The sequence below is a fragment of the Hyalangium ruber genome, from assembly GCF_034259325.1.
Taxonomy (GTDB): Bacteria; Myxococcota; Myxococcia; order Myxococcales; family Myxococcaceae; genus Hyalangium_A; species Hyalangium_A rubrum.
Map to the genome: position 1 here is coordinate 1 of NZ_JAXIVS010000003.1, position 461,373 is coordinate 461,373.

General features: G+C 68.8%; 383 protein-coding genes and 1 pseudogene (1 of these 384 only partly in view). 187 read left to right on the forward strand and 197 right to left on the reverse strand.

Annotated elements, in window-relative coordinates; translation table 11 throughout:
• Positions 1–862, reverse strand: an 862-nt coding sequence (locus SYV04_RS08925) for an Ig-like domain-containing protein (protein WP_321545237.1), incomplete at its 3' end; no start/stop codon positions are given.
• A gap of 180 nt (positions 863–1,042) precedes the next feature.
• Positions 1,043–2,500, reverse strand: a complete 1,458-nt coding sequence (locus SYV04_RS08930) for a hypothetical protein (protein ID WP_321545238.1) — start codon at positions 2,498–2,500, stop codon at positions 1,043–1,045.
• Positions 2,501–2,623: 123 nt separating this feature from the next.
• On the opposite strand from SYV04_RS08930, the gene SYV04_RS08935 reads away from it, so the two are divergent.
• Positions 2,624–3,247 (forward strand): O-methyltransferase, encoded by a 624-nt coding sequence (locus SYV04_RS08935; protein WP_321545239.1) that lies wholly within the window; start codon positions 2,624–2,626, stop codon positions 3,245–3,247.
• Positions 3,248–3,298: 51 nt separating this feature from the next.
• Here the strand turns inward: SYV04_RS08935 and SYV04_RS08940 are convergent, their stop codons facing one another.
• On the reverse strand, positions 3,299–3,613 hold the full coding sequence (locus SYV04_RS08940; RefSeq protein WP_321545240.1) for a hypothetical protein: 315 nt from the start codon (positions 3,611–3,613) through the stop codon (positions 3,299–3,301).
• A gap of 149 nt (positions 3,614–3,762) precedes the next feature.
• The gene (locus SYV04_RS08945) at positions 3,763–4,167 is read right to left on the reverse strand and encodes a winged helix-turn-helix transcriptional regulator (RefSeq protein WP_321545241.1); all 405 of its coding nucleotides are present in this window, start codon (positions 4,165–4,167) and stop codon (positions 3,763–3,765) included.
• Positions 4,168–4,266: 99 nt separating this feature from the next.
• Here SYV04_RS08945 and SYV04_RS08950 point away from each other — a divergent pair, with 99 nt between their 5' ends.
• Positions 4,267–4,701 carry a DoxX family protein gene (locus SYV04_RS08950; RefSeq protein WP_321545242.1) on the forward strand — a complete coding sequence of 145 codons (435 nt, stop codon included), beginning with the start codon at positions 4,267–4,269 and terminating at the stop codon, positions 4,699–4,701.
• 10 nt (positions 4,702–4,711) lie between these two features.
• Here SYV04_RS08950 and SYV04_RS08955 read toward each other — a convergent pair whose 3' ends face one another.
• On the reverse strand, positions 4,712–5,659 hold the full coding sequence (locus SYV04_RS08955; protein WP_321545243.1) for a DMT family transporter: 948 nt from the start codon (positions 5,657–5,659) through the stop codon (positions 4,712–4,714).
• Between the two features lie 70 nt (positions 5,660–5,729).
• Between SYV04_RS08955 and SYV04_RS08960 the strand changes: the two genes are divergently transcribed.
• Positions 5,730–6,515: an AraC family transcriptional regulator gene (locus SYV04_RS08960; RefSeq protein ID WP_321545244.1), complete on the forward strand. Its 786-nt coding sequence runs from the start codon at positions 5,730–5,732 to the stop codon at positions 6,513–6,515.
• 2 nt (positions 6,516–6,517) lie between these two features.
• On the opposite strand, the gene SYV04_RS08965 is transcribed toward SYV04_RS08960, so the two are convergent.
• Complete coding sequence (locus SYV04_RS08965) at positions 6,518–7,438, reverse strand: LysR family transcriptional regulator (RefSeq protein ID WP_321545245.1); 921 nt, start codon at positions 7,436–7,438, stop codon at positions 6,518–6,520.
• 109 nt (positions 7,439–7,547) lie between these two features.
• Between SYV04_RS08965 and SYV04_RS08970 the strand changes: the two genes are divergently transcribed.
• Complete coding sequence (locus SYV04_RS08970) at positions 7,548–8,594, forward strand: NAD(P)-dependent alcohol dehydrogenase (RefSeq protein WP_321545246.1); 1,047 nt, start codon at positions 7,548–7,550, stop codon at positions 8,592–8,594.
• Here the strand turns inward: SYV04_RS08970 and SYV04_RS43700 are convergent.
• Complete coding sequence (locus SYV04_RS43700) at positions 8,487–8,789, reverse strand: LysR substrate-binding domain-containing protein (RefSeq protein ID WP_422723923.1); 303 nt, start codon at positions 8,787–8,789, stop codon at positions 8,487–8,489. The genes SYV04_RS08970 and SYV04_RS43700 overlap by 108 nt on opposite strands.
• A gap of 199 nt (positions 8,790–8,988) precedes the next feature.
• Between SYV04_RS43700 and SYV04_RS08975 the strand changes: the two genes are divergently transcribed.
• From SYV04_RS08975 to SYV04_RS08995, 5 genes are all read left to right on the forward strand, one after another.
• Positions 8,989–9,240 carry a hypothetical protein gene (locus SYV04_RS08975; protein ID WP_321545247.1) on the forward strand — a complete coding sequence of 84 codons (252 nt, stop codon included), beginning with the start codon at positions 8,989–8,991 and terminating at the stop codon, positions 9,238–9,240.
• A 74-nt stretch (positions 9,241–9,314) separates the two neighbouring features.
• Entirely contained in the window at positions 9,315–9,755 is a 441-nt protein-coding gene (locus tag SYV04_RS08980; RefSeq protein ID WP_321545248.1) for a hypothetical protein, read from the forward strand.
• Positions 9,752–12,463, forward strand: coding sequence for a hypothetical protein (locus SYV04_RS08985; protein WP_321545249.1), 2,712 nt, complete (start codon positions 9,752–9,754; stop codon positions 12,461–12,463). The genes SYV04_RS08980 and SYV04_RS08985 overlap by 4 nt, the downstream gene beginning before the upstream one ends.
• A gap of 11 nt (positions 12,464–12,474) precedes the next feature.
• Positions 12,475–13,020, forward strand: a complete 546-nt coding sequence (locus SYV04_RS08990) for a hypothetical protein (RefSeq protein ID WP_321545250.1) — start codon at positions 12,475–12,477, stop codon at positions 13,018–13,020.
• On the forward strand, positions 13,017–13,424 hold the full coding sequence (locus tag SYV04_RS08995; protein WP_321545251.1) for a B-box zinc finger protein: 408 nt from the start codon (positions 13,017–13,019) through the stop codon (positions 13,422–13,424). The genes SYV04_RS08990 and SYV04_RS08995 overlap by 4 nt, the downstream gene beginning before the upstream one ends.
• Before the next feature lie 53 nt (positions 13,425–13,477).
• Here SYV04_RS08995 and SYV04_RS09000 read toward each other — a convergent pair whose 3' ends face one another.
• Both SYV04_RS09000 and SYV04_RS09005 read right to left on the reverse strand, forming a co-directional pair.
• Positions 13,478–13,987, reverse strand: coding sequence for a hypothetical protein (locus SYV04_RS09000; protein ID WP_321545252.1), 510 nt, complete (start codon positions 13,985–13,987; stop codon positions 13,478–13,480).
• Entirely contained in the window at positions 13,984–15,303 is a 1,320-nt protein-coding gene (locus SYV04_RS09005) for a hypothetical protein (protein ID WP_321545253.1), read from the reverse strand. Before SYV04_RS09005 ends, SYV04_RS09000 begins: the two co-directional genes overlap by 4 nt.
• 104 nt (positions 15,304–15,407) lie before the next feature.
• Here SYV04_RS09005 and SYV04_RS09010 point away from each other — a divergent pair, with 104 nt between their 5' ends.
• Both SYV04_RS09010 and SYV04_RS09015 read left to right on the forward strand, forming a co-directional pair.
• Positions 15,408–16,055 carry a gluconate 2-dehydrogenase subunit 3 family protein gene (locus SYV04_RS09010; RefSeq protein WP_321545254.1) on the forward strand — a complete coding sequence of 216 codons (648 nt, stop codon included), beginning with the start codon at positions 15,408–15,410 and terminating at the stop codon, positions 16,053–16,055.
• Entirely contained in the window at positions 16,052–17,707 is a 1,656-nt protein-coding gene (locus SYV04_RS09015) for a GMC family oxidoreductase (RefSeq protein WP_321545255.1), read from the forward strand. Before SYV04_RS09010 ends, SYV04_RS09015 begins: the two co-directional genes overlap by 4 nt.
• Here the strand turns inward: SYV04_RS09015 and SYV04_RS09020 are convergent.
• On the reverse strand, positions 17,694–19,790 hold the full coding sequence (locus SYV04_RS09020; protein ID WP_321545256.1) for an ATP-binding protein: 2,097 nt from the start codon (positions 19,788–19,790) through the stop codon (positions 17,694–17,696). The two genes, SYV04_RS09015 and SYV04_RS09020, sit on opposite strands and share 14 nt — an antisense overlap.
• Before the next feature lie 277 nt (positions 19,791–20,067).
• On the opposite strand from SYV04_RS09020, the gene SYV04_RS09025 reads away from it, so the two are divergent.
• Positions 20,068–20,733, forward strand: coding sequence for a RodZ family helix-turn-helix domain-containing protein (locus tag SYV04_RS09025; protein ID WP_321545257.1), 666 nt, complete (start codon positions 20,068–20,070; stop codon positions 20,731–20,733).
• Between the two features lie 81 nt (positions 20,734–20,814).
• On the opposite strand, the gene SYV04_RS09030 is transcribed toward SYV04_RS09025, so the two are convergent.
• Genes SYV04_RS09030 through SYV04_RS09040 form a run of 3 tightly spaced genes read right to left on the reverse strand, consistent with a single transcriptional unit; the run spans position 20,815 to position 23,126 of the window.
• Complete coding sequence (locus SYV04_RS09030) at positions 20,815–21,132, reverse strand: hypothetical protein (protein WP_321545258.1); 318 nt, start codon at positions 21,130–21,132, stop codon at positions 20,815–20,817.
• 9 nt (positions 21,133–21,141) lie between these two features.
• Complete coding sequence (locus SYV04_RS09035) at positions 21,142–22,647, reverse strand: long-chain-fatty-acid--CoA ligase (protein ID WP_321545259.1); 1,506 nt, start codon at positions 22,645–22,647, stop codon at positions 21,142–21,144.
• A gap of 14 nt (positions 22,648–22,661) precedes the next feature.
• Entirely contained in the window at positions 22,662–23,126 is a 465-nt protein-coding gene (locus SYV04_RS09040) for a hypothetical protein (RefSeq protein WP_321545260.1), read from the reverse strand.
• Between the two features lie 78 nt (positions 23,127–23,204).
• Here SYV04_RS09040 and SYV04_RS09045 point away from each other — a divergent pair, with 78 nt between their 5' ends.
• The gene (locus tag SYV04_RS09045; RefSeq protein ID WP_321545261.1) at positions 23,205–23,642 is read left to right on the forward strand and encodes an Ig-like domain-containing protein; all 438 of its coding nucleotides are present in this window, start codon (positions 23,205–23,207) and stop codon (positions 23,640–23,642) included.
• Between the two features lie 54 nt (positions 23,643–23,696).
• Here the strand turns inward: SYV04_RS09045 and SYV04_RS09050 are convergent, their stop codons facing one another.
• The 6 genes from SYV04_RS09050 to SYV04_RS09075 form a co-directional block, all read right to left on the reverse strand.
• On the reverse strand, positions 23,697–25,997 hold the full coding sequence (locus SYV04_RS09050; RefSeq protein ID WP_321545262.1) for a cell-cell cohesion protein MtsF: 2,301 nt from the start codon (positions 25,995–25,997) through the stop codon (positions 23,697–23,699).
• Positions 25,998–26,029: 32 nt separating this feature from the next.
• Positions 26,030–27,808 carry a vWA domain-containing protein gene (locus tag SYV04_RS09055; protein WP_321545263.1) on the reverse strand — a complete coding sequence of 593 codons (1,779 nt, stop codon included), beginning with the start codon at positions 27,806–27,808 and terminating at the stop codon, positions 26,030–26,032.
• Complete coding sequence (mtsD, locus tag SYV04_RS09060; protein ID WP_321545264.1) at positions 27,805–29,769, reverse strand: cell-cell cohesion protein MtsD; 1,965 nt, start codon at positions 29,767–29,769, stop codon at positions 27,805–27,807. The genes SYV04_RS09055 and mtsD overlap by 4 nt, the downstream gene beginning before the upstream one ends.
• Positions 29,770–29,808: 39 nt before the next feature.
• Positions 29,809–31,164: a cell-cell cohesion MYXO-CTERM protein MtsC gene (gene mtsC / locus SYV04_RS09065; RefSeq protein WP_321545265.1), complete on the reverse strand. Its 1,356-nt coding sequence runs from the start codon at positions 31,162–31,164 to the stop codon at positions 29,809–29,811.
• A 165-nt stretch (positions 31,165–31,329) separates the two neighbouring features.
• Positions 31,330–32,934 carry a calcium-binding protein gene (locus SYV04_RS09070; RefSeq protein WP_321545266.1) on the reverse strand — a complete coding sequence of 535 codons (1,605 nt, stop codon included), beginning with the start codon at positions 32,932–32,934 and terminating at the stop codon, positions 31,330–31,332.
• Between the two features lie 61 nt (positions 32,935–32,995).
• Entirely contained in the window at positions 32,996–35,287 is a 2,292-nt protein-coding gene (locus SYV04_RS09075; protein WP_321545267.1) for an MtsA protein, read from the reverse strand.
• 211 nt (positions 35,288–35,498) lie between these two features.
• Here SYV04_RS09075 and SYV04_RS09080 point away from each other — a divergent pair, with 211 nt between their 5' ends.
• Genes SYV04_RS09080 through SYV04_RS09115 form a run of 8 tightly spaced genes read left to right on the forward strand, consistent with a single transcriptional unit; the run spans position 35,499 to position 46,851 of the window.
• Entirely contained in the window at positions 35,499–35,909 is a 411-nt protein-coding gene (locus tag SYV04_RS09080) for a hypothetical protein (RefSeq protein WP_321545268.1), read from the forward strand.
• 34 nt (positions 35,910–35,943) lie between these two features.
• The gene (locus SYV04_RS09085) at positions 35,944–38,244 is read left to right on the forward strand and encodes an AgmX/PglI C-terminal domain-containing protein (RefSeq protein WP_321545269.1); all 2,301 of its coding nucleotides are present in this window, start codon (positions 35,944–35,946) and stop codon (positions 38,242–38,244) included.
• 50 nt (positions 38,245–38,294) lie between these two features.
• On the forward strand, positions 38,295–38,930 hold the full coding sequence (locus SYV04_RS09090; RefSeq protein ID WP_321545270.1) for an outer membrane beta-barrel domain-containing protein: 636 nt from the start codon (positions 38,295–38,297) through the stop codon (positions 38,928–38,930).
• Positions 38,927–40,567 (forward strand): hypothetical protein, encoded by a 1,641-nt coding sequence (locus SYV04_RS09095; RefSeq protein ID WP_321545271.1) that lies wholly within the window; start codon positions 38,927–38,929, stop codon positions 40,565–40,567. The genes SYV04_RS09090 and SYV04_RS09095 overlap by 4 nt, the downstream gene beginning before the upstream one ends.
• Complete coding sequence (locus SYV04_RS09100) at positions 40,564–43,839, forward strand: tetratricopeptide repeat protein (RefSeq protein WP_321545272.1); 3,276 nt, start codon at positions 40,564–40,566, stop codon at positions 43,837–43,839. The genes SYV04_RS09095 and SYV04_RS09100 overlap by 4 nt, the downstream gene beginning before the upstream one ends.
• Complete coding sequence (locus SYV04_RS09105; RefSeq protein ID WP_321545273.1) at positions 43,836–44,309, forward strand: hypothetical protein; 474 nt, start codon at positions 43,836–43,838, stop codon at positions 44,307–44,309. The genes SYV04_RS09100 and SYV04_RS09105 overlap by 4 nt, the downstream gene beginning before the upstream one ends.
• Positions 44,306–44,941 (forward strand): hypothetical protein, encoded by a 636-nt coding sequence (locus SYV04_RS09110; protein WP_321545274.1) that lies wholly within the window; start codon positions 44,306–44,308, stop codon positions 44,939–44,941. Before SYV04_RS09105 ends, SYV04_RS09110 begins: the two co-directional genes overlap by 4 nt.
• The gene (locus tag SYV04_RS09115; RefSeq protein ID WP_321545275.1) at positions 44,941–46,851 is read left to right on the forward strand and encodes a tetratricopeptide repeat protein; all 1,911 of its coding nucleotides are present in this window, start codon (positions 44,941–44,943) and stop codon (positions 46,849–46,851) included. Before SYV04_RS09110 ends, SYV04_RS09115 begins: the two co-directional genes overlap by 1 nt.
• 9 nt (positions 46,852–46,860) lie before the next feature.
• Here the strand turns inward: SYV04_RS09115 and SYV04_RS09120 are convergent, their stop codons facing one another.
• Entirely contained in the window at positions 46,861–47,709 is an 849-nt protein-coding gene (locus SYV04_RS09120) for a DMT family transporter (RefSeq protein WP_321545276.1), read from the reverse strand.
• A 45-nt stretch (positions 47,710–47,754) separates the two neighbouring features.
• Positions 47,755–48,201, reverse strand: a complete 447-nt coding sequence (locus SYV04_RS09125; RefSeq protein WP_321545277.1) for a DUF2267 domain-containing protein — start codon at positions 48,199–48,201, stop codon at positions 47,755–47,757.
• 335 nt (positions 48,202–48,536) lie between these two features.
• Here SYV04_RS09125 and SYV04_RS09130 point away from each other — a divergent pair, with 335 nt between their 5' ends.
• A complete protein-coding gene (locus SYV04_RS09130) occupies positions 48,537–49,400 on the forward strand; it encodes a fatty acid desaturase family protein (protein WP_321545278.1) in 864 nt (287 codons plus the stop codon).
• Between the two features lies 1 nt (position 49,401).
• Here SYV04_RS09130 and SYV04_RS09135 read toward each other — a convergent pair whose 3' ends face one another.
• From SYV04_RS09135 to SYV04_RS09145, 3 genes are read right to left on the reverse strand one after another with little or no spacing between them, the layout of a single operon-like run.
• The gene (locus tag SYV04_RS09135; protein WP_321545279.1) at positions 49,402–51,750 is read right to left on the reverse strand and encodes an ATP-binding protein; all 2,349 of its coding nucleotides are present in this window, start codon (positions 51,748–51,750) and stop codon (positions 49,402–49,404) included.
• Positions 51,751–51,762: 12 nt separating this feature from the next.
• Positions 51,763–52,959, reverse strand: coding sequence for a sensor histidine kinase (locus tag SYV04_RS09140; RefSeq protein ID WP_321545280.1), 1,197 nt, complete (start codon positions 52,957–52,959; stop codon positions 51,763–51,765).
• Positions 52,960–53,010: 51 nt separating this feature from the next.
• Positions 53,011–53,649, reverse strand: coding sequence for a putative metallopeptidase (locus SYV04_RS09145; protein WP_321545281.1), 639 nt, complete (start codon positions 53,647–53,649; stop codon positions 53,011–53,013).
• 65 nt (positions 53,650–53,714) lie between these two features.
• Between SYV04_RS09145 and SYV04_RS09150 the strand changes: the two genes are divergently transcribed.
• The 5 genes from SYV04_RS09150 to SYV04_RS09170 all read left to right on the forward strand — a co-directional run bounded on the left by SYV04_RS09150 (position 53,715) and on the right by SYV04_RS09170 (position 59,993).
• Positions 53,715–54,551, forward strand: a complete 837-nt coding sequence (locus SYV04_RS09150) for an LEA/WHy family protein (protein WP_321545282.1) — start codon at positions 53,715–53,717, stop codon at positions 54,549–54,551.
• A gap of 9 nt (positions 54,552–54,560) precedes the next feature.
• Complete coding sequence (gene aat / locus SYV04_RS09155; protein ID WP_321545283.1) at positions 54,561–55,244, forward strand: leucyl/phenylalanyl-tRNA--protein transferase; 684 nt, start codon at positions 54,561–54,563, stop codon at positions 55,242–55,244.
• Positions 55,245–55,325: 81 nt separating this feature from the next.
• The gene (locus SYV04_RS09160) at positions 55,326–55,958 is read left to right on the forward strand and encodes a hypothetical protein (protein ID WP_321545284.1); all 633 of its coding nucleotides are present in this window, start codon (positions 55,326–55,328) and stop codon (positions 55,956–55,958) included.
• Between the two features lie 62 nt (positions 55,959–56,020).
• Positions 56,021–58,390, forward strand: coding sequence for a sensor histidine kinase (locus tag SYV04_RS09165; RefSeq protein ID WP_321545285.1), 2,370 nt, complete (start codon positions 56,021–56,023; stop codon positions 58,388–58,390).
• A 202-nt stretch (positions 58,391–58,592) separates the two neighbouring features.
• Positions 58,593–59,993, forward strand: coding sequence for an MATE family efflux transporter (locus SYV04_RS09170; protein WP_321545286.1), 1,401 nt, complete (start codon positions 58,593–58,595; stop codon positions 59,991–59,993).
• A gap of 10 nt (positions 59,994–60,003) precedes the next feature.
• Here SYV04_RS09170 and SYV04_RS09175 read toward each other — a convergent pair whose 3' ends face one another.
• Together SYV04_RS09175 and SYV04_RS09180 are read right to left on the reverse strand one after the other, a co-directional pair.
• A complete protein-coding gene (locus tag SYV04_RS09175; RefSeq protein WP_321545287.1) occupies positions 60,004–60,420 on the reverse strand; it encodes a DUF2000 domain-containing protein in 417 nt (138 codons plus the stop codon).
• A 27-nt stretch (positions 60,421–60,447) separates the two neighbouring features.
• Positions 60,448–61,347: an AraC family transcriptional regulator gene (locus SYV04_RS09180; protein ID WP_321545288.1), complete on the reverse strand. Its 900-nt coding sequence runs from the start codon at positions 61,345–61,347 to the stop codon at positions 60,448–60,450.
• Positions 61,348–61,573: 226 nt separating this feature from the next.
• Here SYV04_RS09180 and SYV04_RS09185 point away from each other — a divergent pair, with 226 nt between their 5' ends.
• The 9 genes from SYV04_RS09185 to SYV04_RS09225 are packed head-to-tail and all read left to right on the forward strand — an operon-like array spanning position 61,574 to position 73,053.
• Positions 61,574–62,416, forward strand: a complete 843-nt coding sequence (locus SYV04_RS09185; protein ID WP_321545289.1) for an enoyl-CoA hydratase-related protein — start codon at positions 61,574–61,576, stop codon at positions 62,414–62,416.
• Positions 62,413–63,081: a TetR/AcrR family transcriptional regulator gene (locus SYV04_RS09190; RefSeq protein ID WP_321545290.1), complete on the forward strand. Its 669-nt coding sequence runs from the start codon at positions 62,413–62,415 to the stop codon at positions 63,079–63,081. The genes SYV04_RS09185 and SYV04_RS09190 overlap by 4 nt, the downstream gene beginning before the upstream one ends.
• Positions 63,078–63,920 carry an SDR family oxidoreductase gene (locus SYV04_RS09195; protein WP_321545291.1) on the forward strand — a complete coding sequence of 281 codons (843 nt, stop codon included), beginning with the start codon at positions 63,078–63,080 and terminating at the stop codon, positions 63,918–63,920. Before SYV04_RS09190 ends, SYV04_RS09195 begins: the two co-directional genes overlap by 4 nt.
• A 47-nt stretch (positions 63,921–63,967) precedes the next feature.
• Positions 63,968–65,806, forward strand: a complete 1,839-nt coding sequence (locus SYV04_RS09200; RefSeq protein WP_321545292.1) for an AMP-dependent synthetase/ligase — start codon at positions 63,968–63,970, stop codon at positions 65,804–65,806.
• A 35-nt stretch (positions 65,807–65,841) separates the two neighbouring features.
• Entirely contained in the window at positions 65,842–66,981 is a 1,140-nt protein-coding gene (locus SYV04_RS09205; protein ID WP_321545293.1) for an acyl-CoA dehydrogenase family protein, read from the forward strand.
• A gap of 29 nt (positions 66,982–67,010) precedes the next feature.
• Positions 67,011–68,159, forward strand: a complete 1,149-nt coding sequence (locus SYV04_RS09210) for an acyl-CoA dehydrogenase family protein (RefSeq protein WP_321545294.1) — start codon at positions 67,011–67,013, stop codon at positions 68,157–68,159.
• Between the two features lie 31 nt (positions 68,160–68,190).
• Positions 68,191–69,402, forward strand: coding sequence for an acetyl-CoA C-acetyltransferase (locus SYV04_RS09215; protein ID WP_321545295.1), 1,212 nt, complete (start codon positions 68,191–68,193; stop codon positions 69,400–69,402).
• A gap of 40 nt (positions 69,403–69,442) precedes the next feature.
• Entirely contained in the window at positions 69,443–71,620 is a 2,178-nt protein-coding gene (locus SYV04_RS09220) for a 3-hydroxyacyl-CoA dehydrogenase NAD-binding domain-containing protein (RefSeq protein ID WP_321545296.1), read from the forward strand.
• A gap of 26 nt (positions 71,621–71,646) precedes the next feature.
• Positions 71,647–73,053 (forward strand): aldehyde dehydrogenase family protein, encoded by a 1,407-nt coding sequence (locus SYV04_RS09225; RefSeq protein ID WP_321545297.1) that lies wholly within the window; start codon positions 71,647–71,649, stop codon positions 73,051–73,053.
• Between the two features lie 33 nt (positions 73,054–73,086).
• Here SYV04_RS09225 and roxA read toward each other — a convergent pair whose 3' ends face one another.
• The 5 genes from roxA to SYV04_RS09250 form a co-directional block, all read right to left on the reverse strand.
• On the reverse strand, positions 73,087–75,108 hold the full coding sequence (gene roxA / locus SYV04_RS09230) for a rubber dioxygenase RoxA (RefSeq protein WP_321545298.1): 2,022 nt from the start codon (positions 75,106–75,108) through the stop codon (positions 73,087–73,089).
• A gap of 132 nt (positions 75,109–75,240) precedes the next feature.
• Positions 75,241–75,615, reverse strand: coding sequence for a DUF6285 domain-containing protein (locus SYV04_RS09235; RefSeq protein ID WP_321545299.1), 375 nt, complete (start codon positions 75,613–75,615; stop codon positions 75,241–75,243).
• Positions 75,608–76,627: a phosphotransferase family protein gene (locus tag SYV04_RS09240; RefSeq protein WP_321545300.1), complete on the reverse strand. Its 1,020-nt coding sequence runs from the start codon at positions 76,625–76,627 to the stop codon at positions 75,608–75,610. Before SYV04_RS09240 ends, SYV04_RS09235 begins: the two co-directional genes overlap by 8 nt.
• Entirely contained in the window at positions 76,627–77,829 is a 1,203-nt protein-coding gene (locus SYV04_RS09245; RefSeq protein WP_321545301.1) for an acyl-CoA dehydrogenase family protein, read from the reverse strand. Before SYV04_RS09245 ends, SYV04_RS09240 begins: the two co-directional genes overlap by 1 nt.
• A 10-nt stretch (positions 77,830–77,839) precedes the next feature.
• Entirely contained in the window at positions 77,840–78,607 is a 768-nt protein-coding gene (locus SYV04_RS09250; protein WP_321545302.1) for an SDR family NAD(P)-dependent oxidoreductase, read from the reverse strand.
• Positions 78,608–78,721: 114 nt separating this feature from the next.
• Here SYV04_RS09250 and SYV04_RS09255 point away from each other — a divergent pair, with 114 nt between their 5' ends.
• A complete protein-coding gene (locus SYV04_RS09255; RefSeq protein WP_321545303.1) occupies positions 78,722–79,429 on the forward strand; it encodes a TetR/AcrR family transcriptional regulator in 708 nt (235 codons plus the stop codon).
• Between the two features lie 37 nt (positions 79,430–79,466).
• On the opposite strand, the gene SYV04_RS09260 is transcribed toward SYV04_RS09255, so the two are convergent.
• From SYV04_RS09260 to SYV04_RS09345, 18 genes are all read right to left on the reverse strand, one after another.
• Positions 79,467–79,970, reverse strand: a complete 504-nt coding sequence (locus SYV04_RS09260; RefSeq protein WP_321545304.1) for a DUF4334 domain-containing protein — start codon at positions 79,968–79,970, stop codon at positions 79,467–79,469.
• The gene (locus SYV04_RS09265; RefSeq protein ID WP_321545305.1) at positions 79,967–81,088 is read right to left on the reverse strand and encodes an NAD(P)-dependent alcohol dehydrogenase; all 1,122 of its coding nucleotides are present in this window, start codon (positions 81,086–81,088) and stop codon (positions 79,967–79,969) included. The genes SYV04_RS09260 and SYV04_RS09265 overlap by 4 nt, the downstream gene beginning before the upstream one ends.
• A gap of 143 nt (positions 81,089–81,231) precedes the next feature.
• Positions 81,232–81,771, reverse strand: a complete 540-nt coding sequence (locus SYV04_RS09270) for a hypothetical protein (RefSeq protein WP_321545306.1) — start codon at positions 81,769–81,771, stop codon at positions 81,232–81,234.
• Positions 81,772–81,790: 19 nt separating this feature from the next.
• On the reverse strand, positions 81,791–82,171 hold the full coding sequence (locus SYV04_RS09275; RefSeq protein WP_321545307.1) for a hypothetical protein: 381 nt from the start codon (positions 82,169–82,171) through the stop codon (positions 81,791–81,793).
• A gap of 103 nt (positions 82,172–82,274) precedes the next feature.
• Entirely contained in the window at positions 82,275–83,018 is a 744-nt protein-coding gene (locus SYV04_RS09280) for a LytR/AlgR family response regulator transcription factor (protein WP_321545308.1), read from the reverse strand.
• Complete coding sequence (locus SYV04_RS09285; protein WP_321545309.1) at positions 83,015–84,112, reverse strand: sensor histidine kinase; 1,098 nt, start codon at positions 84,110–84,112, stop codon at positions 83,015–83,017. The genes SYV04_RS09280 and SYV04_RS09285 overlap by 4 nt, the downstream gene beginning before the upstream one ends.
• A gap of 114 nt (positions 84,113–84,226) precedes the next feature.
• A complete protein-coding gene (locus SYV04_RS09290; RefSeq protein ID WP_321545310.1) occupies positions 84,227–84,874 on the reverse strand; it encodes a hypothetical protein in 648 nt (215 codons plus the stop codon).
• A complete protein-coding gene (locus SYV04_RS09295; protein WP_321545311.1) occupies positions 84,871–86,778 on the reverse strand; it encodes a hypothetical protein in 1,908 nt (635 codons plus the stop codon). Before SYV04_RS09295 ends, SYV04_RS09290 begins: the two co-directional genes overlap by 4 nt.
• Entirely contained in the window at positions 86,778–87,626 is an 849-nt protein-coding gene (locus SYV04_RS09300) for a hypothetical protein (protein WP_321545312.1), read from the reverse strand. Before SYV04_RS09300 ends, SYV04_RS09295 begins: the two co-directional genes overlap by 1 nt.
• Positions 87,616–89,610 (reverse strand): hypothetical protein, encoded by a 1,995-nt coding sequence (locus SYV04_RS09305; protein WP_321545313.1) that lies wholly within the window; start codon positions 89,608–89,610, stop codon positions 87,616–87,618. Before SYV04_RS09305 ends, SYV04_RS09300 begins: the two co-directional genes overlap by 11 nt.
• A gap of 9 nt (positions 89,611–89,619) precedes the next feature.
• A complete protein-coding gene (locus tag SYV04_RS09310) occupies positions 89,620–91,455 on the reverse strand; it encodes a magnesium and cobalt transport protein CorA (RefSeq protein ID WP_321545314.1) in 1,836 nt (611 codons plus the stop codon).
• Positions 91,455–92,081 carry an OmpA/MotB family protein gene (locus tag SYV04_RS09315; protein ID WP_321545315.1) on the reverse strand — a complete coding sequence of 209 codons (627 nt, stop codon included), beginning with the start codon at positions 92,079–92,081 and terminating at the stop codon, positions 91,455–91,457. The genes SYV04_RS09310 and SYV04_RS09315 overlap by 1 nt, the downstream gene beginning before the upstream one ends.
• Positions 92,082–92,084: 3 nt before the next feature.
• Complete coding sequence (locus SYV04_RS09320; RefSeq protein WP_321545316.1) at positions 92,085–92,822, reverse strand: MotA/TolQ/ExbB proton channel family protein; 738 nt, start codon at positions 92,820–92,822, stop codon at positions 92,085–92,087.
• A gap of 10 nt (positions 92,823–92,832) precedes the next feature.
• Complete coding sequence (locus SYV04_RS09325) at positions 92,833–93,462, reverse strand: tetratricopeptide repeat protein (RefSeq protein ID WP_321545317.1); 630 nt, start codon at positions 93,460–93,462, stop codon at positions 92,833–92,835.
• Complete coding sequence (locus SYV04_RS09330) at positions 93,459–94,421, reverse strand: hypothetical protein (RefSeq protein WP_321545318.1); 963 nt, start codon at positions 94,419–94,421, stop codon at positions 93,459–93,461. The genes SYV04_RS09325 and SYV04_RS09330 overlap by 4 nt, the downstream gene beginning before the upstream one ends.
• A complete protein-coding gene (locus SYV04_RS09335; protein ID WP_321545319.1) occupies positions 94,412–95,599 on the reverse strand; it encodes a hypothetical protein in 1,188 nt (395 codons plus the stop codon). The genes SYV04_RS09330 and SYV04_RS09335 overlap by 10 nt, the downstream gene beginning before the upstream one ends.
• Entirely contained in the window at positions 95,596–96,237 is a 642-nt protein-coding gene (locus tag SYV04_RS09340) for a hypothetical protein (RefSeq protein ID WP_321545320.1), read from the reverse strand. Before SYV04_RS09340 ends, SYV04_RS09335 begins: the two co-directional genes overlap by 4 nt.
• Positions 96,238–96,245: 8 nt before the next feature.
• Positions 96,246–96,929, reverse strand: a complete 684-nt coding sequence (locus SYV04_RS09345; protein ID WP_321545321.1) for a hypothetical protein — start codon at positions 96,927–96,929, stop codon at positions 96,246–96,248.
• Between the two features lie 154 nt (positions 96,930–97,083).
• On the opposite strand from SYV04_RS09345, the gene SYV04_RS09350 reads away from it, so the two are divergent.
• Together SYV04_RS09350 and lepB are read left to right on the forward strand one after the other, a co-directional pair.
• On the forward strand, positions 97,084–97,413 hold the full coding sequence (locus SYV04_RS09350; RefSeq protein WP_321545322.1) for a hypothetical protein: 330 nt from the start codon (positions 97,084–97,086) through the stop codon (positions 97,411–97,413).
• Between the two features lie 29 nt (positions 97,414–97,442).
• On the forward strand, positions 97,443–98,117 hold the full coding sequence (gene lepB / locus SYV04_RS09355; RefSeq protein ID WP_321545323.1) for a signal peptidase I: 675 nt from the start codon (positions 97,443–97,445) through the stop codon (positions 98,115–98,117).
• 164 nt (positions 98,118–98,281) lie between these two features.
• Here lepB and SYV04_RS09360 read toward each other — a convergent pair whose 3' ends face one another.
• Positions 98,282–100,951 (reverse strand): PQQ-dependent sugar dehydrogenase, encoded by a 2,670-nt coding sequence (locus tag SYV04_RS09360; RefSeq protein ID WP_321545324.1) that lies wholly within the window; start codon positions 100,949–100,951, stop codon positions 98,282–98,284.
• Between the two features lie 19 nt (positions 100,952–100,970).
• Positions 100,971–102,590, reverse strand: a complete 1,620-nt coding sequence (locus SYV04_RS09365) for a hypothetical protein (RefSeq protein ID WP_321545325.1) — start codon at positions 102,588–102,590, stop codon at positions 100,971–100,973.
• A gap of 171 nt (positions 102,591–102,761) precedes the next feature.
• Here SYV04_RS09365 and SYV04_RS09370 point away from each other — a divergent pair, with 171 nt between their 5' ends.
• Positions 102,762–104,330, forward strand: a complete 1,569-nt coding sequence (locus SYV04_RS09370; protein ID WP_321545326.1) for an LVIVD repeat-containing protein — start codon at positions 102,762–102,764, stop codon at positions 104,328–104,330.
• Here the strand turns inward: SYV04_RS09370 and SYV04_RS09375 are convergent.
• Positions 104,311–104,862, reverse strand: coding sequence for a class I SAM-dependent methyltransferase (locus SYV04_RS09375; RefSeq protein WP_321545327.1), 552 nt, complete (start codon positions 104,860–104,862; stop codon positions 104,311–104,313). The two genes, SYV04_RS09370 and SYV04_RS09375, sit on opposite strands and share 20 nt — an antisense overlap.
• 1,196 nt (positions 104,863–106,058) lie before the next feature.
• Positions 106,059–106,859 (reverse strand): hypothetical protein, encoded by an 801-nt coding sequence (locus tag SYV04_RS09380; RefSeq protein WP_321545328.1) that lies wholly within the window; start codon positions 106,857–106,859, stop codon positions 106,059–106,061.
• A 54-nt stretch (positions 106,860–106,913) separates the two neighbouring features.
• Here SYV04_RS09380 and SYV04_RS09385 point away from each other — a divergent pair, with 54 nt between their 5' ends.
• Positions 106,914–108,266 carry a hemolysin family protein gene (locus tag SYV04_RS09385; protein ID WP_321545329.1) on the forward strand — a complete coding sequence of 451 codons (1,353 nt, stop codon included), beginning with the start codon at positions 106,914–106,916 and terminating at the stop codon, positions 108,264–108,266.
• An 8-nt stretch (positions 108,267–108,274) separates the two neighbouring features.
• On the opposite strand, the gene SYV04_RS09390 is transcribed toward SYV04_RS09385, so the two are convergent.
• From SYV04_RS09390 to glgA, 3 genes are read right to left on the reverse strand one after another with little or no spacing between them, the layout of a single operon-like run.
• Positions 108,275–108,748 carry a hypothetical protein gene (locus SYV04_RS09390; protein ID WP_321545330.1) on the reverse strand — a complete coding sequence of 158 codons (474 nt, stop codon included), beginning with the start codon at positions 108,746–108,748 and terminating at the stop codon, positions 108,275–108,277.
• Positions 108,749–108,753: 5 nt separating this feature from the next.
• Positions 108,754–109,677: a serine/threonine protein kinase gene (locus SYV04_RS09395; RefSeq protein ID WP_321545331.1), complete on the reverse strand. Its 924-nt coding sequence runs from the start codon at positions 109,675–109,677 to the stop codon at positions 108,754–108,756.
• A gap of 43 nt (positions 109,678–109,720) precedes the next feature.
• Entirely contained in the window at positions 109,721–111,148 is a 1,428-nt protein-coding gene (gene glgA / locus SYV04_RS09400; RefSeq protein WP_321545332.1) for a glycogen synthase GlgA, read from the reverse strand.
• A 54-nt stretch (positions 111,149–111,202) separates the two neighbouring features.
• Here glgA and pdxH point away from each other — a divergent pair, with 54 nt between their 5' ends.
• Positions 111,203–111,787, forward strand: a complete 585-nt coding sequence (pdxH, locus tag SYV04_RS09405) for a pyridoxamine 5'-phosphate oxidase (protein ID WP_422723924.1) — start codon at positions 111,203–111,205, stop codon at positions 111,785–111,787.
• A 32-nt stretch (positions 111,788–111,819) separates the two neighbouring features.
• Here pdxH and SYV04_RS09410 read toward each other — a convergent pair whose 3' ends face one another.
• Positions 111,820–112,530 (reverse strand): SDR family oxidoreductase, encoded by a 711-nt coding sequence (locus SYV04_RS09410; RefSeq protein WP_321545334.1) that lies wholly within the window; start codon positions 112,528–112,530, stop codon positions 111,820–111,822.
• A 96-nt stretch (positions 112,531–112,626) separates the two neighbouring features.
• Here SYV04_RS09410 and hemG point away from each other — a divergent pair, with 96 nt between their 5' ends.
• Positions 112,627–114,003, forward strand: coding sequence for a protoporphyrinogen oxidase (gene hemG, locus SYV04_RS09415; RefSeq protein WP_321545335.1), 1,377 nt, complete (start codon positions 112,627–112,629; stop codon positions 114,001–114,003).
• A gap of 10 nt (positions 114,004–114,013) precedes the next feature.
• On the opposite strand, the gene SYV04_RS09420 is transcribed toward hemG, so the two are convergent.
• On the reverse strand, positions 114,014–114,514 hold the full coding sequence (locus SYV04_RS09420) for a hypothetical protein (protein ID WP_321545336.1): 501 nt from the start codon (positions 114,512–114,514) through the stop codon (positions 114,014–114,016).
• 263 nt (positions 114,515–114,777) lie between these two features.
• Between SYV04_RS09420 and SYV04_RS09425 the strand changes: the two genes are divergently transcribed.
• From SYV04_RS09425 to SYV04_RS09435, 3 genes are read left to right on the forward strand one after another with little or no spacing between them, the layout of a single operon-like run.
• Positions 114,778–115,350 (forward strand): sugar transferase, encoded by a 573-nt coding sequence (locus tag SYV04_RS09425; protein WP_321545337.1) that lies wholly within the window; start codon positions 114,778–114,780, stop codon positions 115,348–115,350.
• Positions 115,347–116,396 carry a sensor histidine kinase gene (locus SYV04_RS09430; RefSeq protein ID WP_321545338.1) on the forward strand — a complete coding sequence of 350 codons (1,050 nt, stop codon included), beginning with the start codon at positions 115,347–115,349 and terminating at the stop codon, positions 116,394–116,396. Before SYV04_RS09425 ends, SYV04_RS09430 begins: the two co-directional genes overlap by 4 nt.
• Positions 116,393–117,163 (forward strand): LytR/AlgR family response regulator transcription factor, encoded by a 771-nt coding sequence (locus SYV04_RS09435; protein ID WP_321545339.1) that lies wholly within the window; start codon positions 116,393–116,395, stop codon positions 117,161–117,163. The genes SYV04_RS09430 and SYV04_RS09435 overlap by 4 nt, the downstream gene beginning before the upstream one ends.
• 4 nt (positions 117,164–117,167) lie before the next feature.
• On the opposite strand, the gene SYV04_RS09440 is transcribed toward SYV04_RS09435, so the two are convergent.
• On the reverse strand, positions 117,168–118,655 hold the full coding sequence (locus SYV04_RS09440) for a glutamate-cysteine ligase family protein (protein ID WP_321545340.1): 1,488 nt from the start codon (positions 118,653–118,655) through the stop codon (positions 117,168–117,170).
• 128 nt (positions 118,656–118,783) lie between these two features.
• Between SYV04_RS09440 and SYV04_RS09445 the strand changes: the two genes are divergently transcribed.
• From SYV04_RS09445 to SYV04_RS09455, 3 genes are all read left to right on the forward strand, one after another.
• The gene (locus SYV04_RS09445) at positions 118,784–119,164 is read left to right on the forward strand and encodes a DUF1499 domain-containing protein (protein WP_321545341.1); all 381 of its coding nucleotides are present in this window, start codon (positions 118,784–118,786) and stop codon (positions 119,162–119,164) included.
• 74 nt (positions 119,165–119,238) lie between these two features.
• Positions 119,239–120,327 (forward strand): dual-specificity RNA methyltransferase RlmN, encoded by a 1,089-nt coding sequence (rlmN, locus tag SYV04_RS09450; RefSeq protein WP_321545342.1) that lies wholly within the window; start codon positions 119,239–119,241, stop codon positions 120,325–120,327.
• 66 nt (positions 120,328–120,393) lie between these two features.
• A complete protein-coding gene (locus SYV04_RS09455) occupies positions 120,394–121,248 on the forward strand; it encodes an aldo/keto reductase (protein WP_321545343.1) in 855 nt (284 codons plus the stop codon).
• Between the two features lies 1 nt (position 121,249).
• Here SYV04_RS09455 and SYV04_RS09460 read toward each other — a convergent pair whose 3' ends face one another.
• Positions 121,250–121,993 (reverse strand): hypothetical protein, encoded by a 744-nt coding sequence (locus SYV04_RS09460; protein WP_321545344.1) that lies wholly within the window; start codon positions 121,991–121,993, stop codon positions 121,250–121,252.
• A gap of 267 nt (positions 121,994–122,260) precedes the next feature.
• On the opposite strand from SYV04_RS09460, the gene SYV04_RS09465 reads away from it, so the two are divergent.
• On the forward strand, positions 122,261–122,644 hold the full coding sequence (locus tag SYV04_RS09465; RefSeq protein ID WP_321545345.1) for a hypothetical protein: 384 nt from the start codon (positions 122,261–122,263) through the stop codon (positions 122,642–122,644).
• 13 nt (positions 122,645–122,657) lie between these two features.
• Here SYV04_RS09465 and SYV04_RS09470 read toward each other — a convergent pair whose 3' ends face one another.
• The 3 genes from SYV04_RS09470 to SYV04_RS09480 form a co-directional block, all read right to left on the reverse strand.
• Positions 122,658–124,271: an adenylate/guanylate cyclase domain-containing protein gene (locus SYV04_RS09470; RefSeq protein ID WP_321545346.1), complete on the reverse strand. Its 1,614-nt coding sequence runs from the start codon at positions 124,269–124,271 to the stop codon at positions 122,658–122,660.
• Between the two features lie 102 nt (positions 124,272–124,373).
• Entirely contained in the window at positions 124,374–125,783 is a 1,410-nt protein-coding gene (locus SYV04_RS09475) for an HTTM domain-containing protein (RefSeq protein ID WP_321545347.1), read from the reverse strand.
• Entirely contained in the window at positions 125,776–126,957 is a 1,182-nt protein-coding gene (locus tag SYV04_RS09480; RefSeq protein WP_321545348.1) for an imelysin family protein, read from the reverse strand. Before SYV04_RS09480 ends, SYV04_RS09475 begins: the two co-directional genes overlap by 8 nt.
• A gap of 219 nt (positions 126,958–127,176) precedes the next feature.
• On the opposite strand from SYV04_RS09480, the gene SYV04_RS09485 reads away from it, so the two are divergent.
• The gene (locus tag SYV04_RS09485; protein ID WP_321545349.1) at positions 127,177–128,664 is read left to right on the forward strand and encodes an NHL repeat-containing protein; all 1,488 of its coding nucleotides are present in this window, start codon (positions 127,177–127,179) and stop codon (positions 128,662–128,664) included.
• 84 nt (positions 128,665–128,748) lie between these two features.
• A complete protein-coding gene (locus tag SYV04_RS09490; protein ID WP_321545881.1) occupies positions 128,749–131,127 on the forward strand; it encodes a TonB-dependent receptor domain-containing protein in 2,379 nt (792 codons plus the stop codon).
• Here the strand turns inward: SYV04_RS09490 and SYV04_RS09495 are convergent.
• Positions 131,124–131,984 (reverse strand): metallophosphoesterase family protein, encoded by an 861-nt coding sequence (locus SYV04_RS09495; protein ID WP_321545350.1) that lies wholly within the window; start codon positions 131,982–131,984, stop codon positions 131,124–131,126. The genes SYV04_RS09490 and SYV04_RS09495 overlap by 4 nt on opposite strands.
• A 148-nt stretch (positions 131,985–132,132) precedes the next feature.
• Between SYV04_RS09495 and SYV04_RS09500 the strand changes: the two genes are divergently transcribed.
• The 7 genes from SYV04_RS09500 (at position 132,133) to SYV04_RS09530 (ending at position 138,099) form a co-directional block, all read left to right on the forward strand.
• Positions 132,133–133,332, forward strand: a complete 1,200-nt coding sequence (locus SYV04_RS09500; RefSeq protein ID WP_321545351.1) for a PEGA domain-containing protein — start codon at positions 132,133–132,135, stop codon at positions 133,330–133,332.
• Positions 133,329–134,273, forward strand: coding sequence for a tRNA glutamyl-Q(34) synthetase GluQRS (gluQRS, locus tag SYV04_RS09505; protein WP_321545352.1), 945 nt, complete (start codon positions 133,329–133,331; stop codon positions 134,271–134,273). Before SYV04_RS09500 ends, gluQRS begins: the two co-directional genes overlap by 4 nt.
• 131 nt (positions 134,274–134,404) lie before the next feature.
• Positions 134,405–135,361 carry a hypothetical protein gene (locus tag SYV04_RS09510; protein WP_321545353.1) on the forward strand — a complete coding sequence of 319 codons (957 nt, stop codon included), beginning with the start codon at positions 134,405–134,407 and terminating at the stop codon, positions 135,359–135,361.
• Positions 135,362–135,424: 63 nt separating this feature from the next.
• Complete coding sequence (locus SYV04_RS09515; protein ID WP_321545354.1) at positions 135,425–136,081, forward strand: AgmX/PglI C-terminal domain-containing protein; 657 nt, start codon at positions 135,425–135,427, stop codon at positions 136,079–136,081.
• A gap of 66 nt (positions 136,082–136,147) precedes the next feature.
• Positions 136,148–136,993: a GNAT family N-acetyltransferase gene (locus SYV04_RS09520; protein WP_321545355.1), complete on the forward strand. Its 846-nt coding sequence runs from the start codon at positions 136,148–136,150 to the stop codon at positions 136,991–136,993.
• A gap of 6 nt (positions 136,994–136,999) precedes the next feature.
• Positions 137,000–137,620: a MiaE family protein gene (locus SYV04_RS09525; protein WP_321545356.1), complete on the forward strand. Its 621-nt coding sequence runs from the start codon at positions 137,000–137,002 to the stop codon at positions 137,618–137,620.
• Positions 137,621–137,670: 50 nt separating this feature from the next.
• Positions 137,671–138,099 (forward strand): hypothetical protein, encoded by a 429-nt coding sequence (locus tag SYV04_RS09530; protein ID WP_321545357.1) that lies wholly within the window; start codon positions 137,671–137,673, stop codon positions 138,097–138,099.
• Between the two features lie 285 nt (positions 138,100–138,384).
• On the opposite strand, the gene SYV04_RS09535 is transcribed toward SYV04_RS09530, so the two are convergent.
• The 3 genes from SYV04_RS09535 to SYV04_RS09545 all read right to left on the reverse strand — a co-directional run bounded on the left by SYV04_RS09535 (position 138,385) and on the right by SYV04_RS09545 (position 146,911).
• The gene (locus SYV04_RS09535) at positions 138,385–139,578 is read right to left on the reverse strand and encodes an amidohydrolase family protein (protein WP_321545358.1); all 1,194 of its coding nucleotides are present in this window, start codon (positions 139,576–139,578) and stop codon (positions 138,385–138,387) included.
• Between the two features lie 1,520 nt (positions 139,579–141,098).
• On the reverse strand, positions 141,099–144,719 hold the full coding sequence (locus SYV04_RS09540; RefSeq protein ID WP_321545359.1) for a hypothetical protein: 3,621 nt from the start codon (positions 144,717–144,719) through the stop codon (positions 141,099–141,101).
• A gap of 329 nt (positions 144,720–145,048) precedes the next feature.
• Positions 145,049–146,911 (reverse strand): SLC13 family permease, encoded by a 1,863-nt coding sequence (locus SYV04_RS09545; protein ID WP_321545360.1) that lies wholly within the window; start codon positions 146,909–146,911, stop codon positions 145,049–145,051.
• Positions 146,912–147,173: 262 nt separating this feature from the next.
• Here SYV04_RS09545 and SYV04_RS09550 point away from each other — a divergent pair, with 262 nt between their 5' ends.
• From SYV04_RS09550 to SYV04_RS09560, 3 genes are all read left to right on the forward strand, one after another.
• Entirely contained in the window at positions 147,174–148,961 is a 1,788-nt protein-coding gene (locus tag SYV04_RS09550; protein ID WP_321545361.1) for a phosphoenolpyruvate carboxykinase (GTP), read from the forward strand.
• Positions 148,962–149,075: 114 nt separating this feature from the next.
• Entirely contained in the window at positions 149,076–149,885 is an 810-nt protein-coding gene (locus SYV04_RS09555) for a tetratricopeptide repeat protein (protein WP_321545362.1), read from the forward strand.
• The gene (locus tag SYV04_RS09560) at positions 149,885–151,270 is read left to right on the forward strand and encodes an ABC transporter substrate-binding protein (RefSeq protein ID WP_321545363.1); all 1,386 of its coding nucleotides are present in this window, start codon (positions 149,885–149,887) and stop codon (positions 151,268–151,270) included. The genes SYV04_RS09555 and SYV04_RS09560 overlap by 1 nt, the downstream gene beginning before the upstream one ends.
• A gap of 8 nt (positions 151,271–151,278) precedes the next feature.
• On the opposite strand, the gene SYV04_RS09565 is transcribed toward SYV04_RS09560, so the two are convergent.
• The 4 genes from SYV04_RS09565 to bioF form a co-directional block, all read right to left on the reverse strand.
• Positions 151,279–152,445, reverse strand: coding sequence for a pyridoxal phosphate-dependent aminotransferase (locus SYV04_RS09565; protein WP_321545364.1), 1,167 nt, complete (start codon positions 152,443–152,445; stop codon positions 151,279–151,281).
• Positions 152,442–152,720, reverse strand: coding sequence for a hypothetical protein (locus SYV04_RS09570; RefSeq protein ID WP_321545365.1), 279 nt, complete (start codon positions 152,718–152,720; stop codon positions 152,442–152,444). The genes SYV04_RS09565 and SYV04_RS09570 overlap by 4 nt, the downstream gene beginning before the upstream one ends.
• Before the next feature lie 105 nt (positions 152,721–152,825).
• Entirely contained in the window at positions 152,826–153,524 is a 699-nt protein-coding gene (bioD, locus tag SYV04_RS09575; protein ID WP_321545366.1) for a dethiobiotin synthase, read from the reverse strand.
• A complete protein-coding gene (bioF, locus tag SYV04_RS09580) occupies positions 153,514–154,713 on the reverse strand; it encodes an 8-amino-7-oxononanoate synthase (RefSeq protein WP_321545367.1) in 1,200 nt (399 codons plus the stop codon). Before bioF ends, bioD begins: the two co-directional genes overlap by 11 nt.
• A gap of 71 nt (positions 154,714–154,784) precedes the next feature.
• Here bioF and SYV04_RS09585 point away from each other — a divergent pair, with 71 nt between their 5' ends.
• Positions 154,785–156,023, forward strand: coding sequence for a glycosyltransferase 87 family protein (locus tag SYV04_RS09585; RefSeq protein WP_321545368.1), 1,239 nt, complete (start codon positions 154,785–154,787; stop codon positions 156,021–156,023).
• On the opposite strand, the gene bioB is transcribed toward SYV04_RS09585, so the two are convergent.
• Entirely contained in the window at positions 156,024–157,046 is a 1,023-nt protein-coding gene (gene bioB, locus SYV04_RS09590; protein WP_321545369.1) for a biotin synthase BioB, read from the reverse strand.
• A 190-nt stretch (positions 157,047–157,236) separates the two neighbouring features.
• Entirely contained in the window at positions 157,237–157,506 is a 270-nt protein-coding gene (locus SYV04_RS09595) for a GlsB/YeaQ/YmgE family stress response membrane protein (RefSeq protein ID WP_321545370.1), read from the reverse strand.
• 214 nt (positions 157,507–157,720) lie between these two features.
• On the opposite strand from SYV04_RS09595, the gene radA reads away from it, so the two are divergent.
• Positions 157,721–159,082: a DNA repair protein RadA gene (gene radA / locus SYV04_RS09600; protein WP_321545371.1), complete on the forward strand. Its 1,362-nt coding sequence runs from the start codon at positions 157,721–157,723 to the stop codon at positions 159,080–159,082.
• 5 nt (positions 159,083–159,087) lie between these two features.
• On the opposite strand, the gene SYV04_RS09605 is transcribed toward radA, so the two are convergent.
• Together SYV04_RS09605 and SYV04_RS09610 are read right to left on the reverse strand one after the other, a co-directional pair.
• Positions 159,088–159,462: a hypothetical protein gene (locus tag SYV04_RS09605; protein WP_321545372.1), complete on the reverse strand. Its 375-nt coding sequence runs from the start codon at positions 159,460–159,462 to the stop codon at positions 159,088–159,090.
• A 103-nt stretch (positions 159,463–159,565) separates the two neighbouring features.
• Positions 159,566–160,357 (reverse strand): ABC transporter ATP-binding protein, encoded by a 792-nt coding sequence (locus SYV04_RS09610; RefSeq protein ID WP_321545373.1) that lies wholly within the window; start codon positions 160,355–160,357, stop codon positions 159,566–159,568.
• A 104-nt stretch (positions 160,358–160,461) separates the two neighbouring features.
• On the opposite strand from SYV04_RS09610, the gene SYV04_RS09615 reads away from it, so the two are divergent.
• On the forward strand, positions 160,462–161,202 hold the full coding sequence (locus SYV04_RS09615) for a DUF2652 domain-containing protein (protein ID WP_321545374.1): 741 nt from the start codon (positions 160,462–160,464) through the stop codon (positions 161,200–161,202).
• Here SYV04_RS09615 and SYV04_RS09620 read toward each other — a convergent pair.
• From SYV04_RS09620 to ptsP, 4 genes are read right to left on the reverse strand one after another with little or no spacing between them, the layout of a single operon-like run.
• On the reverse strand, positions 161,162–163,369 hold the full coding sequence (locus SYV04_RS09620) for a molybdopterin oxidoreductase family protein (protein ID WP_321545375.1): 2,208 nt from the start codon (positions 163,367–163,369) through the stop codon (positions 161,162–161,164). The two genes, SYV04_RS09615 and SYV04_RS09620, sit on opposite strands and share 41 nt — an antisense overlap.
• Positions 163,370–163,393: 24 nt before the next feature.
• A complete protein-coding gene (locus tag SYV04_RS09625) occupies positions 163,394–165,226 on the reverse strand; it encodes a PTS fructose-like transporter subunit IIB (protein WP_321545376.1) in 1,833 nt (610 codons plus the stop codon).
• Positions 165,227–165,255: 29 nt separating this feature from the next.
• Complete coding sequence (pfkB, locus tag SYV04_RS09630) at positions 165,256–166,200, reverse strand: 1-phosphofructokinase (RefSeq protein ID WP_321545377.1); 945 nt, start codon at positions 166,198–166,200, stop codon at positions 165,256–165,258.
• A gap of 14 nt (positions 166,201–166,214) precedes the next feature.
• Complete coding sequence (gene ptsP / locus SYV04_RS09635) at positions 166,215–168,692, reverse strand: phosphoenolpyruvate--protein phosphotransferase (RefSeq protein WP_321545378.1); 2,478 nt, start codon at positions 168,690–168,692, stop codon at positions 166,215–166,217.
• A gap of 418 nt (positions 168,693–169,110) precedes the next feature.
• Here ptsP and SYV04_RS09640 point away from each other — a divergent pair, with 418 nt between their 5' ends.
• Complete coding sequence (locus SYV04_RS09640) at positions 169,111–169,665, forward strand: Uma2 family endonuclease (protein ID WP_321545379.1); 555 nt, start codon at positions 169,111–169,113, stop codon at positions 169,663–169,665.
• Between the two features lie 2 nt (positions 169,666–169,667).
• Here the strand turns inward: SYV04_RS09640 and SYV04_RS09645 are convergent, their stop codons facing one another.
• Positions 169,668–171,269, reverse strand: coding sequence for a serine/threonine protein kinase (locus SYV04_RS09645; RefSeq protein WP_321545380.1), 1,602 nt, complete (start codon positions 171,267–171,269; stop codon positions 169,668–169,670).
• A gap of 160 nt (positions 171,270–171,429) precedes the next feature.
• Here SYV04_RS09645 and SYV04_RS09650 point away from each other — a divergent pair, with 160 nt between their 5' ends.
• Together SYV04_RS09650 and SYV04_RS09655 are read left to right on the forward strand one after the other, a co-directional pair.
• Positions 171,430–171,711 (forward strand): Imm32 family immunity protein, encoded by a 282-nt coding sequence (locus tag SYV04_RS09650; RefSeq protein ID WP_321545381.1) that lies wholly within the window; start codon positions 171,430–171,432, stop codon positions 171,709–171,711.
• Positions 171,712–172,010: 299 nt separating this feature from the next.
• On the forward strand, positions 172,011–172,565 hold the full coding sequence (locus tag SYV04_RS09655) for a Uma2 family endonuclease (RefSeq protein ID WP_321545382.1): 555 nt from the start codon (positions 172,011–172,013) through the stop codon (positions 172,563–172,565).
• A gap of 45 nt (positions 172,566–172,610) precedes the next feature.
• On the opposite strand, the gene SYV04_RS09660 is transcribed toward SYV04_RS09655, so the two are convergent.
• From SYV04_RS09660 to SYV04_RS09675, 4 genes are all read right to left on the reverse strand, one after another.
• The gene (locus SYV04_RS09660; protein ID WP_321545383.1) at positions 172,611–174,833 is read right to left on the reverse strand and encodes a hypothetical protein; all 2,223 of its coding nucleotides are present in this window, start codon (positions 174,831–174,833) and stop codon (positions 172,611–172,613) included.
• A 58-nt stretch (positions 174,834–174,891) separates the two neighbouring features.
• Entirely contained in the window at positions 174,892–176,955 is a 2,064-nt protein-coding gene (locus tag SYV04_RS09665) for a monovalent cation:proton antiporter family protein (protein WP_321545384.1), read from the reverse strand.
• 165 nt (positions 176,956–177,120) lie between these two features.
• Positions 177,121–177,570 (reverse strand): hypothetical protein, encoded by a 450-nt coding sequence (locus SYV04_RS09670; RefSeq protein ID WP_321545385.1) that lies wholly within the window; start codon positions 177,568–177,570, stop codon positions 177,121–177,123.
• A 99-nt stretch (positions 177,571–177,669) separates the two neighbouring features.
• Complete coding sequence (locus SYV04_RS09675) at positions 177,670–179,151, reverse strand: potassium/proton antiporter (protein WP_321545386.1); 1,482 nt, start codon at positions 179,149–179,151, stop codon at positions 177,670–177,672.
• A 71-nt stretch (positions 179,152–179,222) separates the two neighbouring features.
• Between SYV04_RS09675 and SYV04_RS09680 the strand changes: the two genes are divergently transcribed.
• Together SYV04_RS09680 and SYV04_RS09685 are read left to right on the forward strand one after the other, a co-directional pair.
• Positions 179,223–180,998 carry a monovalent cation:proton antiporter-2 (CPA2) family protein gene (locus tag SYV04_RS09680; RefSeq protein ID WP_321545387.1) on the forward strand — a complete coding sequence of 592 codons (1,776 nt, stop codon included), beginning with the start codon at positions 179,223–179,225 and terminating at the stop codon, positions 180,996–180,998.
• A gap of 10 nt (positions 180,999–181,008) precedes the next feature.
• Positions 181,009–182,442, forward strand: a complete 1,434-nt coding sequence (locus tag SYV04_RS09685) for a sensor histidine kinase (protein WP_321545388.1) — start codon at positions 181,009–181,011, stop codon at positions 182,440–182,442.
• A gap of 19 nt (positions 182,443–182,461) precedes the next feature.
• Here the strand turns inward: SYV04_RS09685 and SYV04_RS09690 are convergent, their stop codons facing one another.
• The 3 genes from SYV04_RS09690 to SYV04_RS09700 form a co-directional block, all read right to left on the reverse strand.
• Positions 182,462–184,258 carry a methyl-accepting chemotaxis protein gene (locus SYV04_RS09690; protein ID WP_321545389.1) on the reverse strand — a complete coding sequence of 599 codons (1,797 nt, stop codon included), beginning with the start codon at positions 184,256–184,258 and terminating at the stop codon, positions 182,462–182,464.
• Positions 184,259–184,391: 133 nt separating this feature from the next.
• A complete protein-coding gene (locus SYV04_RS09695) occupies positions 184,392–185,222 on the reverse strand; it encodes an iron-containing redox enzyme family protein (RefSeq protein ID WP_321545390.1) in 831 nt (276 codons plus the stop codon).
• A 308-nt stretch (positions 185,223–185,530) separates the two neighbouring features.
• Positions 185,531–186,130, reverse strand: coding sequence for an NUDIX hydrolase (locus SYV04_RS09700; protein WP_422723925.1), 600 nt, complete (start codon positions 186,128–186,130; stop codon positions 185,531–185,533).
• An 84-nt stretch (positions 186,131–186,214) separates the two neighbouring features.
• On the opposite strand from SYV04_RS09700, the gene SYV04_RS09705 reads away from it, so the two are divergent.
• Positions 186,215–187,627, forward strand: coding sequence for a sigma-54-dependent transcriptional regulator (locus SYV04_RS09705; protein WP_321545391.1), 1,413 nt, complete (start codon positions 186,215–186,217; stop codon positions 187,625–187,627).
• Between the two features lie 176 nt (positions 187,628–187,803).
• The gene (locus tag SYV04_RS09710; protein WP_321545392.1) at positions 187,804–188,898 is read left to right on the forward strand and encodes a TetR family transcriptional regulator; all 1,095 of its coding nucleotides are present in this window, start codon (positions 187,804–187,806) and stop codon (positions 188,896–188,898) included.
• A gap of 17 nt (positions 188,899–188,915) precedes the next feature.
• Here SYV04_RS09710 and SYV04_RS09715 read toward each other — a convergent pair whose 3' ends face one another.
• Positions 188,916–189,455 carry a hypothetical protein gene (locus tag SYV04_RS09715; protein ID WP_321545393.1) on the reverse strand — a complete coding sequence of 180 codons (540 nt, stop codon included), beginning with the start codon at positions 189,453–189,455 and terminating at the stop codon, positions 188,916–188,918.
• Between the two features lie 106 nt (positions 189,456–189,561).
• Between SYV04_RS09715 and SYV04_RS09720 the strand changes: the two genes are divergently transcribed.
• Entirely contained in the window at positions 189,562–190,614 is a 1,053-nt protein-coding gene (locus tag SYV04_RS09720; protein ID WP_321545394.1) for a hypothetical protein, read from the forward strand.
• A gap of 21 nt (positions 190,615–190,635) precedes the next feature.
• A complete protein-coding gene (locus SYV04_RS09725; protein WP_321545395.1) occupies positions 190,636–192,009 on the forward strand; it encodes a serine/threonine protein kinase in 1,374 nt (457 codons plus the stop codon).
• Between the two features lie 170 nt (positions 192,010–192,179).
• Here SYV04_RS09725 and SYV04_RS09730 read toward each other — a convergent pair whose 3' ends face one another.
• The gene (locus SYV04_RS09730) at positions 192,180–192,680 is read right to left on the reverse strand and encodes a hypothetical protein (RefSeq protein WP_321545396.1); all 501 of its coding nucleotides are present in this window, start codon (positions 192,678–192,680) and stop codon (positions 192,180–192,182) included.
• Positions 192,681–193,089: 409 nt separating this feature from the next.
• Here SYV04_RS09730 and SYV04_RS09735 point away from each other — a divergent pair, with 409 nt between their 5' ends.
• Positions 193,090–193,371 carry a hypothetical protein gene (locus SYV04_RS09735; protein ID WP_321545397.1) on the forward strand — a complete coding sequence of 94 codons (282 nt, stop codon included), beginning with the start codon at positions 193,090–193,092 and terminating at the stop codon, positions 193,369–193,371.
• A gap of 10 nt (positions 193,372–193,381) precedes the next feature.
• Here SYV04_RS09735 and SYV04_RS09740 read toward each other — a convergent pair whose 3' ends face one another.
• Complete coding sequence (locus tag SYV04_RS09740) at positions 193,382–193,990, reverse strand: DUF998 domain-containing protein (protein WP_321545398.1); 609 nt, start codon at positions 193,988–193,990, stop codon at positions 193,382–193,384.
• Between the two features lie 114 nt (positions 193,991–194,104).
• Between SYV04_RS09740 and SYV04_RS09745 the strand changes: the two genes are divergently transcribed.
• Positions 194,105–195,943, forward strand: a complete 1,839-nt coding sequence (locus tag SYV04_RS09745) for a hypothetical protein (RefSeq protein ID WP_321545399.1) — start codon at positions 194,105–194,107, stop codon at positions 195,941–195,943.
• Between the two features lie 68 nt (positions 195,944–196,011).
• Here SYV04_RS09745 and SYV04_RS09750 read toward each other — a convergent pair whose 3' ends face one another.
• The 6 genes from SYV04_RS09750 to SYV04_RS09775 all read right to left on the reverse strand — a co-directional run bounded on the left by SYV04_RS09750 (position 196,012) and on the right by SYV04_RS09775 (position 206,976).
• On the reverse strand, positions 196,012–201,303 hold the full coding sequence (locus SYV04_RS09750) for a trifunctional serine/threonine-protein kinase/ATP-binding protein/sensor histidine kinase (protein WP_321545400.1): 5,292 nt from the start codon (positions 201,301–201,303) through the stop codon (positions 196,012–196,014).
• A gap of 50 nt (positions 201,304–201,353) precedes the next feature.
• Positions 201,354–202,214, reverse strand: a complete 861-nt coding sequence (locus tag SYV04_RS09755; protein WP_321545401.1) for an NmrA family NAD(P)-binding protein — start codon at positions 202,212–202,214, stop codon at positions 201,354–201,356.
• A 132-nt stretch (positions 202,215–202,346) separates the two neighbouring features.
• Entirely contained in the window at positions 202,347–204,728 is a 2,382-nt protein-coding gene (locus SYV04_RS09760) for a hypothetical protein (protein ID WP_321545402.1), read from the reverse strand.
• A 204-nt stretch (positions 204,729–204,932) separates the two neighbouring features.
• Positions 204,933–205,577, reverse strand: a complete 645-nt coding sequence (locus tag SYV04_RS09765) for a hypothetical protein (protein WP_321545403.1) — start codon at positions 205,575–205,577, stop codon at positions 204,933–204,935.
• 104 nt (positions 205,578–205,681) lie between these two features.
• The gene (locus SYV04_RS09770; protein WP_321545404.1) at positions 205,682–206,503 is read right to left on the reverse strand and encodes an isocitrate lyase/PEP mutase family protein; all 822 of its coding nucleotides are present in this window, start codon (positions 206,501–206,503) and stop codon (positions 205,682–205,684) included.
• Positions 206,500–206,976 carry a carboxymuconolactone decarboxylase family protein gene (locus SYV04_RS09775; RefSeq protein WP_321545405.1) on the reverse strand — a complete coding sequence of 159 codons (477 nt, stop codon included), beginning with the start codon at positions 206,974–206,976 and terminating at the stop codon, positions 206,500–206,502. Before SYV04_RS09775 ends, SYV04_RS09770 begins: the two co-directional genes overlap by 4 nt.
• A 68-nt stretch (positions 206,977–207,044) precedes the next feature.
• On the opposite strand from SYV04_RS09775, the gene pdxR reads away from it, so the two are divergent.
• Positions 207,045–208,475 carry a MocR-like pyridoxine biosynthesis transcription factor PdxR gene (pdxR, locus tag SYV04_RS09780; protein ID WP_321545406.1) on the forward strand — a complete coding sequence of 477 codons (1,431 nt, stop codon included), beginning with the start codon at positions 207,045–207,047 and terminating at the stop codon, positions 208,473–208,475.
• A gap of 7 nt (positions 208,476–208,482) precedes the next feature.
• Here pdxR and SYV04_RS09785 read toward each other — a convergent pair whose 3' ends face one another.
• Complete coding sequence (locus tag SYV04_RS09785) at positions 208,483–211,056, reverse strand: helix-turn-helix transcriptional regulator (RefSeq protein WP_321545407.1); 2,574 nt, start codon at positions 211,054–211,056, stop codon at positions 208,483–208,485.
• A gap of 112 nt (positions 211,057–211,168) precedes the next feature.
• On the opposite strand from SYV04_RS09785, the gene SYV04_RS09790 reads away from it, so the two are divergent.
• Together SYV04_RS09790 and SYV04_RS09795 are read left to right on the forward strand one after the other, a co-directional pair.
• Complete coding sequence (locus tag SYV04_RS09790; RefSeq protein ID WP_321545408.1) at positions 211,169–211,768, forward strand: 2OG-Fe(II) oxygenase; 600 nt, start codon at positions 211,169–211,171, stop codon at positions 211,766–211,768.
• A gap of 101 nt (positions 211,769–211,869) precedes the next feature.
• Complete coding sequence (locus SYV04_RS09795) at positions 211,870–212,901, forward strand: SdiA-regulated/phytase-like domain-containing protein (RefSeq protein WP_321545409.1); 1,032 nt, start codon at positions 211,870–211,872, stop codon at positions 212,899–212,901.
• A 19-nt stretch (positions 212,902–212,920) separates the two neighbouring features.
• Here the strand turns inward: SYV04_RS09795 and SYV04_RS09800 are convergent, their stop codons facing one another.
• The 3 genes from SYV04_RS09800 to SYV04_RS09810 all read right to left on the reverse strand — a co-directional run bounded on the left by SYV04_RS09800 (position 212,921) and on the right by SYV04_RS09810 (position 217,722).
• Entirely contained in the window at positions 212,921–214,315 is a 1,395-nt protein-coding gene (locus tag SYV04_RS09800; RefSeq protein ID WP_321545410.1) for a hypothetical protein, read from the reverse strand.
• 55 nt (positions 214,316–214,370) lie between these two features.
• Positions 214,371–216,128 carry an MFS transporter gene (locus SYV04_RS09805; RefSeq protein ID WP_321545411.1) on the reverse strand — a complete coding sequence of 586 codons (1,758 nt, stop codon included), beginning with the start codon at positions 216,126–216,128 and terminating at the stop codon, positions 214,371–214,373.
• A 223-nt stretch (positions 216,129–216,351) separates the two neighbouring features.
• A complete protein-coding gene (locus SYV04_RS09810) occupies positions 216,352–217,722 on the reverse strand; it encodes an FAD-binding oxidoreductase (RefSeq protein WP_321545412.1) in 1,371 nt (456 codons plus the stop codon).
• 116 nt (positions 217,723–217,838) lie between these two features.
• Here SYV04_RS09810 and SYV04_RS09815 point away from each other — a divergent pair, with 116 nt between their 5' ends.
• A complete protein-coding gene (locus SYV04_RS09815) occupies positions 217,839–219,248 on the forward strand; it encodes an amidohydrolase family protein (protein ID WP_321545413.1) in 1,410 nt (469 codons plus the stop codon).
• 13 nt (positions 219,249–219,261) lie between these two features.
• On the opposite strand, the gene SYV04_RS09820 is transcribed toward SYV04_RS09815, so the two are convergent.
• The 3 genes from SYV04_RS09820 to SYV04_RS09830 form a co-directional block, all read right to left on the reverse strand.
• On the reverse strand, positions 219,262–219,981 hold the full coding sequence (locus tag SYV04_RS09820; RefSeq protein ID WP_321545414.1) for a TetR/AcrR family transcriptional regulator: 720 nt from the start codon (positions 219,979–219,981) through the stop codon (positions 219,262–219,264).
• Between the two features lie 59 nt (positions 219,982–220,040).
• The gene (locus tag SYV04_RS09825) at positions 220,041–220,808 is read right to left on the reverse strand and encodes a DNA/RNA non-specific endonuclease (RefSeq protein ID WP_321545883.1); all 768 of its coding nucleotides are present in this window, start codon (positions 220,806–220,808) and stop codon (positions 220,041–220,043) included.
• Between the two features lie 131 nt (positions 220,809–220,939).
• Positions 220,940–221,527, reverse strand: a complete 588-nt coding sequence (locus SYV04_RS09830; RefSeq protein ID WP_321545415.1) for a hypothetical protein — start codon at positions 221,525–221,527, stop codon at positions 220,940–220,942.
• A gap of 133 nt (positions 221,528–221,660) precedes the next feature.
• Between SYV04_RS09830 and SYV04_RS09835 the strand changes: the two genes are divergently transcribed.
• Positions 221,661–223,169, forward strand: coding sequence for a vanadium-dependent haloperoxidase (locus tag SYV04_RS09835; protein ID WP_321545416.1), 1,509 nt, complete (start codon positions 221,661–221,663; stop codon positions 223,167–223,169).
• On the opposite strand, the gene SYV04_RS09840 is transcribed toward SYV04_RS09835, so the two are convergent.
• Complete coding sequence (locus tag SYV04_RS09840; RefSeq protein ID WP_321545417.1) at positions 223,124–224,134, reverse strand: ASPIC/UnbV domain-containing protein; 1,011 nt, start codon at positions 224,132–224,134, stop codon at positions 223,124–223,126. The two genes, SYV04_RS09835 and SYV04_RS09840, sit on opposite strands and share 46 nt — an antisense overlap.
• A gap of 90 nt (positions 224,135–224,224) precedes the next feature.
• Positions 224,225–225,697 carry an FG-GAP repeat domain-containing protein gene (locus tag SYV04_RS09845; protein ID WP_321545418.1) on the reverse strand — a complete coding sequence of 491 codons (1,473 nt, stop codon included), beginning with the start codon at positions 225,695–225,697 and terminating at the stop codon, positions 224,225–224,227.
• Between the two features lie 319 nt (positions 225,698–226,016).
• Between SYV04_RS09845 and sitA5 the strand changes: the two genes are divergently transcribed.
• Together sitA5 and SYV04_RS09855 are read left to right on the forward strand one after the other, a co-directional pair.
• On the forward strand, positions 226,017–227,459 hold the full coding sequence (gene sitA5, locus SYV04_RS09850) for a SitA5 family polymorphic toxin (RefSeq protein ID WP_321545419.1): 1,443 nt from the start codon (positions 226,017–226,019) through the stop codon (positions 227,457–227,459).
• A gap of 14 nt (positions 227,460–227,473) precedes the next feature.
• Positions 227,474–228,196: an immunity 52 family protein gene (locus SYV04_RS09855; protein WP_321545420.1), complete on the forward strand. Its 723-nt coding sequence runs from the start codon at positions 227,474–227,476 to the stop codon at positions 228,194–228,196.
• Between the two features lie 74 nt (positions 228,197–228,270).
• Here SYV04_RS09855 and SYV04_RS09860 read toward each other — a convergent pair whose 3' ends face one another.
• Positions 228,271–228,846, reverse strand: coding sequence for a glutathione S-transferase family protein (locus SYV04_RS09860; protein WP_321545421.1), 576 nt, complete (start codon positions 228,844–228,846; stop codon positions 228,271–228,273).
• A 314-nt stretch (positions 228,847–229,160) separates the two neighbouring features.
• Here SYV04_RS09860 and SYV04_RS09865 point away from each other — a divergent pair, with 314 nt between their 5' ends.
• Positions 229,161–230,354, forward strand: coding sequence for a hypothetical protein (locus SYV04_RS09865; protein ID WP_321545422.1), 1,194 nt, complete (start codon positions 229,161–229,163; stop codon positions 230,352–230,354).
• A gap of 5 nt (positions 230,355–230,359) precedes the next feature.
• Here the strand turns inward: SYV04_RS09865 and SYV04_RS09870 are convergent, their stop codons facing one another.
• On the reverse strand, positions 230,360–230,698 hold the full coding sequence (locus SYV04_RS09870; protein WP_321545423.1) for a tetratricopeptide repeat protein: 339 nt from the start codon (positions 230,696–230,698) through the stop codon (positions 230,360–230,362).
• Here SYV04_RS09870 and SYV04_RS09875 point away from each other — a divergent pair.
• Genes SYV04_RS09875 through SYV04_RS09890 form a run of 4 tightly spaced genes read left to right on the forward strand, consistent with a single transcriptional unit; the run spans position 230,697 to position 234,172 of the window.
• Entirely contained in the window at positions 230,697–231,965 is a 1,269-nt protein-coding gene (locus SYV04_RS09875; RefSeq protein WP_321545424.1) for a glutamate-5-semialdehyde dehydrogenase, read from the forward strand. The two genes, SYV04_RS09870 and SYV04_RS09875, sit on opposite strands and share 2 nt — an antisense overlap.
• A gap of 15 nt (positions 231,966–231,980) precedes the next feature.
• Positions 231,981–232,514 (forward strand): ribosome silencing factor, encoded by a 534-nt coding sequence (gene rsfS, locus SYV04_RS09880; protein ID WP_321545425.1) that lies wholly within the window; start codon positions 231,981–231,983, stop codon positions 232,512–232,514.
• Entirely contained in the window at positions 232,511–232,975 is a 465-nt protein-coding gene (locus tag SYV04_RS09885; RefSeq protein WP_321545884.1) for a 23S rRNA (pseudouridine(1915)-N(3))-methyltransferase RlmH, read from the forward strand. The genes rsfS and SYV04_RS09885 overlap by 4 nt, the downstream gene beginning before the upstream one ends.
• 51 nt (positions 232,976–233,026) lie before the next feature.
• Positions 233,027–234,172 carry an RNA ligase RtcB family protein gene (locus tag SYV04_RS09890; RefSeq protein WP_321545426.1) on the forward strand — a complete coding sequence of 382 codons (1,146 nt, stop codon included), beginning with the start codon at positions 233,027–233,029 and terminating at the stop codon, positions 234,170–234,172.
• Positions 234,173–234,189: 17 nt separating this feature from the next.
• Here SYV04_RS09890 and SYV04_RS09895 read toward each other — a convergent pair whose 3' ends face one another.
• Positions 234,190–235,155, reverse strand: coding sequence for a hypothetical protein (locus tag SYV04_RS09895; RefSeq protein ID WP_321545427.1), 966 nt, complete (start codon positions 235,153–235,155; stop codon positions 234,190–234,192).
• 128 nt (positions 235,156–235,283) lie between these two features.
• Here SYV04_RS09895 and gpmI point away from each other — a divergent pair, with 128 nt between their 5' ends.
• The 5 genes from gpmI (at position 235,284) to SYV04_RS09920 (ending at position 243,656) form a co-directional block, all read left to right on the forward strand.
• Complete coding sequence (gene gpmI, locus SYV04_RS09900; RefSeq protein ID WP_321545428.1) at positions 235,284–236,822, forward strand: 2,3-bisphosphoglycerate-independent phosphoglycerate mutase; 1,539 nt, start codon at positions 235,284–235,286, stop codon at positions 236,820–236,822.
• Between the two features lie 94 nt (positions 236,823–236,916).
• Positions 236,917–237,654 carry a phosphoribosyltransferase family protein gene (locus SYV04_RS09905; protein ID WP_321545429.1) on the forward strand — a complete coding sequence of 246 codons (738 nt, stop codon included), beginning with the start codon at positions 236,917–236,919 and terminating at the stop codon, positions 237,652–237,654.
• A 159-nt stretch (positions 237,655–237,813) separates the two neighbouring features.
• Positions 237,814–238,356 carry a chemotaxis protein CheW gene (locus SYV04_RS09910; protein ID WP_321545430.1) on the forward strand — a complete coding sequence of 181 codons (543 nt, stop codon included), beginning with the start codon at positions 237,814–237,816 and terminating at the stop codon, positions 238,354–238,356.
• Positions 238,357–238,603: 247 nt separating this feature from the next.
• On the forward strand, positions 238,604–242,278 hold the full coding sequence (locus tag SYV04_RS09915; protein ID WP_321545431.1) for a DUF3857 domain-containing protein: 3,675 nt from the start codon (positions 238,604–238,606) through the stop codon (positions 242,276–242,278).
• Positions 242,279–242,297: 19 nt separating this feature from the next.
• Positions 242,298–243,656, forward strand: coding sequence for a TAXI family TRAP transporter solute-binding subunit (locus SYV04_RS09920; protein WP_321545432.1), 1,359 nt, complete (start codon positions 242,298–242,300; stop codon positions 243,654–243,656).
• A gap of 6 nt (positions 243,657–243,662) precedes the next feature.
• On the opposite strand, the gene SYV04_RS09925 is transcribed toward SYV04_RS09920, so the two are convergent.
• Positions 243,663–244,037: a hypothetical protein gene (locus tag SYV04_RS09925; RefSeq protein ID WP_321545433.1), complete on the reverse strand. Its 375-nt coding sequence runs from the start codon at positions 244,035–244,037 to the stop codon at positions 243,663–243,665.
• A gap of 150 nt (positions 244,038–244,187) precedes the next feature.
• Here SYV04_RS09925 and SYV04_RS09930 point away from each other — a divergent pair, with 150 nt between their 5' ends.
• From SYV04_RS09930 to SYV04_RS09965, 8 genes are all read left to right on the forward strand, one after another.
• The gene (locus tag SYV04_RS09930; RefSeq protein WP_321545434.1) at positions 244,188–244,685 is read left to right on the forward strand and encodes a hypothetical protein; all 498 of its coding nucleotides are present in this window, start codon (positions 244,188–244,190) and stop codon (positions 244,683–244,685) included.
• Between the two features lie 197 nt (positions 244,686–244,882).
• Positions 244,883–247,276 carry a sensor histidine kinase gene (locus tag SYV04_RS09935; protein WP_321545435.1) on the forward strand — a complete coding sequence of 798 codons (2,394 nt, stop codon included), beginning with the start codon at positions 244,883–244,885 and terminating at the stop codon, positions 247,274–247,276.
• Positions 247,277–247,323: 47 nt separating this feature from the next.
• Complete coding sequence (locus SYV04_RS09940) at positions 247,324–247,986, forward strand: TetR/AcrR family transcriptional regulator (protein ID WP_321545436.1); 663 nt, start codon at positions 247,324–247,326, stop codon at positions 247,984–247,986.
• Positions 247,987–248,001: 15 nt separating this feature from the next.
• Entirely contained in the window at positions 248,002–248,766 is a 765-nt protein-coding gene (locus SYV04_RS09945; RefSeq protein ID WP_321545437.1) for an SDR family NAD(P)-dependent oxidoreductase, read from the forward strand.
• Between the two features lie 37 nt (positions 248,767–248,803).
• A complete protein-coding gene (locus tag SYV04_RS09950) occupies positions 248,804–249,010 on the forward strand; it encodes a cytochrome P450 (RefSeq protein ID WP_321545438.1) in 207 nt (68 codons plus the stop codon).
• The gene (locus SYV04_RS09955; protein WP_321545439.1) at positions 249,007–250,968 is read left to right on the forward strand and encodes a carboxypeptidase regulatory-like domain-containing protein; all 1,962 of its coding nucleotides are present in this window, start codon (positions 249,007–249,009) and stop codon (positions 250,966–250,968) included. Before SYV04_RS09950 ends, SYV04_RS09955 begins: the two co-directional genes overlap by 4 nt.
• A 297-nt stretch (positions 250,969–251,265) precedes the next feature.
• Positions 251,266–252,963, forward strand: coding sequence for a S8 family serine peptidase (locus SYV04_RS09960; RefSeq protein ID WP_321545440.1), 1,698 nt, complete (start codon positions 251,266–251,268; stop codon positions 252,961–252,963).
• Positions 252,964–253,095: 132 nt separating this feature from the next.
• Positions 253,096–253,827: a hypothetical protein gene (locus SYV04_RS09965; protein WP_321545441.1), complete on the forward strand. Its 732-nt coding sequence runs from the start codon at positions 253,096–253,098 to the stop codon at positions 253,825–253,827.
• Between the two features lie 104 nt (positions 253,828–253,931).
• Here the strand turns inward: SYV04_RS09965 and SYV04_RS09970 are convergent, their stop codons facing one another.
• The gene (locus SYV04_RS09970) at positions 253,932–254,495 is read right to left on the reverse strand and encodes an imm11 family protein (protein WP_321545442.1); all 564 of its coding nucleotides are present in this window, start codon (positions 254,493–254,495) and stop codon (positions 253,932–253,934) included.
• Positions 254,496–254,552: 57 nt separating this feature from the next.
• Positions 254,553–255,095, reverse strand: a pseudogene (locus tag SYV04_RS43880) (AHH domain-containing protein); the annotation flags it as partial.
• 128 nt (positions 255,096–255,223) lie between these two features.
• On the opposite strand from SYV04_RS43880, the gene SYV04_RS09980 reads away from it, so the two are divergent.
• Complete coding sequence (locus SYV04_RS09980) at positions 255,224–255,898, forward strand: HAD family hydrolase (protein ID WP_321545444.1); 675 nt, start codon at positions 255,224–255,226, stop codon at positions 255,896–255,898.
• A 125-nt stretch (positions 255,899–256,023) separates the two neighbouring features.
• On the opposite strand, the gene SYV04_RS09985 is transcribed toward SYV04_RS09980, so the two are convergent.
• The 6 genes from SYV04_RS09985 to SYV04_RS10010 all read right to left on the reverse strand — a co-directional run bounded on the left by SYV04_RS09985 (position 256,024) and on the right by SYV04_RS10010 (position 267,498).
• Positions 256,024–257,280, reverse strand: a complete 1,257-nt coding sequence (locus SYV04_RS09985; protein ID WP_321545445.1) for an RNA polymerase sigma factor — start codon at positions 257,278–257,280, stop codon at positions 256,024–256,026.
• Positions 257,280–257,675: a YciI family protein gene (locus SYV04_RS09990; protein WP_321545446.1), complete on the reverse strand. Its 396-nt coding sequence runs from the start codon at positions 257,673–257,675 to the stop codon at positions 257,280–257,282. Before SYV04_RS09990 ends, SYV04_RS09985 begins: the two co-directional genes overlap by 1 nt.
• A gap of 163 nt (positions 257,676–257,838) precedes the next feature.
• The gene (locus tag SYV04_RS09995) at positions 257,839–260,352 is read right to left on the reverse strand and encodes a hypothetical protein (protein ID WP_321545447.1); all 2,514 of its coding nucleotides are present in this window, start codon (positions 260,350–260,352) and stop codon (positions 257,839–257,841) included.
• On the reverse strand, positions 260,349–265,196 hold the full coding sequence (locus tag SYV04_RS10000; protein WP_321545448.1) for a hypothetical protein: 4,848 nt from the start codon (positions 265,194–265,196) through the stop codon (positions 260,349–260,351). The genes SYV04_RS09995 and SYV04_RS10000 overlap by 4 nt, the downstream gene beginning before the upstream one ends.
• An 18-nt stretch (positions 265,197–265,214) precedes the next feature.
• On the reverse strand, positions 265,215–266,342 hold the full coding sequence (locus SYV04_RS10005) for an SH3 domain-containing protein (RefSeq protein ID WP_321545449.1): 1,128 nt from the start codon (positions 266,340–266,342) through the stop codon (positions 265,215–265,217).
• Between the two features lie 169 nt (positions 266,343–266,511).
• On the reverse strand, positions 266,512–267,498 hold the full coding sequence (locus SYV04_RS10010) for an MSCRAMM family protein (RefSeq protein WP_321545450.1): 987 nt from the start codon (positions 267,496–267,498) through the stop codon (positions 266,512–266,514).
• Between the two features lie 110 nt (positions 267,499–267,608).
• Between SYV04_RS10010 and SYV04_RS10015 the strand changes: the two genes are divergently transcribed.
• The 5 genes from SYV04_RS10015 (at position 267,609) to SYV04_RS10035 (ending at position 273,771) form a co-directional block, all read left to right on the forward strand.
• The gene (locus tag SYV04_RS10015) at positions 267,609–268,307 is read left to right on the forward strand and encodes a lysoplasmalogenase (RefSeq protein ID WP_321545451.1); all 699 of its coding nucleotides are present in this window, start codon (positions 267,609–267,611) and stop codon (positions 268,305–268,307) included.
• A gap of 310 nt (positions 268,308–268,617) precedes the next feature.
• Entirely contained in the window at positions 268,618–269,430 is an 813-nt protein-coding gene (locus SYV04_RS10020; protein WP_321545452.1) for a tetratricopeptide repeat protein, read from the forward strand.
• A gap of 1,008 nt (positions 269,431–270,438) precedes the next feature.
• A complete protein-coding gene (locus tag SYV04_RS10025) occupies positions 270,439–270,750 on the forward strand; it encodes a glutathione binding-like protein (protein ID WP_321545453.1) in 312 nt (103 codons plus the stop codon).
• Between the two features lie 327 nt (positions 270,751–271,077).
• A complete protein-coding gene (locus SYV04_RS10030; protein WP_321545454.1) occupies positions 271,078–272,409 on the forward strand; it encodes a sensor histidine kinase in 1,332 nt (443 codons plus the stop codon).
• Between the two features lie 30 nt (positions 272,410–272,439).
• Positions 272,440–273,771: a sigma-54-dependent transcriptional regulator gene (locus SYV04_RS10035; RefSeq protein ID WP_321545455.1), complete on the forward strand. Its 1,332-nt coding sequence runs from the start codon at positions 272,440–272,442 to the stop codon at positions 273,769–273,771.
• 11 nt (positions 273,772–273,782) lie between these two features.
• Here SYV04_RS10035 and SYV04_RS10040 read toward each other — a convergent pair whose 3' ends face one another.
• On the reverse strand, positions 273,783–275,954 hold the full coding sequence (locus SYV04_RS10040) for a bifunctional alpha,alpha-trehalose-phosphate synthase (UDP-forming)/trehalose-phosphatase (protein ID WP_321545456.1): 2,172 nt from the start codon (positions 275,952–275,954) through the stop codon (positions 273,783–273,785).
• A 13-nt stretch (positions 275,955–275,967) separates the two neighbouring features.
• Positions 275,968–277,113: a hypothetical protein gene (locus SYV04_RS10045; protein WP_321545457.1), complete on the reverse strand. Its 1,146-nt coding sequence runs from the start codon at positions 277,111–277,113 to the stop codon at positions 275,968–275,970.
• Between the two features lie 137 nt (positions 277,114–277,250).
• Between SYV04_RS10045 and SYV04_RS10050 the strand changes: the two genes are divergently transcribed.
• The 5 genes from SYV04_RS10050 (at position 277,251) to SYV04_RS10070 (ending at position 283,471) form a co-directional block, all read left to right on the forward strand.
• Positions 277,251–277,682, forward strand: a complete 432-nt coding sequence (locus tag SYV04_RS10050; RefSeq protein WP_321545458.1) for a hypothetical protein — start codon at positions 277,251–277,253, stop codon at positions 277,680–277,682.
• A gap of 59 nt (positions 277,683–277,741) precedes the next feature.
• Positions 277,742–278,944 (forward strand): sensor histidine kinase, encoded by a 1,203-nt coding sequence (locus tag SYV04_RS10055; protein ID WP_321545459.1) that lies wholly within the window; start codon positions 277,742–277,744, stop codon positions 278,942–278,944.
• Positions 278,941–280,299 carry a sigma-54-dependent transcriptional regulator gene (locus SYV04_RS10060; protein ID WP_321545460.1) on the forward strand — a complete coding sequence of 453 codons (1,359 nt, stop codon included), beginning with the start codon at positions 278,941–278,943 and terminating at the stop codon, positions 280,297–280,299. Before SYV04_RS10055 ends, SYV04_RS10060 begins: the two co-directional genes overlap by 4 nt.
• 134 nt (positions 280,300–280,433) lie before the next feature.
• Positions 280,434–282,851 (forward strand): BamA/TamA family outer membrane protein, encoded by a 2,418-nt coding sequence (locus SYV04_RS10065; protein WP_321545461.1) that lies wholly within the window; start codon positions 280,434–280,436, stop codon positions 282,849–282,851.
• 41 nt (positions 282,852–282,892) lie between these two features.
• Positions 282,893–283,471, forward strand: a complete 579-nt coding sequence (locus tag SYV04_RS10070) for a hypothetical protein (RefSeq protein ID WP_321545462.1) — start codon at positions 282,893–282,895, stop codon at positions 283,469–283,471.
• On the opposite strand, the gene SYV04_RS10075 is transcribed toward SYV04_RS10070, so the two are convergent.
• Entirely contained in the window at positions 283,449–284,225 is a 777-nt protein-coding gene (locus SYV04_RS10075) for a sporulation protein (RefSeq protein WP_321545463.1), read from the reverse strand. The genes SYV04_RS10070 and SYV04_RS10075 overlap by 23 nt on opposite strands.
• 165 nt (positions 284,226–284,390) lie before the next feature.
• Between SYV04_RS10075 and mug the strand changes: the two genes are divergently transcribed.
• Positions 284,391–284,894, forward strand: coding sequence for a G/U mismatch-specific DNA glycosylase (gene mug / locus SYV04_RS10080; protein WP_321545885.1), 504 nt, complete (start codon positions 284,391–284,393; stop codon positions 284,892–284,894).
• Here the strand turns inward: mug and SYV04_RS10085 are convergent.
• Genes SYV04_RS10085 through speD form a run of 6 tightly spaced genes read right to left on the reverse strand, consistent with a single transcriptional unit; the run spans position 284,878 to position 290,730 of the window.
• Entirely contained in the window at positions 284,878–286,512 is a 1,635-nt protein-coding gene (locus tag SYV04_RS10085) for an FAD-dependent oxidoreductase (protein ID WP_321545464.1), read from the reverse strand. The two genes, mug and SYV04_RS10085, sit on opposite strands and share 17 nt — an antisense overlap.
• Positions 286,503–287,999 (reverse strand): polyamine aminopropyltransferase, encoded by a 1,497-nt coding sequence (locus tag SYV04_RS10090; RefSeq protein WP_321545465.1) that lies wholly within the window; start codon positions 287,997–287,999, stop codon positions 286,503–286,505. The genes SYV04_RS10085 and SYV04_RS10090 overlap by 10 nt, the downstream gene beginning before the upstream one ends.
• 41 nt (positions 288,000–288,040) lie before the next feature.
• Positions 288,041–288,268, reverse strand: a complete 228-nt coding sequence (locus tag SYV04_RS10095; protein WP_321545466.1) for a DUF350 domain-containing protein — start codon at positions 288,266–288,268, stop codon at positions 288,041–288,043.
• Positions 288,268–288,429, reverse strand: coding sequence for a hypothetical protein (locus SYV04_RS10100; RefSeq protein ID WP_321545467.1), 162 nt, complete (start codon positions 288,427–288,429; stop codon positions 288,268–288,270). Before SYV04_RS10100 ends, SYV04_RS10095 begins: the two co-directional genes overlap by 1 nt.
• Positions 288,430–288,448: 19 nt before the next feature.
• Positions 288,449–290,347, reverse strand: a complete 1,899-nt coding sequence (locus SYV04_RS10105) for a DUF4178 domain-containing protein (RefSeq protein ID WP_321545468.1) — start codon at positions 290,345–290,347, stop codon at positions 288,449–288,451.
• Positions 290,344–290,730, reverse strand: coding sequence for an adenosylmethionine decarboxylase (gene speD / locus SYV04_RS10110; protein ID WP_340371381.1), 387 nt, complete (start codon positions 290,728–290,730; stop codon positions 290,344–290,346). Before speD ends, SYV04_RS10105 begins: the two co-directional genes overlap by 4 nt.
• Positions 290,731–290,838: 108 nt before the next feature.
• Here speD and SYV04_RS10115 point away from each other — a divergent pair, with 108 nt between their 5' ends.
• Positions 290,839–291,807 (forward strand): lipase family protein, encoded by a 969-nt coding sequence (locus SYV04_RS10115; RefSeq protein WP_321545469.1) that lies wholly within the window; start codon positions 290,839–290,841, stop codon positions 291,805–291,807.
• A gap of 73 nt (positions 291,808–291,880) precedes the next feature.
• Positions 291,881–292,498: a hypothetical protein gene (locus tag SYV04_RS10120; protein WP_321545470.1), complete on the forward strand. Its 618-nt coding sequence runs from the start codon at positions 291,881–291,883 to the stop codon at positions 292,496–292,498.
• A gap of 4 nt (positions 292,499–292,502) precedes the next feature.
• On the opposite strand, the gene SYV04_RS10125 is transcribed toward SYV04_RS10120, so the two are convergent.
• Both SYV04_RS10125 and SYV04_RS10130 read right to left on the reverse strand, forming a co-directional pair.
• Positions 292,503–293,102, reverse strand: a complete 600-nt coding sequence (locus SYV04_RS10125; RefSeq protein WP_321545471.1) for a hypothetical protein — start codon at positions 293,100–293,102, stop codon at positions 292,503–292,505.
• 8 nt (positions 293,103–293,110) lie between these two features.
• Positions 293,111–294,226, reverse strand: a complete 1,116-nt coding sequence (locus tag SYV04_RS10130) for an AAA family ATPase (protein ID WP_321545472.1) — start codon at positions 294,224–294,226, stop codon at positions 293,111–293,113.
• 162 nt (positions 294,227–294,388) lie between these two features.
• On the opposite strand from SYV04_RS10130, the gene SYV04_RS10135 reads away from it, so the two are divergent.
• From SYV04_RS10135 to SYV04_RS10145, 3 genes are read left to right on the forward strand one after another with little or no spacing between them, the layout of a single operon-like run.
• The gene (locus SYV04_RS10135) at positions 294,389–295,135 is read left to right on the forward strand and encodes a peptidylprolyl isomerase (protein ID WP_321545473.1); all 747 of its coding nucleotides are present in this window, start codon (positions 294,389–294,391) and stop codon (positions 295,133–295,135) included.
• An 8-nt stretch (positions 295,136–295,143) separates the two neighbouring features.
• On the forward strand, positions 295,144–295,878 hold the full coding sequence (locus tag SYV04_RS10140) for an alpha/beta hydrolase (protein ID WP_321545474.1): 735 nt from the start codon (positions 295,144–295,146) through the stop codon (positions 295,876–295,878).
• Positions 295,879–295,889: 11 nt separating this feature from the next.
• Entirely contained in the window at positions 295,890–296,303 is a 414-nt protein-coding gene (locus SYV04_RS10145; RefSeq protein ID WP_321545475.1) for a secondary thiamine-phosphate synthase enzyme YjbQ, read from the forward strand.
• 359 nt (positions 296,304–296,662) lie between these two features.
• On the opposite strand, the gene SYV04_RS43645 is transcribed toward SYV04_RS10145, so the two are convergent.
• From SYV04_RS43645 to SYV04_RS10180, 7 genes are all read right to left on the reverse strand, one after another.
• Positions 296,663–297,385 (reverse strand): immunity 52 family protein, encoded by a 723-nt coding sequence (locus SYV04_RS43645; RefSeq protein WP_340371382.1) that lies wholly within the window; start codon positions 297,383–297,385, stop codon positions 296,663–296,665.
• 55 nt (positions 297,386–297,440) lie between these two features.
• A complete protein-coding gene (locus SYV04_RS10155) occupies positions 297,441–298,538 on the reverse strand; it encodes a serine/threonine-protein kinase (protein ID WP_321545477.1) in 1,098 nt (365 codons plus the stop codon).
• 143 nt (positions 298,539–298,681) lie between these two features.
• Entirely contained in the window at positions 298,682–300,643 is a 1,962-nt protein-coding gene (locus tag SYV04_RS10160) for a serine/threonine protein kinase (protein ID WP_321545478.1), read from the reverse strand.
• A gap of 16 nt (positions 300,644–300,659) precedes the next feature.
• On the reverse strand, positions 300,660–301,601 hold the full coding sequence (locus SYV04_RS10165) for a DUF2381 family protein (protein WP_321545479.1): 942 nt from the start codon (positions 301,599–301,601) through the stop codon (positions 300,660–300,662).
• Positions 301,602–301,732: 131 nt separating this feature from the next.
• Positions 301,733–302,341 carry a nuclear transport factor 2 family protein gene (locus tag SYV04_RS10170; RefSeq protein WP_321545480.1) on the reverse strand — a complete coding sequence of 203 codons (609 nt, stop codon included), beginning with the start codon at positions 302,339–302,341 and terminating at the stop codon, positions 301,733–301,735.
• A gap of 59 nt (positions 302,342–302,400) precedes the next feature.
• Positions 302,401–303,813 carry a sigma-54-dependent transcriptional regulator gene (locus SYV04_RS10175; RefSeq protein ID WP_321545481.1) on the reverse strand — a complete coding sequence of 471 codons (1,413 nt, stop codon included), beginning with the start codon at positions 303,811–303,813 and terminating at the stop codon, positions 302,401–302,403.
• The gene (locus SYV04_RS10180) at positions 303,806–305,167 is read right to left on the reverse strand and encodes a sensor histidine kinase (RefSeq protein ID WP_321545482.1); all 1,362 of its coding nucleotides are present in this window, start codon (positions 305,165–305,167) and stop codon (positions 303,806–303,808) included. Before SYV04_RS10180 ends, SYV04_RS10175 begins: the two co-directional genes overlap by 8 nt.
• Positions 305,168–305,640: 473 nt before the next feature.
• Between SYV04_RS10180 and SYV04_RS10185 the strand changes: the two genes are divergently transcribed.
• From SYV04_RS10185 to SYV04_RS10210, 6 genes are read left to right on the forward strand one after another with little or no spacing between them, the layout of a single operon-like run.
• The gene (locus SYV04_RS10185; RefSeq protein WP_321545483.1) at positions 305,641–306,702 is read left to right on the forward strand and encodes an HlyD family secretion protein; all 1,062 of its coding nucleotides are present in this window, start codon (positions 305,641–305,643) and stop codon (positions 306,700–306,702) included.
• Positions 306,699–307,439: an ABC transporter ATP-binding protein gene (locus SYV04_RS10190; RefSeq protein ID WP_321545484.1), complete on the forward strand. Its 741-nt coding sequence runs from the start codon at positions 306,699–306,701 to the stop codon at positions 307,437–307,439. The genes SYV04_RS10185 and SYV04_RS10190 overlap by 4 nt, the downstream gene beginning before the upstream one ends.
• Positions 307,436–308,368 carry an ABC transporter ATP-binding protein gene (locus SYV04_RS10195; protein ID WP_321545485.1) on the forward strand — a complete coding sequence of 311 codons (933 nt, stop codon included), beginning with the start codon at positions 307,436–307,438 and terminating at the stop codon, positions 308,366–308,368. Before SYV04_RS10190 ends, SYV04_RS10195 begins: the two co-directional genes overlap by 4 nt.
• 6 nt (positions 308,369–308,374) lie before the next feature.
• Positions 308,375–309,514 carry an ABC transporter permease gene (locus SYV04_RS10200; protein ID WP_321545486.1) on the forward strand — a complete coding sequence of 380 codons (1,140 nt, stop codon included), beginning with the start codon at positions 308,375–308,377 and terminating at the stop codon, positions 309,512–309,514.
• 15 nt (positions 309,515–309,529) lie between these two features.
• Positions 309,530–310,666 (forward strand): ABC transporter permease, encoded by a 1,137-nt coding sequence (locus SYV04_RS10205; RefSeq protein ID WP_321545487.1) that lies wholly within the window; start codon positions 309,530–309,532, stop codon positions 310,664–310,666.
• A gap of 35 nt (positions 310,667–310,701) precedes the next feature.
• Positions 310,702–310,986, forward strand: a complete 285-nt coding sequence (locus SYV04_RS10210) for a hypothetical protein (RefSeq protein ID WP_321545488.1) — start codon at positions 310,702–310,704, stop codon at positions 310,984–310,986.
• Positions 310,987–311,031: 45 nt separating this feature from the next.
• On the opposite strand, the gene SYV04_RS10215 is transcribed toward SYV04_RS10210, so the two are convergent.
• Genes SYV04_RS10215 through SYV04_RS10225 form a run of 3 tightly spaced genes read right to left on the reverse strand, consistent with a single transcriptional unit; the run spans position 311,032 to position 314,528 of the window.
• On the reverse strand, positions 311,032–311,925 hold the full coding sequence (locus tag SYV04_RS10215; RefSeq protein ID WP_321545489.1) for a 1,4-dihydroxy-2-naphthoyl-CoA synthase: 894 nt from the start codon (positions 311,923–311,925) through the stop codon (positions 311,032–311,034).
• A gap of 56 nt (positions 311,926–311,981) precedes the next feature.
• Entirely contained in the window at positions 311,982–313,388 is a 1,407-nt protein-coding gene (gene gor, locus SYV04_RS10220) for a glutathione-disulfide reductase (RefSeq protein WP_321545490.1), read from the reverse strand.
• Between the two features lie 54 nt (positions 313,389–313,442).
• Complete coding sequence (locus tag SYV04_RS10225; protein ID WP_321545491.1) at positions 313,443–314,528, reverse strand: vWA domain-containing protein; 1,086 nt, start codon at positions 314,526–314,528, stop codon at positions 313,443–313,445.
• 163 nt (positions 314,529–314,691) lie between these two features.
• Between SYV04_RS10225 and SYV04_RS10230 the strand changes: the two genes are divergently transcribed.
• Together SYV04_RS10230 and SYV04_RS10235 are read left to right on the forward strand one after the other, a co-directional pair.
• Positions 314,692–316,332, forward strand: a complete 1,641-nt coding sequence (locus tag SYV04_RS10230) for a hypothetical protein (protein WP_321545492.1) — start codon at positions 314,692–314,694, stop codon at positions 316,330–316,332.
• 111 nt (positions 316,333–316,443) lie between these two features.
• A complete protein-coding gene (locus SYV04_RS10235) occupies positions 316,444–318,306 on the forward strand; it encodes a putative metal-binding motif-containing protein (RefSeq protein WP_321545493.1) in 1,863 nt (620 codons plus the stop codon).
• A gap of 16 nt (positions 318,307–318,322) precedes the next feature.
• Here the strand turns inward: SYV04_RS10235 and SYV04_RS10240 are convergent, their stop codons facing one another.
• From SYV04_RS10240 to SYV04_RS10250, 3 genes are read right to left on the reverse strand one after another with little or no spacing between them, the layout of a single operon-like run.
• Entirely contained in the window at positions 318,323–319,663 is a 1,341-nt protein-coding gene (locus SYV04_RS10240; protein ID WP_321545494.1) for a sigma-54-dependent transcriptional regulator, read from the reverse strand.
• Positions 319,660–321,078, reverse strand: coding sequence for a sensor histidine kinase (locus SYV04_RS10245; RefSeq protein WP_321545495.1), 1,419 nt, complete (start codon positions 321,076–321,078; stop codon positions 319,660–319,662). Before SYV04_RS10245 ends, SYV04_RS10240 begins: the two co-directional genes overlap by 4 nt.
• Before the next feature lie 7 nt (positions 321,079–321,085).
• Positions 321,086–321,538 carry a hypothetical protein gene (locus tag SYV04_RS10250; protein WP_321545496.1) on the reverse strand — a complete coding sequence of 151 codons (453 nt, stop codon included), beginning with the start codon at positions 321,536–321,538 and terminating at the stop codon, positions 321,086–321,088.
• A gap of 221 nt (positions 321,539–321,759) precedes the next feature.
• Between SYV04_RS10250 and SYV04_RS10255 the strand changes: the two genes are divergently transcribed.
• The gene (locus tag SYV04_RS10255; protein ID WP_321545497.1) at positions 321,760–321,957 is read left to right on the forward strand and encodes a hypothetical protein; all 198 of its coding nucleotides are present in this window, start codon (positions 321,760–321,762) and stop codon (positions 321,955–321,957) included.
• An 82-nt stretch (positions 321,958–322,039) separates the two neighbouring features.
• Here SYV04_RS10255 and SYV04_RS10260 read toward each other — a convergent pair whose 3' ends face one another.
• Positions 322,040–322,726 carry an ABC transporter ATP-binding protein gene (locus SYV04_RS10260; protein WP_321545498.1) on the reverse strand — a complete coding sequence of 229 codons (687 nt, stop codon included), beginning with the start codon at positions 322,724–322,726 and terminating at the stop codon, positions 322,040–322,042.
• A 225-nt stretch (positions 322,727–322,951) separates the two neighbouring features.
• On the opposite strand from SYV04_RS10260, the gene SYV04_RS10265 reads away from it, so the two are divergent.
• Entirely contained in the window at positions 322,952–324,460 is a 1,509-nt protein-coding gene (locus SYV04_RS10265; RefSeq protein WP_321545499.1) for an ELWxxDGT repeat protein, read from the forward strand.
• Here the strand turns inward: SYV04_RS10265 and SYV04_RS10270 are convergent.
• The 3 genes from SYV04_RS10270 to SYV04_RS10280 all read right to left on the reverse strand — a co-directional run bounded on the left by SYV04_RS10270 (position 324,454) and on the right by SYV04_RS10280 (position 327,105).
• Positions 324,454–325,911: a hypothetical protein gene (locus SYV04_RS10270; RefSeq protein ID WP_321545500.1), complete on the reverse strand. Its 1,458-nt coding sequence runs from the start codon at positions 325,909–325,911 to the stop codon at positions 324,454–324,456. The genes SYV04_RS10265 and SYV04_RS10270 overlap by 7 nt on opposite strands.
• The gene (locus SYV04_RS10275) at positions 325,887–326,402 is read right to left on the reverse strand and encodes a GreA/GreB family elongation factor (RefSeq protein ID WP_321545887.1); all 516 of its coding nucleotides are present in this window, start codon (positions 326,400–326,402) and stop codon (positions 325,887–325,889) included. Before SYV04_RS10275 ends, SYV04_RS10270 begins: the two co-directional genes overlap by 25 nt.
• Before the next feature lie 67 nt (positions 326,403–326,469).
• On the reverse strand, positions 326,470–327,105 hold the full coding sequence (locus SYV04_RS10280; RefSeq protein ID WP_321545501.1) for a hypothetical protein: 636 nt from the start codon (positions 327,103–327,105) through the stop codon (positions 326,470–326,472).
• 249 nt (positions 327,106–327,354) lie between these two features.
• On the opposite strand from SYV04_RS10280, the gene SYV04_RS10285 reads away from it, so the two are divergent.
• Entirely contained in the window at positions 327,355–328,107 is a 753-nt protein-coding gene (locus SYV04_RS10285; RefSeq protein ID WP_321545502.1) for an ABC transporter ATP-binding protein, read from the forward strand.
• A complete protein-coding gene (locus tag SYV04_RS10290) occupies positions 328,104–328,886 on the forward strand; it encodes an ABC transporter permease (RefSeq protein ID WP_321545503.1) in 783 nt (260 codons plus the stop codon). Before SYV04_RS10285 ends, SYV04_RS10290 begins: the two co-directional genes overlap by 4 nt.
• A gap of 15 nt (positions 328,887–328,901) precedes the next feature.
• On the opposite strand, the gene SYV04_RS10295 is transcribed toward SYV04_RS10290, so the two are convergent.
• The 3 genes from SYV04_RS10295 to SYV04_RS10305 are packed head-to-tail and all read right to left on the reverse strand — an operon-like array spanning position 328,902 to position 332,135.
• Positions 328,902–329,618 carry an outer membrane lipoprotein-sorting protein gene (locus SYV04_RS10295; RefSeq protein ID WP_321545504.1) on the reverse strand — a complete coding sequence of 239 codons (717 nt, stop codon included), beginning with the start codon at positions 329,616–329,618 and terminating at the stop codon, positions 328,902–328,904.
• A gap of 28 nt (positions 329,619–329,646) precedes the next feature.
• Positions 329,647–330,870: an ABC transporter permease gene (locus SYV04_RS10300; RefSeq protein WP_321545505.1), complete on the reverse strand. Its 1,224-nt coding sequence runs from the start codon at positions 330,868–330,870 to the stop codon at positions 329,647–329,649.
• The gene (locus tag SYV04_RS10305) at positions 330,867–332,135 is read right to left on the reverse strand and encodes an ABC transporter permease (RefSeq protein ID WP_321545506.1); all 1,269 of its coding nucleotides are present in this window, start codon (positions 332,133–332,135) and stop codon (positions 330,867–330,869) included. The genes SYV04_RS10300 and SYV04_RS10305 overlap by 4 nt, the downstream gene beginning before the upstream one ends.
• Positions 332,136–332,319: 184 nt before the next feature.
• Between SYV04_RS10305 and SYV04_RS10310 the strand changes: the two genes are divergently transcribed.
• From SYV04_RS10310 to SYV04_RS10320, 3 genes are all read left to right on the forward strand, one after another.
• The gene (locus SYV04_RS10310; RefSeq protein WP_321545507.1) at positions 332,320–332,901 is read left to right on the forward strand and encodes a GAF domain-containing protein; all 582 of its coding nucleotides are present in this window, start codon (positions 332,320–332,322) and stop codon (positions 332,899–332,901) included.
• 92 nt (positions 332,902–332,993) lie between these two features.
• The gene (locus tag SYV04_RS10315; protein WP_321545508.1) at positions 332,994–334,820 is read left to right on the forward strand and encodes a serine/threonine-protein kinase; all 1,827 of its coding nucleotides are present in this window, start codon (positions 332,994–332,996) and stop codon (positions 334,818–334,820) included.
• Between the two features lie 71 nt (positions 334,821–334,891).
• Positions 334,892–338,671: a DUF3858 domain-containing protein gene (locus SYV04_RS10320; RefSeq protein WP_321545509.1), complete on the forward strand. Its 3,780-nt coding sequence runs from the start codon at positions 334,892–334,894 to the stop codon at positions 338,669–338,671.
• On the opposite strand, the gene SYV04_RS10325 is transcribed toward SYV04_RS10320, so the two are convergent.
• Positions 338,661–339,746 carry an isoaspartyl peptidase/L-asparaginase family protein gene (locus tag SYV04_RS10325; RefSeq protein WP_321545510.1) on the reverse strand — a complete coding sequence of 362 codons (1,086 nt, stop codon included), beginning with the start codon at positions 339,744–339,746 and terminating at the stop codon, positions 338,661–338,663. The two genes, SYV04_RS10320 and SYV04_RS10325, sit on opposite strands and share 11 nt — an antisense overlap.
• A 184-nt stretch (positions 339,747–339,930) precedes the next feature.
• On the opposite strand from SYV04_RS10325, the gene SYV04_RS10330 reads away from it, so the two are divergent.
• The 3 genes from SYV04_RS10330 (at position 339,931) to SYV04_RS10340 (ending at position 344,047) form a co-directional block, all read left to right on the forward strand.
• Complete coding sequence (locus SYV04_RS10330) at positions 339,931–340,599, forward strand: type 1 glutamine amidotransferase domain-containing protein (protein WP_321545511.1); 669 nt, start codon at positions 339,931–339,933, stop codon at positions 340,597–340,599.
• Between the two features lie 236 nt (positions 340,600–340,835).
• Positions 340,836–342,734 carry a two-component system sensor histidine kinase NtrB gene (locus tag SYV04_RS10335; protein ID WP_321545512.1) on the forward strand — a complete coding sequence of 633 codons (1,899 nt, stop codon included), beginning with the start codon at positions 340,836–340,838 and terminating at the stop codon, positions 342,732–342,734.
• Positions 342,731–344,047: a sensor histidine kinase gene (locus tag SYV04_RS10340; protein WP_321545513.1), complete on the forward strand. Its 1,317-nt coding sequence runs from the start codon at positions 342,731–342,733 to the stop codon at positions 344,045–344,047. Before SYV04_RS10335 ends, SYV04_RS10340 begins: the two co-directional genes overlap by 4 nt.
• A gap of 7 nt (positions 344,048–344,054) precedes the next feature.
• Here the strand turns inward: SYV04_RS10340 and sufT are convergent, their stop codons facing one another.
• Genes sufT through SYV04_RS10375 form a run of 7 tightly spaced genes read right to left on the reverse strand, consistent with a single transcriptional unit; the run spans position 344,055 to position 350,313 of the window.
• The gene (sufT, locus tag SYV04_RS10345) at positions 344,055–344,609 is read right to left on the reverse strand and encodes a putative Fe-S cluster assembly protein SufT (RefSeq protein WP_321545514.1); all 555 of its coding nucleotides are present in this window, start codon (positions 344,607–344,609) and stop codon (positions 344,055–344,057) included.
• Between the two features lie 9 nt (positions 344,610–344,618).
• Complete coding sequence (gene sufU / locus SYV04_RS10350; RefSeq protein WP_321545515.1) at positions 344,619–345,071, reverse strand: Fe-S cluster assembly sulfur transfer protein SufU; 453 nt, start codon at positions 345,069–345,071, stop codon at positions 344,619–344,621.
• Positions 345,068–346,297 (reverse strand): cysteine desulfurase, encoded by a 1,230-nt coding sequence (locus SYV04_RS10355; protein ID WP_321545516.1) that lies wholly within the window; start codon positions 346,295–346,297, stop codon positions 345,068–345,070. The genes sufU and SYV04_RS10355 overlap by 4 nt, the downstream gene beginning before the upstream one ends.
• Positions 346,294–347,622, reverse strand: a complete 1,329-nt coding sequence (gene sufD, locus SYV04_RS10360) for a Fe-S cluster assembly protein SufD (protein ID WP_321545517.1) — start codon at positions 347,620–347,622, stop codon at positions 346,294–346,296. Before sufD ends, SYV04_RS10355 begins: the two co-directional genes overlap by 4 nt.
• Entirely contained in the window at positions 347,619–348,401 is a 783-nt protein-coding gene (sufC, locus tag SYV04_RS10365; RefSeq protein WP_321545518.1) for a Fe-S cluster assembly ATPase SufC, read from the reverse strand. Before sufC ends, sufD begins: the two co-directional genes overlap by 4 nt.
• Positions 348,402–348,403: 2 nt before the next feature.
• Complete coding sequence (gene sufB, locus SYV04_RS10370; protein WP_321545519.1) at positions 348,404–349,840, reverse strand: Fe-S cluster assembly protein SufB; 1,437 nt, start codon at positions 349,838–349,840, stop codon at positions 348,404–348,406.
• Positions 349,837–350,313, reverse strand: a complete 477-nt coding sequence (locus SYV04_RS10375) for an SUF system Fe-S cluster assembly regulator (RefSeq protein ID WP_321545520.1) — start codon at positions 350,311–350,313, stop codon at positions 349,837–349,839. The genes sufB and SYV04_RS10375 overlap by 4 nt, the downstream gene beginning before the upstream one ends.
• Before the next feature lie 201 nt (positions 350,314–350,514).
• On the opposite strand from SYV04_RS10375, the gene SYV04_RS10380 reads away from it, so the two are divergent.
• The 3 genes from SYV04_RS10380 to SYV04_RS10390 all read left to right on the forward strand — a co-directional run bounded on the left by SYV04_RS10380 (position 350,515) and on the right by SYV04_RS10390 (position 353,645).
• A complete protein-coding gene (locus SYV04_RS10380) occupies positions 350,515–351,714 on the forward strand; it encodes an ABC transporter substrate-binding protein (RefSeq protein ID WP_321545521.1) in 1,200 nt (399 codons plus the stop codon).
• A gap of 188 nt (positions 351,715–351,902) precedes the next feature.
• The gene (locus SYV04_RS10385; protein WP_321545522.1) at positions 351,903–352,709 is read left to right on the forward strand and encodes a trypsin-like serine protease; all 807 of its coding nucleotides are present in this window, start codon (positions 351,903–351,905) and stop codon (positions 352,707–352,709) included.
• Positions 352,710–352,853: 144 nt separating this feature from the next.
• Entirely contained in the window at positions 352,854–353,645 is a 792-nt protein-coding gene (locus tag SYV04_RS10390) for a S1 family peptidase (RefSeq protein ID WP_321545523.1), read from the forward strand.
• Positions 353,646–353,662: 17 nt separating this feature from the next.
• On the opposite strand, the gene SYV04_RS10395 is transcribed toward SYV04_RS10390, so the two are convergent.
• The 4 genes from SYV04_RS10395 to SYV04_RS10410 are packed head-to-tail and all read right to left on the reverse strand — an operon-like array spanning position 353,663 to position 359,657.
• Entirely contained in the window at positions 353,663–355,201 is a 1,539-nt protein-coding gene (locus tag SYV04_RS10395) for a DUF4388 domain-containing protein (protein WP_321545524.1), read from the reverse strand.
• Between the two features lie 54 nt (positions 355,202–355,255).
• Complete coding sequence (locus SYV04_RS10400; protein WP_321545525.1) at positions 355,256–356,056, reverse strand: tetratricopeptide repeat protein; 801 nt, start codon at positions 356,054–356,056, stop codon at positions 355,256–355,258.
• A 16-nt stretch (positions 356,057–356,072) separates the two neighbouring features.
• Entirely contained in the window at positions 356,073–357,278 is a 1,206-nt protein-coding gene (gene hemW, locus SYV04_RS10405) for a radical SAM family heme chaperone HemW (protein WP_321545526.1), read from the reverse strand.
• Positions 357,279–357,284: 6 nt separating this feature from the next.
• A complete protein-coding gene (locus SYV04_RS10410) occupies positions 357,285–359,657 on the reverse strand; it encodes a gliding motility protein (protein ID WP_321545527.1) in 2,373 nt (790 codons plus the stop codon).
• 190 nt (positions 359,658–359,847) lie between these two features.
• On the opposite strand from SYV04_RS10410, the gene SYV04_RS10415 reads away from it, so the two are divergent.
• Positions 359,848–362,445 carry a M16 family metallopeptidase gene (locus SYV04_RS10415; protein ID WP_321545528.1) on the forward strand — a complete coding sequence of 866 codons (2,598 nt, stop codon included), beginning with the start codon at positions 359,848–359,850 and terminating at the stop codon, positions 362,443–362,445.
• A 113-nt stretch (positions 362,446–362,558) separates the two neighbouring features.
• On the opposite strand, the gene SYV04_RS10420 is transcribed toward SYV04_RS10415, so the two are convergent.
• Entirely contained in the window at positions 362,559–363,317 is a 759-nt protein-coding gene (locus SYV04_RS10420; RefSeq protein ID WP_321545529.1) for a DUF5953 family protein, read from the reverse strand.
• On the reverse strand, positions 363,314–363,724 hold the full coding sequence (locus SYV04_RS10425) for a DUF6310 domain-containing protein (RefSeq protein ID WP_321545530.1): 411 nt from the start codon (positions 363,722–363,724) through the stop codon (positions 363,314–363,316). The genes SYV04_RS10420 and SYV04_RS10425 overlap by 4 nt, the downstream gene beginning before the upstream one ends.
• An 803-nt stretch (positions 363,725–364,527) precedes the next feature.
• Here SYV04_RS10425 and SYV04_RS10430 point away from each other — a divergent pair.
• The gene (locus SYV04_RS10430; protein ID WP_321545531.1) at positions 364,528–365,637 is read left to right on the forward strand and encodes a hypothetical protein; all 1,110 of its coding nucleotides are present in this window, start codon (positions 364,528–364,530) and stop codon (positions 365,635–365,637) included.
• 23 nt (positions 365,638–365,660) lie between these two features.
• On the opposite strand, the gene SYV04_RS10435 is transcribed toward SYV04_RS10430, so the two are convergent.
• Together SYV04_RS10435 and SYV04_RS10440 are read right to left on the reverse strand one after the other, a co-directional pair.
• A complete protein-coding gene (locus tag SYV04_RS10435; RefSeq protein WP_321545532.1) occupies positions 365,661–366,326 on the reverse strand; it encodes a hypothetical protein in 666 nt (221 codons plus the stop codon).
• Positions 366,327–366,602: 276 nt separating this feature from the next.
• Entirely contained in the window at positions 366,603–366,974 is a 372-nt protein-coding gene (locus SYV04_RS10440) for a hypothetical protein (protein WP_321545533.1), read from the reverse strand.
• 998 nt (positions 366,975–367,972) lie between these two features.
• Here SYV04_RS10440 and SYV04_RS10445 point away from each other — a divergent pair.
• Positions 367,973–369,922 carry a dynamin family protein gene (locus SYV04_RS10445; protein WP_321545534.1) on the forward strand — a complete coding sequence of 650 codons (1,950 nt, stop codon included), beginning with the start codon at positions 367,973–367,975 and terminating at the stop codon, positions 369,920–369,922.
• Positions 369,923–369,965: 43 nt separating this feature from the next.
• A complete protein-coding gene (locus tag SYV04_RS10450) occupies positions 369,966–371,048 on the forward strand; it encodes a sigma-54-dependent transcriptional regulator (protein ID WP_321545535.1) in 1,083 nt (360 codons plus the stop codon).
• A gap of 60 nt (positions 371,049–371,108) precedes the next feature.
• Here the strand turns inward: SYV04_RS10450 and SYV04_RS10455 are convergent, their stop codons facing one another.
• On the reverse strand, positions 371,109–372,785 hold the full coding sequence (locus SYV04_RS10455; RefSeq protein ID WP_321545536.1) for a DUF1501 domain-containing protein: 1,677 nt from the start codon (positions 372,783–372,785) through the stop codon (positions 371,109–371,111).
• A gap of 11 nt (positions 372,786–372,796) precedes the next feature.
• Positions 372,797–375,166: a carbohydrate-binding domain-containing protein gene (locus tag SYV04_RS10460; RefSeq protein WP_321545537.1), complete on the reverse strand. Its 2,370-nt coding sequence runs from the start codon at positions 375,164–375,166 to the stop codon at positions 372,797–372,799.
• Positions 375,167–375,330: 164 nt separating this feature from the next.
• Between SYV04_RS10460 and SYV04_RS10465 the strand changes: the two genes are divergently transcribed.
• Positions 375,331–376,674: a cytochrome P450 gene (locus tag SYV04_RS10465; protein ID WP_321545538.1), complete on the forward strand. Its 1,344-nt coding sequence runs from the start codon at positions 375,331–375,333 to the stop codon at positions 376,672–376,674.
• 1 nt (position 376,675) lies between these two features.
• Here SYV04_RS10465 and SYV04_RS10470 read toward each other — a convergent pair whose 3' ends face one another.
• Both SYV04_RS10470 and SYV04_RS10475 read right to left on the reverse strand, forming a co-directional pair.
• Complete coding sequence (locus SYV04_RS10470) at positions 376,676–377,947, reverse strand: hypothetical protein (RefSeq protein WP_321545539.1); 1,272 nt, start codon at positions 377,945–377,947, stop codon at positions 376,676–376,678.
• On the reverse strand, positions 377,944–378,306 hold the full coding sequence (locus SYV04_RS10475; RefSeq protein WP_321545540.1) for a hypothetical protein: 363 nt from the start codon (positions 378,304–378,306) through the stop codon (positions 377,944–377,946). Before SYV04_RS10475 ends, SYV04_RS10470 begins: the two co-directional genes overlap by 4 nt.
• A gap of 40 nt (positions 378,307–378,346) precedes the next feature.
• Here SYV04_RS10475 and SYV04_RS10480 point away from each other — a divergent pair, with 40 nt between their 5' ends.
• Entirely contained in the window at positions 378,347–379,213 is an 867-nt protein-coding gene (locus SYV04_RS10480) for a 50S ribosomal protein L11 methyltransferase (protein ID WP_321545541.1), read from the forward strand.
• Between the two features lie 4 nt (positions 379,214–379,217).
• On the opposite strand, the gene SYV04_RS10485 is transcribed toward SYV04_RS10480, so the two are convergent.
• Entirely contained in the window at positions 379,218–380,318 is a 1,101-nt protein-coding gene (locus SYV04_RS10485) for a metal-dependent hydrolase (protein ID WP_321545542.1), read from the reverse strand.
• 145 nt (positions 380,319–380,463) lie between these two features.
• Between SYV04_RS10485 and SYV04_RS10490 the strand changes: the two genes are divergently transcribed.
• On the forward strand, positions 380,464–380,952 hold the full coding sequence (locus SYV04_RS10490) for an Mpo1 family 2-hydroxy fatty acid dioxygenase (protein ID WP_321545543.1): 489 nt from the start codon (positions 380,464–380,466) through the stop codon (positions 380,950–380,952).
• Positions 380,953–380,968: 16 nt separating this feature from the next.
• Here the strand turns inward: SYV04_RS10490 and SYV04_RS10495 are convergent, their stop codons facing one another.
• Both SYV04_RS10495 and SYV04_RS10500 read right to left on the reverse strand, forming a co-directional pair.
• On the reverse strand, positions 380,969–382,294 hold the full coding sequence (locus SYV04_RS10495) for an adenylate/guanylate cyclase domain-containing protein (protein ID WP_321545544.1): 1,326 nt from the start codon (positions 382,292–382,294) through the stop codon (positions 380,969–380,971).
• 22 nt (positions 382,295–382,316) lie between these two features.
• Positions 382,317–383,333 carry an asparaginase gene (locus SYV04_RS10500; protein ID WP_321545545.1) on the reverse strand — a complete coding sequence of 339 codons (1,017 nt, stop codon included), beginning with the start codon at positions 383,331–383,333 and terminating at the stop codon, positions 382,317–382,319.
• A gap of 93 nt (positions 383,334–383,426) precedes the next feature.
• Between SYV04_RS10500 and SYV04_RS10505 the strand changes: the two genes are divergently transcribed.
• The 4 genes from SYV04_RS10505 to SYV04_RS10520 all read left to right on the forward strand — a co-directional run bounded on the left by SYV04_RS10505 (position 383,427) and on the right by SYV04_RS10520 (position 388,686).
• Positions 383,427–384,161 (forward strand): 16S rRNA (uracil(1498)-N(3))-methyltransferase, encoded by a 735-nt coding sequence (locus tag SYV04_RS10505; protein ID WP_321545546.1) that lies wholly within the window; start codon positions 383,427–383,429, stop codon positions 384,159–384,161.
• A gap of 111 nt (positions 384,162–384,272) precedes the next feature.
• A complete protein-coding gene (locus tag SYV04_RS10510) occupies positions 384,273–384,539 on the forward strand; it encodes a GlsB/YeaQ/YmgE family stress response membrane protein (RefSeq protein WP_321545547.1) in 267 nt (88 codons plus the stop codon).
• 161 nt (positions 384,540–384,700) lie between these two features.
• Positions 384,701–385,810, forward strand: coding sequence for an RDD family protein (locus SYV04_RS10515; RefSeq protein WP_321545548.1), 1,110 nt, complete (start codon positions 384,701–384,703; stop codon positions 385,808–385,810).
• Between the two features lie 47 nt (positions 385,811–385,857).
• Complete coding sequence (locus tag SYV04_RS10520) at positions 385,858–388,686, forward strand: GspE/PulE/PilB domain-containing protein (RefSeq protein ID WP_321545549.1); 2,829 nt, start codon at positions 385,858–385,860, stop codon at positions 388,684–388,686.
• Between the two features lie 1,750 nt (positions 388,687–390,436).
• On the opposite strand, the gene SYV04_RS10525 is transcribed toward SYV04_RS10520, so the two are convergent.
• The 3 genes from SYV04_RS10525 to SYV04_RS10535 form a co-directional block, all read right to left on the reverse strand.
• Positions 390,437–391,762 carry a serine/threonine-protein kinase gene (locus tag SYV04_RS10525; protein WP_321545550.1) on the reverse strand — a complete coding sequence of 442 codons (1,326 nt, stop codon included), beginning with the start codon at positions 391,760–391,762 and terminating at the stop codon, positions 390,437–390,439.
• Positions 391,763–391,864: 102 nt separating this feature from the next.
• Positions 391,865–392,173 (reverse strand): hypothetical protein, encoded by a 309-nt coding sequence (locus SYV04_RS10530; protein WP_321545551.1) that lies wholly within the window; start codon positions 392,171–392,173, stop codon positions 391,865–391,867.
• A 92-nt stretch (positions 392,174–392,265) separates the two neighbouring features.
• Complete coding sequence (locus SYV04_RS10535) at positions 392,266–393,873, reverse strand: patatin-like phospholipase family protein (protein WP_321545552.1); 1,608 nt, start codon at positions 393,871–393,873, stop codon at positions 392,266–392,268.
• Between the two features lie 142 nt (positions 393,874–394,015).
• On the opposite strand from SYV04_RS10535, the gene SYV04_RS10540 reads away from it, so the two are divergent.
• From SYV04_RS10540 to SYV04_RS10560, 5 genes are all read left to right on the forward strand, one after another.
• Positions 394,016–394,414 (forward strand): immunoglobulin-like domain-containing protein, encoded by a 399-nt coding sequence (locus SYV04_RS10540; protein WP_321545553.1) that lies wholly within the window; start codon positions 394,016–394,018, stop codon positions 394,412–394,414.
• 56 nt (positions 394,415–394,470) lie between these two features.
• The gene (locus tag SYV04_RS10545; RefSeq protein ID WP_321545554.1) at positions 394,471–396,027 is read left to right on the forward strand and encodes a sensor histidine kinase; all 1,557 of its coding nucleotides are present in this window, start codon (positions 394,471–394,473) and stop codon (positions 396,025–396,027) included.
• Positions 396,012–397,412, forward strand: coding sequence for a sigma-54-dependent transcriptional regulator (locus tag SYV04_RS10550; protein ID WP_321545555.1), 1,401 nt, complete (start codon positions 396,012–396,014; stop codon positions 397,410–397,412). Before SYV04_RS10545 ends, SYV04_RS10550 begins: the two co-directional genes overlap by 16 nt.
• A 75-nt stretch (positions 397,413–397,487) precedes the next feature.
• The gene (gstA, locus tag SYV04_RS10555; RefSeq protein WP_321545556.1) at positions 397,488–398,153 is read left to right on the forward strand and encodes a glutathione transferase GstA; all 666 of its coding nucleotides are present in this window, start codon (positions 397,488–397,490) and stop codon (positions 398,151–398,153) included.
• Between the two features lie 6 nt (positions 398,154–398,159).
• The gene (locus tag SYV04_RS10560) at positions 398,160–398,570 is read left to right on the forward strand and encodes a VOC family protein (RefSeq protein ID WP_321545557.1); all 411 of its coding nucleotides are present in this window, start codon (positions 398,160–398,162) and stop codon (positions 398,568–398,570) included.
• A 5-nt stretch (positions 398,571–398,575) separates the two neighbouring features.
• On the opposite strand, the gene SYV04_RS10565 is transcribed toward SYV04_RS10560, so the two are convergent.
• The 5 genes from SYV04_RS10565 to SYV04_RS10585 all read right to left on the reverse strand — a co-directional run bounded on the left by SYV04_RS10565 (position 398,576) and on the right by SYV04_RS10585 (position 406,933).
• Positions 398,576–400,648, reverse strand: coding sequence for a hypothetical protein (locus SYV04_RS10565; RefSeq protein WP_321545558.1), 2,073 nt, complete (start codon positions 400,646–400,648; stop codon positions 398,576–398,578).
• Positions 400,645–401,391 carry a DUF3142 domain-containing protein gene (locus tag SYV04_RS10570; protein WP_321545559.1) on the reverse strand — a complete coding sequence of 249 codons (747 nt, stop codon included), beginning with the start codon at positions 401,389–401,391 and terminating at the stop codon, positions 400,645–400,647. The genes SYV04_RS10565 and SYV04_RS10570 overlap by 4 nt, the downstream gene beginning before the upstream one ends.
• Positions 401,388–402,767, reverse strand: coding sequence for a WS/DGAT/MGAT family O-acyltransferase (locus SYV04_RS10575; protein WP_321545560.1), 1,380 nt, complete (start codon positions 402,765–402,767; stop codon positions 401,388–401,390). The genes SYV04_RS10570 and SYV04_RS10575 overlap by 4 nt, the downstream gene beginning before the upstream one ends.
• A gap of 181 nt (positions 402,768–402,948) precedes the next feature.
• Positions 402,949–403,755, reverse strand: a complete 807-nt coding sequence (locus tag SYV04_RS10580; protein ID WP_321545561.1) for a hypothetical protein — start codon at positions 403,753–403,755, stop codon at positions 402,949–402,951.
• Between the two features lie 88 nt (positions 403,756–403,843).
• Entirely contained in the window at positions 403,844–406,933 is a 3,090-nt protein-coding gene (locus tag SYV04_RS10585; protein ID WP_321545562.1) for an aminotransferase class I/II-fold pyridoxal phosphate-dependent enzyme, read from the reverse strand.
• Between the two features lie 186 nt (positions 406,934–407,119).
• On the opposite strand from SYV04_RS10585, the gene SYV04_RS10590 reads away from it, so the two are divergent.
• Positions 407,120–407,626 (forward strand): hypothetical protein, encoded by a 507-nt coding sequence (locus SYV04_RS10590; protein WP_321545563.1) that lies wholly within the window; start codon positions 407,120–407,122, stop codon positions 407,624–407,626.
• A 9-nt stretch (positions 407,627–407,635) separates the two neighbouring features.
• Here SYV04_RS10590 and SYV04_RS10595 read toward each other — a convergent pair whose 3' ends face one another.
• Complete coding sequence (locus SYV04_RS10595; RefSeq protein ID WP_321545564.1) at positions 407,636–408,112, reverse strand: hypothetical protein; 477 nt, start codon at positions 408,110–408,112, stop codon at positions 407,636–407,638.
• Positions 408,113–408,225: 113 nt separating this feature from the next.
• Between SYV04_RS10595 and SYV04_RS10600 the strand changes: the two genes are divergently transcribed.
• The 5 genes from SYV04_RS10600 to SYV04_RS10620 all read left to right on the forward strand — a co-directional run bounded on the left by SYV04_RS10600 (position 408,226) and on the right by SYV04_RS10620 (position 412,285).
• Positions 408,226–408,588: a cupin domain-containing protein gene (locus tag SYV04_RS10600; RefSeq protein ID WP_321545565.1), complete on the forward strand. Its 363-nt coding sequence runs from the start codon at positions 408,226–408,228 to the stop codon at positions 408,586–408,588.
• A 79-nt stretch (positions 408,589–408,667) separates the two neighbouring features.
• Positions 408,668–409,678 (forward strand): carbohydrate binding domain-containing protein, encoded by a 1,011-nt coding sequence (locus SYV04_RS10605; RefSeq protein WP_321545566.1) that lies wholly within the window; start codon positions 408,668–408,670, stop codon positions 409,676–409,678.
• 136 nt (positions 409,679–409,814) lie between these two features.
• Entirely contained in the window at positions 409,815–410,297 is a 483-nt protein-coding gene (locus SYV04_RS10610; protein WP_321545567.1) for a hypothetical protein, read from the forward strand.
• Positions 410,294–411,325 carry a serine hydrolase gene (locus tag SYV04_RS10615; protein ID WP_321545568.1) on the forward strand — a complete coding sequence of 344 codons (1,032 nt, stop codon included), beginning with the start codon at positions 410,294–410,296 and terminating at the stop codon, positions 411,323–411,325. Before SYV04_RS10610 ends, SYV04_RS10615 begins: the two co-directional genes overlap by 4 nt.
• A 45-nt stretch (positions 411,326–411,370) precedes the next feature.
• Positions 411,371–412,285, forward strand: coding sequence for a methionyl-tRNA formyltransferase (locus SYV04_RS10620; RefSeq protein ID WP_321545569.1), 915 nt, complete (start codon positions 411,371–411,373; stop codon positions 412,283–412,285).
• A 5-nt stretch (positions 412,286–412,290) separates the two neighbouring features.
• Here SYV04_RS10620 and SYV04_RS10625 read toward each other — a convergent pair whose 3' ends face one another.
• The 3 genes from SYV04_RS10625 to SYV04_RS10635 all read right to left on the reverse strand — a co-directional run bounded on the left by SYV04_RS10625 (position 412,291) and on the right by SYV04_RS10635 (position 416,411).
• Complete coding sequence (locus tag SYV04_RS10625) at positions 412,291–413,760, reverse strand: MDR family MFS transporter (protein ID WP_321545570.1); 1,470 nt, start codon at positions 413,758–413,760, stop codon at positions 412,291–412,293.
• A gap of 716 nt (positions 413,761–414,476) precedes the next feature.
• Entirely contained in the window at positions 414,477–415,040 is a 564-nt protein-coding gene (locus SYV04_RS10630) for an imm11 family protein (protein WP_321545571.1), read from the reverse strand.
• 15 nt (positions 415,041–415,055) lie between these two features.
• On the reverse strand, positions 415,056–416,411 hold the full coding sequence (locus SYV04_RS10635) for an AHH domain-containing protein (RefSeq protein WP_479691435.1): 1,356 nt from the start codon (positions 416,409–416,411) through the stop codon (positions 415,056–415,058).
• Positions 416,412–416,703: 292 nt separating this feature from the next.
• Here SYV04_RS10635 and SYV04_RS10640 point away from each other — a divergent pair, with 292 nt between their 5' ends.
• Together SYV04_RS10640 and SYV04_RS10645 are read left to right on the forward strand one after the other, a co-directional pair.
• Positions 416,704–418,095 carry a hypothetical protein gene (locus SYV04_RS10640; protein ID WP_321545573.1) on the forward strand — a complete coding sequence of 464 codons (1,392 nt, stop codon included), beginning with the start codon at positions 416,704–416,706 and terminating at the stop codon, positions 418,093–418,095.
• 282 nt (positions 418,096–418,377) lie between these two features.
• Entirely contained in the window at positions 418,378–420,510 is a 2,133-nt protein-coding gene (locus SYV04_RS10645; protein ID WP_321545574.1) for a M4 family metallopeptidase, read from the forward strand.
• Between the two features lie 22 nt (positions 420,511–420,532).
• On the opposite strand, the gene SYV04_RS10650 is transcribed toward SYV04_RS10645, so the two are convergent.
• Positions 420,533–421,714, reverse strand: a complete 1,182-nt coding sequence (locus tag SYV04_RS10650) for a site-2 protease family protein (RefSeq protein ID WP_321545575.1) — start codon at positions 421,712–421,714, stop codon at positions 420,533–420,535.
• 151 nt (positions 421,715–421,865) lie between these two features.
• Here SYV04_RS10650 and SYV04_RS10655 point away from each other — a divergent pair, with 151 nt between their 5' ends.
• Together SYV04_RS10655 and SYV04_RS10660 are read left to right on the forward strand one after the other, a co-directional pair.
• On the forward strand, positions 421,866–423,428 hold the full coding sequence (locus SYV04_RS10655; protein ID WP_321545888.1) for an acyl-CoA carboxylase subunit beta: 1,563 nt from the start codon (positions 421,866–421,868) through the stop codon (positions 423,426–423,428).
• A gap of 102 nt (positions 423,429–423,530) precedes the next feature.
• Entirely contained in the window at positions 423,531–424,133 is a 603-nt protein-coding gene (locus tag SYV04_RS10660; protein WP_321545889.1) for a hypothetical protein, read from the forward strand.
• 85 nt (positions 424,134–424,218) lie between these two features.
• On the opposite strand, the gene SYV04_RS10665 is transcribed toward SYV04_RS10660, so the two are convergent.
• The gene (locus SYV04_RS10665; protein ID WP_321545576.1) at positions 424,219–425,751 is read right to left on the reverse strand and encodes a carboxypeptidase-like regulatory domain-containing protein; all 1,533 of its coding nucleotides are present in this window, start codon (positions 425,749–425,751) and stop codon (positions 424,219–424,221) included.
• 72 nt (positions 425,752–425,823) lie between these two features.
• Positions 425,824–426,729: a hypothetical protein gene (locus SYV04_RS10670; RefSeq protein ID WP_321545577.1), complete on the reverse strand. Its 906-nt coding sequence runs from the start codon at positions 426,727–426,729 to the stop codon at positions 425,824–425,826.
• Between the two features lie 175 nt (positions 426,730–426,904).
• On the opposite strand from SYV04_RS10670, the gene SYV04_RS10675 reads away from it, so the two are divergent.
• From SYV04_RS10675 to sitI6, 4 genes are read left to right on the forward strand one after another with little or no spacing between them, the layout of a single operon-like run.
• Entirely contained in the window at positions 426,905–427,804 is a 900-nt protein-coding gene (locus SYV04_RS10675; protein WP_321545578.1) for an MBOAT family protein, read from the forward strand.
• Between the two features lie 52 nt (positions 427,805–427,856).
• Entirely contained in the window at positions 427,857–428,678 is an 822-nt protein-coding gene (locus SYV04_RS10680) for an SDR family oxidoreductase (RefSeq protein WP_321545579.1), read from the forward strand.
• Positions 428,679–428,688: 10 nt separating this feature from the next.
• On the forward strand, positions 428,689–429,345 hold the full coding sequence (gene sitA6 / locus SYV04_RS10685; RefSeq protein WP_479691436.1) for a SitA6 family polymorphic toxin lipoprotein: 657 nt from the start codon (positions 428,689–428,691) through the stop codon (positions 429,343–429,345).
• 20 nt (positions 429,346–429,365) lie between these two features.
• Complete coding sequence (gene sitI6, locus SYV04_RS10690) at positions 429,366–430,079, forward strand: SitI6 family double-CXXCG motif immunity protein (RefSeq protein WP_321545581.1); 714 nt, start codon at positions 429,366–429,368, stop codon at positions 430,077–430,079.
• Between the two features lie 7 nt (positions 430,080–430,086).
• Here sitI6 and SYV04_RS10695 read toward each other — a convergent pair whose 3' ends face one another.
• A complete protein-coding gene (locus tag SYV04_RS10695; protein ID WP_321545582.1) occupies positions 430,087–431,271 on the reverse strand; it encodes a hypothetical protein in 1,185 nt (394 codons plus the stop codon).
• Between the two features lie 131 nt (positions 431,272–431,402).
• On the opposite strand from SYV04_RS10695, the gene accC reads away from it, so the two are divergent.
• Genes accC through SYV04_RS10720 form a run of 5 tightly spaced genes read left to right on the forward strand, consistent with a single transcriptional unit; the run spans position 431,403 to position 436,168 of the window.
• Positions 431,403–432,920: an acetyl-CoA carboxylase biotin carboxylase subunit gene (accC, locus tag SYV04_RS10700; RefSeq protein WP_321545583.1), complete on the forward strand. Its 1,518-nt coding sequence runs from the start codon at positions 431,403–431,405 to the stop codon at positions 432,918–432,920.
• 45 nt (positions 432,921–432,965) lie between these two features.
• Positions 432,966–433,475 (forward strand): DUF2118 domain-containing protein, encoded by a 510-nt coding sequence (locus tag SYV04_RS10705; RefSeq protein ID WP_321545584.1) that lies wholly within the window; start codon positions 432,966–432,968, stop codon positions 433,473–433,475.
• On the forward strand, positions 433,475–435,136 hold the full coding sequence (locus tag SYV04_RS10710; RefSeq protein WP_321545585.1) for an acyl-CoA mutase large subunit family protein: 1,662 nt from the start codon (positions 433,475–433,477) through the stop codon (positions 435,134–435,136). The genes SYV04_RS10705 and SYV04_RS10710 overlap by 1 nt, the downstream gene beginning before the upstream one ends.
• A 26-nt stretch (positions 435,137–435,162) precedes the next feature.
• Complete coding sequence (locus SYV04_RS10715; RefSeq protein WP_321545586.1) at positions 435,163–435,678, forward strand: YfbM family protein; 516 nt, start codon at positions 435,163–435,165, stop codon at positions 435,676–435,678.
• 28 nt (positions 435,679–435,706) lie between these two features.
• Positions 435,707–436,168, forward strand: a complete 462-nt coding sequence (locus SYV04_RS10720; protein ID WP_321545587.1) for a YciI family protein — start codon at positions 435,707–435,709, stop codon at positions 436,166–436,168.
• 73 nt (positions 436,169–436,241) lie between these two features.
• On the opposite strand, the gene SYV04_RS10725 is transcribed toward SYV04_RS10720, so the two are convergent.
• A complete protein-coding gene (locus SYV04_RS10725; protein ID WP_321545588.1) occupies positions 436,242–437,009 on the reverse strand; it encodes a TSUP family transporter in 768 nt (255 codons plus the stop codon).
• A gap of 120 nt (positions 437,010–437,129) precedes the next feature.
• Here SYV04_RS10725 and SYV04_RS10730 point away from each other — a divergent pair, with 120 nt between their 5' ends.
• From SYV04_RS10730 to yhbY, 3 genes are all read left to right on the forward strand, one after another.
• On the forward strand, positions 437,130–437,945 hold the full coding sequence (locus SYV04_RS10730; RefSeq protein WP_321545589.1) for a hypothetical protein: 816 nt from the start codon (positions 437,130–437,132) through the stop codon (positions 437,943–437,945).
• A gap of 75 nt (positions 437,946–438,020) precedes the next feature.
• Positions 438,021–440,645 carry a J domain-containing protein gene (locus SYV04_RS10735; protein WP_321545590.1) on the forward strand — a complete coding sequence of 875 codons (2,625 nt, stop codon included), beginning with the start codon at positions 438,021–438,023 and terminating at the stop codon, positions 440,643–440,645.
• Between the two features lie 55 nt (positions 440,646–440,700).
• Positions 440,701–440,991 (forward strand): ribosome assembly RNA-binding protein YhbY, encoded by a 291-nt coding sequence (yhbY, locus tag SYV04_RS10740; protein WP_321545591.1) that lies wholly within the window; start codon positions 440,701–440,703, stop codon positions 440,989–440,991.
• Between the two features lie 3 nt (positions 440,992–440,994).
• Here yhbY and SYV04_RS10745 read toward each other — a convergent pair whose 3' ends face one another.
• The gene (locus SYV04_RS10745) at positions 440,995–442,305 is read right to left on the reverse strand and encodes a hypothetical protein (protein ID WP_321545592.1); all 1,311 of its coding nucleotides are present in this window, start codon (positions 442,303–442,305) and stop codon (positions 440,995–440,997) included.
• 176 nt (positions 442,306–442,481) lie between these two features.
• On the opposite strand from SYV04_RS10745, the gene purF reads away from it, so the two are divergent.
• The gene (purF, locus tag SYV04_RS10750; RefSeq protein ID WP_321545593.1) at positions 442,482–443,948 is read left to right on the forward strand and encodes an amidophosphoribosyltransferase; all 1,467 of its coding nucleotides are present in this window, start codon (positions 442,482–442,484) and stop codon (positions 443,946–443,948) included.
• 63 nt (positions 443,949–444,011) lie between these two features.
• Here the strand turns inward: purF and SYV04_RS10755 are convergent, their stop codons facing one another.
• Together SYV04_RS10755 and SYV04_RS10760 are read right to left on the reverse strand one after the other, a co-directional pair.
• A complete protein-coding gene (locus SYV04_RS10755; protein ID WP_321545594.1) occupies positions 444,012–444,248 on the reverse strand; it encodes a hypothetical protein in 237 nt (78 codons plus the stop codon).
• Positions 444,249–444,323: 75 nt separating this feature from the next.
• A complete protein-coding gene (locus SYV04_RS10760) occupies positions 444,324–445,328 on the reverse strand; it encodes an RluA family pseudouridine synthase (protein ID WP_321545595.1) in 1,005 nt (334 codons plus the stop codon).
• A 188-nt stretch (positions 445,329–445,516) separates the two neighbouring features.
• Here SYV04_RS10760 and SYV04_RS10765 point away from each other — a divergent pair, with 188 nt between their 5' ends.
• Positions 445,517–447,604 carry a PAS domain-containing sensor histidine kinase gene (locus SYV04_RS10765; protein WP_321545596.1) on the forward strand — a complete coding sequence of 696 codons (2,088 nt, stop codon included), beginning with the start codon at positions 445,517–445,519 and terminating at the stop codon, positions 447,602–447,604.
• Positions 447,605–447,620: 16 nt separating this feature from the next.
• On the opposite strand, the gene wecB is transcribed toward SYV04_RS10765, so the two are convergent.
• The gene (gene wecB, locus SYV04_RS10770; RefSeq protein ID WP_321545597.1) at positions 447,621–448,748 is read right to left on the reverse strand and encodes a non-hydrolyzing UDP-N-acetylglucosamine 2-epimerase; all 1,128 of its coding nucleotides are present in this window, start codon (positions 448,746–448,748) and stop codon (positions 447,621–447,623) included.
• A 94-nt stretch (positions 448,749–448,842) separates the two neighbouring features.
• Between wecB and kdsB the strand changes: the two genes are divergently transcribed.
• Positions 448,843–449,604: a 3-deoxy-manno-octulosonate cytidylyltransferase gene (gene kdsB / locus SYV04_RS10775; protein WP_321545598.1), complete on the forward strand. Its 762-nt coding sequence runs from the start codon at positions 448,843–448,845 to the stop codon at positions 449,602–449,604.
• Here the strand turns inward: kdsB and SYV04_RS10780 are convergent.
• Complete coding sequence (locus tag SYV04_RS10780) at positions 449,584–452,808, reverse strand: fused MFS/spermidine synthase (protein WP_321545599.1); 3,225 nt, start codon at positions 452,806–452,808, stop codon at positions 449,584–449,586. The genes kdsB and SYV04_RS10780 overlap by 21 nt on opposite strands.
• Before the next feature lie 106 nt (positions 452,809–452,914).
• A complete protein-coding gene (locus tag SYV04_RS10785; RefSeq protein WP_321545600.1) occupies positions 452,915–453,763 on the reverse strand; it encodes an aldo/keto reductase in 849 nt (282 codons plus the stop codon).
• 181 nt (positions 453,764–453,944) lie between these two features.
• On the opposite strand from SYV04_RS10785, the gene SYV04_RS10790 reads away from it, so the two are divergent.
• The 6 genes from SYV04_RS10790 (at position 453,945) to SYV04_RS10815 (ending at position 460,021) form a co-directional block, all read left to right on the forward strand.
• Positions 453,945–455,618: an ABC transporter ATP-binding protein gene (locus SYV04_RS10790; protein ID WP_321545601.1), complete on the forward strand. Its 1,674-nt coding sequence runs from the start codon at positions 453,945–453,947 to the stop codon at positions 455,616–455,618.
• Positions 455,619–456,036: 418 nt separating this feature from the next.
• Positions 456,037–456,213, forward strand: a complete 177-nt coding sequence (locus SYV04_RS10795) for a hypothetical protein (protein WP_321545602.1) — start codon at positions 456,037–456,039, stop codon at positions 456,211–456,213.
• Positions 456,214–456,292: 79 nt separating this feature from the next.
• Positions 456,293–457,933 carry a CTP synthase gene (locus SYV04_RS10800; protein ID WP_321545603.1) on the forward strand — a complete coding sequence of 547 codons (1,641 nt, stop codon included), beginning with the start codon at positions 456,293–456,295 and terminating at the stop codon, positions 457,931–457,933.
• Entirely contained in the window at positions 457,930–458,751 is an 822-nt protein-coding gene (kdsA, locus tag SYV04_RS10805) for a 3-deoxy-8-phosphooctulonate synthase (protein ID WP_321545604.1), read from the forward strand. Before SYV04_RS10800 ends, kdsA begins: the two co-directional genes overlap by 4 nt.
• 27 nt (positions 458,752–458,778) lie before the next feature.
• Positions 458,779–459,357, forward strand: a complete 579-nt coding sequence (locus SYV04_RS10810; RefSeq protein ID WP_321545605.1) for a KdsC family phosphatase — start codon at positions 458,779–458,781, stop codon at positions 459,355–459,357.
• 34 nt (positions 459,358–459,391) lie between these two features.
• Positions 459,392–460,021: a response regulator gene (locus SYV04_RS10815; protein ID WP_321545606.1), complete on the forward strand. Its 630-nt coding sequence runs from the start codon at positions 459,392–459,394 to the stop codon at positions 460,019–460,021.
• 77 nt (positions 460,022–460,098) lie between these two features.
• Here the strand turns inward: SYV04_RS10815 and SYV04_RS10820 are convergent, their stop codons facing one another.
• The 3 genes from SYV04_RS10820 to SYV04_RS10830 form a co-directional block, all read right to left on the reverse strand.
• Positions 460,099–460,536, reverse strand: coding sequence for an Hsp20/alpha crystallin family protein (locus SYV04_RS10820; RefSeq protein WP_321545607.1), 438 nt, complete (start codon positions 460,534–460,536; stop codon positions 460,099–460,101).
• 168 nt (positions 460,537–460,704) lie between these two features.
• Positions 460,705–460,899 carry a zinc ribbon domain-containing protein gene (locus tag SYV04_RS10825; RefSeq protein WP_321545608.1) on the reverse strand — a complete coding sequence of 65 codons (195 nt, stop codon included), beginning with the start codon at positions 460,897–460,899 and terminating at the stop codon, positions 460,705–460,707.
• An 11-nt stretch (positions 460,900–460,910) separates the two neighbouring features.
• Entirely contained in the window at positions 460,911–461,252 is a 342-nt protein-coding gene (locus SYV04_RS10830; protein WP_321545609.1) for a DUF309 domain-containing protein, read from the reverse strand.
• Positions 461,253–461,284: 32 nt separating this feature from the next.
• On the opposite strand from SYV04_RS10830, the gene SYV04_RS10835 reads away from it, so the two are divergent.
• On the forward strand, positions 461,285–461,373 hold the start of the coding sequence (locus tag SYV04_RS10835; protein ID WP_321545610.1) for a GspE/PulE/PilB domain-containing protein. 727 nt of this gene lie beyond the right edge of the window; the window shows 89 of its 816 coding nt (coding positions 1–89); the start codon lies at positions 461,285–461,287; its stop codon lies off the right edge, out of view.

The following is a 461,373-nucleotide window of genomic DNA, read 5'->3' on the forward strand; positions in this document are numbered from 1 at the left end:
GGGTAGCGGTGAGGGTGACGGGCCCACCCGCAGCCACACCGGTGGCCAGGCCCGTGCTGCTCACGGTGGCAAGGTCGGTGTTGCTCGAGGTCCACGTCGCGCTGTTCGTCACGTCGCTCGTGGTGCCATCGCTGTAGCTGCCTTGCGCGGTGAACTGCTGTGTCGAGCCCTGGCGAACCGAAGCCGTCGCGGGGGTGAGCGTGATGGAGGTGAGCACGGGCGGGGGAGCGGTGATGGTGAATTGAGCCGTGCCGCTCACGCCACCCAGGGTAGCGGTGAGGGTGACGGGCCCACCCGCAGCCACACCGGTGGCCAGGCCCGTGCTGCTCACGGTGGCAAGGTCGGTGTTGCTCGAGGTCCACGTCGCGCTGTTCGTCACGTCGCTCGTGGTGCCGTCGCCGTAGGTGCCCTGGGCAGTGAACTGCTGAGTGAGGCCTGCAAGCACGGAGGCGCTGGTGGGTGACACCTGCAGCGAGAGGAGGCGAGCTTCGGTGACCTCGAGGGTTGCCTCGCCCGAGACTCCGTCCGCATTGACTGTGATGGTGGCGCTACCAGGCTTGAGAGCCGTCACTTCGACAGTGCCATCCGGTTGCGGTTGGACGGAGGCCACTTGAGGAGCAGACGAAGTCCATTGCTGTGAAGTGGAGGCGTCGAGGTCGACGACGCGGCCATCGTCATAGATCCGCTGGGCCTTCGCGGTGGTCTTCGTCCCTGCGGAGATGCGGGTCTCCGCTAGGACGACCTTGATCGAGAAATCGTCTGCTGGCGACGAAGAGCAGTGGCAGCCAGTGACGGCAAGCGTCAAGCAGAGGGCGAGAAGTGAGATCGGCAGGTTTTTCATGCGATGTGGCGCTGAGTTCATGCTGGGGAAAGGCCCAGCCGGCCAGCAACCAGAGGAGGTGCCAGGTCACGTCAGCGCGCGGCCACCCCTACCCAGAATGCCAGGTCATGGCAATTGGACTTTGTGCTTACACAGCGCGGGCTCAGCCCAGGCCCATCCGATCCACGAACCGCCCCCTCCCCCTCATGACGCGGGCGTCGATCAGTCGTCGAACAGCTGCACCCAGCGCCCGTCGAAGCCACCGTTCGATGACAGGTACCACTGGCCCGGCAACCAGAACCCCGCCTCCACACCGTCGGTCGAGTCGACCGTACCGGAGTGGACGAAGTAGTCATGTTGCCACCAGAAGGCATTGGGAGCGGTGGTGTAACCACTCGCGCTGGCCCGCGTCCGTCCACGGGAATCCGCCATCGTGCTGGCCCACGCGTTGTCATGGAACGCGCCGGAACCACCACCGCCCGTATCCGACGCGCTGGCATTGAGCTCATAGGTGCCGAAGAACCACTTCTTGGCGGGATAGCCTTCGCGCTCGTCCTCGTTCTCGATGTCCCGGGTGCTGGCGAAGAAGCGCTGCATGCCGGTGCTGACCTCGGCCAGTCCCGCCTCATTGACGATCGGGCTCTCGAGCCAGAAGTCGATAGGCGCCGTGCTCAGCCAGTGCGTCGCGTAGCCCCCGAATTGCCAATGCGTCGGCAGAATGTCCGCGATGTCTTGAAGCTCGTACGTCACCCGCTTGACCGAGGGCCAGGTGACGCTGTTGCCGTTGTCGGAGCGGCTGGCGAGCTGGTCCGCCGTCGCGTAGCTGATGGCCTGCGCCCCCAACGCCGAAACGGCGCTGGCCGAACCCTGCGGCACGAACGCGTAGTGAACGTTCTTCTTGCCGCCGTCGTCATTGATGCCGACCTCGGCCTTGGCGCTCAGGGCCATCTGGCTCGCAATCCATGAATAGGGATTGGTCACGAAGCGCAGCTCCTGCCCGTGGGCCGCCAGGAGCTTGTCCGACCACTCGGCCTGCCAGATCAGCAGGTGATTGCCGGTAGAGGTCGGCATGAAGTTGAGCTGGGCACTACCGTAGTGCCGGATCACGTTTCGCTTGTGCTGGGTCACGATGGCATGAGCGACGTACTCACCGCTGCCCGGAGAGCCAACGACGTTCTTGACCAGCAACTCCACGCGCTCCCAGTCGTGCAACTGGTAGTCGCCCGCCGCGTTCTTATCGAGCGCGTGATAGATGTGATAGATGAGAACGAGGTTCTTCCCTCCATCCATGAACTCGATGAGCGACGTGTAGAGGGTGGGACGGATGCGCCAGCGGTCATAGGCGCTCGGGCCCGTGCGCGACGCATTGATGTACTGCTCGATGTCCTTCCAGTGCAGCTTGTTGTTCGAGAAGTCGCCGTCCTGATCGAAGTTGAAGTTCGTGATCCAATCGTAGCCATGGCGGTTGTCGTTACCGTTGGCTCGCTTGAGCACGATCGGGGCGTAGTAGTGAAGGTAGGCCTGCCGCTGCTCCTTGCTCAGGGACCATGTCTGCGCATGGGCGGTAGAGGGCAAGCACAGGCACACAAGGAGGAGCGCGAGCGCGCCGAAAATGCCGACCCCTCGCAGCGTTGCGGATGGGTTCACTGGGTTCGCGAGCATGGCGCCGGAGGGAAGCACAGAGCTCTCGGAGGCGTCAACCCGACATACGAGCAATAGCTGATATTCGAGAAATTGAACCCTGGCGTATCGCCTGGACTCGCGCCCTGATGAGCGCTCCAACTCCCACCCGAGGGACAACCGATGAATGAGAAAGTGACGGCGGTGCTCGACGCTTATCACGCGCGCATGCGCGCGGAAGAGCAACGCATGAGTGAGGCACCGCCGACAGGCGGCTCGGGTGATTGGCGCGACCAGGTCCTGCTCGCCGTCGGGCCGGACACAGGCAAGCTGATCAACATCCTCGTGCGGAGCCTGAAGGCCCCCAACATCCTGGAGCTCGGCACTTCCTACGGTTACTCCGGGATCTGGCTGGCGGAAGCCGCGCAGGCGACGGGCGGCCGGCTGACCACCGTGGAGCTGCAGGACTACAAAACGGCCTATGCGCGCGACATGGCGACGAAGGCGGGCCTGGCCGACAGCATCGACTTCAAAGTGGGCGACGCGTTGCAGGTGATCGCCGACTTGCCGTTCAAGCTCGACTTCGTGCTCGTGGACCTCTGGAAGAACCTCTACGAGCCGTGCCTCGAGGCGTTCTACCCCAAGCTCAATCCGGGAGCGATCATCGTCGCCGACAACATGCTCCGGCCAGGCGGCGAAGAGGTGAAACGCTATGGCAGGGCCGTGCGCGCCAAGCCCGGAATGACAAGCGTCATGCTCCCGGTGGGGTCTGGTTTGGAGATCAGTCGGTTCGAGCCGAACCCGTGAAGCGGGAACGAGGCGCCCCTGGGGATGAGTCTCCCCAGGGGTGCCGCGGGCTCAGCAACCTTCGGCAGCGCCGCTCTCGGTCGAGGGCTGGAACGAGGCCTGCTGCGAGGAAGTCTGCTCACCCTGGGGAGCGCAGATGAGCAGGGCTTCGGAGTGGCTCACGCGCTCGGTGGAGGCCTGCACCTCCTCCTGCGGGGGAGCGACGGGAATGGGGTACTTCCCACCGCAACCATTGTAGAGGTAGCAGTCGTACTCGAAGGTACCGAGGGTGCAAGGACCACAAACGCCATACGAGCAGTAGGTGCGACACGAGGGCGAGGCCTCAGCGGCGGGCGCAAACCCCAGCGCGAGCAACATCGTCGTCATGAGTCCTGCAAAGACATTCCGAGTCATGTGTAGGGTCCTTTCCATGCGGAAGGGACACCGCGCCCCCTCGCAACGCCCATTTTACCCCAGGTGAACCCCGGCTTTTGGCATCTTTTCGCCTTTTCCTGCTAACGGCGATCTGGACCTCGTCATTGTCGCGCGGCACCTCGCGCCGTCCGCTTCTTCGCGTCCTTCCCATCGAAGCGATCCCGAGCGGCCTGGATCTCCTCGCGATGCGTCTCGGCCCACGCCGACAGGGCTCGGACTGGCTCCTGGAGCGTCTGTCCGAGCGGCGTGAGGGCGTAGTCCACCCGGGGGGGGATGGTGGGGAACACCGTGCGCGTGACGAGCCCATCGCGTTCGAGGCCGCGCAGGGTGAGGGTCAGCATGCGCTGTGAGATGCCCTCGATGGAGCGCTTGAGCTCGGTGAAGCGCAGAGGCCCCTCGCCCAGCAGGCTCACGACGAGTACGCTCCACTTGTCCCCGACGAGCTTGAGCACCTCGCGCGCGGCGAGGCAGCCCGACTCCGTGTGACGGATGTGCCTTGGTGACATGCGTGTGCCTCCTTGCGCGGTTATGTGGTTCTCTTTATTAGCTTAGGCACAAAGAGTAACTGGCATCCCGCCAGTAACCAAGTGCTCCGGAGTTCGCCCATGTCCAACGCCGCCGCTCCCACCTTCACCTCCGCCCAGCGTCCCAGCCGTGGGCTCCACATCGGCCTCTGGGTCTCCCAGGTTCTCCTCGCGCTCGTGTTCGCGATGGCAGGCCTCACGAAGCTCATCACCCCCGCCGCGGAGCTGGCGAAGGCGACCGGAGCGATCGTGCCCCCGGTGGAGCTGGTGCGCTTCATTGGCGTGTCCGAGATCGCTGGGACTCTGGGGTTGATTCTTCCCTCGCTCACCCGCATCCGGCCAGGCCTCACCCCGCTCGCGGCGGCCGCGCTCACCGTGGTGATGGTGCTCGCCGCTGGCTACCACCTCATTCGCGGGGAGTTTTCGTCGGTGCCGGCCAACGTCATCATCGGCGCCCTGGCTGTCTTCGTCGCTTGGGGCCGCTTCAAGAAGGCGCCCATCACGCCGCGCGGCTGAGACACATCTCTCATCGCGCCGGGCTCATCTCTCCCGTCTTCAAGCGCGGACGCGGGCGCAGAAGGCCCCGCGCGCTGACGATGAGGATCCCCATCAGGACCAGCCCGGCGCCCACGGCGAAGAAGACGTCCGCCCGCTCGCGCAGCACCAGGATCCCCGCGGTGACACCGAACAGGGGCGTCATGAACGAGAACACCGACAGGCTGGAGGCGAGGTAGCGCCGCAGGAGCCAGAACCAGGCGAGATAGCTCGCGAAGGACACCACGACGCCCTGGAAGAGCAAGCTCGCCCATGCCACGCCCGTCAGCGACACCTGGCCCATCTGCCCCGTGAGGAGCCCCACCGGCAGCAGCAACGCGAAGGCGCCCAGCAACTGGTAGAGCAACGTCTGGGTGGGCCGCGCCTCGGAGAGCGACGAGAAGCGCACCACCACCGTGGTGGCGCCCCATGCCAGCGCCGCCAGCAGGCCCAGGGTATCGCCCCACAGCATCCCCGGGCTCACTCCTCCCTGGAGCCAGCCGCCACCAAACGCCAGCACGATGCCCGCGAACGCCACCCCGATGCCCACCCACTGCAAGCGCCGCAGCCGCTCGGAGGGCACGAGCCAGTGCAGCCCCAGCGCCGTGAAGACGGGCGAGGTGTAGAGGAAGACGGCGATGTGCGAGGCGTGGGTGTGGCGCAGGCCCTCGCCAACGAAGAGGAACTCGGCGGCGAAGAGCACGCCCGCCAGCAGGCCGGGACGCCAGGTGCCGTCGCGGAAGGACAGTCGCTCGCCACGGAACCAGCAGAGCAGCCCCACGAGCAGCGCGCTGATGCCTGAGCGCAGCGCCACCTGCACCAGGGGCGGCATGTCGGGCGCGGCCAGCTTGATGGCCACCTGCTGCGTGCCCCAGATGGCGCACAGCAACAGCATCGTCGCGAGCGCGAACCCGTCAACCGGTTTCCGGGAAGTGTTCATGCCACCCATATGCGCATGACGGGACTCGTTGATATAGCGAGAGTCCGACAATCCGTGCCGAGAACCCGTCATGGCGAAGCAACTGCAAGTTCCTTTCACCACCAAGCTCCCCTACCCCGTGTACTTCCGCACGGCCAGCCTGACGGAGGAGGCCTCGTACCCCCGGCACCGTCATCCCTGGGGCGAGTTCGTCTACGCCTTCAGCGGGGTGATGGAGCTCAAACTCGCCGACAGCCACTACCTCGCACCGCCGCAGTACGGAATCTGGCTGCCTCCTGGCGTCGAGCACCGTGGCATGAATCGTTATGAGGCGAGCCACTGCTCGCTCTACCTCGCCCCGGAGCGCTGCCGCGCCCTGCCGAAGACGACGTGCGCACTGGCGGTGAGCCCGCTGGTCAAGGCGCTCCTCGAGCACCTGCGCATGCACCGCGTGGACCAGCCCCGCACGAGCGCCGACCGACGGCTCCTTCAGGTGCTCATCGACCAGTTGGTCCTCGCCCCTCCCCAGGGCAGCTACCTGCCCATGTCCGATGATCCGCTGCTGCGCCCCGTGCTGACGGCCCTGGAGAAGAACCCGGCGGATGAGCGCTCCGTGGCGCAGTGGGCGCGACAGGTACACACCACGGAGCGCACGCTCGAGCGCCGCTGCCAGCAGCACCTGGGCCTGTCCTTCACGGACTGGCGCCAGCGGCTCCGCGTCGTCAAGGCGCTGGCCATGCTCGAGACGGGCCGCTCGGTGGAGGCCATCGGGCTCGACCTGGGCTACAGCAGTGCCTCCGCCTTCATCGCGATGTTCCGCAGAATGACGGGCACCACGCCGGACAAGGTGCGCAGCCAGGGCTTCGCGGCTTCCTGAAGTCAGTCAGAGGACGCGGCGCCGCGCCCCGGCATCACCTCGCGCGCCACGTCCACGAAGGCACGGAAGGCGGGCGACACCTGCGCGCGGCTGGGGAAGTACAGGAAGAATCCGTCCACCAGCGCCGCATAGGGCTCCAGCACCAGACGCAGGGTCCCTCGCTTCAATTGCTGCGCCACATCGGGCTCGAACGCGTACATGAGCCCCATGCCCGCCTCGGCCATGGCCCGCATCACCACCGCGTCGTTGGTGACGAGCGGGCCATGCACCGGGAGGCGCCAGCTCTTCTGCCCGCGCTCCAGCTCCCACTGGTAGAGCGCTCCCGTCGTCGCCGACCGGATACATAAGCAGTCGTGCGTGAGCAGGTCCTTCGGCCGCTCGGGTGTCCCCCGGCGCTTGAGGTACGAGGGCGCCGCCGCCACGACGAAGCGGAACGCCCCCGACAGCCGTACCTGCACCATGTCGCGCTCGATGGTCTCCGACATGCGGATGCCCGCGTCCAGCTCCTCCGCCACGATGTCCACCATCCGGTCCTCGACTCGGAGGTCCACTTCCGCCTTCGGGTAGCGGCTGAGGAAGCGCGTCAGGATCGGCGTGACGACGGGGTGGATGGCGACCGTGGGAACGGAGAGCCGGACCCGGCCCGTCACCTCGCCCGGCTGGGCCGCGGCCGTCTTCAGCGCCTCGAGCGCCTGGTCGACGGACGGCCCAGCGGACTCCAGCAGGCGGCGGCCCGCGTCGGTGAGCGCCACACTTCGGGTGGTGCGGGTCAGCAGGGGCACGCCGAGCCGCGCCTCCAGCTGGCGGACGGACTGGCTCAACGCGGAGGAGGAGACGCCGAGGTCGGCTGCCGCCGCCGCGAAGCTGCGCCTGCGGCCCACGGCCAGGAAAGCGTTCAGGGCGTTGAGCGGAGTGAAGGCCATTCTGAAGATTTCCTACATACCGCGTGCTGATTCCATTTGTTTCGCGCGGCTGGGGTGGACCGCATCATTGCCTCCACTGCGTAGAAACACCACCCCAGGAGACACCTTCATGATTTCGGCTCGCGGTTATGCCGCCAAGGATTCGAAGTCCCCCCTCGCCCCTTTCCAGTTCGAGCGCCGGGAGCCCGGCGAGCGCGACGTGCAGATGGAGGTCCTCTACTGCGGCATCTGCCACTCGGACCTCCACCAGGCTCGCGATGAGTGGGGCGGCGCGCTGTTCCCCATGGTGCCGGGGCACGAGATCGTCGGTCGCGTGGTCCGCACCGGCAGCGGGGTGAAGAAGTTCAAGGCAGGCGACCTCGTCGGGGTCGGCTGCATGGTCGACTCGTGCCGCACGTGCTCCAGCTGCAAGGAAGGCCTCGAGCAGTACTGCGAGGCTGGCAACATCCCCACCTACAACGGCCGGGAGAAGGACGGGAAGACGCTCACCCAGGGCGGCTACTCCGACACCCTCGTGGTGGATGAGGACTTCGTCCTCAAGGTCCCCGCGAACCTGGACCCGGCGAGCGCCGCCCCGCTGCTGTGCGCTGGCATCACCACGTACTCACCGCTCAAGCACTGGAAGGTCGGTCCGGGTCAGAAGGTCGGCGTGGTGGGCCTGGGCGGGCTCGGCCACATGGGCGTGAAGCTCGCGCGTGCCATGGGTGCGCATGTCATCGTGTTCAGCCGCACCGACAAGAAGAAGGAAGATGCGCTGCGGCTCGGAGCCCACGAGGTGGTGTCGTCCTCGAACAAGCAGGAGATGGCCGCGCACAAGGGCAAGCTCGACCTCATCCTCGATACCGTCTCGGCCCAGCATGACGTGAACGACTACCTGTCGCTCCTGCGCCGGGATGGACACATGGTGCTGGTGGGTGCCCCCGAGAAGCCTCTTGAGCTGCGCGCGTTCTCCGTCATTCCCCAGCGCCGGAGCTTCTCCGGCTCGATGATTGGCGGCATCCAGGAGACGCAGGAGATGCTCGACTTCTGCGGGCAGCATGGGATCGTCTCAGACATCGAGCTGATCCCCATCCAGCAGGTCAATGACGCCTACGAGCGGATGCTGAAGGGCGATGTGAAGTACCGCTTCGTCATCGACCTCAAGAGCCTGCGGTAGCGGCGACTCTCTCGACAAGCCTCGAACCACTTCCAGGAATGTCCGCAGGGCCGGCTCCTTCCCGAGCCGGCGGTACACCACACGCAGTTCCATCGATTCGGTCACCCCGGCGAGGGGACGGTAGACGACGTTCCCCCCGAGGGTGAGCGACACGATGGACTCGGGAACCAGGGCAACCCCCAGTCCGGCCGCCACCAGGGTTCGACCGGGTCCTCTCGAAGCTCAATGAGCTCGATCTGAAGTTGGTCGAACCACCGGCCCCCCGGGGATGGGTAGGGTTTCAAACTCAAACTCCATCGGACCGAGGGCTCGCGTGGACGCGCAGGCACATTGCTATGGGCGCGGAGGCCTCATCAGGCTACGTTGACAAGGCTTCACGACCAGGAGGACACACGTGCGAAGCCTTATGGGAGCAGTGCTGGCTGTCGGATTGCTGGTGGGGTGTGGTGGCATTGAAGGGGAGCAGGATTCCAAGTCGGATGTCGAGGCGATGGCGCTGTGTAGTGACTGCCATTGGCTCTACGTGCGGTGCATGTCGCGCGCCGCCACTCCCGAGGCCAAGCAGAACTGCGAGTTCGGCCGTATGGACTGCGAGGCGACCTGGTGTACCAGTCCGGCGGCCCCAGGTTCCGGCGAGACTCAATAAGCGCGACGGTCTGCTTCGACAGACACGCTGGAGCGGACAACTCCTCGCATGGGGCGCTAGAGTCCGGCCCCATCTTGGACCGCTCTCGTCCTGACGCCGCGCCTTCGTCCGCACCTCCCAGCGTCCTTTCCACTGGCAAGGGGAAGGCGGGGCTGGCGCTCATCGTGCTCATTGGCCTGGCGCAGTTGGGCTTGCTGCTCTACCTCGCCAGCCCCCAGGAGCTCCCCTCCTTGGGGGGTTTTCAGAGTGAGCGCGACGAGCCTGTCTCCCCGCTGTGGGGCGTGCTCGGGATCTGCGGCGCCACCTTCCTGCCTGCCACGCTGATGGTGCTGGGCAAACGCTCCCTCCGGCAGCTGGGCCTGGGCTGGCTCATCGTGGTGAGCGTGCTCTGGCTGGCGCTGGGTCTGCTGACGCTCGAGGCGGGCTTCGCGCCGGTGTCGGTGCTCTTCGGCGGACTGACCCTCGCCAGCGCGCTGCTCATGGGTTTGGAAAAGACAAAGGGCACCGGCTTGTGACCTGGATACGCAATAGGAAGAAGCCCCTGTTCGCTCTCGCTGTGGCGCTCGTCGCCATCTTCCTCGGACTCTGGCTCGGCGGAGAGCTCAACGCGTTTCTGGGCATCCGCTTCCAGCCCAAGGCGCTGCCGCCTCTGGAGCGCCCCGCGCCCGCCCAGCGCCTGGCGCCTCTCGAGTGGCGACTGACAGACGTGGGCTCCGTGGGCATCGCCGCGGATCCAAGCCGCTGGGGACGCGGGGATTACACCCACCACGAACGCCGCTATGAGCGGGTGCTGATGGCCGAACCGCCCTATGTGGACGCGGCCGCCTTCGCCCAGGTGGAGAAGGAGTTCCAGGCCTTCGCCGATCGCATGGCCTCGCTGGGCTTCAACGGCATCATCATGAACGGCTTCCTGGAGTTCGTGAACTTCGACCGGCTGGACGACGGTCTGAGCGTCTACCCCGAGGGCAGCGCGCATCGGCAGCGACACCTGGAGTTGCAGCGACACTTCCGCCGGCTCTTCACCTATGCCGAGAGCCGCGGCCTGCGCATCGTCCTGAAGACGGACATGGTCGCCCTGACGACGCCGCTCGAGCGCTACCTCCAGGCCCGCCTGGGCCGCGTGGATGCCGAGGATCCTCGGCTCTGGAAGGTGTATGGGGCCGCGCTCGAGGAGCTGTTCAAGACGTTCCCCGAGGTGGACGGGCTGATGATCCGCATCGGCGAGGCCGGCTCCGTCTACAACCAGCAAGGCTGGGACTATCGCAGTGAGCTGCAGGTGCGCACGGATGAGGCCGTGCGCCTCATGCTGCGCACGCTGTTGAGCGTCGCCGAGGCGCATGACCGGTACCTCTTCTTCCGGACCTGGTCGGTGGGCGTGGGCGAGGTCGGTGACATGCACACTCGGCCCCCCACCTATGAGCGGGTGCTCGGGGAGGTGGACTCGCCCCGGCTCATCCTCTCCACCAAGTACTGTCAGGGGGACTTCGACAGCTGGCTGCCGCTCAACTCCACACTGCTCAGCGGGCGCCATCAGCGCATCATCGAGTTCCAGGCGCGGCGCGAGTTCGAGAGCTTCAACGCTTATCCCAATTACATGGGGCCGCTCTACCGCACCGCCCTGCTCACCTTCCGGGAGCACAACCCGAACATCCAGGGCGTCTGGGTATGGACACAGGACGGCGGACCCCTGCGCTCGGGCCCGCTCATGCTCTACCCCTTCCACGGGCACTGGCTCTTCGTGGACGCCAATGTCCATGCGCTCGCCCGGCTCAGCCAGGACCCCACACGGGAGAGCCGAGACATCGCCAGGGAGTGGGCTCGCGAGCAATTCGGCGATGCGCCCGCCACCCTGGATGCGTGGGAGGAGCTGCTGCTGGCCTCCCACCCCGCCGTCATGCGGGGGCTGTACATCAACGCCTTCGCACGCTGGGAGGTGCGGGCGCTGGGGTTGGAGCCTCCCCCCATGCTGTGGATCTTCAAGTGGGACATCGTCGGAGGCTCCAGCTCCGTCATGAGCAACATCTACGCCGTCTCGCGCGAGCACGTGGACGCCACCGTGCGTGAGGGCTTCGCTGCCGCCGAGGCCGCTGGCCGCCTCCGGGAGCTCGCCGCCAAGGCCTTCGCTCACGCCACGCGAGGGCGCGAGTGGGAGGCCGGGACGATGGCGTCCCTGGACTACATGGAGGACTTGTACGGGACGCTGGCGTGGTACCGCAGCTACCTGCTCCAGTACTACCGCTGGCTGGAGCAGGGCGGAGACACGGAGCGTGCCGGCTGGCAGGAGGCCCTCGCCCGCTTCGAGGTCAAGGAGACCGCGCACGTGGCCCGGTACCGGGGCAATCTGGACTTCCCGGCCTACAACTTCAGAGAGGCCGAGGCCGGGCTCGTGCTTGCCAAGCGCAGCGCCCTGACGGCGTGGGCCGCGCGGCTGGTCCTCCTCGTGGGGCTGGCGGCGCTGCTCCTGGGGCTCCGCGCCTCGCGGCTACCGGCGCCCCTCCAGGGCCTGGGGACCCTCTGGCAGGGAGGGCTCTTGCCCTGGAAGCCGGAAGCCTCCGGCGGCACAGCCTCTCCCTTCCTGGTGGGCTTCATCCTGCTCGTCATCCTCGGATGCGCGGCCATCACCTCCTCGATGGCCGCACCGCTGTTCCTGCTCGCCACCGCGCTCTTGCTCGCGAGCTACGTCACCTGGACGTGGGTGCTGCTCACCTCGGGACCCAGGCCCGCGCGGCTCGGGAGCCTCGTGGGTGCCTTGGCGCCGCTCTATGCCTGGAGCCTCCTGGTGCTCGCCGTGGTGGCGGTGCGGGGCGCGCTCCTGCTCCCCTTCCTCTTCTGGACGCATGAGCTCTTCCGCCTGGTGTTCGCCTGTGCCACCACGCTGCTCGTCGTCTGGACCTGCTACGGGCTCGTGACCCGGGCGCTCGCCTCCGGACTGAGGGGCTCCCGGGCCTTCGGCGGGCTGCTGCTCGTGCTGGGGCTCCAGTTCCTGCTGGCCGGTGGCGCGGCGGGGCTGGCGGGCCTGGAACGCACCCTGACGGCCTTGAACGACGAGCTGCTGGTGCTGCCCGGCGGGCTCTCGCGCATCCTCGGCATCACGACGCACCTGGACATTCCCCTCGGACTGCCCGTGGCCATGGCGGTGGTGGGCGCAGCGTTCGCCCTGGTCGGAGGAGCGCTCGCGATCCGCGCCGGCCGTCCCTGGCGCGCGCCTTCCGCGCTGCGGTAGAAAGGCGCCGCATGAACAAGATCATCCTCCCCGCCGACGAGCTGAATGAGTTCGACCTCCCACCCGTGTGCGTGGTGACCGGTCAGACCGAGAACGTCGAGTTCAAGGACGTGAAGTTCGCCTGGTACCCCCGGTGGGTGGCGGTCTTCATCCTCATCAACCTGCTCATCGCGGCCATCATCGCCACCGCGCTCACCAAGCGCGTGAAGGGCAAGCTCCCCTTCACCGAGGAGGCCTTCAAGGCCTGGAAGCAGGGACAGGTGTTCTTCGCCCTCTCCATCGTGGCGGCCATCGGGCTCTTCATCGGCGGCATCTTCCTGTTTCTCTCCGAGAACGAGGTGCTCGGGGGAGCCGCATGGCTGCTGTGCCTGGCCGTGCCCATCACCGTGAACTTCAAGTTCGTGCGCAACAAGGGCCCCGTGGTGGAGCGCATCGCCGACGGGCAGATCACCCTCAAGCTGCCGAGCCAGGACGCCATCCGCATGTTCAAGGAGCACCTGGTGGCCGGCCGGCAGTCGCTGCCCTCCGCGGCCGGAGCCCTGAAGAAGAGCGCATGAATCACTTCCCACCGGAGGGGGCGACCTGCCCCGGCCATCCGGAAGCGCCCGCGACCTGGACGTGTGGCCGCTGCGGCTCGTTCATGTGCGCCGAGTGCGAGCGCCGCACCCGCCCCGAGGCACGCCCCATGTGCCCCGCGTGCTGGGAGCTGCGCGGCCGCAACGTCACGGTGAATCAGGCACGGAGTGGCACGGGGCTACAGACAGCCGGGCTGGTGCTGGGCGTCATCTCGCTCATCCCCATGTGCGTGGCCATCCAGATCGCCTCGCTCGTCCTCAACATCGTCGCCCTGGTGAAGAGCAAGGAACCTCCCGCCGACAAGGTTCGCTGGCAACCCATCACCGGGCTGATTCTCACGGCGGTGGGGCTGGTAGCGACCGTTCTGATCGCCGTGCTGAACTAGCAGGCGTGGAGGCTGGGCGAGTCGTCCCCGCGCAGCCTCCTTCCCATGCGTGCTCAGGGCTCGAGGCCGAAGCCCGCATCCTGCGCCGTGGAGGAGAAGCGGCCCTCCAGGCTGCGACCCGCGCCGTAGCCTTCCCCGCGCTGGAAGGACATGGAGAAGTCACCGCGCGTGGGCTGGCCGATGTCTCCGCCCTCGTCGAGCTCCAGGTTCCCCTTGTCCACCGGCGCGAAGAGGCGCGCGGGCTCTCCCGCCGCCAGGTGGACCACCGTCGTCCGGGCCACCCCCGACTCGGTGTTGCCCGCCAGGTTCACCTTGCTCCCGGGCCTCAGCTCCAGCCCCTCGGTGGCCACCGAGAGGCGCACCACCAGGTCCACGTCCAACCCGGTGTTGCGGTAGTAGCTGACCTGGAGCGCCTCGGCGTTGCGCAGCACCTCCACGCGCGACACGTCCAGCGGGAACAGCTCCTCCACGCTGCCCGACAGGGTGTTGGTACCGCCGCAGCCCCAGCATACCAGCAGGCCGCCGAGGCTCAGCCCCTTGAGCGCCCTGCCCCACTGCCTCATTGCACCCGCTCCACCGCCAGCTTGAGCGTGCCGCTCCTCGGCGCGCGGTAGGCGATGACGCGCTCACCCGTGGAGAGGTAGGCCATCTTCGGCACCCAACCACCATCGGCGTCCACCAGCTCCTCGCGCCAGTTGCCCTCGATGCGGGTGGTGACGCGCAGCTCGTCGTCGTTCGCGTTGCACGTGCCCTCGTTGGCTCCCGGCGAGTTCGAGCAGAGGTAGAAGGCGATGGACGGATCGTGCGTCTTCGGATCGATGGCCAGCGAGGGGTACCAGCCGCCGGTGCCCGACTCGTAGACCGGGTCCGGCGTCGTCCAGTCGGCAGCCCGAGTACACTGGGTCGCGGTGTTCCCCTTGCACTCCACGAAGGTGAGCCGGTTGCTCGAGGAGCGCTCCACCACGGCGATGCCGTAGCCGAGCGTCGCGTCCCACGCCAGCGAAGCGCCACGCTGCGCGTTGAACACCGTCTGCACCTGGAACGGCGCCGTCCACGAGCCGTCCGTGTTGCGCCGCTGGAAGAGGACGTTGGAGCCCGTCCCATCCGGGCTGCCAGACACCTGGTCATGTACCAGCGCCGGCTGCCCGTCCTTGCCCAGCACCATGTTGATGTGGCCGCCGTAGGCCGCCTTGTTGTTGCCGCCCGCCGCCAGCACGCGGAGGTTCCAGTTCGTCGGCCCTCCCGAGGCCAGCTCCAGGTCACTGCCGTCCCAGTCCTGCTTCTCGAACTGGCCGCTGTGTCCGTCGCGGTAGGCCACGTAGGCCGTGGTGCCGTTGAAGACGATGGCGGGGTTGATGCCCACCAGGAAGCCCGTGTTGCTCACGGCGTTGTCGGCCGGGGCCTGGCCGCTTCCGGTCACCGGGACGCTCGAGGACCAGTTGTTGGCGCCGTTGCGGTAGGCCACCTCCAGATCGCTCTGGGCCCACTCCACGGACTCATCGCTGCCACCGCCGAGGTAGGCCACCGCCGCCTTGCCGCTCGAGTCGAACGCGACCGACAGCGCGGACACGTTCTCCACCGTGTCCACCTTCTCGGGCGTGGAGACCTGGCCGCCCTCCACCTGGACGTAGCGGATCTCGTAGTTCGCCGTGCCCGCGACGCGGAAGTAGTAGGCCACGCCGATGCGGTCCCCCGGCCCCACCGCCATCGCCAGCGGCTGCAGATCGGTCTCCGCGCCATCCAGCGTCAGGCGCGTGAAGCGGGAGTTCGCGTTCGGGTCCGTCGGATTGGGGCCCGCGTCCGGGGTCTCGGTGCCGTCGTCCCCCTTGCACGCCGCCAGCGCCAGCATCAGGCACAGTGCCTTTCCCTGCCGTCTCATAACGTCTCCTTCGGTGTCGGCTTCGTCAGGGCTCCCATCCTACGCCAGCAAGCCCTCGCGCGGCTTTGGCAAAGCCCCTCGCGCGGCCTAAGCTCCGTGGCCGTATGGCTCGCAAGCGCTCCGCGTCCGGTCCCCTCTCCCGGCGCTCCTTCATCCAGCGGCTCACCTTCTTCGGCGGAGGCGTGGTGCTGCTCGGCCCCACCGCCTGCAAGCGCTCCTCTCAGGAGGAGCCCGCCGCGCCACCGTCGAAGCCCGTGCCCACGGGTGCCTCTCCCCACGGCACCTTCAGTGGGCTGGAGTTCGCCACCGTGGCCGCCGCCGCCGAGCGCGTGCTGCCTCGCGACGAGGATCCCGGTGCGAAGGACGCGAACGTCCCCGCCTACATCGACCGCATGCTGCAGACGCCGGAGATGAAGCGGATGAAGGGCGATTTCCTCCAGGGCCTGTCCGCCCTGGAGCGCCGCGCGCGGAGCATGTTCAAGAAGGGGTTCACCGAGGCCACGCCCGAGCAGCAGGACGAGCTGCTCACCCTCTTCAAGGACAGCGGGCCCGGCACCGGCGAGGCGCACTTCTACGAGCTGCTGGTGGTGCTCACGCTGGAGGGCTTCCTGGGAGACCCCTCCTACGGCGGCAACACGGAGCGGGTGGGCTGGCGCCTGGTGGGCTTCGACGCCGTGGGCACGGTGGCCATGGCGCCCCCCGAGGGCTACGACGGGCCCAAGTGCCTGCGCGAGTGTGGTGACCACCGATGACGAAAGAGGCGGTGGACGTCTGCATCATCGGCAGCGGCGCGGGCGGAGCCCCCATGGCGCTGGAGCTGGGCCGCGCGGGCTTCAAGGTCGTCGTGCTGGAGAAGGGCGCGCACTACCGGCCCCAGGACTTCGTCCACGACGAGATCCTCAACAGCCGCCGCAACTTCTTCATGCCGCTGCCGTGGGATGAGCCGCACCTGGTGCGCCAGGGGGCCACCGGCCGCTACGAGCGCACCAACAGCGCGTGGACGGCCAACTGCGTGGGCGGCGGCACCGTTCACATGAGCGGCTACTTCTACCGGCTCAAGCCGGTGGACTTCCGTCTGCGCTCCACGCTGGGAGATATCAAGGGCGCCAACCTCGCCGACTGGCCCATCTCGTACGAGGAGTTCGCGCCCTTCTACGACAAGGCGGAGACGGAGCTGGGCGTGTCCGGCGAGGCCCGGCCCCACCCCTTCGCCGAGCCTCGCAGCGGCCCCTACCCGCTGCCCCCGCTGGACGTACACCCCATCGCCAAGGAGATCGACCGGGTGTGCCAGGAGATGAAGTGGCACCCCCTGGTCACCGCGCGCGGCATCCTCAGCAAGCCCTATAAAGGACGCGCGGCGTGCTCGTACTGCGCGCTGTGCGGCAGCTACGGCTGCGAGGTGGGCGCCAAGAGTGGCACCAACGCCAGCCTCATTCCCCAGGCGCTGGCCACCGGCAACGTGGAGCTGCGCCCCAAGTGCATGGCGCGCACCATCGAGGTGGACAAGGACGGCAAGGCCAAGAGCGTCGTCTACCTGGACCCCGACGGCGTGGAGCAGGAGCAGCCCGCCAAGCTCATCGTGGTGTCCTGCACGGCGGTGGAGAGCGCCCGGCTGCTGCTCAACTCCACCTCCTCGCGCTTCCCCAAGGGGCTGGCCAACGGCAGCGGGCTGGTGGGGCGCAACCTCATCTTCAGCTCGTTCGGCGAGTCGCGCGCCACCTTCCGTGTCTCCAAGCAGAAGGCCTCGCGGCCGTGGCTCACCGCGCCGGATCCGTTCATCAACCGCAGCATCCAGGACTTCTACCTGATGCCGGATGAGCGCTTCGGCTTCCGCAAGGGCGGGACCATGGGGTTCATGTGGACGCACCCCAACCCCATCTTCGCCGCGGTGGGCATGGCGGGCTCCGGCAAGGAGGGCGTCTTCGGCAAGGAGCTCAAGGACCGGATGCGGGCCTACCGCGACTCGCGCATCCTCCAGTTCGAGGTGTATGGCGAGTTCCTTCCCACGCCGGGCACCTATGTGACGGTGGAGCCGAGCGTGAAGGACAAGTACGGCATCCCCGTGGCGGGCATCACCCTGGACCGGCACCCGATGGACTTCGCCGCCACGCGCTTCCTCGTCGAGCGAGGCGAGGAGGTGCTGATGCGGCTGGACCCGGACGACCTGGAGCGCGTCGGCGTCGCCGGGGAGACGACCATCCTCCAGCACGGCACGTGCCGCTTCGGCAAGGACCCGGCCACCTCCGTGCTGGACAAGGACTGCCGCGCGCACGAGGTGCCCAACCTCTACGTGGTGGACGGCAGCTTCATGCCGAGCGCCGGCGGCGTCACCACGACGCTGACCATCGCCGCCAACAGCTTCCGCGTGGCCCACAACCTCGTGCGCAAGCTCAAGAAGGGCTGAGGGCCTCTTCCGGATTGCCCGCGTCGGCGGGGCTCCCCCAGGCGGGTGGCTGGCGCGGCAGGAGGACGGTGAAGGTGGTGCCCCCCTCCGGGGTGGACGTGACGTGGATGTCCCCCCCGTGCGCCTTCACGATGCACTTGACGATGAAGAGGCCCAGCCCCGCGCTCTGGCGCACCGTCGTCTCCGACTGCTCGCCGCGGCGGAACGGCTCGAACAGGTGCTGCAGCAGCTCCGGTGAGATGGGCGGACCCTCGTTGTGGACGGTGAACACCACGTGCGCCCCCGCATCCCGGTAGGAGACCCGCACGGGCCTGCCCGGCTCGCCGTACTTGAGGGCGTTGTCCAGCAGGTTCGTCGTCACCTGCTCCAGCCGCACCGGATCCCACCGGCCGCAGGTATCTCCCTGGGCCTCACACTCGAGCAGCCGCTCCGGGTATGCCGCCCGCAGGTCCTCGAGCACCCGAGTGCCCACGTCGTGGATGCACACCGGCACGGGGGCGATGGGGACTCCCGCTCCGGCCCGCTCCCGGGTGTAGTCGAGCAGCGTGCCCAGCAACCCCCGCATCCGCTCGGCCGAGCGGCGGATGCGCAGCAGGGGCCGGGTCTGGCTCTCCTCGAGCGTCCCGCGCCGCAGCATCAGGTCCACGCTGGCGAGGATGGCCGCCAAGGGGCTGCGCAGGTCATGGCCGACGATTCCCAGGAGCCGCTGCTCGTAGTCGAGCATGCGCTTGCGCTCGGTGATGTCGCGCATGGCCGCGGCGCGCACCCGCTTGCCTCGGTAGTCGAGATAGCGGGTGATGACCTCCACGTGGAGGCGGGTGCCGTCCTTTCGTAGACCGCTCGCCTCGTACGGCACCGGCACACCCGACTGGGTGACGCGCAGGACGTGCTCCACGTCCTCCGGCGCGATGAAGCGCGAGACCGAGCTGCCCACCACCTCCTCGTGCGAATAGCCGAACATCCGGCAGTGCGACTCGTTCGCCTCCAGGATGAGGCCGTTGTCGTGGATGATCAGGCCATCGAAGCTCGCGCTCGTCAGCGCCTGGTATTTCTCCGCGGCGTCGCGCACCTCCATCTCCGCCTGCTTCCGGGCGGTGATGTCCAGGAAGTACACCGACAGCCCCTCGGCGCCAGGCTGGGCCCGCACCTCCGCCCAGAGCTTCAGGGGCTCGTACCAGATCTCGAAGTGCGCCGGGACACGTGTCTCGAGCACGCGGTGGAAGTGGTGCCAGACGACGGTCCCCACGGCTTCGGGGAACACCTCCCACAGGTTCCTGCCCACCAGCTCCTCGCGCTGCTTGTGGAGCAGCGGCTCGGCGACTTGGTTGACGTAAGTCAGGCGCCACTGCGTGTCGAGAGCGTAGAAGGCCACGCCGCTCTCCTCCAGGATGCCGAGGATGCGCGCGTGCGCCTGGCGCAGCGCCTCCTCGGCCTTGCGGCGCAAGGCGAGCTCGCGGGCCTCGTGCGCCGTCGCCCGGCGCAGGTAGCTCCCCAGGGAGCCGGTAACGAGCAAGGTGAGCCCCAGCAAGCCGAGCACCAGCAGGAAGCTGAAGCGGTTCTCCCCCGCCTCGATGGCATGGTGGCGCTCCAGCCGCACGTGCTTGTACTCCACCAGCTCCGCGAAGGCTCGATCGAGCGCATCCCGGTGCGGCTGCACATCCTCGAGCACGCGTCGGATGGCCTCCTCGATATCGCCCTGGCGACGCTCCTCGATGGCGATCTCCAGCTCCCGCCAGGACGCGTACTGGGCCTGTACGATGAGCGCGAGCAACCGCCTGCCTTGGGGGGAGTCGATGACGGCGTGCGCCTCTTCCAGGTCCTGCTCGATGGCCACGCGCGTCTCCCGCATCTCCCGCAGGAAGCGCTCCTCGCCCGTGAAGAGAAAAGCGCGGGCCTTCCGGGAGGCGTGCTCGCTGTCGTTCTGGAGCTTCTGGACGACGTACAAGTCCCTGGCGTCATCCGCGATGAGGAGCTCCAACGCCTGCCCCGATCGCCTCAGGGTGAGCGCCGCCATGCCCCCCAGGACCACCAGACACACGGAGGTGAAGACGAGCAGCGGCACCCAGCGACTCGTGACAGGCATACGCGACCCCTGACCCGGCCGGCTCCCCCTCCGGATCACGCTTCCCCTGGCTCAGGGTGGCCACGATGCGCCTCATCGCCCCGACAGCGAGGAGGGGCCCGCCTGCCTTTTTGGCCTTTTTCCCTGACGCAAATCCCTGATTCGACTGGGCTTTTAAAATCTTTGGAGGAAAATGTAGGTCCTAAGCAACCATTATCCCCCCTTGTACGAGAACTAGGTTGTGGTTGCACTTTTAACTTCATCCAACCACTTTCACCCCTCTGCTCGGAGAACGTCCATGATCGGCGCCACCAGGCCGTCCAGCGGTTTCTCGATTACCTCCCGCTCCACCCCCTCTGCCTCCGAGGCCCGGTCTCCCGTGAGCGGGGGAAACAACGTGCGGGGCCAGCTGGAGAACGTGAGCCAGAACCCGGTTCTGCGCTCGCTGCTGGGTGAGAGCGCCTTCGACGGCGTGCTGGGCAAGGGCAAGGCGGACAAGTCCGAGAAGGCGCAGCAGGCCGGTCAGAGCGAGAAGCCGGAAGAGGGCCTCAACAAGCTGATCGAGTTGGTACAGCAGCTGGTGACCATGCTCCAGTCGATCCTCGGCAAGCAGCAGCAGCAGCCGGGCCAGGAGGCGGGCTCGGGCAGCGAGCAGGGCACGACGCCGACGAGCGGAGCCAGCGGCAGCCAGGGCGCGTCCCCCTCGAATGCGACCGCCCAGCCCCAGGGCGCGTCCCCCTCGGGCGCGGCGGATGAGAGCCAGCAGACGGCCCCCGCGCAGGGCGCCGAGGAGTCCCAGCAGGCCGCTCCCGCCGAGGAGCAGAACCCGCTGGAGCAGATCTTCAAGGTGCTGCAGCAGGTCCTCCAGCTGCTCCAGCAGCTCAAGGGCAGCATGGGCGGCCAGCAGGGCGGCTCGCCCGGCGCCGAGCAGCCGCAGCAGACTCCTGGCACCGTCGAGGCCTGAGCCTCTCCAGTCGCTTGAAGCAATGCGGCCCGCCCTCCTCCTGGATGGCGGGCCGTCGTGCTTCTGGAGCGGACGAAACGCTCAGCTGCGGATGAAGCCGCGCTTGAGCTTCTCCAGCTCCTCGCCGAGCTTCTTCATCTCGTCGGTCTTCTCGATCGTCACGCCGCTCTGCTGCAGCATCGTGACGAGCTGCGCCTTGAAGGCATCCACGAGCAGCGCGGACTGGGCGGAGGCGCCCGGGCCGAGCTGGGTGCTCAAGCTCGCCAGGGTCTCCTGAAGCGCCCCGGTGATCTTCTTCACCTCGGCCTCGAGCTGCTGCGGGGTGAGCCGGCCCGGCTCCTTCGCGGCGCTCGTCAGCTCCTGGAGCGCCTTCAGCAGCGTGTTGAGATCCTGTGCCATGGGGTGAGCCTACCGCGTTCCGGACTCACGGGCCCGCAGCTCCTTCTTGAGCACCTTGCCCGTGGCGTTCTTGGGCAGCGCCTCCACCTGCTCCACGTGGCGCGGCACCTTGTAGTTGGACAGGTGCTCGCGGCAGTGCTCCCGCAGCTCCTCGGCCGTGGCCTCCTCCCCCGGCTTGAGGACGATGAAGGCCTTTACCGCCTCGCCCCGGTAGTCGTCCGGCATCCCCACCACCGCGCTCTCCTTCACCTTCGGGTGGCGGAAGAGCACCTCCTCCACCTCGCGCGGCCAGACCTTGAAGCCGGCCACGTTGATCATGTCCTTCAGCCGGTCCACCAGGAAGTAGTAGCCCTGCGCGTCCCGGTAGCCGATGTCCCCGCTGCGCAGCCAGCCGTCCACCAGCGCCCGCGCCGTCTCCTCCGGCTGGTTGAAGTAGCCCAGCATCACGTTGGGGCCCTTGATGCAGAGCTCCCCCAGCTCCCCGTCCGGCACCCCCTGGCCCTGCTCGTCGATGACGCGCATCTCCACGCCCTCGATGGGCGTGCCCACCGAGCCGCTGCGCCACTGGTGCGTGTGGTTGTAGCAGGCCGAGGGAGACGTCTCCGTCAGCCCGTACCCCTCGTGGATGTGCAGCCCGGTGTGCGTGTGCCACGCCCGCTCCACCTCCACCGGGAGGATGGCCGCCGCCGAGAAGAAGTAGCGCACCGCGCGCAGCGCCTGGGCCGCGTGCGGCTGGTGCAGCAGCGCCATGTACACCGTGGGCACGCCATAGAAGACGGTGGCCCCGTGGCGCTCGGCCACCTCCAGCACGTCCTCCGGCACGAAGCGCCGGCGCAACAGCAGCGTCGCCCCCGACGCCAGCGTGGCGTTCATGATGAAGTTCTGCCCGAAGCAGTGGAACAGCGGCAGGAAGCACAGCATGCGGTCGTCATCCCGCATCCCGACGATTTGCCGCGTGGAGGCCACGTTCGACACCACGTTGCCGTGCGAGAGCACCGCCCCCTTGGGCCGGCCCGTCGTCCCGGACGTATAGAGGATGGCCGCCGGCGTGTCCCGCTCCACCGGCGCCACCGGACAGGCGGCCGCCGGGCGCTGGAGCAGCTCGGCGTAGGAGCGCACTCCGTCCCCCGCCTCCTCCGCCAGCAGCAGCCGAACCGTGGGGAGCTGTTCCCGCCCGGGCACCTGGGGCAGCAGCTCCCGACGCGTGAGGAGCACCGCGGCCTGGGAGTCGTTCACGATGTGCCGCAGCTCCTCGGCCTTGGACATGACGCTGACCGAGACGGCCACCGCCCCCAGCTTCAGCACCGCGAAGTAGGCGATGACGAACTCGGGGCCGTTGGGCAGGAACAGGCACACCCGCTCACCCGCACGCAGGCCCTCGCCTCCCAGGCCCACCGCCAGGCGGTTCACCGCCTCCAGCAGCTCACGGTAGGTGAGCACGAGCGCATCCATCCGCAGCGCCGGGTGCTCCGGCCTGCGCCTCGCCGCCGCCTCCAAGCCCTGGGCGATGTTCATGCGCTCCCCACCCTTCAACGGTTGCGCAGCGGCTCCACTTCCACCTTCAGCACGTAGCGCGCCTGCATGTCCGACTCGAACTCCACCAGGTGGTCCCCCACGCCGGTCAGCTCCACCTCGCGGCTGAACTCGCCCACCTTCTCCGCCAGGTCCAACGCCGTGCGCCCGCTCACCGACTCGCGGATGCGCGCCCGGCACCCCTCCTCGTGGAACGTCACCACCGTCTCCTCCCCCGAGGCCACCACGTCCTCCAGGAAGAAGCGCACCCGCACCGAGGAGGCCTCCGGCAGCTGGACGATGAACTGCCCCTTCCCGGGCAGGCGCCCCTCGACATAGCTCTCCGTGCCCAGGATGCAGCCTGCCACCTTGCTGCACACCGGCCACTCCGCATCACACACATCCTTCGCGCGGCTGCCGATGAAGTCCGAGCGGCTCCCCCCGCACCCCGTCGCCACCATCAACGCCAACAGCGAGAGCACGACAGCTTGGGTACCTCTGGCGAACGCTGTTACAAACACAACCATCATCGAACCCTCTCACCGAGCGGAGTAGACGGCATGCGCCTACGTACCTTGTTGCTCCCCATCATCCTCCTGGCCCTGGCTGGATGTGGAGAAGATGAAGAAGCCCTGAAGGAGGGCCCCTTCCTTTTCCTCGACCGCGAGTCGCTGGGCTTCGACGTGGAGTTCGGCAGCGGCACCTATGTCGGTGCCACGGGCTTCAACACCCTCTACATCGAGAACCGCGGGGACCAGCCGCTGGAGATCAAACAGGTCACCAAATCGGGCGATGGCGTGTTCACCCTGCGCCTGCCCCAGGAGCTCTCCGAGGGGAAGTCCCTGGTGCTCGAGAGCCGGAAGATCACCTTCGTGGAGGTGCAGTTCAAGCCCACGCAGGCCAAGGATTACACGGGCACGTTCACCATCGAGTCCAACGCCGGTAACGGGGCGACGAAGGCCATCCCCCTGACCGGCCGTGGCATTCCCCCTCCGTAGGCCGGACTCCACCGGGAAGGAGAGCGGGCCCCTCCCGGCCCGCCCTCCTCCCGGTCACGGCTGAACCGTGAAGCGGCAACCCGGCGCCCACGTGGTGGGCGAGGTGCCCCCATCCGGCAGGGCCGTGCCACCATCCTGTTGCGGCGCCGGACACATGCGCATGCCCCCATCGGTGGCGTAGCTCTGCGGATAGGCGGTGTACGCGGTGCGCACGCTGTAGTTCACCCGCTCGTAGGACTCGCGCTCGGTGGCGCTGACGTCCACGCGCACGGTGCCGCCGCGCACGAAGCGCGGCTCCAGGCACGAGCAGGCGTAGGGCTGCACGGTGAAGACGGTGGAGTTGCCCACCACCTGCCTCGAGTAGAGCGGCTGCAGCCCACTCAAGGTGCCGCTGGGCGTGTGCCAGGCCCGCAGCGGCTCGCCCCGGTAGGCCAGTGTCAGCGGGCTGTTCCGGCTGCCCGTGGACACCGGCGTACAGACTCCGCTGTCCATCCGGTCCCCATCACAGAAGGTCAAGTCCAACGCCAGCCCGTGCGGCATCCCACCGTCCGGCAGGTGCTGCACCGTCCACTGAAGCGCCCAGGCACGGTCTTGCGGCGCCGGCTGGCTGCCCTCGATGGACAAGAGGTAGCTGTCCACGTCCGAGGGGACGGCGTCATAGTCCCTCGGCCCCCGGACACCCCGGCCCGTGGTGCGGTCATCCGCCTGCAGGCGGCCAAAGCCGTGGGTGAGCACGCCATTGAGCGCCGTGGCGTTGCCGGGCGGCACCGGGAAGGTGGTGCCATTGGTGTCATTCGCGAAGGTGAGCGGCGTGGGCTGCTCGGTGCCCGTGGGGGCGCGGTCGGCGTCGTCCTGGTCCGCCAGCCAGGTCACCTGCAGCACGTAGTCCCGGTCATCCGCCCAGTTGTTGCCCGTGTCCTGGACACCAAAGAGGTAGCGCGCCGTCGCGCCGTGCGCGGGCACGGGGATGGCACCCTCGAAGTTGCGCAGGTTGGGGAAGTTCGAATCCTCCTCGCGCGCGGACTGGAGGCACAGCGGCACGGTGCCGCCGCAGAAGGACTCCACCAATGACCGCGCGGCGGGCACTTCGCCATAACCCTTGGGGCAGACCTGTGCGTTGGTGGCGCAGGCGACGCGCGAGTCCTCCACCGTCCCCGCCGACACCTGGGTGAGCACGTTCACCTGGCGATCGACCAGGCCCGGCAGCGGCGGGAAGCGCCCTCCGCCCGTGCCCGGCACCAGCCGGTAGTACAGCACGCTGGGCTTGTCGAAGACGGGCACGTCCACCCCGTACCAGTCCGTGTCCGGCACCGAGCCGAGGCGACCCGTGAAGGAGGTGGTGGCTCCCGGCGCGCCGCCGATGGTGCGCACCACCGGCCGCTCGTAGCTGTTGTTGTCGTTGTTGGTGTCCTGCGCGTCCTGCTCGTCCATCACCCGGACCTCGAGCTGGTACTGGAGCCGCAGGTCTCCCGGAATGGTGCCGGTCTCATTGGGAGGCCGGTAGCCCCGCACCAGCACCGTCCAGGGGCCGGCGCTCCGCACCTTGCGCGCGGTGGCCAGGTCCACGGCCAGGCGCGTGTTGGCCACGACGCCCTCGTCCTCGGCCGTGCCGTCCGGGCGCACCAGCACATAGGAGAGCCGGTAGGCCGACGGGGGCGTCAGCTCGGGCGCGCTCAGCCGCACGTAGGCGATCTTTCCCGCGGGGACGGTGAACGAGAAGCGGTCCACGTCACCTCCCGTGGACAGGAAGCCGCTCTGGGTGGCGACCTCCACGCCGTTCTGCGGGGCGAGCGTGAGCGCCGTGGCCTGCTCGGGCGTGTCATTGGGCTCGTTGGCGTCAGGGTTCTCCAGGACGTCCACCTTCACGAAGTAGGGCGCGCGCGCGTCGAAGTTGGGCCGGCTGATGAGGGCCGGCTCATCGCCCAGCAAGAGCAGCAGCCGCGCGTTGGGCTCGCTGAAGGGAAGGATGATCTCCACCGGCCGGGGCGCTCCCTGGCCGTGCTGATCCACCTGCCGCGCCAGCGCGGTCTCGTTCTCGCGCAGCACGCCCACCGCCAGGTTCACCGCCGTGCTGGGCACCCGGTAGCCCGCCGTCACGCGCACCAGCGTGCGCGCGTTCGCGTTCGCGGGGATGCGCACGCTGTACCAGTCCTGATCATTCGGGGCGGAGATGAAGCGCTCCACCTCCTGGCCCAGGACCAGCTCGCACTCAGGCATCGAGAGCGCCTCGGCGGGGTTGTTGCACAGGTCCGGAGGGAGCTCGCCCCCGGCATCCGGCGTGTCGTCATCCCCATCCGAGGGGCAGGCGGTGAGCAGCAGGAGCGCGAGCGGCAGCAGGTAGGCTGGTTTGAGCATGACGGTAGGCTTCAGGGCCCTGCTTCAGGGCCTCAGGGGTTCTGGGTCGCGTCCGGGATACCGGGGCACGCGGAGAGGAAGTCCTCCGGCTCGACGCGGATGACGCCATCCACGGGGGACTTGATTCCGCCCAGGGGATAGCGCGCGGTCTGGTAGCGGTAGAACCGGGTGATGGATCGCGCGGTCGGATCGTCGGCGGGGATCATCGCCACCGAGAGCCAGAGATCGTTGTAGCCCGCCCCGCGCAGCAGCGTCAGCCCACCATCCAGGGGCAGGCCCACGCCACCATCCATCCCGGCGTCCGTGATGTCCGGCCCGGTGGGCGCCAGCAGCACGTTGTCCACGCGGAAGTTGTAGCACTGGCGACCCAGCTCATCCGGCGGCCCCTCGGCCTCCATGGAGTAGCGGTAGCCGTCCACGGACAGGTGGGCGGTGTCCACCTTCACCGGGTTGGTGTGCAGGCGCAGCTCGGCGCGGCTGTCGAGCCCGTCGTTGTCCGGGTCCTCGTCCAAATCATTGCTGGAGCCCTGCGTACCGCCGCGCCACTCCACGCCGTCGGGCACTCCGTCCCGGTCGCTGTCCACCACGTTGGCGTTGGTGCCGATGAACTGCTCGTCGCAGTCCAGCAGCCCGTCACAGTCGGTGTCCGAGGCGCGCAGCGGCGGAGGGCAGCCCGGATCCAGGCCGCCGCCGTCCGGCAGCGCCGTCTGGGTGGGATTGAAGTCCACGCCCTGGCGGCTGAAGCGCACCTCCACCCCGTCGCTGAAGCCGTCGCCGTCGGTGTCCACGCGGTTGGGGTTGGTGCCCTCTTCCGCCTCCTCCGCGTCGGTGAGGCCGTCGCCGTCCGAGTCCGCCTCGCCCAAGGGGCTGGAGGGGGGCGCGTTGAAGTTCGAGGCCACCAGCTCCTTCACGATGAAGGCGCGCCGCACCTGGCCAAAATTGAAGTTCAGGAAGTTGATGGGCTCGTTGTTGCGGAAGTCCCGGAAGTTGCCTCCGCCCAGCTGCGACATCTTCTCCAGGCGGTCCGCGTTCTGGTTGATGATGAGCAGCGGGCAGCCCCCGTCGCCCGTCAAGTCACAGACCGAGCTGACCGGCTGCGTGGGGTTGAAGACGTGTACGGTGTTGACGCGCACGTCCTCCACCAGGTCCCTCAGCTGGCGGATGCGCACCACCGCGTCACCCTGGAGCAGCTCGTCGTCCTGGTCGTTGCTGGGCTTTCCGTCCGACAGGAAGATGACCGAGTAGCGCGCCTGGGCCAGCGCCTGCGCCCCACCGGGCGCCTGGCGGCTGGCGGCGATGTCCGAGTTGATCAACGAGTAGATGTCCGCCAGCGGCTTGACGAAGTCCGTCGAGTCCCGGTTCGGCGCGTTGCTGGGGTTGCGGAAGTTGAGCAGCGTTCGCGTGAGGTTGAGCTTCTGCGCCTCGGTGAGGCTGGCCACCTGCGCGAAGCCGTCCTGGTTGAACGCGTCCTTGGTGAGGAACGCCGTGGTGCTGCCCGCGAAGAGCACCACCGCGACGAAGACTTCCGGGTCGGTCGGCAGGTTCTCGATGAGGTCGATCAACGCCAGGGCGCGCGTGCCGTCCGGATCGCTCACCGTCATGGACTGGCTGGCGTCCAGGGCGACGACGATCTTGATGGGGCGCACCACCTCGTTGGCGCTCACCGTGCAGAAGCGCCCCTCGAAGGCCACCGCGCGATCCACCGGCACCTGCTCGTCGCGGCGCTCGTCATAGAGGTAGGAGTCCGTACAGGCCACCGCCGCGATGACTCCCACCACCCACGCCACCGCCAGGTACGCCCGTGCGTTCACGGCGTGGCCCCCGGCCGATCACCCACGCAGCGCTGCATGTACTCGCTCATCTCGTTGAGATCCGGCGGTCTGCGGAAGTTGGAGTCCTGCAGGTTCAGCTCCGGCCCCAGTGGCACGCGCACGCTGGGCGGCGCGTACTGCGCCCAGGCACAGGCCGAGCGCCACACGCCGTAGTCGGTGGACACACCACTCGCCGGCGCCTCGGCGAACCAGACCTTGAAGAGGTTGTAGCCCTGCTGCACCCCGGAGCGGCTGGGCGGTGTGACGAGCTGCAGGTTGGACACGCTGAAATCGTAGCAGGTGCTGCCGTTGGCGCGCTCCTCGGCGATCTTCACCTCGTACTGGTAGCCGTAGCGCTCGTAGAAGGCCCGATCCCGCCGCGTCGGATCGCTGTCCGCCTTCAGCTCGGCCTCGTCGGGGATTCCATCACCGTCCGTGTCGATGCCGGACACGTTCGACCGGAGCGGATCCAGCCCGTAGCGGGCCTCGATGTTGTCCGGGATGCCGTCGCCGTCGCTGTCGATGATGCCGGCGCGCGTGCGCAGATAGGTCTCGGCGAACTGCGTCAGGCCGTCTCCATCCGTGTCGCGGCACTCACAGCCCCGCGTCAGCGGCGAGGCGGGGTCGCACCCGCGCGCGTCCAGGTCGTTACCGGCCTTGAAGCCCTGGTCGGCCCGACGCGCCTCGAAGGCGTCATCCAGGCAGTCGCCGTCGCTGTCCTGGGTATAGGTGTTCGTCTCCATCGTGAAGCTGTTGTCCACCCGGTCCGGCAGCCCGTCGCCGTCGGTGTCCAGCTCGCGCCCGCCCTCCGCGGGCATGGCGCTCAAGGACTGCACCATCAGCGTCTTGAGCACGTTGCGCGAGGCGAAGGAGGAGTAGTCCAGCGCTCCCAGCCCCAGGTTGTTGATCTCCGTCGTGTCGTTGAACTCCTGGTACACGCCGTTGCCGATCTCCGCGAAGCGGTTGAGCAGGAACGCGGCGATCTTCTTGGCCGCCTGCGGGTACTCCGCCGGAGGCGTGTTCGGGTAGGTGCCGTACAGGTCCTGGCAGATGGGGCCGCAGCGGCGCACCGCCTCCTCATTGAAGAGCAGCACGGTGTGCATGCGCACATCGCCCACGTTGTACTGCTCCTTGAGCTCCATCAGCCGGCGCACGTAGCTGAAGAGCTGGTAGTTCTGGTTGCGGTCCGTGCCGGGCTCGAAGCCGTCGATGCTGTCGGGCGAGTCCGGATCCAGCAGGTTGCAGAACTCCACCGCGCTGGAGGAGTCGGCCCACGTCAGGTCCGGGCTGTCCGGCGTCGCGTACGCGGTGAGGGTGTCATTGGCCGAGCAGCGCGGGTACGGCGTGCCGTCGGTGAGGAACACCACCACGTAGCGGGTGCGCGGCAGCACCTCGGGGTTGCTCTCCGACTCGGAGACGATGTCGCTGGCGATGAGGCTGTAGGCGTACGAGAGCGCGCCCTGGTAGTCGGTGCCCTTGCCGAGCTGGCTCTGCAGCCCGCCGATGTACGTGTCCAGCGTGCTGTCGGGCCGGGCGAAGCGGTCGCCGCTGGCGGCCGGAGGCCACACGTTCTTCACGTTGGTCTCGAAGGGCGCGATGGAGATCTGCACGTTGGGCTGCTGGCGGAACTGCGCCACCAACCGCCGCAGGGCGCGCACGCGCGCCGGCTCGGTGACGCCCGGGGGCACCACCACGGCCACCTGCTCGCAGAAGCCGGTGCCCTCTTGCGAGCCCGGCGGATCCGACACGCACATGCTGCCGGACTGGTCGATGACGAGCACCACCTTCACCGGAAAGCCGCTGGGGTTGGCCGGCGCGGTGCAGACGCGCCCCTGAAGGGTGAGCCGATCATCCAGGTTGCTCTGCTCCTGGCTGAGCGGCTCGACCAGCGTGTCCGTACAGGTGATGAGCAAGCTGCTCAGGAGGCCCGCGGCCAGCAGCATCCGAGGGTGGGGGTGCATGGAAACGGACCTCCTGCGCACAACGAGGGAAAGAGCAGTCTACTCGCGACGGCGACGACGCAGCAGCACGCTCAGCAGCGCGGCACCCAGCGCCACGCCACCCGCGGGACCCGGCAGCGCGGCGCAGCTGCTGGAGTTACTGCCCACCTGCAACTTGAGGCTCGAGACGGACTCGCGCTGCTCCGGGTAGGCGCGGTCCGCGAAGGCCAGCTTCGCCTGGAGCTGGATGTCGTACACGCCATCCTTGTCCGCGGTGAACGTGGGCACGCTGTTGTCCACGTAGGCGTACTCCCAGTGGCGGCTCAGCGTCACCGCGCCCGTGGGGTTCTCCACCACCGCGCGCGAGCCGCTGGGGCGCTCCTTCACCGTCCACGTGTACTCGATGGCGGCGCCGTTGCGGTTGGCGAACAGCGGCAGACGCACCTGCTGACCGCCCTTGAGGCTCAGCTGACCACCGCCCGAGACGGTGAAGGGCGAGCGCGGATCGAGGCAGTCATCCGGGTTGCTCTTGTCCACCACGACGCAGTAGCGGGTGTCGCACACGTCGCCCGCCCCGTCGCCGTCGTCGTCCAGCTGGTCGCGGTTGGCGATGTTGGGGCAGTTGTCCAGGGCGTTGCCGCTGGAGTCCTTGTTCAGCACGCCGTCGTTGTCGATGTCCAGGTCGCACACGTCACCCTGCCCATCCCGGTCCGTGTCGGCCTGGTTCGGGTTGGCGATCCCCGGGCAGTTGTCACCGTTGTCGGAGACGCGGTCGTCGTCGAGGTCCACGCGGCACTGGCTGGAATCCGCGGGCATCGCCTGGGTGGGGTTGGCGACGCGGGGGCAGGTGTCCTCGCCGTCCACGTGGCCGTCGTTGTCGTCGTCCCGGTCGCACACGTCACCGCCGGTGTTCTCCACCGGCAGGCCCGGCTTCTTCCAGTCCGAGTCCAGGTCGCTCTGGTCCCGGTTGGGCACCAGGTGGCAGTTGTCCGCGTCGTTGAGCACGCCGTCGCCGTCCGCGTCGTCGTCGCAGTCGTCGCCCACGCCGTCGCCGTCCGTGTCGCGCTGCTGCGCGTTGGCCAGGCCCGGGCAGTTGTCACACGCATCGCCCACCGCATCGCCGTCCCCGTTCTCCTGCATGCGGTTGGCCGCGAACGGGCAGTTGTCGCGATCATCCGCCTGGCCGTCGCCGTCGGCGTCGTCCGTGTAGGCCAGCGTCACGCCGTCGTCCGTGTAGGCCACCCACACGGAGCAGCCGCAGCCGCAGCCGCAACCGCCGCCCTCCTCCTTGGGCCGGCCACACGCGCTGCCGAGGCACTCCGGGTTGTCCGCCCCGTTGGTCTGTGCGACCGCGACGGGAGTGAAGAAGAAAGCCCCCAACAGCAGGGCGGGAGGCAGGATTCGGGAGAGTGTCATGGTGACTCCTTTCGAGTCCGATGCCTTAGCAAGAGCCGATCCGTTGCAGAGTGAACGAAGAGAGCCAGGAATTACAGGGAGTTGGAGAAGTCGCTCCGACCGCGGGGTGAGGAGTGTGGGGGGTAGCCCTCATCCCAAACGAGGGGTCCACCCCACAGTTTGGCCTCATGTCCCCAGGATGAAGTCATTGGGGGAGAAGGGGAGGATGCCCGTGGGGTTCTTGCCCTGCTCCTCGGTGTAGCGCACCGGCTTGACGTAGAGCGAGCCGACCCCCGTGCCCCGGGGATCATTGTCCCGGCCCACCTGGAGATAGAGGTAGATGTCGTTGTTGCCCCGAGGGATGACGACGCCTGGGTAGATCGGATCCTGGCGCTCCAAGGTGGGCACGACGGTGATGTTCTCGGCGCGCACGTTGTAGCAGGCGCGCCCATCCGGGGTGGGCTCGGCCAGCTCGAAGGAGTAGCCGTAGCCGCGCTCGGCGTGGAAGGCGATGTCGGCGCTGAGGGGGTCGCCCCGGGCCTGCACCTCCTCGATGTTGGTGATGCCATCGCGGTCGGTGTCGAGCAGGTCCTCCGGCACCAACGGGTTGGTGAGTCCCAGGGCTTCCACCAGGTCCGGCAGCCCGTCCCCGTCGGTGTCGCCCATGCAGGGGTCGGTGCCGAGCACACGCTCCTCGCAGGTGTTGAGCCGGTCGCCGTCGTCGTCCAGCGAGACGTTGCAGCCGTTGATGATGTCCACGTTGCCGGGCTGGGGCTTGAGGCCCATGCGCAGCTCCACGCCGTCCATGAGGCCATCGCGGTCGCTGTCCGGGTCGCGAGGGTCCAGCTCCAGCGCCACCTCGTCCAGGTCCGGCACGCCGTCTCCGTCGCTGTCGACGAGCACCTCACCGGCGCGCACCTGCACGTTGCGGTTGAAGGCCAGGAAGCGCTTGAGGACCAGGGAGGTCTGCAGCGAGGTGTAGTTGAGGGTGCCGAGCACATCGCGCAGGCCCGCGGGGTCCGTCTCGATGGCCTCGGTGCCACCCGCGTTGGCGATGGCGGCCACCTGCTCGCGGGCGACGGGGTCCGGCGTGCTGCGCACATAGACGGGCTGCACCACCACCTCGCCCGCGCCGAACTGCTGGGCCAGGGCCTTGAGCTCTCCGGTGACGGCCGTCAGCTCGCACTGGCTGCACGCGGCGGCGCCGGTGACGGGGGTGAGCGCGGCGCAGCGCGAGTCGATGCCCACGTTGAAGGCGGGGTTGTCGCAGCTCACGTCCGCGCTGGTGATGACGAGGACGACGACATAGCGGGCGCGCCCCACCTCGCCTCGGCAGGCCGTCTGCATGTCACCGGAGAGCAGGCTCTTGGAGAGCCGCAGCGCCGAGCGGATGCTGATGGGGCCCGTCTCCTGGTAGCTGGAGTAGCGCGGCAGCGCGGTCTGGAAGGTGGCCGCGTCGGCGAAGCTGCCCTGGAGGCCGGTGGCCACCGTGTGGAAGGCGATCAGCGAGAACTTGATGAAGGGGCCGGAGAAGCGGCTGCTGAGGGTGCCGAGCGCGTCGGTGGTGAAGCCCACCATCTCCGATGGCACGCCCTCTCCGCCCTGGATGGCGAAGACGACCTTCACCGGAAAGGCCTCTCCAGTGGCCAGGGGGATGCAGGCCTCGCCCGCGAAGTCCGCGCGGTCCTTGCCGCTGGGCCCTCGCCCATCGAGCGCGTAGATGCCCGCGTCGGAGCACGTGAGGAACAGCAGGGAAGCCAGGAGCGGGACGAGCCGAGGGAGCGTGCGCATCAACCGCCTATTGTAGACCCCAGGCCTCGTATCGATCGCAAGCAGATGGAGTGACGAGGCATCACAACGTGAGGAGGAAGGCCAGCAGATCATCACGCTCCTGGGGCGTGAGTGCCTGTGCGTTGCCGTGCGCGGGCCCCGCGCTTTCAATGACGGCTCGCAACGGGAAGCGCGTGCCCACCACCAGCTGGTCACCTCGCACCTCGTAGCCCGCCGCCGCGCTGGTCAGCATGGGCCATACGTCCCAAGCGCCCATCAGCGCTGGCGGCGCCGCGCCTGGCACCAGGTCCTGCTGCTCCAGTCGCAACGGCAGCGCCAGCGGCGTGCCCACTTCCAGGTAGCGCCCGCGCGTCTCCGCTGTCTGATCCAATGTGTAGAGCGGCGCCGGGTGACACGCGGCACAGCCCGCCTTTCCCTCGAACAGCGCCCTCCCCTCTCCCGGCCGGCCGCTGCGTCCGTCCGGCAATTCCAGCGTCTCCGGCGGCGCCCCGTCCTCTCCCACGAAGGGGTTGGGCAACGTCGGCACCAGCGCCGTGAAGAGCGTCAGCGCCTCCACCTCCGCGTCCGTGAGCAGCGGGTTCTGGTAGCGGTTGCGATTGCCCACCGTCCGGATCGTCTCCCCGATGCTGTGCGTGCTGGCCGGCGTGAAGTACGGCGGTGTGTCCCGGCTGCCCCGCACCGTGGTGGAGCGGTAGATGCGCATCGGTCGCGTCTTCTCGAAGAAGACACCCCCGGTGTGCCCCTCCACGTGGCAGGCGTCGCAGCTCATCGCCGTGCGCCCCATGTCCGCGTAATAGAGGACCTGTCCCAGCCGACGCTTCGGCTGTGTCCGCATCTCCGTCACCGGCAACTGGCGGACCACCCGCGCCCGTCCCGTACGCGCCTCCGACACATCCACCACCGCCAGCGTGCCGGTGAAGCGGTTGAGCACGTAGAGCGTGCGCCCATCCGGCGCCAGCGCCAGCGCGCGCGGCCCCGAGTGCAGCTCCACTCCCGCCCGGCCCTCCTTGCCATAGTCCTCGTCCGGGCGAGCCCGCGGCGTGTTCTCCGGCAGGGGAATCGGCAGCTCCTGGAGCAGCGCCTTGCGCGCCCCTACCTCGCTCTCCACCAGTCGCCGCGCATCCACCACCCGCACCTGCCCCAGCCCGATGTCCGCCGCGTAGAGCAGCCCGCCGGTCTCATCCAGCGCCAACCCCTCCGTAATCCCCGCCCCGAAGCCTCGGTGCCGCACCATCACACGGCGCGCCGGATCCACCACGCCCACCCCACCGTTGGCGCTCACCTCCATCCGCTCGACGTTGGGCCCCACGTTCGGCCCCAGGCTCGAGAAGAACAGACGCCCCAGCCGCTCGCTGGCCACCATCCCGCGCGTCGCCTTGCCTCCCATCACCTGCGCCGAGAAGCGCTCCGTGCCGCCGCCCACGATGGGTACGCCCGGCGCTGGAACCACCGTCGACACCCGCTCACCGTCCGACTGGCGCAGCAGCTCCACCTGTCCCGTCTGCTGGCCGCCCACCGCGAGCAGCTCCTTCCACGGCGCCAGCGAGCGCGGGTTCGGATCCACCGCCGCCGCCCACCGCTCCTTCCCATCCTCCAGCGACAGCGCGCGCACCGTGTCCCGCACCTGCTCCGCGACGAAGGCCACCTCGCCCCGCGCGTCCACCGCCAGCCCCATCGCGCCCGCGGGCGCCGGCAGCACCCGCGAAGCTCCCGACCCGTCGAGCGCGTACAGGCGCAGCTCCGGGCTGAAGCGGTGGGCAATGGCCAGCCAGCCGCGCCCCCCCGCATCCTTATATGTCGCCAACGCGCTCGGGCCGTCCGCCGTCTTCAGCTCCCGCACCGCCCCCGAGCCCAGCTCCACCGCGTACACCGTGTCCGTCGGCGGCGAGGCGATGAACGCCTGGCTCCCATCCGGAGACACCGCCAGCTCCACCAGATCCGGGAACGCGGTGTCGTTCACCACGTCCAGCCGCGCCTCTCCCTCGGTCGCCGTTCCCGGATCCGCCAGCAGCCGCGCCTTGACGTTCACCTGGGGCATGCCCGCTGGCAGCGGCAGCTCCCCCGGCAACCGTGCGTACGCGTGCCGCCCGTCCACCACCTTCAGCGCCAGCTCGCGCGACAGCGGAGGCCCCAGCGCCAAGCGCATCCCCGGCTCCAGCCCTTCGCCGTATACCGCCAGCGGCTGCGATGTCTGGTTGCTCGTCAAGCGAGGGCCCACCGCCAGCAGCTTCGCCGCGGGCCGTGTCGGTGCAACGGGGACAGGCGCCACCTCGGGCCGAGCGCGCGAAACGAAAACAGCCGCTGCCCCCACGCACAGGGCCAGCGCCACGAATACCGCGAGGCTGCGTTTCATCGATGTGACAACCCGGCAGTCCAGAGAGGAGGAACCCAACTCTACCTTCTCCACCCCTCTGGCCACCCATGACCGAAAGTTCTCAGGGGGTGGGAACTCGCCCCCTCACATGGTGTGGACAGCCCTCCACACGCCGCTCCGCGCCCCACAGCGCTCCCTCCGTCGTCGCGTTGACACAGCGGTACAAACATCGACTAACCTGGAACTCAGAATGCGACGCATCCTTCTCTGCACCCTCGTCGCCAGCATCCTTGGCATCGCTCCTCTTCCACACCTCGGCTCGGAGGCATGGGCTCAGCGCGCGCGCGCCTCCCGCGCCAAGAGCAAGGCAAAGAAGCCCGCCGCCGCTCCGAAGTCCGTGCCCAAGTTCGAGTCGAAGACCGACCCCTCTGCCTCCATGACGGATCCCGTCAGCGGCGAGGCCGCCTCGGCCAACGCTTCGGCTCCGCCGCCCAGCCGCGGCCCGGCGCGCATCGACTTCGATGACCGCCTCATCCAGGGCCAGACGAACAAGTCCGGCGCTGTCTATCTCTACGATCGCAAGGAGCTGAAGACGCGATCGATGATCCGCGAGCGCGAGAGCTTCCGCTCCGAAACCCTCTCCACCGTCTACGACCAGTAGGGCTTCGCCCCACGGCCCCTCTAGGAGTGTCCACGTGAGCGCGCAGCCCTCCGTCCTCCAGGTCGTCATCCTCCGCGACGGGTTGCTCGTCGGCACGGAGGTTTTCGTCCCTGGCACCTACGCCATCGGCTCGGACTCCTCTTCGGATCTGCGGCTGGATGACGCCTCCATCGATCCGCGCCACGCGGTGCTGTACTTCCAGAACGGGCGCTCGGCCATCCAGGACGCCGGCTCCACGCACGGCGTCTACGTCAACGGCCACCGCGTGTCCGCGTGCGAGATCCGCCCCGTGGACGAGGTGCTCTGCGGCCCCTTCGTCCTGAAGACGCGCGTGCTCTCCCAGCGGCCCGCCGACAAGCCGCAGCCGCCGCCCGAGGTGGCCGCCCTGCTCGGCGCCGCGCCTCCCGCGCCCCACGCTCCCGCGCCCCAGGCCGCCGTGCGCCCGCTCCGGCCCGCGCCCGCGCAGCAGGTGGCCGCGACGGTACCCGTGGCGCGCAGCCCCGTCCCGCAGCAGGCCGCCGCTCAGCCTCCCGCGCCCGAGCTGCTCGCCACCACCGTTCCCATCGCCGCCCCGCCGCCGTCCATGGCCCGGCCCCCGCAGCAGGCCGCCGCGGTACACATGGCTCCCGCGAGCCCCGCGCCCACCGTGGTCCCCGTGCCTCAGCGGGCCCCGGTGGCTGCCTCTCGCGGAGGCCCCGCCGTCGCCCAGGTCCCCACCCCCGTACCCGTGGCGCTGCCCCCGCAGCCCGCCGCCGAGCCCATGCCCGCGGGCACGATGCCCTCCGCGCGCCGCCGCGCTCCCCAGGAGCTGCAGCCGGTGGGGCCTCCACCGTCCATGGTGCTGGCCGATGATCTCCTCGCGGACATGGTGGATCCGGCGGACCTGGGGTTGGCCCCTGTCCCGGCGGCGCCGCTCCCGCACAAGGCCCACGCTCCGGCCCGGCCCACGTCCGAGCCCAGCCGCCCCACGCACGCTCCGCGCATGGCTCCTGGCAAGGGCGCGGCCCAGCTCTACCTGGAGCTGTACTGGGGCGGGATCCGCCGCGAGGCCCACCGCTTCCAGCCGAGCAAGCAGCCCCTGAAGGCCGCGGGCGATACGCGCGCCCCCATGCCGCTGTGGGGCTTCAGCCTGCCCGAGGAGGGCTTCACCCTCGCCGAGTCGCTCAACGGCGCCTACCGCCTCTTCGTGCCGCCCGGCTCCACGGTGGAGCGCTCGGGCGCGGATGGGCGCTTCCAGCCCGTGCAGTCCTCCGCGCTCGAGGCGGACGGCAACCGCCGCTTCGTCACCCTGCGCGATGGCGCCGCCGCGCGCCTGAGCCAGGGCACCATGTCCCTGGTGGCCTACGCCGCCCCCGTGCCCGAGAAGGTATGGGTCAACCCGCTCAAGGGCCTGCCCTGGCTGGCGCTGGGGTGCTTCTTCCTCTTCTCCTGCGGCCTGGGCGTCTTGGTGGCGCTGAAGCCGGATCGGCCCGAGTCTCCGGACTTCACGCAGAAGAACCTCCCTCCCATCGCGCTGCGCCTGCTGGCGCCCGAGCCGAAGAAGAAGGAGGAGGCCAAGAAGAAGCTCGAGGCCATCAAGGAGAAGGCCAAGCCCAAGAAGGAAGAGAAGGTCGCGGAGAAGCCCACCCCCAAGCCGGTGGAGAAGACGCCGCCTCCCAAGAAGGAGGTGGCCGTGGCGCCCCCTCCGCCCGAGTCTCGCGCCCTCAAGGCCCTGGCCAAGCTGTCGGCCGCCGGCCCCGCCACCAATGACTTGCTGGCGGCGGTGGACAAGCTGGGCAGCGGCCCCGGCAGCAAGAACGTGAAGACGTCCAACTACAAGCTCTCGGGGCTGATCGGCAAAGCCCCCATCGCCAACGCGGGCCTGGGCACCTTCGGCCTGGGCGGAGGCGGCAAGGGCGGCGGCGCCACGCTGGGCGCGGAGCTCTTGCGCGGCAAGGGTGGCGGCGGCATCGGCGCGCTGGGCGCTGGCGGCGTGGGCAAGGGCAAGGTGGGCGGTGTGGTGACGCGCGCCACCACCCGCAGCATCTCCGCCACGCAGGGCAGCATCGACCGCGAGGCCGTGGCCAAGGTCATCAACAGCCACCTCCAGGAAGTCCACGCCTGCTATGAGCGCGGTCTGCTCAAGGATCCGGGCCTGGCCGGCAAGGTGGTGCTGGAGTGGACCATCGGCGCCGGTGGCCGGGTGGCCGCGGCCAAGACCAAGTCCTCCACCCTCCGAAATGCCTCTGTCGAGGCCTGTATCCTCAGCAGCCTGAAGGGTTGGGCCTTCCCCACCCCCAAGGGCGGCGTCGTCATCATCTCCTATCCCTTCATCTTCAACTCGGTCGGCTACTGACGCGGGCTCTCCCCGCGTCCGTGGCGGCCTCCGCTCGGACAGTCCCCATCGTGCGAAAAGCCCTCCTCCTGTTCCTGTCGCTCATGCCCGGCCTTGCCTTCGCGCAGGCCGAGGCGCTGGAGAACCCCGGTACCGTGTCCGCCGTGCAGGACCGGGCCTACCGGCTCAACCACGAGCTGACGCTCGGCATCGGCGTGCTGCCGGCGGACGCCTACTACAAGGGCTACTTCGCGGGGGTCGGCTACACCTACCACTTCAGCGATAGCTTCGCGTGGCAGGTAGGCCGCGGCTCCTACAGCTACAACGTGCAGACGGGCCTGCGCAGCCAGCTCGAGAACGACTTCGGCGTGGCCCCCACCGCCGCCGCCTTCGAGGACGAGGTGCAGTGGATGGTGGGCTCGGACGTGCTGTGGAGCCCGCTGTACGGCAAGACGGCCTTCCTCAACCGCAAGGTGCTGCACTTCGAGGCGTTCGTCATCGGCGGCGCCACCATCTTCAAGCTCAACCGCGAGGGCGGCTTCCGGCCGGGCGCCAACGTGGGCCTGGGCCTGCGGCTCTTCAGCAGCCAGAACGTCTCCTTCCGCCTGGATGTGACGAACAACTTCCTGTTCGCCGGCGCCCGGCGAATCGTCAACGTCCCCACCATCCAGTTGGGCACCGCATTCAACTTCGGCGCCACGGAATGACTCCCCGCACCCTGCTCGCCGCGCTCACCAGCGCCGCGCTCCTCACCCTCCCCGTGGAGGCCCGGGCCGCTGAACCCGCCGCGCCCAAGCCTCCTCCTGCTCCCGCTGCCGCCACTGGCGCGGCGCCCAAGCCTCCTCCTCCCGCCGCCGCCACTGGCGCGGCGCCCAAGCCCGCCGAGGCCGAAGCGCCAGCCGCCGCTGCCGCCGCTCCCGCCGAGACCGAGGCCGCCGAGACCGCCGCCGAGCCGGCCACGCCGCCCGCTCCGGAGAAGGTGGACCCCAAGCTCTTCGACGAGGCACTGGCGGAGTACTTCGCCGGCAACCCTCGCGCGGCCGCGGGCCCGCTGTTCGCCTGGCTGTCGGCCGCGCCCCGCACGGACGACAACTACGCCTGGGGCCAGTACTTCCTGGCGCGCAGCCTCATCGACCTGGGGCTCACCCACGCAGGCGCCACGTACCTGGCGCGCATCGCCCGCGAGCGCTCCAACCCCAACGTGCTGCCGCGCGCCCTGGAGACGCTCAAGCAGCTCACGGACAAGCCTCACGACGAGGTGATGATCGACGAGCAGGTGTTCGGCGCGTTGGACCTGGGCTTCCTGGAGCAGGAGGCCGGCGCCTACGCTCACTACCAGCAGGGGCTGGTGGACCTGCGGGTGGGCAACGAGCGCTGGGCCAACACCCACTTCGCCAAGCTGGAGGAGGGCGGCGCCGAGGCCAGCCGCGCGAAGTTCGCGCTGCTCGTCACCCGCCTGCGCACGGTGAAGGAGCCGGGCGAGGAGCTCATCACCGACTTCCTCACCCTGTCCAAGGACGAGCAGCTCACCCGCGAGGCGCGCAACGAGGCGGCGCTCGCGGTGGCCCGCCTGCGCTACGAGCGCAAGGACTACCCGGGCGCGCTGGAGGCCTACTCCCTGGTGAAGCTGCCCGAGCTCGATCCGGGCCGCGCCACGCTGTACCTGGAGGAGGCGTGGACGCGCTACAAGCTGGGTGAGCTGCGCGCCGCGCTGGGCATCCTCACCACGCTGGATGCGCCCTCCTTCCGCGACGAGTTCCTTCCGGACAAGTACCTGCTGCGCGCCCTCATCTACCGGGACCTGTGCCACTACCTGCCGGCCAAGCGCGCGGCCAAGGAGCTCACCCGCCGCTTCGCCGACTCGCTGGACGCCATCGCCGAGCGGGATGACCTGACGCAGGACCTGCGCCTGCGCCGCGCCGCCGCCGCACACGGGAGCACCAAGCGGGCTTCGCGCTTCAAGGAATTGCTGGAGCTGGAGTCCGAGCGGCTGGGCCGCTACGCGGGCAGCTTCGGGGAGCGGCTGCAGGCGCACCTGACGAAGCTGTATGCGCTGTCGCTGGGCGAGTCCGAGCGCGTCTACCAGGCGCGGCTGGGCGAGGCCGTGCGCCAGGAAGCCGACACGTTGCTGCGCGCCTCTGAGCAAGTGCGCCTGATGGAGTACGAAGTGGGCCTCAAGCTGTATGAGCGGGTGAAGAAGGGCTCCAAGGCAGTGCTGCCTCCGGAGGAGGAGCTGCTGCGGGCCGAACAGGTCGCCTTCCGCTTCGATGGGGAGTACTGGAACGACGAGCTGAAGTCGTACCGGGTCCGCATCGACAGCCGCTGCATCGAGGAGACCCCATGAGCGGCCAGCTGACGGGCCTCATCACCGCGGTGCTGCTGGCGGCCAGCCCTGGCGGCCCCGCGCGCGGGGATGCGGGCCTCAACCCCATCGTCTCCAAGGCCAAGGAGCGCGAGGAGCTCATCACCAAGCTCAAGCGCGACATCTTCAAGGTGGACCGCGCCATCGGCGAGACGGAGCGGCTGATCGCCAAGAGCCGAAACGCCCCGTACCTGCCGGACCTGCAGTTCCGGCTGGCCGAGCTGTACGTGGAGAAGAGCCGCTACGTCTATTACCTGCAGGCCGAGTCCCGGCCGGAGGGAGCCAGCGGCGCCATCGTGTCGCCGGAGACGCGGCTGCTGAAGAACAAGGCGGTGCAGATGTACTTCCGCCTGCTGCGCGAGTACCCGGACTTCCACGACGGGGACAAGGTGACGTTCTACCTGGCGCACGAGCAGCGCGAGCTGGGCAGCTTCGACGAGATGCTCAAGACGCTGGGGGACCTCATCCGCAAGTACCCCTCCAGCCCCCTGCGCCTGGAGGCCGAGCAGATCCTCGGCGACCACTTCTTCGACAAGGCGGACCTGGCCGAGGCGGAGAAGCACTACGCCGCCATCCTCGCCCAGCCACCCTCGCCGGTGCATGACCTGGCCCGCTACAAGATGGGCTGGATCCGGGTGAACCAGGCCAAGCACGCCGACGCCGTCACCTTCTTCGAGGCGGCCGCGGCGAGCGAGCCCCTTCCCGGCGTGGACGCCAAGAAGGCGCTCAACATCAAGCGCGAGGCGCTGCTGGACCTCGTCTACAGCTACACCGAGGTGAAGCCCGCCAAGGGCGCGCTCAACTACTTCGAGAAGCTCAGCGAGAGCCGGGCCACCTTCGCCCTGGCGCTGGACAAGCTGGGCAACCGCTACTTCATCAAGCAGCAGTACGAGTACGCCATCCCCGCGCTGCGCAAGCTGATGGAGATCCAGTTCGACCCCGAGCTGGACCTGGAGCGCGGCCAGAAGCTCTACGACGCGCTCAAGGCCTCCAAGGGCAAGGTGATGCCGGAGCCGACGGACCTGCGCTTCCTGGTGCGGGCCGCGGTGCAGAGCAAGACGGACCCGGAGCTGCCCGAGGCCGACCGCAAGAAGCACCTGGCGGAGCTGGAGGAGATGGCGCGCGACTTGTCCACGCAGCTGCACCTAGCGGCGCAGAAGAAGGACGACAAGGCGATGTACGTCACGGCGGCCTCGGCCTACCGGGAGTACCTGAGCCTGTTCCGTCCGGACGCCTACGTGCGGCCCATCATGAAGAACCGCGCCGACGCGCTCTTCGAGGCCGGGGCGTTCCCGGACGCGGCGCGCCAGTTCGAGGAGCTGGCCCGCTACGAGGAGAAGGCCAAGCAGCGGGATGAGAAGGCCATCGAGGCGGCGGTGTACGGCGCGCTGCTGTCGCACTTCTCCACCGTGAAGCCGGAGGAGGCGCTCAAGCGCAACGCCTTCGAGGTGGCCGACGCGCGCCAGGCCCTGAAGGTGCTGGGCGGCAACTACGTCACCCGCTTCCCCAACAGCCCCAACGTGCTGGAGGTGAAGTTCAACATCGCCCGTGCCTTCTACGAGGACGGCGACTACCAGAAGGGCGCAGAGCTGTTCACCGCGTTCGCCCTGGCGCACCCCAACCACAAGGACGCCGCCGTCGCCGGCAACCTGGCGCTCGATGGGCTGCGGCAGCTCAACGACTTCAAGGGCCTGGAGGAGACGGGCAAGAAGTTCCTGGGCACCGCGCTACCCGCGAAGTTCCAGGACGACGTGCGCAAGATCCTCACCCAGAGCAAGGCCGAGGCGCTGGACGAGCTGGCGCTCAAGAGCGCGCAGGAGACGGGCGACGTCATCCAAGGCCTGCTCAAGGTGGCCGACGAGAACAAGAGCTCGGAGATTGGCGAGAAGGCCCTGTACGGCGCCTTTACGGCCGCGCGTGAGAAGCGGGACATGACGCGCCAGCGCGAGCTGGGCACCAAGCTGCTCACCGACTACCCCAAGAGCCAGTTCCTCTCGGACGTGCTGCTAACGCTCGGCCGGCACGCGGCGGAGGCCGGCGCCTTCGGCGAGGCGGCGGGCTGGTACGAGCAGGTGGGCCAGAAGCTCACCGGCGACGTGACGGGGCTGGATGGCTACCTCTCCGCCGCCCGGCTGCGCATGGCGATGGGCGACTACAAGGAGGCGGCACGCACGCTGGAGACAGCCTCCGAGACGGCCGGCGCGCGCAAGGCCGAGGTGCTGGTGCTGCTGGCTGACGCGCGGCTGAAGCAGAAGGACTACGCCAACGCCCGGCGAGCCGCGGAGTCCGCGCTGGCTCTGGACAAGCTGAGCACGTCGGCGGCGGCGGTCATCGCCGAGGTGCAGGCCACCACCGCTCCGGGCGAGGCTCCTGACAAGCTGATCTCCACCCTCACCACGGCGGTGCAGGGGCCCAACGGCCAGACGGAGGAGGCGGCCAAGGGCCTGTGGTTCCTCGGAGAGATCCTCTACCGGGGCTACAAGGAGCTGCCGTCGGACAAGGTGGAAGAGAAGGTCGGCGCGCTGCAGGGCCTGGAGGGCATCTACACGCAGGCGGCCTCGCTGGGCTACGCGGAGTGGGCGGTGGCCTCGCTGTGGAAGCTGGGACTGGCGTACGGACACCTGGCGGACGTGGTGGACGGGACGCAGCCGCCCGCGGGCATGTCGGCCGCGGAGGCCAAGGCCTTCCAGGCGGCGGTGAAGGAGCAGGTGGCACCGCTGCGCTCCCGCGCGGAAGAGGCCTTCAAGGCCTGCCTGAACCGCGCCGAGCAGCTCGAGGTGTACAGCGCGGCGGTGGTGGGCTGCCGGACTCGGAGCGAGACGGCGGCCATGCCGGTGCCCGCGCCCGGGGCGCCCGTGCGCAACGCGTCGGTGGAGGAGCTGCGCAAGAAGGTGGAGGCCACGCTCACCGCCGAGTCGCTGGAGGCGCTGGGCATGGCGTACCTGGAGTCCCGGCAGTACGGGCTGGCGCAGCTCACGTTCGGCCGCGTGACGGAGCTTCAGGACACGCGCGCCGCCTCGCACAACGCGCTGGGCTGGGCGCTGCTCAACCAGGGTGATGCGATGAGCGCGCGCGAGGCCTACGCCCGGGCGCTGGAGGCCGACCCGACGTACAACAAGGCCCGCCTGAACATGGCCGCCCTGCGCTGCCGCTTCGGAGACGCGGACGGGGCGCGGCGCGAGCTGTCCGTGCTCAAGGACGTGGCCTCGCTCAATGGCCCGGACGTGGACGCGGGGTGGAAGGCGTGCAAGTGAGGCTCTTCGCCATCGCCCTCTCGGGCCTGCTTACCGCGTGCGGCCAGGGGCCGCACCTGGAGGGCAGCGTCACCTCGCTGTTGGATCTGCGCTACGAAGGTGCCCAGGCCGTGGGCACCCAGGACGAGCTCTCCGTGCGCTTCTTCACGCGCAAGGGCGCCAGCGAGGACACCATCCTCAAGGTGTCGGCCAGCCTGGAGGATCTCGAGTACGCGCCAGGCCAGTCCGTGGACCTGGCGCAGTTGCTGGACGAGGAGCCTGACTCGGCCCAGCGCGGCACGGTGAGCCGCAGCGTGCTGGATGAGCCGGTGCGCGACTTCCCGCGCCTCACCCGGGGCACGCTCACCTTCGATGAAGCCCTGCAGCCCGGCGCTACCGTGTCGGGCGAATTCCGCGTCACTTTCGTCAACGGCACCGACGTCTACTCCGGCCGCACCATCTTCGGCCGCTTCGAGGCGACCGTTCCATGAAGCGCTTTGTCCTGCTCACCCTCCCCCTGCTCGCCGCGTGTGGCCCGCGCTATGGCATGCGCGCGCCGGACGAGATGGTGAAGAAGCTGCCCTACGAGACACGCATCGAGCTGCTGGAGGCGGAGAACGCCCTGGCGCTCGCCATCGACCGCGTGGACGAGGCGGGCAGTGAAATCCTCCGTGCCCGAGACAACATCCGCCGCGCCCGCTCGCGTGCCCAGGCCGCCGAGGCGGAGCTGGACCGCGCCGAGGACGCCGTCTCCCGCGAGGTGGCCCAGCTCACCATCGACGAGGCGGAGGCGCGCGTGGAGTACCTGCGCGCCCGCCAGCGCCTCAACGTGGACCTGCAGGAAGTGGAGCAGCTCGCGCTGCGCTGCGCCTTCGCCCGCTTCGAGCAGGCCCGCGTGGAGGCCGCCCGCAAGGCGAAGGTGGAGGGCAGCGAGGAGCTGGATCCGAAGGAGTTCGAGGCCCAGGTGGCCGAGTGCGACGCGGAGGTGAAGGAAGAGCGCGCCGAGCTCACCCAGGGCACCTCCGAGGAGAAGGCGGCGAGGGAGGCGTGGGAAGGAAAGAAGGCCGCGCTGGCGAAGAAGACTTTTGACGCGCGAACCAGTCCGTACGTGGAGAACCTGTGATGATCCGAGCCGGAGCCCTCGTCTTCCAGCTTCTCACGGCGCAGGTACCCGCGCCGGCCACTCCCGCCCCCGAGGCCGCCGCGGAAGCCGCGCCGCTGCCCCCAGACGCGGACGCGCTCTACAAGCTGGGCACGGCCTTCCTGGCGAAGGGGCAGCCCAAGAAGGCGGTGACGCCGCTGACGAAGCTGGTGGAGAAGGCGCCGGACGTGGTGGCGGCGCGCGTGGCGCTGGCCCGCGCGCTGCGGCTCTCCGGCGACACGGAGCAGGCGCGCACCCTGCTGGACACCTCCCTGGCGGCATACCCCGAGGAGTCCACCCTGCGCGCCGAGCGCGGTTTGCTCGCGCGGGTGTTGGACGAGACGGATGTGGCCATTACGCAGTACTCGGTGGCCGCGGAGCTCTCCCCCAAGGACGCGGAGCTGCAGTTCAACCTGGGCGAGGCGCTGCACCGGGCGGGGCGGACGGACGACGCCATCGAGGCCTACCAGGACGCGCTGAAGCTGGATGAGAAGCTGACGGTGGCCCGGGTAAACCTGGGCAAGGCCCTGGCCGAAAAGGGGCGGATGGGCGAGGCCAAGCAGACGCTGCAGAAGGCGCTGGAGCTGGCCCCCAAGGATGCCGAGGCCCACTACAACCTGGGCGTGCTCCTCATGAGGGAGAACGACCTGATGGGGGCCATGTCCGCGTACAAGAACGCCCTGGAGGTGCAGCCGAAGCACGCCATGGCGCACAACAACATGGGCGTGGTGTACGACGGGCTGGGGCAGCACGAGAAGGCGACGGAGGCCTTCAAGAAGTCGATCGCCGCGGACGGCAAGTACGCGGAGGCGCACTTCAACCTGGGGCTGGCGTACTTCCGGCTGGGCGACAACGTGCGCGCCACGAAGTCCTTCGAGAAGGCGCTGCTGCTGGAGCCCCGGCGCTCCAGCGGGCCGTACACGCAGCTGGGCCATCTGTACCTGCAGCAGGGCAAGAAGGACCGGGCGGTGGCGGCCTTCCAGAAGGCCATCGAGGCGAGCGCCGAGGACGGTAAGAAGACGACGGAGGCGTACCAGGGGCTGGCGCGCGCGTACCTGGCCCTGGGCAAGGTGGACGACGCCATCGCCACGCTGAAGAAGGTGGTGGAGGACTTCCCCAAGGACGCGAGCGCGCGCGCGGCATACGGAGACGCGCTGAAGGCCAAGGGAGACCTGGACGGCGCCATCGCTCAATACGAGGAGGGCGTGCGGCTGTCGGCGACGGTGGAGGCGCGGCTGGCGCTGGCGGACGCGTACGCGAAGAAGCACGTGGGCGCCAAGGCCCAGCCGCTCTACGAGGAGCTGCTGAAGGAGGAGCCGAACCACCGCGCGGCGAAGCTGGCGCTGGCGGACCTGTACCTGGCCATGGGCCGGTACGCCGAGGTGGAGACGCTGCTCGCGCCGAAGGAGGGCGAGGAGTCGGACCCCGCGGCGCTGGCGCGGCTGGGCGTCATGCACTCGCGCATGCAGCGGCCGGACAAGGCGCTGGAGCTGCTGGAGCAGGTGGCGAAGAGAGACCCCGCGCAGCTCGACGCACGGGCGGAGCTGGGGCAGATCTACCTGCGCGGCGGTGACCCGGAGAAGGCGGTGCGGGTGTTGGGTGACGTGCTGGCCATCGAGCCCCGGCACGCGCTGGCGCTGCTCTACACGGGCCAGGCGCTGTACCTGCTGCGCAAGCCGAAGGACGCGGAGAAGTCGTTCCGGGCCGCGGCGCAGGTGGACCCGAACTTCGCCGAGCCGCACAACGCGCTCGGGCAGCTCCTGGAGCAGACGGGCCGGGTGGACGAGGCGAAGGCGGAATACGCCAAGGCAGTGGAGCTCCAGGCCAACCACGAGGACGCGAAGACGGCACTCAAGCGGCTGGGCGGAGTAGCGACGAACAAGGCACCCTGAGCCGCCTGTCTACGCCGGCCAGCCCAGCAGCACGGCCCCGGCGATGACGAGCACCGCGCCCGAGAGCTGCCGGTGCCCCGGCCGCTCGCCCTGGAGCATCGCCAGCACCAGGGCGAAGGCGATGGAGGTGTTGCGCAGCGTGAGCACCGCCCCCGCCCCCACGCGCGAGAGCGACACGAGCATCAGCGCGAAGGACAGCGTACACAGCCCGCCCGTGACCAGCATCAGCACCGGACTCCGCCGGGCCTGCCGGAGCACCGCTCCCCTGCCCTCCCCTCCCAGGCGCGTGAGCATCAGCATGGGCAGCGCCACGCACAGCGCCAGGGCGAAGAGCGCGGGCGCCTGCGCCCCCTCCCCGAGCGCCAGCTTGTAGGCCACGTGGTAGCCGGCGATGCACACCGCGCTCACCGCCGCCCACGCCACGCCCCTCCCCGCTGGGCCCGCCGGGCGCGCCAGCCCCGTCACCACCAGCCCTCCGCCCAGCACCAGCGCGCCCGTCACCGTCAGCGGCGTGAGAGCCTCTCCCAGCCACAGCACCGACACCGGCCACACCAGGAGCAGCGCCCCGCCGCGCGCCACCGTGTACGCCAGCCCCAGCGGCGCGTGCCTCAGCGAGCGCGCCAGGGAGAACAGATAGGCCCCTTCGCACCCGCCCGCGACGAGGCACCACAGAAGCCCTCGCCGCGTGGGGAACGCCTCCCCCTGCAGCCCCAGCGCCCACAGCCCACCCAGCACCACGGCCACGGAGGTGACGCCGATGATGCCCGCCTCGGGATCCTGGTGCCGCTTGAGCAGCGCGTTCCACAGCGCGTGGAAGAACGCCGACAGCAGCACCAGCGAGAGGGCGACAGGCTCCACCGAGGCTCCAGGAAAGGGAGGCCCGGTTCTACCCTACCGCCGCTGTCAGTAGGGCTTGTCCACGCCGCGGCGCGCCGCCAGCCACGTGCCCTTGATGTAGTCGGGCAGCTGGCTGACCACCTTCTCGGACTCGGCCTCGGTGATCTGCGAGTGCAGCGCGGCGAAGACGCCGTGGAGCACCAGGCGCACGTTCTCGATGTCCGCGTTCAGGTGGTTGGCCACGTGCAGGTAGAAGTCGTCGCGGTCCAGCTTCTCCGGCGCGTCGCCGCGCTTCTGGCAGCGGCCCACCAGCTCCCGCACATCGGGAGAGAGCTGCTCCAGCAACTGCTGGACGATTCCACCCGGCAGGCGCTCGGTGAGCGCGCAGAACACGGCCTCGACCGCCAGGGCCGGCTCATAGTCGGGAAGCTGCTCGGTCACCTTCTGGAGGAAGGACTGCCGGTCGGTGCCCACGCCGAGCCCGGACCAGGACTGGGTCTCTACGTCTTGCATAGGGAGTCTCCTTGCACTCCCATGACGCTGGGGTTGCACCTGTCTCGTGGCAGCAGACGGGAGGCCAGGAGGCCGCGCGTCCGTGCCTTTCCGGGAACGGGAAACCTGTCTCCAAGTCGGGAGGGCTTGCGAGCGCGCCCCAGGCGACACACCGTGCTTCAGAGAGGACGGTGGGGCACTGGGGCGCTCGACCGCTCGCTGAGACTGCCTGGGGCGTCCAGAAGAAGACGCCCGACCCGGTGCGTCATATAACGCGAGCGCTCAGTACCCCACGCGCCAGACGGGCGAGCGGCCGTACCCAACTGTGTCCCGTATCGCAGGAGCAACCCGGACTCATGACCCAGCCCTCCGCCCAAGCCCCCCGGCTCGATCTGCCCAACCTCGCGGTTCACGCGCTGTGGGTGGGTTGGTTCACGGCGGTGCTGGTGGGCTGGAGCGGCTGGTCGCCAGGCCCGCGCCTCGCGGCGATGGTGCTCGGGTGGGCGCTGATGTTCTGGAACTACGCCGTGCTGCACAACCACATGCACGTGCCCATCGCCCAACCGAAGGCGCTGCGCTGGGTGCTGTCGCGCACGCTGGGGCTCGCGTGCGGCTTCGCGTACCGGGGCTACTACGTCCACCACTTCAACCACCACAAGTACAACGACGGGCCCGGAGACTGGGAGCAGCCACGACCGGGCGAAAGCGCGCTCCACTACTGCGTGCGCTGGGCGCTCACGCCGTGGTTCTGGCCGTGGGAGGCCGTGGGCCACGCGTGGAGCGGCTGCAAGACGCGCCGCCAGCGGCTGGAGCTGCTGCTGGACTTCGCCGTGGTGGACGGCACGCTGCTGGCGCTGGTGGCGTGGCAGCCTTCGCTGGGCCTGTCCCTGTTCGCCATGTTGCTGGTGGGACAGGCCAGCATCCACTACCTCAACCTCGCGGCCCATCTGGGCGCGGACGCCAGCGACCGGACGGCCCTGGCGGTGACGTCCTTCTCGCGCTTCTACAACCGCTACTTCTTCAACGCGGGCCACCACCAGGCCCACCACCTCAAGCCCCAGGTCCACTGGCGCGCCCTGCCCGCGCTCACCGAGGAGCTGCTCCAGAAGGGCCAGCACCGCCCCGAGCTGGTGGCCGAGCCCGCCCCCATCCACCCCGCGTGGATCGCCCGCGTCGCCGCCACGCGCCGGGCCGAGGAAGGCTCGCGCACGGCCTCCTGAGTCAGGCCATCGGCGCGCTACGCAGGGCGAGCCGGTTCACCACCTCCAGCACCTCGCCCAGCCGCACGGGTTTGTGGAGGTACGCGTCCGCGCCCGCCGCGAGGCAGCGCTCGCGGTCTCCCGGCATGGCCAGCGCGGTGAGCGCCACCATGGGCACGGCGGCCGTGGTCGCATCGGCGCGCAGGTGGCGGATGGCCTCCAGCCCGTTGAAGCGCGGCAGCTGGATGTCCATCAGCACCACCGCCGGCTTCATCTCGCGGCACATGCGCACCGCCTCTTCCCCATCCCGGGCGATGCGGACGAGGAAGCCATGGGCCTTCAGGTAGTCCTCCAGGTGCCGGGTGTTCGCCTCGTGGTCATCGGCGATGAGCACCGTGCGCCCGGCCGACAGGGGATAGGGCGTCGGCAGCCGCGTCATGACGCCCAGGCCCACGGGCTCGAGCGTCACCGAGCCCGCGGGCGGCTCCACGGGCAGCACCACCGTGAAGCGGCTGCCCTTCCCCAACGTGCTCTCCACCGTCAGCGTCCCGTGGTGCAACTCCACCAGGCGGCGCACCAGGGCCAGCCCCAGCCCCGAGCCCTCATGGCGCCGCGCCAGCCCCGCGTCCAGCTGCACGAAGGGCTCGAAGATGCGCTGCCGGTCCTCGTCCGCGATGCCGATGCCCGTGTCCCAGACGGTGAAGGACACCGCCGCGCCCTCATGGGCCGAGGCCACCTCCAGGCCGATGCGGCCTCCCTCGGGGGTGAACTTCTTGGCGTTGCTCAGCAGGTTGAGCAGCACCTGCCTCAGCCGCCGGCGGTCTCCCCACAGGCCCACCACCTGTCCGTCGCTGGCGTAGCTCAGCGAGAGGCCCTTGCGGCGCGCCTGCTCGCGCACCAGGCGCAGGCTCTCCTGACACACCTCCTCCACCGGCACGGGGGCGAACACCAGCTCCAGGTGCCCCGCGTTGCTCTTGGTGACGTCCAGCACGTCATTGATGAGGGACAGCAGGTGCTTGCCGCTCTCCTCGATGGTGCGCAGGCTGGAGCGCTGCTCCTCGGTGAGCGGGCCGAAGATGCCCTCGCCCATGGCCTCCGACTGCCCCAGCACCGCATTGAGCGGCGTGCGCAGCTCGTGGCTCATGTTGGCCAGGAACTCGTCCTTCATCCGCCCCAGGCGCTCCAGGTGCTCGTTGGTCTGCCGCAGGTTGTCGCTGAGCACCTGCTGCGCCTCTTCCTGCGCCTTGCGCTCGGTGATGTCCACGTGGAAGCCGGTGGCGCGCACCCCCGCCCCCGCCGCGTCCCGGAGCACCAGCGCGTAGCCGGCGATCCACCGCCACGTGCCGTCCTTGGCCAGCATGCGGAACTCGTTCACATACCGGTCCCCCTTCGTGGGGTCCTGCAGGTGCCGGCCCACCGCCTCCAGCACGCGCGTCAGGTCCTCGGGGTGGATGTGGCCCGTCAACGTCTCGATGCTGTTGGGCAGCTCGGCGTCCTCGTAGCCGATCTGCGCCTTCCACGCGGGGGAGAAGTACACCGTGTTGGCGGCGACGTCCCAGTCCCACAGGCCAAGCTGCCCGGCGCGCACCGCCATCTCCAGCCGCTGGTTGGCCTCATGGAGCAGCTTCTCCACGCGGCGCCGCTCGGTGATGTCCACCGCGATGCCCAGCACGAAGGTCTCCCCGTTGGGCGCGCGCAGCGGCCGCTTGTGGGTCTCGTACCAGATCACCGACTCATCCCGCAGGGTGACGCTCTCCTCCACGCGCACGGGCGTCAGGGTCTGCAGCACCCGCTGATCCACCACGTCGAAGACCTTCAGCTCCTGCGCGTTGCTGTGGACCTGGGAGTTGCTCGCCAGCACCATCGCGTCCGGCGTGGTGGAGTACGAGTCCGCCAGCGCCTTGTTGACGAAGATGAAGCGGCCGTGGCGATCCTTCACGAAGATGAGGCTGGGGTCCGCATCCAGGAGCGCCAGCATGAAGGCCCGCTGCTGCTCGAGGATGTTGCCCTCGGGGTGGAGCGGCTGGCGGGGGATGCGGCGCTCCCAGGCGGTGGGAACCTCCTCCGTCGCGGCCTTCACCGGGCCCGCACGCACCAGCAGCCCCCCACCCTCCAGCCGGTGGCGCTCCAGCCTCCAGGACATGGGCGCTGCGCCCTCCTTGGCCGCCGGCCGCGCCCACGCGAAGCGGTCTTCCGGGCCGGACACGAGCCGCTGGGCCACCACCGCGTCGAACAACTCCGCCAACGTGCGCCCTCGCGGGTCCAGGCCCAGCAACTCCTCGCCCCCCGGGCCATACGTGCTGACGACGCCGCGCTCATCGCACAGGAGCCACAAGGGAAGCCAGGCCGCGTCCGGCGGGGGAGCGCTCATGCGGAGAGTTCTCTAGGGCAACGGGGGGGCGACGGCCGGCACGTCCAGCACCATGCGCGTGCCGCTGCCGGGCTGGGTATGCACGTGGATGCGCCCGCCCCAGGACTCGACCAGCTGCTTGACGACGGGAAGGCCCAGCCCCGTGCCATGGCCGGGGGCCTTGGTGGTGAAGAAGGGCTCGAAGATGCGGCCGAGCACCGCATCGGGGATGCCCGGGCCGTTGTCGCGCACCCACGCCTCGACCCGCCCATCCTTCCCCGTGCGCACCCCCGCCTCGATGGAGGGCTCGGGCATGTCGGCGATGGCGTCGGCGGCGTTGCTCAAGAGGTTGAGGAACACCTGCTGGGCATGCACCGGGTTGGCGCGGATGCGACAGGGCTGCTCCGGCAGCACCAGCGACACCCGCGCGTGCCGCATGCGGCCGGTGAGGCGCAGCATGTTGCGCACCTCCTCCAGCGTCCGGCCAAGGTCCGCGTCCAGCGCCGAGCTCTGCTCCGGGCGGGCGATGTTGAGGATGGTGCGCGACAGCTCGGTGACGTGGCTGGCCACGTGGGCGAGCATGTCGCGATCGCCCGAGTCCATCACCTCCACCGTCCCCTGCGGCGCGCTCGGCCCCGGGGGCTCGAGCAGGCCGTGCAGCACCTGGGCGATGTTGTTGAGCTCGTGGCTCACGCCGGCGGCGAAGGTGCCCAGCGTGGCCAGGCGGTCGGCGTGCAGCACCTGCTGGCGCAGCGCGTCCGCCGTGGCCATGGCGCTGTCGCGCTGGGAGGCCAGCAGCTGGTGGTAGGCGCGCACCTTGAGCAGGTTGGAGACGCGTGCCCGCAGCTCGGCGCCATGCACCGGCTTGTGCAGGAAGTCGTCGGCGCCCGCCTCCAGCCCTCGCAGCACGTCCTGCCGCTCATCCAGCGCGGTGACGAGGACGATGGGCATGTAGTCCCCGCGCAGCGACTCGCGCAGCCGGCGGCACACCTCGAAGCCGTCCAGCACCGGCATCATCACATCCAACAACACCAGGTCCGGCGGCTCCTCGCTCACCGCCAGCAGCGCCTCTTCCCCATTGGTGGCGAAGCGCAGCCGGTAGCCCGCCGGAGACAGCAGCGCCGCCACCGTGGTGCGGCTCAGCATGTCGTCATCGGCGATCAACACCCGCGGCGGCGAAGCCGCGCCATCCGCAAGGGAAGCCGTGAAGGGAGGAGCCGGTTCGGGCATGTTGTATTTTTGTAACAAAAACACACCACCCAAGCCATCCCCCCGCGAGGCCTAGTGGAGCTTGGGAGGGCGTGGCCCCACCTCTCGGGCCACGCGGGGTTTGGGCGTCACCATCCGGGTAATTCCGTAAAACAACTGATCCTCGGTATACACCTTGCGAACCCGCGAGGTGCCGGGGATGTAGGAGGGGCCGGGCCGCTCCAACCATTGCAGCATCCGCACCTCGCCGCGGTGGGCGAAGGTGGCCTTGAGCTCCCGGGGACACACCTTGAGGTAGCGGCGCACCAGGGGACGCAGACGGCGGGTGAAGTCCTTGCCCAACACGTCATGCCGGCGCCCGGCGTGCAGGGTGCCATCAAACCGGCGCGAGCAATGGAACAGTTCGTGGATGACCGTCTCGATGCGGGCCTTGGCGGTGGAGCCCCGGAAGAAGAGCGGGCGCAGGGTGATGCAGTAGAGCATGCGCCGGCCCTTGATGCGGACGATGGGCTTGCGCCGACCGCTGCGGTCCATGCTCTTGCCGCCCCGGAAGCACAGGGGCTTGACGGTGCCACGCGAGGCCCGGCGCGCCTCGCCAGCGATGACGAGGATGCGGCCGGCCCGAATGTGGCTGAACTCCGGCAGGCGGACCGAGATGTCTCGGATCAGGGCGCGGAGCGCCTTGTTGAAGTTGGGGCGGCGAGGGGCCACGAGTGGTGGACAGTCTAGCGGAAAAGCTCTTGGCGCGGCCGGGAGGCTCTTCACAATGTCACCCTGTGAAGCCCTCGACCCTGAGCCCTTGCCTCGCTGTTGCCCTGTTCTCTTGTTTGTGGCTGGGGTGCGCCTCTGCGCCCTCCCGGCCCGAGAACCCTCCAACCCTGGCCCTCCAGGAGACCACGGTGGCCTCCCAGGGCCTGACGGACGCCACCGTGCGCTATGCCGGCCAGGTAGTGAGCCCCAGCCCCGGGGTGCTGGAGAAGGCCGACTACGAGCTCGTCTCGGACGGCCAGGTGGTGAAGACGGGCACGGCGGCGCTGAACGTGCCGCTCACGGCGGGGCAGCCCACGGCGTTCTCCTTCGAGGAGCGGGCGGCCTACGTGCGCGGCTCGGAGGACCTCAAGGCGATGAGCGAGCGCGGGGGCACCCTGCTGATGGCGCTGAGAGGCACGCTCACGGTGCGCTCGGGGCAGACGGTGGAGACGCTGCCGTTCGCCGCCTCGCGGGCGGTGCGCGTGCCCCGGCTGCCGGAGGTGGTGGTGGAGAGCCTGGACGCGGCGCGCTACTCGGCCGAGGAGGTGAACCTCACCCTGCGCCTGGGGGTGAAGAACCCCAACCCGTTCCCGCTGCGGCTGGAGGGGCTGCGCTACACGTTGAGCGTGGCCGGCAAGCCCCTGGACGAGGGCACGCTGGCGAAGGCGGACACGGTGGATGCCTCGGCGACGGGGGTGTACCCGCTGGAGGCCTCGGTGACGGCGGCCACGCTGGGGCCGGAGGCCAAGGCGCTCATCGCCAAGGGGACACTGCCTTACCAGGTGAAGGGAGAGGTGAAGGGCCCGCTGTTGAGCCTGCCCTACACGCTGGAAGGGAGCGTGAAGCTCAACGTGTCCAGGTAGTCTGGGGCCGTGCCCATCTACCTGCTGGACCCCGAGGATCCGGAGTCCTTCCCACCGCCCGAGAAGGCGGACCGTACCGGCCTGCTCGCGGTGGGAGGAGACCTGAGCCCGGAGCGGCTGCTGGCCGCGTACGCGCGCGGCATCTTCCCCTGGTACAGCGAGGGCCAGCCCATCCTCTGGCACTCGCCCAACCCGCGCTTCGTATTGGAGCCGGAGAAGCTCCACGTGGGCCGCAGCCTGCGCAAGGTGCTCAACGCGGGTGCCTACGAGGTGCGCTGGGACACGGCGTTCGCGGACGTCATCACCGCGTGCTCGCAGGTGCCGCGGCCGGGGCAGACGGGCACGTGGATTACGGACGAAATGCTGCAGGCGTACGTCACGCTGCACCGGATGGGCTTCGCGCACTCCATCGAGGCATGGGCGGGGGGCGAGCTGAAGGGCGGGCTCTACGGCGTGTCGCTGGGGGCGGCCTTCTTCGGCGAGAGCATGTTCGCGCGGGCGCCGGACGCCTCGAAGGCAGCGTTCGCCACGGCGGTGGAGCGCTTCGTGGAGTGGGGCTTCCAGCTCATCGACTGCCAGGTGGAGACGGAGCACCTGGCGCGCTTTGGGGCCGAGCAGTGGCCCCGCCGCCGTTTCCTCACCGCGCTCGAACGGGCGCTGAAGGAGCCCACCCGCCGAGGCCCGTGGACGTAGGCCCAGGAGTGCAGGGCAACCCGCTCCTCCGCGGACTGATCGTGTACCGTCAGCCGTCCCACGAACCCGAGGCCTGTGCTCATGAACCCACGTGTACTCGCGACGCTCTCCTTGCTCTCTCTCTCGCTCGTGGCACCTCCTGCGGTGGCGCAAGCTTCCACTTCGGACGACTCGGAGGCTCAGGGGGACCGTCCTGTCCAGGGCACGGGCTTTGCGTTCGCGATACGCGGTGGGTTCGGCTTGCCGCTGGGCAACGTGGAAGGTGGCAACGGGACTGAACCGGTGCGGATGAAGGACGTCGTCAACGGCATCGCCCCCGTGCAGCTCGATGCGGGGTACTTCCTCGGCTCGAGCCTCTATCTCGGCGCCTCCTTCCAGTATGGCAGGGCATTGCTCGCCGACGCCTGCCCCGAGGGCACGAACTGCAGCGCGACCGACCTGCGGTTCGGCGCCAACGTCAGCCTCCATCTCCCGACTTCCGGCAAGTGGAGCCCTTGGCTGGGGGTGGGAATCGGGTACGAGTTCTTCAAGCCGAGGAGCGAGTCCTTCAAGGGCGTGGAGTTCAACGGGCAGCTCGGGGCCGACTACCACCTCAGCGGGCCGGTGTGGGCCGGGCCCTTCGCGACGTTCACGACCGGCAAGTTCTCGAACGTCACCGAGAAGCAATCCCACTCCTGGCTCATGGGCGGACTTCGCTTGCTGATGCGGCACTGAGGCGCTGGCACCGCGAGGAGGAGCACGATGACGGTTCGCGAGATCCTCCGAGGACTATGAGCTTGCCGCTGGACAGAAGCGCCGCCGCGCCTGTGTCACTGCTGCGGCTCATCTGGCGATCCTATCTCACGAGCGCGCTCGTCCCAGTCTTCTTCATCGAGCTGGCGCTCATCGCCGCCTATTTCATCACCAACAGCGTCATCCGTGAGCAGAACATCACCACCCAGCAACGTCTAGCGACCGAGCAGCTTCAATATATCGCCCATCAACAAGCCGAGCACATCAGCTCACAGCTCGCCTCCGTGGCCTCTAACGTGGACCTGCTCCGCCGCCATGCCGAGCGCGCGTTCGTAACGCCGTTCGTCCCAGATGCCGAAGAGTCCTCGCGCTATGCCCTCTCCCTGGAAGGCGCGCTCCATACGACGCATGGACTCCCCGGCCGGGCCGCTCTGATTTATTCCAAGCCCTCCCGCATCAGCGAGTCTGAGCGCACCAAGGCTCTTCAGTTCGCTCAGCTTGATCCATTGCTCCAGAGTCTCGTGGAGACGCAGCCGCTGGTAACCCAGGCCTATGTCGACACCGCGGATCACCTGACCCGGTTCTACCCATACAGAGAATATGAAGACGTCATCGCGGCGTCAGGCCCTGGCTACGATTTCTCCATCTACAGCTACTATTACGAGGCTGACGCGACCCACAATCCAGAGCGCAAGGTCGTCTGGACAGACGTGCATGTCGATACAGCAGGTCAGGGGTGGATGGTTTCGGCCACCGCCCCTATCTACCCAGGGAGTGGCGATCGCATGGAGGGTGTAGCGGGCCTGGATGTCACCATCGACCGCCTCACCAACCAGGTGCTCCAGTTACACTTTCCGTGGAACGGCTACGGAATGCTGGTGGGGAAGGACGGCACCATCCTCGCTCTCACCACCCAGGGGGAGCGGGACTGGAAGTTGAAGGAACTCAGCGACTATTCCTACCACGAGCCCATCCGGCAAGACACGTTCAAGCCGGACACCTTCAACCTGCTCAAACGCGAGGACGGCCGCGCACTTGGCCAGCAGCTGGCCTCCGCTCAGCAGGGACTGGAGACCGTGACACTGGCAGGGCGCAGCAAGCAGGTGGCATGGTCCACCGTGAAAAGCACGGATTGGAAACTGCTGGTTGTCGTGGACGAGGCAGACATCTTCGCGGAGGCCTATGAGCTCAACAGGCGCGTCCTCCGTGTGGGCCTGGGCATGATCGCGGGGCTGATCCTCTTCTATGCCCTGTTCTTCGGGTGGCTTTACCAGAAGGTGCGCCGAATGAGTGGCTTGCTCGCGGAGCCTCTGCTGGACCTGGAGTCCATGATGCAGCGGATTGGCCAGGGCGAGTACACCCAGCCCCGGCCTACCTATCCCATCATCGAGTTACAGCGCACCGGAGAGGGGCTGGTCCAGATGGGCCAACACATGGGCCAGAGCAACGCGTCCTTGCAGCAGGCCCGCACGGATCTGGAGCAACTCAACCTGAAGCTGGAGGAGCGCATCCAACACCGCACCCGCGAACTGGAGATGGCCAACGCCGCCCTCAACCAGGAGAACACGGCCAAGCAGGGCCTCATCCAGGAACTGCAGCGCACGCAGAACCAGCTCATCCAGTCGGAGAAGCTGGCTTCCCTGGCCCATCTCACCTCGGGCATCGCGCACGAACTCAAGAACCCGCTCAATTTGATCAACAACCTGTCGGAGGCCAGTATCGAGCTATCCCAGGAACTGGGGCGGACGCTGCGGGAGCGGCCCCAGGTCCTTCTGAGCGAGGTCCAGGACATCATCATGGACTTCATGCGGAATGCGGCCATCGTCCACCAGCACGGGGTGCGGGCAGACCACATCATCCGGAGCATGATGGAGCATGCCCAGGGCCGAACCGGGGCGCTCGAGCCAACGGACGTAAAGCCGCTCCTGGAGCATTACCTGACGCTGACCTACGCAGTGGAGCGTGCCCGCTCTCCGCGGCTCGAAGTGACGTTCGTGCGAGAGTTCGACCCGACAGTGGGGAAGGTGCAGGCGATGCCCCAGCAGTTGGGGCGCGTGCTTCAGAACCTCATCCACAATGCCATGGATGCCGTGTCGATGAAGCAGCGCCAATCCACCCATGACTACGTTCCCACCATTACCCTGCGCACCTGTCGCGAGGGCGGCAACGTCGTCCTCCAAGTAGAGGACAATGGGCCAGGCATCCCGAAGGACCTCCACAGCCGCATCTTCGAGCCGTTCTTCACCACGAAGCCACCAGGAGGTGGCAACACGGGACTGGGCCTGTCGCTGAGCTACGACATCGTCAAACTCCACGGCGGAAACCTGACGGTGGAAAGCGAGCTGGGCCAATACACTCGCTTCACCGTGAGCCTCCCCGCCTGCGATACCCCACAGGTCGTCACGGCTGGATAGCCTGGGCGAGGGACTGGGCCAAAGCGGCAGTGAGCGGGGGCCCCGAGGCAAGGGGTTATGCCTGGCGAAGCAGCGAGCAGGCGTCGTAGGGTGTACTCCGGACCGCTCGACTCCCTGCTCGGGGCATGCGAAACGCAGGGTGCGGCGAAGGCTGCCAGAGCTGGCGCCCGCCGCGCGACGGCCCGACGGAGCAGATGCACCTATGGAAGTAGCAGCTACGCCGCAGTCAGCTGTGCAGGCCCCGCCTCCCGTAGGGCTGTTCCGGCTGACCTGGCCGATCTTCTTGGAGCTCCTACTGTTCATGCTGATGGGGACGTCGGACACGCTCATGTTGAGCGGCGTCTCGGACGATGCCGTCTCCGCGGTGGGAGTGGTCAATCAGTACGTCTTCATCTGCATCATGGCCACGGGCGTCATCAGCCACGGTGCCGCCATCGTGGTCGCCCAGTACATCGTCGCCCGCAAGGTGCAGGAGGCCGCCCGAATCTCGGCGCTCGCCATCACGATGAACCTCTGCCTGGGGTTCATGGTCAGCGCGGGGTTGCTGCTGTTCGGAGACGCCATCCTGGGTGGGATGAACCTGCAGGGGCCCGTGCTGGCGCATGCGACGACGTATCTGCACCTGGTGGGAGGCTTCCTCTTCTTTCAGGCGCTCATCAACGTCCTGTCCGGCCTGCTGCGCACCTACGGCTTCACCCGGCAGTCGATGTTGGTCTCGCTGGGCATGAACGTGCTGCACGTAGCGGCCAACTACGCCCTCATCTTCGGCCACTTCGGCTTGCCGGAGCTGGGAGTGACGGGCGCGGCGCTCTCCACCGTGCTGAGTCGAGCCATCGCGGTCGGTGTATTCGCATGGATGCTCTACCGCCTCATGCCGATCCGGATGGAGTTCGGGGACTACGTGCGGTTCTCGAAGGAGTACGTCCGCAAGATCCTCAAGGTGGGCGTCCCCGCCGCGGTCGAGCAGCTCACCTATCAGGGCTGCCAGACGGTGTTCCTTTACTACATCACCTTCCTCGGCACGGTGGCCCTGGCGTCCAGGCAATATGCCTTCGCCATCTCCCAGTATGTCTTCCTGTGCAGCCTGGCGATTGGGATGGGAACCGCCATCATCGTCGGGCGCATGGTGGGCGCCCGCCGCCCTGAGGACGCGTACCGCCAGGCCCTGCAGAGCCTGAAGTGGGGCGTGGGCATCACCCTCGCGGTGGATGTGACGGCCATCCTCTTCCGCGAGCCGCTGGTGGGACTGTTCACGGACAACGGCGACATCCGCCAGGTCACCGCCCAGCTCATCGTCCTGAGCATCCTCCTGGAGACGGGCCGGTCCTTCAACCTGGTCCTGGTGAACGCGCTGCGGGCCGCTGGAGACGCCACCTTCACCGTCTACATGGGCATCGTCTCGATGGTGTGTATGAGCCTGCCGCTGGGCTACTTCCTGGTGTTCCGGATGAACCTGGGACTGCCGGGGGTCTGGCTTGCCATCGCGGCGGATGAGTGGCTCCGCGGCGTCACCATGTGGCTCCGGTGGCGAAGCCGAGCCTGGGAGCGGCACTCGCTCGTCGAGCAAGAGGCGCAGCCCGCCGCGGTGACCGTCGGAGGATAGTGCCCGAGCGCTACTTGTGAAGCGCCAGGCCCTTCACGGCCTTGTCGACCTGCTTCCGGTCACCGCGCACCGCGAGCCCCACCAGATCGAGGTCCTCCGGGTTCTCGGCCCCCAGCGCCGCGCGGTTCGCCTCATCATTGCCCGTGGCGAACATGGGGCCCACGTAGACGGCGGCAGTCAGTCCGCGTTCGACGGCGGCACGATGCGCGCTCTGGAGCTCCGCTCGGGTGGCGCTGAAGACGAGCATCGGCTGACCGAGCAGCCGGCAATAGCGCCTCCCCGCGGCATCCTCGTAGGGCTCGCCGATGGCTTCCGGGGCCGCGGCGGCGATCCCCGTGGCAAGGAAGGCGGTGACATTCAACTTCTGCCAGATGGCGAGGTCCTCGCGCACGATGAGCGCGACCTTGGTCGTGAAGGTCTCGGGCATGGTTCTCTCCGCTGTGGAGGCACATCCTCAGCGGTCGAGGAACTTCCCGTCTGGAACGTTTGTGCAGATTGCGCGGTAGGCCGCCGGGGTCAACCCGAACGCGCGGCGGAACCAACGCCCCAGGTGACTTTGATCGGCAAAGCCCACGGCGGCGGCAACGGACGCGGGTGCTTCACCCATGGCAAGCCTCCGACGCGCGGCGGCGAGACGCAGCTGCACGAGGTAGGCGTGCGGCGGTAACCCATAGGCCGCGCGAAAAGCCCGAGACAGCTGGAAGCGGTCCGCTCCGCAGAGTCGAGCGAGCGCGTCCAGCCCCAGGTCCTGCTCCATGTGCTCACGCAGCAGCTCACGGGCTCGCCGCGCGGCGCGGGTTGCCGTCTCCCCCACCCTGACGACCTCGGATGCGCCGAAGTGTGAATTGAGGGCCGCCGCCAGCGCATCCAACGCCCCATCCCGCGCGAGCCTCGACTCGGGCTGGTGGAGCCTCCAGAACGCCCGGCGGATGGCTGCCGCGAGCCGCGGTTCATCATTGAGGGTGGCGCGGAAGCCGGCCTGGTGGAGTGAGAAGGTGCCGTCCGCCACCCGGGTACAGCTCTGGGTCACCCAGGCGGGATCCAGGTAGAGCATCAAATACGTAAAGCCCGCCTCATCCCGAGCCTGTCCATCATGAATCTCTCCGGGCTCGATCAGGATGACGCGACCCGGCGTGCTGCGATGCAGCGCCCTCCGACACGAGAACTCCTGGAGCCCCTGCTCCGTCACCCCAACGAGATACGCATCATGGAAGTGCGGGTCATAGGCGTGGCCGGTGAAGTGCGCCCGGATGGTCTCGATGCCCGTGGCCGAATCGCGTGAGACGTCGACCCAGTCCTTGCCGGGCTGGGAAGCGGGGGAACGGCTCGGAGAGGGCAGGTTCGGTCCAGGCATCTCGCATCGGGACCCAGAGCACTTGCTCTAGATCTGGAGGATGTAGGGTCCGACCCGAAACGACCGCGAGTCAACTGCTGGAGTCCCCGCACGCCTCCCCCAAGCTGACGCACCGCTCCAAGGCCCAGGTAGGCTCGCGGAGGCAAACCCCCGTGGTTTTCTCGCTATTGACACTCCGCCAATAAGCTCCCATCATCAAGCTGACAGGAGCGCAGAGGCCCCATTCATGAGCTATCAACACATCCGGTCTTCGGTTGCGGATCGGGTCGCTACCCTCGAGCTGCACCGTCCTGAAGCGCGCAACGGCTTCACCATCACCATGGCGGACGAGCTCGGCGAGGCACTCGACGCCGCCGGTGCGAATGAAGACGTGCGCGTGGTCGTCCTCACGGGTGCCGGCAAGGACTTCTGCGTAGGCGCCGACCTGAGCGGCAGCTCGCTCGAGGTATCGAATCTCGAGCACCTGGAGGGCGGATGGGTCGAGCCGGCGACCCGGGTCACCCGCCGGATGTTCGCGCTGCAGAAACCGGTCATCGCGGCGATCCGTGGCGCGGCCGTCGGAGTAGGCTCGACGATGATCCTCCCCGCGGACTTTCGCCTCGCCGCCAGAGACAGCCGCTTCGGCTTCGTCTTCAGTCGGCGGGGCATCTACCCCGAGGCAGGCTCGAGCTGGTTCCTGCCGCGAATCGTCGGGATGGGACGCGCGCTCGACTGGATGGTGAGTGGCCGTCTGATTCAAGCGGAAGAGGCACTCGGCGCGGGCCTGGTCCGGTCCCTCCACGAGCCTGACGCACTGCTCGATGCCGCCTATGCGCTCGCTCGCGAGCTGGTCGAGACCACCGCACCGGTGTCCGTCGCCGTCATCCGGCAGGCGCTCTACCGGATGAGCGCTCTGCCCTCGCCCGAGCCCGCCTTCGCGCTCGACAGCCAGCTCATCGCGAGCTGTGGGCAGAACACGGACGCCGTGGAGGGAGTGATGTCCTTCCTGCAGAAACGGCCCGCGAGGTTCACCCGAACGGTCCAGCAGGACCTGCCAGCGTTCCTGCCCTGGCGGGAGCAGAAGTCATGAGCCCCGCCGCTCGACGCTGGAAGAGGCTCGAACCGGATACGCGCCGGGAGCAGATCCTGGAGTGCGCCGTGCGGCTGTTCGGTGAGCGTCCCTATGCGGAAGTCTCCACCACGGACATCGCCAAGGCAGCGGGCGTTGCCCGGGGGTTGCTCAACCACTACTTCGGGCAGAAGCGGGACCTCTACCTGAAGGTCGTGAAGCGAATGCTGCTCATGCCCGGCCTGGAAGAGAGCGTGCCGATGACCGGAAACCTGCGAGAGCGCGTAGAGCGCAGCGTCGAGTGGTACCTCGACACGGTGGCGACCCACGGAAAGACCTACGTGGCGGTCACCGGCACGGGAGGCATCGGCTCGGATCCAGAGGTCGAACGCATCATCTTGGAGGCGGACGATGTGGCCGCCGCGAAGACGCTCGCGTTCCTGGGGCTCAAGGTCGAGGTTGGCAGTGACGCGCGACAGCGGGCGATGATCCGCTCCTACGGCGGACTGGTGAAGGCCACCATTCGCGAGTGGATCCGCGGCGGAACCATCACCCGAGAGGAAGCACACCTGCTCTTGAGCGAGGCGCTGATCACCATCGTGCGTGACGTGCTCCCCCGACTGCCAGAGCAAGCTCACCCCGAGCAGGGCGATGCCCGGGCACCGAAGACAGGGCCCAAGCGATGACGGGAAGAGCGGAGGCCTCGAGGCCACTGGCGGGACGCACACTGTTGATGTCTGGCGGAAGCCGCGGCATCGGGCTGGCGATTGGCGTCGCGGCGGGACGGCTGGGTGCCAACGTCGCGCTGCTGGCGAAGACCGACACTCCGGATCCCCGGCTGCCCGGGACCGTACATACGGCGGCCGCGGAGATCGAAACAGCGGGCGGTCAGGCGCTCGCGGTGGTGGGCGACGTCCGCGACGAGGCGGACGTGCAGCGGGCCGTCGACGCGACCGTGGCCCGGTTTGGCGGCATCGACTTCTGTGTCAACAACGCCAGCGCCCTCGCTCCGCTCAAGACCGAGGAGCTGACCATCAAGCGCTTCGATCTGATGCAGCAGATCCAGCTCCGGGGGACGTTTCTTCTGACGCGCTCGGCGCTTCCGCACCTGCGGCGCTCCCCCCACCCGCACATCCTCTCGCTCTCTCCGCCAGTCAACCTCGCGCCGCACTGGATGGGCCTGCACCCGGCGTACACGCTCGCCAAGTACGGGATGACCCTGCTCACGCTCGGCTGGGCCGCGGAGTTCGCCGAGGCCGGCATTGCCGCGAACACGCTCTGGCCCCGGACGCTTATCGCCACCGCCGCGGTGAAGAATCTGCTCGGCGGCGACACCTCGATGCAGAGAGCCCGCGCGCCGGAGATCATGGCGGACGCCGCCGTGGCCATCCTCCAGCGCTCGCCGCGCGACTGCACCGGGCAGACCTTCATCGACGAAGACATCCTCCGCGCCGAAGGCGTTACCGACTTCAGCCGCTACGGAGGGGGCTCCGACGTCATGCTCGACCTCTACGTCGACCCCTGAAGAGGAACACATCAGCACGTTTGACCACTGAACCGCAGGAGGTGCCCATGGGTGCGTCTATCGCAGACCTGGAAGCGCAGTGCCAAGCACGGGCGGACAAGCTCACGCTGCCGCTCCTCCTCAAACGCAATGCGGAGGAGTACGCGGGTGCTCCCGCTCTCAGCGCTGGCGACACGACGCTCACCTGGGCACAGGTACGCGAGCGGACCGCCGCGCTCTCTCGTGGGCTCGGCACCCTCGGGCTGAAGAGAGGCGAGCGGATGCTGATCATGATGTCCAGTCGGCCCGAGCACTGGATCATCGATTACGCCGCGGTCCATCTCGCCGCCATCCCCTGCACCGCCTACCAGACACTGAGCACCGAGCAGGTGGGCTACGTCGCGAAGCACAGCGGAGCCACGGTGGTGGTGCTGGAGGGCGCGGACGAGGTCGCACGGTGGCGGCCGGTGCTCGAAACGCTCACGGCCCTCAAGCGGATCATCGTCATCAATGGGTCGGCCGTCCCGGCTGGCGATGCGCGCTTCGTCTCCTTCGCGGAGCTCGAGGCCGAGGGGAGCAGGCTTCACCAGGAGGATCCCCGGGTCTTCGAAGAGAGCTGGAAGAGCATCCGGCCCGAAGACCCGATCGCGATGATGTACACCTCGGGGACCACCGGCGAGCCCAAGGGCGTGGTGCTGAGCCATCGCAATGCCTTCTACGAGGCGATCTCGGTGGATCTCTGCATCCCCACGCCGATGCAGGCCCCCTCGATTGCCTATCTCCCGCTGGCGCACATCGCCGAGCGCGAGCTCGGCCTCTACCGCGCGGCCTACAAAGCACTGCATGTGCATATCTGCGCGGATCCGGCGGGCGTAGTGCCGCTGCTGGCCAAGGTGCGGCCTCCCGCGTTCTTCGGCGTCCCTCGCGTCTGGGAGAAGCTCGCCGGAGGCCTGCGGGCGAAGCTGGGCACGCTCGAGCCTCCCCAGCGCGAGGCCATCATGGCGGCCCACGCGGTGGCCCTGGAGGCCTTCCGGATCGAAGGCTCTGGAAGAGCGGTACCTCCAGAGCTCGCCCAGAAGGTCAAAGAGGCGGATGCCAAGGTCCTCCAGCCCCTGCGCCGAACGCTCGGGCTGGACGCGCTCGATTGGGCGAGCAGCGGCGCGGCGCCAATCCCCGTCGAGGTGCTCGAGTACCTCGGTGGCTTCGGGATCAGGGTGCTGGAGGTCTGGGGAATGAGTGAGACCACGGGGTGCGCCACCCTCAGCACGCCCGGGGACTTTCGCGTCGGCGGCGTAGGCCGGCCCATCCCGGGGCTGCAGGTCCGGCTGGCCGAGGACGGGGAGATCTTCGTCCGCGGCCCCGTGGTGTTCCTCGGCTACCTCGACGCGAGCGGTGAGATCATCCGGGCGACCGACGCGGACGGCTGGCTCGCCACGGGCGACATCGGCACGCTCGACTCCGATGGATTCCTCACCATCACCGATCGCAAGAAGGAGCTCCTCATCACCTCGAGCGGAAAGAACATCGCTCCTTCCAAGATCGAGAACATGCTGCGCGCGCACCCCCTCATCGGTCAGGCGATCGCGATTGGGGATGGCTGGCCTTATGTGACGGCACTCATCTGCCTCGACGCGGACGCAGCACCGGTCTGGGCCAAGGCGTTCGGCCTCGCACCGCGGTCGATCAATGAGCTTGCTCGCGATCCGGCGATTCAGGCGGAGCTCCTCTCGCTCGTTGCCTCGGTCAACACCCGGCTCTCCCGAGCGGAGCAGATCAAACGCTTCGAAGTGGTCACCGAGACCTGGTCTCCCATGACGGGCGAGCTCACCCCCACCCTCAAGCTCAAGCGCCGCGTCCTCCTCAAGCAGTACGCCGAGCGCATCGCCACGCTCTACGTGGACGCCTGACTCCTCACGCACCGGATCCACACCAAGGCCCCCTCATGTACGCGAGAACACCGGAGCACGCCTCGTTCGCTGACGCCATCGACGCGTTCTGCCGCGCCAAGACAGGGACGCGAGCACAGCGCGACGCCCTCACCCAGAACGGCACCGAGGCCCACAGCCCCGCGATCTACGCGCAGATGGCGGAGCTGGGTTGGCTCGGGGCGGGCATCTCGCCAGACCATGGCGGCTCGGGTGGTGGCATGACCGACGTCTGTCTCTTCGCCGAGCGGACCGCGTACGGACTTGCCCCGGTAGGGGGCTACATCACCACCGCGGTCGCCGCCGGCCCGTATGCGAAGTTCGGGACCGAGGCCCAGAAAGAGAAAATCCTCGGTGGTATCGCCCGTGGCCGCGTGGAGGCGATCGCGATCTCCGAGCCTGGGGCGGGCTCGGACGTCGCCGCACTCACCTGCCGCGCGGTCCGGGTCTCGGGCGGCTTCATCATCAACGGGCAGAAGACCTGGTGCTCGAACGCCCACCTCGCGGACCACATCCTGCTCGTGGCAAGAACCGACCCCTCGGGCTCGCGGCACGAGGGCCTCACCATGTTCTGCGTCCCCACGGGTACACCGGGGATGGAGATTCGCGGCATCCCCACCCTGGGTGGCAAGGAAGTCAACGACGTCTTCTTCACCGACTGCTTCCTGCCCGAGAGCGCCGTGGTCGGTACCGTGGACCAGGCCTGGAAACAGCTCATGGCGGGGCTCAACAGCGAGCGGCTCATCCTCGCCGCGTCCATGCTCGGTCGCGGCCGGCGCGCGTTCGATGACGCCGTCGCGTATGTGAAGGAGCGCAAGCAGTTCGGCCGGCCTGTCGGCTCCTTCCAGGCGCTCAAGCACCGGATCGCGGACCTTGCCACCGAGCTCGATTGCTGTGAGCTGCTCGTCTACCGGGTGGCCGCGATGGCGGATGAAGCCCCTGAGCGGATGCTTCCCCGCGAGGCCTCGATGGCCAAGCTGAAGACGACCGAGACGGCCAAGCGCGTGGCCATCGAGGGCATGCAGATGATGGGGGGCTACGGTTACGCCACCGAGTACGACATGGAGTCGCATCTGCGCGCGACGGTGATCTCCACCGTCTTTGGCGGCACGAGCGAGATCCAGCGCGACATCATCGGCAAGACGTTCGGGCTCTAGACGAAGACCATGAGCGGAGAGAGACAGACATGACGGCACGTTCCCGATGGAGCTCGGATGAGCTCGAGCAGGTGCGCGGGCTTGCGGCCACCTACTTCACGAAAGAGGTCCTCCCCAACGTGCCCAAGCACGTGGCCCAGGGCTATCCGGACAAGGCGCTCTACCGGCGAGCGGGCGAGCTGGGCCTGCTCTGCATGTCCATTCCGGAGGCCTACGGCGGCGGCGGCGGCACGTTCGCGCACGAGACGGTCCTGCTCGAGGAGCAGATCCGCGCGGGCGATCCCTCGATGGGTTTCGCGGTGCATTGCACCATCGTCGCGCACTACCTGCTCGCCTATGCGTCCGAGGCCCAGAAGAAGAAGTGGCTGCCCAAGCTCGCCAGCGGCGAGTGGGTGGGCGCCATTGCCATGACCGAGCCGGGGACCGGCTCGGATCTCCAGGCCATCTCCACCCGCGCGGTACGCGACGGCGACTTCTATCGGGTGAGCGGCTCGAAGACGTTCATCTCCAACGGCCACGTCTGCGACTTCCTCATCATCGCCGCGCGAACAGGGGACGCGAAGGGTCACGCCGGGATTTCGCTCCTGTGCGCCGAGGTCTCCGACACGACGCCCGGCTTCCAGCGGGGCCGGATCCTCGACAAGCTAGGCGGCAAGGGCCAGGACACGACCGAGCTCTTCTTCGATGACCTGAAGATCCCCGCCGTCAACCTGCTCGGAGGCGAGGAGGGCAACGGGTTCGTGCAGCTGATGCAGCAGCTCCCCCAGGAGCGGCTGAGCACGGCGATCCTCGCCATGGCGAGCCTCGATCGCGCCGTGGAGGTGACGATCGAGTACACCAAGCAGCGTCACGTCTTCGGCAAGCCGCTCTTCGCCTTGCAGAACACGCGCTTCGAGCTGGCGGAGTGTGCGACCCTGAGGCGTGTCTGCCGCACCTTCATCGATGACTGCATCGCATCCCACCTCGAGGGCAAGCTCGACGTGACCACGGCGGCCATGGCCAAGTACTGGGTGACGGACCAGTCCTGCATCGTCGCCGACCGCTGCCTGCAATTGTTCGGCGGGTACGGGTACATGAAGGAGTATCCCATCGCCCACCTGTTCGCCGATACCCGCGTCTTGCGGATTCTTGCCGGTGCGAACGAGATCATGAAAGAGCTCGTCGCCCGTTCCCTGTAGCCCCATTCAACCGTTCCCAAGGAGGCTCCCAGTGAGCCAGGAAGCTTTCATCTTCGACGCCATTCGCACCCCTCGCGGCAAGGGCAAGAAGGGCGCGCTGCACGGCACCAAGCCCTTGTCGCTGCTCGTAGGCCTGGTGGATGCACTCAAGAAGCGCCACCCGAACCTGGATCCCAAGCGGATCGATGACGTGGTGCTCGGCGTTGTCTCTCCGGTGGGGGAGCAAGGCGCGGACATCGCCCGGACGCTGGTGCTGGCGGCGGGCCTGCCGGAGACCACGGGAGGGGTGCAGCTCAACCGCTTCTGCGCCTCCGGCCTGACCGCGGTGAACATGGCCGCCCAGCAGGTCCGCTCGGGCTGGGAGCATCTGGTCATCGCGGGCGGCGTGGAGAGCATGTCCCGCGTACCGATGGGCTCGGACGGCGGTGCCTGGGCCATGGACCCCGCCACCAACTACGACACCTACTTCGTGCCTCAGGGCATCTCCGCGGACCTGATCGCGACGATGGAGGGCTTCACCCGCGAGGACGTGGACCGCTACGCCGCGCAGTCGCAGGAGCGCGCGGCCAAGGCCTGGGCGGGTGGCTACTTCAAGAACTCCATCATCCCGGTGACGGACCAGAACGGCCTCACCCTGCTCGATCGGGACGAGCACATGCGCCCGGAATCCACCGTGGCCTCGCTCGGTCAGCTCAACCCGTCCTTCACGACGATCGGCGAGGCGGGCGGCTTCGACGCGGTGGCGCTGCAGAAGTACCACTCCGTGGAGAAGATCCACCACATCCACACGCCGGGGAACTCGTCCGGCATCGTCGACGGCGCGGCGCTCGTGCTGGTGGGCTCGGAGAAGGTCGGCAAGGCGCTCGGCCTCACGCCGAGGGCGCGCATCGCCGCCATCGCCACCTCCGGCGCGGACCCGACGATCATGCTCACCGGCCCGATTCCGGCCACCCGGAAGCTGCTCGACATCGCGGGCCTCTCCATCAAGGACATCGACCTCTTCGAGCTCAACGAGGCATTCGCCTCCGTGGTCCTCAAGTACCAGAAGGACCTCGCCATCCCGAGCGAGAAGCTCAACGTCAACGGCGGCGCCATCGCCATGGGCCACCCGCTGGGCGCCACGGGCGCCATGATCCTCGGGACCGTGGTGGACGAGCTCGAGCGACGAAAGGCACGCCGCGCGGTCGTCACCCTGTGCGTCGGCGGTGGCATGGGCGTGGCCACCCTGGTCGAGCGCGTCTGATCCCCTCCCCTTTCCCTTCCGACAAGATTCGAGCAACCCCATGAGTGAGCAGAACACCATCCGCTGGGAACGAGACGCCGACGGCATCGTGGTCTTGACGCTGGATGACCCGAGCCAGTCCGCCAACACCATGAACGCCGCGTACCTGAAGTCCATGCGCGCGACCGTGGACCGCCTCGTCAAGGAGAAGGCCGACATCACGGGCGTGATCATCACCTCGGCGAAGAAGACGTTCTTCGCGGGCGGTGACCTGAATGATCTGCGCAACGTGAAGAAGGAAGAGGCCAGGCAGACCTTCGAGCTTGGGCAGGAGATCAAGGCGCAGCTGCGCGCGCTGGAGACCCTCGGCAAGCCCGTCGTCGCGGCGATCAACGGCGCGGCACTTGGAGGCGGGCTCGAGATCGCGCTCGCGTGTCACCACCGCATCGTCGCCGACGTCAAGGGCGCGCAGATCGGACTGCCGGAGGTAACGCTCGGGCTGCTGCCCGGCGGCGGCGGCGTGGTGCGCACGGTGCGCATGCTCGGCATCGTGGATGCGCTGATGAAGGTCCTGCTCCAGGGCCAGCGCTATCGTCCCCAGGAGGCCAAGGAGGTCGGCCTCGTCCACGAGGTGGTGGGCTCGGTGGATGCGCTCCTGCCCGCCGCCAAGGCCTGGGTGAAGGCGAATCCGGCCGCACAGCAGCCGTGGGATCAGAAGGGCTACAAGATCCCCGGGGGTACGCCCTCCTCTCCGGCTCTCGCGGCGAACCTGCCCGCCTTCCCCGCCAACCTGCGCAAGCAGCTCAAGGGGGCGAACATGCCCGCGCCGCGCGCCATCATGGCCGTGGCCGTCGAGAGCACGCAGGTGGACGTCGAGACCGCGTTCACCATCGAGTCACGCTACTTCACCGAGCTGGCCACCGGGCAGGTCGCGAAGAACATGATTCAGGCGTTCTTCTTCGACATGCAGCACATCAACTCGGGCGGCGGCCGTCCCAAGGGCTTCCCGCAGCACACGGCGAAGAAGGTCGGCATCCTCGGCGCCGGCATGATGGGCGCCGGCATCGCCTATGTGTGCGCCAAGGCCGGCATCGACGTGGTACTCAAGGACGTGAGCCTCGCCTCCGCCGAGAAGGGCAAGCAGTACTCGGTCAAGCTGGTGGAGAAGGATGTCCAGAGGGGCAAATCCACGAAGGAGAAGGGCGAGGCGCTCCTGGCGCGCATCCACCCCACCACGGACGCCGCTGCGCTCTCGGGCTGTGATCTGGTCATCGAAGCGGTCTTCGAGGACGTGAAGCTCAAGCACCAGGTCTTCCAGGAGATTCAAGAGCACGTCGCTCCGGACGCGGTGCTTGCCTCCAACACCTCGACCCTGCCGATCACCCTGCTCGCGGAGGGCGTGAAGCGGCCGGCCGACTTCGTCGGGATGCACTTCTTCTCCCCCGTGGACAAGATGCCGCTGCTCGAGCTCATCGCGGGCAAGAAGACGAGCGACGCCACGCTCGCGAAGGCGATCGACATCGCCGTCCAGATTGGAAAGACGCCCATCGTCGTCAACGACAGCCGGGGCTTCTTCACCAGCCGGGTGATCGGCACGTTCCTCAATGAGGCCGTTGCCATGGTGGGCGAAGGCATCGCCCCCGCGTCGATCGAGCAGGCGGGCCTCCAGGCGGGCTACCCCGCCGCTCCGCTCCAGTTGATGGACGAACTCACGCTGACCCTGCCGCGGAAGATCCGGCTCGAGACGAAGGCCGCCGCCGAGGCCGCTGGCCAGCCCTGGATGGACCACGGCAGCTACGGGGTCATGGACGCGATGATCGACCTGTACCAGCGCAAGGGTCGCTCCACGGGGGGCGGCTTCTATGACTATGCGGATGGCAAGCGCACGAACCTCTGGCCAGGGCTGGCTCAGCACTTCACCAAGCCCGGCCACACCATCCCTTTCGAGGACATGAAGGAGCGGATGCTGTTCGCCGAGGCCATCGACACGGTGCGGTGCTTCGATGAAGGCGTCCTCCGCTCCGCGGCGGATGCGAACGTGGGCTCCATCCTCGGGATTGGCTTCCCGCCGTGGACGGGCGGCGTCGTGCAGTTCATCAACGGCTACGAAGGGCGTACCGGCACGGGGCCGCGCGGCTTCGTCACCCGCGCGCGCGAGCTCGCCGAGCGCTACGGCAAGCACTTCCTGCCTCCCGCCTCTCTCGTCGCGAAGGCCGAGCGCGGAGAGCTCCTGAAGTAGCACCCGCCCACGAAAGGGGTCGTTCCATGGCTCTGAACTCCAGCCGACTTGCCGCCGCTGCGCCTTCGCTCGACGCGAGTACACTCGTCGAGAGACAGCGTGCCTACTTCGAGACCCGTGCCACGCTCCCACTCGAGTGGCGGCGGGCGCAGCTTCAGGCGCTCGACCGGGCGGCGCGCAAGTATGAGGCCGAGATCCTCGCCGCCCTCAAGTCGGACCTCTCGAAGAGTCCAGAGGAGGCCTTCTTCACCGAGGTCGGGAGCATCTACGGCGAGATCAAGAGCGCGCTGAAGAACGTGAAGGCCTGGATGAAGCCACGGCGCGGCTCGGCGCCCCTCGTCATCCAGCCAGCGAGGGCCTATCAATACGCGGATCCCCTGGGCGTGACGCTCATCATCTCGCCCTGGAACTACCCCTATCAGCTGTCGATCGCGCCGCTCATCGGCGCGCTCGCGGCTGGCTGCACCGCCGTGCTGAAGCCCAGCGAACTCTCGCCGGCGACCTCGCGAGTGCTCGCGAGGATGCTGAGCGAGGCCTTCCCCCCGGAGATCGTCTCGGTGGCCGAGGGGGGCGTGGAGGTGAGCCGGGCGCTCCTCGCGGAGCGCTGGGATCTCATCTTCTTCACCGGAGGAACCCAGGTGGGCCGGGTGGTGGCCGAAGCCGCGGCAAAGCACCTCACGCCCACCATCCTCGAGCTGGGTGGAAAGAGCCCCTGCATCATCGACCGAAGCGCGGACCTCGAAGTCACCGCGCGCCGCATTGCCTGGGGCAAGTACGTCAACGCGGGCCAGACCTGCATCGCGCCGGACTACGTGCTCATTCCCCCCGAGCTCAAGGGCCGCTTCATCGAGCTGGTCCAGCGAGCCGTCCAGAGCTTCTACGGCGCCACGGCACGCGCGAGCGGCGACTACGGCCGGATCATCAGTGATCGACACTTCGAGCGCATCTCCGCGCTCGCGGCCGACGGCAAGATTGCCTTCGGAGGCGAGCGCGATGCACCCAGCCGCTACTTCGCCCCCACCGTCATCACGGATGCGCCCGTGTCGAGCCCGCTGATGCAGGAGGAGATCTTCGGTCCCCTGCTCCCCCTGGTCGACTGTCCGAGCATCGACGACGCCATCCGCTTCGTGCGCTCCCGCCCCAAGCCGCTCGCCCTCTACACCTTCGCGCGAGACTCCGCGGTGAACGAGCGCGTCCTCACCGAGACTTCGAGCGGCGGAGCGGTCACCAACGACGTGTGCGTCCACTTCGCCGCCGAGGGGCTCCCTTTTGGCGGCGTGGGGGAGTCGGGGCTCGGCGGCTACCACGGCCAGGCGAGCTTCGATGCCTTCAGCCACAAGAAGAGCGTGGTCAAACGCCCCTTCGCGCTCGACCTGAAGCTGCGCTACCCCCCTTACGAGGGCAAGCTCGAGTTCCTCAAGCGCTTCATGTGACGGGCCCGAAGGCCCGCCACATGCGCGTCAGGCTCAGAGCGTCTTCATATACTCGATGATGGCCCAGCGCTCGGCGTCCGTGAGCGACTGGGTGAAGTCATGCCCCTCGTTGCCCAGGCCATAGAGGTGCGAGTTGAAGATCATGCGCGAGCGGATCTGCTTCTCGGTGATGGGCGGCGGTGACTGGTAGGCGAGCGAGTTGTGGTTGGCGACGAGGTTGGCGATGTTCGCGAAGAGGACGTCGGGCGTCGCCATCTCCTGGCTGCAGGGGATGAACGGATCGTTGGCCGGCACATCGCCGCACGCCAGCGGCGTCACCTTCCAGCCGAGCTTGGCCCAGTCATAGGACGCATAGCTCGAATCGTAGCCGGCGTTGTTGCCCCGGCTGTTGGCGGAGGTCTGCTGGCGCTTCCACACCGCCCGGCGGTCTGACGGCTTGAGCACCTCCCAGAGGGAGGGCACGCTGCCGTTGTGGAAGAAGGGCGCGGAGGCCCACGCGCCGTAGAGCGGCGGAGCGATGTAGCCAAACGGCTCGAGCCACGTGTTGGGCCCCTCGGGCGAGAAGATGGGCCCCGTGCCCCTGTCGTACGCGGCACGCGGCACGCGGCGCAGCGCGCTCATGATCGGGTCATCGTAGAAGGGGCCGTGGTTGGGGGCCTGGTCGTTGTAGGCGAGGAAGGAAGTGTTCCAGGCTCGGCGCTTGCGCTCGTCGGCCATCAACTGCGCGCGGGCAGGGTCCGTCCGGATGGTCTCGATGGGGGTGATGACTCCGGCGATGCCCTTGAGGCGTGGGTCCGGAAGGTAGGCGGGGTTGGCGGCGTAGCGCGGCGAGTAGACACCATGGCAGCTCGCACAGGAGCCATTGCCCTGCTGCTTCGGGATGTTGGCATTGGCGCCGTTCGCCCAGAGATCTCGCTCGTGGTAGAGCACGGCCCCTTGCTCGGCCAGCGCGGTGTTGATCGCCTTGGGATAGGGCGGAGGAGAGAGCGAGAGGAAGAAGTTGTCATTGTCTTCGAACTCGACGGTCAGCGCGCGGCGCTGTGGGGGCGTGCGCGTGAGGTTGGCGACGCCAAAGGCCATCTCCGAGCGGACGTTGTCCGAGGTGAGCGCGCCATCCCAGAACTGGCGCGTCTTGAACGAGCGGTACCACCAGTTGGGCGCGCGGGACATGCCGCCCGCGTGGGTTGGGAAGAACTCGAGCAGGCTCGGCACCATGGCCAGCGAGTCCATGTCGAAGAGCGCGGGGAGCAGATCGACGATGCCGATGGCGTCACTCGAGCCGCGGCCCACGCTCCAGGGCACGGGGGCGAGCAGCAGGGGCGTCTCCCACACCGTGGAGCGGAACATGTCGGACTGGATCAGGCCCGCATCGCTCGCGTCGCTCGATCGGCCCCACACGAAGCCTGCTTCCTCTTCAGTCCCGAGCCGTGAGTCGTGACAGCCCGAGCAGGTCGAGCTGATCTGACCCGTGTAGCGGCCGTTCGCGTCCCGCTCTTGCACGAGCCCCAGCGGGAGCTGGCCGCTGCCTCCGTTGGTGAGGTTGGGGTTCTCCCAGGGCAGCGGGTAGGGGTTGCGGTATGGCGCCTTCGCAAGCCCATAGCGCTTGATGACCTGCTCGTCGAAGTCAGCAGGCCGTAGGGCGTAGCCCCAGAGCGTGTAGCTGTAATAGTAGGCGAGCGAGTTGCTGAACGGCTGGAAGTAGGTGCGCGTCTCGATGTTCGAGCGGCCCCGGGAAGCACTCGCGCGGAACTGGCCGCACGTCTGGGGATTCGGCGGCAGGTTCGAGACGAACGGCGCCGGCGGTGTGTGCAGATCCACCCAGTAGGCGTTGAACTGCAAGGCGGCACCGGGAGTGTTGATGCCGGGCACCACCAGGGTGCGCGGATCCACCGGCAACGGCGTGGAGTCCGGCTTCCCATTGCAGGCCGCCGCGAAGGGCGACCGGATGGCTGCGATGTCCAACAGCGGAAGGGGATCCGCAGCCGCCTGAGTCCCGCCCATGGCGAGGATCAGGGAACTGGAAGCCGCCCATCGACGAATCCAACTCAGGCTCATACGCACAGTCCTCCTTTATTGGCAGAATGCCAATAACCCGCAAATACGCCTCCCCTCAGGCACGCCACAATACGCAGTGCGTCAGTCAGGCTTTTTGGCTGGGTGGAGGGGCTGACCGGTGGGCCGCGGTGTTCACTCCTGGCGGCCCCTCAGTGCCTTGGGGCTGCTCTCCGCTGCCTTGGCGCGGGTGGTCGCCCACAGGTGGCTGAAGACCGCCGCCCGATCGGCCGCGCCCGGGTCGAAGCGCCCTGCCCGAATATCGGCAGCCAGGCGCCGCTCCAGGACGGGCAGCGCGCTGGCATCATCGCCATAGAGGGCGGAGAGCCGGCTCCGGGCGGCTTCGAGCGGCGCGTCCCCCGCGGCCGCCTGCCGCGCGGCGATGCCCATGGCATTCAGCACCATCAGCGCCGAGTAGGTCAGCTCCTGAGGCAGGGCGGGGAGCAGCTTGTCGCTGAGCACCTCCTGGGCCGCCTCCAGCAGCTCGTGGGCGATGGGCCTGTCACGCATGGTCGTGCTCCCGTGTCATCTCCAGGAGGTCCAGCTCCAGCGCCGGCAGGATGTGTGCTGTCAGCGCCAGCTCCAGGTTGCGCTCTCCGCCCGAGACATGACGCTCGGCCTGTTGCAGGGCGATGATCGCCCAGCGCAGGGTCGCCATGGCCTCCCAGTAAGGGACCCGGGCGCGGTCGATGGGGGTACCGCTCTGGCTCTCATAGCCCCGGTAGAAATCCTCACGCGCGCCAAGGCCGCCCGCCTCCCGCTCCAGGGCACCGAAGCGCCAGCAGGGCGCGCAGAACCACCCGATGTCGGCCAGCGGGTCGCCCCACCCCGCGAACTCCCAGTCGAGGATGCCGCTCACGCCTTGCGCGTCGACCATGATGTTGCCGGTGCGAAAGTCATTGTGGCAGAGGGTCGGTCGGGGCATGTCCGCCGCGTGACGCTCCAGCCAGCGCAGCCCCCACTCGAGCGCGGGATGCGCCGCCTCATGCCGATCGAGCCAGCCACGAAACTCGGCGATCCAGCGACGCGCGGTGCTGTCCGGCGGCGAACCCAGGAAGGCCAGCTCCGCGCGCGGAGGACGGATGGAGTGGATGCGTGCCAGCTCCCGTCCCAGTCGCTCGGCCAGGTTCACCCGCCCTCCTCCGGCCGCCGCGTCCTTCACCAGCCGATGCCCCGCGGCGGTGCCATTCACGCGACGCATGACGAAGAACGGCTTGCCGAGCACGACGCCGTCCGCGTCCTGCCACAGCGGCTCAGGCACCGTCACCCCGGCGGAGAAGGCAGCCTGGAACAGGGCGAACTCCTGGGGCCGCCCCAGGCTCACCGCTACCCCTGAGGGGGCGTCTGTGCGCACGACCAGCGCCTGGCGTCCCCCCCACCGGCCACCGGTAAAGGCCACCTCCAGGCCCCAGTTCTCCTGAATGGCGCCACCGGACAGCCTGGCGAGGGCGATGATCTCCGCCTCCTTGGCTTCGGCCTGGGCGGCGAGCCAGGCCGCCAGCGCCCCGCGCTGCGCCTCCATCACACCCCCCAGCTCCAGAAGTCCTTGCCCTCTTTCTGCAGGCTGCGGAACAGGACCATCTTGTGTACCTCCGAGGCGCCGTCGACCAGCCGGGCCTGGCGGGCATAGCGGTACATCCACTCCAGCGGCGTGTCCTTGGAATAGCCACGGGCGCCGTTGAGCTGGATGGCGGTATCGATGGCCTGATGGAGGGCGTCGGCGACGACGATCTTCGCCATGCTGACCTCTTTGCGGGCGAAATCGCCGGCCTCGAGCTTCCAGGCGGCCTTCATCGTCAGCAGGCGGCCCACCTCGATCTGGAGCGCGGCATCGCCCAATAGGGTCTGCACGCTCTCATGCTCGGACAGCGTATGCCCGAAGGCCTGACGGTCCCGCACATACTCCGCGCCAATCTCCAGGGCTCGCCGGGCCATGCCCAGCCAGCGCATGCAGTGGGTGAGACGGGCGGTGCCCAAGCGGATCTGGGTCGCCTTCAAGCCGTCGCCGACATTCATCAGGCGGTTGGCGTCGGGAATCTCGAGGCCTTCGTAGACCAGCTCGCAGTGACCGCCGTGCTCCTCCGGCCCCATGATGGGAATGCGCCGCTCGATGCGCCAGCCGGGGTCATCTCGGTGGTGGAGGAAGCAGGTCAGCCCCGTTCGCGGATCGTCGGAGGTACGCGCGACCAGGATGAAGTGGCTGGCCGCCGCCGCCCCCGTGATGAACCACTTGCGGCCGGTAATGACCCAGGTGTCGCCCTTCTTCTCCGCTCGGGTGAGCATCATGCCGGCCGGATCGGAGCCAGAGCCGGGACGGGGCTCGGTCATGGCGAAGGAGCTGCGCACCGCGCCGTCGACGATGGGCTGCAGCCAGCGGGCCTTCTGCTCAGGGGTGCCCACCTTCTCCAGCAGCATCATGTTGCCGTCGTCAGGAGCGGCGGCGTTGAAGCAGACGGGGCCAAAGATGGAGCGGTTCATCTCCTCATAGAGGGCCGCCATCCCGACGACTCCAAGTCCCAAGCCTCCGCGAGACCTGGGCATCTGCGGCGCCCAGAGTCCCGCCTCCTTGACCCGGGCGCGGACCGCCTCCAGCGCCGCCTCGCTGATGTTCTCGTGGTCGTCCCGGGCGGTGGGATCGCTCTCCAACGGGAGGATGTGCGTCTCGACGAAGGCGCGCACCCGCGCGCGCAGGGCGTCGACCTCGGCGGTCAGGGCAAAGTCCATACGGGGCTCCTCAGAGGGAACTGCAAAGGTGGCCGCCATCCACCGCCAGGATCGAGCCGGTCATGTAAGCGGCGGAGTCCGAGCAGAGCAGCAGCAGTGGGCCGTCGAGATCGGCGAGCTGCCCAAGCCTGCGCTGGGGAATTCGCTGGATCAGCGCCTTGCCAGCCTCGGTCTGGAAGAAGTCGCGGTTGAGGTCGGTCTCGATATAGCCGGGGCACAGCGCGTTGACCCGGATGCGGTAGCGGGCCCACTCCAGGGCCAGCGCCTGGGTGAGCTGAACGAGGCCCGCCTTGGCCGCCGCATAGTGGGACAGCATTCCTGCGACACGCAGGCCCAGGATGGAGGCGACATTCACGATGGTGCCACCTCGCCCGGCCTCCTTCAGACGCCGCGCCGCTTGCTGGGCCACGGTGAAGCAGCCGGTCAGGTTGGTATCGAGAACGCGGGTCCACTCGTCGTGCGAGATGTCGAGCGCGGCGGTGGTGGCGCTAATCCCTGCGTTGTTGATGACCACGTCGAGGACTCCCACCTCGCGTGTCGCGGCATCGAACGCCGCCGTCACCGAGTCAGGGTCTCGCACGTCCATGGGCACCGAATGAGCACTCACCCCGCGAGCGCGCAGGTCTGCGACCGTCTCCTGCAGCAAGGAGTCGCGCCGGGCGGCCAGAACCACGGTTGCGCCCGCGGCTCCCAGGGTCGCGGCGAAGTGCAGTCCCAGGCCGCTGGATGCCCCGGTTACCAGGACGTTCTTGCCGTGCAGCGAGCATGTCAGCGCCATGGCACGTGTCCCTCTCCGCTCGGAATTCCGAACGATCGTTCGCTATTATTTGGGTTGACGGACCGGGCTGGCAAGGATCTTCTGGCTGCGACGCCCCTTCCCCTCTGAGCCCCGATGCCAGCACGCGCGCCTCCGCTCACTCAGGACGATGCCTTCGCCAGAGAACACGGGCTCACGCTGAAGGAGCTCTGCGAGCGCCTGTACCACCGGCATCGTGACCGCATGGAAGTGAAGAAGCCGCGCACGGCGGTGGCGAACCTGACCCGAGTGCTGACAGCGACGCTTCGCATGTCCGAGCGGCACAGCTTCCACGAGATGAGCATGCGCGACCTCAGCCGGGCCTCGGGACTGAGCATCGGCGCGCTCTACAGCTCCATCCGCGACAAGGACACCCTGCTGGAGATGGTGCTCGACGTGGTCTCCGATGCAGTGGATCGGGTGCTGGTCGCCGTGCCGGAGGCAGTGCGCGCCGACCCGCGCGTCCATCTGCGCTGGATCGTCAACCGGCACATCCAGCTCACCGAGGCGTTGCCCGCCTGGTTCAAGTTCGCCTACCTGGAGGCCAAGGCGTTCGGGCCCTCGGCGCGAAAGCGCGCCCGCCAGGAGGAACTGGCCACCGAGCGCCTGATCCGCGAAGCCCTGGATTCGGGTGTGCGCCAGGGCGTGTTCAAGCTCAAGGATCTCGAGATGACAGCCGCCCTGATCAAACCGCTGCTGCAGGAGTGGTACCTGAAGCGCTGGAAGTACCACCAGCGCGGCATCTCTCCCGAGGCCTATGCGGATGCGGTCATGAACCTGCTGGAGGGCAGCGTGCTCGGCTGAGGGCAGTGCCCGGTGCGGAGGAGGACTGCACAGCCCTTCATGGACGCGCGGGCGGCGGGCCCAGCACGAAGGGGGCACTGGCTCGCTCGAGCACGAAGTAGAAGTGGCGGCCCTCGTGGAGCACGTTCTTGCCGTTCATGATGCCCATCAGCGTGCGGTCATCGATCTTCTTGAAGTGATCGAAGGTCGCCGTGCCGTCGTAGACCATCGTCGCGGTGGACTCGCCACGGAACGCGACCATCCACGCGCTCGCTTCGCCTTTGCCGAGCTCGAGGTTGGAGAAGAGCGAGCCGTCGGGCGCGCGACACACGAGCGGCTGCACGTCCAGCGGCCCGCCGAAGCGCTTGCCGACCCAGCGCACCTTCCCGAGCAGCTTCGACAGCGGATGCCCCGTCGCGAGCTCCGCGCCCTCCCAGCTTCCCCAGAGGTCGTCGAGCGACGCAGGTTCAAGCGCCTCCCAAAGCGCATCGAGTTCCGCGGGGTCGATGGTGCTGCGGGCGCGGAACTCGGCGAGGCGGTTACGGGCGGAAGCGGCAGTCATTCGATTCCTCCGAAGGTCAGGACGGGTTTGACGACCGACCCGTCGCGCATCTTGGCGAGCGCTTCATCGAGCCGGTCAAAGGGAAAGGTCTGGATCACGCGCTCCAAGGGGAGCTGCCCGGCACGCCACATGCGCACGAGCTCGGGGATGAACGTATGCGGATCGGCGTCGCCCTCGATGACGCCGACCAGCGTCCGCCCGTAGAGCAGGTGCGTCTGGCTGATCGACACCGGGTTGGCGCCGCCGCGGAGCGCGAGCGTGGCGCACACTCCAGGCGCCCCGAGCGCATTCAGCGCCTGGGTGATCACCGCCTGGGTCCCCACCGTATCGACACAGAAGTCGAGCGTACCGCCAAGCACCTTCCGAAGCCCCGAGCTGCGCTCACCGACCTCGTCCGGGGCCAGCGCGTGGGTGGCTCCCAGCTCGAGCGCGAGTTGGCGCCGCGAGGGCAGCGGGTCGATTACCACGATGGGCGAGCAGCGCGCCGCGACGGCGGCCATGAGCGCACCAGCGCCCACCGCACCCGCACCGAAGATCGCGATGCCCTGACCGGGCGAGGGCTTCAGCGCTCGCAGCACGGTCCCGGCGCCGGTCTGGATTCCACAGCCCAGCGGTGCGAGCAGCGCGAGCTCATTCGAGCGAGGCACGCGGACCGCGTTGCGCTCGCTAGCCAGCGCAATCGACGCGAGGGACGACTGCCCGAACCAGCCTCCATGGACCGGCCCGGTGGCGTCGCGCAGTGTCGTTGTCCCGTCGGAGCGCGCGCAGGCGTAGTTGAGCGCGCGCGCGTGAGTACAGTACCCCGGCAGTCCTCGTTGGCAGGCTCGGCAGGCCCGGCAGGCATCGAAGCTGAGCACCACGTGATCGCCAACCTCGAGCGAAGTCACCGCGGAGCCGCGTTCGATCACCACCCCCGCGCCCTCGTGCCCGAGCACCACGGGCAGAGGCACCGGGACGACGCCCTCCATCACCGAGAGGTCTGTATGGCAGATGCCGGCGCCCACCATCCGCACGAGGAGTTCGTCGGGACGAAGCTCATTGCAGACGATCTCGGTGCGCTGCAGCGCACCTCCAACCTCACGAAGAACGGCCGCGGTTCCCGTCCGGCTTCGGGTCACTTCGATTCTCCGGTGAAGGGGGAGAAGGCAGTGGTGGGCTCGAGCAATCCCCGAACCATGCAGCCTTATCTACCGACTCGATCCGGGAACCGCAACTCGCTTCCCGCAACTTCTGCGTGAGCGCCATGCTCAGGGGAAGAGGTTCAGTAGAACGGCCCCTCGTCCGCGGAGAGCTGCTGCGCCGCCTTCTGCCAGGACGCTCCCTTCTCGTCGTCCGCCCAGTGCGTGACGATGCTCCCCCCTCGACTCACCTCGCTGACGGCGCTCATCGCGTCCAGGTGCGCCGGCCCCGAGACGAACTCGTACATGGACGCGTCGTCCTTCCACACCGAGAACGTGCGCGCCGTGTTGCAATACACGGAGGAGGCGAACTGGAGGGCCATCAACCCCGGCTGGCTCCGCAGCGCCTGGCCGACGGGCATGACGAGCTCCTGGAAGCGAGCCTGTCCCTCCGCGTCCGGCTTCAGCCTCAGGTAGGTGCTGCTCACGGTATAGCGGCCGGGCGCCAGGGTCCCGTCCGCTCGTACCGCAGGCCCGGCCAAGGGCCCGTTGAACGTGAGGTCCGCCTCGAGCTGCCCGCGCGAGCAGTCGGCCTGCTCATCCTTGGGCGGATCCTTCGGCTCCTCTGATGAGCAAGCAGTGAGACCGAGTGTCACGAGGCAGGCGATGAAGAGGTGCTTCATGGGTACAGCTCCTTTCAGCTCAGCGGGACTGCTGAGGACGGCAAGGGGATGACTCGGAGACGGCGCCAAAGAGCAGCGGGGCAAAGGAACGGTGGAGCCTCGCCGAGGGGAAATTCTCCGCACGCGCCAGCACTCGGACCGAGACCTCGGGCGTGCTGGGAGCCGTGGAGCGCAGCGTGGCCACCCAGTGCTGGGCTCCCTCATCGTCCCGGACCCGGAGGTAGAGGTAGCTGCCCGCTGGCAGGCGCTCCTCGACGTGGCCACACATCGTGTAGCGGGCCGCGGAGGAGAGGGAGTAACGGACCAGCGGATTGCTTCCGGGCGAAGTGGAGCGAGAGCCTACGGCGATCAACGCCACCAGTCCGCCCAGCACCGTCATCAGCAGCAGCGTGCGTTTCATGCCTCCAAGGTAGAGGCGGCAGGCTCACTGCCGAGCAGCGCCCGACCAGCGGCACTCCAGCGAGGATGAACGGCAGCCCGTGGGCGACGAGCGGCGCGTCTGCTCAGTCCGGAGATCCGTCCAGCCCCAGCTCTCCCTTCACCGCGGCCAGCAGACGGCGGCTCACCCGCGCCACCTGGCCGTCCCGCAACTCCACCGCGAAGGAGCCCTCCACGGTCCGCAGCGCCTTGATGCTGCCCACATGCACCAGCTCGCCCCGATGCACCCGCAGGAAGCCCACCTGGCGCAGGCGCTCCTCCAGCGAGCCCAGGGTCTCCTCCGTCACCTGCTCCGCACCCTCCGCCTGGAAGAGCGTGTACTTGTCCGCGGCCCAGAAGCGGGTGATGTCGCGCGCGTCGAAGAGGCGGATGGCCCCGGGCGTGCTGGTGACGATGCGCGTCGAGGCCCCCACCGGGCGCACTGCCTCCAGCGCTCGGGAGACCGCCTCACGGGTGGCGAGCTGCCGCTGCCGCGCTCGCTCCATCGCCGCCGCGAGCCGCTCCGGACGGACCGGCTTGAGCAGGTAGTCCACGGCGTTCACCTCGAAGGCCTGCACCGCGTACTCGTCATAGGCAGTGACGAAGATGACCGGTGGCAGATCCGTGTAGCGCTGCGCGAGCGTCAGCCCGTCCAACCCTGGCATGCGGATGTCCAGCAGCAGCAGCTCTGGATGGAGCACCTCCACCTGGCGCAGAGTCTCGTGGCCGTCGCCCGCCTCGCCCACCACCTCCACGCCAGCCACATCCTTCAGCAGACGGCGCAGGCGGCTGCGCGCCGGCTCCTCGTCATCGACGATGAGCACCCTCACACCGCACCTCCCACGGGCAGCGCGAGCAAGGCCCTGCACCCGCCCCCGAGCGCCGGCTCCAGCGTGAAGGCCCCCCGCTCGCCATAGACCAGACGCACCCGCTCGCGCAGGTCCCTCACGCTCGTCTGGGTGCCTCGATGCTCGGAGGCGCCGGGCCCGGGACCGTCGTCCACCACGGCCAGGGTGATGCGATCCTCCTCACGCCGGATGCGTACCACCACGGAGACCTGCTGCCGGTTGGCCATGCCGTGGAGGATGGCGTTCTCCACCAGTGGCTGCAGCAAAAGGGGCGGCACCTGCTCGCTGGACGCGCGCTCGTCGAGCTCCACCTCCACCTTCAGTCGGGAGCCATAGCGCGCCTGCTGAATGGCCAGGTAGTCGCGCACCATGTCCACCTCGCGCGACAGGGGCACCAGACGCGTCTTCGAGCTCTCCAGGGCATAGCGGAACAGGTCCGCCAGCCGCTCCAGGGTGCGCTCCGCCAGCTCGGGATCCCGAGGGATGAAGCTGGCCACCGCGTTGAGGGTGTTGAAGAAGAAGTGCGGCTGGATGCGCGCCTGCAGCGCCTCGATCTGCGCCTGCAGCGCGGCCTGACGCTCGGCCTGGGCCATGCGCTCGATGTGTAGCGCCCGGTTGCGCTGCCGCTGGAAGAGGAGGGCCGGGAAGAGGACAGCCCACGAGATGATGACGCACGTCACACTGAACTTCAGCGCTTGGAGCGGCTTGCCGAAGCACTGGATCAGGAATGGCCTCATGAGCGAGGCCATCCCAAGGGCCACGGCGCAGGTGACGACCAGGTGCAGCGCGCCTCTCGCCGCCGGGCGCTGGAGCCGTCGCAGCAGCACCGGCATCACCGTGCGGTAGAGAATGTGAAAGGTGGGCGACAGCACGGCGAAGGGGAAGCACGCGGCGAGCACCTGCCACAGCGCCACGTCCAGGGGGACGGAGAAGAGGCTCTGGTTGAGCAGCGGTGCGGCGGCGAGCGCGGCGATGGGGTAGAGCCATACCATCTCCCGAGGCAACAGCTCGGCGTTGCCTGGGAGGGGAATCTCCAGCTGGCGGCTCCCCGGACTCTGGGTGGAAGGGTCTCCCATGGGTCCACGGTAGCCCTGGTCCGAGGGCCGGAAAACGCCTCCGACGAACGGTCACCCCCATCCGACGAGTGGCGCCTGACGCTTGCGAGACACGAGCACGGCCTGCCTGAGCGGCTAGAATTCGATCACGAGACTGACACGCTGGGGCAAGGCCTCCCCTTGTGGCGCGGTCAACTTGTACGGAGGGCTCGAGAGGGCGCGTACGACGCACTCGTGCTGCTCGCGCCGCAGCCCCGCGCCGGCCCCTACAGGCTCCAGCTCATGATCCGAAACCGCACCACTCCGCGGATTCACCGAGGCCGTCCAGCGCAAGCTGCCCGGTCTGTCCGAGCCCGCGAAACACTGCGCGAGCCTTGGACTCCGCGCCGCCACCTGAAGGCGAAACTCGTCAATCCAGTCCGGGGATGCCCGCTCAGGTCCCTGATAGCTGGCGCGATCATGCGGCTCGACCCGCGCAAGAAGCGGCTGCCGCCGGGGCGGCGGCTGGGCAGGGCGCTCTTCCTTGATCTCCACCTCGCCCTTCGCTTCAACCTTCGGCACCTCTGCTGGAGCCGGCTGCTCACACTCGCAACGCACAAAGGATGCAAGCAGCACCAGCAGCGCGACGCCCAACGCGCGCCGCAGACGCCGACGGGCTCTCGCGCGGCGAATCTCCGGGAGTTGCTCCATCCGCTCGCGCGCCTGTTTCCCAGCGAGCCGCAGCGACTTGCGCAGCTCGCTCCGGCGCTGGCGCATCGCCTTGCGCAGCTCACGGGGATTCATTCGGTGAGCCTCCATCCCAGGACGAGCACTCCTTTTGCGTCCCTCCACTCCACTGGCTCGAGCAACAGAGGAGCAAACGCCGACGGGGCCTCGGGCTCCGGGACCCGGAACGGCCAGGGCAACGGATCCGCAGGAGCGAGCCGAATGGCTCCCGCGAATGCTTCATGTCGAGGCGAGAGTGCTCGGGCATTGGCGGACACCGACTGTTCCAGCGCCCCCAACCCCTCGAGGATTGCCTGTGCGCGATGGATGAGCTCTCCCGCAGTACGGGCGTGAGAGCTCTGCTCGCCTTCTCTTGCAGCGAGCGAATCCAGAACACCGATCATGAGCTTCAGCGTGGGGATGTGTGCCGTGCGCACATCCGCCTCTTCGGCCTCGAGCTTCTCGAGGAGCTGTCGAACGAAGCGCAACGTCAGGTAGGGCTCCTCGGAAGCCGCCTCGCGCAGCTCCGTCACCATCTCCCCTGCTCTTCCAGCCGCCAACGACCGGAGCCTCTCCACGCGCGCATCGAGCGCGCTCCCGCGCCGGAGGCTCGCGACCGCCAGCTCGAACGAGCGCGCATCCGCGCGGAGCGCGGCCTTCCAGATGAGGTCCTCGGCGACCACGTTGTATTCCTGCGGCGGCACCAGCGCCCTCAGCATCGCAAGGACGTGCTCATTGGTCCGATAGCTCGACAACACATACGACAGCCATCGCCGAGCGAGCGCCAGCGTCGTGCCTGAGTCGCGCCCCTCCTCCGCGTGCGCCATCGTGTACGCAAACGAGCGGAGCGCATCTTCGAGCTGCCCTGCCTCGAGGAACGCGACTCCCCGATGCAGGGCGATGGCCGCGCGCTCCCGGAAGCCGGTACTGGGCTCCAGTTCCAGGAGCCGCTTGCCTCGCTCGCCCGTGACGAGGGCGCCGCGCCGGTCTGGCGCGGCACTCGCGTCCAAGAAGCCGATCCACGACTCCAGCTCTTCCCCACTCCCCCGCTCGATGAGCCCGTCGATGACGGCCAGCACCAGCCGCTCCAGTGCCGCCGGATCCTGGGAATAGGGGCGTGCCTGCGCGAACAAGGAGAGGCGCCGAGCTCGACTCAACGTCAGCCACTCGCTCGCCCGCCAGGACAGGGCTCGCCGCAGGAACGCGGCCTGCTCCGAGTTCGCCGGCCACGCCGCGGCGGCGTCGCGCACCTCCTGGGCTCCCACCTCGGAGACTCCGAGGCTCCTGGCACGCTGCTTCGCCGCGAAGCCCTCCTGGCGCGCCCGGCGCGCTTGCAACGCCGCCAAGGCGAGATCGAGGTCGAAGATGCGCGCCTCCACCGCGGCGACGTTCTGGACCTTCTCGCGCACCAACGTGCGGAGTGACTTCTCCAGGAGCCGCCGCATCAAACGCCCAGCAGCGAGGCGATCGCTGAGGTCCACCCAAGGTGACTGCCCCCCGTCCAGCAGCGTGACGCGTGGAAGGAGGCAGCTGGTTCGAAAGAAGGTCACCGAGCGCAGCTCCGCCGTCGAGAGCACATCGTTCAGTGAGATGAATCGCTGCTGCCGCCCTACCTCGAAAGCGTCGAACGGTGCCTCCACATCGGGGGGCGGTCCCTTCGTCGCCGCGTGGACGACCCAGTTGTGCAGCGCCAGCGGCCACAGCCCCGCACCGCGCTCGTCCTTGGGAAAGCCGTCTTGGCACATGCCCAGGTCACCAAGCGCAGCCCAGACGACCGAGCGGAAGTCCTCATCGTCGATACCGCGCTCACCCTGCTCCACCAGGTTGTTCCGCAGCAACCACAGCTTGAGCGCCTCCGTGGGCTGATCGTCTCGAAGGGCCAGCCGGGCGTTGTAGAAGACGAGGGTCTGCTTCGGCGGCGCTTCGTCCGCGACGGCGGTCGTCGCCAGGGTGAGGGTGAGGAGGGAGCTCGCCCAGGACATCAGAACATCCACCCGGCACTGAACGTCAGCTCCCACCACAGGCCCAGATCCGAGCCCGTGATGGGCAGCGCGACCATGGCGCGCGGCGTAAAGAAGCCCCCGGTCTGGAAGTAGACGTCCAGGCCAAGGCCCGCGAGCAGGTTGTACCGCCCTCCATCGATCTGCATGCCAGGGGGAAGCTTGCCCTCGAGGTTCTCCCGCTCGTCCTCCGAGAGTCTGGGAGCGACGAGCGACCTGGCGACTTCGCCGAAGGTCGCGCCAGAGAGCGCCCCCGGGTAGTACGCATATCGAACCCCCGCGTTCGCGGAGAACACGAGCTCGGTGGCGGGGAAGAATCCGGGCCGCGAGGTCGCCACCCCCTCCGCCAGGGGATAGCCTACGTTGAGGTCCAGCTCGATTCGACTGGGCCGCCCAGTCTGGCGATACGGAGTCAGCGCCAGCTTGTCGGTGCTGTCACTCCCCCAGGTCAGCACCCGGGTGATGGCAAGCTCCCCCATGAAGCTTCCCACCGGCTTGCGGACGAACCCTCCGAATCGCGCGCTGCTGAAGTTGTTGAGTTCGAGGAGCTGGCTGCCTATCAGGCCGAACCCCAGCCGCTTCTTGCGCCAGTCGAAACGCACGGCACGAGAGGCAACGCCAATCATCCGCTCGCTGAGCACCTCGATTGGCGTCCGATAGCGCTCGAGGGTCTTGTCCTCCTGGGCCTCTTCGGGAGGCGGCGCTTCCTTCTCTTGCTGCTCAGGCGTGTCCGCTTCTGGCGACGCGGAGGCAGGAGGAGGCTCCTCGCCGGCCCGAGCGACCGACGGCAGTCCGAGAACCGCGACGAGCAGGAGCGCGCTACGGATCAAGCGGAAAACCTCCATCGCCGAGAGCCGGGTAGCGCGGTCGATAGCACTGCTGGCGGTAGCTATCGCGGAAGCGCGTGCCGACATTGTAGACCCCTGCTGAATCGAAGGTTGGGTGATCGCAGAAGCGCGTACACATCAAGAGCGTATTGCTGAGAGGGAACTCACCTCCCTGCCACAGCTCGGTGCCGTAGTACGCCTGCTCCGATCCGGAGATCCCGAACGGCACCGTGAGCGAGAACGCGCTGGCGGCACCCGCGAGGAAGACCTCGTACTCGAGGCGCAGGAGGAAGGGGAAATCCCAGAGCAACCCAAGCGCGTAGGATGATTGCGGCAGCTCATGGTGAGCCTCCGGCAAGAGCGCCAGTGGCTGTGGGGCAGGGCTCAGCGCGGTGCGGAAGACCACCGCGGACACACGCGGATCCTCGGACTGACAATAAGAGAACGCGTCATCCGGAGCAGCCGTCAGCAGCTCATTGTTGAAGAAGGTAGCGACCCCAAAATCCCCCACCTGAACGTTCTGCGAGATCGGTGTCCGCTCGGGAGCCAGGAAGCGCAGCTCGCGCATACGGCCCGCCTGCCCATCGGAGTACTTCCCAACGAAGGTCAAATACTGCGCGCGAGTGGGGAGGATGGGCAGGGTCGAGAAGCGAAAGGGCCCGAGATTCAGGTCGGGAAGGTCCGGTAACAATGGGCAGGAGCGCTGGGCCGCCGGTGGAAGCGTGTCGAGATCATCCTCCAGCTCCGCGGGGCACCAGAGCACGAGATGCTTGAGCGATGCGCGAACGACCGCATGGCCGAGGCTGTCGAAGACGAAGGCACCGCTGACCCGGGGGGTGCTCTTGTCACGCTCGAAGAGGAGGATCTGCTCCAGCGCCGCCTCGATGCGGCTCGCGAGCTGCCCGCTCGCATCATCATGGTGCAGGGCCAAGGAGAGGACCATGTCCCTTCCCTGGGTACGCGCCTCATCGATCCGCGAGCGGAAGCGCGCGGCGAGCTGATCCACGAAGCCCGGATCACGCCATTCGTCGATACAGATCTCGGGCGACCCATCGAGCAGGAGCCGCTGGACCTGCATCGCCCGATGTGGCTCGGAGATCGTCCGCGTACAAGGCTTCAGCAGGAAACCCAGGATGGTGTTGTTGCGAATGGGGTTGCGCAAGGCTGGGAAGGCAGCGCGCACCTCCGGGTTCTTTCGTGCCAGCGCGACCGCCTCGAAGGTGCCTCTCGCGTCGGTCACCGTCGATCGGGCGCAGACACGGGACGCCGTCGAAGCCGCATCCGGCATCGCGTCACCATGGAACACGGCGCGCTCCGACGTCTCGATCGGAGCCCATTCCAGGGGGGAGAATGCCGGAGGACATGCAGGGGTGGACGCATAGCCGTAGGGATTCACGTCGAACGGCTGCTCGAGTTCACCGTATCTCGGATCGCTGATGCGGAAGGTGCGGCGCAACCCCAGTTCCTGCACCTCTTCATTGCGAAGGGTCGGGAACTGGTGGCGGGCGCGCCACTGCACCTGGGTGTTCGCTTCATTGAAGACCCCGTAGACGATCAGGCTGCGGTGGGAATAGGCCGGCCCTGAGCCAATGAGATTGACGTTCACCGAGGCGGGGAGCATCAACTCCCCCTCGCGGTGGTACCGCAGGCGCACTCCGACCTGTCTGGGTGCGCGCGCTACCTTGAGGCTGGTGCTGCCACAGCGAGCCTTGCTTCCACAGTCCACGTGTACATGGGTATGCACCGTGGTGAACTCGGAGACAGGCGTCCAGGCAATCTCACCATCGTCCGTGCGATAGGAGATCTCGATCTGGCTCTCGGGCCCGAGGCCCTGTTCGGCCTCGACGCGATAGAAGACGAACAGCGTCTCCTCCTGGGAGAACCAGGCCGCATCGGCGAGCGTGAAGCCGGCGTTGATGTCGACGATCGGCACCTTCTCGCAGGCCGCGCACGCGACGAGCGCGAGCAGCACACCTATGCGGGCCATGGCATCCACTCAGGCAACGAGCTCCGTGAAAGACACCCTGCCTCCCGCCACCAACCGCTTCACCGCTGACACCAGCTCGTCGTGGCCACGTCGAGCCATGCGGAACTGATCCGCCGGGGAGCTGAACGCCATGTTGGCGCGCACGGCGTTCTGCATGGACGGGGCGAGCTTGCTGATGAAGCTCTCTCGCCAGGCCGGGTGCTGCACCGAGTACCAGCCCGCCAGCCCCTGGACATCCACCTCGAGCAGCATGTCCGCCTGGAGGTCCTGGGGCAGCTTCAGGAGCATGTCCGGGTACAAGATGTCCTGGTACCAAGACGGGAAGGCACCGCTCGAGCGCTTGAGCATGCTCGTCAGGAGCGCCTGGCGATCCTCGGCGCCGACATACGTCAAGAGAACGGACAGCGCTCCGGCCGCATCGAACGCGTGTCCCCGGTCACGGATGGCGTCCGGCGCTGGCCTCGGAGGCGCCGGCAGTGAGCGGCCGGCCCGCGCGGCGTCCAACGCCTCGAACAGATAGCCCTGCTCCTCGTTGGACATGCGATTGGACGACAACAACTGGCTCGCCACCTGCACCTGGAGCTCGGGAGAGAGCGTGCGCGCCACCTCGTGCTGGAAGGCAGGCGGCACCAGGGCAAAGAGAAGCGCCCCGTGGCGCGGCGTCAGGCTCTCGATCAGGTGCGCGATGCCGCTGCTTCCGAACTCCTCGTGAATGCTCCGATAGCTCTCCGCATCCGACTGGGAGAGCAGTGACGCGGAGATGGCGTGGTGATTGAGCTTGCGAAAGAACGCGGCATCAGTGGGGAGCTGCTGCTCGTCCACATGCCGCAAGAACTCCGCGAACCCCACCTTGCGCACCGCGAGCTCACCTTCCGACGAGAAGGCCGAGGACAGCTTGTCGCCAAAGAGGAAGATCGCCTTCGCGAGCAGCTCGAACTCTCCTGCCTTCAGCCATTGGCGGAGGAGCTCCACGACGACGCCCTTCTCTTTCGTCAGCTCGGCCTCTGTCATCCGGCTCGCCCACAGTCGCCGCTGCTCGGCGACAAACGCCGCCTCATCGCGCCCCTCCGCCGACGAGCCATCCGTCGCGGGGGCGTTCCCCGCGGCAGCGGACTCCTCCGATGCCGCTCGCTTGTCGAAGGTGCCGGCCGTCATCTGCGCCAGCATCGCCTTCTCCTCCAGCGACTCCTTCCCGAGGCGGCGAAGCGCCCAGATGATGAGCAACGCAGCCAGGGTTCCAAGGACCAGGGCGATCATCCACGAGAAGTGTGGCAGCAAGCTCACCCACAGCTCGCGCTGTGCGACGGTCGCGTCCCACTGGGCGGGAGGTGGAGAAGGCAGCGGGGGAGTCTCGACACGGGGCGGCTCGGGGACCGGCTCGGGCTTGGGGGCGGGGGGCTCGCTCAGCGTGGGAGAGATCGGCGCGAGGACCTGATGTCCCACGCTCACCTTGAGCCACCCCTTGGACAGGCGCTGCTCGAGTCGCCGGACCAGCGCCTGGACATCCCGAGAGGCGACGGCCTTCTCGTGCGCGAAGTCACAGGACGCCTCGGTCAGGTACTCCTGTGCCGGGACACTTCCGGGGCCTTCGGATTGGCCGATCCCTGGAAGCGAGGAGGCACGCGGCATGTCCACCACCACATGGTCCCGGTAGACGCAGCCCTTGGAGACGCAGCGCTCGGTCGCACAGTCTCGCACCAGCGCCAGGTCGAACTGACGCTCGAGGGCGCGCAGCTCCAGGAGCACAGGCGAGGGAATGTGCTTCTGGGGCACCGGGACGGTGCTCTCCTGGGCCAGGGCACTGGACGACAGCGCGAGGAACAGACAGAGGACGAGGCTTCTCATCAGTAGATCCTCACGACCACACGGCGGTGCCGGGCCAGGCGCTCCTGGGGGCTCAACCCCGTGAGCTGGTCTTCGGGCAGCGGCTTGGTATCGGCATAGCCTTCGACTCGAATGCGCGAGCGTGAAATCCCGACCTCCTCGAGCCGCTGCCGCACCACGATGGCGCGTGCGCTGGAGAGCTCCCAGTTCGTGGCGAACAGGCCGCCGCTCACGATGGGGGTCGAGTCCGTGTGCCCCTCGACCGCGAAGGAGTACTTCGTCGAGTAGGGCGCGAGCACCTGCAGCATCGAGGTGACGGTCTGCTCGAACTGGGAGCGGATCTGGGCCTTGCCCGGGTCGAAGACCAGCCCCGAGTTGAGCGAGAGTTCGAGCCCCTCGTCGGAGACCGTCGTATGCACCAGATCCTGCATCTGCTTCTGCGCGATCTGCGCGTCGATCTCCCGTCGAATGGCATCAAGGCTGGCGGGGCTCTCGCTCCCTGACATGCCCTTGACGATCTGCTGCATCCGGCCCTTGCTGAGGTTGGCCGCGGAGAGCAACAGCACGAAGAAGAGCAGCAGATTGGTGATCAAGTCCGCGTAGCTGAGGAGCCAGCCCTCCTCATGTTCTTTCCGGCGTCGGAGCATGGTCTACCCCGCCCTCGACTCCGCCCTCGGCGCGCTTGCGCCGCGAGCGATGAGCTCGTTCGCGCTCTTCTCGCAGCGATCGAGGAAGCCCAGCCGCTCATCGAGCAGGCCGTTGAGGAAGTGGCCGATGGGCCCGGCGACACCCGCGCCGAAGGCGACCCCGTAGAGCGTCGCGAGCAGGGCAAGGGACATCGCGGCGCCGATGTTGAGGTTGTCCGCGCTCATGTTGCGGAAGAGCTGGATCATGCCCGTGATGGTGCCCACCATCCCAAACGCCGGTCCCAGCTTGGAGAGCATCTCCCAGTTGCTAATCGCCGGCTGCCAGCGGGTGATCTCCTCGTGCCGGAGCTCCAGGAACTCCTTGGCGCTGGCGGCCTCGGGAGCACGATTCAGGATGAGGTCGACCAGCTGCCGGATCGCCTCGAAGCGGCTCTTCTCCGCGAGCGCGAGCGCCTGGCCTCGCTTGCCCTCGCGCCACAGCGCACAGAACTGCTCCCGCTCCTTCTCCATCGCCGACGTCAGCCGCCCGAAGGATTTCAGGCCTGGGATGATCTCTCGCAGGCAGAGGACGGTGCGCAGCGCCGTCGTGCTGCTGGAGCTGACCAGCACCGCCGCGCATGAGCCCACCAGCACCATGACCAAGGCATGGGCGTCGAACGCGGAGATGACCTGCGCGTCTGAGCGGTCCTTGAACCCGAACCAGACGATGAACCCCAAGAGAACAAGGCCAATGATTTGCACGCGAAACCTCCTACTTCCCTTGGCGCTGGAGCTCTTCCAGCTTCTTGCGAACTTCTGGATCGCTCTCGATCGCCTCGACCTGCTCGTAGATTTCGATGGCCTTGTCGCGCTCCCCCATCATCAGCAGCAGCGACGCCTTCGCGCGCAGGAACTCCGGATGAGACTTGTAGCGTTGCAGCACCACCTCGCACCACTCGAGCGCGAGCTGGTAGTTGCCACCCTTGACCGCCTCCTGCATCAGGGTGCGGGCGCGGGTGATGCTCACCTCCGGCGCGCTTTCATCGACTCGCAACCCCCTCGCGCGATAGGCCTCGATGAGCGTCGTGTCCGCCTGCGTGGGAGGCGGCGGAACCACCCGCGTCGCCGGGATGGTCTTCACATCGGGCCTCCCGGCGCCGTGCTCGATGACGATGCGCTGTCCCGTCGACAGCACCGGCACATCGACCTCGGTGATGATGTTGCCGTCGTTCCACCGGACCTTCATCACCGTGGTGGAGCCGAAGCCGAGCGGCCGCGTCAGGTTCCCCTCTTCCTTGAGCGCCGGGTGTTTCTGGGGCTCGGGCTCGATGAGGTAGTAGGTGTAGTTGCGCGCCGAGCAGGACACGAGCAGCGGCAGGATGAGGACGAAGAGTCGGCTCATGGCAGAAAGGGCAACAGAGAGACGTTCATGAGGGAGAAGCCAATCCCCACCTGGCCATTGGTGGACGCGGAGAGGGTGATGCCGTAGTTGGACCTGGCGATGGGCACGCGGACCATGAAGACCGCCGTCAGCAGCGGGTCGAGGACCTCCACGTCCTCACCGCTGATGCCGCGCACCAGGCCGGTGGGAAGGCTCATCAGGACCTTGGCGCCAACCGAGATGTTGAAGGCGCTGGGGATGACTCGGTAGTAGGCCCCTCCCAATCCGAGCACCGGATCGTACAGGGACAGCGAAAACCCGGAGAGGTTGGCGTTGGTCTCTCCCCACTGCTCCATCCAATCGAGAGAGACGTGCTGGCCGGGGTAGATCGTCACATCAAAGAAGGCGTGCGTGATGCTGTCGCCCCGAGCCCGGCGGTCGAGCTCCCGGATGAGCGAGAGGTTGCGTCGCGTCCGCGCCGAGCCGCTCATCGCCGCGTCGAAGTTCTCCGCGAGCAGGATACGGCTGTTGTGAAGATCGATGATCCGCAGCGACACACCCTCGGTCGTCTCATCGAGCCAGATGGCGGTGCGAGCGGGCGCTGAGCTGCCTCGGCTCGTTTCGTCCAAGCGGGTGATCTCGGCTGCACCCAGATTCGTCGTGACCTGCTCGACCAGGCCCTCCTGGACATAGGTGCGAGGCGCCATACAGGCGTCACAGGCGCGAAGCCCCGCGGCGCCGAAGACGCGCACCAACGTGGACAGTGCCTCGGTCGGATACCAGGTCCTCGTCTCCTCGAACGCGGGGTTGACGCTGACGACGATCGCCGGCAGGAGCTCCTTGACTCCCAAGCCCCCCTCCTCGAGCCGCAGCGTGAGGGTCTCATCGAGACGTGAGAGCGCCTCGCGGCTCGCCTCGCGCTGGGCGAGGGCCGCCGTGGGGAGCAATGCGCAGAGGAGCGCGAGCCGAGCTAGAAGCAAACCGACACCTCCACGCCCAGGGAGTGGAACTGGATGAGGCCCAGATCCAGGTAGTCGCCAATTGCCGGGGCATTGCCCATTGAAGGCAGCGTCTCCAGGAAGATTCCGGCGCCGATCCGGTTCTTGAGGCGAAGCTCGAGCCCCAACTGGAATGCGCCAAACGTCGCATCCGGCTCCAGGCCCGTGAGCTGCCCCAGGAGATCATTCAGATCCGGAACCTCTTCTTGGAAGACCAGCGCGCTCTGTCCGTGGATGGAGATCACCGAACCGCCGACGAACGCATAGAGATCGGGCCCTGTCAGTGAGCTCGTCGAGCCAGAGATGAGCCGAGAGACACGCCCTTGTGCCAGCCAGCCGACATGGAGCTCGGGCGCCCAGCTGAACCCCACCGAGAAGCTTCCCACCCACGAGCGCGCCTGGGTGAGCGAGCCTTCGACGCCAGCCTGGAGCCAGGGAAATGGCGTGGCCCGCACCGCGGCGGATCCCGTGGCGTAGGTACGTACACCGATTCGAATGGGCACCAGGTACAGGCCCCGCCCCCGCAGCGCATCGACATACTCCCGATGCGCCTCCGCCGAGCTCTTCAGGCGGTCTCCGCTGCGCAGCAGAGCCGGCGAGGAGGTCGAGGTGGAGAGCGTCTTCGCATAGATGATGGGCAACGCCGGTTCGAGGCCGGTGATGCGCGCGCGCAGCACCAGCGCGGAGCCCTCGATCTCGAAGTCGAGGAAGAGGGCGTGCCGGCTCCCAGAGAGGGTCCCCACCGTGGAGAGGGCCTCCGGCTCGTCGACCCCGCGCGCCACGATGGTGCCCTTTGCGCCTGAGTGCACCACCACGGAGGTACACTGCGGGCAGTGCGTGAGCGCGACCCGGGTGCGCGGGTTCTTCACGATGAGGGCCGCGAAGTGGTTCTCGACGAGGGCCTGCATCCCGCTGCCGAAACCGACCGGCACGCTGACGCCGGCGAGCACCACCGGGGTCTCGAGGGCGAACACGGGTTGCTCGGTCCAACCGAAGACGAGCTCGTCGAGCAGATCGTAGGCCTGGAGCTGGATCTGCGTCGCGATCTCCCCACGCAGGGCCTCCATCTGGGCTTGCTGAGCGGCTGTGATCGGCGAATCCTCCGCCTCGACGGCGGTCGGCAGCACGACGAGGAGCAAGCTCAGGAAGGCGCGTCTCACTGGAGCCATTTCCACTTGCCCTGCGCGCACAGCCCGGCATGGAGCTGGGTCTCTCGCTCGTCGACCAGCATCACCCCCAAGAAGACGTCCCGCTCCGTGAGCACGCCCTCGGCGAAGTAGCGCGCGCAGGCCAGCGGGTAGGCCTGGTTCGGGGGCAGCTTCCACAAGACCGCGATGTCCCCGGCAGCGAGCACGGGCACCCGGTCCGAGACCTTGCGGCCGCGCTCGACGAGCGCTGTCCTCGCGGCCACGGAGATCTTCGCCGCCACCGCCGGCTGCGGATAGAAGGCATCCACGTGCCAGGTGAGTTCACCCGCCTCGTGGGCGCTCGCGATCTGGGTGATGTCGCCCACCGACTGGCGGAGTGAAGCGAGGATCACCTCGTCTCGGGCCGGCCGCTCGCCGATGCGCATGAAGCGCCTGGAACAGGCGAGCGCATCGGTGACCTCCCACGTGCCTCGGGCTGACGGTTCGGGGACCTGCTCCGGAAAGCGCTCGTGAGCCTCGGCCTGGCTGAGGCGCGTGCATTCGAGGTTCCGGGCTTCTTCCTTGCTCTGGAAGATCCCCGGGGATGGGTCGTAGGCCCGTCCCATGAAGACCGGCAGAGGCATCAGGAGCATGATCAGAAGGGTCTCCATCGGTCTCTCTACGGGGAGGGCTGAGCCTCTTGAGCTCGGGGCGGCTCCTCGAAGCCGCGCATCACCCATGAACGCATGCGTGCATTGAACGCGAGCTGGCTGAGCTGCCCGTGGAAGTCTTTCGAGAAGTCCTTCTTGGGCGCGTCGCCCGTGAGATCCTCCTCATCGGAGCGAACGAGCAGGTCCAGCGTGCCGTTCACCGCCCAGAGGCCGACACCGCAATAGCGCACGAAGCGCCCTTGCAAGGTGTCCGAGGCGAGCAGAAAGCCGCTGGAGTCCCGAATCGTGATCTCCTGAGAGAACGTAGACTCGGTGATGGCGGGTACGAGCGTGAGGGTCAGCCCCGACAAGGCCCACAGGAGCGCGCTGTTCTCCTCGTGTACCAGCCGGGCTTTCAGATCGATGATCAGATCGGGCTTCTTCCCCCCTTGGTCATCCCGGGTGGACCTGCCTGCGCGCGGGACCTCGACCTCGACCTCGGCGCCCTGGTTCGCGAAGAGCGAGCGGACGTTGCGGCAGAGCTGCTCGGCATCATCCGGCTGGAGGTAGTCGCCGGGGATGCAGCGGACCAGCATGCGTTGCCCCTCGAAGTTGGCGACCCGCGGGTCCACCACCACCGGGCGCTGCAGCGAGACGAGGGGTTGGTAGACCGTCACGCAGCCCGAAGACAGCACGGCCAGGAGCCATGGCACGCAGGCGCGGAACCACACACGAACGGAGTGCCGGCTTGTGCTGAGAGGGCGGGGGGGCACGTGCCCCCCGCGAGCAACAATCGCGCCAACTTGCAGTGATAGAGCCATGAATTGCCCTGCGCGCCCCGCAGGCTGGGAGAGAACCGCGACACCCATGTCCTGGTTTCAAGCCTTCTGGGCCATCTTGGTGGACGAAAGAAGAGACTACCAGACGCTAGGAGCGCTCGCTGCTGCCCACCTGCTGGGGCTCGACCTGGGCGAGGTGCCGCACGAGGTGACGCACGCCGTTCCTGGTCAGGCTCGCCAGCCCTCCAGGGCACCGGCCGAGGGGTTTGCGCTCGAAACGCTGCCGGGGCTCGGCCACGATGCCGCCCAGGAGGAGGCGAACAATGAACGTCTCGAGCACCGCGCGTTCGACAACGGGCTCCTCTTCGTGCGCTACAGGGTCCTCAGCCGAGGCAATGGCCAGCCGCCTGCGACGTAGCGTCCTCCGACAGCGTGTGAGGAGAACCGATGGACCGTGCTCGCTCGAAGCCACCGTCGAAGCGGTGGGTGAAGTACCTGGCCGACCTGGCCTTCTTCGCCATCCTCTTGGTGGGCCGTGGCAGCTTCGCGGACCACTACCATGTGCCCTCGGGCTCAATGGAACCCACGCTCCAGGTGGGCGATCGCCTCGCGGTGGACAAGAGCGCCTACGGGCTGCGCATCCCGCTCACTCACGTCTGGCTGACCGAGAAGGCCCCTCAACGAGGGGACGTGGTCGTCTTCGACTCTCCGGCGGACGGCAACGTGCTGGTCAAACGCCTGGTGGGGCTTCCGGGCGACCGCATCGCCTTCGATGGTGTGAACCTCATCCTCAACGGCCAACGCGTGCCTCAGGGCTTCACGCAGGAGGACGCGCGCATCGAATATCTGCCGGGAGCGCCCCACCCGCTCCACCCCGAGCCCGACCAGGGGCCTCCGCTGAGAGTGGTGGAGGTGCCCCCGCGGCACTACCTGATGCTCGGCGATCACCGGGGCAACTCGGCGGACAGCCGCAGCTTCGGATTCGTTCCCCGGGAGAACCTGCTCGGCCGCGCGGTGGCCGTTTACTACAGCCCGCGAGAGGGACTCTCTGGCAGCGATCGCTGGTGGATTCCCCTGCGCGCAGTGGATGGCTCGGAGAGCGACCCTCGCCTCACGCGGTAGACACCGAAGCGCGTTCAGCACTCACCTCATTCCGCAGGCAGGTCTTCGTAACCAGCCTCGCGCAGTAACTGGCGCGTAGCTCCAGCGTCGCCAGAAACGCGCGCACTGACTGGGTTCCTGGTGGAGGGAGTGGAAGCGCCGCGCAAGCCGCGACGCTTCCCCTTTCAGCTCCGCTTCCGACGCAGCACCAGGAGCAGCCCCAGCCACGCCAGCGCGCCGCCAGGACCCGCCGCTCCGCAGCCACAGCCTTCCGACTCTTCCGCCGGAGACTCCGTCCCAGTGCCCGCATCCGGTGGCCCGGGGACAACACACGGCGCTTCGCCCACGCACACCCGGACCTCGGCCTCGGCGGTCTTCCCCGCGGTGTCGTAGACGACCAGGCGGACCTGGTGGAACCCAGGCGTCAGCGATGACGTGTCCCACAAGTTGTGCGCACCGCCATAGTGGTAGTGCCCGGAGTTCTGCGCATCCGTGCTCCCCAACACTCCGTCCACGTAGAACTCCGCCTTCGTGCAGCCCACATCGTCCACGCAGTCCCCGAAGAACTCCGCCATCGCGACCATCACCTGCTCCCCGTCCACGGGACGCGTGAGCACCGCGCGCGGAGGCTCATCCTCCTTCACGAGGATCTGGAAGGACTGGGTCGCGTCCGGGCGCACCCCGTTGCTCGCGACCACGACCATGTCCACCGTGCCCACCGCCGCCGGCGTCCACTCGAGGTCGCCACTGGAGGCGTTCATGATCGGGCCCTGCACGCTGCTCGTCAGCGAGAACGTGGGCGCGGGGAGTCCCTCAGCAACCACCTTATAGTGATACGGCGCCCCCACCACCGCCGACGTCGCGGGCGTGGATAGGATTGCCGGAGGCAGGAGTTCATTGTCCTGCACGGTGACGGACACCGCGCGCGCATCCCCTCCCCCCGTAGCCACGGTGAGCGTGGCGGTGTCCACGACGTTGTCATCATCCTCCGCGGCCGCGACAGTGATGATCTGCGGAGTGCTCCAGTTGGCCGTAGTGAAGGTGAGGGTCGCTCCGCTGGTGACCGTGATGTCCGCATCCCCCTCCGTCCGCACCACCGTGACAGTGACCGTGCGCTGCGGAGACTTCGAGAGCGCCACCGACAGGGTCGCGCTCTGCCCTTCGATAATCCTCAAGGCCGCGGACTCCAGCACCAGCCGCGCCGTGTTGTCATCGATGGACACCACCCGGACCGTCTCGGAGCTCAACCCTTGTGCGGACACCGTGAAGGTCGCGTTGTCCGGCGTCGCGTCCGCGTCCTCGACCGCGCCCAGGGTGACGAGCTGAAGCTGGTTCCAGTTGTCCGGCGTGAAGGTGAGCTGCGCGCCACTCTCCACCGAGAGATCCTCGTCACCCGAGGCTCGCGCCACGTTGACGCGGACCTCCGCCGCGGGGGCCTCGGACAGCCGCACCGTGAACACGGACTTGCCGCCTTCGACGATGGCCAGGTTCAGCGCCGAGACGATGAGCTTCTGCCCGGAGGCGGGGGGCAGGATCCGCTTGATGTTGCCCGAGGTGACGCCCACGACGTACAGCGCGCCATCCGGCCCCACCTCCATGTCCACGGCCTGGTTGAAGCCCGTGCCCCACGAGTCCACGGTGGCCACCGTGCCATCCGCAGCCAACGTCGCGCGCACCAGCCTTCCAGAGTTGTAGTCCCCAAAGAGGAAGTTTCCCCGGTAGTCGCTCGGAAAGAGCGTGGAGTCATAGAAGGTCCCCCCCGTGATGGAGCCTCCCAGGTTCTGCGTCACCGCCGTGCCTCCCCCACTCGTCGCATCCGCTCCTGCCTGCGCCGCCGTCCATGTCGTGCCACTCGGGATACTGGCCACATAGAAGTCCCTGTTGAAGCTCGCGTTCCCCACACCGGCCACCGTGAGCTTCTCGCCCTTGCGAAAGCCGTGAGCCTCCGTGGTGGTGAAGGTGACGATGCCTCCGCTCCGCACGGCGCCCCCCGGGGTGAGGGTGCGCGTGTCCGTGCCGTTGGTGCGGTACTTGATGACTGGGGTGATGTAGCCCGCGGGCTGGTTGTTCTCGAAGTCGTTGTAGCCGGCGTGATCGCTCCTGCCAGGAACGAAGATCTGCTCATAGCCCGTGCCCACGGAGTTCACCCACAGCCTCCCGGTGCCAGGCTGGAACGTGAAGGTGAAGGGGTTCCGGAAGCCGCGCGCCCAGACGTACTCGCTGTTGGGACCCACGCCATCGTAGAAGGGGTTGTCGTTGGCGGGAGTGCCGTCCAGGTTGGCGCGGCTCACCTTGGACGCCATCGAGGTGAGATCCGTGTCCACCCCCGTGCCGTTGCCCAGATCCCCGATGGCCCAGTACAGCTTTCCATCCAGGCCGACGCCAATCGCTCCACCATCATGGTTCTGCCCGACAGTCGGCAGATTGTCGACGAGCACCGTACGCGCCGTGCCCACGCCGTTGGCGTCCGTGTAGCGGATGATTTGCTGCTTGGTGTTGGTGGCCGTGATGAACAGGTAGACGTAGCGGTTGACGGTGTAGTTCGGATCGAACGCAATCCCGATGAGGCCACACTCGCTGCTGGTGTGGACGGTCTCCGAGGCGAACTGCGCCGTGGACAGCGTCGCGCCCTGCGTGACGAGAGCCCCATCGCGCATCGTCGCGACGAGCACCCTGCCGTTCTTGTTGGTGATGAAGAGCCGCCCCGAGCCATCAGGTGCCCAGGCCAGTCCCGTGGCGGGAGCCAAAGCGGAGGAGCTGTACACCGTCTCCTGGAAGCCCGTGGGAACCGCTGCAAGCACGGGAGACGCCAGGAGCCCCAGGAGAAGCAGATAGGCACGAGGAGAAGAGGGCATGCGCCATCCTATCCCTAGCCTAACGCTTGCCCTCCGAATTCCTGCCCTCGAGGTTCTCGGCCTTCGACTCACGCAGGAGCTGCCTCGCCACCGTTTCCGCGGGCTGCTTCTTGCCACAGGCGCCTGGCGTCTGGCTGAAGTCATACACCCGGGGCTTGGGGATACAGACAGGGTTGCGCCGGGCGGGATCCGCGAGCAGTTCCTGGAGCAGCGCTTCCATCTTCCGCCACTCCCGCGCCTCCTTCAGCAAGGCGGCGACCCGCAGTGTCGCTTCGAGCCGCGGCCCCTGAGCCGCCTCGAGTCGAGCAGCGGAGGTCTCCGCCGCCAGCGCCTCCAGCCCCGCGGTGTACAGCCGCAACGCCTCGGGCGCGTCTCCTGTCTGATCCGCGAGCGCGCCGAGCATCAGCAACACCTCGGAGCAGCCCACCAGCGCGGTGTCCGGGGCGGAGGAGACAGGGCGCAGCAACTCCTGGACGAACGGGCGCTGCTCCTTGGCGTCGCGCAGAAGCGCTTCGAGGCTTCGGGTGGCTTGGGCGCGAAGCAAGGCTCGCGACGATCCGCAGAATGGCAGCGCCTGCCAGAGTTCCTGAGCCAACTCGGCCTGCGCGGTGAACCTGGCGAGGGCGCCGTCGGCTCGGAGGCTTGCGTCGCGCGCGATGAACGTCTTGCCGAACTCGGCCGCCGCGCCTCCGCGACTGAGTAGCTCTCCCGCGGCCAGGGCTCGCACGGGAGCAGCGGGGTGGCCTTCCTCCAGCACACGCAGGGCGTAGTCCCCGGCCAGGTCCGGCAACCGGCGCTTCAGCACCTGGAGGATCTGGGCATCCCGCTCCGGCGCTCCCCATGGGAGGCGAATCAGCCCTCGCAGCTCCTCCTGCGAGCCGCTGGCCCCCAGCGCATCCACGGCGATGGGGAGCAGGGCACGAGGGCTCGGTGAGTCCTGGAGCATCACCAGCCAGAAGCTGCGTAGCTCCAGGTTGCCCTTGGTGGGACCTCCCGAAGACAGTCCCCACAGCTCATCGGCGATGCGCAGGCGCTCGGCCTCTTCGGTATGGGTTCGGAACAGGCGCCGCAGCTCGGCTGACTCCTGGGCGAGCGCGGTGGGCTCTCGCTGGAACAGTCCCACCCACGGCAGCTTCACGACGATATGCCGCGACTCCCCTCCCCCACCGACCGGAGCACGGACCGGCAGCGTCACGGAGAAGCCGTCCTCCTCGCTCCGCGCCTCGCGTGCCCATCCCTCGCTGTCACACCGAGCCAGGGACAGCCGGCGGAGTTCGGACGGAGTCAGCAGCTTGTCGAGAGGCCAGATTCCAAGCTCCCACCCCCGGGCATCCAGCAGGGTGAGCGCCGCGGGGGTACGCCCGAGCAGGAGGACCTGGGGCCTCCCCGAGGCGAGGACGACATCCTCCGGGCCGTAGGTCCCCTCGAGGTTTCGCGTCCAGAGGAGCCTGCCCGTGCGCAGGTCCCGCAGCGACATCGTCGCGCCGGGGTTGCGGCTCTGACGGCTCAACACCTGGGCCAGCTCATGGCGCCCATCCGGGGAGCGCTTCTTCCAGGGCCAGGGCATCCTCGGACTGCACGCCATCGCCACCCCCGGCCCCAGGAGCAGCAGCATCGCAAGCAGCCTGCCCCAGATCATGGGAGTACCTCCTGGGAGAGCCTGGACGAGAAACGTCGGCGCATGAACAGGGACGCTACCCTCCTGGAGCGCGGCATGTCACCGGAGGGAGGGTGGGACAGGGGCCCGTTCGCCCGACGCCGTGGCATCGGGCAACATGGAGCGTGAAGGACGCCCTGGAGGAGAGCCCGCATGCCGTTCATCCGTTCCCTGTTGCTGCTGCTCGCGCTGCCGTTGGCCCTGAGCGCCTGCAAGGACGAGTCGCCGCCGCAGGGACAGGAGCCCGAGGTCCCCCTGGGGCCGGTGGAGGCGGGCGACTGGGAGGACACGGGCCCCTTCGCCGAGTGCCCGATTCGCTCGGGGGAGTGCGGCTCCCTGGAGACCTTCGAGGTGTCCGCGTGCGCCCCGGGCACGCTTTCGGGCTTCACCCCGGACGGCGTCTACACCGTGCAGATGCGCTACGCGAGCGCCAGCGTTGGAGGCTTCCGGACAACTGCGATGGGGCTCTCCTCCAGCGGAGGCCCGGAGTTTCTGGGCCCGATGGATGTGGAGGCCCGGGAGGTGGACTCCGACACGGTCTTCTACCGAGGCCGGCGGGAGACGAGCACCGGCCCGAGCACCCGAAGCTTCTTCGGCTGCCGCATGCCGGGGGCGGACCAGCTGCAGGGCTGCTTCGATGAGTGTCTCAACGGCAAGCGCACCTCGCGCGGCACCTTTCAAGCGCGGCGCGTCTCTCCCGCGCCCGGCGAGGCGGTGGCCTCCGGGCTCTCGCTCATCTCCGAGACACGGATGAAGAACCCAAACATTCCGCTCGCGGGGCTCGCGGGCATGCCGGTGGACGTGTACGTGACGAAGAAGCACGCCTACGTTGTGTCCCTGGGGGGGGGGCTGTTCGTCTACGACGTGGAGTTCCCGGAGCGACCCGTGTTCCAGACGCAGGTCTACAGGAGCCAGGACACCTACTGGAACGGCGTCTGGGCCAAAGGGGATGCGCTCTACGTGGCCAGCGCCAACCGAGGCATCCTGGTCTTCGACATCCGCGACCCGGGCGCGCCGACGCTGGTGCGCAACGTGCCCGCGGGCGCCACGAACGTGCATACCGTCTTCGTGTCGGGGGACCTGCTCTTCGGCACCGCGCAGGAGCCGGACTCGGCGGTGCTGGTGTTCGACGTGAAGGAGCCGCTCCAGCCCGTGCTGATCGCCAAGTTCCAGGCCCAGGGCAGCTCGGATGTCGGGCCACACGACCTGTTCACCTTCGAGGATCGCCTGTACGTCAACTTCTGGAGCACGGGCTACGTCGTGGCGGGCCTGGAGCGTCCGGACGCGCCGAACGAGCTGGGCCGCTACCGCTACGAGTACGCCACCAGCCACGCGAACGCGGTGGGCCGTTTCGGAGACCGGCTCATCGCCTTCGAGGGAGGCGAGGGCTGGGGCGCGCACCTGCGGGTGCTGGACGTGACGGACCCGGCCCACATCTCACTCATCGGCGAGTGGCGGACGCACGAGCACATCTCCATCCACAACATGGTGTTGGTGGGGACGAAGCTCTACGTGGCGCACTACCATGACGGGGTGCGCGTGTTGAACGTGTCCGTGCCGGAGACGCCGCGCGAGGTGGCGCACTTCAACACCTTCCGGGCGACGGATGAGGGGCGAGGCACCAGCTTCTACGACGGCGCCGTCGGCATCCGCGTACCAGGGGATGGGTACGTGTACACGGTGGACACCTCGCGCGGGCTGCTCATCCTGCGCGAGGAGTGAGCGGAGGCTCGACGGCGTAGAGGTAGATGGGGGTGCGGTACAGGTCATCCACCATGAGCGTGCGCAGGGGCGTCCATCCCCGGAGCGCGAAGGTGTGACTGAGGACGCGCGCGCCCGGAGCCAGCTCCGCGAGCAGCTTGGGCGCCAGGCGCGTCATGGCGCCCGGGAAGAGGTAGCAGACGACGAGCGAGGCGCCAGTGAAGGAGGCGCGGAAGAAGTCCTGGCGCCGCAGCTCGAGGTTGGGACGCGGGGCGAGGCGCTGACGCAGCCAGCAGAAGGCGAACGGCAGCGGCGACAGCTCGAAGGCCACCACCCGGGCACGGGGGCAGCGATCCGCCACCGCGAAGGCCAGCGTCCCCCAGCCAGCGCCCAGCTCGAGCACGGTACCCTCAAGCTCGGAGTCAATCAGGGGCAGCAGCTGGCGGCGCACCTTGCCCAAGGTGGGCATGGGCGAGATGCCCGTGCGCAACGAGTAAAAGACGATGGAGAGCATGCCCCCGAGGAGGAGGGCCAGCAGAAGCAGGAAAATCATGGGGCCAACACAAGGGCTGGCGGCAGCGTACCCGCCACGGAGCCGCATGCTAATGTCTAACGACGACGTGCCCTCTGGAGCGGGAGGCATGCGATGCGCGGACCGCACGTGGCGACCGGGTTGATCCTCCTGGTGAGCATGCTGGGTTGCCCCCATACCTTCAAAAAGGGAGGCACCCTCGACCGAGCAGCCCACGAGGATGTGGAGGAGATGCTTGAAGAAGATCCATGTCCTCCCAAGGACCAGCTCCAGCAGCACTGTGCCGAGCAGCCAGACCCGATGGCCTGCATTGAAAGGTGTCGCGAGCAGTGAACTGGCGCGTCGCGGGTGGTGTCCTGGCAGGGCTACTCCTCGTGGTGCCCTGGGTGGTGCTCTTCCGCGGACTCATGCCAGGGAAGCAGCACACGCTGTCCGCCTGGGAGAAGAACGTCAGTCCGGTGCTTTCTCCAGAGGAACGCCTGAGCCGGGCGACGTACTGGCGCGACTGCACCCGAAGCGAGGAGTGTGAGGCGCCTCTGGGCTGCCTGACCTCGCCACGTCTCAAGAAACATTTCTGCACAGACAGCCGGTGCGAGACGGACGCTCAATGCCAGGAGGGCAGCACCTGCCAGTTGCTTCGCACCGAGGGTGCCGGCCCCTGGGTACGCCTCTGCCGAACCGTAGGAGTCCGCAAGGAGGGAGAAGGGTGCGACGACCTTCTCGCGCACAACCGAGAGGAAGCGTGTGAACGAGGGCTGGCATGTGGTCTGGGTTTCTGTGGACGTCCCTGCCAGATGGATGACCCCACGAGCTGCCACGAAGGCTTCTTCTGCGTCCAAGTCCCCGATACGCAGCCTACCTGCCTGCCGACATGTGAAGGACGCGGGTGTTCCCCTGGACAGGCTTGCGTCAGGAGATCATCGGGCGCCTCGGAGTGTGCGGTGGTGTCCGGCACCCCGTGTCAGGAGACACCTTGCCCGACGGGACAGGAGTGCCACGTGCGCAGCAAACCCGCACGCCCTGGAGAAGTACACATGACGTGCGAGCAACGCTGCGGCGCGGAGTCCCCACCCTGCCCAGAGCGCCACACGTGTTACGGCGGGTATTGCTGGCGGACTTGCGATCCCCACGATGCCAACTCTTGCGGCCCTTCCTCCGAATGTCTGCCCGGAGCTCCGGGCCAACCTGGGTTGTGCCTGGTGGAGTGGTAGCGCCGCCTACCGCGAGGGCGTCCCGCGCTTGCGCTTGCCCGGCTTCTCCATGATCTCCACGGGGATCACCCCGGCATCCAATGGCTCCGTCCCTGCATCGGGCGCGGCGGGGGCCTCCACCTTCACGCGGTCCTCCAGGGGCACCCGGCCCACTGATTGGCGGAACAGTTCCCACAGCGCGCGCCGATGGCCCTCGGGCGTCGTCGTCCCCTGGAGGATGATGCCGGCGCCGCTGTAGCGCGCCTCCAGCCCCAACTCCTTCAGGAAGGGCGTCAGCACCGAGAGCTGCTCCTGGAGGGCCGGCAGCTCGAAGGTCAGCTCCAGCTCCCGTGCCAGCCAGGCGTCCGTCTGGAAGAGCGCCAGCAACGCCCTGCGACAGGCGGAGTCCTTCACCGTGGCGACCAGCGAGCGCTCGGGAGCCTCTTTCGCCTGCAGCCCAGGGCACGCCTTGCGCGCGGCCGCGAGCAGCTCCGGCGCCTCTTCGGCCACAGGCCGGCTCCCCGGCCCGGTGACGGTCAGCCGCCAGACGGCGAACTTCCCCTCCGCATAGAGGAGCATGAGCGTGCGCCCCGGGCGCTTGCCCGTCATCAGCAGCTCACTGCTCTCCCGCAGCACCTCCACGGTGGCCACGGAGGTGTCCTCCACCTCCGCCCAGTCCACGGCGGTGAGCTTGTGGAACCGGTCGGCCCCGCTCTCCACGGAAAATGCCTGGTCCACGGGCCAGGCGGGGGCTTGCACGGGCAGCAGCAGCAGGGCGGCGAGCAGGACGCCCCCCAGCCCCGCCCTGGAGAAGACAGGTGCGGACATCAGGCCTCCGCCGAAGTGGTGCGACCCCTTAGCACAGGTTAAGAAGGGGGCTCCATGCCTACCTGGGCTCTCTGGGCCGCCTGCCTGGCCCTCTGCTTCCTCCGCGCCTTCGTGGCTGCCGCTGAGTCCGCGCTCTACGGAACCTCCGACCTGCGCGCCCAGGAACTCGCGGAGGAGACTGGCCGCGCCGGCCGCCGGGTGGTGCGCCACAAGACCGAGCGCGAGGCCACCGCCACCGCCCTGCGTCTGGGCTCGGTGCTCAGCGGCTTCCTGGCCGCCGCCATCGGCGCCCTGGCCCCGCCGCGGATGCTGGACTTCAACCGCCTGGGAGACGACGCCTGGCTCCCAGTCGCCACGGTGACGGCCGGCGCTCTCTTCGTCGGCGTGCTGGCCAGCCTCATGGAAGTCACCCTGCGCGGCCTGGCCAACGGCAACCCGGAGCGCTGGGCCCTGCGCCTGTCCGGGCTCGTCTCCGCCCTTGTCTTCCTCTTCTATCCGCCCATGCGCATGCTGCTGGGGGTGCTCAACCTCGTGGCGCGCACCTTCGGCCGCACCCTGCGCTTCGAGCCGCCCCCGCCCCCTCTGGAGGAGCTCGAGAAGCTTCTGGCCGCGCAGGCCGCCAATGACGAGGTGGACAAGAGCGCCCCGCAGCTCATCCGCTCCATCTTCGAGCTGTCCGACAAGCGCTGCCGGGACGTGATGGTGCCGCGCACCGACGTCGTCACGGTGGACATCTCCACCCCGCCCACCGAGGTGCTGCGCCTGCTGGCCGAGGAGAGCCACTCGCGCATCCCCGTCTACCGCGACGATGTGGACCACATCGTCGGCATCCTCCACGCGCGCGACCTCATTCCCCTGCTCCAGCACCCGGAGCTCATCGTCCTGCCGGACGTCATCCGTCCCGCCAACTTCGTGCCGTGGATGAAGCCCATTGGCGACCTGCTGCGCGAGATGCAGAAGAAGCGCATCCACATGGCCATGGTGGTGGACGAGTACGGCGGCTTCATGGGCGTCGTCACCCTGGAGGACATCCTCCGTGAAATCGTCGGCGACATCGGCGACGAGTTCGAGGTGGAGGAGAAGCACGTGGAGAAGCAGCCCGACGGCAGCTTCATGGTGGACGCCTCGCTGGAGGTGGAGCACTTCACCCAGGCCTTCGGCTTCGCGCTGCCCGAGGGAGACTTCGACACGCTGGGCGGCTTCCTCTCCTCGCTCGCTGGCCACCTGCCAGACGTAGGCGAGCGCTTCACCTATGGCGGCTGGCAGTTCACCGTCGCCGCGAAGGAAGGCGCCCGCATCGATCGGGTGCGGCTGGCCCGCCTCAAGGGCACCCCTACCGCCCCCGGCAAGGACAAGGACGGCCGCGGGGACGGGCGCTCCGAGTCCGCGCCTCCCGCCAAGGCCTGAGCAGGGCCCTACTCCAGCACGGCCTCCGGCACCGGCACCCACTCCAGCCGCAGCGCTCGCTCGGCGTGGAAGGGGGCCCGCCGCTCCGTGCCCTCGCCATAGCGAAAGCGTGCCCCGCCGCGCAGTCCCACCTGCAGGGGCCGGCTCCCCTCCGTCTTCGTCACCGCCTCGCTGACGAGCGGGAAGGACAGCGCCACCGCGTGCGGCAGCCCGTTCGCGCCCAGCGGCACCTCCACCTGCTGCAGCCCCGCGGACAGGCGACGCCCCTCCACCCAGAGCTCGAAGTCCACCCCGGTGAGGGTGGCGAGTTCCGAGGCGGGGTTGCGCACCTCCAGCTTCAGCGAGAGCAGGCCGGTACCATCCTGCGCGAAGGAGAGTTCCAGCGTCTCCACCCGCACCGCCCGATCAAAGGCCTCCGGCCGCCACGGCACCCCGTGGCACCCAGCCAGCAGCAGCGCCAGCCCCAGGGCCGAGGCGCGCATCCTCATCACCCGCCCAAGAGCGGCCGCAGCGCATCCACCGAGAGCGGCCACCCGGCGCGACCGGCCAGCACCTCGAGCGCCTTGCTGAACTCGGCGGCCGTCTGGAAGCGGCGCTCCTTGTCCGTGAAGAGCGCTTTGCGCACCACCCGCACCGCGTAGTCCGGCAGCCCCAGGTCCAGCGAGGACAACAGCGGCGCCCGCGCGTCCCGCACCCGGTGCATCAGCTCCGCCTCGCCTCCTCCTTCCGTGCCGTACAGGCGCCGGTTGGAGAACAGCTCCCAGAGGATGACGCCCACCGCGTACAAGTCACTGCGCGTGTCCACCGCCAGCCCCAGCACCTGCTCCGGGCTCATGTACGCCATGGTGCCGCGCAGCGCGCCGGCCTCGCCCTGCATCAGCCCCTCCACCTCGGCCACGCCGAAGTCGGTGAGCTTCACGTCCCCCGCCACGCTGAGCAGGACGTTGGCGGGGTTGATGTCGCGGTGGACGATGTTGGCGCCGTTCTCCCCCACCTTGGCGCGGTGCAGGTAGTCCAGCGCCTTGAGCAGGCACCAGGCGATGTAGCAGCAGGCCTCGGGCGGCATCGCCGTGCCGACCTTCATCAGCAGCCCCTGCATGAAGCCCAGGGTCCGGCCGCTCACCAGCTCCTGCACCATCAGGTAGTCCTGCCCCGCCCGGAAGAGGCGGAAGGTGCGGACGATGTTGGGGTGGCGCAGGCGCACGGTGAGCTTCGCCTCGTCCACGAAGGCCTTCACGTACGCGGCATCCGCGCGGAACGAAGGGTGGAGCCGCTTGAGCACCACCTCCTCCGGCTCGCCCGGAGAGCGCTGCGTCGTGGGGCGGGCGCGAGCCTGGTACACCTCCGCCATTCCGCCCACGGCCAGGCGACCGATGACCTCGTAACCTCCCAGCTCCAGCGCGTCCGCCACGCTCGCAGCCTACCGCGCCTGAGCCCCTCGCCCCACTATTCAGTTAGGACTTGAGCAGCGAGTGGAACAGCCCCTCGTACCGGCGCGCCGAGGTGGCCCAGGAGAAGTCCCGCTTCATGCCCCGGTGCCGGAAGGCTTCCAGCCGGGGCGGATCCGCGTACAGCGCCAGCCCCCGCCGGATGGCCGCCAGCAGGGCCGCCCGGTGGAACGCCTCGAAGAGGATGCCGTTGCCGTCCAGCCCGCCCTCCACGGTGTCCACCAGCCCTCCGGTGGCCCGGACAATGGGTACGGTGCCGTAGCGCAGGGAGTACATCTGGTTGAGGCCACACGGCTCGTAGCGGCTGGGCATCAGGAAGAAGTCCGCCCCGGCCTCCACCAGGTGGGACAGCTCCCGGTCGAAGCCGAGGTAGACGGCCACCTGCTGGGGAAAGCGCTCCTGGAGCGCCCGCAGCCCCTCCTCATAGTGCCCCTCGCCGCTGCCCACGGCCACGAAGCGGATGTCGGCCTGGAGCGCGGTGGGCATCACGTCCAGCAGCAGGTCCACGCCCTTCTGGTACGCCAGCCGGCTGACGATGCCGAACACCGGCGCGTCCCCCGGCGGCAGCCCGGAGCGCTGGAGCAGCTCGCGCTTGCACACCGCCTTGCCCGCCATGTCGTCCAGGCGGTAGCGCGCCGGCAGCACCGGGTCCTTCTCCGGGTTCCACTCCTCCGCGTCGATGCCATTGAGGATGCCGCTGAGCCGCCCCTGGTGCCGGCGCAGGAGCCCATCCAGGTTGCAGCCCAGCTCCGGCGTCTGGATCTCCTTGGCGTAGGTGGGAGAGACGGTGGTGATGGCGTCCGAGAAGACCAGGCCCGCCTTGAGGAAGTTCACCGTGTCGTGGAACTCGAGCCCGTCATCCGAGGTGAACAGGTCCCACGGCAGCCCCAGCTCCCCCATGATGTCCTTACCGAACTGCCCCTGGTAGGCCAGGTTGTGGATGGTGAAGACGGCGCGAGAGCGCTCCAGCGGGGTGCCCTGGAAGCCGCGCCGCAGCGCCACCGCGGCCAGCCCCGTCTGCCAGTCATTGAGGTGGACGATGTCCGGGATGAAGTGCAGCCGCTGGGCCGCCTGCAGCGCGCCCATGCTCAGGTAGGCGAAGCGCCGGTGGTTGTCGCCGAACTCGCCGTGCGCATCACCGTAGATGCCGCCCCGCTCGAAGTAGTGCGCGTTCTCCAGGAAGAGCACCTCGTGGCGCTCCGAGAGCCGGACCGACAGCACGGCGCCCCGCTCCTCGCCGAAGGGAAAGCGCAGCACCACCGTGTGGCCCGTGGGCTGGATGCGCGCGTCCCGGATGCTCGCGTAGCGCGGGGTGACCACCTTCACGTCATGGCCGAGCGCGGCGAGTGCCGCCGGGAGGGCCCCGGCCACGTCCCCGAGGCCGCCCGTCTTGGAGAACGGGGCCACCTCCGAGGAGATGAACAGAATCTTCATTCCCGAAAGATGACGTGTAGGGCCCGTGAGTCAACCTTAAGTAACGTGCGCGCCATGGAACTGCCCCAGGATCCCATCGAGCGCTTCGCGGCCCTCTACGCGCAGGCGAAGAAGGCCATCCCCGTGGACCCCAACGCCATGATTGTCGCCTCGGTGGGCGACGACGGCCGGCCCTCGGCGCGCGTGGTGCTGCTCAAGGACTTTGATCAGCGCGGCTTCGTCTTCTTCACCAACCACGAGAGCCGCAAGGGCCTGGAGCTGCTCAGCCACCCCGTCGCGGCGCTCGTCTTCTACTGGGCCCCGCTGGAGCGCCAGGTACGCGTGGAAGGGCGCGTGGAGCGCGTCTCCGAGGCGGAGTCGGACGCATACTTCCAGAGCCGGGCTCGGGGCAGCCAGATTGGCGCGTGGGCGAGCCTCCAGAGCCAGCCCCTGCCCTCGCGCGAGCAGCTGGAGGCCCGGGTGGAGGAGCTCACGCTCCAATACGAGGGGAAGACGATTCCCCGCCCTCCGCACTGGGCGGGCTTCCGGGTGGTGCCCGACCGGATCGAGTTCTGGCACTCACGCCCCAACCGGCTCCACGAGCGGCGGGTGTACGTGCGCGAGGCAAGCGGCTGGCGGACCGAGTTCCTCTACCCGTGAGGTGGCTCGGTCCCCGCGCTCGCGCCCGCGTCCTACCAGGGCAGCTCTCGGCCCTGGAAGTCCAGGAAGCCGCCGCTGTTGTCCACGGTGAGGCCGTCGATGACGCGCAGCATGCCCTGCACGGAGTCCTCGGCGCGCATGGGCGCCGACTTGCCACCCATCTCCGTACACACCCAGCCCGGGTTGAGCACGGCGGTGATGAGGCCCTTGTCCCGGAAGTCCACGGCCATGGTGCGCATGCCCACGTTCAGCGCGGCCTTGGACATGCGGTAGCCGTAGGCCCCGCCGGTGAAGCCGTAGACGCCCGACTCATTGTTCTCGCTGAGCGAGGCCATGCGCGTGGTGAGGTGGAGGATCTTCCGCGTGGAGCCGCGCAGCACCGAGGGCATCAGCGCCGCCGACAGCCGCAGCGGCCCGAAGGCGTTCGTCTCCATGACGCGCGCCATGTCCTCGTAGTCCAGCTCCATCAGCGAGCCCCACTTGCCGCCGATGCCCGCGTTGTTGATGAGCACATCCAACGGCGCTTCATTCACATTGGCCGCGAAGGTCAGGACGCTGGAGGGCTCCGTCACATCGAGGGCGTGGATGCGCAGGCGATTGCCCGCCTCGCGAGCCAGCGAGGCCAGCAGTCGAGCCTCGGAGGGAACCCGGACCCCGGCTTCGACGGTGTCGCCGCGAGCGAGCAGTTGTCGGACGAATTCGAGACCAATTCCACGGCTGGCCCCGGAGATGGCATAGCGCATGGGTGCATTAAGGCGCTTCACTGCCTGTAGGCACAACATAGGTGTCACTTGACCCAGGGATGACCTCGATCAAGGCAGGATCCAGGAGTAACGGACATGACCGTCATCGCTGTTGTGGGAGGAGGCATCACCGGCCTGACGCTGGCGTACCGCCTGCGCTCACGGGGAAAGGATGCGGTGGTATTGGAAGCGGATACCCGTCTGGGAGGTAACATCCAGACGAGACAACGCGACGGGTTCTTAACGGAGGCGGGGCCCAACAGCTTCCTGGACAAGGAACCCACCACGCGGGAGCTGGCGGCGAGCGTGGGGGTGGAGGCGCGGATCCGCGCGGCGGATCCGGCGGCGAAGGCGCGCTACCTGTACACGCGAGGACGGTTGCGGGCGGTGCCGGCCTCTCCGCCCGCGTTCCTGAAATCGGACATCCTGCCCCTGGGGGCACGCCTGCGGGTGGTTGGCGAACTCTTCACTGGCCGTGTGGCCTCGGGGGTGGATGAGTCGCTGGGAGCGTTCGGCCGGCGGCACCTGGGCGAGACGGCGACGGAGGTGCTGCTGGATGCGGTGCAGACGGGCATCTACGCGGGGAACCTGGAGGCGCTGAGCGTGGGCGCCACCTTCCCGCAGCTCACGAAGCTGGAGCGCGAGCACCGCAGCCTCATCCTCGGCGCCATCCGCACCCAGGGCGCCGCGCGGCGCAAGGCCCTGCCGGCTGGAGAGGCGGCGCCGGAGAAGCTGCGCGGGGCGCTCTGCACCTTCGAGGGAGGCCTGGGGACGCTGGTGGAGGGACTGGCCCGAGCGCTCGGACCCGCGGCGCATGCGGGCGCGAAGGTGGAGGGGCTCACACCGATGCAGGGTGGCTGGCGCGTCTCGGTGCGCGAGCACGGGCGACAGGCGGAGCTGCTGGCCTCCCACGTGGTGCTGGCCACGCCCGCGTACGTGACCGCGGGGCTGCTGCGGCCGCTGGATGAGAAGCTGGCGGAGCTGGTGGAGGGCATCGCCTACGCCCCCATCGCCGTGGTGAACCTGGGCTATGCCCCGGGCAGCACACCACCGCCGGATGGCTTCGGCTTCCTGGTGCCGAGCATGGAAAAGCGGCGACTCCTGGGCGCCATCCACGCTTCCACGGTTTTCCCCTTCCGCGCGGAAGGTGGACGCGTTCTCTACACCTGCATGGTGGGTGGAGCGCGCAGAGCGGACCTGGTGGGGCTGGACGAGGAGGCGCTGGTGACGCTCGCGCGCGAGGAGCTCCGGGAGCTGGCCGGGGTGACGGCGAGCCCCAGCTTCACCGAGGTGATCCGCTGGCCACGTGGCATTCCTCAATACAACGTGGGACACACAGGACGGATCTCCGCCATCGACGCGGCGCTTGCTCGCCTGCCGCGCCTGCACCTGGCCGGCAATGCGTACCGAGGGGTGGGGATCAACGACTGCATCCGCAACGCCGTCGCGCTGGGCGATGCGCTGAGCGGGTGAGCGCTCCGGCTCAGGCCAGCCGGATGGCCATGAAGGTCATCGGCCTGGCCTGGGGGTCCGCGAGCAGCTCGTTCACCCGCTGGAGGAAGGCCTCGAGCCCCTCGCCCGGCGAGAAGCCCCAGTTGCAGCGGGCATCTCGCCGCCACTCTGCGATGGAGGGCGGAGGCGAGGCATGGCCGGGCAGGGGCGCGGTGACCTCCAGGCCGAACACCTTCATCGGCGCGTCCGGAGCGCGCGGCGGGTAGAAGGCCTGGTAGAGGCAGTCGTTGCGCTCGCGCGGGGGCGGGAAGGTGACGACCAGCGCGGCGCCATGGCGCGTGAGGGAAAGTCCTTCGGCGGGCACCCGCTTCGCGTCGTGCAGTTGCATGCCCAGGCCCATCCAGAGGTCCTTCAGGTAGGCCGTGTCCTGCGTGAAGGTCCTGACGAAACGCTCCGGGTCGGACAGCGCCATGCGGGCCAGCATGTACTTGACGATGAAGTGATGACTCTGAGCCGAGGCTTCAGCGGTCATGGGTTCCTCCCCCGGGTGCGCGCCGCACTCCACCATAGACGAGACGGCCCCGCGACCGCTCACCCGCCGCCCGCGACCGTTCGCCCGAGTACGCGCCACGGAGGGGGGCCACCGGGGGCATCTTCCTCCGTGTCACGCCGTCCACCGGAGCGCGCCATGACCTCTGTCTCCACGCCCTTGTTGATCCTCTGTGCCGTCCTCCTCTTCCCGCTGGTGCTCGTGGGCACCCTGGCGCTGGACCTGACCGAGACGGAGGTGGAGTCGTGAAGGGCAAGCGCCTGTTGGACCTCGTCCTGCTGCTGCCGCTGGTGCCCTTCTTCGGGCTGGCGGTGGGGCTGCTCGCCCTGATGGTGCTCATCCTGGATGGGCGGCCCGTGTTCTTCACCCAGCCTCGCTACGGGCAAGGGCGGCGCATCTTCCGCATCCTCAAGCTGCGCACCATGACGTGCGAGCCGGACATGCGCGCGCGGCGGCCTACCCGGTTCGGAAACCTGCTGCGCCACCATGGCCTGGATGAGCTGCCCCAGCTCTTCAACGTCCTCATCGGGGACATGAGCCTGGTGGGCCCCCGCCCCCTGACGCCCGAGGACGCCGAGCGCCTCATCGCCGCGCACCCTCCCCTGGCGGCGCGCTTCGAGGTGCCTCCAGGCATCACCGGGCTGGCCCAGGTGTGCCAGGCACGTGGGGCGGCGCTCACGGCGCAGCTCGATGCCGAGTATGCTCGGAGCCGGAGCGCCTCCGTGGACATCCGCATCCTCTTCCGGACCACCTGGATCAACATCGTCGGCAAGCGCCGGGGCGCGCGCCCCTTGCCTCCGCACCTCGCGCCACGATGACCGCGGAAGGCTCCATCGTCCGCGCCACCCTGCGCGCGCTCACGGCTCCCAAGCGACTGGCGCCCATCCTGCTGGTGTCCGCCTCGCTCGTCTTCGCGCAGACGGCCTTCAGCCGGGAGCCGCTCGCCCTGCCCCTGGGCGTCATGCTGTGCCTGCTCTTCGTGGCCGTGGCGCCCGTCTCCTACCGCGTCCTGTTCCCCGAGGGGTTGGACCTGAGTCACGGTGGCGTGCGGCTGGTGCTCTACGTCGCGGTGGGCCTCGGGGTGGTGATCTCCTCGGGCTACATCCTCCCGAAGTTCCTGCGCATGGGGCCGACCTTCCTCACCCAGCCGGTGAACCTGGCCGTCTGCTGCGCCCTGTTCCTGGTGGGCGGGTGGGGATTGGGGCGGGATATCGGCTTCGAGGAGTCGCTGGCGCGTGAGCGCGCCCGGGGGGCCCGGCTTGCCCTGGAGGCCGAGCAGGCCCAGCTGCTGGCCCTGCGCAGCCACCTGGATCCGCACTTCCTCTTCAACACGCTGAACGCGATCGCCGAGTGGTGCCGTACCGACGGGGCCGTGGCCGAGGCGGCCGTGCTCAAGCTCTCGGCCATGCTGCGCAGCGTGCTGGCGGGAGTACGCAGCGCGACGTGGCCGATGGAGAAGGAGCTGGAGCTCATCCGCACCCTGTTCGACCTGCACCTGCTGCGGGACCCGGAGCTGTTCCAGCTCTCCATCGAGGTGGAGCCCGGAGCGAGCGAGGTGCATGTGCCTCCGCTGGTGCTGCTGCCACTGGCGGAGAACGCGGTGAAGCACGGGCCCGCGGCGGGGCACCGGGGGCGCATCAGCCTGCAGGTGGCCTCGCGCGAGGGCGAGTGGGTGTTCACCCTGGAGAACCCCGGCGCCTCGAAGGGTCCTCGGGATGGCAGTGCCGGACTGCCCACGGTGGAGCGCCGGCTCGCCCTGGCCTACGGTGGCAAGGCCCGACTCGTCCTGGAGAGCGCCGAGGGCCGCACCCGCCTCACCGTCACCCTGCCCCGCTCGGGCCCCCTGCCTGGAGTCCTCACGTGAGCCAGTCCCTGCGCGTCCTCATCGCCGATGACGAGCTGCTCGCCCGCAAGCGCCTGTCGCGGCTGCTGGGCGCCTTCCCGGATGTGGAGATCTGCGGGGAGGCCGCGGACGGAGACGCCGTGCTCGCGGCGGCGCGGGCGGGCGGGGTGGACATCATCCTCCTGGACATCCACATGCCGGGGCTGAACGGGCTGGAGGCGCTGTCGCTGCTGCCCGAGGACGGCCCGCGCGTCATCCTCTGCACGGCGCACGCGGAGCACGCCGTGGATGCCTTCGAGTACGGCGCGGTGGACTACGTGCTCAAGCCGGTGGAGGCCGCGCGGCTTCAGAAGGCGCTGGAGCGGGCCCGGGCGCGGCTGGGGCCCAAGGAGGCGCAGGAGCCCGCCGCCCGCGCACCGTCAACGAACGCCAAGGGGCTGGCGAGGCTGCCCATTCCGACGCGGCAGGGCATCGTCCTGGTGGATCCAGAGAGCATCTCCCACGCGACGCTGGAGGGCGAGCTGGTGACGGTGTTCACCACGCAGGGCGAGTTCCTCACGGACTTCACGCTGAACGAGCTGGCGGACAAGCTGCCAGTGGAGGGCTTCCAGCGGGTACACCGGCGGGCGCTGCTCAACCTGGCCCACGTCACGCGGCTGGAGCCGCTGGAGACGGGGGGCTACATCGCGCGCACCACGAAAGGGCACTCGGTGGAGATCAGCCGCCAGTCGGCCCGTGAGTTGCGGCGCATGCTGGGCCTGCGCCGAGGAACCGAGGAGGAGGGCTGATCCATCAATCCAGGGGCCAGGTATGCACGGGCGCGCCGGACTCGGCGTGCTCGCGGTAGCGCTCCAGCAGCGCGGCCAGTGCGTCCACGCGCGGCATCCGCTCCTCCAGCCGCGCCAGCGTCCGCCGTTGCCAGCGGGCTCCCGTCTGTCGGGCCGCCACGCGCGCCTCGATGATGCCGAGCATCGCGTCCGCCTCGTCCTCGTTCACTCCCGCCCCCACCAGCCCCCGGCGGGCGATGGGCAGCAGCCGGGGCACCAGCTCCGTCACCGGCACTGGCTGGGGCGAGGGCGTCTTGTCCGAAGGCCAGAGCATCACCGCGTCCACGCCCTGTCTCGCCGCTCGGAGGAAATTGCCCCGCGCGCTGTCGAAGGGAATGCCCGGCAGCAGCGCATCCATCTGGTCGGCCAGCCCCAGCGACAGCCCCAGGAGCAACGCCCCGTTGGCCACCATGTCCACCACCGTGGGCCCCGCCGGCAGCGCGCGGAACTCGATGCGCAGGTGCCCCTCGTCCTTGGGATCATAGATGGCGCGGTTCCAGCTCCACACCGTGCTCTGGTGCAACCGCAGCTCGTCCAGCTTCGGCAACTGCCCGCGCGCCACGCACTCCAGCGGAGACTCCGGGCCCACCACCGGCAGCAGCGGCGCATGCAGCGCCACCGCCTCCGAGAACAGCTCCAGCGCGCTCTCCCGCGCCCAGCCGTGACCGAACGTCACCCGGGCATGCGGCAGGAAGCCTCCCTCGTGCGGCTCGCCCCGGTCGTCCACCGCCTGGCGGAAGAGCGCCACCCGCGTCTCATCCCACAGCCGCCGCCCCAGGAAGAGCGGTGAGTTGGAGGACACCGCCAGCACCGGCCCCGTCACCAGCTGCGCCGCGTTGTACACCCGGGCGAACTCCTCCGGCGCCACCCGCAAGTGGAACTGAAGCGAGGTGTTCGCCCCCTCCAGCGTCACGTCGTCCCACGTGAGCGTCAGCGTGTCCTCGCCCGCGATGGCCACCTGGAAGGGCGCGTCCCGGCGGCGCCGGATGGCCGCCGACAGCGCCCGGTAGCGCGGCATGCCCGTCAGCGCCCCGCTGCCCAGGTCCGCCTCGCGCAACGTGGGCAGGATGCCCGTCACCACCACCTGCGCCCCTTGCGTGGCTGCCGCGCGGCGCACCTCGCCCAGCGTGTCCTCGAACTCCGCGCGCAGCGCCGTGAAAGGTCTCCCAGCCAACAGAGCGGGACGCAGGTTGCACTCCAGATTGAAGCGGTCGATTTCCAGCGTCACCCGGGGGTCCACCGTCTGCCCCAGCACCTGCCGGTTCACCGGCAACGGGAAACCCGCCTTGTCCACCAGGAACAGCTCCAGCTCGGCGCCGATGGTTCGCGGCCCCGCGCCGAAGCCTGGGCGCCCGAGCACCCGACGCAACGCCTCCACATTCTCGGCGAGCCGCTGGGAGAAGCGCCGGTAGTCCTCGGGACTGAATTCCTCACATTGGATGGCCAAGCCCATACGCCAGACATGGCCATGCCCCTCGTTCCCGGCAGGCTACCTGCCACTCGCCTGCCCTCGGCTGCCTGCCCCCCGGAGTGCCAGCCAGTCCTTGACCGGCCGGCGGCCCCATGAGAGGCCGGCGGCCGATGAGCCGCCTGACCTCCTTGACCCAAAATGTCGCGGAGACTTCTCCCAATGCCGAGGACCCTCGGCTGCGCACCCGCTTCTATGCCCTGTCCCGAGAGACCGTGTGGAACACGGTGTACGTGCTGGCGGCGGCACAGCCCGGGTGGGACATCCTCGAGGCCGACCAGGCCGAGGGCGTGTTCGAGATCGAATCCCGAACCCGGTTCCTCAATTGCGTGGACGACGTCACCATCCGCGTGCGCCCGGCCAGCGGACAACGCATCTCCGTGGACCTGCTCTCCCGCTCCCGCGTGGGAAAGGGAGACCTGGGCACCCAGGCCCGCCGCATCCGTCACTTCCTCGCCGCGCTCGACAACGCCCTGAGCCCCACGCCCCGCTGAGCCCGTCCCCTCGCGTTCCGGGCGGCCGTCCCTGGTGAGCCCTCCGCCCAGGTGTGTTATCGCTGGAGCACGCCATGCAGCCCTCCCCTCCCACCCCTCCGGTCAACCTGTACGACCTGCCGCGCGCCGCCCTCGGCGAGCTGCTCGCGGGCTGGGGCTTCAGTGCCTTCCACCGGGACGCGCTGTGGGAGGCCCTCTACCGCAAGCAGGTGGGGAGCCTCGAGGAGCTGGAAGGCCTGCTACGGCCCGACCTCGTGAAGCGACTGCGCAAGAGCGCCCTGCTGCGCCGCCCCGCCGTCCACCACGAGAGCTTCAGCAGCGACGGCCTCACCCACAAGCTGCTCCTGCGCCTGCACGATGGGCAGACCATCGAGACGGTGCTGATGCGCTTCAAGGGCCGCGCCACGGTGTGCATCAGCACGCAGGCCGGGTGCGCCATGGGCTGCGTCTTCTGCGCCACCGGGCAGATGGGGCTCGTGCGGCACCTGAGCCCGGGGGAGATCGTCGCCCAGGTGCTCCATGTCACCGGCATCCTGCGCCAGTCCGACGAGACGCTGCGCAACATCGTCCTCATGGGCATGGGCGAGCCCCTGCACAACTATGACGGCACGATGGAGGCGGTGGACATCCTCGTGGACCCGCTCGGCCTGGCCATCGGTCCGCGCTTCATCACCCTGAGCACCGTGGGCGTGGTGCCCGGCATCCGCCGGCTCGCGGACGAGGAGCGGCCCGTGCAGCTCGCCGTCAGCCTCCACGGGGCCACCGACGCGGAGCGCGCCGCGCTCGTCCCCGTGGGCAAGCGCTGGCCGCTCGAGGAGCTGATGGAGGCCTGCCGCTACTACAGCGAGAAGCGCAAGCGCCGCATCTTCTTCGAGTGGACGCTCATCGCCGGCAAGAACGACACGCCGGAGCAGGCGCACACGCTCGGGCAGCTGCTGCGGGGCATGGACGCCCACGTCAACGTCATCCCCCTCAACCCCACCGTGGGCTATGGCGGGGTGCCGAGCGCTCCCGAGTCCGTGCGCGCCTTCCAGGACGTGCTCGCCAGCTACGAGCTGCCCAGCACCGTGCGTCAGCGCCGAGGCATCGACATCGACGCGGGCTGCGGTCAGCTCAAGGCCGCGGTGGAGCGCCCGCGACGTCCGCTTCCCACCACACGCTGAGCCAGGCCCAGGCACGGGGACAGGGCCCGCGTTAACGTGCGCGACCCCATCCTCGGAGGTCTACGCATGGCCGCAGCCCCTTCCGCCGCCGCCGCTGGCACGTTCCGCCTCGGTGACATGACCGTCAACCGCATGGGCTACGGCGCCATGCGCATCACCGGCCAGGGCATCTGGGGCGAGCCCAAGGACCCCGAAGGCGCCAGGCGCGTGCTGCGCCGCGCGGTGGAGCTGGGCGTCAACCTCATCGACACCGCGGACTCCTACGGTCCGGACGTGTCCGAGCGCATCATCGGCGAGACGCTCCACCCCTACGCTCAGGGCCTCCTCATCGCCACCAAGGGCGGCCTCACCCGCAGCGGCCCGGGCGGGTGGCACTCCAACTGCCACCCCGATCACCTCAAGAAGGCCATCGAGGGCAGCCTGCGCCGGCTGCGCGTCGAGCGCATCGACCTGTACCAGCTCCACACGGTGGACCCCAAGGTCCCCATGGAGGACTCGATCGGCGCGCTGGCTCGCCTGCGCGAGCAGGGGAAGATCCGTCACGTGGGCGTGTCCAACTTCAACGTGGAGCAGCTGCGCGAGGCGCGGAAGATCGTCCCCATCGTCTCGGTGCAGAACCGCTACAACCTCGCGGACCGGGCCAGCGAGGACGTGCTCAACGAGTGCGAGAAGGAGGGCATCGGCTTCCTGCCGTGGTACCCGCTCGCCGCCAGCTCCCTGGCCTCGGACACCAGCCCGCTCATCCAGGCCGCCAAGCGCCACGGGGTAACCCCGGGCCAGCTCGCGCTCGCCTGGCTGCTCCACCGCTCTCCAGCGATGTTGCCCATCCCCGGCACCTCCTCCGTGCAGCACCTGGAGGAGAACATCGCCGCTGCCTCCGTGAAACTGTCCCCCGAGGAGGTCCGCGAGCTGGGACGGTGAGCTAACCCTGCCCCAGGCGCAGCGGGGACTTCGCTCCCCGCTCGGGCAGGAGCGGCAGGTGGCTGGCCGCCTCTCGCGTCAGGCCGATGAACGCCCGGGCCGCCTCCGCCAGCGGAATGCCCAGCGTCTTCAGCGTGCGGCGGTGGTCCATCATCACCACCGCCATCGCCGCCATGGCCAGGCTCCACCACAGCGCCTGCCACGCCGCTCGCGTGGCCACGCCCCAGCCCTGCCGCGCGAAGAAGTCCCCGTGGAAGTCCAGGTGGTGCTGCTCGTCCTCGCAGATCTGCTCCAGCCCCCGCCGCATGCCCCCCTGCGGTAGCCGCGAGGCCAAGAGCCCGTAGAAGGCCCCGCCCACCACCTCCGCCACCAGCAGCACCATCAACTTCAGCCGCAGCCCCAGCAGCCGGCGCCCGAACACGAAGAGGCGCTCGGTCCAGTTGCGCGACAGGAGCCGCCCTCCCAGCCCACGCACCATGAAGCCGAGGATGCGACCATGTCGGCCCTCCTCCGCCACGAAGAGCTTCAGCGCCGCGCGGTAGTCCGCGTCGATGCCCGGAAGCCGCGCCGAGTCGATCTCGTGCGCGATGCGCCCCTCGCCCGCCTCTCCGAGCTGGAAGGTCGCCAGCGAAGCGGCCAGCGCCGGCCGCCACGCCTCGGGAATCTCCTCCCCCCGCTCCAGCCCCTCGGGCAGAGGCCGCCGCCTGTTCGCTTCGAAATGTCCCCGCCAGTCGCTCCACTTCATCGCTCTTTCCTCCGAGGGGCCGCGCCACCTCCTCGAAGAAATGCCTCATCCCCGCGCGCCCGGAGCGCGCTTGCCGCCGAGCGGTCGCGTCATGCGTCCGAGCGGTCGCCCCCGCGTGTCCAGTGACAGCGGATGCGGGGACGCACACACGCTGCCACGTGCCACGTTGATGGAGGACACCCACGCGGCAACCTTCACGAGCCCCCTTGCATGCACTCGGCACGTGGGCACATTCTTCGAGTCAGCAACACCGAGGGAGGTGGAGCGATGCTTGCCATCCATGAGCACGCGACGTTGGAAGCAGCGAGCAGCGATCTGCTCGACTTCATCCTCTTGCCTGACAACTGGCTCTCCATCGAGCAGCAGGCCGAGGACCCGGCGCTGCGGCCCGCCCAGAACGCGCTCTACCAGCGCCGGGTGGGCACGCTGCGCGTCTGCGCCAGCGTCGAGGTATCTCCCACGCTCGAGGTCTTCCTGCGCATCGCCTTCCGCGCGCCCGGGCTCACCCCGGTGAAGGCCGCCGATCAGCTGGAGACCTTCCTGCGCACCCGTCTGCCCCTCACGCCCAACTCCGAGTGGCAGGTGGAGGTGGACGAGCGCCGGTGGATCCACTTCGTGCGGCGCTACGCTGGCGCGCACCTCCGGGCCTGATCGGCGCCCGCGCTCACGCCAGCTTGTAGTAGCGCAGCGGCTGGCCCACGTTCTTCACCGCCGTCTCGATGAGCGGACCGAACTTCAAGTCCTGAGTCCAGGGCGCCTGGGACTCGGCGAGCGCCTCGCGCGCGCTGTCCATCAGCAGCATCTCCCGGAAGCCCCCGAGCGACTGCAGCCGCGCCGTCTGGTTCATTCCCGTGGAGAAGGCCGTGTAGTTGCGGTTGGGCCCGAACAGCCCGCAGTTGACGTGCGCCAGGTTCACGCCAATGGCCACGCCCAGCCCTGGTAGCTGCACCCGCTTGCACAGCTCCGCCACCTCCTCGCGCGCGCTGAGCGAGGCGGTGTAGTTCTGGATGTCCAGCGCCGCGCGCACCACCGCCTCGGCCCGCTGCACGCGGCTCGTCTCGAAGAAGGGCGGGCCGAACAGGCCGATGACGCAGTCGCCCACCATCTTGTCGAACACCCCGCCGTGCTGCCAGATGAAGTCCACCGCGCGCGCGCTCCACTCGTCCACGAAGCGACCGATGGCCTTGGGGCTGTCGAAGCCCTGCTCGCAGATCCGGGTGAAGCCGTTGATGTCCGCGAAGAGGATGCCGACTTCCTGATCCTGCGGCCGCAGGTGGTTGCCGTAGGCCGGGTCCCTCAGCAGCTCGTCGATGGCGCGGCTGGGGAAGAACTGGGACAGGTGGATGCGCTCGCGGTTGTAGTCCAACAGCCGCTGGCTGAGCCCGGAGGCCAGCAGCCGGACGATCTCCAGCGTGTAGGCGGAGAAGTCCTCGTCGCTCCAGAGGATGATCTTCCCCAGGTGCTCGCCGGAGGAGGTGCCCGAGATGAGCACCACCTCCGTGGTGCGCCCGCGCGCCTGGCCGAAGAGCTGCCGCAGCGAGCCATCCGAGCGCTTGAGCAGCTCCGGCCCCTGCTTCTGGATGAGGCGCTCCAGGTGCTGCCCGGGACGATCGGCGCTCTCGTACTCCAGGTGCCCGTGGCGGTAGGTGCGGTAGTGCAGCACCTGCGGGCGCACCGCGTCCCGGTACAGCAACAGGAAGCCGGGCAGCCGCACCCGCTGCGCCAGCGCCAGCACCGCCTGATCCATGCCCACCTCGAAGACGGGGTTGGCCAGGTGCCGGTTGCACTGGACGATGAGCTGGTGCTTCTCCGCGGCGGTGTGGACCAGGCACAGCACCGTGTCGAGCTGCTCGGCCACCGTCTCCAGCAGGCGGGCGAGGCGCGCCGACTCCAGCACGTCGGTGTGGTCCTCCGGGAAGAGCAGGCCGATGGAGCCCACCCGCGTGCCCCCCACGTCCAGCGCCTGGGTGACGAGCGTGCCGTCCTCCATGCGCCGCACGCCGCTGATCTCCTCCAGGAGCGGGCCGGGGTGACGCTCGCCCCAGGCGCCCTCGGTCCAGGTCTGCTCGGCCAGGTCCTCGTTGCGCGTGGTGAGGGCGATGGCGCGCGCGCCCGTCAGCTCCAACAGCTTCGGGAAGCAGCGATCGAAGGTCTGCGTGAGGCTCTCGCGCTGTTTGAGGCTCTCCTCGAGCAGCTCATCCAGGGCACGGTGGAGCTGGCGCAGCGACCGGAGCTCCTCCAGCGAGGGCTCCGCGGGCAGCGGGTACGACGCTTTCATGGGTCGAGGATGGCCCCGAACCGCCCGACCGGTCCGTCGCCACCCGCCTCCTTGCCCCCATCTTACGGGCAACCGCGCCGGAGGCCACGTCCTGCCCCCCGCTCAAGGCCCCCGGGCCAGGGTGGGACGCAGGCGCACGGGCAGTGAAGCCGGCGCGGGAAGGATCCACGCCTTCGCGGCCAGCCCGTCCCGCTCCCGCGCGAGGTCCACCGAGGGATCGATGAAGACCTCCGCCGGGCGGCCGTTGAGGGACACGCGCGCGTCGGCGTACACCTCGACGGGGCCCCGGCCCTTCGCCTCGTAGTCACGGGCGATGCGGTGGGCGAGCTGCAGGATGAGATCGGGCTGTACCGACATCTCCCGCTCCTGCAGCCGGGTGAGGTACTGGTTGGGCGGCACGTGCCACTCCCTGCCCGTGCCCGGCTCCCGAACCACGAAGGTGACGCTCCCGTTCTTCTCCCGGGCCATCACCCGCCACGAGAAGCGCATGCCCTGCTCGTGCCAGAGGACGTTGCCCTCGTAGAAGTGGGTCCTCAAGGGGAGCACGAGCTGGACGAGCCCATAGGCCACCGCCACGCCCAGCGCGAGCCGGGCCTTCGGGCCCACGGCCACCACGGCAGGCGCGGGCTCAGGCGCGCGGGCCCCTCCCGCTGGCAGGAGGCGCAGGCGCTCGCCCAGCCACCGCGGCCAAGCGGGGTCGAAGAAGACCAGCGCCGCGGTGACCATGATGACGGGGAACATCCCGATCGGAAACAGCGCCAGGGTGGCCGCGTGGAACCCCACGACCACCACATACGCCAGGGGCCGCAACCTCCGCGTGAGCAGGAAGGCGACGATCGTCGTGTCGAAGAGGAACCCGCCCCAGGCGGCGGCGAACGCGACCCAGCGCTGCTCCAGCAGTGGCCCCACCAGGGGCAGGCTGGTGCGCGCCGACAGCCAGATACCCAGGGGCTGAGCGTGGATCAACCAGTCGGTGGTGAGCTTGGCCAGCCCAGCGAACACGTAGACGACGGCGACCTGGAAGCGCAGCAGGTACGTACACCAGGCCGGCAGCGTGTCGCGGCGCAGCGCCGGCTTTCGCCACGCATCCACCGAGAAGGCCCGGTGCGCCGGCACGAAGCACAGCAGCCCCGCCAACAGGCTCACCAGATAGTAGTGGTTGAGGTAGTTGGTGACGTCCACCAGCTGGACGTAGCTGAACAGCACGAAGAGCAGCGCGATGGCCACGCGGTAGTAGAGGCCCACCGCCACGCACAGGCCCAACACCGCCAACGCCGCGAAGACGACGTGGATCCACGGGGCGGGCAGCGCCGGCACCCAGCCGAAGCCCCAGTAGGTGAAGTGAACCTTCGGTCGCGCGAAGAAGTCGTCGATCCAGCCGTAGGCGAGGAAGCGCACGGCCGATACCGTCACCATCAGCCCGAACGCCACCCGGAAGGCCACCAGCGCCGCGATGTCCCGCGGCGCCAGCAGGCGCTCCCAGAGGCCGGCGCGCGCCCGCACCTCAGTCATTGTCCCCTTCCACCGTCTGGGGCAGCTCCAGGTCGAGCACGGTGACCAGCTCGGTCTTCAGCACGTCCGTCATGCCCTTGACCCCGTCATAGAGCGCGCGGACCGAGGCCTTGTCCTGGTCCAGGGCCTGCACGAGATCGGACTCGTTCACGGCCTCCAGCGCGGCCTGGGCCGCCGCCCCTCGCTCATGCAGCTTCGTCGCCAGTGCCTCGGAGCCCACCGCCACCAGCAGATCATCGAACGCCACCCCCGAGAAGTCCGGGCCGCACCCCTCCATCACCCGGCGGTAGCCCACCAGGTTGGAGCGCACGTTGGCCTTCGAGCGGGCCGCGAATTGCGACTCCAGGTACTCCGGACACGTGTCGCCGTCGCAGTCCCGGAGCCCCAGCGGCCGCGCGAGCTTCGTGTCCTTGACCGTCTGCTCCACGTAGAAGAGCGCGTCGCTCACCGAGTTCAGCCCCGCCTGGCTCGTCGCGTACACGGTGTTGCCCGGGCCGGCCGTCTCCAGCGTCTTCGCGAAGTCGCCCTTGCCCGGCTCCCACGCCTCCGTGAGCTGCACGGCGCGGCGGTGGACGTCCTCCGCCGCCGCCGCCGCATAGGCCCGCTTGCGCGCCTGCTTCTCCTCGGTGGAGAGCGCCGCCCAGGTGCCTCCCGACACGATGGGCGAAGTGGGCCCGCACGCGGTGTCCGTCCCCTCATAGAAGAGCAGGTACTCGACGGCGTAGAGCCCTCGGCGGCTGATGAGCGAGTTGGGGAAGTCCTGCGACTCGTAGCTTCGCGAGACGAGCTGCTCCTCGATGGCGCAGCGGCTCACCAGGGGCCAGGAGTAGATGTTGTCACGCAGCTCCGCGCCGCCCGGCATGCTCCGCGGGGCCGCAGGCCCCACCTGCATCGTCTCGAGGATCTGCCACGCGTCCATGGCGCGGTGGTACGCCGCGCGCGCCGCATTGCGCGTGCTGTCCCCAGGCTGAGCCGCCAGGGCCGCCGTGGCCGTCTCCAGCTCCGCGGCCACCTGCTGGAAGTCCCGCGCGCTCGTCACCACGCACGCTCCGAACGCGCCCAGCAGCGCCGTCCGCGTCGCCTGGACCTCGCCTCCTGGCTCCGGCGTGGGGGTCGGCTTCGTCTCCTTACAGCCCCCCAGCCCCGCCAGCGCCACGACAGCCCATACGCTCACACCGGAGCGCCAGCCCCGCTTCCAATCCAACCTCGAGCTTCTCATGAGCCCGTTGAGTATCAGCCGACTTTGCGACTGACAACCATTATCAAAACGTCTCAAAGGTCTCAGCCGGCCCCTGGCTGCCTTGACTATCCGAGCGTGGCGGGTTACCACGCGCCCGCCCTGAAATTGACAATCGTTATCAATTTCAGACTTTAAATGAGGGGAAAGACAGTCATGAAGAACGAGGCGGAGTATCGGGGTCTGCGGACCACCCTGGTGGGCGCGACGGTGTTGGCGCTCTCCCTGGCGCTCATGGGCGGCTGCGGCGATGACACGATCGTGGATCCGCCCGAGAAGCCGACGGAGAACGACGCGGGCACCCAGGTGCCGGACGCCGGCACGGGCGGCAACGACGGCGGTACGACGCCGGATGCTGGAACGGCGCCGCTGGACAGCGAGTTCGCCGTGGCCCGCCTCAACAGCGACGGCACCTCGGATACGACCTTCGGCTCCAACGGCGTGGCCCGCCTCGACCTGGGCCCGAGCACCACGGGCGTGCGTGAGGTCCTCTGGAGCATGGCGCGCGACTCCTCGGATCGCCTCGTGCTGTTCGGCTCGCGCAAGGGCACCGGCGAGCGCGTGGACGCCGACCGCGTCACCGTGCGCCTGAGCAAGGATGGCGCCCTGGACACGGCCTTCGCCACCGACGGCGTGTTCACCCTCAACATCGCCAACCTGGCCGACAACCCCCGCCACGGCATCGTCCAGCCGGACGGGAAGATCGTCTCCTCGGGCTACACCGCCCAGCCCACGGGTGTGGGCAGCCAGACCGCCAATCGCATCGTCCTGGCCCGCCTGGGGGATGACGGCAAGCTGGACAACTCCTTCGGCTCCAAGGGCCTGGTGAACTCCAACCCGCTGCAGCCCGCCGACCCGGTCAACACCGAGTGGGGCTTCGCCGAGGCCTACTCCGTGGGGCTGCAGGACGACAAGTACGTCACCGCGGGCTACTGCCGCATCACGGCCACCAGCACGGGCGTGGACCTGTGCTCCTTCCGCTACACCTCCACGGGCCAGTTCGACACCACCTGGGGCACCAACGGCTTCGTCACGCTGGACCTGATCAGCGACAACGATCGGGCGCGCAACATGGCCGTCCTGCCGGACGGGCGCGTGTTCATCGCCGGCAGCGGCACCCCGGCGTCGCAGAACATCGACGCCCTGGCGATGCTGCTCCAGCGCGATGGCGCCCGGGACACCACCTTCGCTCCGGAGGGCTACAAGCTCTACAGCTTCGGCCGTCCGGATGACGCCTTCTTCGGCGCGGCGGCCTCGGCCGATGGCAACTGGGTCGCCGCGGCGGGCCACCGGGCCGGCGGCACCGAGGACGAGGACTCCACCCTGCTGCTGATCCCCACGGGCGGCAGCGGCGCCGAGTTCGCCCAGCCCATGCCCAGCTCCGAGACGGCCAATGACCGCTTCCTGGCCGTCACCTTCGATGGCAACGGCAAGGTGGTCGCGTCGGGCTACGTCACGGAGAACGGGGACAACCGCATGGTGGTGGCGCGCTTCAACACGGACGGTACGCGCGACACGACCTTCGGAACCGGCGGCATCGTGACGCTCAACCTCGTGCCGGGCGGTACGGAAGAGTCCGCACGCGCAGTGGTGGTCCAGTCCGACGGAAAGATCGTGGTGGCTGGCACCGTCGAGAAGAAGTAATCGAACCGCCCGCCGCCAAGGCGGGTGAAGCAGGGAGGAGCAGCTTTGTCGAACGACGCACGCAGGTGGGCGGCGGCCGCGGCGATGGTGTTCGCCATCGCGGTGGAGGCAGCCGCTCAGTCCCCAGAGCCCGCGGTGGGAGCGCCCCCTGCGGGCGCGGAAGCTCCTCCCTCCCCGCCGCTGGCGCCCGAGGCTGCCCCTCCTCCCACGGAGGGCAGCGTGCCACCGGCGGCCGAGCCCTCGGTCGCCGTGCCTCCGGCTCCCACGCCTCAGCCGCCCGAGACCGCGCTGCCCGCGCCGGCCTCGGAGCCGGTGAGTCCCACCCCAGCGCAGGAGCCCGCGAGCCCCGTGCCCGCGGCGCCCGAGGAGGCCCAGAAGAAGTTCGAGAGCGTGGTGGTGGGCACCTCGGAGACTCGCACCAGCGGCTCGGTCCACGTGCTCAAGTCGAGCAAGCTCGAGCGCTACGAGCTGGATGATCCCCAGGCCATCCTGCAGTCGGTGCCCGGCGTCTACGGGCGCGGCGAGGACGGCTTCGGTCTGCGGCCCAACGTGGGCCTGCGGGGCGTCAACCCCGATCGCAGCAAGAAGGTGACGCTCCTAGAGGACGGAGTCCTCTTCGGGCCCGCTCCCTACTCCGCGCCGGCGGCGTACTACTTCCCGCTGATGACGCGCATGCAGTCGGTGCGCGTGCTCAAGGGCCCCTCGGCCATCCAGCACGGCCCGCAGACCGTGGGCGGCTCGGTGGAGTTCATCACCCGGGACATCCCCGCCGAGGAGGAGTTCGGCGTGGACTTGAGCGGCGGCCAGTACCTGTCCGGCAAGTTCCACGGCCACTACGGGGCGAGCACCGAGTCCTCCGGCTTCCTGCTGGAGGGGGTGCATCTGCGCAGCAACGGCTTCAAGGAGCTCGACGAGGGCGGCCATACGGGCTTCCGCCGCAACGAGTGGATGATGAAGGCCCGCCACCAGTTCGACTCCGAGGGCGAGTTCCGCCACGGCCTCCAGCTCAAGCTGGGCTACTCGGACGAGGCCTCCAACGAGACGTACCTGGGCCTGAGCGACGCGGACTTCGCGCAGAACCCGCTGCGCCGCTATGGGGCCAGCCGAATGGACCACATGGCGTGGCACCGCACCCAGGTCGTCCTCAGCCACCAGCTCGACGCGGGCGCGCTGGCGGTGACGACCTCGGCCTACCGGCACGACTTCCACCGCATCTGGCGCAAGGTCAACCGCTTCGCCGGCGTGGACGTCGCCAGCGTGCTGGCCGACCCCACCAGCGCACGCAACTCCATCTACTACGGCGTGCTCACCGGGCAGATCGACGCCTCGACGCCGCAGGAGACGCTGCTGATCGGCCCCAACAACCGCACCTTCGTCTCGCAGGGGCTCCAGAGCATCGGGCGCTGGAGCACGAAGACGGGCGCCCTGAGCCACAACCTGGAGTTCGGCGCGCGCTACCACTTCGACAGCATCGAGCGGCTCCACACGGAGGATGGCTTCCGGATGGTGGGCGGCAGGCTCGTGTCGGACGGCGAGCAGACGGCGACGACGGCCAACAACATGGACTCGACGCACGCGGTGGCGCTGCACGTCATCGACGCGGTGTCCTGGGGCCCGCTGGTGGTGACGCCGGGCGTGCGGCTCGAGGTGGTGCGCTCGCGCTCCGTGGACCGGCTCGCGGGCGTGGCGCAGGACGGCTCGCTCGAGGCCCTCATGCCCGGGCTCGGTGTCTATGGCGGCCTGACCCACTCCCTGGGCCTCTTCGCGGGAGTACACCGTGGCTTCTCGCCGCCCGCGCCGGGACAGTCCGGAGAGGTCGGCCCCGAGCGCAGCATCAACTACGAGGCGGGCGCCCGGTGGACGCGCAGCGGCGAGCGCGTCGAGGTGGTGGGCTTCCTCAACGACTATTCGAACCTGACGGACGTCTGCACCTTCTCCAACGGGTGCCTCAACGACAACCTGGACCGGCAGATTGACGCAGGCGAGGCCCGCATCCAGGGCCTGGAGGCCTTCGCGGAGAAGACCTTCCGCCCGGGCGGTGGGGTGACGTTCCCCCTGTCGGTGGCCTACACCTTCACCCAGACGGAGCTGCTGGAGAGCTTCCGCTCGGCGGACCCGCAGTACGGCACGGTGGAGGCGGGCGATGAGATGCCCTACGTGCCCCAGCACCAGCTCTTCGCCTCCGCGGGCGTGGAGTCCGCGTTCGGCGGCGTCTTCCTGACCGCCACCTTCCTCGACACCATGCGCGAGGAGGCGGGCCAGGGCGAGGCGGCCGCCGGCGAGAAGACCGAGGCGCTGCTGACGTTCGACCTGAACGCGAGCTGGAGCTTCTCGAAGAACGCCCACCTCTACCTGAGCGCTCGCAACCTGCTCGACAACCAGGCCATCGTCTCCCGCCGGCCCTATGGCGCCCGGCCGAACGCGCCGCGCACCGTGCTGGTGGGGCTGAAGTACTCGCTCTAGGCCCGTGCCCCAGGCACGTGCTTCTGGCCACCCACCACCTGACCGCCCGCCACTTCGATGAGCCAGTAGCCCTCGCGGCCGGCCATGGTGGAGGAGCCCGCGCCGAAGATGTGCGGGCGCTCGTGGGTGGCCGGGTGGTGGTAGCGGTGGTGGATGTGGCCGTGGAGCACGGCGTAGCGCTCGCCCGGGATGAGCTTGAAGAGCGCCTCCGCGTCTCGCAGCCCGTGCAACTTGGAGTCGGGCCGCCCGCGATGCGTCAGGGGCGCGTGATGCACCACCACCAGGAGCGCCCGGCCCGCGAGCCTTGGATCCCGGGTGATGGCCTCCAGCCCCTCGAGCTGCTTCGGGCCGATGAAGCCGCTGGCGATGCCTGGCACGACAGGCACCCGCGCCGAGAGCAGCCCTACCACCGCGGCCTCCTCACCCACCTTGCGGACGAAGGGGAAGGCACCCTCCCGGCAGTGCTCGGGGGTATCGCTCGCCAGCAGGTGACCGAAGTAGCGCTCGAAGCGCCGGCTGCGTTGGCTGCCCGGCGTGTAGACGTCGTGGTTGCCCGGGATGACGGTGCAGCGGCGCGGGTCCTCCACCAGCTCTCCGAGCGCGTCGCGCGCGCCCTGGAATTCGCTCTCCAAGGCGTAGGCGGTGAGGTCTCCCGAGAGGATGAAGTGGTCCGCGGCGTGCTTCCGCGACTCGTGCGCGATGGTGGCGAGCGTCTGGGCGGCGTGTCGGTAGGCGCGGGCCCGGCCCCCCACGGTCAGCTCCGCCAGGGCGACCCAGCGGCGCCAGCCCAGCCGCAGCAACGGCTGCGCGAAGTAGTCGGCGGTGATGTGGACGTCGGAGCAGTGGACGAAGCGCATCGGATCTCTCGGTGGCGGCAGGCTCGTAATCCCTCCCCGCGAGCAGGGCAACAAGGACTTCGGGAAGACGGTGCCCTGATGCCAGCGCTCTCGGGCGGCGCTCCTGCTCAACCTGTCTGACGTCGGACAGGTTAGTGTGCGGTCCACCATGAAGCGGATCGCGCTCCTGCTCAGCCTGCTGCTCGGCACCTCCCTGGGTGCGCAAGAGGCCCCCCGGCGCGTGGCCGTCCTGCCCATCCAGGCGCTCACGGGAGATGTTCCTTCACGGGCGGGGCCCCGGGTGACGTTGCGGCTCGCCACCGAGTTGCGCGCGGTGGAAGGGTGGGAGCTGGCCGAGCCGCCCCCCTCCGAGCCCCCGGAGGTGCTCGCCCAGGCCCGCGCCTTTATGAAGGATGCGGAAGCCCGGAGGCAGCAGCGCGACTTCGCCGGTGCGGAGGCCGCGCTCGGCAAGGCGATCGAGGCCTTCTCCACCGTGGCGGCGGAGCTTCCGTCCGGCAACGAGCTGGCCGATGCCCATGCCCTGCGTGCGGCGGTGCGCTACGCCCAGGGACAGGATGAAGAGGCCGCGCGCAGCCTCTCCTCCGCGCTCTCGCTCTCTCCGGGACGCACGCTCCCGCTGACCGCCACCTCTCCCCTCTTCGCGCGTACGGTGGAGCGAGTCCACGCGGCCCTGCGTGAGCAACCGCGCGGCTCCGTGCGCTTCACGTCCGTGCCCCCGGGCGTCACGTTGACGATCGATGGCCAGCCGGTGGGCATCGCTCCCGTGCGCGTGGTGGAGGTGCCTCCGGGCGCCCACCTGTGGCGCGCGGTCCTGCCCTCGGGCGAGGCCACGGGCGGCATCGTGGAGGCGGTGAGCGGCAAAGAGGTAGAGGTGCGGGTGAAGCCTCCCGGCGAGGGCCCCGGCGCGGTGCTCGCCTCGGCGCTCGCGAGCAATCGGCTCGACACGGCTTCGGTGGAAGCGGCGGAAGCGCTCGCCCAGACACTGCGCGCGGACCTCGCCGTGCTGGGGACGATCTCCCGCTCGGGCTCGGGCCTCGCCCTGGATGCCTTCCTCTTCGTGCCCGGCTCCCGGACGCTTCGCCGCGTGCCGCGCATCGCGTTGGACATCGATCTGCTCGACGCGGGGCCCCCGCTGCGTGAGCTGACCGCCGTGCTCACCTCGCGTGGCGCCGAGGCGGGCTCGCCCGTCACGCTTCCGACCGCTCCGTCCTCGGTGGCGGTCGAAGCCTCCCGCCTCGCCCAGGTGAAGTACCCGCTGCAGGACAAGCCCGTGAGCGCTCCGAAGCCCACCGCTCCCACGCCGGACCGCGCGCCGCTCAATCCCCGCAAGCCCCTCGTCCGCCCATGAGCTTCCGTGGCCGCTTCGCGCCCAGCCCCACCGGGCGCCTCCACCTTGGCAATGCTCGCAGCGCGCTGCTCGGCTGGCTCCAGGCCCGCGCCGCCGGAGGCCAGTTCCTGCTGCGCGTGGAGGATCTCGACCGCGCACGCTGCCGTCCCCAGTACCTCGATGACCTGATGCGAGACCTGGAGTGGCTGGGGCTCACCTGGGACGAGCCGCTCCTCTTCCAGAGCGCCCGCGACGCGGTGTACCGGGACGCGCTGGCGCGCCTGGAGCGGGAAGACCGCGTCTACCCCTGCTTCTGCACCCGAGCGGAGATCGCCCGCGCGGCCAGCGCGCCCCATGGCCTGAGCGACGAGGGGCCACGCTATCCGGGCACCTGTGCCCGTCTGTCCTCGGCGGAGATCTCCGAGCGCTCCCGCACGCGCACGCCCGCGTATCGCTTCCGGACGCAGCCCGGCGAGGTGTCCTTCGTGGACGGGCTGCAGGGTCCCTATGCCCAGGACGTGGAGGCCGCGGTGGGGGACTTCGTGGTGCGCCGCAACGACGGCGTGGCCAGCTACCAGCTCGCGGTGGTCGTGGATGACGCCGCCACGGACATCACCCATGTGCTGCGGGGCGATGACCTGCTGAGCTCCACGCCCCGTCAGCTCCAGCTCTACGCCGCGCTGAAGCTGACCGCGCCCGAGTTCTTCCACGTGCCCCTCGTGCTGGGCGAGGACGGCAAGCGGCTCGCCAAGCGCGAGGGGGCCTTCGCCCTGGCGGAGCTGCGAGAGCGCGGGCTTCCCGCCGAGCGGGTTCTGGGCCTGCTCGCCGCCTGGAGCGGACTGGGAGACGGAACTCCCGTCGCGCTGGCGGAGCTGGTGCGGCGCTTCCATCCCGAGGCCCTGCCCCGAACGCCCGTGGTGGCGCGCGAGCAGACGCTCGTGACGGCGCTGGGGCTGGAGTGAACGTCTCCTCGCTTCGAGAGGAGACAGGCAATCACGCTCGAATTCTCAGGAAGTGAACAGATGCCCACCTTTGCTCCGGATGCGAGCGTCTCGCGGCTCCGCGGAGCGCTCCCTTCGCAGGAGCGGCAGGCATGGCTGAGATCGTGGAGAAGTCGCGCGTGGAGGCGATCCCAGGTGTCCCCTTCAAGCTGAGCTGGGGCGCCATCTTCGGGGGAACCTTCGTCGCGCTGGGGGTCTGGGTGCTGCTGTATTCGCTGGGGCTCGCCCTGGGGCTGTCCTCGGTGGATCCGGCGGATCCCGGAAGCGCCAGGGCGGCGGGCATCGGCACCGGCATCTGGTCGCTCATTGCGCCGCTCATCGCCCTCTTCGCCGGTGGGCTGGTGGCCTCGCGCACCGCGGGGGTGCTGGACAAGACCGGCGGCGCGCTGCACGGCGCCGTGCTCTGGGGCCTCACCACGCTGGCGGGCGTCATCATCATGGGCATGGCGATCTCGTCGCTGCTGGGCACCGTGTTCAACGTGGGCAAGGCCGCGGTGGGCGCCACGGGCACGGCCGTCGTCGGGGCCGCCACGGGCATCGCCTCGCAGGGAGACCAGGCCCAGGGCCTCGCCCGGTCGTTCGGGCTCAACGCGGAGGATGCGCTCGCCCCCATCAACCAGCGGTTGCAACAGGAGGGCAAGCCCACCATCACCGCGGCCCAGCTCCAGGCTGCCACCAAGGACGTAATCAACACCTCCATCCAGCAGGGCCGCATGGACCGTGAGCTGCTCGTCAACGCCATCGCGCAGAACACCGCGCTCTCGCGTCAGGACGCACAGGAGATCGCCGGCCGCATCGAGACGCAGTGGAACCAGCAGTGGGGCCAGGTGCAGGCCAAGGCCGGGGAGATCAAGCAGGACGTCCAGCAGGGCGCGCTCCAGGCCGCGGACACCACGGGCCGCGTCTTCTGGGGCGTGTTCTTCGCGCTCCTGCTGGGCCTCGTCTCGTCGATCCTCGGCGCCACCCTCGGCGTGAGCAGGCGCCAGCGCTACTACGCGGGGGGCACCGTGGTGCCGCCGGTGAGCCCTCGCCGCGAGGTGTACCCGTAGGCCGCGACTCCCTGTGGCGGACAGCCAGGCTCCTGGGGACACGCCAGGAGCCTTCGCTTTTGTATGCTCCCCGCCGTGTCGGGCCGCGCCCTCATCCTCTGGATCGTCCTGCCCTTCGTGGGCCTGTGCGCGCTGGCGCTCTGGCTCACCCGTCCCGAGCCCGACGTGCCGAGTGAACGGCAGGCCGTACCCACGCCTCCGCCCCCGCCTCCCACGCCGGCCCCGGCTCCCGCCGAGCCTCCTCCTCGCGCCGTCGCGCCCCCCGCCGCCCCGCCCGAAGCGCCCCAGGTGCCTCCGACTCCTGGGGGACAGCCTCCACGCCCGGGGGCTTCCCTCCCCTCCCGCTTCCTGCCACCCCCGGCCATCTCCATTCCCGAGGCCGAGCCCCGGGAAGAGTCCTCCGAGGGCACGGTGGACAAGGAGGACGTGCGCCGGGCCATCCAGTCGGTGGTGCCGTTGATCCGCCAGTGCTTCCAGGACGTGGCCGAGCGCCACCCGGGCACCCATTCGGTCACGCTGCGCTTCACCGTCGAGGGCCAGGGGCTCACCGGCCACTTCCGGGACGGAGAGGTGGTGGACACCACCGTCCAGGACCCTTTCGCCCAGGCCTGCTTCCTGGACTCCCTCCTGGATGTCCGGTTTCCGGCACCGCGCGGGGGGGGCAGGGTCACCATCACCTACCCCTTCCGCTTCGTACCCAACCCGGACGCTGGCCGTTGAGGCTCCCTTCCCGTAAGGTGCGCCTCGGCTTGTCCGAACCTCACTGGTGCGCCTGACTCACCCCAGATGCCCGCCACCATCGAACAGCTCGGTCCTCAGCACACCGATGCCTTGCGCTCGTTCCTGGCAAAGGACTCGACGCACAACATCTATCTGCTGGGCCTCTTCGAGGAGTTCGGCATCGTGCCGCGCGCCGGGCGAGCCCGCTTCGCCTTCCACGGCCGCTTCGACGCCAGCAAGAACCTCACCGCCGCCCTCTTCGTGGGCGGAGAGGGTGGCCTGGTGGTGCCCTCCGCCAGCGACCCGGCCTTCATCACCGAGTTGGCCGAGCCCCTCGCGGCGCAGGTGCGGCTCAAGGCCACGCTGGGCGAGAAGCCGGCGGTGGACGCGCTGGTGCGCAGCCTGGGCGCGGGTGCCCGGCCCCGGCTGTCGCGTACCCACCGCCTGTTCGCCGTCTCCGCCGATGACCTGGGGCCCTTCACCAACCCCACCCTGCGGCTGGCCCGGGAGGAGGATGTGCCCCGGCTGATGCCGCTGGCGCAGGGCGCGGTGCGCGAGCTGATGGAGCGAGACCCGCTGGCCGAGGACCCGGATGGCTACGAGGCGCGCGTCATGCAGCGCGTGCGGGGCCGGCGCACCTACGTGCTGGAGGAGCACGGCGCGCTGGTCTTCAAGGTGGACATCGGCAGCCGCTCGCAGCACGGCGCGGAGCTGGAGGGGCTCTACACCGCGCCCCAGGAGCGCGGAAAGGGCCACGCGACGCTGTGCCTGGGGCAGATCTCCCGGCACCTGCTGTCCTCGCTGCCCCGGCTGGTGCTGCGGGTGGAAGAGAAGGACGAGAGCATGGCCCGCATCGCGCGCAAGGTGGGCTACCTGGCCCAGCGGGTCCACCGCCTGGTCCTCCTGGAATAGATCGCCATGTCCCGTCCCACGCCCAGCCGTCGTCCCCTCTCTGGAGAGGGGCCTGTCATCCTCCACGCGCCCACGGATGCGCGCTGGCTCCCGTTGGCCCTCGAGCGCTTCGATGAGGTGCTCGTCGACCACGCCCACTGCGAGAAGAAGGCGGCGGCCAACGCCTTGTCGATGCTGCAGGTGTACCCGGACCTGCCCGGGCTGCCAGCGCAGATGGCGCGGCTGGCACGCGAGGAGAGCGCCCACCTGGCCCGGGTGTTGGACTTGATGGCCGCGCGCGGGCTCACGCTCACGAAGGACGCGGGGGACCCGTACGCGCAGGGGCTGCAGAAGTTCATCCGCAACCCCTCGGCCGAGCGCCGGGTGGACCGGCTGCTGGTGGCGGCGGTCATCGAGGCGCGCTCGTGCGAGCGGCTCTCCCTGCTCGCCGAGGGACTGGAGGACCCGGCGCTGCGCCGCTTCTATGGAGAGCTGGCGCAGTCGGAGGACGGGCACCAGTCGCTCTTCTACAAGCTGGCCGTCACGGCGAGCGGGGATGAGGCGGCGGTGCGGGAGCGGCTGGAGGTGCTGCTGGCCCGCGAGGCCGAGGTGCTGACCGCCATCGGGGTGCGCGCGGCGATCCACTGAGGGCAGTGCTAGGGTGAGCGGGCTGCTCCACCCGTCCCAGGAGGACGCTGATGCGCCGTGTATGGATGATGGCCCTGGCTTTCACCGGACTGGTCGCCTGCGGAGAGAACGCCACCCTCGAGGTGCCCATTCAGGCGGTGGGAGACTCTGGAATCACCGGCTCGCTGACGGTGGAGGAGATCCCCGGCAAGTCGGGCTTCGGTGAGGTGCGCTTCGGGTTCACGGTGAGCGACACGGGCACGCGGCAGGTGATCGGCTTCGTCCATGAAGGCCGGTGCGCCTCGCTGGGCATGCACGAGCACCGGGAGGGCTTCGAGCCAGATGGCTACCCCCGGCAGCGGGCGTACATCCGAGAGGGGCACAAGGGGCACGCGGAGCGCATCGGCTCCTTCCAGGGCTCGCATGCCTTCGCCGTCCACGAGCGCATCACGGACATCGAGGACGCTAGCGGCGCGGTGCTCGCCTGCGGCGACATCTAGAGCCAAGCCCCACAGGCAAGCACTGCAGAAACGGATCCGTGAGTTCCAGCAGCGGCGGGCTGCGACCTCCCTCGCGGCTGAAGCAAACCCAGGTGAACGGTGGAAGGCAGGTCGCCCTAAGCTAAAGGCCTGCCAAAGCTGCTTGTCTTGAAGATCTCCTCAAGCCAGACGCGGATTCCGCAACGCCAACGCAAGGATTCGGACCTGAGCCACAGCCCCCTCCCCCAGGCCTCGACTCTCACGGTACCGTGTCCGAGAAAGCGCGAGCAGCGCGTGACGCCTGCGCTACACCGGGGCACGCCCAGAGCGAGGCCGCCGTGAGCGCCGCTCCGGCATACGGGAATAGTTCGGAAGTGTGAAGCGCGCCCTCAATCCATTCTTACGGACTTGGTCCAGCCAGTTCATCGCGTCCTGGGCCCCTATGCCCTGACGAACGAGTTGATAATAAAGATAGGAAAACTCGTCAGGCAGACAGCTCGCGAAGGTGATCGGGTCATCGTCGCCAAGGCTCACGGGGACCGGGCCGCCTTCGGCCGCCTGCATGCCGGCTAGCGGTTGAAGCGCGAAGATGGGGTGAGCCTCGAAGGGGATATCCCCAATGAGTAGGTTGCTGGAGGGATTGGCCTCCACGGTCATACCCCGCTGGGCCACATGCTTGCGCAGGAAGTATTGCATACGGCGCAGCACCTGGACCTCTCCATCTGTGGCCTGGACTTCGGTGGTGCGCTGTCCACGGTGATAGACGTCATAGTCCGTTAGATACCTCCACAGCAGCCAATCCTGGGGCTGCGCTGCGGCCGCAACAATACGTCGACGCGAGAGCGCGCCCATGTGGGGATAGCCAAGCCTCTTGAGCACTCCTGGAGAGTGTCGCTGCTTCCAAGCCTCAATCAATACATCGGCGGGAATGGGATTCTCGTAGATCTGCCGAGAGAGATTGGCAACCTCACCGCGTACCGCCTCGATGCGCGAGGAGTCCACTGGAATGCACTGCTCTCGATATAGGTGGAGTTCCCAGACGAGATCGTCGAGCCGCTCTTCAAGGGGCTGCCGCGTAATCGGTGTGGTTGCAGCCCATCGTCCTGGGTCCAGCCCGAGCGCCACGGCGTGCCCTAGCCGATCTCCTGGGCCTAGCATGTGGAACATCAGCGGCTCATGAATACGCCGCAGTCCTTCCACCAAGCGGCGAAAGTCCTCTCCCGCGTGGAGGGTAAACCGAAATGGAGGAACATGCCCGAGGTGAGCCAGTTTCTGGGAGACCTGCTCAGAATGGGCCCGCAGCCGCTGGAAGAGGGGAATGAAGACCCAAGAGGGGATTGCCAGTTCCAAGCTGCACACATCCAGGCCACGCAGGATGACGAGCAGTTCAGGGTGCCGCTGAAGCGCGGTCTCGATGGCTTGCGCCTCGCGTAGACGGTCAGAGAAGTACTGGCCAAACCGGCAGGCATGTCCAGCTGAGCGTGGGTCAGCGTAGGACATGCCCTTACCACCAGGGCGCTCTGCTAGCTTCACAAAGTGAAGGACGAGCCCACGCTCTGGATTGCACTCAGGGGGTGCATCCACGTCACGAGCAATGTCTCTGACTAGGGTTCGCACCTCGGCCCAGGAGCTTGGAGGCGAAGTTCGAACCTCCAAAGATGAGAGTGGAGCGGGACCTTTTCCCTCAAGATGAAGGGCAGCGCTCATCAGCGCCTGCTCCATTCCTTTACGCAAGCTGCCGATGCGCCGGAAGTGTGTAGAGAACCAGTCGAGTCCAGCAGTTCCTGGTTCCTGAACGAGGTGCCGGTATGTCCGGTTTCGGATGCGGACATACTGCCAGAACACCCTCTCGAAAAGATCCTCTCCCCGTGATGTCCACCGGCCCCCCGTAGCCTCGACCCGCTGGCGCTCCATGCGCACCTGTCTCAGCCAGCGCATGGCTTCGAACAAGAGGAGGGTTTCTGGCAAGCACCCGGGCTGGGTGACATGCGGCAGATGAAGACTCCTTCCTCCGAGCTTCCATTTGTAGAGGGGATCCGCCTCCCGGATTTCTGGTAGCGAAGCAGGGAGCCGAGCGGGAGCGGGACCAGCTAGACGTCGCAGCTGCGACCTCGCACTCACGAATGGTACGGGTGCATTGCCACGCAGGAGCGCACTCACCACAGAGAGAAACTCGCGCGGCTCCTCGGTGCGCCCAGCCAGCCGGGGCATGTACCTTGCGAAGTTCGGCTCTTGCAATTGCCTCAGGAAGGAGGCGAGGCATAAACGCGCCACCCCGGCAGTCACCAACCACCCTAGGAACTCCTGCTCTCCACCAAACGGTGTCCCCGCAGCGCAGTGGAGCGGTCCGGGTTGAACCTCGTCGGTTGAGATCCGTGACATCAGATGAGTCCACAGGACGCCAAATGAGAGGGCCGCGCCTAAGTGGAGGTGGGTTTGCGCGATACCATCCTCGCAGAAGAACCGATCCAAGTGCTCGGCGCCTAGCGACACATGATCACAGGCTGGAGCACTGCTGGTCTCGGTGACACAGCAGAATGACGCGAGGAGTAGGTCCTGTGGCAATGCCAACGAAAGCCAGCGCCACGCGGCGATTCTGTCCTCGATGTTCTCGCTCCCTCTTGGAGCAGACGGGACCACTGAAGCGAGAGGCCCATCCCGGATGAAGAACTTGCCTCCGCTAGCTGTCAGCAAGCGGGAGGTGAACGAGCCGACATAATCCTCCAACGAGGCATTGTGGCCGGGGCGATCCAAAGACTTCTCCGCAGTGGAGAACCAAACGTGGTCTTGGAGCCTACGCAGGACTTCTAGGGAAGTTCCGCGCGAACGAGGGCGCAACCACTGAAGCAAGTCCTCTGAGAGTGCTTGTGTGGACTTTCCGAGAGCTCTCGTGGGGGTTTGCTCCAATCGCACAAAGCACCGCCGAAAGCCAGCCTCTGACCACAGAGGCCACGAGGCGATCTCAGCCTCTAGATGCCGGATATGAACGGGGTCAGTCATGGATGCTTGAGAATGAGGTTTTAAGACTGTCCATGGGTCTCATTAGCGAAGATCTTGAACCAAGGGTGCCCACCAGCAGCTTGATCGATCTCATTGAGAAACCGCTTGACGGTCCTCGTGTCGGCGGAAATTCCGGCCCGCACGAGCGCGACCTTGGCGCGGCTGCGGCGCACCTCCAGTATCTCCGCGACGCGCCCTGGCGAGGCATCTTTCCATGCGCTGAGGTAGGCCTCCGCCGCCCAAACTGGCATCCCGGACTCCGGTGCTCCATAGAGGGCCGCTGCTCCCTGGGCCCATTCGACAGCCCGGAGAAAACGTGCTCCCCCCACTTTCGAGGAAAAAGTCACCTCACGAATTCGCTTTCCCAACAAGGCAAGTTCTTCACTGCCAATATTGAGGTTGGGACTTTGAGGATCAACATTTCGCGTTAGGCACAACTTGCGCATGCCGTCCAAGAAGGCGTGAAACAAGGCAACAAGCGCGACCTCGCTCAAGCTGCTGCCAGTCTCCTGTAGAAGGGGGTCGATCCTCTTGAACATTAGCGTCCAGATCTGGTTTGTTTCCTTCCAATCCAGGAAAGTACCCCACCCTGGAACCAGCCAGTCAAACTCGAAAGAGCGCGAAGCCTGCCGAAGCACGGTTGTCGCTCGAGGGAGGACCGCCTTAGATGGAGAGATGGAGGGAGGGAGCAGATCTTCTAGAGAGCCCCGTCCGTCGTCTTCATCAAATTGAACATCGTGAGCGACCTGCAAGAGCCCTTCCAGCGCGCTTGCGGGTTTCTCGAATCCGTCTCCCAAGGGGAAGATCCGCAATGCGTAGGCAAGTCCTGGTGTTGAATCCGCTTCCGCACGCGCAGCCACCTCTTTTTCAGGGCGTGCGCGTTGAGTGACGGGCTCCGTCAACCATTGGCGCATATTCTCAGGCAGGTGGAGTTTCAAGCGATTCTTCTTCTCCACGATCATCTGATCGAGGCTCCGCCGCTGAGACTCAGGGGCCGGGTTTACGACGAAGAAGCGCCAGAGCAGACGAAGGACAAGCGGCGCCGCGCCTTCGATGAGCACATACCGCTCCAAGCGATCCTGGAGTTCCTTGAGCCGTTGGGGATCCGAGAGAGACAGCAGGGGCTTGACATGCAATTCAGCGAGATACTCCTGAAGAGTGGGCGGAGTCTGAATGGAACTGGCTGGGGGATGCTGAACGATAACCTTTTCGAGCAAGTCTTTGATTTCCGTGGGGAGGCCAATGACAGGCTCTGCTCTGTCTTCGATCGCGCGTCCCCAGACAAACCGATCATGAGCATTGTCTATCTCGGCCAGAATGCTCTCCTCCCCTCCTCCCTTGCCCTTGGCTTCTCGAATAGCATACCGAACCTTTGCTCGGCGAGCATGCCGAGCGGCATCCAAGGCCTGCTCCCGGAACCACTTGTCCTGGGTCTTCAGTGCTGCCAGCCATTGGAGCAACAGGCTGTTGGCTAATTCCTCGGGGAGGCCATACTCCGGGGCGGCGAGTAGAATCGCCTCCCCCAGCAACCAGTTGTAGAAACCCAGCGTTCGCAGCGTCTTGTTCTCGCTCGTATGCAACCGAGCCGCTTCGCGCACAATGCGTTGGATGAGCGGGCCCCAGCTAGAAGACTCCCGAGGAGCTTCCTGGGAGGTCAAGACAGGAACATCAGGTAGGGTACGCCGCAGCCCTACCTCGACAATTCCCCAGAGGTACAAGTAAACCATCTCGCCGTACCACACGTTGGCGGCGGCTTTGTCCTCTTTCAAGCGAAGCAGGTGCCTTGCCCAAGCCTTGTCAAAGACACTGAAATCAATGGGCGCTGCCCATTCGGGAATTGGCCAGGTAAAGGCCAACTGGCTGGAGAGTTTCCCCAGGGGCTGGAGATGACTTACGACCAGCGGGTAGTCGATATGCCGAGGCGCCGGGGCAGTTCGTGGAAAGCTGCCGCTGACTATGTCCGCTGCCACGTTCATCGCCAGCATGAGTAGGCTGGTAAGATAGTCCTCAAGCTCTCGAAGCTGAGACCTCTGCTCTCCAGTTTGAGGAGACCTTTCAACGATGGGCCCCTTGAACGTAAAGCCCGTGATGATGTTGACGTTCAGGGAGAGCTTCTCACTCGGCTTCAATCGATTGATGCGCCGTGCGAGGGGCTCCAGCTTCTGCTCAACATCCACACGCAGCTCGCCGTCCTGATTGACCTGAACCAACTGCTTGAGCAGCGCCTGCTCATCCGTGGTCCATTGCCCATTCTCGATAGTGTCCGTCCAGAGCCGGCTGATCCGCATCATCGCATGGGGGTCTCGCTCCAGGCGTTGGCGAACGTTCTGGATCTGACGCAGCCGGTGGGGCAAGCCCTGCTGAAGCGCTGGGGAGAGTTCGAAGTAGCCAGCAAGCGTCGGCGGAGCGAAATCTTCGTCCCCTTCCTTCTGGATGGACACGGTCAACATGTCCTTCAAGAGAAGGAACCTCTCTGTCCCACTGAGCTTCGCTAGCTTGAACCGATGTCCTGCGGGTATCACCTTGTCATAGGCTTGAAGCCCGAGTTGGCGCGCGTTGGGCTTCGCCTCTACATAGTCGAACTCGCGGTCCGTCAGGGCGCCATTACCGAGCGGTTGGCGCATCATCTTGAGGTAGTGCAGGTGCAGTGTCTTCTGGAATAGCGGGCTGTGGCCGGTGAGGATGAAGAACACCCGGGGAGCCCAAAGCGAACGCATGAGCTCTAGCAGGTCCACGCACCGGTGAGGATTCATGTCCGCATCATCGATCGGGATGATGAGCCGCGCGTTCTCATCCACAAGATGGGGATAGAGGCGATGGGCGTCGGCGATCACTGCATCTAGGAAATAGCGCCACTGGTCGAAGACCGTGAGCCTTGCTCGCTCCGCCTGCTTGAGTTCCTCGGCATAACTGTCTGGGTCGAGAGAGCCCTGGCGAGCAGGTAGGTTGCTGGCCCAGCCGAGGGCAGCACACTGCAACAGATTGCGCCACTGCCGGCGTGATGCGAGTTCTTTCTCCCACTCCGGTTCCCAGCTCGCGATGGGTGCCGTATTCTCCCGAATCTCCCGTCCCCCCGAGGGATCCTCCAGGTGGTCCACCAGTTCCAGGAGCCGGCCAGCAATCCATGGGAGCAAGGACGTCGATGGCGGGAGCGGCTGGAGGTCTAGCGGTCGAATTGGAACAAGCTTGCGAGCCAGCGGCCCCTGTAGCCGAGCGATGAGTTCCAAGGGGGCTCCATGCTCCTCGTTTCGGGCGGTCGAGCCGCCACCCTCAAGGACGGAAGGACCGAACAAGTCCGAGCGAAGCTGCGCTCCATCCCCCGCAGCGGCGCGCCTCCAGAGCCGGAGCGCAGTGAGAAGGACGCTCGTCTTCCCGCTTCCACGTCCTCCGTCGATGAGGATGACGTTGGAGGGGCGATGCTCATGGATCTCTTGATAGTCGAAGGGACTCCGCGTCATCCCTGTGCGGAGCCCTTTGTCCAAGGGAGACTTGATGAAGTCTTCGAGCCACTGGTGAATCTCCACGACGACCTTGCGTTGGTCCTCCGTCAGATCTGCCCAGTACAGAGGGCGGGCTTCGGGACGGACCACGGAGGACTCGGCGGACTTCCGCTCCTGCGCAATACCATCGTTCGTAGGCATGGACTCCCCCCAAGTGAGCCTCCACGGCAAGCCGCACCGGCTTGCCAGGATCATCCACTCATCATGCCAGCCAGAAACAGGGGGTCCAAGTACCGAGTTGTTGCGAGAACACCTCGATTGTGTTCGAGGGTTGTGTAGCCTACGAGGCCATCTCGATAGACCCCCACCCCTGACAACATGACCCTCGGGAGAGGAATTGGCAGAACGCTCTCCCGAACTGGCTGTTGAGGGCCTGCTTGAAGTGCATCCAGACCCGTACAGCTCTGGATGTAAAGACAGCGCTTGGCCCCGCCTGTAACGTCAGCAGCGTACTTCCTTCAGAAACCTAGCTAGGGCGAGGGCGAGGGCGCGCTGAGGCTCACCGGCACCCCGGCCTTCGACTCCTGGGAGCCCTGGGTCTGGAAGGGCCACACCGTTGGCACCATGAACACCAGGAACGCCACCAGCAGCGCCGTCAGCGGCGTGCCCAGCCGGAAGAAGTCCGTGAACCGGTAGTGCCCCGGGCCGTAGACGAGCACACAACTGGGCTCCAAGGGCGTGATGAACGAGCAGCTCGCCGCCAGCGTGATTCCGATGGCGAACGGCCGCGCGTCCACCCCGAGCTGCGCCGCCGCGCTGATCCCCACCGGCAACACCACCAGCGCCGCCGCCTGGTTGCTCATGGGCGCCGACAACAGGATGGTCAGCACCATCAACACCGCCAGCACCATGCGCGGCCCTCCATATGCCCCCATCCCCGCCGCCAGGTTGCCCAGGTACCTGCCCGCCCCGCTCACCTCCATCGCCACGCCCAGCGCCATCATCGAGCCGATGAGCAGCACCACCCGCCAGTCCACCCGGAAGGCGATGCGCGCGTCCACGCAGCCGGTGACGATCATCGCCAGCATCCCCGCCAATCCCGCCACCGACAGGGGCACCACCTCCAGCGTTCCCATGGCCAGCGCGCCCAGGAAGAGGCACACCGCCAAGAGCGCCTTGCCGTAGCGCGGCGGCTGGTACTCGTAGTCGCTGAGCACCAGCAGCGTCGTGCCGTCGGCCAGCTCCGCCACGCGCGAGCGCGGCCCGCGCAGCAGCAGCACATCTCCCACCGACAGTGGCATGGCCGACAGCGACTGCTCCCCGAAGATGCGCCCCAGCATCTGCAGCTTGGTGAGCCGCTGGATGGCCGGCTTGCGGTGCAGCGCCAGCGCCACCAGCCCGTAGCGCTCCACGAAGAGCACCTCCTTCAGGCTCCGCCCCACCAGCGGGCTCCCCGGCGGCACGCTCGCCTCCACCAGCACCGCATCCCGGCTGCTCAGCTCCGCATCGCCCAGCTTCACGTCCGGGCGGATGTCGATGCCCTTCAGGTCCTTCACCCGGAGGATGTCCTCGCGCTTGCCCTCGACGATGAGCCGCTCATCTCCCACCAATTGGTACGTCGGCAGCGCCGGGATGGACTGCCCTCCCCGGATCAGCCCGATGACACGCAACCCCAGGCCCTCGGTGATCTCCGCCAGCTCCTTGCCCAGGTAGCGCGAGTCCCTCGGAAGCACCGCCTCGGTGAGGTAGTCGCGCAGCGACCACTCGCTCACCCCCGCCCCGTCCGCCCGCGAGGGCAGCAGCAGCGGCCCCAGCAGCACCACCACCAGGATACCGATGACCGCGATGGGCAGCCCCACCGGCGCCAGCTCCGCCACGCCGATGCCCCTCATCCCCATCTTCTCCATGGCCGCCGAGGCCACGAGGTTGGTGGAGGTACCGAACAGGAAGATCGTCCCCCCCAGCATCGACGCGTACGCCAGCGGCAGGAGCACCTTGCTCTTGGGCACCTTGGCCCGGTGCGCCGCGCCGATCGCCACCGGCAGGAACGCCGCCGTCGTCACCGTGTTGGAGATGATCGACGAGAAGGCCGCCACCGCCCCCATCATCGCCAGCACGAACACCTGGTGGCCGTAGCGCGCGAAGAAGGCGAGCCGTTGCCCCACCAGCTGCACCACGCCCGTGGAGGCAAGCCCCTGCGTCATCGCCAGCAGGGTGAAGATGAAGATGACCGTGTCGTTGCTGAACCCCTCGAAGGCCTGCTGCGGCGTGAGCACCCCCGTAATGGCCAGCAGGCACACGATGGTGAGCGAGCTCACCTCGATCGGAATGGTGTCGAGCGCGAAGAGCACCAGCGCGATGACGACGATGCCCAAGACGATGGCGATAGTCATATGGAGGCGCCCTCAAGATGGGGGCCCATGTACCCGGAGGTGAGCCCCCCGACGCACTGCGTCGTTAACTACTAAAAGGAGGAGCACGAATTAGTGGAACTTAGAGGTGCCCTGTTCAGCAGACGGGTTCAGCAGGCAACGGGTGTTGCTTTTGAGAGGGGCCTTCCCGAAGGTTGGCGCCTTCCCGGCTGCTAGGTTCCGCGCCTTCGGCGGGAACCCAACACGGGGGGTACTTCACTTGAGACGACACGAGGAAACTTCCATGGCTTCGACGCAGCTGACGGTCGCGAGCAACGCGCCGACGAAGAATGCCGACCTTCTGGCCTGGGTCGCCCGTTGTGCGCAGATGACTCAGCCCGACCGCATCGTCTGGTGCGATGGCTCCGAGGACGAGAAGAAACGACTGACCGAGCAGGCGGTGCAGGAGAAGATCCTCATCCCGCTCAACCAGGAGAAGCGTCCCGGGTGCTACCTGCACCGCTCCAACCCCAACGACGTGGCGCGCGTCGAGCACCTCACGTTCATCTGCACGCCGAACAAGACGGACGCCGGCCCCACCAACAACTGGATGGACCCCGACGAGGCCTACACCAAGCTGAGCCAGCTCTTCGAGGGCTCCATGAAGGGCCGCACCCTGTACGTGGTGCCCTACGTCATGGGCCCGCTGGGCAGCCCCTACGCGAAGATCGGCGTGGAGCTGACCGACAGCATCTACGTGGCCCTCAACATGCGGATCATGACCCGCATGGGAAAGGCCGCCCTCGACATGCTGGGCGATTCGGATGACTTCAACCGCGGCCTGCACAGCACGGGCGATGTGAACCCGGACCGCCGCTACATCTGCCACTTCCCCCAGGACAACACCATCTGGAGCTTCGGCTCGGGCTACGGCGGCAACGTGCTGCTGGGCAAGAAGTGCCTGGCGCTGCGCATCGGCAGCTACCTGGGCCGCGAGGAGGGCTGGCTCGCCGAGCACATGCTCATCCTCGGCGTGACGGACCCCAAGGGGCAGACCACCTACGTGGCCGCCGCCTTCCCGTCGGCCTGCGGCAAGACGAACTTCGCGATGATGATTCCGCCCGGCGAGTACAAGGGCTGGAAGGTGGAGACCGTCGGCGACGACATCGCCTGGATGCGGGTGGGTCCGGACGGGCGCCTGTACGCCATCAACCCGGAGGCCGGCTACTTCGGCGTGGTGCCGGGCACCAACAACAAGACCAACCCCAACGCGATGGCCACCATCGCCAAGGACACCCTGTTCACCAACGTGGCGATGACCGCGGACGGGGACGTGTGGTGGGAGGGCAAGGACGGCGAGGTGCCGGAGGAGCTCACCGACTGGCAGGGCCGCCCCTGGAAGAAGGGCAGCGCGGAGAAGGCGGCGCACCCCAACAGCCGCTTCACCGCGCCGATGAACAACAACCCGGTGCTCAGCCCCAAGGCGAATGATCCGCAGGGCGTGCCCATCAGCGCCATCATCTTCGGCGGCCGCCGCTCCAACACGGTGCCGCTGGTGCTCCAGGCGTTCAACTGGACGCACGGCGTGTTCCTGGGCGCCACCATGGGCAGCGAGACGACGGCCGCGGCCACCGGCAAGGTGGGCGTGGTGCGCCGCGACCCGATGGCCATGCTGCCCTTCTGCGGCTACCACATGGGCGACTACCTCCAGCACTGGCTGGACATGCAGAAGTCCATCACCCACCTGCCGAAGATCTTCCAGGTGAACTGGTTCCGCCAGGACAAGAACGGCAAGTACCTGTGGCCGGGCTACGGCGACAACATGCGCGTGCTGGAGTGGATCGTGAACCGCGTCCACGGCCGCGTGCCCACCCAGGAGACGCTGCTGGGTTGGGTGCCGCGCCAGGGTGACATCAACACCAGCGGCCTGGACGTCTCGCCGGAGGCGGTGGCCGAGTCCACCTCCATCAAGGCCGACGAGTGGAAGAGCGAGCTCAAGAGCCAGGAGGTCTTCTTCGAGCAGCTGGGCACCAAGGCCCCCGAGGCCCTCATGCTCCAGCGCAAGCTCCTCATCTCGCGCCTGGGCAACTAGCCCTCGCGCCGCTCGGAAGTCCCGGGGCCGTCCCGCCGTAAGGCGCGGGGCGGCCCCTTTCATTTCCAGGCTCACGGTTCAGCGGTAGGCTTGGGGCCTATGAGACTGGCTTTCGTGTTGACGTTGGTCCTGCTGCTCTTGCCCACGGGGGCTTGGGCGCAGAAGGGAGCGAAGAATCCGGCCGCGCTGGTGAAGGAGGGCGAGCGGCTCTTCGGCGCGCGCAAGTACCGCGAGTCGGCCGAGGTGCTGAAGAAGGCCTATGACGCCCAGCCCGACGCGCGCCTGCTCTACAACATCGCCCGGGCGTACGAGCAGGCCGGAGACCTGCGCGAGGCGCTGAGCTACTACGACCAGTTCATCAAGAACTCGGACAGTGACATGGACCCGCTGCTCATGAAGCGCGCCCACTCGGCCGCGGAGCGCGCGCGGGTGCTCATCGAGAAGGAAGAGCAGGCCAGCGCCACCGCCGAGGCGGAGCGCAAGCGCCTGCAGGAGGAGGCGGATACCGCCAAGCGCAAGGCCGAGGAGGAGCAGGCGGCCGCCCGGCGTGCCGAGGAGCTCGCCCGGCAGCAGCAGCAGGCCGAGCAGGACCGGGCCATGGCCTCCTACCGCCGCTCGCGGGTGGCGGCCTTCGCCCTGGGCGGGGTGTCCGTGGCCAGCGTGGGCGCGGGCATCTTCTTCGGGCTCCAGGCGAGCGACGCGCGCAAGACGTTCGACGAGGCCAGCAGCCTGGAGGCCAAGGAGACGGCGGCCGATGACACGCGCGGCAAGGCGCTGCTGGCCGACGTGGGCTTCGGCGTGGGCCTGGCCGCCGCCATCGGCGCCATCATCATCTTCCCCAAGGAAGGGCCCCCCGTGGAGGGCGAGGTGCGGATGACGCTCGCGCCCAAGGGCCTGGGCGCCGGGATGGAGGTGAGCTTCTGATGCGCGCGCTGGCCATGCTGAGCCTTTCCACCGTGCTGCTCTCGGGGTGCAGCCTCACCACCGCGAGCGGCCTCACCGAGTGCGAGACCAGCGCCGACTGCGGCGACAACCAGGTCTGCGCGAGCAACTTCTGCCTGCCCCAGCCGGCCGGCTGCGGCGAGCGCTACGGCGACCTGTCCGCGGACGCGGTGCAGCTGGGCGCGGCGCTGCCCCTGAGCCTCTCGGCCACCAACCCCGGCCTGGGCAAGGACGAGTCCGAGGTCCAGGGACTCAACGCCATCCTGCTGGCGCTGGGCGAGCTCAACGAGCGCGGCGTGGCGGGAAAGAAGATCACCCTGCACCTGTGCGATACCGCCTTCGATCCGGTCCGCACGGAGCAGCAGACCCAGTGGCTGGTGAGCGAGAAGAAGATCGCCGCGCTGCTGACGGCCGGCAGCAGCCAGACGCTGGCCGCCGCCAACGTCACCCTGGCCCAGGGCGTGCTGACGATGAGCGCCAGCGGCACCTCGCCGGAGCTGACCACCCGTGAGGACAACTCCAAGCTGGGCCTGCTGTGGCGCACCGCGCCCTCGGACGCCATCCAGGGCAACGTCATCGCCGACCTGCTGCTCAATGACGCGGAGTTCACCACCGTGCAGCGCGTGGGCATCCTCTACCTGGACGACCCGTACGGGCAGGGCCTCTTCAACGTCATCACCGCGCGGCTGGGCACGCGCAAGAACGTGCAGGCCGTGCCCTACACGCGCAGGACGGAGAACATCGCCACGCCCCTGTCGCAGATCGACACCTTCGACCCGGACCTCACCGTGGTGGTGGGCTTCGAGGACGATGTGACCAACATCATCAAGCGCGCGGCCAACTCGACGAACCTGAAGCTCGGCACGGGCCACCGGTGGTTCTTCACCGACAGCGCCAAGGACGCGGCGCTGCTGACGGACGCCACGGTGCGCGGCATGGTCGATGGCGCCTATGGCACCGCGCCGGCGCAGGGCGCCGGGCAGGCGTTCAGCTCCTTCCGCTCCCGCTTCATCTCCAAGTACAACGGCGTGGACCCCTCCAACTTCTCCTTCACCTCGCACAGCTACGACGCGATGTACCTGTTCGGGCTGGCGGTGGCCTACAGCCAGGGCACCTCCAACGCGGTGACGGGCGCGAAGATGGCCGAGGGGCTCACCAAGGTGTCCAGCGGCACCTCCATCCAGCTCACCTCCAGCAACATCACCCAGGCGGCCAACGAGCTGGCGGCGGGACGCTCCATCAACGTGGAGGGCGCCAGCGGCAGCCTCCAGTTCGACGCGGCGGGCGAGGCGCCCTCCCCCATCGAGCTGTGGCAGGTGGAAGGCACCACCTTCCAGACCGTGCGCACCGTGCCCCCTCCTCCGTAAGCGGGGGCCTACCCCTCCAGCACGCGGACGAGGACGCCCAGCGCGGCCTCGAAGGCGGCTGGAGGGGGCAGCAGCGACAGCACGAGGAACGCTCCGCCCGTGAAGTCGTAGAAGTACCCGGGCTGCACCAGCACGCCCGCCTCGAGGAGCGCCAGGCATGTGGCCTCCTCTCCCGGCTCGCGGGGGATGCGCAGCACCGCGCTCCACCCGCCGTGCGCGTGGACTACGTCCCAGAGGGCCTGGGCGGGCCTCGCCGCCAGCAGCCGCTGACGGTTGTCCTTCACCCGCTGGAGGAGCGCGGCCTGGAACCGGGGCGCATGCGCCAGCAGCGCGGGGAGCGCCTGCTGCACGGACGTGCCCACCGAGAGGAAGGTGTCCGCCACCAGCTCCAGTCGCGCCAGCGCCTCGTCTCGCACCGCTGGAGGCCCGCCCACGTGCGTCCAGCCCAGCTTGAGGCCGGGCAGCCCCGCCACCTTGGAGAGGCCCGAGAGCGCGAAGGTGGGCATCGGCAGCGCGCGCCCGGCCACCGTGGGGACCCGATCCGGCTCCGGGGCCCAGGCAAAGTCGGAGAACACCTCGTCGGAGATGAGCGCCAGCCGTGCGTCCGCGCACAGCGTGGCCAGCGCCGCCAGCTCGCCCTCGTGGAGGTAGTGGCCCGTGGGGTTGCCCGGGTTGACGACGAGCACCGCGCGGCTGCGCGCATCCCGGGCCTCGGCCACCGCTTCCACGTCCAGCCCGAAGCCATGCGCTCGGGGCAGGCGGTAGGGCCGTATCTCCACGCTCTCCAGGCGCGTGAGGTACTCGAAGAGCGGGTAGCTGGGCGCCGGCACGAGCACGTTGTCCCCTGGCTCGCACAGCAGCTTGAAGAGCCAGGCGTACGCCTCGCTGGTGCTCGCCGAGAGGATCAGGTGCTCGGGGGAGACGGGCGCCCCGCGCGCCGCGAGGTAGCCCGCCACGGCCTCTCGCGCGGACAACAACCCCTGGGGCTCGGGCGCGTAGGTGAAGGCCTCGGGGGTGGCCAGCAGCGCGGGCTCCGGCGCGGGCAGCCCCACACGGGTGGGGTTGGACTCGGTGAGGTCCACCAGGGGCAGCCCTCGCTCCCGGCGCTCCGCCAGGGCCCGGGCCAGGGCGTTCCACGCGCGGGGGAAGTCGGTGCGCGCGGAGAAGCCGCTCACAAGCCCGTCTGCAGCATCGCGCTGGCGACGCGGCGGATCAGCTCCCGGCGAATCTCGGTGCGGCAGTGGTCCACCGCCTGCTCCGGCGGCCGAGGCGCTCCAGCAGGGCGCATTCGCAGCGCCGTCCGGATGACGAGCTCGACCTTGGAGGGCTCGATGTGGAAGAGCCGGTTCCCCTCCTTCTGCAGGAAGTAGGTGAGCCCGCGCGCATCGAGGAGCTTCTGGAAGTAGCGCCTGGCGTCCGCCAGGAGCGTGAGGTCGATGATGTCGGCCATTCGCGATCGGGGTTCTCGCGCAGATCAAAACACGCGTCCATTTCGCGACCGCGAGGCACAAAAATTTGCGCGACCTGTAGCACTCCGAACGCGCCGGAGGCCGATTTATCGGCCTCGCGCGCGATGTGGGAGCAGCGGACGCAGCGCCTCTCGGAACGCCGCGTGACGACGGCGCGCATCCCGCAGGTAAGTAACTGGACCCAGCACCGGAACGCGGTAGCGCTCGGCGATCAGCGCGGCGTTGTCGCGCTCGGAAGGATCGCGCGTGGGCGTGCTCCGGCTGAGCAGCACGGCGCTCACGGTGAGCCCGCGATCGGCCAGGGCCCGCAGTGACAGGCCTGTATGGTTGAGGGTGCCCAGGCCCGCTCGCGCCACCAGCAGCACGGGGAGCTGGAGCGCGGCGATCAAGTCGATGATGTCGCGCTGGGAGTCGATCGGCACGAGCAGGCCGCCCGCCCCTTCCGCCACCACGGGGCCGTGTCGCAGGCGCTCCCAGGCGTCGAGCGTGGTCTTCCAGTCCGGCTCGCGGCCCAGGCGGCGTGCGGCCACTCCCGGGGCCAGGGGCGCTCGGAAGCGGTGGGGGCAGAGCTGCTCCACGGGCAGCGTGCTTCGGGCCGCAGCGCGCATCGCGAGGGTGTCCGAGGGGGCGGACAGGGAGGCACAGCCGCTCTCGTAGGGCTTGAAGCCCTGGGGACTGAGCCCGGCGTCCGCCAGCAGGGACAGCAGGGCGCAGGAGGCCTGCGTCTTGCCCACTCCGGTGTCGGTGCCGGTGACGAAGATCTGGAACGGCCCCTTACTCGGCATGACGCACTCCCATCTTGCGCAGCACCTCCAGCGCGAGATCGATATGGCCCTCGGTGTGAGCGGCGGAGAGACAGAAGCGCAGGCGGCTGGTGCCCTCGGGCACGGTAGGAGGACGAATGGCCTTCACCAGCAGGCCGCGATCCCGGCAGCGGCGCGCGGCGTCCAGGGCCCGCTCGGGCTCCCCGAGGATGACGGGGAAGATGGCGCTGCGCGGCTCGGCGGGCAGGCCGAGGGCCCGGAGGCCCTGGGCGAAGCGGCGGATGTTGCGCCACAGCCGCTCGCGCAGATGTACGTCACTCTCCACGGCATCCACGGCGGCCTCGGCCGCGGCGCACAGGGCCGCGGGCAGCGCGGTGGAGAAGATGAAGGGGCGAGCCCGGCTGATGAGCAGATCCACCACGGCGCGCGAGGTGGCGACATAGGCGCCCATGCCCCCGAACGCCTTGCTCAGCGTGCCCATGCGCAGGTCCACCTGGGACTCGAGCCCCAGTTCCTCGCACAGGCCGGCCCCCCGAGCGCCGAGCACGCCGGTGGCGTGGGCCTCGTCCACCATCAGCGCGGCGCCATGCTCGCGGCAGGCGGCGAGGAGCTCTCGCAGCGGGGCATGGTCTCCATCCATGGAGAAGACGGTGTCGGTGACGACGAGCTTGCGGCGCGCGGGCGTCTCCGCGAGGACCTGGGCGAGGGCCTCGGGGTCGGCGTGGGGGTAGACGACGGTGCGCGCTCGGGACAGGCGACAGCCGTCGATGATCGAGGCGTGGTTGAGGGCATCGGAGAACACGGCATCCCCCGAGCCCACGAGCGCGGGGATGATGCCGGTGTTGGCGGCGAAGCCGGTGTTGAAGAGCAGCACCGCCTCGGCGCGCTCGAATGCGGCCAGCCGTGCCTCCAGGCTTTGGTGGGCGGGGGTGTCGCCGGTGACGACGCGGCTGGCGCCGGTGCCGACACCATAGTGTTCCAGAGCGGCCTGGGCGGCGGCGCGCACGGTGGGAGAGGAGGCCAACCCCAGGTAGTCATTGGAGGAGAAGTTGATGAACGTCTCTCCGCCAATGCGCACCAGGGCGCCCTGAGCGGGGTCCAGGGGCTCCAGGAAGCGGCGCAGGCCCCGCGAGGCCAGCTCCGCCAGGTCTTCTCGGGCCCACGCGGTGGCCACGCCCTCGGCCTCGGCGAGAGGGTCTTTCGCATCCACGGTCACGTGAAGTCCCCTAGCAAGGCCCCCCCTGCTCGACAAGCCCACTCCAGCCGGCCAGAGTCGCGGCCGTGTCCGCTTCGCCCTCCCCTTCCGCGCCGCGCCTGAGCCTCCCCCACTGGCTCGCACTCGCCGCGAGCGTGGTCCCCCTGGCGGTCTACGCGTTCTCACCCCGGCTCGGAGATCTGCCGCTGTACCACGGGTGGGCGCGCTCCTTTCTGGGCGGCGCCGTCCCCTACCTGGACTTCCGCTTCGAGTATCCGCCCTACGCGCTGCCGTGGTTCATCCCCGCGGCCTGGCTGGGTGGGACGCTGCCGCGCTTCGTGACGCTCTTCGGCCTGCAGCTCACGCTGCTCGATGGCTTCATCAAGTGGATGCTGCTGTCCGAGGGCGTGCGGCGCTGGGGCCGAGCCCCTCGGGCGTGGGTGCCCTTCGCCGTGTACAGCGTCGTGAGCCTGATGCAGAGCATCCACTACCTGAAGCGCTATGACGTCATCCCCGCGACCCTGGCGCTGGCGGCCCTCGTGGCCCTGGCGCGCAGGCGCGAGGGGTGGGCGGGGGCGGCGCTCGCGGTGGGCACGGTGACCAAGCTGTACCCCGCGGTGCTGGTGCCGCTGGCGCTGGCGCTGTGCTGGAAGCGAGGCAGGACGCGGCAGCTCGTGCGGGGAATGGTCGCGGGCGTGCTGCCGCTGGTGCCGCTCAGCTTCTTCTGGCCCTGGTGGCGCTTTGCCTCCTTCCACGTCGAGCGGGGCCTGCAGGTGGAGTCGCTCGGCGCCTCCTTGCTGTGGGCCGCGCACCTGCTGGGGCTCGCCCAGGCCGAGTGGGTACACGCCACGGCCGCGTACGAGCTTCATGGCGCCGACGCCGAGGCGGTGAAGGCGGTAACGCGGTGGCTGTGGGTGGCGGGCTCGCTGGGGGCGGCGGCGGTGGGCGTGCGGGCGGTGCTGCACCGGCTGCCCGAGCGCATGGAGGACGTGGCACGCCTGGCGCTGGTGCCGCTGGTGGCCTTCGTCGTCCTCAACCCGGTGCTCAGCCCGCAGTTCCTCATCTGGCTGACGGGCGCGGCCGCGCTGGCGCTGCTGTCCGGTTCTCCGTGGGCCCCGGCCGCCATCCTCGTGGCCGCCGCCATCACCCGAGGCATCTTCGCCGGCAGCACCTACAACACGGGCATCAACGCCGGGTACACGCTGCTGCTGCTCGCGCGCAACGGCCTGCTGCTGGGCGCCGGCGTGGCGCTCACCCGCGAGGTGTGGCGCGCCGCGAGCACCCGTACACCTGAGTCCCAGGGGCAGGTGGACCTGGGGGCCTGATCAGCGCGACAGGTCCGGCTCGAGCGGACGGATGCCCGCCTTCTCCAGCAGGGCCATGTCCTGGGTGTACTCGGGGTTGCCCGTGGTCAGCAGCTTCTCGCCGAAGAAGAGCGAGTTGGCGCCCGCCATCATGCAGAGCAGCTGCGCCTCCTCGTTCATCTGCTGGCGCCCGGCCGACAGCCGCACCATCGCCAGCGGCATCAGCAGGCGCGCCACGGCAATGGTCCGCACCATCTCCACCGTCTCCACCCGCTTCTGGTTCGCCAGCGGCGTGCCCTCCACCGGCACCAGCGCGTTGATGGGCACCGACTCGGGGTGGACCTCCTGGTTGGCCAGCGTCAGCAGCATCTTGCAGCGATCATCCACCGACTCGCCCATGCCGATGATGCCGCCCGAGCACACGGAGATACCCGCCTGGCGCACCCGCTCCAGCGTGTTCAACCGGTCCTCGTAGGTGCGCGTGGAGATGATGTCCCCGTAGTGCTCCTCGGAGGTGTCCAGGTTGTGGTTGTAGGCGGACAGCCCCGCCTCCCGCAGCCGCTTCGCCTGGCTCTCGGTGAGCATGCCCAGCGTGGCGCACGCCTCCATGCCCAGGGCGCGCACGCCCTTGACCATCTCCAGGATGCTGTCGAACTGAGGCCCGTCCTTCACCTCGCGCCAGGCCGCGCCCATGCAGAAGCGGGTGGCTCCGGCGGAGCGGGCCTTCTGGGCGGCGCCCAGCACCTCCGGCACCGCCATGAGCTTCTCGGCCTTCACGCCTGTCTTGTAGCGCGCCGCCTGCGGGCAGTACGCGCAGTCCTCGGAGCAGCCGCCCGTCTTGATGGACAGCAGCGAGCACAGCTGCACCTTGTTGTCCTGGAAGATGGCTCGATGCACCGTCTGCGCCTTGTGGACGAGCTCCAGCAGCGGCAGCTCGTACAGGGCGCGAACCTCGGGCAGCGTCCAGTCATGGCGGACGGTGACACCCGGCGGCGGCGCGGCGAAGTGGGCGTGGCCGTGGAAGGACTCGGAGGCGTCGGACATGGGCTCCTCGGGAGGCAGGCGAGGTGCGCAAACTGCGTGGACGCCGGGACCTTGTCAACGCTGTGACGCCGGAAGGTTGACGAGTTGGGGGCGGATGTAGGTGTTCCCTCTGGGGCCCAGATACACGAGGACCGGCGCCCCATCTGGTGGAGCACCGGTCCCCGAACCCCCTCCTTATAAGGAGGCTGCTCTAGATTCGGACGCGCCTGCTGCGGCCCGCCATGCCGACCAGCAAGAGCACCAGCATCGCGCCAATCACCGAGAAGATGAGCCCGGAGGGGTGCAGGTCGAGAATTCGACCGTCGCTGCGGAAGAACGAGCCGATGAAGCCGCCCACGAAGGAGCCGGCAACTCCGAGCAGCGTGGTGGCGATGAGCCCCATGGACTGGTTGCCGGGCATCAGGGCACGCGCGAGCAGGCCGGCCAGCAGACCAATCACCAGGAACGCGATGATACTCATGACTGCCTCCTTGATTTGAGGAGCACCGCCTCGTGCGGCGCTGTTGTTGCCAAGGTTGGGTCGCTTGCCCCCGGGGGACAACTTGACAGCGGGCCCTTGCGCCGCGAGCGCCCGGCTGCCCGCTCGCCCTCCTTCCCGGCACGGCCCGAGGGGAGCGCGGAGGGCCGCGAAAAGAGGGGGAAACGTCGGAGGGACGGGCTAGAGAACCCAACCCATGGCGAAGGCAAAAACGCACTACTCCTGCCAGGCGTGCGGGTACCAGACGGCGAAGTGGCTCGGGAAGTGCCCCGACTGCGGCGCCTGGAGCTCGCTGCTGGAGGAGACCGAGAGCAAGGTGGACGAGAAGCGCCCGGCGTGGGGCGCCTCGGGAGGGGCCTCCAAGCCGGTGCTGCTCAAGGAGGTGAGCGGCGAGGTGGAGGTGCGACGGCGCACGGGCATCGCCGAGTTCGATCGGGTGCTGGGCGGCGGAGTGGTGGACGGCTCGCTGGTGCTCCTCGGGGGTGACCCGGGCATCGGCAAGTCCACGTTGCTGTTGGCGGCGTTGGATCGGCTGGCGCGGCACGGGCCGGTGCTCTACGTGTCGGGCGAGGAGAGCCTGCGGCAGACGAAGATGCGCGCCGAGCGGCTGCGGGTGGAGAGCGCGGCGATCCACCTGTTCGCGGAGACGGACGCGGACCGGGTGCTGGCGGCGGCCGAGGCGCTCAAGCCCACGGCGCTGGTGGTGGACTCGATTCAGACGATGTACCTGCCGGAGCTGGGCAACGCGCCGGGCAGCATTACCCAGGTGCGCGAGGTGGCCGGGAGGCTGATGGCGTTCGCCAAGCGCTCGGGGGTGCCCACCTTCATCGTGGGCCACGTGACGAAGGAGGGCGCCATCGCGGGCCCGCGCGTGCTGGAGCACATGGTGGACACGGTCCTCTACTTCGAGGGCGAGCGGGGCCACCCGTTCCGGATTCTGCGGGCGCACAAGAACCGGTTCGGCTCGACGAACGAGATTGGCGTGTTCGAGATGAAGGGGCTGGGGCTGGTGGAGGTGGCCGACCCCTCGGCGCTCTTCCTGGCGGAGCGCCCGGTGGGCAAGTCGGGCAGCGTGGTGACGTCCACGCTGAATGGCACGCGGCCGCTGCTGGTGGAGGTGCAGGCGCTGGTGGCGCCCACCGGCTACGGCACGGCGCGGCGCACGGCGATCGGCGTGGATGGCAACCGCGTGGCGCTACTGGCGGCGGTGCTGGAGAAGAAGGAGGACATCCCGCTGGTGGGCTGCGACTTGTTCGTCAACGTGGCGGGCGGGATGCAGCTGTCGGAGCCGGCGTGTGATTTGGCGGTGTGCGCGGCGCTGGTGTCGAGCCTGCAGAACCGGCCGATGGATCCGCACACGCTGGTGCTGGGCGAGGTGGGGCTCGCGGGCGAGGTGCGCGCGGTGGGCCAGGTGGAGCCCCGGCTGGCGGAGGCGGCGAAGATGGGCTTCCAGCGCGTGGTGCTGCCGAGCGGCAGCGCGCGGCGGCTGGAGGACACGAAGCTCAAGGTCGTGGGCGTGGAGACGCTCAGCGAGGCCTTGAGCGCCATGTTCGACTGAGGCGGCTAATTGATGCCGGGGCCCGAGATCTGGATGATGTGGAGCTGGGGCTGCTCCTTGCAGGTCAGATGGTAGCTCTTGCGCTTGATCCACAGGGTGATGTGCAGGTTCCAGTCCACCCCTCGCGTCGCATCGCCCTTGCCCCCCTCGTGCGGCCCAGCCGTAATGATCCACTCCTTCACTCGCATGTCCTCGATCAGCCGCCGGGCGATGAAGTTGGTGGTCATGACGCTCGAGCCTGGAGTGGGACGCGACATGGCTTCGATGAGCAGCTCCGCCAGGCGCTCGCCGGAGATCTTCACCCACTCGGACTGGAACTGATCGTTGCGCTTGCCAATGAAGTTGCGCAGGACTTCCGCCTTCAGCACATGGTTGATCATGGTCTCTCCCCTGGATGCTCGGTGCTCGTGACCGAGCAATGTGCGCCAGGGTAGAGAAGAGGCCAGGCTGCGGCTGTACCACCAAACCGGAGTAGCGCCCGGCTCAGCTCCGCTGCGGGCGCTGGGACTGGCGCTGCAACCAGCTGTGGAGGAACGCCTTCACCGCCGGGTGCTCCGAGCGCCGGATCTCCTCGGGCTTACCCGTCGCGACGACGCGCCCCTCGTGCATGAGCGCCAGCTTGTCCGCCACCCGGAAGGCCGAGGCCACATCCGGGGTGATGACCAGCGAGGTGGCCCCCAGCTGCTGCTTGCCCGTGAAGATGACCTCGTTCACCGAGGCCGTGGTCAGCGGGTCCAATCCCGCCGTCGGGTCGTCATAGAGGAGGATCTTCGGCTGGAGGATGGCCGCCCGCGCGAACCCCACGCGCTTCTGCATGCCGCCCGACAGCTCGCCCGGAAAGCGCTGGGCCGCATGCGTCAGCCCCACCACCCCCAGGGACTTCCGCACCGCCTCCTGAATCTCCGCCTCCGACATCTTCGTGCGCTGGCGCAGCGGAAAGGCCACGTTGTCGAACACCGTGAGCGAGTCGAACAGCGCGTTGGCCTGGAAGAGGATGCCCTGCTTGCGGCGCAGCGCGTCCAGCCCTGCCTCATCCAGCGTCGCCAGGTCCGCTCCGTCCACCCGCACCGTGCCGCGATCCGGTTCCAGCAGCCCCACCAGGTGCTTCATCAGCACCGTCTTGCCCGAGCCGGACACGCCCATCAGCACGCACGTGGTGCCCTCCTCGACCACCAGGTCCACGCCCCGAAGGATCTCTTGCTCCCCGAAGGACTTGTGGAGCCCCTGCACCTCGATCATCGGCCGGCGCGCCGACTCACCGCTCGTATCGCTCATCGCGGCGGCAGCATGACATGCCCAGGCGTCTCCCGGCAGCACCGAGCGGTGCCCGCGTGCGCTCCTCTATGGCCTCCCCCACTCCCTGCGCTAGGCTCCCCCACATGGCGATCGAGAAGGCCACGCTGCTCATCGCGGACATCGGCGGGTACACCCGCTTCATGAAGCATCACCGCTACAGCCTCGTGCATGCCCAGGACACGGTGGCCCAGTTGCTCGAGGCCATCATTGACGCCTCCGGCCGCTTCAAGCTCGCCAAGCTCGAGGGTGACGCCGCCTTCTTCTATGCCCTCGGCGATGAGTCCGCCTTCGGCCGGCAGGTTACCCACATCCGCCGGGCGTTCCTCGCCAAGCGCCAGCAGCTCGTGCTCGACCGCATGTGCAGCTGCAATGGGTGTCTGAACGTCGGTGAGCTGAAGCTCAAGTTCGTCGTCCACTCCGGCGAGGTGGCCTTCCAGCGGGTGAAGCGCCTCACCGAGCTGGCGGGCGTCGACGTCATCCTCGTACACCGCATGCTGAAGAACGACGTGCCCGTGTCCGAGTACGTCCTGATGACTGACGCAGTGCGCGAGCGGCTCGACCCGGAGCTGCACCCGTTCGCCCGAGGCATCGAGCATGAGTTCGAGGGCCTCGGTCGCACGGCGACGCACTACATCGACCTGAACGAGTTCGCCGCGCAAAAGCCCGAGGAGCTGGCGCCCAACCTGCTCCGCAAGCTGTGGAACAAGGTGATGATGGAGGTGCGCTCTCTCCCGTACGCGCTCGGCTTCAAGAAGCCTTGCCAGGACTTCCGCAACGTCGAGGTCATCGACGAGCAGGCGGCTTCCCCGCAGAAGCCGAGCTGAGCGTCACTCGCACCGGCACTCCGCTGAACGCGGCGTTCCCACACAGCGCATCCAACCGCTGGTCATCCGTCAGGTCATTGAGGCTGGCGCCCGCATGTTCCTGCGCCACCGAGAGCCGCACCCCGCCGCGGCGGTGGCCGTAGCCATGCGGCAGGCTCACCACGCCCCGCATCACCTCATCCGTCACGCTCACCGGCACGGAGACCTCGCCCACTCGGGAGGTGACAACGGCCTCGTCTCCCTCCGCCAGCCCGAGCGCCCGCGCATCCTCCGGGTGCATCATCAGCGTGCAGCGCGGCTTGCCCTTCATCAACATGGGGACGTTGTGCATCCACGAGTTGTTGTCGCGCAGGTGCCGCCGACCGATCAGCAGCAGCTCGCCTTCCGCGGGTGGCGCCGCGTCCTCCGGGAAGGCCGCACGCAGCCGCGCCACGTCCTCCACGAGGGGCTCGGGTGCCAGGTGGATGCGCCGCTCCTTGTTCGCCAGCCTCCCCGGCAGGCACGGTTGGAGCGGCCCCAGGTCCACCCCGTGGGGCGCTCGTCTCAGCGCCGAGAGGCCCAGGCCCTTGCGAAGCCCTCGCGCCCGCAGGCCGTAGGGCCCTGCCCTCAGTCCCACGTCGAGGATGCCCTCGGGCCCCATCCGCTTCAGCGCCTCGTACTTCAACGTGCCGCGCACGCTCCGGCCATGCCGCAGCACCTCCACCCGGTGCTGGAGTTCCATGAGGATGCGCCAGTCGTGCATCGCCCCAGGCCCCGGCTCGAACAGCGCGGGCGCGTATTTCGCCGTGTTCCGGATCGCCAGCGCGTGGAACGCCACGTCGTAGTGCCCTCGCTCCAGCGGAGAGGGCGGCGGCAGGATGAGGTGCGCGTGCCGCGTCGTCTCGTTGAGGTACGGGTCCACGGACACCATGAAGTCCAGCTTCCCCAGCGCCCGCTCCAATTGCTTCCCGTTGGGCGTGGAGAGCACCGGGTTGCCCGCGAACGTGAGCAGCCCGCGCACCTGCCCCGCTCCCTCCGTGAGGATCTCTTCCGCGAGCGCCGCCACGGGCAGCTCTCCCGCGAACTCCGGGAGCTGCCGCACCCGGCTCCGCCAGCGCGCGAAGCCTCCCCGGCTGCCGCTCAGCGCCCGAGGGCCGCCCACCAGGTCGAACGCCGGGAGCGTGAACATCGCCCCGCCCTCGCGATCGAGGTTGCCACTCACCACGTTGATGACATTGATGAGCCACTGGCACAGCGCTCCGAACGCCTGGGTGGAGGTGCCCACCCGCCCGTAGCACACCCCCGCCGGGGCCTCGGCGAACTCGCGGGCGATGCGGCGGATGCTCTCCGCGGGCACTCCCGTGGGGCCCGACGCCCGCTCTGGCGTGAAGGCCCTCGCCAGCTCCCGCACCCGCTCCAGGCCTTCCGTGAAAGGGGCCAACCGCTCCAGCCGAGGCCGCTCGAGCAGCTCGTGGAGCAGCGCGAAGAGGAAGAGCGCGTCGGTGCCCGGCCGGATGAAGAGGTGCTCGTCCGCGATACCCGCCGTCTCCGTGCGGCGCGGATCCACCACCACCACCCGCCCTCCCCGCTTCTGGATGGCGCGCAGCCGTTCCCGCACGTCCGGCGCCGTCATCATGCTCCCGTTGGAAGCCAGCGGGTTCGCCCCCAGCGCCAACAGGTACCCCGTGCGGTCCAGGTCCGGAATGGGCACCAGGAGCTGGTGGCCGAACATCAGATACGAGGCCAGCAGGTGCGGCAACTGGTCCACCGAGGTGGCGCTGTAGCTGTTGCGCGTGCGCAGCGTGCGCAGGAGCTGCGGGATGAAGAGCAGCGCCCCGTGGTTGTGGACCGTGGGGTTGCCCAGGTAGGTGGCCACCGCGTCACGGCCGTGCGTGTGCTGGAGCTCGTGGAGCCGCCCCGCCGCCTCGTCCAGCGCCGCCTCCCAGGAGATGGGCTCCCAGCCACTGGCCGTGCGCCGCATGGGCTGGCGCAGGCGGTCCGGGTCCTCGTGGAGGTCCTTCAGCGCCACCGCCTTGGGGCAGATGTGCCCTCGGCTGAAGGGGTCCTGCTCGTCACCTCGGATGGAGGTGATGCGGCCCTCCGCCACCTCGATGCGCACCCCGCACATGGCCTCGCAGAGGTTGCAGGTGCGGAAGTGCGTCTGGGTTCCGGGGGCTGGAGTCGCCATGGCCGCTCACTCTACCCGACCGGCTCAGGTGGCAGGCAGGCTTGGCGCCCCCTCCTCAGGCAGCGGCTTCTTGAGCACCGCCACGCCCACCGCCGTCACCACCGTCCCCACGACGACGGCCAGGGCAAAGGGCAGCAGCGGAGACACGGCTCCGGGGATGGCCATGACGAATACCCCTCCATGGGGCGCTCGCAGTCCCACGGCGAACAGCATCGACAGGGCCCCGGCCACCGCCGACCCGAGCACCAGGGCGGGGATGACGCGCAGCGGGTCCTTGGCGGCGAAGGGAATGGCCCCCTCGGTGATGAAGGCCAGCCCGAGCACGGCGGCGGCTTTTCCTGCCTCGCGCTCCTGCAGGGTGAAGCGGCTCCGCGCCATCACCGTCGCCAGCGCCAACCCCAGCGGTGGAGTCATCCCCGCCGCCATCACCGCCGCCATGGGCGTGAGCACGTTGCTGGCCAGCAGCCCCACCGAGAAGGCATAGGCGGCCTTGTTGAGCGGCCCTCCCATGTCCAGCGCCATCATGCCTCCCAGGAGCGCTCCCAGCAGCACCGCGTTGGTCCCGCTGAGGCCCTGGAGGAAGCGCGTCAACGAGGCCATGAGGAACGCCACCGGCGTGCCCACCACGTAGACCATCAGCACGCCGACCACGAGCGTCGACAAGAGCGGGAGGATCAGGATGGGCTTCAGGCCCTCCAGGTTCCGCGGCAGCTTGATGGCGTCCCGCAGCCAGCGGGCAAGGTAGCCGGCCAGGAAACCCGCGAGGATTCCTCCCAGGAAGCCCGTCTCCAGTTGCACCGCCAGCATGCCTCCCACCAGGCCCGGCGTCAGGCCCGGCCGGTCGGCGATGGAGAAGGCGATGTAGCCCGCCAGCACCGGCACCATGAGGGCGAAGGCCGCCTTGCCGCCAATCTGCATCAGCGCGGCGGCCAGCGTCCCCTGCTCCTGGGCCGCGTTGATGCCGAACACGAACGAGAGCGCGATGATGAGCCCGCCCGCCACCACCATGGGCAGCATGAAGGACACGCCCGTGAGCAGGTGCTTGTAGGGACCCGTCTCCTTGCGCTCTCGCGAAGCCCCAGTGGCGGCGGCCTGCTCGGCATGTGTCGGGCCTCCTTGCGGCAGCGGCAGGGCCAGCGCCTCGTCGATGACCGCGCGGGGCCGCTTGAGCGCGTCGCCCACCGAGGTGCGCAGCAGGCGCTTGCCGCCGAAGCGCTCCAGCGACACACCCGTGTCGGCGCCGATGATGACGGCGTCCGCCTCGGCGATCTCCGCTTCCGTCAGCGTGTTCTTGGCGCCGACGGAGCCCTGGGTCTCGACCTTGATGGTGTAGCCAGCCTCCGTCGCAGCCCGCTTCAGCGCCTCGGCCGCCATGAAGGTATGTGCGATTCCGGTTGGACAGGCGGTGACAGCCACCAACTTGCCGCTCTTGCCCGGAGGCGCCGCAACGGGCGCCCCGACCGGGGTCGCAATGACCGGAGTCTCGACCGGGGGCACCGGAGCGGCGACGGTTGCCAGCGTCGAGGGCCCGGCGGCATCGGCTCGTGACAGGCCGGCCGCATCCAGGGCCGCGGCGAGGACAGCGTCGGTCTCCCGGATGGCGGTGGCGGTCGAGATCCGATGCACCGGCTTTCCGGCGAAGCGGCTTTCATCCACCTGGACATCGGCGGCGATGATGACGGCGTCCGCCTCGGCCAGCGCCTGGCTCGGCAGCGGCGTCTTCACGCCCTCCGAGCCCTGCGTCTCGACCGTGACGGAGTGGCCACGCAACGTGGCGACCTTCCTCAGTGCCTCGGCCGCCATGAGGGTATGCGCGATGCTTGCAGGACTGGCGGTGACCGCGACGAGCCTGGCCATGACTGCATCTCCTTTCCTGGAGCCGACCGTCAGCCGGCCTCTTCCACCTGCACCCGCGCCATGAGTTCCTCCACCTCGGCGCGTGGCGGCAGGACCGGGCCTGGCCGCGTCAGCGTGCCGACGGCGAAGGCCGTACCCCACCGCGCACAGGCCTCCAGCGCCTCGCCCCGAATCCATCCACCGAGCACGCCCGAGAGCATGGCGTCCCCCGCCCCCACCGTGCTCACCACCCGCGTGGGCGGAGGCCGGGCGAACACCGCCCGCGTGCGCTCCACCAGCAGCGCGCCCTCGCCTCCCATCGAGACGACGACCCGCCCGATGCCCCGCGCGACCAGTCCTCGCGCTGCCTCCAGCACGTCCTCGCGCCGAGGGAGCTGCCGGCCCACCAGCTCCTCCAGCTCGCGGAGGTTGGGCTTGATGAGGTCCGGCCCCTCCGCCACGCCCAGCCGCATGGCCGGTCCGCTGGCATCGAGCGCGACGAGGCACCCGGCCCCGCGCAGCAGCCGCACCAGCTCCGCGTAGGCGCTCTCCGGCAGCCCTGCCGGCAGGCTCCCGGCCAGCACGAACCACCGGCGCTGGCGGGCCAACGCCTCCAGGTCCTTCTTGAGCGCCGCCCAGTCCTCGTCGCCGATTCGCACTCCGGGCAGGTTGATGTCGGTCACCTGCCCCGCTTGCGCATCCAGCACCTTGAGGTTCATGCGCGTCTCGCCGGCCACCCGGCGGCAGCGGTCCTCGATGCCCCTCGCGCGGAACAGCGCCTCGAAGGGCTGGGCATTGTCCCGTCCCAGGAAGCCGGCCGCGGTGACCGGACGCACCCAGTCCGCGAGGAAGGCCGCGACGTTGATGCCCTTGCCCCCAGGGTCCACTCGGTGCGAGGTGACGCGGTTGACCTCGCCGGCCCGGAACCCTGGGCAGTCCAGCGAATGGTCGAGCGCGGCATTCAGCGTCACCGTGGCGACACCCTCGGCCTCCATGGCAGTGCCTCCCATCAGCCGGCGACCGCCAGCGCTCGAACCTCGGCGGCGCTCTGGCAATCGAGCGCGCGGCGGGCCATCTCCTCCAGCCGCGCCATGGACAGGCCCCGCATGCGCGCCTTGATGGCGGCGATGCTGGGAATCCCCACGCTCAGCTCGGCCACCCCCAGCCCCGCCAGCATCATCGCCCCCGCAGGGTCTCCGGCGATGCCTCCGCAGGCGCCCACCCAGATGCCGTTGCGTTTGGCCGCCTCCACCGTCTGGCGCACCATGCGCAGCACCGCCGGGTGCAGCCCGTCGGCCTGCGGCGCCAGCACCGGGTGCAGCCGGTCCATGGCCAGCACGTACTGCGTCAAGTCGTTGGTCCCGATGGAGAAGAAGTCCACCTCGCGGGCGAACTGATCGGCCATCACCACCGCCGCCGGCACCTCGATCATGATGCCCACCTCCACGGGCTTCGCCCCCACGTCGCGGCGCACCTCCTCGGCGATGGCCTTGGCCTGCGTCAGCTCGGAGGGCGTGGTCACCATGGGGAACATCAGCCGCACCGCCCCCAGGCGCGAGGCGCGGAAGATGGCGCGCAGCTGCGTGCGGAACAGGTCCGGCCGCTGCAAACACAAGCGCAGGCCCCGCACCCCGAGGAAGGGGTTCTCCTCGGCCGGCATCGACAGGTACGGCACCTCCTTGTCCCCGCCGATGTCCAGCGTGCGCAGAATCACCGGCAGGCCGTTCATGGCCCGCAGGATGGCCTCGTACACCTCGAGCTGCTCCTCCTCGCTGGGAGGCGTGTCCCGCTGTAGGAACAGGAACTCCGTGCGCATCAGCCCGACACCCTCGGCCCCGCCGTTCACCGCGGCCGCGGCCTCCTTGGGGGAGCTGATGTTGGCGGCGACTTCCACCCGCACACCGTCGGTGGTGACGGCGGGCAGGTAGCACGCGCGCCGCTCCTCCTCGCGCCGGAGCAGCGACTGGCGCTGGCGTTCGGCGGCGAGCGCGCGGTCGGCGGGAGTCGGCTCGGCGATGATGACCCCGTTGTCGCCGTCGATGATGCACTCCTGCCCGTCGGTGAGATCGATCACCGCCGGCCCCGCCGCGACCACGGCCGGCAGGTCCAGCGAGCGCGCGATGATGGCGGTGTGCGAGGTGGCTCCGCCCCCGGCGGTACACAAGCCCAGCACGGTGCGTGGATCGAGCTTGGCCGTGTCCGAGGGGGACAGGTCCTCGGCCAGGATGATCACCGGGTGGTCGGGCGCCGAGGTCTCGCTGCCCTGGATTTCATCGGCCAGCAGGCGCAGCACGCGGCGGCCGACGTCCCGCAAGTCGCCGGCACGGGCCGCCAGCAGCGCATCCTTGATTCCACCCAGGAGCGTCGCGCGCTCCTCGTAGGTTTCCCGCCAGGCCCAGCCGGCGCTCGCGCCTCTTTCGATTCGGCGGTGGGCCTCGGCCACCAGCTCCGGATCCTCCAGGAGCTCGAGGTGCGCCTTGAAGATGGCCGCCTTGGCCGCTCCCGCCTTCTTCCAGAACTCCTCGTAGAGGTTGTGCAGCTCGGCGGTAGCCGACGCCAGTGCCTTGTCCAGGCGGTCGCGCTGGACCAGCGGATCCGGCGCGGTCGGGTGGACCACCAGTCGCTCGCGCTGGAAGTGCCACACGGGCGCGGTGGCGATGCCCGGCGAGGCCGAGACTCCCGCCAGCATGCGGCCACCGTAGGCCAGGGCGGGCCGCACGGGCGCCGGTGCGGCCTCGGCGGCAGGCGCCTCGGGTTGGCCCTCCCCGAGCCCTCGCGCGAAGGCGGCGGCGATGGCGGACAGAGCCGCCCCGGCATCCGGCCCCTCGGCGAGGACCGTCAGCTCCGTCCCCCCGCTGGCGCCCAGACCCAACAGGGAGATGAGGCTCTTGGCGTTGGCGCTCTTGTCCCCCCGGCGCACGGCGATGTTCGACGTGAAACGCTTGGCGGTCTCGACGAGCTCCGTGGCCGGGCGGGCGTGCAGCCCATGCGGCGACGGCGCGACCACGGTGATGGAGGCGCCGCGCACGGCCACCGTCTCGGGCGTAGCGACGGCGGCCCTCTTGCCGTTCAGGTGGGCGGCGATCTCCTCGCGGTCCGTGGTGACGGCCAGCCGGGCCGCGGTGGCCGCGTCGCCCAGCACGCCCGTGAGGTTGGCGAGCACCTGGATGTGCTCGTCGGACCTGGCGGCGATGCCGACGGCGAGGTGCGCCAGCCCGCTGTCGCCCCAGGGGACACCGGCGGGGAACTGCACCACCACGATGCCGGTGCGGAGCACCTGCTCCCGCGCCTCGGGCAGACCGTGGGGGATGGCGATTCCGTTGCCGAGGAAGGTGCTGGCCAGCTGCTCCCGGCCACGCATCGCGTCAATATATGCGGGGGAGATGAAGCCGCTCTCCACCATGGCTCGGCCCACGAGCGTGATGGCCTCATCCTTGTCTCTGGCGGTACTGCCGAGGCGGATGTTGTCCGGGCCAAGCTCGAGCATGTCCTCTCCTGTCCAGCACCGCCTGCATCCGTTGCGTGAAGGGTGGCGCGCGACCGGATCTGAGAACGACCGGGCGGTCCATCCGAGCTTCGGAGAGGGCAAGCGGTCGCGGCCAGCGGAAGGTAGGGGCCTGTAGCCACCGTCGCAAGGGACTCGGGGGCGGCCTTGGGCGGCAGCGTCAACAGCGGACACATTCCGGCGCGCGGCGCCAGGCCATGCCTCGAACTGAGGAGCCAATTCGAGGGCCCTCCGGCGGCGCTCCCGCCAAAGCTGTCTGGTTGTCAGACAGGTTTGCCGAAAGCGGGTCCTCCCTACCCTGAAGGGAGGGTGTCATCGGTGAGACGTCCTGTGTCAGACCGGAACGCTATGCCTTCACCGCATGGATATGATGGCGGGCGTTGGGGAGCATGGGGACGGAATGGAACGGAAATCGGCCACCTACGCGGATCTGGAGGCGCTGCCCGACAATGTCATCGGGGAGCTCGTCGCTGGAGCGCTGTATGCCAGTCCACGGCCGGCGGGGCCGCACACGCATGCGGCCTCCAAGTTGGGAACTGCTTTGGGAGGACCGTTCGACCAAGGACGGGGTGGCCCTGGAGGCTGGCACGTCCTCTTCGAGCCGGAGCTACACCTGGGTGAGGATGTGCTGGTACCGGATCTGGCCGGCTGGCGACGCGAGCGGATGCCTCGGTCTCCCAGCGCCGCTGCTTACACGCTCGCGCCAGATTGGGTGTGCGAGGTGCTCTCGCCATCCACCATGGCCTTGGATCGAGCGGTCAAGCTGCCGGTATATGCGCGCGAGCGCGTGCGGCACGTCTGGCTGGTAGACCCGGTGGCGCGCACGCTGGAGGTGTTCCGGCTCGAGGGGGAGCGCTATACGCTGCTCGTGACCCACACAGGCGCGACTCGGGTGCGTGCCGAGCCCTTTGATGCCATCGAGCTGGCGCTGGCCTTCCTCTGGGGCGAGGATTAGCGCTACCGGGGTTCCCCCGTCGCAGGTGCAGAGGCTGGCTCGCGGTCCGGCGGGAAGATGGGAGCGTAACAGCCGCCCCGATGCACGAAGCCGTTCCCGGGACAGTCCTCGAGCTCGACGTCCACCTTCAACCAGCAGCCTCCGTTGATTGCACTCTGTCCCTTGTGACAGCGCCCCTTCGAATCGGGCCTGAGCTGCCCTGGTAGCGGCTGCTTTGGCATCTCCAAGGCTATCCCTCTCCCTGTGGGAGCTTTGAGAACAGCGGAAGCGCTCAGTGTTGTGTCTCCAAGAGCGACAGCCTCCTCCGCGTCGGATGCACTCCTCGCCACGGTGGAATCCTCGCCGGCACGCCCAGGCTCTGACCTCCCTGGCAGGAGTGCCAAGGTGCCCACTGCCATGAGCCAGGGCAGCCATCGCCGGGACCGCGTGCGGGGAATGCGTCGCACGGCGGGTGCCGCGGCACGGGGGAGCTGCTGAGCTTCCCGCGGCTCCGCTCGAACTCGCAGAGCCGCATCCGATTGCTCGGCCTCGCGGACTTCCTCCCGATCCCGGCGGCGCGGGCGGTGGCCCAGCAGCTCGGCTTCAGCCACATCTCCTTCTGGCCACTGCGAGCGCTCGAGCGTCTCCCACTCGAACAGGGGCACGTCCGCCATGGGTCCGGCATTCGCTACGCCCTGCTCCATCGCCTCGGCCAGCTCGCCCGGGTGACCACGCTCCTCGGGCCGCCGCGACAGCATGCGCAGGATGAGCGCGTTGAGCTGCGGGTCCATCCGAGGGTTGAGCTGCCTCGGAGGCCGTGGGCCTCCTCCCTCCGGCCGCCAGCACCGCCCCTCCTCCAGGCTGGGGTTCGTGAAGGGTGGGTACTCGTCCGTCACCAACCGGTAGGCCATGACACCCAAGGCGAACACATCATCGGCAGGCCGGGCCACATAGGGCTCCGTCGAGGATGGACCGAGACGCTGGAGGTACTCCCAGGCTTCAGGGCTGCGGTAGGCCGGAGTGCCTGGAAGCATGGGCAAGGGCGTCAGCCGCACCGCGCCCGAGTAGTGCCCTGCCCCGAAGTCCGTGAGGAACAGGCAGCCATCCGCCGACCGAACCAACGTGTTGTCGCCCTTGACGTCCCGATGCACTCCGCTCACCGTGTGGGTGGCTTGAAGCGCGCGGGCGGCCTGGGCAAGCAAACGCAGGACCTGGCGCGACGAGGGGTTGCGGCGCGCGGCCCACGCATACAGCGGCCCTCCTTCCACCCATTCCATGACAAGGAAGGGATGGGCGCGGCCGGAAGGGTGCCGCCACACTCCCGCGTCGAGCAGGCTCGGTACGCTGGGATGATGGATGCGCGAGAGCAACTCCGCTTCACGCGCGAAGCGCGGATCTCTGGGGTAGAGGGACAGCTTGAGGGCTACGGACTCGGCTTCTGCCTGACCCTCTCGCACCGCCCGGTATACCGCGCCATAGGTGCCTCGGCCGCGAAGGCTGACGACCTGCCATCGCCCAAGGCGGGTGCCCCTCGGCAAGGCCTCCGGGCCAGTTTCCTGCGCCATCGGCAGCGCATCCACGAGTTCCTTCCAGGTAGGAGTACCCACGCGTTCACCTGGAGCCATCCTACCTCAAGGGTTGCCAGGAAACATCCTTCCTCAGGCCAACCAAAGTCCCGACTGCACCTCCGAGATGCTGATACATCTGGAGCAGCACCGCGCGCGGGGGCACCAGGTGACAGACGAGATGCGGACATTGCAGCATCGGCTGGAGTGAAGGTGGGCAATGAAGACCCGAATCACCATTGAATTGGAACTCAACGCGTCGGGCATTCCCTTTGTCGAGCGCCCTCCGGAGGCACTCCTCGAATGCCGCTGCGCTCCCGTCGAGCCAGGCCGTCCTGCCTCCATCGAGATCCAGGGCAATGAAGCAGGGCTCCGGTGGCTGGCCGAAAAGGCCCTCGCCGTCGCGAATGCCCGCCCCGACGGCTACCACGTCCACCTCGGCAAGGACGAAGGTCTGCTGGGCGGTGAACTCATCATCGCGCGAAGGAGTCGCCAGCACTGATGCCGCGGGAGAGCTGCGTCAGCGCGTCGGACAGGGTACTGCCTCGCGCACACCCTCTTCCGTGCGGCCGGCAAGCAGCGCCAGAGCGTGCCACGGCATGGCTTTCGAGGTGCAGCCCCGATTCGAGGCCCCCGGCGGCGCTCCTGCCAAAGCTGTCTGGTTGTCAGACAGGTTTGCCCAGTGCTGCTCGACCCTACCCAGGAGAGGGGGTGTCATCCGCGCGACGTCCTGTGTCAGACCGGAGCGCTATGCCTCCACTGCATGGATATGATGGCGGGCGTTGGGAGTATGGGGATGGAATGGAACGGAAACCGGCCACCTACGCGGATCTGGAGGCGCTGCCCGACAATGTCATCGGGGAGCTCGTTGCTGGAACGCTGTATGCCAGTCCACGGCCAGCGGCTCGGCACACGTTCGCCACCTCGCGGCTGGGCATTGCATTGGGCGGCCCCTTCGACCAGGGGCGTGGAGGGCCCGGTGGCTGGGTCGTGCTCTTTAAGCCGGAACTGCACCTGGGCGAGGACGTACTGGTGCCAGATGTGGCCGGCTGGCGGCGCGAACGGATGCCAAGACCGCCCCACACAGCAGCCTTCACGCTCGCGCCAGACTGGGTGTGCGAGGTGCTCTCGCCCTCGACCATGGCCCTGGATCGAGCGGTCAAGCTGCCGGTGTATGCGCGCGAGCGAGTGCGGCACGTCTGGCTGGTAGACCCGGTGGCCCGCACGCTGGAGGTGTTCCGGCTCGACGGTGAGCGCTACACCCTGCTCGTGACCCACGCAGGCTCGGCTCGCGTGCGCGCCGAGCCCTTTGATGCCATCGAGCTGGCGCTGGCCTTCCTCTGGGATGAGGAGTAGCCCCGAACGCCGCTGCCCTGGGCCGCCGCGTCAGCGCTTCAAGGGTCACGGCAGCACGCCCGGCAACCGGAGGATCACCACGTGCGGCGCCGCGCCATTGGTGACGTTGATGGTGATGTTCGCGTTGCCGCCCGTGCCCCGGCCTACCAGGTAGGACATGGAGCGCGCCCGGCCGCTCGTGCCGCTCTGTAGCCCGACCGCTCCCAGCCGCCCCCAGCTCCCATCCCGCAGGTTGAAGGAGTCGTAGTCGTAGCCCGTGGCGTAGTTGGCGTGGTCCAGCGCCAGCGTGGCCGCCCAGTCCATCATCAGCTCGGAGAAGGGCGTGCCCGTGTGCGCCTCCAGGTTGGCGATGCCCGAGCCCGGCCCCATGACCCAGTTCTTCCAGAAGTTCGCGTGGCCCTTCTTCTGCGCCGCGCGCCACACCAGCAGGAAGTTGTAGCCGTAGATGCACTGGCCCTCGAGCGCCCCGCTCGGGCGGCTCTCGTACACCACGCGCACGCTCTGCGGCGAGCTCAGGCACGGCTCCGCGTAGCCTTGAATCTCGTCCACCTGGCTGCCCAGCCCCGCGAGCTGCTGGGCCGCCATCGCGCTGCCCTCTTCGATCCACAGCTCCTCCGGGAACTGGTCGGACGTCAGCCGCCGCCCCGTGGCGATCAGGTGCTTGAGCTCATGCACCATCGTCGCCGGCATCACCACGCTGAAGTAGCTGGTGCGCGGAATCTGCCCGCCGAAGCTGCCCGGCGTGGCCGCGTAGAAGATGTCGCCCTCGTTGCTGTGGACCCCCGTCTCCGGGAACGCCACGGCGTCATCGAACAGATCCAGCGGCTTCACGTAGCCCAGCAGCCCCTGTGGCGCCAGCAGCCGGCTGAACACGATGAGGATCTTCTGGTTGCCGTCCACGTCGGCGAAGTTGCCGAAGTACTGCCGGTCCGGAGGCACGACGCGCGTCTCGAAGTCGTTGGCCAGGCTCTGCAGCTCGGCGCTGCTGAAGTCACTCAGGTCCTCGTTCTGCACGAACCAGTAGGCGTTGGTGCTCACGCGCTTGAGCGTGGCAGTGATCTGCGTCTGCCCCGTGCTGGTGTCGATCCAGAACCGGCACGTCTTCGTGTCCACCGTGTACGGCCCCGCGCAGTTGTCGATCGCCAGCGAGCTCACCGTCCCCGGCGCTCCCAGCGTCGCCGCGCCGGCCTGGCGCAGCGCCCGCACGTCTCTCAGGTCCTTCTCCATCTTCGCCAGGTGGGCCTCCTGGTGGGCCCGCATTCCCGTCCGCGCCTGGAGCGCCAGCGGGGCCAGCGGCACGGGGGAAAACGCCTCGGCCTCGGGCGAGGACACGTCCTGCGCCAGCACGCCCGTGGTGTTGACGGTGTAGTTCAGCCCGTCCACCGTCAGCGACTGGCTGGCATGCACGGGGATGACCGCCACCCGCTCGGTGGCCGACAGCCCCTGCAGCGTCACCGTGGCCGAGCCGCCCGTGAAGTCCGTGGGGCGCAGGTACTGCACGTTGGACGGCAGGGGCACGGTGTTGCCCTTCACCCTCAAGAGGATGCCGAGGTTCTGCATGGGAGGAATGACGGGCGTCGGGTCCACGCCCCCCGTGGTGTAGGCGCCCTCGTAGTCTCCCGAGTCGGCCAGGCTGTTGCCGTTGACGTCCTTGGTCGCGGTGACGGCGTACTGCCCCGGCGGCAACGAGAAGGAGAAGCTCGCCGAGGCGCCGCTGCCGCTCACCGTCATCTTCCGGGTGTTGGCGTGGGTGGAGACGCACTGGCCTGCGCTGATGAAGCACGCCGTCACCTGGGTGCCAGCGACGTCGCCGTTCGCGGGCGCCGTGACCGTGCCGCGAATCGTCTGGTTGGAGCTCACCGCCATGGTGATGTTGATGTTACGGGCGGGCGGAGTCACCGCGACCGCGCCCTGGCCGTTGCCGTAGACACCCTCGTAGTCGCCGCTGTCCAGCTCGTCGTTCGTGTTGGTGTCCTTGGCGGCCACCACGAGGTACTGACCGCTGGCCAGGTTCGCGACGCTATACGGAGCGCTCACGCCCGTGCCCTGCAGCGTGAGTGACTTGGTGTTGGGCGAGGCGGTGTCGCACCGGCCACCGACGACGAAGCAGACCAGCACCTGCGTGCCGGCGATGGTGCCTCCGTTGGGCGCCGTGACCGCGCCGCTGAGGGTGCCCGGAATCAGCGTGTCCTCGTCGCCCTCGCCCGGCTCCTCTCCCGGACAGCCAGCCAGGCACAGCGCCACCACCCCGCTCGTCACGAGCCGCATCAGTCTCCGCATGTCCCGGAATGTTACCCCCGAGACAATTGGAGCCGCCACGGGCCCCCTACCCCGGCGCGGGCAGCAGCAGGCTCCGAGCCGCCTCCACCGCCTCGTGTGTCCCCGCCAGTGCCAGGACGTCGCCCTCCTGGAGCGCTTCCCGGGCCGTGGGGAAGGAGATGCCCTCCTCGCCTCGGTGGATGGCCAGCACCGTGGCCCCCGTCAGCCCGCGCAGGTTCAGCTCCGCCAGCGTCCGGCCCACGGCAGGGCTCCTGGCCTCCAGCCGAACAGGCGTGGGAGCGCCCAGGCCGGGCAGCATCCCCTGCACCTGCTCCAGGTCCATCTCCTCCGAGCCCGGCTCCTTCGCGCGGGACTGCGCGGCGAGCGCGTCCACGATGACCTGGGCTCCCGCGCGCACGTGCCCCTCCAGGTTCATGGCGCTGCGCCAGAAGGCGACCGCCAGCACCCCCAGCAGCAGCAGCACCAGCAGCGCGCTGGTGAAGCCCTGCACGAACGGCTGGGTGATGGCGATGAGCGGCGCCGCCACCAGCAGGACGATGACGCCCTGCAACGTCACCAGCAGCGCGCGTCGAGGAGCCGCCGCGAGATCCACCTTCCCGCCCGGCCGGGGCGGCAGCGCCACCTCCGCCAGCACCGTCCCCAGCCGCCGCGCGACCTGGACCACGCCCGCCAGGAACGGGAGGCTGATCAGCACGGCGCCTGCCACCACGAGCCGCTCGGCCCACACCCGGCCCATGCCGGTCTTCTCCTCGATGACGAGGGCCATGCTCTCCAACGCCAGCGAGGTACCGATGATCAGCCCCACCAGCAGCGCCGCATCCAGCAACAGCAGGCCCACCAGCCTCCGGACGTTCGCTCCCCGCGTCTGCCGGGGCGAGGCCTCTCGCAGCCCTTCGAGCCAGGTGCCGTAGAGCGCCACGAACGTCTGCAGCGGCTTGGGCAGCTTACGGTCCACGTAGTTGGCCACCGGCCCCGCGGTGCGGATCAACATCGGCGTGGTGAGCGTGGTGATGGCCGAGACCGCCACCGCCACCGGGTAGAGGAACTGCCCGGTCGCCTTCAGCGACAGCCCCAGCCCCGCGATGATGAACGAGAACTCGCCGATCTGCGCCAGGCTCATGCCCGCCTGGACGGAGGTGCGCGTGCCATTGCCGGTGAGGAAGGCCCCCAGCGAGACGCTGACCACCTTGCCCACCACCACCACCACCGTCAGCACCGCGATGGCCACCCAGTGCTCGGCGATGAGCGCCGGGTCGATGAGCATGCCCACCGACACGAAGAAGATGGCGGCGAACATGTCCCGCACCGGCTGCACGAGGTGCTCCACCTGCTTCTCCTCGCCCGACTCGGCCACCAGCGAGCCGGCCAGGAAGGCGCCCAGCGCCACCGAGTAACCAAACGTCTGCGCCAGCAGCGCCACCGCGAAGCAGATGCCCACGCTGGCCACCAGCGTCGTCTCCGGGCGGTTGAGCCGGATGACCGCGCGCACCGCCCGGGGGATGACCAGCAGGCCCACCACCACCAACCCCACCAGGAACGCCACGAGCCGGCCCGTGGTGAGCGCCAGCTCTCCCGCCGACAGCCCCGTGCCCGTGGACACCGCCGTGAGCGTCGCCATCAGCAGCACCGCGATGAGGTCCTCGACGATGAGCACGCCGACGACGAGTTCCCGCAGCCGGCCGCGGATGTTCTGCTCGTCGAACGCCTTGGCGATGATGGTGGTGCTCGAGATGGCGATGAGCGCGCCGGTGAAGAGGCCCTCGATGGGCGTCCACCCGAACGCGCGGCCCACCACGAAGCCCAGCCACACCATGATGCTGCATTGGATGACGGCCGTAAGCCCCGCCGTCGGCCCCACCGAGAACAGCTTGCGCAGGCTGAACTCCAGCCCCAGCGAGAACATGAGGAGGATGACGCCCACTTCCGAGAGCGTCTGGACCACACCCATGTCCGCGAACAGGGGGATGGCGATATAGGGACCGACGATGAGCCCGGCGATGATGTAGCCCAGCACCACCGGCTGGCGCAGCCGCTGGAACAACACCGTCGTCACCGCCGCCACGCACAGGACCAGCGTCAGGGCCTTCAGGAACTCGTGTGCGCCGTGCATCTCTTCACCTCAGCAAGATGGATTTTCGAGGGCGCTCCGGACCCGTGCCCGGTGCGAGCCGTGGGCTCGAACGCGCCCGCCATCGCGATGCACCCGGCGGGTTCACGCCAGGACTTCGCGGTACACACGGAGCAGAGGAGCTGCCCGTGCGCTGTCTGGACGGCATCAACCCCGGAGGGGAGGTCCTCGCAGCGGCCGCGTGACGATGGTCGGGCGATCCGCCCCATAGCCATCTGTGACAGGCACCGCCAGGCGCCGTATCCGCCGCACCAGGGCCGCGATGATGGCGTCCTGCCGAGCGCGCAGCGCGCGTTGCCCGGCTTGGACATCCGACGAGAAGCCCGCTCGCCCCCGCGCCGAGCCCAGCGGGCGGTGGAGCTGCAGCGCGCTCGCATCCCACGCGCCCGCGCTCAGCTCGCCCTGGGAAGTGGCGCGGTCCTGCGTGAGCGGCTGTCCCAGCTCGACGCTCCCGCCAAGGCCCCACGCGCCCTGCTCGAACCGGGCGTCCGCCAAGGACACCCGCTCACGCTCCCGGGACGCCTTGGCCCCCTCCTCCAGGCCACTGGCGAGCGACGCCAGCACGAGCGCCGCCACGGCGGCGAGCACCAGCAGCACCCCACGCCCGAGGCCAGCGTTGCAATCTGTCGAGCCGGGCGAGCGCACGAGGATGCGAGTACTACGCGGGTGTTGGACAAGTAAAGCGTTGCCCGCGCCCTACTCGTCCTCTTGCTGGCCGAACATGAGCCGCAGGAAGGGCAGGTCCTCCGAATGCGAGAAGACATACACATGGTCCCCCGCCTGGAGGAGGGTGTCGCCCTTGGGAGCCACCAGCTCCAGGCCTCGGACGATGAGCATGGCGGCCGACCCGGGGGGAAAGGGCAGCTCCGAGATGCGGGCGCCCACCGAGGCCGAGGCCGTGTTGATGTAGAAGGCGCTCAGCTCGCCGTTGAGCAACTGGGTGGAGGCGATCTCCAGCACCGCCGGCGGCGCGGCGGGCACGTTGGCCGCCAGCCCCAGCTTGCGCGTCACCCAGGGCACCGTGGCTCCGGGGATGAGGCCGTTCACCACCACGATGAAGAAGACGATGTTGAAGAGGTTCTTGGCCCCGGGCGCCCCCGCCAGCACCGGGAAGGTGGCGAGGATGATGGGCACCGCGCCGCGCAGCCCCACCCAGCCGGTATAGACGATCTCCCCCGCCGGGAAGCGGAACGGCAGCAGGCACAACATGACGGCCAGGGGCCGGGCGATGAAGGCCAGGAAGAGGCTCAGGACCAGCCCCACCCCCGCGACCCCGAGCAGCTCCCCGGGGAAGACCAGCAGCCCCAGCACCAGGAACATGGCCACCTGGGACAGCCACGCCAGCGCGTCATGCACCCGCAGCAGGCCGGTGCGGTAGCGCAGCGTCTCGTTGCCCAGCAGCACCCCCACCGCGTAGACGGACAGGAAGCCGCTGCCATGGAAGAGCGTCGGTAGCCCGAAGGCGATGAAGGCCAGCGCCAGCGTCAGCACCGGGTAGAGGCCCGCCGCCTGGAGCCGCAGGCGCTTGACGAGCAGGCGGCCCGCCCAGCCGATGGCCAGCCCCATGCCTCCGCCCACCACCATCTGGACCACGGCCTCCAGCGCCAGCTCCCAGCCTGGGTTCTCGCCCTTCGCGAGGCTGTGGGTAAGGGCCACGGTGAGGATGACGGCCATCGGGTCGTTGAGGCCGGACTCCAGCTCCAGCGTGGTGCCCACCCGACGCTTGAGGTGCAGCCCGCTGCCGCGCAGCACCGAGAAGACGGCCGCCGCGTCCGTGGAGGAGACGATGGCTCCCAGCAGCAGGGACTCCGTCCAGGGAAAGCGGAACAGCAGGTGCGCGGCCACACCCACCAACACCGCCGTGGCCACCACCCCCAGCGTGGCGAGCACGGCCGCCGGGCGGATGGCGGAGCGCACCGCGGACAAGGGCGTGTTGAGGCCGCCGTCGAAGAGGATGAGCACGAGCGCCACCGTGCCCAGGCGGAAGGAAAAGCCGTAATCCTCGAAGGCAATGCCCCCCGGCCCATCCGAGCCGGCCACCATGCCGATGACCAGGAAGAGCAGCGCCACCGGAATCCCGAAGCGTCCCGAGGCGCGACTGAACAGCACGCTGAGCGCCAACAACACGCCGGAGAGCAGCAGCAGGAAGGCGGTAGGCAGCGGCTCCGTCGAAGGCATGGGCGCGGCCACTCTACCCGAGCGATGGGGGGAGATTGTTCCCCGACGCGGGGCTGTGCAATGAGGAGGACATGTCCCTCCTCCACCAGGCCCTCGTCTTCCTGGCGGCCACCGTCGTGGCTGTTCCCCTCTTCAAACGGCTCGGGCTGGGCTCCGTCCTGGGCTACCTGGCCGCGGGCATGGTCATCGGTCCCTGGGGGGTCGGCGCCGTCTCGGACGTCGAGAGCATCCTCCACTTCGCCGAGTTCGGCGTGGTGCTCCTGCTGTTCCTCATCGGCCTGGAATTGCAGCCCTCGCGCCTGTGGGAGCTGCGCAAGACGGTGTTCGGCCTGGGCGGCCTCCAGGTGGTGGGCTCCGGCGCGCTCCTGGCGGGGGTGGGCATATTGTTGGGGCTCAAGCCAACCACCGCCCTCATCGCCGGCATGGGCCTGTCCCTGTCCTCCACCGCCTTTGCCTTGCAATTGCTCGCCGAGAAGAACGAGCTGACGTCCGACCACGGGCGCGTCGCCTTCGGCGTCCTCCTGTTCCAGGACCTGGCCGTCATTCCCCTGCTGGCGCTGCTGCCGCTGCTGGGCACCTCCGACATGCCCTCCACCGAGCCCGGGTGGCTCTCGACGCTCAAGGCGGTGGGCGTGCTGATCGGAGTCGTCCTCGCCGGCCGCTATGTCATGCGCCCGGTGTTCAAGGCGGTGGCCTCCTTCCACAGCCAGGAGCTGTTCACCGCCACCGCCCTGCTGCTCGTCGTCGGCACCGCGGCGCTGGTGAGCGCGGTGGGCCTCTCCATGGCCCTGGGCGCCTTCCTGGCCGGCGTGCTCCTGGCCGAGTCCGAGTTCCGCCACGAGCTGGAGGCCGACATCGAGCCCTTCAAGGGCCTGCTGCTGGGCCTGTTCTTCATCGCCGTGGGCATGTCGGTGAACATCGGCCTGGTGCGGACCAGCCCCCTGCTGGTGCTGGCCCTGGTGCTCGCGCTGGTGGCCATCAAGGCCGCGGTGCTGTTCGCCATCGGCAAGTGGAGCCTGCGCGGCACCGAGTCCGCCCTCAGCCTGGGCATCGTCATCTCCCAGGGCGGCGAGTTCGCCTTCGTGCTGTTCGGGCTCGCGGTGCAGTTCCACGTGATGGACAAGCCGCTGTCGGAGCTGCTCGTGGTGGTGGTGAGCCTCTCCATGGTCACCACGCCGCTGCTGTTCACCGCCTACACGCGGTGGGGCCGCCCCCGCTTCAACAAGAAGGCGAAGCGCGAGTTCGACGTGGCTCCCTCGGAGGACAACCCCGTCATCATCGCCGGCATGGGGCGCGTGGGGCAGGTCATCGCCCGCCTGCTGCGCGCCAAGCGCATCGGCTTTACCGCCCTGGACTCCAGCCCGGAGAACATCGACTTCCTCAAGCGCTTCGGCAACATGATCTACTACGGCGACGCCTCGCGGCTGGACCTGCTGCGGGCCGCGCGCGCGGAGAAGGCGCAATTCTTCGTGCTCGCCATCGATGACGTGGCGGCCTCCGTCCGCACGGCGGAGACGGTGCTCCAGCACTTCCCCCACCTCACCATCTTCGCCCGGGCCCGCAACCGCCAGCACGCCTACCAACTGCTGAACCTGGGCATCAAACACGTGACGCGCGAGACGTGGAGCTCCAGCCTGGAGATGGCCGGCGAGCTGCTCGAGGAGATGGGGCTGACGTACTCCGAGAGCCACAAGACGATCGAGCGCTTCCGGGAGCACGACGAGAAGCTGCTGCAGTCCGTCTACCCCTTCCACAAGGACGAGAAGAAGCTGACCGAGATGGCGGCCAAGGCCCGCCAGGAGCTGGAGAGCCTCTTCGAGAAGGACGCCGAGCAGAAGGCCTCGTAAGGACTCCGCCATGAGGCTCAACTCGCTCTCGGCGCGGTTGCTGCTCGCGTTCCTGCTGCCCACGCTCGGCTTCTTCGGGCTCATCGGCACGGTGGGCTACGCCCTGGCGCGCTCCATCCTCGAGGACGAGCTGGGGCAGAGCCTGTCGGCCATCGCCGCCGCCACCGCCAGCCAGGTGAGCGGCGAGCGCATGCTCACCATCGAGCCGGGGGACGACGTGCAGGGCACGCGCACCTGGCGCAACCTCACCCGGCTCCTGGAGGAGGTGCGGCAGGCCAGCGGCATGCGCCGCGTGTACGTGGTGGATGTGCAGGGACGGGTGCGAGCGGACGTGGGCGGCTCGCTGCCCGTGGGCGCCGAGGTGCCGGAGCTGGCCCGGGACCGGCGCGAGCTCTCCTTGGTCTTCGCCGGGGAGCGCGCCGCCAGCCAGGTGCTCTTCACCGGCTCGGACGGGCGGCTCTACAAGACGGGCTATGCGCCGGTGCGCCAGGAGGGCGCGGTGGTGGGCGCGGTGGCCGTGGAGGGCAGCGCCGTCTTCTTCGGCCCGCTGGCCCGGCTCTCGCGCACCTTCACCGTGGCCAGCGTCCTGGCCCTGGCGGTACTCGCGGCGGTGGCGGTGCTCACCGCGCGAGGGCTCGCCCGACCGCTGCGGCGGTTGATGGACTCGGCGCTGCGCATCGGCCGGGGAGACCTGACGACGCCCGTGCCGCCCGAGCCCACCCAGGAGATTGGCGTGCTCGCCCGCGAATTGGAGGAGATGCGCGGGGCGCTGGAGAGCCGGGACCGGCAGCTCAAGCTGATGCTCGCGGGCGTGGCCCACGAGGTGCGCAACCCCCTGGGCGGGATTGAATTGTTCTCCGGCCTGCTCGCCGAGGACTTGAAGGAGGGCAGCACCACCGAGGCCGCCAGCCACGTGGGGCGCATCCAGCGCGAGGTGGGCTACCTGCAGCGCATCGTCGAGGACTTCCTGGCCTTCGCGCGGGAGCAGCCGCTGCACCGCGCCCCTGTGGAGGCCCCTGCCCTGCTCTCCAGCGCGTGCGAATTGCTCGCCGTGGAAGCAGAAGCCAAGGGCATCCAAGTCCAGGTGGAGGCGGCGCCCGCCCTGCTGGAGGCGGACGGGAGCCTGCTGACCGCGGCGCTGGTGAACCTGGTGAAGAACGCCGTGCAGGCCTCGCCCTCGGGGCAGCCGGTGCGCGTCGTGGGCCGGGTGGAGGCCGGGCGCTACGCCATCCAGGTGAAGGACTCCGGACCCGGAGTGCCCGAGCCGGAGCGCGAGCGCATCTTCGAGCCCTTCTTCACCACCCGGGAGAAGGGCACCGGCCTGGGGCTGCCGCTGGCGCGAAAGATCGTCCGGGCCCACGGCGGGGAGCTGGCCTTCACCTCCACGCCCGGGGACACCACCTTCACCCTGACGCTGCCGCTCCAACAGGGGAGCCCCTCGTAGGGCCCCCCAAACCTCGGCCTCAGTTCACGGTGAACTGGCTGGCCATCTGGCCCACTTCCGTGGACACCGCCTGCAGCGTCTCGGTCGCCTGCTGCGTCGACTCGAGCCGGCGCAGCGTCGCGTCCATGATCTGCGACAGGTCCGCGATGGCGCTGAAGATCTGCGAGATACCGGCGTTCTGCTGGTTCACCGCCGCGACGATCTGCCGCATCGCCGCCGAGTTCTCCTGCGACAGCCGCGACAGCTCACGCAGGCTGTCGGACGAGGCGCGCATGCGCTCCAGACCGCCGGCGATGTCGCGCGAGCCCTGCTCCACCATGGTGGCCGCCGCCCGGATGGCGCCGATGACTTCGCCGAGGATGCCGCGGATGCGCGTGGTGCTCTTCACCGACTGGTCGGCCAGGGCGCGAATCTCGCGCGCCAGCACCGCGAAGCCCTTGCCGTTCTCGCCCGCGCGCGCCGCCTCGATGGCGGCGTTGACGGCCAGCAGGTTCGACTGGTCCGCCATGTCCTTCACGGCCTCGGTGATTTCGCCGATCTGCGTGGCGCTCTCGGCCAGGCGGTTGAGCTTCACCTGCATGGCGTCCACGAACTGCTGAATCGTGGAGAGGCCCTGCATGCTCTGCTCGATGGCGGCCTCGCCCTCGTGGCCCAGGTCCTCGGCGCGACGCGCCACCCGGAGCATCGCCTCGGCGCGCTCGGCCGTCATCTGCGAGGTCTGCTTGATCTCCTGCGACGTCACCTGCGTCTGCTGGATGGCAGCCGCCTGCTGGTTGAGGCTCTGCTGCTGCTCGTTGTTCGCCTCGCCCAGGTCATTGCCCGCCGTCACCAGCCGGCTGGCCGACGAGGCCAGCGTCTCGGGGATCTGCCGCAGCTTGGAGAGCACCGCGTTCAGCGCGGACGCCAGGTCCCCAATCTCGTCCGTGGACACCCACTCCGGCGAGGAGATGCGCCCGGAGGCCAGGCCGGTAATCGCGCTGCCCACCGCCGTGGCGCCCAGCGCCTGGCGGCGCGCCAGCAGGTACGTGGTGATGGTCGGCAGGACGATGACGAGCACCGCCACCCAGGGCAGCGCGTAGGCCAGGTCCACGAACAGCGAGGCGCTCAGCTTGGCCACCTCTTCGGCGGACTTCGGGTCGCCTGCCTTGATCATCCCCTGGACCTGGTCGAGGCCGCCGCGCACGCCAATCAACTTCACCACCACCACGCAGCTGCTGAGCACCAGCGTGGCGATGATGGAGGCGACGAACGTGTAGGGCAGGAACCAGGACTGGCGCGGCCAGAAGATGCCGCTGCCCTTGAGCTCGATGGTGGGGTGCGCCTTGCGCTCCTCCATCGCGTGCGGCAGGCAGAGCTTCTCCAGGCTGATGCCGAAGGGGAAGGACACCACCACGCCGAAGCAGAAGGCCACCGCCGTGCCCAGGAAGATGCGGATCGGCTCCTTGCCGTACGCCAGGCACACCGGCAGGGCGAAGCTGAAGCCGCCCAGCGTCCACGCCACATAGGTGGTGAAGAGGCTGGCGCGCCACGGCAGCCGGAGGATTCGGGCCAGGCGCTCTCCCGGCGCGTCTCCGGGCCGGTGGCGCAGCGCGCGCGAGCTCAGCGTCCGGATGGCCACGTACGGATACACGAAGCCGTACACGCCGATGATGATCGGCATGATGACCACCACCATCTGCGTGGCGTCGTCGCTCGCCAGGCCCACCACCATCGCGATGAGGTAGGCGCAGATGAGCGCGGGGGCGAACACCCACTTCAGGAACAGCGTGCTCCCGCGGCGGGCAAAATCTTTGATGAGCTGATCGTCGTTGGTCATGGCGGCTGCCCCCCCCGTTCCGGGCTCACGCTGAAGGACGTGAGGCAGCGGGTGGTGTGCTCACCACACGCTTGGACGTGAGAAGGGTTGGATCCACGGGCCGCATTCAACCCGAGAATCCTGCCGCTGTGAACTACCCCGCTTCGGGAATCTCGGCGGCGTAGCAGGCCTCCCACACCTTGGCCAGCAGCTCGAGGGACTTGCGAGCAGCCTCGGTCACCCGGGCCGGCTCCTCGCTCAGCGGGTTGGTGGCCGCCTTGATGATCTCCAGCGCCTCGTGCGGGTGCGCATCGTCATAGCGGGCGTGCGCCTTGAGCCACATCATCGACACGCCGTCGATGCGGGCGCCCTCGGCCGCGTACTCGCGGAAGTGCTTCTCGACGCCGTGCGTCCATACGCCCGTCACGCCCTCGACGGCCCAGTTGGAAGCCGCCACGCCCTCGGCCAGGGTGCCCTTGGCGCACAGCTCCATGAGGTAGGTGTGCAGCTCCATCACCTCCGGCATCGGCGTGTGGTTGAAGAGCTGCTCCGGATCAATCCCCGTACCGGCCGCCCAGTCCAGCCACCACTCGGAGTGCTTGGCCTCCACCGCCATGTTCTGCAGCAGCCAGCGGCGGGCGCTGGAGTCACCCGGGCGCTTGCCGTAGGTGGTCTTCGCCAGGGACAGCCCCATGTACTTGGGGAAGTTCTCCACGATGAAGAAGCACTCGGTCAGCATCCGCTGCCACACGCGCAGGGGGGGGCGCTTGCCCTCGGCCGTCTCCTTGAACAGGCGCGGCCAGCACGCCGCCTCCCACTCGGTCTTCACCGTCTCCACCATCGCCGTAATCCACTCCGGGTGCGGGGTGGTGGCCAGCGCCGGCGGGTTGTAACGCCGCGCGGGGGCCTCGGTGGCAGAGCGCTTCGCCAGGGGCAGGGGCTGGGTCTTCTGGGGGGCCGCAGTGTCCAGGGCGACGGTCGACATAGTGAACTCCTGAGTTTCTATGTGAGACGGAATCTTACCCGCTTAGGGGGGAGGAAAGCAAGCTGACGGGAATTTTTCTGGGACTCTGGAAAAAAAGAGTCGAATTACGTTCTATTTTTCTAGCCGAACCGGAAAAAGTTGCGTGCCAGCTTGCTCCAAACGGAGCCGAACCGGCCTACCTGTAGGTTGTGCAGCGCCCGGCTTCCGTCCAAGCCCTCTTCTCACAGGCACGTTGGCAACTGAACAGCCTAAGGCTCCGGTTCATGAGAGCTGTGTTCACTGCTAGAGAAGGTGGGTTAATACGCACCTCAACGGCTCGTCGGGTGGAAAGCAGAACGCGCTTTTTCTAGCAACCTGCGCAGGGGCGGTTCATCGGCACGTTCCAGCGCCGCGCCCCACTCCAGCCACTGCGCCCCAAAGGACTCGGCCGGGTCATGCGCCAGGGCCTCCGGGTCCTCGGCGACGACGAGGTAGCGCACATCCAGGTGGAGGTGCTCGGGCTCGTCCTTGCGCGCCGGAATGGTGTGAATGTCGACATCCAGCGGGCGAGGTGCGGAAGGGTGGAGCTTCACCCGACACCCCGTCTCCTCCTGGGCCTCGCGCAGGGCGGTGGCCTCCATGCTGCCGGCGTCCGCCTCGTCCGCGTGGCCTCCGGGCTGGAGCCACCGCTTGAGCTTTCCATGGTGGAGCAGCACCACGCGGTTGCCCGTGGGGTCCACCACCACGGCGCTGCCGGTGAAGTGGGCCTCGGGCTGGGCGCGGGAGAAGGGGCGCGAGAGCCGGGCGGCGAAGGCGCGCATGCGCTCCAGGTCCTCGCGCTCCTTGGCATCCGTGGGCACGTGGCGGGCCAGCAGCCCGGCCAGGGAGGAGTCCGACTCCGTCATGGGCATGGAAAGGGTAAATCGCATGTGGCCCCGCGATGCCAGTCCACTTTGGTGGGCTTGTGGCGGCTAGTGACACCCGCCCCCTTATTGGAGGAGAAGGCTCCCCTCATGGCTCGCATCCTCGTCATCGATGACCACGACACCCTCCGCGAGGGGATGACCGTCACCCTCACGCGCTCGGGGCACACCGTGTCCGCGGCGCGCTCGGGGGCCGACGGGCTGGCGGCCTACAAGAAGGCGCCGTTCGACCTGGTCGTCACGGACCTGAAGATGGACGGGATGGACGGCATCGCGGTGACCAAGGCGCTCAAGGCGCTGGACGCGACGGCGGTGGTGATGGTGGTGACGGCCTTTGGCACCATCGAGACGGCGGTGCAGGCGATGCAGGAGGGGGCCTACGACTTCATCACCAAGCCCTTCCCGCCCGACGTGCTGCGGGCCAAGGTGGACAAGGGGCTGGAGCTGTCGACCGCGCGGCGGCAGGTGGAGAAGCTCTCGGCGCGCACGGCGGCGCACGAGGCGGACGCGGCGCTCACCCACGGCAGCCTGGTGGGCGACAGCGAGCCCATGCAGAAGCTGCTCACGCAGGTGCGCAAGGCGGCCGCCAGCGACGCCACGGTGCTGGTGCGCGGCGAGAGCGGCACCGGCAAGGAGCTGGTGGCCCGCATGCTCCACCAGCTCTCCCCGCGCAAGGAGGGCCCCTTCGTGGTGGTGCATTGCGCGGCCCTGGCGGAGACGCTGCTGGAGAGCGAGCTGTTCGGCCACGAGCGCGGGGCCTTCACCGGCGCGGTGAAGCGCAAGCTGGGCCGCTTCGAGCTGGCTGACGGCGGCACGCTCTTCCTCGATGAGATTGGAGAGATTCCGGCCTCGGTGCAGACCAAGCTGCTGCGCGTGCTCCAGGAGAAGGAGATTCAGCGCGTGGGCGGCGAGGAGACGCTCAAGGTGGACGTGCGCGTGGTGAGCGCCACCCACCGCGACTTGCAGGCCGAGGTGAAGGCGGGCCGCTTTCGAGAGGACCTCTACTACCGGCTGCACATCGTCCCGCTGAACCTGCCCCCGCTGCGCGAGCGGCCCGAGGACATCGCCGCCCTGGCGCGCCACTTCGTGGCCAAGCACTCCGCGAAGGTGAACCGGCGGGTGAAGGGGATGGAGGACAGCGCCCTGCGCGCCCTGGCCCGCCACGCCTGGCCGGGCAACGTGCGCGAGCTGGAGAACGTGGTGGAGCAGTCGCTCGTGTTCGCCGAGGGCGAGCTGCTCACCGAGGCGGACCTGCCCTCGCACCTGAGCACGAGCGCGCCGCGCACGGACGCCACCGGCCTGCCCATCCCCCACGGGGACCGTCCCCTGCCCGACATCCTCGAGGACATCGAGCGCCAGCTCATCGCCCGGGCCTATGAGAAGGCAGGCGGGGTGAAGACGGAGACGGCACGCCTGTTGGGCATCAAGACGTCCGCGCTGTACTACAAGCTGGAAAAGTACGGCTTCATCTCCAAGGGCGAGCGCCCCCCGGAGGAGGGTTGATCCCCTCGAAAATCCACCACCCCCTGGCCGCCCTGCCGTGACTTTCCACCACTCCCCGGCCCGCCTCCGGTGTCCCCCAGGCGCCGAACCCCCTGGAAATCCTCGATTTTTGTCGTGAACAAAAGCGCGGGGGGCGCGTTCGGGCTGGCATCGCCCTTGCTCTAAGGTAGGACGTCATGAAGCGCCACCTCCCCTCCTTGCTGCTGTGCCTGCTGCTCGGCGCCCCCGCGTGGGCGGCCTCCGAGCTGGAGGCGGTGCGCGCCAAGGCCCAGGTGGCACGCAGCCAGGTTCGCACCCTGCGCGAGCGCCAGCAGGCGTTGCGGCTGGAGCTCAACGGGGTGGCCGGGCGGATTGAAACCCTCAAGGCGGAGCGCCAGGGCAAGCTGACGGCGGGCCCGGAGCTGGAGCAGGCGCTGCGGCGCTCGCAGGAGCTGAGCGGCGAGCTGACGGGGCTGGCCCAGGCGGTGTCGGGCGCGGAGGGTGAGTCGGAGCGCTCGCACCTGGCGCTGTACACGACGCTGTCCGAGGAGCTCTCGCGGGTGCGCGCGGCGTGGGACTCGGCCACCGCGCGCGAGGAGCGGAACCGGCTGCTGTCGCGGATGCGCGAGCTGCGCACCGAGCGCGACGCGGTGCGCTCGGCGCTGCCCACCTCGCGGGTGCCGGCGCTGAGCCGGGCCGAGGCGAGCGATGACCCGGAGGACTTGCTGGAGCAGGCCGACGCGCTGCGCGACTCCGAGGACAAGGTGCGCCAGCGGCTCACCGTGCTCAAGGCCCGCATCACCGAGGTGCGCGAGGAGAAGGCGCTCGAGCGGCGGATGAACGACTTCCTCGGTGAGGAGTCGATGTTCGACGAGCAGGACCGGCGCCTGCGGCTGCGCCTCAACGCCAGCCAGGATTTCGAGGTGGACGCGACGCCCTCGCCCCGCCGCGATCCGTACCTCGCGGACGATGCCGAGGTGGGCCACATACAGAACCCTCCGGCTGCCCCTGGGTCGGATCGGCCACCCGAGGGGGGTGCGCCCATCGGGACGCCTCCGGGCACCTCCCCTCCGACCCTGCCCACCCCGTCGGATCCGGCACCCAGCACGCCCTCCGCCCGCGCGAGCGACACGCGGCCTCAGGTGGAGGCCCTGCGCGCACAGCAGCTCGCCACGGGGGACTTCGATGACCTGGGCTCGCTGGAGGCCGAGGCGAAGCGGCTGGAGTCCCTGGCACGCGAGCTGGATTCCCGCGCCAGCACGCTCGAGCGCAAGGTGCGCGAGCTGGAGTAGCCAGCCCGCGGCGGGGCTCAGAGCAGATCCACCTGAGCGCTCAGGGTGACAACGGCCTGGAGGCGCACCTCCTGCTCAGGCATGCGCCCCTTGCCGCGAACGATGATGCTCATGGAGGGGGCGGCGACGAAGGGCTGCAGCTCCACGTCCTCCACCTCCATCCTCAGCACGGGGTTGGGAGCCTGCAGGCCGAGCCGGGAGATGTCCTGCTTTCGGGCGAAGCGCTTCTCCTGGTCGCCGGCCTTGGCGAAGAACTCGAGGGTGTCCAGGAAACCGAAGTCGGCGTCATCCGGGCTGAGCAGGCGCAGCTCGATGGCCTTGGGCTTCACGGAGCTGACCTCGTCCTTGGAGACGCCCTGGTTGCGGAAGTCCGGGTTCTGGTCGAAGTCGAGCCCGGCGAAGCTGCCAATGGCGGGGAAGGCGTTGAGCAGGGTGGTGACGCCGGGAGGGCCCTTGGCGACGGTGGTCTCGCCTTTGAGCTCCGAGTCGAAGGAGACGGGGGCGCAGGCAACGAGGCCGAGACAGGCCCAGGCGGACAAGAGCAACGCGAGACGCATGGGGTGACTGTAACGGGGAGGCGGGGCCGCGTCACCGCCAGCGCTGGGAGCCCTGGCCTCTCGTGAACAAGGCGTGCGAACACTGCCCACGGTATGGTGCCTGGGCGTGTCCCGCCTCCTCTCCGCGCTCCTGCTCGCCCCCCTCGTGCTCGCCAGTGGCGCCCACGCGGCCGACGTGGAGGGCTCCTTGCGCGTCACCGGCCGGATGCTGGTGGACTCGAACGCGCCGCGGGACTTCTCGGATGACCAGCCCGGCGGCGACCCGTCGCCGGACATGGCCTTCAGCTTGCTGGGCGCGGCAGAGGCCCGGGTGACGGGCGAGCGCTTGCAGTTGGTGGGCCGCTACGAGCTTGGGGGCCGGAAGTACCTGAGTTACGCGGACGAGGACGTGCTGGTACAGGCCGCGGCGGTGGAGGGCTCGACGGTGCTGGGCACCCAGCTGGCCGTGGGCGTGGAGGGGCGCGGCAAGGACCGGCGGGGCGGCAGCCGGGACTACTCGGACCTGGGGGCGGGCGCCTTCCTGGAGTACGCCCCGGAGGTGCGCCTGGCGCTGCGGGTGCGGGCGGGGGCGCACCGCTTCGTGTACCGCCCGGATGGCCGGGCGAACTTCGGAGGCCCCGAGGGAGGTTTCCTGGGGCGCTATCGCTTCAACCGCCGGCATGCGCTGAGCGTCTTCGGCGACTACGGCGCGCGCCGCTACGGGGTGGAGGCGCGGCTGCCGCCAGGGCGAGAGGGCCCGAGCCTGGGGCGGCGCCAGGACGGGGCGCTGTCGGCGGGAGCGGGCTACACGTACCGGGGCGCGTGGGCGCTGGGGCTGACGTACACGTACCAGGAGGTCAGCTCCAACAGCTTCGGAGAGACGGTGCTGCGGCACCGGCTGAGCGGGAGCGCGGGGCTGAGGCTGCCCTGGCGCCTGACGCTGCTGGCGCAGGGAGCGGTAGGGCTGAGCCGCTATCCGGACGGCATCTACCTCTCGCCGGAGATCATCCTCGTGGAGGAGGATGAGGGGCAGAACTCGCTATCACTCAAGCTGGCGCGGCCGGTGAATGAGCACATGGACGTGGAGCTGTCCTACGGGCTCTACAGCACCACCCTGCAGCGCAATGAGCTCTCCTATTTCCGGCAGGTGGTGGGCCTGGGGCTCACCTGGCGGCTGTAACTCAAGGGGGAGTCGCGAAAGATGACGCGCTTGCGGAAGCTGGATCCGTACTGGCTGCGGGCGGGAACGGAGGTAGGGCCGTGGAAGGTGAAGGCCTTCCACGCCGGGGGCTCCTTCGGAGCGGTGTTCCGGGCGGTGCTGGTGGGGCGCGAGCATCGCGGGCTGGTGGCGCTCAAGGTGGCCTGGTACCCCTCGGATCCGCGCTTCCAGCGAGAGGTGGAGCTGCTCTCGCGTCTGCGCCACGGCAACGTGCCCCAGCTGATGGGCCATGGGGAGTGGAAGTCCGAGGACGGCGTGGCCTACCCCTATCTGGTCATGGAGTGGGTGGAGGGACTGCCGCTGGAGGAGTGGGCCGGAAGGTACAACCCCTCCTCCCAGGAGGCGTGCCGGGTGCTGGCGCAAGTGGCGCGGGCGCTGGAGGCGACACACGCGGCGGGCGGGCTGCACCGAGACGTCAAAGGCGGTAACATCCTGGTGGGGCGCCGCGCCTTCCTCACGGACTTTGGCGCTGGGAACTACAGGGACGCGCAGCCGCTGACCCACGATGGCTTCCCTCCCGGGACGGACACGTACCGCTCCCCCGAGGCGTGGGAGTTCGCGCTGCACCGGCCCCGCAACGCCATGGTCAGCTACCAGGCCCGTCCCTCCGATGATGTGTACGCCCTGGGAGTAAGCGCCTTTCACCTGGTGACGAACGCGTACCCGCCCTCGATAGACGTGCGCGAGGACGAGACAGGCGCGTCTCGCCTGGTGTGGACGGCGCCCCGACCGCCCCGGGAGCTCAACGCCCGTGTGTCTCCAGAACTCGCCGCGCTCATCCAGCGCATGGTGGCGGAGAAGCCCGAGGACCGCCCCACCGCGGGCGAGCTGGCCGAGTTGCTGGAGAAAGCCGCCAGGAATCCAAGTCCAGGAGCGGACCGCCCCCTCTTCGCGCACCTGGAGCAGGCGCGTGCCGACGCCGCCGAGTGGGCGCGCGGGCAAGAGCGTGAACCCGCCTGGAAGTTCGTGTGCGCGGTGCTCGGCGGAGCCCTCGTGGCGGTGGCCATCTGGTGGGCGCTGGGTCACGTGCGGGAACAGGTGGTCAGGCCCAGTGCAGACCATGCGCCCCATCCGGTAGGGCTCGGAGACACCACACGGCCTGCGAGCGACTCCCAGGAAGAGGTGCCTTCCAGCCACGAAAAAAACCTGGGGCTGCCCGTGCCCGAGAAGCCCTTCAAGGGCCAGCGGCGCGCGCCCCGGTGTCATCCATCCGTGGAGGTCAACATCAACGGAGGCTGCTGGATTGAAGCCCCCAATGTGAAACCCCCGTGCGGAGATGAGATCTACGAGTGGAAGGGGCGTTGCTACGTGCCTACCCTCTCCCCGCCACGGCCCCCAACCTCAGAGACGCCGTAGCAGGGAATACGAAATGGGCGGCTCTGCGCTCCAATGAAGCAGAGCGCGGAGCCGCCTTTCATTCACTACGGGCTACATCGCCTGGGAAGCCGGCTCCACCTCCGGCAACTCTCGCACGGAGTAGACATCGAGCCCACGCGCTTGCTCTCGTTGGCGACGACATCCGCCGATCAATCTCGGAGCTGCCCCGACTGGGGGTTGTTGGCGAGATAGATGTCCACCTGCTGCTCCACGTTGGCGGCGAGCTGGGGGTCGAGGTGCTTGAGGATCTCCCACTCCACGCCCAGCGCCCGGCTGAAGACGGGCTTGGAGGCGGAGTGGGGATCGCCCTGGACGTAGTGGGTGGCACCATCGCTGCCGCGCTTGCCCGCATCGCCAGAGCTGCCGCCCATGCCTGGGTGTGGGGCCGTGCGTCCCCCGGTCACCCAGACCACCTGCTGCGCGCGCACCACGAAGTGGCCATCCGACTGGTGCTGCCCAATGACGAGGACCTTGCTCCAGCGCGTGAGGGTGTCGAGGTCTCCCTCGAGCTTCCAATGGGTCCGAACGGAGAGGGGCCCGCCGCCGGGGGCAATCACATAGCCCTGCTCATTCAGGACGGCCCGCGCCGCCTCCATGACCTGCTCGGCGGGCAGGGAGTAGGTGACCTCGGCGCTCGTGCGCTCCAGCAAGGTCCGGCGGGCATCTCGAGATGTCGCGCACCCGGCGCCCAGAGCCAGGAGGGCGGTCATGGTGAGCCAACATCGCATCGATCCACCTCGATAGAGCACAGGGACATTAGGCAAAGTCGTCACCCAGGGTGGCCCTTCTATCAGGAGTAGCTGCGCGGGCACGGTCTCCCTCCCATCACAGGGGAAGTTCCTGGGCCTCTTTCTGGATGAAGAGTCTCTCATCAGGAGGACCATCCATGCCCCCCGAGGACAACACCCCTCAGGTGCTACCCCCCTCACGCCCAGACGCTTGCTTCTACCGCCCCCCTCAGGCCATGAGAGCGCTGGGCTGGAGGAGGGACACCCACCTCCCACTACCGGAGCGAGTCAGGAAGGCGGCACTGGCTCGCCACCCCTTCTATGGCCCGCCGTGCTCGCCGAGCTCCTCTCGACCTACCGGGTAGAGCTCTCCAAGCAAGAGAGCAAGCCGGAGTTGGAGCACCGCCTGGAGGAAGCCACCCAGGATGCTCGGGAACGGCGATGGCAGACCCGGACCACCCTGAGGTTGCTCGCGCTCACGTACGTGGCTCTGCTCATGCTCGCCCTCAGCCTCGCGGTCTGGGGGGACGCCAAGCAACAGGAGTGGGCTCTCGGCGCGCTGATGACCATTCTGGGCTCCAGCCTGGGCTATCTGGTGGGCCGGAAGACCTGAACCGTCTGCCTCAGCGCGCCATCCGCCTGAGGTAGACGCCACAGGCCACGATCCACAGCAGCATGCACGTCTCGATCACCCGCTGCACCAGGCCCACGAATGGGAAGGCGGGCGATAGGAACAGAAGGGAGACCAGAGAGAGAACGCCGCCGCTCACACCGAGCACCCACAGGTGCCGGGCTTCGGGCCAGCTCCGAGCTTGAGTCCCGAGGAGGATCAGCCCAACGCCTCCGGAGAAGTAGCCCGTTGCGCCCACGAGGTTGTGAATCGCCTGCGAGAGACTCGGCTCGACCGGGCGACAAGCCTGCTCACAGGGGAGGAAGGCCGCGACCCCGTAGCCGAGCGCGAAGAAGGCGACTCCCATCAACCCCAACAGCGTCACGGGAGACCTGGGCAGTGCCCTGGACGCAAAGAAGGCAAACGCGCAGAGCAACACGCCGGCAGGGAGGAACCCAGCGAAGCTGACGAGCTTCCCATGTGGCGCCTCGCGCGCCCCCAGCTCACTGATGAACTGGGAGAGATGGCTGTAGTTCGGGAAGGCCGCGCCGCCCAGCACCGTCAGCAGGAGGATGGCGAGCGCTCCGAGCGTTCCTGTCGTGAAGGCGAGCTTCGCAGCCAAGATCCATCCTCCTGCTCCAGTCGCCTGCCGAACCACGGGAGATATGACCGAGATAGCATGAACGCCTTGGTCGAGACTCGGAACTCGGTCGGAAGGCCCCTTGGGAGAGCGTGCATGACCGATTCCTACGACCAGGATTGCGAGGCGACCTCGCCCAATGGCCGATTCACCCTGGAGGCCCGCGCCCAGCGAACCTCCCGCTACCGGCTGCTCGACAATCTGGGAGGTGCTGGCTCCTCGCCCTCGGTCGTCTGGGAGCGGTGGCAAAGCGAAGGCGAGGACGGGCCGCACGAGGTGCTGGTATCGGACGAGGGCTGGTCGATCCTCCGCACCCACGGCTACAACCCCGAGGTGATCGCCGTGTCCCCGGCTGGGCACGAAGTGGTCCGGGTGCTCGTCGGCAATCAACGCCCTCCCGAGGATGGCTCGCCAGAGGCGTCGAACCCCCACAAGGCGCGGCGGTACAAGTGGCCGGTAAGGACTCGCGGCTATTTGACGGGAGGCCGTGGATGGGAGTGGTTGAACTCGTGGCCCTACTTCTTCCAGATGGAGGGCACGGCCCTCTTCGTCTGGCGGACGTCTTTGGGCCAGCGGCTCATCCTCGACCTCACCCACGGAGCCCTGCTGCCGGATGACAGCCCGGCGCAGACCGCCCTCACCCTCAGGATGGCCGAGGAGGAGAAGCGCGGAGCATACCGCTTGCTCTCGAACCTGACGGCCCAGTTGTACGAGGTCCAGGAGGTCCTGGCACGCCGCGCGGATGTCGCGGACGAGAGAAACCATCCCCTCCGCGTCAAGCTCTGGCGCGTGCCGATCGCCTTCCAACTGGTGGGCCAGTATCGCCTCCAGGAGTGCCTGCCATTGCTCCGGTTCTGGGAGGCCGCGCTGGGCCCCGAATGGTCGATGGAGGCCCAAGCCTTCCGCCCCCTCATCCACCATGCCCTGCGGCTGCTAGGAGCCGAGCCCACGGGAGACGCGGCCTACCACTTCCGTCATCCCCAGCACGAACGGTTGCCAGTGCCCGAACATGTGCCCCACCGGCGCGAGCGGGCAGCGGAGCTGGATCCCAGCCTCCAGGAGGTGCCGCCCTATTGGCTCCAGTCCTTGGAACGCGGGATGGATCATCAAGAGCTCCCACCGGAGGAGCTGGCTGAGCCCGCGAAAGAGCTCCCCCCCAGGGTGACGACCATCGCGGCTCCCCCTCCTCGTGACCGTAGCGGGCAGTTCGAGGCGCTCCGCTCCGCCCCGCACTGGCAGCCCTTCATCCATCTGATCAACGGATGGTTCCGCCAACCTCTCTCCGCGGAGACGGGCATTCCCGCCGACGAAGTGGAGGAGCGGGAACACGCATCCCGCCGACCGCTGCCGGTCCTGCTGCGGGAGTGGTATCTCCTGTTCGGCAGGCACAAGAGCTTCTGCGGCGAGGAGAGCACCGACTACGAGGTGCCCCTCGAGCGTGTCTGGGGATCGGCTCGCTATCTGCGCGTCTACGGGGAAAACCAGGACGGTTGGTACTGCGGTGTCCTCAATGAGCACCTGGCGCTGCCCGACCCGCCCGTCTATTTCGACTCGCGCGCGATGCCCGTCAGCGACCTGGACCTGGACTACACACCGGAGCTCGTCGATGGGCACTTCATTCAAGTGTGCGACAAGCTTTCGGACTTTCTCCTGGGGGTCGCCGCCCGGCAAATCACGATTCGCACGGGTCCGTCCTCTCTCCTCCGCGCTGGCGTTTGCGGGGCGCATTTCCCCGAGATCCTCGGGATCGACTTCGAGCTCCGGGCGATGTTCGCCTTCCCAGGCGGGTACACCCCTTTCATGGGTGAGGATGTCTTTGCTGTGAGTGAATGGGGCTTTGCCGCGCGCACACCCGAGGCGTTCGCCAGGGTCGAGCAGGCCGCTCAGGCCTCCGGGTGTCCGCTTTCACCATCGTTCGCCTGGAGGGTGGATTGAGTTCCAGTGGAAGCACGGCGCCGAAGCGGACATGCCGTGTGTCAAAAACGCGGCACCTCGCGGAGGGCTCACTGCCGCAGGAGCGTGAGGATGAACTCCGTGTACTCCCCCTCCTGCGTCTCGAACCGGAGGGTCCCTTTGTTGCCCTGCTCGATGATCTGCCGGCTGAGGGAGAGCCCGAGCCCGGTCCCCTCTCCCGCGGACTTCGTCGTGAAGAAGGGCTCGAAGATCCGATCCTGAACGGCCACAGGGATGCCCGTGCCGTTGTCGCGGATGCGAAGCTCCACGGAGTTCCCCAGGCCGCGGCTCTTGAGCAGGATCTCGGGCGCATACTCCTGCCCGGCTCTCGCCTTCCGCTTCGCATTGACCGCGAAGCACGCGTTGTTCAAGAGGTTCAGCAGCACCTGCCCCATCTCTTGCTGTGACACCTTCAGATGTCCCAGTGACTCGTCCAGCTCCAGCTGGAGCTGAACGCTGAAGGTCGGATCGCCCGCTCGTGCAGCCTGGATCGCCAGACTCGCGGACTCCCGGAGCAGGAGGTTGATGTCCGTCTCCGTCCGCTCACTGGAGATGCCTCGCGCGTGCTGCAACATCGAGCCGATGATGCGGGAGGCACGGTCCCCATGCTCGACCACCTTGGCCAGGCTGGTCTTCATGCCCTCCCCGAGTTCCTGCAACGACTCCGCCTGCGCCGGCTCGAGACGCGGGGAGAGGCGCGGGAGCTCACTGACAAGCTCGTCGCAGAGCTCCATCGTGTGCTCGGAGAAGTTGTGGATGAAGTTCAGCGGATTGCGGATCTCGTGGGCGATGCCCGCCGTGAGCGAGCCGAGCGCCGCCAGCCGGCTCTGGGTGATGAGCTGATCCTGGGTCTCCCGCAGCGCGTGGAGGGTGGCCGCCAGCGTCTCGTTCTTCTCCGTCAGCTCACGCGTCCGCGCCTTGACCCGCTGCTCCAGCGTCTCGTAGAGCACGGCGTTCTCCAGCGAGATGGCTGCCTGGGTCGCCAGCAGTTGCAGGGTGTGGGTGCGCTCCGGTGAGAAAGCGCCCAGCGTCAGGCTGTTCTCCAGGTAGAGGATGCCCCGTCGCCAGGCTTGCCCTACCGCGAGGCAGAGCACCGACCGGACCCGGCGAGAGACGACATCGGGATCGCTCCGGAAGGCGGGGGCATTCAAGGCATCGTCGAGCACGACGGTCTTCCCCGTCCTCTGGACGAACTGGATGATGCTGCGAGGAACATCGGAGCTGCGCTCCAGCGGAAGCGACTGCTGCACCTGGACCGTGTCCGCATCCAGGGAGACGGTGGCCTCGACCAGCAACCGCCCTTCACGCTCCAGGATCAGGATTCCACGGCGCGCCCCCGCGTTCTCCATGCCGATGCGGACGATGCGCTCCATCAGCCGGCCAAGGACGATCTCTCCCGAGAGCACCTGCGCTGCCTTCATGACGGTGGCCAGATCGATGCGCTCTGCGTGCAGCCCCGAGCTGTCCCCCATCGCTCGCGCGGGCGTCTGGGGCTTCAAGGGGCCAAAGAGCTCGGGGTGGCTTGCTTCCATGCGCGCCACCTGGGTGGCCGCCCCCCAGCGGGAGTACAGCAGGTGCGCCTCCAGCAGATAACCCCTGGCGGCCTTGGGCCTCCCCAGCTCGAGGTAGTGCTTGCCAGCGAGCTCGTGGGCGAGCGCCTCGTGGTGCAGGTGCCCTGCCTCCCGCGCGGACGAGAGGGACTCCTCATACAACCTCGCCGCCTGCTCGGGCTCCCCCATCAAGCGTGCATGCTCGGCGGAGATGAGCAGGAACGCGTGCCGGTAGTTGGCGGGGCACTGCTCCGCCCACGCACCAAGCTGCTCGCGATGCGCGGCGATCTCTCGCAGATACTCCTGCCGCTGCGGGGGGCCCACCTTCGCGCACCGCGCGGCGAGGATGAGCGCGCGGTACAAGAAGTGGCTGGAGGAGTGTATCGCCTTGGGGATGAGCTCCCGGCGCTTGTCCGCCTCATCACTGGCCCGAAGCGCTCCCTCGAAGTCGCCCTGGAGATAGCGGACCAGGGACAGGAGCAGGTAGTACCAGTGAATGGCGAACTCCGCCTGGAGCCGCGAGAGCCGCTGGACGACGGCCTCCTCCTGGAACTCCTCCTGCGCCGAGCCCTCGTGCTCCGCGTCGCCCCGCAGCTCCAGGACGAGGCGCTGCATCCCCCCCAACGCCTCTTGGAGGGGGGCATAACCGGAGGAGCGGACATAGTCCTGGTACCTTCGCCCCGTCGAGTAGACCTCGGAGAGCGGGCTGCCCTTGATGAACTTCGCGATCCAGATCCACACCGCGGCCCAAGCGCCCCACCAGCGATCTCCCGACTTCAGCGCGGACTGAAAGGACTCCTCATAGAGGGAGATGTTGCTCCCGAAGGGGTTGACGAAGGGGTTGATGAAGGTGGCGAACGTGTTGTTCACCTTCGAGATGACCCGTGGGTGTTTGAACTTCTGGCTGACGCTCCTCGCCAACTGCCCGAAGGCATAGGCACGGGTGTAGTCCCCCCTCAGGGCCAGCACCCTGCCGTAGTCCGCGTAGCCACACGCCGAGTACTCCGCGTTGCCGTACACCAGCGACAGCGCCGTCATGTGCAGCGCCGCCAGCTGCACCGCCAGGGCCTCTCCCATCAGCAGCGCGCACGTCCACGTCTCGTGCAACAGGACGAGGCACCGGGCCTTCTCCGCGTCCTGCATCGCAGGCAACTCCACGAGCTCCTGGAGGTCTCGTCCACCCAGGAGGCGATGGATCTCCTCGGTCCTGGCCTCGATCAACGCCCGGGCCACGTCCGGCTCCGTCGGCAGCTCCAGGCCCAGGAGCCGAAGGCCTTCCCGGCCCAGCCGGAGCCCCTCGTGGAGCTTCGCCGCGCTCTGGAAGATGCGGCACATGAGCGGGTAGATGTCACCGAGTTGCTCGCGGGTCTTCGCCCGCTTCGCGGCGAGCTCGAACAGCGCCTCGGCCCGCTCGAGATGTCCGCAGAGGAACTCGCACTCGATCAGCTCTCGGTGGAGCACGAACATCAGCTCGGAGTGGCTGTTCCAGGCCTCCTCCGAGAGCAGTTGAATGCCTTGCCGCAGGTAGCCGACCGCGGCCTGATGGGCCGTGTCGGCCTTGGCGCGCTGCGCGGCCTGCAGGTTCAGCCGGGCATAGGCGGGCCGCTCCTCCGCTGAGGCCATCTTCCCGCTGCCACGGTTGAGGTGCTTGACCAGCTCGAAGATGCGTTCGCTCCGCTGCTCCGGGGTGAGCTTCTCGAGCAGGCGCTGCCCGATGCTCAGGCTGAGCGCCTCCTGCTCCTCCGGTGGAAGCTGGGAGCGCGCCGCCGCCTGCACCCGGTCATGGGCGAAGCGGTAGTAGTGGGGGCGATGGTCGTGCAGCAGCAGGAGCCCATCCCGAGCCGGCTCCCACAGCCATTGGGCCACGCTCCGGAGCGGGGCGTCGAGGATGATGGAGACAGAGTCCAGATCGAAGGTACTGCCCAGGCTGCTGGCCAGCATGAGCGCCCGCTGCGTCTCCTGGGGGTAGCGCTGGATCTTCTTGACCATGAGCTCAACGACGTTGTCGCTGACCCTCAGCCGTTGAAGCCGCCCCAGGCTCCACGTCCAGCGCCGCTCCTGGGCGTCGAAGCGCAGGAGCCCCTCCTGTTGCAGGGTGTCGAAGAACTGGGTGATGAAGAACGGATTGCCCCCCGTCTTCTCCATGATGAGCTCCGCCAGGGGGAGCCCGGCGGCCCGCTGACAGCCCAGGGTGTCCGCCACCATCGCCGCCACGTGCTCCAACCGCAGGGAGGCCAGGGAGAGCCGCGTGGGCCGAGGGGTGCGCTGCTCCAGCTCGGCGAGCGCCAGCGCCAGCGGATCCGTCGGAAGGACTTCGTCGTCACGGTACGCACCGACGATCAGCAGGTGCGAGGCGGAGGGGCTCGTCGCGAGCTCGGTGAGGAAGTTCAGGGAGGCAGGTTCGACCCACTGCAGATCATCCAGGAAGATGACCAGCGGGTGCTCCTCCGCGGCGAACGCCAGCAGGAAGCCCATCAGGGCGCTCCCGAACCGGCTACGGGCCTCCTCAGCGCTAAGCGCGGGTAAGGGAGGCTGCTCGGAGAGGACATGCACGAGCTCGGGAACCTGCTCGATGAGCAGCTGCCCGTTGCCCTCCACCGCATCGAGCAGGACGGCCCGGCAGTGCTCCAGCCGCGCCTCGCTCTCCGTGAGCAGCTGGCGGGCCAGCTCCGCGGCCACCTGGGTGAAGATGGACAACGGCGTCTGCCCGACCTGGTCGCACTTGCCGGAGGCGAAGTAGCCGCGCCGGGCGACGATGGGCTTGTGGATCTCCCGCACCAAGGCGGACTTGCCCACCCCGGAGGGCCCCTCTACGGTCAACACCTCGACCCGACCCGCAGCAGCGCGCTCGAAAGCCTCCATGAGGGTGGCCAGGGCCTCCTCCCGGCCATAGAGCTTCTCGGAGAGGAGCAGCGTCCGGCGAACATCCTGCTCGCCCAACGTGAACGCGGCGACGTGCCCGGTTGCCTCGAGTTGGCGAGTACACTCGGAGAGATCCGCCAGCACCCCCGCGGCGCTCTGGTAGCGATCCTCCGCGTTCTTCTCCAGCAGCTTGCAGACGATGGCGGAGAGTGGCTCGGGGATGGAGGGCCGCCGCAGGTGCGGGGGCTGGGGTGCCCGGGCGATGTGGCAGGAGATGAGCTCCACGGCCTCCTGGGCCTCGAAGGGAGGAGCTCCGACCAGCAGGTGATAGAAGGTGGCGCCCAGCGCGTACAGATCAGCGCGATGATCGACGGCGCGGTTCATCCGCCCGGTCTGCTCGGGAGAGATGTAGGCCAGCGTTCCCTCGATAAGAGAGGGGTTGCGGACCTGTTGCCGCCCCCGGGAGAGCACGGAGGCCAGGCCCAGGTTTCCCAGCTTCACCTGCCCGCTTCGCGGGTTGTAGAAGACGTTGGCGGGGCAGATGTCCTTGTGGATGATCTCATGCCGGTGAAGGGTCTCCACGGCGCGAGTGAGTGCCTGCGCCACCTCCAGGAAGCGCCCCACCTCGAACGGCCCATTCTTCGCCAGGTAGACCGCGAGCGAGGACGCGCCGAAGTCTTCCAGGACCAGGGTGCAGGAGCGCCCATGCGGAACGAGCGCGAGGTGCCTGACGATGCCCTCCCCCTCCAGCATGCGGCCGATCTCGTGCTCTCGCTCGAGCATCGCCAGCTCCGCTGGCAGCGGATAGGGGGCCACCGGGGTTTTGAGGATGACGAAGTGTCCCTCCCGCTCCGAGTAGGCGCGGTGGGTGACCAGGCCCGAGCCCTGGTGCAACTTCTCCTCGATGCGGTATCCCGGTATGGCCTGCATGCGGCTGGATGGGCTCCTGAGAGGGCGGCGCGCATCCTACCTCCTGGCCATCAACGACCTGCTATCAGCGCTCGGACATAGTCGCCCAGGGTGGTCGGGCAGCGCTCGGGAGCCTGAGGCAGCTTCTCCGCTTCGTCGATCGTCACGGCCGTCATTCGCGCGTACGACGCGGCGGCCCCCGGCGAGAACCCGATGGAGCGCATGGTCTCTTCCCATTGCGTTCTCGGGATCTCGACCGCCTCGACGGTCCGGCCGAGCGCAGCCGCGAACTCCGAGGCGACGTCCGCCGCCGAGTACCGCGCCGGCCCCTCGACGTACCGAATGCCGGTATGACCGACCTCCTCGGTGAGCAATCGGGCGGCGGCCGCTCCCAAGTCACTCGGTGCCACCATGGGCAACTTGAACTGGGGTGGGTAGAACGTATGGAGCTTCCCCTCGGAGCGGGCGCTCTCGAGCGACATGTCCCAGTTGCTCATGTAGTACGCCGCGCGGATGACACTGACCGCCACCGGCTGGGCGGCCAGGGCCTGCTCCAGCTCGTACAGCACCCCGAGATCCCCCAACCCATCGCCCGGTTGAGCGCCGTAGGTGGACTGGACCACGACCTTCCGCAACCCGGAGCCGGCAACAGCCTGGGCAATGGCAGCCACGGTCCGCCGCTCCTCGGTGACGGTGTCCGTCGATGGATCGGCGGGAGGGTTGAGGAGGAACGCCCGTGTCCCTCGGCGGAAGACCTCACGCAAAGCACCGACGTCGCGCACGTCCACGACCGCGACCTCCGCTCCCCTTCGTGCCAATGCCTCGGCTTTGCGTCCATCACGGGTGACGGCGGTGACGGGCTCTCCTCGGTCGAGCAACGCGTGTGCTACCGCCGAGCCGACATGCCCCGTGGCTCCAAGAATGATGTGCATAGGTCGTGGGGGGTGTGAGGTTCGAACCCAGCATCCCCGGTAGGCAGGCACGCTCAAGTGCGGAGATGTCGATCTTCCGCATCTTGAACATCGCCTGCCCCCTCACTCCGCCACGTGGGGCCGGGCTCACGCTCAGTCGTCGATCGTCAGCTCGGCGATCTTGTGCGGCTTGTCGCTGATGGCGTCCATGATCTTGCCGACGACGAACGAGCCCACCGCGAGGAGGCCGCCCACGGCCAGGCCGATGGGCCCTCCCGCCGCGGCGGCGACGAGTCCGCCCACGGCCGCACCGATGGCCACCCCTCCCTTGACCTTCTGCCACTTGTCCTTGGAGTTCGTGCCCTCGATGACGTCGATGATGCCTCCCGCGATGCCGGCCCCCGCGCCCACGATGCCGGCCACGCCCGAGGCCTTGAAGAGGTTGGTCTTCACCCGATCCACCACCGACAACCCCTTCAGGTCCGGGTTGACGTTCTTCAGGGCCTCGCGAACCTGCGCCCCCGCCTCGCCCAAAGTGGCCAGGCCGCCCACCATGTCCGTGATGCCCTTGCCTGTCGCGAGGCCATTGCCCTGACGCACGGCCTGGGCCAGTCCCATGGCACCCGCTACCACCCCCACCACACCTCCGGCGCCCAGCAGTCCCGGGCCTCCGAACTTCTTGAGCTTCTCGAGGCCCTGGCCCCCCAGCTTGTTCGCGGCGGGCATCGGCGAGCCGTTCCCGGGCTTGGGGTTCTTCCCGGTCCGGTGCTCCTTCACGCCCTTGAGGAGCTCCAGGGACTTGGCGCCCCCGTTGGCCAGGGAGGAGGCGACCCGATCGGCGTTGGTCGCCGCGGCCGTCGCCATCAGCTCCTTCTCCACGTCGCCGAGCTTCTCCGGGTCCGTCACGTCCCGCGCGTCCTGTCCCGGCGACTTGATGCGCATCTTCTCGCCGTCCTCGCCGATCTCGTGGATGGCCTCGCGTCCCTTGTCGTCAATGACCTTGCCGGAGGCGTGGAGCAACTGCTCGCCCGCGTCGGACGTGAGCCACTTCTCCTGCAGCTCGGTGCTCTCGCTCTTGCCGTCCTTGGTGCGCTTGGCCGTCAGCTTCTGGCTCGTCTCCAGGCCCCGCTCGGTCTCCTTGGAGCTGGCCTCCAGGCGCTGCTCCACCTGAGCGCCGTCCGGCTCGGTGATCTTCGAGTCCAGCTTCGCCAGCGTGCCGTGCTTCGCGTCGTAGACCTTGGTCGTCTCGCCCTTCACGTCGTACAGCTTCGAGGCATCCTTGTCCCCGGAGTTCGGGTTGAAGGTCTTGCCCTCGTACGTCTCCTTCACCTCGTTGCCCTTGCGCGTCTTCGTGGTGGAGACGGTGGCGTCGGGGTAGCCCTCCACGAAGGTCTGGTTCTTGAGCGTGTTGTTGTCCGTCTGGAGATCCACCGTCCAGCGCTTCGGCGGAGCCGTCTCGCTCGTCTCGTTGGCGTCCCACTTCTCGCCGCCGCCCTTCTTGTACTCGTCACGCACCTTCTCGAAGTCCGCCACGGTGTGGGCGCCCTTGCCCGCGAACCGGGTGTGCCCATCCAGGACGCGGTCGACGTAGGAGGTGGCCGTCACGTTGTCCTGGGAGAAGTGATGCACCTTGCTGAAGGTGGGCGGCTCCTGCTTCCCATCCTTCCCCGGCGGCGGGATGGCGTAGGACATGGTCGTCGTGCGATCGACCTCCTTCTTCCAGTCGAAGGGGCCGTGGAGCTTCTTGTCGATCCACTCCTTGCGCTTCTTGTCGGGCTGCTGCTCGTAGAGGGTGCTGCTTCCCGCCACGCCACCGTCCTTCATCAGGACCGTGTCGTGGTGGAGCTTCTCTCCCTCCTTGCGAACCAGCTCGGACGAGTAGGAGACGTTGGGGTCGCGCGAGTCCTTGAGCTCCGCCAGGGACTTCAAGCTCCCAGCCTCGCTCTTGTCGCTCTTCCACTGAGCGTTCTCCACCAGGGTGGAGCCGTCCTTCTTGAGCTCGATGCGGTCGCGCGCGTTGACGCCGTCCTTGAAGGAGGCCGCGTTCAGCGTGAGCTCCCCGTCCTTGCCACGGGTGGCGACCGTGAACTCGCTCGGGTTGCCCTTGTCATCCTTGCGGCGCACTTCCACGCGGTCGTCGCCGACCTTCTTGACCTCCATTCCCTCCGGCACGGGCTTCTTGCCGTTGGCCATGGCGAAGAGGTCATCCACCTCTTTCTGCGTCTCCTTCTTCAGCGTCTCCTGCGACTTCTCGACCCCCTCCCGCATCGTCTTCACGGTCTTGAGCTTCACCTCCTCCTTGGCGACGTCCTCGCCCGACAGCTTGGGAGGGGTCTCCTTCGCCACCCCGGCGGTGGGTTTCTTGTCCTTGGGCGCCGAGGCCTCGAAGGTGTCCGCCTTGTGCAGGGAGGCAACCTGGGGGGCCGGCTTCTGCTCCGGCTTCGCGCCCGGCTGAGCCTTGGTCTCGGCGGGCTTCTGCTCGACAGGAGCGGGAGTATGAGCAACGGCCTTCCGAGAGATGGGGGCGATGGACATGGGGGGCTCCAGGGTTGTCCCGTGGGGGATGTCCCGACCCATTGCGTCCCGCGTGCCATGCCGGAAGCGCTCATGGCTCCCGAGGTCTTCGCCGCGCCTTCCCCTGTTTACTGGGACTTACATACTGTCTGGGCTGAGAGCCACGGCAACCCCGGTGATCACCTGGTAACGGTTGTGACCACCCGGCTGTCGCAGGCTCCCGGCTCAAACCAACGCGTAGGCGCCTTGGAGCACTCTTCCCCGGCCATCGTACGCGCCACCGTTGCGCGTGCCGTCCTGCTTGCGGCCGTAGTGGTCGATGTTCCCGCCCGAGGCGAACATCGCGTGCTTGGAGGAGGCGGTGACCACCGCGCTGTACTCATCGAGGTCGCGCGGGTTGATCTTCTTCACGTGCTTCTGGAGCCCCAGCCAGCGGGCCCCCTCGAGGTAGCTCTCCCCATCGTTCAGGCTCTGGCACGCCCGCTCGAAGGTCATGTTCTTGCGGCCATCGTTGCCCTGAAGCTGGGCGCGGTTGGCCATGGCCGCGTACATCAGGTTCGCCTTGCGCAGCAGCCCCGAGTCCTTCCCCGAGAAGCGGGAGAGGCGGCTGGCGGTGTTCAGCTCCGCATCGCTGACCCGCACCTTCACCCCGTCGCGCATCGTGACGTCGTAGCCATTGCCGCTGCGCGTCACGCTCTTGAAGACATTGTCCGGCCCGAACTTCGCCATGGCCGCCTTGATGGCGGCGACGCTGACGCAGTTGCCGGTCCCCCCCTGCTTGAACGCCGAGAAGTAGGTGTTGGGGTTCGTCGAGGGAGCGGAGGGGGTCGGCCGAGAGGGGGCGGGCGCCGAGCGAGTGCTGAGCAACATCGAGATTCTCCTCACCGGTGTAGGGACCGGTGGTAACCACCATGTCTCCATTCTCCGCACCTCCCGTGAAATGTTGCCGTGCAGCGCCCTTTTTTGGGACGGGCCTACGCCCCGCCACTCGCGAACCAGGCGTTGAGCTCGGGGTAGGTCAGGGGCTTCCCCTCGAACGTCGGCCCCCACCGCCCGGCCAGCACATGCTCCGCGTCGCGCCTCGCCGCCGAGAACGCCGTCAGCGCGAGCCGGGGCCCCACGCTCACCCGGCGCACCCCCAGCGCCCGGAGCTGCTCGGGGGAGGGCAACGTCGGCGCGGCCCAGACATTGAGCGGGACGGGGAGTTGCTCGACGACGTGGGCCAGCTCCTCGGCCTTCGAGAGCCCTGGCACGAAGACGCCATCACAGCCCGCGTCCACGTAGCGCTTCCCGCGCCGCACGATTTCGTCGAGGGCCTGCTTCCCCTCGTGGATGTGGCGCAAGACGACGTCGGTGCGCGCGTTCAGGAACATGTCCCGCCCTTCGCGCCGGAGCGCCTCCCGCGAGGCCGCCAGCTTCTCGGCGAGCACCTCGGGAGGCTCGGAACCGTCCTCGAGGTTGACGCCGACCACCCCCACCTCCGCGAGCCGGCAGATGTTGGCGGCCACCTCCGCCGCGCTCGCGCCATAGCCGCGCTCGAAGTCGACGCTCACGGGCACTCGCACCGCCCGGACGATGTCCTGGGTGGCGGTGAGCAGCCGATCGAACGAGAGGCGCTCGCCATCGGGCACCCCTTGGGCCCAGGCCACCGCGGCGCTGCTGGTGGCGATGGCGGCCCCGCCCACGGACTCGACCAGCCGGGCGCTGAGCGCATCCCACGCGTTCGCGAGGATGAGGAGCTGGCCCTGCGCATGGAGCGCTCGAAACTGAGCGGTGTCGGCAGGGGCCGGGCTCATCGACGGCCTCCCGCCTCGGTCTCGGGCTGAAACCCATAGGCCAGGGCGATGCGATTCCAGGCGTTGATGGACACCACGACCGAGGTCAGCGCCGCCAGGTCGGTCTCGGAGAAGGCTTCGGACGCCTCCCGGTAGACCGAGTTGGGCACGCCCCCCTTCGCCAGGTGCGTGAGACCATCCGTCCAGGCGAACGCCGCGCGCTCACGTGGCGAGAAGAGGTCTGAGTCTCGCCAGTGCTCGACCGCCTGGATTCGCTGCTCCGAGACGCCGAGCCCGCGGGAGATGCCCGTATGCATCGCGATGCAGTAGTGGCAGCCATTCAGCAGCGAGGCGCGCAGCTTGACGAGCTCGATGAGCTCGTCGCCAAGGCCACTCTTCTTCGCAGCGGTCGAGATCGCGATCAGGGCACGCCAGGTTTCAGGGGCGAGACGTTGGACAGCAACAGGGTCGAGGCGCACGGGTTCAGGGGTCATGGCGCGAGAGGATAGGTTCGCGATGGACCACGAAAAGGGCCAAGAAGCGTAAATTGGACTGGGCCATCATGACCTCTCGCCGACCCAGGTTTCAGCCGTCGATTCGCCGCCAGGGGAGCCACCCTCCCCTGCACGTGCAGCTGTATGACCGGATCCGTCAGGCCATCCTGGCGGGCACCCTCCCACCGGGCGCTCGCCTTCCCTCGGCGCGGGCCATGGCGTTGGAGACGCGCGTCGCGCGTGGAACGGTGGACGTCGCGTATGCGCGGCTCACCGTCGAGGGATTCCTCGTGACCCGTGGCGCGGCCGGCACGTTCGTCGCGAGTCCCCTGCCGCTCTCTCCCCGCGAAGGCGCGCCCGTTCCGCCGAAGCCGAGACAGGTCGAGCCGCGAGCCCGCACGGTCCTCTGGCCATTCCAGGTGGGCGTTCCCGCGGTCGACGCATTCCCCATCGCGACCTGGTCTCGGGTGCTGGGGCGGCACTCCCGGCGAGCCCGAGCGAGTGAGCTCGCGCACTCCGACACCCGTGGTGATGCCTCCCTGCGCGAGGCCATCGCCGCACACCTGGCCGTCTCGCGCGGCGTCATCGCCCATGCGGAGGACGTCATGGTCACCGGTGGCTATCACTCAGCGCTCGGCCTGTTGGCGCATGCGCTCTCGAAGCCGGGGGACCCTGTCTGGATGGAAGACCCGGGCTACCACCGGGCGCGGGCCGCACTCTCCCTCGCGGGGTTGCGACCCGTGGCCGTGCCGGTGGATGCCGAGGGACTCGAGGTCTCCCGGGGCGTTGCCCTCGCCCCGCGCGCCCGGTTCGCGTTCGTGACCCCGAGCCACCAGATGCCGCTGGGGATGGCTCTCTCGCTGGCTCGCCGGCTCGCGCTCCTGGACTGGGCCCGAAGCGCGGACGCGTGGATCGTCGAGGACGACTATGACGGCGAGTTCCACTATGCCTCGGCGCCGCTCCCGGCCCTCAAGAGCCTCGATGACAAGGGGCTGGTGCTCTACGCGGGCACCTTCAGCAAATCGATGTTCCCCACCTTGCGGCTCGGCTTCCTCGTGGTGCCGGACCGGGCGCGGGAGGCGCTTGGTCGTGCCGCCAACCTGCTGCACCCCGCCCCGCCCCTCGCCGTGCAGCGCGCGGTCGCCGATTTCCTGGATGAAGGACACTACGCACGTCACGTGCGGCGCATGCGCACCCTCTATGGGGAGCGCCGCGCCGCGCTGCTTCGCGCCCTCACCGAGCTTTCCTCTCCGCACCTCCAGGTCGAGGCGCCACCGGGTGGGTTGCACCTGCTCGCGCGCTTGAGCGGCATCCGCGACGAGGCCGTCGTCACTCACGCGGAGGGACTCGGGCTCGGGCTCAACGCGCTGTCGGGCTATCAGTTCAGCCCCGCCGTGCGCCGGCTCGATGGACTGGTGCTCGGGTTCGCCACGCTGCCCGCGACGCGGGCCCGCGATGCCGTGTCCCGACTCGCCCGCGCCCTCGAGCTGGCGCGGTGAGCGAACGTCACCGAGCCCTCGGGGCGCGGGCAGCGCGCAGCTCACGGGCCCGCGCCTGCTGTCCCGTGGCCTCCAGCGCCTTCTCCGCGAGCTCCAGCGCCTCCGCTTGCCCCCACGCATCCTCGCTGACGGTGGCCTCCAGCGCCGCGAGCGCCACGTCCACGCCGCCTTGGGGCTCGCGGGCCAGCACGCTCCGCGCCACCAGGCACGCCAGCCGGCTCCGGAACAGGCCGAACCCGCAGGCCGTGGCCAGCGACAGGCCCTCCTCCGCCTCGCGCCGCGCCTGCTCCGGCCGCCCCTCCGCGAGTGCGAGCCGGGCCGCCAGCTCGTGGCAGCGCAGCAGCATCTCCACCTCGTTGGAGGCGCGAGCCCACACCCGAGCCTGGACGAGGTGCTCGCCCGCCGCCGCCACGTCGTCCTCCACCGCGATGAGCCCCAACACGGTGTGGCAGTGCGCCACATGGCCATGCCAGCCCAGGTGCTCGCACACCCTCAGGTTCTTCCGCGTCGCCGCGCGCGCTCGCTCGCGACGGCCCAGGGCCAGGTCATGCTCCGCCTGCCACAGCGCGCGGCGGGCCATGGGCGTCCCGTCCAGCGTGCGAGCCTGGCTGAAGTGCATGTCCGCCGCCTCGGCCTCGCCCAGCTCATGCAGCACCAGGCCCAGCAGCGCGGCGGACCGCGCGATGTGGGAGCGCGCCTGGTACTCCCCCGCCACCTCCACCGAGCGCTCGAGCAGCCGCCGCGCGCTCGTGAGCCGGCCGCGCAGCCGCTCCGTGTAGCCCAGCGTCCGCAGCCCCGTGACGATCCCCGCCGCATCCTGCGTGCGCTCGGACAGCGCTACCGACGCCTCATAGCAGCGCACCGCGAAGTCCAGCTGGCCCAGCGCCCCCATGTAGAGGCCCCAGTCATAGACCAGCTCCTTGCGAGTGCTCTCGCCCAGCGCCTCGGACAGCCGCCGGGGGTCTCCCTCCGGCGCGAAGATCGCCGTCACGCGTGCGCCCCGGCTCATGTCTCCCAGCCGTAGGCCCAGGTGCGTGAAGCCGCCCAGGCTTCGGGCATAAATCGCGTAGGCCTCGTGCGCATGCCCCGAGCGCAGCGTGTGCAGCAGCAGCGCCTCGTAGTCATCCAACCGCGCGCTCTCCCGGGGTGGCTCGTGCAGGCGGGTGTCGAGCCGGGCGGCGAGGCGCTCGCGCTCCAGGGTGTGGATACGCTCGGGTGCGACGCCGAGCAGCGACTTGAAGTAGTCCCGCAGGAAGGGGTGGGTGGAGTAGCGCGCCTGCCCCTCGCGCGCGGCGAAGACGAGGCCGAGCCGCTCCAGCCGCGCCAGGGTGCGCCGCAGCTCTGGCCACCCCATCCCCGCGAGGCTGCCGGCCAGGGCGCCTCCAGCCTGGGCGATGGCCTGAAGGGCTTCCGGATCCACCCCTCCTCCAAGCACGCAAAGGCGAGCGAGCAGATCGCGCTCCTGCTCGGGCAGCGCCCGCGCGTAGGCCGAGAGCACTGCCTGGAGCCGGCGTGCCAGGGCGTCGTCGCGCGCGGCCTCGGCGAGCGGCACCTCCTCGAAGCGCCGCGCGTCCCCACCCAGGAAGCCCCCCACGTAGGAGCCAATCATCGACACGGAGAGGGCGTGCCCGCCCGTGCTCGCGGAGAGCTCGCGCAGGGCGCCGCCGCCGCCGCGCAGGCCCCAGAGGCGCAACAGGTCCACCCCCTCGTCCTCGGAGAGCGGCGCGAGCGCCAGGGTCCGAAGGCCATTGCCCTCCCAGGCGCCGAGATCGGCCACCGGAAAGCGCGAGGTCATTAGCGCCCGCGCGCCCCCAAGCCCTCGTGCGAGCGCCACGAGCAACCGCCGCAGGGACGGGTCCAGCAGTTCGCCCCGCGAGCGCCCGTCTCCGCCGTCGGACTGCACCACCTCCAGCCCATCCAGCACGAGCAGGTGCGGCGGCCCTCCTCCGAGCACGTCCTGGAGTCGCTCGAGGCGCTCGCCCGGCGCGACCTCTTCCTCCCGCGCGAAGTAGCGCAGGGCCCGCGAGAGGAAGCCTTCGATGCGCGGGTCCTCATAGAAGCTCCAGACGAAGGTTCCTCCCGGCCGTGGCCCTTCCCCCAGGCTGGCCACGAGCCGCTCCGCCACCGCCGTCTTCCCCGTGCCGCCGAGCGCCACCAGGGTCACCACCCGCTCCGCTGGTGCGTCCGCCGCGGCCCAGGCCGACAGGAACGCAAGCACCTCGCCACGACCCACGAAGTGGCGCGCCCGCTGGAGGGTGTGGGCGAAGTGGGGACGAAGCCCCTGCTCCGGCTCCTCCGAAGAGGGCCCGGAGGCCTCGGGCGGCGCGGGAGCGCCAGGCGGAAGGGCCTCGACGAGCAGGTCCTCCTCGGCCAGGCCGAACTCCGCGGCGAGCCGTTCGAGCATGCGCCGGCGCGTGGGGTGACGGACCGAGAAGCCCCCGCGCGCATCGTTGACGGCGCCGGACTCGTACCGGCGGTAGGTGCGCACATCCACCCCTACCGCTGAAGCAGCCTGCTCCTGGGTCAGGTTCAGGTCCAGGCGGGCCTGGAGCAGCAGGGCATGGTGGAAGAAGCGAGCCACGGGGCCATGGTGCAAGAGGCCCCCCCGCCCTGTCACGAGGGCATGGGAGTTCTGCCCGGTTCTGCCCGGTCCTGCCCTGGAGGAGAGAGCCCCTTCGGCGCAGTTTGAGGGCATGAACCTCACCGACACGACGCAGACCGCGATGCCCCTGCCCCAGCGGACGGTGCTGGAGGAGGATGAGTCCATCGTCACCGTCTCGAACTTCCTGTCCCCGGAGGAGTGCGAGGAGTACATCCGGCTGACGCTGGCCACGGGCTACGAGGAGGCGCCCATCACCACCTTCCGGGGCTTCGTGATGCGGCCCGACATCCGCAACAACACCCGGGTGATCAGGGACGACCGGGAGCTGGCGGACCGGCTCTGGGAGCGGATGCAGGGCTGGGTGCCCACCACGCACCGGCGCATCGGCTCCTGGCATCCGCATAACCTCAACGAGCGCTTCCGCTTCTACCGCTACACCGGAGGCCAGTACTTCAAGTGGCACAGCGATGGCCCCTTCATCCGCTCGCAGCAGGAGGTGAGCCTGTTCACGGCGATGGTGTACCTCAACGAGGACTTCGAGGGCGGGACGACGGACTTCCAGTTCGGGCCGACCGTCACCCCGCGCCGGGGCATGCTGCTGCTGTTCGAGCACTCGCTGGTACACCAGGGCGCGCCGGTGCGCAGCGGATGCAAGTACGTGCTGCGCACGGACGTGATGTTCCGGCCCTGAGAGCATTCAGGGGTCGCGAGGCTCCCATCCGCTCTATGCTCTCGCGGACCGTGAGCGGACAGGAGCGGAACGTGCGGGGAGACAAGCGTCTGGGGAGGTGGATGGTTCGAGCCATCCTGCTCCCGCTGGGATTGGCCGGCTGTTCCTCGAAATCCTCCCAGCAGGTTCCGCTGGCGGAAGTGCCCCCAGCGCTACGGGGGACCGCGCCCGAGGGGGCCGTCACCCTCCTGCCGCTCGGCGGCCCGCTTCAGAGCGATCGCGCCGAGCTCTCCGGCTTGACCTGGTACGGAGAGCACCTCGTCATGCTGCCGCAGTATCCCAACTGGGCGGATGACGACGCGCCCTGCCTCTACACCGTCCCGAAGGCGGACATCCTCGCGCGGCTCGAGCACACCGCCTCGGGGCCCCTCGAGCCTCGCTGCATTCCGTTCGACAGCGGCGGCCTCGAGAAGCGCATCCCCGGCTTCGAGGGCTATGAGTCCATCGGCTTCGCCGGGGACCAGGCGTATCTGACCGTGGAGACCCACCGGCGCACCGGAAAGGGCTTCATCGTCACCGGCCGCATCGCGCCGGATCTGAGCGTGCTGAAGCTCGAGGCCGCGCCCCAGGCCCAGCTCTCCCCGCCGGCCGACGTGTCGAACGCGGGCTTCGAGACACTGGTGGCGGGCGAGGACCGCCTGCTGGCCTTGTACGAGGCCAACGGGTCCCAGGTGAACCCCGCGCCCGCCGCCGAAAGCTTCGATCGAGCGCTCGTCCCCACCGGGAAGCTCTCCCTGCCCTCGATCGAATACCGCGTCACCGATGCGACGTCCCTGGACGCGGAGGGCCGGTTCTGGGTGATGAACTACAACTTCCCTGGGACCTCCAAGGCCTACAAGCCGGCGCCGGATCCCCTCATGGCCCGGTACGGCACCGGACCGACCCATGCACAGAAGCCACAGGTGGAGCGGCTCATCGAGCTCCAGGTGCGGCCATCCGGCATCGTGCTCACCGAGCGGCCCCCCCTCCAGTTCCAGCTCTCCGACGAGGCGGCGCGGAACTGGGAGGGCGTGGTGCGGCTGGAGGACCGGGGCTTTCTGCTGGTGACCGACAAGTTCCCCAGGACCCTGCTCGGCTTCGTCCCCGCGCCATGAGCAGGCGCGGCGCTGGGCGCTAGAACGTGAAGAGCATCCCCGTCTCGAGCCCCACGGTGGTGCGCCTTCCTCCGTCGGCGCCGAGATCCACGACGTCGGGCGCCTGCAGCACGTGGTGGGACTGGTAGAGGAAGCCTTCCACCGCCAGGGAGAGCGCGGAGCCAGGCTTGAACTCGTAGCCCAGACGCGCCGCGCCGTTGCGGCGCATGCCCGGCCCGGTGCCACTCAGCGCCGCGGTGGAGACAGCGGGCCGCTCGCCCCCCGGCGCCGTCGCCGGGTACGCGTAGGCGGGCACCACATCACCCGGATTGCGCACGCGCTGCAGCCCTGCCATGGCGTAGACCGCGTGCTGGGACGAGAGGGCCTGTCGCGCCGAGATGAAGCCGCCCATATCCCGGATGTCCTTGTCCGTACGCCCCTGCGACAGCGACAGCATGCCCAGGTTGGAGGTGTTCTGGCCCAGGTTGAGCTCCACCCTCACGGTAGTGGTCGGCACGGGGATCAGCTCCGCGAAGAGCGCGCCCTCGTACGAGGTGCCCCGGCGCTCCTGGGGCGTGCCCAGCGCATAGGTCAGGCGAGAGGCGATCACGGTCGCTCCCACGCGGCTCGCGCCGAACTTGTAGGCGCCGCGCGCGGCGAAGGTGGGCGTGACGCCTAGCTCGAACGCGGCATCCTTGGCCGTGGCGTTGGCGGCGGGAAAGCCGAGCGCCACCCCCACCTCATAGCTGTCCTGCGTGTGAAGGTACTTGAGTTGCTGGCGCATGAAGCCCGTGTTGCCAGCAACGAACAGCGTTCCCACCAGGTTGATGCCATGCGCGTTGAGTGGAGACGCGAGGTCCCAGTCCTGCCCGAGTGAGAGCGTATGGCCGGGGGCGGGTACCCAATCCACCCGTGCGATGCGCAGGCGCGGCAGGGCCTGCACCGTGGGGGTGGCCTTGGCGAAGTCGACGAAGTCCACCTCCACCTGGCCGCGCAGCGTCCCCTTCTCATTCACCCACAGCCCGAAGCGGGACTGGGCCACCTGGAGCGAGAAGCGCGCCTCGTCCGGCAAGGTGGCGAACACCGGGTTGCCCGCGGCGGTGGGGGCCACGGCGTTGGGCTGGTTGAAGGACTCCACCGCGGCCGAGGACACCACCACGCGTGCGTTGACGGTGCCGTAGAGCCGCAGCACGTTGTCCGACGCAGGCGGCGCGGGGGCAGGCGGCGGCGCGGGCGACGCGGGGGGAGCAGGCGGCGCGGGCGGCGCGGGAGGCGCAGGCGGCGCGGGAGGGCCGGGCGGCGCCGGAGGAGCGGGCGGCGGCGCGGTGGGCGCCGGCTGCTCACTGGCGTCTGGCGCCGGCTGAGCGAGCGCGGAGGCCTGGGCCCCGCTCACGGTGAATAGGACGAGCACTGCGACAAGACGCAACGCGACCATACAATCTCCAGAAGTGCGCACCGAGCGAAGGCGACGCGCGCAACGGCTCGGGGCGTCAGTGCGTGTGGTAGATGGCGCTGTCCTTCGTCTCGCGCACGAACAGCAAGCCGATGACGAGCGTCAGGACGGCGATGACGATGGGGTACCAGAGCCCCGAGTAGATATCACCGGTGGCCGCCACGATGGCGAACGCGGTGGTGGGCAGGAACCCGCCGAACCACCCGTTGCCGATGTGGTACGGAAGCGACATCGACGTGTAGCGGATGCGCGTGGGGAACATCTCCACGAGCATCGCGGCGATGGGGCCGTAGACCATGGTGACGTAAAGCACCAACACCGAGAGCAGGAGAATGACCGCCAGGTGGTTCACGCGGTTGGGGTCCGCCTTGCTGGGGTAGCCCGCCGCCTGGATGGCCGCGTTGAGTTCGCGATCGAAGCGTGCCGCCTCGCTCTTCACATCCCCTCCTCCGCTGGGGCCATGGGGCGCCGAGGGCCCGTGTCCGAGCGACACCTCCGTCTTGCCCGAGGCCGCGGGGTCCGCCGCGTACGAGGCGATGGCCGTCTCCCCCACGCGCACCGTGGCCGGCTGCCCCGAGGAGAGCACCGCATTGGAGTAAGGGATGCCGCGCCGGACCAGGGCCGACTTCGCGATGTCACACGAGCTGGTGAAGCTCGAGGTGCCCACCGGGTTGAACTGGAAGCTGCACTCGTTCGGGTCGGCGCTCACCACCACCGGCGCGCGTGCGATGGCCTCCTCGAGCGCTGGGTTGGCGAAGTGGGTGATGCCTCGGAAGAGGGGGAAGTAGGTGAGGATGGCCAGGGCCAGCCCCACCATGATGATGGGCTTGCGGCCGATGCGGTCCGACAGCGCGCCGAAGATGACGAAGAAGGGCGTGGCGAGCAGCAGCGCCGCGGCGATCATCAGGTTGGCCGTCTGCGCTTCCACCTTGAGCGTCTGCGTGAGGAAGAACAGCGCGTAGAACTGGCCCGTGTACCAGACCACCGCCTGACCGGCGACGACGCCAAAGAGCGCGAGCAGGACGATCTTCAGGTTGCCCCACACGGCGAACGCCTCGCGCAGCGGCGCCTTGGACGTCTTGCCCTCGGCCTTCATCCGCTGGAAGGCCGGCGACTCGCTGAGCATGAGGCGAATCCAGATGGAGATGCCCAGCAGGAGCACCGAGATGAGGAACGGGATACGCCAGCCCCAGGACTCGAACGCCTCGGCGCTCATGGACACGCGGCAGCCGAGGATGACCAGCAGCGAGAGGAACAGGCCCAGGGTGGCCGTGGTCTGGATCCACGCCGTGTAGCGGCCGCGCTTGCCGTTGGGCGCGTGCTCGGCCACGTAGGTGGCTGCTCCGCCATACTCGCCGCCCAGCGCAAGTCCCTGCAGGAGCCGCAGCACGATGAGGATGATGGGCGCGATGATGCCCAGCGTCGCGTACCCGGGCAGCAGGCCGACGATGAACGTCGAGATGCCCATGATGAGGATGGTGACGAGGAAGGTGTACTTACGACCCACCAGGTCTCCGAGCCGTCCGAACACCAGCGCGCCAAAGGGCCGCACCGCGAAGCCCGCCGCGAACGCGAGCAGGGCGAAGATGAAGGCCGCGGTGGGGTTGACGCCGGAGAAGAACTGCTTGGCGATGATCGCGCTGAGCGAGCCGTAGAGATAGAAGTCGTACCACTCGAAGACCGTGCCGAGGGACGAGGCGAAGATGACGCGCTTCTCCTCGGTGGTCATGGGCCGGACTGCGGCGGCGTCCGAGGGGCTCGGCGTGGGCACGGCCGGATTGTTCGTATCAGCCATAGGCGAATGCCAGTAGAGACACCGCCCCATCCGCGCGCATACGAAGAACGCACCACATTGTCCGATGCCTTGCACATGCCCGGCGCCGACTCTGGAACAGTCGGCAGCCACGTGGAGGTGTGGACCCTGGGCCAACGTCGAGCTCACGAAGAACGCGGCCGAGCTCGGCTACGCCCGGTTCCTCTAAGCCGTCAGCCCCAGGTGAGCTCCGGGCAAGGCGCGCTCAGAGCATCTTGCCGGGGTTGAGGATGCCGAGCGGGTCGAGGGAGGCCTTGATGGCGAGGTGGACCCGCGTCGCCTCGGAGCCGAGCTGCCGGGACAGGTACGCGCGCTTGAGCACGCCGACGCCATGCTCTCCGGTGATGGTTCCCCCCAGCTCTCCCACCACGACGAGGATGTCCTCGAAGGCCGCCTGAGCCCGTGCCACGGCCTCCGGGTCGTTCCGATCGAAGACGAGCGTGGGGTGCATGTTCCCATCCCCCGCATGCCCGAACGTGCCGATGAGCACGCCGCGCTGCTCGGCGATGCGCTCGACGGCCGAGAGCAGATCCGCGATGCGCGAGAGCGGCACGCCGACATCATCCAGCAGCGTCGTCCCCTGCTTCTCCAGCGCGGGGTAGGCGAACCGGCGCGCGCCCAGCAGCAGCTCCCCTTCGGCCTCATCCGCGGACTGCGCGACGAAGGTGGCTCCGGAGGCCTCGCAGGCGGCTGCCATCCTCGCGCACTCCGCCACGCCCTGCTCTCCCCCCGCGTCCGAGCGAGCCAGCAGGAGCGCCGCCGCGTCCATGTCCAGCCCCATGGGCCGGATGGCCTCGACGGCTCGGACGGTGGCGCGGTCCATCAACTCCAGGAGCGAGGGCCGGGTGCTGGCCATGATCTCCGTGACCGCCGCGCCCGCTCCCACGAGCGTCGGAAACGAGGCCACCAGCGTCGTGGCGGGAGGAGGACGCGGTCGCAGCCGCAGCGTGGCCTCGGTAATGACACCCAGCGTGCCCTCGGAGCCGACGAACAGCCGGGTAAGGTCATAACCGGCGACGTTCTTGACCGTGCGGCCCCCAGTGCGGAGAACGGAGCCCGCCGCCAGGACGACCTCCAACCCGAGCGCGGCATCGCCGGTGACGCCGTACTTCACGCAGCACAGGCCTCCAGCGTTGGTGGCGAGATTGCCGCCAATCGTGGAGAACTCCCAGCTCGCGGGGTCTGGCGCGTACCAGAGCCCTTGCTCGGCCACGGCGGTCTTGAGCGCGGCGTTGATCACCCCAGGTTGGACGACGGCGAACAGGCCGCGCCGATCGATCTCCAGGATGCGATTCATCCGCGTGAGCGAGAGCACGATGCAGCCATCCAGGGCGTTGGCGCCGCCCGAGAGCCCCGAGCCCGCCCCACGAGCGACGACGGGGACACGGTGGGCGGAGGCAACCCGAAGAACGCCCTGGACCTCGCTCGTGGAGCTGGGGCGGGCGAGGACGTGGGGTACGCCAGCGCTCGTCCACGTGGCCTGATCCCGACGGTGAGCCTCGAGCACATCGGCGTCGGTGATGAGTCCCTCGGGCGGCAACACCTCCGCGAGGTCACCCAGCAGGTTCGCGCGCATGGGCGCGGACCTTAGCATGGCGAGGCACTTCCTTCGTAGAGCCTGGCGCTCCTCGCACCCCGGCCTCATCGCTCATGGTATACACTGTATACCTTCCTGCCTCTGAGGAGATTCGAATGAGCGATCGATGGCTGCTCCGTGGTGCGCAAATCCTGACGTGCGATCCCGACTTCGCCGACCTGCCTCGGGGCGATGTGCTGATCGAGGACGGAGTGATCGCCGCGCTCGGGCCCGACCTGCGCGTGGACAACTGCCGCATCCTCGAACTCGACGGGAAGCTGCTCATGCCCGGCTTCATCGATACGCATCGGCACACGTGGCAGACGCCCTTGCGCGCCCTGGGCGGGGATTGGACCATCATGGACTATCTGGCGGCCGTGCGCGTGAAGCTCGCGCCGGCCTTCCAGGCCCGCGACCTCTACGCCGCCAATCTGGCCGGCGCGCTCGAAGCGCTGGACGCTGGCATTACGACGCTCGTCGACTACTCCCACTGCATCGACTCGCCCGAGCACGCGGATGCCGCGCTCGCGGGGCTCGAGGACGCTGGGATTCGGGCGCTCTTCTCCTACGGCTATGCGCCTGGAGCCCGAGAGAGCTCCGCACTGCCGACCCCCGCGAGCCGGATGGAGGAGGCCCGCCGCCTGCGGACCACGCGCCTGTCCTCGGATGACCGCCTGGTCAGGCTGGGCATTGCCCTGACCGAGATGCAGATCCCCTGGGAATCGAGCCGGGCGGAGCTCCTCTCGGCGCGCGAGCTCGGCGTCCCCATCACCCTGCACTGCTCGGCGTGGCCCGTGCAGGGCCCGAGCGAGATCCAGAAGATGGCGGCCGAGGGCTTGCTCGGACCCGACGTCCTCTTCGTCCACTGCACGTGGAGCCCCGAGGAGGATCTGAAGCGCATCGCGGACAGCGGGGGTTCGCTCTCCGTGACTCCAGAGACCGAGATGCAGATGGGCATGGGCTTCCCCATCACCGGACGGGCCCTGCGCAACGGCGTCCGGACCACGCTTGGCTGCGACGTGGTGTCGAGCAATGGCGGCGACCTGTTCACCGCGATGCGCCTGGCCCTACAGGTCGAGCGGGCCCAGGTGAACGCCCGCGAGGGGCTGCCACGGGCACTCGAACTCAAGGCCGCTCGGGTCCTCGAGCTGGTGACACGCGACGCCGCGGAAGCCATCGGGCTGGGTCGCCGCACAGGCTCGATCCGACCTGGCAAGGACGCGGACCTGATCGTGCTCGCCGCCGACGCGCTGAACATGACACCGCTCAACCGGCCGCGAGACGCGGTCGTGCTGCAGGCCCATGCAGGCAATGTCGAGTCGGTGATGGTCCGCGGCAGGTGGGTGAAGCACCGGGGTGCGCTGCTCGACGTCGACCTGGCGGCGGTCCGGCGAAGGCTGCTCGAGGCACGTGACGCGGTGCTCGAGCGCGTGGGAGGCAGCGCGACGCTCCTCAGCGAGCGCGAGGAGCTCACCAAGCACTGGGACACCGGCAGCGGGCTCACCCCCGCCAAGGATGCTCGGTAGCGCGGGCGGGAGCTCAGGTCTGGCGTGTCCGTCGGCCTCTCGGCGATGCGCTCCGGCTCGCCTCGATGCGCCGCTGAATCCCCTCAAGCATGAAGCCCAGGCTGGTCTCGAACTCCGCCTCGACATCCATGGCCTGCATGTGCGGCAGGGAGTGGGCAATGCCGGGGTACTCCGAGGGAGACATCGCCGCGGCCGCCGCGAAGAACCGCTGGAACAGCGGGGAGGCATCCGAGCGCCGTGCCTCCCACTGCTCCTGTCGGCGAACCGCGCCGGCGAGCCAGGAGAAGAAGGTGTTGTGCAGCTCTCCGGCCTCCTCCCACGGCACCCCCGCGTCGTGCAGCTTGCGGACCGTCCGGTCCAGAAGCACGAGGGTGCCGGCAACGACGGGGCCCTCATCCAGGAGGAAGTCCATGACGCCTCGGTTCTCGAGGCCCAGCGCTCTCACGCGCCCCGCGAGCTCCCGAAGCCACGCCAACGGCTCCAACCGCTCATCGGGGAGCGCAAGGGTGGAGAAGATCTCCGTGACGACCCACAGCACGAGCTCGTCCCGGTTCTCGACGTGCTTGTACACGGCCATGGGGGTGACCCCGAGCCGCTCGGCCAGGGCCCGCATCGAGAGCTGTCGGAGCCCCTCGCCGCGGACAATCTCGATGCCGGCCGCCACCACGAGAGAGCGCGAGAGTCGTGGACGAGGCGCGCGAACGCGGCGTGGCTTGCGCTCCTGGGAAGGCATGCGCCCGAGCATAGCCGCGCAGGCGGGGGAGGAGCGCTGGTGAGAGGGCGCAACCTGACCTAGTTGCACCCCTGGTTCGTCAGGAAGGTCACGCCGCGGTTCTTCTCGCTCGTGCCGCTCGTGCCGCCGTAGTCCGTGTTCGTGAAGGACAGGAGCACGCTGGCCCCCGAGGACTGATTGCGGAACTCCATCGTCATGGTGTTGGGAATGAGCGTGGTGCTGTTCGGATAGTTCGCACCGATGGTGTAGCGCATCCGGCCGTTCGGCAACGCCGCGCACTTGGCCATCTTGTTCTCGAGCGTCACCCAGTTGCCGCGGTTGAAGTTCGCATCCTGCGGCACCAGGTTCGCCCGCTTGCCCCAGCCCCCGAGCTGCGAGCCGATGAGGTGTCCCCCGTCATAGTCGTTGCTGGGGTTGGCCGCGTCGCCCCACTGCCCCACGCTCGCCTGACAGGAGTCGGAGCGCGCCTCGGCGGCGATGGGCGGCAGGTACGAGTACGCCCGGTTCGGCCGCCCCGCGCTGTCGATGAAGTAGTACTCGCCGTTCAGGCTGTGCCAGACATTCCGGTCGCCCGAGGGGAAGTACTGCGGACAATCGGTGATGAGGGCGGCGTTGACGTCCCCGTGGAGCTGGAACCCAACGCCGTAGGGCGCCAACGCCTCCTGAATCTCCTGCTCGGTGTGGCGCTCGAAGAACTCCATGACCGCGCTGGGGCCACCGAAGTCCCGCTCGATCTGGCTGGCGACCTCGTCGCCCCCCAGATCCGGGGCCTCTCCACAACCGGCGAGCCAGAGGCCAAACACCGCCGCAACCGCTAACTGGGTCATGGTGCGCAATTCACCGCTCCTTCCGCAGGGACGCTGCATGTGGACACGTTGCGCACATGACTCTACCCGTGAGGGGATAGAACCAAAATTTTAGGAATTGAGATTGTGCGGTGTCACACCGCACCCACTACTCAATCGTCATCGTCGTCGTCGAACCCCCCGCCGCCACCGCCAATGTCTCCATCGACGTCATAGACGCGGTCGGGCACATCGAAGGTACACGTCAGCGTGGCTCCGTCCGAGTAGCGGTAGGTGAACTGGCCCTCCGCGTGATCCGGGGTCATTCGGTTCAGCGTCACCGAGGCCTCCACCGGAACTCCGGGCGGCGTGAGATAGCCGCTCGTCGCGCCCATGTTCCCATCCCATGCGCGCACCAGCGAAGTCTCCTCGGGGACCAGCATGCCCTCTCGGGCCAGGAGCTTCACGGTCCGCGCGCCGGACGCCTCGAACTGGGGCTTGCCCATCAAGCGGATGTCCACGCCGAAGTTCTGGAGGCCCTGGACGCCCTCGGGCTTGTAGTTCAGGTCCACCAACGTGTGCTCGCTGCCGTCCGCCTCGAGGGCGTCGCTCTGCACGGAGTTCAAGGCGATGGGCCAGCTCACGCGCTGGCCGAAGTGGGTGCCCGTGCATTCGCCCGTGGGTTTGGGCGAATCACAGGAAGCGGTGAGCAGGGCCAATGCCAGCCACGGAAGCGTCGTACGCGGTGCGGAACGGAGCATGGGCCCATCCTAAAGCACCGCCTGGCCATTCCAATCCGCCATCAGTCCTCGCCTCTGGGGGATGGGATAGCATCCGCCCGCACCCCTGCCGAAAGCCCCCATGCTGAGACGCTGTCTTTTGATCGCTGGCCTCGTGCCGCTCCTCCTCACGGGCTCGCTTGCCCATGCGCAGGCTCCGGCCAAGGCCGAAGCGTCGCGGTACTCGCCATCCGCCGCCTCGCGGTGGTTGGACATCTCCCTGGAAGCCACCGCTCGGGAGGTGGATCGCAACGGCGCGCGGCCCACCATCCTCTCGCGCACCCTGGCCATCGCCATGACGGCCATGTACGACGCCTGGGCCGCGTATGACGACAAGGCCGTGGGCACGCGCCTGGGCGCCACGCTGCGGCGGCCCGCGGCGGAGCGGACGCTGGCGAATCGAGAGAAGGCCATCGCCTACGCCACCTACCGCGCCCTGGTGGACGTGTACCCCCAGGACCAGGCGTGGTGCGCCGAGCAGATGCGCAAGATGGGCTTCGACCCGAATGACACCTCGAAGGACCTCGCCACGCCGCAGGGCGTGGGCAACGCCGCCGCGGCCGCCGTCATCGCCTATCGCCACCAGGATGGCGCCAACCAGCTCGGGGACGAGCGCGGCTCCAAGGGAGGCGCCTACTCCGACTACACCTATTACACCCCCGTCAACTCACACCTTGAGCTGCTCGACGCCGACCGCTGGCAGCCCATCACCTTCGACAACGGCAAGGGCGGCAAGGTCACCCCCGGCTTCCTCACGCCGCACTGGTACCGGGTGAAGCCCTTCGCGCTCGAGCGGCCGGACCAGTTCCGCCCGCCCCCGCCGCCCCTCGTGGGCTCGAAGCAGCTGCTCGCCGAGGTGGATGAAATCATCGCCTACAACGCCAGCCTCACCCCCGAGCAGAAGGCCATCGTCGAGTTCATGCGCGACGGTCCCCGGTCCACCGGACAGTCCGGGCACTGGCTGAAGTTCGCGCAGGCCGTCTCGCGCCGCGACCGCCATACGCTCGAGCAGGACGTGAAGCTGTACTTCGCCGTGGCCAACGTGGCGATGGATGCCTTCATCGCCTCCTGGGAGGCCAAGCGCTTCTATGACACCTCCCGCCCGTGGACGCTGGTGCGGCATTACTACGCGGGCCGGAAAATCAAGGGCTGGGCAGGGCCCGGCAAGGGCGTCATCGAGCTGCCCGCGGAGTCCTGGCACCCCTATTCGCCCTCCACCTTCATCACCCCGCCCTTCCCGGGCTACGTCTCGGGGCACAGCACCGTGAGCGCCGCGTGCGCCAAGGTGCTGGAGCTGTCCACGGGAAGCGACACCTTCGGTGAGGTGGAGAAGCGCACCGCGGGCGAGCTCACGGAGGCGGACTTCCCATGCACCGCCATCCAGCAGGGCCTGGGGCAGGCTCCCGCCGGGGCGAGCCAGGGCTGCGTGGTGTCCCTGAAGCTGCCGACCTTCAGCGCCACCGCGGAGATGGCGGGCATCTCCCGCGTCATGGGCGGCTACCACATCCAGGCGGACAACGTGGAAGGCTTGGCGCTCGGGCGCAAGGTGGCGAACTTCACCTGGCCTCGGATGCAGGCCTACTTCAACGGCGCTCCCGGCGTCGCGACGCCCGGCGCCCCTTGAGCACCGGCGGGTGCTCCGGAGGCGGAGAGCTCGGCGAGCACCGCCTCCAGCACCTCGCCGCCGCGGACGATGCGCACCAGGCGCCCCTGCGCGTCATAGAGCAGCACCGTGGGTAGCGCGAGCTGTCCACCCGGTGAGAGCGGATCCGCCACCTCGGCCGGCAGCGCCGCCACCAGATAGGAGATGGCCAGCTTCGCGGCCTCGGCCTGCACCTGCTCCGGCGCGTGCGCCGCCAGGCCGCGCACCTGCCACCGCCCCTCCTGGGCCAGCTTGGACAGGATGGGCACCTCCGCGCGGCACGGCTTGCACCACGAGGCGAAGATCTGCACCGCCGTGGGCCTTCCATCCTTCACACCGCCCACCTGCTCCACGCTCAGCGGCAGCTTCGGCGCGCTCACGCGGGGCGCGCGGGGGGTGAACGGGGTGGAGTCCTTCGCCCCACCCTCCGTCAGTGCCCAGCGCCGGCCCGCCTGGAGCGTGCCGAAGGACTCCGTCACTCCGGGGCGCCACGTCACCTCCACCTCCGCCTGCTCCTCCGTGCCCATGCCCACATGCACGGAGGGGTCCACCGCGCTCACGTAGCCCCGCGTCAGCAGCACCGGGAAGGCCCGCGTGCCCGCCGCCGTCCGCACCCGCACCGTCGCGGTGCTCGCCTCGGCATCCCCCTGGAGCGCCTTGAGCCGCAGCTCCATCGCGCGGCCCCCCTCCCCTTCGTTCACGAAGAGCTGGAGGCGCGGCTTGGCCCGGTTGAGCATGAGCAGCTCCTGGTCTCCGTCGCCGTCCAGGTCCTGCGCCACCAGCGCCCGGCCATCCAAGCGGGAGGCGAAGCCATCCGTGTAGGAGCACTCCTCGAAGGAGCCATCCGGCCGCTGCAGCCACAGCTTCTTGGGCTCCCAGCCCGAGAAGGACATCTCGTAGCCGGTCAGCCCTTCACGCCGCAGCGGAGAGGGTCCCCCCTGCGCCATGACATAGGGGGTGGTCGTCGCCGCTGTGCTCTTGCGGCTGACCGACTGGGTATCGAGTGAGAGCGCCAGGACCTGGCGCCAGTAGACACTTCAAAGATCTTTTCGATTTGGCGCGCTGTAGAAGCCATTCGCCACGGCGATGTCCAACCGCCCATCGTCATCCGCGTCGAGGAAGATGGAGCCAAAGGCCCACAGGCCGCGGTTCACGCCGCGCGCCAGGGCCACCTCCTCGAAGCCGCCACCCTCGCGCGCGAGGTAGAGCGTGTTGCCCGCGGCGAACTTGTCCAGCCGGGCCTTCAGCTCCGGGCGCACCTGGGCCGCGGCGGCCAGCACGCGCGTGCCGGCCTTGGAGAACATGTTGGCGACATAGAGGTCCAACCGCCCGTCGCCGTTCACGTCTCCGACGTCCGCGCTCATGCCGTTGCCCGGATCCCTCAGGCCGTGGGCGTCCGTCACATCACGCGGAGTGCCCTCGGCCTCCATGCGCCAGAGATCATTGTCCCCGAAGTCATTGGCCACATAGACCTGGGGGCGCCCCTCTCCGAGCAGGTCGGCCGCGACGGCGGCCAGGCCCCAGCGCCGGTGCCGCTCGGCCTTGGGCGGCGAAACCTCCTCGAAGGAGAGGTCCCCCTTGCCCAGGAAGAAGCGCGGGGGGCGGCCATCCTTCGCATCGAGCATGTCGTCCGGCTCGGACTTCATCGGGTAGTGGATGAGGACGAGGTCCAGCTTGCCGTCGCCATTGAAGTCCGTGGTCAACGAGGTGTGCGTGTTGGCGGCGGGCAGCTTCGACGCGACGCTCGTGAGGACGCCCTTGTCATTGCGGAGCACGAGCGGGCGGGAGTCGGCATTCCAGGCGGTCTGCGTGGTGACGATGACGTCCGGGTCCCCGTCGGCGTCGAAGTCCCCGGCCGCCAGGGAAGAGAACCAGGCGCCCTTGGGAGGCGACACCTTCAGCTGCGTGCGCTCATAGCGCAGGGGCGCGGTGGCCTGGAGCAGGTAGAGGGCGCGCACGTCGGCGACGAGTACGTCCATCCGCCCATCGGCGTTGAAGTCGCGCACGGCGAGGGCGCCGCTGTTCATGGCCGCCTGCATGCCCGCGGCCTCGCCGTCCGCCTCGGGAGGGAGCACGAGCCCGACGCTCTCGGCCTGCTCGACGAAGCGCGGCTCGGGGCGGACCACCTCCTGCTTCCAGGCCGGCTCCAGGCGCTCCAACCGCCACGCGTCCCGGCGCGGGCGGCTCAAGGTGGCGGCCGCCTCGCCTCGGACCGAGCGACGGCCACCCTGGTGATCCACCCCGTCCAGCTCGAAGAGCATCCGCACCGTGGCGTCCTTGGGCCCGGGCTCGAAGCCGAGCGCGCGCACGCTGCATGAGGCGAGCGAGACGAAGGACTCGGTGGGCAGGCGGGCTTCGGGAGTGGCGACCTCCTCGGGCCAGGTGAAGCGCCCCTGCTTGAGCGGGCCACAGAGGCGGGTGTCGAAGAACGACTCCAGCGAGTCCTGCAGGGCCTCGCGGGAGTCGAGATCATCCAGCATCTTCTGGGCAACCCGGCTGGGTGCGCCCACGGCGGAGGACGCCGCGAGGCATAGCAGAAGCGGGAGCAGGGGGTTCCGCATTCACGCGGAGTGTAGCACGCCGCGCCGCGTCCAGCAGGAGGCGTACCACGCTTCTAGCCCCGCACTTCGCGCACTCCCCTGGCGATAGGCTGTAAATTGGCTGCACGGTGAAGCTGTGCTCAGCGCCAACCGCCCGGAGTTATTGGGGACTCTCCCCCCCCACGAGCACCCTGCTCGTGGGTAGAGGAAGCAAAGCGCCCGCTGCCTGTAGCCGACGTTCTCGAGGTATGCCCCCGAGCGAGCAGATGCTGGGGCCTGGAGGCTCCACATGCCACGCTCGGTAGTTCTGCTGCTCTGGGTGTTCCTCTTCGGGTGCAGCGGCAGCACGACGAAGGCCGTCCGCTTGGACACAGGCCGAGGCGAGCCTGGCGTCCACCTCCCGCGTCGCGACGTGGAACTGGCGGCGGTGAGCGAAAAGGAGTTCAAGAAGGCCGTCGCGCACCATGCTGCCTCTGTGCCTTCCGTCGAGCGGCCCCTGGAGTACGCCCGGCAGGTATTCGGGGTGCCCGAGCGAAGCGGCTGGTACCGGTACGACGGCAGGAGCCAACGCCTCGTGGCCTCGGCACCGGGGAGCACCAGGAACCTGCGTCTGTTGCCCGAAGACGAGGAGCTGAAGCGCCGCTACCTGCTGTGGTGCGAGCACGCATGGGGAGGCGGAGATTGCCTGCGGCTACTGGTGGACAAGCCCTTCCTGGATGGGGATGCCAGGTACGCGCTGGCCATGGCGATTGCTCACAGCAAGGTGCTGGGGGCCACGAAGGAGGAACTCGCCCGGATGGTGAGTCCCCAGGCGGTGGTGGCCACCGTGGTGGGCGGTCTGACCATGTACGCCATCTTGCTCGCACTCCCCGAGCCGGTGAGCAAGGGCATCGCCGCGCTGATGACGCTGGGGGCCATGGCCTACCTGGGCTGGGACACGGTGTGGCGCCTCATTGATGGGTGGCGAGTACTGATGAAGGAAGTGGATCAGGCCACCACCTTTGATGGCATCTACGCCTCCGGAACGAAGTTCGGGGAGACGATGGGGGAGAAGGCAGCGCGAGCCTTCGTCATGCTGGGCACAGTGGCCCTGGGGAACACGGCGGCGGGCATGGCGACAACGCTCCCGAAGTTGCCGGGAGCCGGGCAGGCGGCGGTGGTGGCCGAAGCCCAGCTGAACATCCGCTTCACGGCCCCAGCACTGGCTCAAGTGGAGTCGGTCGCCATCACTTCCGAGGGCATCACCCTTGCGTTGGCCCCCAACGCCGTTGCCATGGCAGCGCGTGACAGTTCAGGCGGCAAGGCTGGTGCGCACGAAGAGCCGCCCCGCTCCGAGGGCCCAGGGGGATGGGTGCAGGTGGACGAGTCCATGTCCGTGAGCGCCCGGACCTATCAAGCCCAGAGGACAGGGGCGCTCGAGGGCTACGCCTACCGCGTCAAGGTGGGTGACGAGGAGGTGGACTTCGATGGCTTCGAGCAAGGTGTGCTTCTCGAGGTCAAGGGCCCCGGCTACGCGCAGTGGATCACCCAGAAGCTGGACTTTCTGCCGATCTTCCAGGGACGCGACAAACTGCTTGCACAAGCGCGCCGCCAGCTTGACGTCGCCCGTGGAACGCCCATCCGATGGATCGGCGCCGAGGAGAAACTCGCAGGCGCACTCCGGAAGATGTTTGAGCGATACGGCCTCAAGATCGAGGTCCTTCATGTTCCCCCGACTCCCCCGACCCCGTGAGGAGTAGCCGTCGGATGATCGAAACGTATTACGCTGGCTCCTATTGGCTCGCCCGGCCCGAAGCCGCCCCGTCTTGCGCACAGCGCGCGGAGCGTTTCTTCCACCTGCTGGGGCACTGTGATCCGGCGTGGACCCGCTGGTGTGAGAAGGCAGACTCCTTTGAGGAGGCGCGCCAACGCCAGTTCACGACAGACGCCGCGAACTTCCAGAAGCTGTTCGCACAGAGAGAGAATCGGGTCTCTTCTGGTTTCTCATTCCACCTGTGGACGGGTGAGAATTTGGAGGAGACGTCCGTCGTTGACGGCAGTTGCGGTCATCCCTCTCCCCATTTCCCATCCGTATGCGTGCTCAAGCCATACGAAGAGGGGCGCCTCGGGGAGCGAGTGCTGACTGCCCCGGTCTTGACCGAGGTGTTGCGCACCATGGCCCTGGCCTGGGATCCAGAGTGGGGAGTCGCGACCTCTGAGGCGCACCGTCAGATGGCCGTGAAGGGGTTCCCCGATCCAGGCACCTTCGTGGGCTGGGTGATGTACTTCTCGCGGCTGCGCGGCACAGTGCCCCCCCTGCCTGCCCCCGTGCGCATCGAGCCTGTGGAGGACAAGGGCACCCTCGTCATCCTCACACCCGAGCGGTTCACCGCTTCCAACCCGGAGCATGTGACGCTGGCCGCTCGGGTTCACGAACTGCTGGACCGTGCCGGGCTACTGCGGCCATTACAACCCTGGCAGGCAGGTTGACTGCCTGGCCGTAGGTTGCGCTCTCGCACGACACGCTTCATCGCCCGGGAGAATTCGAGAAGCGTTTGAGGCGCTCACTTCCCCAGCTTGAGTCCGTGCGGACGCGCCAGGAGGCGATCCACGTAGGCCTCCAGCTTGGGCCGATCCGGCGTGCCACCAAACCGACGTGCCCAGATGAACATCGAGCCGATCATCACATCCGCCGCGGTGAACCAGTCGCCGAACAGGAAGGGACCCGCGCCCAGCTCGCCTTCGACGACGTCGAGGGCCGTCTTGAAGTCGGTCCACCCTCGCTGAGGAGGCGTCTCGAGCTTCATCAAGCTGTCCCCCATGGCCGGCTCGAGCTGCGAGGTCGAGTACACCATCAGCGACAGGTAGCGCCCGCGCTGAGGGTCGCCGATCCGGGGTGCCAGCTTGGCCTCGGGGAACTTGTCCGCCAGGTACAGACAGATCGCCGTGTTCTCGAAGAGCTTGGCATCTCCATCCACCAGCGCGGGCAGCTTGCCTGCGGGGTTGATCTTCAAGAACTCGGGTGTCTTGTGCTCGCGCTTCTCGAGGCTGATGGGCACGAGCTCGTACGGAGCACCGCACTCATCCAACATCCACTTGGTGATGGTCGCACGACTCTGGGGATTGAAGTAGAGCTTCATCGTGAGGAACCTGCCGGGAAGGGTGGACGGCGCGCGAGCTTGTCCCCTCGACACCGTCTCCTCAAGCGAGAGCTGCGACTGACTGTCCCCTGGCAATAGGCTGTAAATCTGGCTGCATCGGTGGCCGGACTCAGCTCCAACTGCCTGGAGCTATTGGGGATTTTCTGTGCGCTGAGTCGCGCGGGGAACGGAAGGAGGCCCGCGCCCCGCCTCGTCCTTTCGGGCAGGGCTGCGTTCGAGGCATTCGGGCCGGGATGTGCGAGCATGGGCCGAGTTGGGGGGCAGCCCCGGTCTTCGACAAGGGAGGAATCGCGGTGGACTGGTCGGCCTATGCACGCGAGCAGGGACTGGGTCGCGAGGTGGGAGACAACCTCGCCCGCGCCGCGCAGCTGTCACGAAGCCCCGTGCTGACAACGGGAGATCTGCTGCGCGCCCTGGTGCGGGACACGGGCCACGCGGGCACGGCCTGCGCCGCGCTCGGGCTCGAGCCAGCCCGGGTGGAGTCGGCCCTCGAGGAGCTGGCCCTCGCTCCCGAGCCGCTGCTGCGGAACGTGATGGAGCTGTCCGGCCCCACCGTCTCCGCCACCCTGCACGTCCAGGACGAGGGCAACCTGCTGGGCCTGCAGACCTCGGGCGCGCTGCTGCTGACGCTCCGGCCGGACCGACCGGAGGTGGCCTCCGAGTCCGTGGATCCGCTGGACACCCCGGGGCACGGAGAGCTGGCCCTGGAGATGCTGGGCATCGGGCGCCTGCCCCTGCGCGCCGCCGTGCTGGAGGCCATCGCCCGCAGCCACCCGGACACCCGGGACTGGGAGACGCGGAGCCAGAGCTTCCTGCGCCTGAGCCGCTTCCACACGGTCTACCCCTACCCCGGCGAGAAAGAGCCGCCCCCGGCTTCGGCCGAAGCGGTGGAGGAGGCCGCGCGCCTGTCAGCCATGGCGGTCCACTACCTCCACGCGTCCGCCGAGGACCTCAAGTGGCTGGGCACCGCGCTCTATGACGAGCGGAAGAAGTGGTTCGTCGTGCGCCTGGTGCGGATGACGGAGTCACTGCCCCAAGCACTGCTGGAGCCGCTGGTGTGCGCGGCCATCTACGAGCAGGACCCAAGCCGCAACCGCCACTTCGTGGAAGCGGCTGTCCACGGGGTGGGCCAGTCGGCCGTCCACGAGCGGCTGCTCTGGTACATGCGCCAGGGCGTGGACGCGGAGAAGTCCGGCGCCATGCGTGCCCTCTATTGGTGCCCGCCGCCGGACGCGGCCTCCGTGAAGGAGACGGCGCGCTGGCTGCTGGACGCGTTCATCCGCGAGTCCGACCTGGACGTGCAGCGCAACGCCCTGTCGAAGCTGGCGCTGATCGACTGGCGCGCCATGGACGCAGGGCTGCAGGCCCGGCTGGGCGATGTGCTCCACCGCGCCGCGTCCCACCCGGACGTCTACATCCGGCACCGGGCCGACGTGCTCCGGGGCGAGGCGAAGGACCTCCTGCCGCAGCCAGCTCCGGCGCGGTAGGCCCGCTACGACAGGTCCGAGAGCCGCTCGTCGATCTCCTCGGCGAGGCTGGGGTGGCTCTGGGCCAGCGCCACCTCCCGCGCCCGGGTGAGCACCTCGCGGGCCTGCGGGTTCTGCCCTGCCCCGGCGTAGGCGTCGCCCAGGGAGACGAGGGCCGCCGCGTACTGGGGGTCCAACCGGGTGGCCGCCTCGAGGCTCTTCACCGCCTCGGCATACTCCCGGCGCTCCAGCAGCAGCTTGCCGAGGGAGAAGTGGGCCATGGGCGAGTCAGGGAACTCGGCCGCCATCTGCTTGAACTGCTCCAACCGGGCATCGCTCATGCGCCTCTGATAGAGGAGAGTCATGACGGTTGCCAAGGAAGACGTGCGGGCCCTCGCCCAGGCCGCTCGGGAGGCCTCTCGGGCGCTCGCCATCGCCTCTACCGAACAGAAGGACGCCGCCCTGCGCGCCATGGCCCGCCACCTGCGCAAGGCCGCCCCCACCCTGCTCGCCGCCAACGCCGAGGACGTGGCCGCCGCGCGCACGGCGGGCAAGAACGCGGCCTTCCTGGACCGGCTCCTGCTGGACACGGGCCGCCTGGAGTCCATGGCCCGCGCCGTGGAAGCCGTGGCGGACCTGAAGGACCCGGTGGGCGAGGTGACGGAGACGTGGAAGCGCCCCAACGGGCTGAAGGTGGCCAAGGTGCGGCTGCCGCTGGGCGTGGTGCTGATGATCTACGAGTCGCGGCCCAACGTGACGAGCGACGCGGCGGCGCTGTGCCTCAAGAGCGGCAACGCGGTGCTGCTGCGCGGCGGCAGCGAGTCGGCGCGCTCCAACCAGGCCATCGCCGAGGCGCTCTCGGCGGGGCTCCAGGAGGCGGGGCTGCCGGCGCACAGCGTCCAGGTGGTGCCGGCGGGCGAGCGCGAGTCCCTGCTGGAGTTGCTGAAGCTGGAGGGCCTCATCGACCTGTGCATCCCCCGGGGCGGCGAGGGGCTCATCCGCTTCGTGGCGGAGAACGCCCGCATCCCCGTGGTGAAGCACTACCAGGGCGTCTGCCACGTCTACGTGCATGAGGCGGCGGACCTGGACATGGCCACGCGCATCACCGTCAACGCGAAGGCGAGCCGCCCCGGCGTGTGCAACGCGGCCGAGTGCCTGCTGGTGGACCGCGGGGTGGCCGAGCAGTTCCTGCCCGAGGTGGGACGTGCCCTGGTGGACAAGAAGGTGGAATTGCGCGGCTGCCCCACCACGGTGGCGGTGCTCACCCGCGCCGGAGTGCCGGTGACGCCGGCCACCGAAGGGGACTACGGGCACGAGTTCCTGGACCTCATCCTCGCGGTGCGGGTGGTGAAGGACCTGGACGCGGCGCTGGGACACATCGCCCGCTATGGCAGCGAGCACACCGAGGCCATCGTCACCGAGGACGAGGGGGTGGCGGGGCGCTTCACCCGGGAGGTGACGGCCAGCGGGGTGATGTGGAACGCCTCCACGCGCTTCAATGACGGGGGCGAGCTAGGACTGGGAGCGGAGATTGGAATCTCCACCAGCCGATTGCACGCCTTTGGACCGATGGGGCTGAGAGAATTGACGAGTCAAAAGTACGTCGTCCACGGCAAGGGGCAGGTGCGCTAGGGTGGCGCTCCACACATGGCACTGAAGAAGAAGAAGACGAGTTCGCCCAAGGCGAAGAGTGGCGCGAAGAAGGCGACGGGCGCGCGCAAGGCCCCGGCGGCGAAGAAGCCGGCGGCGCGCAAGAAGACCAGCCCCCTGAAGCCACCGCGCAGGAAGAAGGCGCTCCTCAAGGCGGCACCCGAGGTCGAGGCTCCCGCCGAGAACCCTCAGGCCAAGGCGCTGGCGCACAAGGTGGCCCGGCTGCTGCTCGACAAGAAGGCCACCGAGGTGCTGGTGCTGGACGTGCGCGGCATGGCCTCGTACGCCGACTACATCGTCCTGGCCTCGGGCGAGAGCGACCGCCAGGTGAGCGCCATGGCGGAGAGCGTCCGCACCAAGGTGAAGGAAGAGGACGCGCTGCACCCCACGGGCACCGAGGGCTGGGAGACGGGCCAGTGGGTGCTGCTCGACTACGGCGAGGTGGTGGCGCACCTGTTCCTCGCCGAGACGCGCGCCTTCTATGACCTCGAGGGCCTCTGGGCGGACGCGCCTCGGGAGAAGCTCGCCTGAAGGTAAGGCTGCTGTCGGTGGGCAAGGACCGCTCGGGCCTGTTCGAGCCCGGGGTGCGCGAGTACGCCTCGCGCCTTGCCCACTACACCCGCTTCGAGCTGGTGGAATTGCCGGAGGCGAGCGGCAAGAAGCTCAAGCCGGGAGATGCGAAGGCGGCCGAGGCCGAGGCCATCCTGAGCCGCCGCAAGCCCCAGGACTGGCTGGTGGCGATGGACGAGCGCGGCAAGCAGCTCGACTCGGTGGAGCTCAGCCGCTACGTGGCCAAGGCGCAGGATGGCGCCAAGGACCTGTACTTCGTCATCGGCGGGGACGAGGGGCTGGACGACACGGTGCGCCAGGCCGCGCACCTCACGCTCTCCCTGTCGCGGATGACGCTGCCGCACCGGATGGCCCGGCTGGTGCTCATCGAACAGATCTACCGGGCGTTCACCCTCCTCAAAGGTGAGCCGTACCACAAGTGACGCGCGGGGTGGCCCCGTCAGGCCGCGCGAAACCGGAGCGTCGGGCGCGTCATGATGACCGCGCCCACTTCGACTCCCCCGAGTGCCCAAGTCCGCATCATCGCCTCCTCGCAATCGTGGGTCGAAGGCGAAGCCGTCCGACAGCTCGAAGCCGTGGCGCGATCTCCCGGAATGCGCCTGGCGGTGGGCTTGCCAGACCTCCACCCAGGCAAGGGAGCACCGGTGGGCGCCGCGTTTGCCTCCGAGGGTCTGCTCTATCCGTACCTGGTGGGCAATGACATCGGCTGTGGGATGGGGCTGTGGGACGTGGATCTGCTGGCGCGCAAGGCGAAAGCAGAGCGGTGGGCAGCGAGGCTGGACCTGGAGGGGCCGTGGGACGGGGACACGGATGGCTTCCTGGCCGAGCACGGGGTGAAGGCCTCGGGATTCGAGATGGCGCTGGGCACGGTGGGCGGGGGCAACCACTTCGCGGAGATACAGCGGGTGGACGCGGTGCATGACGGGAAGACGTTCGATGCGCTGGGGCTGAAGGGGGAGCGGTTGCTGCTGCTGGTGCATTCCGGCTCACGCGGCCTGGGCGAGGCGACGCTGAGAGCCCATGTGGACCGGCACGGTGCGGGAGGGCTGGCGCAGGACTCGGCGGATGCGCGGAAGTACCTGACGCGGCATGACCACGCGGTGGAATGGGGCCGAGCGAATCGCGCGCTGGTGGCCCGGCGGATGTTGGATGGGATTGGCGCCACTGGCCGGCGCGTCTTGGATGTGTGCCACAACAGCGTCACCCCGTTGAAGCTGGAGGGCTGTGCCTGCTGGCTGCACCGCAAGGGCGCGGCGCCCTGGGACCAGGGACCGGTGGTGATTCCCGGCAGCCGCGGCTCGCTGAGCTACCTGGTGCTTCCGGTGGGAGATGGCTCCGCGAGCGCGTACAGCCTGGCGCACGGCGCCGGCCGCAAGTGGAACCGCACCAACGCGCGTGAGCGGATGCGCGAGCGCTTCAGCGCCGAGTCCCTCACCCGCACCTCCTTCAAGAGTCACGTCATCTGCGAGGACCGCGACCTGCTCTTCGAGGAGGCGCCGCCCGCGTACAAGCCCATCGACCGCGTGGTGACGGACCTGGTGGAGGCGGGCCTCGTCCGGGTGGTGGCCACGCTGGCCCCCGTGCTCACGTACAAGACACGCGCCCACGCGCGCTCGTAACGGAGTCGACGGGGGACTCAGCGAGCGCCGGGAGTGAAGACCTCGATGCGCTCGCCCTGGAGCCGGAAGTCCTGCGTCCCCTCCTCCTCGCTCTTCAGCACGACGAGGGACTGCCCCTGGTGGCGGAGGCGGTGCGGCACCAGCGTGTCCGGCTCGGTGACGAGCTCGAAGATGCCGTTGAGCTGCATCCGCTCCACCGTCATCTCTGGCAGCGCGGATTCCGGCAGGCCCGCGTTGGCCTTCATGAAGGCCTTCATCCGCTTCACCAGCTCGAGCCCTCCCCGCTGGGTGCCCTCCGGATCCAGGGAGGCCTCCAGCGTCAGCAGCACGCAGCGCTTCTCCGACTCGCCCTCGGCGCAGGGGACGCGCTCCTTCAGCGTCAGGCGCTCCACGGTGTCCAGGCTGTTGCCGAAGAAGGGCACCGTCATCCGCCCCTTGCGCTCGACAGGCTTCCCCGGCTCGAGCGCGAGCCCGTTCCACTTGCCCACCAGCTCGTCCCACCGGTCCCGAGAGGCCTGCTCCAGCGCGCCGCCCACCAGCCCCCGCAGCTCCTTCTGTTGCTCGGGAGGAACGCCCTGGCTCTCGGCGTCCTTGAACATCTCCCCCAGCGCCTGATCCACGCCCTCGACACGCTTGAACTCTCCCGAGTCCCCCACCACCATGGTGGGCGTCAGCATCGGCTGGGCGGGTGTGGCTGAGGTGCTCGCCTCACCGGGAACAGGCACGGTGACGACCTTTCGCTCCTCCCCCATCCCCTCCATCCGGAGCTGGAACCGTCGCTCCTTGCGCTCCGGGGGCTGGGTGCCCTGGGCCTCCACGGTGGTGGAAGTCACCTGCGCCGTGAAACCCGCCGGCCATGCGAAGCGCAGGCCCACCGCGTCACCTGAGGGTGCTGGCGAGCCCTCGGCTCCCGAGGACGTCGCACAGTGAGGAAGCAACCCGGCGAGGGCCAGGGCGAGGACAACGCGGTGGAGGCGAGGCATGGGGGGCGGACTCTAGCCCCGGCGCCGAGAGGGGCTTGGAACTTTCGCCGTTCGGAGAACGACTGCCCGGCTGAGGAGCATGCACTTTTCGCCCCCAGCACGCGCCAGGGTGGTTAGGTTTGCCTCCCATGAAACCAGCGCACAAGGTCCTGCTCTGCATCCTGGATGGATGGGGCATCCGCAAGGAGCGCGAGGACAACGCGATCCTCCTGGCCGGAACCCCTCAGCTCGAACGCATCTCGCACGGCTACCCCTTCACCGAGCTACAGACCGCCGGCCTCGCGGTGGGCCTGCCCGAAGGGCAGATGGGCAACTCGGAGGTCGGCCACACCAACATCGGCGCCGGCCGGATCGTCTACCAGGACCTGGTGCGCATCAACCGGGCCGCCGCCTCGGGGGAGCTGGGCAGCAACCCCGTCATCCGCGCCGCCATGGACAAGGCCAAGTCCGAGGGCAAGGCCTTCCACCTGCTGGGGCTCGTCTCTCCGGGCGGGGTCCACTCCTCGATGGAACACCTGTACGCGCTGCTCAAGGCGGCGCGCGAGCGGGGCCTGCCCCAGGTCTACATCCACGCCTTCCTGGACGGGCGCGACACGCCGCCCCAGAGCGCGCTGGGCTACGTGGAGGAGCTGGAGCGCTTCCTCAAGGAGACGCACGCCGCGCGCATCGCCACCGTGGGCGGGCGCTACTACGGCATGGACCGCGACAAGCGGTGGGACCGCGTGAAGCTGGCCTATGACGCCCTGGTGTTCGGGCAGGGCCCCAAGGCGCCCGACGCGCTGTCGGCCATCCGCGCCTCGTACGCGGAGAAGGTGACCGACGAGTTCGTCAAACCCACCATCATCAGCCAGGGCGACGGCACCCCCGTGGGCCGCATCCAGGATGGCGACGTGGTGATGTTCTTCAACTTCCGCGCGGACCGCGCCCGAGAGATGACGCGTGCGCTGGCCTACTCGGACTTCAAGGAGTTCGACCGGGGTGGGCTCAAGCTGGGGCGCTACGTCTGCATGACCCAGTACGACGAGACGTTCGACCTGCCCGTGGCCTACGGGCCGGAGCAGCCGCAGGAGATCTTCCCCGAGGTGCTGGCGCGCGAGGGCCTCAAGCAGTTCCGCACCGCGGAGACGGAGAAGTACGCGCACGTGACGTTCTTCTTCAACGGCGGCCGCGAGGTGGTCTACCCCGGCGAGGAGCGGCACCTGGTGCCCTCGCCGCGCGACGTGAAGACGTATGACTTGAAGCCGGAGATGGCGGCGCACGAGGTGACGTCCGAGCTCGTGCGGCGCATCGACTCGGGCAAGTACGACTTCGCCCTGGTGAACTTCGCCAACCCGGACATGGTGGGCCACAGCGGAAACCTGGACGCCGCCATGAAGGCCGTGAAGGCGGTGGATGAGTGCCTGGGGCAGCTCGGGGACGCGTGCGCGCGCAACGGCTGGGTGCTCGCCATCTCCGCCGACCATGGCAACTGCGAGCAGATGAAGGACCTGGTAACAGGCGAGCCGCACACCGCGCACACGCTCAACCCGGTGCCCTTCTATCTCATCCACCCGGCCTTCCGCGGGCAGAAGCTGCGCCCCGGCGTGCTGGCGGACATCGCCCCCACGCTCTGCAAGGTGATGGGGTTGCCTCAGCCCAAGGAGATGAACCGCCAGGGCCTCTTCTGATTCGGGTTCAGAAGGTGGACCCGCGTCCCACGGCGTGGACGGTGTCAGCGCCCGCCGTGGGAGTCCCCTGAGCAGCAGCCCGCTGGCCCACGGAATGCTTCTCCGGCCGGAGATGCGCTTCCGAGACTCATCGCTCCTCCGAGGGCTGCTGGAGTTGGTGTACCCACCCGCGTGCCTGGCCTGCGCGCGGGTACTGCCTGTCAGCGCCGCCTTCTGCGAGACGTGTGACACCGCCCTGGAGCGCGTGCCTCCGACCTGCTGTCGCACGTGCGCGGAGCCGGGTGCATTTCCCTCCAACAAGTGCCCTCGCTGCCACCTCCACCCGCCGCCCTTCTCGCGGGCCTGGGCGCCCTTCGCTCATGAAGGCCCCGTGGCTCGCGCCATCCACCGCTTCAAATATGAGGACCACCCCGAGCTGGCCCGCCCCCTCGCGGAGCTGCTCGCGGAGGAGGCCCGTAACTTCCTCTCCCGGGCTCCCGCGCTGCTCGTGGCGCTGCCGCTGCACACGCGCCGCTTCCGAGAGCGCCGCTTCGACCAGACGCAGCTGCTCGCGGGCGCTCTCGCCAAGGCCACCTCGCGCCAGGCCCCCGTGGGCCTCCTCACCCGCGCCCGTGAGACGCAGCGCCAGGTGGGGCTCTCCGAGGTGGAGCGCTCCCAGAACGTGGCCGAGGCCTTCGTCGCCTCCCCCGCCGTCGCCGGCCAGGGCCTGCTGCTCATCGACGACGTCTTCACCACTGGCGCCACCACCCGCGCCGCCGCTGAGGCCCTCAGGGCCGCTGGCGCCTCCGCCATCGAGGTGCTCACCCTCGCCCGCGCCTACCGCCTTACGTGAGGCGGGTGTCCACTTACTTTGTCCCACCCAGTAACTCGGGTAGTTTTGGACGCTCTTTCGGGCCTTATCTTGTTTTCTGAGTTTACAAGGCGTATACATTTTCACAGCTACACTGTTACTCACGACCGGTCAGCATCCTCTTCGCGACCGAGGTGACACATGACGCTGGCACTGGTGCCGGATGAGGCTGAGCGGTACTCCACCTTCCTGCTGGGCGGGGAGCACTACGCCATTCCCTCGGGCTGTGTTCGCCAGGCCCTCGAGGATGTCGCGGTCACCCATGTGGCCGCCGCGCCTCGCTTCATGCGCGGGGCCCTCGGCTTCTCCGGACACAAGGTCCCCGTGGTGGACCTGGGCTCGCGGCTGGGCCAGGCGTTCTGCTCCACCGCCGCGCGCACGGGCGTGCTCGTCGTCGAGGTCCACCGTGACGGCCAGCCCATGCTGCTGGGCCTCACGGTGGACACCTTCGGCGCGCCGGTACACCTGAGCCCGCGCGAGGTGGTGTCGGCGCCCTCCTTCGGAGTCACCAGCTACATGGACTCCTTCATCGCCGGCATGGGCCGCCATGGCGAGGGGCTCGTCCTGCTCCTGGACGTGGACCGCATCCTCTCCTCTTCCGAGTTGCTGGCGGCCGACGAGTTCGCCGCCTGCGCCGAGGTGTCGCACCGCCCTGCTCCCCGGAAGGGCCTGCACCCGGTCTGACGCTCGGCTGCTCTGCTCCTGGGCGGGCTTGAACCCCGCCTCCTCACGCCCCGGCTGGCGCCTGTCCCTCTAGAAGGATGGGTGTCCCGGGGCGACGTCTTTTCCACGCTCGGTGACGTTTTCGGTTGCCTGACTGCCGTCCGGGGCCGCATGCAGGGGAAGGCAGTTCTCGTGGCGCCTGTTCATGGGCGTCGGCTCCCCCCAGGGCCCGATGCTTCCACCCACCGACGGACGAGGAATACGACGGATGTCGCGTTTCACATGGCTCGCCGCACTCTTGGTGCTCACCTGCCCGCTCCTGGCGCCCGCGAAGGCCGCCGGCCCCGCCGCCGAGTCGGCACAAGCGTCCGCGACGCGGGCCCTCGAGCTCGCCTCCTCTCCCCGCGGGACCGCCTACCTCATCCGCATGCATGGCCTGGTGGATGAGCTGGAGGACCTCACGCCGCTCGTCAGCACCTACGCGCAGATTGCGAGCAAGCGCACCGCGGACCCGGGCACGCGCGCCACGGCCACCATGCTGTTGATGGACCTGGAGCGCAGCCGCGGCCGCACCGTGCGCGCCGCCGAGGTCCACCGCGCGCTGGGTTTCCTCGGCGACTTCTATGTCGTCGGCGGCTTCGAGAACGAGGGCAAGGCGGGCTGTGACACCGACTTCGGCCCGGAGGCGGCGGCGTTGGACCTGTCCGCGAAGTTCGCGGGCGCCAAGGGCCGCGAGGTGTCCTGGCGTCGGCTCTCGGTGACGCCGACGGATGGGTACGTGGACCTGGCCACGGCGGTGCGGCCCAACCGCGAGGCGGTGGCCTACGCGCTCACGTGGCTGGAGGCGCCCGAGGAGACGCGGGTGGCGCTCGCCCTGGGCACCTCCGGAGCGTACCGGCTGTGGGTGAACGGCCAGCCGGCGGCGCGCGAGGAGCGCTACAACCTGCCCCGACCGGACCAGTCGCGCGTGTCCGTGCGCCTGCGCAAGGGCCTCAACCGGGTGCTGCTCAAGGTGTGCCAGGAGTCAGGCCCGCTGGGCTTCTACCTGCGCCAGGAGCCGGTGAGCGGCGGGCGCGGACCGGTGCGCGCGGTGCTGCCCGCTACGCCCCCGGGCCTGGAGCGCGCTCCGGCGCCGACGCCCCAGCCGCTGCCCACGGTGACTTCGGCCCTCAAGGAGCTGGTGGCCAAGAAGCCCGAGGACGCGACGCTGCGCGGCGAGTACGCCACGGTGCTCTCCTTCTTCCGCGCGTATGACGAGCGCGAGCACACCGCCACGGTGGAGGCCGAGCGCGCGGCGCGGGCGGCCCCGGCGGACGAGAGCCTGCAGCTGCTGGCCGCCACCAACCACCGGGACGACCTGAACCTGCGGCGCCAGTTCCTCGAAGCGGCGCTGAAGGCGGCGCCGGACTCGGCCGCGGCGCGCGTGGCGCTGGCCGAGCACGAGCTGGACCGGGGCCACCCCGAGCGCGTGCCCGCGCTGCTCGAGCCCGTGGTGAAGAAGACGCCCGAGGCGGCCGCGGCGGCGCTGACGCTGGCCCGCGCCTACGAGGCGCTGGGCGAGCAGGTGCGTGCCTATACCCAGGTGGAGGAGCTGTTCCGCCGGCTGCCCGGCGTGCCCCGCGTGGTGCGCGCGGCCACCATGGCCTCGCGCAAGCTGGAGCGCTCGCAGGAGGTGCTGGATCGACTGCGCGTGCTGCTGGCGCTGCGCTACGACGACTCCTCCAGCCGTCGCTTGCTGGCCTCGTCGCTGGCGGACATGGGCCAGGTGAACGAGGCGGCGAGCGAGTACGCCCGGCAGCTGGTGCTCAACCCCTTCGACAACGACTCGCGCGTGCGGCTGGCGGAGCTCAAGGCCGCCAACGGGCAGCCCGACGCGGCCAAGACCCTGTTCTCCGAGGCCCAGGCGCTCTCGCCGGATGAGCCCGAGGTGTACGAGCGCGAGGGCCGCGCGTTGCTGGCCGCTGGGCAGCGGGACGAGGCGCTGGTGGCCTTCGAGCGCTCGCTGGCGCTGCGCCCGCAGAACCCGGGCCTGAAGGAGACGGTGCGCACCCTCAAGGGTGAGTCCAGCACGGGCACCCGCTACCTGGTGGACGCGGCGCCGCTCATGAAGGAGGGCGAGGCCTACCCCACCGAGGACGCGGTGTACCTGGTGGAGAGCACCTACGTGCGCGTGCAGAAGAGCGGCCTGCAGAGCCGGCTGCACCAGATGGCGGTGAAGGTGCTCAACATGCGCGGGGTGGAGACGTTCCGCACCTGGCCAGTGGCGTACTCCCCGGACCGGCAGGAGGTGAAGATCCTCCGTGCCCGCGTGACCAAGCCGGACGGCTCGGTGGTGGAGAGCTACGGCGAGACCGAGCGCAACATGAACGAGCCGTGGACGGGCATGTACTACGACGCCCGCTACAAGATGCTGAACTTCCCGGCGCTGGCGCCCGGCGACGTGCTGGAGCTGCAGTACCGGCTGGAGGACACGGCGCAGGAGAACCTGCTCTCGGACTACTACGGCGACGTGGAGCACATGCAGGGCATGTACCCGAAGGTCCACTACCAGTTCCTCGTGGACATGCCGAAGGAGCGGCCCCTGTTCTCCAACTCCTCGAAGCTGCCGGGGCTGGCCGCCACGAAGGAGGAGCTGGAGGGTGGGCGTACGCTGTACCGGTGGACGGGCAAGGGCGTGCCCAAGGTGGTGCCGGAGCCGGGCATGCCGGGGTGGACGGACAACGTCACCCCGCTGCACGTGTCCACGTACAAGACGTGGGACCAGGTGGGCCGCTACTGGTGGGGCCTGGTGCGCGACCAGCTCAAGCCCAACGACGAGGTGAAGCAGACCGTCGAGCAGGTGCTCAAGGGCGTGGACCGCAAGGATGAGCGGGCGGTGGTGAACGCCATCTACAACTTCGTGGTGACCAACACGCGCTACGTGGCGCTGGAGTTCGGCATCCACGGCTACAAGCCCTACCGGGTGGACCGGGTGCTGGCGCGGCGTTTCGGCGACTGCAAGGACAAGGCGAGCCTCATCCACACCATGCTGACGCTGGCGGGGGTGGAGAGCCGCATGGTGCTGTTGCGCATGCGCACGCTGGGAGGCATCGGCGAGGAGCCGGCGAGCCTGGCGGCCTTCAACCACGCCATCGTCTACGTGCCCAAGTTCCAGCTCTACCTGGACGGGACGGCGGAGTTCCACGGCTCGCGCGAGCTGCCCAGCGCGGACCGGGTGGCCAACGTCCTCATCGTCGCGACGGACGGCTCGAGCACCTTCCTCACCACGCCCGAGGCGAAGGCGGAGGACAACGCCACGCTGCTGACGATGGACGTGACGCTCAAGCCGGACGGCAGCGCGGTGGTGGCGGGCGCGAGCACGGTGACGGGACAAACGGCGCCGGAGTACCGCCGGGCGTACCGGGCGGTGGCCACGCGCAAGTCCACCTTTGAGCGCGCCTGGGCGCAGAGCTTCCCAGGGCTGACGGTGAACGAGGTGAAGCTCAACGACACCACGCGGCTGGACGAGGACGTGGCGGTGGACTTCAACATGAGCATCCCGCGCTACGCGGAGGTGCTCAACGGCGGGGCGCTGCGCTTCCTGCCCTTCGGCACCGGGCGCACCTACCAGCAGGTGTACGCCGCGCTGGCCGAGCGCCGCTACGACTTGCAGATGCAGGGCCCGTGGATGAACCGCTTCACGCTGCGCTACACGCTGCCGGCGGGCTACACGGTGGCGGAGCTGCCGCAGACCCTGGACGAGCAGACGCCGTGGGGCAAGGTACGGCTCACCTACCGCGAGGAGGGCGGCAAGCTCATCGCGGACGGCGAGCTGGTGCTGAGCAAGGCGCGCATCAAGGTGGACGACTACCACCCGTTCCGCGAGTTCCTCGGCCGGGTGGACCGGGCCTTCGGGCGCAAGGTGGTGCTGAAGCCCGGCCCGGGGCAGACTGCCACGCGCTGAACGCCCTAGGCTTCGCGGAATGAAGACGGACAAGATCAAGGAACAGCTCCGGCGCACGCTGCGCCGGGACTTGTGGCTGGCGCTCGGACCGGCGCTGCTCGTCATCGGCGCCGCGTTCGCGGTGACGTTCGTCTTCGTCAAGCCCGCCCCGCCCAAGACGCTCGTGATCGCCACGGCGCAGGACGAGGGCGGCTTCCGGTACTTCGCGCGGCGCTACCAGGAGATCCTCAAGAAGCACGGCATCACCCTGGAGATCCGCCCGACGAAGGGCTCGGTCACCAGCGTCGAGCTGCTGACGCAGGAGGACAGCGGGGTGGACGTCGCGTTCGTGCAGAGCGGCGCGACCACCGGAGAGAAGGCGCCGAACGTCGTCTCGCTCGGCAGCCTCTCGTACGTGCCCCTGTGGGTCTTCTACCGGGGCGAGCCCGTCGAGGACGTGCGCCAGCTCCAGGGCCGGCGCATCGCGGTGGGGCCCGCCGAGAGCGGTACGCGCGCCCTGGCCCTCACCATCCTGGAAGCCAACGGCGTGGCCAAGGCTCCCACGGAGCTACTGCCCCTCGAACGGGACGCGGCCATCGAGCAGCTCAAGCAGGGCACCCTCGACGCGGTGTTCCTGGTCTCCCCGGCGGAGACCCCGGCCATCAAGAAGCTCACCGCGGTGCCCGGCATCCGGCTGCTGAGCTTCACGCGCGCCGAGGCCTACGCCCGCAAGTTCCCGTACCTGTCCAAGCACGTGCTGCCCCGAGGCGTGTTCGATCTCGCGGCGGACGTCCCGGAGCGGGACGTGCTGCTGGTGGCGCCCACGGCGAACCTCGTGGCGCGCGACTCGCTGCACCCGGCGCTGGCGTACCTGCTCATGCGCGCGGCGAGCGAGGTCCACGGCAGCGCGGGCATGCTCGACCGCACGGGTGAGTTCCCGGCGCCGCTGGAGGCGGGCTTTCCGCTGAGCAGCGAGGCCCGTCGCTACTACGAGGCCGGCGTCCCCCTGCTGCAGCGCTACCTGCCCTTCTGGGCCGCCAACCTGGTGGACCGGCTCTGGGTGATGCTGGTGCCCATCATCGCCGTGGTGGTGCCGCTGGCGCGCGCCGTGCCCGCCGTGTTCCTGTGGCGGGTTCGCTCGCGCATCTTCCGCTGGTACGCGCGGCTGAAGGAGATCGAACTCCAGCTCGAGGAGAACCCCGGGCGGGAGATGCTCGAGGACATGCTGCGGCGGCTCGATGAGGCGGAGCGAGAGGTGAACCGGATTCCGCTCCCCCTCTCGTACGCCGAGAACCTCTACTACTTCCGCGAGCACATCGACGTCGTGCGCCGGCGGCTCACCCGCCGGCTCTCGGGAGCGCCCGAGGGCAAGGACGCCGGCATCAAGGCGACCGGCTGAGCGCCTCTACTGGTGCAGCGAGCAGTACTGGATCTGCGCGAACCCGGCGTGGGCGGGGTCGGGCTGAACCTGGATGCGCAGCATGGGGCTGCTGCCGGTCCCGCGGCTCAGGTTGACCTGCTCGGCCAGGGCCAGGCAGCGCTGCAGCACGACCTGATCCTGGCTGGCGTAGACGCCCTGGATGCCCGAGCTGGCACCGTAGGCCGTGCCGACGATGCTGAAGTACGGCGTGCTGGTGATGTACTTCGAGTAGTGGCCAACCGTCGCGATGGAGGTGAAGTCGAGGTTGGCGCTGGTGTACCAGGTGGTCGCGTGGGCCGGGACCGCGTACAGGGCCAGGGGCAGCGCGAAGAACAGCTTCTGAAGAGCCTTCAGCTTCATGAACTTCCTCTCTCGGGTGAGATGTCCAACGCCGGAGAGGATAGGTACAGCTTTTACCTGCTATCCACACTTTTAGACTTACTGAAGAGGAAGTAACAGATTTGGGGGTCCTCGGTTTTGAAGCGGCACAACACTTACGAGGACCCCACGATGACCGCCCGGCCCCCTCTGCCGCTCTTCTCCCCGCGAAGCCTCGCCGCGCTGTTCACCCTCTCCTTGGCGACGGGATGTTTCCCCTCCGAGGAAGCCGCTCGGGAGACCGAGATCGAGCAGATCCCCCTTCACATGGAGCGCACGCAGGACGCGCTGCGCTTCTCCTGGGACGGCGACATGGTCCACCGCGTCGACGTCATCCAGTGCGAGTCGGCCCCGCTGCAGGAGCACTGCGCCTGCAATGGCTCGCTCGTGTGGGGACTGGGCGCCGGCGAGACCGAGAAGTTCCACGAGGTGGCGCTCGCGGAGCCCTTCATCGCCTCTCCCCTCCAGTACGGGGTGACGCCGGGGAGCGACCGCAAGGCCTATGCGCCCCGCCCGCTCGTGGCCGGCAAGACGTACCTCGTGCAGGCGGTGCGCGTGGCCCCCTGCGAGTACGGGCCCAACGACTGTCAGAAGATGGTCGCGCGGGGCTGCCAGAGCATCGTCTGGTGAGCGGGGTGAAGACGACCCACCCGCGTCACCCCACGGGGCATGGCACCACGGGATTCTAGACGCGGGCGCGTGCAAGGGTGACCAACGCACGCGCCACAGGTTGGATACCCAGGCTTTCCCCTCCCCCCCTCGCTTGACTGGCACGCCTCAGGAATGATGGTTGAGAGCCAGTGCCTTGCGCTCCGGGGGGAGGCGAAATGGCGGGCCGCACCCAGCTCCATGGCTTCTCGCTCATCCGACTCCTGATCTGGAGCGCGGCGATCATTCCCCCCTGTGTCGGCGTCATCGTCATGGTGGGCTGGATCCGGACGTTGCCCTCACTGACGTCGATGGTGCCCGGCCTGCCGAAGATGAGCCCCAACTCCGCCCTCGGCCTCATCCTCGGCGGCATGGCCCTGGGGCTGCTCCACGCCCTCACTCCGGGACGGCTCCGCCGCGCGGCGGGGCTCGTGGCGGCCTGGGGACTCATCCTCATCGGTGCCGCCACCCTGCTCCAGCTCCTCAGCGGCAGGGACCTGGGCGTCCAGGTCCTCTTGTTCCGGTGGACGGACTGGGCCTCGAGGACTCCGCCGCACCTGACCTCGGCCAACACCGCGGCCTGCTTCGTCCTGCTCGGCTCCGCGCTGCTCCTGCTCGGGCGCCGCGCTCCGACCTCCCCCAAGTGGGCGACCACGCTCGTCCTCCTGGCATTCATCGGCGCGCTGCGCGCCCTCAATGGCTACATCCACGGGGCCCTCCGGTTCGCGGACGCACCGCAGCTCATCCCCTTCATCGGCATGGGGCTCCACACCTCGCTGGCGATTTTGCTGCTCGGGGTGGGAATCCTGTGCGCGAGACCGGAGGAGGGGCTGGTGGGTCTGCTCACCCGGGACACGCTCGGGGGCTTCCTCGCGCGCCGTCTGGTCCCGGTGGGGCTGCTGGGTCCCCTGCTGGCGGATGGAGCGCTGGAGTTGCTCCACCGGGCCGGCCTCATCAGCGAGCTGGCGAAGGCTCCCCTCTTCTCCACCGTGATGAGCCTGGGGGGCGTGGCGCTGGTCTTCCTGGCCGCGGTGGCGCTCAACCGCATCGACACCGAGCGCCGCCAGGCCAACGCCGCGCTCGAGGCCTCCGAGGCGCGCTACCGCGGCTTGCTGGAGTCGGCGCCGGACGCCGTCGTCACCGCAGACCGCTTCGGGCGGATCATCTTCATCAACGCCCAGGCGGAGCGGGTGTTTGGCTACCCGCGAGAGGAGCTGCTCGGCCAGAAGGTCGAGGTGCTCGTCCCGGAGCGCCTGCGCGAGGCGCACCGCCGCCAACGGGAGGCGTACGTGGCCGCGCCCACCATCCGCAAGATGGGCCAGGGGCTGGCGCTGCGGGGCCTGCGCAAGGACGGCTCCGAGCTTCCGCTGGACATCAGCCTCAGCCCCTTGCAGTCGCAGGACGGGCTCTCCGTCACCACCATCATCCGGGATGTGACGGAGCGCGAGCAGTACCTGGAGCGCCTGAACGCCGCTCGCACCGAGGCGGAGCGTGAGCGCGTCCTGCTCCAGACGGTGGTGGACAGCGCCCCGGTGGGCATCCTCTTCGTGGATCCCTTGAAGGACGAGGTGCGGCTCAACTCCGCGCTCCAGGCCCTGATGGGCGAGCCCATGGAGTCCCCCGCGGGGCGGCGGCAATACCTCGGGCGCCTCCGCCACACGGATGGGCGGCCCGTGAGCTTCGAGGAGCTCCCCTCCACCCGAGCCCTGGCCGGTGAGGAGGTGCCCCCGGAGGAATACCTCGTCCAGAATCCGGACCGACGCATCCCCGTGCTCACGTCGGCGGCGCCGGTGCGCTGGGCCAACGGGGAGGTGCGAGGCGTGGTGGTCTCCATCCAGGACATCTCCGCCCGCCAGGAGCTGGAGCGCCTGCGGCAGGAATATGTGGGGCTCATCACCCATGACCTGCGCACGCCCCTGCAGAACATCACCCTGCGCACCCAGTTGCTGCAGCGCGCGCTCAAGCAGAAGGGCCTCTCGAAGGAGGCCACCACCGCGGAGGCCCTGCTGCGCAACGCGCGGCAGATGAAGGAGATGGTGGAGGAGCTGCTGGAGAGCTCGCGCCTGGAGGCGGGGCAGGTGGAGCTGCACCGTGAGCCGATGGACCTGGTGCGCTTCCTCGAGGAGGTGGTCGAGCGGGATGTCCCGCCCGATGAGCGCGAGCGACTGCGGCTGGAGGTGTCCACGCCGGTGCCCTGGGTGCCCGTGGACGCGCCACGCCTGGAGCGAGTGGTGGTGAACCTGCTGACCAACGCGCTCAAGTACGGCACACCCGGCACGCCCGTGGTGGTGCGCCTGGAGCAGCAGGGCGCGCAGCTCCAGGTGTCGGTGCGAGATCAGGGGCCAGGGCTCAAGCCCGAGGAGCTCCCCCGGCTCTTCACCAAGTTCTACCGGACCCAGTCGGGCCGCAGCGCGCAGGGCGTGGGCCTGGGGCTGTACATCAGCCGGCTCATCATCGAGGCGCATGGAGGCCGTATCTCCGTGCAGAGCACGGCGGGCCAGGGCTCCACCTTCACCTTCACGCTGCCGGTGGTGCCGCCGCACGCGCGAGAGGAGCGGGCGGAGCCTCGGTGAAACCTCTTGCCAGATGCGACCGACCGGTCATATGACCGGTCGGTCACATGCCCACGAGCACATTCTTTCGCCTCCCCGAGGAGCGGAGGGATCGCCTGGTGAACGAGGCGATCGCCGAGTTCTCCGACCGGCCCTACATCGAAGCCTCGCTGTCACAGATCGCGCGCCGCGCGCGCATCCCCAAGGGCAGCGTGTACCAATACTTCGAGGACAAGCTGGACCTGTACCGCTGGCTGCTCACGGAGGAGGCGCCGCGACGCAAGCGCGCGTTCATCGGCGCGGCGAGCCGGGAGGGTGACTTCTGGGCGCGGCTGGAGACGCACATCGAGCGCGGCATGGCGTTCCTCGTCGAGCACCCGCGCCTGGCGCGCCTCTCCGCGGCGGCGGCGGATCCCACGGCGAACGTGGAAGTCCGCGGCCTGCACAAGGCCATCTGCGAGGCTGGCCTCGTGGAGCTTCGGGCGGTGCTCGCGGAGGGAGCGGCGAGCGGAGCCTTGAAGGCCCCCGACCTGGACGTGGCGACACGGCTGGTCTCCACCATCATCGGCCCGGGTTTGACCGATCTGGTGCTCCAGGAGCTTGGGGCGGAACTGCACGAAGTGCTGGCCTCGGACTCGCTCCGCAAGCGGCTGGGCTCCAAGAGCCGCCGCCGGCTCTCTCAACAAGCGGTCCTCTTCATCCGAAATGGCCTGGGCACATCCAGGCCCTAGCGAAAGGAAACTCGAATGGTCAGCTACGACTTCTCCGGGCGGGTCGCGTTCGTCATTGGAGGGACCTCGGGCATTGGTCTCGCCACGGCGCGGGGTTTCGCGAAGGCGGGGGCGAGCGTCGTCCTCGCCGCCCGAGGCGAAGAGGCTGGGCGAGAGGCCCGCGCGGCGCTGGAGGCCGAGGGCGCGAAGGTCCTCTTCCTCCAGACCGACGTGAGAGAGGAATCCTCGGTGGCGCGAGCCGTGGAAGGCGCGGTGAAGCACTTCTGCCGGCTCGACTTCGCGGTGAACAGCGCGGGCAGCGGGGGTGACATGGCCCCGCTGGAGGCCACGAACCAGGAGGTCTGGGACAGCGTCATGGCCATCAACGCCCGAGGTGTCTGGCTGGCGATGCGCTACGAAATCCCGGCGATGCTCGCCTCGGGAGGAGGCGCCATCGTCAACCTGAGTTCCATCTACGGCCTGGCGGGCAAGCCCGCGCACCACGCGTATGTCGCCTCGAAGCACGCGGTGGTCGGAATGACTCGCTCGGTGGCGCTCGAGTACGCGACGCGGGGTATCCGCGTGAACGCCCTCTGTGCGGGCGTCACCCGGACGCCGGCCATGCGCCAGGCCGAGACGTTCGTGCCTGAGCTCGTCCACCAGCTGGTCGCGCAGCATCCGATGGCGCGCATGGCAACGGAGGAGGAGATCGCCGGCGCGGTGCTCTGGCTGTGCTCCGAGGGGGCGGGATACGTGACGGGGGCGCCCCTGCCGGTGGACGGGGGATTCCTCGCGGCGTGAGTTGTTTCACACACAGCCGGTGGGGTCAGATATCGGCATGTACGCTCCCGCTCCGCTCACGCCTGATGCTCTTCACCAGCACGTGGGCTTCGGGCTGGGCACTCACTTCTGCCTGGGCGCTCCGCTGGCCCGGCTCGAGGCGCGCATCCTGCTGAACGCGCTGCTCGACCGCTTCCCGGAAGTCCGCCGAGGAGCCTCGGCTACAAGTCGCTGCCCCTCGTGCTTGGCTGAGCCTCGCTCATGAACAAGCGCGCGCAAGGAGGAGTGCTCGCGGTTCTGCTGCTCGTGGGGATAGGGGTCGGCCTCTTTCTGATGAGAGGCCGTGACACGCACTCCCTCCCCTCGCCTCCAGCTCCGACGGCTCAGGTCGCCAAGCCTCCCGCCCCGGCGGTGCCTGCTCCGCCGCCCTCCGTGCCATCCCGCCACGCCGCGCCGCTGCGCCTCGTGCCCGCGGCCACATCCTCCGAGGACATGCGCGCCACCCATGGGGCCTTCGAGGGGCGCGTCGTCTCCGCCACCACCGGAGAGGGCATCGCGGGCGCGGAGCTGACGTTCTCCTCCGACAGGGGTGGCGCTTCGTCCATTCGCACCGGCGCGGACGGCCGCTTCCGCTTCCTGCCCGGCGCGCCCGGCACCTATCAGCTCGCGGTGGTGACGGCCCAGGGCTACCTGCCCTTCGGCCCCGAGTGGGGTGAGAGCCCCATCCGCCTCACCGCCACCGAGGGCCACCGCATCTCGGACCTCGTGCTGGCCCTCACGCCGGAGGTGGAGCTGCTGGGCAAGGTGCTCTCTCCTGACGGCCAGCCCGTGGCCGGAGCCCGCATCCGGCTGCTCACCGGTCGCGCCGGAGAGTCGGTGCTCTTCCCCACGGCGGACGGCTTCACCTCCGATAGTGCGGGCGAGTTCCGCTTCCATGCGCCCGAGGGAGCCCAGGTGGAGGCCCGGCACCCGGAGTACACCTCCGCGCGTGCCGAGGTGACGCCCTCTGTCGCCCTCTCGCGCCGCATGGAGCTCACCCTGGGCCGGCGCACGGGAGCCCTGGAGGACGGCGGCACGCGCGCCACCGGCACCGAGGGGCTCGCTGGCCGCGTGGTGGACTCCCGCTCGGCGCCCCTGCCCGGAGCGCTGGTGTCCGTGCGCACCGCCGCGCGCGCATATCCCGCCGTCTTCGGAGACCCCATGGGCTACGAGGCGCTCACGGACGGCGAGGGACGCTTCACCGTAGAAGGACTGGAGCCAGGCACCTACGACATCACCGCGCACCAGATGGGGCTTGCCCCCGCGCGCCTCAAGGACATCGCCGCGGGCCGCAAGGACCTCACCCTGATACTCGCCGAGGGCACGAAGCTGGTGGGCTCGGTACGGGACGCGGCCTCGGGCGCTCCGATCTCCTCCTTCTCCGTGAGCGTCATGCTGAAAGTGGGCCCGCTGCAGCGCGAGTCCTTCACGCAGCTCTCGTTCATCGACGCCCAGGGTCACTACGCGCTGGCCGGCCTGCCCATCGGGAGCTACGTGGTCCAGGTAGCGGCGCCTGGCTACGCGCCCGCGGAGGCACCGGTGGAGGTGCCCGACGGCGCCAGCAGCCCGGTGCGCGCTGACTTCGCCCTCTCGCGCGGAGCACGGCTGACGGGACGGGTGGTGGAGGCCGACGACTCCCAGCGTCCCATCGCACAGGCCCGGGTCTCCGTGGAGGGAACCCTGGACACGGGCGCACTCTCCGTGCGGTTCGATGCACTGTCCGACACGAAGGGCGACTTCGCCATCGACGGCCTGCCTCCGCAGGAGGTCTCGCTGTACGTCGCCGCGGAGGGCCACCACAGCCGCGTCCTCTCCAATGTCCGGGCGCGCCCGGGCACGGTGGAGCCGCTGGTCATCGCCCTGCGAAAGACGAAGCCCGGCGAGGAGCCGCAAGTCGAGCTGGTCGGCATCGGCGCGGTGCTGGCCGCCCGCGACGACGCGCTGGTGCTGGGCCAGGTGGTGGAGGGAGGCGGCGCCGCCGAAGCCGGACTGGCCGTGGGTGACAGCATCCTGCGCATCGACGGTGTGTCCGTGGTGGAGCTTGGCTTCGCCGGCTCCATCAACCGCATCCGGGGACCGGAGAACAGTCGGGTGGTGCTCAGCATCCGTCGGGGCCAGGCCGGGGACGCTGGCACGGGCCCCGGGGTGGACGTCCCGGTCACCCGTAGACGCCTGCAACAGTAGGCTCCGGAGCGTGTTCGAAGGCCCTGCTTCTGGTCCGGACGCGCTTGCGTCCAACTCGGAAACGCCTCCCACGCGGGCATTGAGGAGAGCTGTGCGGCTCTCGCAGCACGAACTGCACATCCCGCAGTCCGGTCTGCGGGTCCCGCACTTCGCGATGCGGGTCCCGCACCGCATGCAGCAGCGCACGGCGAACGCATGAGGTGATGAGCCGTTGGAACACCCCTTGCTCAAGGGGAAGGCATGCCGGCTCCGAGAGGAGCAGGCGCAACTCCAACCCCCATGAGCACGAGGCACGTCATGACGAAGCATGCGAAGGCGGTCCGCGGCGGTTCCCAGAAGTTCTCCAGCAACGGCTTCTCTAAGTTCGGTGGCGGCCTGCTCACCCTCACTCTGCTCTCGACGGGAGCGTGCGCGCCCGAGGCGGAGGACGCGCTTCTGGAGGAGCAGCAGGAGCTGCGCACCACGGGCCAGCTGCTGCGCTCGAAGAATCCGGTGCCGGAGCAGTACATCGTGGTGCTCAAGGACGCGGAGCCGGGGCTGGCGGCGGCGAGCGCGGAGCAGGCGACCCTGGCGCTGGAGTCCCGCCACGGCGTGAAGGCCGAGCGCACCTTCAAGCACGCGCTGCGCGGCTTCGTGGTGCGCGCCAGCGAGGCCCGGGCCCTGGAGCTGGCCGCGGACCCGAACGTGAAATACGTGGTGGAGGACAGCTTCGTGCAAACCACCGCGACGCAGACGGGGGCCACCTGGGGGCTGGATCGCATCGACCAGCGCTACCGGCCCCTGAACTCCTCCTACACCTACAACGCCACGGGGAGCGGGGTTCACGCCTACGTCATCGACACGGGCATCCGCGCCACCCACTCGGAGTTCGGCGGGCGCGTCTCGCTGGACTTCACCTCCATCTCGGATGGCAACGGGGCCAGTGATTGCAACGGCCACGGCACGCACGTGGCGGGCACCATCGGCGGCAGCACCTACGGCGTGGCCAAGGGCGTGAGCCTGCACGCGGTGCGAGTGCTGGGCTGCAACGGCTCGGGCACCACCTCGGGCGTCATCAGCGGCGTGGACTGGGTGACGGCCAACCACATCAAGCCGGCGGTGGCCAACATGAGCCTCGGCGGCGGCGCGAATGCCGCGCTGGATGCCGCGGTGGAGGCCTCCATCGCCGCGGGCGTCACCTACGCGGTGGCCGCGGGCAACAACAACGCGGATGCGTGCAGCTACTCGCCCGCGCGCACCCCCAACGCCCTCACGGTGGGCGCCACCACCAGCAGTGACGAGCGCGCCTCCTACTCCAACTACGGCACGTGCCTGGACCTCTTCGCCCCTGGCTCGGGCATCACCTCGGCGTACAAGGACAGTGACAGCGCCACCGCCTCGCTGAGCGGCACCTCCATGGCGAGTCCACACGTGGCCGGTGCGGCGGCCCTGCACCTGCAGCTCAACCCCTCCGCGACGCCGAGCGCTGTCCGGACGGCGCTGATCAACTCCGCCTCCTCGGGCGGCGAGATCAGCAATGTGGGCACGGGCTCGCCGGGGCTGATGCTATTCACTGGCTGGACGGCGGCCTCGTCGAGCCTGATCTCCATCCGCACGGGGGCCGGCTACTACTTCATCGCCAACAGCGGGGGCGGGGGGGATGTGAACGCCTCCTTCACGGCCATCGGCACGCATGAGAAGTTCAACCTCATCGATGAGAACGGCGGCACGCTGGAGAGCGGTGACTACGTCAACCTCCAGGCCTACCAGGGCCACTTCATGGTCGCTGAGGGCAACGGAGGCGCCGACGTGAACGCCAACCGCACCTCCGTCGGTCCCTGGGAGCGCTTCCGTATGTGGAAGGTTGGCGGCAGCGGCACCATCAACTCGGGTGATTCGTTCGCCCTGCAGTCCGGCAATGGCCACTACGTGGTGGCCGAGGGCAATGGTGGCGGCCAGGTGAACTGCAACCGCACCTCCATTGGTCCCTGGGAGACCCTCACCCTGGTGAAGTAGCCCGATGAACGCACGGCCGTACTGAAGGCGACAGCGGGTCAGGTTCATGCCTGGCCCGCTTGTCCGTTTCGGTTGACCTCTCGGGGTGCTTCCCGGAGCATTGGCCTGGGCCGGTTCACTTGGGGGAAATCCATGAATCGTTCGTACCGTTTGCCGACCGCCGTCATCCTGCTCTCGCTGCTCGTGCAGGTGACCGCATGCCAGCCGGACTCAGCGCCCGAGCCGGTCGAGCCGTCCCCGGCTCAGCCCTCTCCGGCACAACCCTCCCCGACCCAGCCTACCGACACCCCGGAGGTCCAAACCTCCCCCTTCTCGCTCACGTCTCCGGAGCCAGACACCAGCACGGATCCCAAACCCCCGGGGAACAACGTGTCGTGTGGAGTGCTCACCACCGGCTCCGCGCTTGGCAGCCTGGACTTCCGTTATGACGCCTACGTGGTCACGGCCCGGGAGTCCGGCTCGATGACCCTCTACTCCGACGTCATCGCGGTCAACCCGGCCGGCTATCGGTATGGCTACGGGTATCCGCTCAGCATGGCGGCCATCGAGGACGGCGTCACCCTCGCCGCCTACGGCGGCAACTACGTCCAGAACGCGCTCGAGACCGGGACAGCGATCATTCAGTACCCGGTGCTGGCGGGGCGGCAGTACATCCTGGTGTACAAGACGTTCGGCAGCTTCACGCCGCTCACGTACTGCCTCACGCTGCCCGAGGCGCTGACCCTCGAAGGTCGGATCCATGCGCTGCCGCAGCCGGTGACTGTTCCCACGAACAGCGCGGGCCTCATCACGCTGGAGAACCCGCGTCCGGACGTGCTGAACCGCTTCGTTCCCTGGCTGAGCGAGCGGGTGAAGGGAAACTAGCAGGCCGCTGTTCCGGGAATTCTAACTCCCCGAGAGGGTCTGAAGTAAAGAGCGGGCCCGGGGTCACGAATCCTGGGCCCGCCTGCTGGCTGAACCGAAGCCTGCTAGACCTCCTCGAAGCGCGTACCGGTAGCGCCCATACGCTCCAAAGCGTCCTTGATCTCCTCCGAGATCAGCAGCGTGCCCGACCACCCTTCAGGACGGAACACCTGGGCGTTCCCCACCTTCACCCTTTCGATGCGCATGTCCCGAACATCCCGATACTGGCCAACCCTGTCCGGTGATCCATCCTCATGGGTCCAGAGCAGGATCCTGGATGCCTTCTCATCAATGCATTGGATGAGGCGCGTGGCCACCAGGATGAGGTACTGATCCGGTTGGCCTTCGATGTCCGCGGGGATGAGCTGCACATCGCCAGGGGCACGCTCCGACAGCATGGAAGCCACCTTGACGTGGACAACGGGGATCCTCACTCCCGCCTCGCAGAAGTCCAGGGGTCTGCCCGCAATCTTGATGGGGATTCTCAACCGTCCCTCCAAGGACACGGGCGCCCCTCTCTTGAAGTCCCAGTCATGCACCTTGCGGCCCTGGCTGTCGATGGGCGTAGCCAAGTACCAGCGCTGGGGGACATAGACGTCGTCCTTGAGCTTGAAGAAGCGCTGACCCATAGGGGACATCTAGCGTGGTTTCCCCAGGGTGACGAGTTGGTTCAACTCCGTTCCGGGCATGCTCACCATCTCGCCCAGCGCTTTCTCGAACTCCTCCAGCACGGGGCTCTTGCTCAGGGCCATCGCCCACATGTAGCGGCCTTGCAGGTCCAGGTATTTCCCGGCAACGAGCGCTCCCCCCAGGCAATCGCCCTCGATTTGATGGGCGCTCCGGCACCAAGCCTTGTACCGGTTCACCAGCTTCTGCTCCTCCTCCGTCAGTGCTCCCTCCAAGGGAGCGCCCGACTCCAGTGGGATGAGTTTCCCGTCTCTGGGCAGGTACAGGTAATTGCCAAAGTGAGCGTTGAGTCGAAGGATTCTCTCCGCTGTCTCACGAGGCGAGGCGGAGAGGCGCACCTCCCGCGCCAGCCTCTGAATGACCGCTGTCACCTCCTTCGGCTGAACCTCCACCAGCTCCCGGGTTGCGGTGCGGGGAACGTGGATGAGGGTTTCTCCCCGCTCTCCGGACCCTACCCGGACGATTCGCGGAGTCCCGCTGCATCCCACCATCAGAGCAAGGACCAAGGCATTGGTCCTCCATAGAATCCGCCACAGAATCATGGGTCACCCCTCCATGCTGAGGAGCAAAGCAAGGGCGCAAGCAGCCATACCACTTCGCTTCAACCATCGGCCGGAATGGGGGATGTTCCCGGAAAGACCTGGCACACGGTCAGGCAGGGAGCACGCGGATGCGGTTCGAGGCAGTCCTTTTCGATTGTGACGGCGTCCTGGTGGACTCCGAGCCCATCACCATTGGCGTCCTGCGCGACATGTTCGAGGAGCTGGGCTGGAAGATGAGCGCCCAGGAGTGCATGGCGCTGTTCGTCGGCAAGACGGTGAAGGACGAGGCGGCCCTCATCGAGGCGCGCACCGGTGTGCCGGTAACGGATGCCTGGCTCGCTCAGTTCCGGGCGCGGCGCAACGAGGCGCTGGAGCGCAACCTGGTGGCGGTCCGCAACGTCCACGCGGCGGTGGCGTCCATCCACGCGCGGCAGCAGGGCCGCATCGCCTGCGCTTCGGGCGCGGACCGCCTCAAGGTCGAGCTGCAGCTGCGCAAGGTCGGCCTCATGAACTTCTTCGAAGGGCGGATCTTCAGCGGTCACGAGCTGGCGCGCTCCAAGCCCGCGCCCGATGTGTACCTGGCAGCGGCCGGCGCCCTGTCCGCGCACCCCGCGCGCTGCGCCGTCGTGGAAGACACCATCACCGGCGTGACAGCCGGCGTGGCGGCCGGTGCCACGGTGTTCGGCTACAGTCCCCCCGAGGCCGGCCATGATGCGCCCGAGGCCCTGCGCCGTGCTGGGGCGGCGCACATCTTCACCGACATGGCGCATCTGCCCGAGCTGCTCGACACCTGGCGCACCTGACAGAGCCCGTTTCTAGTTCTTCAGGCCCACTTCGAGCCCCAGGGCCTCGCTCGCGAAGCGAGCCATCCGCTCCAAGTCCGTGGGGAGCAGCCCGATCTGGTCCGCCGAACCCCCTCGGGCACGGGCTAATCCAGAGTCTCGCTCAGCCGTGCCGCGTGCATCAGAAGATAGTTCCGCTCCGATGTGCTCGTCGTGCGCTCGGCGGCGCGTCGGTAGTGCGCGATCGCGCCCGAGGAGTCGCCTGCCCGCTCCAGGAGATGGGCACGGACCGCGTCGAGGCGATGATGCCCTTCGATGCGAGGGTCCTTGGCGATCGCATCCAGGCGCTCGAGCCCTGCGGCCGGGCCTTGAACCATCGCCGTCGCGATCGCGAGGTTGAGCGTCACCATCGGATTGTCGGACATGCGCTGCAAGAGGCCGTACAGCTCCAGGATCTGCGCCCAGTCCGTGTCCTCGGCGCGTGCGGCCTCGTCATGCACCGCCGCGATCGCCGCCTGCACCTGATACGGGCCGACCGAGCCCCGCGGCAACGTGGCGGCGATGAGCGCCAGCCCCTCGGAGATCGCGTCCCGGTCCCACAGGGCGCGGTCCTGCTGGTCGAGCGGGATGAGTTCACCCGACGGTCCGGTTCGTGCGGCGCGGCGCGCGTCAGTCAGGAGCATGAGCGCGAGGAGCCCCGCGACCTCGCAGTCGTCGGGGACGAGGCGATGGAGCATGCGCGTCAGCCGGAGCGCCTCCGCCGAGAGGTCGCTGCGATGGAGTTCTGGGCCGGAGCTCGCCGTGTAGCCCTCGTTGAAGATTAGATACAGCACGTGCATCACCGCACCGAGGCGCTCGGCGCGCTCCTCGGCCGTGGGCATCCGAAAGGGCACTCCGGAGGTTTTGATGCTCTGCTTGGCGCGGCTGATCCGCTGCGCCATGGTCGCCTCCGGCACCAGGAACGCCTTGGCGATCTCGAAGGTCGTCAACCCTCCGACAGCGCGGAGTGTGAGCGCGATAGCGGACGCGGACGAGAGCGCCGGGTGGCAACACATGAAGAGGAGATCCAGGGTGTCGTCCCGCTCCGTCGTGCCCTCATCGGCGGCGAGGGCGATCTGCTCCTCCACGGGCACCAGGCTGACCACGATCGCCTCTCGGTGGCGACGGGCGGCCTCGGCACGAACATGGTCCGTGATGCGTCGCGACGCGACCTGGATCAACCAGGCGCGCGGGTTCTCGGGCAGCCCCCCACTCGGCCACTGCATCGCCGCGGCGATGAGAGCTTCCTGAACCGCGTCCTCCGAAGCGGCGAAGTCGCGGTACCGTCGAATGACGGCACCCAACACCTGGGGCGCAAGGTCACGCAACAGGTGCTGGGTACGGGTGTCCAGTGCAGGGGGCATCAGAGCAGGTCTTTGGGCGGCCCGCTCATCACCTGCCGCACCTCGATCGCCATGTTGAGAGGCGCACCCCCGGGCCCGGGGGCGGCGGAGGCCTGCGCGGCGATCTCATAGGCACGCTCGGGGCTCTCGACGTCGACGATCCAGTAGCCCGCGAGGAACTCCTTCGACTCGGGGAACACGCCGTCCGTGATCGGCTTGCCATCCTTGCCGGCGCGCACGCGCTTGGCCTGGTCAGGGCCGGCCAGGCCCTCGGCGGACACGAGCTCGCCCGACTCCCCGAGCTTCTTCGCGAAACTGATCATGAACCCGATGTGCGCCTGGAGGTCCTGCTTCGGCCACTGGGCGATCTGGTACGGGCCACCACTGGGGGTGTTCATCATCAGCATGTACTTCATGGTCGACTCCTGGGTGTACGGGCGCCCCTCCCTGGAGCGCGCGTTCACCCAGGAGTCGGAGCCGAACGGCGGTTCTCTACATCGGCGACGCATTTCTTCGACATTTTTCCGGGTCGCCGTAAGCACCTGAAAAGACTGGGCTCGCAAGGAGCCGGGCGAGCCGTCAGCCCACGAACCGGAACTGGATTTCGCGGCCCGCGTCGAGCTCCCGCTGCACGGGGACGGTGATGTCCTCCTTGGTGATGAACGTCTTGCCCCGGGCCAGGTTCTTGTTCGCCGTGAACGCCTTGTCGGTGCTGCCGCCCTGCACGTAGCACTGGAAGTCTTCCGGTTTGCCAATGGCCGCGGGGCAGATGATGCACGCGTACACATCGCTCAGGGTCGCGAGCGGCTTCTGCTTGGTGTCGATCCAATAGCGGAAGTACTTGTGGACGTAGTCGAGCTGAGCGACCTCGCTCAGCCCCTTGAGCACGTCCACCGTCGTCCCGAGCGTCTTCGCGGCGGTGGGGGTGAATTGGATCAACCCGTAGGCCGCATGCCCTGCCCGGTTCTTGGTGCTGGCACTGAACTCCCGCCCCGTCTCGAAGGCCATGCAGGCCATGAGGTGCTGGGCATTCACCTTGAGGTCCGCGCAGATGGAGAACACCTTCTGCCGGAACTCCCGCGGCACCAGCTTCCCGAAGATGAGCGCGCCCGCCACCGCGTTCGGTGAGTTTCCGAGCTCGATGCTCACCGGGGGAACGTCCGTGTTCAGGACCTTGCCCTGGTTGTCCACCACGCAGGCTTCCAACCGGAACTTGCCCTTGCCCTTTCCGTTCAGCAGGGGTTCGAGCTCCTCGACGACGAGCGGGTCGGTGATGCGGGCCTGGAGCAAGCCCTGCGAGTCACACTGTCCCCCCTCTCCCTTCAGGAGGTCATACCGGAACTTCACCCGTGGCATGGGGATGGGGTCTGGGAGATCCGAGGCGATCTCCTGGATGCGGAAGGCGAGCGTGGCACCGCTCTTCCCGGTGGGGATGTGGCGAGCCCTGGCCTGCACCTTGAGGTACGACGTCGCGTCGGTGAGCTTCACGGCCTTCACCGTCACGTCACTCAGGCGGGGTGTCCCCTCGTAGGCCAGGGTGCCTGGCGGCGGCGCGGCGACGCTCTCTCCCCACAGCTTCGCGTTGGGATTGCTCACCTTTGCCTGGAGCTTCACCTTCTGGCCGTGGATGCGCTTGTCATCCAGCGGGACGAGCGCCTCATACAGCCGGGGATTCTCCGCCGTGGGTTTGGCGTCGAGCTTCATCACCTCGCTCTTGCCCGTCGCGTCCTGGACGGAGAAGACGGGCGAGGCATCCTTCCAGTAGACGGGCTCGCCGACGACCTTGAAGCTCACCAGCAGGTTCTTCTCGCGCGTGCCCGCCGTGATGGCGCCAAAGTGCGGCAGCCGCTGCGGCCGGAGCTTCAGCTCCGAGGAGGCCACGGCGGTCGCCAGCTCCTTGGGCGTCTTGAGCTGCTTGCTCTGCCCGGGGCCACCCTTCTTCTTCTGCGGCTCGAGCCACAGCTCGTCATCGTCGAAGGGCAGGAACTGCGCCGCGTCGAACTTCATCACGGTGCTGATGGGCACGTAGTTCTCGGTCCCGGACAGGCTCCTGGGGATCCGCAGCATGCCGAAGAAGTGGCTCTCGCCCGTCAGCACATCGTAGTCGGCCAGATCGAAGAAGAACTCCATGCTGGAGCTGAGCGCCTCGGCCGGCCGGGTGACCGGATTCATGACGTGCAGTTGCTCGAGGATGGGATCCTGCAGCCAGGCATCATGCCGCCAGAGGCTCAGTTCGAGCGGCAGCTTGTAGCCCGGGTCGATGTTGTCGAGCTCCGCGGTCATCCGGCCGAACTCCACGCTGAAGCTCTTGAGGACCGGCTTGGGGAACCTCAGAGCGGAGGGCCTGTCCCACAGGAGGTAGCGCACCTCCTGGCCACTCTGCTCATCGAAGGCCTCGAGCACGAAGTCGTACGCGTACTGATCCGCGTTCGTCTCCAGGTAGGTGAGCAGCTTGGCGCCATCGCTCTCGGCACAGCCGGTGCGCCAGGTGCGCGTCTCGCCTTCTTGCTGGGTCCACTCGAAGACGGAGTACGGCGTGGCGCGCCGGGCCTTGGGAGACGGCGTGTGGAACACGGACAGGCGCAGCTTCACCGTCTTGAAGAACGGGGCAATGCGCGGCTCGAACTTGACGAGCTTGCCCAGGTGGACCTTCTGCCCCGCATCGGCGCCCAGGATGTCCAGCGGGTTGTCGAAGGAGATCACCCCGGAGAGCTTGCAGGCCTCGGCGAAGGGAAAGTCCGGCACGACGCTCAGCTCCGCCGTGCCCTTGCCGATGAAGCCGGCCTCCAGCGCATCGACCACCGCGGCGATGCCGCAGCTCTCGCCCTGGATGTTCATGGCGGCCCCGACCTCGCAGGTGCGCTCGATGCCCTGGGACTTCGCCTTGATCAGCACCCGGCACTGGGGGGCCTCGCCACCTCCGGGGGGGCTCAGGTTCTTCTGCTTGCCCTTGATCAGGAGGGTGTACTTGCGCCCATCCTGGATGCAGCGGTCCAGCGAGAGTTCGAGCGTGATGGGAGGCACGGCGACGAGGCGGATGACGCCCTCGAAGCCCGGTTCGATCTTCAGCTCCACCTTCTTGCTGGCTGTCATGTGTGGCCCGCCGTGTCGGTGGACGACTCGAGAGGAGGATTGCTGAGCCGGGTGCCGACGCTCTCGTCACGGGGCGGCTCCTGCTTGGGCTCGGTGGGCAACAGCTCCTCGGGGATGTCGAGCGCCTGTTCCTTGCCGCAAGCGCCCTTGAGCGCTGAATCCGTGGGGACGACGCGCACCTTGCACTTCTTGCCACCGGCCCGCCGGAGCGCATCCGCCACGTCGCGCAGCTCCACCTCCGCGCGCAGGACGCCATCCTGCTCGATGGCCCCGACGAGGCCCTTGCGCGGCTGCTTGTAGCGGAGGCTGGTGGGCGCGAGCTTCAGCACCTCGGAGCCGGGCTTCTTCGGGTTGACGGGCGCTTCGGGGTTGAAGAACTCCAGCTTGAACGTCTGGGCGAGGGTGACGGCCTGCGTGGTGAGCTCGATCAGCCGGGTGTACTCCTCGCCCGCCTTCGGCTTGATCTCCAGGCTCGCGGAGGGCCGCACGTCGTAGGCGATGGTCTCCGAGTTGGCGACGTCGATCTTCTCGAGTTCGAAGGGCACCGCCTTCTTCCGAGCCTCGGCCATGATGGCGAGCGTCGCGCCCTTCACCTGGGAGAACTCCACGTCTCGTACGGCACGCAGCGGCTCGCCTTTGGCGGCGACGATCTTACAAGGGTTGTTCTTGATCGAATCGAGCGAGCCCTTGCCGACGTTGAGGACCGGTGTCGCGGCGTTCCAGAAGCTCCAATCCGCGCCGACGAGCTCCACGCTGAGCTTGATGCCCGTGGTGGTGAGCCGCCAGGTGGGCTTGCCGAAGCCGGGCTTGTGCAGCACCTCCGCGCCCGCGGTGGACCACTGCTCCAGATACCCGGCCTGGGCCAGGCTCTTCAGCTCCGCCAGCTTCACCTGGGTGGGCTTCGAGCCCACGGTGTCAGCCGGCAACAACCGCTTGTCCAACGCGCCGCCACCGTTGGGGAAGAAGCAGCCGAGCTGCACGGCGAGCTGCTGCCCCGGCGCCAGGTTCTTGCGGAGCTCCGAGAAGGCGGCGCTCGGATTGAACTCGATCACCACCTCCCCGGCGTTCTTGCTCTGCTCGGGCGGTGCCACCTTGATCCGAATCGCCCCCTTGGCCTCCTCCTCCGTGGAGTCGATCCAACCGGTCCCCATCACCTTGTCCACAGCGGTCTTGAGCCTGGCCGCATCGGTCCCCTTGAGCAGCAGGGAGAGGCCGTTCTCGGAGAGCGCGGACAGCGTCAGGCGCTGGCGCGACGAGTACTCGTCCTGGACACGCTCCACGGCCTCGACGAGTTCCCAGGCCAGCTTCGGAACGGAGCCCGCGGCGGCAGGCGGGGCGTTCGGCCCCGGCTTCTTCACCGCGTCCAGGAACGCTTTGTACGTGAAGTGCTGCGTGATGTAGGTGCTCACATCCTTGACGGTGCCCTGCTGGACGAACCCGTCGATGATGGCGAAGCCGGCCTGCTCGTTGAACGCGGTGTCCTCGCGCGCCTCGATGGGAATGGCCATCTCGAGCGTGTACTGGCTCGTCTCCTTGGGAATCTCCGCCTTGGCGTCGCCCTGCCATCCCCGGAGGGTGATCCACCCTCGGAGGAACCTGGGGCAGTTGCGCCGGAAGGCGACGCGCCACGTGCGCTTGCCGTCCGGGAGCTTGACCGGCCCCAGGGGATCCTCGGCGGACTGCGTATCGCTCTCGGTCTGGTCGCTCGGGGCCTTGAGGAGCGTGGGACGCAGGCCCTCCACCGCCAGCGAGCCCAGCGCGTCCCCGCCGGGTTTGTCGAGCACCCACTTGCCCCAGGCCGGGAACTCCACGGGCTGGACGAACAGGCCCTCGACGAACTTCCCGTCTCCCAGCGTGAGCGGCACCGCGCCGCTCATCTTGAGGGCCACGGGCTCACCGCCATTGCCTCGCTGAACGGCACAGGCGGTGATGTGCTCGCCCATCCGCAGCGGCGCATGCTTCGCGCGCGCGGGCAGCCAGCCACAGGCGGCCACCTTCTTCATGTCCTCCGAGCGCCACACCGGCTTGTCCGTGAAGCGGATGAAGGAGTGGCGCCCCAGCAGCATCAGCACCCAGGCGACGGTGACCGGGTTGGCATGGTCGAGGAAGGTATCGTCGGGCAGTTGCTCGTCATTCGAGGGGGAACCGGCGAAGAGCGGCTCGCCCTGCTCCTCGGGACCCAGCACCGCCTTCTCGCTCGAGTGTCCCCACCAGGCGACGGACTTCGCGAGCTCCTGGATGTCCTGCTCCGTCTTCTTCGGGTCCGCGTTGTCGAGCAACCGGTCGCCGATCTGCAGCTTGCCGCGCATCGCGAGGTGCGCCTTGAGCTGCTCGGCGATGCCCTTCTCGCTCCAGTCGTTGACGTGCCGGAGGATGACATTGCGCCAGCGCACGGAGGCCAGGTTCCGGAAGTGCTTCACGTCCTTCGTGAGCGCATCGGGATCCGAGCCGCCGCCCGGCTGGATGAAGAAGCCCTCGGGCTCCACGCAGATCTTCTTGGCCTTCGCGGGCACCCGGATGCGGACACTGGCCTGCTTCCCGTCATAGGGGACGACCTGCTCCGCTCCTCCGGGCTCGAAGGTGAACTTGAGCTTGTAGCTGCCCGGGGGCATGCAGTTCTTGAAGTTCTCGAGGGAGACCTCGGCCGGGTAGTCGGGCTCGGTCGAACTCGGCTCCTCCTCCTCGGCGAAGGCCAGGCCCTTGGGCGAGGACAACAGGCGCTGGAGCACTCTGGCGTCGTAGGACGTCTGGAAGCTCTTGAGGGCCTGACGCTCCTGCTCTCCCAGGTGCTTCGAGGCGGGGGCCAGCTTCAACAGCTCATCCAGCTCGCCTTCCTTCCCGGAGACCGCGGGCGGGTCGAAGACGTTGTTGGGCTTGTCGGTCTCCTCGTAGAACTTGAAGAAGCCCCGGCCCAGCTTCAGCTTGTCCTCGGCGAACTCGAGGAACTCCTTGAGCTGGCCCGTGGAGCTGGGGGCAAAGACCTCCCAGTGGAGGAAGCCCTCACCGTCGCGGCTCTTCGAGTCGATGTAGCCGAGCAGCTCGCCCGCCCGCACCTTCAGGTAGGGATGGGGGATGGTGACGATCTCTCCGTTGCGAAGGGCGTCGTGGAGTTCCTTCAGGTCCTGGTCTGGCTTCTTCCAGACCGCCCGAATGAGGTCCTCCTTCGGCGCACCGAGATCGAGGCTCTGCGGCAGCCCGAGTCCCGCGCCCATGGTGTTCAGCTTGCCGCCCCGGAGCTGCGCCAGCTCACCCGGTCCGTTCTGTCCCTCGGGAGCGCCCTGGAGCCACTTCACCTGCTGATAGGAGGGGTGCTGGGGATCGACCACGGCGACGCAGCCATCGCGCCGCGCGAGCGTCTTGAGCCACGCGACGTCCTGGTACGTCGTCACATCGTTCCAGTCCGGCGGCACCAGATGCATGTAGAGGCTGTAGAAGCAGAAGCGCTCCGGCTCGGAGCCGCCCGCCCCCCCCGCCTTCTTCGGGATGAACTCCTCGACGTCGTGCCGCACGAGGATGAAGGAGTTGTGATTGCCGGCGAGCTCCTGGGCCAGGGTGTTCGACTGGACGCCCGGGTTCTCCTCGTCCTTCTTGGCGTCCTTGTCCCCGGGCGGCGTGGGGAGCGCCTTCACCATGCGGACGGCCACGACGTAGCCCGGCGCGAAGCATCGCACGGCCTTGCCCGCTGGCGCGAACCGGGAGCTCTCCAGATGGATGCCGGAGTGGAGGTTGCGCTGGCTGCCGATGGGGAAGAGTCCCGCGCCGGCGCTCTCCGTGTGGATGTAGACGTTGGACGGGCGGAAGCGCTCCTTCTTGTCATCGAAGGGGAAGGCCACCGAGCGCATGACGTTGGTGTAGAGCAGCTCGGGAGGGACCGGCGTCCAGCGGTGCGAGTAGAGGAAGGTGCCGCCCTTCCGGTCGCTCTCGCAGTAGTCCATGTACAGGTCGCCACGCACGGTGCTGAGGCGGTTGTCCTCGAAGAGCTTCCGGGCCCGGATCATCACCAGCGAGCCCTTGGCGTTGTCCCAGGCCCCGGGAATCACCCGGATCAGATCATGAGTACCACTGAGGGACTTGAGCCCCGCCAGGTCCGTGGGCTCCTTGGGCAGGGGCGGGGTGAGCATGCCCGAGCTGATCTTGTTGGCCTGGGTGGCCGGATCGGCGACGACGAGCCAGAGGTGCCGGCCCGTGTCATCGGTCACATAGGCATAGCCCACGATGAGGATGAGGTGGACCGGCGCGCCGAGGGTGAGCGAGAAGCCCGAGTAGAGGATGACCGGATTGTTGGAGGTGAGCGCCTGGAGGATGGTCTCCAGCCTCGAGGCGATGTGCTGGGGACTGCTCGCGATCTCCGCCGCCCGTGCCTGCCGGTTGGGCTCGTCGTAGGGAAGGAGGACTCCGGGGCGGAACCCCAGCACCTCGCCGGTATGGAGTGCGCCCTTTTCGACCGCGGCGTCGAAGTCCGCCGGTGGCTGGGCCACGAAGCCGTCTCCCCCGTCCTTGGTGGTGCCATAGACGGAGTAGCCCGAGACGTTGCTGGTGGCCGAACCTTTCACGGGAACGGTGTGAAAAGCCCGCTGCCCTCCCGGGTAGCGCAGATCGACGAAGTTCCCCGGGGTGCCGCCATTCCAGTGGGTGATGAACTTCGACTCCGCCCCGCCCTGCACGAGCTGGTAGTAGTTGAACGCCATCGACGAGGAGGTGCGTCCACACCAGTCCTGCGGTCCTCCGGGGTAGTGCTGCCCCAGGAGGGGGACCTTGAGGATGTGATACTCGTCCAGCGAAGCCAGCAGCTCGTCGGGGAGCTCGTACTTCCAGTCGGGCCAGTACCGGGTTGTCTTCTCCATGGTGCGTGTCCAGCCGCTCTAGGGTCCGCCCTCGACACAAGGCTTGTGCTGCTCCGGATACCTCTGGATATCGTACGAGTAGAGCGTCTCTCCCGAGGAAGCCTGGTCGCTCTCCGGCGCGGGGAGCTTGAAGACCTCGACCTTGCCGTCATCGAGCGTCAGCTCGAGCGCGTTGTCCCGCTTGGAGACCGAAGAGATCTGCCGCACGAGCCCGCCATCCGACTGGGTGCTCTCGATCCGGAAGAGCCAGCGCCCGTGCATGTCGGGAACGAACCGCACCTGGAACGGTCTCTTCGAGCAGTCGCTCCAGTGCATGTAGGTGAGGCCACCCGCTCCCTTGATCAGCTCGCCCCACACCTTGGGGGTCTCTTGCAGGAGGGTCTGAGAACTCTCGTCGAGGACGTACTGCCCCAACGTCGGGAGGCGATCGTCGTCCGCTGTCGGGGTGATGCCCGCGAAGAGCGCCTTCTCCATCACGGGAGTCGTGGCGAAGCGGGTCCGCTCGAACACCTCGCCCGTCAGGGTCTCGCTCTTCTTGTTGTAGCGATAGTTGCCCCGGTAGACGGCCACGTTCTCGCCGCTGCCGATGGCGGTGACGAAGAGGTTCTTCCGGGCCTCGACCCGAACCTTGACGTTGCGCAGCTCCCGGGCGCTACAAGCCTTGACGCAAGCGAGCGCATCTCCCTTGCTGCAGTAACACGTGAACTCGCGCTTCATCGCGGGCTTCTGGGTCGCCGCGGTGAGCTGGAGGTTTCGCTCGAAGAAGAGCGTCCCCAACTGCTTCTGTAGCGCGGCGTCCTCCGGCGCGAGGCTCGCGGCCCGGAGCGCACTGTCCAGGCGCTGCTCGAGCTTCAGCTTGGGGTTCTTCGCCTCGGCCTTGAGCTTCTCGAGGGACGGCTTCTGGGGTCCCAGCAGGGAGGCCGAGGCGTAGCCCTCCTTCTCCCCGCAGCGCACCTTCAGCCACTCCGCCGGGAGCTTCTCGGAGACGAGGCACTCGGTCCCAATCGGCAGCTTCTCCAGCGCCTCCGCATCCTTGGTGGGCTCCTTGCGCAGGTTGATGGAAGAGCCCTGCACGTAGACCCGTTGCTCCACGGGGGCGCCGCTCGCGACCGCCGTGAGCAGGAGGGAGATCAGCAGTGTTTGCATCAGCAGGCCATGACTCAGCGAAAGTTGAACTCGTTCCAGCGGCTACACCCCCCTCCGACGACCCTCCCCGCAGGCTCATTCACACCGGAGCGAGTGTCCTACTGTGCCACACGGGGCTCACTGCTCCCAAGCGAGGTGGAGCCGTGCCGCGGCAGCGGCCCTGATGAAGCTATGCCGAGAACCGGAAGACCGGCGGCGCGGGCACCTTGGCCACGCGCAGCACCTGGCGCGGCCCCGAGGCCGCCAGGCTCAGCTCCATCGGACGGGCGATGTAGAGGATGCCGGGGTTGTCGTGGCGGGTGAGCACGAACTTGCCGCTGGCATCCGTCTCCCTGCAGCCCACGTCGAGGAAGAGGCGCTTCTGGATCTCCTTGGGAGCGGTCGTCCCCCAGTTGAACTGGGTGAGCTCGTTCACCGAGAGGCCGTTGGCCTCCGCGACGCTCTCCAGCGTCTCGCCGTCGGAGACCTTGTACTTCACGAGCCGCGCCAGGAAGCGCCCCGAGGCTTTCTTGCGGCCCTCCTGTGGCAGTGACGTACCGGCACCGGACTTCACGAACGCCAGCGTCTCATCCAGCGTCGCCCCGTCGATCACCGACTTCACCTCGATGAGCCCGGGAGAGACATTCGAGGCACGAACGGTGCCCGAGCCATCCGAGGAGGCCTGCTGCGTGCCACCGCCCGGCAGCTTGAGCTTCAGCTTGATGCCGGAGATGGGCTCGTCGGTGACATCGTCGACGATCTGCAGAGTGAAGGAGAACTTCTCCTCTACCGGGGGAGGAAAGAACGTCTCCTCCTTCTTGGTGGAGCCCAGGACGCGGCCCAACGACACCACCGGAACCTCCGCCAGCCGCAAGCGGCCTTCCACCAACTGCGTGGCGACCCGCCGCACGAGCTCGTCCACGGAGGCCGTGCCGAAGGCCATCGACGAGGCATCGCCGTAGTTCAGCTCGCGCAGCACCTGCAGGTTGGAGTGGTCCTGCGACAGGTGGCGCAACCACCCCTGCACCCGGGACAGGTCCGTGTGTACGACGGGCTTGTGCCGCTCGGGGATCGGCTCGTGGAACTTCAGCAGCACGTAGTCGCGAAACCCGTCGCGCAGGCGATAGCTGAAGGAGTGGGAGGCCGCTGCCTTGACCTTGCGTGCTTCGGACACCATCGCGCATGACCTGAACACAGGCTCAGCGAGAGCGTCAATCCGGGCTCTCCTCAGGGCGCAACCCTGGGGAGGTGTAACCAAACCTCCCCTCCCTGGATAAGATGCACCCCATGCGCGGTGAGCTTGCATTGGGGACGAAGATCCTCGCGGCAGTGGGGGCAGCCAGTGCGGTGGCCTTCCTCCTCGCGCTGGATCTGGAGCGCTATGAGTTCCGCTTGGTCGCCAAGGCGCTGCCCATGCTCTGCCTGATCCTGTGGATGTGGCCGCCCCGGGAGCGCTACTCGCGGTGGATCTTCGCCGGGCTGGTGCTCTCGCTGCTCGGTGACGTCCTGTTGGAGGTGGGGCCGGAGCTGTTCCTCCCGGGCCTGGGTGCCTTCCTCCTGGCCCATGTGAGCTATGCCGCCGCGTACCTCACCGTGACGCGAAGCCCCAGCGTGACGAGGGCGCTTCCCTTCGTGCTCCTGGGCGTGAGCGCCAGCGTGTTCCTGTGGCCGGGCCTTGGGAGCATGGCGCTACCCGTGACGGCATACATCGCCGTCATCTGCACGATGACGTGGCGCTCGGCCGCCATGGTGGGCAGCCAGGGGCTGGCGCGGCGTGAGCAGTGGATCGCGCTCGTGGGCGCACTGCTGTTCGCCGCCAGTGATGGGTTGCTCTCCATCAAGCTCTTCGTGCGTCCCCTCCCCGGCGCGGGCTACGCCATCATGCTGCTGTACTGGGCCGCACAGCTCTGCATCGCCCTCTCGGCTCGCGGGCCTCGGCATGAGGCTCCGGGCAGGCCAGCGCCAGCACAGCCAGGCGTTGCATAGGCGGACTCGGTAGAGTGGCCACACCATGGCTCTCTCCCTTCCCTCGAAGCCCCGCACCCTCCTGTGTTGGCGTTTGGGTGCATGGGCGCTGCTCACGGTCCTGTGTCCCCTCCCCGCGTCGGCGCAAGGCACTGCTCCCGGTGCGTTCTCGATCGAAGCCCCAAAACATGTCATCCGTGTCGAGAGCTCGGCCAGCTCCGTTCCCCTCGACACGTCCGCCCACCATCGGATCTTCGAGCCTTCGCCGCCTCCGGGGGCGGCCCCCCTGTTCTACTGGTCGGGGGACTCTTTCGAGGGCCCCGACAGCGGAGTGGGAACACTGTCGGCCACCCCCACCATGCTGCTGGCCAAGTCGGTCAGGTTCTTCACTCTGGAGCCCCCTCCGCCCGGCACTCCACCTCGCGTGGTGGTCGTCGAGAACACTCACACCGAGAAGCGCACCGAGTTCAAGGTGCCCCGAACGGCCGTGGCGTCGCTCAAGGAGGCCTTCACGGTCAGCAAGCTCGACGCGGCGACGACCTATCAACTGTCCCTGTCCTCCGAGGGCCGCTATGCCTGGATGCGGCAGGAGAACCGGATGGCCGACGAGATCAAGACGATCGTCTGCGTCAAGCGCCTCCCTTCGAAGAAGGCCTCCGCGGTCCAAGCCGCCGAACCCCGCTACGTCCTGCTCCGGGAAGGAACGCCCCAGTCCCTCTCGGGCATCTCCGCCCTGGCGTGCGGATTCGTTGATGACTCTCCGAAGGACAACGTCGGGAGCCTGGTGCTCCGGGTGATTCCTTCGGGCCAGGATCCGTCCTCATTCACGACCCCTCCCAGCCCGGACGATGCCCCGCCCAAGAGCGCTTTCCAGGAGTCGCCCGCGGAGATGTACCACCAGGGCAAGCTGCTCACCGCCGCCAAGCAGTTCGACGAGGCGCTCCAGATCGGACAGCAATGCGTCCAACAAGCTCCACGCTTCGCCGAATGCCATCTGCTCCTGGGGGCCAGCTACATCCGACTGGGTCATCCCGAGGAAGGAGCCAGCGCCTACCGGAAGTTCCTGGAGCTTGCTCCTGATCACTCCATCGCGCCCAAGATCCGGCAGACGTTGGAGGACTTCGACAAGTCAAAGGCTCCCTAGGCGCCCGGACATAGATATTGTCCACCCCCAGCATGGGACGGTCATGCGGCTCACTGGCTTGGCCTCTGGCGTCCTGGACTCTCTCTGACGTGCCGTCGCAGGGACCGAACTCGCCGGCCGCCTGTTCGGAAATGTCGGGGGTTTTGGACGCAAAAGTCCCGACATTTCCGAACAGTCACGCGGGTAGGGCAGCCGCGTAGCCCTACCTCGTCTGCTGCCGCCGGAAGGTAGCTCGGCTTCTCTGCAGCGGACTCGGCACAGGATGCAGGGGCAAGACGCCTGCCTCCCTGCTCCTGCTCAACACCCTCTCAGGCTGGGCGGGCCGCGCTGCTATCCATCTATGGCTTGTCCGAAGAGGGCTGCCGAGGTGAATCGTAGGAGGGGTAGTAGCAACGACTTTCCCATTTGTACTCGTCCTTCTCGCACGGTGGAGCCACAGGGATCCAACATCCCCCTTTGATGGCAACCTCTCGTGGGTGCCGACATTTGCCGGAGTCGTCTGGACGCCTCTGGCCGGGGAAAGGACGTTTCGGGATATCCAAGGTGATGCCATAGCTTCCCTGCGGCAGAGCGATCGTTCTGGCAGGCGCGGTGAGGATCTCCGACCCCAGGCCCACGATGCCGCCATCCTTCGAGCCCGCATCTGCGGCGTGAGTCTGAGCGACAACGAGCCATTCCCCCACAGGACCGTGCGCCGTCCGCCGGGTGCTCAGCACCATGAGGAGGCACATGGCGACCAAGGCAAGCAGCAGGCGGCAGCTTAGGGACTTCATGCGAGGTGCTTCCCCTTCCGTGAGCGACCTGGCGCGGGCCGGCTCAGACTCCCACTGCGCTGAATCGGCTCTCTCTTCTTCCGTTTCTCGCTTCGCGGCCGCTTGAACCGTGCCCACGGGGAGAGAAGAGGGATGTGCCTCGGTGCTATCCATCGGATGCCTCGTGGGAGGGAAAGAGGAGTTCCTTCAAGCCGCCCCAAATCCTACCCGATGAGTAGACAGGATCCTCTTCGCGATGAGCGAGGTGGAGCAGCCCATTTTCATCATCGCGCAGCACACCCGCTTCCTCCCGGAGGCGGAGCGCTCCGCCGACGTCATCGCCCGCGCCAGCAAGCGCTTCAAGGCCGTGGCCGCGGTGCTCGAGGAGCGCCTGAAGGGCCGCGACTTCATCGTCGGCAACACGTTCTCCGCGGCCGATGTGGTGCTGGGGGGCGTGCTCTTCTTCGCCACCAGGATGGGGCAGCTCGGCGACGACACGCCCTCCCTGAAGACCTACCACGACCGCTTGATGGCGCGTCCGGCCGCGAAGAAGGGCTACGCCGCATAGGCTGCTCCTTCCCTGGAGTGACGTGCGGAATCCGCAGCCCGTGCTGCGGATTTCGCCGTTTCCCCTGGAGGCCCTTCCCTCCTCGCGCGTGCAACCCCCGGAGAACGTGAGCCCTGGCTGTCGGAACGATCCTTGCTCATGACAGGGCCGTACCGGCTCCGGCCCGAGCCACCTCCCTCGGTTGGGGGACACGACATGCAGACGCGCGCCCCCTCTCCCCTTCGCGGTCCACCGCCGCTCCTCCGCTCGCTCTCGGAGCAGGGACAGGGTGCGCGCTCCGAGCGTGATACGATGGCTCACATGCGCGCCGGAGATCCCGTCCGCCTCATGCGATGGTCTCGGTGGGGCATCCTGACCACCGCCGTCCTCATGGGCAGCGGGATGATGGTCTCCGCGTGGACGAGCCACTCGCGCCTCCAGGGCATCTCCGAGACCCTCACCTACGGCCAAGGGCAGATCCTCCTCGCGGCGGTGCATCAGTCCTTGAACTCCCTCGGCCGCCGCCCCGAGCCCGAGGACCTCGACCGCACCCTCGCGTCCTTTCAGTCCCAGGGGATGCGGTATCTGGCCCTGCCCTTTCATTTCCAGCACGAGGCAGGCACCGCCATGGGAGGCGCTCCCGTGGTGGAACCTGTCCTCCCAGGCGCGCCGCCCCAACTGCTCATCAAGGAGCTGGGCGAGCGCATCCGGCTGATCTGGCGAGCCCCGGCTCCCCGGCTCGCCCCTCCTCGTGGCATGGGGCCCGGAGCCGGCCCCCCTCCTCCTGGAGCACCGCCGCGCCCTCCTGGAGGCCCGCAGCGTCCCGGCGATGAGCCCCCTATGGGAGCGGGAGCGCGCCAGCCGCGCGATGCCCCGATGGTCATCGAGTTCGAGCCCGTGGCCGCCCGAGAGCTCGTGGCCAGCTCTCGCCGCTCGCTGCTCATCAGCGGCGTGGTCTCCCTGACACTGCTCCTGGCGGCTCTCGCCATGTTCCGCTGGCTGAAGGGACGCGAGGCGCTCCAGCATCAGTTGGAGCGCGAGCGGCATCTGGCGACGCTGGGAGAGATGTCGGCGGTGCTCGCGCACGAGCTGCGCAACCCCCTGGCCTCGCTCAAGGGCCACGCGCAGCTGCTCGCCGAGGCCCTGCCCGAAGGCCGCTCTCGCACCAAGGCCGAACGCGTGGTGAAGGAGGCGCTCCGGATGGAGGACCTCACCACCAGCCTGCTCGCCTTCGTGCGCACGGGTAGCATCCAGCGACAGGAGACGGACCCGGCGGCCATCGTCCGCGCCGCGGCCGAGGAGGTGGATCCACGGCGCATCGAGCTGGATGCTGGCGGCGCGCCGGGCTCCTGGTCCCTGGACGCCGCGCGCATGCAGCAGGTGCTCAGCAACCTGCTGCGCAACGCGGTGCAGGCCTCCCCCGAGGGCGCCGCCGTGTTCGCGCGCGTGGCCACCGAGTCCGGGGCCCTGCTCTATGAGGTGCGGGACGTGGGCACGGGCATCCCCCCCGGCCTGGAGAACGTCATCTTCGAGCCCTTCCACACCCAGCGCCCCCTGGGCAACGGGCTGGGGCTGGCCGTGGCCCGGCGGGTGGTGGAGCTGCACGGCGGCAGCATCCAGGCGAGCAATCACCCCGAGGGCGGGGCCCTGTTCCGAGTACGCATTCCCGTGGCGGCCTGAGCCCCTGGCGCCGGGAGAGGAGATTCACCCGTGGGACGCATCCTGGTCGTGGACGATGAAGAGGGCGTTCGCTCCTTCCTTGCCGAGAGCCTGGAGATCGACGGCCACCATGTGGAGGAGGCGGCCAGCGGCCAGGAGGCCTTGGAGCGGCTGCGCTCGCGAGGCTTCGAGCTGGTGCTCACGGACCTGCGCATGCCAGGCATGGATGGGCTGGAGCTCCTCCAGAAGGTGCAGGCCGAGCAGCCCGAGGTGGAGTTCATCGTCCTCACGGCGCACGGCAATGTGGAGATCGCCGTGCAGGCGATGAAGCTGGGGGCGTTCGACTTCATCCAGAAGCCGGTGAGCGGCCCCACGGAGCTGCGGCTGCTGGCCAACCGCGCCCTGGAGCGGCGCCGGCTGCGCGACCACGAGGAGATGACACGCGCGTCGGCGAGCACTCCGGTGCTGAGCTACGGCGACCCGGTCATGGCGCCGGTGGTGGAAGCACTGAAGAAGGTGGCGCGCACCAACGCCACGGTGCTGCTCCTGGGCGAGAGCGGCACGGGCAAGGAGGTGGCGGCGCACGCCATCCACCGCATGAGCGAGCGCGCCCAAGGGCCCTTCGTCGCCATCAACTGCGCCACGCTGTCCGAGAGCCTCCTGGAGAGTGAGCTGTTCGGCCACGAGAAGGGAGCCTTCACCGGGGCCACGGACCGCAAGCGCGGGCGCATCGAGCTGGCCCACGGGGGCACGTTCTTCCTGGACGAGGTGGGCGAGCTCAAGCCGAGCCTCCAGGCTCGGCTGCTGCGCGTGCTCCAGGAGCGCGCCTTCGAGCGGGTGGGAGGCACCCGAACGCTCGAGGTGGATGTGCGGTGGATCGCCGCCACCCACCAGGACCTCCGCGCGCGGATCTCCTCGGGCGAGTTCCGCGAGGACCTGTACCACCGCCTCTCGGTGTTTCCGGTGCGGCTGCCTCCGCTGCGCGAGCGGACCGGCGACATCCCTGCCCTGGCCGACGTGCTGTTGCAGCGCGCCTGCCACGAGCTGAAGCGGCCGATGCTGAAGCTGTCCGAGGCGGCGCGGAAGGCGCTCCTCGGCGGCCGGTGGACGGGCAACATCCGCGAGCTGGCCAACGTGCTCGAGCGCGCCGCCATCCTCGCCGAGGGCGACACCCTCGAGCCGCACCACCTTTTAATGGAGCAGCCCGCCAAGGCTCCCGCGCCCGCGTTCGTCCAGGACGCGATGACGCTCGAGGACCTGGAGAAGCGCGCCATCGAGCGCGCCTTGGACGAGGTGCGGGGCAACCGCCGCGAGGCCGCCGAGCGGCTGGGCATCGGCGTGCGCACGCTCTACGAGAAGCTCAAGCGCTACAACCTCGGCTGAGCCCCCGCGCCTTACGCCTCCAGCAGCGAGGCCAGCACCTTGCGCACCTCGGCGGGGCCTGACACCTGGTACGTGGCGCGAGAAAGCCTGTCGCCCGCGTGGACGGAGAGGGCTCCCTCGGGCAGCGCGGCGAACAGGTCCTCATCGGTGCGGTCATCCCCGAAGGCCGCCACCAGCGTGCCCGGCGCCGCCCCCGCCAGCGCCTTCTCCACCACGCGGCCCTTGTGTACGCCGCGTGGGCGGACCTCCACCACCTTGTCCCCGGGCAGCACTTCCATATGCCCATGAGCGAAGACCTCGGCCAGCTTCAGGCGCAGCTCGCGCGCCTGCTCCGCGCCATAGCCAGGGTCCACCTGCCGGTAGTGCCAGGCGAAGGAGGCCGTCTTCTCCTCCACGAAGGAGCCCGGCACCCGCGCGGCGAACGCCTCCATGAGCGGACGCGCTTGCTCCTTCCACTCGGGCAACACTCCCTCCAGCATCCGCCAGGGCGCGCCCTGCCCGGAGCGGGACCAGAGCCCGTGCTCGGCGTGCAGACCCACCGGCAGCGCTCCCAGCCACTGCTCCAACGTCTCTTTCAGCCGCCCGCTGACGACATGCACGGCGGTGTCCGGCAGGGCCGCCAGCCGCCTCAGCAGCATGATCAACTCCGGCTCCGGCACGGCCAGCTCCGGCCGGGAGGTGACGTCCCTCAGCGTCCCGTCGTAGTCGAGCAGCAGCACCCGGGGGCGCTTCTCCTTGAGGCTCGCCACCACCTCCGCCACCCCCACGGAGCCCTTCCGAATGCTGGGGGTGGGCATGCCCTGGAGCGTGTCCAGGAAGCTTCCCACCCACCAATGCACGTCCCGCGACTTCACCTGCGCCCGCAGCGTCCGCATGCGGCGGCGGCGCGTGTCGACCGGCATCCGCAGCGCCTCCTCGATGGCGTCCGCCATGGCCTCCACGTCGTAGGGGTTGACGATGAGGGCGTCGCGCAGCTCGCTGGCCGCTCCGGCGAACTCGCTGAGGATGAGCACCCCATCCTCGTCCGGCCGGCACGCGCAGAACTCCTTGGCCACCAGGTTCATCCCGTCCCGGACGGGCGTGACGAGCATCACGTCCGCCGCGCGGTAGAGCCCCGCGAGCTGCTTCTCGTTGAAGGAGCGGTAGAGGTAGTGGATGGGCACGTTGTGGACGGTGCCGTACATGCCGTTGATGCGGCCCACCAGCTCGTCCACCTTGTCGCGGTAGGCCGCGTAGTCCTCCACCTGGGTGCGGCTCGGCACCGCCACCTGGATGAGGCGCAGGCGCCCGCGCAACGCGGGCTGGCGCTCCAGCACACGCTGCAAGGCCAACATCCTCCGGGGAATGCCCTTGGTGTAGTCCAGCCGGTCGATGCCCACCAGCAGCCGCTGGCCGGCGCTGCGCTCCTTCAGCACGCGCAGTTCCTCCAGCACGCCCGGCTCCTGGGACACCTTCTCGAAGGCCTCCGCGTCGATGCCCATGGGGAAGCCCCCCACCCGCACCGTGCGTCCCTCATAGGTGACGTTGTCCAGGTCCGTCTCCAGGCCGAGCAGCCGCAGCAGCGAGCTGGAGAAGTGGTGCGCGTAGCTCGGCGTGTGGAAGCCCACCAGGTCCGCGCCCAGCAGCCCGCGCAGCAAGTCCTCGCGGTGGGGCAGCGTGCGGAAGATCTCGCTCGAGGGAAACGGGATGTGGTGGAAGTAGCCGATGCGCGCCTCGGGCAGCCGCTTGCGCAGCAGCCCTGGCACCAGCATGAGCTGGTAGTCGTGGACCCAGATGGTGTCACCGGGCTGGTAGTGACTCGCGGCCAGCTCCGCGAAGCGCTCGTTGACCTTGGCGTACGCCTCCCAGTCGCGGTCCTGCCGAGGGATGCGGTCCAGCAGGTAGTGGCACAGCGGCCAGAGGACACGGTTGGAGTAGCCCTCGTAGAAGCGGCTGACCTCGCTGGCGCTCAGGTACAGCGGCACGCAGCGCAGCGCCGAGAGCTGGGACTCCACCTGGGTGCGTTGGGCAGCCGACAGCCGGGACACATCCCCGGGCCAGCCGATCCACACTCCGCCGGAGCGTTCGTGCGGGCGGCTCAGGCCCGTGGCGAGCCCTCCGGGGCTGCGCACCACGGAGACATGGTCCTTCTCGGCCTTGACGGTGACAGGGAGGCGATTGGAGACGAGTAGGAGTCGCGGCATAGCGACCCAGGAGTTAGTCCGTGGGACGCGCCATGGCTACCGAAGAAGCGGAAATCGTGCCCGGTGTCGAACCTTCCCGCGCCGGAGGTGCCCACCCCAGCCGGCTCAGCAGGGCCGAATCCCGGCTCGGCTTCCAGATGAAGGCGTCCAGCAGGTAGTGCGTGGCCTGGGGCAGCGCCAGCAGCGGCACCACCAGCGCCAGCAGGTCCGGGGCCAGGGTGAAGCCGCTCGCGCCGAAGAGGACGGCGCGGTCGTGCCAGACGAGCCGGTCCCACAGGAACTCCTCGGCCAGGGCGAGGGCCACCAGGAACAGGAGGAAGCCCGGCAGCCCCGTGCGCACCAGCGGGGCGAGGGGCCCATAGCCCCCTTCCGCGAACCGCCCGCGCGTGTAGCGCAGCAGGAGCGCGAAGTACGGCACGCCATGGAGCACGATGTTCATCACCGTGAAGGTGAAGTCATCCTGCGCGAGGACGATGCCGCCGAACCACGTCACCCAGGTGGCGAGCACGAGCAGCACCTTGCCCACCTGGAGCCCCTCGCCTCGCAGCACCCGCGCGCCCTGGAAGAGGACCCAGGCCCCGAGCACCAGCCCGTGGGCCACGAGCGCCAGCGTGCCCACCCAGGCGGGCAGCCCGGCGAGGAAGTCGTTCTCCACGAACCACCAGAAGGCGCGCGGCAGGTTCGCGTGCCACCAGAGGACGGGGCCCAGGGTGGCGGCGTAGATGGCGGCCGCGTCCAGGCGCCGCTCGAAATCCGAGACGCGGGCGCGGCGCGCGTAGAGGGCCACCCAGCCGTACTGCTGGCGCACGAAGTGGAGCAGCGCCACGTAGGCGAAGAGTCGCCAGAAGGTCCCCGCGGAGACGAGGTGGGCCAGGACGCCGAGCACGTAGGCGGCCAGCGGGGCGAGGATGTAGAGCGCGGGCCGCCGGCGCAGCTCCTCTCCATCGAGGTAGGTGCGGAACACCGTGGACCAGACGTGCGCCACGTCCACGCAGACGACGAGCAGCACCCAGGCCCACAGGGGCGTGTCCCCCACGGCGCCGAGCCACGGCGCGGCGAGGACCAGGGCCACGGACACGAGCGCGGCCCCCGCGAAGACGGTGAGGTCCACCCCGCGACCGAACAGCCAGCTCTGGGATGGAGCGAGAAGGCGAGGCATCCACGCCGGAACCTATCAGGCTCGGGCCAGGACGCACCCGGGCGCTAGGAGGCCCACCTGTCGCGGCCCTCCCGAAGCGGGGATAATGCCCCTGGCGCGCCTGCATGGCCGCCTGCCCCCCTCTCGAGGAGACATGGATGAAGGCAGCACGCGGCACCCTTCTGGTACTGGCTTCGGCCCTGCTGCTCTCGGCGTGTGAGTCGGAGAACCCGCTGCCGTACGCGGGGCTCTGGGAGTACAGCTCGGGCACGGTGACGGAGCTGTGCGGCAATGACCGGAACACCGTCGAGGTACGGGGCCAGGCCTTCATCGAGGCCACCGACTACGAGCTCACCCTCCAGTTCAACGGCTGCTCGGTGGTGTACGACTCGCCCGGGGTCGGCAACGTCTTCTCCACCGAAGAGCACTTCTTCTGCGAGAGCATGGGCATCGACATCGACCACAGCGAGCTGTCGCTCCAGGGCGACCACATCGACCAGCGGGAGCAGGGCCACTTCTTCGATGGCACCCGGTGTACCTACGACCTCGAAGCCACGCTCGTCCGCGTTCCCGCGACGGGCGGGCCCTGAGGGTACTGCCCGTTTCCCTGCCAGCACCTGCCGCCTGAATCGGTAGGCTGGGCCTCCGGATGGCCCACGCCCCTGCTCTTCCATCACCTCCCGCTCGCTTCCGCCGCCGGCTGCTCGCCGTGATGTTGGTGGTGGGGCTCGTACCGCTCGTGCTCATGGGGCTCCTGGCCCAGAGCGCGCTGGAGCGGCTGCTCTCCGTGTCCGTGGCGCCCGTGGAGCATGTGCTCGACGACGTGTCCGCGGACCTGGAGCGCCAGGGCATCTCCCAGGCTCGGCTCGATGAGGCCCGCCTCAACCTCGCTCAGGCGGAGCTGGCCCGCCGCGCGCTCGTGCGCCGGGTGCCTCTGTTCATCGCCGCCCTAGTGCTCGTCTCGGCTGCCGTGCTCGCCATCGCCGCAGTGTTGCTCGGCCGAGCGCTGTCCCGTCCCGTCACCACCCTCACCCAGGGCATGGGCGCTTATGCCCGGGGGGACCTCTCCGTGCGCCTCCCCGCCCCCGAGCAGCCGCGCGACGAGTTCCAGTTCCTCTTCGCCGGCTTCAACCGCATGGGCCAGGAGCTGCTCGCCCAGCGCGAGCGCCTCAAGTCCGCCGAGCAGATCGCCGCCTGGCAGGACATCGCCCGCGCCCTGGCCCACGAGCTGAAGAACCCGCTCACCGCCATGAAGCTCTCCCTGGCGCGGCTCTCCCGCGCGGAGGGGCCCGCTCCCGATGCCACGCGCATTTCCGAGGCCGTGGGCCTTCTCCAGGAGGAGGTAGATCTGCTCATGCGGATGACCCAGAGCTTCTCCGCCTTCGCCCGCCTGCCCTCGCCGCGCTTCCAGCCCGTCGCCCTGCGCCCGCTGCTCGCCGAGGTATGCGCCCTCTACCAAGGCACTTCCCCCGTCCCCGTGGAGCTGGCCCCCGGGGAAGACGTCACCCTGCAGGCGGACCCGGATGGGCTGCGGCGCCTCTTCGGCAACCTCCTCAAGAACGCCACCGAGGCCTCCCAGACGGGCGCCGCTCCCGTCCACATCGCGCTGCAACCCCAGGTGTCCTCCGTGCGTGTCGCCCTCCGCGATGGAGGCGCGGGCATCCCCGCCGTGCTGGAAGGCGCCGCCCTCACCCGGGGCCTCTTCAGCACCAAGCCGGGCGGCAGCGGGCTCGGTCTGCCCATCGCTCAGAAGATCGCCCATGAACATGGCGGCACCCTGCGCCTCGAACCCGCGCCCGGTGGCGGTACGCTGGCGACCGTGGACCTTCCCCTCGCCCCTCCCGCGCCATGAAGCCCGGCCCTCGAATCCTCCTCGTTGATGATGACCCGGGCGTCCTCAAGGGCCTGCGCGGGCTGCTCTCGGACGAGGGCTTCCTGCCCGTGGAGGCCCGCTCCGCCGCCGAGGCCTCGCGCCTCCTCGATGCGCCCGAGGGCCCTCCGGACCTGGTGCTGCTGGACCTGCGGATGCCGGGCGAGACGGGCCTGGAGCTGCTCGCGCGCCTGCCGCGCCCCCTGCCCGCTCCCGTGGTGGTGCTCTCCGGCGAGGCCTCCCCCGCCGAGGCCGTGCAGGCGCTGAAGCTGGGCGCCACGGACTTCGTGGAGAAGCCGCCCTCCCCCGAGCGCCTGCTGACCGCCCTGCGCAACGCGCTCACCCTGGGAGCCCTGCGCGAGGAGCGCCAGCGCCTGCTCGAGGAGCTGTCCCGCCCGGGCCACCTCGTGGGCGAGAGCCCCGCCATGGAGGCCCTGCGCCGCCTCATCGCCCGCGTGGGGCCCAGCGACGCAGCCGTGCTCATCACTGGCGAGACAGGCACAGGCAAGGAGCGCGTGGCCCGCGCTCTCCACCTGGCCTCGGGACGCAAGGGGCGCTTCGTGGCCATCAACTGCGCGGCCATCCCCGCAACCCTCCTGGAGAGCGAGCTGTTCGGCCACGAGCGCGGCGCCTTCTCGGGAGCCACCGCGCGCCGCCCCGGCCGCTTCGAGCAGGCCCACGGGGGCACGCTCTTCCTCGACGAGATTGGCGACATGCCGCTGGAGCTGCAGGCCAAGCTGCTCCGCGCCCTGGAGACCAAGGAGGTGGAGCGGCTGGGAGGCACGGCGCCCCTCTCCGTGGACGTGCGCATCCTCGCGGCCACGCACCAGGAGCTCGCCCGCGCCGTGAAGGAGGGTCGCTTCCGGCAGGACCTCTTCTTCCGTCTCAACGTCATGCCGCTGGCCCTGCCGCCCCTGCGCGAGCGCCCCGAAGACATCCTGCCCCTGGCCCGCGCCTTCGCCGCCGAGATCGCCGGCCCTCAGGTGCCGCTGGTGCTCGCTCCCGGCGCGGAGGTGTCCCTGCGCGCGTACCGCTGGCCCGGCAACATCCGCGAGCTGCGCAACTTCATCGAACGCCTCAACCTCCTGCGAGGGGACGGTCCGTTCACCCTCACGGCGCCCGAGTCCGCCGAGGCAGCCGCGCTCTCTCCACCTCCCACGGCCCGCCTCTCCTTTGGGGAGAAGGGCTACCGGGAGCACGTGGAGGACTTCGAGCGCGAGCTCATCCGCGTAGCACTGGAGGAGGGCGGCAGCATCGCCGGAGCCGCGCGCCTGCTGCGCATGGACCGGGGCAACCTCTATCGCCGCATCAAGGCGCTCGGCCTGCCCGTGTCATGAGCGCGATGTCACCCTCACATCGCGCGGTGACATCGGGATGTGGAAATGACATCCGCCTCCCGAAGGAACCCTCGTTCTTCCGCGTACTTACGACGCCGTGCAGGTTGGAACGGCGCGTGCTCTCCCAGCCGGCCATGAACCGTCTCTCACTGCTCCTCGCGTGTCTCCTCCCGCTCCTGGCGAACGCCCAGGGAGAAGTCCCAGACGCAGGCCCCACCAAGGCCGCTCCGCCGGCGGCTCCCGCCCCTGTTCCCGACGCCGGCTCCCCGCCCGATGCCGGCTTGCCTCCGGATGCGGGCTCCGCGCCGGAAGCTCGACTCGCGCCTTCCGCGGCGGTTCCCATCTGCCCTGAACTCGACGAAGCGTCGGAAGAGCCGCCCGAGGGCCTCGGCACGCTCCAGATTCGCGTCGATGGACAGGCGCAGACCCTGGCGGCCATTGAGTGGAAGGGCCTCCAGCGCCTGAACGCGGATCAGGTGCGCACCCTGACCGGACTGCCCGCGGAGGGGCCCCTCACGGTGGAGCAGGCCACCCGCGGCCTGCGCCGGCTCGCGCGCACGCAGCTCTTCGCCCGCATCACCCCCACACTGCGGCTCATCGAGGGCACGGCTCCGGCGCTGGAAGTCACCGCCGAGGAGCACCCGTTCGTCACGTCCGTTTCCTTCCAGGGACTCCAGGACGCCGAGCCCCGCGAACTGCTCGAGGACCTGCTCCTCCGAGCGGGCCGGGACAGGGACTGGGAGTCCAGCTCCTGGGATGACGACGATGAAGAGGTGGTGGCCACGCTGCGCCTCACCGAGCGAAACGTGAGCGTGAGCGTGAGCAGCGCTCCGGCTTGCCCACCCTCGCGTCCTCCCAAGGAGTGGGTCGCCCACGTCGATGCGCGGGGGAACTTCCAGCCTGGCATCTTCGCTGGGGGCCTCGTGCCTGGACTGGAGCACGTGCTCGAGGAGCTCCGCGACAACGGCTACCTCCTGGCCAGCATCGCCGCCACCCTGCACCCGGACGGACGGCTGGAGGTGGGGGTGGATGAAGGCCACATCGAGGCCGTGGAGGTGGAAGGGGTGGACGCGGACATGGCGCCGCGGGTCCGCGAGGCGCTGGGCATCATGCCCGGCGACATCTTCCTGCGCAGTGACATGCACCGGGCCGTGCGGCGCCTGGAGACGGCGCTGCCCCACCTCGAGGTCGAGGGCGTGGAGCGCCACCGGGGTGTGGCGCGGCTGAACGAGGAGCGCGGAGAGGACGGCACACGGCGCTACCACACCGTCCAGGAAGCACCGGAGGAGAAGTCCCAGCGCTCTCGCCGGCGCATGCACGTGGAGCTGCCCTGGGACAATCTGGTGGGCGAGTGGTGGCACGACTGGGATGAGCATGACGCCCCCGCGGGCCTCTCCACCCGAGGCCGGCGCGTGGTGGTGAATGTGCGGACGCGCCGGCCGGACTTCGACCTGGACCTGCTGCCGGTACACACGCAGGTGACGGGGCTGGCGCCCGGGCTCGAAGGCCGGCTCCAGGTGTGGGATCCGAGGAACCGGGCCCACGCCACGCTCGACGCGGCGTTCTTCATCCCCTTCCGGCTGGGAGGCCAGCGCATCCCGGACGATCCCGAGCAGACCCGCCGCCAGCGCCGGCTCAACTGGCTGATGGGAGCCAAGGTGCGGGTGCCCTCGCTGGGGCTCGCGGAGCTGGGCGGACAGGTCCATGACTTCACCGACACGCTGGACCGGTGGCGGATGGGCGCGATCGACTCCTACCTCTACTCCGCCCTGCTCAACCGCCCGGACACGGACTACTTCCGCCGCAAGGGCGCCGCGGCCTTCGCGACGTGGCGGCTTGGCAACGACTGGCTCCTGGGGGCGGAGTACCGCCGCGACACCTACGCCACGCTGCTCAGCCTGTCGCCGCCGCTGACCGTGTTCCGGCGCGACTCTCCTGCCTATCCCAACGCGCCGGTGACCGAGGGCCGCTTCGGCTCGCTCATCGGCCGGCTCGAGTACGCCAGCGACGGGACGCCGCGGCGGGAGACGGGCAACCTCTTCCGGAGCCCGGAGCTGTCGCTGATCTCCCATGAGGACCACTGGCCGAACCGCCCGGCCCTGCGCAGCTTCCTCACGCTGGAGGTGGGCCGTCCGGCCTTTGGTGGCGATGCGGAGATTCGCTTCTGGAAGCTGGTGAGCGACAGCGCCTTCTACCTGCCCACGGGGGGCGATGACTCGCTGCGCCTGCGCCTGCGCGCCGCGGGAGGCGAGGACCTGCCCCTGCAGAAGCGCGAGGGCCTGGGCGGCTGGAGCGCGCTGCGCGGCTACGGCTTCAAGGAGTTCCGCGGGGATGCCTCGGTGCTCTTCAGCGCCGAGTACCGGTGGTCTTCGCTGGGTGCCTTCGTGGACGTGGGTACGGTGCGGCAGGACGAGGGCTGGGCGGACGCACGGATGGGCCTGGGCGCGAGCCTGCACCTCGGAGACGAGGTGGCGCTGACGGCGGCCTGGCGCGCGGATGAGCGGGCGACGTGGACACCCGAGCTCCGCCTGCTCTTCACACGGCCCTTCTGATGCGCATGGGACGGCAAGGGACTCAGGCGCGAGGGCTTGGCGTGGCGCTGTTGGCCACGGTGGGGCTCCTTGCGCCCAAGGCCCACGCGGATGAGCCTCGCACGGTATGCACCGCCACCCTGTCCGGGAGGCGCGTGGTGGTGCGGCCCGAGGCGCACGCCTTCCTGACGCAGGAGCTGGACCGGCTGCTGCGGCTGGGAATGGCGGGAAGGCTGGAGGTGGAGCTGACGCTGCTGCGCCGCCGCAGGCTGTGGTTCAACGCGCGGGTGGACGGCACCCAGCTGACCCAGGTGCTCTCCTTCACGAAGGGCGGCTACCTGCTGGACGGGAGGCCCCTGCCCACGGGGGCCGCGACGCTGGAGTTGGAGCGCGCCGCGTGGACGATGGAGGAGCCACCCGAGCCAGGTGACGCCTTCATGATCCAGGTGGACGTGCGCCTGCAGGTGGTGACGGCCGCGAGCCTCGGGAAGGTGGCCTCGTGGCTGACTCAGGATGAGTCCACCGGTACCGAGGGCTCCTCCGTCACGCGCAACGTGCTTCGCACAGTGGCCGAGGATCTCACCCGGCGCGCCACGGGCCGGTGTGAGGTCAGTGCTGCTAGCGAGCCAGCTGCGCGATGACGGCGGTGAGCTGCTTGCCGATGTACTCCCGCCCGCGCTCCAGCTCCTCCTGGGAGAAGCGGATGAAGTTCTTGCGCTCGTCCATGTCGAAGGCCCGCGCCAGCAGCCCTCCCACTCCGCTCCCCTTGCGGTCCACCTCGACCAGCACCTCCACCCTGTGCGGCTCGAGGAAGAAGATGAGCTCCAGCTCTCGAACGCTCACCCCGAAGCTCTCGGGGGGATAGAACTCGATCTCCTGCACGAACGGCTCGAGCCGGCTCTTGCTAGTGCTGTACTCGCACGTCGAGGTCTTCAGGCGGAAGCCCAGGTGCTTCACCGCGTTCAGGACGGCCTGCATGTGGGGATGGGGGAGGACCTCGAGCTGATCGGTGTCCTTGGGATCGATCGCGTTGTCGATGTCGAGACCCGTCTTCAACCAGACCGGGACCTTGCCCAGGGTGACGGGCGTGGTCAGCGGCACCTCCAGGGTGAACGGTATATCCACCTGCTCCCCAGGGCCGATGGTGAGCGGCTGGGAGATCTCCCACTTCTCGATGACGTGGTTGATGCGCTGGGTGTTGTCGCCCTGCTGCTTGAGGTACTGGGTCATCAGGTGCAGGTAGATGCGATCGATGTGCTGCTCGGCGCTGCCGCCCTGGATGTTGATCTCTCCCTCGAGCGAGCCCCCCACCCGCACCGTGCCGTTGTTGAGCCGGGCATCCACCTTGGCGCTTCCGATGCCCACGCTGGCCAACATCTTGTTGAAGACGGACATGATCGGCTCCTGGAGTTGCCGGTGACTTTGAACAACTTCCCTCGGAGTGTCCACGAGTGACGGTGGCAGTAGACCGCAGGGCTTCCTACCCAGTAGGTTGCCCATGCCATGACACCGCCACGCAAGCCGACCCGGGAGGAGCTGAACGCCGCCATCGGGAGCACCATGCCGGACCTGATCGCGCCAGGGCTGCGGGTCCTCTTCTGTGGCATCAACCCGAGCCTGTACTCGGCGGTGGTGGGCTATCACTTCGCGAGGCCGGGTAACCGGTTCTGGCCCACGCTGCACGCGGCGGGCTTCACTCAGCGCCGGCTGGCACCCTCGGAGCAGGAGGAGCTGCTCACGTTGGGGTACGGCATCACCAACGTGGTGGACCGGGCCACGGCCACTGCGGCGGAGTTGGTGGCTACGGAGCTGGCGGCGGGTGGGCGCAAGTTGGCGGCGAAGGTCCGGCGCTACCGTCCCCGGTTCATCGCGATGCTGGGAGTGAGCGCCTACCGCGTCGCCTTCGCGCGGCCGGACGCCACGCTGGGGCTTCAGCCCGAGACGATGGGAGAAACACGGCTCTGGGTGTTGCCCAACCCGAGCGGACTCAACGCGCACTATCAGCTGAAGGACCTCGCACGCCTGTTCCGCGAGCTGAGGCGAGTGGCTACAGCCAGCTCGTGACGGACTGCCCCAGCTCCTTCAGCACCCGCTCGGCGGCCTTCACTCCGAACCAGTTGGCCTCCTCGAACAGCGCCATGCCGCCCAGGTCCGTGTGCGCGAAGTGCAGCGTGCGCCCCAGGCTCTCCTGTGCCGCGAAGCGCGCCGGGCCCCACATGAAGCCCGGTGTGGGCCGGATCATCGCGTGCCCCCAGCGCATCACCTCCAGCCGCAGCGCCTGCTCGGCGATGCCCGGGTGCGCCATCATCAGATCCGCCATCACCATCCCCTCCCACTCCGCATACCCCGCCGACAGCACCTTCTCGCGCTCGGCCTTCACGTCCAGCCCCACCATCGGCAGGTACCACGTGAGCACCGTCGGCCCGCCCTCGTACTGCCGCAGCGCCTGGTGCGTGGCCAGCACGTAGCCCAGGCTCCGGCTCTCGTAGAAGACGTTGTCCCAGGCCAACGGGAAGCCTCGCGACCTCGGAGGCCCCGACAGCGTCAGGTTCGCCACCACCCACGGCCCGTACGTGAAGGCCCCCAGCCACTCCGGCCGCTGCTGTCGCCACGGCGCCACCACGTGCGCCGCCACGAAGTGCGGCCCCGCGAACACCACCTGCCGCGCCTGGAACGCCCGGGGCTTTCCCTCCTTCGCGTCCAGCGCCTCCACCCGGCAGCCGTCCGCGCCCGGCTCCACCGTATGCACCAACACGTGGCGCTCCACCTGCTTCGGCCCCAGCGAGGACATCAGCTGCCGCACCAGCCGGCCGTTGCCCTCGGGCCAGCTCAGGAAGCCCTCGCTGCGCTCGCCCTTCCCGTCCTGCCGTGCGGCGAAGTACCAGATGGCCGCCCACGCCGACACGCCCTCGCTCGTGGCGCCGTAGTCGTCCCGGCACGCGTAGTCCACGAACCACTTCAGGCGCGGTGAGCGGAAGCCCTCGGCCTCCATCCACTGCGCCATGCTCACCTTGTCGAGCGCCGTCCACTCCGCGTCATCGCTCGAGAGCGCCGTCGGCACCGTGAACGCCTTGCGCCCCTTCCCATCCCTCGCCGCGGCGAAGGCGTTCATCCGCGCCTCGAAGCGCTTCAGCTCCGCCAGGTCCGCCGGGCTCGCTCCCGCGTACAGGTACAGCCCCTCGTACCAGTCGCCCTGGTAGAAGAGTCGCTCGTCCGGCTCGCGGATCAGCAGCTCCTCCTCGAAGGTCGGGTAGCCCTCCACGTCCGTCCCCTTCACCGCCCCCATCTCCCGCAGCATCCGCATCACCGGCCCTTGCTGCGTCAGCGGCGCGGGCAGGTAGTGCGCTCCCCACGGGAAGGCCGAGACCGAGTTCTTCCCCGAGCGCGAGGTGCCTCCCACCGCGTCATCCAGCTCCACCACCCGCACGTCCTTCAGCCCCGCGCCCGCCAGCCGCCACGCCGCCGACAGCCCCGCGATGCCCGCGCCGATGATGAGCACCTCCACCTGTTCGGCCACCTCCGCGCGCGGCAGCGGCCCGCCCCGCAGCCGGTGCCCCGTGTCCACCGCGCGGTCGATGATTTCGCCCGGTACCGGCGCACGCGAGCGAGAGCGCCGGCACGCGCTGGCCGCCACCGCCGAACCGAGGAACGCGGCGATGAGCTCCCGCCGCGTCAGTTCCACCGCCGCCACTCCTCCTCGTAGTAGTGAACCAGCACCTGGTTGTTCAGCCGGTTCACCTCCGTCGGCAGCGGCCCCATGTCCGGCGGGAAATGGGGGAGCCGCTCCAGGGTGGCCTCATCCAGGAAGGACAGCCCCTCGGGAAGGGGCCGCCGCTGTGCCGCGGCCTCATGGGCCACCAGCACGTAACCCCACTCGCCGAACGAGGGCACCAGCGCGTGGTACGGCTCCGTCCAGAAGCCCGAGGCCTTCAGCGTCGTATTCACACACCAGAAGGAGCGCCGGGCGAACAGCGGACTGGTGCTCTGGATGACCGCCACCCCGTCCGGCGCCATCCTCCGCTTGAGCAGCCTGTAGAAGCCCGTGGTGTAGAGCTTGCCGAGCGAGAAGTTGTTCGGATCCGGGAAGTCGATGATCACCACGTCGAAGAGGGCGTCCCCCTCCTCCAGGAACTTCATCGCGTCCGTGTTGATGACCCGCATCTTCGGATGCGAGAGCGCGTGCTGGTTGAGCTTCGCCAGCTCCTCGTACTTCGTCGCCAGCCCGGTGATGGCCGGATCCAGATCCACCAGCGTGACGGACTGCACCTCCGGGTAGCGCAGCACCTCGCGCGCCGCCAGCCCATCCCCACCGCCGAGGATGAGCACCCGCCCCACCGCGCCCGCGCGCACCATCGCCGGGTGTACCAGCGACTCGTGGTAGCGGTACTCGTCCACGCTGGCGAACTGCAGGTTGCCGTTGAGGAACAGCGAGAAGCCCCGCTTGCCCCGCGTCACGATGATGCGCTGGTACGGAGAGCTGGAGGCATGCACCACGTCCTCCGTGTAGACCTGGTCCTCGTAGAACGTCGTCAGCCGATCGCCCAGCGCCAGCCCCACCACCAGGAACAGCGACAACCCCACCGCCTTCACCCGGAGCCGCGTCGGGTGGGCCAGCACCGGCGCCAGCAGCCACGTGCTCCACAGCCCCACCAGCGCGTTGAGCAAACCGAACAGCAGCGAGGTGCGCACCAGCCCCAGCTTCGGCACGAAGAGCAGCGGGAAGCTCACGCTCGCCGCCAGCGCCCCCAGGTAGTCGAACGTCAGCACCTGGCTGACCAGGTCCTTGAACTTCACCTGGTCCTGGAGGATTCGCAGCAGCAGGGGAATCTCCAGCCCCACCAGCGTGCCGATGACGAGCACGCTGCCATAGAGCGCCACCCGGAACAGATCCGTCAGGGTGAAGGTGAGGAACAACAGCGGGGCGCACAGCCCACCAATGAGCGCTACCCCCAGCTCCACCTCGACGAAGCGCTGCGCCAGCCCCTTCTCGATGAAGCGCGAGAGGTAGCTGCCAATCCCCATCGCGAAGAGGTAGCCGCCGATGACGGTGGAGAACTGGGTGATGGAGTCCCCCAGCAGGTAGCTGGCGAGCGCCCCCACGATGAGCTCGTAGATGAGCCCACACGTGGCGATGACGAGGACGGTGACGAACAGCAGCGTCTTGTTCAAGTCTTCACTTCACTTCGAAGTCACGGCCATAAGGCGCGCGGCTATCCGGAGATCGCCGCCGCCACGATGATGGCCAGGCCAAGGATGAAGGAGCCGATGACGATGCCCAGCGCCGTGTTCTGGTCCGCCTCGATCTCCTTGTTCACGTCGAACGGGAGGATGAGCTTGATGACGTAGAAGCCGGCGACGAAGACCGCCAGCCCGATGAGCGAGTAGATGACGCTCGCCAGAAGGCCCTGCACGCTCACTACCGCACCCAGTAGCAACATCACTTCCCTCCGTGGAATCCGCCGGTCCAGATGAACACGCCGTTGGGCCCGCGGCGCACGTCGCCCGGCACCTTGCCGCGCTCTTCGTTGGTAAAGGGCTCCCAGCCCGAGAAGGCCACCGCCGCGTACAGCAGCACCACGAGCCCGCCGAAGTATTTCATTGCCTCGCTCCCCTCCTCATCAGCCCACCAGGTTGCTCTCCGCCCACCGACTCGACTCGAAGCTCGACGAGCGGATGTAGCCAATCGCCGGGCCAATCAGCAGCAGCACCAGCGCGCAGCAGAACCACGTGCCGCGCGGCGTGTCACTGGTGAGCTTCACCTGGAACGAGCGCCCTCCCATGGGCTGCGGCCCCGCCGCGGAGAAGCCCGCCGTGGTGCGCAGCACGTACGTGCCCGGCGCTACCGACGACAAGTACTCCGTGCCGCTGGTGCCACCCTCGGACCAGGAGCCCTCCGAGTCCGTCCCGGAGTAGTAGCTGATCTCCTGGTAGAAGCTCGATATCTCGCCCGTCTCCTGGTTCACCAGATCGCCCTGCACGCCGATCCAGTCATTGCTCACCGGGGCGGTGACATCCGCGCGCACGTTGCCGCGCGAGGTGATTTGGAACGGCTCGCTGAAGTGCATGGCCGTGGGCTGGCCGGAGACCGCGTCCGGCTCCAGCCGCACCGTCATGTCCAGCACCGTCACGTTGGCCGACATGAGGTTGACCACCAGGTAGAGCGCCAACAGCGCCGTGCCCCACACGCCCGCCCACTTCCACGCCGTGGCGGAGGAGTTCGGGTTGGGCTGGCTGGGGGCGATGCCATGGCGCGCCGGCAGCGCCTCCTTCAGGTTGAAGGCCTCGGCGATGACGCTCGGCTCCAGGTACTCGCCGTGGGTGAACGTCACCTCGGAGTCCGTGGCATCCTCGTTCACCGAGTAGGGCGCCGACACGTACTCGATGGCCTGCGCCATCTCGCCCGCGCGCACCTCCCAGTAGAACTCGCCCAGCACCGTCTCCGTGACGGCCGTCACCGACTGGAAGGCCTTGTAGCGCCGGCCCTCGTAGTAGGCGCCCACGCCCGGGGCCAGGGACACGTCACCCGCGTCGATCGGCTTGAGGTGGACCCAGTGGCCATTGGACTGCATCAGCCACTGGAAGCCCTCGTTCTTGTTGAAGAGGAGGTACTCCTCCCACGGGTAGCGCGTGCCCTCCACCGTACAGGAGCGCACCACGAAGCCGATGCAGATCCACTCCACCCCGCCCAGCTTGCCCTTGGTGCCCAGGGGGATGAGGGGCGGGTGCTCCGGCTTCTCCAACATCTGGAGGAAGGCGAGCTTGCCCTTGCTGGCATCCAGCAGCGCGCCGCAGAAGGGGCACGCCACGCGCCGGGTGCTATCCGGGGCGCGCAGCTCCAACGCGCCGTTGCACTGGGTGCAGCGCGCCTGCTGCAGCGACACCTTGCGCGTCCGAGGGCGCACCTGGTCCATCGGAATGCCGAGCTGCTCCAGCTTGAGCCGCTGGCCCAGGTACACCTCGGGGTCGCGCAAGCGCGTGCCGAAGTCCAGGGTCGCGAACACGCCCTTGGAGCCCGTCGCATCCACGTAATAGCTGTCGGCCGTGGGGTCCACGTCGCCAGGCAGCTCGCCCGCGGCGGCCACCACCCGGCCGTGCCCGCGCTCCTCCACCACGAAGGCGCGGTTGCGCAGGTGCAGGCGTTCGCCGGGGTGCAGCTCGTGCAGCTCGATGCCCTCCTCCACCCCCGCCTCGAACATCATGTGGAAGGTGCCCTCGGACTCGCTGAGCCAGCCCGCGCGCCCGTCATCGAACTGCACGTACCACTCGTCCCAGGGGCCCGCGCCGTGGTCCTTCTGGATGTGGCCCACCAGCTTGTAGCCCGTCTTCGCGTAGCGGCCCTCCAGGCCCAGCCGCAGCGGCGAGTCGGTGTCCACGATGGCGCCAATGCGCCCGTGCGCCTCGAGGTTGGCCCCCTTCTTGGCCACCACCGTCTGGCAATAGCCGCACACCAGCACCTGCGCCGAGCCCGCGGTGAACTCGACCGGGGCCCCACACGAGGGACATTGCCCTTGCGTCACGCCTTCACCCCCCGCGCCAGCTCACGGACATGGCAGCCCTGGGCGCCCAGGTGCCGCGCCACCAGCGCCTCGAAGTCCGGGCGCGCGCGGGTGCGGCAGCAGTACACATTGAGCGCGGCGAAGCCGTGCTCCGGGAAGGTGTGGATGCACAGGTGGCTCTCGGCCAGCAGCGTCAGCCCGGTGATGCCTCCGGGCTCCGGGAACACGTGCCACTGGGGCTGGCCCACCACCTTGAGCTCCAGCAGGACGATGAGCTCCTCGAAGAGCGCCGAGAGCGCCACCTGATCCTTCAGGCGCTCCGGCGCGCAGCCGCTCACGTCCACCAGCCATTCCTGTCCCGTGGTCAGCTTGAAGTCCTCCCCAGACAGGTGACTTTCTAGCACGAGCCCTGCCCCCCTGGGCGAGCGCTTCCGGGGTGGGGGGTTGCCGGATGTGGGGCCCTGCCCGGTACGCTGCGGGCCATGTCTCCGCCGGAGCCCCGTTCCCCGCTGGTGCCCTCCTCCCTCCCCTCTCCCGAGCCCACCGCCTCGGCCGCGAGCGCCAGCGCCGTTGCCCGGCTGGTGCGCGGCCTGCGGGGTCTGCCGCCGGCCGAGCAATGGTGGGGCGAAGGCTGCGCGGGCATGGCGGGGTGGTTTCGCGCGGAGTCGGCGCCCACCACGGACGCGACCGCGCGCTACCGAGAGCTGTACGCGGAGGTGCGAAAGGGCAGGCCCGTGCTGCCCATGGAGGCGCGGCGCCACGTGTACCTGCTGGTGAAGGGGCTGCTGGGGGAGGAGCTGTTCGGCTACCTGGAGGGCAACCAGCAGCGGCTGGAGCGGCGAGGGCTGGAGACGCGCGAGGTGCAGGTGGATACGGAGGCCTCTCTGGCCGCCAACATCGAGGTGGTGCGCAACGCGCTGGAGGACGCGGCCTTCTTCGGGCGCTCGGTGGTGCTGGTGGGCCACAGCAAGGGCGCGGTGGAGTCCCTGGCGGCGTTGAGCATGTACCCCCAGCTGCGCCGCGTGGTGCGCGCGGTGGTCTCCATCCAGGCGCCGTATGGCGGCTCGCCCATTGCCCATGACGTGATGGCCTCGCCGGAGCTGCGGCGGGTGATGGACATCGCCGTGCCGCTGCTCTTCTACGGGGTGTCGAAGTCGATCGATGACTTGAGCTACCCCCAGCGCATGGAGTTCGTGCGGCGCTACCCCTACCCGGTGGAGATCCCCACCGTGTCGCTGGCCACCTGGCGCGACTCGAAGCGCTCCATGTTGTGGCCGGTGGCGCGCTACATGCGCGAGCGCTACGGGCTGGCCAATGACGGGCTGGTGGCGGCGGTGGACGCGGAGATCCCGGGCTCGCGGGTGGTGCGCCTGGACGACATGGACCACGCGGAGGCGGCCATGGCGGGGCTGCCGGGCCTGGCCAACTATCGCCCGGGAGACATTACCGAGGCCGCGGTGGCGCTGGCCCTGGAGTCCTGAGCGGGTGGGCTGAGTAGGACGTTGTGCCTAGACCTGGGTTGACGCAGGGGGTTGAAAGAAGGAGCCTCCTCCCATGGCCCGGGATTGGTCTTCCCTGATTCATGAAGCGCTGGCGGGGGTCGCGGATGATCCCTATGTGCGCCTGCTCAAGGAACGACTGCGCTCGGGCAGCCAGGTGGTCCGCATCAGCTTGGTGAATTCGGGTTCAGAGCCAGAGTACGTCGTCATCCTCTCGCTTCAGCGGCAGTTGTCCGAGATGCGCCTCCCTCATTCGGATGCCTTCACGAGCTGGTCTCTCGATGCGGGAGCGAGGCTGACCGACGAAGCTCAAGAGATGGAGCGATTCGCGCTGCTCTTGGATGAGCGCTTCGCTCCGCTCCGCGAGGAACTGGAAGCAAGCTCCTTCGATTTCCTGCTGGTTCAACATGTTGTGCGCGAACTTGGCCCTCCACGCTCCGCAGCCGCCGCACAGCCGTTGAGGCTTCTCCCATTCGTGCCGCCCCAGGAGAGCCGGACGAGGCTTCGGGCCATTCAGCGGATCGAGGACGTCCTGGTGAATCTCGCCCGCGCGCTCGGGCGCTCCCTTCGTTACGACGAGGCGGCGACGAGCCGAATCCTGGATGGCGCTCTCCTGCAGTGGATGAACCAACATCTCCACATGGGAACGCAGGAGGAAGCCTTCCCAGAGTAGGAGTTCACCACGCGCGCACCTGACTCACGAAGTGCTGGAAGCTGGGCCGAGCAGAGAGCAGTTGGAGCGCCTGCGGCTGCTGGATGGCTTCGAGCGCGAGGCGCTGCATCTCACCGCTCGAAGGCAGGGGCTTTCCGAAGAAGTCCTGCTTCAGCACGCGGCGGTGGTAGCGCTGCTCGGGGGAGGGCTCCTTGAACGGATGCCCCTTGATGACCAGGAGCCAGGTCTCCAGCGTCTGGAAAGGGACGACCACACAGGAGCGATAGCCAGAGTCCCGCCAGCTCGGAGGAATCGTGTCGAGCAACCAGCAAACGCGGCACCCGTCCGGGTCCGCGAGCTGCTGGGCCATGTCATGGTCCGCCTGGTGTGGAGAACCGCTGCGGCTTCCCCCGTCATTGTCGATGGCGATGAGCGCATGCCGGACGCCCTGCTGCGCGGCCTTTTCGAGGTAGAGCCCCGCCTGCTTGCGGACATGCCTGCACCCGTTGAACTCGATCTCGCTCTTCCACGCCTGCACCGAGGTGCCGAGGGTCCGCTCGAGCAGATAGCGGTAGATCTCGCCGTCGTAGGCCTGGAACTCGCTGGCGATCGCAACTGTGAGCACTGTGGTCCCTAAAACGCGGTGCTGAACGCACCTGTTTCGAGCAAGTCGCCCGGTGGCGTTTTCTGAAGCATGTCCAAGAGTTCTGGAACATCGGACAGACGCTTGACCCGGGTCCCTGTCTCCGAGCGACGGAAGAGGAGGATGGCCTCGGGCTCGTCGCGGAAGGCGTTGAGGAGGACCGTCGAGTGAGTGGCGATGACGAACTGGCACCCACGCTCCCGGACGATGTCCTTGAGCAGGTCCACGAGTTCCCGAAGGCGCTTGGGATGAATGGACTGCTCGGGCTCCTCAATGAAGAAGAGCTGCCCCTCCTGGGCATTGATCGCGTGCATGGCGAGCGCGGTGAAGGCGAGCACGCCATCAGAGATGTGCTCCGCGTCGAACTGCTCGCCATTCTTCTGTTGGAACCACAGTCGCTGGTGGCCAGGAGCCGGAGCCGGCCGCACGAAGATGTGCTCGACCTCTGGAAGGCACCGGGTCACGAACCGCTCCAAGGCTTCCATGTTCTTTGGCAGGGCACCGCGCCAAAGCCCTAAAACAGCGGCAAGTCCGCGACCGTCAGGACCAAGAGTCGGTAGGGGAATCACCTCGGAGTCCGCCCGGAGCGCCGACAAGGAGAGCTTGATGTTTCCGGCGGATTCCAAGCTGTTCCAGACCCTCCATGCTGGAAGCACAACCTCATCAGGACCTACGAGCTCTGGCGCCACAAACACCTGAGTATCTCTGGCAGACTGATCCTGCCAGTCATCCTCGCCGCTCAGGGTCACCTTCGCCCCGCGTCGCTCAAAACCCGCCCTGGAAGCAACGAGCCTGAAGTCTTCCCAAGCGATATGTCCCCCTGGGCTCAAATTCGCAGCGTAACGACCATCCGGTGTACTCCATCCAATCGTGCAAGACCCGTCTCGAACTGATGACGGACGGTAGAAAAGAAATCGGTTCCCCCCTTCCTGGCGAATCGCTTCTTTCACGTTGGTGATGACGCTGTTGGCGATGAACCGGCCCACGCTCATGAAGTTCGACTTGCCGGAGTTGTTCGGCCCCACGAGCACGGTGATGGGCTCGAGCGGGATGGTCTGCTCCTCCCCGAAGCTCTTGAAGTTCCGAAGCGTGATCGTCTGAATCATGGGCGACCCAGCGTAGTCGGGGGCCCTAGGCCCAGCCACATTCGAGCCAAGGCCCCCGGGTGACACGGGCCGGCCGCGAGGTGGATGTAGGAGCATGAAGCAAACACTCCCCATGCACGAAGCCATCCCATCCCGCTGGCGGGGCGTTAGTATGCGCGCCCCATGCGCACCCGAATCCTGACGACTGGTCTGTTGCTGCTCGCTCTCACCGCTTGCACCAAGGAGAAGGAGAAGGAGCCCGCCACCCCGGCCAAGGCTCCCGAGTCCGCCGCCTCCGCGGTCAAGCCTCCCGAGTCCACTCCTCCGAGCGGCACCCCTGCCCAGACGGGCTCCGCCGCTCCCGCCGCTGGCGGTGAGACGTCGGGCTGGCAGAAGGCCGCGCTGGACGGCCAGGAGCTCTTCGCCACCATGGAGACGAGCGAGGGCACCATCGTGCTGAAGCTCTTCTCCAAGGACGCGCCGAAGACGGTGGCCAACTTCGTGGGCCTGGCCAGCGGCCAGAAGGAGTGGAAGGAGCCCACCACCCTGCAGAAGACGACCCGGCCGCTGTATGACGGCACCATCTTCCACCGCGTCATCCCCGACTTCATGATCCAGGGTGGCGATCCGCTGGGCAACGGTACGGGCTCGCCGGGCTACCGCTTCGAGGACGAGTTCCAGAGCGGCCGCAAGTTCGACAAGAAGGGCATCCTGGCCATGGCCAACGCGGGCCCGGGCACCAACGGCAGCCAGTTCTTCATCACCACCTCCGAGCCGCAGTGGCTCAACAACAAGCACACCATCTTCGGCGAGGTGCTGAAGGGCTATGACGTGGTGGAGAAGATCTCCAAGGTGCCCACCGCCCCGGGCAACCGGCCGCTGACGCCGGTGACGATCAAGAAGGTCACCATCACCGACAAGCAGCCGTAAAGCGGGCCATGCGACGCGTCTCCACGCGCCTCGGCGAGCTGGACTGCCAGCTCGTCGATGCCCTGCCGGAAGGGGCGAGCCCCACGCTCGCCATCGTGCTGTGCCATGGCTTCGGAGCGCCGGCCACGGATCTGGTGCCGCTGGCCTCGGAGCTGATGGCGCTGAAGCCCCAGCTGGCGGGGCAGGCGCGCTTCGTCTTCCCCGCGGCTCCGCTGTCGCTGGCGGAGCTGGGGATGCCTTCCGGCCGTGCCTGGTTCCACCTGCCCATGGAGGTGCTCATGGGCAAGCAGCGCGATTGGACGCAGTACTCGCGCGAGGTGCCCGAGGGGCTGCCCGCCGCACGCCGGGCGGTGATGAGCGTGGTGTCGGCGCTGTCGGCCGCGACGAAGCTGCCCTACGGGCGCATCATCCTGGGAGGCTTCAGCCAGGGCGGCATGGTGACGACGGACGTGGCGCTGCGGTTGGAGGAGCGCCCCGCGGGCCTGTGCATCCTGTCCGGCACGCTCATCGCGCAGGAGGAGTGGAAGGCGCGCGCGGCGGGCCGCAAGGAGCTGCCGGTGTTCCAGGGCCACGGGGAGTATGACGACATCCTCCCCTTCCACGCCGCCGAGCGGCTGTACAAGCTGCTGAAGGAGGCGGGGCTGTCGGTTGACTTCTTCCCGTTCGATGGGCCTCACACCATCGCGCCCGAGGAGCTGCGCGCGCTGGCGGACTTCCTGGAGGCGCGGCTGGAAGGCCGCTGAGGAGGCGCGGCGTGTACCACGCACGGGAGCTGACGGTGTCCACGCGTGGGCGTGGCTTCCACGACATCACCTCCGAGGTGCGGCAGGCGGTGGCGGAGAGCGGCGCCCGTCAGGGCCTGTGTACGGTGTTCCTGCACCACACCAGCGCGTCGCTGATTCTGTGTGAGAACGCGGACCCGGACGTGCGCAAGGATCTGGAGACGTTCTTCTCGCGGCTGGTGAAGGACGGGGACGCGATGTTCCAGCACGACGCCGAGGGCCCGGATGACATGCCGGCGCACGTGCGCACCGTGCTGACGCAGAACTCGCTGTCGGTCCCTATAAAGGATGGAAAGGCGGACCTGGGGACGTGGCAGGGCATCTATGTGTGGGAACACCGCACTTCCCCGCACCGCCGCCGCGTCACCGTGTCCGTGCTGGGCTGAGGGCCTCCAACCAGTTGGAGGCAGGGGGTACCCCCGTCCCAACCAGTTGGAAGCCGGGGGTGCCGCCTCCAACCAGTTGGAGGCAGGGGGTACCGTTCCAACCGGGAGGGTTGGTCGGAATAGCGGCTTCAATCTGGCCGGAAGGTGGGCGGCAGGCGCCTGGTACCAACCGGTTGGGAGTGAGCGCCTGGTACCAACCAGTTGGGAGTGAGCGCCGGAGGCACTGCATTTGGCCAAGTGCCCGACTTTACAAGCGCTGTTATGGCTCGGGTCTATTCTGACCAGCCCTGCCGGCTGGAAGCCTTTGGGGGGGCCGCCTCCAACCAGTTGGAGGCCTGGGGGGTGCCCGTCCCAACCCGTCAATCTGCTGGCCAGGGCTGCAACGGCCGCAGCAGCCCGGCCCGGTTCAGCAACTCTTGGACGCGAGCGGCCAGCGCAACGTGCTCAGGGTTGGACGTGGTGAACCGCTCCGGGGTGAGGATGACGAGGGTTCCTTTGTCCTCCACGGGATCCATGCGCACGGGGGCAGGCAGGGGGGGCACTGTGCCGCGCAGCCGCGAGAAGTACATCACCCAGCCCACGAAGGTGCCCGCGTGCGCGAACCCCTGCACCACCGTGTCCCGGTGTTCATGCGAGGTCGCCACTGCCCACTCCGGGTCCCAGGCCAGGGCCATGGCGCGCAACGCCTCAGTCATCACCGGAGCGCTCAGCAACCGCTCCCTGATAGGTCCCTCATCACAGGGACGGAGCACGCAGTTGGATGAACCCCGGAGCGAGGACGAGCCACAGTCCCCATCAACCAGGGACGATTCCTCCTGGGTATCGCCCGTCCATAAGTGGAACGAGTAACGGCCCCCGAAATGATTCTCCTCTCGTGCGAATAGCTGCATGAAGCTCGACGCCTCGGTGCGGAACTGGAGTCTGAGCGCTTCCTCGAAGGAGTCTGCCTTCTCATACCAGCGGGCCCATATTGGGTCGCAGCGCCCCAGTAGATAGAAGAACCGCTCCGCGCGGTGGGCGCACACCTCAGCGGATTCAGGCCGGGCGAGCCAGTAGGAGCCAGCGTAGTAGGTCTCCATCATCGAACAGCGACTCCTTCCTCGGCCGGCCTAGCCTGCGTCCAGCAACCCGTTGGAATCATGAGTGCCGCTGGAGACGCCTTCCCCCAAGCGCGGCGGGAATGGGCGCTCGACTCGTTTGCGCTTCGCCGTGGTGGCGGCCAGAAGTGACAATCAGTTCGCGCAGTTCCTCGCGCAGGTTCCACGCGTCGAATGGCTGCGGCAAGCTCGCCAGGTATGCGCGCAGCTCCATCCGCATGAGCGAGGCATGAGCGTAGCGTTCAGCCGGATTCACCCGTAGGGCTCGGTGAAGCACGGCGCGTAACGCGGGCTCCACACCTGCGGTCTCACGCTCCACGTCTTCCGGGCGGATGCACGCCGCGCGAGCGGCCAGCTCCGCCGGGTCCGCCCAGCCCTGCTCCTCGGCTCGGAGCTTGCCCACCAGTCGCTTGAAGAGCCGCGTGAGCGGAGGCGCCGCGGGCGCATGGGGCAGGTCCAGCAGGTGCTTGCTGGTGAGCATCTCGAACAGCACCAGCCCCAGGGAGAAGAGGTCAGCACGAGCGTCTGGCTTCTCTCCTCGCAGCACCTCCGGCGCTGAATACGCCACATCCCCCTTCAAGCACAGAGCGGGCGTCGCGGGGTGGCCTGGCCGCGGAGTGAAGGCCGCGCCGAAGTCGCTGAGCTTCACTTCCCCCTCGCTGCTCAGGTGGATGTTGCGAGGGCTGACGTCCCGATGAACGAGCTGAAGCGCCTGACCGTGCGGATCCGTCAGGTGGTGGATGTAGTGGAGCGCATCAGCGACCTGGGCCGCGACGGAGGCGGCGAACGGCGCGGACACCGGCTGGTGGCGGCGAGCCGCCCGATTCAACACCCGCTCCAACGACAAGCCCTCCACGTACTCCATGACCACCAGCGGGCGGTGCTCACGCGTGTCCACTGCCAGCACCCGCGTCAGGGCATGGTGGTCCATGTTGCGAACGAGCCGGGCCTCCTCCACCAACCGGAGGCGCTCGAGCGGATACTCCGCGGCGCGCATGCGCTTGATGACGACGAGCCCGGCCCGCCCCGGCTGGGCATGGCTCTGCGCAAGCACCAACTCACCGCTGCCGCGCTCGTCCAGCTTGCGAACACAGGAGTAGGTGGTGCCACCAACGGTGAAGGTGATTGGGCGGAACATGCGCGCACTCCAGCAGTGGGCACGGCGGTGGGCCGTGGAGGGAACCACGCGCGAAGGCAACGCCATGGGTGGGACGTAGGCTTCGCACCCATAGGGTAACATGGGAGCGTGGATGGAGGAAACCAGCCTCCTGAACAGCGCGATTACTCCGAGAACTGAAAAACGAATCTCGCGTCGCCGCCGTTGATAGCCGTGAAGACCTCATTCGTCGAGCCTGGGCCCTTCCCAATGCCGAGCCCGCCTTCGTGTCTCACGATCGCGCAGATCGGAACACGCGCGGCCCCTGGAAGTTGGAGCTCCCTGTAGCGGATGAAGAAGCGGTCACCGCCGCCAGCCAGGACGCGACCGAACAGCAGGGTCCCTTTAGGGAGATGAGACGACCTGGGAGAGAACACCACACCCACGATGGGACCTGGACGAAAGGTGTGCAGTCCTGGGTCGACCCCCAATGGCCTGGGCCCGCTGGCATCCAGCTGCGTCCCCGCCACATCGCCAGGATCGAGGCCCAACCTGACCATCGATTCGATGGCCGCCTGAGGGCACTCCGCGGGCTCCGGGCGCACGGGCACGCTGGAGCAGGCCGTCACCATACCGGCCGCCGTGCACAATGCGCCCAGGCGCGCGGTCTTGGACGAGGGCTGGCCTATGGCAATGGAAGCGGGGGGGGCGGGGCGCTGGCGCTGGGTTGTCGTCACGGGGCTGTCTTCCTCACGGGCTGCGGCGGCGGTATCCGCCAGGGTGGGTGAAGGGACTGAGGCTGCCACGGACCCCGCAGGGGGCGGGAAGGCATACGCGGGCAGCCAGAGCAGTGGCGCTCCCTGCTCCGGAGGAGGCGAGGGTTGGAGGACCGTGACAGTTGGCTTGGAGCGGAGCCTTCCCGCGAGCCAGGGCTCCGCCAGCCACCCGCCCGTGGTCATGGCCCCCAGCAGCAACACAGCGGCGACCGCTCGGCGAGCCGCTGGAGACCACACCTGTGGCTGAGCCACGAGCAGCGCATCCCTCCTTCGCCGTGCCGCCTCGAGCCTCCGCTCCTCATGCCCATTGGCTGCCTTGAAGAGATGGGTCTCTTGCACCTGTGGATCCTGCGCCACCAGGCCATCACCCGTAGTGGGAGCCTGGGTGGTGGCATCGTGCATGGAACCCGGAGGGCGCGACTCATACACCGGCACCTCCCATGCGCCCGGCTGCTTCAGCGCCCGCTCCAGTGCCGCGCACAGGGCGTGCCCATGGCGGTATCGGAAGACGGGCTCCTTGGACAGGAGTCTCATCACCACCCGGCTCAGCGCCCGGGGCACCTGGGGGTTGAGTGCGTGTACAGGCACCGGCCGCCGCCGGGCCACCCAGTGCGCGAGCGGTTCGCCCGCCAGCATGTCCGGGAAGGGCAGCACCTCGGTCAGCACCTGGTACAACAGCACTCCCATCGCGTACCAATCGTCCGTCGAACGGAAGCGGTAGGGTGCGCCGCCGGCGTGCTGAGCAAACGCCAGCGCTTCCGGACTGAGGAAGGCAGGAGTGCCCGGCGGAAGTCCCGCCTGGGTGAGCGGGGAGGTGAACTCCGCGGCTGCCGCACCGAAATCCGATAGGAATGGCTCTCCATCCTCCTCGCGCACCAGCACATTGTCCGGCTTGATGTCCCGGTGCATCACGCCCACCTCGTGCGCCGACTGCACCGCTCGCACCAGTTTCTGGCCTAGACGCACCACCTCGCGCAGCGAGGGATTGGTGCGGCGTACCCACTCCAGCAGCGTGGCGCCCTCCACCCAGGCCAGCACCAGGTAGCGCAAGCCTCCTTCCGGGTCCTTCCACCGCCCGTGGCCCACCACGCGCACCACGTTGGGACAGGCCGCCTGCATCAGCAGTTGCACCTCGCGCGCGGCGCGTGCGTCCGCCTGGGCCGGGGCCCCCGGAGGGTACAGGCTGAACTTCAACGCGTAGGGATGGCCAGGGCGCTGCACGCTCTCGACCTGCCATACGCAGCCCCATCCTCCGGTGGCCACGTGGCGCACCAGCCGGAAGCCGTTCACCTCCAGCCCCGGGGGCAAGTCTCGCGGGTGGACGTCCGTACCTGGGTAGAGGCGGTGCGGCTGAGTCGTCTCTTGCTCCAAGATGGTTTCCCCCTCTTCAGCGCTTCAGGGTCCCTGGGGGCGAGGGCTTCAGCTTATAATTATAAAGCCACAACTCCCGGTCGCCGTTCCGCTCGGTCACCTTCAGGTTGAACTCTCGCGCTGACTCACCCGTGGGAAGGGGAAACTCCACCACGAGGCGGGCATTGCTCCCGGGGACCAGTTCCGTCCCTCCCACCAGTCGCAGCACCTGCGCGGGCGTCCGTGCTTCACTCACCGCTACTTCCAAGGCCGCCGCCTCCGGAACCCAGGGCCGCTCTCCCGCCGCCAGAGTGAGTTCCGCCTCCAGCGCGATCTGCCCGCTGGCCACATAGAGGAAGGTGGCCCCGCGTCCCATGCCCTCGGGCAGTTTCCAGGTGGCGTGTGCCAAGGAAATAACCCGAAGCCCCTCGCGCCCGAGCACGCCCGAGGCCACCAACGTCCCCAGGCTGCCCACGCTCTCGCCCAGCGCCACGAGCTCCGCGTCCCTGGCGGCGCACCGCGCCTGCTCCACCGCCAGCGCTTCCTCCAAATCGGCGACGGTGCGCAGGTGGCGGGACACCAGCACATGGCCCTCCCCTTCCGTGGAGTGAACGCTGAACACCAGCGGCACTCCCGCCGCGGGCTGCCCATCCGCGAAGTGGACGATCAGCCGCAGCCGTTCTCCCTCCTTCCACCCAGACGCCGGCAAGAGCGTGAGGGTGTCTTCCGCCACCGCCACGCGTTGGAAGCCCAGCTCGCGCGCCGCGCGCTCCACCACCTCCCGCGCCAACACCCCATCGAAGAGCAGCGTGATGGGCTGCCCAGGGGCTACTCGCACCTCGGCCTCCCCTTGAGAAGTGGGCACCTCCACACGACGCACAGGTGGCCGGGCTTGCGGAAGAGCCGGCTGCGCCAGCGCGGGAGGTTCCAGCAGCAGCCATAGCGGTACAACCCAGACAGGTGGCAAGGACAGGGGCAACCTCCTGAGTCAGCACCCTACCAGATGGACCGGGTGGCCTCCTCCTCGATACGGAGGGGACCCGCTGGTGACCTGACGAGTAGGAGCGACTCTGGATTGCCGTGCAACGACCTGGCGCCCCGTCTTCTTCGTCACCCCTTGGGGCGGGAGAGGTACTTCGCGGGCAGCGGCTGGTCTGGCGTCTCCGGAGTCCAGGCGACCGTCAGCAGCCACCAGCGCTGCCCATCGTGCATGAGCTGGATGCTGTTGATGCCGCGCATGAAGGGCTTCGCTTCTCCCTCGCGCAGGGCCTCGTAGGTGGTGAAGACGTGGACGAGAGGGCCGAAGCGCTCCACCACTCGCGATATCTCGCGTTCGCGGAAGCCCTCCTCGACCAGCTTCTTCTCGGAGCGCGCGATGTACTCCTCGGGCGTGAGCATGTGGTAGCTGACGACGCCATCGGGCCGCTTGCCGGAAGGAATCATCCTCGCGCCCGGAGCGAAGAGGGAGCGGAAGCGGTTCCAGTCCCGCGCCTGCCCCTTCGGTCCGGAGATGACGTCATAAAGCGCGGCCACGACGGCCTCCGGCGTGGCCACATCCTCCGCTCGCGCGTGTGGGGCGGAAGCGGCGGGCTTGGAGGCAGCCGGCGCAGGGGTGGCCGGCTCAGCCGCGGGCGCGGGCTTCGGCTGAGCACCGAGGGCTGGCACCGCCACGAAGGTCAGCAACGTCGGGACAAGCGATCGTGCGAGGCTGCGGCGCATGGGTCTCCTGGAGGGAAGGCGCCGCGCATCATGGACCACGCGCGCTCCGAGCGCATGCGCTACTCCGCATCCATTCCGTATTTGCGCAGCTTGTCATGCAGCGTGGCGCGGCCGATCCCCAGCCGTCGCGCAGCCTCGCTGCGGTTGCCCTCCGACAGTCGCAGCGCGTCAAGGATGAGGCCTCGCTCGTAGGCCTCGACACGCTCCTTGAGCCCCAGGCCTGGGAGGCCCTCCGCTCCTCGGCCCGGCTCCTCCACCCGGGGCGCCGCCTCCCGAGTCCCCGTGGACGCAGGAGCCTCCCCCGCAGGCAGCAGCGTCAAATCCAGTTCCCCCTCGTTGGACAGCGCCACCAGACTCTCCAGCGCGTTCTCCAGCTCGCGGACGTTGCCCGGCCAGGGCCACGCGAGTAGCCGCTCGAGGAAGCCCGCGGGTACCTTCAGAGGGCCCGTGTGGAACCGATCGCTGAAGCGGTCCAGGAACATGCGCGCGAGGACCGGGATGTCCTCGGGGCGCTCGCGCAGCGCGGGGACCCGCAGGTGCACCACGTTGAGTCGGTAGAACAGGTCCTCGCGGAAGCGGCCCTCGGCCGCCAGCTTCCGCAGGTCCCGGTGCGTGGCGGCGATGATGCGAACGTCCACCCTCACGGGCCGGTCCTCTCCCACCGGCCGCAGCTCCCCCTCCTGCAGCACGCGCAACAGCTTGGCCTGCAGCGGCAGCGCCAGCTCCCCCACCTCGTCCAGCAGCAACGTGCCGCCGTCCGCCTCTCGGAACAGGCCTGGCCGCTCTCGGTGCGCTCCCGTGAAGGCGCCGCGCACATGGCCGAACAGCTCCGCCTCCGCCAACTCTGGCGTGAGCGTGGCGCAGTTGAAGCGCAGGTAGGGCTTCTGGGCGCGCGGCGAGGCCCGCACCAACGCCTCCGCCACCCGCTCCTTGCCTGTGCCACTCTCGCCGGTGATGAGTACCGTCACGTCCCTCGGCCCGGCGCGCTGGACGAGCTGCGCAAGGCGGCTCATCGCCTCCGAGGCGAACACCAGCGAGCGCGACAGGTTCAGCTCCCCCGCCAGCCGCTCGTTGTCGCTGCGCAGGCGCACCGCCTCCAGCGCACGGCTCACCACCGCCAGCAGCTCGTCCACGTCGAAGGGCTTGCGGAAGTAGTCGTAGGCCCCGGCCTTCATCGCCTCCACCGCGAAGCGCTCCGAGCCGTGCGCGGTGATGACGATGACGCGCGGCGTGTGCGGCAGCCCCTGCAGCCGTCGCACGAGTTCCAGCCCGTCCATCCTCGGCATCCGCAGGTCCGTAATCACCAGCTCGAACGGATGCGCTGCGAGCCGCTCCAGGGCGACTTCCCCGTCCGGCGCCTCCTCCACCCTCACCCCAGGAAGGCTCTTCAGCGTCTCACGCAGCGTGTAGCGAACGCCCGCATCGTCATCCACCACCAGCACCCGAGGGCCTTCCTCCACATTCCTAGCCATGCGCTACCTCCCGCGCGGACCCTAGGGTGCCCGCCGGCAACTCTCGGGGCAGCAGCAACTCCGCCACGCATCCGCCGTGCGGCCCGCCCTCCAGCGTCACCTCGCCTCCGTGCTGCCGGGCCAGGGCGCGCGCCACCGTCAGCCCCAACCCGGAGCCGCGCGCCTTGGTGGTGACGCCCGCCTCGAAGACGCGCCCGGCCACCTCCGACGCGAGCCCGGAGCCCTCGTCGCGAACGGAGACTCGCGCATCTCCCGCCGCCGTGGACTCCACCGTCACCACCACCCGGCCTCCGGGAGGGCTCGCCTCGATGGCGTTGTGGAGCAGGTTCATCAACACCTGCTTCACCTTGCGCGAGTCACACGCCACGCTCACGCGGCCGGAGCCCGCTCGCTCCAGCTTCACGCCGCGCTCACCGGCCAGGCCCTCGTGTAGCACCAGCGCCTCTTCGCACAGCGCCGACAAGTCCACCGCGCTCACCGTCAACGGCACCAACGGGCGGGAGAAGTTGAGGAACTCCTCCAGGATGCCCTGCATGCGCGTCACCTCGCTCGTCAGCACCTTCAGGCGCTCGGCGGACTGGGGCTGCCCGGGCTCGCGCGCCATGAGCTGGGTGAGCCCCTTCACCGTGGCCAGCGGGTTCTTCAGCTCGTGGGCAATCTCTCCCGACAGGGCCTCGAGCTCCCGCGCGTGGGCCCGGTGGGTGGAGAGCAGCTCGTCCCGGTGGGACAGCGCCTCGGAGAGCATGTTGTCGAAGGTGCGGCGCATCGCCCCGCCCACGGCGGTACTCGCCACGCACAACAGCCCCATGACTCCCGCGCAGGCCAAGAGCATGTTCGGCGGAGCCGAGCCCAGGTAGGGCAGCGCCAGGCCGGGCAACCATCCGGAGAGCTGGGCCACGGACATGGCCGTCAGCGAACCCAGCTCCGCCAAGAGCAGCCACACGCGCTGCCGGGGACTGGAGGCCAGACTGGCCACGAAAGCGATCGGCAGCACCGTGGGCAACAGGGGACTGGTGATGCCCCCCGTACCGAGCACGAAGCCCTGCTGGAAAAGCAGGTGCAGCCAGAGGTTGATCGGGACACGCCGCGCGGTGAACCCCTCGCGGGCGAAGCGCCGGGTCTCGAGGAGCAAGGCCGTCCCGGCGCTGACCAGCATCACCCCCAGCCACGCCACCCTCCAGGGCACCGGATCCAGCAGAGTCGCCGTGAGCGCCAGCAGCGCGAGGGCCAGTCCGCCGCGCAGGCGCACCCGCACCATGCGCCCGAAGATCCGCCCCAGGTGCTTGACCTGGATGTCGTCGAAGTTGCGCAGCGTCTGCGTGTACACGGCTGCCTCCGCTCCCAGCAGGTTCATGGCACGCCAGTGCGGCCTTCTTCAATCAGCCTGGGCGACGCACTCCCTTCCTGTCGACGCTTGCGCCGTGCCGGAGCGCCCGCCCGGGAGCGCGGCGTCACGACTCCGGGCACGTCGGGAGGACGAGGGACGACCCGAAGTCTCGGCCGACGGCCTGGGCCCGAAGGCCCTCTCCGGGAAGTACGAAGCGAAGGCAGGACGAACAGGAGCAGGCTGAACATGGACTCTCGGCCTCGAGGTGGGCACGGCATGTGCCTGAGCGTCCCTGGAGCAATGGAGGTGCCACCGCCCGCTCCTCGGGAGAACAGGAGCCACCCGCCGGCTTCCTGGACAGGGTGTCGGATTTCCGGCGGGCCTTCCGCGCGGCCTTCCGGCGCCCGCATGCGTACCTTCTTCCCAAGCGCTCCCGGCACAGGCCTTGCTGTCCTTCCGGATGAGCCGCCACGCCTCCCGCGTCGGCCAGAGGAGGGGCCATGCGCCGCGCCGTCCTGTTGTTCCTCGCGCTGATGGTTGTCCTGAGCACCTTGCTGGGCCTCCGGCTCGTGCGCGAGCGTCGTGCCGCAGAGGGCCCTCCGGGGGGTTCGGGCGTGGTGGAAGGAACCACCGTGGACGTGCGCTCTCGCCTCAATGCCCGCGTGCTCCAGCTCCACGTAGAGGAGGGCGCCCGGGTGGAGAAGGGCACCCTCCTCGCCTCCCTCGACTGCACCGAGCCCGAGGCCCTGCTGGCCGAGGCGGAGGCCCGGCTCGCCATGGCCCGCGCCCAGGCCCAGGCCGCGGAGGCCACCGCCCTCGCCTCCTTGCGCGCCAGCGAGGCATCCAGCGCTCAGGCCGCGGGCACCGAGGCCCAGCGCGAAGCGCTCGCCGCCCAGCAGGGGCTCGCCACCCGCCAGGCCGAGCGCATGGAGCAGATGGGAGAGGCCACCACGGTGGCGGCGAGGGATCAGGCCCGGGCCCAGGCGGATGCGCTGAATCAGCAGCTCGCCGCCTCCAAGCACACGAGCGCCGCCGCGGGCCGCCAGGCGCGCGCCGCCGCCCAGCAGGAGCGTGCCAGCCGTGAGCAGGCCTCCGCCGCCGCCCAAGGCACGCAGGCAGCCGAGGCCTCCCTGCGCCGCGCCCGCTTGTCCGTGGCGGAGTGCGAGCTGCGCGCGCCCCAAGCCGGCACCGTGGAGACGCTCGTATTGGAGGAGGGCGAGCTGGCCCTGCCCGGCACCGTGCTCGCGCGGCTGGTGGACACGCGCCGCCCCCGCGCCACCTTCTATCTGCCCAACGCGGAGCTGGCCGCCGCGCGCCCCGAGCAGCGGGCAACGGTGCGCGCGGACGCATACCCGGAGCACACCTTCTCCGCCCGTGTCATCACCGTGGCGCACCAGGCCGAGTTCACCCCGCGCAACGTGCAGACGCGCAGTGACCGGGACCGGCTCGTCTACCCGGTGGAGGTCCGCATCGAGGATCCAGAAGGGCTGCTGAGGCCGGGCATGCCGGTGGACATCACCCTCGATCCCGGGCGCGAGGCGGTGGCGGAGCGACGGCGATGAGCGCACCCGAGGTGGAGCTGTCCGGCGTACGCAGGAGCTTCGGCGCCACCCAAGCCCTGCGCGGCGTGTCGCTGGCGGTGCGCCGAGGGGAGGTCTACGGGCTGGTGGGGCCCGACGGCGCGGGAAAGACGACGGCCATCCGCATGCTGGCGGGCCTGCTGCGCCCGGACGAGGGGCACGCGCGGGTGCTGGGAGAGGACCCCTCTCACCCCAGCAGCCCCGTGCGCGAGCAGCTCGGCCTGGTGCCTCAGCGAAACAGCCTCTACGGCGACCTGAGCGTGGACGAGAACCTGCGCTTCTTCGCGCGCCTGTTCGGCCTGTCCCGGGCCGACTTCGCGACCCGACGTGAGCGCCTGCTGTCCATCACCCGGCTGGAGCGTTTCACGGAGCGGCGGGCGGATGCGCTCTCGGGAGGCATGTACAAGAAGCTGGCGCTGGCGTGCGCGCTGCTGCACCGGCCGCGCGTGCTGCTCTTGGACGAGCCCACCAACGGCGTGGACCCGGTGAGCCGCCGCGAGCTGTGGGAGCTGCTCTACGGGCTGGTGCATGAGGGCATGACGCTGGTGGTGTCCACGCCCTACATGGACGAGGCGGCGCGCTGCCACCGCGTGGGCCTGCTGTACGCGGGGGAAGTCATCGCCGAGGGCGCGCCCCGCGAGCTGGCGCGGGCACACGGCGTGGCCCCCGGCAACTTCGAGGCGGTGTTCCTGGAGCTCATCCGTGGGAGGGCCGCATGAACGCCATCGAGGTGGAGCACCTGACGCGCCGCTTCGGCGGCTTCACGGCGGTGAACGACGTGAGCTTCTCGGTGAGCGCCGGAGAGATCTTCGGCTACCTGGGAGCCAACGGCGCCGGCAAGTCCACCACCATCCGCATGCTGTGCGGGCTGTTGAAGCCCTCGGGAGGACAGGCGCGGGTGGCGGGCTTCGACGTGGCGCACGAGCCCGAGCGGGTCAAGGGTGGCATCGGCTACATGTCCCAACGCTTCTCGCTCTATCTGGACCTGAGCGTGCGCGCCAACCTGGAGTTCTTCGCCTCTGCCTACGGGGCGCACGGCGCCACCCTGCGCGCGCGCATCGACGAGATGTTGGAGCGCATGCAGCTGGGCGCGGTGCAGGACGAGGTGACGGGGGCGCTGCCCGGCGGCATCCAGCAGCGCGTGGCACTGGCGAGCGCGGTGCTGCACCGGCCCCGCATCGTCTTCCTGGACGAGCCCACCGCGGGAGTGGACCCGTTGCAGCGGCGCGGCTTCTGGCAGCTCATCCGCGAGCTGTCCGCGCAGGGCACCACCGTCTTCGTCACCACACATTATATGGATGAGGCCGAGTACTGCGGGCGCATCGGCATCATGGTGGACGGCAAGCTGGTGGCCCTCGACACGCCCCAAGGGCTCAAGCGGACGCACGCGCCGGGGCGGGTGCTGGAGGTGCGAGGCCCGGGCCTGGCTCGAGCCCTCCAGGGTCTCAGGGAAGAACCAGGCGTCCTGGACGTGAGCCCCTTCGGAGCTGGAGCCACCGTGCGCGTGGACCCGGCGCGGCTCCCTCCGGAGTCGCTGGCGGGGCTGCTGCGGTCGCGGGGAATGGACCCGCTGGAGATGGACGAAGCCGAGCCCACGCTGGACGACGTCTTCCTGGCCCTCACCTCGGCCGCGGGTCGGACGGAGTGACGCGCCATGGCCTCCGCCTCCTCTCTTCGCCGCACCCTGGGTCGTACGCTCGCGATGGCGGGCAAGGAGGTGCAGCACATCCGCCGGGACGTGCGCACGCTGTACCTGGCCCTGGCCATGCCGGTGCTGCTGCTGGTGCTCTTCGGCTTTGGCATCAGCTTCGACGTGGACCACCTGGAGCTGGCGGTGGTGGACCAGGACCGGAGCACGGCCTCGCGCGAGCTGGTGCGCCACCTCACCGCGGGAGGTGAGTTCACCGTCGTCCAGGAAGGCACCTCCTCCGAGGAGGCCCTGCGAGCCCTGCGACGGGGACAGGCGGTGGCTGCGCTGGTGGTGCCCCACGGCTTCTCCCAAGAGGTGAGCCGGGGCGGCGCCCGGGTGCAGTTGCTGGTAGACGGCGCGGACGGAAACACCGCCAATCAAGCGCTCGCCAAGGCCCAGGCGTTGGTGGACGTCGCCTCGCGCAGGCTGGCTCCGGCGGGTGCGCCCCTGCCCTCCCCCCCGGTGGAGGTGCGACTGCGCACGCTGTTCAATCCGACGGGCCGCTCGGCGCTGTTCCTGGTGCCGGGCCTGGCCGCCTACCTGCTGGCCATCGTCGCGGTGCTCATCACCGCGCTCACCGTGGCGCGGGAGTGGGAGCGCGGCTCCATGGAGCAGCTCTTCGCCACGCCGGTGGGGCGCATGGAGATCGTCGTGGGCAAGCTGCTGCCCTACCTGGGCATCGGCCTGCTGCAGGTGCTGCTGGTGCTCACGGTGGGCGCGTGGGTCTTCGATGTGCCGGTGCGCGGCAGCCTCGGGGTGCTGGGGCTGGGCGCGCTGCTGTTCCTCATCGGAATGCTGGGCCAGGGGCTGTTCATCTCCGTGGTGACACGCAACCAGGTGGTGGCCACGCAGATGGCGACCATGACGTCGGTGCTCCCCTCCATGCTGCTATCGGGCTTCATCTTCCCCATCGAGAACCTGCCGCTGCCGCTGCGGCTGCTGAGCAACCTGGTGCCGGCGCGCTACTTCGTGGGCACGCTGCGGGGGGTGCTGCTGCGCGGCAACGGCCTGAGCGAGCTGTGGCCCCAGCTCGTGGCGCTCACCCTCTTCGCGGCGCTGATGCTGGTGGCCGCCATGGCGCGCTTCAAGCGCCGGCTGGACTGAGAGGAGTCCTGTCCCATGCATCCACTCCTGGTGCAGTACCGCGCGGTGGTGGTGAAGGAGGTACGGCAGACGATGCGCGACAAGCGCGTGCTGGCCCTGCTCACCGCCGCGCCCCTGGTGCAGCTCTTCGTGCTGGGCTTCGCCGTCAACTTCGACGTGCGCCACGTCCCCACCGCCGTGGTGGACCGGGACCGCTCCGAGGAGAGCCGGGCCCATGCCCAGAGCCTGCTCGCGGGGGACACCCTGGATCTGAAGATGGAGGCCCGGGACGAGCGCGCCGCCGAGCAACTCCTGGAGCAGGGAGACGCCTCGGTCGCGCTGGTGTTCCCTCCCGACTTCCAGAAGAACCTGCTGCGCGGCGAGAGCGCCAGGGTGCAGGCCCTGGTGGATGGCTCGGATCCGGTGCGCTCGGCGACGGCCGCAGACGCCGTGGCCCGGCACGCGGCGGCGCGGGCGGTGGAGCACCTGAGCGCCCAGGCCCAGGCCCGAGGAGAGGCGCTCCCCAGGCCAGCGGTGGAGCTGGCCCCGCGCGTCCTCTACAACCCGACGCTGTCCACGGCGGTGTATGTGGTGCCCGGCATCATGGCCATGCTGCTGCTCATCGTCACCACGGTGACCATGGCGATGGGCCTGGCGCGCGAGCGCGAGAGCGGCACGCTGGAGCAGCTCCAGGTCACCCCGCTGCGCCCGGGTGTGCTCATGGTGGGCAAGGTGACGCCGTTCATCCTCGTGGGGCTGGCGGACGTGGGGCTGGCGCTCGCGGTGGGCACCTGGGTGTTCGGGGTGCCTCTGCGCGGCAGCCTGTGGCTGGTGGCGGGGGTGACGCTGCTCTACGTCATGTCCACCCTGGGCGTAGGCCTGCTCATCGCCACGCTGAGCCGCACCCAGCAGCAAGCCTTCGTGGGGGGCTTCCTCTTCCTGCTCCCCGCGGTGTTGCTGTCCGGAGTGCTCACGCCGCTGCGCGGCATGCCGGGCTGGTTGGTATGGCTCACCTGGCTCAACCCGGTGCGCTACTACGTGGAGGTGCTCCGCGGTGTGCTGCTCAAGGGCGCGGGCCTGGGGGACCTCTGGCTCCAGGTGCTGCTGCTGGCCACCTTCGGGGCGACCGTGCTGGCGGTGGCGGCGCGGCGCTTCCACAAGACCGCGGGGTGAGGCCCTGGCGCGAGGCGTGCAAGGCGTCCCAGCCCATGCGCTATCTCATCCTTGCTTCCGTCGTGTTCCTCTCGGGTTGCTGCGTCGCTCGCGAGGAGCTCTCCCAAGAGAAAGAGGACGCCCAAGCCTGCGAGCCGGGGGACACCTGCGTCCTCGCCGGCTCGTCCCAATGCACGTGTGCCAGCCCCGTCAACGCCTCCAAGGCCAAGGAAATCGACTCCATGGCCGACAACGTCTGCTGTTACGGCAGTGCCGTGGACTGCGTGGCCTATACCAACCCGCGCTGCGAGAACGGGCGCTGCGTGGCCGACACTTTCTGAGCGGCCCCTGCCGCCCGAGTCACATGGCCTCGAAAATCCGAGGGCTCAGTAGGTCCAGGGGAAGCGCTTGAAGTTGCGCTTGCGCTTCTGGACGAAGGCGTCGCGGCCTTCCTGGGCCTCCTCGGTGCCGTAGGCCAGGCGCGTGGCCTCGCCCGCGAAGAGCTGCTGGCCCACGAGCCCATCGTCCGGCAGGTTGAAGCCGTACTTGAGCATCTTGATGGCCGTGGGGCTCTTGGTGTTGATCTCCGCCGCCCAGTCGAGCGCGAAGTCCTCGAGCTGGGCGTGCGGGACGACGGCGTTGACCATGCCCATCTGGAAGGCCTCTTCGGCCGAGTAGTTGCGACCGACGAAGAAGATCTCCCGGGCGCGCTTCTGGCCGATCTGCCGCGCCAGCAGCGCCGAGCCATAGCCGCTGTCGAAGCTGGCCACGTCCGGGTCGGTCTGCTTGAAGACCGCGTGCTCCTTGCTGGCGATCGTCATGTCGCACACCACGTGCAGGCTGTGGCCGCCGCCCACCGCCCAGCCTGGCACCACGGCGATGACCACCTTGGGCAGGAAGCGGATTTGCCGCTGCACCTCGAGGATGTGCAGGCGGCCCAGGCGCGCCGGGTCCACCTTGCCCTCGTCCCCCTCGTACTTGTAGCCATCCTTGCCGCGGATGCGCTGGTCTCCGCCGGAGCAGAAGGCCCAGCCACCATCCTTGGGCGAGGGCCCGTTGCCGGTAATGAGCACACAGCCCACGTCCGTCATGAAGCGCGTGGCCTCCAGCGCCGTGGACAGCTCGTCCACCGTGCGAGGCCGGAAGGCGTTGCGCACCTCGGGACGGTGGAAGGCGATGCGCACCGTGCCCTGATCCACCGCGCGGTGGAAGGTGATGTCCTTGAACTTGAAGCCTTCGACGGCTTGCCAACGGGCGGGGTTGAAGATGCTCGACACCATGGAGTCGCTCCCTGAGAACGAGGGGGAAATCAGCCAGCGACCCTACCAGCCCACGCCTAGTTGTTCACGGCTTCATGGCCCGGCTCCCGCTCCGCGCTCTCCTGAGGATCGGGCCGCTTGTCCCGCATGGTGACGAACTCCTCGGCCGCCGTGGGGTGGATGCCCACCGTGGCATCGAGCTGCTGCTTGGTGACACCACACTTGAGGGCCACCGCCAGCCCCTGGACGATCTCCGGCGCATCCACCCCCACCATGTGGAAGCCGAGCACGCGCTGGGTGTCGCGCTCCACGATGGTCTTCATCATCGCCCGCTCCTCCCGGCCGCTCAGCGTGTACTTCATGGGCCGGAAGCTGGACACGTACACGTCCAGCTTGCCGTGGGACTCTCGGGCCGCGAGTTCGGTGATGCCCACCGTCGACACCGGCGGCTGGCTGAACACCGCCGACGGCACCCCGGAGTGGTCCAGCTGCATCGGGTTGTCATTGAAGAGCGTCTCCGCCAGCGCCCGGCCCTCGGCGATCGCCACGGGCGTGAGGTTGAGGCGGTCCGTCACATCTCCCACCGCGTAGATGCTCTCCACCGAGGAGCGCGAGCCGGCGTCCACCATCACGGCCCCACGCTTGTCGAGCTTCACGCCCAGCTCCTCCAGCCCGATGCCACGAGTGTGGGGGACGCGGCCGGTGGCGAACATCACCGCATCCGCCTCCAGCGTGTCACCCATCGTGGTCAACACGCTCAACGTGCCGTCCGCCCTCTTCTCCAGGTCCCGGACGAAGACCTCGGAGCGGATGTCGATGCCCTTCTTGCGCATCTCCTGGGTGAGGAACGAGCGCACGTCATCATCGAAGCCCCGCAGCACCGTGTCGCCGCGGATGAGCACCACCACCTTCACGCCCAGCGCGTTGAAGATGCCGGCGAACTCCACGCCGATGTAGCCGCCACCCACGATGATGATCCGGCGCGGCAGCTCCTTCAGGCTCAGCGCGCCATCCGAGGTGATGACGTGCTCGATGCCGGGCATCTCGGGCAGGAAGGGACGCGAGCCCGTGGAGATGAGGATGTGGGCGGCCGTGTAGCGCTTGCCGGCCACCTCCACCGTGTGCGGATCCACCACGTGCCCGCGGCCTTCGATGAGCTGCACACCCGAGTCCCGTAGCAGCCGCTTGTACACGCCGTTGAGGCGGTCCAGCTCCTTGTCCTTCGCCGCCTGGAGCTTCTTCCAGTCCAGCGTGGGCTCGGGCACGGACCAGCCGTAGCCCGCGGAGTCCTCGAAGTCGTGACGGAAGTGGGCGCCGTAGACCAGGAGCTTCTTGGGGACACAGCCCCGGAGGACGCAGGTGCCTCCCACCCGGTCCTCCTCGCAGATGGCCACCTTCGCGCCATAGGAGCCGGCTCTGCGGCTGGAGGCCACCCCGCCCGAGCCCGCGCCAATGGTGAACAAGTCGAAGTCGTACTGGGGCATGTGCCGCCTCCTCGTCCCGAGCCATGGGACCCGATGAGGCGACCTTAGCCATCCTCAGGCGCGCGCGCCGTCCCAGTCTTCCACCTCGTAGAGGAAGCGTGAGCCACCCATCAGCTTGCGGTTGTTGGACGTGCTCTGAACGAACACCACGTACTTCTCCAGGTTGGCGGGGCGGATGCGCACCGTCTCTCCGGGCGGCAGCCCCAGCATCTCTCGGGCCCCGTCCCCGCTGAACAGGTCGCCCGTCTTGCGGTCCATCAGGACGATCTCCTTGCGGCCCTGAATGGTCTCCGTCTTGGTGAACTCGTAGAAGCCACGGCCCGGCTTGAACTTCAGGCCGTTCTCGGTGACGAAGTTCTTGATGGGCGTGTCCCCATCGACGTCGAGGAACTGGAAGCGGCCCGGAGCCACCGCGCGCAGGTCCGTGGAGGCGTAGACCGTCGGCGTCTCACGCTTGAGCATCGTGTTGAACACGCTGTTCAGGCCACGGCTCATGCGGCCCTCCTTGGACACCTCCGACTCGTAGGCCTGGAGCTTCATGTCTCCGGACTGCTTGAGGCAGATGGCCAGGACCGTGTCGGTGATGTACGCGAACTGATCCAGGCTCAGGTGGAATCCGCCCGACTTCTGCGCCAGCTCCTTGTAGAAGGGCGTCGCGTGGCGGCGGTTGAGCGCCTGCACTCCGTACACGGGGATGCCCATGTTCCCCAGCGCGTTCACCTCGTCGCGCCAGTCCAGCTTGCGCGGGTTCTGCTTCGGCCCGTGCGGCACATCGTCGCCGATCAGCACGAAGGCCTTGGTGTACCCGGGCGTCCACGACAGCTTGCGCGCCTGGTTCAGCACCAGCTCGTAGCACTCGGGCGCGTCGCCGCCGCCAGTGGGCTCCACGCGCTCCACGAAGCGCACGATGGCGTCCTTGTCATCCGTCAGGTCGAGGATCTTCGTGACATACGTGGAGCCCTCATCGCAGTAGTCACCGTGCGCGATGATGCCGATGCGGATGCCAGGAATCTCTTTCGCGAGCCGCGTCACGGTGCTGCCCAGCTTCTTTCGCACCTGCGCCAGACACGGATACATGCTGCCCGTGGTGTCAAAGCTGAAGACAACCTCGACGCGATTATCAATCACCGCAGTGCCCATTTTCCCCTCGGGTTCGATTGGCTGAACGGGCACAGGAATACTCAGTACGTCTGACAAAAAATCCGCTTTGCCAGAGCACGTTTACGCGTCTCGAAATGCCTCCCGTGAAAGGTCAGACCCACGTGTCAGGGCCCTCGTCGCTGTCCCGTAAGATGGCCCCGCCATGGACGCGGAACTCGAACACCTGAGGCGCAAGGCCCGGCCGGATGATCTCGCCTCCTTGCGACGATTGGATGCGGCCCTCCAACGCACGGGATGGCGCGTGGAGGGAAAGACGATCCGCGAGTGGATCGCGGATTTCGTCCTCGCGGCCCCGGGCAGCTACCCCACTCCAGACCCCGCCGAGATGGTGCTCAAGGCGGGCCTGGCTGCGGTGCCCGCGCTGGTGGACACGCTGCGCACGAAGCAACTGGCCGCGAAGAACAAACTCGAAACTCGGATCCGTACTCACTGCGTCGATGTCCTGGCGCGCATGGAGCCCACGCCGACCTGTGCTGTCCCCGCGCTGCTGGAGACCCTGAACGTTCCGAGCGCCCAGTTGCGGCAGATGACGCTCTATGTGCTGTCCCTGTTTCACGTGTACCCCACTGCGCTGGCCGTCCGAGCGCTCCTCACGTGCCTGGGCAGCAAGCACGAGCTCGGTGTCCGGATCCAAGCCGCGCGCACCCTGTCCTTCCTCGAAGGAGCGCTACCCGAGGAGGTCCGCCGCGCCGCGCTCTCTCGCCTGACGGATTCGGACAAACGGGTGCGCCGCTACTCCCTGCGGATCCTCGCGCGGTTTCCAGCTCCAGATCCGGAGATCTGCACCGCGCTTGAGGAGCAGATCATCCTGGATGACGCCAATCGGATCGAGGCCCTGCGCGCGTTGGTGGAGTTCGACACACCGCGAGCGTTCGAGCTCCTACGGGAGGAACTGCTGCGACTGAGTTCCCGGCACGATGAGCGCAGCCTCTCGGAGTGCGCGCGAGTCCTCCAGCTCATCGGCTCTTTGGGCGCCAGAGCCGAGCCCCTCCTGCCGGTGCTTCGCGGCCTCAGCGTCTCCAGCTCGCTTGCGTTCATCTTGGAGGCGGCCGTCGATGGCATCCTCCGAGACCAGCTCTTCACCCAGACACGCACCCACGGCGCCGAACCGCTCCAGGATGAGCGCGCCGTGCGCCTTCTCCAGGATGTCGTACCCCAGGATCCTTCCGAGCCCCTGGAGCGAGCGCTCACCCGCTGGGCCGCGGGCTTCATTCCCTACGGCCATGAGCTGTGCGTGCGCATGGCGCTGGCCGCCGCGCGCCGCGTGGTGGGCCTCTGGGATTCCTCCTATGCCCTGAACGACGGTCCCCGAGAGGCCCTCTTCGCCCTGGAGGACTGGGTGTTGGACCCGAGCGAAGTGTCCGCGAGACGGGCAGTGAACCGAGGCGATCTCGTCCCCAGCCAGCTCAGCGCCCCGGATGAGTTCTCGGCCTCCTGGTCCGTCACCTTCGCCACCCTCTGCGCGCCCACCGAGGAACAACGGGCCGAGTGGGCCGCCCATGCCCAACCCCTGGGGTCGGCGGAGGGAGGCTTCCTGGGTTCGGCCGTCCTCAGCGCCTGCCGCGCGCTGCGCAGCGCCTCGGTGATCACCTTCGCGGTTGGATCCCGTGAAGAGCCCTCACGACTCACCATGGTGGATGCCGTCCGCGAGGTGCGACAGGCCATCGTGGCCGAACTCCTACCCTGGATCCGGGGCACCTGGGACCCGGTGCTGGATGTCGCCCGGCGCCGCCGGGAGCTGCTCGCCCGGCCGGTCGCTTCGACAGGCCGATATCCCCCGTGATGGATCTACAATGAGCGCCCTATGGGCCGACTCGCATCGCTCTCCCTGATCCTTCTCCTAGTCGGAAGCGGGTGCCTGCCAGACTCTCGCGAAGCCGCTGTTCGGGTCGAGGTGACCTACACCTTCAAGGCCGGGTGCATCACCGTCGTGGCGCGTGACGCCGAAGCCTCGGAGCAACAGGTAGCGGATCAGGTCGCGGTCCTCGCGCGAGGCCCCTCGACGGTGCGCTTCGCCGTCTACCGTGAGGAGAGCTGGAGCCACTCGCTCGATCTCACCATCACCGCCCGAGAGCAGTCGTGCGAGGGACCGGTGGTGGCCGAGCAGCTCCGCAAGGTCGAGCTCCGCAAGGCCCGGGTCGAATCGCTCGCAATCACCCTGGAGGCCCCGGACACGGATGGCGACGGCTACGTGCCCACCACCCACGGGGGCACGGACTGCGATGACTCCCAGGGAAGCGTCCACCCTGCCGCCACCGAGGTCTGCGACAACCTGGACAACGACTGTGACGGAACCCCGGATCAAGGCGTGGGCCCGCTCTGGTACCCCGACCAGGACGGCGACACCTTCGGAGACAGCACGGCCGCACCGATCAGGAGCTGCACGCAGCCCGCCAGCACCCCGCGCTACGTGCAGGACAACACGGACTGCCGGGACTCGAATGACCAGGTCTACCCTCGCGCCAGCTCGGCCCCCGAGACCTTGTGTGACGAGGTGGATGACGACTGTGACGGGCAGGTGGACGACGGCTTCGCCCTCAAGGGCGCGGGGTGCAGTGAGCCGTGCTCCGGGCAGTACGTCTGCAATGCCAGCCGCAACGCCCTGGCCTGCAACGGGCCCGTGCCGGACATGTACTACCAGGACGCGGACAATGATGGGGCGGGGACTCCGAGCACCGCGGTCACCGTGTGTCCCGGCACCCCGCCGCCGGCGGGGACGGTGCCCAACGCACTGGACTGCGACGACCAGGATCCACTCAACCGGCATGAGCGGACCGAAGCCTGCGACGGCCGGGACAATACCTGCGACGGGCAGCGTGACGAGGACAACGCCTGTGACGGCAAGGGGTGGAAGGCGTCCACCGATGCCGCGCTCACGGGGAACCGGGACTGGAAGACCGTGGCGCTCGGGAACAATGGGCTGCCGGTGTGGGTGGCGGGAATGAATGGCGTGCTGGCGTTCCGCAACGCCGCGACTGGGGCATTCACGAGCCGGGATGGAACCTGCAACAACCGCAACTGGCGCGCCGCGTGGGTCCGGCCGGTCGACGGGCACGTGTTCCTGGTGGGGGACGCGGGGTACCTGGCCGAGCACACGGGCACCGCCTGCGTCAATGCGACGCGAGTGACCACGAACAACGACCTCACGGGCATCATCGGCTTCGACACGGGCACGACAACGACGCTGTATGTGGTGGATGACCGGGGCCGGCTGTACGCGTGGACTCCCGGCAGCACACCGCAGGAGCGCTACAACACGGATCCTCCCACCTACTTTGGAATCCACGGGCTGGCGTCCACCCAACTGCTCGTCGTGGGAGGCCGGGAGACCGCTCCCTTCGGCCCGCACATCGTGAGCTATCCGGGGACCGGCGCCACAGCCGCGGCGCAGACCCTGAACAGTGTCCCTGGAGGATATGGCGGGAGCCTGCGCGCCGTGTGGATGGGCGTGCCCGGCCTCGCCTATGCGGTGGGAGATGACGGGCTGATCATGAAGTGGAATGGGACGTCCGACTGGGAGCGTATCGCTCCTCCGGATGACGCCCCGACCGCGGACTTCACCAGCGTGGTGGTGCTGGACGCGGCCTCCATCTACGTCACCGACACGGACGGCCGCATCCGCCTGCGCAACGCGACCCGCTGGCTCGATCCCCCGCTCCAGGACGCGGACCGGGCGCTCTGGGACATCGCGCTCAGCTCTCCCAGGGATGTCTGGGCCGTGGGCGAGGACGGGCTCGTGCTGCACTTCGCGGAGTAGCGAGCCTCCTGCCTCTTCAGCGCGCCTCGGGCTCGGAGGCCTCCAGCAGCTTGTAGAGCGTCTTGCGGTCCACTCCCAGGAGCCGCGCGGCCTCGCTCTTGTTGCCTCCCACGTGCTGGAGCACGTGCGCCGCGTACCGGCGCGAGAGCTCCGCCAGGCTCGGCAGATCTCCCGCCAGCCCCGTGAGCTTCTTCGGCGCATCCCCGATGGGCTCTGGGAAGTCCTGCGGCCCCAGCACCCCCGTCACGTTGAGCGCCAGCGCCCGCGCCACCACGTTCTCCAACTGCCGCACGTTGCCCGGCCAGTCGTAGGCCGTCAGCCGCGCCATCGCCTCCTGGGTCACCACGGGCCGCACTCCGCCCCGCGCGTGCAGCGCCGTGAAGTGCTCCACCAGCCCGGAGATGTCCTCTCTGCGCTCCCTCAGCGGCGGCAGGTGCAGATGCACCACGTCCAGCCGGTACAGCAGGTCCTCCCGGAACAGGCTCTCCGCCACCCGTGCCTTCAGGTCCTTGTTCGTCGCCGCCACCACCCGCACGTCCACCTTCACTGGCGCGCTCTCGCCCACGCGGCGGATCTCCCCCTCCTGCAGCACTCGCAGCAACTGCGACTGCACCTTCAGCCCCACGTCTCCAATCTCGTCCAGGAACAGCGTGCCGCCGCTGGCCTCCTCGAACAGGCCGCGCCGTGCTCCCGCCGCTCCCGTGAAGGCCCCGCGCGCGTGGCCGAACAGCTCGCTCTCCATCAGCGACTCTGCGATGGCCCCGCAGTCCACGGGGATGAAGGGGCCGCCCGCGCGCGGCGAGCGCTTGTGGAGCGCCCGCGCCACCATCTCCTTGCCCGTCCCCGTCTCCCCGGTGATGAGCACCGGAACGTTGCTCGTGGCGGCGCGCGCCACCTGCTTGTACACCTCCAGCAGCGCCGGGCTGCGACCCACCAGCGAGCTGCGCTCCACCTGCTTGCGCAGCGAGCGGTTCTCCTCCACCAACCGCTTCTGTTCCAGCGCCCGCCGCGACACACGCAGGATGGCGTCCACGTCGAAGGGCTTGGCCAGGTAGTCGAAGGCGCCCTGCTGGATGCTGTCCAGCGCTCCCTCGATGTTGCCGAACGCCGTCACCACGATGACGGGTGCGTCCGGCTGCCGCGCCTTCACTTCCTGGAGCACCCGCAGGCCATCGCCCGGGTTGGGCATCGCCATGTCCGTGAGCACCAGGTCGAACGGCCCCTCCTCGGCCAGCCGCTCGGCCGCGCTCTTCGGGTCGGAGGCTCGCACCACCTCGCCCAGGCCCCCGAGCAGCCGCTGCAGCAAGTCCCTCGCGTGAGGGTCATCATCGACGACGAGAATTCGCACGGCGGTCATTGCGCCACCTGTCGGGTGGGAGGAGCAGGCGCTGGCCCGGTGCCAGCCACCTCTGGCCGTATCACGCGCGGGAGGCGAACCGTCATCTTCGTTCCCACGCCCTCCTGGGACTCGACGGCGAGCGTGCCTCCGTGCGCCTCCACCAGCCGCTTCGCGGTGGCCAGTCCCAGGCCATGGCCGGGCAGGCTCCGGGCCTCGGGTGCGCGAAAGAACGGCTGGAAGAGCGAGGCGCGGGTGGCGTCACTCATGCCGATACCGTTGTCCCCCACCTCCAGCACCGCCTCGGAGCCCGCGATGAAGACGCGGACAGTGACATGCGGTGCCGGCCGGCCCGCCGTGTACTTCACCGCGTTGGACACCAGGTTGCGCGCCACCACTTGGAGCAACTGGTTGGGGCAGTCCACCGCCACGCCCGGCGCCAGCTCGCGCTCCAGCGTTACGCCCTGCGCCGCGGCCGTCTGTACCAACTCCAGCAGCACCGTGCTCACCGCCGTGTCCAGCTCCGCCGAGGTGCGCTCCCCGCGCTTGCCGGCCCGGCAGAAGCGCAGCAGCGCCTCGATGAGTTCGCCCATCCGCATGGCGCTCGACTCGCTCTGCGCCAGCATCTCGAGCGCCCCTGCGTCCTGCACCCCGCCCGTGCGGCGGATGAGCGTGAGGTAGCCCTTCAGCGGCGCCAGCGGGCCCATCAGGTCATGCGCCACCCGACTGGTGAAGGCATCCAGCTCCTGGTTGGCCCGCCCCAGGTCCTCGAGCTGACGCTGGATGGTGGCCTCCTGGCGACGCAACACCGAGGTGATGGACCAGCCCACCAGCAGCGACACGAGGATGGCCACCAGCGTGGCGCCCGCGCCCAGCGCGGTGTTGCGCACCCGCAGTCCCGCCAGGTGCCCCACGAGCTCCTGCGCCTCGTCCGCGTTCTCCCGGGCCAGCTGCGTGGCCAGCGCGTCCACCTCCATCACCAGCGGGCGGATGCGCTCCACCAGGTGGTGCCGGGCCTGCTCCGCCTCGAGGCGGTGGGAGAAGACCGCCGCGGCGCGCACCTGATCCGCCAGCGTCTGGCAGGCCGTGGTGAAGCGCTGCCACGCCTCCTTCTCCCCGGGCGGCAGGTTGCGGGTGTAGGCCTCCGTCGATTGGCGGATGCCCGCGAGGATGTCCTCCATCACCGCGTCGGCCACCCGGCGATCCTCGTCCTTCGTGGCGCGGATGTGGGCCTCGATGGCGCTCTCCAGCGAGAGCGTGTCCACGCGGATGCGGCCGATGAGGCTGGCCCGCTCCAGGGCCTCGCGCACCAACGCGTCCACCTGACGACCCGTGCGCACCTCCGTCCACAAGGTGAAGGCCGCCACCGCCGACAGGAGCGCCACGACGAAGAGGAAGCCTGCCCGATAGCCGCCAATGGGCGCGCGCGAGCTCACCGAGGGCTCAGGGCGAAGCGCTCGCGTTGCCAGCCGGGCTCGCCGGAGCCGGAGCGGGGTTGTGGCGCCGCGCGCGCAGCAGCGCCGACTCGAACCACACGTCGGACATCTCCTCGTGCATCTCGGTCAGCTCGCGCTGCTCCACTCGAAGCTGGGCGTTGTGCTCCTCCAGGGCCTGGCGCTCCGCCTCCGCGCGCACCACGGCCCGCAACAGCTCCTCGTTGAGCGCCTGCCGACCCTGCTCGGCCTCCGCTCGCTCCAGACGCTCCACCTCCAGCGCGGCCTCCAGCGCCGCCAGCTGTTGGGCCAGCGCCTCGGCGCGCGCATGCTCCTCCTCGTACTGAAGCTGCCAGCGCTGCGACTCGCGCAGGTGCGTCTGCAGGAGCTCGGGGGGAACACCCGGGGTCGCACACCCCAGGGCGCACCCCATCACCATTGTGGTGAGGAGCAGGTAGCGCATCCCCCGCAAATCGCAGAAGTCGGGGGTTCCGTCAAAGGGCCTCCCCTTCCCCTGTGGACGACATCCACACCTTTTGAGTTCCAATGGGGAGAATCTCCCCACTCCAGCGTCCGAGGCCCCCTGCCTTCAGAGGGAGCGGGCGCTGGCACGGGGCCTGCTCTGGGATTGGGGCGCGAACGGTCGCATCCCGCGCCGTTGCTGCTCAACTCTGGAGACACACCATGAAGAGCTTCATCGCCGCCGTCGTCCTCGCCTCCGCCACCGCGTTTGCCGCTGACCCGGCCCCTGCCGCCACCGAGACCAAGGCCCCGGCCGCCGCCGAGGTGAAGGCCGAGACCAAGACCACGACCGAGAAGAAGGTCGAGGAGAAGAAGGCCGAGGAGAAGAAGGCTCCCCAGACGGCCGAGACCAAGAAGTAATTTCTCGCTCCGCTTGGAGTCACACGGGGGCGCTCTCCACACGGAGGGCGCCCTTCGTGCTTCGAGGGGCACGCCAGCAGCGCTATTCGAGCATCCGCCCGTCCTGGATGCGCAGGGCCCGCCGAGCGTGCGCGACCACGCGCGGATCATGCGTGGAGAACAGGAAGGTGACGGCCTTGTCCCGGTTGAGCGCGAGCATCAGGTCGATGATCTGCTCGCTGGTGCCGGAGTCGAGGTTGGCGGTGGGCTCATCGGCCAGCACCAGCCGGGGCTGGGTGATGAGGGCGCGGGCGATGGCCACGCGCTGACGCTGGCCCCCGGACAGCTCGTCCGGCCGGTGATGCAGGTAGGGCCGTAGCCCCACCGCCTCGGCGAGCGCCTCCACGCGCTTGCGCAGCGCCCCCTTGCTCTCACCGTCCTTGCGCACCACGCACGGGAACTCGATGTTCTCGGCCACGTCCAGCACGGGGATGAGGTTGAAGCTCTGGAAGATGAAGCCGATCTTCCGGTTGCGTACCTCCGCGAGCGCGTCGAAGTCGCGGTCCCCCACCTCTTCGCCATCCAGTTGGTAGAGGCCACTCGTGGCGCGGTCCAAGCACCCGATGATGTTGAGCAGCGTCGTCTTCCCGCTGCCCGAGGGCCCGGTCACGACGGTGAACTCGCCGGCGCTCACGTTCAGGTCCACGCCGCGCAGCGCGCTCACCTGCGTCTTTCCCAGCAGGTAGTCCTTGGTGATGCCCTTCAGCTCGATGAGGTTCTGTGCGGCCATGGCGGACTCTCAGTCACAGCGGACGTTAGCAGCCCTTCGCCGCAAGGCCGATTGCTCGCCGGACATTCGAGTCTGGAACCCATTTCTGGCAGCCACTGGCAGGAATGGATCCGGCGACCCACCCTTTCGTCCAATCCAACGGGATGTGAGGTCGGGATGCGTGCGTGGCGTGGTGCGGTGCTGCTGGGTTCACTGGTCGTGGGGTGTGGTGGAGCGCTCCCGGACATGGCGTCACAGGACACGCTCCCGCTGAGCGAGGTCGCTGAGGAACCCGCCGCCGAGCCTCGAAACGTGAGACTGCCCGGGGCGCGCTCGGTGCCGGGCACCGCACGGCGTGTGAAGGCGATCTTCGCTCCCTCCGACATGCCCGCCTGGATGGCGGAGTCGCCGGAGAGCCTGGTGGCCTTCCGCGGCAAGCTCTACTTCGCGGTCAACCGAGGCTTGGGCCGGCAGAGCCAGGAGCTGTGGATGAGCGATGGGACCGAGACGGGCACCCTCGCCGTGAAGACCTTCGCACCGCACCTCAGCCCCTTCGGCACCTGGAACTCCGTGGGCGAACTCACGGTGGCGGGCGACCGGCTCTTCTTCCAGGTCGGCGATGCGACCCATGGTCGTGAGCTATGGGCGAGCGACGGGACGAGCGCTGGGACGCTTCGGGTGAAGGACATCAGCCCGGGCGCCGAGGACTCGTTCCTGTCCGGCTTCACGGCCACGGGGAGCACGCTGCTGTTCTTCCGCTACATCCCGGCGACGCAGACCGAGGCCGAGCGCAACGAGCTGTGGAGGAGCGATGGGACGGAGGCGGGCACGGTCCTCGTGCGGGACCTGGGACCGGAGTTCTCCGTCTCCTCGATGCGGGCGCTCGTGGGGAACACCCTGTTCTTCGTCGGCTCGGACAATGCGCACGGCAGCGAGCTGTGGAAGAGCGATGGCACCGAGGCGGGCACGGTGCGGGTGCGGGACATCCAGCCGGGTCCTGACAGCGCGTATCCGTACGAGCTGCGCGCCGTGGGGCAGCACGTCTTCTTCACCGCCGAGGACGCGAGCCATGGCCGGGAGCTGTGGAAGAGCGACGGCACCGAGGCGGGCACGGTGCTCGTCGAGGACCTCAACCCCGGTCCGGAGAACGGGGGCCAGCGGCTGCTCGGAGCGGTCGGCGGATACCTGTACTTCACGACGCCCGCGCCAGCGGAGCAGGCGCTGCGCCTGAGCCGCTTGAAGCTGGACGGCGCCACCCAGTCGAAGCTCGTGAAGACGATTCCCAACCCCTACGCGGGCCAGCCCGATGCGGACCCGTACATCACCACCTACGCGGTCACGGGCGAAAAGCTCTTCTTCGGGATGGCCATCTCTACCCCGGGCCCTGCCCCGCGCGATGTGCAGCTCTGGGGGACGGATGGGACGGCGGTGGGGACGCGGCTGCTGGTGCGCCCCCTGAGCCTCTCGGATGAGTTCCAATCCTCCCTGTTCGCCGTGGAGGACTTCATCCTCTTCAGCGCCCTTGGCCCGGGCAGCGAGGGCCTGGAGCTGTGGATGAGCGACGGAGCAGCGGAGAGCCGGCCGCTGCAGGACATCTCGCCGGGGGCCTCCTCCTCGTACCCCACGGGCTTCACGCGGGTGGGCGACTCCGTGTTCTTCGTCGCCAACGACGACACGGACGCCAACCAGCTCTGGGTCCTGCCGGTGCGGCGACTGGAGCAGCGCGCGGAGCTTCGGCCCGTGGGCGCTCAGTAGAACAAGCGGGCCTGGAGCAGGACGCGATAGGAGAGCGGGACGAGTCCGAACTCGCTCACCTTCGCCCCTGTCTCCGGCACCGTGGCGGCGCGAGACGAGGGCCCGGAGAAGGGCAAGAAGCCAGAGAGGGTCAGCGTCATCCACTCGGTGGTCGCCCAGGCCACGCTCGGCGCCAGCAGCCCGGACAGGTCCTGGAGGTTGGCCACCAGGGTCGCCATCACGGTGAAGTCGTCGCGGATCTTCGGCTTCTGGAAGCTGAGGAAGGCGTAGTGCCGGGCGATGGGCTCGAAGCGGAAGCGCTGCGGCAGGCCTTCCTCCGGGTCCCCCAGCAGCTCCGCCGTCACCCGGTCCGGATCCACGCCGAGCTCACGCGCCGAGCGCAGCAGGGACAGGCCGTTGACGACGTCCTGGAACTCGGAGCGCTTAAGCCCATCCGCCTGGTAGAGGTACTCCGCCGACACGAGCGACTCGTCGGTGAACATGTACCGGGTGCCGACGAGGACGCGCGGACGCAGCCGCCCCTCGTCCAATCGGCGGCGGGAGATGAGGGGCTCGCCGCGCACTGAGCAGTCCACGGCTGCCTCCCGGCTGTCCAGGCATCCAGGCGTCGGGTAGTTCCGCGCCGAGCCCCGCCCCACCAGCGCCTCCACGTGCAGCTCGTAGTCGGTGAAGAAGTAGCGCGAGAAGGAGAAGCCCAGGCGCGTCTTGTCCTCGAAGGCGTCGCGGTAGAGGTTGGAGTGGAAGAGCATCAGGTTCACGTCCGCGTCCGCCACCAGGGCGTAGGCGCGAGCGGCCACCAGGTAGTGCAGCTCGTCGTCCCGCGCGTTCCACTCGGGATGGACGAGGAGCGCTCGTGGCAAGCCGCTCTCCTGGGAGAGCACCGCGGGGCTGGCCAGCAGCGTGAAGGTGTACGACTCCAGCGGCACCTCCACCCGAAGCATGTACGCGCCCACGCGCTGGGAGCTGGGGTCGGTCGGATCCTTCGGTGGGTTGAGCAGGTCCGTGGGGTTGTAGGCCCAGCCCGAGCCCCAGAGGACACGCTTGCGGCCCGCCAGCAGGTGGAGCGCGGGCACCACCTCATGGCTGAGGTACAGCTCACTGAGCGAGACGAAGGGGCGGGCAGCGGTGGCCTCGCGCGGGGGTACACCGACCTCGCGGCCCTCGGCATCCAGCCCTCGGTAGCGCCAGGCTCCCTGCAGGAAGAGGGAGAGATCCGCCGCCACGAAGCCGCCCGGCCGGTACTCCACGCGCGGCTGCACGTTCAGCTCCAGCAGTTGCCGCACCTCGGGCAGGGTGTCCGTGGGCAGCAGGCCCCGCACCCGCGAGCGCGTGTACTCCGTGCGGCTCTCCACGTAGCCCGTCACCTCGGCGGCCAGGGCTGGCGTGGCAAGGCACAGCAGCAGGAGGGCGCTCCAGAGAGGGCGCCTTACGCCACCTCGAGCACCGTCCACTCATGCACCTCGCCGGCGAGGGTCACCTCGATGCAGTCTCCGGCTCGGCGCCCCATCAGCGCGCGGCCCACGGGCGAGGCAGGGGTGATGACGGAGAGGAAGCCATCACCGCCGGGGCCCGTCAGCTCCGTCCCCGCTCCCACCGGGAGCAGGAAGAAGGTGCGCTCGTCGTAGCCCGTCTCGTCCTCGGTGCGCACATCCACGATGGCGCCTAGCGCCACCGGGCCCTTGCGCTCGAAGCGCGGCATTTCCGCTTCCCGGAAGGCGGTGAGGGCGCCCAGCTCCTCCTGCACGCGCCGGGCGCGGGCGGCCTGGCCCGTGGCGAGGCTGCCGTACTCAATCGCGGCCCGGCCGTCTTCCTTCTTCTCCGACTCAGTGGCCAGGCTGCGTGCAGCCTCACGCGCCTCGGCCTGGGCGCGGTTGGCAATCCGGTCACTGTGCTGAAGGCGTTCGGCGAGTTGCGCCATCAGCGCTCGCTTGTCGAGTCCCATGCCACAGGACTGTAGCGGCATGGCACGAAGGCTCCAGTTTCTGGACTGCGGGCCGGCCCGTTTCCGGTTACCAGCGGTTGTCACGCGCCTCGCGACGGTCCTCGCGCAGCTCCCGGCGGTCCTCGCGCGCCTCCTGCTTGGTGTCACGCACCTCCTTCCGGGCCAGCTGGATGAGGTCGATGATCAGCGTGCGCGTACGCTGCAGGTCCCTCGGGCGCCGGCTGCCCATGAGCGAGGACAGCTCCCGGGCGATGTTCTTGCGCGCCGACTGCGAGGCGGCCTCCACCCGGGCGTCCCGGATGTCATCGCGCCGGTCCTGCCGGTCGTCCCGCAGGTCCCGACGATCGCCGCCGTGGCGGCTGTCCCACTGCTCCGAGCGCACCTCCCGGTTGTCGCGTCGGATCTCGGCATGGTCCTGCGCCAGCTCGGCGCGGCCCTCGACCAGTTCCTGCTTCAGCAACTGCCGCAGCTGCGACTCCACCGCCACCATCTCCCGCTCCTTGCCGCGCGAGCGCGCCCGGTCGAAGTTGGCGAGCACGGCCTCCAGCTCGGCCACGTCCCGGCGGTCATCCCGAAGCTCGCGCTTGTCCTGGCGCACCTCGTGGCGGTCCTGCGCGCGCTCCTGGTGGTTGCGCCAATCCTGGGCATGGGCGGCGCTGGCGAAGAGGAAAGAAGCGGCAAGGGCACAAGCGATGCGGTTCATGGTGTTCGTCCTCGAAGAGGTTCCGTCAGGGGGGTGATTGTATTGCGGCGTACGCAGAGAAAGACGGGACGGGCAGTCCTTTATTCGAAGCCCCGTGCCTGAGTCAGTCCCACCCGCACCGACAGCGAACCCTGCTCTGAAGCTCGCCTCCTTGGGGGCTGTGCGGTTAGAACCCACTCCCTCATGGCGCCTTCCGGCCACCTTCCTTCCAGCTCCATCGGGCCCGCCTCCGGGAGTGGAGGCGTTCGTGTGAAGGTCGAAGGCCTGCGCCGCACCTTTCCGGGCAACGTCTCCGTGCTCGCGGGGATGGACCTGGAAGTGGCGCCCGGCTCGTTCGTGGCGCTGCTCGGCCCCTCGGGCTGCGGCAAGTCCACGCTGCTGCGGCTGGTGGCCGGGCTAGACCGGCCCGAGGCAGGGCACCTCTCCTTCACCCCACCGATGGTGCGCACCCAGGGCGAGCGGGCGCCCATCGCCTACGTCTTCCAGGACGCGCACCTGTTGCCCTGGCGCTCCGTGCTGGACAACGCGGCGCTGCCGCTGGAGCTGACCGGTGTAGGCAAGCCGGAGCGACAGGCCGCCGCACGCGAAGTGCTCGAGCAGGTGGGGCTCGGCGATGCCACCGAGCGCTACCCGGCGGAGCTGTCCGGCGGCATGCGCATGCGCGTGTCCCTGGCTCGGGCGCTCATCACCCACCCTCGGCTGCTGCTGCTCGATGAGCCCTTCGCCGCCTTGGATGAGCTGACGCGCGGCCGGCTGGATGATCAGCTCCGCGCGCTGTGGCGCAAGCTGGGCATGACCGTGCTCTTCGTCACCCACTCCATCTCCGAGGCCGCCTACCTGGCCGAGCGGGCCGTGGTGCTGTCGCGACGCCCCGCGCGCGTGGTGCTCGACCGGGTGCTGGAACTCCCCGAGGAGCGCAGCGCCGCCCTGCGCACCGAGGCCTCCTTCGCCCGCGAGGCCCGCCTGCTCAACGAGGCCCTGGAACAAGGAGAGCGCTGGTGAACCTCTCACTCCTGCGCGCGGCCGTTCCGCCGCTGGTTGCCCTCGTCCTCCTGCTGGCGCTCTGGGAGGGCTCGGTACGCGTGCTGGAGGTTCCGGCCTGGCTGTTGCCACCCCCTTCGGCCATCGGCGTCGCCGGAGCCAAGGAGGCGTCCTCGATCCTCGGCGCGGCGGTCACCACGGGCCGCTCTGCCCTGGTGGGCTTCGGGTTGAGCGTGGGGGTGGGCGTGCTCGTGGCCATCCTCCTGGCCTCCTCGCGGATGCTGGAGCGCGCGCTCTACCCGTACACCCTCTTCCTGCAGACGGTGCCCATCGTGGCCATCGCCCCGCTGCTGGTGCTGTGGTTCGGCCCTGGCCCTCGCGCCGTCGCGGTGTCCTCCTTCATCGTCTCGGTCTTCCCCGTCATCGCCAATACCCTCACCGGATTGCGCTCGGTGGAGCCCGCGCTGCGAGACATGTTCCGCCTCTATGGCGCGCGGCGGCTCGCCACGCTGTGGAAGCTGGAGCTGCCCGCGTCCCTCCCGCACCTGGTGACGGGGCTGCGCATCGCCTCGGGCCTGTCCGTCATCGGCGCCATCGTGGGCGAGTTCGTCGCCGGCTTCTCCGAGGGCGCCGCGGGGCTGGGAATCCTCGTCATGTCCGCGTACCGCCAGCTGCGCACGGACCTGCTGTTCGCCGCCGTGCTGGCGGCCTCGGGGCTGGGCCTGGTTTTGTTCGGCGCGGTGAGTCTCACCGGAGCCCGGCTGCTGCGACGCTGGCACCCGTCGGCCTCGGAGTCCTGAGTCCCTATCGCGGGGTCAGCGGCCGAGGTCCGCCTGGGTGAAGCGCTGCGGGGGTGCCTCCACTCCCCGCTTCAGCGACTTCAGCACCAGCTCCGAGCGACGGCTCTTCACCAGCTCGTTGCGCATCACCACCTTCGCCGGCCGCGTGTAGCCCTTCTCGAACTCGGTGTACTCGCTGAACTCCGCGCTGCGCAGCATCTGCCCGCTCGTGCCGAAGTACTGCCCCTTCACCGGCAGCCCGTCCGACTTGCGCAGCCACAGCTTGATGGCGTCGTACGCCGTCTCCGGTGACTTCGCCTTCAGCTCCAACGCCCAGGTGTCCGGCACGTCCGAGGCCACCAACTTCGCCGCGTAGTCCTTCGCGTAGCCCACCCGAAGGATGTCCGCGTTGTTGAAGTCTCCGCCCTGGAAGCTGTCCCGGTTGGCCACCCGCGTGGCCCGCTTGAGGTTGGGCAGGTACACCCACACGTTGTCCCCCGAGCGCAGCACCTCCTGCCCCTTCACGCTGGCGGGCGACTTGAACCAGATGCGCGACTTGTCGTCCTGTCCCTTCAGCATCCGCATCTCGTAGCCGCGGCTGCTGCCGTCCTCGCGCCAGGCCGTCATCTGCGACTCGGCCTCGAAGGTGCTCGGCCCCATCGTCTCGTCATAGCGCAGGAGCAGCTCCTCCGCCGTCGGGTCCGCCGCCAGCGCGGGCACAGCCACCAACAGGGCGAGCATCAGGGCTTTCATCGAAGGTTTCCTTTGCAAAAGAGGTTCGTCAGTTCGAGCGCAGCGCGTCCACGGGGTTCAACCGGCTGGCCCTCCACGCCGGCCACGCCGCCGCGATCACCGCGCCCACCACCGCCACGGCGCACGTCAGCCCCGCGAACGAAGGATCCAGTTCTGGCCGCAGGAGCGTGGGCCCTCCCGTGCCGAGGTTCTCCATGGGAATGCCGCGCACCCCCAGCACCCCGACAATCACCGAGCCCAACCCCATCCCCGCCAGCGCTCCCACCAGGCCCAGCACCACCGCCTCCAGCAGGAAGAGCCCCAGCACCTGGTGCCGCCGCACCCCCACCGCCAGCATGGTGCCCACCTCTCGCACCCGCTCGAAGACGCTCATCAGCATGGTGTTGATGATGCCCGTGAGGATGATGACGAACAGGATGGTGGAGATGATCGCCAGCACGAACTTCTGCCGGCGGATGATGTCCCGCACGAACGGCTGCAGTTCCTGCCAGGTGTGTACCTCGTAGCCCGGGCCCAGCGCCGCGCGCAGGTCCTCCGCCACCCGGTCCAGGTCTCCCAGGTCCTCCACCGCCACCGCCACCTCCGTCACCCGCCCCTCCATCCCCAGCAGGTCCTGCGCCAGCTTCAGCGGCACCGTCACCACCCGCTTGTTCTCGAAGGGCAGGCTCGACTCGCTCAGCCCCTCCACCGAGACGTCCAGCGAGTTGGCCCGTCCCCTCGGGCTGGAGGCCGCCAGCGTCACCCGCGCCGAGGGCTCCGCCTGGAAGGAGCGCGCCAGCTCACTGCCCAGCAGCGCGTGGGCGTAGTCCGGCGTGGCCAGCACCCGGCCCCCCGTGCGCACCTCGAAGCCGAAGCGCGGCACCGCCTCCCTCTCATGCGCCACGTCCAGCCCACGCCCGATGAACGTCGTCTGCGACACCCCGTTGCTCACCAGCCCCGCGAACACCAGCCGCCCCGAAACACCCGTGACGCCCGGCACCGCTCGCACCCGCGAGAGCAACGCCTCGTCGTACGCCATGTTCGGCTCGAGCGGCAGCGCGTCCACGCTGGCCATGTACCCCACCGAGTGGATCTGCAGCGCTCCCGTGCGGCCCCGGACGACGTCATCCACCATCAGCCGCAGGAAGCCATCCGTAATCCCCCGCGTCACCAGCACGGCGGTCACGCCCAGCAGCACGGCGGCGAGCGTGACCAGGCTGCGGCGCCGGTTGCGCGCCACGTTGCGCACCGCCAGCCGGGGAAAGGGGCTCATACGCTCGCCAGCGCCTCCACCGGCCGAAGCCTCGAGGCCCGCCACGCCGGCCACAGCGCCGCCAGCGAGGCACCCACCGTCGCCAACCCCACCACATACATGAGATAGAGGAAGGAGACGCTGGGCCGGATGATGCTGTCCACGTTCGCCCCCGGCGACGGCAGCAGGATGCCCCGCTCGTGCAGCCAGAGCGTCACCGCCCCGCCCACCAGCGCTCCCACCGCTCCGCCCACCAGCCCCAGCACTCCGCCCTCCAAGAGGAAGAGCAGGATGATGCTCCGCCGCCGCATCCCCACCGCCATCATCGTGCCGATCTCCCGCACCCGCTCCAGCACGTTCATCAGCATGACGTTCACGATGCCCAGCAGCACCGCCGCCAGGAACACCGTGCTCAGGATGCCGAACAGGAAGTCCTGCTGCCCCAGGATCTGCGCGATGAAGGGGAACACCTCCTCCCAGGTATGCACCTCGTAGCCCGGCCCCAGCGAGGCCCGCAGCGCATCCCGCACCCGCCGCGCATGCTCCAGCGGCTCCACCGCCAACGCGTACTCTGTGACGCGGCCCTCCATGCGCAGCACCCGCTGTGCCGTGGCCAGCGGCAGGTAACCCACCCTTCGGTCCCCCGGCGTCGCCGACACCAACATGCCCGAGATGCGCAGGCCCTCGCCGTTGAGCGCCCCGTCCCGGTCCGCCGCCAGCAGCGCCGGCCACTGCTCCTCGGGCGGAGGCGCCTTCGCATCCATCACCCCCGTCCCCAGGCCCCGCGCCAGGTCCGCGTTGAGCATCAGCTCCGGCGCGTCCACCTTCGACAGGAACGCCCCCTGCCCCAACCACGTCATCCGCTTGGGCGTCACCCTCGGCTCCAGCGCCGGGTCGAACGCCAGCAGTTGCAGGAAGGCCGTGCGCGGCTCGCCCTCCTCCACCCCCTGCGGCTCCGGCATGGACAACATGCCCCCGAAGGCCAGGCGCGGTGACACCCCGTGGACTCCCGGCACCGAGGTGAGCTGGCGGCGCAGCGCCTCCGAGTCCTCCATGTCCAGCGACAGCGGCGAGCCCTGCACGTGCGCCAGGTACCCCGCACGGTGGACCTGCACCGCGCCCAGCTGCCCGTAGACGATGTTCTCCAGGATGATCCGCTGCTGCCCGTTCACCAGGCCTCGCAGCACCACCATCGCCCCCACTCCCACCACCAGCGCCGCCAGGGAGATGGCCGTCCGGCGGCGGTTGCGCATGAGGTTGCGCGTGGCGAGGGCGAGGAGCGTCACCCCGCCCATCCTTCATGAAACCCACCTGATCGCCAAAGCGGGAACCTTGTCGCCCCTTCTCCCACCCGGCTTACAGCGAAAACGTGATTTGACAGGAAGACCGAAATCAGGTTTATTCTGTTATTGAAGGTTGCGGCGAATTCCTGTCTAAGCCGGTCCACCCCGCTCTCCCCCGGAGCCCCCCATGATCGAAGCCTTCGCGAAGATTGCAGAAGCCAGCAAGCAGCTGCTGGAGACGGGTTTCGCTCCGAACCACGTCAACGCGCTGCTCGCGCAGGTGGGCGGGATGATGAAGGTGGACCGGGTGTACGTGTACGAGAACCAGCCCTTCCCCATCCGGGGCCGGCTGCTGGCCGACGCGCGCTACGGGTGGAACACCGCCGGGGTGAAGTCGCTCCAGGAGTCCACCTCGCAGCGTCAAATCTCGCTGCGCGAAGTGGCGCCCCTCTGGATGGAGGAGCTGGTCAAGGGCCAGGCCGTCTCCACCGGCCTGCTCGAGGCGCCTCCCCGCATGCGGCTGATGATGGTGGAGAACAAGACCCAGGCCCTCGCGCTGGCCCCCATCCGGGTGAGCAAGGATTTCTGGGGTTTCGTCGGATTCGACGACTGCCAGAAGGCCCGGGTGTGGAACGCCGGGGAGCTGGCCCTGCTCAAGTCCCTGGCGGGCGGCCTGGCGACCGCTCTGCGCCACCAGCAGATGCGCTCCTCGCTCTCCCAGACGCGCACCCAGCTGGCGGAGATGATGCTGCTCGGCGCCAGCCGCTGAGCCGTTCCAGCCACGGCGGAAGACAGGGGCACCATCCCGGGGGTCCTCAAGGCCCCAAGGTCTGATAGCCTGTGCCTCCTTCCTCCACCGTCATGGCATCTCTCGACCCTACCGCGATCAGCCGCCCGCGTACTCCCAACACCATCAGCGGCTACCGCCTCGAGAAGCTCGTAGGCATGGGCGGCATGGGCGAGGTGCACAAGGCCGTGCAGCTCTCGCTCGGCCGCACCGTGGCCGTGAAGCTGCTCAACGCGGAGTTGGCCAAGGACCCGGCCTTCGTCGCCCGCTTCGAGAAGGAAGCCGCGGCGCTGGCCTCCCTCTCCCACCCCAACGTCGTCTCCATCGTCGACAAGGGGCAGACCGACTCCACCTATTACCTGGTGATGGAGTTCGTCGACGGCCCGTCCCTGCGCGAGCTCATGCGCTCGCCGCTGCTGTCGCCCCAGGACGGGCTGAAGATGATGTTGGAGATCTGCCGGGGCGTGGACTACGCGCACAACCGCGGAATCATCCACCGCGACCTGAAGCCGGAGAACATCCTCTTCGACAAGCAGGCCGGCAGCATCGCCAAGGTGACCGACTTCGGGCTGGCCTCCTTCATGGATGATGGCGGCACCGCGCGCTTCGCCCTCACCAGCACCCACGTCTCCATGGGCACGCTCTCGTACATGGCGCCCGAGCAGCGCGTGGACGCCAAGAACGCGGACGCGCGCGCCGACATCTTCTCGCTGGGCGTCATCCTCTACGAGCTGCTCACGGGCGAGGTGCCGCTGGGCACGTTTGATCCGCCCTCCAAGCGCAAGCCGGGCCTCGACCCGCGGCTGGACCTCATCATCGGCCGCTGCCTGAAGCCGGACCCCGCCGAGCGCTACCCCACCGTGGCCGCGCTGGCGGCGGACCTGGAGCCGATGGTCCCCGCCACCTCTTCCCAGGCGCCCCGGCCGCTCAACCGCTGGCAGCGCGTGAAGCTGGGTGTGCGCAGCGTGGTGCGCTTCACCGCCCAGGTGGTGGCCGTGCTGCTGGTGATCGCGGCGCTGGCCGTGCTGGCCGTGGCCTGGCTGCGCAGCGGAGAGAAGCGCGTGCCGCGCAGGCCGGGCGCCGCGCTCGCCGGAGAGCTGGGACCTCCGTCGGTCCGCACCCTGGCCGGGCGCCTGGTGCGGCCGCCTGATCGCAAGGTGGAGCTGGTCCCCGATGGACCGGATCCCCTGTCCGCCCTGGTCTCCGGTCGGCCCGTCAGCGACGCCGAGAAGGCCCTGGTGTTCCCGGCGGTGGAGGGCCAGTCCCAGACGGGGCTCGCCGTGATGGACGTGGTGGACCTCGAAGGAGACCTCGCCCTGTTCAAGGCCGACGTGCTCGCCGAGGGCCCTCCGCCCACCCCCGCCGTTCGCGCGCGCACCGTGCTCTACGGACCGCCGCCGGATCCGCAGGTGGCGCTGCTGCTCGTGGGCACCACAGGACGCTATGTGGCCCTCATCCAGGACGGAGCCGGCGGTCCGCTGGCGCTGGAGTGGGCCCTGGGCGAGCGCCGCGGCACCATGTTGGGGCAGGACTCGCCCGAAGGCGTGGCCCACCTGGAGATGGAGGTGGATGCCGAGGGTGTGCTGCGCGCCTTCGTGGGCTCCGGCAAGGACCGGCGGCCCATCGCCGAGCCCCTCATCATCGGCCCGGATTGGCAGAAGCACTTTGGCACCGGCGCCCCCCGCCCCGCCGTGGGCTGCATCGAGGGCACCTGCCGCGTGGAGGGCTTCAGCTACGCCATCAAGCGCGCGCCCCCGGCTCCGCCCTCCACCACCGTGGCCGGGCTGACCCCCACCCCTCGGCCCAACCCGGTGCCCGTCAAGGCGGTGAAGCCCGCTCCTCCCCCCGCCAAGAAGCCCCCGGCCAAGGCCCCGCCTCCCAAGGGAGGAAAGCGCCGATAGGGTCCCCTGTGGACACCTGATGCATGTGGATGTAGCCGGGGCCGGGGGATTGCATTATCCCTTCGGGCCTCATGCGCACCTCTCGTGGCTTCTTCGCGCTGCTCGCCCTCGCCGTCGGCCTCGCCGGCTGCCCCCGCCGTTCCCCTTCCGCCACCGACGTCCTCGAGACGGCCGCCGAGCGGGCCCAACAAGGCAGTGGCGAGGCGCGCACGCTCGCCCTCGCGGGCTTCCATGCGTACCTCGTGTCGGGGGATGACGCCGGCGCCCAGGCCCGCTTCGACGCCGCCGTCGCCAAGGATCCGGGCGACCCCTATGCCCTGATGGGGCAGCACCTGCTCGCCCGCCGCGCCGCCGCGGTGGACCGGGCCCTCGCCGCCGCGCTGGAGCTGGTGGCGCGCGCCCCCACCCACCCGCTCTCCGTCAGCGCGGCCCGCTACATCCTCGACCAGGTGGGCACCTCGCCGGGCATGGATGAGCTCATCCTCCAGGGCACCCAGAAGGGGCTCGACGCGGGCGCCACCGGTGAGACCGCCCAGCTGCTGCGCGGCTCGCGCATGGGCGTGTTCCTCGTGCGCGGCGACAAGGAGGCCGCGGCCGGCGTGGCGCGGGAGGTGGGCTCCGCCACCGTGGCCACGCTGGTGGGGCCCTTCTCGCCCTACCACGTGCTCTCCTTCGATGAGGCCACCGGGGCCGAGAAGGACGGCTCGCTGGCGGGCCCCTTCACCGGCCCCTACGGCGCGCTCACGCCGCGCACCCTGCTGGCGCCGGATGGGCGGCACCGGCTGGATGGAGAGCCGGGCGAGGCGGACGTCTATCTGCTCGCCTTCGACGCCGAGGTGCCCACCGAGGGCCTCTACCTGGCGCGCTCCGTCTCCTCGTCCGCCCACAAGGTGTGGGTCAATGGCGCGCTGCTGCTTGATCGACGCTCCTTCGCCCAGCCCGAGTCCACCGTGCTCGGCCGCGCGGTGCGGCTGCCCGCGGGCAAGTACCGCTTCCTGGTGAAGCTCACCAAGGACAACGCCACGGGCAATGTCGCCTTCAGCCTGCCGCGCGTGGATGGCCGCCCGTCCGAGGTGCGCTTCACCGCCGCCACGGGGCCCGCGCCCTCGTGGGCCGGGGGCGTGCCCGTCGTCGAGTCGGTGCCCCTCTTCTACCCCACCACGGAGTCCCTGGCCGCCGCGCTGGAGGAGGAGGCCGGCGGGCTGCTGGCCACCTTCCTGGCGGCGCGCGATGGCATGGGGCGCGACCCCGATGGGGCCCGGCGGCTGCTCGCCAACGTGGAGGAGTCGGTGCAGACGGCGGCCCTGCTCGGCCTGCGCGCGGAGATCGCCGCGCAGGACCGCACGGTGCCCACCAAGGTGTCGCGCGGCCGGGCCACGCGGGACCTGGAGGCGACGCTGGTCAAGGATCCGCGCAACGCGGCGGCGCTGCTGCTGCGCGCGGAGCTGGCCCTGAACGACAGCCAGCCGGCCGCCGCGCTCGAGGTGCTCAAGAGCGCGCTGGAGGTGGCGGGCCCCTCCAGCTACGCCGTACACCTGCTCCGGGCGCGCGCCGCCGTGGCGCTGGAGGTGGACGCCCAGGCCGAGGAGTCCCTGTCCGCCGCGCTGGCCGCCCAGCCCAAGCTCTGCGAGGCGCTGGGGCTGCGCTACAGCCTGGCCCGCAGGCGCGATGCCGCCGCGCAGATGGACCAGCTCATCACCGAGTTCACCGGCTGTCCCGGAGCGCTGGCCCGCGCCGCGGAGCACTCCCGCCAGCGCGGGGACACGGCCGCCGCCGCCAAGGCCTACGTGGAGCTGCTCGCGCGAAACCCGGGCGACCTCAGCACCGGCGCCGCGCTGGCCAACCTCTACCTCACGCTGCGCCGCTATGACGACGCGGCGGCCACGCTGCGCGAGCTGAGCAAGCTCTGGCCCCGCAACGCGCTGCTGCTCAAGCGGCTGGCGGACGTGCGCGAGTACGCCGGGGCCCCCGACGAGGCGCTCGCCCTGCGGGAGCAGGCCCTGGCCATCGACGGCAGCGACCTGTCCGTGCGCCGTGCCATCGCGCGGGCCCGGACGGGCAAGGAGCTCCTGCAGGACTACGCCATCGACGGCAAGGCGGCCATCGCGGCCTACGAGGCGTCCCGCGGCGAGGAGGACAGCGCCGCCGCGTACGTGCTGGACGCCGCCGCCGTGCAGGTCTTCCCGGGCAACACCCTGGTCAACCGCATCCACATCATCCAGAAGGCGCTGGAGCAGAGCGGCATCCAGGAGATCGCCGAGGTGAACATCCCCAACGGCGCCCAGGTGCTGGCCCTGCGCACCATCAAGGCGGACGGCACGGTGCTGGAGCCGGAGAACATCGAGGGCAAGGACGCCATCAGCCTGCCGGGCGTGAACGTGGGCGACTACGTGGAGGTGGAGTACCTGCTCCAGGAGAGCGCGCGCGGGCCCGCCCAGCCGGGCTTCACGGCCTCGGCCTTCTACTTCCAGATCGCCAACATGCCGAACAACTGGGCCACGTACACGGTGGTGGCGCCCAAGGGCACCGGCATGCGCGTGGACGCGCACGGCATCAAGGTCACGCCGCCCGAGGTGAAGGGCGACACGGAGGTGTTCTTCCACGAGGCGCGGCGGGTGCCGCCGTTCATCCCCGAGCCGGAGGCGCCGTGGGCGAACAACGAGTACCTGCCCTTCGTGGTGGTGGGCGCGGGGACGATGGGCCAGGAGCGCCTGGTGGCGGTGTACGCGGACGCCTTCCTGGACCGCTCCAAGCGCAGCGCGGAGATCGAGGCCTTCGCCCACAAGGCGTCCGAGGGCAAGAAGGGGATGGAGGCGCTCAAGACGTTGCACGCGGCGATCATGAAGCGCATCCCCGGCCGGGACCTGGGGCTGGCGCAGTCGGCCGCCTCCACCCTGGCGCAGGACCGGGGCAGCCGGCTGATGCTGCTCAAGGCGAGCCTGGAGGTGCTGGGCATTCCCGCGCGGCTGGTCTCCATCCACCCCTTCACCACGGACCCGACGCCGTACCTCTTCCCCACCGAATCGACGCTGACGTACACGGCGCTGCGGGTGGAGGTGCCGGGCGAGGGCCCGGTGTGGGTGGACACCTCGATGCGCTTCGGCCCCTTCGGCCAGCTCCCCGAGACGGCCATGGGCGAGCGCGACGCGTACCTGCTGCCCGAGCCCGGACGGCCGCTGGAGAAGCTGAAGACGCCACCGCGCACGGAGCCTCCCGGCAAGAAGGTGCGGCTGGAGCTGGAGCTGAAGGCGGACGGGCAGCTCGTGGGCAAGGGCGAGGAGGTGTACTCGGGCTTCGAGGCGGCCAGCCTCGCCGAGGCCTTCGACGCGCTGTCGGCGGAGAACCGCCAGCAGGCGCTGCAGAACGCGGTGGCTCGCTACTTCGGCGGCGCGGACCTCTCCTCCGTGAAGCTGGAGCACGCCGAGGAGGTGGGCGCGCCGTTCATCCTCAGCTACCAGCTCACCGTGCCGCGCTACGGCCGCCCCGAGGGGAACAAGCGCATCATGCTGGGGCCGGTGACGTTCCCGGCCATGCTCGGCCGGCGCTACGTGCAGCTCAGCTCCCGGGACACGCCCCTGTTCATCGACAACAGCGAGGCGAGCGACACCCAGGTGACCGTCACCCTGCCGGAGGGCTGGAAGCTCTCCGACCCCCAGCCGGAGCTGAAGGTGGACAGCGCCTTCGGCAGCTTCCGGCGCACGGAGAAGCAGGAGGGCCGGGTGCTCACCATCACCGAGTCGCTGCGCATGCCCCGCAACCGCATCCCCCCGAAGAGCTACGAGGCCTTCTCCAGCTTCGCCGGGGACGTGGACCTGCTGCAGACGCGGGACCTGGTGCTGCTCACTCCTTGAAGATGGCCACGTGGGGCGTGCCGTCCGCGCCCACATAGCCCCGGTACATGCCGGGGGAGTTGAACGGCATGGCGACGTTGCCCTGCGCGTCCATGGCGACGACGCCGCCCTCTCCCCCGGCCTTCACCAGCACGTCCATCACCACGGAGTGGGCGGCCTCCTGGAGCGGCAGCTCCAGGTACTCCAGGCGCGCGCAGATATCGCGGGCGACGGTGTAGCGGATGAAGTACTCGCCATGGCCCGTGGCGGACACGCCGCAGCGCGCGTTGGCGTAGGTGCCGGCGCCGATGATGGGCGCGTCGCCCACCCGACCGTAGCGCTTGTTCGTCATGCCGCCCGTGGAGGTGCCCGCGGCGAGGTTTCCAGCCTGGTCGAGCGCCACCGCGCCCACGGTGCCGAACTTCCCGTCCCAATGGGTTCCCGTGGAGCGCGAAGACGGCGCGGAGGCCTTCTCCTTCTCCAGCGCCTTCTGGAGCTGCTGCCAGCGCTCCTCGGTGCGGAAATACTCCGGTGGCACCAGCTCGATGCCCTGCGTCTTGGCGAAGGCCTCCGCCCCCTCGCCCACCATCATCACGTGCGGGGACTGCTCCATCACCCGCCGCGCCAGCGCGATGGGGTTCTTCACATGGTGGACGCCCGCGATGGAGCCCGCCCCCAGCGTGCGCCCGTCCATGATGGCGGCATCCAGCTCGTTCTGGCCGTCATGGTTGAAGACAGCGCCCTTGCCGGCATTGAAGAGGGGCGAGTCCTCCAGGATGCGGACAGCGGCGGTCACGGCGTCGAGGCTGGTGCCTCCCTGGGCGAGAATGGCATGGCCGGCCTGGAGCGCCTCGGCGAGCTTGGCGCGCACCTCCGCCTCGCGCTCGGGGGTGAGGTTCTCGCGGGAGATGACGCCCGCGCCGCCGTGGAGGACGAGGCCCCAGGCGGGCTTGCGCGCGGGAGCGGGCTCCGAGGCCAGGGCCGCCTCATCCCGCGCGGCGCCCTGCTGAGAGGCACAGCCCAGCGGCGACAGGGACAGCAGCGGGAGCACGGCGGCGAGGAGCGCGCGGCGGACCGAGGGGGGCAGCGAGGGCATGCGAGGCTCTCCGGAGGGGGCGCGCGGAGTGTCCCATCCCCCTTCTGAAGCTGACACCCGAAATCGCCCCTCCCCCGGGGAGCACGCGGGCCCCCTGCCCGCCCGCCTCCTTTGCTCACCCGGAGCAGTACACAGAGTCAGCGAAGACTCCGAGCGAGCGGAGCGGACGAACGAGGAGACCGCGATGGGCAAGAAGCTGAAGGGGCTTCGGGTGGCGGTGCTGGCGGCGGATGGCTTCGAGCAAGTGGAGCTGACACGTCCGGTGAAGAAGCTGAAGAAAGAGGGCGCGACGATCGACATCGTCTCCATCCGCCCAGGCTCCATCCGGGGGATGAACCTCCTGCTGCCCGGGAAGAAGGTGCGCGTGGACACCACGCTCCGGGAGGTGAAGGCGGCCGACTATGACGCGCTGTTGCTGCCCGGCGGCTTCGTCAACCCGGACCTGCTGCGGCAGAGCACACTGGCGGTGGAGTTCGTCACGGACTTCGAGCGACTCGGCCGGCCCATCGCCGTCATCTGCCATGGCCCCTGGGTGCTCGCCTCGGCGGAGCTGGTGCGCGGGCGGCGACTCACCTCCTGGCCCGGCATCCGCGACGACATCCACAACGCGGGAGGCCTCTGGGAGGACGCGGCGGTGGTGCGAGATGAAAACTGGGTCTCCAGCCGGGGACCGCATGATCTGCCGGAGTTCGAGAAGGCCATGGTGGCCCTGTTCGCCGAGCACCTACCGGTGGAAGCCAAGACGCGTGTACCCGAGCGGCCATCCAAGCGCTGGCCTCGCTGGCTGGCGGGTGGCATGGCCCTCGCCGCGCTGCGCTATGGCCTCCGAGGGCGCAGGCTGATCGGCGCCTAGCCTGGGAAGTACCCTCACGGGTAGCCCTCCGGGTGAGTTCACATTGCCCTACGCCAGGGGGCGGGCTGATCCGGGAGACAGGCTCACATCTGCCTCCCTCCGCTCCGATCCTTCGGATAAATGGGCTTTGAAGATGCTGTCGGCTTCTGGACACAATAGATCCAGCAAGGTCGGGCGACGGGGTTGCGCCCCACAGGGACACGCATCGGATCATGGCGAGCACGAGTCCGTCCGAAATGAGGCACCCAATCGCCGGATTTCCGAAGCCCCGAGAGCCCAGAGCGCCGCACGTAGCGGCCCGCGCGGGGTTCTTCGCGCGGCTGGACAAGCTGCTCTCGGAGCCGCTGCGCAACGCGCCTCCCTCGGAGCTCATCCGCAACCGCATCATGGCCGGCGCGGCGCTCTTCCTGTTCCTGAGCACCGTGCTGTACATCCTCACCCATCCCTTCACGCCGAAGCTGGCGCCCACGCTCTTCGCGAACCTGGGCTACCTGAGCACGCTGGTGGTGCTGCGCAGGGCCCGTACCCACCATGCGCCGGCGCGGCTGCTGTTCCTGGTGCTGTGCCTGGGCCTCTTCGGCTCCGTCTTCGTGTCCGAAAGCCCCCTGGGCAGCATCCATGCCGCGACCATGCTGCTGCCGGCGCTCGCCGTGTACCTGCTGGGGCCGCGCTGGGGGTTCGCCATGACACTGCTGGTCATCGGCGTCCTCGGCATCCTCCACCCGCTCTATTACACCTCCGTCCACAGCGGTCCCCTCTTCCTGCCCCGCGAGGAGATCTGGCCCCTGCACATCGCCGCCTCGGTCTCGTTCGTGGGCGCGTGGGGCCTGGGCGCGCTGCACAGCACGGCGCGGCGCTCGGTTCAGGAGTCACTCGAACAGACGCTCCAGGAGCTGCGCGACAGTGAGAGCAAGCTCAGCAGCGTCATCGAGAGCACCGGGGACGTGGTCATCTCGATGGACCCCCAGGGGCGCGTGTTGACCGCCAACTCGGCGGCGAAGCAGCTCTATCTCCAGTACTTTGGCAAGCCGATCGAGGTGGGGGTCCCCCTCTTCGAGCCGGCGCCGCCAGCGCTGCGCGAGCTGTGGGAGCAGCGGATCGCCCAGGTATGCGCCGGCGAGCGCCTCCACGTCGAGGAGGAGAGCGAGCACCAGGGGGTTCGCGTCGTGGTGGACGTTCGCGCCCACCCCCTCCACGGCGCGGACGGGCGGCTCATGGGGCTGACGCTCTTCTCCCGCGACATCACCGCCCGCAAGCAGGCCGAGAACCGGCTGGGAGAGATGCACCGCACCCTGGTGGATGTCTCGCGCCAGGCGGGCATGGCCGAGGTGGCCACCGGCGTGCTCCACAACGTGGGCAACACCCTCAACAGCGTCAACATCTCCACCAGCCTGCTCGCGGAGATGCTGGGCAAATCTCGCGTCGTCAGCCTGGCCAAGGCCACCCAACTGCTGCGCGAGCACGGCGCCGACATGAGCACCTTCCTCTCCAGCGATCCGCAGGGCCAGAAGCTGCCGGCCTACTTCATCGCCCTCTCGGAGCACCTGCTCGAGGAGCGCGACACGATGAGCAAGGAGCTGGTCTCGCTCACCCAGAGCGTGGACCACATCAAGTCCATCATCAGCATGCAGCAGAAGCACGCGCGCACGGCGGGGTCCATCGAGCAGCTCGCCGTGCCCCAGCTCATCGACGAGGCGCTGCGCCTGCACGCCGTCTCGTTCGAGCGCATGGGCATCCTCATCGAGCGGGAGTACGCTGCCGTGCCCCCCATCCTCGTCGACCGGCACAAGCTGCTGCAGATCCTCATCAACCTGCTGAGCAACGCCCGCCACGCGCTGGTGGACAGCGGCAGGCAGGACAAGCGCATGACCATCCGCATCCGGCTCTCCCCCGACGCTCAGCGCCTGCTCATCGAGGTGGCGGACAACGGCGTGGGCATTGCCCCGGAGCACACCGAACGCCTCTTCACCCAGGGGTTTACCACCAAGAAGACGGGCCACGGGTTCGGCCTGCACATCAGCTCCCTGGCCGCCACGGAGATGAAGGGTCGCCTCTCTTGTACCAGCCCGGGACCCGGCCAAGGTGCTACCTTTACCCTCGAGTTGCCTGTGGCGGGCGAGGAGGCCACGTCGTGAGCACACCTGCGTCCCCCAACCGTCGCATCCTCGTGGTGGATGACAACCGGACCATCCACCAGGATTTTCGGAAGATCCTCTGTCCGCCCACCGCCAACGACTCGCTGGACGCGATGGAGGCCGACCTCTTCGGGCAGACCGAGGCGAGCGCCCGGCTCCCGGGCTTCGAGGTGGACTCGGCCTACCAGGGCGAGGAGGCGCTGCTGCTGTCGCGCAACGCCCGCGAGCAGGGCCGCCCCTATGCAGTGGCCTTCGTCGACATCCGCATGCCGCCCGGCATCGACGGCGTGGAGACCACCTCGCGTCTCTGGAAGGATGACCCGGACATCCAGGTCGTCATCTGCTCGGCCTACGCCGACTACTCCTGGGAGGAGATGATGCAGCGGCTGGGCCTCAGCCAGCGCCTGCTCATCCTCCGAAAGCCCTTCGACGGCATCGAAGTACGTCAGCTCGCCTACGCGCTCACGGAGAAGTGGGAGCTGCTGCACCGCAGCCAGCTGCGCATGGAGGATCTGGCCCGGGCCGTCGACGAGCGCACCCGCCAGCTCGCCGCCGCCCACGCCCAGATTACCCAGCACCAGCGCCTGAAGGCCCTGGGGCGCCTGTCGGGAGCCCTGGCGCACGAAATCAACAACCCGCTGAGCTTCATCCTGGCCAACCTCGGCTACCTGCGCTCGGCGCTGGAGGGCAGCCCGCCGCACCTGGGCCCCGCCGAGGTACAGGAGCTGCGCGAGGTCTGCGCCGAGTCCACGGAGGGCGCCGAGCGCATCCGCCGCATCATCCAGAACATCAAGCTCTTCTCCCGGCTGGACGACGCGCCGCCCACGCGGGTGGACGTACACGAGGTGCTGGAGCAGGCCCTGGGTGAGGCGCGCAACGAGCTGGGGCCCAACGTACAGGTGGTGCGCGAGTTCCAGGCCATTCCCCGCGTACACGCCAGCGAGACGGGCTTGCAGCAGGTGTTCTTCGGCCTGCTGGCCAACGCCGCCCAGGCCCTCAAGGAGAGCCCGCAGCCCCGGGTGCGCATCTCCACCTATCTGCAGGAGGACGGCCGCGTGGCCGTGGAGGTGCAGGACAACGGCAAGGGCATCGCCGCCGAGCACGTCAACCGCATCTTCGAGCCCTTCTTCACCACCAAGCGCATGGGCTCGAGCAGCGGCCTGGGCCTGAGCGTCTGCTACGGCATCGTCTCCGGCCTGGGGGGTGACATCACCGTCGACAGCGCCCCCGGCCAGGGCGCCACCTTCCGGGTGTTGCTGCCCCAGGCGCCCGCCCCGGAGCACCTGACGCCGCTGCCCGTGCGCATTCCCTGAGCGCGGCTCACATCCAGCCGAGCTCGAGCCGCGCCACCTCGGACATGCGGCTCTGGTCCCAGGCGGGCTCCCAGACGAGCTCCACGTGGGCCTCCTTCACGCCGGGCACGCTGAGCACCTTCTGGCGCACGTCCTCCTGAAGGACGGGCCCCATGCCGCAGCCGGGCGCCGTCACCGTCATCTGGATGTCCACCTTGTGCCCGCCCTCCGGCAGCGGGGTGGCCTGACACTGGTACACCAGCCCCAGCTCGACGATGTTCACGGGGATCTCCGGGTCGTACACCGTCCGGAGCTGCTCCCAGACGCGCTCCTCCTCGAAGGGCGCGTCGGCGCTCGCCTCGGCGGCGGGCGTCTTGGGCTGCTCGACATACTCCTCGCCCAACACGGCCGCGTCCTTGGCGGCGATGCGCAGCAACTGCCCGTTGGAGATGGCCTGCACGGTGACGTTGCCACCCAGCGTCTGCATCACCCGCAGGTCCGTGCCCGCCGGGACCATGACCCGGTCGCCGCTGGGAATCAGCGTCGCCTCGCACTCGCGCTCCAGAACCACCATCCCTCGCATGGGCCCTCCCTACTCCGTGGAGACCGACTCCGCCTCACCGCGGAGCGCCGCGCGCAGCGTGTGCCACGCGAGGCTCGCGCACTTCACTCGCGCGGGGAATTCACTCACTCCGGACAGCACCGCCAGCTTGCCCAGCGCCTCGGTGTCCACCTCGGCGGGGCCTTCCGTCACCAGCTTGTGGACCTGCTCGAAGAGCCGTTCGGCCTCCTCGCGCGTCTTGTCCTTCACCGCCCCCGTCATCAGCGAGGCGGAGGCGCGCGAGATGGCGCACCCCTGCCCCTGGAAGCCGATGTCGCGGATGACGTCGCCCTCCACCTTCACCGTCACGGTGAGCTGATCTCCGCACAGGGGGTTGTGGCCCAGGGCCTTGCCGTTGGCGCCCTCCACCTCGCGGAAGTTGCGCGGGCGCTTGCCGTGGTCCAGCACCACCTCCTGGTAGAGGTCCTGCAAATCAGAGCTCATCCGAACACCTCCCGCACCTTGTGGAGCGCCCGCACGAGCGCGTCCACGTCCTCTCGCGTGTTGTAGAGCGCCAGCGACGCCCGCACGGTGGCGGCCACGCCGAAGCACTGCATGAGCGGCTGGGCGCAGTGGTGGCCCGAGCGGACGGCCACGCCCTCGCGGTCCAGGATGGTGCCGATGTCGTGCGGGTGGACCTCCTCCATCACGAAGGACACCACCCCCGAGCGCTCGCGCGCCTTGCCCAGCACGCGCACGCCCGGCACGCCCTCCACCGCCTGCTCCGCGTAGGCCAACAGCTCCCGGTCATGGGCGGCGATGGCCTGCATGCCCACCCCTTCCAGGTAATCGATGGCGGCGCCAAGCCCCACCGCGCCCGCGACGTCCGGCGTGCCCGCCTCGAAGCGGTAGGGCACGCGGTTGTAGATCGTCTTCTCCAGCGTGACGGAGAGGATCATGTCCCCGCCGCCCTGGTACGGGGGCATCGTCTCCAGCAGCGCCTTCTTCCCGTAGAGCACGCCGATGCCCATGGGGCCGAAGAGCTTGTGGCCGGAGAAGGCGTAGAAGTCGCAGTCCAGCTCCTGCACATCCACCGGGAAGTGCGTCACCGCCTGGGCTCCGTCCACCAGCACGGGGATGCCCTTCTCGTGCGCGCGGCGGATGAGCTCCTTGACGGGAACCACCGAGCCCAGCGCGTTGGAGACGTGCGTCACCGCCAGGATGCGGGTGCGCGGGGTGAGCAGCGCGTCGAGCTTGTCGAGCACCAGGTCTCCATGCGCATCCACCGGGACCTGCCGCAGGGTAGCGCCCTGCTGCTCGCACAGCATCTGCCAGGGGACGATGTTGGCGTGGTGCTCCAGCGCGGTGATGAGCACCTCGTCGCCCGGGCCCACGTTCTTGCGGCCGAAGGTCTGCGCCACCAGGTTGATGGCCTCCGTGGTGCCTCGCACGAAGACGATCTCCTTCACGTCCTTGGCGTGGAGGAAGCGGCGCACCTTCTCCCGCGCGCCCTCGAAGGCCGAGGTGGCTCGCTCGGAGAGGGTATGGACGCCCCGGTGTACGTTGGCGTTGTCGTGCAGGTAGAAGTGGCTGATGGCGTCGATGACCGCCTTCGGCTTCTGGGCGGAGGCGGCGCTGTCCAGGTACACGAGCCTCCGGCCCCGTACCTCCTGATTGAGGATGGGGAAGTCCTCGCGCACCTTCTCGGCACTGAATCCCGTCTGGCTCATGCCTGTCCCTCCCTCCGAGCCCCGCCCGGCAGTCGTCCCGAGAGGAGCTGCTCCACCCGGGCCCGCAGCGGCTCCAGCGTCACCGCGCCCACCACCTCGCTGGCGAAGGCATACGTGAGCAGCCGCTCCGCCTCCGCCCGAGGAATGCCCCGGGCGCGCAGGTAGAAGAGGGCCTGTTCATCCAGCCGGCCCACCGCCGCGCCGTGGGCACACTTCACGTCATCCGCGAGGATCTCCAGCTGCGGGCGCGTGTCGACCAGCGCCTCCTCCGAGAGCAGGAGGTTGCGGTTGGTCTGGCTCGCGTCCGTGCGCTGCGCGTCCTGGCGCACCAGCACGCGCCCGTGGAAGGTGCCGCGCGCCTTGCCGTCCAGCACGCCCTTGTACAGCTCGCGGCTGGTGCAGCGCGGCATCGCGTGGTCCAGGTCCGTCCGGTTGTCGAGGTGCTGCGTGCCACGGCCCACGTACAGCCCGTTGAGGACGCACTCGCCGCCCTCGCCCGCGAACACCGAGCGCACCTCGTTGCGCGCCAGCGTCGCGCCCAGGGCGAAGGCGTGCGAGACCAGCCGGCTGTCCCGCGCCTGCTCGGCGTGGAGGCTCGCCAGGTGGAAGGCCGCCTCCGGCTCCACCTGGAGCTTGTAGTGGTGCAGCCGCGCGTTCTCCCCGAGCACCACCTCCGTCACCGCGTTGGTAAACGAGGCCCCGCCCTCCACCCCGGCGTACACCTCCACCAGCGCCGCCTCGCTGTTCGCCCCCGCCACCACGAGGATGCGCGGGCTGGCGAGCACCGAGGCCCCAGTGGCTCCGGAGGCCAGGAAGACGAGCTGCACGGGACTGGGAGCCGCGGCACCAGCTCGCACGTTCACGAAGGCCCCCTCCTCCAGCAGCGCCGCGTTGAGCGCGATGAAGGAGTGCGTCTCCGCCCGGGCCCGCTGGCCGAGCACGGCCTGGAGCGCCTCGGCGTCCTCGCGCAGGGCCTGGCGCAGCGGCTTCACCGTGACGCCTTCGTACAACCCCTCCAGCGAGGACAGCTCGGGCGAGTGCCGGCCATCCACGAAGACGAGCCGAGGCCCTGGGAGGGCGAGCTGATCCACCCGCGCCTGGAACTCCGCCACGCGGCGGGCCTCCACGGGCGCGAACGGGCGCGAGACGAGGGGCGCCACATCCGTGTACTTCCAGTCCTCGTTGCGCGTCGTGGGAAAGCCCTGGCGGGAGAGCTGGGCGAGGCCGTCCTCGCGGAGCCCACGCAGCCACAAGGGCGAGTCCGCCATCCGCTCCGCCTGGAAGCGCTGGGCCACGTCCAGGTAGTGCTGGAGCCCAGCGCTCACTGTCGCGCCTCCCGCCCCGGCTGCGGCGCCGAGCCCAGCTTGTCCACCCACGCGTAGCCCTTCTTCTCCAGCTCCAGGGCCAGCTCCTTGTCACCGGACATGACGATGCGCCCGCCGGCCATCACATGCACCTTGTCCGGGACGATGTAGTCCAGCAGCCGCTGGTAGTGGGTGATGACGAGCATGCCGCGCTCCTTCGAGCGCAGCGCGTTGACGCCGCCCGCGACGATGCGCAGCGCGTCGATGTCCAGGCCCGAGTCCGTCTCGTCGAGGATGGCCAGCCGCGGCTGGAGCACCGCCATCTGGAACACCTCGTTGCGCTTCTTCTCGCCGCCGGAGAAGCCCTCGTTCACCGAGCGGTTGAGGAAGCTCTGGTCCATCTGCACCAGCTTCATCCGCTCCTTGGCGAGCGAGAGGAAGTCCATGGCGTCCAGCTCCTCCAGCCCCTTGGCGCGGCGCTGCGCGTTGAGCGCGGTGCGCAGGAAGTGGAGGTTGCCCACGCCCGGAATCTCCACCGGGTACTGGAAGGCGAGGAACACGCCGGCCGTGGAGCGATCCTCGGGCTTGAGGGCCAGCAGGTCCTTGCCGTCGAAGAGGACCTCGCCCTCGGTGACCGTGTACGTCTCGCGGCCCGCGAGCACCTGGGACAGCGTGCTCTTGCCCGAGCCGTTCGGGCCCATGATGGCGTGGACCTCGCCAGGGGCGATCTCCAGATTGATGCCCTTGAGGATCTGCTTGTCCCCGATGCGCGCGTGGAGGTTTCGAACGCTCAGCAGCATGGCTACCCGACACTCCCTTCCAAACTCACCCCGAGCAGCTTCTGGGCCTCCACCGCGAACTCCATGGGAAGCTCCTTGAAGACCTGCCGGCAGAAGCCGTTGACGATCATCGACACCGCGTCCTCGCGGGAGATGCCCCGCTGCTGGCAGTAGAAGAGCTGGTCCTCGCCGATCTTGGACGTGGACGCCTCGTGCTCGACCTGCGCGGACGCGTTCTTCACTTCGATATAGGGCAGCGTGTGGGCGCCGCACTGGCTGCCCATGAGCAGCGAGTCACACTGGGTGTAGTTGCGCGCCCCTTCCGCGCTCTTGAGCACCTTCACCAGCCCTCGGTACGTGTTCTGCCCGTGGCCGGCGGAGATGCCCTTGGAGACGATGGTGCTCCGCGAGTTCTTGCCGATATGCACCATCTTCGTGCCGGTGTCGGCCTGCTGGCGGTGGTTGGTGAGCGCCACCGAGTAGAACTCGCCCACCGAGTCATCCCCCTTGAGGATGACGCTGGGGTACTTCCAGGTAATGGCCGAGCCCGTCTCCACCTGCGTCCACGAAATCTTGGAGCGCTTGTGGGCGATGCCGCGCTTGGTGACGAAGTTGTAGATGCCGCCGCGGCCTTCCGCGTCACCGGGGTACCAGTTCTGCACCGTGGAGTACTTGATGGAGGCCCCATCCAGCGCCACCAGCTCCACCACAGCGGCGTGCAGCTGGTTGGTGTCGCGCATGGGCGCGGTGCAGCCCTCGAGGTAGCTCACGTAGCTGCCCTCGTCGGCGACGATGAGGGTGCGCTCGAACTGGCCCGTCTCCGCCGCGTTGATGCGGAAGTAGGTGGACAGCTCCATGGGGCAGCGCACGCCCTTGGGCACGTAGACGAACGAGCCATCGCTGAAGACGGCCGAGTTGAGTGCGGCGAAGTAGTTGTCCGAGTAGGGCACCACGCTGCCGAGGTAGCGGCGCACCAGCTCGGGGTGCTCGCGCACGGCCTCGGAGAACGAGCAGAAGATGACGCCCGCCTTTGCCAGCTTGTCCTTGAAGGTGGTGGCCACGGACACCGAGTCGAACACGGCATCCACCGCCACGTTCTGCAGCCGCTTCTGCTCCTCCAGGGGGATGCCGAGCTTCTCGTAGGTGCGAAGGATCTCCGGGTCCACCTGGTCCAGGTTGTCGAGCTTGGGCTTCTGCTTGGGCGCCGAGTAGTAGCGGATGGCCTGGTAGTCGATGGGGTTGTAGGTGGCCTTCTGCCAGTTGGGCTCCTTCAGGGTGAGCCAGTGGCGATAGGCCTTGAGGCGCCAGTCGAGCAGGAACTCGGGCTCGCCCTTCTTCGCGGAGATGGCGCGGATGACGTCCTCGTTCAGCCCGGGCGGCAGCGTGTCCGACTCCACGGCCGTGACGAAGCCAGCCTGGTATCCCTTTCGGGTCAGCTCCTGGAGGGTCTCGGTGCTCATGCGAGTTCTCCCGTGGCCGAGCGCGCGGGGAGGTTCAGCCCCACGAGGCGCTCCACGCGGGGGGTGGGAGCGCACAGGTCGGCCAGCGTCAGCCGCCCGAGCGCGTCGTGGATGGCCTGGTTGATGACGCGCCAGTGGCCGCGCAGACGACACACCGACTCCAGCTCGCAGGAGGCCTCACCCTCGGTGTGCTGCACGCACTCGGTGATGGCCACGGGGCCTTCCAGGGCGGTGATGATCTGCGTGAGCGGGATGGCCGCCGCGGGGCGGGCCAGCCCGTAGCCGCCCAGGGCGCCCCGGTGCGAGATCAACACGCCCGCCGTCTGGAGCCCCTTGAGCACCTTGCTCACGGAGGGCAGCGGGACGCGCGTGCGCTCGGCCAGCTCACGCGCCGTACACGTGTTGCCCTCCTCGCGCGCCAGCTCGGTCAGCAGCACGAGGCCGTAGTCGGTCATCTTGCTCATCCGAAACATCCGGTCTCTCTCCTGTACGCCCAGCGCTGCCCAGGCTTCGCGGGGGGCCTCTCTACTTAAACAGTACCAATCCGGTCCACATTAAAATCAGGCCCCACCGGGGGTGGATCTGCCTGCCTGTTCCCTCGGCAGGGGGCTGGGAGGTTGAAGCCGCCGGAGGGACGTGTGAAGAGGGGGCATTGCCCTGGAGGAAGCTTGCTCATGCGCCGTCCCGTTTCCATGGTCCTCGCCGCGCTCGCTCTGGCCGTGGTGGCCTGCGAGAAGAAGACTCAGCCCCCGCCTGCTCCCTCGACGGGCACCGCGCCCGCGGAGGTCCAGGCCGGCGCCCCGACGACCGATTCGGGCACCATCCTGCTGGGCGAGGTGGGCAGCCTGACGGGCAGTGAGGCGACGTTCGGCATCTCCGCGCGCAACGGCATCGAGCTGGCGCTCAACGAGGCCAATGAGGCGGGCGGGGTGCGGGGCAAGAAGCTGGCGGTGCGCGTGTATGACAGCCAGGGCAAGCCCGAGGAGGCGGCGCAGGCGGTGACTCGGCTCATCACCCAGGACAAGGTGGTGGTCATCCTGGGTGAGGCGGCCTCCTCGGTGTCGATGGCGATGGCGGAGAAGGCGCAGGCGGCTGGCGTGCCGATGATCACGCCCACCTCGACGGCGCCGGAGGTGACGCAGAAGGGCGACTACATCTTCCGCGTGTGCTTCATCGATCCGTTCCAGGGCAAGGTGATGGCGAAGTTCGCGCGGGAGAACCTGAAGGTCGATCAGGTGGCGGTGCTGACGGACAACAAGAGCGCGTACTCCATCGGGCTGGCGAACGTGTTCACCCAGGAGTTCCAGAAGATGGGCGGGCAGATCGTCGCCAGCGAGAGCTACTCGAAGGGGGATACGGACTTCCGGGCGCAGCTGACGGCCATCAAGCAGAAGAAGCCGCAGGCGGTGTGGGTGCCGGGCTACTACACGGACGTGGGGCTCATCGCGCGGCAGGCGCGGGAGATGGGGTTGCAGGGCGTGCCGCTGCTGGGTGGGGACGGCTGGGAGTCGGACAAGCTGTTCGAGCTGGGCGGCTCGGCGCTGGAGGGCAGCTACTTCTCCAACCACTACGCGCTGGACAACCCGGACCCGCTGCTCAAGGAGTTCATCGCGAAGTACCAGAAGACCTACGGCAGCCTGCCGGACAGCGTGGCGGCGCTGGGGTACGACGCGGCGCGGCTGGCGGTGGACGCGATGAAGCGCTCGCCGGACCTGTCGGGCAAGGCGCTGCGGGACGCCATCTCGGCGACGAAGGACTTCCCGGGCGTGGCGGGGAAGATCACCATCAACGCCAACCGCGACGCGGAGAAGCAGGCGGTGGTGCTGAAGGTGGTGGATGGGAAGACGCAGTTCGTGACGACCGTGGCGCCGTAGCCCTGAGGGTGGTGCGCGCCTGTTCGAAGATGTCGGGACTTTCCCTCCTGCCCCTGCTCGTGATGCTGGGGTGGGTGGGCGGTTGTGCCCGAGGCTCGCCAGCAGGGACTCCGGCAGGACTCGATGCGGGCGCGCGCCGACTGAGCAGCAATGGAGAAGATGGGGGTGTCACCCCTTCGAGAAGGGTCTTGGAGTTCCTGCCCTCGGATGGGCGCCTGCTCGAATTGCTCGGAGAGAAGGACCTCACCAACCGCTATGCCTCCACGGTCATGGTCGAGGTGGAAGAGTCCACGGTGGAGGTGTCCTGCAGCGGCATCCTCCTCTCACCTCACCTCGTCCTGACGGCGGGCCATTGCGTCTGCGCATGGCGGAAGGCGCCTCTCCTCGATGGCACCCCGGGCATCCTCATCGACGGTTCAGCATGCGCAAGCCAGGCACGCGTGACCGCCATCCGCCATGTCGCTTCGGAAGATCCATCCAGGTCGGCATTGCGGATTCGGGACTTCGTGGGGAAGGTCCGACCTCACCCCGAGCTCAAGCTCACCCTGGATGCTCGAGAGGCCGTGGTGACGAGTCATGCGGACCTCGCGGTCATTCTCCTGGAGCCGCCGGCGAACCTCGGTCTTCCTGATGTTCCTCTCGCGGAGGCGGAGGCTCGCGCCAACGAACCCCTGGTCATGGCGAGCTATGGAAATGAGCAAGGCCTGGGAGGAATCTATGGGACCCGCTATTTCAAGCGGGGTCGGGTCAAGAACGCGCAGGCTGCTCAGGGAGGAGTCATCCTGTACGAGCCAGAGGGGGCGTACTTCAACACGGGGTACAGGGGCGGCCCGTGCTTCCGTGAGAATGAGAAAGGCCGCTGGCTGCTCGGAGTCGTAGGGCTGGGCTCGGACTCGGAGATGTCCTTTACGAGCATCGCCTTCTACCGGGACTGGCTGCGCGAGGAACTCCGGCACGCAGCGGCCTCGGGTCCCGCTGATTCCCGTTCCCCATAGAACACCTGGCTCCGAAGTCCTGGGAGACTGTTCATGAACACAGGCTGGGCGCGAAAGGCGCCAACCACCTCCCTACTGCTGGTACTGCTTGTCTTCGGCGGGTGCGCCGGGAACGCCACGAACGAGGGAGGTTCTCCGTCCTATTTGCGGCCCAGGCTCCGCTCCTCGTCGATGCGCTTCATGGTGTTGCACTCCGAGGAGGATCGCGACAACCGCTACCTCTCCACGGTGGCTGTCGGGGACCCTTCCGAGTTGTGCAGCGGTGTGCTCATCCACCCTCGCCTTGTTCTCACCGCGGCGCATTGCGTTTGCTGGCCGAAGGACGGACGCACGGTCATCGACAGCACCACGTGTGTCCAGGGCGCTCAAGTCACCGCTTACGCCTATGAGCGCTCAAACGGCGAATGGGTCGCGCAGTTCCGTCAGGGCTCGGTTCGGCCGCACGAGAAGTTCAAGGCGCGCCTCGGAGAGGGGAAGTCCGTGCTCGAGGCAAGCTCGGACCTGGCGGTCATCTATCTGGAGAAGCCCTTTCAAGATGTCGTGATGGGCTTCCAACTGACCGAAACGGAGGTGGAGATCGATAGCGAGTTCGTCGCGGTGGGGTATGGCTTGACGGAGCTGAAGCGAGGCAAGAAGGGCCGGCGCTTCTTCGGCCGCAACACCGTCACCCAGAAAGGACGCTCCAACCTCCAGGACCGAAGCGACAAGGACATCACCTTCATGTTCGAGATGAGTGGAGCCCATGCCGCCGACGGAGACAGCGGCGGCCCCTGCTTCCGCGAGAATGGGCAGGGGCGCTGGCTGGTGGGAATTGTCGGCCAGGGAGATGGCTCGGCCTCCCGTTTCACCAGCATCTATCCCCACCTGCTCTGGCTGAAGGAGCACCGCGAGCGGGCAGAGCAGCTCATGTCCCAGAAGCCCGGAAGGTCGCTGTAGACGCCCTGCTCCAACCTTCAGCGCTTCGCGTTCTTGATGGTCTCCTGGATGAGGTCCACGTAGCGGCGGTTCTTCGGGTTCAGCTTGAACGCCCTGCGGTATGCGTCCTCCGCCTGCGCCCACTGGCTCTCGCCTCGGCTCACCTCGCCAAAGAAGAACCAGCCCTCTTCCAGGTTCGGGTCCTGCCGCAGCACCTCGCTCAGTTCCTGCAGCGCCAGCTTGCCGTGCGCCTCCGGCTTCATCAGGTAGCGCGCCCACGCCCGGTAGGCCAGGTGCATCGGCCTCGGTTCGATGTCGCATGCGTACTCGAAGTACTCGAACGCTCCCGCGAAGTTGCGCCCCTCCAGCCGCTTCTTGCCCTGATCGAACTGCGTGCGCCCGTCCAACAACTCCGTCTTGATGCGGAACTGCTCCTCCGTGGTCGGCCTCCCCGTCGCCCCCCGCTCCTTCTCCCGCGCCGCCGCACGCCGCTTGCGCCACAACGCCGCCAGGTCCGGCTCCAGCAACACCCCGAACGCCCGCGCGTACGCCGCCAGCAGCACCTCCGCCTTCTCCTTCAGGTCCGCCGTGTTGAAGCGCAGCGGGTTGAACTTGTCCGCCATCGCCAGGAACGCCTTGCGCAGCGCCAACGGCTGCACATCCTCCGGCACCCCCAGCAGCGCGAACGGATCCTGCGCGCGGTGCGACATGAACGCGCTCATCAGAGCGTTGCGCACCCCCTCGTCCTCATCCGAGAACGGCGTGCCCGAGGGCGCCGCCGGGGCCACGGGCTCCGGCTCCACCACCACCACCGGAACAGGCGCCTGCGCCGGAGCCGGCACCGGCCGTGCCTCCACCGCGTCCGCGAAGTCCGCGATCCCCACGATGCACAGCGCGTACAGCCGGCGCAGCGCCGTCTCCGTGTCGAAGCCCGTACGCTCCCGCAGCTCCGTGAACGTGGGCCGCAGCCGCAGCGCCTGCAACAGCCGCGCATCCTTCGCCGACAGCTTCGGCCCCTCCACTCCCGGCACCTGCGCGAATCTCCGCTCCTCGCCGAAGTTGAAGTGCGTGGTCACCGCGTCGAACGGCATCACACTCGCCACACCCGTGAGGATCAGCTGCGCCGAGTTCGTTCGCACGCTCGTGGCCGGCGGCTCCACGTCCGCGATCAGCCGGTAGCGCGCCTCCGTCCACCGGAAGCAGTCCAGCAGGCTCAAGCCCAGGTTCGCCTGCAGCTGCTTGTACAAATCGAAGGGACTGATCAGCCCCTTCTGCACCAGCAGCGCTCCTATCTCCTGCCCCGTCTGGACGCTCTCCGAGAGCGCCTTCTGGTAGTCCGCCTCGTCCAGCTTCCCCTTCTCCACCAGGAACTTGCCCAGCGTCTCGTGCAGCAGGTTGGAGACGCACGCCACCGGCGCACCTTCCTCGAAGGTGATGCGCTTCTCACGCTGCCGCGCCCTCAGCTCCAGCGTGCAGGTGCGCTCCTCCACGTCCAGCGCGTGCAGCAACAACGGCAGCGGTATCTCGGCGAGCGTCCCCTCTCGCTGGCGCAGCACATGGGATGGGGCGGGGAACATCGGCGGGCCTCGATCGGTGTAGCCCGGAATTCTACGGAAAACCCAACAGGTATGTCACTCTTCAAAGTCGCTATCGGACGCCGAGGAGTACGGGGCCGCGTGGGGGTCCTGCATGGGAGGCTGGACGCGGCTCAGCACCTGGTAGCTCAGCGCCAGGACCCCCAGGGCCACGGCCGCGTAGGTGAGGGGCCGACTCGGGCGGGCGCGCCAGGCCCACATGCGCTCCCGACGACGCTGGAAGCCCGGCGCCGCCACGTACTCCTTCCAGGCGTCGTCGCGCATCAGCGCCGCGTCCGCGTCCCGGCCCGTCTTGTCCAGGGCCTTGGCGAGCAGCACCCGCCCCTCCACCGTCCCGTGCCGTCCCTTCACGAAGCTCTCCAGCGCCTCCACCGCCCCCCTCGCGTTCCCGTGCGCCAGCCGCAGCCGCCCCCGCTCCAGGTCGATGGCGCCATGGCGGTAGTCCGGGTTGAGCTTCTTCGCCTCGTCCAGCAGCAGCTCGCCCTTGGCCACCTCGCCCGCGCCCAGGTAGGCCACCCCGAGCAGGAAGAGCGTGTCCACGTCGTCGTCTCCCGCCTCCAGGTTGGGCTTGAGCACCTCCACCGCGTCCTTGTACCGCCCCCGTCCGATTCGCAGGTCCGCCAGCTCGTAGCGGGCGCGACGATCATGCGGGTTGGCCAGCAGCATCCGCTCGAGCTGTCCCGCCCGCCGCCACCGGCCGAACACCCGCAGCGGGCTCGGCAGGAACTGGAAGGTGAAGCGATCCACCGCCCACACACCCACGAGCACGAGCACCAGCGACACGATCGGCCGGCCCGTGAGGGAGGTGAGGAGCATCCATAGCAGCCACTTGCTCATATCTGGGTCCTGTCCCTCATATCAGCCTGGCGCTGATGGCGCTGTGCAGGTCCGCCCCCGCGTCGGTGAGGATGAGCCGCTCGCCCCGCAGCATCGCCAGCCCATGCTGCACCATCCGGGCAATCTCCGCGCGTCGGGGCTCGGGGTCCTGGCCGTAGGCGGCACATACGCCCTCCCAGTCCACCCCCGAGCGCAGCCGGAGCCCCATGGCCAGCCGCTCGGCGAACAGCTCCTCTGGCGTCAGCGCCTCTCGGCTCGCCTCGGGCAGCGTCCCCTGCTCCACCGCGCGCAGGTACGCCTCCGCGCTTCGCAGGTTCACGTACCGGTGCGGCGAGGGCGTGTGCAGCATCCCCGTCGCGCCCACGCCGAGCGCCAGGTACTCGCCCCCCGTCCAGTACAGCGCGTTGTGCCGGGAGCTGTACCCCTCGCGCGCGTGGTTGGAGATTTCATACCGGCGCAGGCCGTGCGCTTCGTACACCTCGCACAGCGTGGCGGACATGGCCACCACCTCCTCGTCCGGAGGCAGCGACACCTCGCCGCGCACCAGCCGCTTCGCCAGCGGCGTGTCCTCGGCCAGCACCTCGCGCTCCAGCGTCAGCGCGTAGGTGGACAGGTGCTCCGGCCCCAGTGCCACCGCCTGGCGCGCGTCCGCCTCCACCTGCTCCCGCGTCTGCCCGTGGACGCCATAGATGAAGTCCATGGACACGGACTCGAAGCCCGCGCGCCGCGCCGCCCGGAACGCCTCCTCCGCGCCCCGCGCGTCGTGCTCGCGCCCCAGCGCCTTGAGCGTCTCCGGCTGGAAGGACTGCACCCCCAACGACAGCCGGTTCACCCCCGCCGACTGGTAGCCCGCGAACCGCTCCGAGTCCGCCCGCTCCGGGTTGGCCTCCAGCGACACCTCCGCCCCTGGCGCCACCGCCATCCGCGCGGAAATGCCCTCCAGCACGTGCGCCACCCACCGGGGGTGCCACAGCGAGGGAGTGCCTCCGCCCAGGAAGATGGACTCCAGGGGGCGTGTGCGCAGCTCCGGCATGGCCGCCAGCCGCGCCTCGAGCTCCGCGAGCACCGCGCGCGCGTAGCGCTCCTCCGGCACCTGGCGCGACACCGAGACCGCGAAGTCGCAGTACGGGCACTTCGCCAGGCAGTACGGGAAGTGGAGGTACAGCCCGAAGCGGGCCGCTGGCATCCCCGTGAAAGCGTCGATGGGCGCGAGAGCCGGCATGAGCGCCTACTTCTTGGCCCCCTTCAGCTGTGCCTCCAAGCGGGCCACCTTCGCCTTGTACGTGGCCGCCGCCTCGATCGCCGACTCGGCCTGCACCAGCTTCTTCTTCATGGCGGCGATGTCCGACTTGAGCTTGTCGCGCTCGGCCACCAGCTCCGCCGAAGCCTCTCCTCCCCCCGCCGCCGCCGGAGGATTCGCCCGCGCCTGCTCCAGCTCGTGCGCCAGCCCCTCGCGCTCGACCTGCGCCGCCTGGAGCTCCGCCTCCAGCTCGGAGATGCGCTGCTCCAGCCCGGAGCGCTCGGCCTGCGCCGACTCCAACGTCGCCTCGAGCTGGCTCAGCCGCTGCCCCAGCTCGCCCTGGCTGCCCCGCTCGGACTGCAGCGCGCCTTCCGCCTGCGCCAGCTTCTGCTCCAGCGCCGCGCGCGTCCGGGTGCCCTCCTCCTCCTTCTTCTTGAGCGAGCGCACCGTCGTCTCGGAGGCCGACAGCTCGTTGGCGGCCTTCTTCTTCGCCGCCTCGGTCTCGCCCCGGGCCGTCTCCAGCGCGCCCTCCAGCATCTTCACCCGCTGGTTGAGCCGCTCCGTCTTGTCGTCCGCCTCGGCGCGCGCCGCCTCCAGCTTCGCGGTCAGCTCGGTCACCTGCGTGTCGCGCTGCGTGCCGCCCTTCTCCAGCATCACCACGCGCGCGGACAGCCCGGCCCGCTCCGCCTTCGTCGTCTCCAGGGAGGTCTGCGTCGTCTTCAGCGTGGCCTTCAGCGTGGCCACCTCGCCCGCCGCCGCGTCGCGCTCGGCCTGCATGGCCTCCAGCGCCGCGCTCAGCTCCTCCACCCGTGCCTCGGCCACCTGCGTGGCCTCCGTCAGCGACACGGTGTCGGCTTCGATGCGGTCCCGCAGCGACACCTGCTCGGCCTCGCTGGCCTCCAGCGAGCCCCGCAGCGTGGCCACCTCCACCTCGGCGTTCTGCGCCCGCTCGGAGAGCGAGGCCAGCTCCGCCTCCAACCCCTGCACCCGCTCGGTCAGCGTGGCGACCTGGCCCTCGGCCACCTCCGCCCGGCCGGTGAGCGAGCCCGCCTCCGCCGTGCGAGCCGAGAGCGCCGCGCGCACCCCCACCAGGTCCGCGTCCTTGAGCGCCACGGAGCGCTCCAGCTCCGCCACCCGCGTCCTCAGGGTGTTCTTCTCCGTCTGGAGGGTCGTCTTCTCCGTCTGGAGGGTGTTCTTCTGCGCGAGCAGGGTGTCCAGCTCCCCCTGCAGGGCGCTCTTCTCCGCCTCGAGCGCCTCCAGCTGCTGACGCACCGTGGCCACTTCCGAGCGCGCCTCGTCCCGCTCCGCCTCGGTGAGCTGCGCGCGGGCCTGCGCCTCCTCCAGCGAGCTTCGGGACCACTCGCTCTCGCTCTCCAGCGCGCTGAGGTTGCCCGTGGCCTCGGCCAACGCCGTCTCGAGCTGGCTGTTGCGCAGCGCCACCTCCTCCTTCTCGGAGGCAGCAGCCTCGAGCTCCGTCGTGAGCCGCTCCACGTCCGCCAGCGCGGCCTGGAACTGCTCCTGGACGGCCTCCATCGTCCCCTGCGCCTCGGACTTCTCCGCGGCCAGGTCCGCCACGCGGTCCTGCGCCAGGGAGAGGGCCTCCTTGGCGCCCACCAGCTCCTCGGCCAGCGCCGCGCGCGCCTCGCGCTCCGAGCGCAGGTCGTCATTGAGGCGCGGCAGCTCCGCCTCCACGTCCGCCAGCGCGCGGGACAGGTCCTTGCGGTCCGCCTCCACCGCCTCCAGCTCGCCCTCCACCTCCGCCCGGCGCGCCTCGGCCGCGGCCGCGCGCTTCTCCTCACGGGCCAGCGCCTCGGTCGCCTGGGCCAGCTTCTGGGGCAGGTCCTTCATCCCCCCGAGCTGGCCCTTGGTATCCAGCGCCTCGCGCTTGGCGTCCGCGGCGACCTTCTGCGTGTCGGCCATCTCCTTCTTCAGCTGCGTCACCGACTGGCGCAGCGTGGAGAGCTCCGACTCCTTCTCCGTGTACAGCGAGCGCGCCCGGGAGAGCGTCTCCGTCTTCTGCTTGAGGACCTGCCGGAAGAAGTCGAGCTTCTCCTCCGGCGAGGCGCCCATGGGCAGCCGGGGCTCCGCGGGCTCACCGAAGGGGTCCGCCCCGCCCAGCGGCCGGTTCTTGGCCAAGGGCGAGGGGATGCCCGACTGGCTCTGGCTGGGAATGGGCGCGGGCGCCGTGTTGGCCGAGGCCGCCGCGGAGGCCGCCTTGCGCGGCGGCAGCGGAGGCGGCGCCACCCCGGCGGCAGGGGCCGCCGGCTTGCTCGCGGACAGTGTGCCGGCCCTGGGGGCTTCACCCTCCAGGCTCTCGCGCAGGTCCGCTAGCGGATCCAGCTCTTCCAGGGGCGATGCCATGTTGGGTGCAGGTTATCGCCCAGCGCGCCACTTCTCCAGAGACACGCACGAAAGGGCAGCGCCCGCCCCCCTGGAAGGGCTTCGGACATGCGTCCGGCTCGCCTTGGAGTGGCCCAGGCGTTAGGCAGTAGGAGAAACATCAAGCCCGCCTTGCTTCCCAGCAGGGCTGGTGCCAGCTTCGGACGCTCCCATGCCCCTCCGCTATGCCCTGCCCAATGGGCTCACCGTCGTCTTCGAGGAACAGCACGCCGCCAAGGTCGCGGCCTTCCAGGTCTGGGTGAAGGCCGGCAGCGCCGACGAGCGCCCCGACCAGGCCGGCCTGGCCCACCTGCACGAGCACATGCTCTTCAAGGGCACCGAGCGCCGGGGCCCCGGAGAGATTGCCCGGGACGTGGAGGCGCACGGCGGCGAGGTGAACGCCTGGACGTCCTTCGACCAGACGGTCTACCACATCGTCATCGCCAGCCAGTTCGCCCGGACGGGGTTGGACATCCTCGGCGACGCGGTGCGGCGATCGGCGTTCGACAAGGACGAGCTGGCGCGGGAAATCGAGGTGGTGTGCGAGGAGATCAAGCGCAGCCAGGACACCCCGGCCCGGCGCGCCTCCAGGGACTTGTTCTCCACCGCCTACCAGGTCCACCCCTACCGCAAGCCCGTCATCGGCACCGAGGAGAGCGTGCGGAGCTTCACCCGGGAGAAGGTGCTCGAGTTCTACCACCGGCACTATTCGCCCCAGAACCTGGTGCTCTCGGTGGTGGGAGACCTGCACGAGGCGGAGCTGCGGCAGTGGGTGGATGAGATTTTTGGTGGGGATTGGGGCCGACCCTTCGAGGGATTGGTCCAGCGCCCGGTGGAGCCGCGCGCCCAGGGCCGCCGCGTCCTCCTGCGCCCGGACGAGGTGAAGGAGGCCCATGTCCACCTGAGCTTCGGCATCCCCCAGGCCAGCCATCCGGACGTGCCGGCGCTGGACGTGCTGGCGATGCTGATGGGCCAGGGAGAGGCCAGCCGGCTGGCGGTGGAAGTCAAACGCAAGGCCAACCTCGTCAATGACATCCACGCCTCGGCGTACACGCCGAGGGACCCGGGCCTGTTCACCGCCTCGTTCACCACGCCCCCGGAGAACGTGGCGAAGGCGCTGGAGGAGACGCTGCGGGTGATGTCCGAGCTGCGGGTGCGCTCGGTGTCCGCCGAGGAGCTGGCCACGGTGAAGGCCCTGGTCGAGGCGGAGGCCGTCTACCAGCGCGAGACGGTGCAGGGCATGGCGCGCAAGATGGGCTACTACCAGTCCTCGATGGGCGGGCTGGAGGCGGAGGAGCGCTACTACGAGGCCGTGGCCCGGCTCACCCCGGACGATGTGCGCGCGGTGGCGGAGAACTACCTGCGCTTCGACCGGGCGGCGCTCAGCGCGCTGCTGCCCCAGGGCACGGCCTTCACGGAGGCGCAGGCGAACCAGATCCTCGACGGGGTGATGCACGAGGCGCCCACGCTGCGCCCCGAGCGCCGCACGCGCCGGCCCACGAGCGAGACGGCCATGCGCATCGTCCGCTCGGGCACGAGCACCGGGGAGATCATCCAGGAGACGCTGCCCTCGGGAGCGCGCATCCTGGTGCGCGAGGAGCACGGCGTTCCGCTCTTCTCCGTGCGGGCGGCGTTCGCCGGCGGGCAGCGCTACGAGACGCCAGCCCACAGCGGGTTGACGACGCTCCTGGGCCGCAGCCTCACGCGGGGCACGCGGGCGCGCGATGCGGAGGAGATTACGCAGTTGGTGGACGCGTACGCCGGCTCGCTGCTGGGCGTAGGCGGGCGCAACTCGGTGGGCGTGAGAGGCGAGTTCCTCTCGAAGCACTTCGAGTCGGCCTTCCGCCTCTTCGCCGAGTGCGCCACGGAGCCCACCTTCCCCGAGGCGGAGGTGGCGCGCGAGCGGCGCCTGCTGCTGCAGGACATCCTCACGCGGGAGGACAAGCCGTCGGGGCTGGCGTTCGACCTGTTCAGCAAGACGCTGTACCGCTCGCACCCGTACCGGATGCCCGCCAGCGGAGAGCGCGGCACGGTGGAGGCGCTGGGGCCCGAGCTGCTGCGCGACTACCACGCGGCGTTCATGGACCCCTCGCAGCTGTCGCTGTGCGTGGTGGGCGATGTGAAGGTGGACGAGGTGATGGCGCTGGCGCGCGAGTACTTCGGCAAGGCCCGGGGCACGGCGCGCAAGGCGCCTCCGGTGCCGGTGGATCCGCCGCCGGAGACGGCGCGCGAGGAGAAGCGGGTGCTGGCACGGGCCCAGAGCCACCTGGTGTACGGGTTCATGGGCGCACGGCTGAACGATCAGTGGCGGCACGCGCTGGAGGTGCTCTCGACGGTGCTCTCGGGCCAGGGCGGGCGGCTCTTCGTGGAGCTGCGCGACAAGCGCTCCATGGCCTACAGCGTGAGCAGCTTCACCATCGAGGGCGTGGACCCGGGCTACTTCGCGGCGTACATCGGTACGAGCCCCGAGAAGGTGAACGACGCGATGGCGGGCATCCGCCGGGAGCTGGAGCGGGTGCGCGAGGAGCGGGTGAGCGACGCGGAGCTGGCGCGCACCAAGCAGCACCTCATCGGCACGAACGAGATCGGCCTGCAGCGCAACGGCGCCCGCGCCGCGCTGCTCGCGCTGGATGACTGCTACGGCCTGGGCTTCGACAACTTCCTGCACTACGCCGACAACATCAGCGCGGTGACGGCGGAGGAGGTGCGCGAAGTGGCCCGCCGAGTCATCGACTTCGACCACAGCGCGCTGTCCATCGTCGGGCCGTGACGCTCAGGGCGCTTTGCGCCCGGTTGGGGTTGCACACGAGGCCCGTGGTGCGCGCGTCGGACAGCTCCAGCTCGGCCCGGTGGCGCGTGCCAGGAGACGCCCGGCAGCCTCACTCAACCCAGCGTCACGCGCCCGCCAATCTCCGGGAAACGCTCGTACGCGCGCACGAGCGCCTCCAGGTGCGCGGGGTTTTCGAGATCCAGCAGCGTATCCGTGAGCCGAACCACCCACCCGCCCGTCGCCGTGCGCCGCGCCCGAGAGAGCAAGTCCGCATCGCGGGCAGGGTCCGGAAACCCGATGGCTTGTGCAGCGGCTGCCGACCAATAGTTCAGCCACCCGAGGTGATGGGGAATCGCCGGCGAGCGAATGTACTTAGGAAGGTTGAGCGCTGGGAGCCCCCGGGGTGGGACATGCGGCTGATCCGCCGAGTGGCGAATCTGTTTTGCCATCTCCGGCGCCACTGCGTCCGGCAGCACGCGCCCCCAGAACGCGAGTGCGCCTTCAGCCACGCCTTCCAGCACCTCCGCTGCCGCTGCGATGCCGACCGCATCTAGCGGCAGCTTTGCATGGACATCGAGCAACGGCTGGCCGCCCGGCGCTTGGCGCCCGGAGGTCCGCAACCCATAAACCGTTACCGGGTAACTCTCGTCGCCGTTGCACAGCAACGGGAATTCCCCGCGCGCCGCCGCCTTAGCGAGCCACCCCTCGCGTTGCGGCAACGCGAGGGGCCGCCCCTCGTCAGACAGTTCCCACTCCAGGCGCACACCGGGGAGCGCTCGTTCGACTCCGTGGACTACTGCGAGTGTGCGACCGTCGTTGCCCACAAGCGCAGGCGCGTAGACGATGTGGATGAGGGTTCTCCGCTTGGTCATCGCTCGCACCCCGTGACGACAACATTGAGGGTTATATCCTCGTTGAGCAACGCGTCTTTGTGCTCTTGGGTGCTCACCCCGACGACGAGGCCATAGCCACATGCCTCCGCGATGTCCCTCTCTTCCCGCAGCAACGGCATCTGTTTCAGGATCGTCCGCTCCCGGATGAAGTCAGGGTAGGTGTCAAATCGATGGGTCTTGATCTCCCACAGCACACGCGCGCCGACTTGCAGCGCATCAAAGCGCTTGCCGCCAACGAGCACGTCATTGCCGGGGTAGCGGTTCGGCGGAAACTGATCGGCGCACTGGTTATGCGGGGCATCCTCGCCCGCGTGCGGCACCGGGATGGGGTCGCACTCGAGGCGGCGCTCCGCTGTCACCGGGGCAGGCGGGTCCCTCCTGTTCACTCTGGACTTCTCCGGTGTGGGGTTCGCCTCCGGTTCCTGCGAGGCCCGAGGAGCGTCTCCGGCCCAAAGGCCCGGCTCCCGGGTGGGCGGCAACACGCGCTTGTGCGGGCTGCGCGGCAGGGGCTGGGGGCGAACCTGCCCTGGCTGCCCGGGGGTGGGCAGGCCCGTGCCGGGCACAGGGGGGGGGCGCACAGGCGCCCAAGCGTAGGTCTCAGGCGCCTCTTGAGAGGTGGCGCACCCCGCTACGACTCCGGCAACAGCAACGGCTTGGCGCAGTGCGCTGCAAGTTCGGAAGTTCATTCCACGTCCGTTCATCGAAGAGGGGCGGGGCGGATCAGAGCCCGCTCGCTACTTCCAACTTGCAGGGCTGATCAGAATAGACCCGAGCCATAACAGCTCTTGTAAAGTCGGGCACTTGGCCAAATGCAGTGCCCCCGGCGCTCACTCCCAACGCATAGAGGAGGAGCGCGAACGGCACGATGAGGCACAGCCCTCCGAGTGCGCCCAGCACCGCGCGCGCTTTCAACTGCGACACCTCTGAAGACACGCCTCTGGTTCCGGCGCTTCAGCGCAAAACTCCTCGACGTCCTCAAGGGGTAGGCAGTCTTCCTGAAGGGGTCGGACACCTTCCATCGCATCCTTGTGCGCGGCGCGCTCGATGGTGCCTCGCCGCCCGAAGGCATGGGGGCACCCAGGCGATTCTCTCTCAAGTGCGGCAGTTGCGCACGGGCGTGACTCCACCGGACGCTTTGCGCCCGGCGGGGGTTGGACCAGACTGCCGCGATTCTCTCCAGGAGGAATGAATGGGAATCGCGGAGCGCAAGGCCGCCAGCCAGTTCGAGGAGACAACCTACCCGAAGCTGAAGAAGGACATCGACACGGCCGCCCACTTCGAGGTGCCCGTCGAGGTGGACTGGAACAGCCTGGCCCTCGAGGGCTACGACCACCTCTATGAGGAGGCGTGGCCCAAGGTCTTCTTCACGCCGCTGATCGAGGCGCTCAAGGCCATCGGCACCGACGCGCTGGGCCGCGAGGTGCTGCGCGGCACGCTCAAGCGCGTCGTCATCCGCAACAGCAAGGGCGTCTCCTCGGGCTCGAGCATGGTCCACTTCCAGGACGGCGTGCTCACGCTGGACCACGAGCCCTTCTCCAACGTGGACTATGTGCAGGACCGCCAGGAGGCCATCCAGAAGGCGCTGGAGTCCGCGCCGGAGGACAGCGCGTCCCCGGACGACACGCTCGCCGCGTTCCTGTCCTGGAATGCCAAGGGCGTGAACGCCACCCTGCAGGTGCTGCAGCGCCTCTTCTGGCGGCAGCAGGCGGGCATCCCCTTGGTGCTGCCGCGCATGACGCTCCTGCTGCGCAGCGGGCGCGGCGTCACCGGCATCCTGCGCGAGGTGCTGGAGGATCGCCACGAGGGCCACTCCGTGCTCGTGCATGTCCCCCGGGAGAGCGGCATGCCCTATGAGGACGTGGTCATCGTCCCGGTGGGCACCATCGAGGCCATCTCGGTGCATGACGTGTCGGCGTTCGGCTCGCTGCGGCGGGATGCACCGCCCACGCCCTCGCTGCTCCAGCTCCGACGCCGGCTGGCCGCGCTGGAGACACAGCTGCGCGGGCTGGTGGAGACGCCGATCAGCGTGGGCCTCGGGCCCGAGGTGAAGGCGACCTCCGCCACGGAGCTGCGGGCGCTCGGATTCCTGGCGGACCGGGCGAGCGAGGTGATGGAGGCGCTGGCGCGCGACAAGGTCGGCAAGGCCGCGCTGCGCGAGAAGATCCAGCACATCCACCTGAGCGTGTCCGACAAGGGCGTGAAGCTCACTGGCCACACCTTGGGGCTGTCCACCGGCGCTCGCCCGGTGGACTGGTACACGCGCGGGGAGTTGGAGCAGGCAGTCCAATCCGCCCTGTAGGCGGCTCGCGCCCTAGCCGGGGGTCAGAAGCGACCCCCCAGCCCCAGCGCCGCGCTCTTTCCAGAGATGGCCAGCACCGGCTGAAAGCTGGCCATCGAGGCGAGGCGCGGAGCGGAGTTCGCGCCATGGGACAGCTCATATCCCACCACCGCGCCAATCAGGGAGAAGATGGGGATGGGAAAGGGCTTGAGGTCGTCATTGGTGATCAGCACCGAGTTGATGGCCCCCGCCGCCACCGCGACCCCCGTGCCCAAGAGTGCTCCCATGAAGGTTCCCTTGCCGCGCGCGAGCTTCCCACCCCACCAGACGCCCAGAGGCGCCCCGACGACCATGCCCACGGCCGCGCCGTAGAGCGCTTCGTTCAAGCACCGGAAATAGCCCGGGTTGCCCAGGTCGAACGCCTCGCATATCGCCCCCCCGGCGAAGAAGCCGGGAACGCCCATCGTCGCGGAGGTCACCAGCATCGCGCCGACCTCCGCCGTCACGCGCATCACCGGGTGGATGCGCTGGACGGGCTCGGCCTCTCGGGGAACTTCCACCAGCCTCAGGGACGCGGGCGTCTCGGTGCCAGGAATCCGCTCGGCCTCAGGGGCCAGCTCCTGTGCGGCGAGGCCTATTCCCGGCACCACGAGCAGCAGGAACACTAGCAGTGCCAGTTCTTGAGACCACGGGTTCTTGGGTGTGCGCATGCTCCGCAGCGGGTGCAACGGGGAGACCAAAGCCTACCTCCGGGCACTTAGTCGAAGCTGATGGCTCCCTCGCTGCACAGTCATACAGGCGTGTGCAGCCATTGGCACAGCGGTCGCCCGAGCCCACGACGCACTCCGGGTGCGACCCGTCCAACCACACCTTCAGATCTTCAGCCTGATACGCAGTGTCTTCAGCGGAGACAAGGAACGAGTCCCCACAGTACTTCCTACAAAACCGCTGCTCAGGCAAATTCTGAATGCTAACTGAGTCTCGTCTCAGTTAGACGGCAGTGGCTGATGCCACGCTCGTCTGTCAGCGACCAGCACATAGAGGTAGTTCGGTCGCGGAATGCGCACAACCCCCTCTCCTCCCGGAGCCACGTTCTCAAGATCTAGCAAGAAGTTGCTCTGTCGGGCATTCTCAATCAGGTTTCGCTCCATGGCTTGGACGATCTCGGGCGTAAATGCTTTGTAGAGAAGCACCATCTTTGTCCATCCATCAGAGGCATGACTCACCCAGCGTCGCTGGGGATGTGCAGTCGCACCGACATACACCCGCCGCCACACACTTCTGTAGCCATTAAGTTTTAGCTTGATGTGCGCTATGGCTTTTTTGTGTCCAATACGCACAATCTTGTTTTCAATCATTTAGCCCTCTATACAGCAAGAACTACACGCTTGCCAGAACCTCTATCGTCGGAGGGCTCCTAGACATCCCAAGAGCCCTCTGACATGCCCAATCCAGAGTGCCTAAAAAGCAAGAACTGGAGTTCACCAAACTGAGGTTGCTTTCCATCAATGCTGTCTTCTCTGGTTGCTCCTAGTGCGTCGTGTAAGCGCCCACTCCTCCAAGTAATCCTGCGCCAATGGCAGCCCCGACAGGACCTCCAACCATCGAGCCAAGCACGGCTCCAATGACCGCTCCCACTGCTGCTCCTCTTGCGGGTCGACGATGCTGCGGAGGAATGATCTCCCAAGCCTCATCCCTAATAGCCCTATCGACCTTGTCGTTCTTCTTCATAAGTATGTACCTCCAGTAGGTTGCGATGCCTTCATCAGCAGGTACTGTGCCAATGCTCTTCGAGAGCGCGGCAACCAAGCACGTGTGTGAATGCACCTTAAAAAACCCAATCAAATCGAAGACATGCCAGCCAGAGGCCGTGCAGGCGCTGTAGGCAAATATACTCCTTGATCCCACTCTAACCGATAGCCGCACCATGCTAGAGAATAGCGGGGACAACGAAACCGTTGTCTGGGAGCAATGAGTTCATTGTCGAGGACCTAGGTGCGCTCGCCTCAAGGTCACGCCACCCCCTACGACAACCTTGCCCCACAGCCGCGTTAGAGGGTGTTGAACAGGAGCGAGCAACCAAGCTTCGTGAGCCTCCACGGGTCGCAGTCGGCACGGCTCGCTGGCCCACTGGTCGGAAATGTCGGGGGTTTGGGCGCTCGATAAGTCCCGACATTCCCGAACAGTCACCCGCGTAGGTCGCCCCCGGGGCTAGAGTTGGAGACGCTGCCGCCTACTTCCCTGCTCCTGCTCAACACCCTCTTAGCCTCTCGCACTCCGGGGTCGCGATTGCCTAGGGCTTGAAGTGGCACGCTCTTTGCCATATCCGCTCAGACTGTGCTACGGGAGGCGCATCATGGCCAAGCGACGTTCGGATGTTGTAGCAGTATTTGAGGAACGCAAGCAGAGAATCCTAGATCTAGCAAAGACTCTAAAGGGGCTCGCCGCTGAGCGTGAGGACGCTGAGGCAGTGAACGTCCTTAGCGATTTCGTCGAGCGGTTCCAGCAAAATCGCTTTCTGCTACTCATCGTCGGAGACTTTAAGAGTGGCAAGTCCACGCTAGTTAATGCTCTCGTGGGGCGCCCCGTTTGCCCAGTCAAGGCCACGCCACGTACAGCTAAAGTAACGCGGCTCACCGCAACCGAAGCAGACGGTGTTGAGCGGGTCGACATTCACTTCATTGAGGACCGGCCATCCGAGCGTGTACAACTAGGAGAAGTGCCTCTCGATGAACTGGTTGCTGTGGGAGGTAGCCGCTCGAATGATGTACAAATGGTCGATGTATTCATCCGGCCAGGGGATACCCTCCTTCGCCATCCGGTTCGGCTTGTGGACACACCGGGGCTTGGATCAAGCAACGAGGAGCATTCCAAGATCACTCGGGACTACATGCAGCACACAGATGCACTCGTAGTGGTATTCTCCGCATCGAAGCCTTTCTCCGACTCAGAGCGCGATTTTCTTCTCACGTTTCGGCAATTACTGGATCGAGCCGTCTTCGTCGTGAATCAGATTGACCGCGTCAGCGATGATGAACGCGATGAAGTGTTAGGTCATATTCGTCATGGATTGAAGGAAGACGTACTTGGAGCCGATGCGGCTGACCCCGTACTGCTTCCCGTTGCAAGTCGCCGGGCCTTGGACCTTCTCAAGGAGGGTGCCAACTACGACGATGAAGCCCTCATCAAAACGGGACTGCCTGCAATCGTTGATGCCATCGAACATCACCTTGCGCAGGCTCATGCTACGAAGCTCCTCAAGAATATTGCGGAGCAACAACAACAAGTAACCGCAGCACTTGTCCATCAAGCGATGCTAGCGACGGAGGGACTCGAAGCGGCTGGTCCTTTGGCACACGGCTTTCGAAGCCGTAAGAAGAAGCTTTTATCAGAACTTGATCGCATGGCTTCTCGACGAGATTACGCCATGCCTTTGCAGAAGGACCAGCAGAGCCTCCTAGATGCAGTGCATCCCGCAGCGGAAACGCTACGTAACGCACTGAACCAGAAAGTGGAGAACTGGATCACGGCCTGTGCCTCGGAGGAGGCGTGCAAGAAAAGTCTTGCAGCTATCTTCGCCAAAGAACTTACCGGCATGCTTGAAGACCTCGATCACCAACTCGCAACTCAGTATAGGCGGATCGGGACAACTGCTTACAAGAACATACACATCCTGTTTCGAGATATGGAGACAGCAACACGTCAAGTCATCACCTCGGATCATGCACAAAGCTCGACGAACGACGATAGCCTTGCACGTGGAGCTGCGGGCCTTTCAAGCTTGAGCGCGTTCGCCAACAGCATGGGAGGCCCAACGGGTGGCTACGGCATCGTAGCATCTGCGCTTTCACAGGCGCTTGCCCCGTCTGCTGGTTTACAGTTTCTTTCGATTGCGACCGTAGTTACCACTCTGCTCGCAGGATTTGCCGGACCAGTGGGCTGGGTTGTGGCAGGGATTACTGGATTACTCACTGCCATATTTGGATTCTCTCGCTCCTCCTCATGGCGCGAGCGTGTCATTAGCAGCGTCCGCACCAAAGTGGAAGAAGAAGTCATTCCATCACTAAATCAAGCCATGCAACAATCCATCCACGCTTTTGCTCAAGGACTTATTACAGAGCTAGACTCTCGCGTGCATACTGTTAGGCAACGTCTTGGCGCAGTAGTGGAGGAAGTCTCGCGAGAAATAGACAGGGAAGAGAGGCGCCGCAAGGAAGAGATTGCTCGGCTGAAGGCTTTCCGGCAGCGCGTTGAGGCAGTCCAAGAATCTCTCAAGGCATTTACATCTTCGCTACAAGAGTCCTAATCAGCAGAGAACTGTCACTGCCCAAGGAGAACTCGCCTAGCCTATGAATGCACAGCAGAACCCCATCCCCCGCTACTTGAAGGGCGAGGATCCACGGACCCATGAACTCTTCCGAGATCTCTGTCGGTATGCTCGGACGCGTGAGCCTATTCTTATTCTTGGCGAGACAGGGACTGGGAAGGAGATTGTCGCGCAAGAAATACATGCACAAAGTCACCGTCGAGATAAACATTTCCAGCCTGTCAACTGCGCTGGATTAGCTCACGACCTCGCCGGAAGCGAGCTGTTTGGCCATGAAAAAGGCGCCTTCACTGGAGCAGGCAGAAAACGTCCTGGGCTAATCCGCGAAGCAGATGGTGGCACCTTATTCCTTGACGAGTTTGGAGACCTCCCTCAATCGGTGCAGGTCATGCTCTTGAGGTTTCTGCAAGACAGTTCTATTCGCGGCACAGGTGCAGACAAAACCGAAACTCTAAATGTCCGCATTATTGCTGCCACCAACAGAGATATCGAAGGCGAGGCACAAACTGGCAACTTCAGGCGAGACCTTATCGCTCGATTCCAGAAAATTCTGCGACTTGCTCCACTAAGGGAACGCCCCGGCGACATACACTCCCTTGCTCTAGCATTCATTCAAAAGCACGCAGGGCAAGAAGGTATGAATCCTTCGGCTCACTCATTAAGCCTTGCTGCTTTAAACCTTCTTGGGTCGCAACGATGGCCTGACAATGTCCGCCAACTTGAACGCGCGATCAAAGACGCACTAATCACAACGTATGACCAAGCACCAGCCTGCTTAGATATTCACCATTTCAGCAATCTCCAAGAACATCCTTCCTCAAAGGATTCGGCAGTGGATAGCGCGTCTCATGAGGCAACGAATGCCCTCCAGCATCTAGCCGAGAGTATTTTATCAGGGCTTTGCAGCGGGGACCTACAACCTGAGAAACTCCCCTTATTGGCTGATCGATTCTTCGTGCTGCCACTTGAACATTATTTAGCGCAAGCGTTCCTCAAGCGTTTTAGCGGAAAGAGCGCCGAGGAAATGGCCGACAAGCTATTCACGTACAAGTCAGCTGAGGCAGTCCGCCGTTTCTTGCGAAAGCCCGCACGTAGCCGCACCTAACACGCCAAGGGCGAGAGAACTCGCTGCTGAAACCATCATGAGCCACCATCCGCCCTAAGCTCAGGGCTTCTTGATGAACGTCAGCGGCGCACGGTCATTGCGCCCCTTGCCCGCCGTGCGCAGCGCCACCGGGTCCAGCCCCGACAGGTACAGGGCCGTGGAGTACACGTGCCCCGCGTCGGTGATGAAGCTGTTGGCGTTCTTCGTCCGGCCGGAGAGGAGCAGGCCCGTGTCCGGGCTGTACGCCGGGTCCAGCGTGCCGTCCGGCATGATGGGGATACCCTCCAGCGAGGTGCTGCCCACGCGGCCCCACTGGGTGTTGCCGCGCACCGTGCCGCCCAGGAACGCCACGCTGCTCACGCGCCAGTGCTGGCAGCAATCCTGGCCCATGATTTCATCGTACTTCTGCACGTCGGTCAGCCCCGAGCTGGCGAGGATGCCCTCCACGTCGCCGCTGATGGTGCGCCCCATCTCCGAGGCCAACACGATGGTGGTGAAGTCGTAGTAGCTCTTGCCCGTGTCGCCGTACTGCGTGGCCTTCAGCTTCGCCACCAACGTCTTGAGCGGCGACCACAGGTTCTTGCGCATGTTGTTGGTCTGGTCGCTCTGCCCCTGGTTGTTCATGATGGAGCGACGGTCCCGGTGCGAGTCGTACAGGCGCAGCCCGCGGTTCTCGATGAAGAAGCCGATGGAGAGCCCCTTCGTCATCATCTCGTAGGTCATCAACGCCTGGACGTTGGTGTTCGGGTTCTCCTTGGAGCGAGCGGGGTTGCCGTTGATGGAGCCCGCCTCGGTCGTCTCATCCGCCGCGGTGATGCCGAACTCGCTGCGCAGCGTGGGGTCCTTGAACATCGTCGTCGGATCGATGGTCGTGGTCCCGCCCGCCGTGAGCGCGCGGTGGATGGTGAGCGCGGAGGCGAAGGCACGCACCGACTCGCCGTTCTGCTCGTTGACCAGGTTGGCCTGCAGGTTGTCGGTGAACTGGCGGATGCGCGCGTCCCGCTGCCCCTGGGCCACGCTGCCCAGCGAGCTGAGGCGGTTGCGCATGTCCGTCGGCGTCTTGCCGTAGAGCGTATGCGCGTGTACCGGCCCGAGCTTCTCGTAGTAGCCGGTGCCCTCGGGGTACGAGGGGATGGACAGCTCGCCATCCGAGAGCCAGCGGTGCCAGCTCACGTGCGGCAGCAGGTAGCCGGTGCCGTACGCCTCGCAGAAGGCCTGCATCACCGTGCGCTCATCCTGCTGACGGGCGCCCGAGAGCGAGGAGCGGTACTTGCCGTAGTGGTACTCCCAGCGCCCGCCGGAGTGGAACGTGTTGCCGTTGTGGCTGGAGACCACCGCCATGTCCGAGAAGAGCGGCAGCCCGTCCTCGGCCAGGTACCCATAGGTGATGTTGCCCGAGGTGCGCGGCGGGTTGAGCGGGCTGGTGCCGTAGTTCTTCGGCCGGTAGCGGTGCTGGCTCCACGTGGGCGTGGGGCGCAGCGTGCCCGCGGGGATGACCCGCGTCCCGTCATTGGGCGTATGGACGGGGTTGAACATCGAGTACCCGTCCCAGCCACCCTCCTGGAACCAGTAGATGAGGAAGCGGGGCGTGGCGTTGAGCTCGGCGGCGGCGGCCTCGGCGATGCCCAGCTCCTTCGCCGTGCCCGGCACGCCGAAGCTGCGGAAGAAGCGGAGCCAGTCCAGCGTGCTGATGGCGGTGCCGGCGAGCGCACCCGAGAGGAATTGGCGGCGGTTCATGGGGCGGTTCCTCAGCGGCGGGTGTACTCGGGAGACAGGGCGATGGACTTGAGCACCGCCTTGAGGTTGGCGTTGCTCTGCTGGCTCACGTCCCACAAGCGCTTGTAGATGACGCGCTCGTCCTCCTCGTGCCTCATGCCTCGCCCGAAGAAGATCATGTACTGGGCGTTGATCGTGCGGCGGACGAAGGTCTCCTTCTTCACCGCCTGCTGGGCGAAGGCCGGCATGCCCTGCCCCTTGTACGAGTAGACGCCCACCAGGTTCCGGTCGCTGTCGTCGATGGGGCGGCCCTGCTCGTCCGTGGTGCGGTAGTTGCCCTCGTCGTCCCACCGCAGGCGCTGGTGCGCCAGCGGGGTGAGCGTCTGGTGGCACGAGAAGCAGATGCTCGTCGGGTCCACCGTGGAGGAGGCCGTGGCCGCCCCGCGCATGTCGAACACCTCCGAGGGAATCTCGAAGATGGAGCCCATGAAGTCGGTCATCACCCGCGCCGCGTAGTTGTAGTGCGGCAGGCCCGGCTTGTTCTTGATGAAGCCCTTCATGGTGAGCACGCCCGTCTTCCCATGCTCGGCCGCGCGCGGCACCTTGCTGAAATCCAGCGCCACCGAGTAGTCGCCCGTGAGCAGCTCCTGCATGGGCGCCCCGGTGGTGGCCAGGTATGTCCACAGGCGCGCCGGCTCGTCCGTCTCCAGCGTGCCCTCGCTCTCGGTGCGGATGCGCATCTTGTGGAAGTAGTGCGTGCGGAAGTCCGTGGAGGACAGGTACGTGTCCACCATCTGCTCCCAGCTCTTGCGCCCGCTCTCGAAGTCCGAGAGCTCCGTGGCGCTCGGCGTGCGGCCCAGCAGGTCTTGCGCCAGCTTCACCAGCAGCAGCCGGTCACGCTCCAGCCCCGAGCGATTCTCGTACGAGGGCGGCAGGGTGAAGAGGAAGTCCGGCGAGCGCATCAACCCCTCGCACAGCCCGCTCCACGCCTTGGGCAGGTCCGCCTCCATGGTGTACAGGTCCTTCACCAGCGCGTAGCCGTTGGCCTGCTCCTGCGCGGTGGCCGGGCGGTACAGCATCCGCCGGTGGAGCGTGTCCACCTTGGCCCGCGCCGCGTCCGTGCGCGTCGTCCCCGTGGAGGTCTCCGTGGGGCCGTTCACCCGCAGGAAGTCCACGTACAGGTTTCGGTCACACACGCCCGACTGGCTGTAGTCGTTGGTGAAGGCCACCGAGAGGGTGTGGGTGCCCGCGCTCACCGTGAGCGTGTGGGTGTACTCGGTGTAGGCCGTGGCCGTCACGTTGACCGTCGTCGCCGTCGTGCCGTCCACGCGCAGGTCCATGCGCGGCGCGTCCGGGCCACACTGGCTGCCATAGGCGCGCACCGTGAGGCGGTACGTCCCCGTCACCGGGAACGCATAGGGCTGCACGGTGGTGAGCATGCCGTTGGTGTAGAGGTTCCACCCCGTGGTGATGCGGCCGCCAACCGTGGCCGTCAGGTCCGTCGCCGTCTCCGCCTCGTACTGCCGGGTGGCCGCCGCCGGAATGTCGATGATGAGCGCCGAGGTATCCAGCCCGGCGAAGGGGCCCGTCTTGTTCCGCGCCGCCGCGCCGCACACGTCGGGAGCCAGCGCGTCCATGCCCAGCAGGAAGTCGGGCGTGGCCACGCGCGCCTCGACGAAGTACTGGTCATAGTCCACGCCGCCAAAGAGGCCCACGTGCTGGGCGAACTTGTCCACGTTGTTGCGCACCCAGCTGTCATTGAAGATCTGCTTCACCTTCCCCTTGAGCTGCACGTAGCTGAGGAAGGGGTTGTCATAGGTGGCCACGGACGGGCCGGAGTACGGCTGGAGCAGCGCCGGGGGGAACTCCTCGTCCGGCGGCGTCTGCGGCGAGCGCGCATCCACCGCCGCCAGCTGGCAGGTGAGGCTGGCCACCGCGGCGATCTCCCGGTTCGTCCAGGAGGGCTGACCGCGCGGCATGCGAGCGCTTTCATCGGAAGTTACAAGCCGGCCCAGCAGCGAGCCCTGCGCCGTGGTGAAGAAGCCCGCCGCGCGCGCCGCGTAGAAGGTCTCCGCCGCGTTCGGGCTCACCTTGAAGATGCGACCGCTGGTGCTGGAGTGGCAGGAGATGCAGCCGGAGTCCTCGCGCAGCATGGCCGGATGCACCTGGCTCGCGAAGTCCGTGGCGATGCTCGAGAGCGTCACGCTGCCCGGCACGCTGGACAGCTCACACGCCAGCGAGCCGTCCGGCTCCACCGGAGGGGGCAGCGGGTTCGGGTCGTCGTACACCGGCACGCCGCCCTGCGATGGCACTTCCAGGCTGGCCTGGCCATAGCAGCCCGCAACGCCCAGGGTCAGCGCCACGAGCAGCCACGGCAATCGAGAGTGATGCAGTGCGTCCACCGGAAACCTCCGCCCGGGAGTTCTCGGGGAGTGTACTTGAAGAGTTTCCTGGTAAACCCCGTGAATTCGTAAACACTTGAGATCACTCGGGAGCCCGCACGGCTCTCGGCAGCAGGTCTGCAGCGCTCCATCAGCAGGGTTACTCCTCGAACCGGCTCCTCCTCTTGATCAACCCGCGAGACACACGCCCCCCTGGCCCCCGTCACCTGCCCCTGGTGGGGAGCCTCATCGACTATGCGCGGGCGCCCTTGGCCTTCCTCGAGCGGTGCGCTTGGGGCGGGTACGGGGATGTGGCGTACCTGTCCTTCCTCGGGCAGCCCACGTACGTGCTCAACCTTCCGGAGCACATCGAGCACGTGCTGGTGACGAAGCAGCGCAACTATGTGAAGGACAAGCTCCAGCGCGGGCTGCTGCAGGAGTTCGTCGGCCAGGGCCTGCTCGCCAGCGAGGGCGCGCTGTGGCTCCGGCAGCGTCGGCTCATGCAGCCGGCCTTCCATCGCCAGCGCATCGCCGCCTACGGGCAGGTGATGGGCGAGCACTCCCGGCGGCTGCTCGCCACCTGGAAGCCCGGGGAGCAGCGCGACATCGCCGAGGACATGATGGGGCTCACGCTGGGCATCGTCGTCCGGTGCCTCTTCGGCCTGGAGATGGAGGATGGGGCCGCGGCGGAGGTGGGCCCGGCGCTCGCGAAGGTGATCGACCACTTCGCGAGGATGCAGACCCTGGTGGTCCCCGGCTGGGTTCCTACTCCGGAGAACCTGAGCTATCGGGCGGCGCTCCGGCGGCTATATGGGACGGTGGATGGCATCGTCCGGCGCCGACGCGAGGCGGGCGGAGATACGGGCGACCTGCTCTCCATGCTCCTTCAGGTCCAGGACGAGGACGGGAGCCGGATGAGCGACCGGCAGGTGCGCGACGAGGCGCTCACGCTGATGCTGGCGGGCCATGAGACCACGGCCATCGGGCTGACCTTCTGCTGGGACCTGCTGGCCCGAAACCCCGAGGCCGAGGCCGCGCTGCACCAAGAGTTGGACTCGGTGCTCGGCGGAAGGGAGCCCACCGTGGAGGACCTGCCCGCCCTGCCCTTCACCGAGTACGTGGTGAAGGAGGCCCTGCGGCTCTATCCCCCCGCGTGGTCCCTGAGCCGGGAGGCAGTGGAGGACGACGAGCTGGGTGGCTGGCACATCCCAGCTGGCGCCATGGTGTGGGTGAATCAGTGGACCGTCCACCGCGACCCTCGCTTCTATGAGGAGCCGCTGGCCTTCCGGCCCGAGCGCTGGGCGAACGGACTGGAGCGCCGGCTACACCGCTTCGCCTGGTTCCCCTTTGGCGGAGGCCTGCGGCTGTGCATCGGGCTGAGCTTCGCGATGATGGAGGCGCGGCTCGCGCTGGCCACGCTGGCCCAGCGCTTCCGACTGGAGCGACTGTCCAAGGGCGAGGTGGAGCTGCTGCCCTCCATCACCCTGCGCCCCAAGCATGGTTTGCCCATGCGGCTTCACGCGCGGTGAGTCAGAGCGCGGTGCGCATCCAGATGCCGCGCACCAGCGGAGCTTCCACGTCCCCGAGCTGCTGCTGCCCCATCACCACGCCCACCAGCTCCACTCGCGAGCCTTTGGGGAAGTCGGCCGCCCACAGCCGGTCCGGCTCCAGGAACACCAGCACCTGGATGTCCCCTACCTGCACCAGCGCGATGTTCTGCTCCTCGCGCCGCTCCAGCACCCCGCGTAGCAGCACCGCCTGCCCTCGCAGCGCCTCCGGCCTGCGGAGCTTCTCCAGGTCCTCGCTGTTCGCCGTGATGTTCAACGACGGCTTGTAGGCCGCCACCGCCTCCTCGAAGGAGTTCACGCTCGGCTTGTCCTCGAGCGGCTGTGCGCGATTGCCGTGCGCCGCCAGCGCCGCGTCGAGCAGCTTGAGTGGCTCGTCCACCGGCGCGCCGGGGATGGCTTTGCACTCCGCCAGTCGCCTGCGCAGCACCTGCAGGTGCCCCACGTCCTCCTTCGCCAGCGCCGTCGGATCCAGCGGCTCGGCCAACACCCGACCGCAGAGGCGGAACGTCGCCAGCAGTTCCTGGTCCTCCTCGCTGATGGCCGCCGGCTCGCCATCCACCAGCACCCCCGCGAAGCTCATGCCGCGCACCTCTTCCGCGGTCAGCTCCAGCGTCCCATCCGTGAGGGTGCGGGGTTCCGGTGGCGCTCCCTGCCCTCCGGCGAACTCCAGCGTGCCGGTCGCCGGCTGGGGGTGGCAGGACTCCTCGCGCAGGCTCACCACCGTGTCCGCCTTGCGCGTCTGCGTCTCCTCTCCCGCGCGCAGCGACTGGATGAGGCCCGTCACCAATGCCGGCACCCCGAGCGCCACCAGCGCCACGCCCCACCCCGTGGCGATCTTCCGGCTGGAGGCCCCATAGCGGCCCTCCCGGTCGATGGAGTCGCGATCCGGCTCGTTCGAGAACAGCGGCCGCGCCAGCAGCAGCCCCGCTCCAATCGCCGCGTTCGCCGTCCCGCCGCTGATGGCCGGCGCCGCCGAGGGCTCGTAGCGCTCGATGATGACGTTCTCCACGTACTCCTCGTGCTGCTCGTTGCGGCACACGTCCGAGGAGACCAGGCGCAGCGTCACCTTGGGCCAGCGCGCCTCCACCGTCGCGGCCACCTGGCGCTGTCCGAGCACCGATTCCTTGGAGTAGGTGCGCAGCAGCGGGCCCCGCTCCACGCGGCGCTCCGTCTGCATCGGCGCGCACCCCACCGCCAGCGCCGCAACTCCGGCCACCCATGGCTTCCAGTTCATGGCTGGCTCCCTCCGAGGAAGTCGATGACGTCCGGGCAGTCTCGCACCACCGTGCCTACCTCCTCGCAGGTGGGGGCCTTGCCCGGGTCGGTGCTCCGCTTCACCAGCGACAGGCGGCAGTCGAGGACCCGCTCGCGCGAGGGCTCGGAGAAGGCGAAGGCCTCCTCCCCGCAGCCGCTGCGCTGCAGCAGGGTGGGCTGGCAGTCGTTGTTCCCGAGGGCCAGCGCTTCGTTCACCCCCGCACACGTCCGAGCGAGGCACAGCCGGCTGATGACGTCCTGACAGAGGGCCGCGTCCGGCGCGGGCGGGCCGGAGCAAGCCAACAGACAGGCCAAGGGTCCGAGGGAGAGGAATCTCATGGCCCTTCCACCATAGCCATACCGGCGATAAAGGGCGCGCATGTCCCAGACCTATCTGTCTCTCACCGTGGAGTTGCCCGAGCTTCAGTCGGAGGCTGTACAGGACGTGCTCCACGAGTCAGGAGCCACGGGCCTCGAGGTGAGAGACCGGGAGGCTCCGCCCATGCCCGGCGTGCGCGGCCCCAACCCGGGAGAGGCCATCGTCATCGCCTACTACGAGGACGCCGACACCGCCGAGGCCGCCCGCGCCCAGGTGGCCGAGGAGTTTCCCGACGCCCGCCTGCTCCTGGAGGAGAAGCCCCAGCAGGATTGGAGCAATGAATGGAAGGCGCTGATCAAGTCCGTGCAGGTGGGCCGGCTCTGGGTAGGACCGCCGTGGGAGGCCGCCTCGGCGCCCCAGGACAAGGTGCGCCTGGTCATCGAGCCGAAGATGGCCTTTGGCACCGGGGACCACCCCACCACGTCCCTGTGTCTGGCCGCCATCGACACCTACATGGCCTCGCACCCCGGGGCGAGCGTGCTGGACGTGGGCACCGGGACGGGGGTGCTCGCCATCGCCGCGAAGAAGCTGGGCGCCAGCCGCGTGGTGGGCACCGACAATGACCCGACGTCCGTGGAGCTGGCCCACGAGAACGCGGCGGTGAACGCCACGCCCGACATCGAGCTGTCCGGCAAGGAGCTCACCCAGGTGACGGGCACCTTCGAGCTGGTGGTGGCCAACATCCTGGCCAACACGCTCATCGCCCTGGCGCCGTTGATTGCGCCCAAGGTGAAGGACCGGCTGGTGCTCGCGGGCGTACTCGCGCCCCAGAAGGCCGAGGTGGAGGCCGCCTACCGCGCCCAGGGCCTCATCCCCGAGGCGGGCGCGGCGCAGGGTGAGTGGGTGCGGCTCGACTTCCACCGCTAGCGGCTCACCGGGGGCGAAGCTCGCGGTCCAGCTCCACGACGGCCGTACCGATGCCGTTACGGCTGCGTGAGTAGCGCACGTCCTGGAGCACCACGCGGTAGCCCGCTTCCGTCTCCTCCACTTGATTCGTGGGGAAGCGCAGCCAGTTGGCGAAGCCGCGCACCTTCGGCGCCGCCAGGGCCGCCTGGACGGCCGGGTGGGACATGTCGCGCGTCAGCCGCGGGTGGCTGACGCGGTAGCGCGCGGCGTCGGCCGCCATCCAGTCCACCTCCACGAACGCGTAGTGCTCGGGCGTCACGACGATGACGTCTCGCACGAACGGGTTCGCGGGGAGCGGGCCCGCCATGATGTCTCGCACCTCCGTGCCCTGCTGGCGCATCCACTCCGTCACCTGGCGCTCGGCGATTCGCGAGCCGGCGAACATGGCCACCAGGTAGAGCAGCAGGGAGACACCGCAGATCGTCGCCACGCGCTCCACCGGCACCGAGCGGACGGCGCGGAGTCGGAGGAAGAGGATGTTGGCGATGCCGATCAGCCACAGCGCCTTCACCGGGAAGGGGACCATGTCCGTGAAGAGCACCAGCCCGGTGCTCGCCACGCCCAGCAGGAGCCAGCCCGCGATGCTCCAGCGTGCCCGCGCATCCGCCATGACGACCGCCGCCCCCGCGAGCAGCCACATCCATGGATCGATGATGAAGATGAAGTCTCCGTAGAACCACCGCCCGTCGAAGGGCATCAGCACGCGCACGCCATAGGTGTTCGTCCAGTCCAGCAGCGGGTGGCTGAGCACCGACAGGTACGCGAGCCCCAGCAGCGGCCAGAACCGCGCGGGCGCCTTGTCCGGGTGGCGCCGCCTGCGCACGTGCTGGTCCCAGAGCATCATTGCGCCCGCCAGCGCCCAGGGCAGCACGGCCAGGGAGATGACCCCGTGGGTCATCCCTCGGCGCAGGAGCAGGGAGGTGTCACTGCCCAGCAGCACCGTGAAGCCATCGATGTCCGGGAGGTTGGCGCCGATGACGAGCGTCGCGGTGGCCAGGGGCGTCTTCCGCTTGAGCCCGGCTTCCGCCATCCAGGCGCCGACGAGCGAGTGGGCGAGGTTGTCCATGAGGGGCCCCCACTCTAGCCCCCGCTCACCGGGCGGCCAGGGAAGCCGTTGACGCGGTGCGTAGCGAGCCACTGCGCGCTCGGGTTAGGAAATCCTCCTCCATTTGCCCTACCTTGCGCATACCGCCCTCTCCGAGGACCCCACCATGCTCAACCCCCGCCTCCTCGCCCTCTTCGACGACTACGCCTCCTCCCACCAGCACCCCACCAACCGGCTGACCCACAAGGTCGCCATCCCCCTCATCGTCCTGCACATCGTCGCCATGCTGGACTGGGTACACTTGTTCGCCGTTCCCGCCCTCCCCGGTGGCTCGCTCACCCTGGGGCACGTGGCCTGGGCACTCGCCACCTTGTGGTACCTGCGCGCGGACGTGAAGCTGGGCCTCATCGTCGCCGCCGCCATGGCGCTGTGCTTCCCCCTGGGTCGCATGCTTCCGATGTGGAGCGTCGTCGCCATCGCCGTCGGCGGCTGGCTCGTCCAGCTCGCGGGCCACGCGGTGTGGGAGAAGAAGTCGCCCTCCTTCCTCACCAACCTCGTCCACGCGCTCGTCGGGCCCCTGTTCTTCGTCGCCATGCTCACCGGCGACTACTCCCTCAAGCCCCAGCAGATCGCTCCCTCCACCTCTGGCGCTTAGCGGCCCGGGGCGCGGCTCAGGAGCCCGTCCGCTCCTCGGGGAACGCTGTCGAGGCCCCCGCCTCGCGCCCCTTCAGCGAGTAGAGCACCACCGCCTCCTGGCGCCCCTTCACCCGCTCCTCGCCCATCCGCTCCCCCTGGAAGCGCTCGCCCCCGCGCTTCCAGGTGCTCTCGCTCACCAGGATGTCCACACCCAGCACCTTGGTGAGCCCTTCCACCCGCGACGCCACGTTCACCGCGTCTCCGATGATGGTGTACTCGTGCTGCTGCGCGCCCCCCAGCATCCCCGCCGCCACCACCCCGGTGTGCAGCCCGATGCCGATGCGCAGCGGCGCCTCCCCGTTGCGCACCCGCCAGGTGTTCAGCTCCTCCAGCTTCGCGCGCATGTCCAGCGCCGCCCGCATCGCCAGCTCCGCATGGTCCTCGCTGTGGTCCGGCACGCCCCAGCACGCCATCATCCCGTCACCGAGGAACTTGTTCACCATGCCCTCGTGCGCCATGACGATCTGGGTCATGTGCCCGAAGTAGTCATCCAATAAGGCGAGCACCGCCTGCGGCGGCAGCGTCTCGCTCAGCGTGGTGAAGTCCCGGATGTCGCTGAAGAGGATGGTCACCTCGCGCTGCACCGGCACCAGCGCCGTCTCTCCCTGCTTCAGCACCCGGTCCACCACCTGCCGCGGTAACAAGCGCGAGAGGTTGTCGCGCCGCCGCAGCCCCAGGAACATCCCGCTCACCTGGCCATTGGTCCACGCGATGAGCAGCCCCAGCGCGATGTAGCAGGCCACCACGAAGCTCACCCGCCCCGCCGAGACATGGCCGGCCATGACACACACCCCCACGAAGCCCACCGTGGAGAGCACCGTCGACAGCAGCACGTGGAAGCGGCTGTAGCGCGCCACCGAGAAGGCCATCATCACCGCGAAGCCCGCGGCGGGCATCTCCTCGTAGATTTGCCCGTTGAGCTGCCCCGAGCGCCAGCTCATCAACACCAGGAAGCTGGTGTCCATGAGGGTGGTCGGCAGGGGCATCCACCGCGAGCGCCGGGCGTTAGGCCTCGTCTCCCTGCGCAGCATGAAGAAGGCCACCAGGGCGAATCCCACGTACGTCCAGACGATGGCCATCCGGAGCGGATCCCGGACCACCTCCTCGCCGGACAGCCGGGTGATGCCCGACTGGCTCACGCCCAGCAGGAGACAGAGCGCCAGCCGCACCACGGACACCGTGCGCTCGCCCCGAACCGAGCTCTCCGCGAGCACCTGCTCCTCGTTGGCCCGCGCCAGCTCGAAGCGCGCCACCGTCGTCTCGGAGCCCGGCTTGCGGCGTGTCTCCATGCGCTGATTCATGCCCGTTCGCTCCCCAGCGCTTTCAGTGGAACCGCAGCTCGCCCGTGGCTCGCAGCGCGCCCGTCACCTCGCCTCGGGTGTTGCGCAGCACCGGCTCGGCGTGGTGCGCCAGGCCCTCTTCTGGCAGCGTCCGCGCCCCGCTCCGCGCCAGCACCTGCCGCAGCACCCAGAGCAGCGCCGGCGGTGAGCAGCGTCCATCCCCGCTCTCCACCTTGAGCGTCACGCCCAGCCCCAGCGCCGGCAGGGCCGCGCTGTACACGCCCTCGGCGCCCACCTTGGCCAGCACCTCGCCCCGGCACGCCGTCATCAGCTCCGTACACAGCCGGCCCGTGCCCGCCACCAGCTCGGGGTGCGCCCACATCGCCTCGCGCAGCCGCCGCGCCGCTGGCTCCTCCGAGGTGCCCAGCCGCGCGTACGCCGTCGCCATGGCGCTCAGCGGCAGGCCGAAGCACACCGCCGTGCATCCATCCACGCCCAGCCACAGCTCGCCGCGCGCCACCGCCGCCCAGCGGCACACCTCCTCGAGGAGGCGCTCCTGCACCGGGTGCCCCAGGCGCTCGTAGCCCTCGGTGGGCCAGCCGTGGTGCCGCGCCAGCGCGAGCATCCCCGCGTGCTTGCCCGAGCAGTTGCTCCACTTCGGCGTCAGCACCGCCTCGCCCCGCGCCACCTGCGCCGCCATCTGGGGCGACAGCGGCGGGTGCGTGCCGCAGGCCAGGTGCCGCTCCTCGCACCCGCACGCGCGCAACATCGCCTCCGCCAGCTCGCGGTGTACCGGCTCGCTGGAGTGCGAGGCACACGCGAGCGCCAGCTCCCGCGTGCCGAAGCCGAAGCGGTCCGCCGCCCCCTCCGCCACCAGCGGCAGCGCCTGGAAGGGCTTGGCCGCCGAGCGCCAGAAGGTGATGAGCTCCGGCGCTCCCGCCGAGGCCACCAGTCGGCCCTCCCCGTCCGTGACGGCCACCGAGACGCGGTGGAGGGACTCGACATAACCCGAGCGGGTGGACTCGATGGTGAGCGCGGCGGCCATGCAACGCTGGGCCATAGCACACCCCCATGTGTGGCGCGGGCTGGTGGGGGCGGCGGCTTCCTGCTACTCGGAGGCCTGCCAGCCGTCCTTGCCAGAGGGAGCCCTCCCGTGGTCCGCCTCTTCGTTCCGCTGCCTCCCGAGCCCTCTGCCGAGGTGGCGCTCTCCGGCGAGCGCCGCCACTACCTGCTCCACGTCCTGCGGCTCGAGGAGGGCTCCGCGCTCGAGGTGTTCGACGGCACCGGCCGCGCCTTCGACGCGCGCGTCACCCGCGTGGAGGCCCAGGAGGTTCGCCTCTCGCTGGGCCCTGCCCGCACCGCGCCCCCGCGCCGCGCGGTGAGCGTGCTGCAGGGGCTGCCCAAGGGCGACAAGCTCGAGTGGGTGCTGCAGAAGGGCACCGAGCTGGGCGCCGCCGCCTTCTACCCCGTGGCCACCGCCCGCAGCGTGGTGAAGCTGGAGCCCAAGCGCGCCGAGGAGCGCACCGCGCGGTGGACGAAGATCGTCGAGGAGGCCGCGCGCCAGTGCCGGCGCAACGACGTGCCCCAAGTGCATCCGCCCCAGCCGCTGCTGGAGGCCGCGCGCGCGCTCACGCCGGGCACCACCTTGCTGGTGCTGGACGAGGAGGAGACCGCGGTCCCCTTGAGCGAGGCTTTCCGTGCCTGCGCGCCCCAGGCTCCCGTGGCGCTGGTGGTCGGCCCCGAGGGAGGGCTGGCGCGCGAGGAGCTCTCCGCGCTCCGCTCGCTCGGCGCGCGCGGCGTCACCCTGGGCTCGCGCATCCTTCGTACCGAGACGGCCGCCCTGGCCGCACTCGCGGTAATGGCCCACCTGGACGGGGAACTCGGGTAGCGGCCAGGAGAGCAGGCGCCTGCTCCTCGCCGGGTGCCGCCCCCAGCGCCGCATTCCTACGTTTCTCTCGTCCGAGGCTGAACGGGGCCTCGCCAACAGGAGAGCCTTTACATGGGTATCATCGCGTTCATCATCATCGGTCTCATCGCGGGCCTCATCGCTCGCGCCATCCTTCCGGGCCGTCAGAGCATGGGCCTGGTGGCTACCACGCTGCTCGGCATGGTGGGCTCGCTCATCGGCGGCCTCATCGGTTCGCTCTTCCAGCGAGATGGTCGGCTGTTTGACCTGCACCCGACGGGGATCCTCATGTCCGTCATCGGCTCCATCGTCGTGCTCCTGTTGGTGGGAGCCGCGGGTCGCCGTCGCGTCCATGCCTGAGTGTGAAGTGCCCTACAGGCCCCCTCTTTTCCGGGGGGGCCCGAGGTGGTGAGCCCCTGACGGTTCCTCAACCAAGGAACCGCCGGGGGTCGCGCTTTTCTTGCTCCAGGGGCGGGGACGACTTTTTATGTAGCACCTGACGTCGCTACCTGGAGGGATCGTTGTCCAAGTGCCTGAAATGTGGAGCCGAGCTGCCGGCCGTGGGCGAGTGCCCCATGTGCGCGGACACCCTCCGCGAGCCGCTCTCCACCTCCGCCATTCCGAATCTGCTCAGCAAGGACATCCAGATCGACCGCCGCAAGACGCCGGAGCGCACGCCCGCCGTGCCCGGTCCCGCCGCCGTCCCCAGCTTCGCGGATCTGGCGCGCAGCCCCGCGACGCCTCCGGGCATGACGCCGGCGGTGCACCCGTCCCCTCCCGCCTCCCCCGCCCTGGCCGCGGAGGAGAGCCCGACGGAGCCCGGAACGCCCGTTCCCCCTCCGTTCACTCCGGCCCCCACCACCCTGGCGAGCGCGGAGCAGCTGCCACCCGCCCCGGAGCCGTCCGCGCCCCCCGCCCCGCCGCGCCCGCAGGCGCCGGGTCCCGTCGCGCGCTCCATCCCCACGCCCGTGCCGGTGGTGAACTTCGCGCCTCCCCAGCGCACGCCTCCGCCGGCGCCGCTCTCCGCGGAGCCTGGCTCGGACACGCTCACGCCTCGCCTGCCGACGCCCACCCTTCCCCCGAACGCGCCGGGTGAGCCCCAGGCCCGCGCCCGCTCCGCCTCCACCGCCGTCCGGTCCGCCGCCGCGGGGGTGCAGGAGATCCACGCGCGCCCCGCCTCGCTGTGGCGCCGCCTGCTCTCCTTCACCATCGACGCGGCCTCCGTCGTGGGCGTGGCGGCCCTCTACATCACCGTCGCCTCGTCCATCGCGGGCGTGAAAGCCCCCTCCGCACAGGGGCTCACCGCGCTGGACGCGCTCGCCGCGTGGCTGCACGCGCTCAAGTCCGTGCTGCTGCCCGGCGTCATCCTCCTGGTGGTGCTGGCCACCGCCTACTGCGCCGTGGCCGCATATTTGTGGAATGGGCGTACGTTGGGCCGGCTCGTGCTGGGGTTGCGGCTGGTGGACACCCACGGCCTGGCCCCCGCGCCGGCACGCGCCATCGTCCGCGCCCTCCTATCCGTCGTATCCTTTGGCCTGTTCCTCGGAGGCTTCTGGATGGCCCTGTTCGACCGACGCGGCCAGACGCTCCATGACAAGCTGACCTCCACCTTCGTCGTTCAACCGAGCTGATCCTTCATTGAGCCTTGCGGCCGCGGCCGTAAGATGCCGCGCCCCTCATGCCTGCCCGACTCGCCCAACTCCTGGTCGCGCGCGGCCTTCTCCCTCAGGAGACGGCGGACGCCGCCCTGCGCCAACAGCAGGCCCGGGGAGGCGCGCTCGACACGGCCCTGCTGGAGCTGAGGGCCCTGCGCGAGCCCGACCTGCTGGCGCTCCTGGGAGAGGTGTCCGGCTACCGCCCGGTGAACCTCGCCGACTTCGAGCCCAACGCGGAGGTGGCCACCTTCATCCCTCCGAAGATCGCCGAGCGGCTGTGTGTGGTGCCCCTGTCGCTGGATGGCACTACCCTGCACGTGGCCTGTGGCTACCCGGTGCCCCGGCGGGAGCTGGACGAGGTGGGCTTCCTGCTGGGCAAGCCGCTGGAGCTGTGGGTCGCCTCCGAGGCGCGCGTGCGGGAGTGGATCTCCGCCGTCTACAAGCAGCCGCTCGCCCAGCGCTTCGCGGATGTCATCGCCGCGCTGAATGGCCGGTCCGTGGCGCCTCCGCCCTCTGGCCCGACGCCGGCGCTCGGTTCGCCCTCCGTGCCTCCCCCTCCGCCTCCCGAGGCGATGGAGGAGGAGGGCGCGTTGACTCCCGCCATGGTGGAGCGGCTGGCGCGCTCGGTGGCCTCCGAGCCCCTTCCCGCCGACGGGAAGAAGCCCGAGGGCACCGCTCCGGCCACTCCCGCGGCTGCGCCGCCGGCTTCGGGTGCTCAGGCCGCGAACCGGGCTCCCGCCGGGCCGCCTCCGCCGGCCTATACCCGCCAGCCGCTGCGCCTCAACATGCCGGCCAATGCCCCGGTCGGCGCCGCGCCTCCGGCCGCGCCCGCGCCTCCGCAGCCCCAGGCCGCGGCTCCGGCGCCTCAGGCTCCGGCCCAGGCCGGCCAGCCTCCTGCCTATACGCGCGAGCCGCTGCGCCTCAACATGACGGCGGCGGCGCAGGCCCCGGCGCCTACCGCGGCCCCGCGGCCCGCGGCGCCCGCCGGTTCGGCTCCCACGCCTCCTGTCTACCCGGGTGTCGCGGCCCCGCCAGCGCGCCCTGGAGCTCCGGCGCAGGCTCCGAACACGGCTCCCGCAGCGCAGCGGGCCCCCGCGCCTGCTCCGGCCGCCCCGCCGCCTTCGTCTCCGCTCCTTCCCAAGGAGCCGCAGTTCCTCGTCTTCAGCAACCCCTCTCCGACGCCGGCGCCCGTTCCCTCCGCGAGGGCTCGCGCGCATGCACAGCCCGAGGCCCCGCCGCCCGCGCCCGCGCCCGCACCTGTTGCCGCTCCCGCGGCCCCGGTGCCGCCGCCCGCGAGGCCCGCCGCGCAGCCCTCCGGCCCGGAAGTGCCCGAGTGGACGCTGGCCCAGGCTCGCGCCGCGCTGAAGGATGCGACGCGGGATCGCGATCGGCTCATGGACGTGGCGCTGCGCTTCGGGCGCCGCACGTTCGACTACGTGGGCGCCTTCGCCATCGTCCGTGGCGCGGCGGTAGGCTGGGAGGCGCGAGGTGAAGGCCTGATCGGGGAGGCGCTCTCCGAGGTGTCCATCCCGCTGGACGCCGGCAGCGTGTTCCGCACGGTGGCCGTCACGCGCGGCAGCTACGCCGGCCCGCTGCCGCCGGACGCGCTCACCAAGCACTACCTGGAGCTGTTCGGCCGGCACGCGCCGCGCACCGTCTTCCTGTACCCGGTGGAGGTGCGTGGGCGGTTGGTGGCCCTGCTGTACGGCGACTGCGGCCAGAAGCCGATGAGCCAGCGGCGGCTGTCCGACTACATCCTGTTCTGCCAGGACCTGCCGAGCGCCTTCCAGGAGCTCATCCTCTTCCGCAAGCAGCGCACGGAGCTGCGCGCGCCGAGCTTTGGCGAGGAGCCGTCCCAGCCAGGACCTGCCGTGCCCGCTCCCGCCGTCGTGGCGGGCTTGGGCTGGAGCCCCTTCTTCGGCCGCGCCAGCGGCACCCTGGGCCGCGCGGCGACGATGCCGCCCCGGGTGATGAGCGAGGAGCGCCCGCCGCCGGACTTCGCGCCGCTGCTCAGGCGCCTGACTGGACCGGACGCGGCCCAGCGCTCCAACGCCATGGCGGAGCTGGCGCGCACGCCCGAGGCCAGCGCCCGGGTGCTCGCCACGAGCTTCCCCGGCCCGACGGCCTGGAGCCGCCTGCCCGTGACGGAGCTGCCCGAGGCGGACGAGCTGGGCCCCATCCCCGCCGCCCTGTCGCGGCTGGGCCGGCCCGCGGCGCAGGCCCTGGCGCCGCTGTTGGACGCGCAGGACGCGGACACGCGCTACTTCGCGCTGCTCACCGCCGGCAACCTGCCCTTCGTGGAGCTGGTGGACGGGGTGCTGCGCGGGCTGTTCGACCTCGAGCCGGACATCTCCAGCGCCGCGCGCGTGGCGGCCTCGGCGCTCAAGCACCTGCCGCGCTTCGACACGGCGATGAAGGACCTTCGCCAGGAGCTGGCGAGCCGGGATCCGCTGCGGCGCTCGCTGGCGGCGCGGGCCCTGGGCTCGCTGCATGACCGGGACGCCATCGAGGGGTTGATCAACCTCACGGGCAGCGACGACGAGATGTGCGCGCAGGCAGCCGCCGAGGCGCTGCGAGAGATTACGCGCGCCACCTTTGGCCTCAACCCGCGCCAGTGGCAGGGGTGGTGGGCCGAGAACCGCACCCGCCGCCGCGCGGACTGGCTCGTCACGGCGCTGCGACACAAGGAACTCGACGTGCGCCTGGCGGCGATTGAGGAGCTCAGCCGCGCGCTCAATGACACGCTGGGCTACTACGCCGACGCCGCTGAGGGCGAGCGCGAAGCTGCGGCACGCCGGTGGGAAGCCGCCGCCGTGGACCCGGCACGGGCTCGGCGCCTGGGCGTGCTCTAAGCCTCCCGGAAATCCTGGCGCCAACTCCGACCAGCAAGACTGGTCGGAAGAAGTGGGGCTACGAGAAATGGGACGCCATCATGCGCGGGCGCATGGAATAGCAAGGCGCTCACGAGCACCATCACCACCCGTTGGCCATACCAGCCATCGCGTGTCTACTTTTTGAGGCCTGCTCCCACGAGCACTGAGCAACCTCATGGACTGTGGACACCCTGCCGCTTAGAACACAAACATTTTGCATATCAACATTATCCACGGTCTCAATTCCTGACTCAGGTCCCAGTCCGAGCAGGCAATTCATCCCATCTCACTGGGCCTCGCCCTGACGACAGAACAACAAGGTGAACCCAACGGTGCGACCAGGAATTCACTTGCTCGTTCAAGAAGCAACCAGCCTTGAATGACAAACTGGCTATCCCTTCCAAAGAAAGGAATTTTCTGTAAGGTGGATTTCAGTGATCGCGCGCCAACACGCATCTCAAAACCACACACAGACAAACACATCTCATGATGAAGCTTCTCAAGAGCAACTCCCTGGCATTCCGGCTGCACATTTCGTCTGCGGCAACCCGTATGGGAGTGCTAACGGGCCTGATAGCAGGACTCACTCTTCCAACCCAGGTGCGGGCTCAGGATCCCCAGAGCCGGTTGGTCATTACAAATGTGGAGATGGATTACGCCCAAGGCCAGATGTTCATCTATGGCCGCAACTTCACCACTCCCACTGGTGCCGCTCCCAACGTCCACCTCATGGAGATCGGACTGGACGTCAAGACCTACGGCCCTTCTACCGTCGTCGCCACCTTGCCTGTGGCTCTCCAGCGAGCCGGTTCCTATCTGCTAACCATGTCAACCGGCCCCAATCTCGAGCAGAACGACTCCTTGGATGTGACGTTGGGAGCAGCGGGCCCACAAGGCCCGAAGGGCGACAAGGGTGATACGGGGCTGCAAGGTGCTCCTGGCTCGAAGGGCGACCCGGGGCCGCAGGGGCCTCAGGGGCCTCAGGGGCCTCAGGGCCCAAAGGGTGACAAGGGCGATACGGGGGCACAGGGGCTGCAGGGGCCGCAAGGTCCTCAGGGGCCGCAAGGTCCTCAGGGGCCGCAAGGGTTGCAGGGACCGCAGGGCATTCCTGGTTACACTGGTGCGCTGACTTGCCGTAACGTGTCCGGCGCCGCAGTGAACAGCTATTCCATCCCTGGCTCCTATGCGGGCTGTGCAACTGGGGAATCCCTGATGGGTGGCGCGTGCTATACGAACTCGACCGCTATGGGGACAGCTTCCAATCTGACGTCGGTGAGCGGAGTACTCGTCTACGCCTGTATGCTGAGAGGACCGGCTGGGAGCACTGCGAAAGTCACGGCCGAGATCCGCTGCTGCAAAGTCCACTGAGCATCAGAGCACTCCGCCGCCCCTGAAGCATACGCACAGGGCGCATCACCCAAGTGCGTAACACGCCCTCTCTCCCGTGAAGGGTCCGGGAGATGGGCTCCAACACTCAGAGGGTGTTGAGATGAATCAAGCAGGCGAAGCACGCTTGACAGGCCTGGCTGCTGGACGTGCCCCTGGCGCTCTCTGATGCGCCGTCGGAGGGACCGAGCTTGCAGACAGCCTGTTCGGAAATGTCGGGGGTTTTGATGCCAAAAGTCCCGACATTTTCGAACAGTCCCGCTCGTGGGCAGCCGCCCACGTCCACCCTCTCCCAGGATGCAGGGGCAGGACGCCTTCTTGGCTGCTCCTGCTCAACACCCTCTCAGCGCGCATGAGGTGGGTTCGGCGGGTCCGAAGTCGAGGGCTGCGGAGCCTCGAACATGGGCAGGTAACACCCCTTCTGCCACTCGTATGAACGATCCCCACATGGGGAGACTGCATCTCGTAGGGCTATCCAGCACCCACCGTTGATCTCGACTTCTGGCTTCTCGCAAGGCGGCCGCCGCTGGCCTGGAATTGGCTTCTTGGGCATGTTCAGGCCAATGCCGCTTCGCTCGAACCCAAGCTGCTCCACACGCACGGGGATTGAGCGCACGGTATCGGCGAGGCCCACGGTCCCTGCGTCCGCCTCGCCACCGTCCCGCGCTTGTTGAGCCGCTTCCACCGCTCCTTCATCCCGTGGCCACTTCCAGGTCCACCACACTCCAAGAACCAAGAACATCCCCACCGCTACCGCGAATCGCGGCGTCCCCGATGGGGTCTGGCGCGCGGAGGCCAACCGAGCCTGACGTGTTGAAGTGATGGGCTGATCCACATCGGGCCCGGTTGAATTCGCCGTGCGCTCGAGCGCCTCGGCCACCTCTCTCGCACTGCCTCTGGACGAGGGCTCCTCGGAGAGCATCCGGTGGATGAGCGGCGCCAGCTCCGCGCAGATATGTCCCCCCGCCCCGCGCTCCGGATACCTGCCCGTGACGAGTCGGTAGGCCGTCATCCCCAGCGCATACACGTCATCCGCCGGCCCAGCCTCGTAGCGCGCAGTGGGGTTGCGGAGGTTCTCCCATTGGAAGCTCAGACACTCGGGGCTCTGGTACTGAGGTGTTCCTGGTGGCGGGGGCTGGCGGGTGAGGGTGCGCGCTCCACGGAAGTTGCCCGAGCCGAAGTCCATCAGTACGGCTTTGGCGTCCTCGCCATGCACCAGGACATTGCCCCCTTTGACGTCGCGGTGAACACCCTGCACCGCGTGCGTCGCCTCCAGGGCACGAGCCACCTGCGCCAGCACCCGTAGCACCTGTCGCGATGTGAGCCGCTGCCCGGCGGCCCACTCGTACAGAGGCACGCCTTCCACCCACTCCATCACCAGGTACGGAAAGGGCACGCCCCCCTGAAGCATCACCCAGCCTCGCTCCTCCAGCTTTGGCACATGGGGGTGGTTGATGCGCAAGAGCAGCTCCCCCTCCCGCTCGAAGCGGGGATCCAGCGGGTGCAGCGCCAGCTTCAAGGCGAAGGGCACTGCGCGCGGGTCTCCTTCCCTCTCGACGCGGTAGACAACACCATAGGAGCCACAGCCCCGCCGACTCACCACCCGCCATGAGCTGATCAGCGTGCCGGAAGAAAGCGTGGAAGGATCCGCTGCGAGCAACCTCTCCATGGAGACCTCGTGCCGTACACCGGGTGCCCTGCCCTCAGCGCCCCTACTGCCAGGGTTAGAGGTATGTACCCTACCAGCCCGGTCGGCTCCCTGGCTTCGAGATCATCGTCCAGCCATGAAGAAAGACCAGGGGAGCCCCGCGCGCTCCAGCTCCGGCTCATTGGGCTCGTACCAGTCACGGTCCCCCTTCAGTGCATCCAGCCGGGTACACACTCCGAAGCTGCACCCGCACTGGTCTTCACTGATGGGCAGCGCCTGCTTCAACGCCGCATCGACGTTCTCGTGCAGCCCCGGTGCGACGCGCGAACCGGCTGGCTGAAAGTGGAAGCAGAACGTACGAGGGCAGATCTGGGGCGACGGCTTCAGGGAAGGGCTCCAGGTCGGCCGGGACGAGTCGTCGCTCTGGCTCATCGCGGCATCCTAACTCCTGGAGCCACGCTCAACGAAGCTGCCCCAGCGCCTCACGAGCGAGTGCATCCGCTAGACGGCAGCGGCCCACCGCCTCAGGCGGCCACCTTCTGTGGAGCCCCCGCCGGGGCAGCCTGCTGGTTGAACGCCTCCCACTCCTTGCGCAGCTTCTGGAAGAGCGCGTACAGCCGCGCGCCCTCCACCTCGTACTCGCCCTTGTGGTCTTTGAGCAGGTGGCGCAGCAGCACGAAGCAGATGGTGGCTTCCCCCGCGCGCTCCACCGTCACGAACTGCTCCTCGTTCGTGAACCACAGCGTCGTGGGCATCTGACAGGCCTGCTGCGACAGCTGCACCAGCTGGGGCCCAGGCTTCATCCACGGGTGCTCGGCGAACATGGCCGGGTAGCTCTTGGTGAGCGCGTAGATGAGGTTCGACATCCTCCGCCCCTGGTACGCGGGATCCTGGTACACGCGCCGGTAGACGAGCCCGCGCACCCGCGCCATGAACACCTTGGAGGTGAGCGCCAGCGTCGAGGTGCCGCGCAGCACCAGCATCTGTGCGAACTCCAGCACCGTCAGCTTCCGGAACGAGGGCCAGGCGTTCAAGTCCATCTGCGTCTGGAGCAACCGGTTCACGTCCTGCAGGCGACGGCGGACCCAGAACAGCCCTCCTGCCACCGCCGCCGTCAGCGAGCCGGGAATCAGGTGGAGGAAGGTGTCCCCCATGTTCCAGTCCCCGCTCATGACGGTCTCGACCCCGCGCGCGGCCAGGACGATCGCGGACACCAGGGCCAGCACGAACAGCCCCCAACCCATCCACGAGACCCCGTTCAGCGTCACCCACCCCCGCTTCGTCGGGTTCTCGGGGGTGTTGTACATGTCGCCATTCTGCGTGGCGACATCCGAGATGATCAGCTGGGTGGCCGAGGAGTCCTTGAACGCCAGCAGCAGGCTCTCCACGCCCTGGTTGTCATAGATGCCGCCATCCATCAGCGGCAGCCCCTGCTGGAAGCCCGGCCCCAGCTCTTCCAGCGCCTTCTCGACGGGGAAGCTCTGGGGCCAGTGGAACTGCTGCGGGAAGACCAGCGGCTCGAAGCCGCCCGGGAAGCACGAGGAGGCGGCGACGATGTCCGCCAGCCGGATGTGCTGCGCCACGGAGCGCGGCAGCCCGCAGGCGTTGTTGCCCAACAGGGCCATCGTGTTGGCGCTGCGCCGGAAGCGGAAGTCCAACCCGGTGTGGAACTCGGTGGAGTTGAAGATGGCCTCCTGGAGCTGCAGCTTCTCGGCGTTCAGCACCTCGCCGAAGCGGCGGTCACCGAACAGGTCGGGCCGGGCGTACACGTCCGCGGCGGAGCGGATGAGGCTCGCCCAGGCATGGCTGCCGTGGTCGCGGTTCGTGGTCAGGCACTCCAGCGCCTCGCTGATGACGTTGGTCCGCTTCAGGTACGCCGAATAGGACTCGTGGAACTCCGGGAACGACTTGCCGTCGAGCTGGCTCACCACCCAGGCCATGCCGGTGATGGTGCCGCCGGACACGGTGGACAGCCCCACCACGTCCCCCAGCAGCCCCACCCGGTCCAGGAACCGCAGCGTCCCCAGGTGGAAGGCCGCCGCGCGGTAGCCTCCTCCGGACAACGAGAGCGCGAGAGGCCCCAGGGGACCGTGCTTGTCGGACCCGGTGGGCGGGGACACGGCGTCGCTCATGATCGAACTCCGAGAGGAGGGAGGGGAAACTATACCCCATTGCCCTCGCGCTCTTTTTCACGGCTGGTGAGGCCAAGCGAGGGAGTTGGCGTTATCCTCCCCGGCGCCCCGGGCCGGCGGGCATTTCCAGGAGGTAGAGAACGTGACTCGCTGGAGCATGGTGCTGTGCAGTGCGGTGGTGTGGCTGAGTGCCTGTGGCTCCCCACTCGGGGACGCCGAGCTGAAGACCGACGAGGCCGAATACGCCCCTGGCTCGGAGCTGACGCTGAGCCTGCACAACGAATCATTCGAGAAGCTCGGCTACAACCTCTGCGGTGTCTCGCTGCAGCGCTCCACGGAGGCGGGCTGGGAGACCCTCCCGGCCGAGCGGCAGGAGGTCTGCCAGAGCATCCTCCTCAGCCTGGGACCGGGCGAAGCGGAGTCGGTGAGCCTGACCCTGGCGGGGACCCTTCCCGAGGGGGAGTACCGCTTCCTGACGCGCGTGGAGTGGGATGGGGAGCGCGAGGAGTTGGCCTCTCCGCCCTTCCGCGTGGTGCGGTAGCACGCGACGTGGCTGAACGGACGCATGGCTGAACGTCCAGACAGGGAGCCACGCCAGTGAGCGGCCTGGCGTGGCTCAGCCTCGCTGCCTGCACGGGGCAGCTCGCCCTGGCGGGGCTGGCCCTGGCGCGCGTGGGCAGGAGCCCCCTGGCCCTGCCCCTCTCCCTGCTGTCCATCGCGCTGTCCACGTGGAACTTCGCCAACTTCGCCTACGCCGTCTCCGGCGAGGAGGGCTGGAGGCTCGTCACCCTCGCCGCCAAGCTCATGGCCGCCCCGTGCGCCATGCACTTCATCCTCGCCTTCATCGGCCAGCGTCGCCGCTTCGCCGTGGGCATCTACTCCACCTATGCCCTGTTCGGCGTGCTCGCCGCCGTGGCCCTGTCCGCGCTCGGCTCCAAGTGGCTGGCCGAGCGGGCCTCCTCGCCCTTCTTCGCCCACCTCACGCTGGCGCTCGACACCCTGCTGCTCGGCGCCGGCTGGGGGCTGCTGCTGCTGCACCTGCGCCGCGCCCCGGGGCTCAATGAGCGCATCCGCACCGGCCTGCTGCTGCTGGGCCTGGTGCTCCTGGTGGCGCTGCCCGGCACCGACCAGATGGCGGAGCTGGGGCTGAACGTGCCCCGGCTGGGCACCCTGGGCACCCTGCTGGGCCTGCCCGTCATGGCCACCGTGGCCCTGCGCTTCCACCTCTTCGGGCAGGACCTGTCCAGCGGCGCGGCCCTGTACGCCGTCACCCTGGCGGTGGTGGGCGTGCTGGCCTACCTCATCGTCTTCCGCCTCTTCGCCGCCGAGCAGAGCGCCCTCGTGGTGGGCACCGCCGCCATCACCTTCTCCCTGCTCGCCGCCGCGCGCCGGGGTGTCAGCGCTTTCGTGCTCCAGCGCGAGCGCCTGGAGCGCCTGGCCACCCTGGGCCGCTTCTCCGCGCAGATGGCGCACGACTTGAAGAACCCCATCGCCGCGCTCAAGGGCGCCGCCCAGTTCCTCAAGGAGGAGCACGCCCAGGGCCGCCCCTGGGACGACAAGGGCGACTTCCTCGACCTGCTGTTGGATCAGGTGGAGCGGCTGGACCGGGTGGTGAGCACCTACCAGCGCCTGGGGCGCGTGGAGCCCCTGCCCCGCCCGTTGGACATCAACCAACTGGCGCGGGACGTGCTGTCGCTGCAGGCCTTCACCGGCTACCCCCACGTGAAGCTGGAGCGCGTGCTCGCCGATGGGCTGCCCATGTGCGCGGGGGACTACGACTTGCTGGCCAACGCGCTGGAGAACCTGGTGCGCAACGCCTGCGAGGCCATGCCCCAGGGCGGCACGCTCACGGTCCGCACGCAGCGTGAAGCCGTGGATGACGGGGCGGGCGTGGTGCTGAGCGTGGAGGACACGGGCGAGGGCATGGACGCACGCACCCGCGAGCGGGCCTTCGACGAATTCTTCACCACGAAGGCCTCGGGCAGCGGGCTGGGGCTGGCCTTCGTGCGCCGGGTGGTGGAGGCGCACGGAGGTGCAGTGTCACTGACGAGCCGGGAGGGGCGGGGTACGATCGTCCACCTGCGCCTGCCCGCACAGGCAGCGCCCGAGGGCACTCCCGCCCCCGGAGAAGGAGCGCCGTGGCCGAGCCGCTGAAGGGTAACGTGTTGCTGGTGGACGATGACCCCGCCGTCGCCAAGGTGCTTGGCGCGCTGCTGGCGCAGGCGGGGCTCACGGTACACACGGCCAAGAATGGGGCGGAGGCGCTCACGCTCCTGGGGCAGAAGCCCATCGACGTGGTGCTGAGCGACGTGCGGATGCCGGGCATGAGCGGGCTGGAGTTGCTGAGCGAGGTGACGCGCCTGTTCCCGGAGGTGCCCATCGTCCTGATGACGGCGCACGGCACGGTACCCATGGCGGTGGAGGCCATGAAGGCGGGCGCGGCGGACTTCGTCCTCAAGCCGTTCGACCGGGAGGAGATCCTCTTCACCGTGCGCAAGGCGCTCTTGCGTGCGCAGGGCGAGGCCGAGCGCCCCACGCTGAAGACGAGCACCTTCGTGGGGGACAGCACCGCGATGGGCCAGGTGGAAGCGCTGCTCACGCGCGCGGCCTCGGGCACGGCCACGGTGCTGCTGCGCGGCGAGTCCGGCACCGGCAAGGAGCTGGCGGCCAAGGCGCTGCACGACGCCAGCCCCCGCCACGCGGGCCCCTTCGTGAAGCTGCACTGCGCGGCGCTGCCGGAGACGCTGCTGGAGAGCGAGCTGTTCGGCTACGAGAAGGGCGCCTTCACGGGCGCGGCCACGCGCAAGCCCGGGCGGGTGGAGCTGGCGGGTGGGGGCACGCTCTTCCTGGATGAGATTGGCGACATCACCCCGCACGTGCAGGTGAAGCTGCTGCGGCTGTTGCAGGAGCGCGAGTTCGAGCGGCTGGGTGGCACGCAGACCTTGAAGGTGGACGTGCGCTTCGTGGCGGCCACGCACCGGCCGCTCGAGGAGATGGTGAAGAAGGGCGAGTTCCGCGAGGACCTCTTCTACCGGCTCAACGTGGTGCCGGTGTGGCTGCCGCCGCTGCGGGCCCGGCCGGAGGACATCGAGCCGCTGGCCCGGCACTTCCTGGAGGTCCACGCGAAGGCCAACGGGCGGCAGCCCTTCACGTTGACTCCGGACGCGCTCCAGGCCCTGCGGTCCCAGCCGTGGCCGGGCAACGTACGCCAGCTGCAGAACTTCATGGAGCGGCTGGTGGTGCTCTCGGACGGCCCCACCCTGACAGGCGAGGACGTGGCGCGTGAGCTCGCCCGTCAGCCCGGGCTGATGCCACTGCCAGCGCCCTCGGCTCCCTCGAGCCCCCTGGCGCCGGCGGCTCCAGCGGGGGCCACGGGCAGTGAGTCCAAGACGCTGGACTCCCAGCGGCGGGAGACGGAGCGCCAGGCGCTGCTGGATGCGCTCAAGCGTGCCGGCGACAACCGCACGCTCGCTGCCCGCCTGCTCGGTATCAGCCGCCGAACGCTCTACAACAAGCTCGAGGAGCATGGGCTCGTGTAGCCCCCGGCTTCTGTCCTTCAGAGTCCCTCCGCCGCACATTGTGCAGAGGCGCGTTTTGCCCCCGGAGGATCTCTCATGAAGCTCTATTACAAACCCGGTGCCTGCTCGCTCTCTCCCCACATCGTGCTGAGGGAGTCAGGCCTGAAGTTCGACCTCGAGCGCGTCGACCTGCGCTCGCACACGACCGAGAAGGGCACGGACTACTACCGCATCAACCCGAAGGGGTACGTACCGGCGCTGGAGCTCGACGGCGGCCAGGTGCTGACCGAGGGCCCGGCGATCGTCCAATACATCGCCGACCAGAAGCCGGAGTCGAAGCTGGTGCCCGCCGCCGGGACGCTCGAGCGCTACCGCATGCAGGAGTGGATGCACTTCATCGGCACCGAGATCCACAAGGCCTACGGCCCCCTCTTCAACCCGAACGTCTCCGCGGAGGTGAAGCAGGCCGTGCTCGAGAAGGTGAGCAAGCGCTTCGACTTCGTCGCGAAGCAGCTCGAGGGCAAGCAGTTCCTCATGGGAGACCACTTCTCCGGCCCGGACGCCTATCTGTTCGTGATGCTCACCTGGGCCAGCAAGATGGGGCCTGAGCTGAGCCGGTGGCCGGTCCTGGGGACCTATCTGGGGCGCGTCGCCGCCCGGCCCGCCGTCAAGGCCGCGCTGGAGGCCGAGCAGCTCCCGCTCCCCACGGAGACGCTCAAGCCCGAACAGGCGGTGACCCAGGGCCGCAATATGAAACACTGACCCCCTATGCCCGAGCTGCGCGTCTGCATCGATGTCGATGATCTCGACAAAGCCATCACCTTCTATACCCAGGCCCTGGGGCTGAAGGTGGGCCGCCGCTTTGGCAACGACGTGGCCGAGCTGCTCGGAGCCCAAGTCCCCATCGACCTCCTCGCCAAGCCCGGGGGCACGCCCGCTCGCCCGGGCGGGCCTCCGGTGCGCGACTACGCCCGGCACTGGACGCCCATCCACCTGGACTTCGTCGTCACCGGGCTCGATGAAGCGGTGCAGCGCGCCCAGGCGATGGGCGCCTCGCTGGAGAAGGGCATCCAGGAGCAGAAGTGGGGCCGCATCGCCCTCCTGGCCGATCCGTTCGGCCATGGCTTCTGCCTGCTGGAGTTCAAGGGTCGCGGCTACGACGAGCTCACCGGGAGCTGAGCCCCTCAGAAGTGGTACGGCGTCTTCTTCGCCCACTCCGTCTTCGCGTATTTGCGCTGCAAGAGCTGGAAGGCCTGCTTCGACAGCTCGCTGGTCGCCCTGCTCTCGACCTCCGCGTCCTCGCACGTGGTGCGCGAGAAGCGCGTCTGCCGCACCGACTCGTGCAGCGCCTCGGGCACCAGCGCGTCGGTCGGGTGGCGCTTCGCGTAGTCCAGCGTGAAGCGGATGAGCAGGTCCGGAGACTTGCCCAGCGTCTTCAGCGCCTCGCGCTCCTGGCGCGCCTCCTGGCGCTCGGCCACGGAGATGTAGCGCGTGCCGCAGGGGCCCTTCGAGGCGTCGCAGTCCTGGTAGACGTCCGCGGCCTCCTTGCCACACCAGCCATTGGGCCCGCAGATGTCGTAGTCCCGCGCGGCCTGTGCCCGATAGGGACGCACGTAGGGTGACATGCCCGGCGCCTTGAGCAGCAGCAGCACCGCCGCCATCTTCCGCTCCTCGGGCTGCGTGCGCGCCTTCACCCGCGCCAGGTCCGCCGCCAACTCTGGCGCCACCTTCTCCAGGTGCGGCTCCAGCGCCTTCTCCTCCTCCCAGCGCTCCAGCAGCACCGCGCGCGTCCACCCCGACACCACCACCGCCTTGCGAAGCTCCGCGCTCAGGGCTCCGAGCAGCTTCGTGTCCTTGAAGCGGGACAGCGGCACGCCTCCGTCCAGGAACGCACCCGCGCGCTCGGGGGACAGGTGCGCGTACTTCGCCCACTCCTCGATCGTCAGCGCCGCCTCGCGCACCTCCCCCACCAGTGGCCGCAGCGTCATCGGCGGCAGCGGGGTCCCTCCCGCCTCCAGCAATGGGAGCAGCTCCTTGCGCGCCTCATCCACCCGGCCCATCTTCAGCGCCAGGCGCCCGCGCGCGGCACTCAGGGACAGGGAGGCCGGCGAGGACTTCGGCACCGTCTGGCTCCTGGCTACCAGCTCCGCCAGCTCCGGCTCATTCCCCTGGGCCCGGCTCAGCGCCGCCACCAGCCACGACACCGCGCCCGTCTTCTTCCACCGCTCCAGCGCCTGGGGGTAGGTGTCCGGCTTGTCGAACGTGTCCAGGAACACCGACAGCTCATCGTCCGAGGGGCCCTGCGTACGCCGCAGCAGGAAGTAGTCCCGCCACGCATAGCTGAAGTTGACGTCCGGCTTCTCCAGCAGCACCCGGCCCAGCACGTTGAGCTGCTTGTCGGGCCGCAGCCGGTAGTCGATGAACCACGTGAGCTGCCGCGTCTGCCGGTGGAGGTCCTTGAGCGCGGGCTCCTTCACGATGGCCACGCACCGCTCGCGCGCCTTCTCCAGCAGCGCCCGCTTCTCCGCCTCGGCCTGGGCCTTCACCGTGGACTGGCGGATGAGGGCCCGCACCGCCACGAGCCTCGCCCACCCGCTCCAGGGCGAGCCCTTGTCCTGGGCGATCGCGTCCAGGTGCCGCACCGCCTCCTCGTACTCTCGCGCGTAGAAGAGGGCCGCGGCCGTCTGGTAGGCGCGATCGGCGCGGACCAGCGGAGGCGCCTCCGCCGGCGCGGGCTCCGGCAGGACCCGCGTCTCACCGCTACAGTTCTGGAAGACCGCGTCCTGCGCTCGCACCCACCCGGCCACCTCGGGGCTGTTCGCTCCGAACTTCGCGATGCGCTCCTCCAGCGTCATCGCCGCCATCTCGAAGGCGCCCGTGAGGCAGTTGAAGAACCAGGTATCCGCCAGTTCCACCTCGGTGCCGAGGGTCCCTTCGGGGGGAGGCACGGGAACCTTCTGGCGCGCCTCCGTCCAGGGCGAGGTGTTCGACCCGGGATAGACGTTGAGCGTCCCGGCCAAGAGCGTGATGTGCTCCCGGTCCGCCGCGGACGGGCCCCGCATCAGCAGGAAGCCCACCGCCCGGCACATCGGGCCCTGTCGCGCCAGGTCTCCCAGGTTCCCCGCGAGACAGGCCTCGACATCCTCCCGAAGCGGCTCCTCGCCGCACTCCGGGCCACAGGCCTGGCTCGGCGTGGCGAACAGCAGCGGCACGGCCAGGACCACCGCCAGCATGGCTCGCCGGAACAGGGACTTCATGGCGACTTCTCCCGAATGCGTTGCAGGTCCTGAGCGCTCCAGGACCGAGGGTTGAACCAGTACGTGCGGCGCCCGGCGGGCAGCGTGGGCACGGGCTCGTCCGTCACGAAGCCCACGCTCTGCCGGCAACGCGCACCATCGAAGTCTCCGCGCCGCGCCAGCTCCGAGCGCACGAGCGCCGTGTCCGCGCCCATGCGGAACACCATGGGCACCACCTCGTCCACGGGCAGGCCATCCAGCCACCCATCGTCCAGACACCACGAGGCCAGCGCCGTCATGGAGAGCCGCAGCTCCGGCGGCAACGCGGCCCGCAGCTCCTGGAGCAGCACGCGGTAGAACGGACGCTCGGAGGCGCGCGCGTCGTAGTCCACCTGCACGGCGTCTGGCTTCTGCCGCCGCACCTGCTCGGTGATGAGCTGAAGCAACCGGGTGCGGTGGGCCTCACTGGGGATCGTGCCCCGGTCGACCTCGATGCGCATCACCGCCATGCGGTACGTGCCCGGAGGCACCACCAGCGGCTGGCGGCGGCGGCGCGGCTCCACCCCGTCCCCGGAGATATGGAAGGTCACCGCGTGAAAGGCGACGCCTTCCTGGGAGGGGTCGATGAAGGTGAGCCGCTCGGGACGCTCCCAGGCCCAGAGGAAGGTGCGCGGAGGCTCGGCGGCACTCGTGGACAACGGCGCCAGCAGGAGCCCGAGGCCCCAGGGGAACAGGGCTCGGAGCTTCCGACACAGGGACTTCATCCCTCGCTCCCAGCGTCCGTGGAAGCCAGGGAGCTCAGCTCGGCATGGAAGGCGCTCACCAGTCGGCGCGGGTCTGGAACCAGCCCCGCATCCACGGATACGCCCACCGTCACCTGCCCCGCGTAGCTGAAGATGCTCACCCCCAGCCCCAGCTTCGCCGCCTGGGGCACCCAGAACATCAACCCCGACAGCCGCGTCCCCGCCAGGTACACCGGGTGCCGGGGCCCCGGCACGTTCGTCATGATCAACGTGCCTCGCGTGCCCAGCACCTCCACGATTCGCCGCTCCAGCGCCGCGGGCGCCAGCCCCACCATGCCCAGGAGGCTGAAGGTCACCGCCGCCTCGGGCGAGCGCTTCAGCGCGTCCATTCGCCGCTTCAGCTCGCGCAGCCTCCGCCGGGGCTCCTCCTCCCGCACCGGCAGATCCAGGAACACCAGCCCGAAGCGGTTGCCCAGCTCGCGCGGGATCGGCTCGTCCAGCGGGCGCAGGTTCACGGGGATGAAGGCGCGCAGGTCCTCCACCGCCCCGCCCCGCTCCACCAGATAGCGGCGCAGCGCCCCGGTGACCGCCGCGAGCAGCACGTCGTTGATGGTGCTCTCCGTGGCCCGGCCAATGGCCTTCACCTCCTCGAGCGGAATCGGCTCGGACCACGCGGCGCGCTTCACCGTGCCCAGCTCGCCCCGCAGCACCGTGGGCGGATCCGCGGGCAGCAGCGCCAGCCGGCTCAGCGTCGCCGCCCCTCGCGCGCCCTGGCGCACCAGGTCTCCCACCTGGATGGGCTCGGCGATGAGCTCCGCCCCCCGCTTCCACGCAGCCCGAGTGCCCTGGGCCACCGTGCGCGCCCCGCGCAGCAGCTTCATCCACCCCGGCGTCGGCGCCTCCCGCCGCTCCGGCTCCGGCGTGAAGTGTCCCTCCGCGCGCTCATCCATGAGCGACAGCAGCACCCGCGCCAGGGCGATGCCATCGGCGATCGAGTGGTGCAGGCGGGCCAGCAGCGCACCTCCCTGCCCGAAGCCCTCCACCACGTGGAGCTGCCAGAGGGGGCGCGAGCGCTCCAGCGGCGTACTCATCCACTGGCTCACCAGCTCTTCCAGCGCGGCCCGGTCTCCGGGGGGAGGCACCACCGCGTGCTCCACGTGCGCATCCAGCTCGAAGGCCGGGTCCTCCTCCCAGTACGGCAGCCCCAACCCGCCTTCGGGCTCCACCAGTCGCTGCCGGAAACGCGGGAAGCGCTCCACCATCCGCTCGCGCACCACCGCCTTCAGCCGCTCCCAGTCCGGAGGCTCCTCGAACCAGAGCACGGCGGTGATCATCATCAGGTTCGCGGGCTCCTCCATCCGGAGCCACGCGGCGTCGATGCTCGCCATCCGCTCCATCACTCGCCTCGGCTCCGGCCCGAGCAGGCCTCGTGATGGCCGCGTGGGCTCCGCGAGGACCGCTCTGGGTGCGACGGGCGGCGGGAGGTACGGGCGTTGGAGCTGGAAACGGGAGCGGCAACCGTCATGGCGAGAGGCCCTGACTCTCGCACACTTCCCTGGGCCGAGGCGCCTCCCTCTCCTACGGCTTCGCGGGCGGCTGCTGAGCGTCCTCGGGCTTCTCGCGCTGGAACTGGAAGGTGCGCTTGGAGGGGTCCTCCGCCACGAGGGTGAGCGTGTCGTCCTCCACCGAGAAGGAGTAGTGCGGCCCCTGGAACTTGCCCTTGGACAGGCCGATGACACGGGGCTTGTTGCACACCGGCCCCACCGCCTGCCCGTCCTTCGTCCGCAGAGCCACCTTGTCCTTGTCCGTCACCGCGAAGCTGCCCCAGGCTCGCACCTCCAGGGCGTTGCCCCGCCCGAGCGTGGCGTCCTCCAGCTTCGTCCGCATCAGGAAGCAGCCCTCGGGGGTTACCTCCAGGATTCGCTCGTAGTCGGCGCGCGGCTCCGGGTTGAGCTGGGTGGGAGAGTCCTTGGGCTTGGGCGTGAGCGTCGCCGCCGAGAGCACCCACCGGCCCACCACCTCCTTCGGTGGCTTCCCCCCCTCCACAGCGAAGCCGGTGCATGGCGAGGGCTTCTCCTTCTCCGGGCTGGGCGGCGCCGGCTCGAAGGCCTTCTGGCAGGTCTTCCCGCACACCCGCGCGGAGCAGGCGGTGTCATCCGGCGCACAGCCCGCCTTCGCGGTGCAGACCTCGAGCCGTTTGAGCGCCTCTTCACAGCCCTGGCGCAGGCAGTTCTCCATGCAGCTCGAGTCGATGCACTCGGAGACACAGACCCAGTTGGCCGTCCCGCACACCCCCGCGATTTCACGGGGTCTACCGGAAGGGGCCTGGGCCATGGCGGGAAGGGAACAGCCCAGGAGCATCAAAACGAGGAGTGCGCGCGACATGAGCCCGCGAAAGGTCATCATGGGCCGCGCGAAGTGCCAGCGCTCCGGCCCGGCCGCGCGGCAAGCATCTACCCATGGACAGTGCGGCTCAGGGCTCTGTCGCTCGCACGGCCTGGAGCCGGGCGGCGAAGGCCCGCAGCCGCTCTCGCGCACGCTCCAGCTTCTCTCGGGGAATGGAGAACACGGCCCGGACGCGCTCCGGGTCTCCGCACCAGGGGCCGCCGTTGAGCACCACGTGCGTGTGCGCGTACACCACTCCCGGCAGGTTCTCGGGCGTGAGCCGCACCCCATCCACTTCCTGGCCCAGCCATGCGCCTACGCGGGGCGCCAGGAAGAGGCCCCCCACCTCGGAGGTGTCGGAGCGTCCATCTCCCGGCAGGGCCCCCACCAGGAGCGCCCGCTTCTCGGCCAGCTCGCGCCGCATGCGCACTAGGAACTCGCGCAGGGCCTTGTGCCGCGTGGGGTACAGGAGCCGGCCCTCGGGGCTGCGCGCATAGGCGGAGTACAGCCACGCGGCGGCGCGCGCCGTGGACACCATCGGCGGCACCAGTCCGCTCTCGTGCAGGGCCGTGGCAAGCGCCCGGTCCCGTGTCGCCAGCCAGCCCAGGCGCAGGCCCCCGGCGGCGAACTCCTTCGAGAGCCCTCCGAGCACCACCGTCCGCGCCCCCACCCCGGGCACCACCTGCTCCAGGGACACGGGGCTGTGGACTGTCTCCGCCGTGGGGTTCGTCAGGTGTACCAGCCCGAAGATTTCATCCGACACCAGCAGGGCGCGCTGCTCCACCGCCCATGTCGCCAGCGCCACCAGCTCCTCGTGCGTCAGGTAGCTCCCCTCGGGGTTGGAGGGCTGGGAGATGACCGCCACGTCCGGCCCCCCGGGCCCCCGCCGCTCCTGGAGCGCCGAGAGTGGCCCCAGCTCCACCTCGCACCCGGCCGCCACCCACGTGGGAGCCAGCACCCCGTAGCAGGGCGTGGCGAGGAACACGCGCGGTGCGCGCCCCAACCGCCGGCGCAGGGCCACCCCCAGGTGGTGTACCAGCGGCCACACGCCCTGGCCGAGCACGATGTCCTCCGGGGCATAGCGCGCTCCCCGGGTCTCCAGGAGGAAGCCCACCACCGCCTCGGCCAGCCCGTGCTGCCGGCTGTCCTCGCGGGGCGCGGCGAGCGCGGCGATGAGGCCCTCCACGAGCGCCTGGGGCATGGCCGCCTCGTTCTCGCCGTAGTCCAGCCGCACCAGCTCCGGGTCCTCGTCCCGGAACGGCTTGGGGGCGAACGCGGGGAAGCCCGAAAGGCGCTGGATGCGGGCCGAGCGCGGCAGCGGCACCGCCGGCGCCCACTCCGCCAGGGGGCGCTCCGGCTCCGCGAAGGAGATTCGGAAGGTGAGCAACTCCTCGAAGGTGCGCTCGTAGAACCATTGCGCCAGCGTGCCAATCCGCGAGTACGTCACCTCCGCGGCCACCTCCAGGTCCGCGCGCAGCGGCGCCGGCACGGGCAACAGCAACGTCAGCTCCAGGTCCGGCCAGACAGCGTTCTTGATGAGGCCGTAGAGCACCACGAGGTTGGGCGGCAGCGGCTCGCGCGCCAGGAACTCGAAGAGCGTGAGCGGCTCCACCTCGCTGGTGATGTGGAAGAACTCGCTCTCGTCCAGCACCACCCAGATGCCCCGCCGCGCGGCCTCCGCGAGGATGTCTCGCAGCACCCCCATGTTGGTGCGCTCGCCCGGCGCCACCGAGAGGAACACCACCTTCACCTCGAAGGCCTCCAGCAGCCGGCGGACCTCCGCCAGCGTGCTGTGCGTCACCGTCGTGCGCACCTCCGCCCGCTCCAGCGCGCGCGCGTACACCGGCAGCAGGTTGCGCGACACCAGCACCCCGTCCCCGGGGTCGCACAGCGAGAGCAGCAGCGAGTAGACGGCCTGCTCGCGCTCGGGGGCGACGAAGAGCGCCTCCTCCGGCAGCCTCAGGTCGAAGAAGCGCTCCAGGTAGCGGGCCACCCGCTGGCGGAAGGGCGCATCCCCCGCCTCGTGGGCGTAGGGCAGCATGGGAGAGCGCGCCAGCCGCTCGGCCAGCGCGGCCACGAAGCCCAATTGCTCCTGGGACACGGCCCCCAGGTCCAGCTCCTCGGTGAGCCACTCGCTGCCCAGCCGCCGGAGCGCGGCGCGCAGGGCCAGCGTCTCCCGGGGCATGGCCGGCCGAGCCTCCCACACCGCCACCTCGTGCCAGATGGGGTGGCCCGCCTGCAGCCACCCGAGCGCCGTGGCAGCGCGCAACGGCTCCGGGCTGTGAGCCTCCATGAAGAACTCGAACTCGCGCTGCGTGCGCTGCTCCAGCGCCACCAGCGGGCGGATGTCCGTGTCCGCCGCCTGCATCACCCGCCGTGCCACCCGCACCTGCGTGGTGAAGCCCCGCCGGGTGAACATGCGCTCGATGATGGAGCGCCCCGGCCGGCCCGCCAGGTTCAGCAGCAGCCGCCCTCCTGGAGCCAGCCGCTCGGGCGCCTCGTCCAGCAGCCGCGCGTTGAGCCCCAGCCCGAAGTGGTCCTCGTAGACGTTCTGGAGCGCGGTGTAGTTCGACAAGTCATACAACGCCTGCGCGTCCGCCTCGGCCGGCGCCTCCGGCATCCCCTCCGTGCGCAGCACCTGGGGGATGCAGCCCACCACGAAGTCCCAGTCCGGGCGCTCGGGGACGCCCAGCAGCAGGTCGCTCTCTCCAAAGGAGAGCCGCGCCACCATCCGCTCGTCCCCATTGAGCCACGCGTTGCAGGTGGCCACCCAGGGCGCGTGGGGGTTCAGGTCCACGCCGTGGATGCGCGAGAGCCGGGTGAACTTCGCCAGGGCGATGCAGATCCACCCCGAGCCGGTGCCCACCTCCACCAGCCGCTTCCCGTCGTACTCGTCCAGGGGCACCTTCAAGAGCCCCTCGAGGAAGGTGTACGCCCACGCCTCCGGGGCGAAGATGGAGGCGGGCAGCAGCAGCTCCAGCCGTTCCTGAGAGGCGCCCACCGCCGCCATCACGGTGACGAGCCGCAGCGGTGCGCCCTCGGGCCTGCCACGCGAGAGCTCCGCCAGCGCGCGCAGCTCGGTCAGGGCCTGGGAGCGACGCTCGGGGACGGCCAGAGCCTCCGAGAGCTCTCGGAGTTGCTGAATGGCCTCGCGAGGGGACGCGGGGTAGGTCGCCATACGGTGCGCGGAATGCTGGCACGCCGGGCTCTTGGCGCACCATGCCAAAGCCCTGTCCCGTCCCGACCCATGAGGCCCAGGCCCGCACTGGCGTCATCACGCAAACGTTTGGCGCCCTTCCCTACACTCACCCGGCGTATCAGGGAAAACCTTGAATCTCTCCCAAGTCCGATGGAGAAAGCGCCCATGTCGCTCCAACCCGTAGTGAATGTCCCTGGCACCCTCGAGGGGCCGCCTCCCGAGATGCCCTCCTCCGTCGCGACGCAGCACGCCCAGCCGTCCCGGGCTCCCGCGCTGGCGCCCATGTGGGAGATTCTCGAGGCCGAGACGCGGGGGTCGGAGGCGGGGCGGGACGAGAAGGTGGACGGGTGGAGTGGCCAGCCGTGGCGGCGCCAGCTGAAGAACCCTCGGGACTACGAGCGGCAGGTGGCGCGCGATCCGCTGGTGGGGCGGCTGCTGTGCGAGGGGCACGCGACGGACGCGGAGATGGCCTGGCTGGCCGGGGGTATCCAGGCCGCGGCGTCCCCGCGCACGCTGAGCATCCGCCAGGTGGTGGTGTTCGCCGAGGGGCTCAACGGGCGCATTGCTCGCGCGCGCTCGGACGACGAGCTGCTGCAGCTGGTGTACCTGCGCCGCAACGCCGAGGACCTGGCGTGGCGGATGCTCGACTGGGCCAACAGCGGCCGGCTGTGAGCGTGGGGCTCACGGGGGCAGCGGCGTGGTGACGTAGTCCCTGCCCGCTGCATGGCAGCCGTGGCAGGCCTCATGTCCCCGGCCGTACAGGTTCCGGCGGTCCTCTGGCAGCGGCCCCTCGAAGAAGAGCCACGTGTCCTTGCCGTGGCCGGACTTCACCTTCGCCTCCAGGGCGTGGCCGACGAGCTCCTTGCCGTCGCCCGAGTAGATCTCCTTCACGAGGATGGCACCCACGGGGTGGGTGGCGTTGTCGGCGCGCAGGGACTGGACGGCGGTGTCATTGAAGAAGACGCGCACCTGGCCGTGGGGGCCACCCGAGTCGTGGACCGCGGGCTCGGCGAGCCAGTCCCGGTAGCCTCGCTCCTGGAGGAAGGTGACGATTCCCGCCTCGGAGGTATCGAGGCTCCCGAGCATGGAGGGAGTCTCCTCCTCCGAGCCGCCACAGGCCGTGGCGAGGGCGAGCAGGAACAGACGCAAGGACTTCACTCGGGCCTCCGGGGCGAACATCGTACTGCCACTCTGTACGCGTCATCGAAAGGGTGGGTTACCGGCGCTGAGTTGGTAGTTTCGCTCCTTCCTTTCTTCCCCAGGAGCGAACGATGCCGACCCTCATCCCCGCCCCCACCCGTGTCACCGCCGCGGGCAACAAGCCGAAGCTCATCGACGAGTACGTCGGGCGGGTGAACACGAAGACCGGAGAGCTGAGCGTGGCGCACATGCGCAGCCCGGGCGGCTGGGTCGAGCCCGGGCAGACGCCGGAGTTCCGGGAGATGACGGTGGTGCTCAAGGGCCACCTGCGGGTGGAGCACAAGGGCGGCGCGCTGGACGTGCGCGGCGGCCAGGCCGTGGTGACCGAGCCGGGCGAGTGGGTGCGCTACAGCACGCCCGGCGAGGAGGGCGCGGAGTACATCGCCATCTGCTTCCCCGCCTTCTCCCCGGACACTGTTCACCGCGATACATAACGCGCTCATCGCCCGCCATGCCCGGTGGTAACCTGTCCCCTTGGTTTGGCGCCGCCGGGGCGCGACACAGGGGCGAGCGATGCGCGCGGGAAACGCTCTTCGGAAACCGTGGTGGCTGGGCGTATTGGCGCTGGGCCTCCACCCAGGCTGTGGTGGGTCGGACCCGCCCAGCATCGGTCCGAATCTGGTCCAGAATGGCTCGTTCGAGTCCGGGCTCTCGGGCTGGTGGAACGCGACGGACGCCAAGGAAGGCACGGCCTCCGCCAGCGGGGAGGCCGCTGACTTCGGCACCTTCGGCCTGGTGCTCTACAAGGGCACGGGCGGCTGGGGCTCCATGGTGGGCCAGGAGACGACACCCCATCGGGCGGGACAGACCTTCCAGGTCCAGGCGCGCCTCAAGGGCACCGTCGGAGGCGAGCGCGTCACCTTCAGCTTCCACGGGCAGGGCTTCGAGGTGGTGGCCGAGCCCCGCTGGAGGACGGTGAAGCAGTTGTTGCTGCTCCCCGACTCCAGCGAGAACGTCACCGCCCTCGTCAGCGTCACCAGCGACAACACCACCGTCCACCTGGATGAAGTCTCGTTCGCGCTGGCCGAGGTGGCGCGCGGGGATGCCGACAAGGAAGAGGACAACCTGCTGGGCAACGGCTCCTTCGAGAGCGGCCTGGGGCTGTGGAACTTCTGGACGGACGCGTCCGTGAAGGAGGACGCCGGCACGGCCACCACCTCGCCGGATGCGGGACGCTCGGGCTACGCGGGCCTGGTGTTGAGCAAGGGGCCCACGGGAGGTGGCGTGTCGGTAAAACAGCCGCTCCCGGATCCGCTGGCCGAGCGGGAGGCATACCGCGTCGAGGCGGACATCCGAGGCACCCTGGGCTCCGAAGGCGTCAACCTGTGCCTGCAGATCAACCGGGAGCCGTGGTCGGGGCCCTGCATCTTCGTGACGGCCACCACCGACTGGCAGCACGTCTCCGAGACACTCTCCATCGATCCAGAGCTGATCGACGAGCGCGTGGGGCTGATGGTGTCCCTGAGCAGCGAGGGCACGGCGATGGTGGACGACGTCATCGTCAAGCGCACCAAGGCCCGATAATCTCCGGGCGCTCACCTTCCTCGGGGCTGAGCAGTCCATAGGGCGAGCGAGCAGGCTGGGCCTCTTGCTCCTGGCGTTGTCCAGATGACGCTCGGTCCCCACCGTTCCCGCATCGACAAGCAAGCGCGGGGACATCATGAAGAAACTCCTTGGAGCCATCGCGACCGCGGTGTTGCTCGGCACGGGCTGCGCGCACGATGCGCAGAGGCCCACACAGAGTGAAATGCCCTCTTCGCCCCAGGCCTCGGTGGGGAACGAGATAGGGACGCAGAGCCTGTCGTGTCAGGTCATCGGCAGCGGGGGTTCCGGGGAGGCGCGCTCCGAGGCGATGCCGGAGGAGTGCGTGCCGAAACAGACCACCCGCGCTTCGGCCTCCACGGACGCCCTCGGCGGTTCGGCCTCTCAGGAGGCAGTGGGAGACGCGGAGGCAGTGGGAGACGCTCTCGCCCCGAGTGGCATCGACGATTCGGCCTCGGATGAGGCCATTGGCGGCTCGGCCACTTCGGACGAGGCTATTGGGGGCTCGGCCACTTCGGATGAGGCCATTGGCGGCTCGCCCACTTCAGACACCGCCTTCGAGGATACGGGCATGGGCAGCGCGGGAGGCGGGGGCGGGTGAGTGCCAAGGCAGTGGGGGTGTGCGGCCTCCTGTTAGCGGTGCTCGCCACACCCCCTGCCGAAGCACGATGGACCTCCGCCCTCCCCTCGCTCGTCGAGGAGGCGGCGCGAGACTTCGACGGTGAACTCTCGCTCTACGTCCTCGACGTCGAGTCCGGCGACACGTACGCCTACAAGGCCGACACGCCGACGTACCTGTCTTCCGCCATCAAGCTGGGGGTGATGCTCGAAGTGCTGCATCAAGCGGACCTCCAGCAGCTCACCTGGCACGAGGAGCTCGAGTTCGGGCCGGAGGACCTCCGCGATGGGATGCACCGGCTCAACCGGGTTCGCCCGGGCGAGCGCTTCTCCATCGCGACGCTGCTCGAATACATGATGGTGGACAGCGACAACGCCGCGGCGGATCTCCTCATCCGCCGCGTGGGCCTGGACAACGTGAAGGCGCGGCTCGTCGCTCGGGGAATCCAAACGGGCCCGGTGGCCTCGCTCCTGGAGGAGCGCCGCCGCATCTACGCCAGGCTCGACCCGAGCGCACACAACCTCTCCCCGAGCCAGATTCGCGCCCTGGGCCAGCATGACTCCCCCGGCTCGCGCGCCCGCTTCCTCTCGGAGCTGCTGGGGCACTCGCCCGCGTGGACTGGCCGGGAGCTCGACGCGGCCTTCAGCGCCTTCTACGCCGAGAACGTGAACTCCGCCTCCATGCGGGAGATGGGGCAGCTCCTGGCGCAGGTCGCGCGCTGTGAGGGGCTGAGCGCGGAGAGCTGCTCTCGGGCGCATGCGCTGATGCGCGCGTGCCGCACGGGGCGCGGTCGCATCGCCGCCGGGCTTCCCGCGACGGCGAGCTGGGCACACAAGACCGGGACACAGCACCGGCGCGCGTGTGACCTGGGCATCCTGTACCTCCAGCCCCAGCGTCCCATCATCATCGCCGCGTGTACGCGGAGCTTCTGGCGTGTCTCGGATGCAGAGCACCTGTTCGCGCGCCTGGGCCGCATCATCTCGACCGCCGCGGCCCACCAGACACAGTAAAGTGGCGGCCCCATGTCACAGGACCCGCCTGTCTCTAGCGACTCCGTGCGTACCTCCGGGTGGCGAATCGCGCTGCTCACCGTCGCGCCGAACGTGGTGCATAACTTCACGCACTTCCTGCGCTCGCGGAACCATGACGTGGTGGCGCTGGTGGCTCCTGCGGGGGTGCATGGCCATCGGCCTCGGAACGCCGCCGGGTGGAACGACATGGCGCGGCTGCTCGAGGCGGCGCCTCCCTCACTCGACGTCGTCATTGCCAGCGAGCGCGCCCACCTCACGCCGCTGCTCGCGTCCCTGAAGCCGGACTTGCTGCTGTGCTTCTTCTTCCCCTGGCGAATTCCTCCTGAAGCCCTCGCGGTGGCACCGCTGGGTGCCGTCAACGGGCACCCCTCGCTGCTGCCGCGCTACCGGGGGCCCAACCCCCTGGGCTGGACGCTGCGCAACGATGACCGGGAGCTGGGGCTGTCCTTCCACCGGATGGATGCGCACTTCGACACCGGCCCGCTGCTCGACCAGGACCGAGCGCCCATCGAGGACTCGGACACCGAGGAAGTCATCGCGGACAAGATGATGAACCTCGCCATGATGATGATGCCGCAGGTCCTCGAGCGCGTGGCCTGGGGGGATGCGGGCGAGCCTCAGCCCGCGACGGGAGGCAGCCAGGCGCCCTTCTTCGAGCCGGCCTACCGTGAGCTGGACTGGCGCCAGCCGGCGCGGGCGCTCCACCTCCAGGTGCGCGCCTGTCGCTTCGGCGCCTGGAAGGACCTGGAGGGCGATGCACGCGCCACCCTGGAGGGCCGGCGGGTGCGGGTGCAGCGCACCCAGCTCGTGGACGGAGCGACGAGGCCGTCCGCGTCCAGCACCGTGTCACCGGGGACCGTGCTGGCGCGCGAGAGCGATGGGGTGCTCGTCCAGTGCGGCGATGGCCCGCTTCGGTTGCTCCGGTACGCCCCCGAATGAGTGGCTCAGTGGGGCGCCGCCACATCGGTGGCGGGCAGGCCCGTTCCCGAGCCGCGTGAGACGCGAGGGAAGAACAGGCTCGCGGCGAAGGCCCCGGCGGTGGCGGCGCAGATGATCCAGAAGTTGATGGACAGGCCCGTGCCGAGCGCGCCGCTCAGTGTCTGGAGGATGTCCACCGGCAGGCCCCGCCCGTGCTCGGGGCCGAGCAGCTCATTGGCGGCGGAGATGGGCACGCGCGGATCCTTCATCAGCTGAGACACCATCACCGCGCCCATCAGCCCCACGCCGAGCGCCCCGCCGATGGTGCGGAAGAACATGTTGCTGGCGGTGGCCACGCCTCGCAGTTCCCACCCCACGCTGGTCTGCACTCCGATGAGCAGGGCGGTGGAGGCAAAGCCGAGGCCGATGCCAAACAGCCCCATCGCCACCTCCGGCACCAGGATGGACACGTCCGGCTTGAACAACAGCGCCATCAACCCGGTGCCCACCACCGTCAGCCCGAGTCCTCCCACGATGAACGGACGCAAGCCTGTCCGGAGCAGCAGCTTGCCGGCGACCACGCTCGCGATGGGCCAGCCGACGATCATCGGGGTGATCATCCCTCCGGCCAGCGTGGCCGAGCCGCCCAGCACGCCCTGCACGTACAGCGGCACATAGGTGGTGGCCCCGAACATGGCCGCGGAGAAGAGCGCGCCGGCGATCGCGGAGATGGCGATGGCCGGAATCTTGAAGATGGACATGGGGATGACGGGCGCGGCGACCTTGCGCTCCACGAGGACGAAGGCCACGAGCAGGACGGCGGCCGCCAGCAGCGCCCACAGGTTCTGTCCCATGCCCTGCACGCCAATGAGGAGCATCACCACGCCGGCCGACAGCAGCGCCGCGCCCGCGAAGTCCAGCTTCTGCGGCTTGCGCTGCACCTGCTCATGGAAACAGAACACCAGCAGGCCGACGACGCCGATCCCCACGGGGACATTGATGAAGAAGACCCAGTGCCAGGAGAGGTACTTCACGATGAGGCCACCGGTGAGCGGGCCGATGAGCCCCGCCAGTCCCCACACCCCACTGAAGGCCCCCTGCACCTTCGCGCGCTCCTCCAGGCTGAAGATGTCCCCGATGATGGTGAGCACGACGGGCTGCATCGCTCCGGCCCCCAGTCCCTGAAGGGTCCGGGAGGCGATCAGCACGTTCATGGAGGTGGACAGGCCGCTGGCGATGGAGCCAAGGAGGAACAGGCCGATTCCGAAGAGGAGGATGGGCTTGCGTCCGTAGAGGTCCGACAGCTTCCCGTAAATGGGCACGGTGATGGTGGAGGACAGCATGTACGCGGTGAAGACCCAGGCGTAGCTCTGGAGTCCTCCCAGGTCACTGACCACCGTGGGCATGGCGGTGGAGACGACGGTCATCTCCAGGGCGGCCATGAAGAGGCTCAAGGCCAGGGCCAGGGTGGTCAGGGGACGGTGGGTGGTTCTCATGCTGTCGGCCGGCGCGGGAGGAGGTGCCTCCTTAACCGGCGAGGGCGGGGGCCGCCACCGTCAAGTAGGCCCGCCTGCCGTCCAACCGGGCGCCGGGCCAAGGGGGACAGCCGTCGCTGGCGGCTGACGGCTGCCCTCACCCAGGCCAGGACCTACGGGCTCGGCTCAGGGGTACTGTGCCGAGTAGCAGGAGGCCGTCCACTGGGCCTCGTAGTATCCGGAGGGAGAACCGAAGGCGATACACTGCTCGTTGATCCGGTCGCCACAATTCACCGTGACGTTGGGGCGGCTGAACCAGCTGCTCCACTTGATCCCGCGGTGGTCCTTGCAATACCCGGAGCAGCAATAACCGTCTGAGGCCCTCAAGTCGGACGAATCGGACCCCAGCCCGCCATTGCCCTTCTCAACCGCGGCACTCGCGGGGTCTTGCTCTTCCGGCATCTCCGTCCCACAGCCAAACAGGACGACAGCACAAGCGCCTACGGCAACCAGGAAACCCTTCATCATTCAACCTCATGGAGAGAGCGCGACCACCTGGACTCGAATGGCGCGCACGCGGTGTGGCGAGAGTCTCTACTCTTCGCAATTCTCGCAGGCAAATGAGGTCTCGAAGGCTTTATCTGGCGATGAACGCGTCGCCAGGAAGCAGCCCGCACGGTCTCCCGGGATGGGCTCGTGGACACGCTTCCCAGGCTGCTCGGCAAACCGGTGGGGCGCTAGACCTCCTCGAATCGCGCGCCCGTAACGCCCATGTCCTCTATGGCGTTCTTGATCTCCTCGGAAACGAGCAAGGCAACCTCCCACCCTTCGGGGCGAAACACCTCAGCGTTCCCTACTTTTCGCTTGTCGATGCGCAGGCGGTCCACGCCCATGTATTGCCCGACCTTGTCGGGGACTCCGTGTTCTGGAGTCCAGAATCGCACCTTGGAGGCTTCCTCATCGATGCAGCGAATGAGGCGCGTTGCCACGAGCACGAGGTACTGATCCGGTTGGCCCTCGATATCCGCGGGGATGAGCTGGACGTCGCCGGAGGCGCGATCCGCCAACATGGCAGCAACCTTGATGTGGACGACGGGGATGCTCACTAGCGCCCAGGAAAAGTCCAGCGGCCTGCCTGCAATCTTGATGGGGATCTTCAACCGTCCTTCGACGTGGACGGGCGTCCCCCTGATGAAGTCCCAGTCATGCATTTTGCGGCCATGTCCGTTGATGGGCGTAGCCAAGTACCAGCGCTGGGGAACATAGAGATCGTCGGCTAGCTGGAAGAAGCGCGCGGACATAGGGAAGTTCTAGCGTCATTTCCCCAGGGTGACGAGTTGGTTCAACTCCGTTCCGGGCGTGGAGATCTGCTTGGCGAGATCATCCAGCGTGGGCAGCAACCGCGCCCGGCATTCCGCGATGGTGCGACAGCCTCCCAGCGCCCTCTGCAAAGTCTCCAAGATGATCTGATGGTATCGCTGCGGGTGCGGCCCCTTGTGTCCCTGGAGCGGCACGATGTTCTCGCGGTCCTTCAGCCTCATTCCCGCCCTAGCGAAAAGCTCCTCGAACAGAGGGGTCCACGGCCCACCACGCAAGGAGGATTTCTTGTTCGCGATGGTTGCAATGTGGTGCTTCTCCGTGCGGTCAGTGCGCGCGCCGCGCACAGCCATCGCCACCGCGCCCGGTGCCAGCGCCACGCTGAAGCCCTCGGCAGTCACCGTCACCGACTCCGCCGCGCTCACCTCTGACAACAGGATGCCTTCGCGGCCTGCGGCCTGCATCGACACCTGCGCCGACCCCGGCAGCGTCCCCACCTGCGCTGCGAAGCCCTTCGCCGTGTGCGTCAGCAGCGCCATCGCAATCATGGCGAACGCTTGCGCCGCCTCACGCGAGAACAGCTTGCCGAACTTCTCGCCCGCCTCGCGGATCTGCTCGAAGGTGGTGGCAACCTTCACCTCTTCCATCAACTGGAACCAACCAGTGATCAGGTTGTAGAGCGTCTGGGCGCCCACCCAGAGAATCAGCCCCACGGTCGCCCATGCGGCGATGAACTTGCTGACAGGCTCGGGCATCGCGAGCAGCACCAGCAGCGTGACGACAGTCGTCATTGCTGCCTGCATCACGGCCCGCATACTCACCAACTCGCCCAGCGCCCTCTCGAACTCCTCCAGCACCGGACTCTTGCTCAGCGCCATGGCGAGCATGTAGCGACCGTGCATGTCCATGTACTTCCCGCGAACGAGCGCGCCCCCCAGACAATCGCCCTCGAAACCATGAGCGCTCCGACACCAGACCTTGTAACGGCTGACGAGTTGCTGCTCCTCTTCCGTCAACGCACCTTCCAGGGGAGCCCCCGACTCCAACGGGACGAGCTTTCGCTCTCGGCGCAGATAGAGGTAATCGCCGTACAGCGCGTCGAGTTGAAACAGCTTCTCCACTGTCTCACGAGGGGTGCTGCTCAGCCGCACTTCCCGCGCCATTCTTCGGATGGCTTGGGTGACTTCCTCCGGCGTCACCTGCACTGGCTCTGCCGTAGTGGTTCGGGGGATGTGGACAAGGGTTTGTCCCCCGGCCGCGCTATCCACTCGGACAATTGGCGAAGTCGCGCTGCACCCGACCAGCAAGGCAAGAATCAACGCTTCGGTCTTCCACAAAGTCTGCCACGCCCTCATGGCTCACCCCGTCTTATGAGCAACGGCTCAGGCTAGAGACCCGCCCCATGAGTGAGGAGGATTCAAGGGGTGGTGTCCTCCGCCCAAACAAGCGCACCCTGCGGGGGATGCTCCTTCCGACTCACCCGGTCGGAGGCCGCCCGGAAACCAGCGGAAGTCCTCGAACTCGAACAGTGACATGCGCTTCATGGTGTTGCCTCCCTTCGCGCCTGCAATCCAGGCCACGGAGCAAGGAGGCGGGACGCACCGGCATTGCTTGACAGAGTGGGAGCCCGGCTGCTCTCTCCTGGGTATGCTCTCGCTCGTCCTGGCCGCCTCGCTCGCCGCCGCCCCTGCTCCTCGCTCCGCTCCCTCGGCGACGACCGTCGTCCACATCCCTCAGCTGGACAAGCTCTCCGGGCTCCAGGCCTTCATGTCCCGCGCGGGCACCTACGCGGCCATGGCGCGGCCCACCACCTGGGCCGCCGAGTTTCACCCCTTCCTCTCACTCGACCCAATGCGCGCGGAGACGCTCACCGCCGTGGGCATCGACCCCACGGGCTCCGCCACCGTCTCCTTCCTGCGCACGGGAAAGGTGTCCTGCGCGCGGCTGGCGGACCCGAAGGCCTTCCAGGCCAAGGCGGCCACGGCGCTGGCGGCCGGCGGCGAGGTGAAGACGGGCACCAGCAAGGGCGTGACGACGGCGAGCGCCCCGCGCAGCTCGGGCGGCCGCGCCGGCTACGCCCTCAAGGGCCAGGACGTGTGCTCCTTCGCCACGCTCCAGGAAGACGATGACATGCTCAAGGAGGCCGTGAAGCTGATGGGCAAGGCCCCCGCGCCGGACGCTCGGCTGGGCAAGCTGTCCGGAGTGGCCTTCGTCCTCCAAGGCGCCATGGTGGTGGGCATCGACGGCACCGCCGATGGGCTCCAGGCGGAGGGCACCGCCACCAAGCTCCCCCTGCCCCCCTTCCAGTCCTCGGGCAGCAGCCCCTACGGGACGATGGCCCCCTCAGGCCTGCTCGTCTCCCGCGCGCAGGTGGCCTCCACGGGGCTCTCCCAAGCGGTGGGCTCCGTGCGCTGGAGCGTCCAGCAGATGTGCGCCACCTGTCCGCCCGAGCAGATCGAGGCGATGGCGAAGACTGTGACGGAACAGCTCACCGGGCACATCGCGGTGCTGGTGGACAGCATCCAAGTGAAGTCCTCGCTGCGCACCCCCGAGGGCCGCTTCTTCGCCCCACGCCAGGCCATCGTCGCGGAGGTGAAGGACGCCGCGAAGGTGAAGGCGGCGCTCGCCCCGCTCGCCCAGTTCCCGGGCGCGACGGCACTGGAGGACGGCTACACGCTGGCGCTCAAGGGCGGCAGCGTCCTCGTGCGGCAGAAAGGCCCGCACCTGGTGCTGGGCAATGACGACGCGGTGGTGCGGAGCCTCCTGGAGACGCTGCCGGAGAAGGGCGCCAAGCTGCCCCACGCCGTGGACTTCTCCGTGGACCCGAAGAAGGTGGCCCGCGGGCTCTCGCAGGTGTCGCTGATGGACGTCATGTCCAACCAGCAGCTCGCGGCCCTCTTCGCCGCCAGCGCGGAGGTCGGCCCGCTGCTCTCCAACAGTGAGCGCATCACCGGGTGGCTCGACAGCGCCTCGGGCGGCGCCCACCGCTTCTCGCTGAACTGGGCCCTGCCGCCCGCCGCCGGGAAGAGCTCGCCCTGAGCGCACCCGCTTCCAGTTGAATGGAAGCAGCCCCGACAAAGTGCCGCTTCCATTCGAATGGAAGCAGCCCTTTTGCGCCCGGGCCCTTTTGTTGGCTCCGCAACGGGTGCTACCGTTCCGTAAAAATCGTGCTCCACCGCAAAAACCCTATGCTCCGCAGTAGGGTCACTGGCGACTCACACCCACATCCACCTATTTAATCGCACGACGCAACACCTTTCACTCCACGCCGATAATCAGGGTGTTCTCTCTCGCATTTCTTTCCAAATCTCTGAGGCCCCCGTGACCATCCGCCGCCTTGATCAGACCCCCGTCGTCCCCACCGCTCGCAGCACGGAGACGAAGCCCGCCAACACCGTGAAGGCCAACACCGCCGAGCGCAGCACCCGCGCCTCGGAGCAGTCCGGCTTCACCCCCGCCGCCTCGCGCCCCACCACGAACCTGACGGGCGTGACGGGCCGTACGCCCGGCCCCGTGGCCCCCACCAGCGTCGAGGGCCAGGCCGCCATCCAGGCCACGCTGTCCCACATCAACCAGCAGATGAACACCGCCGAGTCGCTGCGCGGCGGCTCGCCCGCCCCGGCGTTCGACGCCTCCAAGGCCTTCAGCCCCAAGAGCGTGGAGCGCGATGAGCTGGGCATGACGCACGTGCGCATGGACCGCATGCACGAGGGCGTGAAGGTGTTCGGCGAGCAGGTCATCGGCCACATGGGCGCCGACGGCAAGTTCGACAGCCTCACCGGCGACACCACCACCATCCCCGCGGGCCTGGGCAAGCAGGAGCCGAAGCTCTCCTCCCAGGACGCGCTGGCCATCGCCCAGAAGGAGTTCGCGGGCCAGACGGACCGCAAGCCCACCGTGGAGCGCGTCGTCTATAAGGATGCGCAGGGCCAGTACCACTCGGCCTACCGCGCCGAGCTCACCAACACCTCCAGCAAGGAGGACCGCCCGCGCCGGATGAACTACCTCATCGACGCCAACACCGGGAAGATGTTCGAGAGCTACAACCAGATGGGCGGCATCGAGCTGGACCGCAAGCCGCGCAGCGAGCCCAAGACGGTGACGGGCTCGGCCACTCCCAACGCCGCCATCACCGACCTGGGCACCACCACCTCGAAGATCTCCCTCGGCGAGGATGTGACCATCGACTCGCTGAAGCTGGACCTGGACCTGGCCCACTCGTACCGGGGCGACCTGAAGGTCAGCCTGACCAGCCCCTCGGGCAAGACGGCGGTGATCAGCGACCGCGCCGGTGGCGGCGCCGATGACCTCAAGGGCTCCTTCGACCTGAGCGCCTTCAAGGGTGAGAAGACCAAGGGCGAGTGGACGCTCACCGTGGAGGACAAGGCCAAGAGCGACACGGGCACGCTGAAGAGCTGGAGCCTGACGGCCACCGCCAAGGCGGAGCAGCAGAACCCGCCCACCCCGCCCACGGGCAAGGGCGACGACGTCTCGCTCTACAGCGGCACGGTGGACCTCTCCACGAAGCAGAACGCGGACGGCAGCTACAGCCTGGACGACAGCACCCGCGGCAAGGGCGTGGTGACGCTGGACGCGCAGAACAAGGACGAGGCGCGCAACCCCGTGGCCTTCAACGACACCAACAACGCCTGGGGCGAGGCGGGCGACAACCCCCGCACCAAGGCGGCGGTGGATGCGCACTACGGCGCGCAGATGACGTACGACATGTACAAGAACGTGCTGGGCCGTGACTCGCTGGACGGCAAGGGCGAGAAGCTCGTCTCCAACGTCCACATCGGCACCAACTTCGTGAACGCGTACTGGGACGGCGAGCAGATGAACTACGGCGACGGCAACGGCAAGGACGCCGGCCCGCTGACCACGCTGGACATCGCCGGCCACGAGATTACGCACGGCCTGACCGAGCGCACCGCGGGCCTCATCTACCGCGGCGAGTCGGGCGGCCTGAACGAGGCCATGAGCGACATCATGGGCACGGGCGTGGAGTGGTACGCCAGCCAGCAGAACGCGGCGGTGAAGTTCGACTGGGCGGTGGGCGAGGACGCCTGGACGCCGACGAACGGCGACCCGAACGACGCCCTGCGCTACATGGACGACCCGACGGCGGACGGCTACTCGGTCGACAACTACAAGAACTACCCGAAGCAGACCGAAGTGCATGGCTCCAGCGGCATCGCCAACAACGCCTTCTACCTGCTGGCCAACGGCGGCACGAACAAGACCTCGAAGCAGACGGTGGACGGCGGCATCGGCATGGACAAGGGCCTGAAGATCTACTACCGCGCCCTGGCCCACTACATGACGCCGAGCACCACCTTCGCCCAGGCGCGCGAGGCCACCATCAAGGCGGCCACGGACCTGTTCGGCGCCACCTCGACCGAGGTGCAGAAGGTGAAGGACAGCTGGGCCGCCGTGGGCGTGGCCGCGAAGTAGTCCGCCCTCCCCTGCCCTGGCGTCAGGCCGGACGCTCCTGACGCCAGCGCGGCGAGCGCTCCCCGCCTCGCTGCGCGCGGGCCAGCTGCACCGCCAGCCCCGCGTTGATGTCATTGCCGTCCAATGTCCCCACCAGCCGCCCTTGCTCCAGCACCAGGAGCAGGGGCGGTTGTGCTTCCACCATCCTTCGCACCGCCGACCACGCGTCCTCTCCGGGCGCCACGGTGACGGCGGGCTTGAGGAACTCGCGCACGGTGCGGCCCGAGCGCTGCGCCTCGGGCACGGCCAGCACGTCTCCGAGCACCACCCACCCGATGGGACGGTCCTCCTGGGTGAGGGGCAGCGCCAGCCGCCGCTCGTGCCGCAGCTGCACCAGGGCCTCCTCCAGGGGCGTGTCGGCCTCCAGCCCGTGGAAGCGAGGGGTCATCAGCTGCTCCACCTGGAGCTTCTCGAGCACGCTGCGGAGCAGCACCTGGCGCGACTCACTGTCGGCGCCCATGAAGATGAAGACGCCGATGGCGGCCAGCATGATGTTGAACGAGAACAGCCCCACGGCGAGGAAGAGCACCGCGAACACCTTGCCGATGAAGGCCGATACGCGCGTGGCGCGCACCAGCCCCATCCTCTCGGCGAGCAGTCCCCGGAGGATGCGCCCCCCGTCCATGGGGAAGGCCGGCACCAGGTTGAACAGGCCGAGGATGAGGTTGAGGCTCGCCAGGTAGAAGAGGAAGAACGGCGGGGCGAAGGAGCGCGTCTGCGGCAGCAGCACCAGGGCCACGAAGAGCAGCGCGGACAGGCCGATGCTCGTCACCGGACCGGCGAGCGCCATGAGCACCTCGTCCCGGTGGCGCCGGGGCATCTCGGAGATCTCCGACACGCCGCCGACGATCATCAGCGTGACGGAGCGCACCTCTCCGCCCGTGCGCAGCGCATAGAGGACGTGCGCCAGCTCGTGTACCAGCACCGAGGCGAACAGCCCCACCGCCACCCCCAGCCCCCAGAGAAAAACCGGGCCCCCCATCAGCTCCGGTTGGATGCCGGCCGCCTGCGCCGACTGCCGGAACACACCCCCGAACACCACGGCGAGCAGGGGCAGCACCAGCAGGAGCGAGACGTGGATGCGGATGGGGATGCCTCGGAAGGAGGCCACCTGGAACGCCCATCGCTTGCCGCCGTGCATCACCACCTCCAGAGCCAAACCCACCCCGAGCCTGTAAAAGCTGGGGCTTGCCCGGGGCGGAAGCACGCGGCCGGAGAGTGCCTGCCCGGCTGCCTGGAGAGGATTTCCGGGGAAAGCCTGGGTCTCGCCATTGCTGCCGGGGGTGCCCAATCGTGCTAGAGGGCGCCTCATGCCCATGGACGGAACCCCCGAAAAGGACCCCCTTCGCGCACGCCTGGATGAGATGGAGAAGCAGGCGGAGCTGGGCGGAGGCGCGGACCGCATCGCCAAGCAGCACGAGTCCGGCAAGCTCACCGCTCGCGAGCGCATCGACTTGCTGCTCGACCCTGGCTCGTTCTGCGAGCTGGACAAGTTCGTCACCCACCGCTCGAGCGACTTCGGGATGGCGGACAAGAAGATCCTCGGCGACGGCGTCGTCACCGGCTACGGCACGGTGGAGGGCCGGCAGGTGTTCGTCTTCGCCCAGGACTTCACCGTGTTCGGCGGCTCGCTGTCGGGCGCGTACGCGCAGAAGATCTGCAAGATCATGGACCTGGCCACGCGGGTGGGCGCCCCGGTCATCGGCTTGAACGACTCGGGCGGCGCGCGCATCCAGGAGGGCGTGGAGAGCCTCGCCGGCTACGCGGACATCTTCCTGCGCAACACCCTGGCCTCGGGCGTGGTGCCGCAGATTTCGCTCATCCTGGGTCCGTGCGCGGGCGGCGCGGTGTACTCGCCGGCCATTACGGACTTCATCCTGATGGCGAAGGACACCTCGTACATGTTCATCACCGGCCCGGACGTCATCAAGACGGTGACGCACGAGGAGGTGTCGAAGGAGTCGCTGGGCGGCGCGCTGACGCACAACCAGAAGTCGGGCGTGGCGCACTTCGCGGCGGACAACGAGCAGTCGGCCATCCTCATGACGCGCGAGCTGCTCTCGTTCCTGCCCTCCAACAACCAGGAGGATCCGCCCGTCCAGCCGTGTGACGACGACGCGTTCCGGGTCGAGGACAGCCTGAAGAGCATTGTCCCCAGCAACCCGAACAAGCCCTACGACATCAAGGAAATCATCCGGGCGGTGGTGGACCACAAGCACTTCTTCGAGGTGCAGGAGCACTTCGCCAAGAACATCGTCATCGGCTTCGCGCGGATGAACGGGCGCCCGGTGGGCATCGTCGCCAACCAGCCGGCGGTGCTGGCCGGCTGCCTGGACATCGACGCGAGCGTGAAGGCGGCGCGATTCGTGCGCTTCTGCGACTGCTTCAACATCCCGCTGGTCACCTTCGTGGACGTGCCGGGCTTCCTGCCGGGCACGGACCAGGAGTGGGGCGGCATCATCACCCACGGGGCCAAGCTGCTGTACGCGTTCGCCGAGGCCACGGTGCCCAAGGTGACGGTGATTACGCGCAAGGCCTACGGCGGGGCGTATGACGTGATGGCGTCCAAGCACATCCGGGCGGACATCAACTACGCCTACCCCACGGCGGAGATCGCCGTGATGGGGCCGGAGGGCGCGGTGAACATCATCTTCCGCAACGAGCTGACGAAGGCGAAGGACGCCAATGAGGAGCGCTCGCGGCTGGTGAACGAGTACCGGGACAAGTTCGCCACCCCCTTCAAGGCGGCGGAGCTGGGCTACATCGACGAGGTGATCCGCCCCGAGGAGACGCGCTCGCGCGTCATCCGCGCGCTGGAGATGCTCAAGGACAAGCGCCAGGAAAACCTGCCGCGCAAGCACGGCAACATCCCCCTGTAGCAGGGGGCCAAGGCTGCCTGGAGAGCAGGCGAGTTCGCGCCGCCGGGGAAATTCTGAGGCGGCGCGCGTGCTTAGAAGGTGCTCACCATGAAGGAGACCTTCTTGTCCCACCCGCGCCTCGTCCTGTTCCTGTCCGATGTCGAAGGAAATCTCACCGCCCTGCGCCAGAGCCTTCGTCGTGTCTGTGAGGAGCTGGGCCTTCCGACTCCCGAAGTGAAATGGGCGCAAGCGCCCAACGGCCTGACGGATGCGGGCTGGCACGTGGCGGAGGTGCCGCTGGCGCCGGACCGCAAGGGCAAGGAGGGGCAGTTGGAGGAGCACCTGGACAAGGTGACCCAGGCGCTCTCGCAGGACTTCCGGGATCGGGCGTTGAGCCTGTACGCGGACCGGGGCAACAGCTACGCGCGGGTGTGTGTCGCGGGTCCGGGTAAGCCCTCGAAGGCGCTGGAGGGTGAGTTCATCGACGTGCTGCGGCAGACGGCGAAGTGGCTGGACGTGGAGACGACGGTGCTCGCCCGGCTGCTGGGCAACAACCCGGCGCGCAACCTGCTGGCCGCGGCGGTGGACTTCGGTGAGGACGCGAAGGCGCGCGGCGAGCAGCCGCCCCCGCCGCCGGAGCCGGACGAGGAGGATCGTTTCGTCGAGGCCAAGCTGAGCGAGGCGCGGGTGCTGATGGAGCAGTACCTCAGCTCGACTCGCAAGTAGGCAGCCGAGCGGTGGGTTCCCTGCTGAGAGTCCGCGCGTGGCCGGAGGGTCTCCCCGACCACGCGCTCACCCTACGCAGCAGCGGCTACCAGGGGCTGGCGCCCACGCGGCCACCGTTGGCGGCGGCCTTGGAGACGTCGTCCCAGTCGATGAACAGGTTGCCGTTGACGTCGCGAGCGTCACTCGGGGAGACGCCGGCGGGCGGGTTCGTCACGTAGGGGCCGATGGCGGAGACATCCGTCCAGTCGATGTCGTTGTCCCCATCCATGTCACCCGCGAGCAACGTCACGGTGGGCAGCGTCACCGTTCCACCCGCCGCCAGCGAGAGGCTGGCGCGCTGGGCGGCGAGGTAGCCCGGCCGAGACGCGGTGGCGGACCGGGTGCCCGCAGCCGCCTGCAGCGAGAAGTTGCCCGCGGCGTCCGTCACCGTCGAGCCCAGCACGGTGCTGCCGCTGCGCACCGTCACCGCCACGCCCCCGTGGTTGGTGCGGTGCTGGCGCAGCACCTTGCCCTGGATGGTGCCCGTCTGCGGCGTGCCGTTGACGTTGAGCAGCAGGCCTTTGCACACGTTGTAGGGGTACGCCGGGATGCCGGTGCCACCGAACGCCGCGCCCGTGTTCACGATGGCGTACGGCGCGCCATTGACGATGAACTCCACGTTGACGTTGGGCGGCAGGTTGTAGAGCGCGTGCGGGCCCGGCGTGTTGACGGTGCGGGTGACGTCGCGGAACCAGGGCGCGGGAACCTTCATGCGGATGGTCAGCACTCCGCTGATGGCGCTGCTGTAGAGGTAGGCCGGGTCGATGGTCAACTTGATGCAGGCCGGGGTCGGGGACTTGGTGTCGAAGTTCCACACCGTGAAGTGCTTCACGTCACCGGTGGCGACGCCATTGGTCACGGTGCCCGAGCCCTCCTCGATCCACATGCCCTGGGCCTGGTCGTACCACCAGAGGGGCACCGTGCCGCTAAACGTGTTGGCGGGGTCGGCGCGCAGGCTGAGCCGCGCGGTGCGGCCGCTGGCCAGGTTGTAGAGGATGCCGTTGGCGTCGCGGAACTCGGCCGAGACGGCGCCGATGCTCTGCAGCATCACCGGGCTGCCGTTGACGTCCAGGCCGCTCATGTCACCCACCATCTCCTCGTTGCGCAGGTCATAGGTGTAGACCTGGAGCTGAAGCGCCGCGGGGGCGGGGCGGCCCTGGGCATCCACGAGCGAGCCGGCGGGAATGGTGATGCGCGTCCCGCGGCTGTCCGTGACGTCGATGTTCTGGGTGGGGTTGATGCTGTAGACCTCGGCTGGGGTCAGCCGGACGTCCAGGGACTCCAGCGGATCACCGGTGTGGATGAGCGAAGTCGGCACATACCCGTTCCGCGTCGCGTCGATGACATAGCGCGTGGCGGTGGGGACGTAGATCTCGAACGAGCCATCCGTGGCGGTCGCCTTGCGTACGCCATTGATGGTGATGGTGCCCGTCAGCGCGGTGCCGCTCTTGCTGGCCAGCTGGCCCGCGAACCGCTGGTACTCGGTCTGCGCCGCCGCGCTCGAGCCGAGCCCGAGACACAGCGCGACCAAGAGCGCCGGAAGATTCCTGAGGAACGATTGGACTGCCTGCTTGTGCATACACGCCTCCCGATGCGCAGGGCGTAAGTGCCCTGCGAGGTTCTTGAAAGAGCTGGAGTGGGTGGAGTCTTGCTAATGCACCGGCTGCGGGAGCACCGGGCAGGCGTAGAGGTTCTCGCCCTCGTCCTGGCTCATCTCTGCTGTGGCCGAGGGAAGCTCGCCCCCGGAACCAGAGCAGCACCTTCCGTTGTAGCAAGACTGGCCCGCCGAGCACCGGTAGGCGTACTGGCACCCCCCACTCGGCGAGCACAGGCCCGGGGTGGTGTAGCAGCCGTTGGGCGGACTGTTGCAGCTCACCGCTCCGAGCGCGATGCACCGGCCCGAGCCGTTGCACCGATCGCTGGTGGTGCAGGCATTGCCATCACTGCAGGAGGCCCCCGAGGGCTTCGGCGTGTACTGGCACCCCGTGGCGGTGCACGTGCCCGTGCTCTGGTAGCAACTGCTGGGCGGAGTGTTGCAGCCGTTGCCACAGGTCGCGCTGGTGATGTTCAGCTTGTAGTTGCCGCACTGGGTGCCGTAGCTGTCGATGATGATCTGCACCACCTGGCCGGCGGTGAGGCTCACCTCCACCTGGGACTGCTGCACCCCGGGACCGATGTCGTCACTGCAGCCCAGCGACTGTGCGGTGTTGTTGTAGGGGCGAACCTCGAGGACCGTGTCGAAGGAAGAGCCCAGGGTGGAGAGGGTGAACGTGCCCGCCCACGGCGCCTTCCAGATATAGACGACGTCGGGCGCGGAGGGGCCATAGGCGCAGCTTGGCTGGTAATCACTGCTCACACCGCAAGTGCTTCCCGTCCCCTGCGGCACTGGAGAGCCGAGGTTCTGGCCCAGATCCCCGCCATACACCTCTTGTTCGATGCTTTGAGGGTTGGGAGCGTCCCGCTCGTCGTCCACCACCGCAGGTCCACAGGCCTGCGCCAGGGCAAAACACCAAGCGCTCAGACAGGCCAGAAGCCTGCCTTCGAAAAATCGGCTCATCTCTTTGCACCCTCTTGATGGCGCTGGGCTCGCTCAAGCTTCGGGCTTATCCATATATTCTATACTTTACACGAAAGATAGAGGTTTCACTCATGGTATGCCTACCCAAGGCAGTGCGCCTTGAGCAGACTTTCGGCGTGGAGTGTGACGGGAGCGTCCGTGATAGAACCGTCACGTGCTGCTCCCCGGCATCCTCCTGGGGTTGCTCTACCTGACCGCGCTCCTCGCGGCGCTGCTGGCGACCGGTTCGCCCTGGCGGCGCTGCGCGGCGGTGCTGGTGGTTGCCACGTCCCTGCCGTTGGCGTTCTTCGTGCCGGCGGAGTACCCGACCTTCACTGCATTCCTCGCGCTGGGCTGCCTCTGGTTCACGGCTCGCGTCGTGGAGCTCGCGCGGGAGCGCGGGAGCGTGCCCGCGCTCTACCGCCTCTGGCATGCCGTGGGCATGGTGGACACCCGCCGCGCACGCCGCAGGGTCCCCAAGGTGGACAGGTCCGCCCTGGCACGGATGGCGGTGGGAGCACCGCTCTTAGGTGCCGCCTGGGCAGGGGTGTACTTCGGAAGCCAGCTGCTCTCGGGAGCGCCCCGGCTCGCGGTCCGGTGGCTCTGCGGCGTGGTGTTCATGTACGTGGCGGTCGAGGTAACGGTGTCGGCGGTCATCCTCGTCTACGGCCTACTGGGCATCGACCCACGCCCGCTCCACGATGACCCCATCCTCTCGAAAAGCATTGGGGAGTTCTGGAACCGGCGCTGGAACCGGGCGGTGCACCGCTTCCTGAAGCAGAACGTCTTCGCGCCCGTGGCCCGCCTCGGGCATGCCGAGTGGGGCATGGTGCTGGCCTTCCTGCTGAGCGCCTTCATCCACTTCTACTTCATGTGGCCGGCGGTGGGCGCGTTCTGGGCGGGGATGATGGCCCTGTTCTTCCTGCTCCAGCTTCCGCTCCTGTGGCTCGAGCGTGTCCTGGGGGTGACCCGCTGGCCGGCGCCGGTGGCCCGGGCGTGGACGCTCACGCTGCTGGTGCTGTTGTCGCCGTTGTTCGTGGAACCGGTCCTTCGGATTGTGGATACCTGGGGGTGACCTGGGCCAGCATGCGCCCACGTTCCCGCCCGAGCGGGAGAAAGGACCCGCTGTGAACACCCTGAAGGGGAAGACCCTGTTCATCACCGGCGCGAGCCGAGGTATCGGCCTGGCCATCGCCCTGCGCGCGGCGCGAGACGGCGCCAACGTCGTCATCGCCGCCAAGACCTCCGAGCCGCACCCGAAGCTGCCCGGCACCATCTACACCGCCGCCGAGGAGGTCGAACGAGCAGGAGGCAAGGCGCTGCCGCTGATGGTGGACATCCGCTTCGATGAGCAGCTGCGCGATGGGGTGAAGCAGGCGGTGGACCGCTTCGGCGGCATCGACATCCTGGTGAACAACGCCAGCGCCATCAGCCTGACGGGCACGCTGGAGACGCCGATGAAGAAGTTCGACCTGATGTTCGGGGTCAACGTGCGGGGCACCTACGCCACCACGCAGGCGTGCCTGCCGGCGCTGCTGGAGGCGAAAAACCCGCATGTGCTCACGCTCTCGCCGCCGCTGAACATGAAGCCGAAGTGGTTCCAGAACCACGTGGCCTACACGATGGCGAAGTACGGCATGAGCATGTGCGTGCTCGGGATGGCCGAGGAGTTCCGCGAGCAGGGAGTGGCGTTCAACGCGCTCTGGCCGCGTACCACCATCGCCACGGCCGCCATCAACATGATTGGTGGCGACGAGATGATGCAGGCCAGCCGCACACCGGAGATCATGTCGGACGCGGCCCACGCCATCCTCACGCGGGAGAGCCGCACCTGCACCGGCAACTTCTTCATCGACGAGGAGCTGCTGCGCGAAACGGGCGTGACGGACTTCGACAAGTACGCGGTGAAGCCCGGCGTGAAGCCGCTGCCGGACTTCTTCCTCGACTGACCCAAGTGGAATGCGCGTGAGCTCGCGGCTGCGAACACTCGGGCTGAGCGTGTTTCTGGCGGCGTGCGCGTCCACGAACGCCTCGCTGCCAGAAACCCGTGAGCCGGAGCTCGTCTCCTGGGAGGAAGGCTGTCAGGACACCTCGACGCTGGAGTTGCTCTGCGCCGAGGACACCTGTGCCTTCTTCCGCTGCCGGGATCTGGTGTTCGAGGAAGAAGCGGTGTCCGCGAGGGTGGAGCCTGCTCGCTGGAACCGTGCGTTCACCCCTGGCGCTCGCCGGGCCCGGTCGGGCAGATATCCACGCCAAGACGCCGAGCCGGTCTTCCTCATCCGCTGGCACAACCACCCTGCCCCCACCCTACCCCGTCAGCACCAGCCTCCTCCGCCCGAGCTGCTGGTCAAGCACCACATCTTTCCTCAGGCCCCGGACCTTGCCGCGTGGTTTCGCCTGCAGGGCATCAACATCCACCAGTACACGCTGCTGATTCCACGCAACGTCCACATCCGGATTCACAGCGGAGGCCCTCGCGGAGGCAGGTGGAACGAGGCTTGGAGGCACTTCACCGAGGGCCGTGAAAGCGCGGCACCCGAAGAGATCTGGGGTCACGCCATCCATCTCATCGTCAAGTTCGATCTGGCGGGAGCCCAGATGCTTCCTTACCGCTGAGCCCTCAGGAGGGAGAGTGCATGCGCTTCTACCGACTGCGTGAGGATGAAAAGGCGGGCTACACAGGTGACATCAGCGCTGCCTCCAAGTGGGGCCTCCCGGGGGCGAGGTGTCCAGGTTGCGGGGCCACCTGGGCCAGTGCCGCAACTGCCTATCCCTGCGTGGACCTTTCCCAGCACCCAAACCGTGCTGAATTCGTTGTGCCAAGGCCCGAACCTCTAGAAGAGTTCGAGAGACTGCGTGAGCTGATCAAGTCCCTGGTTCCCCCAGGAGCACGCATTCCTCCCGGGACGCGGTTTGGCCCCTTGGTAGGAAAAGCTTGGGGCAGCTTCGGCGCGTTCTTCTTCCAGAATCCCTGGGTCCTCGTGGTGCGGCGAGAGGCGATGGAGTCCCTCCAGGACGCGGGGGTTCAGGGACTGGAAGGCCGCAAGCCCGAGCTCCGCTTCCGTCAGAAGAACAACCCGCCCGAGCTGGTCGAACTTCAGCTCGTGCCTCTCGGCCTGCTCCATCCGGATTGCCTACCGCCGCGACCGCCTCCGTGCTCCCGCTGCGGGCGCGACGGCTTCAAGCTGCCCGAGGACCTCATCCTCGACGCCGCCTCGCTGCCCACCCACACCGACGTCTTCCGCCTGGGCAACTTCGCCACCGTGCTGGTGGGCAACGAGCGCTTCAAGGACGCCGTCCAGCGCCTGGGGCTCGATGGCATCGTCTTCCACGAGCTCCCACTGCGCTGAACGAGGCCTACGGAGTCTTCGGCCAGAACGCGGGCGCGCTGGCGCCCTCCAGGGACAACACGCGCTTCTTCGTCCGCGTGTCCCACGCCTGGGTCATCCGCTGGTCCGCGAAGTTGGCCACCAGGAGCCAATCCTCCTGCAACTGGAAGCTGAGAAAGTCATCCGGCTTGGCCGACAGGCCCTCCAGCTCCTCCAGCTTCCCGTCCTGCTCCCAGCGCACCGGAGCGGAGGGATAGAGGTACTCCCCACCAATCACGCCCCGGTAGTGGAGCTTGCCGCCCGGCGTGGTCAGCGTCATCCACTGCCCGCCCTCGTCCTGGCCCGGGAACGCGGCGTCCAGCATCTTCACCGCGCTCTCCGAAGCCTCCGCACCCGGCATCCGGTCCACGGGGACGGAAGCCTTGAAGGTGGGCACCAGCGCCTTGGTCGCTTCCAGCACCGCCGAGCCCGCGGCGAGGTCCGACTCGAAGCCGCTGGCCTTCGTCTCGAAGCGCTTCCAGCCGCCCTCCTCCAGCCGATACGCGTGCGCGAGCCCCGGAAGGCCCTCCGCCCCCTCGGACACGGGGTAGTTCTTCCCCTCGAAGGTGATGAAGGTCTCACCCTTCTTCTTCTGAGGCGTGCGCTCGACGAAGATGTCGGTGACGATCGCCACCACGCGGCCCTGCGTGTCGAAGCCGATCTGCTCGATGGACGGCTTGTCCTGCCCGCCCGCGCCACTGCCACCGGGCAGCCCCTGGATCTCCAGCGGCGCACCCGTCCGCTTGGCCAGGTCCACCCGCCACGCCAGCGGCACCTCCCCCTCCCCCGAGGGCCAGGAGAACACGAGCCCCTCCTTCCCATCCGGGCTGAAGGACACCATGGACCGGTCGCACGCGGCGCCGAAGCTGAAGGCCACCACCGCCTCGCCCGAGGGCAGCGGCTGACGCACCCACTCGCACTTCTCGGGGTCCACCGCCTTCAGCAATGAGACCGCGGAGGAAGCGGCCCGAGGCGCGGGGGGCAGCGCCGCAGCGGGCGTGTCGCTTCCTACCCCCGTGGCGGCATGCGTCCCTCCGCTCAGCGCCGGCTTGGCGGCGGCGGGAGCCGGGCCGGAATCGGCCACGGCGGGGGCGGGGGTAGCGGCTTCTTCGCGCTTGCAGCCCGCCAGGCAGAGGGCGGCGGTCAGCGCGAGGCTCCAGCGAGACAGGGGCATGGGTGTACCTCGGTTCTGTCCGGGGTAGGACAAGGCGTGCGGACTATCCCCCCTCCGGGGCGGGGAGTCACGGCCCACGCGAAGCCACGGCATTCACCGAGGCAGCGCCCGCGTGTGCTAAAGGGGCCCCCATGCCCAAGATCCGCAAGATCCTCATCGCCAACCGTGGGGAGATCGCCATCCGGGTGATGCGCACCTGCAAGGAGCTCGGCATCGCCACGGTGGCCGTCTACTCGGAGGCGGACCGCTCCGCCCTGCACGTCCGCATGGCGGACCAGGCCTACCTCGTGGGCCCGCCGCCCTCGCGCGAAAGCTACCTGGTGCAGGAGCGCATCCTCGAGGCGGCCAAGGCCTCGGGCGCTGACGCCATCCACCCCGGCTACGGCTTCCTGTCGGAGAACGCCTCCTTCGTGCGCGCGTGCGAGAAGGCGGGCATCACCTTTATCGGCCCGCCGGCCTCCGCCATGGATGCCATGGGCGAGAAGACGCGGGCGCGGCAGAACATGATCAAGGTCGGGGTGCCGGTGGTGCCGGGCACGGCCGAGCCCATCGCCACGCAGGAGGAGGCGCGGGCGTACGCGGAGAAGATCGGCTTCCCCATCATGCTCAAGGCGGCCGGCGGCGGTGGCGGCAAGGGCATGCGCCGGGTGGAGGGCCTGCACGACTTCGAGTCGGCGTGGCGCTCGGCCAAGAGCGAGGCGCTCAACTCGTTCGGCAACGACGCGGTCTACATCGAGAAGTACCTGGAGAAGCCCCACCACGTGGAGATCCAGGTGTTCGCCGACGGGCACGGCAACGTGGTGCATCTGAACGAGCGCGAGTGCTCGGCGCAGCGGCGGCACCAGAAGGTGGTGGAGGAGACGCCCAGCCCCATCCTCACCCCGGAATTGCGCGCGAAGATGGGCGCGGTGGCGGTGCAGGCGGCCAAGGCGGTGAACTACGTGGGCGCCGGGACGGTGGAGTTCCTGGTGGACGTCCACCGCAACTTCTACTTCCTGGAGATGAACACGCGCCTGCAGGTGGAGCACCCGGTCACGGAGTGGGTGACGGGGCTGGACCTGGTGGCGCTGCAAATCAAAGTGGCCGAGGGCGAGAAGCTGCCCTTCACCGAGCCGCGGCCGCCGCAGGGGCACTCGATCGAGGTGCGCATCTACGCGGAGGATCCGGGGCGCAACTTCATGCCGAGCCCGGGGAAGATCCAGTACCTGCGCGTGCCGGGTGGGCCGAACGTGCGAGACGACTCGGGCGTGTTCGCGGGCTACACGGTGCCCAACTTCTATGACCCGATGATCTCCAAGCTGTCGGTGTGGGCGCCGACGCGGGCGGAGGCCATCGCCCGGGCGCAGCGGGCGCTGAACGAGTACGTGGTGAAGGGCATCACCACCAACGTGCGCTACCTCAAGGCCATCCTGGCGCACCCGGAGTTCACCGGCGGCGACTACGACACGGGCTTCCTGCCGCGCGAGCACAACACGCTGCTGGGGCAGGACGACCCGAAGCTTCACGAGGTGGCGCTGCTGGCGAGCGCGGTGTTCGCGCACCAGCGGGATCAGCGCAAGGCGAAGACGCTGCCGCAGAAGGCGGGCGGCTCGGCGGGCACGGGTGGCCAGTCCCCGTGGCGACAGGGCCTGCGGACCCGCCGGCGTTAGCGCTCCCCCTCTCCCTTTCCCCATTTACGAGTCCAGAAGGTCGTCATGCGTTACTTCGCGAAGCTGCAGGGCCAGAAGGAAGCGGTGCCGGTGGACATCGAGTCACTGGGAGGCACGCGCTACAAGCTGACGCTCAACGAGCGCACGTACACGGTGGACGCGCTGACGCTGGACCACGGCGCGGTGTCGATGCTGGTGGACGGCACCTCGTACCACGTGGAGTTCGAGGAGAACGGCGACGAGGTCGGCGTGCTGGTCCGCGGGCAGGTGGCGCGCGTGGACGTGGCGGACGAGCGGCGGCTGCGGCTGCGCGCGGGCTCGGCGGCCTTCTCGGTGGAGGGCAAGCAGGTCATCAACGCCCCCATGCCCGGCAAGGTGGTGAAGGTGCTGGTGAAGGTGGGCGACGAGGTGAAGGAGGGGCAGGGGCTGGTGGTGGTGGAGGCGATGAAGATGGAGAACGAGCTGAAGAGCCCCAAGGCCGGCAAGGTGGTGGAGCTGCTGGCCAAGGAGGGGACGGCGGTGGAGAACAACGCGAAGCTCGTGGTGGTGGAGTGATGGCGGACCTCAAGGACGAGAAGGCACGCTGGCAGAAGCAGGTCTACGAGAAGGCGAAGGCCAAGGGCGGCGAGCGCCACCCCTCCTTTGATACTTCCAGCGGCATCGAGGTGAAGCCCGTCTACACGCCAGAGGAGGCCCAGGGCGAGTACACGGAGCAGCTCGGCTTTCCGGGCGAGTACCCGTTCACGCGCGGCGTGCAGCCCACCATGTACCGGGGCCGCTTCTGGACGATGCGCCAGTACGCGGGCTTCGGCACCGCGGAGGACGCCAACCAGCGCTACCACTACCTGCTGAAGTCGGGGCAGACGGGCCTCTCGGTGGCGTTCGACCTGCCGACGCAGATGGGGCGCGACGCGGACCACGCGCGGGCGCGCGGCGAGGTCGGCAAGGTGGGCGTGTCCATCTCCTCGCTGAAGGACATGGAGGTGCTGCTCCAGGGCCTGCCGCTGGGAGAAGTGTCCACGTCGATGACGATCAACGCCACGGCGCCCATCCTGCTGTGCCTGTACGCGGCGGTGGGCGAGAAGAACGGCGTGGCGCTGGAGCAGCTCTCGGGGACGGTGCAGAACGACATCCTCAAGGAGTACATGGCGCGCGGCACGTACATCTATCCGCCCGAGCCCTCGCTGCGGCTGATTACGAACATGTTCGCGTTCTGCGCGAAGCGGATTCCGAAGTGGAACCCCATCTCCATCAGCGGCTACCACATCCGCGAGGCGGGCTCGACGGCGGCGCAGGAGATCGGCTTCACGCTGGCGGACGGCATCGCCTACGTGGACGCGGCGCTGAAGGCGGGGCTGGCGGTGGATGAGTTCGCCGGGCGGCTCTCGTTCTTCTTCAACGTCCACAACAACTTCCTGGAGGAAGTGGCGAAGTTCCGGGCGGCGCGGCGGCTGTGGGCCCGCATCATGAAGGAGCGCTTCAAGGCGAAGGATCCGCGCTCGATGATGCTCCGGTTCCACGCGCAGACGGCGGGCAGCACGCTGACGGCGCAGCAGGTGGACAACAACGTGGTGCGCGTGGCGCTGCAGGCGTTCGCGGCGGTGATGGGTGGGGCACAGTCACTGCACACCAACAGCCGGGACGAGGCGCTGGCGCTGCCCTCCGAGGAGGCGGCGCGGCTCGCGCTGCGCACGCAGCAGGTCATCGCCTACGAGTCGGGCGTGGCGGATGTGATTGACCCGATGGGCGGCTCGTACGCGGTGGAGGCGCTGACGGACGAGCTGGAGGCCAAGGCGGAGGACTACCTCCGGCGCATCGACGACATGGGCGGCATGGTGGCGGCCATCGCCAAGGGCTACCCCCAGGGAGAGATCCAGGAGGCGGCCTACCAGGCGCAGCGGGACATGGAGGAGAAGCGCACGGTGGTGGTGGGGGTGAACCAATTCCAGGTCAAGGAGCCACCGCCGTCAGGGCTGCTGCGCGTGGACGAGAACGTGGAGCGGGTGCAGGCCGAGCGGATGAAGAAGCTGCGGGCCGAGCGGGACAACGCCGCGGCGACGCGCGCGGTGGACACGCTGCGCAAGGCGGCGGGCACGGCGGACGAGAACCTGCTGCCGCTCATTCTCGACGCGGTGAAGGCCTACGCGACGCTGGGAGAGATCTCCGACGCGATGCGCGACGTCTTCGGCGAGCACAAGGAACACGTGGTGCTGTAGTCAGCCCTCGAGCCCCAGGAGCCACCATGGAAATGCTCTGCACCCTGCGCAGCGCGACGGAGGCCCAGCGCGAGGCACTGTTGAAGGCACCCGAGCGGCTGGAGCCCTTCCTGGATGACGAGGAGGACTTTGGCGATACGCAGGGCACGAAGTTCCTGGAGCTCGACATCGGAGAGACGTGGCATGGGCTCCAGTACCTGCTCACGGAGACCGCCTGGGAAGGCACCGCCCCCTTGGACTTCCTGGTGCGCGGCGGGCAGGACGTCGGAGACATCCCCTCGGATGAGGGCACGGCACGCATCTTCACGCCAGACCAGGTGAAGAAGCTCTCCGAGGCCCTGCAGAAGCTCTCGCTGGACACGCTGCGCCAGCGCTTCGACACCGGGACGCTGCAGCAGCTCGAAATCTATCCGGGCACGTGGGACGAGCCGCCGGACGACGAGGACCCGCTGGAAGAGCTGCTGAGCTACTTCGCGGAGCTGCGCAAGTTCGTGAGCCAGGTGGCCCGGCGCGGCCATTCGATGCTGGTCCACATCGGCTGACCGCCCGACAGGCGTGTTACGAAGAGGCATGCGCTCGACCCTCTTCCTCTGCCTCTTTGCCCTGCTCACCGGCTGCGCCACCGGTAAGGCCGCTCAGGCCCAGCCGCCGGAGCCCCCGCGCGAAGAGTTCAAGATGCGCACCTACTACATGGCCTTCCTGCGACGCGGGCCGGCCTGGAGCGCGGAACGGACTCCGGAGGCCGTCGCGGCGGGCGAGGGGCACATGGCCAACATCCATCGGCTGGCGGCGTGCGGCAAGCTGCTCATCGCCGGCCCCTTCGACGTGGGCGCCAACCCACCCAAGGATGCGCTCGCGGGCCTCTTCATCTTCGATGTGCAGACGATGGAGGAGGCCGTCGCGCTCACCCAGACCGATCCGGCCGTCAAGGCGGGCCGCTTCACCATCGAGGTCATGCCCTGGTACGGGCCCGCCGGGCTGACGTACACCGGGCACCCGCCGCCCGCGCCCGGCGCGAAGTGCGAGCCCTGAGGGCGAGCGATGCTGGGCCGCTCGTCCCGAGAAGCTCGAGGCCCTCCGGGAGCACGGTGTCCCACCTGGCGACTCACCTCGACAACAGGTCGCTCCCCAGCTTCAGGACCAGCGCCGCCACCACGACGAGCACCACCTTGCGCACCAGCTTGTCCCCACCCTTCACGGTGAGGTGGGCGCCGATCCACGCGCCGGTGAACTGGGCCACGGCCATGGGCAGGGCCACCTTCCACAACACCACGCCCTTCCACGCGAAGAGCGCCACGGAGGCGATGTTGGAGGCGAAGTTGACCACCTTGGCGTCCGCGGACGCGCGCATCAGCCCATGCCCCAGCAGGGTGGAGAACGCGACGATGAGGAAGGTGCCCGTCCCCGGACCGAAGAAGCCGTCGTACGCGCCAATCACCAGGGCGACCACGCCTCCGAGCACCCGCATCCTCGACAGGGGCGGCTCCGGCCGCTCCCCCGGCGGAGGCCCTCTGCGGAAGGCGAGGAAAGCCGCCACGGCGATGAGCAGCACGAGCACCAGCGGCTTGAGCACCTCGGGCTTCACCCACAGCACCAGCCGCGCTCCCGCGAATGCCCCCGCGAGCCCCAAGGGGAACGTCACCCACGCCAGCTTCCCGCTCACCAGCCCCGCGCGAGAGAAGCGCACCAGCGCGGCAAAGGCTCCGAAGACGGACTGGCCCTTGTTGGTGCCCAGCGCCACGTGCGGTGGCAGCCCGGTCGCCAGGAGCATGGGCAGGGTGATGAGCCCTCCCCCGCCAGCGATGGCATCCACGCCGCCCGCGATCAGCGCCGCGAGGCACAGCAGGACAATGTCGAGGGAGGAGACATCCAAGGCAGGGGCCCACCTCCGCGCGGGCGGCGCCTCCACTACCATGCCCTTCCGCCGACGTCGCGCTTGCGCCCCAGGCCCACCTGAGCGTCAATCCCGGATCCGCTGCCCTCCGAGGTCCCCGTGCCCGTTTCGCTCGTCCCTCTTGTCCTCGTCCTGCTGTCCCAGGCGCCTCGGGCCTCGTCGGACCCCTCGGTGCCCACCTGCCGTAACATCGATGGTCAGGTGGCCTGTGGCTTTGCCTGCAAGTCGGACGGCATGCGCGCCCGGTGCGCCAAGACTCCGCAGGGCATCTGCCAGGTGCTCGACGGGCAGGTGGTGTGCTTCGACCCGCCCGCCTATGTCGTCCGGGCCTATGGCGGCGCGCTGCCCCAGCCCGAGTGTACGGTCTCCGAGGGGCAGGTGGCGTGCGGCTACTCCTGCGCCTCGTACTTCGGCAAGGTGAACTGCGCGCGCACGCCCGCGGGCGTGTGCCGGGGCCGCGGGCAGACCGTGGAGTGCGTGGACCCTCCCGCCTCGGTGTTCGCCATCTACGGCCGGGAGACGCCCAAGGTCGAGTGCAAGACCCAGGGGATGGACTTCGCCTGCGGCTATAAATGTGCCGCCAGCTCCGAGGGCGTGAAGTGCGCCGCCACCCCTTTCGGCATCTGCAAGGCGGAGGGCGGGCGCGTCACCTGCTTCGACCCCTCTCCGGGGGCCGTCTGCGCCTTCGGGCGCAACCTGCCCGCCCCCCAGTGCCGCTCCAATGACGGCACCGCGGCCTGTGGCTACGCGTGCGCGACGGCCTACTCCCGATCCGCCTGCGCCTCGACGCCCAAGGGGGTGTGCAAGGTATTCGACAGTGAAGTCCATTGCTTCGACCCTCCCACCACCCTCCAGGGTGAGGACTCCTGCATGGCCCTCATCGGCCTGGCGGCGATGGAAGGGGCCCAGCCCTGAAGCAACGGGCCTGCATGGCTGTTTGGTTGAATGCGCCGATGGCGCTAGGGTGACACCCAAGGAGCGAGACCGCGCATGGCGGAGGGAGAAGTCCGGCAGTACTTCGTCCGCAACGACAAGGGCGTTGTGTGGGGCCCGCTGACCCTGGCGACCATCGAGCTGTTGATCGACAACGGCGTCATCCAGGGTCGGCTGCAGGTGTCCGAGGATGGGCTTCAGTTCGCCTTCCCGGGGCGGTTTCCGCATCTGCGTGACGCGTTCCCCCGCGAGATGTGGGGGGACGTCGTGGCCCCGGGTGCAACCGTCCCCGTGGCCAGGGCGGAGCTTCCCCCGGAGATGGGGCGGCCGACCGCCGCCGCCGCGCCTCCAGTCACGGCAACCCCAGGGGCAGCGCCCATGGCGGGCCCGGGAGCCGTGGCTCAGGCCAACGCGCCCCGACCCGCGCCCGGCACCGTTCCTCAAGCCGGCGCCCCCAGGCCCGTCGTCCCCGGCGCTGTTCCCCAGGCCGGCGCCCCAGCAGGAGCCCCCGGAGCCCGCCCCGCCGGGGTGCCCCCGGGCGCCATGCCGAGCAACCCCTCCGGTAGCTTCCGTCCCGTCGCGCCTCCGGGCGCGGCGCAGCGTCCGCCCGGGCCCGCCGGTGTAGCTCCGGGCGCACCCGCCGCCCCCGGAGCCCCAACCGCCGGTACCGCGCCCAGGCCTGCCCCAGGCGTGGCGCCTTCGGGCGCTCACGCCGCAGTGGGGCCTGGAGCCGCCTCGCCGGCACGCCCCTCGGGACCAGTGCCCACGGTGGGGCCCGCTGCCGCCACTTCCCCCGCCGCGACGCCCCCTCCTGTCGCTACTCCGGAGTCCCTGGCGCCGCCGCCCGCGCAGGGCTCGCTCGAACAGAGCTCGCCCATCCAGCTCTACGGCCGCATCTCCGCGGGCACGCACACGGGCCTGCTCACCCTGAGGCTCGCCGACCGCGCCATCCAGATCCACTTCCGCAAGGGCAGCCCCGAGTTCGTCGACTCCTCGCACCCCGAGGACGCGCTCGGCACGGTGCTCACCCAGGCGAAGCTGCTCTCCGCCGAGCAGCTCCAGCAGGCCGAGGGCGCCCGCGCGCGCTTCGGAGGCGATCTGCTCGCCGCCCTCTTCGGCATGGGGCTGCTCCAGCCCGCCAGCGCCTTCAATCACCTCTCCCAGCGCGCCCTCTCCCTCCTCCACAAGGGCCTGCGCGCCGAGTCCGGCACCTTCACCTACGAGGCGAAGGACCTGCCCGCCGCCAAGGCGATGCCGCTGGGCAACCGCTGGGCCGTGCTGAGCGACCAGGTCCGCCGCATCGCCTCTCCGGACCTCAAGCGGCGCCTGCAGCCCGTGCTCAACCTGCCCATCATGAAGGCAGGTGGCATGGTGGCCGCGAGCGACCTGCGCCTCACCCCGCATGAGGTGCGCGTGCTCACCGTCATCGACGGCGTGCGCTCCATCGCGCAGCTCCTCACGGACTTCCCCCAGGACACCGACCACATCCTGCGCCTGGCGTTCCTGCTGAAGGAGCTGGAAGGAGTCTCCTTCGCGGCCGTCGCCCAGCGCGCGGCACCACCCCCGCCTGCCGCCGCTGCCCCGAATCCGCCTCCGGCCGCCGCTGCTGCTCCCAGGCCCGCCGCTCCCAACCCGGCGCCTGCTGCCGCCCCGGCCGCCGCTGCCCCCAGGCCCGCCGCGCCCAACCCGGCACCCGCTGCCGCCCCGGCCGCTGCTCCCAGGCCCGCCGCTCCTGCGCCCGCAGCGGCCCCAGCCGCCGCCCGGCCCGCGGCTCCCAACCCAGCGCCCGCCGCAGCCGCCGCTCCCACCGCACCCACCCGGCCCGCGGCGGCTCCGAACCCCGCCCCCGCCGCTAGCCCCGCGAAGCCCGCCGCGCCCGTGCTCAAGCCGGCGGCTCCCGGAGCAGCGCCCGCTCCGGCCGCGCCCACGGCCCCGAAGCCCGCCGCACCGCAGCCGAGCGCTCCGGCAGCCTCCGCGGCTCCCGCCAGCGCAGCAGGGCCGGACGACCTCCCCACCCTGCGGCAGACGGCGGCCACCCTGAAGGGCCAGAACCACTTCGATCGGCTGGGCCTCCCGCAGCAGACGGACGCGGGCGCGGTGAAGGGCGCCTACTTCAAGCTGGCCCGGCTGTACCACCCGGACACACTGCCACCCAACGCGCCGCCGGAGCTGGAGAAGCTCAAGGCGGAGATCTTCGGCTACATCGGCGATGCCTACCGCACGCTCACGGACGACAAGAGCCGGGCCGATTACATCGAAACGCTCAAGGGGGGCGCGGAGGGTCAGGAAGAGGTGGACGTGGTGGCCATCCTCCAGGCGGAGGAGCGCTTCAAGAAGGGCACCATCTTCATGAAGGCGCGCAAGTACGCCGAGGCGGTGGCCATCTTCGACGAGGCCATCCAGCTCAACGGGGCGGAGGCCGAGTTCCACGCCTGGCGCGCCTACGCCCGCTTCTGCGCGGCGCCGGACAAGAAGGCCATCCAGCCCGAGGTGTTCCGAGAGCTCCAGCAGGCCATCAAGAAGAACGAGCGCTGCGCTCCGGCGCACTACTTCATGGGCCTCATGGCCAAGACGCTGGGGGACGCCACCGGGGCCCTCAAGCACTTCAAGCGCACCGTGGAGCTTCAGCCAGATCACATCGATGCGCAGCGAGAAGTGCGCATGGCGGCCCAGAAGAAGTAGGGTGCGCCCCCGCATGAGGCGCTGGAGTGCGCCTCACGCCACTGAAGGAGACGACGTGCCGCTCACCGGCAAGCAGCGCCGCGCCCTGCGCGCGAAGGGGCACCACCTGGAGCCCGTGGTTCTCGTAGGTCAGTCCGGCGTCACCGAGGGCGTGCTGAGCGCCCTGACGCAGGCGCTGAACGACCACGAGCTCATCAAGGTGAAGATCAACGAGGGCCCGGAGACGCGGCACGAGGCCGCCGAGCGCATGGCACAGGGCACCGGCTCGGAGCTGGTGCAGCTGCTGGGGCGCACGGCGCTGCTCTTCAAGAAGCGCAAGGAGGACTCGGAGTTCGACGACCTGTGAGCCCTACGGCTCGCGGGTGAAGCCCGCGGCCTCGGAAGCGCTCTGGGCCGCGGCGCCCAGGCGCTCGAGGAGCGTGGGGCCGAAGTACTGACGCTTGGACTCGCCGGCCTTCTGAGCCACCTGCTCGGGCGTGTCCACATAGCCGATGTAGTCTCCGGAGAGCCCCAGCACGCGCGTGGCGCCGGTGCGCTGGAGCAGCACCTGGCCCGCTCCCATGGTGGGCTCACCGGGGAGCGTGAGCAGCTCCAGGGGCCCCAGCGCGAGTGCATTCACCGCGGCCACCCGGGCGGAGGAGTGGCACAGGAAGTTGTCCCCAGCGGCCCGGGTGAGGGCGGGCACCAGCCGGGAGGAGTCCGGCCGAGGCAGCGCCACCTCCGCGCGCGCCAGCGCCAGCCGCGTCGGCCCCGGAACGGCCGAGGGCACGGCCTTGTCCACCAACCCCGAGAGCGCCTGGGCGAAGGCCGCCGCGCGCTCCACGCCCTGTCCCTCATTGAAGGCCACGGAGGCGTTGCCCACGGCCCCCTGGAGCACGAGCACCACCCCGCCCCCGGCCTCGCGAAGTTCGCTGAGGCGACCCGGATAGTCCGGGTCCACGGAGGCATGCTGGCGGGGTACCAGGGTGGGGTGCGCGGCGAGCAGGAGCAGCTCGGCGACAGGCCCCGACGCCCCCCGGAAGACGACCCGGGTGAGCACGCCATCCGGAGGCTCGCCACCCGAGCGCGAGTAGACGAAGCCCGGCTCACGCGCCTCGCCCACCTCCAATGTCGCGTCCGTGAGCGTGGCGGCGGCCTGCCTGAGCGCCTCCAGGGCCGCGGAGCTGACCGCGCTCAGGGAGTCGTCCCGGTAGCGCCCGGTGCCCGCGATCTGGGCCACCAGCCGCGAGTCATAGCCACCCAAGGACGAGTGCGTGTGCGTGGCGAACACCAGCACGTCGTTGATGCCCAGCTCCGCGCCTCGCAGGCGGAGGGGCTCCACCAGGTTCGCCGTCACCGACAGCAGCTCCAGGGAGACGAGGCCCACGCGCACCTCGCCCACCTGCACCACGACGGCGCGGGCGTGGGGAGCCGGCGCGGCCTGGGAGGCCTCGGGACGCGGAGGCGGGTAGCCGGCGACGACGACGGGAAAAGGCGGCTGCAGCGGCACCCGAGCAGCCCCGACCTTCAAGGCCCCCTCGGCGCGGGTGTTGAGCATGAGCGCTGGAGGGCGGGTCTCCCACCGCCCGCACCAGTTCCACGAGGCGATGGCATACGCCGCGCCCGCAGTGAGCAGCGCGAAGGGCAGCAGGGAGCGCAGGAGGCGGCGTCTCGAGGCCATGCGGGGCGGAAGCCTAACCGTTCAGGTTTTCCGGGGGCTGGCTATCGCACAGCCACCACGCGGGCCCTCCCCTGCCCGCCCGCCCACACGCTCCGACCTGGGGTGGGTGGAATACCCAGCAGAAGGGAGAGGGTTCCTGTTCCGCTGTGCGCTCGAAAAGGGGATAAGGCGCCACCATGTGCGGCATCTTCGGAATCATCGGACATCCCGAGGCCTCGAACCTCACGTACCTGGGTCTGCACGCGCTGCAGCACCGCGGGCAGGAGTCGGCCGGCATCGTCGCGTCTGACGGGCGCCAGCTGCGCTCGCATCGGCAGATGGGGCTGGTGGCGGACATCTTCGGCGCGCCGACGCTGGAGAAGCTGCCAGGCAACGCCTCGATCGGCCACGTGCGCTACTCCACGGCGGGCGTCAGCCAGCTCAAGAACGCCCAGCCGCTGTCGGTGGAGTACGCGGGCGGGCAGATGGCCGTGGCGCACAACGGCAACCTGGTGAACGCCAAGGAGCTGCGGACGTCGCTGGAGGCCGACGGAGCCATCTTCCAGTCGGACTCGGACACCGAGGTCGTCATCCACCTCATCGCCCGCTCGCGGCAGCCCACCTTCGAGAAGAAGGTCATCGAGGCGCTGAGCAAGGTGAAGGGGGCCTACAGCCTGCTGTTCCTCACGCAGGGGCAGCTGGTGGCGGTGAGAGACCCGTACGGCTTCCGGCCGCTGGTGCTGGGGCGGCTGCGCAACAGCTACGTGCTGGCCAGCGAGACGACGGCGTTGGACCTCATCGAGGCGGAGTACATCCGCGAGCTCGAGGCCGGCGAGATGGTCGTCATCGACGCGCAGGGCATGCGCACCAGCCAGCCCTTCGTGCCGACGCGGCTGGGGCGCTGCATCTTCGAGCACGTGTACTTCGCCAAGCCGGACTCGGTGCTGTTCGGCACGAGCGTGTACGAGACGCGCAAGGAGCTGGGGCGACAGCTGGCGCGCGAGCAGCCCGCGCCGGGAGCGGACCTGGTCATCGCCGTGCCGGACTCGGGAGTGCCGGCGGCGATCGGCTTCTCGCAGGTGAGCGGGATCCCGTATGACGTGGGGCTCATCCGCAGCCACTACGTGGGGCGCACGTTCATCGAGCCGCAGCAGTCGATCCGTCACTTCGGCGTGAAGCTGAAGCTGTCGGCGGTGCGGCAGGTGCTCAAGGGCAAGCGCGTGGTGGTGGTGGACGACTCGATCGTGCGCGGCACCACGAGCCGGAAGATCGTCAAGATGCTGAAGGCGGCCGGGGCGGTGGAGGTCCACCTGCGCATCTCGTCTCCGCCGACGAGCTGGCCCTGCTACTACGGCATCGACACGCCGAGCCGGCAGGAGCTGATCGCCTCCAACCACTCGACGGAGGAGATCGCCCGCTACGTGACGGCGGACACCCTGGGCTACCTCTCGCTGGAGGGGCTGGGCGCGGCGGTGGGCGACAAGGAGCGCAACACCTTCTGCACGGCGTGCTTCTCCGGAAAGTACCTGGCCGGAGAGCTGAGCGAGGCGGCGGCTGCGGCCAACGCCAAGGCAGCAACCGCGGCGAGCGCCGAGCCGAATAACGCCGAGGCGGCGGTGGCCACGGGCCCGACGATGCCCGCGGGCAAGCAGCTCACGGCCTGAGCGCACGTGCATGGAAGCCGCCCTCCCCTCTCCCGTGCGGAGAGGGGGCGGGGTGAGCGCTGCTCAGTGCTTGTTGTCGAAGGCGATGCCCTTCTTCACCTCATCGATGGCGTCCTTGGTGCTCTGGATGGCCTTCACGCGGTGCCCCCCCTTATCGGAGGCAGCCTTCTCCAGGGAGTCGAGCGCGGACTGCAGGTGGACCAGGGCATCCTTCATGCGAGGCTGACGGTCGGCATAGGCCTGGGTGGCGAAGCCTCCGAGGCAGAAGGCGGCGGCGGCGATGAGGAGGGTGCGGCGCATGGGTGACTCCCGAGAGTGGAAAAAGGGTTCGCCTGCATGAACCCAGGCCCCGCGAAAAGGTTGCGGGCCTTTTTTCTACCCCTGAGTTTTCTCGCCGTTCCTGCCCTCCATGAAGTCGACCAGGTCCCCCGGCAGCGGTGAGTCGAACGTCACCCGCTCCCCGGTCCCCGGATGGGGAAAGGAGAGATGGGCGGCGTGGAGCGCGTGGCGGGGCAGGCGCAGGCGCACCCAGGCCTCGGGCTCCAGGCAGTGCTTGCTGAAACGGTCGAAGTAGCCCGGATCGGGGCCGTACATCTTGTCCCCCACGAGGGGAAAGCCCGCCGCGTGCAGGTGAATGCGGATCTGGTGCTGGCGACCCGTCTCCGGATAGCAGCGCAGCAGGGCGAAGGGCTCCCCGTCGCGGGTGAAGCGCTGGAGCACCTGGAAGCGGGTGCGACTCTCCTTGCCCTGCACGGCGTCGATGCGCACGGCGATGCGGATGAGCGCGGTGCCCTCGGCGATGGGCGCGTCCACGAAGAAGGTGTCCTCGGGCGGGTGGCCCTCGCAGATGGCGAGATACTCCTTATGGACGTCGCGAGAGACGAAGAGACGCCCCAGCACGCGGCACGACTCGGTGGTGCGCCCACAGACGACGAGCCCGCTCGTCTCGCGGTCCAGGCGGTGGGCGGGCTCGGCGAAGTGCTCGCCAAAGCGCTCCCGCAGCAAGGTCGTCAACGTGCCCGTCTGGTAGCGGGCGCTGGGGTGGATGGGCAGGCCCGCGGGCTTGTCGAGCACGAGGAGCCAGTCGTCCTGGAAGGCGATCGGCAGCTCGGTCGGCGTGTCCGGCTCGTCGCTGGCGCGGCGGCGGATGCTGAAGATGAGCCCCGGGTAGACCAGCGTGGAGGGCGTGAGGCGGTGCTCACAGATGAGGCCCCGCTGGATGATGCCCCGGATGCGCGCGAGGGACAGGCGGCGGATCTTCTCGTTGAGGTAGCGGTCCAAGCGCCAGCCGGCGTAGTTGGGCTCCACGACGTACTCGATGTCGACGTAGCCCTCGGCCGCCTCGCCCGAGGTAGGGATTTCCGCGCTCTTCTCGCTCATGCCGCCGGCCCCCTCCTAACACGGGCCGGAGCGCCACGCAGGAGGGCTCCGCCCCTCGCCCAGCAACCAGGGCAGCCATCCCACCCCGAGTCCGAGTATGATGGCTCCCTACCTCAGAGGTCCTGATGTCCCCACCCAAAGGCCTGGCTCCACTCTCTCAAGAAGAGCGCGCCCCAGGGCAAGGGGGCATGCGTGTGACGTCGGAGGAGCCTCCAGCCCGCGACTCCGGGGTGTGGGCCGCGATGGAGCTCCAGACGGAGTTCCATCGGGGAGGTGACGTGCGGCAGCTCTGCGCCCGGCTGCTCGGGTTGCTCCTCGAACAGACCCGGAGCGGGTACGGGTTCGTGGGCGAGCTCTTCCCGGAGGCGGCGTCCGCTCCCCGCTTCCGGGCCCTGGCCTCCACGCCTACGTGTTGGATGGACGCGCTGGAGCGCGCCCCGGACTCAGAGCTCGCCGCGCTCTTCAATGATGCTTCGGCCCTCCGGGGCCTCCCGCTCTCACCGGGAGGCGCCCCCGTGAGCACCTTCCTGCTCTTGCCCCTCGAGGTGCGGCGGGAGCGGGTGGGGATGATCGGCCTGGCGAACCGACCCGGCGGCTATGACGCCGAGCTCATCGGCGCCCTCCAGCCCCTGCTGACCGTTGGGGCCGTCCTCGTGCAGGGCTCGCACGCCGAGCAGCGGCGGCAACGGACCGAGGAGGCGCTACGGCAGGCCCAGGCGAACACGGAGCGCCTGAGCCTGGCTCTAGGCTGCGTGGAGGATGGCTTCTGGGAGCTGGACCTCCCCACCGAGACGCTGCACCCGAGCCGACGCTTCCTGGAGCTGGTGGGCAAACTCCCCGGCGAGCTGGAGCACACCATCGCCGCGTGGGGCCGCCTGTGCCACCCCGAGGACGTGGCGGAGGTCCAGCGCATGTTCGCAGAGCAGCCGGGAGGAGACGCGCCCCGCATCCAGTTCACCTACCGGGCGCGGCGCCCCGATGGCACCTGGGCGTGGATCCTCTGCCGGGCCCAGGTGGTGGAGCGCGATGCGCAGGGCCGTGCGGTGCGGGTGATGGGCACCGACTTCGACATCACCGTCCACAAGCAGACCGAGGAGCGCCTGAGCGCGCTGATCCAGGCCATCCCGGACCTCATCTTTCGCATCGGCGTCGATGGCACCTTCATCGACTACAACGCCGGGAACCCGGAGCCGACGGCGCTGCCGCCCTCGGTGTTCCTGGGCAAGCGCATCCAGGACCTGCCTCTGCCCAAGCCCTTCATCGAGCTGACGCTCACCCAGGTACAGCGGGTCATCCGCGAGGGCGGCACGGCCGTCTACGAGTACCAGCTGGGCAAGCCGCCCTTGGGGCTCCAGCACTACGAGGCACGCGCGGTCCGCAGCGGGCCGGACGAGGCCGTCTGCATCGTGCGCAACATCACCGAGCGCAAGCTCTCCGAGGAGCGCCAGGCGCAGCTCATCCAGGGCGAGAAGCTGGCGCTGATGGGACAGCTCGCCGCGGGCGTCGCGCACGAGATCAACAACCCGGTGAGCTACGTGACGAGCAACCTGCGCTCCCTGGGCCGATACCTGACGGACCTCACGCCGCTGCTGCGCTCCCAGCGCGAGCTCATGGACAGCCTGAAGCGAGGTGAGCCGCCCCCGGCGGAGCAGCTCACGCGGGCGCGCGAGCTGTGGGCGGGACAGGACACGGAGTTCCTGCTCCAGGACATGACGGACATCGTCCGGGAGTCGCTGGATGGCTCGCGGCGCATCAAGGAGATCGCCCAGGGCCTGCGCACCTTCTCCCGCGAGGAGGAGGAGCAGCCCCAGCACGTGGACCTGAACGAGGAGCTGGAGTCCACGCTGCGGATGGTCTGGAACGAGCTGAAGTACAAGTGCGAGCTCAAGCGCGACTTCGGCGAGCTGCCGCTCGTCGCCTGCTACCCCACCCAGCTCGCGCAGGTCTTCACCAACCTGCTGGTCAACGCCTCGCAGGCCATCGAGAAGTGGGGAGAGATCCGCGTCCGCACGCGGCAGGAGGGTGACGAGGTGGTGGTGAGCATCTCGGACACGGGCAAGGGAATGGACCCGGAGACACTGGCCCGGCTCGCCACCCCCTTCTTCACCACCAAGCCCCGCGGCCAGGGCACGGGGCTGGGGCTCTACGTCAGCTACGGCATCATCGCCCGGCACAAGGGGCGCGTCGAAGTGCGGAGCGAGCCGGGCAAGGGCACCACCTTCACCCTGCACCTGCCGCTCGTCCAGGAGGAGCGGCCCTCGGGCGCCATGGCCTGAGGGCCGGCCACGGCTGTCACGCCGTGGCGCGCAGCTCCTCGGAGCCCGCGCCCAGCACGCGCTCGTACAGCTCGGCGATGCGCTCGGCGGAGCGCCCATCCCACAGCGCCGGCACCCGGCCCTGCTTGCCCTGGCCGTCGAGGATGCGGTCCGCCTCCTGGCTGATGCGCACCGGGTCGGTGCCGACGACGAGGTTGGTGCCCTGCTCCACGGTGATGGGGCGCTCGGTGTTCTCGCGCAGCGTGAGGCACGGCACGCCCAGCGCCGTGGACTCCTCCTGAAGGCCGCCCGAGTCGGTGAGGATGAGCCGAGCCTGCGAGGTGAGCGCGAGGAACTCCAGGTAGCCCATGGGCTCCACGAGGCGCAGCGCCGGAGTGCGCTCGAGCATGCCGCTCAGGCCCTGGTCGGCCAACATCTTGCGCGTGCGCGGGTGGACCGGAAAGAGGATGGGCATCCGCCCGGCCACGTGGGCCAGCGCGGACAGGAGCCCGCCCAGCACCTTCGGATCATCCACGTTGGAGGCCCGGTGGAGCGTACACACCGCGTAGTTGCCGGCGGTGAGCCCCAGCTCCTGGAGCGTGGAGAGCTTCTCGGCCTGGGCCTTGGAGGCGAGCAGCGTGTCGATCATCACGTTGCCCACGAAGTGGATGCGGGACGGGTCCACGCCCTCCTTGAGGAGGTTGGCGTCGCCATCCTGAGAGGGCGTGAGGAGCAGGTCCGCGAGTCGGTCCGTGACGATGCGGTTGATCTCCTCGGGCATGGTGGTGTCGAAGCTGCGCAGGCCCGCCTCCACGTGGGAGATGCGGATGCCCATCTTCGAGGCCACCAGGGCGCCGGCCAGGGTGCTGTTGACGTCACCCACCACGGAGACGAGGTCTGGCTTCTCGCGCAGGAAGACCTTCTCCAGCTCGATCATGATGCGGGCGGTCTGCTCCGCGTGGCTGCCCGAGCCGATGCCCAGGTAGACGTCCGGCGCGGGCATGCCCAGGTCGGTGAAGAAGACATCACTCATCTTCACGTCGTAGTGCTGGCCGGTGTGGACGAGGATCTGCGAGAGCCGACCGCGCTGGGCGATGGCCTTGTGGATGGGCGCCACCTTCATGAAGTTGGGGCGCGCGCCGACGATATGGAGAACCTTCTTCATGGCCCGGGGAAGCTAGGCACGGTCTGTCCGGTGGCCAGTGTCGGGGGCCCATCAGTGCGGGCGAGGCGTCCTGAATCTGATAGACGGGCCGGCCATGGCCTCTCTCCGGACCGTCGCCGTCATCCCCGCCCGCCATGCCAGCACCCGCTTCCCTGGCAAGCCGCTCGCCCTCATCGCCGGCCGGGCCATGGTGGAGCATGTGTGGCGCCGCTGTCAGGAATCCCACGCCTTCGATGAGGTGCTGGTGGCCACGGACGATGTGCGCATCCAGGAGGCGGTGGCGCGCTTCGGCGGCACGGCGGTGATGACGAGCCCCGACTGCGCCACGGGGACGGACCGGGTGGCGGAGGTGGCGCGGGGCCGCCCGGGCGTGGACGTGTGGGTGAACGTGCAGGGCGACGAGCCGCTGTTGGACCCGGAGGCGCTGAAGGTGCTGGCGGGGCTGTTCTCGGACTCGGCCGTGGAGATGGGCACGCTGGTCCGGCCGCTGGAGGCCGCCGAGGTGCCCAACCCGAACGTGGTGAAGGCGGTGCTGGCGCGCAACGGGGACGCGCTCTACTTCAGCCGGGCGGCGCTGCCCTTCATCCGGGAGGCGGGGCACGAGGGCAGCGTGCAGCGGTGGGCGCACATCGGCCTGTACGGCTATCGGCACGAGACGCTGCGGAAGCTGGCCTCGCTGACCCCTACGCCTCTGGAAGAGGCGGAGAAGCTGGAGCAACTCCGGGCGCTGGAGCACGGCCTGCGCATCCGCTGCGGGCAGGTGCGCTGGAGCACGGTGGCCGTGGACGTGCCCGAGGACGTAGCCCGCGTGGAGGCGGTGCTGCGCGCCCGGGGCTCAGGGCCCGCTGTCTTGTGAGCTCGCGGACGCGGGGGCCTCGGGCTCCTCCTGGCGCTGGCCGCCGGGCCCCGCCATCTCCCCCTCCCAGAGCAGGGGCGGCTCATCGACGAGGAAGGCGCTGAGCGAGGCCATGGCCTGCTCGCGCAGCGGATCCTTGTGGTGCTCGTAGCACTCGTAGCGATCGGCCAGGAAGCGCTGCCGCCACAGCGGGTGCTCCTGGTAGGGCTCGAGCGCCTTCTGACACAGGCCGCCCCAGTCCAACCGGCGAGCCAGGTTCACCCGCACCCGCTGCCGCTCGGCCTGGAGCGCGTAGCCGGCGAACGGCTGCTCCAGGTGGGCGTACAGGCGCAGTCCCAGGGAGCGCTCCTTGCGCGCCAGCTCCTGCGTGGCCTCCAGCAGCAGGGCGGTCACGGTGCGCTGGCCCCAGGGCTCCTTGGACAACCAGACATAGGCCTGCTCGAAGGCGCCCGCCGCCTCGGTCCACCGGCCCTGCCGCAGCCGCAGGACGCCGAGCAGCGCCTCCGCCTCCATGGCCGCCAGGGGCCGCAGCTGCTCGATGAACGGTAGCGCGGCCTCGTCCCCGGTCTGCGCGAGCGCCTGCGACACCCACGTCAGCTCCAGCAGGCCCTTGGGCTGCCACCCACCCTCGCGCCACTTGCTCACGGCCGCCGGGAAGTCCCCGCGCTGAACCAGCTTGATGAACTCCTGGTGGCCCACGGTGGCACGGTCGGGGTTCTGCGGCTGCGTCAACAGCACGCCCCGGGTGGCGGTCGCCACGGTCACGCGCTGCACCTCCACGCGCGCCCAGTCGACCGCGCCCCGGCTCAGGGCGGGCTGCGAGGCCTGCAGGGAGAGGGCCCCGGTGCGCAGCATGGCGGGAATCTTCGAGGACTCCGAGCGCCCCACCGTCCGGGCGATGGCGAACTCCATGAAGGACAGATCATCGGTGTTGATGAAGGCCTCGTGGCCCTCCGCCAGCTTCCGGGCCAGCGCGTCACTGCCGATGTAGTGGGCCAGCACGCCCTCCAGCTCGTCGGTGGACCACGCGACGAGGGCGGCCTTGCGGAAGGGCTCCTGGGCCAGCCGCGCCCGCATCCGGTCGGCGTCGTAGACGATGGGCGCCTCGGTGGCGACCAGCAGCAAGTCACCCCCGTTGGTCTGCCACGTCTCCACCGCCGGGAACTCCGAGGCGAGCGTGGCGTAGGCGCTCCGCACCGTCGTGGCGTCGATCTCATACGCCTGGAGCCACTGGATGAAGATGCCGCCCGGGGCCATGCGCTGCCGCACCGCCTGGTAGAAGTCCTGGGTGAAGAGGCTGGAGATGCCGGCGCGGTAGGGGTTGGAGGGCTCGGACAGGATGATGTCGTAGCGCTGCTTCGAGGCGAGCAGCACCTCGCGCGCATCCCCGATGAAGGTGTGAACCTTGGGGTTGGACATCACGTTCATGTTCACCGGCGCGGCGTGCTCGGCGAACTTGAGGATGGCAGGCTCGATCTCCACCACATCCACCCGCTCCACGTCCGGCACGGCGCCGATCCACCCGGCGGAGCTGCCCGTGCCCAGGCCGATGACGAGCGCCTGGCGCGGCTGCGGGTGGAGGAGCATGCCCACCATCCCGCTCATCACCTGGGTGGACGCATCCCCGATGCTGTTCCCGTCCGACTTGCCGTTCACGTAGAAGGCGCTGCCATCCTTCACGAGCACGCCCACGCTGCTCTCGACGCCCTCGAACTCCAGCATCAGCTCGCGCTGCGGGGTGCTGGCCCACTCGCGCAGCCGGTTGAAGGTGGGGCGCTCCAGCCGGGCACGTCCCGCGCCGATGGGGTTGTGCCGCCAGGCGGCGCTGGGACCGGGCGCCATGAGCATCATCACGGCCAGGGCGCCCGCGACGGCGGGCAGCCACAATCTGCCGACCTGCCGCTCGCGGAGCAGCGCCAGCACCAGGGCCGCCGCGCCGAGCACCAGCAGCAGGCCGACCACGAGCCGCCACGTTCCAGGAGCTGTCAGCAGCGGCATCACCCCGAAGCCGCCGGCCAGGGAGCCGATGATGGCGCCCACCGTGTTCCACGCGTACGCGAGTCCCACTTCCTTGCCGACGTTCTCCCGCCCACGCCCCAGCAGCGCCAGCAGCAGGGGGAACTGGACGCCGGAGATGAAGGCCGCCGGGAGGATGACGAGCGCAGCCACCGCGGACCAGCTCATCACCAGTCCGATGAAGCCGAAGCCCTCGAGCGAGCGCAGCATCATGGCGAACACCGCCACCCGGTCCCCGAGGGCATAGGGCACGGCGATGAAGAGCGCCTCCGCGAGGCACGTAAGGGCAAAGCCCCGCACCGTGGCGGGCCGGTCCCGTCCCCATGCCGCGTAGGCACCGCCTCCCAGGCCGATGCCCAGCAGCGCGATGATGAGGATGAGCCCGAAGGTGAAGGTGGAGCCCCCCAGCAGCGGGCTGAGCATTCGGTACCAGACCAGCTCCATCAGCAGGAAGGCGAAGCCCACCGCGGCGGCGGCGGCCAGCACGAACGTGCGCGGGGGCGGAGCGAAGCGGGCGGGCTCGGCCTCGGGAGCGGGCTCGGCGGCAGCGGAGGAAGCCTCCTGCTCCGGCATCGAGCGCGACATGACCCGGGCCGCCATGGCGATGAGCCCATTGAGGAGACAGGCCAGCCACAGCGTCTGCTGGGTTCCGAAGACCTCGAAGAGGAAGAAGGTGGACAGGGCCGCTCCGGCCACGGCGCCCAGGGTGTTCACTCCATAGAGCACGGCCAGCGCGCGCCGACGCACGTCCCCGGTCGTCTCCGCCGCGCGGGCCACGGCCGGCAGGGTGCCGCCCATCAGCAGCGTAGGCACGGCCAGCAGCAGCGCCGAGAGCACCAGGCGCACCACGCTGCCCCCGGCCATGCCCAGCGCCACGGTGCCGCCCAGCGCGACGTACACCTCGCGGGCCAGCCACACGAGAACGGGCGTGGCCGCCGCGCTCAGGGCGATGAGGCCTTCCAGGTTGCCGTACAGCTCCAGTGGGCGGCGGTGCTTGTCGGCGCGAGGCCCCAGCAGCGCTCCACCCAGGCCCAGGCCGGCCATGAAGATGGCCAGCACAGCCGCCGACGCGGCGGTGGAGGCGCCAAAGATCAGGCGCAGCTCACGCTGCCACGCGGTCTGGTAGACCAGCGCGCACAACCCCGAGCCAAAGAGGAGCGGGGCAATCTTCCAAGCACGTGCGTTCATGAAATCCTTCGTGGGCGCATACCGAGGCGCCGGGGCGCGGATTAAACCTCGGCGCCTGGAGCCCAGCCAGAACCGGGACCGTGCCTGCTCGCTGGACTGGCTTCACTCAGATGACGGGAAGGTCTCCCGTGTCGTGTCCAAGCGGGAAGGCCGCGTCGATCCGGGCCAGCTCCTCCGCGGACAGCTCCAGCGTGGCGGCCGCTGCGTTGTCGCGCGCATGCGCCTCCTTGCTCGCCTTGGGGATGGCGAACAAAGAAGGCCGGCGAACGAGGAACCGCAGAGCCACCTGGAACGGGCTGGCGCCATGCGCCTTGGCGATGGAGGCCAGCACCCGCCCCCTTGGGCTGTCGGCGCGGGGAAAGCGCCCATTGCCAAAGGGGCTGTAGCCCACGACGGCGATATTGGCGCGCTCGCACCAGGGGAGCACGGTGTGCTCGATGGCGCGCTCCTCCAGGTGGTAGAGCACCTGATTGCAGGCCATGCGGCCCGGACCGGCGATGCGGACGGTCTCCTCCAGCTCCTCGACGCCGAAGTTGCTCACGCCCCAGGAGCGCACCTTGCCGTCCTGAACCAGCTTCTCGAAGGCGCGGACGGTGTCCTCCAGCGGGTGGGCCCCCGGCCAGTGCAGCAGGTAGCAGTCCAGTCGGTCGGTCTTCAGGCGTTGGAGGCTGCGCTCGCACGCCTTCAGGGTCCCCTCGTAGGTGGCGTGGGAGGGCATCACCTTGGAGACCAGGAACACGCTGTCTCGACGACCGGCGATGGCCTCGGAGACGATGGACTCCTCCACCCTGCCCCGGCCGTAGAGTTCCGCCGTGTCGATGTGCGTCATGCCCAGGTCCATGCCGACCTGGAGCGCCCGAACGGCGCTTGCTCGGTCATCGTTCTCCATCTGCCAGGTGCCCTGACCGAGGAACGGAACGGCTACACCCGTGACGCCAAAGACGCGCTTCTCCATGGGTCCCACCCTTTAGCACCTCGCCGCTCGCCGGGCAGCCGAGTCGCCGTCGGGTAACGCTGCGAGTCCAACATCCCCGCGTTAGTCTGGCGCCGTGGAAAAACCCTCCAAGCCCCGACCTCCCTCCAAAGCTACCCTGCGCCGTCTCCTGAGCCTGGCTCGGCCGGAAGTGCGCACGCTGATGCTCGGCACCGTCTTCCTCGCTCTGGGCAGCGGCATGGGGCTGCTGTACCCCCAGGCCATGCGCTTCATCATCGACGAGGCGCTGGGCGAGCGGAACCGAGACCTGATCGACCGGGCCGCGCTGGTGATGCTGGCCATCCTGGCTGTGCAGGCGATCGCGGTGGCGCTGCGCTACTACCTGTTCACCACGGCGGGAGAGCGCGTGGTGACGCGGCTGCGACAGGACCTGTTCGCCAGCCTCATGTCCCAGGAGGTAGGCTTCTTCGATGAGCGCAAGACGGGCGAGCTCACGAACCGCCTGGCCTCGGACACCACGGTGCTGCAGAACACGGTGAGCGCCAACATCTCCATGGTGCTGCGCAACGGGGCGCAGGCGTTGGGCGGCATCGCGATGCTCTTCTACACGTCGCCGGTGCTGACGCTGGTGATGCTGGCGGTGGTGCCGCCGGTGGCGGTGGGTGCGGTGGCCTACGGGCGGCGGGTGCGCAAGCTCTCCAAGGAGGTGCAGGACGCACTGGCCGCCTCCAACGAGGTGGCGGAGGAGAGCCTGTCGGGCGTGCGCACCGTGCGCGCGTTCGCGGCGGAGAAGCAGGAGGTACAGCGCTACCGGGGGGCGGTAGGCAAGGCATTCGAGCTGGCGCGGGGACGCATCCGCCAGTCGGCCACCTTCATGGGCGTGGCCTCCTTCTCGGGCTTCACGGCGGCGGCGGCGGTGCTCTGGTACGGCGGGCGGCTGGTGGTGGATGGGGCGCTGACGGTGGGCGGACTGACCTCCTTCCTCGTGTACTCGCTGTTCGTGGCCTTCGCGCTGGGAGCGTTGACGGAGCTGTGGGCGGACTTCATGCGCGCCTCGGGGGCTGCGGAGCGCGTGTTCGAGCTGATGGACCGCAAGCCTTCCATCCCCATCACCGGGGGAGAGCGCCCGGCGGCCATCCAGGGTCGGGTGGAGCTGCGAGACGTGCGTTTCTCGTATCCGGCGCGCTCGGACGTGCAGGTGCTGCAGGGCATCGATCTGACGATTCAGCCGGGCGAGGTGGTGGCCATCGTCGGTCCCTCGGGCGCGGGTAAGTCGACGATCGCGAGCATGCTGACGCGGCTCTACGATCCGCAGGGTGGCCAGGTGGTGCTGGACGGCAAGGACTTGAAGGCGCTGGATCCGGAGTGGTTGCGCCAGCAGATCGGCATCGTGGCGCAGGAGCCGCTGCTGTTCTCCTCATCCATCGCGGACAACATCCGCTACGGGCGGGCGGGGGCGAGCGACGCGGAGGTGGAGGCGGCGGCGCGAGCAGCCAACGCGCACGACTTCGTCTCGCGGTTCCCAGAGGGCTACAAGACGCTGGTGGGCGAACGGGGCGTGCAACTGTCGGGTGGGCAGAAGCAGCGCGTGGCGATTGCCCGGGCGATGCTGAAGGACCCGCGCCTGCTCATCCTGGACGAGGCCACCAGCGCGCTGGACGCGGAGAGCGAGCACCTGGTGCAGGAGGCGCTGGAGCGGCTGATGAAGGGCCGCACCACGCTGATCATCGCTCACCGGCTCTCCACGGTGATTGGAGCCGACCGGGTAATGGTGCTCGAGGGCGGCCGCGTGGTGCAGAGCGGCAGCCACTCCGCGCTCATGGGGCAGGAGGGCCTCTACCGCCGCTTGGTGGAGCGGCAGTTCGTGGCCGCCTGAAGACCGACCGAGCAGCCCACTACCCCACACTGCGCACATCGATCCCTAGCGCACGTACCCGGGGGCCGATTAATACTGGTGCCGCAGTCGAAAGGAGGTGATGCCTTGACCGACATCAGTCAGGCATCCACCTCCGCTGGCATGGCGGCCTAAGCACCCCACCCAGCGGATGTGGAGCCAAGCAGTGAGGGCCCGTTCCTCCCGCGCGCGCTGTACCCGAAAGGGGCGCCCGGGGAGAACGGGCCTTTTATTTGCCCCTCCTCCGCCCCATTTCTCCTCGGACTCTTCGGGAATGACCTCCCCGGTGCCCTGTTAGCGGCCCCAAGGGGGGAGCCTTCCGTCGTCCTGGAGAATCCCTGTCGTGTCCATTACACCCTGTCCCACACCCCTGCCTTCCGCTCTCCGTGAAGAGGAGGCGGTGGACTCCCAGCGCAACCTCTTCTGCCCTCACTACGACGGCTGCCTGCACCAGGCCGTCAAGCGCGCCTGGGACGGCTGGAGCTGCCGTCACTGTCCTCTGCGGAACTTCCGCGTCGGAATGCCGGAGGCAAGCGAGTACGCCCACTCCCGGCCCCGAGGCCCGGATGGCACCTGAGCCCACCACGCGCCCGAACGGACGACAGCCGACCCCAGAGAATCGTTGACGCACCCCAACCTCCTTGGCAGGAAGGGTCATGCGCTCGAAGAAGACCAAGTACATCTTCGTGACCGGCGGTGTGGTCAGCTCCCTGGGCAAGGGGCTGGCCTCCGCCTCCATCGGCGCCCTGCTGGAGAACCGCGGGCTCAACATCACCCTCATCAAGCTGGACCCGTACATCAACGTGGATCCCGGCACGATGAGCCCCTTCCAGCACGGCGAGGTCTACGTCACCGAGGACGGCGGCGAGACCGACATGGACCTGGGCCACTACGAGCGCTTCACCAACGCTCACATGAGCCGGATGAACAACTTCACCTCCGGCCGCATCTACCACTCCGTCATCATGAAGGAGCGGCGGGGCGAGTACCTCGGCAAGACGGTGCAGGTCATCCCGCACGTCACCGACGAAATCAAAGCCACCATCCGCCAGGCCGCCCAGGACGTGGACGTCGTCATCGTGGAGATCGGCGGCACGGTGGGTGACATCGAGTCGCTGCCCTTCCTCGAGGCCATCCGCCAGATGCGCTACGACGTGGGCAGCGCGAACGCCATCTACATCCACCTCACGCTGCTGCCCTACATCGGCGCGGCTGGCGAGGTGAAGACCAAGCCCACCCAGCACTCGGTGATGAAGCTGCGGGAGATCGGCATCCAGCCCGACTTCCTGCTGTGCCGCACCGACCGGGAAATCTCCCGCGAGCTCAAGGACAAGATCGCCATGTTCTGCAACGTGGACACGGGCAACGTGTTCACCTCGCCGGACGTAAAGAGCATCTACGAGCTGCCGCTGGAGCTGCACCGCCAGGGGCTCGACGAGCGGCTGGCCGAGGTGCTCAACATCTGGAGCCGCGCCCCGCACCTCGAGCGCTGGGACAACATCATCCGCAAGGTGTACGAGCCCGCCCGCGGAGAGGTGAAGGTGGGCATCGTCGGCAAGTACGTGGACCTCAAGGAGAGCTACAAGAGCCTCAACGAGGCGCTGCTCCACGGCGGTATCGCCAACGACGCGCGGGTAAACCTCATCTTCGTGGACTCGCAGGACGTGGAGGCCCAGGGGCCCGAGAAGCTGCTGGCCGGCGTGGACGCCATCCTGGTGCCGGGCGGCTTCGGCGTGCGCGGCACGGAAGGAAAGATCGCCGCCGTGCGCCACGCCCGCGAGAAGAAGATCCCCTTCTTCGGCATCTGCCTGGGCCTGCAGATGGCGGTGGTCGAGTTCAGCCGCGACGTGCTGGGGCTCAAGGAGGCCAACTCCCTGGAGTTCAACGAGCACACCCCGCACCCGGTGGTGACGCTGATGGAGAGCCAGGTGAAGGTGCAGGACAAGGGCGGCACCATGCGCCTGGGCAGCTATGCCTGTGCCCTGCTGCCCGGCTCCCTGGCCCACAAGCTCTACGGGCAGGACACCGTCCAGGAGCGCCACCGCCACCGCTACGAGGTGAACAACGCCTACCGCGGCCGGCTCCAGGAGGCCGGGCTCGTCATCTCCGGCCACAACCCCGAGCTCAATCTGGTGGAGATGATCGAGCTCAAGGATCACCCCTTCTTCATCGGCTGCCAGGCTCACCCCGAGTTCAAGAGCAAGCCGTTCGCTCCCCATCCCCTCTTCTCCGGCTTCATCAAGGCGGCGCTCACCCAGCGTGACGCCACCCGTGGAGCCTCGCAGGTGCAGGCATGATCACCCTCGCCGGCCACTCCGTGGGCCAGGGCCAGAAGCTGTTCGTCATCGCGGGACCGGACGTCATCGAGTCCGAGGAGCTGGCGCTGCGCCACGCCCACCTGCTCAAGGGCATTACCCAGCGGCTGGGCGTGCCGTATGCCTTCAAGTGCTCCTACGACAAGGCCAACCGCACCAGCGGCAAGTCCTTCCGCGGCCCCGGCCTGAAGGAAGGCCTGCGCGTGCTGCGCCGCATCCGCGAGGAGGTGGGCGTGCCCATCCTCACGGACGTCCACGAAAGCTCCCACGTGGGCCCCGCCGCCGAGGTGGTGGACATCATCCAGATTCCCGCCTTCCTGTGCCGGCAGACGGACCTGGTGGAGGCCGTGGCCCGCTCGGGCAAGGGCGTCAACCTCAAGAAGGGCCAGTTCGTCGCCCCCAAGGACATCGTCCACTCGGCGCGCAAGGCCATGGAGGTGGGCAACCCCAACGTGCTCGTCACCGAGCGCGGTGCCTCCTTCGGCTACAACAACCTCGTGGTGGACATGCGCGGCTTCCTCCAGATGCGCGAGGCGGGCCTGGCCGTGTGCTTCGACGCCACCCACTCGGTGCAGCTGCCCTCCGCCGGCAACGGCGAGACGGCCGGTGAGCGCAAGTTCGTCTCACTGCTGGCCCGCGCCGCCGCGGCCGCCGGCATCGACGCGCTCTTCACGGAAGTCCACGAGGACCCGGATCGTGCCCTGTGTGACGGTCCGTGCTCTCTCAATCCCCAGATGTTCGAGGACGTGGTACGAAGTGTGCTGGCCATCCGCCGCGCGCTGGGCCACGAGCCCGCGTAGGCACCTGGGAGGGGACACGCAGCGGCCATGACGGAGACACTTCCCAAGCCGAGCAAGGAAGAGCTGGTGGCCCGCGCGGCACGCGTGCGCCTGCTCGTGTTCGACGTGGACGGAGTGCTCACCGACGGCGGCCTCTATTACGGCCCCAGCGGCGAGGCCATGAAGCGCTTCGATGTAAAGGACGGCCACGCCCTGGTGATGGCCCGCCTGGCGGGCTTGCCGGCCGCCGTGCTCACGGCGCGCAGCTCGTCCATCGTCGATGTCCGTGGGCGCGAGCTGGGACTGGCCGCTATCCTCCAGGGAAAGAAGGAAAAAGGGCCTGCCCTGGACGAACTGCTCACCCAGTTCTCCATACCCGCTGAGTCCTGTGCTTATATGGGGGACGACCTGAACGACCTGGGTCCTATGTCACGGGTAGGATTGTCCGCATGTCCCGCGGATGCTGTACCGGAGGTCCGGCACGAGGCCCATTTCGTGGCTCAGAGCCGGGGCGGCCAGGGAGCCGCCAGGGAATTGGTGGAGCTGTGCTTGAAGGCCAGTGGTCGTTGGGAAGACGTGGTAGGTTTGATGAGACGCTCTGACACTCAGAGCATTCTCAAGGGTTGAAGTAACCTCGGTTTCAAGGTAGGTGTTGAATTCCATGAGCACCGGATCTGGGCAGCCTAAGGAAGAGTTGTTGCCGTCGGGGTCGACGGACAACCTGTACACCACCCACGACATCAGCCGTCTGCTGCAGGTGGACCCGTCGACCGTGAGCAAGTGGATCGACCGGGGCATCCTGATGGCCTTCCGCACTCCGGGCGGCCACCGGCGCGTGCGCTCGGCGGACCTGCGCTCCTTCCTCATCGCCCACCAGATGCCGGTGCCGGATGAGCTGGGCAGCGGCACGGTGAAGCTGCTGGTGGTGGACGACGAGCGCCCCGTGCTCGACGCCATCAAGCGCGCCTTCAAGCCCTACACGGCCCAGGTGGAGTTGCAGACCACCAGCAGCGGCGTGGAAGCGCTGCTGCTCGTGTCGGAGCAGAAGCCGCACGGCATGCTCATCGACTTGAACATGCCGGACATCGACGGTCTCGAGGTCTGCCGTCGCATCCGCGCGCGCAAGCAGATGGAGAGCGTTCGCCTCATCACCATGACCTCCAACCACTCGCCCGAGGTGGTGGAGCAGTCCAAGCAGGCCGGCGCCATCGCGTGCCTGGCCAAGCCCCTGGACGTGCAGCAGGTGCTGGAGCTGTTCCGCATCCCGCTGGCGCTCGGCACCAAGAAGTAGAAAAGGGGCCCCCGCCCTCGCGGCGGAAGCCCCTCTTCCCAGCACCGTCCCCTCTCCCTCTCGGGAGAGGGTCTGGCCTAGCCCTGCACCTTCACCTCGATGACGCGGGGCTTGGACTCCTCCTTGCGCGGCATCGCCAGGGTCAGCACGCCGTTCTCGTAGCGCGCCTCCACCTTGGTGGCGTCCACGGTGTCCGGCAGCTTGAAGGAGCGGGTGTAGACGCCGAAGCCGCGCTCCAGCCTGCGCGCGTTCTCCTTGGCGCCCTGCTCCGCCTTGCGCTCGGAGCGGAGGGTCAGCACGCCCTTCTCCACCTTCACCTCGATGGCCTTCGCGTCATGGCCCGGCAGGTCCACCTGCAGGGTGACGCCGGTCTCGGTCTCGTAGATGTCGGTGGCGGGGGCGAACTCGCGGCCCTGGCGCGTGGCCTGGCCCGTCAGCTCCTGGAAGAGCTGGTCGAAATCCCGCATCACCACGGCACTGTTGCTCAGCTCGAACGGATTCCAACGCGTCTGCATGGTCTTCTCCTCTCCGTGCCGCGGCGCTCCGCGGACGGCACATGATCAGGGTGTGTTCGTTGTCTCGGTCGCCGCCCCGGCTCTCGGGGTTCAGCGCCTCGCAAGACTCAAGAGAACCATGCTTCGAACCATGTCAAGGCGAGGCCCCGGCGAGCCTCGCGCCGGGCCTCAATCGTCATCCCGGCCCAGAGCGACGAAGACCTCCTCGCCCTCTCGCGAGACGGAGACCGTCCACGGTCGGCAGCACACCGGGCAGTCTTCCACGTAGCGCTCCGAGGAGGGCCCCACGCCCTCCACCTGCACCTCCACCTCCTCACCGCAGTAGGGGCAGCTCAGGACGTGTTCATCCGCGAACGGCTGCATGCTTGCTCCTCCTACCCAGGGCTCCAGGCCACCACCAAGGGCGCGCGGGTGTCTCCCTCACGCCATTGGCGCACGTTGTGTACCAGCGCTCCCACGTCTACTCCCTCATGGTAGGCAGGCAGGCGCTCCAGGCGCTCGAGCGCTCGGGTGAAGAGCGTGCGAGCACCCGCGTCCCGCCCGGCCTCGCGCTGAAGCCGGCCTGCGGCCACTTGAATCAGCCCCTGTAGCAGTTGCCGGCGCTCTCCGGACTCCTCGCGCCAGGCGTCCTCCCACACCTCGTGGGCCTCGTACCAATGGCCGGCGTTGAACCGGGCCATCCCCTCGGCCAGGCACTCGTGGAAGTGAGAATTCATCCTTCCGCCACTCCTGACGTTACACTGCGCCCATGGCCGCACCACCGCGCAACCGTATTGGGGAACTCCTCGTCAAGGCCCGCGTCATCGACGAGCTGCAGCTTCGCAGCGCGCTCGCTCG

Coding starts and splice junctions, on each gene's coding strand:
- SYV04_RS10760 (WP_321545595.1), bottom strand. CDS start 445,328: ATGAGCGAGAAGAGCGCGGAAATCCCTACCTCGGGCGAGGCGGCCGAG.
- SYV04_RS09965 (WP_321545441.1), top strand. CDS start 253,096: ATGAATCGTTCGTACCGTTTGCCGACCGCCGTCATCCTGCTCTCGCTG.
- SYV04_RS10180 (WP_321545482.1), bottom strand. CDS start 305,167: ATGAACCTGCTGGGAGCGGAGGCAGCCGTGTACACGCAGACGCTGCGC.
- SYV04_RS10455 (WP_321545536.1), bottom strand. CDS start 372,785: ATGAACCGCCGCCAATTCCTCTCGGGTGCGCTCGCCGGCACCGCCATC.
- sufB (WP_321545519.1), bottom strand. CDS start 349,840: ATGAGCACCGAGACCCTCCAGGAGCTGACCCGAAAGGGATACCAGGCT.
- SYV04_RS09465 (WP_321545345.1), top strand. CDS start 122,261: ATGCTTGCCATCCATGAGCACGCGACGTTGGAAGCAGCGAGCAGCGAT.
- SYV04_RS10025 (WP_321545453.1), top strand. CDS start 270,439: ATGAGCGAGGTGGAGCAGCCCATTTTCATCATCGCGCAGCACACCCGC.
- SYV04_RS09445 (WP_321545341.1), top strand. CDS start 118,784: ATGAGCCGCCTGACCTCCTTGACCCAAAATGTCGCGGAGACTTCTCCC.
- SYV04_RS10005 (WP_321545449.1), bottom strand. CDS start 266,342: ATGCAAACACTGCTGATCTCCCTCCTGCTCACGGCGGTCGCGAGCGGC.
- hemG (WP_321545335.1), top strand. CDS start 112,627: ATGACCGTCATCGCTGTTGTGGGAGGAGGCATCACCGGCCTGACGCTG.
- SYV04_RS09700 (WP_422723925.1), bottom strand. CDS start 186,130: ATGCGATTTACCCTTTCCATGCCCATGACGGAGTCGGACTCCTCCCTG.
- SYV04_RS08995 (WP_321545251.1), top strand. CDS start 13,017: ATGAATCACTTCCCACCGGAGGGGGCGACCTGCCCCGGCCATCCGGAA.
- SYV04_RS09520 (WP_321545355.1), top strand. CDS start 136,148: ATGCCCGCCACCATCGAACAGCTCGGTCCTCAGCACACCGATGCCTTG.
- roxA (WP_321545298.1), bottom strand. CDS start 75,108: ATGAGCCTGAGTTGGATTCGTCGATGGGCGGCTTCCAGTTCCCTGATC.
- SYV04_RS10585 (WP_321545562.1), bottom strand. CDS start 406,933: ATGGCGACCTACCCCGCGTCCCCTCGCGAGGCCATTCAGCAACTCCGA.
- SYV04_RS09795 (WP_321545409.1), top strand. CDS start 211,870: ATGGTTCGAGCCATCCTGCTCCCGCTGGGATTGGCCGGCTGTTCCTCG.
- SYV04_RS10580 (WP_321545561.1), bottom strand. CDS start 403,755: ATGTCGCGCGCACTCCTCGTTTTGATGCTCCTGGGCTGTTCCCTTCCC.
- SYV04_RS09955 (WP_321545439.1), top strand. CDS start 249,007: ATGAACAAGCGCGCGCAAGGAGGAGTGCTCGCGGTTCTGCTGCTCGTG.
- SYV04_RS10600 (WP_321545565.1), top strand. CDS start 408,226: ATGCCGACCCTCATCCCCGCCCCCACCCGTGTCACCGCCGCGGGCAAC.
- SYV04_RS09525 (WP_321545356.1), top strand. CDS start 137,000: ATGTCCCGTCCCACGCCCAGCCGTCGTCCCCTCTCTGGAGAGGGGCCT.
- SYV04_RS10510 (WP_321545547.1), top strand. CDS start 384,273: ATGGGTATCATCGCGTTCATCATCATCGGTCTCATCGCGGGCCTCATC.
- SYV04_RS10530 (WP_321545551.1), bottom strand. CDS start 392,173: ATGAGCCAGAGCGACGACTCGTCCCGGCCGACCTGGAGCCCTTCCCTG.
- rsfS (WP_321545425.1), top strand. CDS start 231,981: ATGGCACTGAAGAAGAAGAAGACGAGTTCGCCCAAGGCGAAGAGTGGC.
- SYV04_RS09945 (WP_321545437.1), top strand. CDS start 248,002: ATGGTCAGCTACGACTTCTCCGGGCGGGTCGCGTTCGTCATTGGAGGG.
- SYV04_RS10695 (WP_321545582.1), bottom strand. CDS start 431,271: ATGCCCCTGTCTCGCTGGAGCCTCGCGCTGACCGCCGCCCTCTGCCTG.
- SYV04_RS09915 (WP_321545431.1), top strand. CDS start 238,604: ATGTCGCGTTTCACATGGCTCGCCGCACTCTTGGTGCTCACCTGCCCG.
- SYV04_RS10830 (WP_321545609.1), bottom strand. CDS start 461,252: ATGAATTCTCACTTCCACGAGTGCCTGGCCGAGGGGATGGCCCGGTTC.
- SYV04_RS10655 (WP_321545888.1), top strand. CDS start 421,866: ATGGACGGAACCCCCGAAAAGGACCCCCTTCGCGCACGCCTGGATGAG.
- SYV04_RS09875 (WP_321545424.1), top strand. CDS start 230,697: ATGACGGTTGCCAAGGAAGACGTGCGGGCCCTCGCCCAGGCCGCTCGG.
- pdxR (WP_321545406.1), top strand. CDS start 207,045: ATGACCTCTCGCCGACCCAGGTTTCAGCCGTCGATTCGCCGCCAGGGG.
- SYV04_RS09385 (WP_321545329.1), top strand. CDS start 106,914: ATGCCTACCTGGGCTCTCTGGGCCGCCTGCCTGGCCCTCTGCTTCCTC.
- SYV04_RS09805 (WP_321545411.1), bottom strand. CDS start 216,128: ATGGCTGATACGAACAATCCGGCCGTGCCCACGCCGAGCCCCTCGGAC.
- wecB (WP_321545597.1), bottom strand. CDS start 448,748: ATGAAGAAGGTTCTCCATATCGTCGGCGCGCGCCCCAACTTCATGAAG.
- SYV04_RS09340 (WP_321545320.1), bottom strand. CDS start 96,237: ATGGAGACCCTTCTGATCATGCTCCTGATGCCTCTGCCGGTCTTCATG.
- SYV04_RS10535 (WP_321545552.1), bottom strand. CDS start 393,873: ATGAGCGACGCCGTGTCCCCGCCCACCGGGTCCGACAAGCACGGTCCC.
- SYV04_RS09240 (WP_321545300.1), bottom strand. CDS start 76,627: ATGGAGGCGCAGCGCGGGGCGCTGGCGGCCTGGCTCGCCGCCCAGGCC.
- SYV04_RS10310 (WP_321545507.1), top strand. CDS start 332,320: ATGATCGAAGCCTTCGCGAAGATTGCAGAAGCCAGCAAGCAGCTGCTG.
- SYV04_RS09295 (WP_321545311.1), bottom strand. CDS start 86,778: ATGTCCTGGGCGAGCTCCCTCCTCACCCTCACCCTGGCGACGACCGCC.
- SYV04_RS10225 (WP_321545491.1), bottom strand. CDS start 314,528: ATGGGCACTGCGGTGATTGATAATCGCGTCGAGGTTGTCTTCAGCTTT.
- SYV04_RS09495 (WP_321545350.1), bottom strand. CDS start 131,984: ATGCGCTTCGTCCACTGCTCCGACGTCCACATCACCGCCGACTACTTC.
- SYV04_RS09530 (WP_321545357.1), top strand. CDS start 137,671: ATGCGCCGTGTATGGATGATGGCCCTGGCTTTCACCGGACTGGTCGCC.
- SYV04_RS09050 (WP_321545262.1), bottom strand. CDS start 25,997: ATGCTCAAACCAGCCTACCTGCTGCCGCTCGCGCTCCTGCTGCTCACC.
- SYV04_RS09765 (WP_321545403.1), bottom strand. CDS start 205,577: ATGTTGCTCAGCACTCGCTCGGCGCCCGCCCCCTCTCGGCCGACCCCC.
- SYV04_RS10665 (WP_321545576.1), bottom strand. CDS start 425,751: ATGCACAAGCAGGCAGTCCAATCGTTCCTCAGGAATCTTCCGGCGCTC.
- SYV04_RS43645 (WP_340371382.1), bottom strand. CDS start 297,385: ATGATGGAGACCTACTACGCTGGCTCCTACTGGCTCGCCCGGCCTGAA.
- SYV04_RS10705 (WP_321545584.1), top strand. CDS start 432,966: ATGCGTTACTTCGCGAAGCTGCAGGGCCAGAAGGAAGCGGTGCCGGTG.
- SYV04_RS09595 (WP_321545370.1), bottom strand. CDS start 157,506: ATGAGTATCATCGCGTTCCTGGTGATTGGTCTGCTGGCCGGCCTGCTC.
- SYV04_RS09750 (WP_321545400.1), bottom strand. CDS start 201,303: ATGCAGGCCATACCGGGATACCGCATCGAGGAGAAGTTGCACCAGGGC.
- SYV04_RS09180 (WP_321545288.1), bottom strand. CDS start 61,347: ATGCCTGGACCGAACCTGCCCTCTCCGAGCCGTTCCCCCGCTTCCCAG.
- SYV04_RS08970 (WP_321545246.1), top strand. CDS start 7,548: ATGATTTCGGCTCGCGGTTATGCCGCCAAGGATTCGAAGTCCCCCCTC.
- SYV04_RS09650 (WP_321545381.1), top strand. CDS start 171,430: ATGAAGACCCGAATCACCATTGAATTGGAACTCAACGCGTCGGGCATT.
- SYV04_RS10765 (WP_321545596.1), top strand. CDS start 445,517: ATGCGTGTGACGTCGGAGGAGCCTCCAGCCCGCGACTCCGGGGTGTGG.
- SYV04_RS10065 (WP_321545461.1), top strand. CDS start 280,434: ATGAACCGTCTCTCACTGCTCCTCGCGTGTCTCCTCCCGCTCCTGGCG.
- gluQRS (WP_321545352.1), top strand. CDS start 133,329: ATGAGCTTCCGTGGCCGCTTCGCGCCCAGCCCCACCGGGCGCCTCCAC.
- SYV04_RS09025 (WP_321545257.1), top strand. CDS start 20,068: ATGATCGGCGCCACCAGGCCGTCCAGCGGTTTCTCGATTACCTCCCGC.
- SYV04_RS08965 (WP_321545245.1), bottom strand. CDS start 7,438: ATGGCCTTCACTCCGCTCAACGCCCTGAACGCTTTCCTGGCCGTGGGC.
- SYV04_RS09810 (WP_321545412.1), bottom strand. CDS start 217,722: ATGCGCGCGAACCTGCTGGGTGACCTCGCGGAGGTGTTGCCGCCCGAG.
- SYV04_RS10230 (WP_321545492.1), top strand. CDS start 314,692: ATGGACGCGGAACTCGAACACCTGAGGCGCAAGGCCCGGCCGGATGAT.
- SYV04_RS09475 (WP_321545347.1), bottom strand. CDS start 125,783: ATGACTGAGGTGCGGGCGCGCGCCGGCCTCTGGGAGCGCCTGCTGGCG.
- SYV04_RS10710 (WP_321545585.1), top strand. CDS start 433,475: ATGGCGGACCTCAAGGACGAGAAGGCACGCTGGCAGAAGCAGGTCTAC.
- SYV04_RS10275 (WP_321545887.1), bottom strand. CDS start 326,402: ATGGGACTCGACAAGCGAGCGCTGATGGCGCAACTCGCCGAACGCCTT.
- SYV04_RS09625 (WP_321545376.1), bottom strand. CDS start 165,226: ATGGCCAGGCTCGTCGCGGTCACCGCCAGTCCTGCAAGCATCGCGCAT.
- SYV04_RS08960 (WP_321545244.1), top strand. CDS start 5,730: ATGGCGAAGCAACTGCAAGTTCCTTTCACCACCAAGCTCCCCTACCCC.
- SYV04_RS09610 (WP_321545373.1), bottom strand. CDS start 160,357: ATGAGCGATACGAGCGGTGAGTCGGCGCGCCGGCCGATGATCGAGGTG.
- sufC (WP_321545518.1), bottom strand. CDS start 348,401: ATGCTGCTGAGCGTTCGAAACCTCCACGCGCGCATCGGGGACAAGCAG.
- SYV04_RS09940 (WP_321545436.1), top strand. CDS start 247,324: ATGCCCACGAGCACATTCTTTCGCCTCCCCGAGGAGCGGAGGGATCGC.
- SYV04_RS09110 (WP_321545274.1), top strand. CDS start 44,306: ATGAAGCGCTTTGTCCTGCTCACCCTCCCCCTGCTCGCCGCGTGTGGC.
- SYV04_RS09200 (WP_321545292.1), top strand. CDS start 63,968: ATGGGTGCGTCTATCGCAGACCTGGAAGCGCAGTGCCAAGCACGGGCG.
- SYV04_RS09100 (WP_321545272.1), top strand. CDS start 40,564: ATGAGCGGCCAGCTGACGGGCCTCATCACCGCGGTGCTGCTGGCGGCC.
- SYV04_RS09970 (WP_321545442.1), bottom strand. CDS start 254,495: ATGGGTCAGCGCTTCTTCAAGCTCAAGGACGACGTCTATGTCCCCCAG.
- SYV04_RS09365 (WP_321545325.1), bottom strand. CDS start 102,590: ATGATCTGGGGCAGGCTGCTTGCGATGCTGCTGCTCCTGGGGCCGGGG.
- SYV04_RS09690 (WP_321545389.1), bottom strand. CDS start 184,258: ATGACCAACGACGATCAGCTCATCAAAGATTTTGCCCGCCGCGGGAGC.
- SYV04_RS09680 (WP_321545387.1), top strand. CDS start 179,223: ATGTCCCTCCTCCACCAGGCCCTCGTCTTCCTGGCGGCCACCGTCGTG.
- SYV04_RS09790 (WP_321545408.1), top strand. CDS start 211,169: ATGAACCTCACCGACACGACGCAGACCGCGATGCCCCTGCCCCAGCGG.
- SYV04_RS09000 (WP_321545252.1), bottom strand. CDS start 13,987: ATGAGGCAGTGGGGCAGGGCGCTCAAGGGGCTGAGCCTCGGCGGCCTG.
- SYV04_RS09235 (WP_321545299.1), bottom strand. CDS start 75,615: ATGCGTGACAGGCCCATCGCCCACGAGCTGCTGGAGGCGGCCCAGGAG.
- SYV04_RS09205 (WP_321545293.1), top strand. CDS start 65,842: ATGTACGCGAGAACACCGGAGCACGCCTCGTTCGCTGACGCCATCGAC.
- SYV04_RS09935 (WP_321545435.1), top strand. CDS start 244,883: ATGGCGGGCCGCACCCAGCTCCATGGCTTCTCGCTCATCCGACTCCTG.
- SYV04_RS10495 (WP_321545544.1), bottom strand. CDS start 382,294: ATGAATCAGCGCATGGAGACACGCCGCAAGCCGGGCTCCGAGACGACG.
- SYV04_RS09440 (WP_321545340.1), bottom strand. CDS start 118,655: ATGGGCTTGGCCATCCAATGTGAGGAATTCAGTCCCGAGGACTACCGG.
- SYV04_RS10630 (WP_321545571.1), bottom strand. CDS start 415,040: ATGTCCGCGCGCTTCTTCCAGCTAGCCGACGATCTCTATGTTCCCCAG.
- SYV04_RS09315 (WP_321545315.1), bottom strand. CDS start 92,081: ATGCTCCGACGCCGGAAAGAACATGAGGAGGGCTGGCTCCTCAGCTAC.
- gor (WP_321545490.1), bottom strand. CDS start 313,388: ATGCCCCAGTACGACTTCGACTTGTTCACCATTGGCGCGGGCTCGGGC.
- SYV04_RS09860 (WP_321545421.1), bottom strand. CDS start 228,846: ATGAAGCTCTACTTCAATCCCCAGAGTCGTGCGACCATCACCAAGTGG.
- SYV04_RS09550 (WP_321545361.1), top strand. CDS start 147,174: ATGGCTTCGACGCAGCTGACGGTCGCGAGCAACGCGCCGACGAAGAAT.
- SYV04_RS10315 (WP_321545508.1), top strand. CDS start 332,994: ATGGCATCTCTCGACCCTACCGCGATCAGCCGCCCGCGTACTCCCAAC.
- SYV04_RS10060 (WP_321545460.1), top strand. CDS start 278,941: ATGAAGCCCGGCCCTCGAATCCTCCTCGTTGATGATGACCCGGGCGTC.
- SYV04_RS10755 (WP_321545594.1), bottom strand. CDS start 444,248: ATGCGCCGCACCCTCCTCATCGCCGCCGCCGCCTTCTGCCTCGGAGGC.
- SYV04_RS09135 (WP_321545279.1), bottom strand. CDS start 51,750: ATGAGCGCTCCCCCGCCGGACGCGGCCTGGCTTCCCTTGTGGCTCCTG.
- SYV04_RS10715 (WP_321545586.1), top strand. CDS start 435,163: ATGGAAATGCTCTGCACCCTGCGCAGCGCGACGGAGGCCCAGCGCGAG.
- SYV04_RS09375 (WP_321545327.1), bottom strand. CDS start 104,862: ATGATTTTCCTGCTTCTGCTGGCCCTCCTCCTCGGGGGCATGCTCTCC.
- SYV04_RS09830 (WP_321545415.1), bottom strand. CDS start 221,527: ATGCTCCGTTCCGCACCGCGTACGACGCTTCCGTGGCTGGCATTGGCC.
- SYV04_RS10010 (WP_321545450.1), bottom strand. CDS start 267,498: ATGGTGTCCGAAGCACGCAAGGTCAAGGCAGCGGCCTCCCACTCCTTC.
- SYV04_RS09130 (WP_321545278.1), top strand. CDS start 48,537: ATGACCCAGCCCTCCGCCCAAGCCCCCCGGCTCGATCTGCCCAACCTC.
- SYV04_RS10045 (WP_321545457.1), bottom strand. CDS start 277,113: ATGCCTCGCCTTCTCGCTCCATCCCAGAGCTGGCTGTTCGGTCGCGGG.
- SYV04_RS10375 (WP_321545520.1), bottom strand. CDS start 350,313: ATGTTTCGGATGAGCAAGATGACCGACTACGGCCTCGTGCTGCTGACC.
- SYV04_RS09115 (WP_321545275.1), top strand. CDS start 44,941: ATGATCCGAGCCGGAGCCCTCGTCTTCCAGCTTCTCACGGCGCAGGTA.
- sitA6 (WP_479691436.1), top strand. CDS start 428,689: ATGCGCGTGAGCTCGCGGCTGCGAACACTCGGGCTGAGCGTGTTTCTG.
- SYV04_RS09390 (WP_321545330.1), bottom strand. CDS start 108,748: ATGCGCGCCTCGGCCCTGGGGCTGGCGCTGCTGCTGGCTGGGTGCCAC.
- SYV04_RS10610 (WP_321545567.1), top strand. CDS start 409,815: ATGAAGAAACTCCTTGGAGCCATCGCGACCGCGGTGTTGCTCGGCACG.
- SYV04_RS10140 (WP_321545474.1), top strand. CDS start 295,144: ATGCGACGCGTCTCCACGCGCCTCGGCGAGCTGGACTGCCAGCTCGTC.
- kdsB (WP_321545598.1), top strand. CDS start 448,843: ATGGCCTCTCTCCGGACCGTCGCCGTCATCCCCGCCCGCCATGCCAGC.
- SYV04_RS09175 (WP_321545287.1), bottom strand. CDS start 60,420: ATGCCCGAGACCTTCACGACCAAGGTCGCGCTCATCGTGCGCGAGGAC.
- SYV04_RS08935 (WP_321545239.1), top strand. CDS start 2,624: ATGAATGAGAAAGTGACGGCGGTGCTCGACGCTTATCACGCGCGCATG.
- SYV04_RS09990 (WP_321545446.1), bottom strand. CDS start 257,675: ATGAAGTACATGCTGATGATGAACACCCCCAGTGGTGGCCCGTACCAG.
- SYV04_RS09705 (WP_321545391.1), top strand. CDS start 186,215: ATGGCTCGCATCCTCGTCATCGATGACCACGACACCCTCCGCGAGGGG.
- SYV04_RS09540 (WP_321545359.1), bottom strand. CDS start 144,719: ATGCCTACGAACGATGGTATTGCGCAGGAGCGGAAGTCCGCCGAGTCC.
- SYV04_RS09660 (WP_321545383.1), bottom strand. CDS start 174,833: ATGCGGCTCGTGACGAGCGGGGTGGTGGCGCTGTGCCTGGCTGGCTGT.
- SYV04_RS09950 (WP_321545438.1), top strand. CDS start 248,804: ATGTACGCTCCCGCTCCGCTCACGCCTGATGCTCTTCACCAGCACGTG.
- SYV04_RS09035 (WP_321545259.1), bottom strand. CDS start 22,647: ATGAACATCGCCCAGGGCTTGGAGGCGGCGGCGAGGCGCAGGCCGGAG.
- SYV04_RS09825 (WP_321545883.1), bottom strand. CDS start 220,808: ATGACCCAGTTAGCGGTTGCGGCGGTGTTTGGCCTCTGGCTCGCCGGT.
- SYV04_RS09170 (WP_321545286.1), top strand. CDS start 58,593: ATGGAAGTAGCAGCTACGCCGCAGTCAGCTGTGCAGGCCCCGCCTCCC.
- SYV04_RS10155 (WP_321545477.1), bottom strand. CDS start 298,538: ATGTTCCGCCCAATCACCTTCACCGTTGGTGGCACCACCTACTCCTGT.
- SYV04_RS10000 (WP_321545448.1), bottom strand. CDS start 265,196: ATGGAGAAGACAACCCGGTACTGGCCCGACTGGAAGTACGAGCTCCCC.
- SYV04_RS10355 (WP_321545516.1), bottom strand. CDS start 346,297: ATGAGCCAGACGGGATTCAGTGCCGAGAAGGTGCGCGAGGACTTCCCC.
- SYV04_RS10185 (WP_321545483.1), top strand. CDS start 305,641: ATGCGCCGCGCCGTCCTGTTGTTCCTCGCGCTGATGGTTGTCCTGAGC.
- SYV04_RS09045 (WP_321545261.1), top strand. CDS start 23,205: ATGCGCCTACGTACCTTGTTGCTCCCCATCATCCTCCTGGCCCTGGCT.
- SYV04_RS10780 (WP_321545599.1), bottom strand. CDS start 452,808: ATGAACGCACGTGCTTGGAAGATTGCCCCGCTCCTCTTTGGCTCGGGG.
- SYV04_RS09010 (WP_321545254.1), top strand. CDS start 15,408: ATGGCTCGCAAGCGCTCCGCGTCCGGTCCCCTCTCCCGGCGCTCCTTC.
- SYV04_RS10320 (WP_321545509.1), top strand. CDS start 334,892: ATGCGCACCTCTCGTGGCTTCTTCGCGCTGCTCGCCCTCGCCGTCGGC.
- SYV04_RS09030 (WP_321545258.1), bottom strand. CDS start 21,132: ATGGCACAGGATCTCAACACGCTGCTGAAGGCGCTCCAGGAGCTGACG.
- SYV04_RS09910 (WP_321545430.1), top strand. CDS start 237,814: ATGACGCTGGCACTGGTGCCGGATGAGGCTGAGCGGTACTCCACCTTC.
- SYV04_RS09675 (WP_321545386.1), bottom strand. CDS start 179,151: ATGCCTTCGACGGAGCCGCTGCCTACCGCCTTCCTGCTGCTGCTCTCC.
- SYV04_RS10100 (WP_321545467.1), bottom strand. CDS start 288,429: ATGAAATACTTCGGCGGGCTCGTGGTGCTGCTGTACGCGGCGGTGGCC.
- SYV04_RS10055 (WP_321545459.1), top strand. CDS start 277,742: ATGGCCCACGCCCCTGCTCTTCCATCACCTCCCGCTCGCTTCCGCCGC.
- SYV04_RS10785 (WP_321545600.1), bottom strand. CDS start 453,763: ATGGAGAAGCGCGTCTTTGGCGTCACGGGTGTAGCCGTTCCGTTCCTC.
- SYV04_RS09920 (WP_321545432.1), top strand. CDS start 242,298: ATGAAGACGGACAAGATCAAGGAACAGCTCCGGCGCACGCTGCGCCGG.
- SYV04_RS09715 (WP_321545393.1), bottom strand. CDS start 189,455: ATGCGTCTCGCGTTGCTCTTGTCCGCCTGGGCCTGTCTCGGCCTCGTT.
- SYV04_RS09470 (WP_321545346.1), bottom strand. CDS start 124,271: ATGAAAGCGTCGTACCCGCTGCCCGCGGAGCCCTCGCTGGAGGAGCTC.
- SYV04_RS09995 (WP_321545447.1), bottom strand. CDS start 260,352: ATGACAGCCAGCAAGAAGGTGGAGCTGAAGATCGAACCGGGCTTCGAG.
- SYV04_RS10485 (WP_321545542.1), bottom strand. CDS start 380,318: ATGGACAACCTCGCCCACTCGCTCGTCGGCGCCTGGATGGCGGAAGCC.
- SYV04_RS10640 (WP_321545573.1), top strand. CDS start 416,704: ATGCTCTCGCTCGTCCTGGCCGCCTCGCTCGCCGCCGCCCCTGCTCCT.
- SYV04_RS09485 (WP_321545349.1), top strand. CDS start 127,177: ATGAAGAACGAGGCGGAGTATCGGGGTCTGCGGACCACCCTGGTGGGC.
- SYV04_RS09645 (WP_321545380.1), bottom strand. CDS start 171,269: ATGGCTCCAGGTGAACGCGTGGGTACTCCTACCTGGAAGGAACTCGTG.
- SYV04_RS09925 (WP_321545433.1), bottom strand. CDS start 244,037: ATGAAGCTGAAGGCTCTTCAGAAGCTGTTCTTCGCGCTGCCCCTGGCC.
- SYV04_RS10575 (WP_321545560.1), bottom strand. CDS start 402,767: ATGGAGCGGATGGCGAGCATCGACGCCGCGTGGCTCCGGATGGAGGAG.
- SYV04_RS09190 (WP_321545290.1), top strand. CDS start 62,413: ATGAGCCCCGCCGCTCGACGCTGGAAGAGGCTCGAACCGGATACGCGC.
- gpmI (WP_321545428.1), top strand. CDS start 235,284: ATGAAACCAGCGCACAAGGTCCTGCTCTGCATCCTGGATGGATGGGGC.
- SYV04_RS10335 (WP_321545512.1), top strand. CDS start 340,836: ATGAGGCACCCAATCGCCGGATTTCCGAAGCCCCGAGAGCCCAGAGCG.
- SYV04_RS09380 (WP_321545328.1), bottom strand. CDS start 106,859: ATGTCCGCACCTGTCTTCTCCAGGGCGGGGCTGGGGGGCGTCCTGCTC.
- hemW (WP_321545526.1), bottom strand. CDS start 357,278: ATGCCGGCTCTCGCGCCCATCGACGCTTTCACGGGGATGCCAGCGGCC.
- SYV04_RS10815 (WP_321545606.1), top strand. CDS start 459,392: ATGAGCACCGGATCTGGGCAGCCTAAGGAAGAGTTGTTGCCGTCGGGG.
- SYV04_RS09210 (WP_321545294.1), top strand. CDS start 67,011: ATGACGGCACGTTCCCGATGGAGCTCGGATGAGCTCGAGCAGGTGCGC.
- SYV04_RS09905 (WP_321545429.1), top strand. CDS start 236,917: ATGCTTCTCCGGCCGGAGATGCGCTTCCGAGACTCATCGCTCCTCCGA.
- SYV04_RS09560 (WP_321545363.1), top strand. CDS start 149,885: ATGCGCGCGCTGGCCATGCTGAGCCTTTCCACCGTGCTGCTCTCGGGG.
- SYV04_RS10075 (WP_321545463.1), bottom strand. CDS start 284,225: ATGTCCGTCTTCAACAAGATGTTGGCCAGCGTGGGCATCGGAAGCGCC.
- SYV04_RS09725 (WP_321545395.1), top strand. CDS start 190,636: ATGACGCGCTTGCGGAAGCTGGATCCGTACTGGCTGCGGGCGGGAACG.
- SYV04_RS09755 (WP_321545401.1), bottom strand. CDS start 202,214: ATGCACATCATTCTTGGAGCCACGGGGCATGTCGGCTCGGCGGTAGCA.
- rlmN (WP_321545342.1), top strand. CDS start 119,239: ATGCAGCCCTCCCCTCCCACCCCTCCGGTCAACCTGTACGACCTGCCG.
- SYV04_RS10195 (WP_321545485.1), top strand. CDS start 307,436: ATGAACGCCATCGAGGTGGAGCACCTGACGCGCCGCTTCGGCGGCTTC.
- SYV04_RS10470 (WP_321545539.1), bottom strand. CDS start 377,947: ATGAACTGGAAGCCATGGGTGGCCGGAGTTGCGGCGCTGGCGGTGGGG.
- SYV04_RS08955 (WP_321545243.1), bottom strand. CDS start 5,659: ATGAACACTTCCCGGAAACCGGTTGACGGGTTCGCGCTCGCGACGATG.
- SYV04_RS09870 (WP_321545423.1), bottom strand. CDS start 230,698: ATGACTCTCCTCTATCAGAGGCGCATGAGCGATGCCCGGTTGGAGCAG.
- SYV04_RS10400 (WP_321545525.1), bottom strand. CDS start 356,056: ATGAGCAAGTGGCTGCTATGGATGCTCCTCACCTCCCTCACGGGCCGG.
- SYV04_RS09930 (WP_321545434.1), top strand. CDS start 244,188: ATGACCGCCCGGCCCCCTCTGCCGCTCTTCTCCCCGCGAAGCCTCGCC.
- SYV04_RS09015 (WP_321545255.1), top strand. CDS start 16,052: ATGACGAAAGAGGCGGTGGACGTCTGCATCATCGGCAGCGGCGCGGGC.
- SYV04_RS10250 (WP_321545496.1), bottom strand. CDS start 321,538: ATGCGCTACCTGCTCCTCACCACAATGGTGATGGGGTGCGCCCTGGGG.
- SYV04_RS10670 (WP_321545577.1), bottom strand. CDS start 426,729: ATGAGCCGATTTTTCGAAGGCAGGCTTCTGGCCTGTCTGAGCGCTTGG.
- SYV04_RS09460 (WP_321545344.1), bottom strand. CDS start 121,993: ATGAAGTGGAGCGACTGGCGGGGACATTTCGAAGCGAACAGGCGGCGG.
- bioB (WP_321545369.1), bottom strand. CDS start 157,046: ATGTCCGACGCCTCCGAGTCCTTCCACGGCCACGCCCACTTCGCCGCG.
- sufT (WP_321545514.1), bottom strand. CDS start 344,609: ATGCGAGGGATGGTGGTTCTGGAGCGCGAGTGCGAGGCGACGCTGATT.
- mug (WP_321545885.1), top strand. CDS start 284,391: ATGCCGGACCTGATCGCGCCAGGGCTGCGGGTCCTCTTCTGTGGCATC.
- SYV04_RS10445 (WP_321545534.1), top strand. CDS start 367,973: ATGGCCAAGCGACGTTCGGATGTTGTAGCAGTATTTGAGGAACGCAAG.
- SYV04_RS10810 (WP_321545605.1), top strand. CDS start 458,779: ATGACGGAGACACTTCCCAAGCCGAGCAAGGAAGAGCTGGTGGCCCGC.
- SYV04_RS09420 (WP_321545336.1), bottom strand. CDS start 114,514: ATGACCGCTGAAGCCTCGGCTCAGAGTCATCACTTCATCGTCAAGTAC.
- SYV04_RS09225 (WP_321545297.1), top strand. CDS start 71,647: ATGGCTCTGAACTCCAGCCGACTTGCCGCCGCTGCGCCTTCGCTCGAC.
- pdxH (WP_422723924.1), top strand. CDS start 111,203: ATGGAACTGCCCCAGGATCCCATCGAGCGCTTCGCGGCCCTCTACGCG.
- SYV04_RS09760 (WP_321545402.1), bottom strand. CDS start 204,728: ATGTCCATCGCCCCCATCTCTCGGAAGGCCGTTGCTCATACTCCCGCT.
- SYV04_RS10015 (WP_321545451.1), top strand. CDS start 267,609: ATGCGCGGTGAGCTTGCATTGGGGACGAAGATCCTCGCGGCAGTGGGG.
- SYV04_RS09430 (WP_321545338.1), top strand. CDS start 115,347: ATGACCGCGGAAGGCTCCATCGTCCGCGCCACCCTGCGCGCGCTCACG.
- sufU (WP_321545515.1), bottom strand. CDS start 345,071: ATGAGCTCTGATTTGCAGGACCTCTACCAGGAGGTGGTGCTGGACCAC.
- gstA (WP_321545556.1), top strand. CDS start 397,488: ATGAAGCTCTATTACAAACCCGGTGCCTGCTCGCTCTCTCCCCACATC.
- SYV04_RS10240 (WP_321545494.1), bottom strand. CDS start 319,663: ATGACCGCCGTGCGAATTCTCGTCGTCGATGATGACCCTCACGCGAGG.
- SYV04_RS10415 (WP_321545528.1), top strand. CDS start 359,848: ATGCCCCTCCGCTATGCCCTGCCCAATGGGCTCACCGTCGTCTTCGAG.
- SYV04_RS09160 (WP_321545284.1), top strand. CDS start 55,326: ATGAACCCACGTGTACTCGCGACGCTCTCCTTGCTCTCTCTCTCGCTC.
- SYV04_RS10800 (WP_321545603.1), top strand. CDS start 456,293: ATGCGCTCGAAGAAGACCAAGTACATCTTCGTGACCGGCGGTGTGGTC.
- SYV04_RS09195 (WP_321545291.1), top strand. CDS start 63,078: ATGACGGGAAGAGCGGAGGCCTCGAGGCCACTGGCGGGACGCACACTG.
- SYV04_RS09095 (WP_321545271.1), top strand. CDS start 38,927: ATGACTCCCCGCACCCTGCTCGCCGCGCTCACCAGCGCCGCGCTCCTC.
- SYV04_RS09685 (WP_321545388.1), top strand. CDS start 181,009: ATGAGGCTCAACTCGCTCTCGGCGCGGTTGCTGCTCGCGTTCCTGCTG.
- SYV04_RS10095 (WP_321545466.1), bottom strand. CDS start 288,268: ATGTTGCTACTGGGTGCGGTAGTGAGCGTGCAGGGCCTTCTGGCGAGC.
- SYV04_RS09275 (WP_321545307.1), bottom strand. CDS start 82,171: ATGAAACGCACGCTGCTGCTGATGACGGTGCTGGGCGGACTGGTGGCG.
- SYV04_RS10205 (WP_321545487.1), top strand. CDS start 309,530: ATGCATCCACTCCTGGTGCAGTACCGCGCGGTGGTGGTGAAGGAGGTA.
- SYV04_RS09310 (WP_321545314.1), bottom strand. CDS start 91,455: ATGAGAAGCCTCGTCCTCTGTCTGTTCCTCGCGCTGTCGTCCAGTGCC.
- SYV04_RS10565 (WP_321545558.1), bottom strand. CDS start 400,648: ATGAAGTCCCTGTTCCGGCGAGCCATGCTGGCGGTGGTCCTGGCCGTG.
- SYV04_RS10480 (WP_321545541.1), top strand. CDS start 378,347: ATGTCCCAGACCTATCTGTCTCTCACCGTGGAGTTGCCCGAGCTTCAG.
- SYV04_RS10410 (WP_321545527.1), bottom strand. CDS start 359,657: ATGGCATCGCCCCTGGAAGAGCTGGATCCGCTAGCGGACCTGCGCGAG.
- SYV04_RS10300 (WP_321545505.1), bottom strand. CDS start 330,870: ATGAGCCCCTTTCCCCGGCTGGCGGTGCGCAACGTGGCGCGCAACCGG.
- ptsP (WP_321545378.1), bottom strand. CDS start 168,692: ATGCTCGAGCTTGGCCCGGACAACATCCGCCTCGGCAGTACCGCCAGA.
- SYV04_RS09710 (WP_321545392.1), top strand. CDS start 187,804: ATGAAGCGCCACCTCCCCTCCTTGCTGCTGTGCCTGCTGCTCGGCGCC.
- SYV04_RS10215 (WP_321545489.1), bottom strand. CDS start 311,925: ATGGTGTCGAGCATCTTCAACCCCGCCCGTTGGCAAGCCGTCGAAGGC.
- SYV04_RS09535 (WP_321545358.1), bottom strand. CDS start 139,578: ATGTCCTACGCTGACCCACGCTCAGCTGGACATGCCTGCCGGTTTGGC.
- SYV04_RS09290 (WP_321545310.1), bottom strand. CDS start 84,874: ATGAATCCCCGTGAGCTGCGCAAGGCGATGCGCCAGCGCCGGAGCGAG.
- SYV04_RS09515 (WP_321545354.1), top strand. CDS start 135,425: ATGCTCCCCGCCGTGTCGGGCCGCGCCCTCATCCTCTGGATCGTCCTG.
- SYV04_RS10040 (WP_321545456.1), bottom strand. CDS start 275,954: ATGCCGCGACTCCTACTCGTCTCCAATCGCCTCCCTGTCACCGTCAAG.
- SYV04_RS09285 (WP_321545309.1), bottom strand. CDS start 84,112: ATGGGAGACCCTTCCACCCAGAGTCCGGGGAGCCGCCAGCTGGAGATT.
- SYV04_RS09840 (WP_321545417.1), bottom strand. CDS start 224,134: ATGGCGCAGGGGGGACCCTCTCCGCTGCGGCGTGAAGGGCTGACCGGC.
- SYV04_RS10120 (WP_321545470.1), top strand. CDS start 291,881: ATGGCCCGGGATTGGTCTTCCCTGATTCATGAAGCGCTGGCGGGGGTC.
- SYV04_RS10560 (WP_321545557.1), top strand. CDS start 398,160: ATGCCCGAGCTGCGCGTCTGCATCGATGTCGATGATCTCGACAAAGCC.
- SYV04_RS09570 (WP_321545365.1), bottom strand. CDS start 152,720: ATGGCCGACATCATCGACCTCACGCTCCTGGCGGACGCCAGGCGCTAC.
- SYV04_RS08940 (WP_321545240.1), bottom strand. CDS start 3,613: ATGACGACGATGTTGCTCGCGCTGGGGTTTGCGCCCGCCGCTGAGGCC.
- SYV04_RS09985 (WP_321545445.1), bottom strand. CDS start 257,280: ATGCCCCCTGCACTGGACACCCGTACCCAGCACCTGTTGCGTGACCTT.
- SYV04_RS10605 (WP_321545566.1), top strand. CDS start 408,668: ATGCGCGCGGGAAACGCTCTTCGGAAACCGTGGTGGCTGGGCGTATTG.
- lepB (WP_321545323.1), top strand. CDS start 97,443: ATGGACCGTGCTCGCTCGAAGCCACCGTCGAAGCGGTGGGTGAAGTAC.
- SYV04_RS10260 (WP_321545498.1), bottom strand. CDS start 322,726: ATGGCCGCACAGAACCTCATCGAGCTGAAGGGCATCACCAAGGACTAC.
- SYV04_RS09350 (WP_321545322.1), top strand. CDS start 97,084: ATGTCCTGGTTTCAAGCCTTCTGGGCCATCTTGGTGGACGAAAGAAGA.
- SYV04_RS10420 (WP_321545529.1), bottom strand. CDS start 363,317: ATGACCAAGCGGAGAACCCTCATCCACATCGTCTACGCGCCTGCGCTT.
- SYV04_RS10735 (WP_321545590.1), top strand. CDS start 438,021: ATGGCGGAGGGAGAAGTCCGGCAGTACTTCGTCCGCAACGACAAGGGC.
- SYV04_RS09490 (WP_321545881.1), top strand. CDS start 128,749: ATGGTGTTCGCCATCGCGGTGGAGGCAGCCGCTCAGTCCCCAGAGCCC.
- mtsD (WP_321545264.1), bottom strand. CDS start 29,769: ATGCACCCCCACCCTCGGATGCTGCTGGCCGCGGGCCTCCTGAGCAGC.
- accC (WP_321545583.1), top strand. CDS start 431,403: ATGCCCAAGATCCGCAAGATCCTCATCGCCAACCGTGGGGAGATCGCC.
- SYV04_RS09410 (WP_321545334.1), bottom strand. CDS start 112,530: ATGCGCTATGCCATCTCCGGGGCCAGCCGTGGAATTGGTCTCGAATTC.
- SYV04_RS09245 (WP_321545301.1), bottom strand. CDS start 77,829: ATGGACTTTGCCCTGACCGCCGAGGTCGACGCCCTGCGCGCGCGGGTG.
- SYV04_RS10175 (WP_321545481.1), bottom strand. CDS start 303,813: ATGGCTAGGAATGTGGAGGAAGGCCCTCGGGTGCTGGTGGTGGATGAC.
- SYV04_RS09005 (WP_321545253.1), bottom strand. CDS start 15,303: ATGAGACGGCAGGGAAAGGCACTGTGCCTGATGCTGGCGCTGGCGGCG.
- SYV04_RS10820 (WP_321545607.1), bottom strand. CDS start 460,536: ATGCAGACGCGTTGGAATCCGTTCGAGCTGAGCAACAGTGCCGTGGTG.
- SYV04_RS09325 (WP_321545317.1), bottom strand. CDS start 93,462: ATGAGCCGACTCTTCGTCCTCATCCTGCCGCTGCTCGTGTCCTGCTCG.
- SYV04_RS10170 (WP_321545480.1), bottom strand. CDS start 302,341: ATGCGCCGCAGCCTCGCACGATCGCTTGTCCCGACGTTGCTGACCTTC.
- SYV04_RS09605 (WP_321545372.1), bottom strand. CDS start 159,462: ATGATCAACCATGTGCTGAAGGCGGAAGTCCTGCGCAACTTCATTGGC.
- SYV04_RS10475 (WP_321545540.1), bottom strand. CDS start 378,306: ATGAGATTCCTCTCCCTCGGACCCTTGGCCTGTCTGTTGGCTTGCTCC.
- SYV04_RS09510 (WP_321545353.1), top strand. CDS start 134,405: ATGGCTGAGATCGTGGAGAAGTCGCGCGTGGAGGCGATCCCAGGTGTC.
- SYV04_RS09500 (WP_321545351.1), top strand. CDS start 132,133: ATGAAGCGGATCGCGCTCCTGCTCAGCCTGCTGCTCGGCACCTCCCTG.
- glgA (WP_321545332.1), bottom strand. CDS start 111,148: ATGAAGATTCTGTTCATCTCCTCGGAGGTGGCCCCGTTCTCCAAGACG.
- SYV04_RS09250 (WP_321545302.1), bottom strand. CDS start 78,607: ATGGCGCTGACATGCTCGCTGCACGGCAAGAACGTCCTGGTAACCGGG.
- SYV04_RS09220 (WP_321545296.1), top strand. CDS start 69,443: ATGAGTGAGCAGAACACCATCCGCTGGGAACGAGACGCCGACGGCATC.
- SYV04_RS10790 (WP_321545601.1), top strand. CDS start 453,945: ATGCTCGGCACCGTCTTCCTCGCTCTGGGCAGCGGCATGGGGCTGCTG.
- kdsA (WP_321545604.1), top strand. CDS start 457,930: ATGATCACCCTCGCCGGCCACTCCGTGGGCCAGGGCCAGAAGCTGTTC.
- SYV04_RS09695 (WP_321545390.1), bottom strand. CDS start 185,222: ATGTCGACCGTCGCCCTGGACACTGCGGCCCCCCAGAAGACCCAGCCC.
- SYV04_RS09855 (WP_321545420.1), top strand. CDS start 227,474: ATGATCGAAACGTATTACGCTGGCTCCTATTGGCTCGCCCGGCCCGAA.
- SYV04_RS10590 (WP_321545563.1), top strand. CDS start 407,120: ATGTCGCTCCAACCCGTAGTGAATGTCCCTGGCACCCTCGAGGGGCCG.
- SYV04_RS10520 (WP_321545549.1), top strand. CDS start 385,858: ATGCCTGCCCGACTCGCCCAACTCCTGGTCGCGCGCGGCCTTCTCCCT.
- SYV04_RS10500 (WP_321545545.1), bottom strand. CDS start 383,333: ATGGCCCAGCGTTGCATGGCCGCCGCGCTCACCATCGAGTCCACCCGC.
- SYV04_RS09615 (WP_321545374.1), top strand. CDS start 160,462: ATGGCGATCGAGAAGGCCACGCTGCTCATCGCGGACATCGGCGGGTAC.
- SYV04_RS10330 (WP_321545511.1), top strand. CDS start 339,931: ATGGGCAAGAAGCTGAAGGGGCTTCGGGTGGCGGTGCTGGCGGCGGAT.
- SYV04_RS09640 (WP_321545379.1), top strand. CDS start 169,111: ATGGAACGGAAATCGGCCACCTACGCGGATCTGGAGGCGCTGCCCGAC.
- SYV04_RS09545 (WP_321545360.1), bottom strand. CDS start 146,911: ATGACTATCGCCATCGTCTTGGGCATCGTCGTCATCGCGCTGGTGCTC.
- SYV04_RS10570 (WP_321545559.1), bottom strand. CDS start 401,391: ATGAAGTCCCTGTGTCGGAAGCTCCGAGCCCTGTTCCCCTGGGGCCTC.
- SYV04_RS09075 (WP_321545267.1), bottom strand. CDS start 35,287: ATGAAACGCAGCCTCGCGGTATTCGTGGCGCTGGCCCTGTGCGTGGGG.
- SYV04_RS10280 (WP_321545501.1), bottom strand. CDS start 327,105: ATGAACCGCATCGCTTGTGCCCTTGCCGCTTCTTTCCTCTTCGCCAGC.
- SYV04_RS10430 (WP_321545531.1), top strand. CDS start 364,528: ATGGGAATCGCGGAGCGCAAGGCCGCCAGCCAGTTCGAGGAGACAACC.
- SYV04_RS10395 (WP_321545524.1), bottom strand. CDS start 355,201: ATGTTCCCCGCCCCATCCCATGTGCTGCGCCAGCGAGAGGGGACGCTC.
- SYV04_RS09775 (WP_321545405.1), bottom strand. CDS start 206,976: ATGACCCCTGAACCCGTGCGCCTCGACCCTGTTGCTGTCCAACGTCTC.
- sitI6 (WP_321545581.1), top strand. CDS start 429,366: ATGCGCTTCTACCGACTGCGTGAGGATGAAAAGGCGGGCTACACAGGT.
- SYV04_RS09140 (WP_321545280.1), bottom strand. CDS start 52,959: ATGCCCGAACCGGCTCCTCCCTTCACGGCTTCCCTTGCGGATGGCGCG.
- SYV04_RS09070 (WP_321545266.1), bottom strand. CDS start 32,934: ATGCGCACGCTCCCTCGGCTCGTCCCGCTCCTGGCTTCCCTGCTGTTC.
- SYV04_RS09255 (WP_321545303.1), top strand. CDS start 78,722: ATGCCAGCACGCGCGCCTCCGCTCACTCAGGACGATGCCTTCGCCAGA.
- SYV04_RS09305 (WP_321545313.1), bottom strand. CDS start 89,610: ATGGCCCGCATAGGTGTGCTGCTCGCGCTCGTCGCGTGCGCGGCCTGC.
- SYV04_RS09080 (WP_321545268.1), top strand. CDS start 35,499: ATGCGACGCATCCTTCTCTGCACCCTCGTCGCCAGCATCCTTGGCATC.
- SYV04_RS09270 (WP_321545306.1), bottom strand. CDS start 81,771: ATGAAGCACCTCTTCATCGCCTGCCTCGTGACACTCGGTCTCACTGCT.
- SYV04_RS09125 (WP_321545277.1), bottom strand. CDS start 48,201: ATGCAAGACGTAGAGACCCAGTCCTGGTCCGGGCTCGGCGTGGGCACC.
- SYV04_RS10190 (WP_321545484.1), top strand. CDS start 306,699: ATGAGCGCACCCGAGGTGGAGCTGTCCGGCGTACGCAGGAGCTTCGGC.
- SYV04_RS09895 (WP_321545427.1), bottom strand. CDS start 235,155: ATGCCTCGCCTCCACCGCGTTGTCCTCGCCCTGGCCCTCGCCGGGTTG.
- SYV04_RS10825 (WP_321545608.1), bottom strand. CDS start 460,899: ATGCAGCCGTTCGCGGATGAACACGTCCTGAGCTGCCCCTACTGCGGT.
- SYV04_RS10490 (WP_321545543.1), top strand. CDS start 380,464: ATGCTCAACCCCCGCCTCCTCGCCCTCTTCGACGACTACGCCTCCTCC.
- SYV04_RS09020 (WP_321545256.1), bottom strand. CDS start 19,790: ATGCCTGTCACGAGTCGCTGGGTGCCGCTGCTCGTCTTCACCTCCGTG.
- SYV04_RS09185 (WP_321545289.1), top strand. CDS start 61,574: ATGAGCTATCAACACATCCGGTCTTCGGTTGCGGATCGGGTCGCTACC.
- radA (WP_321545371.1), top strand. CDS start 157,721: ATGGCGAAGGCAAAAACGCACTACTCCTGCCAGGCGTGCGGGTACCAG.
- SYV04_RS10210 (WP_321545488.1), top strand. CDS start 310,702: ATGCGCTATCTCATCCTTGCTTCCGTCGTGTTCCTCTCGGGTTGCTGC.
- SYV04_RS10380 (WP_321545521.1), top strand. CDS start 350,515: ATGCGCCGTCCCGTTTCCATGGTCCTCGCCGCGCTCGCTCTGGCCGTG.
- SYV04_RS10720 (WP_321545587.1), top strand. CDS start 435,707: ATGCGCTCGACCCTCTTCCTCTGCCTCTTTGCCCTGCTCACCGGCTGC.
- SYV04_RS10265 (WP_321545499.1), top strand. CDS start 322,952: ATGGCGTCACAGGACACGCTCCCGCTGAGCGAGGTCGCTGAGGAACCC.
- SYV04_RS10635 (WP_479691435.1), bottom strand. CDS start 416,411: ATGAGGGCGTGGCAGACTTTGTGGAAGACCGAAGCGTTGATTCTTGCC.
- SYV04_RS09620 (WP_321545375.1), bottom strand. CDS start 163,369: ATGGCGACTCCAGCCCCCGGAACCCAGACGCACTTCCGCACCTGCAAC.
- SYV04_RS09360 (WP_321545324.1), bottom strand. CDS start 100,951: ATGCCCTCTTCTCCTCGTGCCTATCTGCTTCTCCTGGGGCTCCTGGCG.
- SYV04_RS09890 (WP_321545426.1), top strand. CDS start 233,027: ATGATGACCGCGCCCACTTCGACTCCCCCGAGTGCCCAAGTCCGCATC.
- SYV04_RS09815 (WP_321545413.1), top strand. CDS start 217,839: ATGAGCGATCGATGGCTGCTCCGTGGTGCGCAAATCCTGACGTGCGAT.
- SYV04_RS09260 (WP_321545304.1), bottom strand. CDS start 79,970: ATGACTGCCGCTTCCGCCCGTAACCGCCTCGCCGAGTTCCGCGCCCGC.
- pfkB (WP_321545377.1), bottom strand. CDS start 166,200: ATGGAGGCCGAGGGTGTCGCCACGGTGACGCTGAATGCCGCGCTCGAC.
- SYV04_RS09655 (WP_321545382.1), top strand. CDS start 172,011: ATGGAACGGAAACCGGCCACCTACGCGGATCTGGAGGCGCTGCCCGAC.
- SYV04_RS09800 (WP_321545410.1), bottom strand. CDS start 214,315: ATGGTCGCGTTGCGTCTTGTCGCAGTGCTCGTCCTATTCACCGTGAGC.
- SYV04_RS10325 (WP_321545510.1), bottom strand. CDS start 339,746: ATGCCCTCGCTGCCCCCCTCGGTCCGCCGCGCGCTCCTCGCCGCCGTG.
- SYV04_RS10030 (WP_321545454.1), top strand. CDS start 271,078: ATGCGATGGTCTCGGTGGGGCATCCTGACCACCGCCGTCCTCATGGGC.
- SYV04_RS08950 (WP_321545242.1), top strand. CDS start 4,267: ATGTCCAACGCCGCCGCTCCCACCTTCACCTCCGCCCAGCGTCCCAGC.
- SYV04_RS10130 (WP_321545472.1), bottom strand. CDS start 294,226: ATGATTCAGACGATCACGCTTCGGAACTTCAAGAGCTTCGGGGAGGAG.
- mtsC (WP_321545265.1), bottom strand. CDS start 31,164: ATGACACTCTCCCGAATCCTGCCTCCCGCCCTGCTGTTGGGGGCTTTC.
- SYV04_RS09370 (WP_321545326.1), top strand. CDS start 102,762: ATGCCGTTCATCCGTTCCCTGTTGCTGCTGCTCGCGCTGCCGTTGGCC.
- SYV04_RS10200 (WP_321545486.1), top strand. CDS start 308,375: ATGGCCTCCGCCTCCTCTCTTCGCCGCACCCTGGGTCGTACGCTCGCG.
- SYV04_RS10435 (WP_321545532.1), bottom strand. CDS start 366,326: ATGCGCACACCCAAGAACCCGTGGTCTCAAGAACTGGCACTGCTAGTG.
- SYV04_RS09745 (WP_321545399.1), top strand. CDS start 194,105: ATGACCGATTCCTACGACCAGGATTGCGAGGCGACCTCGCCCAATGGC.
- SYV04_RS08990 (WP_321545250.1), top strand. CDS start 12,475: ATGAACAAGATCATCCTCCCCGCCGACGAGCTGAATGAGTTCGACCTC.
- SYV04_RS09665 (WP_321545384.1), bottom strand. CDS start 176,955: ATGCACGGCGCACACGAGTTCCTGAAGGCCCTGACGCTGGTCCTGTGC.
- bioD (WP_321545366.1), bottom strand. CDS start 153,524: ATGCCGAGTAAGGGGCCGTTCCAGATCTTCGTCACCGGCACCGACACC.
- SYV04_RS09820 (WP_321545414.1), bottom strand. CDS start 219,981: ATGCCTTCCCAGGAGCGCAAGCCACGCCGCGTTCGCGCGCCTCGTCCA.
- SYV04_RS10625 (WP_321545570.1), bottom strand. CDS start 413,760: ATGAGAACCACCCACCGTCCCCTGACCACCCTGGCCCTGGCCTTGAGC.
- SYV04_RS10295 (WP_321545504.1), bottom strand. CDS start 329,618: ATGAAAGCCCTGATGCTCGCCCTGTTGGTGGCTGTGCCCGCGCTGGCG.
- SYV04_RS10050 (WP_321545458.1), top strand. CDS start 277,251: ATGAAGGCAGCACGCGGCACCCTTCTGGTACTGGCTTCGGCCCTGCTG.
- SYV04_RS10135 (WP_321545473.1), top strand. CDS start 294,389: ATGCGCACCCGAATCCTGACGACTGGTCTGTTGCTGCTCGCTCTCACC.
- purF (WP_321545593.1), top strand. CDS start 442,482: ATGTGCGGCATCTTCGGAATCATCGGACATCCCGAGGCCTCGAACCTC.
- SYV04_RS09960 (WP_321545440.1), top strand. CDS start 251,266: ATGACGAAGCATGCGAAGGCGGTCCGCGGCGGTTCCCAGAAGTTCTCC.
- sitA5 (WP_321545419.1), top strand. CDS start 226,017: ATGCCACGCTCGGTAGTTCTGCTGCTCTGGGTGTTCCTCTTCGGGTGC.
- SYV04_RS10745 (WP_321545592.1), bottom strand. CDS start 442,305: ATGGCCTCGAGACGCCGCCTCCTGCGCTCCCTGCTGCCCTTCGCGCTG.
- SYV04_RS10525 (WP_321545550.1), bottom strand. CDS start 391,762: ATGGAGAGGTTGCTCGCAGCGGATCCTTCCACGCTTTCTTCCGGCACG.
- SYV04_RS09455 (WP_321545343.1), top strand. CDS start 120,394: ATGGCCGCAGCCCCTTCCGCCGCCGCCGCTGGCACGTTCCGCCTCGGT.
- SYV04_RS08945 (WP_321545241.1), bottom strand. CDS start 4,167: ATGTCACCAAGGCACATCCGTCACACGGAGTCGGGCTGCCTCGCCGCG.
- SYV04_RS10450 (WP_321545535.1), top strand. CDS start 369,966: ATGAATGCACAGCAGAACCCCATCCCCCGCTACTTGAAGGGCGAGGAT.
- SYV04_RS09770 (WP_321545404.1), bottom strand. CDS start 206,503: ATGAGCCCGGCCCCTGCCGACACCGCTCAGTTTCGAGCGCTCCATGCG.
- SYV04_RS10440 (WP_321545533.1), bottom strand. CDS start 366,974: ATGATTGAAAACAAGATTGTGCGTATTGGACACAAAAAAGCCATAGCG.
- SYV04_RS10255 (WP_321545497.1), top strand. CDS start 321,760: ATGAAGAGCTTCATCGCCGCCGTCGTCCTCGCCTCCGCCACCGCGTTT.
- SYV04_RS09980 (WP_321545444.1), top strand. CDS start 255,224: ATGCGGTTCGAGGCAGTCCTTTTCGATTGTGACGGCGTCCTGGTGGAC.